This window comes from Stappia indica (genome assembly GCF_001696535.1).
GTDB classification, from domain to species: Bacteria; Pseudomonadota; Alphaproteobacteria; order Rhizobiales; family Stappiaceae; genus Stappia; species Stappia indica.
On sequence record NZ_MBQE01000003.1, the window covers coordinates 223,709 to 675,411 of the forward strand.

Annotated in this window: 402 protein-coding genes, 2 tRNA genes, 1 pseudogene and 3 riboswitches (2 of these 408 running past the window's edge); of the genes and pseudogenes, 229 read left to right on the plus strand and 176 right to left on the minus strand. The window is 67.6% G+C overall.

Going from position 1 to position 451,703, the window contains the following annotated elements; genetic code table 11:
- The 5 genes from BBX35_RS12355 to BBX35_RS12375 form a co-directional block, all read left to right on the plus strand.
- Positions 1-1,503 carry the 3' portion of an ATP-binding protein gene (locus BBX35_RS12355; RefSeq protein WP_067220448.1) on the plus strand. The gene continues 432 nt to the left of window position 1, outside the view, so the window shows 1,503 of its 1,935 coding nt (coding positions 433-1,935); its start codon lies off the left edge, out of view; its stop codon occupies positions 1,501-1,503.
- Between the two features lie 37 nt (positions 1,504-1,540).
- On the plus strand, positions 1,541-2,950 hold the full coding sequence (locus tag BBX35_RS12360) for a sigma-54-dependent transcriptional regulator (RefSeq protein WP_067220450.1): 1,410 nt from the start codon (positions 1,541-1,543) through the stop codon (positions 2,948-2,950).
- A 260-nt stretch (positions 2,951-3,210) separates the two neighbouring features.
- The gene (locus BBX35_RS12365) at positions 3,211-4,221 is read left to right on the plus strand and encodes a C4-dicarboxylate TRAP transporter substrate-binding protein (RefSeq protein WP_067220452.1); all 1,011 of its coding nucleotides are present in this window, start codon (positions 3,211-3,213) and stop codon (positions 4,219-4,221) included.
- Between the two features lie 177 nt (positions 4,222-4,398).
- The gene (locus BBX35_RS12370) at positions 4,399-5,043 is read left to right on the plus strand and encodes a TRAP transporter small permease subunit (RefSeq protein ID WP_067220454.1); all 645 of its coding nucleotides are present in this window, start codon (positions 4,399-4,401) and stop codon (positions 5,041-5,043) included.
- Positions 5,040-6,407, plus strand: coding sequence for a TRAP transporter large permease (locus BBX35_RS12375; protein ID WP_067220456.1), 1,368 nt, complete (start codon positions 5,040-5,042; stop codon positions 6,405-6,407). The genes BBX35_RS12370 and BBX35_RS12375 overlap by 4 nt, the downstream gene beginning before the upstream one ends.
- 446 nt (positions 6,408-6,853) lie before the next feature.
- On the opposite strand, the gene xseA is transcribed toward BBX35_RS12375, so the two are convergent.
- Positions 6,854-8,329 carry an exodeoxyribonuclease VII large subunit gene (gene xseA, locus BBX35_RS12380; RefSeq protein WP_067220459.1) on the minus strand — a complete coding sequence of 492 codons (1,476 nt, stop codon included), beginning with the start codon at positions 8,327-8,329 and terminating at the stop codon, positions 6,854-6,856.
- 119 nt (positions 8,330-8,448) lie between these two features.
- On the opposite strand from xseA, the gene BBX35_RS12385 reads away from it, so the two are divergent.
- The 3 genes from BBX35_RS12385 (at position 8,449) to BBX35_RS12395 (ending at position 11,563) form a co-directional block, all read left to right on the plus strand.
- Positions 8,449-9,201 (plus strand): 16S rRNA (uracil(1498)-N(3))-methyltransferase, encoded by a 753-nt coding sequence (locus tag BBX35_RS12385; RefSeq protein WP_067220461.1) that lies wholly within the window; start codon positions 8,449-8,451, stop codon positions 9,199-9,201.
- 144 nt (positions 9,202-9,345) lie between these two features.
- Complete coding sequence (locus BBX35_RS12390; RefSeq protein WP_067220463.1) at positions 9,346-10,719, plus strand: glutamate--cysteine ligase; 1,374 nt, start codon at positions 9,346-9,348, stop codon at positions 10,717-10,719.
- Between the two features lie 82 nt (positions 10,720-10,801).
- Positions 10,802-11,563 carry a DUF937 domain-containing protein gene (locus BBX35_RS12395; protein ID WP_067220466.1) on the plus strand — a complete coding sequence of 254 codons (762 nt, stop codon included), beginning with the start codon at positions 10,802-10,804 and terminating at the stop codon, positions 11,561-11,563.
- Positions 11,564-11,583: 20 nt separating this feature from the next.
- On the opposite strand, the gene BBX35_RS12400 is transcribed toward BBX35_RS12395, so the two are convergent.
- The 4 genes from BBX35_RS12400 to BBX35_RS12415 form a co-directional block, all read right to left on the minus strand.
- The gene (locus BBX35_RS12400; protein WP_083206255.1) at positions 11,584-12,564 is read right to left on the minus strand and encodes a sensor histidine kinase; all 981 of its coding nucleotides are present in this window, start codon (positions 12,562-12,564) and stop codon (positions 11,584-11,586) included.
- A complete protein-coding gene (locus BBX35_RS12405) occupies positions 12,561-13,238 on the minus strand; it encodes a response regulator (RefSeq protein ID WP_067220470.1) in 678 nt (225 codons plus the stop codon). Before BBX35_RS12405 ends, BBX35_RS12400 begins: the two co-directional genes overlap by 4 nt.
- Positions 13,216-14,784 carry a DUF4153 domain-containing protein gene (locus BBX35_RS12410; protein WP_067220472.1) on the minus strand — a complete coding sequence of 523 codons (1,569 nt, stop codon included), beginning with the start codon at positions 14,782-14,784 and terminating at the stop codon, positions 13,216-13,218. The genes BBX35_RS12405 and BBX35_RS12410 overlap by 23 nt, the downstream gene beginning before the upstream one ends.
- Before the next feature lie 238 nt (positions 14,785-15,022).
- Positions 15,023-15,331 (minus strand): DUF1127 domain-containing protein, encoded by a 309-nt coding sequence (locus BBX35_RS12415; RefSeq protein WP_067220474.1) that lies wholly within the window; start codon positions 15,329-15,331, stop codon positions 15,023-15,025.
- Between the two features lie 228 nt (positions 15,332-15,559).
- Here BBX35_RS12415 and BBX35_RS12420 point away from each other — a divergent pair, with 228 nt between their 5' ends.
- Positions 15,560-16,447: a LysR substrate-binding domain-containing protein gene (locus BBX35_RS12420; RefSeq protein WP_067220476.1), complete on the plus strand. Its 888-nt coding sequence runs from the start codon at positions 15,560-15,562 to the stop codon at positions 16,445-16,447.
- Positions 16,448-16,457: 10 nt separating this feature from the next.
- Here the strand turns inward: BBX35_RS12420 and BBX35_RS12425 are convergent, their stop codons facing one another.
- The 8 genes from BBX35_RS12425 to BBX35_RS12460 all read right to left on the minus strand — a co-directional run bounded on the left by BBX35_RS12425 (position 16,458) and on the right by BBX35_RS12460 (position 23,086).
- Positions 16,458-17,399 (minus strand): DMT family transporter, encoded by a 942-nt coding sequence (locus tag BBX35_RS12425; protein WP_067220478.1) that lies wholly within the window; start codon positions 17,397-17,399, stop codon positions 16,458-16,460.
- Between the two features lie 121 nt (positions 17,400-17,520).
- Positions 17,521-17,778: a hypothetical protein gene (locus tag BBX35_RS12430; RefSeq protein WP_067220481.1), complete on the minus strand. Its 258-nt coding sequence runs from the start codon at positions 17,776-17,778 to the stop codon at positions 17,521-17,523.
- A 126-nt stretch (positions 17,779-17,904) separates the two neighbouring features.
- On the minus strand, positions 17,905-18,546 hold the full coding sequence (locus BBX35_RS12435; protein ID WP_067220482.1) for a hypothetical protein: 642 nt from the start codon (positions 18,544-18,546) through the stop codon (positions 17,905-17,907).
- Between the two features lie 7 nt (positions 18,547-18,553).
- The gene (locus tag BBX35_RS12440; RefSeq protein WP_067220485.1) at positions 18,554-19,186 is read right to left on the minus strand and encodes a thioredoxin family protein; all 633 of its coding nucleotides are present in this window, start codon (positions 19,184-19,186) and stop codon (positions 18,554-18,556) included.
- Positions 19,187-19,273: 87 nt separating this feature from the next.
- A complete protein-coding gene (locus BBX35_RS12445; RefSeq protein ID WP_067220486.1) occupies positions 19,274-19,954 on the minus strand; it encodes a LutC/YkgG family protein in 681 nt (226 codons plus the stop codon).
- Positions 19,951-21,402, minus strand: a complete 1,452-nt coding sequence (locus tag BBX35_RS12450) for a LutB/LldF family L-lactate oxidation iron-sulfur protein (protein ID WP_067220489.1) — start codon at positions 21,400-21,402, stop codon at positions 19,951-19,953. The genes BBX35_RS12445 and BBX35_RS12450 overlap by 4 nt, the downstream gene beginning before the upstream one ends.
- 38 nt (positions 21,403-21,440) lie before the next feature.
- Complete coding sequence (locus tag BBX35_RS12455; protein ID WP_067220492.1) at positions 21,441-22,259, minus strand: (Fe-S)-binding protein; 819 nt, start codon at positions 22,257-22,259, stop codon at positions 21,441-21,443.
- Positions 22,256-23,086 (minus strand): FadR/GntR family transcriptional regulator, encoded by an 831-nt coding sequence (locus tag BBX35_RS12460; protein WP_067220495.1) that lies wholly within the window; start codon positions 23,084-23,086, stop codon positions 22,256-22,258. The genes BBX35_RS12455 and BBX35_RS12460 overlap by 4 nt, the downstream gene beginning before the upstream one ends.
- A 363-nt stretch (positions 23,087-23,449) precedes the next feature.
- On the opposite strand from BBX35_RS12460, the gene BBX35_RS12465 reads away from it, so the two are divergent.
- The 4 genes from BBX35_RS12465 to BBX35_RS12480 all read left to right on the plus strand — a co-directional run bounded on the left by BBX35_RS12465 (position 23,450) and on the right by BBX35_RS12480 (position 28,481).
- On the plus strand, positions 23,450-24,496 hold the full coding sequence (locus tag BBX35_RS12465) for a TRAP transporter substrate-binding protein (RefSeq protein ID WP_208979830.1): 1,047 nt from the start codon (positions 23,450-23,452) through the stop codon (positions 24,494-24,496).
- 161 nt (positions 24,497-24,657) lie between these two features.
- On the plus strand, positions 24,658-25,620 hold the full coding sequence (locus BBX35_RS12470) for a TRAP transporter small permease subunit (RefSeq protein ID WP_208979831.1): 963 nt from the start codon (positions 24,658-24,660) through the stop codon (positions 25,618-25,620).
- A gap of 16 nt (positions 25,621-25,636) precedes the next feature.
- Positions 25,637-27,019 carry a TRAP transporter large permease gene (locus tag BBX35_RS12475; protein ID WP_067220498.1) on the plus strand — a complete coding sequence of 461 codons (1,383 nt, stop codon included), beginning with the start codon at positions 25,637-25,639 and terminating at the stop codon, positions 27,017-27,019.
- Between the two features lie 106 nt (positions 27,020-27,125).
- Positions 27,126-28,481, plus strand: coding sequence for a DUF3422 family protein (locus BBX35_RS12480; protein ID WP_083206259.1), 1,356 nt, complete (start codon positions 27,126-27,128; stop codon positions 28,479-28,481).
- Between the two features lie 123 nt (positions 28,482-28,604).
- Here the strand turns inward: BBX35_RS12480 and BBX35_RS12485 are convergent, their stop codons facing one another.
- Together BBX35_RS12485 and BBX35_RS12490 are read right to left on the minus strand one after the other, a co-directional pair.
- Complete coding sequence (locus BBX35_RS12485; RefSeq protein ID WP_067220501.1) at positions 28,605-29,003, minus strand: c-type cytochrome; 399 nt, start codon at positions 29,001-29,003, stop codon at positions 28,605-28,607.
- A gap of 311 nt (positions 29,004-29,314) precedes the next feature.
- The gene (locus BBX35_RS12490) at positions 29,315-30,304 is read right to left on the minus strand and encodes a LysR family transcriptional regulator (RefSeq protein ID WP_083206260.1); all 990 of its coding nucleotides are present in this window, start codon (positions 30,302-30,304) and stop codon (positions 29,315-29,317) included.
- A 183-nt stretch (positions 30,305-30,487) separates the two neighbouring features.
- On the opposite strand from BBX35_RS12490, the gene BBX35_RS12495 reads away from it, so the two are divergent.
- From BBX35_RS12495 to glcF, 3 genes are all read left to right on the plus strand, one after another.
- Entirely contained in the window at positions 30,488-31,984 is a 1,497-nt protein-coding gene (locus tag BBX35_RS12495) for an FAD-linked oxidase C-terminal domain-containing protein (protein ID WP_067220504.1), read from the plus strand.
- 76 nt (positions 31,985-32,060) lie between these two features.
- Positions 32,061-33,278 (plus strand): FAD-binding protein, encoded by a 1,218-nt coding sequence (locus BBX35_RS12500; protein ID WP_067220507.1) that lies wholly within the window; start codon positions 32,061-32,063, stop codon positions 33,276-33,278.
- Position 33,279: 1 nt separating this feature from the next.
- Complete coding sequence (glcF, locus tag BBX35_RS12505; protein ID WP_067220510.1) at positions 33,280-34,629, plus strand: glycolate oxidase subunit GlcF; 1,350 nt, start codon at positions 33,280-33,282, stop codon at positions 34,627-34,629.
- A 92-nt stretch (positions 34,630-34,721) separates the two neighbouring features.
- On the opposite strand, the gene BBX35_RS12510 is transcribed toward glcF, so the two are convergent.
- Complete coding sequence (locus tag BBX35_RS12510; RefSeq protein ID WP_067220512.1) at positions 34,722-35,447, minus strand: L,D-transpeptidase; 726 nt, start codon at positions 35,445-35,447, stop codon at positions 34,722-34,724.
- A gap of 214 nt (positions 35,448-35,661) precedes the next feature.
- On the minus strand, positions 35,662-36,396 hold the full coding sequence (locus tag BBX35_RS12515; RefSeq protein WP_067220515.1) for a DUF2927 domain-containing protein: 735 nt from the start codon (positions 36,394-36,396) through the stop codon (positions 35,662-35,664).
- Positions 36,397-36,616: 220 nt separating this feature from the next.
- Here BBX35_RS12515 and BBX35_RS12520 point away from each other — a divergent pair, with 220 nt between their 5' ends.
- The 6 genes from BBX35_RS12520 to BBX35_RS12545 all read left to right on the plus strand — a co-directional run bounded on the left by BBX35_RS12520 (position 36,617) and on the right by BBX35_RS12545 (position 43,507).
- Positions 36,617-37,336, plus strand: coding sequence for a protein phosphatase CheZ (locus tag BBX35_RS12520; protein ID WP_067220518.1), 720 nt, complete (start codon positions 36,617-36,619; stop codon positions 37,334-37,336).
- A 418-nt stretch (positions 37,337-37,754) separates the two neighbouring features.
- Positions 37,755-38,435, plus strand: a complete 681-nt coding sequence (locus tag BBX35_RS12525) for a DNA-3-methyladenine glycosylase I (RefSeq protein ID WP_067220519.1) — start codon at positions 37,755-37,757, stop codon at positions 38,433-38,435.
- A 1,276-nt stretch (positions 38,436-39,711) separates the two neighbouring features.
- Positions 39,712-40,710: a TRAP transporter substrate-binding protein gene (locus BBX35_RS12530; protein WP_067220522.1), complete on the plus strand. Its 999-nt coding sequence runs from the start codon at positions 39,712-39,714 to the stop codon at positions 40,708-40,710.
- 85 nt (positions 40,711-40,795) lie between these two features.
- Positions 40,796-41,302 carry a TRAP transporter small permease gene (locus tag BBX35_RS12535; protein ID WP_067220525.1) on the plus strand — a complete coding sequence of 169 codons (507 nt, stop codon included), beginning with the start codon at positions 40,796-40,798 and terminating at the stop codon, positions 41,300-41,302.
- A complete protein-coding gene (locus tag BBX35_RS12540; RefSeq protein WP_067220528.1) occupies positions 41,303-42,577 on the plus strand; it encodes a TRAP transporter large permease in 1,275 nt (424 codons plus the stop codon).
- Between the two features lie 60 nt (positions 42,578-42,637).
- A complete protein-coding gene (locus BBX35_RS12545) occupies positions 42,638-43,507 on the plus strand; it encodes an isocitrate lyase/PEP mutase family protein (protein ID WP_067220531.1) in 870 nt (289 codons plus the stop codon).
- 413 nt (positions 43,508-43,920) lie between these two features.
- On the opposite strand, the gene BBX35_RS12550 is transcribed toward BBX35_RS12545, so the two are convergent.
- The 5 genes from BBX35_RS12550 to BBX35_RS12570 form a co-directional block, all read right to left on the minus strand.
- Positions 43,921-45,354 (minus strand): amidase, encoded by a 1,434-nt coding sequence (locus BBX35_RS12550; RefSeq protein ID WP_067220533.1) that lies wholly within the window; start codon positions 45,352-45,354, stop codon positions 43,921-43,923.
- Positions 45,355-45,525: 171 nt separating this feature from the next.
- Entirely contained in the window at positions 45,526-46,215 is a 690-nt protein-coding gene (locus tag BBX35_RS12555; RefSeq protein ID WP_067220536.1) for a Crp/Fnr family transcriptional regulator, read from the minus strand.
- Between the two features lie 319 nt (positions 46,216-46,534).
- On the minus strand, positions 46,535-47,323 hold the full coding sequence (locus tag BBX35_RS12560; RefSeq protein ID WP_067220538.1) for a ChbG/HpnK family deacetylase: 789 nt from the start codon (positions 47,321-47,323) through the stop codon (positions 46,535-46,537).
- Positions 47,324-47,407: 84 nt separating this feature from the next.
- Positions 47,408-48,955, minus strand: coding sequence for a glycosyltransferase family 39 protein (locus tag BBX35_RS12565; protein WP_083206261.1), 1,548 nt, complete (start codon positions 48,953-48,955; stop codon positions 47,408-47,410).
- 41 nt (positions 48,956-48,996) lie between these two features.
- Positions 48,997-50,148 (minus strand): glycosyltransferase family 2 protein, encoded by a 1,152-nt coding sequence (locus tag BBX35_RS12570; protein WP_067221527.1) that lies wholly within the window; start codon positions 50,146-50,148, stop codon positions 48,997-48,999.
- Between the two features lie 272 nt (positions 50,149-50,420).
- Between BBX35_RS12570 and hisS the strand changes: the two genes are divergently transcribed.
- Genes hisS through hisG form a run of 3 tightly spaced genes read left to right on the plus strand, consistent with a single transcriptional unit; the run spans position 50,421 to position 54,060 of the window.
- Positions 50,421-51,926, plus strand: a complete 1,506-nt coding sequence (gene hisS / locus BBX35_RS12575; RefSeq protein ID WP_067221530.1) for a histidine--tRNA ligase — start codon at positions 50,421-50,423, stop codon at positions 51,924-51,926.
- Complete coding sequence (locus BBX35_RS12580) at positions 51,923-53,050, plus strand: ATP phosphoribosyltransferase regulatory subunit (RefSeq protein ID WP_067220541.1); 1,128 nt, start codon at positions 51,923-51,925, stop codon at positions 53,048-53,050. Before hisS ends, BBX35_RS12580 begins: the two co-directional genes overlap by 4 nt.
- 11 nt (positions 53,051-53,061) lie before the next feature.
- Positions 53,062-54,060 (plus strand): ATP phosphoribosyltransferase, encoded by a 999-nt coding sequence (gene hisG / locus BBX35_RS12585; protein ID WP_067220544.1) that lies wholly within the window; start codon positions 53,062-53,064, stop codon positions 54,058-54,060.
- A 22-nt stretch (positions 54,061-54,082) separates the two neighbouring features.
- Here hisG and BBX35_RS12590 read toward each other — a convergent pair whose 3' ends face one another.
- The 3 genes from BBX35_RS12590 to groES all read right to left on the minus strand — a co-directional run bounded on the left by BBX35_RS12590 (position 54,083) and on the right by groES (position 56,626).
- Complete coding sequence (locus tag BBX35_RS12590; RefSeq protein WP_067220546.1) at positions 54,083-54,295, minus strand: SlyX family protein; 213 nt, start codon at positions 54,293-54,295, stop codon at positions 54,083-54,085.
- A gap of 301 nt (positions 54,296-54,596) precedes the next feature.
- On the minus strand, positions 54,597-56,234 hold the full coding sequence (gene groL / locus BBX35_RS12595; protein WP_067220549.1) for a chaperonin GroEL: 1,638 nt from the start codon (positions 56,232-56,234) through the stop codon (positions 54,597-54,599).
- 104 nt (positions 56,235-56,338) lie between these two features.
- Positions 56,339-56,626, minus strand: a complete 288-nt coding sequence (groES, locus tag BBX35_RS12600) for a co-chaperone GroES (protein ID WP_067220552.1) — start codon at positions 56,624-56,626, stop codon at positions 56,339-56,341.
- 286 nt (positions 56,627-56,912) lie between these two features.
- Here groES and BBX35_RS12605 point away from each other — a divergent pair, with 286 nt between their 5' ends.
- Positions 56,913-58,541 carry a TadE/TadG family type IV pilus assembly protein gene (locus BBX35_RS12605; protein WP_067220555.1) on the plus strand — a complete coding sequence of 543 codons (1,629 nt, stop codon included), beginning with the start codon at positions 56,913-56,915 and terminating at the stop codon, positions 58,539-58,541.
- A 37-nt stretch (positions 58,542-58,578) separates the two neighbouring features.
- Here BBX35_RS12605 and BBX35_RS12610 read toward each other — a convergent pair whose 3' ends face one another.
- Both BBX35_RS12610 and BBX35_RS12615 read right to left on the minus strand, forming a co-directional pair.
- Positions 58,579-59,151: a hypothetical protein gene (locus tag BBX35_RS12610; protein ID WP_083206262.1), complete on the minus strand. Its 573-nt coding sequence runs from the start codon at positions 59,149-59,151 to the stop codon at positions 58,579-58,581.
- A 131-nt stretch (positions 59,152-59,282) separates the two neighbouring features.
- Positions 59,283-60,746, minus strand: a complete 1,464-nt coding sequence (locus tag BBX35_RS12615; RefSeq protein ID WP_208979833.1) for a sigma-54 dependent transcriptional regulator — start codon at positions 60,744-60,746, stop codon at positions 59,283-59,285.
- Between the two features lie 306 nt (positions 60,747-61,052).
- On the opposite strand from BBX35_RS12615, the gene BBX35_RS12620 reads away from it, so the two are divergent.
- Genes BBX35_RS12620 through BBX35_RS12630 form a run of 3 tightly spaced genes read left to right on the plus strand, consistent with a single transcriptional unit; the run spans position 61,053 to position 64,040 of the window.
- The gene (locus BBX35_RS12620) at positions 61,053-62,075 is read left to right on the plus strand and encodes an efflux RND transporter periplasmic adaptor subunit (protein ID WP_067220559.1); all 1,023 of its coding nucleotides are present in this window, start codon (positions 61,053-61,055) and stop codon (positions 62,073-62,075) included.
- A 4-nt stretch (positions 62,076-62,079) separates the two neighbouring features.
- A complete protein-coding gene (locus BBX35_RS12625) occupies positions 62,080-63,318 on the plus strand; it encodes an ABC transporter permease (protein WP_067220562.1) in 1,239 nt (412 codons plus the stop codon).
- Entirely contained in the window at positions 63,315-64,040 is a 726-nt protein-coding gene (locus BBX35_RS12630) for an ABC transporter ATP-binding protein (protein WP_067220564.1), read from the plus strand. Before BBX35_RS12625 ends, BBX35_RS12630 begins: the two co-directional genes overlap by 4 nt.
- A 7-nt stretch (positions 64,041-64,047) precedes the next feature.
- Here BBX35_RS12630 and BBX35_RS12635 read toward each other — a convergent pair whose 3' ends face one another.
- Positions 64,048-64,245: a heavy-metal-associated domain-containing protein gene (locus BBX35_RS12635; protein ID WP_067220566.1), complete on the minus strand. Its 198-nt coding sequence runs from the start codon at positions 64,243-64,245 to the stop codon at positions 64,048-64,050.
- A gap of 253 nt (positions 64,246-64,498) precedes the next feature.
- Between BBX35_RS12635 and BBX35_RS12640 the strand changes: the two genes are divergently transcribed.
- A complete protein-coding gene (locus tag BBX35_RS12640; protein ID WP_067220569.1) occupies positions 64,499-66,022 on the plus strand; it encodes an EAL domain-containing protein in 1,524 nt (507 codons plus the stop codon).
- Between the two features lie 99 nt (positions 66,023-66,121).
- Here BBX35_RS12640 and BBX35_RS12645 read toward each other — a convergent pair whose 3' ends face one another.
- From BBX35_RS12645 to BBX35_RS12675, 7 genes are all read right to left on the minus strand, one after another.
- Complete coding sequence (locus BBX35_RS12645) at positions 66,122-67,498, minus strand: M16 family metallopeptidase (RefSeq protein WP_067220571.1); 1,377 nt, start codon at positions 67,496-67,498, stop codon at positions 66,122-66,124.
- Positions 67,495-68,904, minus strand: coding sequence for a M16 family metallopeptidase (locus BBX35_RS12650; RefSeq protein ID WP_083206316.1), 1,410 nt, complete (start codon positions 68,902-68,904; stop codon positions 67,495-67,497). The genes BBX35_RS12645 and BBX35_RS12650 overlap by 4 nt, the downstream gene beginning before the upstream one ends.
- Positions 68,905-69,226: 322 nt before the next feature.
- Positions 69,227-69,946, minus strand: a complete 720-nt coding sequence (locus BBX35_RS12655; protein ID WP_067220574.1) for a hypothetical protein — start codon at positions 69,944-69,946, stop codon at positions 69,227-69,229.
- A 186-nt stretch (positions 69,947-70,132) separates the two neighbouring features.
- Positions 70,133-70,648 carry a signal peptidase II gene (gene lspA / locus BBX35_RS12660; protein ID WP_067220577.1) on the minus strand — a complete coding sequence of 172 codons (516 nt, stop codon included), beginning with the start codon at positions 70,646-70,648 and terminating at the stop codon, positions 70,133-70,135.
- 17 nt (positions 70,649-70,665) lie between these two features.
- On the minus strand, positions 70,666-71,619 hold the full coding sequence (locus BBX35_RS12665; protein ID WP_067220580.1) for a DMT family transporter: 954 nt from the start codon (positions 71,617-71,619) through the stop codon (positions 70,666-70,668).
- Positions 71,616-72,617 carry a bifunctional riboflavin kinase/FAD synthetase gene (locus BBX35_RS12670; RefSeq protein ID WP_067220582.1) on the minus strand — a complete coding sequence of 334 codons (1,002 nt, stop codon included), beginning with the start codon at positions 72,615-72,617 and terminating at the stop codon, positions 71,616-71,618. The genes BBX35_RS12665 and BBX35_RS12670 overlap by 4 nt, the downstream gene beginning before the upstream one ends.
- Positions 72,618-72,787: 170 nt before the next feature.
- Complete coding sequence (locus BBX35_RS12675) at positions 72,788-73,243, minus strand: MaoC family dehydratase (RefSeq protein ID WP_067220585.1); 456 nt, start codon at positions 73,241-73,243, stop codon at positions 72,788-72,790.
- A 241-nt stretch (positions 73,244-73,484) separates the two neighbouring features.
- Here BBX35_RS12675 and BBX35_RS12680 point away from each other — a divergent pair, with 241 nt between their 5' ends.
- Complete coding sequence (locus tag BBX35_RS12680; protein WP_067220588.1) at positions 73,485-73,868, plus strand: response regulator; 384 nt, start codon at positions 73,485-73,487, stop codon at positions 73,866-73,868.
- A gap of 139 nt (positions 73,869-74,007) precedes the next feature.
- Complete coding sequence (locus BBX35_RS12685) at positions 74,008-74,682, plus strand: protein phosphatase CheZ (protein ID WP_171901445.1); 675 nt, start codon at positions 74,008-74,010, stop codon at positions 74,680-74,682.
- A gap of 193 nt (positions 74,683-74,875) precedes the next feature.
- Here BBX35_RS12685 and BBX35_RS12690 read toward each other — a convergent pair whose 3' ends face one another.
- The 3 genes from BBX35_RS12690 to BBX35_RS12700 all read right to left on the minus strand — a co-directional run bounded on the left by BBX35_RS12690 (position 74,876) and on the right by BBX35_RS12700 (position 78,072).
- A complete protein-coding gene (locus BBX35_RS12690) occupies positions 74,876-75,967 on the minus strand; it encodes a peptidoglycan-binding domain-containing protein (protein WP_067220591.1) in 1,092 nt (363 codons plus the stop codon).
- Complete coding sequence (locus tag BBX35_RS12695) at positions 75,951-77,045, minus strand: hypothetical protein (RefSeq protein ID WP_067220593.1); 1,095 nt, start codon at positions 77,043-77,045, stop codon at positions 75,951-75,953. The genes BBX35_RS12690 and BBX35_RS12695 overlap by 17 nt, the downstream gene beginning before the upstream one ends.
- A 154-nt stretch (positions 77,046-77,199) precedes the next feature.
- Complete coding sequence (locus tag BBX35_RS12700) at positions 77,200-78,072, minus strand: TIGR01459 family HAD-type hydrolase (RefSeq protein WP_067220595.1); 873 nt, start codon at positions 78,070-78,072, stop codon at positions 77,200-77,202.
- Positions 78,073-78,364: 292 nt separating this feature from the next.
- Between BBX35_RS12700 and BBX35_RS12705 the strand changes: the two genes are divergently transcribed.
- From BBX35_RS12705 to BBX35_RS12715, 3 genes are all read left to right on the plus strand, one after another.
- On the plus strand, positions 78,365-80,311 hold the full coding sequence (locus tag BBX35_RS12705) for a methyl-accepting chemotaxis protein (RefSeq protein ID WP_067220597.1): 1,947 nt from the start codon (positions 78,365-78,367) through the stop codon (positions 80,309-80,311).
- Between the two features lie 157 nt (positions 80,312-80,468).
- Positions 80,469-82,343: a DNA mismatch repair endonuclease MutL gene (gene mutL, locus BBX35_RS12710; protein ID WP_067220600.1), complete on the plus strand. Its 1,875-nt coding sequence runs from the start codon at positions 80,469-80,471 to the stop codon at positions 82,341-82,343.
- A gap of 111 nt (positions 82,344-82,454) precedes the next feature.
- Positions 82,455-82,748 (plus strand): hypothetical protein, encoded by a 294-nt coding sequence (locus BBX35_RS12715; RefSeq protein WP_067220602.1) that lies wholly within the window; start codon positions 82,455-82,457, stop codon positions 82,746-82,748.
- Positions 82,749-82,751: 3 nt separating this feature from the next.
- Here BBX35_RS12715 and rsmD read toward each other — a convergent pair whose 3' ends face one another.
- Positions 82,752-83,306 carry a 16S rRNA (guanine(966)-N(2))-methyltransferase RsmD gene (rsmD, locus tag BBX35_RS12720; protein WP_067220604.1) on the minus strand — a complete coding sequence of 185 codons (555 nt, stop codon included), beginning with the start codon at positions 83,304-83,306 and terminating at the stop codon, positions 82,752-82,754.
- Complete coding sequence (locus BBX35_RS12725) at positions 83,303-85,363, minus strand: pseudouridine synthase (RefSeq protein ID WP_083206263.1); 2,061 nt, start codon at positions 85,361-85,363, stop codon at positions 83,303-83,305. The genes rsmD and BBX35_RS12725 overlap by 4 nt, the downstream gene beginning before the upstream one ends.
- Positions 85,364-85,501: 138 nt before the next feature.
- Between BBX35_RS12725 and BBX35_RS12730 the strand changes: the two genes are divergently transcribed.
- Together BBX35_RS12730 and BBX35_RS12735 are read left to right on the plus strand one after the other, a co-directional pair.
- The gene (locus tag BBX35_RS12730) at positions 85,502-85,975 is read left to right on the plus strand and encodes a nucleoside deaminase (protein ID WP_067220607.1); all 474 of its coding nucleotides are present in this window, start codon (positions 85,502-85,504) and stop codon (positions 85,973-85,975) included.
- A 59-nt stretch (positions 85,976-86,034) separates the two neighbouring features.
- Positions 86,035-86,379 carry an antibiotic biosynthesis monooxygenase family protein gene (locus BBX35_RS12735; RefSeq protein WP_067220610.1) on the plus strand — a complete coding sequence of 115 codons (345 nt, stop codon included), beginning with the start codon at positions 86,035-86,037 and terminating at the stop codon, positions 86,377-86,379.
- 25 nt (positions 86,380-86,404) lie between these two features.
- Here BBX35_RS12735 and BBX35_RS12740 read toward each other — a convergent pair whose 3' ends face one another.
- The 3 genes from BBX35_RS12740 to BBX35_RS12750 form a co-directional block, all read right to left on the minus strand.
- Positions 86,405-87,259, minus strand: a complete 855-nt coding sequence (locus tag BBX35_RS12740) for an MBL fold metallo-hydrolase (protein ID WP_083206264.1) — start codon at positions 87,257-87,259, stop codon at positions 86,405-86,407.
- A gap of 86 nt (positions 87,260-87,345) precedes the next feature.
- The gene (locus BBX35_RS12745; protein ID WP_067220614.1) at positions 87,346-88,197 is read right to left on the minus strand and encodes a patatin-like phospholipase family protein; all 852 of its coding nucleotides are present in this window, start codon (positions 88,195-88,197) and stop codon (positions 87,346-87,348) included.
- A 29-nt stretch (positions 88,198-88,226) separates the two neighbouring features.
- Positions 88,227-88,727 carry an MOSC domain-containing protein gene (locus BBX35_RS12750; RefSeq protein WP_067220616.1) on the minus strand — a complete coding sequence of 167 codons (501 nt, stop codon included), beginning with the start codon at positions 88,725-88,727 and terminating at the stop codon, positions 88,227-88,229.
- A gap of 117 nt (positions 88,728-88,844) precedes the next feature.
- On the opposite strand from BBX35_RS12750, the gene BBX35_RS12755 reads away from it, so the two are divergent.
- Entirely contained in the window at positions 88,845-90,650 is a 1,806-nt protein-coding gene (locus tag BBX35_RS12755) for a monovalent cation:proton antiporter-2 (CPA2) family protein (RefSeq protein WP_067220618.1), read from the plus strand.
- 110 nt (positions 90,651-90,760) lie between these two features.
- Positions 90,761-90,982 carry a DUF2093 domain-containing protein gene (locus BBX35_RS12760; protein ID WP_067220621.1) on the plus strand — a complete coding sequence of 74 codons (222 nt, stop codon included), beginning with the start codon at positions 90,761-90,763 and terminating at the stop codon, positions 90,980-90,982.
- Here the strand turns inward: BBX35_RS12760 and lpxK are convergent.
- From lpxK to BBX35_RS12790, 6 genes are read right to left on the minus strand one after another with little or no spacing between them, the layout of a single operon-like run.
- Entirely contained in the window at positions 90,958-91,995 is a 1,038-nt protein-coding gene (gene lpxK, locus BBX35_RS12765; RefSeq protein ID WP_067220622.1) for a tetraacyldisaccharide 4'-kinase, read from the minus strand. The two genes, BBX35_RS12760 and lpxK, sit on opposite strands and share 25 nt — an antisense overlap.
- Positions 91,992-93,347, minus strand: a complete 1,356-nt coding sequence (locus tag BBX35_RS12770) for a 3-deoxy-D-manno-octulosonic acid transferase (protein WP_083206265.1) — start codon at positions 93,345-93,347, stop codon at positions 91,992-91,994. Before BBX35_RS12770 ends, lpxK begins: the two co-directional genes overlap by 4 nt.
- A complete protein-coding gene (locus tag BBX35_RS12775) occupies positions 93,344-94,051 on the minus strand; it encodes a lysophospholipid acyltransferase family protein (RefSeq protein ID WP_067220625.1) in 708 nt (235 codons plus the stop codon). Before BBX35_RS12775 ends, BBX35_RS12770 begins: the two co-directional genes overlap by 4 nt.
- 50 nt (positions 94,052-94,101) lie before the next feature.
- The gene (locus BBX35_RS12780; RefSeq protein ID WP_067220627.1) at positions 94,102-94,344 is read right to left on the minus strand and encodes a DUF4170 domain-containing protein; all 243 of its coding nucleotides are present in this window, start codon (positions 94,342-94,344) and stop codon (positions 94,102-94,104) included.
- Between the two features lie 56 nt (positions 94,345-94,400).
- On the minus strand, positions 94,401-95,207 hold the full coding sequence (locus BBX35_RS12785; RefSeq protein WP_088946096.1) for a 3'(2'),5'-bisphosphate nucleotidase CysQ: 807 nt from the start codon (positions 95,205-95,207) through the stop codon (positions 94,401-94,403).
- Positions 95,194-96,537, minus strand: coding sequence for a TldD/PmbA family protein (locus BBX35_RS12790; protein WP_067220630.1), 1,344 nt, complete (start codon positions 96,535-96,537; stop codon positions 95,194-95,196). Before BBX35_RS12790 ends, BBX35_RS12785 begins: the two co-directional genes overlap by 14 nt.
- 248 nt (positions 96,538-96,785) lie before the next feature.
- Here BBX35_RS12790 and BBX35_RS12795 point away from each other — a divergent pair, with 248 nt between their 5' ends.
- Positions 96,786-97,370 carry a DUF6101 family protein gene (locus BBX35_RS12795; RefSeq protein WP_208979834.1) on the plus strand — a complete coding sequence of 195 codons (585 nt, stop codon included), beginning with the start codon at positions 96,786-96,788 and terminating at the stop codon, positions 97,368-97,370.
- Positions 97,371-97,388: 18 nt separating this feature from the next.
- Here the strand turns inward: BBX35_RS12795 and ubiA are convergent, their stop codons facing one another.
- Entirely contained in the window at positions 97,389-98,333 is a 945-nt protein-coding gene (gene ubiA / locus BBX35_RS12800; RefSeq protein WP_067220633.1) for a 4-hydroxybenzoate octaprenyltransferase, read from the minus strand.
- A gap of 137 nt (positions 98,334-98,470) precedes the next feature.
- Here ubiA and purD point away from each other — a divergent pair, with 137 nt between their 5' ends.
- Entirely contained in the window at positions 98,471-99,757 is a 1,287-nt protein-coding gene (gene purD / locus BBX35_RS12805) for a phosphoribosylamine--glycine ligase (protein ID WP_067220636.1), read from the plus strand.
- A 183-nt stretch (positions 99,758-99,940) separates the two neighbouring features.
- On the plus strand, positions 99,941-100,849 hold the full coding sequence (locus tag BBX35_RS12810) for an alpha/beta fold hydrolase (protein WP_067220637.1): 909 nt from the start codon (positions 99,941-99,943) through the stop codon (positions 100,847-100,849).
- Between the two features lie 146 nt (positions 100,850-100,995).
- On the opposite strand, the gene tldD is transcribed toward BBX35_RS12810, so the two are convergent.
- Both tldD and BBX35_RS12820 read right to left on the minus strand, forming a co-directional pair.
- The gene (gene tldD, locus BBX35_RS12815) at positions 100,996-102,420 is read right to left on the minus strand and encodes a metalloprotease TldD (RefSeq protein WP_067220640.1); all 1,425 of its coding nucleotides are present in this window, start codon (positions 102,418-102,420) and stop codon (positions 100,996-100,998) included.
- Between the two features lie 495 nt (positions 102,421-102,915).
- Positions 102,916-103,383 (minus strand): invasion associated locus B family protein, encoded by a 468-nt coding sequence (locus BBX35_RS12820; protein ID WP_425274591.1) that lies wholly within the window; start codon positions 103,381-103,383, stop codon positions 102,916-102,918.
- A gap of 704 nt (positions 103,384-104,087) precedes the next feature.
- Between BBX35_RS12820 and coxB the strand changes: the two genes are divergently transcribed.
- The 9 genes from coxB (at position 104,088) to BBX35_RS12860 (ending at position 111,509) form a co-directional block, all read left to right on the plus strand.
- Positions 104,088-105,011: a cytochrome c oxidase subunit II gene (gene coxB / locus BBX35_RS12825; protein ID WP_425274584.1), complete on the plus strand. Its 924-nt coding sequence runs from the start codon at positions 104,088-104,090 to the stop codon at positions 105,009-105,011.
- A 123-nt stretch (positions 105,012-105,134) separates the two neighbouring features.
- A complete protein-coding gene (gene ctaD / locus BBX35_RS12830) occupies positions 105,135-106,733 on the plus strand; it encodes a cytochrome c oxidase subunit I (protein ID WP_067220646.1) in 1,599 nt (532 codons plus the stop codon).
- Between the two features lie 228 nt (positions 106,734-106,961).
- Positions 106,962-107,909 carry a heme o synthase gene (locus BBX35_RS12835; protein ID WP_083206266.1) on the plus strand — a complete coding sequence of 316 codons (948 nt, stop codon included), beginning with the start codon at positions 106,962-106,964 and terminating at the stop codon, positions 107,907-107,909.
- Positions 107,906-108,061, plus strand: coding sequence for a hypothetical protein (locus BBX35_RS23670; protein ID WP_171901439.1), 156 nt, complete (start codon positions 107,906-107,908; stop codon positions 108,059-108,061). Before BBX35_RS12835 ends, BBX35_RS23670 begins: the two co-directional genes overlap by 4 nt.
- A gap of 26 nt (positions 108,062-108,087) precedes the next feature.
- On the plus strand, positions 108,088-108,747 hold the full coding sequence (locus BBX35_RS12840) for a cytochrome c oxidase assembly protein (protein ID WP_083206267.1): 660 nt from the start codon (positions 108,088-108,090) through the stop codon (positions 108,745-108,747).
- Between the two features lie 51 nt (positions 108,748-108,798).
- Positions 108,799-109,659 carry a cytochrome c oxidase subunit 3 gene (locus BBX35_RS12845; protein WP_067220648.1) on the plus strand — a complete coding sequence of 287 codons (861 nt, stop codon included), beginning with the start codon at positions 108,799-108,801 and terminating at the stop codon, positions 109,657-109,659.
- 17 nt (positions 109,660-109,676) lie between these two features.
- The gene (locus BBX35_RS12850; protein ID WP_067220651.1) at positions 109,677-110,207 is read left to right on the plus strand and encodes a L,D-transpeptidase family protein; all 531 of its coding nucleotides are present in this window, start codon (positions 109,677-109,679) and stop codon (positions 110,205-110,207) included.
- Positions 110,208-110,347: 140 nt separating this feature from the next.
- Positions 110,348-110,737: a DUF983 domain-containing protein gene (locus BBX35_RS12855; RefSeq protein WP_067220653.1), complete on the plus strand. Its 390-nt coding sequence runs from the start codon at positions 110,348-110,350 to the stop codon at positions 110,735-110,737.
- Positions 110,727-111,509, plus strand: coding sequence for an SURF1 family protein (locus tag BBX35_RS12860; RefSeq protein ID WP_067220655.1), 783 nt, complete (start codon positions 110,727-110,729; stop codon positions 111,507-111,509). Before BBX35_RS12855 ends, BBX35_RS12860 begins: the two co-directional genes overlap by 11 nt.
- A 727-nt stretch (positions 111,510-112,236) precedes the next feature.
- On the opposite strand, the gene BBX35_RS12865 is transcribed toward BBX35_RS12860, so the two are convergent.
- Positions 112,237-112,719, minus strand: a complete 483-nt coding sequence (locus BBX35_RS12865) for a peroxiredoxin (protein ID WP_067220657.1) — start codon at positions 112,717-112,719, stop codon at positions 112,237-112,239.
- A 116-nt stretch (positions 112,720-112,835) separates the two neighbouring features.
- On the minus strand, positions 112,836-113,843 hold the full coding sequence (locus BBX35_RS12870) for a protein-disulfide reductase DsbD domain-containing protein (protein ID WP_171901446.1): 1,008 nt from the start codon (positions 113,841-113,843) through the stop codon (positions 112,836-112,838).
- Between the two features lie 145 nt (positions 113,844-113,988).
- On the opposite strand from BBX35_RS12870, the gene BBX35_RS12875 reads away from it, so the two are divergent.
- From BBX35_RS12875 to BBX35_RS12905, 7 genes and pseudogenes are all read left to right on the plus strand, one after another.
- Complete coding sequence (locus BBX35_RS12875) at positions 113,989-114,588, plus strand: YqgE/AlgH family protein (RefSeq protein ID WP_067220662.1); 600 nt, start codon at positions 113,989-113,991, stop codon at positions 114,586-114,588.
- Positions 114,589-114,940: 352 nt separating this feature from the next.
- Positions 114,941-116,329: pseudogene (gene thrC, locus BBX35_RS12880) on the plus strand (threonine synthase); the annotation flags it as partial.
- A gap of 41 nt (positions 116,330-116,370) precedes the next feature.
- Entirely contained in the window at positions 116,371-117,648 is a 1,278-nt protein-coding gene (locus BBX35_RS12885) for a M16 family metallopeptidase (RefSeq protein ID WP_425274592.1), read from the plus strand.
- 19 nt (positions 117,649-117,667) lie between these two features.
- Positions 117,668-118,372 (plus strand): GNAT family N-acetyltransferase, encoded by a 705-nt coding sequence (locus tag BBX35_RS12890; RefSeq protein ID WP_067220667.1) that lies wholly within the window; start codon positions 117,668-117,670, stop codon positions 118,370-118,372.
- A gap of 10 nt (positions 118,373-118,382) precedes the next feature.
- Entirely contained in the window at positions 118,383-121,310 is a 2,928-nt protein-coding gene (locus BBX35_RS12895) for an EAL domain-containing protein (protein ID WP_083206319.1), read from the plus strand.
- Positions 121,311-121,417: 107 nt separating this feature from the next.
- Positions 121,418-121,870: an SRPBCC family protein gene (locus BBX35_RS12900; RefSeq protein ID WP_067220670.1), complete on the plus strand. Its 453-nt coding sequence runs from the start codon at positions 121,418-121,420 to the stop codon at positions 121,868-121,870.
- Positions 121,851-122,183 carry an ArsR/SmtB family transcription factor gene (locus BBX35_RS12905; protein ID WP_067220672.1) on the plus strand — a complete coding sequence of 111 codons (333 nt, stop codon included), beginning with the start codon at positions 121,851-121,853 and terminating at the stop codon, positions 122,181-122,183. Before BBX35_RS12900 ends, BBX35_RS12905 begins: the two co-directional genes overlap by 20 nt.
- A gap of 33 nt (positions 122,184-122,216) precedes the next feature.
- On the opposite strand, the gene rnhA is transcribed toward BBX35_RS12905, so the two are convergent.
- From rnhA to ispH, 3 genes are read right to left on the minus strand one after another with little or no spacing between them, the layout of a single operon-like run.
- Positions 122,217-122,675, minus strand: coding sequence for a ribonuclease HI (gene rnhA / locus BBX35_RS12910; protein ID WP_067220675.1), 459 nt, complete (start codon positions 122,673-122,675; stop codon positions 122,217-122,219).
- Positions 122,672-123,637, minus strand: coding sequence for a homoserine kinase (gene thrB / locus BBX35_RS12915; RefSeq protein WP_067220678.1), 966 nt, complete (start codon positions 123,635-123,637; stop codon positions 122,672-122,674). Before thrB ends, rnhA begins: the two co-directional genes overlap by 4 nt.
- A 39-nt stretch (positions 123,638-123,676) precedes the next feature.
- The gene (gene ispH / locus BBX35_RS23915) at positions 123,677-124,660 is read right to left on the minus strand and encodes a 4-hydroxy-3-methylbut-2-enyl diphosphate reductase (RefSeq protein WP_088946097.1); all 984 of its coding nucleotides are present in this window, start codon (positions 124,658-124,660) and stop codon (positions 123,677-123,679) included.
- 216 nt (positions 124,661-124,876) lie between these two features.
- On the opposite strand from ispH, the gene BBX35_RS23920 reads away from it, so the two are divergent.
- The 7 genes from BBX35_RS23920 to BBX35_RS12960 all read left to right on the plus strand — a co-directional run bounded on the left by BBX35_RS23920 (position 124,877) and on the right by BBX35_RS12960 (position 131,946).
- Entirely contained in the window at positions 124,877-125,476 is a 600-nt protein-coding gene (locus BBX35_RS23920) for a hypothetical protein (RefSeq protein WP_067221559.1), read from the plus strand.
- 118 nt (positions 125,477-125,594) lie between these two features.
- Positions 125,595-125,687, plus strand: a riboswitch (glycine riboswitch).
- Between the two features lie 194 nt (positions 125,688-125,881).
- Positions 125,882-127,030 (plus strand): glycine cleavage system aminomethyltransferase GcvT, encoded by a 1,149-nt coding sequence (gene gcvT, locus BBX35_RS12930; protein ID WP_067220681.1) that lies wholly within the window; start codon positions 125,882-125,884, stop codon positions 127,028-127,030.
- 66 nt (positions 127,031-127,096) lie between these two features.
- Positions 127,097-127,468 carry a glycine cleavage system protein GcvH gene (gene gcvH / locus BBX35_RS12935; RefSeq protein WP_067220684.1) on the plus strand — a complete coding sequence of 124 codons (372 nt, stop codon included), beginning with the start codon at positions 127,097-127,099 and terminating at the stop codon, positions 127,466-127,468.
- Between the two features lie 3 nt (positions 127,469-127,471).
- Positions 127,472-127,969, plus strand: a complete 498-nt coding sequence (locus tag BBX35_RS12940; protein ID WP_067220686.1) for an OsmC family protein — start codon at positions 127,472-127,474, stop codon at positions 127,967-127,969.
- Position 127,970: 1 nt separating this feature from the next.
- Positions 127,971-129,317, plus strand: a complete 1,347-nt coding sequence (gene gcvPA, locus BBX35_RS12945; protein WP_067220689.1) for an aminomethyl-transferring glycine dehydrogenase subunit GcvPA — start codon at positions 127,971-127,973, stop codon at positions 129,315-129,317.
- Positions 129,314-130,906 carry an aminomethyl-transferring glycine dehydrogenase subunit GcvPB gene (gene gcvPB, locus BBX35_RS12950; protein ID WP_067220691.1) on the plus strand — a complete coding sequence of 531 codons (1,593 nt, stop codon included), beginning with the start codon at positions 129,314-129,316 and terminating at the stop codon, positions 130,904-130,906. The genes gcvPA and gcvPB overlap by 4 nt, the downstream gene beginning before the upstream one ends.
- A 461-nt stretch (positions 130,907-131,367) precedes the next feature.
- Positions 131,368-131,946, plus strand: coding sequence for a hemerythrin domain-containing protein (locus BBX35_RS12960; RefSeq protein WP_067220694.1), 579 nt, complete (start codon positions 131,368-131,370; stop codon positions 131,944-131,946).
- Between the two features lie 104 nt (positions 131,947-132,050).
- On the opposite strand, the gene BBX35_RS12965 is transcribed toward BBX35_RS12960, so the two are convergent.
- Positions 132,051-133,208, minus strand: a complete 1,158-nt coding sequence (locus BBX35_RS12965; protein WP_083206270.1) for a site-specific DNA-methyltransferase — start codon at positions 133,206-133,208, stop codon at positions 132,051-132,053.
- A 381-nt stretch (positions 133,209-133,589) separates the two neighbouring features.
- Here BBX35_RS12965 and BBX35_RS12970 point away from each other — a divergent pair, with 381 nt between their 5' ends.
- A complete protein-coding gene (locus BBX35_RS12970; RefSeq protein WP_083206271.1) occupies positions 133,590-135,089 on the plus strand; it encodes an AMP nucleosidase in 1,500 nt (499 codons plus the stop codon).
- 10 nt (positions 135,090-135,099) lie between these two features.
- Here BBX35_RS12970 and BBX35_RS12975 read toward each other — a convergent pair whose 3' ends face one another.
- Together BBX35_RS12975 and mutY are read right to left on the minus strand one after the other, a co-directional pair.
- A complete protein-coding gene (locus BBX35_RS12975) occupies positions 135,100-135,645 on the minus strand; it encodes a 2OG-Fe(II) oxygenase (RefSeq protein WP_067220698.1) in 546 nt (181 codons plus the stop codon).
- An 86-nt stretch (positions 135,646-135,731) separates the two neighbouring features.
- Entirely contained in the window at positions 135,732-136,826 is a 1,095-nt protein-coding gene (gene mutY / locus BBX35_RS12980; RefSeq protein WP_067220701.1) for an A/G-specific adenine glycosylase, read from the minus strand.
- Positions 136,827-137,009: 183 nt separating this feature from the next.
- Between mutY and BBX35_RS12985 the strand changes: the two genes are divergently transcribed.
- The 8 genes from BBX35_RS12985 (at position 137,010) to BBX35_RS13020 (ending at position 144,920) form a co-directional block, all read left to right on the plus strand.
- Positions 137,010-137,582 carry a DUF721 domain-containing protein gene (locus BBX35_RS12985; protein WP_208979836.1) on the plus strand — a complete coding sequence of 191 codons (573 nt, stop codon included), beginning with the start codon at positions 137,010-137,012 and terminating at the stop codon, positions 137,580-137,582.
- A gap of 183 nt (positions 137,583-137,765) precedes the next feature.
- Positions 137,766-138,404, plus strand: coding sequence for a DsbA family protein (locus tag BBX35_RS12990; RefSeq protein ID WP_067220706.1), 639 nt, complete (start codon positions 137,766-137,768; stop codon positions 138,402-138,404).
- 146 nt (positions 138,405-138,550) lie between these two features.
- Positions 138,551-142,021, plus strand: a complete 3,471-nt coding sequence (smc, locus tag BBX35_RS12995; RefSeq protein ID WP_067220709.1) for a chromosome segregation protein SMC — start codon at positions 138,551-138,553, stop codon at positions 142,019-142,021.
- A gap of 217 nt (positions 142,022-142,238) precedes the next feature.
- The gene (locus tag BBX35_RS13000) at positions 142,239-142,601 is read left to right on the plus strand and encodes an AtpZ/AtpI family protein (protein WP_067220711.1); all 363 of its coding nucleotides are present in this window, start codon (positions 142,239-142,241) and stop codon (positions 142,599-142,601) included.
- Positions 142,602-142,684: 83 nt separating this feature from the next.
- The gene (locus BBX35_RS13005) at positions 142,685-143,443 is read left to right on the plus strand and encodes a F0F1 ATP synthase subunit A (protein ID WP_067220714.1); all 759 of its coding nucleotides are present in this window, start codon (positions 142,685-142,687) and stop codon (positions 143,441-143,443) included.
- A 78-nt stretch (positions 143,444-143,521) separates the two neighbouring features.
- Positions 143,522-143,749 carry a F0F1 ATP synthase subunit C gene (locus BBX35_RS13010; protein WP_067220716.1) on the plus strand — a complete coding sequence of 76 codons (228 nt, stop codon included), beginning with the start codon at positions 143,522-143,524 and terminating at the stop codon, positions 143,747-143,749.
- Between the two features lie 114 nt (positions 143,750-143,863).
- The gene (locus BBX35_RS13015) at positions 143,864-144,430 is read left to right on the plus strand and encodes a F0F1 ATP synthase subunit B (protein WP_067220722.1); all 567 of its coding nucleotides are present in this window, start codon (positions 143,864-143,866) and stop codon (positions 144,428-144,430) included.
- Positions 144,431-144,440: 10 nt separating this feature from the next.
- Complete coding sequence (locus tag BBX35_RS13020) at positions 144,441-144,920, plus strand: F0F1 ATP synthase subunit B (RefSeq protein WP_171901447.1); 480 nt, start codon at positions 144,441-144,443, stop codon at positions 144,918-144,920.
- 1,016 nt (positions 144,921-145,936) lie between these two features.
- Here the strand turns inward: BBX35_RS13020 and BBX35_RS13025 are convergent.
- From BBX35_RS13025 to moaB, 5 genes are all read right to left on the minus strand, one after another.
- Positions 145,937-146,599, minus strand: a complete 663-nt coding sequence (locus BBX35_RS13025; RefSeq protein WP_067220727.1) for a ribonuclease HII — start codon at positions 146,597-146,599, stop codon at positions 145,937-145,939.
- Between the two features lie 76 nt (positions 146,600-146,675).
- Positions 146,676-147,815 carry a PA0069 family radical SAM protein gene (locus BBX35_RS13030; protein ID WP_083206272.1) on the minus strand — a complete coding sequence of 380 codons (1,140 nt, stop codon included), beginning with the start codon at positions 147,813-147,815 and terminating at the stop codon, positions 146,676-146,678.
- Between the two features lie 178 nt (positions 147,816-147,993).
- A complete protein-coding gene (locus BBX35_RS13035) occupies positions 147,994-148,227 on the minus strand; it encodes an EF-hand domain-containing protein (RefSeq protein ID WP_171901448.1) in 234 nt (77 codons plus the stop codon).
- A 340-nt stretch (positions 148,228-148,567) separates the two neighbouring features.
- Positions 148,568-149,536 carry an MBL fold metallo-hydrolase gene (locus BBX35_RS13040; RefSeq protein WP_067220733.1) on the minus strand — a complete coding sequence of 323 codons (969 nt, stop codon included), beginning with the start codon at positions 149,534-149,536 and terminating at the stop codon, positions 148,568-148,570.
- 134 nt (positions 149,537-149,670) lie between these two features.
- Positions 149,671-150,228: a molybdenum cofactor biosynthesis protein B gene (moaB, locus tag BBX35_RS13045; protein ID WP_067220737.1), complete on the minus strand. Its 558-nt coding sequence runs from the start codon at positions 150,226-150,228 to the stop codon at positions 149,671-149,673.
- 116 nt (positions 150,229-150,344) lie between these two features.
- On the opposite strand from moaB, the gene BBX35_RS13050 reads away from it, so the two are divergent.
- The 3 genes from BBX35_RS13050 to BBX35_RS13060 all read left to right on the plus strand — a co-directional run bounded on the left by BBX35_RS13050 (position 150,345) and on the right by BBX35_RS13060 (position 154,060).
- Positions 150,345-151,025, plus strand: coding sequence for a ceramidase domain-containing protein (locus tag BBX35_RS13050; RefSeq protein ID WP_067220740.1), 681 nt, complete (start codon positions 150,345-150,347; stop codon positions 151,023-151,025).
- A 61-nt stretch (positions 151,026-151,086) separates the two neighbouring features.
- Positions 151,087-153,390 carry an NADP-dependent malic enzyme gene (locus BBX35_RS13055; RefSeq protein ID WP_067220743.1) on the plus strand — a complete coding sequence of 768 codons (2,304 nt, stop codon included), beginning with the start codon at positions 151,087-151,089 and terminating at the stop codon, positions 153,388-153,390.
- A gap of 112 nt (positions 153,391-153,502) precedes the next feature.
- Positions 153,503-154,060: a flavodoxin domain-containing protein gene (locus BBX35_RS13060; RefSeq protein ID WP_067220745.1), complete on the plus strand. Its 558-nt coding sequence runs from the start codon at positions 153,503-153,505 to the stop codon at positions 154,058-154,060.
- 48 nt (positions 154,061-154,108) lie between these two features.
- On the opposite strand, the gene BBX35_RS13065 is transcribed toward BBX35_RS13060, so the two are convergent.
- Complete coding sequence (locus BBX35_RS13065; protein ID WP_067220748.1) at positions 154,109-155,788, minus strand: electron transfer flavoprotein-ubiquinone oxidoreductase; 1,680 nt, start codon at positions 155,786-155,788, stop codon at positions 154,109-154,111.
- Positions 155,789-156,029: 241 nt separating this feature from the next.
- Between BBX35_RS13065 and BBX35_RS13070 the strand changes: the two genes are divergently transcribed.
- From BBX35_RS13070 to BBX35_RS13080, 3 genes are all read left to right on the plus strand, one after another.
- A complete protein-coding gene (locus BBX35_RS13070; protein WP_067220750.1) occupies positions 156,030-156,977 on the plus strand; it encodes a uracil-DNA glycosylase in 948 nt (315 codons plus the stop codon).
- Positions 156,978-157,064: 87 nt separating this feature from the next.
- The gene (locus BBX35_RS13075) at positions 157,065-157,916 is read left to right on the plus strand and encodes a S49 family peptidase (protein ID WP_067220753.1); all 852 of its coding nucleotides are present in this window, start codon (positions 157,065-157,067) and stop codon (positions 157,914-157,916) included.
- 16 nt (positions 157,917-157,932) lie between these two features.
- Positions 157,933-158,118 carry a hypothetical protein gene (locus BBX35_RS13080; RefSeq protein WP_067220756.1) on the plus strand — a complete coding sequence of 62 codons (186 nt, stop codon included), beginning with the start codon at positions 157,933-157,935 and terminating at the stop codon, positions 158,116-158,118.
- Positions 158,119-158,189: 71 nt separating this feature from the next.
- On the opposite strand, the gene BBX35_RS13085 is transcribed toward BBX35_RS13080, so the two are convergent.
- On the minus strand, positions 158,190-158,594 hold the full coding sequence (locus tag BBX35_RS13085; RefSeq protein ID WP_067220758.1) for a hypothetical protein: 405 nt from the start codon (positions 158,592-158,594) through the stop codon (positions 158,190-158,192).
- Positions 158,595-158,891: 297 nt separating this feature from the next.
- Between BBX35_RS13085 and BBX35_RS13090 the strand changes: the two genes are divergently transcribed.
- The 5 genes from BBX35_RS13090 to glyS all read left to right on the plus strand — a co-directional run bounded on the left by BBX35_RS13090 (position 158,892) and on the right by glyS (position 165,250).
- On the plus strand, positions 158,892-159,839 hold the full coding sequence (locus BBX35_RS13090) for a glycine--tRNA ligase subunit alpha (RefSeq protein ID WP_410176285.1): 948 nt from the start codon (positions 158,892-158,894) through the stop codon (positions 159,837-159,839).
- Positions 159,840-159,885: 46 nt separating this feature from the next.
- Positions 159,886-160,365, plus strand: coding sequence for a hypothetical protein (locus BBX35_RS13095; RefSeq protein WP_067220764.1), 480 nt, complete (start codon positions 159,886-159,888; stop codon positions 160,363-160,365).
- Between the two features lie 171 nt (positions 160,366-160,536).
- Positions 160,537-161,094, plus strand: a complete 558-nt coding sequence (locus tag BBX35_RS13100) for a LemA family protein (protein ID WP_067220767.1) — start codon at positions 160,537-160,539, stop codon at positions 161,092-161,094.
- A gap of 17 nt (positions 161,095-161,111) precedes the next feature.
- Complete coding sequence (locus BBX35_RS13105) at positions 161,112-163,055, plus strand: DUF2207 domain-containing protein (RefSeq protein WP_067220769.1); 1,944 nt, start codon at positions 161,112-161,114, stop codon at positions 163,053-163,055.
- A gap of 116 nt (positions 163,056-163,171) precedes the next feature.
- Positions 163,172-165,250 carry a glycine--tRNA ligase subunit beta gene (gene glyS / locus BBX35_RS13110; protein ID WP_067220772.1) on the plus strand — a complete coding sequence of 693 codons (2,079 nt, stop codon included), beginning with the start codon at positions 163,172-163,174 and terminating at the stop codon, positions 165,248-165,250.
- Between the two features lie 88 nt (positions 165,251-165,338).
- On the opposite strand, the gene BBX35_RS13115 is transcribed toward glyS, so the two are convergent.
- From BBX35_RS13115 to BBX35_RS13130, 4 genes are all read right to left on the minus strand, one after another.
- Positions 165,339-166,598 carry an MFS transporter gene (locus tag BBX35_RS13115; RefSeq protein ID WP_067220774.1) on the minus strand — a complete coding sequence of 420 codons (1,260 nt, stop codon included), beginning with the start codon at positions 166,596-166,598 and terminating at the stop codon, positions 165,339-165,341.
- A gap of 245 nt (positions 166,599-166,843) precedes the next feature.
- The gene (locus BBX35_RS13120; protein WP_067220777.1) at positions 166,844-167,566 is read right to left on the minus strand and encodes an anti-sigma factor; all 723 of its coding nucleotides are present in this window, start codon (positions 167,564-167,566) and stop codon (positions 166,844-166,846) included.
- Positions 167,563-168,096 carry a sigma-70 family RNA polymerase sigma factor gene (locus BBX35_RS13125; protein WP_067220779.1) on the minus strand — a complete coding sequence of 178 codons (534 nt, stop codon included), beginning with the start codon at positions 168,094-168,096 and terminating at the stop codon, positions 167,563-167,565. Before BBX35_RS13125 ends, BBX35_RS13120 begins: the two co-directional genes overlap by 4 nt.
- Before the next feature lie 259 nt (positions 168,097-168,355).
- Positions 168,356-169,159 carry a DUF4394 domain-containing protein gene (locus tag BBX35_RS13130; RefSeq protein WP_067220783.1) on the minus strand — a complete coding sequence of 268 codons (804 nt, stop codon included), beginning with the start codon at positions 169,157-169,159 and terminating at the stop codon, positions 168,356-168,358.
- A gap of 408 nt (positions 169,160-169,567) precedes the next feature.
- Between BBX35_RS13130 and nadA the strand changes: the two genes are divergently transcribed.
- The 3 genes from nadA (at position 169,568) to nadC (ending at position 173,277) form a co-directional block, all read left to right on the plus strand.
- Positions 169,568-170,653 carry a quinolinate synthase NadA gene (gene nadA / locus BBX35_RS13135; RefSeq protein WP_083206275.1) on the plus strand — a complete coding sequence of 362 codons (1,086 nt, stop codon included), beginning with the start codon at positions 169,568-169,570 and terminating at the stop codon, positions 170,651-170,653.
- 126 nt (positions 170,654-170,779) lie between these two features.
- Positions 170,780-172,408 carry an L-aspartate oxidase gene (locus BBX35_RS13140; RefSeq protein ID WP_067220785.1) on the plus strand — a complete coding sequence of 543 codons (1,629 nt, stop codon included), beginning with the start codon at positions 170,780-170,782 and terminating at the stop codon, positions 172,406-172,408.
- On the plus strand, positions 172,408-173,277 hold the full coding sequence (nadC, locus tag BBX35_RS13145; RefSeq protein WP_067220788.1) for a carboxylating nicotinate-nucleotide diphosphorylase: 870 nt from the start codon (positions 172,408-172,410) through the stop codon (positions 173,275-173,277). Before BBX35_RS13140 ends, nadC begins: the two co-directional genes overlap by 1 nt.
- A 21-nt stretch (positions 173,278-173,298) precedes the next feature.
- Here the strand turns inward: nadC and BBX35_RS13150 are convergent, their stop codons facing one another.
- The 4 genes from BBX35_RS13150 to BBX35_RS13165 all read right to left on the minus strand — a co-directional run bounded on the left by BBX35_RS13150 (position 173,299) and on the right by BBX35_RS13165 (position 178,306).
- Positions 173,299-175,164, minus strand: a complete 1,866-nt coding sequence (locus tag BBX35_RS13150) for an EAL domain-containing protein (protein ID WP_067220791.1) — start codon at positions 175,162-175,164, stop codon at positions 173,299-173,301.
- A gap of 403 nt (positions 175,165-175,567) precedes the next feature.
- Entirely contained in the window at positions 175,568-176,845 is a 1,278-nt protein-coding gene (locus BBX35_RS13155; protein ID WP_083206277.1) for a cell wall hydrolase, read from the minus strand.
- A gap of 221 nt (positions 176,846-177,066) precedes the next feature.
- Positions 177,067-177,768, minus strand: coding sequence for an RluA family pseudouridine synthase (locus BBX35_RS13160; RefSeq protein ID WP_067220794.1), 702 nt, complete (start codon positions 177,766-177,768; stop codon positions 177,067-177,069).
- 46 nt (positions 177,769-177,814) lie between these two features.
- A complete protein-coding gene (locus BBX35_RS13165; RefSeq protein WP_067220796.1) occupies positions 177,815-178,306 on the minus strand; it encodes a PaaI family thioesterase in 492 nt (163 codons plus the stop codon).
- 143 nt (positions 178,307-178,449) lie between these two features.
- On the opposite strand from BBX35_RS13165, the gene BBX35_RS13170 reads away from it, so the two are divergent.
- Positions 178,450-178,899, plus strand: coding sequence for a MarR family winged helix-turn-helix transcriptional regulator (locus tag BBX35_RS13170; RefSeq protein WP_171901449.1), 450 nt, complete (start codon positions 178,450-178,452; stop codon positions 178,897-178,899).
- Here the strand turns inward: BBX35_RS13170 and BBX35_RS13175 are convergent.
- From BBX35_RS13175 to ygfZ, 4 genes are all read right to left on the minus strand, one after another.
- Positions 178,896-179,861 (minus strand): NUDIX hydrolase, encoded by a 966-nt coding sequence (locus BBX35_RS13175; RefSeq protein ID WP_067220801.1) that lies wholly within the window; start codon positions 179,859-179,861, stop codon positions 178,896-178,898. The genes BBX35_RS13170 and BBX35_RS13175 overlap by 4 nt on opposite strands.
- Positions 179,858-180,397 carry a tyrosine phosphatase family protein gene (locus BBX35_RS13180; protein WP_067220804.1) on the minus strand — a complete coding sequence of 180 codons (540 nt, stop codon included), beginning with the start codon at positions 180,395-180,397 and terminating at the stop codon, positions 179,858-179,860. The genes BBX35_RS13175 and BBX35_RS13180 overlap by 4 nt, the downstream gene beginning before the upstream one ends.
- Positions 180,398-180,487: 90 nt before the next feature.
- Entirely contained in the window at positions 180,488-181,081 is a 594-nt protein-coding gene (locus tag BBX35_RS13185) for an HD domain-containing protein (RefSeq protein ID WP_067220805.1), read from the minus strand.
- Between the two features lie 64 nt (positions 181,082-181,145).
- Positions 181,146-182,066, minus strand: a complete 921-nt coding sequence (ygfZ, locus tag BBX35_RS13190) for a CAF17-like 4Fe-4S cluster assembly/insertion protein YgfZ (protein WP_067220808.1) — start codon at positions 182,064-182,066, stop codon at positions 181,146-181,148.
- A 300-nt stretch (positions 182,067-182,366) separates the two neighbouring features.
- On the opposite strand from ygfZ, the gene BBX35_RS13195 reads away from it, so the two are divergent.
- Positions 182,367-183,182, plus strand: a complete 816-nt coding sequence (locus BBX35_RS13195; RefSeq protein ID WP_067220810.1) for a class II glutamine amidotransferase — start codon at positions 182,367-182,369, stop codon at positions 183,180-183,182.
- A gap of 68 nt (positions 183,183-183,250) precedes the next feature.
- On the opposite strand, the gene BBX35_RS13200 is transcribed toward BBX35_RS13195, so the two are convergent.
- Positions 183,251-184,009 (minus strand): hypothetical protein, encoded by a 759-nt coding sequence (locus BBX35_RS13200; RefSeq protein ID WP_067220813.1) that lies wholly within the window; start codon positions 184,007-184,009, stop codon positions 183,251-183,253.
- A gap of 342 nt (positions 184,010-184,351) precedes the next feature.
- On the opposite strand from BBX35_RS13200, the gene BBX35_RS13205 reads away from it, so the two are divergent.
- The gene (locus BBX35_RS13205) at positions 184,352-185,614 is read left to right on the plus strand and encodes a L,D-transpeptidase family protein (protein WP_171901450.1); all 1,263 of its coding nucleotides are present in this window, start codon (positions 184,352-184,354) and stop codon (positions 185,612-185,614) included.
- Positions 185,615-185,698: 84 nt separating this feature from the next.
- Here the strand turns inward: BBX35_RS13205 and BBX35_RS13210 are convergent, their stop codons facing one another.
- On the minus strand, positions 185,699-186,385 hold the full coding sequence (locus tag BBX35_RS13210) for a hypothetical protein (RefSeq protein ID WP_088946105.1): 687 nt from the start codon (positions 186,383-186,385) through the stop codon (positions 185,699-185,701).
- 204 nt (positions 186,386-186,589) lie between these two features.
- Here BBX35_RS13210 and BBX35_RS13215 point away from each other — a divergent pair, with 204 nt between their 5' ends.
- Positions 186,590-187,216: a LysE family translocator gene (locus tag BBX35_RS13215; RefSeq protein WP_067220818.1), complete on the plus strand. Its 627-nt coding sequence runs from the start codon at positions 186,590-186,592 to the stop codon at positions 187,214-187,216.
- 27 nt (positions 187,217-187,243) lie between these two features.
- On the opposite strand, the gene BBX35_RS13220 is transcribed toward BBX35_RS13215, so the two are convergent.
- From BBX35_RS13220 to BBX35_RS13235, 4 genes are all read right to left on the minus strand, one after another.
- Positions 187,244-187,516 (minus strand): hypothetical protein, encoded by a 273-nt coding sequence (locus BBX35_RS13220; protein WP_067220820.1) that lies wholly within the window; start codon positions 187,514-187,516, stop codon positions 187,244-187,246.
- A 143-nt stretch (positions 187,517-187,659) separates the two neighbouring features.
- A complete protein-coding gene (locus BBX35_RS13225) occupies positions 187,660-188,049 on the minus strand; it encodes a TIGR02301 family protein (protein WP_067220823.1) in 390 nt (129 codons plus the stop codon).
- 106 nt (positions 188,050-188,155) lie between these two features.
- The gene (locus tag BBX35_RS13230; RefSeq protein WP_067220825.1) at positions 188,156-188,578 is read right to left on the minus strand and encodes an NUDIX hydrolase; all 423 of its coding nucleotides are present in this window, start codon (positions 188,576-188,578) and stop codon (positions 188,156-188,158) included.
- A gap of 69 nt (positions 188,579-188,647) precedes the next feature.
- Positions 188,648-189,154 carry a hypothetical protein gene (locus tag BBX35_RS13235; RefSeq protein ID WP_067220828.1) on the minus strand — a complete coding sequence of 169 codons (507 nt, stop codon included), beginning with the start codon at positions 189,152-189,154 and terminating at the stop codon, positions 188,648-188,650.
- 129 nt (positions 189,155-189,283) lie between these two features.
- On the opposite strand from BBX35_RS13235, the gene BBX35_RS13240 reads away from it, so the two are divergent.
- Positions 189,284-190,033, plus strand: coding sequence for an SOS response-associated peptidase (locus tag BBX35_RS13240; protein WP_067220830.1), 750 nt, complete (start codon positions 189,284-189,286; stop codon positions 190,031-190,033).
- 19 nt (positions 190,034-190,052) lie between these two features.
- Here the strand turns inward: BBX35_RS13240 and BBX35_RS13245 are convergent, their stop codons facing one another.
- Complete coding sequence (locus BBX35_RS13245) at positions 190,053-191,477, minus strand: FAD-binding oxidoreductase (RefSeq protein WP_067221574.1); 1,425 nt, start codon at positions 191,475-191,477, stop codon at positions 190,053-190,055.
- 225 nt (positions 191,478-191,702) lie between these two features.
- Here BBX35_RS13245 and fabI point away from each other — a divergent pair, with 225 nt between their 5' ends.
- Positions 191,703-192,521 (plus strand): enoyl-ACP reductase FabI, encoded by an 819-nt coding sequence (gene fabI / locus BBX35_RS13255; RefSeq protein WP_067220835.1) that lies wholly within the window; start codon positions 191,703-191,705, stop codon positions 192,519-192,521.
- 97 nt (positions 192,522-192,618) lie between these two features.
- Complete coding sequence (locus tag BBX35_RS13260) at positions 192,619-193,245, plus strand: histidine phosphatase family protein (protein ID WP_067220837.1); 627 nt, start codon at positions 192,619-192,621, stop codon at positions 193,243-193,245.
- A gap of 13 nt (positions 193,246-193,258) precedes the next feature.
- On the opposite strand, the gene BBX35_RS13265 is transcribed toward BBX35_RS13260, so the two are convergent.
- Positions 193,259-193,519, minus strand: a complete 261-nt coding sequence (locus BBX35_RS13265) for a DUF1344 domain-containing protein (RefSeq protein WP_083206279.1) — start codon at positions 193,517-193,519, stop codon at positions 193,259-193,261.
- Positions 193,520-193,879: 360 nt separating this feature from the next.
- Here BBX35_RS13265 and BBX35_RS13270 point away from each other — a divergent pair, with 360 nt between their 5' ends.
- From BBX35_RS13270 to BBX35_RS13325, 12 genes are all read left to right on the plus strand, one after another.
- Positions 193,880-194,338, plus strand: a complete 459-nt coding sequence (locus tag BBX35_RS13270; RefSeq protein ID WP_067220840.1) for a MarR family winged helix-turn-helix transcriptional regulator — start codon at positions 193,880-193,882, stop codon at positions 194,336-194,338.
- A 139-nt stretch (positions 194,339-194,477) separates the two neighbouring features.
- Entirely contained in the window at positions 194,478-195,686 is a 1,209-nt protein-coding gene (locus BBX35_RS13275; RefSeq protein ID WP_067220841.1) for a DUF3095 family protein, read from the plus strand.
- A gap of 95 nt (positions 195,687-195,781) precedes the next feature.
- Entirely contained in the window at positions 195,782-196,867 is a 1,086-nt protein-coding gene (gene aroC / locus BBX35_RS13280) for a chorismate synthase (RefSeq protein ID WP_067221581.1), read from the plus strand.
- A gap of 68 nt (positions 196,868-196,935) precedes the next feature.
- Positions 196,936-198,255, plus strand: a complete 1,320-nt coding sequence (gene ribB / locus BBX35_RS13285; RefSeq protein WP_067220844.1) for a 3,4-dihydroxy-2-butanone-4-phosphate synthase — start codon at positions 196,936-196,938, stop codon at positions 198,253-198,255.
- A gap of 424 nt (positions 198,256-198,679) precedes the next feature.
- On the plus strand, positions 198,680-200,599 hold the full coding sequence (dxs, locus tag BBX35_RS13290; protein WP_067220846.1) for a 1-deoxy-D-xylulose-5-phosphate synthase: 1,920 nt from the start codon (positions 198,680-198,682) through the stop codon (positions 200,597-200,599).
- Positions 200,600-200,869: 270 nt separating this feature from the next.
- Positions 200,870-202,300, plus strand: coding sequence for an MFS transporter (locus BBX35_RS13295; RefSeq protein ID WP_067220849.1), 1,431 nt, complete (start codon positions 200,870-200,872; stop codon positions 202,298-202,300).
- A 598-nt stretch (positions 202,301-202,898) separates the two neighbouring features.
- Complete coding sequence (locus tag BBX35_RS13305) at positions 202,899-203,441, plus strand: copper chaperone PCu(A)C (RefSeq protein ID WP_067220854.1); 543 nt, start codon at positions 202,899-202,901, stop codon at positions 203,439-203,441.
- A gap of 6 nt (positions 203,442-203,447) precedes the next feature.
- On the plus strand, positions 203,448-204,065 hold the full coding sequence (locus BBX35_RS13310) for an SCO family protein (RefSeq protein ID WP_067220856.1): 618 nt from the start codon (positions 203,448-203,450) through the stop codon (positions 204,063-204,065).
- A 26-nt stretch (positions 204,066-204,091) separates the two neighbouring features.
- Positions 204,092-204,226, plus strand: a complete 135-nt coding sequence (locus BBX35_RS23995) for a hypothetical protein (protein ID WP_279626361.1) — start codon at positions 204,092-204,094, stop codon at positions 204,224-204,226.
- 3 nt (positions 204,227-204,229) lie between these two features.
- Entirely contained in the window at positions 204,230-204,973 is a 744-nt protein-coding gene (locus tag BBX35_RS13315) for a TlyA family RNA methyltransferase (protein WP_067220858.1), read from the plus strand.
- Between the two features lie 71 nt (positions 204,974-205,044).
- Positions 205,045-206,304 (plus strand): class I SAM-dependent RNA methyltransferase, encoded by a 1,260-nt coding sequence (locus BBX35_RS13320; protein WP_067220860.1) that lies wholly within the window; start codon positions 205,045-205,047, stop codon positions 206,302-206,304.
- Between the two features lie 45 nt (positions 206,305-206,349).
- Positions 206,350-207,480, plus strand: a complete 1,131-nt coding sequence (locus BBX35_RS13325) for a class I SAM-dependent methyltransferase (protein WP_067220862.1) — start codon at positions 206,350-206,352, stop codon at positions 207,478-207,480.
- A 12-nt stretch (positions 207,481-207,492) separates the two neighbouring features.
- Here BBX35_RS13325 and BBX35_RS13330 read toward each other — a convergent pair whose 3' ends face one another.
- The 3 genes from BBX35_RS13330 to BBX35_RS13340 form a co-directional block, all read right to left on the minus strand.
- Positions 207,493-207,747, minus strand: coding sequence for an exodeoxyribonuclease VII small subunit (locus tag BBX35_RS13330; RefSeq protein WP_067220865.1), 255 nt, complete (start codon positions 207,745-207,747; stop codon positions 207,493-207,495).
- Positions 207,748-207,853: 106 nt separating this feature from the next.
- Positions 207,854-208,783 (minus strand): histone deacetylase family protein, encoded by a 930-nt coding sequence (locus tag BBX35_RS13335; RefSeq protein WP_067220868.1) that lies wholly within the window; start codon positions 208,781-208,783, stop codon positions 207,854-207,856.
- Positions 208,784-209,215: 432 nt separating this feature from the next.
- The gene (locus tag BBX35_RS13340) at positions 209,216-210,208 is read right to left on the minus strand and encodes an L-threonylcarbamoyladenylate synthase (RefSeq protein WP_067220870.1); all 993 of its coding nucleotides are present in this window, start codon (positions 210,206-210,208) and stop codon (positions 209,216-209,218) included.
- Between the two features lie 170 nt (positions 210,209-210,378).
- Here BBX35_RS13340 and BBX35_RS13345 point away from each other — a divergent pair, with 170 nt between their 5' ends.
- Positions 210,379-212,148 carry an acyl-CoA dehydrogenase family protein gene (locus BBX35_RS13345; protein WP_067220873.1) on the plus strand — a complete coding sequence of 590 codons (1,770 nt, stop codon included), beginning with the start codon at positions 210,379-210,381 and terminating at the stop codon, positions 212,146-212,148.
- Between the two features lie 21 nt (positions 212,149-212,169).
- Entirely contained in the window at positions 212,170-212,913 is a 744-nt protein-coding gene (locus BBX35_RS13350) for a crotonase/enoyl-CoA hydratase family protein (RefSeq protein WP_067220876.1), read from the plus strand.
- An 18-nt stretch (positions 212,914-212,931) separates the two neighbouring features.
- Here BBX35_RS13350 and BBX35_RS24000 read toward each other — a convergent pair whose 3' ends face one another.
- From BBX35_RS24000 to BBX35_RS13395, 11 genes are all read right to left on the minus strand, one after another.
- A complete protein-coding gene (locus BBX35_RS24000) occupies positions 212,932-213,063 on the minus strand; it encodes a hypothetical protein (protein ID WP_279626363.1) in 132 nt (43 codons plus the stop codon).
- Between the two features lie 7 nt (positions 213,064-213,070).
- On the minus strand, positions 213,071-214,072 hold the full coding sequence (locus tag BBX35_RS13355; RefSeq protein ID WP_067220879.1) for a DnaJ C-terminal domain-containing protein: 1,002 nt from the start codon (positions 214,070-214,072) through the stop codon (positions 213,071-213,073).
- Between the two features lie 162 nt (positions 214,073-214,234).
- The gene (locus tag BBX35_RS13360; RefSeq protein WP_067221583.1) at positions 214,235-214,612 is read right to left on the minus strand and encodes an RT0821/Lpp0805 family surface protein; all 378 of its coding nucleotides are present in this window, start codon (positions 214,610-214,612) and stop codon (positions 214,235-214,237) included.
- 302 nt (positions 214,613-214,914) lie between these two features.
- Complete coding sequence (locus BBX35_RS13365; RefSeq protein ID WP_083206280.1) at positions 214,915-215,916, minus strand: class I SAM-dependent methyltransferase; 1,002 nt, start codon at positions 215,914-215,916, stop codon at positions 214,915-214,917.
- A 61-nt stretch (positions 215,917-215,977) separates the two neighbouring features.
- Positions 215,978-216,952, minus strand: a complete 975-nt coding sequence (locus BBX35_RS13370; RefSeq protein WP_067220882.1) for a magnesium transporter CorA family protein — start codon at positions 216,950-216,952, stop codon at positions 215,978-215,980.
- A gap of 133 nt (positions 216,953-217,085) precedes the next feature.
- Positions 217,086-217,232 (minus strand): hypothetical protein, encoded by a 147-nt coding sequence (locus BBX35_RS23675; protein WP_171900784.1) that lies wholly within the window; start codon positions 217,230-217,232, stop codon positions 217,086-217,088.
- 242 nt (positions 217,233-217,474) lie between these two features.
- Entirely contained in the window at positions 217,475-218,446 is a 972-nt protein-coding gene (locus BBX35_RS13375; RefSeq protein WP_067220884.1) for a DUF1499 domain-containing protein, read from the minus strand.
- A 91-nt stretch (positions 218,447-218,537) separates the two neighbouring features.
- Positions 218,538-220,166, minus strand: coding sequence for a long-chain-fatty-acid--CoA ligase (locus tag BBX35_RS13380; protein WP_067220886.1), 1,629 nt, complete (start codon positions 220,164-220,166; stop codon positions 218,538-218,540).
- A gap of 110 nt (positions 220,167-220,276) precedes the next feature.
- The gene (locus BBX35_RS13385; RefSeq protein ID WP_067220888.1) at positions 220,277-220,993 is read right to left on the minus strand and encodes an HAD family hydrolase; all 717 of its coding nucleotides are present in this window, start codon (positions 220,991-220,993) and stop codon (positions 220,277-220,279) included.
- Between the two features lie 2 nt (positions 220,994-220,995).
- Entirely contained in the window at positions 220,996-221,703 is a 708-nt protein-coding gene (locus BBX35_RS13390) for an HAD family hydrolase (protein WP_067220892.1), read from the minus strand.
- Positions 221,704-221,822: 119 nt separating this feature from the next.
- The gene (locus tag BBX35_RS13395; RefSeq protein ID WP_067220895.1) at positions 221,823-222,743 is read right to left on the minus strand and encodes an MBL fold metallo-hydrolase; all 921 of its coding nucleotides are present in this window, start codon (positions 222,741-222,743) and stop codon (positions 221,823-221,825) included.
- Between the two features lie 338 nt (positions 222,744-223,081).
- Here BBX35_RS13395 and BBX35_RS13400 point away from each other — a divergent pair, with 338 nt between their 5' ends.
- From BBX35_RS13400 to BBX35_RS13425, 6 genes are all read left to right on the plus strand, one after another.
- Positions 223,082-224,200: an extracellular solute-binding protein gene (locus tag BBX35_RS13400; RefSeq protein WP_067220896.1), complete on the plus strand. Its 1,119-nt coding sequence runs from the start codon at positions 223,082-223,084 to the stop codon at positions 224,198-224,200.
- Between the two features lie 99 nt (positions 224,201-224,299).
- Positions 224,300-225,397 (plus strand): ABC transporter ATP-binding protein, encoded by a 1,098-nt coding sequence (locus BBX35_RS13405; RefSeq protein ID WP_067220900.1) that lies wholly within the window; start codon positions 224,300-224,302, stop codon positions 225,395-225,397.
- Positions 225,390-226,691, plus strand: a complete 1,302-nt coding sequence (locus tag BBX35_RS13410; protein WP_067220902.1) for an ABC transporter permease subunit — start codon at positions 225,390-225,392, stop codon at positions 226,689-226,691. The genes BBX35_RS13405 and BBX35_RS13410 overlap by 8 nt, the downstream gene beginning before the upstream one ends.
- On the plus strand, positions 226,688-227,533 hold the full coding sequence (locus BBX35_RS13415; protein ID WP_067220905.1) for an ABC transporter permease: 846 nt from the start codon (positions 226,688-226,690) through the stop codon (positions 227,531-227,533). Before BBX35_RS13410 ends, BBX35_RS13415 begins: the two co-directional genes overlap by 4 nt.
- 63 nt (positions 227,534-227,596) lie before the next feature.
- Complete coding sequence (locus tag BBX35_RS13420; RefSeq protein ID WP_067220907.1) at positions 227,597-228,082, plus strand: SRPBCC family protein; 486 nt, start codon at positions 227,597-227,599, stop codon at positions 228,080-228,082.
- A complete protein-coding gene (locus BBX35_RS13425) occupies positions 228,079-228,789 on the plus strand; it encodes a hypothetical protein (RefSeq protein ID WP_067220911.1) in 711 nt (236 codons plus the stop codon). Before BBX35_RS13420 ends, BBX35_RS13425 begins: the two co-directional genes overlap by 4 nt.
- A gap of 2 nt (positions 228,790-228,791) precedes the next feature.
- Here the strand turns inward: BBX35_RS13425 and BBX35_RS13430 are convergent, their stop codons facing one another.
- On the minus strand, positions 228,792-229,400 hold the full coding sequence (locus BBX35_RS13430) for a tetratricopeptide repeat protein (protein ID WP_067220913.1): 609 nt from the start codon (positions 229,398-229,400) through the stop codon (positions 228,792-228,794).
- A gap of 243 nt (positions 229,401-229,643) precedes the next feature.
- On the opposite strand from BBX35_RS13430, the gene BBX35_RS13435 reads away from it, so the two are divergent.
- From BBX35_RS13435 to phoB, 7 genes are all read left to right on the plus strand, one after another.
- A complete protein-coding gene (locus BBX35_RS13435; protein ID WP_067220917.1) occupies positions 229,644-231,053 on the plus strand; it encodes an ATP-binding protein in 1,410 nt (469 codons plus the stop codon).
- A gap of 109 nt (positions 231,054-231,162) precedes the next feature.
- The gene (locus BBX35_RS13440) at positions 231,163-232,194 is read left to right on the plus strand and encodes a substrate-binding domain-containing protein (protein ID WP_067220920.1); all 1,032 of its coding nucleotides are present in this window, start codon (positions 231,163-231,165) and stop codon (positions 232,192-232,194) included.
- 83 nt (positions 232,195-232,277) lie between these two features.
- Complete coding sequence (pstC, locus tag BBX35_RS13445; RefSeq protein ID WP_067220924.1) at positions 232,278-233,747, plus strand: phosphate ABC transporter permease subunit PstC; 1,470 nt, start codon at positions 232,278-232,280, stop codon at positions 233,745-233,747.
- Positions 233,744-235,096: a phosphate ABC transporter permease PstA gene (gene pstA / locus BBX35_RS13450; RefSeq protein WP_067220927.1), complete on the plus strand. Its 1,353-nt coding sequence runs from the start codon at positions 233,744-233,746 to the stop codon at positions 235,094-235,096. Before pstC ends, pstA begins: the two co-directional genes overlap by 4 nt.
- 25 nt (positions 235,097-235,121) lie before the next feature.
- Entirely contained in the window at positions 235,122-235,910 is a 789-nt protein-coding gene (pstB, locus tag BBX35_RS13455) for a phosphate ABC transporter ATP-binding protein PstB (protein ID WP_228187195.1), read from the plus strand.
- A gap of 68 nt (positions 235,911-235,978) precedes the next feature.
- Entirely contained in the window at positions 235,979-236,689 is a 711-nt protein-coding gene (phoU, locus tag BBX35_RS13460) for a phosphate signaling complex protein PhoU (RefSeq protein ID WP_067220932.1), read from the plus strand.
- A 137-nt stretch (positions 236,690-236,826) separates the two neighbouring features.
- A complete protein-coding gene (phoB, locus tag BBX35_RS13465) occupies positions 236,827-237,525 on the plus strand; it encodes a phosphate regulon transcriptional regulator PhoB (RefSeq protein WP_067220934.1) in 699 nt (232 codons plus the stop codon).
- 143 nt (positions 237,526-237,668) lie between these two features.
- Here the strand turns inward: phoB and BBX35_RS13470 are convergent, their stop codons facing one another.
- Positions 237,669-238,211 (minus strand): GcrA family cell cycle regulator, encoded by a 543-nt coding sequence (locus BBX35_RS13470; protein WP_067220937.1) that lies wholly within the window; start codon positions 238,209-238,211, stop codon positions 237,669-237,671.
- A 497-nt stretch (positions 238,212-238,708) separates the two neighbouring features.
- On the opposite strand from BBX35_RS13470, the gene BBX35_RS13475 reads away from it, so the two are divergent.
- From BBX35_RS13475 to BBX35_RS13495, 5 genes are all read left to right on the plus strand, one after another.
- On the plus strand, positions 238,709-239,908 hold the full coding sequence (locus BBX35_RS13475) for an aspartate aminotransferase family protein (protein WP_067220940.1): 1,200 nt from the start codon (positions 238,709-238,711) through the stop codon (positions 239,906-239,908).
- The gene (gene argF / locus BBX35_RS13480; protein ID WP_067220943.1) at positions 239,908-240,840 is read left to right on the plus strand and encodes an ornithine carbamoyltransferase; all 933 of its coding nucleotides are present in this window, start codon (positions 239,908-239,910) and stop codon (positions 240,838-240,840) included. The genes BBX35_RS13475 and argF overlap by 1 nt, the downstream gene beginning before the upstream one ends.
- Before the next feature lie 7 nt (positions 240,841-240,847).
- Positions 240,848-241,837, plus strand: a complete 990-nt coding sequence (locus tag BBX35_RS13485; protein WP_067220946.1) for an Hsp33 family molecular chaperone — start codon at positions 240,848-240,850, stop codon at positions 241,835-241,837.
- A gap of 224 nt (positions 241,838-242,061) precedes the next feature.
- Positions 242,062-243,453, plus strand: coding sequence for an efflux RND transporter periplasmic adaptor subunit (locus tag BBX35_RS13490; RefSeq protein WP_171901451.1), 1,392 nt, complete (start codon positions 242,062-242,064; stop codon positions 243,451-243,453).
- Positions 243,454-243,456: 3 nt separating this feature from the next.
- Complete coding sequence (locus BBX35_RS13495; protein ID WP_067220951.1) at positions 243,457-246,870, plus strand: efflux RND transporter permease subunit; 3,414 nt, start codon at positions 243,457-243,459, stop codon at positions 246,868-246,870.
- Between the two features lie 85 nt (positions 246,871-246,955).
- Here the strand turns inward: BBX35_RS13495 and BBX35_RS13500 are convergent, their stop codons facing one another.
- On the minus strand, positions 246,956-247,612 hold the full coding sequence (locus BBX35_RS13500) for an alpha/beta family hydrolase (protein ID WP_067220954.1): 657 nt from the start codon (positions 247,610-247,612) through the stop codon (positions 246,956-246,958).
- A 107-nt stretch (positions 247,613-247,719) separates the two neighbouring features.
- On the opposite strand from BBX35_RS13500, the gene BBX35_RS13505 reads away from it, so the two are divergent.
- Entirely contained in the window at positions 247,720-248,574 is an 855-nt protein-coding gene (locus BBX35_RS13505) for a sterol desaturase family protein (protein ID WP_067220957.1), read from the plus strand.
- Between the two features lie 6 nt (positions 248,575-248,580).
- On the opposite strand, the gene BBX35_RS13510 is transcribed toward BBX35_RS13505, so the two are convergent.
- Positions 248,581-249,330 carry a transporter substrate-binding domain-containing protein gene (locus BBX35_RS13510; protein WP_067220958.1) on the minus strand — a complete coding sequence of 250 codons (750 nt, stop codon included), beginning with the start codon at positions 249,328-249,330 and terminating at the stop codon, positions 248,581-248,583.
- A 507-nt stretch (positions 249,331-249,837) separates the two neighbouring features.
- Between BBX35_RS13510 and BBX35_RS13515 the strand changes: the two genes are divergently transcribed.
- The 4 genes from BBX35_RS13515 (at position 249,838) to BBX35_RS13530 (ending at position 257,733) form a co-directional block, all read left to right on the plus strand.
- On the plus strand, positions 249,838-251,637 hold the full coding sequence (locus tag BBX35_RS13515) for a glycosyltransferase family 2 protein (protein WP_067221587.1): 1,800 nt from the start codon (positions 249,838-249,840) through the stop codon (positions 251,635-251,637).
- A gap of 43 nt (positions 251,638-251,680) precedes the next feature.
- Positions 251,681-252,925 carry a metallophosphoesterase family protein gene (locus BBX35_RS13520; protein WP_067221589.1) on the plus strand — a complete coding sequence of 415 codons (1,245 nt, stop codon included), beginning with the start codon at positions 251,681-251,683 and terminating at the stop codon, positions 252,923-252,925.
- A gap of 5 nt (positions 252,926-252,930) precedes the next feature.
- Positions 252,931-256,440: an AAA family ATPase gene (locus tag BBX35_RS13525; protein ID WP_067220962.1), complete on the plus strand. Its 3,510-nt coding sequence runs from the start codon at positions 252,931-252,933 to the stop codon at positions 256,438-256,440.
- A gap of 84 nt (positions 256,441-256,524) precedes the next feature.
- Positions 256,525-257,733 (plus strand): BaiN/RdsA family NAD(P)/FAD-dependent oxidoreductase, encoded by a 1,209-nt coding sequence (locus BBX35_RS13530; RefSeq protein WP_067220966.1) that lies wholly within the window; start codon positions 256,525-256,527, stop codon positions 257,731-257,733.
- Positions 257,734-257,741: 8 nt separating this feature from the next.
- On the opposite strand, the gene BBX35_RS13535 is transcribed toward BBX35_RS13530, so the two are convergent.
- The 5 genes from BBX35_RS13535 to BBX35_RS13555 form a co-directional block, all read right to left on the minus strand.
- Positions 257,742-258,365, minus strand: a complete 624-nt coding sequence (locus BBX35_RS13535) for an FMN-binding negative transcriptional regulator (protein WP_067220968.1) — start codon at positions 258,363-258,365, stop codon at positions 257,742-257,744.
- A 110-nt stretch (positions 258,366-258,475) separates the two neighbouring features.
- Entirely contained in the window at positions 258,476-258,763 is a 288-nt protein-coding gene (locus BBX35_RS13540; RefSeq protein ID WP_067220971.1) for a YciI family protein, read from the minus strand.
- 28 nt (positions 258,764-258,791) lie between these two features.
- On the minus strand, positions 258,792-259,367 hold the full coding sequence (locus BBX35_RS13545; protein ID WP_067220973.1) for a TetR/AcrR family transcriptional regulator: 576 nt from the start codon (positions 259,365-259,367) through the stop codon (positions 258,792-258,794).
- Between the two features lie 859 nt (positions 259,368-260,226).
- Positions 260,227-262,806 (minus strand): DEAD/DEAH box helicase, encoded by a 2,580-nt coding sequence (locus tag BBX35_RS13550; RefSeq protein ID WP_067220976.1) that lies wholly within the window; start codon positions 262,804-262,806, stop codon positions 260,227-260,229.
- A 577-nt stretch (positions 262,807-263,383) separates the two neighbouring features.
- A tRNA-Gly gene (locus BBX35_RS13555) sits at positions 263,384-263,457 on the minus strand.
- 179 nt (positions 263,458-263,636) lie between these two features.
- On the opposite strand from BBX35_RS13555, the gene BBX35_RS13560 reads away from it, so the two are divergent.
- Positions 263,637-264,431, plus strand: coding sequence for an ion transporter (locus BBX35_RS13560; RefSeq protein ID WP_067220977.1), 795 nt, complete (start codon positions 263,637-263,639; stop codon positions 264,429-264,431).
- A gap of 9 nt (positions 264,432-264,440) precedes the next feature.
- Here the strand turns inward: BBX35_RS13560 and BBX35_RS13565 are convergent, their stop codons facing one another.
- Both BBX35_RS13565 and BBX35_RS13570 read right to left on the minus strand, forming a co-directional pair.
- A complete protein-coding gene (locus BBX35_RS13565; protein ID WP_067220980.1) occupies positions 264,441-266,351 on the minus strand; it encodes an adenylate/guanylate cyclase domain-containing protein in 1,911 nt (636 codons plus the stop codon).
- Between the two features lie 217 nt (positions 266,352-266,568).
- A complete protein-coding gene (locus BBX35_RS13570) occupies positions 266,569-267,660 on the minus strand; it encodes a 2'-deoxycytidine 5'-triphosphate deaminase (RefSeq protein WP_067220982.1) in 1,092 nt (363 codons plus the stop codon).
- 192 nt (positions 267,661-267,852) lie between these two features.
- On the opposite strand from BBX35_RS13570, the gene BBX35_RS13575 reads away from it, so the two are divergent.
- The 4 genes from BBX35_RS13575 (at position 267,853) to BBX35_RS13590 (ending at position 273,700) form a co-directional block, all read left to right on the plus strand.
- On the plus strand, positions 267,853-268,053 hold the full coding sequence (locus BBX35_RS13575; protein ID WP_067220985.1) for a YgaP family membrane protein: 201 nt from the start codon (positions 267,853-267,855) through the stop codon (positions 268,051-268,053).
- A gap of 11 nt (positions 268,054-268,064) precedes the next feature.
- Positions 268,065-269,039, plus strand: a complete 975-nt coding sequence (locus BBX35_RS13580) for an efflux RND transporter periplasmic adaptor subunit (protein WP_067221591.1) — start codon at positions 268,065-268,067, stop codon at positions 269,037-269,039.
- Positions 269,036-272,278, plus strand: a complete 3,243-nt coding sequence (locus BBX35_RS13585; protein WP_067220987.1) for an efflux RND transporter permease subunit — start codon at positions 269,036-269,038, stop codon at positions 272,276-272,278. Before BBX35_RS13580 ends, BBX35_RS13585 begins: the two co-directional genes overlap by 4 nt.
- A 103-nt stretch (positions 272,279-272,381) precedes the next feature.
- Positions 272,382-272,461, plus strand: a riboswitch (SAM riboswitch).
- Between the two features lie 42 nt (positions 272,462-272,503).
- Positions 272,504-273,700 carry an O-succinylhomoserine sulfhydrylase gene (locus tag BBX35_RS13590; protein ID WP_067221592.1) on the plus strand — a complete coding sequence of 399 codons (1,197 nt, stop codon included), beginning with the start codon at positions 272,504-272,506 and terminating at the stop codon, positions 273,698-273,700.
- Here BBX35_RS13590 and BBX35_RS13595 read toward each other — a convergent pair.
- Positions 273,697-274,299: a CDP-alcohol phosphatidyltransferase family protein gene (locus tag BBX35_RS13595; protein ID WP_067220990.1), complete on the minus strand. Its 603-nt coding sequence runs from the start codon at positions 274,297-274,299 to the stop codon at positions 273,697-273,699. The two genes, BBX35_RS13590 and BBX35_RS13595, sit on opposite strands and share 4 nt — an antisense overlap.
- A 250-nt stretch (positions 274,300-274,549) precedes the next feature.
- Here BBX35_RS13595 and apaG point away from each other — a divergent pair, with 250 nt between their 5' ends.
- The 4 genes from apaG to BBX35_RS13615 all read left to right on the plus strand — a co-directional run bounded on the left by apaG (position 274,550) and on the right by BBX35_RS13615 (position 280,176).
- Entirely contained in the window at positions 274,550-274,942 is a 393-nt protein-coding gene (gene apaG, locus BBX35_RS13600; RefSeq protein ID WP_067220993.1) for a Co2+/Mg2+ efflux protein ApaG, read from the plus strand.
- A 179-nt stretch (positions 274,943-275,121) separates the two neighbouring features.
- Positions 275,122-275,553, plus strand: coding sequence for a PACE efflux transporter (locus BBX35_RS13605; RefSeq protein ID WP_067220996.1), 432 nt, complete (start codon positions 275,122-275,124; stop codon positions 275,551-275,553).
- A 248-nt stretch (positions 275,554-275,801) separates the two neighbouring features.
- On the plus strand, positions 275,802-277,886 hold the full coding sequence (locus tag BBX35_RS13610; protein WP_067221008.1) for a putative bifunctional diguanylate cyclase/phosphodiesterase: 2,085 nt from the start codon (positions 275,802-275,804) through the stop codon (positions 277,884-277,886).
- 211 nt (positions 277,887-278,097) lie between these two features.
- The gene (locus BBX35_RS13615) at positions 278,098-280,176 is read left to right on the plus strand and encodes a putative bifunctional diguanylate cyclase/phosphodiesterase (RefSeq protein ID WP_171901452.1); all 2,079 of its coding nucleotides are present in this window, start codon (positions 278,098-278,100) and stop codon (positions 280,174-280,176) included.
- A gap of 22 nt (positions 280,177-280,198) precedes the next feature.
- On the opposite strand, the gene BBX35_RS13620 is transcribed toward BBX35_RS13615, so the two are convergent.
- Positions 280,199-280,612, minus strand: a complete 414-nt coding sequence (locus BBX35_RS13620) for a tellurite resistance TerB family protein (RefSeq protein ID WP_067221013.1) — start codon at positions 280,610-280,612, stop codon at positions 280,199-280,201.
- Between the two features lie 250 nt (positions 280,613-280,862).
- Here BBX35_RS13620 and BBX35_RS13625 point away from each other — a divergent pair, with 250 nt between their 5' ends.
- The gene (locus BBX35_RS13625; RefSeq protein WP_067221016.1) at positions 280,863-282,527 is read left to right on the plus strand and encodes a lysine--tRNA ligase; all 1,665 of its coding nucleotides are present in this window, start codon (positions 280,863-280,865) and stop codon (positions 282,525-282,527) included.
- Positions 282,528-282,613: 86 nt separating this feature from the next.
- On the opposite strand, the gene BBX35_RS13630 is transcribed toward BBX35_RS13625, so the two are convergent.
- From BBX35_RS13630 to BBX35_RS13645, 4 genes are all read right to left on the minus strand, one after another.
- Positions 282,614-284,323 (minus strand): methyl-accepting chemotaxis protein, encoded by a 1,710-nt coding sequence (locus BBX35_RS13630; RefSeq protein ID WP_067221020.1) that lies wholly within the window; start codon positions 284,321-284,323, stop codon positions 282,614-282,616.
- A 514-nt stretch (positions 284,324-284,837) separates the two neighbouring features.
- Entirely contained in the window at positions 284,838-286,547 is a 1,710-nt protein-coding gene (locus BBX35_RS13635; RefSeq protein ID WP_067221023.1) for a methyl-accepting chemotaxis protein, read from the minus strand.
- Between the two features lie 607 nt (positions 286,548-287,154).
- Positions 287,155-288,186 carry a thermonuclease family protein gene (locus BBX35_RS13640; protein WP_067221027.1) on the minus strand — a complete coding sequence of 344 codons (1,032 nt, stop codon included), beginning with the start codon at positions 288,184-288,186 and terminating at the stop codon, positions 287,155-287,157.
- Between the two features lie 51 nt (positions 288,187-288,237).
- A complete protein-coding gene (locus BBX35_RS13645; protein ID WP_067221030.1) occupies positions 288,238-288,912 on the minus strand; it encodes a S24 family peptidase in 675 nt (224 codons plus the stop codon).
- A gap of 294 nt (positions 288,913-289,206) precedes the next feature.
- On the opposite strand from BBX35_RS13645, the gene BBX35_RS13650 reads away from it, so the two are divergent.
- Positions 289,207-289,548, plus strand: coding sequence for a DUF952 domain-containing protein (locus BBX35_RS13650; RefSeq protein ID WP_067221033.1), 342 nt, complete (start codon positions 289,207-289,209; stop codon positions 289,546-289,548).
- On the plus strand, positions 289,548-290,660 hold the full coding sequence (locus BBX35_RS13655; RefSeq protein WP_067221036.1) for a quinone-dependent dihydroorotate dehydrogenase: 1,113 nt from the start codon (positions 289,548-289,550) through the stop codon (positions 290,658-290,660). The genes BBX35_RS13650 and BBX35_RS13655 overlap by 1 nt, the downstream gene beginning before the upstream one ends.
- A 7-nt stretch (positions 290,661-290,667) precedes the next feature.
- Here the strand turns inward: BBX35_RS13655 and betB are convergent, their stop codons facing one another.
- From betB to betI, 3 genes are all read right to left on the minus strand, one after another.
- A complete protein-coding gene (gene betB, locus BBX35_RS13660) occupies positions 290,668-292,131 on the minus strand; it encodes a betaine-aldehyde dehydrogenase (RefSeq protein WP_067221038.1) in 1,464 nt (487 codons plus the stop codon).
- A 63-nt stretch (positions 292,132-292,194) separates the two neighbouring features.
- Positions 292,195-293,850, minus strand: a complete 1,656-nt coding sequence (gene betA, locus BBX35_RS13665; protein ID WP_067221040.1) for a choline dehydrogenase — start codon at positions 293,848-293,850, stop codon at positions 292,195-292,197.
- Positions 293,851-293,854: 4 nt separating this feature from the next.
- A complete protein-coding gene (betI, locus tag BBX35_RS13670) occupies positions 293,855-294,475 on the minus strand; it encodes a transcriptional regulator BetI (protein WP_067221043.1) in 621 nt (206 codons plus the stop codon).
- A 650-nt stretch (positions 294,476-295,125) separates the two neighbouring features.
- Between betI and BBX35_RS13675 the strand changes: the two genes are divergently transcribed.
- From BBX35_RS13675 to choV, 3 genes are all read left to right on the plus strand, one after another.
- The gene (locus BBX35_RS13675) at positions 295,126-296,073 is read left to right on the plus strand and encodes a choline ABC transporter substrate-binding protein (protein ID WP_067221046.1); all 948 of its coding nucleotides are present in this window, start codon (positions 295,126-295,128) and stop codon (positions 296,071-296,073) included.
- A 118-nt stretch (positions 296,074-296,191) separates the two neighbouring features.
- On the plus strand, positions 296,192-297,040 hold the full coding sequence (choW, locus tag BBX35_RS13680) for a choline ABC transporter permease subunit (RefSeq protein ID WP_067221049.1): 849 nt from the start codon (positions 296,192-296,194) through the stop codon (positions 297,038-297,040).
- Entirely contained in the window at positions 297,037-298,068 is a 1,032-nt protein-coding gene (choV, locus tag BBX35_RS13685) for a choline ABC transporter ATP-binding protein (RefSeq protein WP_067221052.1), read from the plus strand. The genes choW and choV overlap by 4 nt, the downstream gene beginning before the upstream one ends.
- A gap of 106 nt (positions 298,069-298,174) precedes the next feature.
- On the opposite strand, the gene BBX35_RS13690 is transcribed toward choV, so the two are convergent.
- The 3 genes from BBX35_RS13690 to bla all read right to left on the minus strand — a co-directional run bounded on the left by BBX35_RS13690 (position 298,175) and on the right by bla (position 301,422).
- Positions 298,175-299,521, minus strand: a complete 1,347-nt coding sequence (locus BBX35_RS13690) for an MATE family efflux transporter (RefSeq protein ID WP_067221053.1) — start codon at positions 299,519-299,521, stop codon at positions 298,175-298,177.
- Between the two features lie 520 nt (positions 299,522-300,041).
- On the minus strand, positions 300,042-300,407 hold the full coding sequence (locus BBX35_RS13695; RefSeq protein ID WP_067221056.1) for a VOC family protein: 366 nt from the start codon (positions 300,405-300,407) through the stop codon (positions 300,042-300,044).
- Positions 300,408-300,519: 112 nt separating this feature from the next.
- The gene (gene bla / locus BBX35_RS13700) at positions 300,520-301,422 is read right to left on the minus strand and encodes a class A beta-lactamase (RefSeq protein WP_067221059.1); all 903 of its coding nucleotides are present in this window, start codon (positions 301,420-301,422) and stop codon (positions 300,520-300,522) included.
- Between the two features lie 169 nt (positions 301,423-301,591).
- On the opposite strand from bla, the gene BBX35_RS13705 reads away from it, so the two are divergent.
- Entirely contained in the window at positions 301,592-302,458 is an 867-nt protein-coding gene (locus BBX35_RS13705) for a LysR family transcriptional regulator (protein ID WP_067221062.1), read from the plus strand.
- Positions 302,459-302,487: 29 nt separating this feature from the next.
- Here BBX35_RS13705 and dmeF read toward each other — a convergent pair whose 3' ends face one another.
- Both dmeF and BBX35_RS13715 read right to left on the minus strand, forming a co-directional pair.
- Entirely contained in the window at positions 302,488-303,468 is a 981-nt protein-coding gene (gene dmeF / locus BBX35_RS13710; protein ID WP_067221064.1) for a CDF family Co(II)/Ni(II) efflux transporter DmeF, read from the minus strand.
- A 58-nt stretch (positions 303,469-303,526) separates the two neighbouring features.
- Complete coding sequence (locus BBX35_RS13715; RefSeq protein WP_067221065.1) at positions 303,527-303,799, minus strand: metal/formaldehyde-sensitive transcriptional repressor; 273 nt, start codon at positions 303,797-303,799, stop codon at positions 303,527-303,529.
- A gap of 264 nt (positions 303,800-304,063) precedes the next feature.
- Here BBX35_RS13715 and BBX35_RS13720 point away from each other — a divergent pair, with 264 nt between their 5' ends.
- Both BBX35_RS13720 and BBX35_RS13725 read left to right on the plus strand, forming a co-directional pair.
- Positions 304,064-304,510 carry a MarR family winged helix-turn-helix transcriptional regulator gene (locus BBX35_RS13720; protein WP_067221068.1) on the plus strand — a complete coding sequence of 149 codons (447 nt, stop codon included), beginning with the start codon at positions 304,064-304,066 and terminating at the stop codon, positions 304,508-304,510.
- Positions 304,511-304,629: 119 nt separating this feature from the next.
- Positions 304,630-305,532 carry a histone deacetylase family protein gene (locus BBX35_RS13725; protein WP_067221594.1) on the plus strand — a complete coding sequence of 301 codons (903 nt, stop codon included), beginning with the start codon at positions 304,630-304,632 and terminating at the stop codon, positions 305,530-305,532.
- A gap of 22 nt (positions 305,533-305,554) precedes the next feature.
- On the opposite strand, the gene BBX35_RS13730 is transcribed toward BBX35_RS13725, so the two are convergent.
- A complete protein-coding gene (locus BBX35_RS13730; RefSeq protein ID WP_067221071.1) occupies positions 305,555-305,830 on the minus strand; it encodes a DUF6460 domain-containing protein in 276 nt (91 codons plus the stop codon).
- A 406-nt stretch (positions 305,831-306,236) separates the two neighbouring features.
- Between BBX35_RS13730 and BBX35_RS13735 the strand changes: the two genes are divergently transcribed.
- From BBX35_RS13735 to BBX35_RS13745, 3 genes are all read left to right on the plus strand, one after another.
- Positions 306,237-306,698 carry an META domain-containing protein gene (locus BBX35_RS13735; RefSeq protein WP_067339505.1) on the plus strand — a complete coding sequence of 154 codons (462 nt, stop codon included), beginning with the start codon at positions 306,237-306,239 and terminating at the stop codon, positions 306,696-306,698.
- A gap of 66 nt (positions 306,699-306,764) precedes the next feature.
- Positions 306,765-307,190, plus strand: coding sequence for a HEPN domain-containing protein (locus BBX35_RS13740; protein ID WP_083206290.1), 426 nt, complete (start codon positions 306,765-306,767; stop codon positions 307,188-307,190).
- A complete protein-coding gene (locus tag BBX35_RS13745; RefSeq protein ID WP_141687860.1) occupies positions 307,169-307,561 on the plus strand; it encodes a hypothetical protein in 393 nt (130 codons plus the stop codon). The genes BBX35_RS13740 and BBX35_RS13745 overlap by 22 nt, the downstream gene beginning before the upstream one ends.
- Positions 307,562-307,626: 65 nt before the next feature.
- Here BBX35_RS13745 and BBX35_RS13750 read toward each other — a convergent pair whose 3' ends face one another.
- Positions 307,627-309,846: a 3-hydroxyacyl-CoA dehydrogenase NAD-binding domain-containing protein gene (locus tag BBX35_RS13750; protein ID WP_067221077.1), complete on the minus strand. Its 2,220-nt coding sequence runs from the start codon at positions 309,844-309,846 to the stop codon at positions 307,627-307,629.
- Between the two features lie 141 nt (positions 309,847-309,987).
- Here BBX35_RS13750 and BBX35_RS13755 point away from each other — a divergent pair, with 141 nt between their 5' ends.
- Positions 309,988-310,749, plus strand: a complete 762-nt coding sequence (locus BBX35_RS13755) for an EAL domain-containing protein (protein ID WP_067221080.1) — start codon at positions 309,988-309,990, stop codon at positions 310,747-310,749.
- Between the two features lie 29 nt (positions 310,750-310,778).
- On the opposite strand, the gene BBX35_RS13760 is transcribed toward BBX35_RS13755, so the two are convergent.
- The 4 genes from BBX35_RS13760 to BBX35_RS13775 all read right to left on the minus strand — a co-directional run bounded on the left by BBX35_RS13760 (position 310,779) and on the right by BBX35_RS13775 (position 315,895).
- Positions 310,779-311,987 (minus strand): acetyl-CoA C-acetyltransferase, encoded by a 1,209-nt coding sequence (locus tag BBX35_RS13760; RefSeq protein WP_067221083.1) that lies wholly within the window; start codon positions 311,985-311,987, stop codon positions 310,779-310,781.
- A gap of 65 nt (positions 311,988-312,052) precedes the next feature.
- On the minus strand, positions 312,053-313,177 hold the full coding sequence (locus BBX35_RS13765) for an acyl-CoA dehydrogenase family protein (protein WP_067221599.1): 1,125 nt from the start codon (positions 313,175-313,177) through the stop codon (positions 312,053-312,055).
- Positions 313,178-313,301: 124 nt separating this feature from the next.
- On the minus strand, positions 313,302-315,098 hold the full coding sequence (locus BBX35_RS13770) for an acyl-CoA dehydrogenase C-terminal domain-containing protein (protein WP_067221602.1): 1,797 nt from the start codon (positions 315,096-315,098) through the stop codon (positions 313,302-313,304).
- Between the two features lie 347 nt (positions 315,099-315,445).
- On the minus strand, positions 315,446-315,895 hold the full coding sequence (locus BBX35_RS13775; protein WP_067221086.1) for a MerR family transcriptional regulator: 450 nt from the start codon (positions 315,893-315,895) through the stop codon (positions 315,446-315,448).
- 348 nt (positions 315,896-316,243) lie between these two features.
- Between BBX35_RS13775 and BBX35_RS13780 the strand changes: the two genes are divergently transcribed.
- The 4 genes from BBX35_RS13780 to BBX35_RS13795 all read left to right on the plus strand — a co-directional run bounded on the left by BBX35_RS13780 (position 316,244) and on the right by BBX35_RS13795 (position 323,070).
- A complete protein-coding gene (locus tag BBX35_RS13780) occupies positions 316,244-320,563 on the plus strand; it encodes a peptidoglycan-binding protein (RefSeq protein WP_067221089.1) in 4,320 nt (1,439 codons plus the stop codon).
- 234 nt (positions 320,564-320,797) lie between these two features.
- Complete coding sequence (locus tag BBX35_RS13785) at positions 320,798-321,733, plus strand: sulfite exporter TauE/SafE family protein (RefSeq protein ID WP_067221090.1); 936 nt, start codon at positions 320,798-320,800, stop codon at positions 321,731-321,733.
- Positions 321,730-322,518, plus strand: a complete 789-nt coding sequence (locus tag BBX35_RS13790) for a TIGR02186 family protein (RefSeq protein ID WP_067221093.1) — start codon at positions 321,730-321,732, stop codon at positions 322,516-322,518. Before BBX35_RS13785 ends, BBX35_RS13790 begins: the two co-directional genes overlap by 4 nt.
- Before the next feature lie 54 nt (positions 322,519-322,572).
- Entirely contained in the window at positions 322,573-323,070 is a 498-nt protein-coding gene (locus BBX35_RS13795) for a DUF3429 domain-containing protein (protein WP_067221095.1), read from the plus strand.
- A 5-nt stretch (positions 323,071-323,075) separates the two neighbouring features.
- Here BBX35_RS13795 and pdeM read toward each other — a convergent pair whose 3' ends face one another.
- Positions 323,076-323,801, minus strand: coding sequence for a ligase-associated DNA damage response endonuclease PdeM (gene pdeM, locus BBX35_RS13800; RefSeq protein WP_067221098.1), 726 nt, complete (start codon positions 323,799-323,801; stop codon positions 323,076-323,078).
- Positions 323,798-326,317 (minus strand): ligase-associated DNA damage response DEXH box helicase, encoded by a 2,520-nt coding sequence (locus tag BBX35_RS13805; RefSeq protein ID WP_067221100.1) that lies wholly within the window; start codon positions 326,315-326,317, stop codon positions 323,798-323,800. Before BBX35_RS13805 ends, pdeM begins: the two co-directional genes overlap by 4 nt.
- Positions 326,318-326,404: 87 nt before the next feature.
- On the opposite strand from BBX35_RS13805, the gene BBX35_RS13810 reads away from it, so the two are divergent.
- The 5 genes from BBX35_RS13810 to BBX35_RS13830 all read left to right on the plus strand — a co-directional run bounded on the left by BBX35_RS13810 (position 326,405) and on the right by BBX35_RS13830 (position 330,864).
- Entirely contained in the window at positions 326,405-327,499 is a 1,095-nt protein-coding gene (locus tag BBX35_RS13810) for a ligase-associated DNA damage response exonuclease (RefSeq protein ID WP_067221605.1), read from the plus strand.
- Positions 327,496-327,918, plus strand: a complete 423-nt coding sequence (locus tag BBX35_RS13815) for a YybH family protein (protein WP_083206291.1) — start codon at positions 327,496-327,498, stop codon at positions 327,916-327,918. The genes BBX35_RS13810 and BBX35_RS13815 overlap by 4 nt, the downstream gene beginning before the upstream one ends.
- Positions 327,919-327,936: 18 nt before the next feature.
- Entirely contained in the window at positions 327,937-329,589 is a 1,653-nt protein-coding gene (locus BBX35_RS13820) for a cisplatin damage response ATP-dependent DNA ligase (RefSeq protein WP_067221102.1), read from the plus strand.
- Positions 329,590-329,680: 91 nt separating this feature from the next.
- Positions 329,681-330,301 carry a 2-hydroxychromene-2-carboxylate isomerase gene (locus tag BBX35_RS13825; RefSeq protein WP_067221105.1) on the plus strand — a complete coding sequence of 207 codons (621 nt, stop codon included), beginning with the start codon at positions 329,681-329,683 and terminating at the stop codon, positions 330,299-330,301.
- Positions 330,302-330,378: 77 nt separating this feature from the next.
- The gene (locus BBX35_RS13830; RefSeq protein ID WP_067221107.1) at positions 330,379-330,864 is read left to right on the plus strand and encodes a hypothetical protein; all 486 of its coding nucleotides are present in this window, start codon (positions 330,379-330,381) and stop codon (positions 330,862-330,864) included.
- A 36-nt stretch (positions 330,865-330,900) separates the two neighbouring features.
- Here BBX35_RS13830 and BBX35_RS13835 read toward each other — a convergent pair whose 3' ends face one another.
- Positions 330,901-331,773, minus strand: a complete 873-nt coding sequence (locus tag BBX35_RS13835; RefSeq protein ID WP_067221110.1) for an acyl-CoA thioesterase — start codon at positions 331,771-331,773, stop codon at positions 330,901-330,903.
- Between the two features lie 55 nt (positions 331,774-331,828).
- Positions 331,829-332,797, minus strand: a complete 969-nt coding sequence (locus tag BBX35_RS13840) for an alpha/beta hydrolase (RefSeq protein WP_067221113.1) — start codon at positions 332,795-332,797, stop codon at positions 331,829-331,831.
- Between the two features lie 212 nt (positions 332,798-333,009).
- Here BBX35_RS13840 and BBX35_RS13845 point away from each other — a divergent pair, with 212 nt between their 5' ends.
- Entirely contained in the window at positions 333,010-333,489 is a 480-nt protein-coding gene (locus BBX35_RS13845; protein ID WP_410176277.1) for a secondary thiamine-phosphate synthase enzyme YjbQ, read from the plus strand.
- A 3-nt stretch (positions 333,490-333,492) separates the two neighbouring features.
- Here the strand turns inward: BBX35_RS13845 and pip are convergent, their stop codons facing one another.
- From pip to BBX35_RS13860, 3 genes are all read right to left on the minus strand, one after another.
- Positions 333,493-334,458, minus strand: coding sequence for a prolyl aminopeptidase (pip, locus tag BBX35_RS13850; RefSeq protein WP_067221116.1), 966 nt, complete (start codon positions 334,456-334,458; stop codon positions 333,493-333,495).
- A 139-nt stretch (positions 334,459-334,597) separates the two neighbouring features.
- The gene (locus tag BBX35_RS13855; protein WP_067221119.1) at positions 334,598-336,421 is read right to left on the minus strand and encodes a sodium:solute symporter family protein; all 1,824 of its coding nucleotides are present in this window, start codon (positions 336,419-336,421) and stop codon (positions 334,598-334,600) included.
- On the minus strand, positions 336,418-336,720 hold the full coding sequence (locus tag BBX35_RS13860; protein WP_067221122.1) for a DUF4212 domain-containing protein: 303 nt from the start codon (positions 336,718-336,720) through the stop codon (positions 336,418-336,420). Before BBX35_RS13860 ends, BBX35_RS13855 begins: the two co-directional genes overlap by 4 nt.
- 321 nt (positions 336,721-337,041) lie before the next feature.
- Between BBX35_RS13860 and BBX35_RS13865 the strand changes: the two genes are divergently transcribed.
- Complete coding sequence (locus tag BBX35_RS13865; RefSeq protein ID WP_208979838.1) at positions 337,042-337,710, plus strand: response regulator transcription factor; 669 nt, start codon at positions 337,042-337,044, stop codon at positions 337,708-337,710.
- A 1-nt stretch (position 337,711) separates the two neighbouring features.
- On the opposite strand, the gene BBX35_RS13870 is transcribed toward BBX35_RS13865, so the two are convergent.
- Together BBX35_RS13870 and BBX35_RS13875 are read right to left on the minus strand one after the other, a co-directional pair.
- Positions 337,712-338,341: a hypothetical protein gene (locus tag BBX35_RS13870; protein ID WP_141687861.1), complete on the minus strand. Its 630-nt coding sequence runs from the start codon at positions 338,339-338,341 to the stop codon at positions 337,712-337,714.
- Between the two features lie 135 nt (positions 338,342-338,476).
- Positions 338,477-342,007 carry a PAS domain-containing hybrid sensor histidine kinase/response regulator gene (locus BBX35_RS13875; RefSeq protein ID WP_067221128.1) on the minus strand — a complete coding sequence of 1,177 codons (3,531 nt, stop codon included), beginning with the start codon at positions 342,005-342,007 and terminating at the stop codon, positions 338,477-338,479.
- 206 nt (positions 342,008-342,213) lie between these two features.
- On the opposite strand from BBX35_RS13875, the gene mscL reads away from it, so the two are divergent.
- The 6 genes from mscL to BBX35_RS13905 all read left to right on the plus strand — a co-directional run bounded on the left by mscL (position 342,214) and on the right by BBX35_RS13905 (position 347,198).
- Positions 342,214-342,642, plus strand: a complete 429-nt coding sequence (mscL, locus tag BBX35_RS13880) for a large-conductance mechanosensitive channel protein MscL (protein WP_067221131.1) — start codon at positions 342,214-342,216, stop codon at positions 342,640-342,642.
- A 92-nt stretch (positions 342,643-342,734) separates the two neighbouring features.
- On the plus strand, positions 342,735-343,904 hold the full coding sequence (locus tag BBX35_RS13885; protein ID WP_067221133.1) for a pyridoxal phosphate-dependent aminotransferase: 1,170 nt from the start codon (positions 342,735-342,737) through the stop codon (positions 343,902-343,904).
- 150 nt (positions 343,905-344,054) lie between these two features.
- Positions 344,055-345,188, plus strand: a complete 1,134-nt coding sequence (locus tag BBX35_RS13890; protein WP_244271626.1) for a PAS domain-containing sensor histidine kinase — start codon at positions 344,055-344,057, stop codon at positions 345,186-345,188.
- Between the two features lie 5 nt (positions 345,189-345,193).
- Positions 345,194-345,811 carry a response regulator transcription factor gene (locus BBX35_RS13895; RefSeq protein ID WP_067221138.1) on the plus strand — a complete coding sequence of 206 codons (618 nt, stop codon included), beginning with the start codon at positions 345,194-345,196 and terminating at the stop codon, positions 345,809-345,811.
- A 128-nt stretch (positions 345,812-345,939) separates the two neighbouring features.
- Positions 345,940-346,278: a response regulator gene (locus BBX35_RS13900; protein WP_171901453.1), complete on the plus strand. Its 339-nt coding sequence runs from the start codon at positions 345,940-345,942 to the stop codon at positions 346,276-346,278.
- A 221-nt stretch (positions 346,279-346,499) separates the two neighbouring features.
- Complete coding sequence (locus tag BBX35_RS13905) at positions 346,500-347,198, plus strand: Crp/Fnr family transcriptional regulator (protein WP_083202439.1); 699 nt, start codon at positions 346,500-346,502, stop codon at positions 347,196-347,198.
- 117 nt (positions 347,199-347,315) lie between these two features.
- On the opposite strand, the gene hemN is transcribed toward BBX35_RS13905, so the two are convergent.
- Complete coding sequence (hemN, locus tag BBX35_RS13910) at positions 347,316-348,665, minus strand: oxygen-independent coproporphyrinogen III oxidase (protein ID WP_067221140.1); 1,350 nt, start codon at positions 348,663-348,665, stop codon at positions 347,316-347,318.
- Here hemN and BBX35_RS13915 point away from each other — a divergent pair.
- Positions 348,648-349,874, plus strand: a complete 1,227-nt coding sequence (locus BBX35_RS13915; RefSeq protein ID WP_208979839.1) for an AbrB family transcriptional regulator — start codon at positions 348,648-348,650, stop codon at positions 349,872-349,874. The genes hemN and BBX35_RS13915 overlap by 18 nt on opposite strands.
- A gap of 5 nt (positions 349,875-349,879) precedes the next feature.
- On the opposite strand, the gene BBX35_RS13920 is transcribed toward BBX35_RS13915, so the two are convergent.
- Positions 349,880-350,443 carry a GNAT family N-acetyltransferase gene (locus tag BBX35_RS13920; protein WP_067221145.1) on the minus strand — a complete coding sequence of 188 codons (564 nt, stop codon included), beginning with the start codon at positions 350,441-350,443 and terminating at the stop codon, positions 349,880-349,882.
- 308 nt (positions 350,444-350,751) lie between these two features.
- Here BBX35_RS13920 and ccoN point away from each other — a divergent pair, with 308 nt between their 5' ends.
- From ccoN to BBX35_RS13945, 5 genes are all read left to right on the plus strand, one after another.
- Positions 350,752-352,404 carry a cytochrome-c oxidase, cbb3-type subunit I gene (gene ccoN / locus BBX35_RS13925; RefSeq protein ID WP_067221147.1) on the plus strand — a complete coding sequence of 551 codons (1,653 nt, stop codon included), beginning with the start codon at positions 350,752-350,754 and terminating at the stop codon, positions 352,402-352,404.
- Positions 352,405-352,416: 12 nt separating this feature from the next.
- The gene (gene ccoO / locus BBX35_RS13930) at positions 352,417-353,151 is read left to right on the plus strand and encodes a cytochrome-c oxidase, cbb3-type subunit II (RefSeq protein WP_067221149.1); all 735 of its coding nucleotides are present in this window, start codon (positions 352,417-352,419) and stop codon (positions 353,149-353,151) included.
- A 10-nt stretch (positions 353,152-353,161) separates the two neighbouring features.
- A complete protein-coding gene (locus tag BBX35_RS13935; RefSeq protein ID WP_067221152.1) occupies positions 353,162-353,317 on the plus strand; it encodes a cbb3-type cytochrome c oxidase subunit 3 in 156 nt (51 codons plus the stop codon).
- Between the two features lie 3 nt (positions 353,318-353,320).
- Positions 353,321-354,199 (plus strand): cytochrome-c oxidase, cbb3-type subunit III, encoded by an 879-nt coding sequence (ccoP, locus tag BBX35_RS13940; RefSeq protein ID WP_067221155.1) that lies wholly within the window; start codon positions 353,321-353,323, stop codon positions 354,197-354,199.
- Between the two features lie 253 nt (positions 354,200-354,452).
- Positions 354,453-356,345 (plus strand): amidohydrolase, encoded by a 1,893-nt coding sequence (locus tag BBX35_RS13945; protein WP_083206292.1) that lies wholly within the window; start codon positions 354,453-354,455, stop codon positions 356,343-356,345.
- Positions 356,346-356,414: 69 nt separating this feature from the next.
- Here BBX35_RS13945 and qhpR read toward each other — a convergent pair whose 3' ends face one another.
- Together qhpR and BBX35_RS13955 are read right to left on the minus strand one after the other, a co-directional pair.
- Complete coding sequence (gene qhpR, locus BBX35_RS13950) at positions 356,415-357,449, minus strand: AraC-like transcriptional regulator QhpR (protein WP_067221158.1); 1,035 nt, start codon at positions 357,447-357,449, stop codon at positions 356,415-356,417.
- 76 nt (positions 357,450-357,525) lie between these two features.
- The gene (locus tag BBX35_RS13955) at positions 357,526-359,520 is read right to left on the minus strand and encodes a copper amine oxidase (protein ID WP_067221161.1); all 1,995 of its coding nucleotides are present in this window, start codon (positions 359,518-359,520) and stop codon (positions 357,526-357,528) included.
- A gap of 383 nt (positions 359,521-359,903) precedes the next feature.
- Here BBX35_RS13955 and ccoG point away from each other — a divergent pair, with 383 nt between their 5' ends.
- The 5 genes from ccoG (at position 359,904) to BBX35_RS13985 (ending at position 365,297) form a co-directional block, all read left to right on the plus strand.
- The gene (ccoG, locus tag BBX35_RS13965) at positions 359,904-361,361 is read left to right on the plus strand and encodes a cytochrome c oxidase accessory protein CcoG (protein WP_208979840.1); all 1,458 of its coding nucleotides are present in this window, start codon (positions 359,904-359,906) and stop codon (positions 361,359-361,361) included.
- A 372-nt stretch (positions 361,362-361,733) separates the two neighbouring features.
- The gene (locus BBX35_RS13970; RefSeq protein WP_067221165.1) at positions 361,734-362,270 is read left to right on the plus strand and encodes a FixH family protein; all 537 of its coding nucleotides are present in this window, start codon (positions 361,734-361,736) and stop codon (positions 362,268-362,270) included.
- 29 nt (positions 362,271-362,299) lie between these two features.
- Positions 362,300-364,570 carry a heavy metal translocating P-type ATPase gene (locus BBX35_RS13975; RefSeq protein WP_067221168.1) on the plus strand — a complete coding sequence of 757 codons (2,271 nt, stop codon included), beginning with the start codon at positions 362,300-362,302 and terminating at the stop codon, positions 364,568-364,570.
- Positions 364,570-364,746: a cbb3-type cytochrome oxidase assembly protein CcoS gene (gene ccoS / locus BBX35_RS13980; protein WP_067221170.1), complete on the plus strand. Its 177-nt coding sequence runs from the start codon at positions 364,570-364,572 to the stop codon at positions 364,744-364,746. The genes BBX35_RS13975 and ccoS overlap by 1 nt, the downstream gene beginning before the upstream one ends.
- 26 nt (positions 364,747-364,772) lie before the next feature.
- Positions 364,773-365,297, plus strand: coding sequence for a response regulator (locus tag BBX35_RS13985; RefSeq protein WP_067221173.1), 525 nt, complete (start codon positions 364,773-364,775; stop codon positions 365,295-365,297).
- Between the two features lie 100 nt (positions 365,298-365,397).
- Here the strand turns inward: BBX35_RS13985 and BBX35_RS13990 are convergent, their stop codons facing one another.
- Entirely contained in the window at positions 365,398-365,589 is a 192-nt protein-coding gene (locus BBX35_RS13990; RefSeq protein ID WP_067221174.1) for a hypothetical protein, read from the minus strand.
- A gap of 204 nt (positions 365,590-365,793) precedes the next feature.
- On the opposite strand from BBX35_RS13990, the gene BBX35_RS13995 reads away from it, so the two are divergent.
- From BBX35_RS13995 to BBX35_RS14025, 7 genes are all read left to right on the plus strand, one after another.
- A tRNA-Thr gene (locus BBX35_RS13995) sits at positions 365,794-365,868 on the plus strand.
- Between the two features lie 477 nt (positions 365,869-366,345).
- The gene (locus tag BBX35_RS14000; RefSeq protein ID WP_067221635.1) at positions 366,346-369,027 is read left to right on the plus strand and encodes a class I SAM-dependent DNA methyltransferase; all 2,682 of its coding nucleotides are present in this window, start codon (positions 366,346-366,348) and stop codon (positions 369,025-369,027) included.
- 3 nt (positions 369,028-369,030) lie between these two features.
- On the plus strand, positions 369,031-371,079 hold the full coding sequence (locus tag BBX35_RS14005) for a DEAD/DEAH box helicase (RefSeq protein WP_067221177.1): 2,049 nt from the start codon (positions 369,031-369,033) through the stop codon (positions 371,077-371,079).
- A 3-nt stretch (positions 371,080-371,082) separates the two neighbouring features.
- Positions 371,083-372,303 (plus strand): GIY-YIG nuclease family protein, encoded by a 1,221-nt coding sequence (locus tag BBX35_RS14010; RefSeq protein ID WP_067221180.1) that lies wholly within the window; start codon positions 371,083-371,085, stop codon positions 372,301-372,303.
- Positions 372,304-372,554: 251 nt separating this feature from the next.
- Positions 372,555-373,535, plus strand: a complete 981-nt coding sequence (locus BBX35_RS14015) for an HlyD family secretion protein (RefSeq protein ID WP_067221181.1) — start codon at positions 372,555-372,557, stop codon at positions 373,533-373,535.
- Positions 373,532-376,288 (plus strand): ribosome-associated ATPase/putative transporter RbbA, encoded by a 2,757-nt coding sequence (gene rbbA, locus BBX35_RS14020; protein ID WP_067221184.1) that lies wholly within the window; start codon positions 373,532-373,534, stop codon positions 376,286-376,288. The genes BBX35_RS14015 and rbbA overlap by 4 nt, the downstream gene beginning before the upstream one ends.
- A 1-nt stretch (position 376,289) precedes the next feature.
- A complete protein-coding gene (locus BBX35_RS14025) occupies positions 376,290-377,417 on the plus strand; it encodes an ABC transporter permease (RefSeq protein WP_067221187.1) in 1,128 nt (375 codons plus the stop codon).
- 27 nt (positions 377,418-377,444) lie between these two features.
- Here the strand turns inward: BBX35_RS14025 and BBX35_RS14030 are convergent, their stop codons facing one another.
- Positions 377,445-378,344 (minus strand): LysR substrate-binding domain-containing protein, encoded by a 900-nt coding sequence (locus tag BBX35_RS14030; RefSeq protein ID WP_067221189.1) that lies wholly within the window; start codon positions 378,342-378,344, stop codon positions 377,445-377,447.
- A gap of 30 nt (positions 378,345-378,374) precedes the next feature.
- Here BBX35_RS14030 and BBX35_RS14035 point away from each other — a divergent pair, with 30 nt between their 5' ends.
- Positions 378,375-379,343, plus strand: a complete 969-nt coding sequence (locus BBX35_RS14035) for an NAD(P)-dependent oxidoreductase (protein ID WP_279626366.1) — start codon at positions 378,375-378,377, stop codon at positions 379,341-379,343.
- On the opposite strand, the gene BBX35_RS14040 is transcribed toward BBX35_RS14035, so the two are convergent.
- The 4 genes from BBX35_RS14040 to BBX35_RS14055 form a co-directional block, all read right to left on the minus strand.
- On the minus strand, positions 379,344-380,135 hold the full coding sequence (locus BBX35_RS14040; protein ID WP_067221194.1) for a crotonase/enoyl-CoA hydratase family protein: 792 nt from the start codon (positions 380,133-380,135) through the stop codon (positions 379,344-379,346).
- Positions 380,136-380,224: 89 nt separating this feature from the next.
- Complete coding sequence (locus BBX35_RS14045; RefSeq protein WP_067221196.1) at positions 380,225-381,136, minus strand: LysR substrate-binding domain-containing protein; 912 nt, start codon at positions 381,134-381,136, stop codon at positions 380,225-380,227.
- A 454-nt stretch (positions 381,137-381,590) separates the two neighbouring features.
- Positions 381,591-382,646 carry an endonuclease NucS domain-containing protein gene (locus tag BBX35_RS14050; protein ID WP_067221199.1) on the minus strand — a complete coding sequence of 352 codons (1,056 nt, stop codon included), beginning with the start codon at positions 382,644-382,646 and terminating at the stop codon, positions 381,591-381,593.
- A 123-nt stretch (positions 382,647-382,769) separates the two neighbouring features.
- Positions 382,770-383,630 (minus strand): N-acyl homoserine lactonase family protein, encoded by an 861-nt coding sequence (locus BBX35_RS14055; protein WP_244271627.1) that lies wholly within the window; start codon positions 383,628-383,630, stop codon positions 382,770-382,772.
- A 274-nt stretch (positions 383,631-383,904) separates the two neighbouring features.
- Between BBX35_RS14055 and BBX35_RS14060 the strand changes: the two genes are divergently transcribed.
- From BBX35_RS14060 to BBX35_RS14105, 10 genes are all read left to right on the plus strand, one after another.
- The gene (locus BBX35_RS14060) at positions 383,905-384,522 is read left to right on the plus strand and encodes a GntR family transcriptional regulator (RefSeq protein WP_244271628.1); all 618 of its coding nucleotides are present in this window, start codon (positions 383,905-383,907) and stop codon (positions 384,520-384,522) included.
- 673 nt (positions 384,523-385,195) lie between these two features.
- Positions 385,196-386,095: an NAD(P)-dependent oxidoreductase gene (locus tag BBX35_RS14065; RefSeq protein WP_067221204.1), complete on the plus strand. Its 900-nt coding sequence runs from the start codon at positions 385,196-385,198 to the stop codon at positions 386,093-386,095.
- The gene (locus BBX35_RS14070; RefSeq protein ID WP_244271629.1) at positions 386,088-387,344 is read left to right on the plus strand and encodes an alpha/beta fold hydrolase; all 1,257 of its coding nucleotides are present in this window, start codon (positions 386,088-386,090) and stop codon (positions 387,342-387,344) included. The genes BBX35_RS14065 and BBX35_RS14070 overlap by 8 nt, the downstream gene beginning before the upstream one ends.
- Before the next feature lie 19 nt (positions 387,345-387,363).
- Complete coding sequence (locus BBX35_RS14075; RefSeq protein ID WP_067221210.1) at positions 387,364-387,774, plus strand: carboxymuconolactone decarboxylase family protein; 411 nt, start codon at positions 387,364-387,366, stop codon at positions 387,772-387,774.
- A gap of 53 nt (positions 387,775-387,827) precedes the next feature.
- On the plus strand, positions 387,828-389,057 hold the full coding sequence (locus tag BBX35_RS14080) for an ABC transporter substrate-binding protein (RefSeq protein ID WP_067221212.1): 1,230 nt from the start codon (positions 387,828-387,830) through the stop codon (positions 389,055-389,057).
- Between the two features lie 83 nt (positions 389,058-389,140).
- On the plus strand, positions 389,141-390,031 hold the full coding sequence (locus BBX35_RS14085; RefSeq protein ID WP_067221214.1) for a branched-chain amino acid ABC transporter permease: 891 nt from the start codon (positions 389,141-389,143) through the stop codon (positions 390,029-390,031).
- Positions 390,028-391,017 (plus strand): branched-chain amino acid ABC transporter permease, encoded by a 990-nt coding sequence (locus BBX35_RS14090; protein WP_067221216.1) that lies wholly within the window; start codon positions 390,028-390,030, stop codon positions 391,015-391,017. The genes BBX35_RS14085 and BBX35_RS14090 overlap by 4 nt, the downstream gene beginning before the upstream one ends.
- Positions 391,014-391,754, plus strand: a complete 741-nt coding sequence (locus BBX35_RS14095) for an ABC transporter ATP-binding protein (RefSeq protein WP_067221219.1) — start codon at positions 391,014-391,016, stop codon at positions 391,752-391,754. The genes BBX35_RS14090 and BBX35_RS14095 overlap by 4 nt, the downstream gene beginning before the upstream one ends.
- Positions 391,754-392,488, plus strand: a complete 735-nt coding sequence (locus tag BBX35_RS14100; RefSeq protein WP_067221221.1) for an ABC transporter ATP-binding protein — start codon at positions 391,754-391,756, stop codon at positions 392,486-392,488. The genes BBX35_RS14095 and BBX35_RS14100 overlap by 1 nt, the downstream gene beginning before the upstream one ends.
- A 70-nt stretch (positions 392,489-392,558) precedes the next feature.
- The gene (locus tag BBX35_RS14105; RefSeq protein ID WP_067221223.1) at positions 392,559-394,025 is read left to right on the plus strand and encodes an NAD-dependent succinate-semialdehyde dehydrogenase; all 1,467 of its coding nucleotides are present in this window, start codon (positions 392,559-392,561) and stop codon (positions 394,023-394,025) included.
- 83 nt (positions 394,026-394,108) lie between these two features.
- Here the strand turns inward: BBX35_RS14105 and BBX35_RS14110 are convergent, their stop codons facing one another.
- The 4 genes from BBX35_RS14110 to rnk all read right to left on the minus strand — a co-directional run bounded on the left by BBX35_RS14110 (position 394,109) and on the right by rnk (position 397,317).
- On the minus strand, positions 394,109-395,356 hold the full coding sequence (locus tag BBX35_RS14110) for a D-amino acid dehydrogenase (RefSeq protein ID WP_067221226.1): 1,248 nt from the start codon (positions 395,354-395,356) through the stop codon (positions 394,109-394,111).
- Positions 395,357-395,384: 28 nt separating this feature from the next.
- The gene (locus BBX35_RS14115; RefSeq protein WP_067221229.1) at positions 395,385-396,128 is read right to left on the minus strand and encodes a sulfite exporter TauE/SafE family protein; all 744 of its coding nucleotides are present in this window, start codon (positions 396,126-396,128) and stop codon (positions 395,385-395,387) included.
- 40 nt (positions 396,129-396,168) lie between these two features.
- The gene (locus BBX35_RS14120; protein WP_067221232.1) at positions 396,169-396,732 is read right to left on the minus strand and encodes a GreA/GreB family elongation factor; all 564 of its coding nucleotides are present in this window, start codon (positions 396,730-396,732) and stop codon (positions 396,169-396,171) included.
- A 153-nt stretch (positions 396,733-396,885) separates the two neighbouring features.
- Entirely contained in the window at positions 396,886-397,317 is a 432-nt protein-coding gene (gene rnk / locus BBX35_RS14125; protein WP_067221233.1) for a nucleoside diphosphate kinase regulator, read from the minus strand.
- A 427-nt stretch (positions 397,318-397,744) separates the two neighbouring features.
- Positions 397,745-397,960, plus strand: a riboswitch (cobalamin riboswitch).
- Positions 397,961-398,139: 179 nt separating this feature from the next.
- On the opposite strand from rnk, the gene BBX35_RS14130 reads away from it, so the two are divergent.
- From BBX35_RS14130 to BBX35_RS14150, 5 genes are read left to right on the plus strand one after another with little or no spacing between them, the layout of a single operon-like run.
- Positions 398,140-400,122 carry a TonB-dependent receptor plug domain-containing protein gene (locus tag BBX35_RS14130; protein ID WP_083206294.1) on the plus strand — a complete coding sequence of 661 codons (1,983 nt, stop codon included), beginning with the start codon at positions 398,140-398,142 and terminating at the stop codon, positions 400,120-400,122.
- A complete protein-coding gene (locus tag BBX35_RS14135; RefSeq protein ID WP_067221238.1) occupies positions 400,097-401,005 on the plus strand; it encodes an ABC transporter substrate-binding protein in 909 nt (302 codons plus the stop codon). The genes BBX35_RS14130 and BBX35_RS14135 overlap by 26 nt, the downstream gene beginning before the upstream one ends.
- Entirely contained in the window at positions 401,002-402,000 is a 999-nt protein-coding gene (locus BBX35_RS14140; protein WP_067221241.1) for a FecCD family ABC transporter permease, read from the plus strand. Before BBX35_RS14135 ends, BBX35_RS14140 begins: the two co-directional genes overlap by 4 nt.
- Entirely contained in the window at positions 401,997-402,800 is an 804-nt protein-coding gene (locus BBX35_RS14145; RefSeq protein ID WP_067221244.1) for an ABC transporter ATP-binding protein, read from the plus strand. Before BBX35_RS14140 ends, BBX35_RS14145 begins: the two co-directional genes overlap by 4 nt.
- A complete protein-coding gene (locus tag BBX35_RS14150) occupies positions 402,782-403,834 on the plus strand; it encodes a DUF6925 family protein (RefSeq protein WP_141687862.1) in 1,053 nt (350 codons plus the stop codon). Before BBX35_RS14145 ends, BBX35_RS14150 begins: the two co-directional genes overlap by 19 nt.
- 26 nt (positions 403,835-403,860) lie before the next feature.
- Here BBX35_RS14150 and BBX35_RS14155 read toward each other — a convergent pair whose 3' ends face one another.
- The 7 genes from BBX35_RS14155 to BBX35_RS14185 form a co-directional block, all read right to left on the minus strand.
- A complete protein-coding gene (locus tag BBX35_RS14155) occupies positions 403,861-405,657 on the minus strand; it encodes an ABC transporter ATP-binding protein (RefSeq protein ID WP_067221248.1) in 1,797 nt (598 codons plus the stop codon).
- Positions 405,654-406,523, minus strand: coding sequence for an ABC transporter permease (locus tag BBX35_RS14160; RefSeq protein ID WP_083202435.1), 870 nt, complete (start codon positions 406,521-406,523; stop codon positions 405,654-405,656). The genes BBX35_RS14155 and BBX35_RS14160 overlap by 4 nt, the downstream gene beginning before the upstream one ends.
- A gap of 41 nt (positions 406,524-406,564) precedes the next feature.
- Entirely contained in the window at positions 406,565-407,506 is a 942-nt protein-coding gene (locus BBX35_RS14165) for an ABC transporter permease (protein WP_067221251.1), read from the minus strand.
- Between the two features lie 167 nt (positions 407,507-407,673).
- Complete coding sequence (locus BBX35_RS14170; RefSeq protein WP_067221254.1) at positions 407,674-409,215, minus strand: ABC transporter substrate-binding protein; 1,542 nt, start codon at positions 409,213-409,215, stop codon at positions 407,674-407,676.
- Between the two features lie 73 nt (positions 409,216-409,288).
- The gene (locus BBX35_RS14175) at positions 409,289-410,002 is read right to left on the minus strand and encodes an SDR family NAD(P)-dependent oxidoreductase (RefSeq protein ID WP_067221256.1); all 714 of its coding nucleotides are present in this window, start codon (positions 410,000-410,002) and stop codon (positions 409,289-409,291) included.
- Between the two features lie 13 nt (positions 410,003-410,015).
- On the minus strand, positions 410,016-411,194 hold the full coding sequence (locus BBX35_RS14180) for an NAD(P)/FAD-dependent oxidoreductase (RefSeq protein ID WP_067221259.1): 1,179 nt from the start codon (positions 411,192-411,194) through the stop codon (positions 410,016-410,018).
- On the minus strand, positions 411,191-412,492 hold the full coding sequence (locus tag BBX35_RS14185; RefSeq protein WP_067221262.1) for an NAD(P)/FAD-dependent oxidoreductase: 1,302 nt from the start codon (positions 412,490-412,492) through the stop codon (positions 411,191-411,193). Before BBX35_RS14185 ends, BBX35_RS14180 begins: the two co-directional genes overlap by 4 nt.
- Positions 412,493-412,584: 92 nt before the next feature.
- On the opposite strand from BBX35_RS14185, the gene BBX35_RS14190 reads away from it, so the two are divergent.
- The gene (locus BBX35_RS14190; RefSeq protein ID WP_067221265.1) at positions 412,585-413,490 is read left to right on the plus strand and encodes a LysR family transcriptional regulator; all 906 of its coding nucleotides are present in this window, start codon (positions 412,585-412,587) and stop codon (positions 413,488-413,490) included.
- A 116-nt stretch (positions 413,491-413,606) separates the two neighbouring features.
- Here the strand turns inward: BBX35_RS14190 and BBX35_RS14195 are convergent, their stop codons facing one another.
- The 5 genes from BBX35_RS14195 to BBX35_RS14215 form a co-directional block, all read right to left on the minus strand.
- Positions 413,607-414,857 carry an ABC transporter substrate-binding protein gene (locus BBX35_RS14195; protein WP_067221268.1) on the minus strand — a complete coding sequence of 417 codons (1,251 nt, stop codon included), beginning with the start codon at positions 414,855-414,857 and terminating at the stop codon, positions 413,607-413,609.
- 70 nt (positions 414,858-414,927) lie between these two features.
- Positions 414,928-415,752, minus strand: a complete 825-nt coding sequence (locus BBX35_RS14200) for a carbohydrate ABC transporter permease (protein ID WP_067221270.1) — start codon at positions 415,750-415,752, stop codon at positions 414,928-414,930.
- Entirely contained in the window at positions 415,749-416,651 is a 903-nt protein-coding gene (locus tag BBX35_RS14205) for a carbohydrate ABC transporter permease (RefSeq protein ID WP_067221273.1), read from the minus strand. The genes BBX35_RS14200 and BBX35_RS14205 overlap by 4 nt, the downstream gene beginning before the upstream one ends.
- Positions 416,648-417,739: an ABC transporter ATP-binding protein gene (locus BBX35_RS14210; RefSeq protein WP_067221276.1), complete on the minus strand. Its 1,092-nt coding sequence runs from the start codon at positions 417,737-417,739 to the stop codon at positions 416,648-416,650. Before BBX35_RS14210 ends, BBX35_RS14205 begins: the two co-directional genes overlap by 4 nt.
- 55 nt (positions 417,740-417,794) lie before the next feature.
- On the minus strand, positions 417,795-418,427 hold the full coding sequence (locus BBX35_RS14215; protein ID WP_083206295.1) for a TIGR00725 family protein: 633 nt from the start codon (positions 418,425-418,427) through the stop codon (positions 417,795-417,797).
- 62 nt (positions 418,428-418,489) lie between these two features.
- Here BBX35_RS14215 and BBX35_RS14220 point away from each other — a divergent pair, with 62 nt between their 5' ends.
- Positions 418,490-419,236: a DeoR/GlpR family DNA-binding transcription regulator gene (locus tag BBX35_RS14220; RefSeq protein ID WP_083206296.1), complete on the plus strand. Its 747-nt coding sequence runs from the start codon at positions 418,490-418,492 to the stop codon at positions 419,234-419,236.
- 52 nt (positions 419,237-419,288) lie between these two features.
- On the opposite strand, the gene BBX35_RS14225 is transcribed toward BBX35_RS14220, so the two are convergent.
- Together BBX35_RS14225 and BBX35_RS14230 are read right to left on the minus strand one after the other, a co-directional pair.
- Positions 419,289-421,691 carry a YbcC family protein gene (locus BBX35_RS14225; RefSeq protein ID WP_067221282.1) on the minus strand — a complete coding sequence of 801 codons (2,403 nt, stop codon included), beginning with the start codon at positions 421,689-421,691 and terminating at the stop codon, positions 419,289-419,291.
- A gap of 18 nt (positions 421,692-421,709) precedes the next feature.
- Complete coding sequence (locus tag BBX35_RS14230; protein ID WP_067221285.1) at positions 421,710-423,263, minus strand: proton-conducting transporter transmembrane domain-containing protein; 1,554 nt, start codon at positions 423,261-423,263, stop codon at positions 421,710-421,712.
- 114 nt (positions 423,264-423,377) lie between these two features.
- Between BBX35_RS14230 and BBX35_RS14235 the strand changes: the two genes are divergently transcribed.
- The 11 genes from BBX35_RS14235 (at position 423,378) to BBX35_RS14285 (ending at position 433,829) form a co-directional block, all read left to right on the plus strand.
- Positions 423,378-424,304, plus strand: a complete 927-nt coding sequence (locus tag BBX35_RS14235) for a LysR family transcriptional regulator (RefSeq protein WP_067221287.1) — start codon at positions 423,378-423,380, stop codon at positions 424,302-424,304.
- 202 nt (positions 424,305-424,506) lie between these two features.
- Positions 424,507-424,983: an Lrp/AsnC family transcriptional regulator gene (locus BBX35_RS14240; protein WP_083206297.1), complete on the plus strand. Its 477-nt coding sequence runs from the start codon at positions 424,507-424,509 to the stop codon at positions 424,981-424,983.
- Complete coding sequence (locus BBX35_RS14245) at positions 424,970-426,709, plus strand: aminotransferase class V-fold PLP-dependent enzyme (RefSeq protein ID WP_083206298.1); 1,740 nt, start codon at positions 424,970-424,972, stop codon at positions 426,707-426,709. The genes BBX35_RS14240 and BBX35_RS14245 overlap by 14 nt, the downstream gene beginning before the upstream one ends.
- A gap of 13 nt (positions 426,710-426,722) precedes the next feature.
- Positions 426,723-428,021, plus strand: coding sequence for an NAD(P)/FAD-dependent oxidoreductase (locus tag BBX35_RS14250; RefSeq protein ID WP_067221293.1), 1,299 nt, complete (start codon positions 426,723-426,725; stop codon positions 428,019-428,021).
- 35 nt (positions 428,022-428,056) lie between these two features.
- A complete protein-coding gene (locus BBX35_RS14255) occupies positions 428,057-428,566 on the plus strand; it encodes an L-2-amino-thiazoline-4-carboxylic acid hydrolase (protein ID WP_067221296.1) in 510 nt (169 codons plus the stop codon).
- A gap of 80 nt (positions 428,567-428,646) precedes the next feature.
- Positions 428,647-429,771 carry an ABC transporter substrate-binding protein gene (locus BBX35_RS14260; protein WP_083206299.1) on the plus strand — a complete coding sequence of 375 codons (1,125 nt, stop codon included), beginning with the start codon at positions 428,647-428,649 and terminating at the stop codon, positions 429,769-429,771.
- 170 nt (positions 429,772-429,941) lie between these two features.
- Positions 429,942-430,856: a branched-chain amino acid ABC transporter permease gene (locus BBX35_RS14265; RefSeq protein ID WP_067221299.1), complete on the plus strand. Its 915-nt coding sequence runs from the start codon at positions 429,942-429,944 to the stop codon at positions 430,854-430,856.
- Positions 430,849-431,859 (plus strand): branched-chain amino acid ABC transporter permease, encoded by a 1,011-nt coding sequence (locus tag BBX35_RS14270; RefSeq protein ID WP_067221302.1) that lies wholly within the window; start codon positions 430,849-430,851, stop codon positions 431,857-431,859. The genes BBX35_RS14265 and BBX35_RS14270 overlap by 8 nt, the downstream gene beginning before the upstream one ends.
- Positions 431,856-432,611, plus strand: coding sequence for an ABC transporter ATP-binding protein (locus BBX35_RS14275; RefSeq protein ID WP_067221305.1), 756 nt, complete (start codon positions 431,856-431,858; stop codon positions 432,609-432,611). Before BBX35_RS14270 ends, BBX35_RS14275 begins: the two co-directional genes overlap by 4 nt.
- Complete coding sequence (locus BBX35_RS14280) at positions 432,608-433,318, plus strand: ABC transporter ATP-binding protein (RefSeq protein WP_067221308.1); 711 nt, start codon at positions 432,608-432,610, stop codon at positions 433,316-433,318. Before BBX35_RS14275 ends, BBX35_RS14280 begins: the two co-directional genes overlap by 4 nt.
- 40 nt (positions 433,319-433,358) lie before the next feature.
- Positions 433,359-433,829 (plus strand): L-2-amino-thiazoline-4-carboxylic acid hydrolase, encoded by a 471-nt coding sequence (locus BBX35_RS14285; RefSeq protein WP_067221310.1) that lies wholly within the window; start codon positions 433,359-433,361, stop codon positions 433,827-433,829.
- Positions 433,830-433,868: 39 nt separating this feature from the next.
- Here BBX35_RS14285 and BBX35_RS14290 read toward each other — a convergent pair whose 3' ends face one another.
- Genes BBX35_RS14290 through BBX35_RS14300 form a run of 3 tightly spaced genes read right to left on the minus strand, consistent with a single transcriptional unit; the run spans position 433,869 to position 436,419 of the window.
- Positions 433,869-434,789: a DMT family transporter gene (locus tag BBX35_RS14290; protein ID WP_141687863.1), complete on the minus strand. Its 921-nt coding sequence runs from the start codon at positions 434,787-434,789 to the stop codon at positions 433,869-433,871.
- A gap of 35 nt (positions 434,790-434,824) precedes the next feature.
- Positions 434,825-435,457, minus strand: coding sequence for a 2-dehydro-3-deoxy-6-phosphogalactonate aldolase (locus tag BBX35_RS14295; protein WP_067221316.1), 633 nt, complete (start codon positions 435,455-435,457; stop codon positions 434,825-434,827).
- Positions 435,454-436,419 (minus strand): 2-dehydro-3-deoxygalactonokinase, encoded by a 966-nt coding sequence (locus BBX35_RS14300; protein ID WP_067221318.1) that lies wholly within the window; start codon positions 436,417-436,419, stop codon positions 435,454-435,456. The genes BBX35_RS14295 and BBX35_RS14300 overlap by 4 nt, the downstream gene beginning before the upstream one ends.
- Before the next feature lie 114 nt (positions 436,420-436,533).
- Between BBX35_RS14300 and BBX35_RS14305 the strand changes: the two genes are divergently transcribed.
- The 9 genes from BBX35_RS14305 (at position 436,534) to BBX35_RS14345 (ending at position 446,331) form a co-directional block, all read left to right on the plus strand.
- Positions 436,534-437,457: a dihydrodipicolinate synthase family protein gene (locus BBX35_RS14305; RefSeq protein WP_067221647.1), complete on the plus strand. Its 924-nt coding sequence runs from the start codon at positions 436,534-436,536 to the stop codon at positions 437,455-437,457.
- The gene (locus BBX35_RS14310; protein ID WP_067221321.1) at positions 437,454-438,623 is read left to right on the plus strand and encodes a mandelate racemase/muconate lactonizing enzyme family protein; all 1,170 of its coding nucleotides are present in this window, start codon (positions 437,454-437,456) and stop codon (positions 438,621-438,623) included. Before BBX35_RS14305 ends, BBX35_RS14310 begins: the two co-directional genes overlap by 4 nt.
- Positions 438,624-438,644: 21 nt before the next feature.
- Positions 438,645-439,922 carry an ABC transporter substrate-binding protein gene (locus tag BBX35_RS14315; RefSeq protein ID WP_067221324.1) on the plus strand — a complete coding sequence of 426 codons (1,278 nt, stop codon included), beginning with the start codon at positions 438,645-438,647 and terminating at the stop codon, positions 439,920-439,922.
- 88 nt (positions 439,923-440,010) lie between these two features.
- A complete protein-coding gene (locus BBX35_RS14320) occupies positions 440,011-440,919 on the plus strand; it encodes a carbohydrate ABC transporter permease (RefSeq protein WP_067221327.1) in 909 nt (302 codons plus the stop codon).
- 12 nt (positions 440,920-440,931) lie between these two features.
- Positions 440,932-441,762, plus strand: a complete 831-nt coding sequence (locus BBX35_RS14325) for a carbohydrate ABC transporter permease (protein ID WP_067221329.1) — start codon at positions 440,932-440,934, stop codon at positions 441,760-441,762.
- Positions 441,763-441,765: 3 nt separating this feature from the next.
- On the plus strand, positions 441,766-442,872 hold the full coding sequence (locus BBX35_RS14330; protein WP_067221332.1) for an ABC transporter ATP-binding protein: 1,107 nt from the start codon (positions 441,766-441,768) through the stop codon (positions 442,870-442,872).
- Complete coding sequence (locus BBX35_RS14335) at positions 442,872-443,861, plus strand: NAD-dependent epimerase/dehydratase family protein (RefSeq protein WP_067221335.1); 990 nt, start codon at positions 442,872-442,874, stop codon at positions 443,859-443,861. Before BBX35_RS14330 ends, BBX35_RS14335 begins: the two co-directional genes overlap by 1 nt.
- On the plus strand, positions 443,837-445,567 hold the full coding sequence (locus tag BBX35_RS14340; protein ID WP_067221337.1) for an SMP-30/gluconolactonase/LRE family protein: 1,731 nt from the start codon (positions 443,837-443,839) through the stop codon (positions 445,565-445,567). The genes BBX35_RS14335 and BBX35_RS14340 overlap by 25 nt, the downstream gene beginning before the upstream one ends.
- Positions 445,564-446,331 carry an SDR family NAD(P)-dependent oxidoreductase gene (locus BBX35_RS14345; RefSeq protein WP_067221338.1) on the plus strand — a complete coding sequence of 256 codons (768 nt, stop codon included), beginning with the start codon at positions 445,564-445,566 and terminating at the stop codon, positions 446,329-446,331. Before BBX35_RS14340 ends, BBX35_RS14345 begins: the two co-directional genes overlap by 4 nt.
- An 18-nt stretch (positions 446,332-446,349) precedes the next feature.
- On the opposite strand, the gene BBX35_RS14350 is transcribed toward BBX35_RS14345, so the two are convergent.
- Complete coding sequence (locus BBX35_RS14350) at positions 446,350-446,709, minus strand: DMT family protein (RefSeq protein ID WP_067221649.1); 360 nt, start codon at positions 446,707-446,709, stop codon at positions 446,350-446,352.
- Between the two features lie 299 nt (positions 446,710-447,008).
- Between BBX35_RS14350 and BBX35_RS14355 the strand changes: the two genes are divergently transcribed.
- Positions 447,009-447,812: an IclR family transcriptional regulator gene (locus tag BBX35_RS14355; RefSeq protein WP_083206301.1), complete on the plus strand. Its 804-nt coding sequence runs from the start codon at positions 447,009-447,011 to the stop codon at positions 447,810-447,812.
- On the opposite strand, the gene BBX35_RS14360 is transcribed toward BBX35_RS14355, so the two are convergent.
- From BBX35_RS14360 to BBX35_RS14370, 3 genes are read right to left on the minus strand one after another with little or no spacing between them, the layout of a single operon-like run.
- Entirely contained in the window at positions 447,766-448,677 is a 912-nt protein-coding gene (locus tag BBX35_RS14360; protein ID WP_067221345.1) for a DMT family transporter, read from the minus strand. The genes BBX35_RS14355 and BBX35_RS14360 overlap by 47 nt on opposite strands.
- Positions 448,678-448,730: 53 nt before the next feature.
- Positions 448,731-450,431, minus strand: coding sequence for an FAD-dependent oxidoreductase (locus BBX35_RS14365; RefSeq protein WP_067221348.1), 1,701 nt, complete (start codon positions 450,429-450,431; stop codon positions 448,731-448,733).
- A gap of 29 nt (positions 450,432-450,460) precedes the next feature.
- Positions 450,461-451,213, minus strand: a complete 753-nt coding sequence (locus BBX35_RS14370) for an SDR family NAD(P)-dependent oxidoreductase (RefSeq protein WP_067221350.1) — start codon at positions 451,211-451,213, stop codon at positions 450,461-450,463.
- Positions 451,214-451,383: 170 nt separating this feature from the next.
- On the opposite strand from BBX35_RS14370, the gene BBX35_RS14375 reads away from it, so the two are divergent.
- Positions 451,384-451,703 carry the 5' end (the start) of a TRAP transporter substrate-binding protein gene (locus tag BBX35_RS14375; RefSeq protein WP_067221353.1) on the plus strand. The gene runs 712 nt beyond the window's last position, so the window shows 320 of its 1,032 coding nt (coding positions 1-320); its start codon is at positions 451,384-451,386; its stop codon lies beyond the right edge, outside the window.

Sequence of the window (451,703 nt, forward strand, 5' to 3'; positions counted from 1 at the left end):
GCGGACGGGCTGACCGTCGCGGCCAGCAATTTCGACACGGCCGGCTCCTTCGTCGGTATGAACTACTCGTTCCGCCCCTATTTCCACGAGGCGAAGGACGGCGGGGAAGGGCGCTTCTTCGCGGTCGGCGCCACCACCGGCGAGCCCGGCTTCTTCTTCGCCCGCTCCACGCCGGCCGGCGCGCCGGTGCAGGGCGTGGTGGTGGTCAAGGTCGACATGGAGCGACTGGAGAACAACTGGCTCGATGCCGGCGAGACGGTGATGGTCACCGACGTGCACGGCGTCGTCTTTCTCGGCACCCGCGACGACTGGCGTTATTCCTCCATCGCCCCGCTGGACGACATGGTCGTCGCCGCCATCCGCTCCGATAGGCAATACGGCAATGCCCGCCTCGCCAGCCTGCAGCAGGGGCCGCTGGCGCAAACGCGTCTCGTCATCGGCGGCACCGCCTGGCGCCAGTCGCGGCTCCGCGTCGGCATGCTCGACTGGACCATCCACTACCTCACGCCAATGAGCGAGGTGCGGGCACCGCGCGGCGTCGTGTGGGCCGGCGCCTTCGCGCTCATCCTGCTTTATGCCATCTGGCTGCTGGTGCTGCGCAGCCGCCGGCTCGGGCGCGTCACCGCCGGCCTGCGGCAGGACGCGGCGACCTTGCGCGATCTCAACCGCCGCCTCGTCGACGAGATCGAGGAGCGGCGCCGGGTCGAGCGGGAGCTGCGCGAAACCCAGGCCGATCTTGCCCGCGCCGGACGCCTTGCCGCCGTCGGCGAAATGTCGGCAGCCGTCGCCCATGAGCTCAACCAGCCGCTCGCCGCGCTGGGCATGTTCGTCTCCGGTGCCCGGCTCTACCAGCAGCGCGGCGAGACCGCCGCGGTGACGGAGAACCTCGACGAGATCGACGCTTTGCGCCACCGCATGGCGACGCTCACCCAGGAGCTGAAGCGCTTCGCCCGGCCCGGCGAATCGCGCATCGAGACGGTGGACCTGCGCGATTGCCTGAAGACCAGCGCCAAGCTGGTGCGCCCGCGCATCGAGGAGAGCGGCGTCGCCCTGCAGCTGCACTTGCCCTCGCAGCCGATGACCGCCAACACCGCGCCGCTGCGTGTCGAGCAGGTGCTGGTCAACCTGCTGCGCAACGCCATCGACGCCTGCCAGGGCGTGGAGGCGCCTGTCGTCGAGGCCCGCGCGCGGATCGAGGAGGGGCGTGCCGTGATCGAGATCCTCGACAATGGCGAGGGCATCCCCGAGCCGCTGCGCGAGCGCATCTTCCAGCCCTTCTTCACCACCAAGCCGGCGGCGACCGGGCTCGGCCTCGGGCTTGCGATCTCGGCGCGGATCGTGGAAGACCTCGGCGGCGCCCTGAAGACGCGGGCGCGCCGCACGTCCGACGGCGCCTGTTTCATCCTCTCCCTGCCGCTGGCGGGGGAGCGGGACGACGCCCATCGTGGCGGGGAGGCGGCACGCTCGCCCTCGCACCAGCTAGACGGGGTCGGCGCGGAGTGAGGGCGGCGGGCGCACGAGGCGTGGGGAGCAGGGCAGCATGACCATCGACAGCGATCGCCACGCCGCGGCGGCCAAGCGAACGCCGGTGCTCGTCGTCGACGACGATCCGTCGATGCGCGCGGGCCTGCGCCAGTGGATGCGGCTGGCCGACTTCGACCCCGTGGAGGCGGTGGATGCGGAGACAGCGCTCTCGAACCTTGCCGCCGACTTTCCCGGCTGTGTCATCTCCGACGTGCTGTTGCCCGGCGCCAGCGGTCTGGAGCTGCTGCGGCGGGTCAAGCAGATCGACCCGGACCTGCCGGTGATCCTGATGACCGGCCACGGCGACGTGCCGATGGCGGTGGAGGCGATGCGCCAGGGCGCCGCCGACTTCATCGAAAAGCCCTTCGATCCGGACATGCTGGCGGCGATGGTCCGCCGCGCCACCGGTCATCGCCGGCTGGTGCTGGAGAACCGCGCGCTCAGCCGCCGGCTCAGCGACATGAGCGGCCTGTCGGCCCGCCTCATCGGCGAATCCGCCGCCATGGTCCGCCTGCGCGAGCAGATCGGCCATTTCGCCCGCACCGACGCTTCGGTGATGATCATCGGCGAGACCGGCACCGGCAAGGAGGTGGTGGCGCGCGCCCTGCACGACCTGTCGCCGCGCGCCGATGCGCCCTTCGTCGCGCTCAACTGCGCGGCTCTCCCCGAGACCATGGTCGAGGCGGAGCTTTTCGGCCATGAGGCCGGTGCCTTCACCGGCGCCGACCGCAGCCGGGTGGGGCGGATCGAGCAAGCCGACCGCGGCGTGCTGTTCCTCGACGAAGTGCCCTCCATGCCGCTCGCCCTGCAGCCCAAGCTCCTGCGCGTGCTGCAGGAGCGCGAGGTCGACCGCATCGGCGGCCGCTCGGCTGTGCCCGTCGACATCCGCATCATCAGTGCGGCCAATGTCGACCCGCGCCAGGCGGTGGCGGAAAACCTGATGCGGCAGGATCTCGTCTACCGGCTCAACGCGGTGGAGATCCGCATCCCGCCGCTGCGCGAGCGCGGTGGCGACATCCGCCTGATCTTCGACAGTTTCGTCAACCGCTTCATGGCCGAATACGGCATCGACGGCGTCGCCCTGTCGCCCGACGATGCCGGTTTTCTGGCGGCGCACGAGTGGCCGGGCAATGTCCGCGAGCTGCGCAACGCCGCGGAGCGCTTCGTGCTCAACACGCCGATGGGCGCGCCCTCGCTGCGCGATCTCGTCACCGGCGCGGCCCCCGGCACGGAAGGGGCGCCGCGCGGCCGCCTGCGCGAGCTGATGGAGGAGTACGAGCGGCGTGTCATCGTCGATGCGCTGCGCCGCCACGACGGTCGCATCGCGCCGGTTCTGGACGAGCTCGACCTGCCCCGCCGCACCCTCAACGAGAAGATGGCGCGCCTCGGCCTCAGCCGCACCGGCGAGGGATCGGGCGAGGCCTGATCCTCGTCGTCGGCAAGATCTTGCCGATCGTTGGTAACCTTTCGGCAAGGTTTTGCCGGTCGATGCCGTCAATGTTGCACCGCGCAATGGTGCAACCCGCCTTTTCCCCTCCCGATTCCGGCCCGATATCGCCGTTTGCGGCCGATCTGGCACGCGGCTTGCCAAGCTTTTCCCAATCGCCTGTCAGGGAGGACGGGCGAGGATAGCGAGATGGCCGCGGCGCAAGGTCGGCGCCCGGCCGACATCCTGGGAGGACTGACATGACCCTTTCCCGCAAGCTCGCCGTGCTCGGCACGACGACGATCCTCGGTCTCGGCTTCGCGACCGAGACGATGGCGCTCGAGTGGAACGTCTCCGTGTGGGGCAAGCGCCGCGCCTTCACCGAGCATATCGAGAAGCTCGCCGAGCTGGTCAGCGAGAAGACCAACGGCGAATTCACGCTGAACATCGCCTATGGCGAGGCCCTGTCGAAGTCGCGCGAGAATCTCGACGGCATCTCCATCGGCGCCTTCGAGATGGCGCAGATCTGCGCCGGCTATCACGAGGACAAGAACCCGACCCTGACGGTCATCGAGCTGCCGTTCCTCGGCGTGCCGGACCTGCCGACCCAGATCGAGCTGGAAAACACGATCTACCAGCACCCGGCGGTCGCCAAGGACCTGATGCGCTGGGACGCCAAGCTGCTGATGTCCTCGCCGATGCCGCAGTACAATTTCGTCGGCAAGGGCGATGCGCCGACCAAGGTGTCGGACTTCGAGGGCATGCGCGTGCGCGCGCTGGGCGGCATCGGCCAGGCCATGACCACCATCGGCGCCGTGCCGACCACCGTGACCGCCTCGGAGACTTTCCAGGCCATCGATTCCGGCACGGTCCGCGCGGCGTCCTTCGCCCCGCACGCCCACCTGTCGTTCCGCACCATCGACGCCGGCAACTGGTGGACCAACAACCTGAACCCGGGCACCGTCAGCTGCCCGGTCGTCGTCAGCAGCACCGCCTATGACGCTCTTCCGGACAACTTCCGCGAGGCGCTGGACAGCTCCGTCCAGGGCGCGATGGAGCATTATCTCGCCGAGTACGACAAGGTGTACCAGAAGTGGTACCCGACGCTGGAAGAGATGAAGATCGAGCAGATCGAGTTCCCCAAGGAGGAGCTGCAGGCCTTCAAGGAGAAGGCCGGCAAGCCGATCTGGGACGCCTGGGTGCAGAAGATGAATGCACAGGGGCTCCCGGGCCAGGAGCTGCTGGACCTCGCCCTGTCCAAGCTGGACTGACGCGGATAGAGCGGACGGGCGCCGGCTGCCTCGCCGAAGAGGCCGGCCGGCGCCTTTCCTTCGGGCCCCGTCCGGGACCCGTTTCCCCGATCGCCCCATGGACCCCATGAGCTGGCCCTGCGCCCGCAGCCGAAGGCCGAGCCCTTCCGCCTGCGCACCGGCCGGCCGGAGCTTGTCATGACATCGCCAACCGCCCACAGCGGCCCGCCCGGCACCTATATCCGCTTCGACGGATGGCTGCGCGTGGTCGAGAACGCCTTCAACATGATCGCCGCCGTCAGCATCCTTGCCCTGATGCTGCTCGCCGTCGTCCAGATCGTCGGCCGCAACGCCTTCAACTGGCCGGTGCCCGGTTTCATCGACATCACCGAACAGGCGATGGCGGTCTTCGCCTTCATGGGCATCGCCTATTGCCAGCGCGTCGGCGGCCATATCCGCATGGAGCTGTTCCTCGGCAAGCTGAGCGGCCGGGCCATGTGGATCGCCGAGGTGATCGGCATTCTCGGCATCTGGATCGTCGTCGCGGCGCTGATCTACGGCTCCTGGTTCCATTTCGAGCGGTCCTGGACCATCGGCGACAGCTCCATCGATATCGGCCTGCCGACCTGGCCGTCGAAGCTGGTCATTCCCGTTGCCCTGTCGCTGCTGTTGCTGCGCCTGACGCTGCAGCTCTACGGCTACTGGCGCCTGGTGCGCGATCCGTCCGCCGAGCCGGTCGCCGTGCCGGTCCTGGCCGACGTCGAATCCGTTGCCCGTCATGAAATCGAGGAAGCGCTCGGCGACGACGACGCCTCCGGCAAGGGGCAGGAGACGCCGCGATGACCCCGTTCGAAATCGGACTGATCATGACCGGCCTGCTGCTGGTCCTCGTCGTGCTGGGCATGCGCGTGGCCTTTGCCGCCGCCCTTGTCGGCACGCTCGGCCTCATCGCCATTTTCAGCATGCGCATGGGCTTCGAGCGCGGTGTGGTCACCGCCCTCAAGATGGCCGGCACCATCCCGCATTCCAAGTCGGTCACCTATTCGCTCTCGGTGCTGCCGACCTTCATCCTGATCGGCTTTCTCGCCTTCTATGCCGGCTTCACCCGGCAGCTGTTCGAGGCGGCCAAGCGCTGGCTCGGCTGGCTGCCCGGCGGCATGGCGGTCGGCACGGTCTTCGCAACGGCCGGCTTTGCCGCCGTCTCCGGCGCCTCGGTCGCAACGGCTGCGGTCTTCGCCCGCGTCGCGATTCCCGAAATGCTGCAGGTCGGCTATTCCAAGCGCCTGTCGGCGGCGGTCGTTGCCGCCGGCGGCACGCTCGCCTCGCTGATCCCGCCCTCCGCGATCCTGGTGATCTACGCCATCCTGGTGGAACAGTCGGTCGCCAAGCTGCTGCTCGCCGGCTTCCTGCCGGGCATCTTCTCGGCGGTCGTCTACATCGCCATCATCATCGGCATGGCCATGTGGAAGGGCGATGCCCCGCCGGTGCGCGGCTTCACCTGGGGCCAGCGTCTCGCCTCGGTGCCCGGCACCCTGCCGATCGTCGCGGTCGTGGCGATCATCTTCGGCTCGCTCTACTACGGCTATGCCACGCCGACGGAAGCCGGCGCGCTCGGCGCCTTCGTCGTGCTGGTCTCAGCCTTCGTCAACGGCATGCGCGGCAAGCAGCTGTGGCAGGCCCTGCACGAGACGGCGAAGCTGACGGTGATGATCTTCACGCTGATCTGGGGCGTGCTGGTCTATGTCCGCTTCCTCGGCTTCGCCGGCCTGCCCGATGCGTTCGAGCAGTTCATCGTCTCGCTGCATTTCTCGCCGTGGCTGATCCTCATCGTGATCCTGTGTGCCTATGCGGTGCTCGGCATGTTCATGGACGCCATCGGCATGCTGATCCTCACCCTGCCGGTGGTCTATCCGGCGGTGATGGCGCTCAATGGCGGCGAGGGGGTCTCGGCCGCCGACAGCGCCTTCGGCCTGTCGGGAGAAATGTGCGCGATCTGGTTCGGCATCCTGGTGGTGAAGATGGCGGAACTCTGCCTGATCACCCCGCCCATCGGGCTGAACTGCTTCGTGGTGGCGGGCGTGCGCGACGACATCCCGGTGCAGGAAGTCTTCCGCGGTTGCACGCCGTTCTTCGTTGCCGACATCCTGACCATCGGCGGCCTGGTGGCGTTCCCCGCCATCGTGACCTTCCTGCCCTCGATCATGTAAGGGCGGGCATCGGCCCGAAGACAAAAAGAAAGGGGCGCCGCCGGGCGCCCCTTTTTGTTTGCAGCGCTTCGGCCTCTCTCCTGCGTCACCCCGGCCAAGCGCAGCGGAGATGCGGGGTCTATTGGTTGCCAGAGCGGTGACGAGAGACACGCCGACGCGCGCCCATGCTCAGCGTGTCGTCCCGGTTTCGGCGAAGCCGAAGACCGGGAACCAGTAACCCCAAACGGTTCGAGTCGAGCCGCAGCGTAGCCACCGAAATGTCGGCGGCTGCCTTCGCGCCGTCCCCCGCCCCGCGGATACTGGATGCCTGCTTTCGCAGGCATGACAGCCGAGAGTGGGGTGAGCGCCTCCCGCCTCAAACCTGCCGAGGGTGCCAATGGGTCCCCGGTCGCGGCTGCGCCTTCTTACCCGGGAAGATGCGTGGAAGGACCGAAGCGCTGCAGCCCCTAGAACAGCGAACCCTGTCCGCTCTCGCGCGGCTTGGCGGCCGGGCGCGCCTTCGCACGCGGGGCGGGACGCGGCGCCGGCTGTGCCGGTTCGCTCTCACCGCTCCCACCAATGCCGGAGGGATCGCCGTCGCCGGCCGCGGTGGCGGCAAGCCGGCTCTCGTCGCCGAATTCGATGGTGATCGCATCGCCGGGCTGGATGCCGTGGGCCGAGCGCAGCGGCTGCCCGTCCGCATCGCGCACCAGGGCGAAGCCCCGCGACAGCACGTTCTTGTAGGAGAGGCTCTCCAGCAGCTTGGAGACGCCGTCGAGCCGCGCCCGGTCGCGGGCGAGCTGCTGGCGATGCGCCCTGAGCGCCCGCGCCTCCAGCCCGCCGAGCCGCTCGCGCGCGATCAGCACCGTGCGCGCCAGCGTGTGCGGCGACAGCCGCCCGGCGGCCATCATCTGCCGGCCGCGCTTGTCGCGAAGGCCGGCGCGCAGCGCCGGGGCCAGCCGTTCCGCATAGGTGTCGAGCCGTTGCCGCGGCAGCGCCAGCAGGTCGCGCGGCGAGGGCAGGGCGGCGGAGGCCGCCCGCAATTCGGTCCGCCGGCCGGAGATCAGTCGCAGCAGGCCGGAAATCTGCCGCCGCGCCAGCCCGTCGACGGTGGCCATCAGCTCGCCGCGCACCGGCACCGCGATCTCGGCCGCGCCCGTCGGCGTCGGCGCGCGCAGGTCGGCGGCATGGTCGATCAGGGTCCAGTCGGTCTCGTGGCCGACGGCGGAGATCAGCGGGATTTCCGACGCCGCCGCCGCGCGCACCACGATCTCCTCGTTGAAGCCCCACAGGTCCTCGATGGAGCCGCCGCCGCGCGCTACGATGATGACGTCCGGGCGCGGGATCGCGCCGCCCGGCGCCATGCGGTTGAAGCCCTCGATGCCGTTCGCCACCTCGCGCGCGGAGGTTTCGCCTTGCACCCGCACCGGCCAGACCAGCACATGCAGCGGAAAGCGGTCGGAGATGCGGTGGAGAATGTCGCGGATCACCGCGCCGGTCGGCGAGGTGACGACGCCGATCACGCGCGGCAGGAAGGGCAGGCGCCGCTTGCGCTCCTCGGCGAACAGGCCTTCGGCTGCGAGCTTGCGCCGCCGCTCCTCCAGCAGCGCCATCAGCGCGCCGACGCCCGCCGGCTCGATCGAATCGATCACCATCTGGTATTTCGACTGGCCGGGGAACGTGGTGATCTTGCCGGTGGCGATCACCTCCAGCCCCTGTTCGGGCTGGATCTTCAGCCGGCTCGCCTGTCCGCGCCAGATGACGCCGGACAGCACCGACTGCGCGTCCTTGAGGTCCAGATAGATATGCCCCGAACCGGGGCGCGAGATGCGCCCGAGCTCGCCGCGCACGCGCACATAGCCGAAGGCGTCTTCCATCGTGCGCTTGATCGCGCCGGAAATCTCTGACACCGAGTATTCGGCAAGGTTGTCGCTGTCTGCCAAGGCGGGATCCGGTTGGTGCTGTTCGTTCCCGCGAGGGGACCGCACCTTGGTCCCCCCGTCAAGACCGCGCGCCCGCCGGTCCACGGCTCTCCTGTTCACGCGTCCCGGAAAACCCCGCCATGCCCCGTTACGAATTCCGCATGCAGCGCCTCCATGTCGAAGACGGCCTGTCCGCCGGCGCGGAGATCGCGCTCGACCGGGCCCAGTCCAACTATCTGCTCAACGTCCTGCGGATGAAGGACGGCGACGAGGTGCTGCTGTTCAACGGCCGCGACGGCGAATGGCGCGCAGCGCTGCGCCAGGAGGGGCGCAAGCAGGCCTCGCTGGTGGCGAGCGAAATGACCCGCCCTCAGGCACCGCTCCCGAACCTTCACTATCTCTTCGCCCCGCTCAAGCATGCCCGCCTCGACTACATGGTGCAGAAGGCGGTGGAGATGGGCGCCGGCGCCCTGCGCCCCGTCGTCACGCGTTACACCCAGTCCGGCCGCGTCAATCTGGAGCGCATGCGTTCCAACGCCGTCGAGGCGTGCGAGCAATGCGGCGTCCTTGCCGTTCCGGCCATCGACGAGCCGGTTTCGCTGGAGGCGCTGCTTGCCGGCTGGCAGGCGAGCGAGGGTGCGCGCATCCTTGTCTTCTGCGACGAGGGCGAGGCGAGCCAGAACCCGCTTGCCGCGCTTGACGGTCTTTCGCCGGGCGTGCCGCTCGCCGTGCTGGTCGGGCCGGAAGGGGGCTTTTCGGAAGAGGAGCGCGCCCTGCTGCGGGCGCAGCCTTTCGTGGTGCCGATGCCGCTCGGTCCTCGGGTGCTGCGCGCCGACACGGCGGCCGTCGCCGCGCTTGCGGTGGTTCAGGCGCGGCTCGGCGACTGGCACTGAGCAGGCGGGTCGGGCGCTGCCGTCGCGGCTCCGGCGCCCTCACGTTCGCGGCATTCCGCCACTGGACTGGATCACAAAAAATCTCATTTGTTTTGGCAGGGGCGGCTGAGTATGGTGCGCGCCGACCACGCGAAGGGATACCCCATGGCCCGCGATACCATTGATTCCACCCCGATCGCGGGGGTGGCCGACCTCGCCGCGACGCTTGAGGCCGGCTGCAAGCCGACGGACTCGTTCCGCATCGGTACGGAACACGAGAAATTCGCCTTCCGCCTCGCCGACAATTCTCCGGTCCCCTACGAGGGGCCGGCCGGCATCGAAACCCTGCTGACGGGCATGGAAGGCCTGCTCGGCTGGGAGCGCATCGAAGACAACGGCCGCGTCATCGGCCTTGCCGATCCGGTCGGCGGCGGTGCGATCTCCATCGAGCCCGGCGGCCAGTTCGAGCTGTCCGGCGCGCCGCTGGAGAATCTCCACCAGACCTGCCGCGAGACCAACGCGCATCTGGCGCAGCTGCGCCAGATCGCCGAACCCCTCGGCATCGGCTTCCTCGGCCTCGGCATGACGCCGGACTGGCGCCGCGAGGACGTGCCGGTGATGCCGAAGTCGCGCTACGAGATCATGACGCGCTACATGCCGAAGGTCGGCAGCCTCGGCCTCGACATGATGTACCGCACCTCGACCATCCAGGTGAATCTCGACTTCGCTTCGGAGGCCGACATGCGGGCCAAGATGCGCGTCGGCCTGGCGCTGCAGCCGGTCGCCACCGCGATCTTCGCCAACTCGCCCTTCACCGACGGCCAGCCGAACGGCTTCCGCTCGTTCCGCGCCGAGATCTGGAAGGACACGGACAACGACCGCTCCGGTCCGTTGCCCATCGCCTTCGAGGACGGCTTCGGCTTCGAGAGCTACGTCGAATGGGCGCTCGACGTGTCGATGTATTTCGTCAAGCGCGGCGGCACCTATTACGATGTCACCGGCACCACCTTCCGCGCCTTCATGAACGGCGCGCTGGAAGGCGTCGTGCCGGACGCGCGGCCGACCATCGGCGACTGGAACAACCACCTGTCGACCCTGTTCCCCGATGTGCGGCTGAAGAAGTATCTGGAGATGCGCGGTGCCGACGGCGGTCCGTGGCGGCGCATCTGCGCCCTGCCGGCGCTCTGGGTCGGCCTTCTCTACGACGAGGGCATCCTCGACCAGGCGGGCGAGATGATCCGCGACTGGACCGAGGAGGAGCGCGTTGCCCTTCGCAACGACGTGCCGCGCCTGGGCCTGCAGACGCCGTTCCGCGGCGGCACGGTGCTGGATCTCGCCCGCGAGATGGTCGGCCTCTCCCGCGAGGGGCTGAAGCGCCGCGCCCGCCTCAACGATGGCGGCCAGGACGAGCGCGTGCACCTTGCCGCCGTCGAGGAGACGGTTGCGAGCGGCATGTCGCCGGCCGATGTCATGCTGCGCCGCTACAACGGCGACTGGGAGGGCGACCTCTCCCGGGTCTACACCGCTTACGCCTATTGAGGATCCGCGGCGGCGCAAGTCATTTGACCGCGCCGCCGCGACAGCGGAAGATGCCTGTTCCTGAAAGTGGAAAAGGCATGCGATGACCGAGAGCTTTCCTGCCCTGGGCGCCTTCGATCCGGCCGCGGTCGGCGAGGCGATGCGTCGCCAGTTCGGCTGGGGCGAGAGCGAGGTCGCCCGCGCGGCCGAGGCCTTGATGCCCGCAGCGCTCGCCGGCATGCGCCGCTATGCCGCCTCTCCCTCCGCGCTCGAGGGCCTGCTCGCCCTGATGCCCGGTCCCGGCCGCGCCGCGGCGCTCCCCGACCCGTCGGCCCTGGTGGGGGAGCCGCTGGCTCTCATCTTCGGCCCGTCCGAGGTGCAGCGCTCCATCGCCGAATATGTCGCCCAGCAGACCGGGCTGGAGCTTCCCGGCGTCGAGACCATGATGCCGGTCGTTGCAACGCTGGCGCTCGGCCAGGCGGCCCGGCGCTTCACAGTCGGCCCGGCGCGCGAGCTGCTCGACGCCTTCCTTGCCGGCTATGCCCGCGGCCGGCCGAAACCGGTGCCCAACCCGATGCGGGTGATGGAACCTTACGCGCAGGCGATGCGCTCGTTCTGGGACGGTTATCTCGGCCTTGTCGGCGCCGCCACCGCGACCGGTGCCGCTGCGCAGGAGGAAGAGCCGCCTGCACCTGAACCTGCCCCCGAACCCACGCCAGAGACCGTTGATGACCCCGTCGACGAGCCGGCTGCGGACGCCGGTTCGGCTCTTGTCGACAGCTGGCTGTCGCTCGGCCGCGACATCCAGGAGCGGCAGATCCGCAGCTTCGAAACCCTGTTCGAACAGGCGGCGAAGAAAGACTGACTCGCTCGCGCAGCGCCGTCTCAGTCTTGCGGAAACTCGATGCGGAAGGCCGCCCCGCTGCCCTCCGCCGCCGGCTCCAGAGAGATCCTCCCGCCATGGGCGCGCAGCAGGCTGGCGACGATATGCAGTCCCATGCCCGTTCCCCCGCTGTCCCGCCGGGTGGTGAAGAACGGTTCGAAGATCCGCTCGCGATTGCCGCTCGACACGCCGCGCCCGTCGTCGCGCACGGTGAGGACGAGCAGATCCGCCTCCTGCCGCGCGTCGATGCTGACCGTCTTCGCCCCGTGCCCGGCCGCATTGCCGAACAGATGCGAGAAGACGATCTCCGCCCCCTCCCGCGCCAACGGCAGCATGGCATCCTCGCTGCCGGCGACGATGCGCAGACCGGGATGGCGCGGCGTTAGCCCTTCGATCGCCGCCGATAGGCGCGTGCGGCCGCGATAATCCGCCTCGCGCGCCGCCGCCACCTGGCGCAGCGCCTCCATCTGCCGGTCCAGCTGCTGCCCGGCGCCGCGGATCTGCGCCACCAGATGACGGTCGGCCGGCGACAGCTCGGCGCTGTCCTCCAGCAGTTCGGTCGCCGCGCGCAGGGTCGAGATCGGCGTGCGCAGCTCGTGCGTCACGTGGTTGGTGAAGCTGCGCACGGTGGCCTCGCGGTTGCTCAGCGTCGCCGCCATGTCGATGACGCTGAGCCCCATGTCGTGCAGCTCGCGCGTGCCGAAATGCTCCGGCGGGGCGACCGTCTCGCGCCCCGGCGCACGCATCGCGGCGGCATAGGCGGCAAGGGCCGTCACCGGCCGCAGCAGCACCCGCAGCAGCATCAGCCACAGCACGGCGGTCAGCAGGCCGATGATCGCCGCCAGCAGCACCGCCGCATGGCGGAAGCCGATTTCCGGGCCGAGATAGCGCAGCGCCACGATGCCGGCGAGCGAGAGCGCCAGCGTGCCGGCCAGCGCGCCGCCCAGCACCAGCCACAGCGAGGGGCGCCACTTGCGGGTCACGGCGTGCAGGGCCCCATGCGGAGGCCGACGCCGTGCACCGTCTCCAGCGCCTCGCCGCCGCCGGCGACCGCCAGCTTCTGGCGCAGGTTCCGCACATGGCTGTCGAGCGTGCGGTCGGAGACCTGGCTCGCCGCCCCCCAGACGATGTCGACGATCCGGGCCCGCGACACCGTGCGCCCCGGATCCTGCATCAGGGCGGCAAGGATGCGCATCTCGGTGGAGGTCAGGGCGATGGCGGTGCCGTCCAGCCGGCAGTCATGCGCCTGCGGATCGAGTTCCAGCGCCCCGTGCCGCATGACGCGGGAGCTCGCCGCGCCGTTTCCGCGCTTCAGGATTGCCCGGACCCGCGCGACCAGCTCGCGCGGGCTGAAAGGCTTGGTGACATAGTCGTCCGCGCCCAGCTCCAACCCGACCACCCGGTCGATCTCCTCGTCCCGTGCGGTCAGGAACAGCACCGGCACCTCGGACTTCGTCCGCAGCCTGCGGCAAACCTCGAAGCCGTCGATCTCCGGCAGGCCGACATCGAGCACGATCAGGTCCGGCCGCTCGCGCGCCGCATGGGTGAGGGCGATCTGCCCGTCCGCCGCGGTCAGCACGTCGAAGCCGGAGCGCTCAAGCGTGATCGACAGCAGGTCCCGCAGATGCGGGTCGTCATCGACGACCAGGATTTTCATTCATCCGCCTCCGGACCTTTTCCGCTTCCAGATAGCCGATGGTCCTCCAGGTGCGAAAGTCCCAATCGCGCCAGCTGTCGATGCGCGGCCGGGTGGTCCGGCACCAGGCCTCGGAGGGAGCGTAGCTCGGCGCCACCGGATAACCCGCCTCGCAAACCGGCTCGCCCGGACCCTTCAGCCGGGCGATGTTGTGGCTGGCGACGATGTGGGAGAAATTGACGAAAGCGCAGAGATAGAGCGTTGCAAGCCCCAGCAGCGCGAGCCTGGCGAGCAACCATCCGCTCGAGCGCTCGCGCCGGATCTGCCAGGCGATCAGCATGAGGCCGAGGCCGACCAGCACCGTCCAGATCGCCGCGTGGATGCGCAAGGTGGTCAGCCCGTAGGCCTCGACATAGATCCACAGCCGGTAGCCGGCCGCGCCCGTCAGCGCCAGGTTCTGCGCAAGCCACAGATACATCAGGCCGCGCAGCCCCGGCCGCGCGCCGAGATAGGGGCGCGCCAGTACGGCAAAGGCACCGGCCAGCACGGCCGTTGCCATCAGCGCGAAGGCCCCGCGCCGGGCATAGGCCGAATAGGTCAGCCCCTCGGGCAGTTCGCCGCCGGCCAGCAGATAGCGCACATCCGTGCCGACCTGTACCAGCAGCATCGCATTGAACAGAACGAGCGCCAGCGTCACCGAGCCGGCATTGAGGCCGAGCCACCGGCCGGCCGGCGGGCCGTCATCGAGGCTGCGCATCCGCGGCAGCACGCCGGACCAGGCCAGGAAAGGCCAGATCAGCGAGGCGACGATCGACAGGAACACGAGACGCCCCAACAGCGGCAGGAGATGGATATCGAAGGTGAGCAGCCGGTCGAGCCAGCCCTCGATCACCGGATTGGCCACCGCCAGCAGCACCAGCAGCGCCGCCGCGCCGAGGAGGGGGAAGGCGAGGCGGCTTGCCGCTTTCAGCGCCATCGTTCCGGTGTCCTCGCCCCGGCTTCCCGCCTGAACGGCAAGAGAGGCAAAACGCATCGCCCGGAAGGGTTGCCGTATCGACGACAGCAGCAGGATGGCAGCGGTGAAGGCGAGTTGCGCGGCTGCGGGTCTTGCCGCAGCGCGTGCCCAGACGAGGCTTGCGGCGAGACCTGAGACGGCGAAGGCGACGGCGAGCAGCTGCTGGTATTCGATCAGCGGCAGCTGGCTTGCCACCAGCAGCAGTGCCGGCCCGCGCGGGATCTTGCGGCCGGGCAGGGTGGCGACAGTGGCGAGGAAGGCGATGAACGCGAACGGAACGAAGGCGAGCCCCGGCCAGGGGTGATAGAGCAGCAGGTTGGCGGCGATGACGCAGGCAATGAGCGCGGCCAGCTGCGCTTTCGGCGGCCAGCGAAAGCGCTCGTCCGGCGGCCCGTGCATCGCGCCGCCTGACGCTAGCGCGGGCGGTGCTGTGTCCGCCGCGGCTTCGGCCTTCGCGGTTTGTCCTGCCGGCGCTGCGGCGGCACTCAGCCACCATGCCTCCCGTTGCAGCGGGCGGGGCAGGCTGCGGTCCAGCGTTGCGGCAAGCGTCATGGTCTTCCTCCTTCGGGCGCGATCCGGACCGACCGGAGCCGGTCGGCAGGTCAGGGCGTGCCATGGCGCTTGCGGAGCTGGCCTGAAGGAGTTCTGCAGATTTCGTGCAGATGCCGGAAAACACAAAAAAAGCCCGCCTCGGGGGGAGGCGGGCAAGGTGAGTCGGCGAGGGGCCGACAGGGCCTCGGCGCAGGGCGTAGGGAGAGGTCTCGGTGTGACGCCCGGCGCGAAGGGGAGGTCAGGCGCCGCGCTTGCGGCGCCCGGAAAGGGTCGAGATCCGCCGCTCGTTCCGCAGCCGCGAGAGCTGCGCGCTCGGATCGTGATGATCCGTGGCATAGAGCGAGGCGGCGACGTCGGAGCGCGTCACGCCGATGTCGGCGAGCATGTAGTCGTCGAGATCGAGCAGCCCGGAGATCGCCTTGCGGTTCTGCCGGCGGCGCCATGCCGCGACGGTGAGCGTCAGAAGCGAGGCCGCGGCGGTGCCGAGCGTGGCGAGAAGGGAAACGCGCGCCGGTCCGGCGATCGGGGTATTGCATGCCTGCGTCATGGCAAGACTCTCCTTTCCGGCGCCCCGGTATGGCGCGCCTAGTATGTGCTGTGGCGGGGCTGCCGCCTCCATCCGTTTCGTATGACAAGAGAATATGAAGCGCGGATCGATTTAACAAACGAATGTTTTCGATGGATATCGATCTTGATCCGTGATGTATTGAGATCAGAACACAGTCAGCGCGGAACGCGGCCTTTTGGCGCGCTGCGCAAGCCGGAGGCGACAGCCATGGCCCATGCTCTCGATATCGACCAGTTGCGCACGTTTCTCGCCATCGCCGAGCTCGGCAGCTTCACCAAGGCGGCGGACGCGGTGAACAAGACCCAGTCGGCGGTCTCCATGCAGATGAAACGGCTGGAGGACCGGCTGGAGCGGCCGATCTTCGTCAAGGACGGGCGCCAGTCGCGTCTGACCGAGGACGGGCACCGCCTCATCGAGTTCGCCCAGAGGATGATCCGTCTCAATGACGAGACGGTGACGGCCTTTTCCGCTCCCTCCATTGTCGGCCGTGTCCGCCTCGGTCTGCCGGACGACTATGCCGAGCGGCTGCTGCCGCAGGTGCTGGCCGCCTTCGCCCGCCTCAACCCGGCCATCGAGATCGCCGTGCAGTGCCAGGGCTCGACCTTTACCGGCGAGATGATCGAGCGCGGCGAGCTCGACCTGGCCATCGTCACCTCGGGCGATTGCGTCAAGGTGCAGGGCGAGGTGATCCGCCGCGAGCCGCTGCATTGGGTTGCGCCCGCCAACCAGTGCCTGCATTGCGAGGACGTTCTGCGCCTCGCGCTCGGCCCCACCACCTGTTCCTGGCGCAGCCAGGCGGTCTCCCTGCTCGACCGCATGAACCGCCCCTATTGCGTTTCCTACACCTCTTCCAGCGCGGCGGCGCTGATCGGTGCCGTTCAGGCCGGCCTTGCCATTGCCGTCCTGCCCGAAAGCGCGGTGCGCGCCGGCATGCGCATCCTGTCGGAGAGCGACGGCTTCCCGATGCTGCCGCCCTGCGACATCACCATGGTCCGCGCGGCCTCCGCCACCGACCCGGTGCATGATGCGCTCTGCGCCCATATCCGCGCGGCCATCGGCAATGTCAGCACCGAAATGCTGATGGCGGCGGAATAGGAACCCGCTCTCAGCCCTTGGCGCGGCCGGAGCGCAGCACCAGGAGGTTGCCGCCGAGCACGCAGACGAGGCCGGCAATGGCGTCCGGTCCCCAGTGGAAATTCTCCAGCACGGTCGAGACCAGCAGGGCGACGACCGGGAACATCACCGTCGAATAGCCGGCCCGGGCCGATCCGATCCGCGCCAGCAGCGTCAGGTAGCAGGCGAAGGCGACGACCGAGGCGATCACAGCCAGGTAGACCATCGCGCCGAGATAGGTCGGCGTCCATTCGATGGCGAAGGACGCCCCTCGGGAGGCCGCGAACAGGCCGAGCAGCACCGTGCCGTAGACCATGCCCCAGGCGGAGGCCGAGACCAGCGGGATGCCGCTCTTCTGGTTGGCGGTCGACACCATGTTGCCGAGGCAGAAGGACAGCGTGCCGGCAACGCACAGGCCAAGGCCGAGCAGCGCCGTCGCGTCGAGGCCGCTGTCGGCCGCGCCCATGATCTGCGGGCGGAACAGCAGCGCCACGCCCGCGAAGCCGAGCAGCGCGCCCAGCAGCACCCGCCGGCTGATCCGCTGGCCGAAGATCGCAAAGCCCAGGATCATGTTGAACACCGAGGCGAGCGAGAACACGACGGACAAAAGGCCCGAGGGCACGTACTGGCCGCCGTAGTAGAACAGCGTGAAATTCGTCGAGAAGAGAAACAGGCCGAGCCCGGCGAAGCGCAGATGCGTGCGCAGCGGAAAGGAAAGCCGCGCACCGCGCGCCATCGCCCAGCCCATCATGATCGCCGAGGCCAGCACGAAGCGCCAGAACACCGAGACTTCCGGCGGGACGGTGCCGAGCTGCAGCTTCAGCGCGTACCAGGAAAAGCCCCAGGCGAGCACGGTGAGGCCGTAAAGCCCCATGTCGAGCGGGGAAAGGGTGGGGTCGTCGCGCAGGGCGGCGCCGGGAGCGAGCGTGGTCATGGGATGCTTCTGGCAGGGAAAGGGAGGAGCAATCATGCCCCATCCCGCGCCCCGCGACCAATCAGGATTGTTGACCCGATCGATGCATCCTGCTGATGGTTCGCGCGCGCCGCCGCAACCCTTATGAGCGCCGCGTGCGCCAGCGGGCGCGCAGGCCTTCCGAGGTCAGGTAGACGAGGCCGAAGAGATAAAGTCCCGTCATCGTCAGCATGGTGACGATCAGCACCGGATAGCCGTACCAGGCGACCGCCAGCAGCCACAGCGCCAGGATGTTGAAGAAGAAGGCGAAGCGCTCGGTCTGGCCGCCGCGGCGCGCGCTGCGCAGCATGGAGCCGAACACGGGGATATATTCCAGAAGGCGGATGAGCCTGCTTGCCATGGGAAACCGTCCTGTTGTCGCAGCGCCCGAACGGCCCCCTCGGGCCGCCCTCCTTGAGGGCGCGTCTCGTCAACAGATGCGCCGGCCTCGCGCGGGATAGAATGCGGCGAGACGTCCCTGCGACAATCAGGACCTGCTGGGACCTGCCGCGCTGTCGTGCCAGAGCGGGCGGAAACCGGCGGCCAGCACCGCAACGCTTGCCGGCGGCGTCAGCAGCTCTGCGCCCGTCTCCAGCGCGCCGGCAAGGGTAGAGGGATCGGCCGGGCGGTATCCGGTAAAGCTCCAGGTGAGCCACCGCCCTTCGCGCCGCGTCAGGATGGTCTCGCCGGTCCGCACCATCGCCCCGTCGGGCAGCGTCTCCCGGTCGCCAAGGGCAAGAACCGGGCGCTCTCCCGTGCGCTCGCCATGCAGCTGCCGGTCCATCTCCGGTGCGCTGGGCGGGGCGACGAGCCCGTGTCCTCGCTGCCAGGCCTCGCGATAGCGCAAGGCATCCGCCCGCCGGCACTCGAAGCAGGGCCGGTGCCCGGCGGCCATTGCGCTCACCTCGTCGAGAAAGAACAGCTCGGTATAGCCATCGCCCATCACCTGCCGCTTGCGGCCGCGAAACTCCAATACGCAGCAGATCCAGGCGCACGAGCGCCAGCGCGCCCGCCCGAGCGTCTGCGTCTGCGGATCGTGCAGCCGGCCGCCGCGATTGCCCATCATCGTGCCGCGCGCGGCGACCGCATGCAGGCCGCCGTCGGCGGACACCCGGTTGGTCAGCGGCATGGCATCCTCAGCTCAAGCGCCAGTCTTCCGTCTCCACGCCCTTGTCGCGCAGCTGGTTGACGCGGTCGTTGGAGTAGCGCTGGAAGCCTTCGCTCTGATAGGCGCCGCTGCGCACCCATTCGAAGAAGTGGTAGAAATAGAAAGGCGGCAGGTAGCCCTGGATGCGGGCGATCTCCGCTTCGCGGCCGGTCTTGCCGGCAACGGCGTCGGCGTCAGGCGGGAAGAACAGGATCGTCGGGGTGAAGTTGACCAGCCAGCGCCGGCCGAGCGCGCGCTCCTCCATCGCCTCGCCGTCGAAGTCGGTCGTCTCGCGCGCGCCGAACAGGTCGAGCTGCAGGATCGCGAAATTCTCCTTCATCCACGGCAGGTAGTCCTCGCGCGCAAGGTTCACCTCGTGGGTCTTGCGGCAGAACGGGCAGCCGCCCTGTTCGAACATCACCACGAAATGCTTGCCCGCCGCCTGCGCCTCGGCCAGGTCGTCGCCAAGGTCCAGGAAGCTCTCGACGAACCAGTCCTGCTTGTACAGCCCGTCGTCGCCCAGCGTCGCCGCGCGTGCGGAGTGCGGCCGGACGAGCGGCAGGCTCGCCCCGGCGGCACCGGCCGCCAGCGCGGCCAGCGAAAAGTCGCGTCTCGTGATCATGCTGTTTCCTCCCGACACATTCCTTTCTCGGAATGTATCAGCTTGCAGCAACGGTTGCATCCGCAATGCGGGGAGGGGGCGGGGAAATCAGGCCTCGCCCACCACCACGATATGCAACGCCCGCGGCCCGTGCGCGCCGAGCAGCAGCGTCTGCTCGATGTCGGCCGAGCGCGAGGGGCCGGTGATCATGTTCACCGTCCGCGGCATGGTGCCCTTGCCGTGGATCCCGCGGATCCGCTCCCACAGGCTCTCGTAGTCGCCGGCGATATCGGCCGCCGACAGCACGACGATATGGTGCTCGGGCAGGAAGTTCAGCGTCGTCGGATTGTCCGGGCCCGAGGTCAGCATCAAGGTGCCGGTCTCGGCGATGCCGCCGAAGGCATGCGAGACGGTGGCGAGATCCGCGTTCTCGGCCCGGCCGCGGTCGACCTCCAGGTTCGGCTGCGCCGCCCAGGGCATCGCGGCGAGCCGCGCGTCCTCGCCAAAGCGCACCCGCGCCGGCAGGTTCTTCGACTTCAGGTACTCTGTCACCGCCTGCGGCACCTCGGCAGCGCTCGCCACGCGGGCGATGCTCGCCTGCACCTTTTCCGCCATCTCGCAGAACAGCGCCACCTGTGCCGCCGGGGCCAGCTGGCCGCGCGCCGGGATCAAGCCCTTCGGCGCGCGCTGCAGCCGGTCGGCCACCGCCGCGCGGCGGGCCGTGTCGTCGCCCTTGCGCCCCATGGCGGAGCGCATCTTGGCCAGGATCGAGGCTTTTGCGTCGCTCATGCCGAGGCCCTTCCGCTTGCACTCTTTGACCGCATGTCCTTCGCTTTCGCCCACTGCGCCTGGAACGTGCCGCCTTGCGGCGCCGGCATGTCGCGGTGCCGTGTCCAGCCGCCGGCGAGCGGCAGCGAGGAGAAGCGCCCGCGTGCCCGTCCCAGCAGGCCGAGCGTCCCCATGGCGACGCGCGTCGCCATCTGGTACAGCGCCGGCCGCTTGGCGAAGAAGGCCCACATCGCCAGCCCGTAGCGGGCGGCGGCCGGGTTGAGGTTGCGCGAGAACTCGCGCTCGCGCCAGTGGCGCATCATCTTCGGCAGCGGGATGCGCATCGGGCACACGCTCTCGCAGCGCCCGCAGAAGGTCGAGGCGTTGGGCAGGTGACCCGACTGGTCGACGCCGATCAGCGAGGGCGTCAGCACCGCGCCCATCGGGCCGGGATAGACCCAGCCATAGGCGTGGCCGCCGACCGCGTGATAGACCGGGCAGTGGTTCATGCAGGCGCCGCAGCGGATGCAGCGCAGCATGTCCTGGAACTCGGTGCCCAGCATCGACGAGCGGCCGTTGTCGAGCAGCACCACATGGTACTCCTCCGGCCCGTCGGGATCGCCCGCCCGCTTCGGCCCGGTCGACACGGTCGTGTAGACCGACATGTCCTGGCCCGTTGCCGAGCGCGCCAGCACGCGCAGGATCTGCGACACGTCCTCCAGCGTCGGCACGATCTTCTCGATCGAGGCGACCACCACATGCGCCTTCGGCAGGATCTGCGTCAGGTCGCCGTTGCCCTCGTTGGTGACGATGATCGAGCTGCCGGTCTCGGCGACCAGAAAGTTGGCGCCGGTGATGCCGATATCCGCCTGGAAATACTTGTCGCGCAGCACCGCGCGCGCCTCGCCGAGCAGGGTCGTCGGCTCTTCCAGGTTGCGGTCCGGGTCGAGATGGGTATGCACCCGGCGGAAATCCGCCTCGACCTGATCCTTGTTCACATGCACCGCCGGGGCGATGATGTGGCTCGGATGCTCGCCGCGCAGCTGGATGATGTATTCGCCCAGATCCGTCTCCACCGGGGCGACCGAATGCTCCTCGAGGAAGGCGTTGAGGCCGATCTCCTCGGTGATCATCGACTTGCCCTTGGTCACCGTCCGGGCGCCGCGCTTGCGGCAGATGTCTAGGATGATGCGCCGCGCGTCCTCGGCCGTCTCGGCCCAGTGCACGTGTCCGCCGGCCGCTTCCACCTTCTCGGCATAGGCCTCCAGGTAGAGGTCCAGATGCGCCAGCACATGGTCCTTGATGTCGCGCGCATTGTCGCGCAGCTGGTCGAATTCCGGCAGCGCGGCGGCGGCCGTCGCGCGCTTGGTGATGAAGCCCGAGCGCACATGGCCGAGCGCGCGCTGCAGCGGCGCATCGTCCAGCGCGTGGCGCGCGTTGTTCTTGAACTGGGGCGAGGTGATCTGCATGTGAGGCTGGCTCCCGTGCGTGCCGTGACCGGAACCGGTCAGCGCGTCCGCTTTTCGCCGATGGCCGGCTGGTCGGTCATGCCCGCCAGCACTTCGGCGACGTGGCGGACCTCGATGGCCGACCCCTCGCGCTTGAGCTTTCCGGCCATGTTCATCAGGCAGCCCAGGTCGCCGGCCAGCAGCATCCCCGCGCCGCTCTCGCGGATGGTCTTGGTCTTTTCCTCGACGATCTTGTTGGAGATGTCGGGATACTTGACGCAGAACGTGCCGCCGAAGCCGCAGCACACGTCCGGATCGCGCATCTCCTTCAGCTCCAGCCCCTCGACGGAGGCCAGCAGCTTGCGCGGCTGCCGGGCGATGCCGAGTTCGCGCAGGCCCGAGCAGCTGTCGTGATAGGTGGCGCTGCCGTTGAAGGTCGCCTCGACGCTGGCGATGCCGAGCACGTCGGTGAGGAAGCTGACCAGCTCGAACACCTTGGCGGAGAAGGCCGAGGCCCGTTCCTGCGCGGCCGTGTCCCCCTCGAACAGCTCTTCGTAGTGCTTCTTCAGCATGCCGGCGCAGGAGCCGGACGGGGCGACCACGTAGTCGAAGCCCTGAAAGGCGCGAATCACCTGCTCGGCGATGGCCCGGGCGTCCTTCCGGTCGCCGGAGTTGAAGGCCGGCTGCCCGCAGCACGTCTGCGCCGCCGGCACCTCGACGATGCAGCCCGCGTCTTCCATCAGCTTCACCGCCGCGAAGCCGACGCTCGGGCGGAACAGGTCGACGAGGCATGTCACGAAAAGACCGACCCGCGGGGCGGTTTTCGGCGCCTGCGGTGTCTCGTTTGGCTGCGCGCCGGTTTGCGCGGTGGCTGTCATTGCGTCCCTGCTTCTTCTGTCGGGCGGCGGGGAGCCCGCCGTCGCTTGCTGTCGTCCTGTTCGCTCTCCAGGCGTTGCGCCAGGCGCAGCGCGGAGACGACGCTCCAGCTGCCCGAGCGTGCCATGGCGTAGGCGACCTGCTCGACAAAGTCGATATGCGAACTGGCCGCATCGCCCGCCCGCCCGGCATCGCCTGCCATCACGGCCTCGTAGATCTCCCGGTGCTGCTCCAGCAGCTTCTCCCGCGAACCCGGATAGCGATAAAGCTGTACGCGGCTGTAGAAAACCCCGTCGGCCAGCAGCCGATAGCATGAGCGCAGCGTGTGCAGCAGCACGATATTGTGTGCGCTCTCGCCGATCGCCTGGTGGAACTCGACGTCGAGCTCGGCCTCGCGCCCGAAGTCCTGGCTCTCGTGCGCGCCCTCCATGGCGCGGAAGATCCGGGTGATGATCTCGCGGTCCGCATCCGTCGCCCGCTGCGCCGCCAGCCGGGCGGTCGTGCGCTCGATCTCGCGGCGATATTCCAGGTAGTCGGCGATGGCCGGCGGGTGGCGCCGGACCAGTTCGACGATGGCCTCGGAGAACACGGTTCCGATCACGTCGGCGATGAAGGTGCCGCCGCCGTGGCGGGTCACCAGCAGGCCTCGCTCCTCGAGAATCTTGATGGCATCGCGCAGGATGGGGCGCGAGACGTCAACTTTCTTTGCCAGATCACGTTCGGCCGGCAGCCGGTCGCCGGGGCGCAGAACCCCCTGCAGGATCAGTTCCTCCACCTGATCGACAACGGAATCTGCCGTCCGGTTGTGATGGATCTTCTGGAATACCATCGTCCCGATCTTGTTTATTGCAACGCAGCGGAAATTCATCGCAATGCAATAAATTTCTTGGCGTTGAAGTAGGTTAGGGCAATTTATTCCGTATTGCGTTGAGTGGTCAATATTGTTATCCAATTAGCGCGGGCCGGTTTTCTCCGGTTGGGAGGCCGGTTTCCGGTCCGCGGGAGATGGGCGTGGATGTTGCCAGGCCAGGTTGTGCGGCGACAATCTGCCGGCACAGGCAGGCATTCGCGTCCGTCCTGTTGCGCGATGGGGAGCGTTTCGACGTCGGGGCATTGCCGGGCATTGCGTCCGCCATGCCATCGACGGTGTCCGGTCCCTGGAGCGCACAATGTTCCTAGGGAGGACCTGAACGTGAAATCTTTCATTTCTGCAGTTGCCGTAACAGCGTCTCTTGCGATCGGTGCGACATCGCCGGCCGTCGCGCTGGACAAGCTGGACTGGGATCTCCAGTCGACCTATCCGGGCTCGCTGACGCAGCTCGGCACGCTGGGCAAGCTCGTGTCCGAGCGCCTCGCCGCGGTTTCCGGCGGTGAGATCAACCTCAAGTTCCAGGAGCCGGGCGCCATCGTTCCGGCCCTCGAGGCCTTCGACGCCGTTTCGTCCGGCGCCGTGCAGGCGGCCTGGTCGACCCCGGGCTACTGGACCGGCAAGGACAGCTCGCTCGCGCTCTTCGCGGCCGTGCCGTTCGGTCCGAGCGCTCCCGAATACGTCGCGTGGCTGAAGTTCGGCGGCGGCCAGGAGCTGTTCGACGAGATCTACGGCTCCTACGGCATCAAGTCGCTGGTCTGCGCGGTCATCGCGCCGGAGGCCGCCGGCTGGTTCCGCAAGGAGATCAACACCGTCGACGATCTCAAGGGCCTGAAGATGCGCTTCTTCGGCCTCGGCGCCAAGGTCATGCAGAAGCTCGGCGTGTCGACGCAGCTGCTCGCCGGCGGCGACATCTTCCCGGCGCTCGAGCTCGGCACCATCGACGGCACCGAGTTCTCCATGCCGGCGATCGACCTGAAGCTCGGCTTCTACCAGGTGGCGAAGTACTACTACTTCCCGGGCTGGCACCAGCAGTCGACCTTCTTCGACCTGATGATGAACAAGGCCGAGTGGGACGCGCTGGACGACCAGACCAAGGCCGTGTTCGAGACCGTCTGCGAAGCCAACATGATCTATGGCATCGCCGAGGGCGAGGCCATCCAGTCCGCGGCGCTCGCCGAGCTGGAGAAGCAGGGCGTCAACCTCAAGACCTTCGACCCGGCGATCCTCGAGGCTCTCGAGAAGGCCTGGAACGAGGTCGTCGAGGAGGAGAAGGCCGCCAACCCGAACTTCGTGAAGGCTTGGGAGTCGCTCTCCAAGTTCCGCGAGGAATACAAGACCTGGGCCAATATCGGTTACCTGAAGAAGTAACCCGGGTCGCCTGACAGGGCGGGTCCGCACCGCCAGACCCGGTGGTGCGGATCCGTCGTTTGCGCGCGTGGCTGTCGAGGCCGCCGCGCCCGACGGCCTAGCCGGACGCCGACCGCGCAGCCGTACGGTCCACCGATTACCCGGTCGGGGAGAGGGTTCCCATGTCAACGCTGATAAGCCTAGCCGGCATCGCGGCTTCACTCGTCGCGGCGTTCGAGCTTGGCATTCCTGCCTATATCCTGTGTGCTGCGGGCTTCGTGCTCGGCATCGTCGGCGGCTTTCTCGGGGGGCGCGTGTCGCTCGCCATTGCCGCCATGGTCCTGGCCGCCTTCGTCTTTGCGGTCAGCCCTACCGGAATGGAGGCCGTCCTCACATCGATGGACGTCAATCCGCGCAACTTCTTCCGTACCTATGACGGTCTGTCGGGTGTGATCGGGTCGCTGGCGATCCTGATGATCACGCTGCTCATCGTGCGCACCCGTTCTCCGCGGGCCTTTGAGACCATGCTCGACACGTCGGACGACTTCGACCGCGTGGTCGTGGGCATGGGCAAGCTGGCCTCCTGGCTCTTCGTGCCGTTGATGCTGATCATCTTCTACGATGTCAGCCAGCGTAAGTGGCTCGACTTCGACACGTCGATCATGGACACGCCGTTCTATGTCGACAGCACCAAGCTCCAGGAGATGGAGTGGCATCTGCATGCGACGCTGTTCCTGCTCTGCCTCGCCTTCGCCTATCGTGCCGACGGGCATGTGCGCATCGAGCTGATCCGGGACCGGTTGTCCCAGCGCGCCAGGGTGTGGATGGAGCTGGCGGGCATCGTCCTGTTCCTGCTGACCTATTGCTACCTGATCGTCCAGTTCGGCTGGGTCTATGCCAGCAAGTCCTACCAGATCGGCGAGGTCTCGGCCGCCCAGACGGGCCTGAGCCATCGCTGGATCATCAAGGGCATGCTGCCTGTCGGCTTCGCCTTGCTGTTCACCGCCGGCGTTTCCGCCGCGCTGCGTTGCGTCGTCTATCTCTTCGGCCCGTCCTACCTGAACGAGCGCTCCGGCGACTATGCCGGCACGCATCATGCGGACCTGCCGAAGGATGTGGCCACCAACGGGCCGATTACGGACTGATCGGAGAGCTCGAAACATGACTTTCGTGGAACTTTTGCCGATCTACATGTTCGTGGCGCTCGCGCTGCTGCTGTTCACCGGCTTCCCCGTCGCCTTCATCCTGGGTGGTGTCGGCCTCGGCTTCGCATTCCTGGCCCAGGAACTGGGCGCCTTCAACGTCGCCCGCCTGGTCATCCTGCCCAGCCGCATCTTCGGCAGCACCATGGAAAACCCGGTGCTGGTGGCCATTCCCATGTTCACCTTCATGGGCACGATGCTGGAAAAATCGGGCGTCGCGAAGGACCTGCTGCAATGTCTGCAGGTCCTGACGCGGCGCGTGCCCGGTGGTCTCGCCCTCTCGGTGACGCTGATGGGCACCATCATGGCCGCGACCACCGGCATCATCGGCGCCTCGGTGGTGATGATCACCCTGCTGGCGCTGCCCGTGATGTTGGAGCGCAACTACCACATCCCGCTGGCGACCGGCACGATCGCGGCCTCCGGCACCCTCGGCATCCTCATTCCGCCGTCGATCATGCTGGTGATCATGTCGGACCTGATGTCGATCCCGGTCGGCACCGTGTTCGTCGCGGCCATCGTCCCGGGCCTGCTGCTGTCGGCGCTCTACACGATCTACATCATCGTGCTGTGCCGCATCCGGCCGCAGCTCGCCCCGCCGCTGCCCGACGATATCGGCCCCTCCACCCGGGGCGAATTCTGGACGATGATCCTCAAGAGCTTCATCCCGCCGGTCTTCCTGATCGTCGTGGTGCTCGGCTCGATCTTCGCCGGTCTCGCCACTCCGACGGAAGCGGCCGGCGTCGGTGCCCTCGGCTCCACGCTGCTCGCCTTCGTCAACCGTCAGCTCACCTTCGAGGTGATGAAGGATGTCTGCTACCGCTCGGCGCTCACCGGCGCCATGCTGTTCGGCATCTTCCTCGGCGCCACCTGCTTCTCGCTGGTGTTCCGCTGGCTCGGCGGCGATGCCCTGATCGACGAGTTCATCGCCTGGGCGGGCGTCGGTCCCTGGGGCATCCTCTTCGTGCTGATGGGCATGGTGTTCTTCCTCGGCTTCTTCTTCGACTGGGTCGAGATCACCCTGATCGTGCTGCCGGTCTTCGGGCCGATCGTCGCCGGTCTCGACTTCGGCACCCATCTGGCCGGGTTCGAGGGCGTCGGCGAGGTCGCGCTGATCTGGTTCACCATCCTCGTATCGACGAACCTGCAGACATCGTTCCTGACCCCACCCTTCGGCTTCGCGCTCTTCTACATGAAGGGCGTGGCGCCTCCGGGCGTGACGATCCAGCACATCTACAAGGGCATCATTCCCTTCGTGATGCTGCAGCTCATGGGTCTGGCGCTGTGCATGCTGTTCCCGGGCATCGTCCTGTGGCTACCTAACGCATTGCTCGGCAACTGACGTCTGTGGCCTAATGCTGCCCCGCCCGCGATGTGATCCTCGCGGGCGGGGCATTTCTTTGCGCGTCTTCGGCACGGGCGGGACTTCGGCAAGCGAGGGGCGGGGCATGACGGACAGCGACAGCGACGGCGTGGGGCAGCCGCAGCCGCAGGGCGGCGAGCCGCATCTTCCCGGCTTTCCGCCCCATCCCGCCCGCGATCTCGTCCTCGGCGAGCTGCATGCCCGCCCGTTCCGCCCGCTTGTCGGGCCGCGCGTCTTCCTGCGCTACGGCTTCACCGTCGACGAGACCGGGGTGGAGGCGGACCGCGACTGGTTCGCCGGCTATTGCCGCTCCCTCGGCCTGCAGGGGCCGGGCGAGGCGGAGCGGCACCACCTGGTGGAGATCGGCGAGGGCGTGCTGCGGCGCGAGCGGCACGGCGAGTTCCTCACCTATACCTGGGACGGCCCGCTCGATGTCGCCGCCCCGGCCGAAGCGCCGCCCGCCGGCCATCCCTTCGGCGCCCGCTTCCGCGCACCTGGGCCGATGATGGTCGCCGTGCGCTGCGACGTGGTGCCGGCGGACGGCGAGGCCTTTTCCCGGCGCTTTGCCCTGTTCGACCGCACCAGCCTGTGCGTCTCGCAGACCGACGGCGGCGCCTCGGTCATCGCCACCGACTTCCGCCAGGACCGCGACGGCCTCACCCGCATCCTCGTCGGCGACCGTTCGCTGTCGCCTGTGCAGGCCGGCGCCCAGAGCCAGCGGCTGCTGGAGCTGGAGACCTACCGCCTCTTCGCCATGCTCGGCCTTGCCGAGGCGCAGCGCCAGATGCCGCGCGTTTCGGCCATCGAGGATGCGCTGCTGGCGCTGGCCGAGCGCATGCGCACCAGCGACGGGCTGGAGGCCAACCGCGCCCTGCTCGGCGAGCTGATGCGCCTTGCCGCCGACCTGGAGGCGAGCGCGGCGGAGAGCGCCTACCGCTTCGGCGCCAGCCGCGCCTATTACGGCATCGTCCGCCAGCGGCTGGAAACCTTCGGCGAGGACCAGCAGGACGGCTATTTCACCTTCACCCAGTTCCTGTCGCGGCGGCTGGCGCCGGCCATGCGCACCTGCGAGACGCTGGAGGAGCGGCAGGTCAAGCTGTCGGAAAAGCTCGCCCGCGCCGCCACCTTGCTGCGCACCCGCGTCGACGTCGAGCTGCAGGAGCACAACCGCTCGCAGCTTGCCGCCATGAACCGCCGCGCCCGGCTGCAGCTGCGCCTGCAACAGACGGTCGAGGGCCTGTCGGTCGCCGCCGTCAGCTATTACGTGGTCGGGCTGATCGCCTATCTCGCCAAGGGCGCCAAGACCGGGCCGCTGGCCGCCTGGCTGCCCTCGCCGGAGCTGATGACCGGCCTTGCGGTGCCGGTGGTGCTCGCCGCCGTCTTCCTCACCGTCCGCCGCATCCGCCGCCACCACAGCGAGGAAGACCACGGCGAGGGGTAGGGGGCGCTTGCCCCCTCCCGCAGTCCCGCAAAAGAAAAGGGAGCCGTTCGGGGGAACGGCTCCCTTCAAACTCTCATGTCGCAGCTGATGCGCGTCATGCGCTCCCGCCCGCGGCGGGGCGGGTCACTTCTTGGTGCCGTCGGCGTTGAACTGCGCCAGATAGGCGATCACGTCGGCGCGCTCGTCGTCCTTCTTCAGGCCGGCAAAGGCCATCTTGCCCTTCGGGATGACCTTCTTCGGCGCTTCGAGATAGGCCGACAGCGTCTCGGCATCCCAGGTCTTGCCCGCTTCCTTGCCTTCCAGCAGGGCCGGCGAGAACTTGTAGTCGTCGACATGGCCCCAGGACGCGCCGACGACGCCGTTCAGCCGCGGACCGACCTTGTTCTTCGCGTCCTCGCCGACGGCATGGCAGGCCATGCACTTGCGGAACACCTTCTCACCCGCGGCGGCATCGCCGTCTGCCTGCGCGCTCGCGGAGAATGCGAGCACGGCGGCGCCGGCCAGCAAAACGAGACGTTTCATAGGTTTTTCTCCCAAGACTTCTGTTCGAACGGTCGGACCGGGGTCCGTCTGTGCCCGGATGCCGGCAGACCCGTGGTCAGGCGGGCCGGAGTCCAAGTGGCGGGAAGACTAGCACGATCCCGGCATACGTCATCCAGCCCCTGCCGAGGCAACATGTCGCATTTTTCGAAACTATGCGCTTTTCGCTTTCGCCGCCAGACCGCGGGCCCGGAGCCGGCAAGCGCCGAAAACAAAGGCAGCCGGCGCGGGGAGGCGCACCGGCTGCAGGTGCAGCGGCCGCCGGCGGGCGCCGCTGCGTGTCCGATCCCGGCTCAGCCGCCGACCATCGCCTCGGGCTGCCTGTCTTCGGGGAAGCCATCTTCGCGCGTACCACCGTCGGGCAGCGCCAGCCACTGGTCCAGCCCCTCGTCCCAATAGGGGGAGGGGCCGTAGAGCTTCGCCATGAAGTCGATGAACACCCGTACCTTGGCCGGCAGGAAGCGGCGGCTCGGATAGACCGCGTGCAGGCCGACATTCTTCGAGGCGCGGTACTGCGGCAGCACGATGCGCAGCTTGCCCTCGCGCAGCTCCGGGCCGATGTCCCAGGTCGAGCGCAGCGCGATGCCGAGCCCGGCCAGCAGCGCCTCGCGCACCACCTCGCTGGAATTGGTGCGGATCGGCCCGCCGGTGCGCACGATCTCGGTGCCCTGCGGTCCGGCCAGCCGCCAGATCTCCTGCTGGGTTGTGGAGATGCAGGCATGGCTGTTCTGCAGCTGCTCTATGGTCTGCGGCGCGCCGCAGCGCTCCAGATAGGAGGGGGCGGCGCACAGCACCCGGTGCACCGGCGCCAGCCGCCGGGCGACGAGGCTGGAATCCTCCAGCTCGGCGATGCGGATGGCAAGGTCATAGCCTTCCCCGACGATGTCGATGAATTCGTCGGACAGGTCGAGGTTGAAGGAAAGGTCCGGATTGTCGGCCAGGAACGCGCCCAGATGCGGGGCGATGTGCATCCGGCCGAAGGCGGTCGGGGCGCTGACCTTCAGCGTGCCGCGCGCCAGCGCCGAGCGGCGGGTGACGAAGGTTTCCGCCTCCTCGATGGAGGCGAGGATCGCCACCACCCGCTTGTAATAGCCCTGTCCGGCCTCGGTCAGCGCCAGCTGGCGGGTCGTACGCTGCAGCAGCCTCGTGCCCAGCCGGTCTTCCAGCCGGCGCAGCCGTTTCGACACCACGGCCGGCGACAGGCCCATTTCACGCCCTGCGGCGGACATGCTGCCGGCAGCCACCACCCTGGCGAAGATTTCCATGTCGGGAAAATCGGTCATTTTCAACGCACCGGACTTGGTTCTTGTAAATCTTCAACGCTTTATAACGGACAAGCCGTCTGGCATGTTTCGCGGGTTGCCGTCACCGTCCGGCATCGCAAATCTGTCTTATCCTTGATATTACGCGGGATGGCACCCGCCGGATCTTAAAAGCGGCGTGATTGTGTCGAGGGAGGAAACGACATGAGCGGCATTGCCATGCCAAGGCCGGACGAGGCCGTCCTGTCGCGTCGCGGCGAGATTGTGCGCGCGCTGAAGGAGATGGTGCCGGGCGAGGGCGTCATCGACACCGACATCGGCATGCGGGTCTACGAGACCGACGGCTTCAACGCCTATCGCCAGATGCCGATGGTCGTGGTCCTGCCGGAAACCGTCGAGCAGGTTTCTGCCGTGCTGCGCTACTGCCACGAGAACGGGGTGAAGGTCGTCCCGCGCGGTGCCGGCACCTCGCTGTCGGGCGGTGCCCTGCCGCTCGGCGACGGCGTGCTCATGTCGATGATGAAGTTCAACGAGGTGCTGGACATCGATGCGGCCAACCGCGCCGTCGTCGCCCAGCCCGGCGTCACCAATCTCGGCATCACCCGCGCGGTCGAGCATCTCGGCTTCTACTACGCGCCCGATCCCTCCTCGCAGATCGCCTGCTCCATCGGCGGCAACATCGCGGAAAATTCCGGCGGCGTGCACTCGCTGAAATACGGCCTCACCACCAACAACGTGCTGGGCCTGGAAATGGTGCTGATCACCGGCGAGGTGATCCGTCTCGGCGGCAAGCATCTCGACAGCGAAGGCTACGACCTGCTCGCCCTGATGACCGGGTCGGAAGGCCTGCTCGGCGTCGTCACCGAGGTCACGGTGCGCATCCTGCAGAAGCCCGAGACGGCGCGCGCCGCGCTCGTCGGCTTCCCCTCCAGCGAGGCCGGCGGCCAGTGCGTTGCCGAGATCATCGGCGCCGGCATCATTCCCGGCGGCATGGAGATGATGGACGAACTCGCCATCAATTTCGCCGAGGACTTCGTCAATGTCGGCTATCCGCGCGAGGCGGGAGCCCTGCTGATCGTCGAGCTCGACGGGCCGGAGGCCGAGGTCGACCATCTGCTCGCCGAGGTCGAGGCGATCGCCCGGCGCAACGGCGCCACCTCGCTGCGCGTCTCCACCTCGGAGGAGGAGCGTCTCGCCTTCTGGGCCGGTCGCAAGTCGGCCTTCCCGGCGGTGGGCCGCATCTCGCCCGACTATCTGTGCATGGACGGCACCATCCCCCGCCGCGCCCTGCCGCAGGTCCTCGCCCGCATGCGCGAGCTTTCCGACAAGCACGGGCTGCGCTGCGCCAATGTCTTCCATGCCGGCGACGGCAACCTGCATCCGCTCATCCTCTACGATGCCAACAAGCCGGGCGAGCTGGAGCGGGCGGAAGATTTCGGCGCCGACATCCTGCGGCTTTGCGTCGAGGTCGGCGGCGTGCTGACCGGCGAGCACGGCGTCGGCATCGAGAAGCGCGACCTGATGCCGGTGATGTTCTCCGAGGACGATCTCAAGCAGCAGCAGCGGGTCAAGTGCGCCTTCGATCCCAAGCAGCTGCTCAATCCGGGCAAGGTCTTCCCGGAGCTGCACCGCTGCGCGGAGCTCGGGCGCATGCATGTCAGCAAGGGCCAGCTGCCCTTCCCGGACATTCCGCGCTTCTGACGGTCCACGCTTCCGACGAAGCGCCAATCTCGAACCCGCCAATCTCGAACCCTCAAGCCAGGACGAGAAGATCAAGATGCCCGACACGTTCAAGCCGCGTACGGAGGAGGAGGCCCGCGACGTCGTCCGCTGGGCGATGGCCGAGCACGAGCCGCTGGAAATCGTCGGCCAGGCCTCCAAGCGCGCCATCGGGCGCCCGGTGCAGGCCGGCCATCTGCTCGACATGTCGGGCCTTGCCGGCATCGAGCTCTACGAGCCCGAGGAACTGGTCCTTACCGCGCTGCCCGGCACGCCCATCGCCGAGATCGAGGCGGCGCTGGCGGCCAGCAATCAGGAACTTGCCTTCGATCCGCTGGACTACGGTCCGCTGCTCGGCAATCCGGCGGGGCAGGGCACGCTCGGCGGCGTTATCGCCGCCAACCTTGCCGGCTCCAAGCGGCTGAAGCACGGGGCGGCGCGCGATCATGTGCTCGGCATGGACGCGGTCTCCGGGCGCGGCGAGATCTTCCATTCCGGCGGCCGCGTGGTGAAGAACGTCACCGGCTACGACCTGCCGCGCGCGCTCACCGGCTCCTGGGGCACGCTGGCGGTCGCCACCCGCATCACGCTGAAGGTGCTGCCGCGCGCCCAGACCGAGGCGACCTTCCTTCTCTCCGGCCTTGACGATGCCGAGGCGGCAACGGCGATGACGGCCGCCATGGGCTCCTCGGCCGAGGTCTCGGCCGCCGCCCATCTGCCCGCAGCCGCGGCGCAGGATCTGGCCGCGCGCGGCCATGCGCTCTCCGGTCCCGCGACCCTGTTGCGGCTGGAAGGCTTCGGCCCCTCCGTCGACTACCGCTTCGAGCGGTTGCGCACTCTTCTCGGCACCGGCCGCTCCGTTTCCCGGGTGGAGGCGGACGCCTCCCGCGCGCTGTGGCGCGCGGTGCGCGATGCGGATGCGTTCGTGGGCACCGACGATCTCGTCTGGCGCCTCTCCGTCGCCCCGACCGCCGGTGCCGCAGTCGTCGCGCAGCTTGCCGGTCGGTTCGCCTGCAAGGCCTTCTACGACTGGTCCGGCGGCCTCGTCTGGCTCGCGGTGCCCGGCGCTGATGCCCGCGCCGAGGCGATCCGCGCCGCCATCGCCGCCTGCGGCGGCGGCCACGCGACGCTGGTGCGCGCACCCGCGCCGCTGCGCTCTTCCGTCCCCGTGTTCCAGCCCCAGCCGGCCCCGCTCGCCGCCCTTGCGGCCCGGCTCAAGGAGCAGTTCGACCCACACGGCATCCTCAACCCGGGCCGCATGACGGCGGGACACTGACATGCAGACCAGTTTCTCCATTCATCAACTTGCCGACCCGCATATGGCGGAGTCGGAAAAGATCCTGCGCAAGTGCGTCCATTGCGGCTTCTGCACGGCCACCTGCCCGACCTTCGCCCTGCTCGGCGACGAGCTCGACAGCCCGCGCGGCCGCATCTACCTCATCAAGGAGATGCTGGAGAACGACCGGCCGGCCGATGCGCGCACCGTGCGCCATATCGACCGCTGCCTGTCCTGCCTCTCCTGCATGACGACCTGTCCCTCGGGCGTGCACTACATGCACCTGGTCGACCATGCCCGCGCCCATATCGAGAAGACCTACCGCCGCCCGCTCGGCAACCGGATGGTGCGCTCGCTGCTGGCCTTCGTGCTGCCGCATCCCGGCCGTTTCCGCCTGTCGCTGGCCGCCGCCTTCTACGCCCGGCCCTTCGCCGGCCTGCTGCGGACGATGGGCGGCCCGTTCAAGTCGCTCGGCGCCATGCTCTCGCTCGCGCCCCTCAAGGCGCCGTCCCCGTCCTCGCTGAAGCAGGGCAACGCCTATCCGCCCGCCACCACTGCCGCGCGCAAGGGCCGCGTCGCCCTGCTCACCGGCTGCGCCCAGCCGGTGCTGGCGCCGGAGATCAACGAGGCGACCGTGCGCCTGCTCAACCGCGCCGGCGTCGAGGTGGTTCTGCCGAAGGGCGAGGGCTGCTGCGGCGCGCTCGTCCATCACATGGGCCGCGAGGACCAGGCGCTTACCGATGCCCGCCGCAATGTCGATGCCTGGACGCGCGAGATCGAGGGCGAGGGGCTCGATGCCATCCTGATCACCGCGTCCGGCTGCGGCACGACGATCAAGGACTACGGCTTCATGCTGAAGGACGATCCCGCCTATGCGGAGAAGGCCGCGAAGGTCTCCGCGCTGGCGAAGGACGTCACCGAGTACCTTGCCGGTCTCGACCTCGGCGCGCCGGTGCGTGCCACGGGTCTGACGGTCGCCTACCACTCGGCCTGCTCCATGCAGCACGGGCAGAAGATCACCCGCCAGCCGAAGACGCTGCTGACCGCCGCCGGCTTTGCCGTGCGCGACGTGCCGGAGGGGCACCTGTGCTGCGGCTCGGCCGGCACCTACAACATCCTGCAGCCGGACATCGCCCGGCGCCTGCGCGACCGCAAGGTCGCCAATATCGAGAAGACCGCACCCGATCTCGTCGCCACCGGCAATGTCGGCTGCATCACCCAGATCGGCAGCGGGACGCAGCTTCCGGTGATGCACACGGTGCTGCTGCTCGACTGGGCCTATGGCGGCCCGGAGCCGGCGCTCCTGGCCGAGGCGGGTCTCGGCGAGGCGCGGCTTGCCGTTCCTGCCTGATCGCGGCACGCAGCAGGGCTGATAAACGAAAAACCCCCGGGCGGCCGTGCCGTCCGGGGGTTTTGCTTGCGGGGAACTTGCAGCAAAAGTCGTTAGAGAACGTGCACCTTGGCGCCGACCGGCACCCGGTTGTACAGGTCGATCACGTCCTCGTTGCGCATGCGGATGCAGCCCGAGGAGACGGCCCGGCCGATGGTCCAGGGCTCGTTCGAGCCGTGGATGCGGTAGAGCGTCGAGCCGAGATAGAGGGCGCGCGCGCCCAGCGGGTTCTTCGGGCCGCCGGCCATGTGCACCGGCAGGCCCGGCTGGCGCTTGCGCATTTCCGCCGGCGGGCGCCAATCCGGCCACTCGGCCTTGCGCGTCACCTTGTGCGTGCCGGCCCACTCGAAGCCGGGACGGCCGACGCCGACGCCGTAGCGGCGGGCAAAGCCGCCCTTCTCGATGAGGTAGAGATAGCGCGCCTCGGTATCGATGACGATGTCGCCGGGCTTGTGCTTGCCGTCATAGGCGACGGTGGTCGGCAGGAAGCGCGGGTCGACCTGGCGCTGCACCTTTCGTTGCGGCGCCGCGCCGGGAGCGACGCCCATGTGGCGCACCCGCTCCATGCGCTGCGGCTGGCGCATCACCGGGCGGGTGGTCACCTGCGGGCGCATCTGGCGGCGATGGGGCTGCAGCTGCAGCACCCAGGGCTCGGTCAGGTCCGGGCTGAGCAGAAGCGGCGGCGCGCCGGCGCCGCTGCGATAATCGGCCTTGGCAGGGGACAGCGCCATCGCGCCGGCCAGCATCGCCGCGGCAAGTAGAAATCCTGTTCGCTGCATCGACGTACTCGCAACCTCTTCGTCGCACCACGGGCACCGCTCCGGCGGCAGGGCACGGGCGGATCGTTCGAAAGTAGCGGCTGCGCGGCAGTCAATCGTAAACCTTGCGGCAAGACATGCCGCTTTCTCTCCGCGTGGTTAGCGCGCGGTTGAAGGACATGGTCAACACGGTGTGAATCGGGCGGGCTTGCCGGTTAACGCGGGCGGTGCGCCGTCAGTTCACCAGCGGGCGCACCTGGCGCACGATCCCCGGCAGCAGGGGCTGGACCTGCTCGGGGCTCATGCCCGGCCTGATGCTCGGGTGGTAGAGCATGTTGAGCAGCAGCCGGTCGAACGTGGTGAAGCGGCTGTGGCGGGAGCGGTCGTTGAACACCGAATGCGACAGCGAGGCGTCGTCGTTCATCGGCCCCAGCCCCTGCAGCAGCTCCTCCACCAGGCAGCGGCGGAACAGGAAGTCGCCCTCGTCGGAGACGATCACCGCCGCCGATTGCGAGATGCCGCGCCGGTCGGAGACCACCCGCACCAGGCATCGGCCCGGCACGTCGGCGGTCGGGTCCTTGTAGATGTGCCGGCGCACCACGTCGCGATACTGGCCCCGGTCGACCACGTAGACGTGGAAATTCGCTTCCCCCGGCGTCGGCACCACCATCGTCGACAGGCCGCGGATCCCCGCGCCCATCTGCTCGATGAACCGGTAGACCATCGGCTTGCGGTTCTTGGCCGCCATGTTGTGCACGTAGAAGCGCACCGGCCCGGCATATTTCTTGACGAGATAGGGCTGCCAGCTCCACGAGCGGTATTCCAGCCCGAACACCGTCTTCATGAAACCGTCGATCAGCTCCTCGGTGGAGAAGGTGTGCGGCGCGGCACTCGACGGGACCGCGCTGCCGGAAAACGCCGGCAGGGCAAGGCACAGCAGCAGGATCAGTCTCGAGAGCGGTCGGCGCAAGATCGCGTTTCCGGTAACGGCATTTCAGGTCAGGCGTCGACCGCCAGCCTTCGAGCATACAGAACCGGGCAGGGGATCGGAACGCAAAATCGCGTCACCGCCGGCAATTGCCGCTGCGGCAGGCCTGCCCGGAACAATTCCTTAAATCTCTGCCGCTATACGTTATTTCCGACGCCCCCCGGTACAGCCTGCCCTGGAAGACGTGGAGACAAGCCCCGCCATGATGGCCACCAGAAGAGCCTTTAGAGCCGAGAGCCTCTTGCAGCAGTCGAGCGCTGACGGGGGCTCCGGTCAGGGGTCGGATCTCCAGTACCGGGCCCTGATGGCCGAGATTTCCTCGATCAAGGCGATGATTCGCCCCGCCGAGGAGGTCAGCAACCAGGTCCTCGACCAGTTCAAGAAGGAGCTGGGCGAGGCGGTGAAGCTCAAGGCCGAGCTCGACTCGATCTACGAGGCCATCGCCAAGACCAAGCACGAGATCGCCACCCTGCACCACACGACCGGGCAGGACAGCCACGAGATGAGCCGCGTCACCAACGAGCTCGACGCGGTGGTCAGCGGCACCGAAGGGGCGACCGAGGGTATCCTGTCGGCGGCCGAGTTCATCGACGAGACGGCCAACACGCTGGCGGCGCGCCTGCGCGGGCAGGACGCGGAGCTTGCGCACGACATCCAGGAGAAGGTCGTCCAGATCTTCGAATCCTGCAACTTCCAGGACCTCACCGGCCAGCGCATCACCAAGGTGATCAACACGCTGCGCTTCATCGAGGACCGCATCATCCGCATGATGGAGATCTGGGGCGGCATCGAGAGCTTCAAGTCCATCGCGCCGGAGGAACAGCCGACCCGCGAGGGCGATGCGGCCCTGCTCAACGGCCCGGCGCTGGAGACCGACGAGGGTCTCGCCAGCCAGGACGACATCGACGCGCTCTTCGCCTGACCGCGTCGACATCACCCGGATCCCTCGCTTTCGCAACGGTGGCGCGGGCTTTGCCCGCCCCCGCGGAGCCGGCGAACGTAGTGAGCCCGGCGCGAGCGAAACACCTGTGAAGGTGAGCGGAGACCCCGCGAGCCGGAACCAGGCCGCAACGGCGGCCCGGGCTTCGCCCGCCCCCGCGGAGCCGGCGAACGTAGTGAGCCTGGCGCGAGCGAAACACCGGTGAAGGCGAGCGGAGGCCCCGCGAGCCGGAACCAGGCCGCAACGGCGGCCCGGGCTTTGCCCGCCCCCGCGGAGCCGGCGAACGTAGTGAGCCTGGCGCGAGCGAGAAAAAGCCATCGCTTCACAAGCCTTGCCGTTCCTGCTATCTCGAACAAAGAGTGAACGGTCGGGCGCGCGAAACGCGCTGCAAGGAGGCGCGATGAGCGAGGCGGCAGAGGGACAGGGCGGCGGGACCGAGGCACGGGACGACCTGCCGCGCGGCCTTTTGCGCGGCGAGGACGGTCGCTGCCGCTGCGGGTGGCACGGCAACAAGCCCGACTATCTCGTCTATCACGACAAGGAGTGGGGCCGGCCCGTCACCGACGACCGCCGCCTGTTCGAGAAGATCTGCCTTGAGGGGTTCCAGTCGGGCCTGTCCTGGCTGACCATCCTGCGCAAGCGCGAGAGCTTCCGCGCCGGGTTCGCCGGCTTCGACTTCGAGGCGGTGGCCCGCTTCGGCGACGCTGACGTCGAGCGGCTGCTGCAGGACGCTGGCATCGTCCGCCATCGCGGCAAGATCGTCTCGACCATCAACAACGCCCGCCGCGCTTGCGACCTTGCCGCCGAGCGCGGTTCGCTCGCCGCCTATTTCTGGAGCTTCGAGCCCGGGCCGCAGGACCGGCCGGACTATTGCGACCATGCGTCGGTCTCGGTTCTTGCCCAGACCCCGGCCTCCCGCGCCCTGTCGAAGGACCTGAAGAAGCGCGGCTGGAGCTTCGTCGGCCCCACCACGGTCTACGCCTTCATGCAGGCCATGGGCCTGGTCAACGACCATCTCGAGGGCTGCTGGGTGCGCGAGGAGGCGGAGCGCCAGCGCCGCGCGCTCGTCCGCCCGACATAAGGGGGCGTCGCCCCTTGCGTGCGTCCGAAGCCCTCCATTTGTCTTTCCGGAAGGTGCTGAGCCAACGCCCGCGCGCCCCTCTCCCCCCTGGAGGGGGAGATGTCGGCGCAGCCGACAGAGGGGGGTGAACAGCGCTCGCTATGGAGCGCAGCCGTCTCCTTGGCGTCATCCCGGGCAAGGCGCAGCCGCGACCCGGGACCGGCGAGCCACTGAGCCTGTCTTTCTTGCCGGAGCGCGCCTCACTCACCCCGGCTTTCCGGCCCCGGCTCGGCGCTCGCGCGCCGTCCGGGGTGACGAGGAGAGAGGTTAGCGGCCTCCCGCCATCGCTCTGGCAACCGATAGGCCTCGGATCGCGCGTTGCTCGTCCGATTACGGTCAAGGGTGGGGTGACGGCAGAGGGGGTGCGGGGGGCGTGCCTCCTTCTCGGCTGTCATCCCGGTTTCGGCGAAGCCGAAGACCGGGAACCAGTAACCCCGAACGGTGGGAAAAGGCCTCGACGCTGCCACCGGAAGATCGATGGCAGCTGCCCTCGGCGCTCCGGCCTCTCGTTTCGTCATCCCGGGCAAGGCGCAGCCGCGACCCGGGACCGGCGAGCCACTGAGCCTGTCTTTCTTGCCGGAGCTTTTCCGCACTCACCCCGGCTCTCCGGCCCCGGCTCGGCGCTCGCGCGCCGTCCGGGGTGACGAGGAGAGAGGTTGGCGGCCTCCCGCCATCGCTCTGGCAACCATTAGGCTCCGGATCTCGCGTTGCTCGTCCGATTACGGTCAAGGGTGCGGTGACGGCAGAAGGGATGCGGGGGCGTGCCTCCTTCTCGGCTGTCATCCCGGTTTCGGCGAAGCCGAAGACCGGGAACCAGTAACCCCGAACGGTGGGAAAAGGCCTCGACGCTGCCGCCGGAAGATCGATGGCAGCTGCCTTCGGCGCTCCGGCCTCTCGTTTCGTCATCCCGGGCAAGGCGCAGCCGCGACCCGGGGCCGGCGAGCCACTGAGCCTGTCTCTCGTAGCCCGGCGTTTCCGAAACCGCCCCTTGCCCGCTGCCCTCGCGGTTTCTCCTCAGGTTCGGCTGTGCGTGCCGGCACATGGAGGTTGCGCGGTCCGTCCGCTTCGGCTTAGCTTCCATGGCATTTGCCACAAGGGGTTGCCATGGAGCGACCGGGGCGGCCCCAGCGGTTGTCTCTCCCGTGCGTTCCGCAGCCGGGCCCCTTGCCGGAACGACAGGCGCCGGGAAACGGCGTCGCTTGGGGCGCGTCACGCGCTGCCCATGGGAGGACTGACAATGAAATTCGCACGCTTCGCCATCGGCCTTGCCGCCGGCCTTGCGATGACCGCCTCCGCGGCCCTCGCCGACACCACCACCCTGCGCATCACGCTGCAGCTGCCGCTCAAGAGCCACCTCGGCGAGAACGTCAGCCTGTTCAAGCAGAAGGTCGAGGAGATCTCCGGCGGCGACATCAAGGTCGAGATCTACGACTCGGCCCAGCTCTACAAGGACAACGAGGTGCCGCAGGCGGTCGGCTCCGGCGCCATCGAGATGGGCGTCGCCTCGCTGACCCGCTATGTCGGCGACGTGCCGGCGGTCGACGTCTTCTACATGCCGTTCCTGCTCAACAGCGAAGAGCTGGTGCGCAAGGCGGTGGCCCAGGACAGCCCGGTCCGCGGCCCGCTCGACGAAGCGATTCTGGAGACCGGCGCCCGCGTCCTGTGGTGGCAGGCCTATGGCGGCTCCGTGCTGCTGTCGAAGGGTGAGCCGATCCGCACCCCGGCCGATCTGCAGGGCAAGAAGGTCCGCGTCTTCGGCAAGACGCTCGGCGAGTGGATCAAGGCCGCCGGCGGCGCGCCGACCATGGTTTCCGGTTCCGAGCAGTACATCGCCTACCAGCGCGGCACCGTCGACGTCGGCATGACCGGCGTCTCGGCCGTCGACAGCCGCCGCCTGTGGGAGGTGATGGACACCATCACCGTGACCAACAACGCCGACATCGAGTTCATCGTCGTCGTCAACGAGCAGTTCTGGCAGGGCCTGCCGGAGCAGCACCGCGCCTGGATCAACGAGGCGGCCCTGTTCGCCGAGAAGGACGTGCGCGACCGTATGTCCAGCATCGAAGCCGCCTCCTACAAGGCCGGCCGCGAGAACGGCATGACCGTCTACGAGCTCAGCGACGAGGAAGTGGCCGCCTGGGAAGCTGCCGCGCAGCCGGTCTACGACCAGTTCCTCGCCGATTCGGGCGAACTCGGTGCCAAGGTCCTCGAGGCCGCCCGCGCCCTCAAGAACTGACCCTTTGCCGGTACGATGCCGGGGCGGCGCGGTCCGCCCCGGCATCGCGCCGGTATCTCCTTGAAAAAACCTGGGGTTGACGCCGATGTTGCGTGTGATCGACGCCGTTTCCCGAACTGTCGGGACGGTGGCGGGCTGGGCCTATTTCGCCACCGCCCTGATGCTCGGTTACGAGGTGGTGATGCGCTATGTCTTCATCGCGCCGACCATCTGGGCCGAGGAGCTGGCGCGCATGCTGCTCGTCTGGGCCACGTTCGGGGGCGCGGCGATCCTGCTGCACCGGCGCCAGCACATCACCATCACCCTGTTGACCGATCACCTGTCGCCGCGCGTGCGGCAGGTGCAGGAAGTGTTCGTCCTCCTGTTCATCGTCGCTCTGGCCGCCGTCATCGTCTACGACGGCACCGGCATCGCCTACGATTCCTTCCACCGCGGCCGCACCACCGGCTCCATGCTCGACCTGCCGGCCTGGTGGTCGCAGGCCTCGCTCCCGGTCTGTTTCGCGCTGCTCGGCCTCCAGGCGCTGGTGGAGGCGCTGCGCGTCGCCGTCGGCGGGGCCGAAAATCTTCCCCGCGGTTCGGTGGAGCACTAGATGACGACGGTTCTCATTCTTCTGGCGCTGTTCGCCCTGCTGCTCGTCGGCGTGCCGGTCGCCTTCACGCTCACCGGCCTCGGCTTCGGCCTGCTCTTTTTCGGCGGATTCTCGCCGCTGATGGTGCCGCAGGGCCTGCTGTCGGCCGCCGACAGCTTCGTGCTGATCGCGGTGCCGCTGTTCCTTCTGATGTCCAACGTGCTGCTGAAGGGCGGCGTCGGGCGCGATCTCTTCGCCGCCGTGCAGGCCTGGGTCGGCCACTGGCCGGGCGGGCTCGCCATCGCCACCATCCTGTCCTGCGGCATCTTCGCGGCGATCTCCGGCTCCTCCGTCGCAACGGCCGCCACCATCGGCACCGTGGCGATCCCGGAAATGACCTCGCGCGGCTATCCGCGCCGCTTCGTGCTCGGCCTGCTGGCCGCCGGCGGCACGCTCGGCATCCTCATTCCGCCCTCGATCCCGATGATCGTCTACGGCGTCATCACCGAGGAATCGATCATCGCCCTGTTCCTGGCCGGCGTCGGCCCGGGCCTGCTGCTGATGGTGCTGTTCATCGCCTGGTCGGTGCTCTATGCGAGCTTTGCCGCCGACTACCAGCCGAGCCCGCGCGCCACCTGGGACGAGCGCCGGCGCACCGCCATCCGCGCCTTCCCGACCGTGCTGCTCGCCGCCTTCGTCATCGCCGGCATCTACATGGGCATCTTCACGCCCACCGAGGCCGCGGCCATCGGCTTCCTGGGCTCGCTGATCGTCGTCGGCCCGGTGCTGCGCACCCTCGACTGGCCGAAATTCCGCGACGCGGTCGCCGAGGCCATGACCACGACCGTGGCGATCCTGCTGATCGTCGCCGGTGCCAAGGTCTTCGGCAAGGCGATCACCCTCTACCGCATTCCCCAGGACATCTCGCTGTTCCTGTCGGAACACATCTCGACCGCCGGCATGTTCGTGCTGGTCGTCGCCCTCGTCCTGCTGGTCATGGGCCTGTTCCTGGAATCGCTGTCGATGATCCTGATCATGGTGCCGGTGCTCTCCGGCGCGCTGATGGCGCTCGGCATCGACCCGATCTGGTTCGGCGTGTTCTTCGTCATCATGATCGAATGCGCCCTGATCACCCCGCCTGTCGGTCTCAATCTCTATGTGATACAGGCGGTCGGAAAGGCGAGCATGGGCGAGGTCGCCACCGGCGTCCTGCCGTTCCTCGTGATCATGCTGGCCAGCGCCGCCATCATCTTCTGGTGGCCCGCCGTCGCGCTCTACATTCCTTTCCGGTTGTAGGTGGCCCTTCCGGCTGTAGGCGCGCGCCGGGCACCCGGTTTCCAGCGAAAAGGCAAGCTCATGTCCTCTCCCGCCGCGCGTCTTCGCGCCCATCTCGCCTCGACCCCGCTCACGGTCATGCCCTGCTGCTTCGACGGCCTGTCGGCCAAGCTGATCGGCGATGCCGGCTTTCCCGTCACCTTCATGTCGGGCTTTGCCGTCTCGGCCGCCCGCATCGGCGCGCCCGACACCGGCCTCATCTCCTATGGCGAGATGGTCGACACCGGCCGCAATGTCTGCGCGGCGACCGGCGCCATGGTCATCGGCGACGGCGACACCGGCTACGGCAATGCCCTCAACGTCAAGCGTACCGTGCGCGGCTACGCCCAGGCCGGCTTTGCCGCGATCATGATCGAGGACCAGGTCGCGCCCAAGCGCTGCGGCCACACCCGCGGCAAGCTGGTCGTCGACCGTACCGAGGCCATCAACCGCATCAAGGCGGCGGTCGATGCCCGCGAGGAGGGCGCCGACATTCTCATCCTCGCCCGCACCGATGCCCGCCACGGCCACGGTCTCGACGAGGCGCTGGAGCGGGCGGCCGCCTTCCGCGATGCCGGTGCCGACCTGCTCTTCGTCGAGGCGCCGCAGTCCGTCGAGGAGATGGAGCGGATCTGCCGCGAGGTGCCCGGCATCCACATGGCCAATCTCGTCGAGGGCGGCGCGACGCCGCTCCTGTCGCATGCCGAGCTGCAGCGCATCGGCTACCGGCTCGCCGCCTATCCCCTGACCCTGCTCTCGGCCGTGACGCGCGCCATGCAGGAGGCGCTGCAGGTGATCAAGGCCGGCCAGCATCCCGACGCGGCGCTGCTCGACTTCCCCTCCCTGCGCAAGGCCGTCGGCTTCGACGCCTATTACGAGGAAGAGGCGAACTACGCCGACCGTCGCGATTGAGAGTATTGCATGCGGGGCGGCAAGCGGGGATAAGCCCGTTTGCCGTCCGCGCCGCGCTGCGGGGATAAGTCGCCTTCGCGGACCGGATTGCGCGCCGGGCGCCGATTTCGAGAAAATTGAGACGCGCGAGGGGCTCTCGTCGCAAAATTTCTCGAAATTTTGCAAAATCCGTCTCGAAAATTCTCGAAATTGATTTTTGTTTAAAATCAGTAGTTTGCTCTGAATCGTGCGGCGAAGTCCGTCCGTGGTGATCCGCTTTCCGGCAGCCCGCGTAAATTTGCCGAGATCCGAAGTGCGACCGGCTTTCCCGATCCGCCGTTCGACCAACGCTTCCGGTCTCAGCCGGAACGCCTACCCGATCGGCTTCCCGGCCAGGAGGCCGCTCTCCCCCGGAGCGGCCTCCTTTTTTGCGTTCAGAGTCCCGGCTTGCGCGCCAGCCAGTCGGTCGCCTGCTCGTAGGCCTTCGCCACCTGCAGCACGCCGAGATCGTGGCGTGGCCGGCCGATGATCTGGATGCCGGCCGGCAGGCCTTCTGCCGAAAATCCGGCCGGGACCGACATCACCGGAAGGCCCAGAAGGCTTGCCGGAACAACGACTTCCATCCAGCGATGGTAGGTGTCCATCGCCCGTCCGCCGACCTCCTTGGGCCAGTCCAGCGTGACGTCGAACGGAAACACCTGCGCCGTCGGCAGGATCAGCACGTCGACCTTTTCGAACAACCGCAGCACCGCCCGGTAGAAGGCGCTGCGCACCACGCTCGCCTCTTCCAGCCGCGCCGGCATCAAGGCGCGGCCGCGCTCGATTTCCCAGATTGCCGCCGGTTTCAGCTTGTCGCGCGTCGCCGCCGCCTCGTAGAGACCGCCGAGCTTTCCGGCGACCCGCCAGCTCCGCAGATCCGCCCAGGCCTGGAACACCCGCTCCGCATCGAAGCCCGGCGCCGGCTCCTCGACCCGGCAGCCGAGCCCGGCGAAGACGTCGACTGCCGCCCGGCACAGCTCCAGGATTCCTGGTTCGAACGGCAGATGTCCGCCCAGATCGCCGAGCCAGCCGACCCTGAGGCCGGCGATGTCGGATCGGATCGGCGGCACGAATTCGGTCCCGTCGCCCGGCAGCGATTGCGGCGCGCGCGGATCGTATCCGGCCTGCACCGACAGCAGCAGCGCCAGGTCGTCGACGCTGCGCGCCATCGGTCCTTCCGTCGCCATCCCGTCGAAGAAGCTCTCCGGCCCCGGCCCCGACGGCACCCGGCCGTAGCTCGGCCGCATGCCCAGCACGTTGCAGAAGCCGGCCGGATTGCGCAGCGACCCCATCATGTCGCTGCCGTCTGCCACCACCAGCATGCGCGCGGCCAGCGCCGCCGCGGCACCGCCGCTGGAGCCGCCGGCGCTGCGCGTCGCGTCGTAGGGGTTGCGCGTCGGCCCGAACAGCGGGTTGTAGGTATGCGAGCCCAGGCCGAACTCCGGCACGTTGGTCTTGCCGATGAACAGGCCCCCGGCCGCCCGGATGCGCGCCACCTGGATGCCGTCTTCCTCGGGCACCTGGCGGGCGAAGACCGGCGAGCCCATGGTCGTCGGGATGCCGGCGGTCATGGCCAGATCCTTGATCGCCTGCGGAATTCCGTGCAGCACCCCGCGCGAGCGCCCCTCGGCCAGTTCGGCGTCGGCCGCATTGGCCTCGGCCAGCAGCGCATCGCCGTCGCGCAGCGAGACGATGGCGTTGAGCGTCGGATTGACGGCCTCGATCCGCGCGAGCGTCGCCTCCATCACCTCGCGGGCCGACACCTCGCGCGCATGGATCTTGCGGGAAAGCTCGACGGCGGACAGCTCGAGCAGCTCTTGTGACGGCATCGGCGGGACCCTTCGGGTTGGAAAGGCCGGCTGTGCGGACGCGGTGGCCGACAGCGGCAGACGGGCGGGACGGCGCGCCGGAGACGAGTGTCTCCCCTCGCGCCAGTGACTTGAAATGTCACATGTTCCGCGGCGAATGCCAAGGGCGGCAGGCAGGAAAGCGGCAGGCTCCTACAGCGCCGAGGCGCGGCGCAGCCACTCCGGGTTTTCCAGGCAGTAGTAGCCGGAAATGCGGCTGATCGTGCCCGCACGCTTCCAGTCGTTGAGGACGCGGCTGACATTCTCGCGCGCCGCACCCGCCATGTTGGCGATGTCGGCCTGCGACAGCTTGTAGTGGATCAGGATGCGGTCCTTGTCGACGGGCTTGCCGAACGTGTCGGCCAGCTGCAGCAGCGTCTGGGCGACGCGGCCGGGCAGGGGCAGGAAGGAGCGCGCCGCCAGAACGTCGTTGGCCTGTCGCAGCCGCTGTCCGACGATCGACAGCATGTGGCGGTAGAGCGCCGGGTTCTCGTCGGCGAAGCGCTCGAAGGCGTGCTTCTCGATGAAGGCGAGGCGGGTCGGTTTCAGCGTCGTGACGGTGGCCGAACGCGCGCGCCCGTCCAGCAGCGCCAGTTCGCCGACGATGGCGCCCGGGCCGAGCACGGCCAGCAGCTGCTCGTCGCCTTCGACGCTGACGATGGAGACCTTCAGCGAGCCTTCGAGGATCGCGTAGCAGCCGTTGCCCGGATCTCCGGCCTCGAACAGGATGGCACCGGGCTTCACCGACATCGGCCGGGCCAGTGCGGCAAGACCGGCGGCAAGGTTGCAGTCCAGCCCTTCCATCGAAAAGCTGTTCTCGAGGAAGTTCCTCAGTTCGACCATGTGTCCTGCCTCGATTCTTCGTCCCCTTGGACGCGCATTCTCGGGGCCGGCGCATGAATGCCGCATGAACTGGAAGGAATGCGCCGACGCGACTGCCCCGTCGCGCCGGGCCGAACTGGCCCCGTCCGGCCATTGTACGGCGGTTTCGCCGGCAGCAAAGCGGATTGTGTGACTGCCGTCACTGTAACCGGGGCGAGGCCGCCCTATATCAAGGACAACAGGCGCTGCTCTCCTGACCTCGCAGCGCCCCTCCCGAAAAACCGGTCCCCCATCCCCGCGGGGGGCCGGTTTTCGCGTTTTCGGCCGCTGTAACCTGCTGTCAGTACAGGAAAATATCCTTTTCCATCAGCAGCAGCGGAAAGGTATCCCCCTTGAAGAAGGCGAACTGGGCACTGCGCGTGTCGAGGCGCGCGCGCGGTTCCACGCGCCGCAGCCGGTCGTCGATCTCACCCGGCTGGCAGAAGACGACGGTCCGGTCGGAAAGCCCGTCCATCCCGCGGCGCAGATGCTGAACGTGGACCGCCTCGTCGATGGTCTCGGGAAAGTCGGGCCCGCGCTCCAGCACCTTCAGCCCTGCGTCCCGTGCGGTGCGGGCGAAGCGCGTGGCGGCACGCGGGCCGAGCTGCGGCATCACGATGCGCGGCGGCCAGCGGCGCAGGGCCACCTGCTTCAGCACCACGCAGGCGAGCGCCGGCACGGCCAACAACTCGTCGGCCACATGTACGAAGTCGGCCGGGCGCTGGTAGAACTCCTCGAAACAGGTGAGCTGGGCCTCGACTTCCTCGGCCAGCATCTCGTCCGGCAGCAGGCGCAGCGCCCCCCACAGGCGCCACCAGCGCGCCTTGGGAAAGCGGCTGCCGAACTGGCTACGTGCCCGCATCGACAGCGGCGCGAAGGGGCGGGTCAGCGTCAGCGTCAGCCCGACCAGGGTGCGGTGGCGGACGCTGTCGACCGTATCGCGCAGCGGCAGGTATTCGCGCGACCACAGGTCGGAGACGACGAGACACCCCACGGCGGAGAGTGCTCCGGCCGAGATCAACTCGCGCAGGGCCCGGTCGACGCCGAAGGCCAGGCCATAGTCTGCCGACGTGAGGAGGATCCGTTTCATGCTGGAATTCTATGCAGGGACCGGCGCGCAGGCGCCAGTCCCAATTTTAGTCTGCCGATTATATGCGGCCCAACCTTCCGCCGATCACGGCAGCGGGTAGACCGGGTCGAGGGGCCTGCCCGCATTCGGCACGGCGACCCGGTAGACGACGAGGTTCTCGATCGGCGTGCCGCGCGAGCTGCGGGTGAGCACGGCAACCCGCTCTACCTCGGCAAAGCGCGCCAACAGTCGGTCCACGCCGGGATCCCGGCGTTCCTCGGCGACGAACAGCGCCGGCTGTGCCAGCGTGCCGGCGTCCGGATCGGGCCGCATCGCATAGCGGATGCGTTGGTCGACCTGTTCCACCGGCATTGCCTTGTCGAGCTGCCATGCGAGCTGGGCATTGAGACTGTAGGCGTTGGTGGCGATCCACGCCGCGCCCTGTTCGCGCGCAAGAGCCTCCAGCGCCGAACCGATCTCTTCCCAGCCGCGGGTCTGGTGCGTCGGGTCCTTGCGCGCGAAGGCGCCGGTCAGCGGCGCCACCGCATGGACGTAGACGATCAGCGACACGGCGAGCCCCAGCGCGACGGCAATGGCGGAGAAGCGCTGCCAGAACCCTGGGCCCGGCCGCAGCGGCGGGTTTGCCGCGACCAGAGCGGCGGCAAGGGCGATGGCCGGAAACAGCGGAGCGGGCCAGTTGCCCTGCACGCGCGAGTGCAGCGAATGCGCCAGCAGGTAGACGAGGAAGGGCAGGCTCGTCCACAGCAGCAGGCCGCCGGCAGCCTCGCCCCGCAGGGCGGCGCGGGCGATGCGCACCACACCGATGCCGGCAAGCACTGCGACGAGCGGATTGGCAAGGCCGATGAGCGCGCCGACGAACTCCGGCAGGTAGCGGGTGCTCCAGCCCTCCGGCACGGCGCGGCCGAACTGCTTGGTGAAGGAGGCCCATTCATGCGCCGCGTTCCAGCCGATGACAGGCGCGACGAGCAAGGCGGCGAGCAGCCCGCCGGCCCACAGCTGCCAGGCGCCCCACCAGCGGCGCGCCTGCGGCACGAAGACGAGATAGAGCACGATACCGGCGCCGAGAAACAGCACCGAATACTTGGCGTTGAGGCCCAGCCCGGCGAAGACGCCTACCGCCAGCCACCACCAGGGGTTCTCGCTCGCCATCAGCTCCGCCAGCGCCCAGATGGCGAGGCCCCAGAACAGCACGGACGGCGCGTCGGGTGTTGCCAGCAGGCTGCCGACGCCGATCAGCAGGCTCGCGTTGAGAAAGAGGACCGCAAGGCCGGCAACGCGCGCACCATAGAGCAGCTGCCCGGTGCGCCACAGCGCGGCCGAGCCGATGGCGGCCGACAGGACCGACATGAAACGCAGGCCGAGCGCGGTGTCGCCGAACAGCGACTGCCCGAGATGGGCGAACCAGGCGACCATCGGCGGGTGGTCGTAATAGCCGGCGGCAGGATGAAGGCCCCAGAGCCTGTAATAGGCCTCGTCTTCGGCAAGGCCGGCCTTGGCGGCGACCAGCAGCCGCAGCATGGTGAGGGCCGCAACGAGCAGCGCGAGGGGGAGGGGACGCACCCACAGGGGCAGCGTGTCCGTTGCCGTGCCGCCCGGTTGTTGCGCCTCGTTGTTGGGGGGCAGTCCCGCCATCTCGTCGTCCTTGTCGCGCCGCGAAGGCGCCGGGTGCGGACTTACGCCTTGCGCCAGGTCAGCACCGAGCTTGCGGCATAGTTCCACACCGCACCCATGACCGCCCCGGCCAGGCCCGCAAGCCCGATCAGGATGCGTCCTGCATCCTCCTGGTAGACCAGCGAGGCGACGCCGACATTGGCGACGACGCCGACGCTGCACACCACGTAGAAGGTGACAAGGCCGCGCAGGGCCGCAAAGCCCCGCAGCCGGCGGTCGCGATAGGTCAGGCGGTTGTTGAGCCAGAAGTTCGTGGTCATGGCGACGAAGGTCGCCGCCGTCTGCGCCACCGGGAAGGACAGGCCGCCCAGCTCCATCATGGCGAACAGCGCCGCCATGTGGACGAGGACGCCGGACGCGCCGACCAGCATGAACATCAGGAAGCGGATCGAGACCAGGTCTCCGACGAGCTTGGACAAGATGAGCCCCAGGAAGTCGAGCGCCACCAGCGTGTCGAGCTTGCTCTCGCCATGCAGGCGCTCGCGAAAGACGAAGGGAAGCTCGACGATGCGCAAGGAGCCGCGCGCGGTGGCGACGATGTCGAGCAGGATCTTGAAGCCCTGCGACGAGAGCCCGGGCGCCAGCCGCTCGACCTCGGACCGGCGGATCATGAAGAAGCCGCTCATCGGGTCGGACAGGGTCACCTTCAGCAGCACCCGCGCCAGCCGGTTGGCAAGGCCGGAGCCGGAGGCGCGCACGCCCGAAAGGCCGGTGCCCACGTCGCCGCCTTCCACATGGCGGCTTGCCACCGCAAGGTCGGCCGCGCCGTTGGACAGGGCCGCCAGCATCTTCGGCAGCAGGGTCTCGTCGTGCTGCAGGTCGGCATCCATCACCGCCACATAGTCGGCGGAGGAGGCCAGCATGCCCTCGACGCAGGCACCCGACAGGCCGCGCCGTCCGACACGGCGGATGACGCGCACCCGCGGGTCGCGCGCGGCGATGGCGCGGGCGACGTCTGCGGTGCCGTCCGGCGAATTGTCGTCGACGACGATCGCCTCCCAGGCAATGCCGGCAAGCGCGGCGTCGAGCCGGTCGATCAGGACGGGCAGGTTGTCGCGTTCGTTGTAGGTCGGCAGCACGACCGAAAGCCGTGCTGCGGCTAGCGGCGCCGTAGCGTCGGCCTCGCCCGCGTGCTGAATGCCGTCGCCCGGCATGGGAACTCCGAACATCAAGGGGATCCGGTCTGTCTTGACCGCCCGCGACCCGATGGCCTGCAAGGCGGAACCGCGCGGGACCATAGTCGGAACGCCCCCGATTGCAAGCGCCGATCCGCCGCAGCGTGCCGCGCGCCCCGGCGGCACCTCTCCCCGGCGTCCTTGCCCGCGCGGGCCGTTTCGTCTAGGAAACCGGCAACTGCAAGAACGCGCGCGTCTTTTGAGCCATGAGCAAAAAAGGATGCGCGCCCGCGATGGATTCCGATACGCCGATGGCCAAGAACAAACCGTCCAAGCTGAAGGCCCGCCTGCCGCGGGGCTTCGTCGACCGCTCGGCCGCCGACATCCGCGCCACCGAGGCGATGCTGGCGAAGATCCGCGAGGTCTACGAGCGCTACGGCTTCGATCCGGTCGAGACGCCGGCCTTCGAATATACCGATTGCCTCGGCAAGTTCCTGCCCGACACCGACCGGCCGAATGCCGGCGTCTTCTCGGTGCAGGACGACGACGAGCAGTGGATGAGCCTGCGCTACGATCTCACCGCGCCGCTCGCCCGCCATGTGGCGGAGAACATCAACGAGATCCAGCTGCCCTTCCGCAGCTACCGCGCCGGCTGGGTGTTCCGCAACGAGAAGCCGGGACCGGGCCGTTTCCGCCAGTTCATGCAGTTCGATGCCGACAGCGTCGGCGCGCCGGGCGTCCAGGCGGATGCCGAGATGTGCATGATGATGGCCGACACGATGGAGGCCCTCGGCATTCCGCGCGGGTCCTATGTCATCCGCGTCAACAACCGCAAGGTGCTCGACGGCGTGATGGAGGCCATCGGCCTCGGCGGCGAGGAGAATGCCGAGCGCCGGCTGACCGTGCTGCGGGCCATCGACAAGCTCGACAAGTTCGGCATCGAGGGCGTGCGCCTGCTGCTGGGCGAGGGCCGCAAGGACGAGAGCGGCGACTTCACCAAGGGTGCGGGGCTGCAGTCCGACCAGATCGCCAAGCTCGAGGCGGCCGTAGGCGAGTTCGAGGCCGGCAAGACCATCGGCAATCCGACCGGCGACGAGGGGCTGGCCGAACTCGGCGGGATCCAGGAACTGGCGACCGCTGCCGGCTACGGCGCCGACCGCATCAAGATCGATCCCTCCGTCGTTCGTGGTCTCGAATATTACACCGGCCCGGTTTACGAGGCCGAGCTGCTGTTCGACGTCACCAACGAGAAGGGCGAGGTCGTGCAGTTCGGCTCCGTCGGCGGCGGCGGGCGCTATGACGGGCTGGTCAAGCGCTTCACCGGGCGCGACGTGCCGGCGACCGGCTTTTCCATCGGCGTCTCGCGCCTGATGACGGCACTGAAGAACCTCAAGAAGCTGAAGGCCGACGAGGTCGTCGCCCCCGTTCTGGTCACGGTGATGGACGGCGACACGGCGAGCCTTGCCCGCTACCAGAAGATGACGCAGGACCTGCGCGCCGCCGGCATCCGCGCCGAGATGTATCAGGGCAATTGGAAGAAGTTCGGCAACCAGCTGAAATATGCCGACCGCCGCGGCTGCCCGCTTGCGATCATCCAGGGCGGAGACGAACGGGCCGAGGGCACCGTCCAGATCAAGGACCTGATCGAGGGCGCGCGCCTTGCCGGCGAGATCGAGGACAATGTGACCTGGCGCGAAAGCCGCCCGGCGCAGGTCAGCATCCCCGAGGCCGACATCGTCACCACCGTACGGCGGATGCTGGCCGAGCAGGCCGAGGACCGCGCCCGGCAGGACGGCGAAGCGGGGGCGACCCAGTGAGCCCCGCCAAGAGCCCAACCGGGCCGCAAGCCGCGCGCTACGCGGCCCTGACCGCCCTGTTCGAGACCGCCGGCTTTCCTGCTGTGGAGCCTGCGATCCTGCAGCCGACCAGCCTGTTTCTCGACCTCATCGGCGAAGACATCCGCGGCCGCATGTACCTGACGTCGGATGCGGCCGGCGAGGAGCTGTGCCTGCGTCCGGACTACACGATCCCGGTCTGCCGCGCCCATCTCGACGGGCCCGGCGCGACCACCCCGGCGCGTTATTCCTATTGCGGCCCGGTGTTCCGCCAGCGCCGCGAGGGCGCGGGCGAGTTCATGCAGGCTGGCGTCGAGTGCTTCGGCCGGCCGGACGAGGCCGAGGCCGACGCGCATGTGCTGGCGCTGGCGCTGGAGAGCCTTGCGACGCTCGGCGTCGACGATGCGACGATCCAGATCGGCGACGAGGCGCTGTTCCGCGCCGTGCTCGACGGGCTGGACCTTGCGCCCGTGTGGCACCGCCGTCTCGGCGAGCTGTTCGGCGAACGCGACCGGCTGGACGCGGCCATCGCCGCCATGACCGGCGGCGTGCCGGAGGGGGCGATGCCAGTGCCGGCCCTGATGCGCGCGCTCGATGGTGTCGATCCCGCGACCGCGCAGCAGGCCGTTGCCGAGCTGCTGCGGCTTTCGGGCCTGCGCCCGGTCGCCGGCCGCAGCGCCGCCGACATTGCCGGCCGGCTGCTGGAACAGGCGGCGCTTGCTACCCACGACAGTGGCACCGACCGGGCGGCCGAGCTGCTCTCCGCGTTCCTGTCGATCCGCGGGCGTCCGCGCGAGGCGGTGACGGCGCTGGAGGCCTTCGCGGCCCGCTCGGGGCTGGACCTGGCCCCGGCGCTTGCCGGGTTCACCGCGCGGCTGGACGCGCTGGAAGCGGCCGGCGTCGACGTGGCGGGGCTGGAGTTCTCCGCCGATTTCGGCCGCCGGCTCGACTATTACACGGGCTTCGTCTTCGAGATCCATTCGGCCTCGCGCAAGGACGCTGGCCAGATCGTCGGCGGCGGTCGCTACGACCGTCTGCTCGCCCTGCTTGGCGCCGAGACCCACATCCCGGCGACCGGCTTTTCCATCTGGCTCGACCGGATCTGAGGCGCATTGTCATGACCCATTCGCCGGAAACCGCTGCCCAGCCGCTGATCATCGCGGTGCCCTCCAAGGGACGGCTGCAGGACAACACGCACGACTTCTTCGCCCGCGCCGGCCTGCCGGTCGGCCGTCCGGGCGGGGCGCGCAACTATCGCGGCCGGCTCGGCCGCTTTGCCGCCTCCGAGGTCGAGATCGCCTTCCTGTCGGCCTCCGAGATCGCCCGCGAGCTCAGCTCCGGGCAGGCGCATCTGGGCGTCACCGGCCTCGATCTCGTGCACGAGACGATCTCGCAGCCCGAGGAATTGGTGCATGTGGTGACGCCGCTCGGCTTCGGCTTCGCCGATGTGGTCGTGGCCGCGCCCGACGCCTGGATCGATGTGTCGACCATGGCCGATCTCGTCGATGTCGCCTCGCATTTCCGCGCGCGCAATCGCGGGCGGCTGCGCGTCGCCACCAAGTATGTGGCGCTGACGCGGGCCTTCTTCGCGCAGCACGGCCTGTCCGATTACCGGATCGTGGAAAGCGCCGGCGCGACCGAGGGCGCACCGGCCGCCGGCACGGCGGAGCTGGTCGTCGACATCACCACCACCGGCTCGACGCTCGCCGCCAACAATCTCAAGGTGCTGGACGACGGCGTCATCCTGAAGAGCCAGGCGCATCTCGTCGCCTCGCTGAAGGCCGAGTGGACGCCGGCGCAGCTCGCCGCCGCGCGGGTCATCCTCGACCGGATTGCGGCGGAGGAGCGGGCCCGCTCGCATCGCGAGATCCGCGCGCTGGTGCAGGCGCCGGAACTGACCGCCCGCACCGCGGCCGAGCAGTTCGGCGCGGTCGCGCCCTTCGGCACGCAGGTCGGCCAGCCCTTGCTCCTGCACTGCCCGGCGGCTCGCGCCGCTGATTGCGCCACGCTGCTGCGCGATCACGGCGCGCCGCACGTCAGCGTCACGACGCTCGACTACGTGTTCGGCACGCACAACCCGCTCTACGATCCGCTGGCGGCCCGCGTCGGCGCGTGAGCCGGCGCGACCCGCAACCGGCTCAGTAGTGCGGCGGCTTGGTCACCGGCGCGCTGCCGACGGCCGCGTCTTCCAGTTCCTCGACATGCTCGACCAGGGCCGCCAGACGGCGGTTCAGGGCGTCGATCTGATCGGCCTGACGGGTCACCACCTCGTTCAGGTCCTCGACGGTGCGCGTCTGGAAGGCGAGCTGCTCTTCCAGCCGCTCGATACGGGCTAGCGTTTCGCGGTCCATTGCACTCTTCCTCAGGTCTTCGATGAGTCCAGGGAGCCGGCCTGTGCAGGCGGCCCTCCAGCCTCGCCATACCCTTTGCCCGCGCGGCTGTCCATGTGGGCCGAACGCCCTTCCAAACGCAAATGGGCGGCCCGAGGGCCGCCCATCCGGTATTATTTCTGGCTTTACGGACTTCTTAGAAGTCCATGCCGCCACTGAAACCGCCTGTTGGCGGTTTCAGGATGCCCGATGATGGGCGGCTTTATGGACTTCTTTTTTAGCGCATTTTCGCGACGCGAAGCTTCGCTTCGCTGGAAAATGCTTAGAAGTCCATGCCGCCCATGCCGCCGCCCGGCATTGCCGGAGCCGGAGCGTCCTTCTTCGGAAGCTCGGCGACCATCGCCTCGGTGGTGATCAGCAGGCCGGCGACCGAAGCCGCGTCCTGCAGAGCCGTGCGCACGACCTTGGTCGGGTCGATGATGCCGGTCTCCACCATGTTGACGAACTGCTCCGTCTGGGCGTTGAAGCCGAAGGTCTCGTCGTTGTTCTCGAGGATCTTGCCGACCACGATCGAGCCCTCGACGCCAGCGTTCGTGGCGATCTGGCGGATCGGAGCCTCAAGAGCGCGCAGGACGATCTTGATGCCGGCCTGGATGTCCGGGTTGTCGGAGGTCAGGGCCTCGACAGCCTTCTTGGCGCGCAGCAGGGCGACGCCGCCACCCGGGACGATGCCTTCCTCGACGGCCGCACGGGTCGCGTTGAGGGCGTCGTCGACGCGGTCCTTCTTCTCCTTGACCTCGATCTCGGTCGCACCGCCGACGCGGATCACGGCGACACCGCCGGCCAGCTTGGCAAGGCGCTCCTGCAGCTTCTCGCGGTCGTAGTCCGAGGTGGTCTCCTCGATCTGCGCCTTGATCTGCGCAACGCGGCCCTCGATGTCGGCCTTGTCGCCAGCGCCGTCGACGATGGTGGTGTTCTCCTTGGTGATGGAGACCTTCTCGGCGGTGCCGAGCATGTCGAGCGTGACGTTCTCGAGCTTGATGCCGAGGTCCTCGGAGATCACCGTGCCGCCGGTCAGGACGGCGATGTCCTCGAGCATGGCCTTGCGACGGTCACCGAAGCCCGGAGCCTTGACGGCAGCGATCTTCAGACCACCGCGCAGCTTGTTGACCACGAGGGTGGCCAGGGCCTCGCCCTCGACGTCTTCGGAGATGATCAGCAGCGGACGGCTGGACTGAACGACGGCCTCGAGGATCGGCAGCATGGCCTGCAGGTTCGAGAGCTTCTTCTCGTGCAGCAGGATGTACGGCTTCTCCAGCTCGGCGACCATCTTCTCGGCGTTGGTCACGAAGTAGGGCGACAGGTAGCCACGGTCGAACTGCATGCCCTCGACGACCTCGAGCTCGGTCTCGAGCGACTTGGCTTCCTCGACGGTGATCACGCCCTCGTTGCCGACGCGCTGCATCGCCTCGGCGATGTCCTCGCCGATCTGGGTGTCGCCGTTGGCGGAGATGGTGCCGACCTGCGCAACCTCAGCCGAGGTGGAGATCTTCTTCGAGCGGGCCTCGAGGTCCTTCACGGCAGCGGCAGCAGCCATGTCGACGCCGCGCTTCAGGTCCATCGGGTTCATGCCGGCGGCCACGGCCTTGGCGCCCTCGCGGACGATGGCCTGGGCCAGGACGGTCGCGGTGGTCGTGCCGTCGCCGGCAATGTCGTTGGTCTTCGACGCGACTTCGCGCACCATCTGGGCGCCCATGTTCTCGAACTTGTCCTCAAGCTCGATTTCCTTGGCGACCGACACGCCGTCCTTGGTGATGCGCGGAGCACCGAAAGCCTTGTCGATCACGACGTTGCGGCCCTTCGGGCCGAGGGTCACCTTCACCGCGTTGGCGAGGATGTCCACGCCGCGCAGCATGCGGTCGCGGGCGTCGGACGAAAACTTGACTTCTTTGGCAGCCATTTTCATGTCTCCATGTGAGGTTGGTCGTCGCGGTATCGCGCCTGCGGCCCGCTATGGACCTGCGGCCGGCGACCGCGACAAGAACAGGAAAAGCGCGGTTCGGCTTAGCCGACCACGCCCATGATGTCGCTTTCCTTCATGATCAGAAGGTCTTCGCCGTCGATCTTGACTTCGGTGCCGGACCACTTGCCGAACAGCACGCGATCGCCAGCCTTGACGTCGAGGGCGATCAGATCGCCATTGTCCTTGCGGCCACCGGGTCCGACGGCGACGACTTCGCCTTCCTGCGGCTTTTCCTTGGCGGTGTCCGGAATGATGATGCCACCGGCGGTCTTCGCTTCGGAGTCGACGCGGCGAACGACGACGCGATCATGCAGAGGACGGAACTTCATGTCGTGCTCTTTCCTTTTGGGGCCAGCGTGGTACTTGTCGCGCCTGCGCCCCTCCGTCGGGGTCGCCCGGTCGCTGACCACGTTGGCACTCTGTGAATGAGAGTGCTAACAGCGCGCTTGATGTAGGCGCCTGTCCCGCACCTGTCAATGGTCTGCCGAAGCGCTTTTTTCGCGTCCCGCCGCTCTCGCTCGGCCGGGGCGGCAAGGGCGGCCGATCGTTAAGGTTTCTGCCCCGTTAACGATCTTCGAAAAGAGTTTGGCAAGGGCTGGTGGTTACGGTGCCGCCATGACCAAGATCCAGCGCCTCGCCAGACGTTTCGCCTCAGATCGCCGCGGCAGCATCGTCGTGCCGTTCGCCATATGCACGACCGTCTGCCTGATGGTGACCGGCGCGGCGATCGATTACGCGCGCGCCTTCAATGCCAAGGTCGACCTGCAGGCCGCCGTGGATGCGACCGCCCTGGCCGCCAATTACGACAGCCAGGGACTGTCGGAATCGAAAGTGAAGGCCAACGCCGAAAGCTACTTCAAGGCGATTTACAAGGGCGATATCGACGAGGTCGAACTCGACGTCTCGGTGGTGAAGGGAACGGTGACGGTGACCGCCGGCAAGCCCGTCAAGACCGTGCTCGGCAGCCTCATGAACAAGCCGCAGATCGACGTGCGCGTCATGTCGCAGACGGTGGTGGGCAAGGCGACCTTCGACGTCGTCATGGTGCTCGACAATTCCGGTTCGATGGCCGGCAGCCGCATGTCGACGCTGAAGAAGGCTGCCAAGGACCTCACCGAAACGCTGTTCAAGATCAACGAGGACGGCGAGAAGAAGGACCGTGTGCAGATCGGCCTCGTGCCCTTCACCTCCTTCGTCAATGTCGGGGCGGACAAGGCCACGGCCTCCTGGATGGACCAGGAAGGCGCCTCGCCGATCCACTGGAAGAATTTCGAGACCCGCTCGAACGGAACGCCGGATCCGGCGGAGTTCGACAGCAAGCTCCTGACCAACGGCAAGCCGAGCCGCTTCACCCTGTTCAAGCAGCTGAAGCACACGGACTGGCTGGGCTGCGTCGAGGCGCGGCCGATGCCCTACGACGTCGACGACACGCCTGCGTCGAGCTCCAATCCGGCGACGCTCTTCGTGCCGCAATTCGCGCCGGACGAGCCGTCGAACGCCAACAAGAAGTGGGGCGACAGCTACTACAACAACTATCTGGACGACGACCGAGGCGCCTGCGAGACCACTTCGAAGGAGGCCGCTCGTTCGTCGGGAATGGACCGCTGGGAGTACGCCCAGAAGCGCCTGTGCAAGTACAAGGACCAGCCGCGGTCGCTCGGCAATACCACCGTCAATGGGCCGAACTACTGGTGCAAGACCCAGCCGATCACCGATCTGACCAACGACAAGTCGCAGGTGCTGCGCGACATCCAGACGATGAAGGCGGACGGTCACACCAACATTCACCAGGGTGCCGTCTGGGGATGGCGGGTCCTGTCGCCGTCAGAGCCTTTCACCAAGGGCCGCGAGGCGAAGAAGGACGAGGACGAGGAGCACGTGCGGGCGATGATCGTCATGACCGACGGCGAGAACACCTACCAGAGCCAGAACTCGTTCAACAAGACGCGCATCAACGCCTATGGCTACGGCACCGAAGAGCGTCTGGGCAATGGCGTCGATACGTACTGGGAAATCCAGGACAAGATGGACGACCGGCTGCAGCAGACCTGTACCAATGCCAAGAAGGGCGGCGTTCAGGTCTACACGGTGGCCTTCCAGATCTCGAGCAGCAGCACCATCAACATGATGAAGAACTGCGCCACGACCCCTGCCATGGCCTTCGACGCGAAGTCCAACAGTGCTCTGGTCGAGGCGTTCGAGCGGATCGCCGAAGAGATCACCAAGCTGCGGTTGCAAATGTGAGGGCAGGGCCTCCCGGCAAGCCGTCAGCCGGCAGGCGTCACTCCGCCGCGCGGATGCTGAAGGGCAGTTCGCCGGAGGCCGTCTTGCCGCTGACCGTATCGGTCAGCGTCGTCACCAGCCGGTAGTCGCCGGGCCGCAGGCCCTCGAAGGCGAAGCTGAGCGTCGCGTGGAACTCCCGCAGCTTGTTGCGGCTGTCGGCGCGCAGGTCGGCAAAGCCCGTCTGCTCGGCCAGCACCTGGCCTGACGTGTTCAGCAGTTCGAACCCGGCGGTCAGCCGCACGCCATAGCCTTCCGCCGTCGCGTCGTACCCGAAGCCGACCGGCTCGGCATAGACGGTGAGCGTGTCGCCGGCGGCGAAAACGGCATCCTTGCGCGGGGTGTAGCGGCCGTAGCCGCTCGCCGGGCCGTCGCTGAAGGCAAGGGCGGCAAAGGAAAGCGGCGCCTGCTGCCAGGCGGCGTCGAGTGCCTGATAGGCGCCGGCAAGGCCTTCGGGAAGCGCCGGAGACGCCTGCTGGGCGAGGCTGGCTGCGGGAAGCAACGCAAGACCTGCGGCAAGCGCCAGCGCCCTTGCGAGAGAGGCGGGATGCGCCGCGCGCGCCCGCTCACCCATGGTTACAGCTTCCCCGACAAACTTGCCGAAGCGACCCGACTTGCCCCTGTTCATCCAAGCCCCGCCCTGTTGAAGCCCCGCACTGCATTTTGCGGCGCACGGTATAGAACGGGGCGCGGAAAACAACAAGATTATCCGGCAAAACCGGTGAACAGGCCGCCGTCGCCGCCCTCGATCCGGTCGCTCCAGGACTGGCGCTTGCGGTAGATCGTCGAGGGACTGATTTCCAGCGCTGCGGCCGCCTTGGCGATGTTGCCGTCGAAGGCGTCGAGCGCGTCCTCGATGATGCGCTTTTCCTGCGCCCACAAGGGTTCGATCTCGCCGCCGCGGCGGCGCGCGCCGAACGGGGCCGCCGCACCGCGTACCGGCTCATGGCGATGGGACAGGCCGCCGTCGCCGAGCAGGAAGGCGGGAAGCATCTGCGCCGTCAGCGCGTCGCCCTCATGCAGCACCACCGCCTGGCGGACCGCATTCTCCAGCTGGCGGACATTGCCCGGCCAGTCATAGGTCAGGAGTTTCTCGCCGGCGCAAGGAGCGACGCCGGAGAATGCGCGACCCTCCTCGCGCGCATAGCGGGCAAGGAACGACTGGGCCAGCGGCAGGATGTCCTCGCGGCGGTCGCGCAATGCCGGAAGGCGGATCGGCAACACGTGCAGGCGGTAGAACAGGTCCTCACGGAAGCGGCCGACGGCGATTTCCGCATGCGGGTCGCGGTTGGTGGCGCACAGGATGCGCACGTCCACGGGCCGCGAGCGGGTGTCGCCGGCGCGCTGCACCGTGCCGGTCTGGACGAAGCGGAGCAGCTTGGACTGCAGGGCGAGATCCATCTCGCCGATCTCGTCGAGAAACAGCGTGCCGCCGTCTGCAGCTTCCGCTGCGCCGGGCCGGCTTTCCGAGGTGCCGGCAAAGGCACCACGCGCATGGCCGAAGATCTCGCTCTCCATCAGCTCGCCGGGAACGGCGGCGCAATTGATGGCGATGAACGGCGCACCGGCGCGGGGCGAGCGGGCGTGAATCGCTGCCGCTGCCAGTTCCTTGCCGCTGCCGGATTCGCCGGTGATGAACACCGGAGCGGAGGACGGTGCGATGCGGCGGATCTGGTCGTAGACCTCGCGCATGCGGGCCGATCCGCCGACGAAGCTCTCGAAGCGGAAGGGCTCGCGGGTCGCGGTGAGATCGCGGGGTTCGCCGGAATTCGGCGCGGCCTGCCGGCGCAGGCTTTCGCCGCGCGGCAAGCGGGTGTTCTGGATCAGGAAGCGATCGATGCGCTCTGCCACCGCGACGGGATCGATCGGCAGGCTGATCACGTCATGGGCACCCGCTTCCATCGCCGCCAGGCTGCGGCTCAGCGATTCCCGCGGGCTGATGGCCATCAGCATCGCCTGAGGCTGCGCTGCGGCGAGGCGGGACAGGTGCCCGTCCTGGCCGAGGGTCTCCAGGTCGACGATCATCACGTCGGGGCGCACCTGGGTGCTCGCGGCGTAAAACGGCTCGAAACTGTGATAGGCGACCGGCGTCGCGCAGGGATGATCCATCGCCTGGGCGATCGAACCGGCTAACTCGCGGGTCGTCCCGTCTCCTTCGAGAACGGCCAACCGGATTTTCCCCGCAGCGCCATGCATGGACTCCATGCTTTGGCGACCCCCTTCTTGCTCCCGCCCCGCTGGCGGCATCGATTTGATTTGCCGTCAGATTCTGATCGGACATGGTAAACAAAATGTTTCCGATCCGGCCCCGTGAAACAGGCATTTGCGCCCTTGCCGCGCAATCCACAGCCGGGCAGGGGAGCTGCGTCGTCCAGCCCCACGAATTTCTGCGGATAGGTCGCCCCTGGCGCCGGTGCTAGTGTCGCACGGAAACGGTCGCCGACCGACCGCCCGACGCCGGCAAGGACGCGCCGCATGAAACGCATTGTCACCCTGCTTGCCATCGTGGCGGTTGCCGCCGCTGCCTGGGGCGGCTTCGTCTGGTGGCGGGAGCGGCCCGTGCCGGTGACCGTGGTCACGCCGCACATGGGGCGCGCGGCCGACGTGGTCTATGCCACCGGCGTCGTCGAGCCGGTGCGCTGGGCCAAGGTCACCAGCGTGCTGCGCGAGCGCATCATCGAACTGTGCAGCTGCGAGGGTGAGACCGTGCAGGCGGGGCAGGTGATCGGCCGGATCGACTCCACCGCGGCCCGCGCAACCCTTGCCGAGCTGGAGGCCCGTGCGCGCCTGTCGGAGCAGGAGCTGGAGCGCGCCGCCGGGCTGCTGGAGCGTCGCGTCGTCTCGCAGCAGGCCTTCGAGAAGGCCGAGAACGACCATTCCCGCAACGTAGCGCTGGTCGCCGCACAGGCCGCACGCCTAGACGACTATGAGCTGCGCGCGCCGATGGACGGCCAGGTGCTGCGCCGCGACGGCGAGGTCGGCGAGGTGGCGGAGCCCGGCGCGGTCCTGTTCTGGGTCGGGCAGGACCGGCCGCTGCAGATCGTCGCCGACGTCAACGAGGAAGACATCCCGCTGGTGCGCCGCGACCAGAAGGCGGTGGTGCGCGCCGATGCCTTTCCCGACAGCAGCTTCGAGGCGGAGGTCGAGCGGATCACTCCCAAGGGCGACCCGGTGCTGAAGACCTATCGGGTCTATCTCGCCTTTCCCCAGGAAACCCCGCTGATGATCGGCATGACCAGCGACGTCAACATCGTCGTGCGCGAGGTCGAGAACGCCATGCTGATCCCGCTGGCCGCGCTGGACGAGGACCGCGTGCTGGTGCTGGAGGACAATGGCCGGCTGGCGGAACGGCGGATTTCCGTCGGCATTCGCGGCATCGAGGAGGTGCAGGTTCTGGAGGGGCTGAGCACCGGCGACCGTGTCGTCTCGCCCTGGGCGGAGGGGCTTGCTTCCGGCATGGCGGCAACGCCGACAGCCGCTGCGAGCGGCGGAGACTGAGGCCGTGCCCCTCATCCTGTCCATCGCCCTGACTCATGTGCGCGGCCGCCTGCGCCAGAGCATCGTCTCGGTGCTGGGCGTGATGCTCGGCGTCGGGTTTTCCATCGCCATGGCGGCCCTGATGCAGGGCTCGCAGGAGGATTTCATCGCCACGCTGGTCGATGCAATGCCGCATGTGGAGGTGAGCGACGAGGTGCGAGATCCCGCGCCTCCTCCGGCCGCCCGTTTCTACGGTGCGGTCAACGTGATCGGCGCGCGGCCCGATGACGACACGCGCGGCCTGCGCAATCCGGCAAGGTTGCGGGCGATGCTCGACAGCTGGCTGCCGGGCCGGATGACCATGACGCTCGCCGGCCAGGCGGTGCTGCGATACGGCGGCCGGGACGTTGCGGTGTCGCTGACCGGCGTCGATCCTGCCAGCTATCTCCGGGTCTCGACCATCGGCGACGACATGCGGTCAGGCTCCTTCATGGAGCTTGCCGCCAATCTCAACGGCATCGTCGTCGGCGACGGCGTCGCCGAAAAGCTCGGCGCCCGGCTCGGCGACACGATTTCCGCCTCCACGTCTTCCGGCGGCGTGCGGCGGCTGAAGATCGTCGGCCTCTACCACACCGGCATCACCCAGGCGGACGATGCCACCGCCTATGCGATGCTGAAGACCGCGCAGGTGCTGTTCGCCCGACCCGATGTCGTCAACCGGATCTCCGTGAAGCTGGACGACATCAACGCAGCGCGGTCCGTTGCCGCCCGCATCGAGCGCATGACCGGCTACCGCGCAACCTCCTGGCAGGAGGCGAACGAAAGCCTGATGGAGGTGCTCGTGGTGCGCAATGTCATCATGTACACCGTGGTCGGAGCGATCCTGCTGGTCGCCGGCTTCGGCATCTTCACCATCGTTTCGACCATCGTCCACGAGAAGGCGCGCGATATCGCCATCCTGAAGTCGCTCGGCTTCGGCCAGGGCGACATTCGCCGGATCTTCCTGATCGAGGGGTTGGTGATCGGCGCCGCCGGCTCGGTGCTGGGCTCCGTGCTGGGCTATCTGATCACGCTGGGCCTCGGCGCCGTCACCTTCGAGGTGCGCACCAATGTGGAGATGACCTCGCTGCCGCTGACCTACAGCCCGCTGCACTACCTGATCGCCAGCGGCTTCGCGCTGCTCTCCGCGGGTATCGCCGGCTACATGCCGGCGCGGCGCGCGGCAAAGCTCAATCCCGTCGAGATCGTCCGGGGGGCGTCATGACCGTGGTTGCAGAAGGTGAGGCGAAAGCTGCCACGGAACCCGGACCCGCGCCGCTGATCGAGGCGCGCCGGCTGACCCGGGTGCTGCCCGGCACCGTGCCGGTGACGCTGGTGCGCGACATCGACCTGTCGATCCAGGCGGGCGAGTTCGTCGCCATCACCGGGCCGTCGGGGTCGGGCAAGTCGTCGTTGCTCTATCTTCTCGGGCTGCTCGACCTTCCAACCAGCGGAGAGGTTCTGATCGAGGGAGAGCCGACGCATCTCCTGTCGGAACGCCGGCGCGCGGCGATCCGCCTGTCGACGCTCGGCTTCGTCTTTCAGTTCCACTTCCTGCTGCCGGAATTCACCATCACCGACAATGTTATGATCCCCATGCGCAAGCTCGGCCGGTTGCCGGCACGCCAGATGCGCGAGCGGGCAAGGGGGCTGCTGGCCGATCTCGGTCTCGGCGACCATCTGGAAAAGCGCCCCGACCAGCTGTCGGGCGGCCAACGCCAGCGGGTGGCGGTGGCGCGCGCGCTGGCCAACGAGCCCCCGGCGATCCTGGCGGACGAGCCGACCGGCAGCCTCGACAGCCGCTCGTCGGAACAGGTGTTCGAGATCCTGCGCGCTCTTGTCGACGATCACCGCAAGACGGTGATCGCCGTGACCCACGATCTGGACATGGCGGCGCGCATGGACCGGCGCCTGCACCTGGTCGACGGAATGCTTGCCGACCCGTGAGGCGGCGTCAGCCCGCGACGACGTCGTAGCCGGCCGCCTCGATCGTTTCCACGACCTTGTCGCGGGGCATCTGCGTCTCGATGCGCGCGGTGCCGCTGGCCAGGTCGATCTCGGCGCTGGAGGCGGGGTCGGCGGCCGCCAGCGCCTTCTTCACCGAGGCGACGCAGCCGTTGCAGGTCATGCCGTCGATCTTCACTTCGATCATGGTCTTGAGCTTTCGTTCGTGCCGCCGATGGCGGGTGTGACTGTTCTTCGAAAGGAGAATGGGGCTTCCAGCAAGGGGAAGGTCAAGCGGCGGTTTGCCGGCGGGAGGAGCTCCCGTTGTCGATGTTTCTCGCCTCCCGAGGGCTCTGTTGGAGGGCGGGGGGCTGGAGACTCGGAAGAATCGTCGTATTCAGTCACTATTCGAGGTAGGTTTGATTCGGCTTCGGCGGAAGCACGGACTTGGCCGGACGAGCATGGCACGCGCGACAAGCATCTTCATTTTCCTCTGTATGGGGGTGATCGCGGCCTCCGTTGCTGCGATCATGATGTTCCAGTTCTCTCGCCCCGTGGGCGAGGCGCTGACGCTCGGCCTGTCGCTCCTGTGCACCATGATCGTCGTGCATCTGGTCTTTGCCCGCCAGCGCGACCGCGGCGACATGGCCGAGAAGGTCGCAGCGCTCGAGGAGCGCGTGCTCGAAGTCGACGAGGACGTCAGCAATATCGAGGGCCGGCTGACCGGCATGGAGACCAATCTTCCGCGCCGCACCCGCGAGGAGATCGACCCGCTCTTCGCCGAGGTCGAGGTGCTGGGCAGCCTCATCAAGCAGATGGCCGAGGCCATGGCCGGCATGGAAGACCGCATCGACGAGCAGGATGCGCGCCAGATCGCGCCGCCCCCGCCGCAGGAGCGCTTCGCTGCCTACGAGGAGCCGCGGGCGCTCGGCTACAGCCAGCAGCCCTCGACCCATTCTCCTCATCCGGGCCAGGCTCCTTATCCGGGACAGCAGGGCCAGGGCTATGCTGCCCAGGCTCCCATGCCCCACACCCAAATGCAGCCGCAGGGCTATGGGCAACCGCAGCATGGCGGCGAGGCTCCGGCGGTCCGCGGTCCGGCTCCCGGCGAAGGGCCGCACGGCGCGCGCGCTCAGGAGAGCGCCGGTGCGCTGCATTCGCCGGCGATGGCCCGTGCGCGCGAGGACGCAAGGCCCGATCCCGAGCTGCGCCGGGTGATCCAGGACGCGCTCGACAACAACCGGGTCGACCTGTTCCTGCAGCCCATCGTCACCCTGCCGCAGCGCCAGGTTCGCGACTACGAGGCGCTGACCCGCATTCGCGACGCGCAGAACAACTATCTGGAGCCGGTCGACTTCATCGCCGAGGCGACGCGCGCGCGCATGATGCCGGCCATCGACAACCTGATGCTGTTCCGCGCCATCCAGGTGCTGCGCCGGCTGTCGAGCCGCAATCGCCGCTCCGGGCTTTTCGTCAACCTGTCGATCCAGACGCTGGTGGACGAGCGCTTCTTCCCCGGCTTCCTCGACTTCCTGCGCGCCAACGAAGGCTTTTCGGGGCTGTTGACCTTCGAATTCACCCAGAGCGACGTCAACGAGATGGGCGCGCTGGAGCTTGAGAGCCTCGCTGCCCTGCACGAGCTCGGCTACCGCTTCTCCATGGACCGGGTGCGCGATCTGAAGATGGACTTCAAGGTCCTGTCGGATCGCGGCTTCCGCTACATGAAGCTGCATGCCAGCCGCCTGATCGGCAACGAGCACATGCCGGCGAGCCACATCCATCCGGCCGACCTTGGCGACCTGCTGCGGCGCTATGCGATGGAGCTGATCGTCGATCATGTCGAGACCGAGGCCCAGGTGCTGGAGGTGCTCGACTACGACGCCCGCATCGGCCAGGGCTACCTGTTCTCGCCGCCGCGGCCGGTGCGCCCGGAAGTGCTGCAGGCGCGTCCGCCGCAGCGCAATCTGCGCCGCGCTGCCGAGTAGGTCTCCGTCCCCTGAGGATCGAATGAAAAAGCCCCGCCGGATCGGATCCGGCGGGGCTTTTCATGTTTGCTCGGAAAAGGAGAAGGAGGCGCGCTGCCTTCAGCTCTTCTCCGGTCCGACGGTCACCACCAGCGGGTCCACGCCCTTGAGGATGCGGGCAGCGACAGCCCGTACCTGCTCCAGCGTCACCGCCTCGATCAAGCTGTTGCGCTCGTCGATATACTCGGGGCCGAAGCCTTCGACCTGCAGGCCCAGCAACTGGTCGGCGATCTTGTCCGAGGTGTCGAAGCGCAGAGCGTAGGAGCCGGTGAGATAGGCCTTGGCCTTGGCCAGCTCCTCGGCGCTCGGCCCCTTGTCGGCCATCCGCGCCATCTGCGCACGGATCACCTCGACGGATTCGTCGGCGCGGTCGGAGCGGGTACCGGTCACCGCCATCCACATGCCGGCATGCTGGTAGGGCACCAGATAGGAGCCGACGGAATAGGCAAGGCCACGCTTCTCGCGCACTTCCTCGAACAGCCAGGACGAGAACACGCCGCCGCCCAGGATGTGGTTCATAACGAAGGCCGGAATGAAGTCCGGATCGTCGCGCTTCAGCGCCGGCAGGCCGATGCGGATGGCGGTCTGCGGCACGTCGAGCGGAACATGCTCCATCTTGCCGGTGGTCATGGTGACATCGGCCACGTCGGTCAGCTTGCCGGCCTCGGGCAGCGCGCCGAAGACGCTGTCGAGCAGCGGTGCCAGGCGCTCGGCGTCGATGGCGCCGACCACGGCGATCTTCAGCCCCTTGCGGGCGAAGATGTTGCCATGCAGCTGCTCCAGGTCCTGCGGCGACAGGCCGGCGACGCTCTCTTCGCTGCCGCGCGCGGCCCGGCCGTAGGTGTGGTCCGGATAGGCGAGCTCGGCCCAACGGCGCCCGGCGATGGCATCGGGGTCCTTGGCCTCGCTGCGCAGACCCGCGATGATCTGCCGCTTCATCCGGGCAACAGGCTCCTCGTCGAAGCGGGGCTCGGCAACGGCAAGCCGCAGCATCTCGAAGGCATCGTCGACATTCGGCGTCAGCGTGCGCATCGAGCCGTAGAAATTGTCGCGGCCCGCATCGAAGCCGATGCGCACCGACAGGTCCTCCAGACGGGTCTGGAACGCCTGCGAATCGAGATCGCCCGCGCCTTCGTCGAGGGTCGTGGAGAGCAGGTTGGCGAGCCCTTCCTGCCCTTGCGGATCTTGCGAGGCCCCGCCCTCGAAGGCGAACTTGATGGCGACGATCGGCACCGTGTTGTCCTCGACCAGCCAGGCGGTGAGGCCGCCGGGCGTGGTGATCTCCTGGATCTCCATGGCCGCGAGCGGGCGCGGGGTGGCGGCGACAGCGGTGACGACGAGCGCGAAGGCCAGAAGCCCGCGGCCGAGGGCGGTAAGCAGGGTCATCGGCGAGGTTCCGTGCGAAGAGGCGGGGGAGGCGGCGAAGCGGCGGCTCATTGCTGCACCTCCTGCGTGGCCGCCGGCTCCTGCTGTGCGGCATCGGCGGGCGCCGCTGCTGCCTGCTCCGGTCCGCGCAGATAGGCGGTGATCGGCAGGGAAGCGAGATGCGCGGCGGCCGCGGCCTTCACGTCGTCGGCGGTGATCGACGAGATGGTCGAGGGCCAGTTGCGGACTTCCTCGATCGTGCCGCCGGTGGTCAGCGAGGCGCCGAAGATCCGCGCCAGCGTCGACTGGCTGTCCTGCGCATAGAGCGCGGAGGAGAGAAGGCTCTTCTTCGCCCGTTCCAGTTCCTCGGCGGTGATGCCGTCGCTGGCCACACGCTTCAGCACGTCGAGCGAAGCTTCGCCCAGGTCCTGCAGACCGGTGCCATCCGCCGGAACCGCGTAGATCATGAAAGTGCTGTCGTCGAGCGCACCGGAATTGTACCAGCTGCCGGCCGACGAGGCGACGCCCTTGTCGATCACCAGCTCCCGGTAGAGGCGGCTGGTGCTGCCGCCGCCGAGCACCTCGGACAGGACCTGGAGCGCTGCGGCCTCGTTGCCGGTGGCGGTGTTGTAGCTCGGCACGACCCAGGCCTTGCGCATGTTCGGCTGGTTCACGCGCGGGTCCGAATAGGTGACCTCGCGCGCGCCGGGCAGAACCTGGGCCTTGGCCCGCTCGCGTGCACCCGGTTCCGCGCGCCGCGGCACCTTGCCGTAGGTCTCCTCGGCCAGCTTGCGGACCTCGTCGGCGGTCACGTCGCCGGCCACGACCAGGATCGCATTGTTCGGCGTGTAGAAGCGGTCGTAGAAGGCGATGGCGTCCTGGCGGTCGAGCGCCGAGATTTCATCCGGCCAGCCGATCACCGGCGTGCCATAGGGGTGGTTGACGAACAGCATGCTGTCCAGCGTCTCGCTGAGCATCGAGCCGGGATCGCTGTCGACGCGCTGGCGGCGCTCCTCCAGCACCACATCGCGCTCCGGCAGCACCACCTCGTCGCTGAGCACGAGGTTCTGCATGCGGTCCGATTCCATCTCCATCATCTCGCCGAGATGCTCGCGCGCCACGCGCTGGAAATAGGCGGTGTAGTCCTGCGAGGTGAAGGCGTTTTCCTGGCCGCCGATCTCGGCGACGCGCTGGGAAAACGTATTGCCCGGATGCGCCTTGGTTCCCTTGAACATCAGGTGCTCGAGGAAATGGGCGATGCCCGACATGCCCTCCGGCTCGTCGGCGGCGCCCACCTTGTACCAGACCATGTGGGTGACCACCGGCGCGCGGCGGTCGGGGATGACCACGACTTCCAGCCCGTTGTCGAGGGTGAAGGCGCTCATGTCGCCGCCGATCCGGATGTCGGCGAAGGCGGCGGCATCGGCGGCTTGCGTGGTCTGCGCCGTGGCGCCGGCAAGCGGGGCAGCCGCAAGCATCGCGGCCACGACAAGCGTGCCGGCACAGGCCGAGACGCTGCGCAGCAGTCGGCGCGTCAGCGGTGTGTTGCGCAAGCTGCGGCGGGTTTGTCCTGAGAGAGGCGACAAGGTTCGATCTCCGGAAATGTTTCTCCCTGCCGATGACTTATAGGCAGGCGGGCCGCAAAGGACCCGTGAACTTTTCGTAAGGTCCGTTGCACGTGATGGCGCGTGAGATAGCGCATGCGCGTGCGGCGACAACAAGGCCAGCCCGGGGCGCCCAGCAAAAAGGCCGGAGCATTGCCCCGGCCTTGCAAAAGGTGAAATCGTCGTGATTGCGGGATCAGCGCAGTGTCCGCGCCGACTGGCCGCTCATCAGGCGCTCCATGTCGGTGACTTTCGGCTGGTCGTCGACCTTGCCGACCTGCGGCAGAGGCGCGCCGGCGGCCGGGGTCGAATAGGTGACCGGCGGCTCGATCAGGTAGCGGCGCACCGGATTGCCGTTCTCGTCGAGGACGGCAGTCTCCTTGCGGGCGACGCCGACGCGCTGGTTCAGCTCGTTCGGCTTCATGCGCGCGTCTTCGAGCCGGTTCTCCAGCTGGATTTCCTGCTGGATGTTGCGGTTCTGGCTGCCGGTGGCGAGCTCCTTGATGCCGCGCGACTGGTAGATGTCGCTGCGTCCGCGCTCGTCGATGTCGCGGGTTTCGCGATAGGCCTGCTGGATCCGCTGGAGATCGGTCTCGCCCTGCTCGGGCCAGTTGGCGATCTCCTTCTTCTCCTCCGGCTGCGGCAGATCGGTCATCTTGGTCGGCATGGCCAAGGGCGCGCGCGGAGCGTATTCGATCTTCTGCTCGGACCGGGCGTCGACGGCGCCGAGGCCTTCCATCAGCTTGCGGACCATCGCGACGTCCGGTGCCTCGTCGTTGCTCGAGCCGTCGTTGAAGCCGTCGGCGCCGTGCTGGCAGCCGGCAAGCACGAGCGCGGCGGCGCTGGCGAGCAGCAGGGCACGGCCGCGCCGGCCGGCATGACGAAGGGTGGTTGCGGTCCAGGGTCGACGCGACACGTCAGCTATCCTTCAAGGCTCTTGCGCGGGAAGCCCGCGTCCCGGGGGCGAAACGCCTCTCCGGCAGTTCGGACCCGGACTGTCCGGGAAGGACTGGCCGGGTCGGGCGGTCTCGCCGGTGCGGCCGTCCTTGGGACAACCTGCGTCGGCTTGGGTCCGGGCACGCCGGCGCATCAGATGCTGCGGCTACTCAGACGAGGTTTTTGCGGCATCATTAGGGCCGCCGACGAAACTGTCATACAGCAGAGCCGCCACCCCGGCAACGATCCAGACATCGGCGAGGTTGAAGACGTACCAGGAGAACTCGCCGACATGGAAATGGAAGAAGTCGGCAACGGCGCCATAGGCGATGCGGTCGATACCGTTTCCCAGCGCTCCGGCGATCACCAACGCAAAGCCCGCGGCCTGCAGCCGGCGCGTCGCCTGGGCGCCCCAGATCCAGAACAGGATCGTGATGACCACCGTGACACCCACCAGCAGCCAGCGGCCGAGACCGGCCTCCTGCTGCAGCAGGCCATAGGAAATGCCGTAGTTCCACACCATCACCAGGTCGAAGAACGGGGTGAGGGGGACGCGGCCGCGGGCGGCGATGTCGAAGCCGAAAAGCATCCAAAGCTTGAAACCCTGGTCGATCGCCATGCCGAGCGCGGCAATGATGAGGATCAGGGCGCTGGAGGGGCCCCACGGGCGGATCTTGGTCATGGGTTGTCTCGTCTCGCTCAATCGGGCGGGCCGGTGCGGTTGATGCGCGCGGCCAGTTCCTCCTGGCTGCGGCGGTTCTCGCGGCGGGCGATGTAGATGCCGCTGCCGACGATCAGGGCGATGCCGATCCAGGTCGGGCCGTCGGGAAAATCGCCGAACACCAGGTAGCTGAACACCGTTGCACTGACGATTTCCAGATAGTTGAACGGCGCCAGAACCGAAGCGGGCGCCGCCGCGAAGGCCTTCACGATCAGCCCGTGCGCGAAGAACGACAGCGCACCGACGACGGCGAGCAGGCCCCAGCCCGGCAGATCCGGCATCACGGCGACCGCAGGCTGGTAACCGGCGATATTGCCGGCAAGGAACAGCGTGGCGAGCAGCATCACCCCGCCAAGACCGGCCGTGAACTGCACGCAGAGCATGCCGCCTTCGCCGGACAGCTTGCGGGTGATCACCAGATAGAGCGCGAAGAGCAGGGCGGCGCAAAGCGGCAGCAGCGCGGTCAGGCCGAAGTTTTCGAACCCCGGGCGGATGATGATGGCGACGCCGACAAGGCCGACGAGGACGGCGATCCAGCGGCGCGGCCCGACCTGCTCCTTCAGGATCACCGCGGAAAGCACGGTCAGGATCATCGGTTCGACGAAGAAGATGGCGATGGCGTCGGTCACCGGCATCGTCTCGATGGCGGTGAAGAAGCAGACCGTGGCGCCCGACAGGAAGAAGCCGCGCAACAGGTGCGGCCACAGGCGCGGCGCCCGCAGCACCGCAAGGCCGGGGCCGATCGCCGCGGTCAGCAGCGCGAAAACCATCTGGAAGCCGAAGCGGGCAAGCGCGATCTGCAGCGGCGGCTGTGTCTCCGTCAGATACTTCGCCGTGACGTCCATCATCGGCACGAGCAGCATGGCAACGCTCATCAGGGCGATGCCGCGCATGACCTCGGCGGCCGGCACGCTGGCCGCGCTGTCGCTCATCTGGGCGGGCCGTTCACGGCAAGGTCGATGGGACCCAGCGGGGCAAGGCTCGCCAGCACGGCGCGCGCCTCGGCACTGTCCCGGTCCATCTGCGCGATCAGCGCCTCGACGCTGTCGAACCGCTCTTCCGCGCGCAGCCGCGCGGCCAGCATCACCTGCAGGGTCTGACCGTAGAGATCGCCGGAGAAGTCGAACAGGAAGACTTCCAGCAGCGGAGCGCCGTTGTCGAAGGTCGGCCGGCGGCCGAAGCTGGCAACGCCGTCGATCCAATCGCCGCCATTGGCGCGTGCACGCACCGCATAGATGCCGTGGGCGAGCTCGGTTTCCGCCGGCAGCGCCAGGTTGGCGGTCGGGTAGCCGAGGTCGCGGCCGCGCTTTTCGCCGTGGCGCACGTCCGCCGCCACCGACCAGCGATAGCCGAGCAGCGCGTTGGCCTCCACCACGTCTCCGGCGGCAAGGGCCGCGCGCACCCGGCTGGAGGAGACGGCCTCGCCCGCCTCGTCCGTAGCGGCCGTCACGATGGTGACGCCGAAGCCGTCGGACTGCCCGGCGGCGCGCAGGAAGTCCGGCGTGCCGCGCCGGCCGCGGCCGAAATGGAAATCGTAGCCGGTCACCGCGTGGCGGATATGCAGCTTGTCGCGCAGGATCTCGTGCACGAAGGCTTCGGCCTCCAGTCCGGCAAAGGCGCGGGTGAAGGGCAGGCTGACCATGCCGTCGAGCCCGGTCGCGGCCATCACGCGCGCCTTCATCGGCTCCGGCGTCAGGCGGAAGACCGGCTTGTCCGGGTTGAACACGGTGCGCGGATGCGGCTCGAAGGTCAGCGCGAAGGCCGGCACCGACTGGGCGCGGGCAATCTCCAGCGCCTCGCCGAGCACCGCCTGATGCCCGCGATGCACCCCGTCGAAATTGCCGATCGCCACCACGCCGTCGGCAAGGGCGGCCGGAAACTCCGCCAGATCGCTGACGACGGGAAAGGCTTCGGAAACGAGATCTGTCATCGGCGTCGAGGGCTTGCCGGACGCACCGGATGGCGCGCGGGGCGAGGGGCGAATGGGCGCGCCGCCTCCCGGCGGCACGAAACTGCCGGCGGACCCTGCCCATTCGCCCGAAAAAGGTCAAGCGCCGCGAGTGTGCCGGAACGTCCCGACGCTTTCGTGGCGGCGTCGCATCAGCCGCGCGGGTCGCCCTCTTCCTGTTCGGCGCGGCTCGGCACCTTGACCACCGCCTCTCCTTCCAGGACCACCGTGTCGCCGACGGCGCAGCGGCAGTCGAGGCGGGCGCGGTTGCCCTTCTCCATCAGTTCGCTGACGGTGACCGTCACCGTGACTTCGTCGCCGATTCGCACCGGCGCGCGAAAATTCAGCGTCTGCGAGAGATAGATCGCGCCGGGCCCGGGCAGCCGCGTTCCCAGCACTGCCGAGATCAGGCTGGCGGTGTAGAGGCCATGGGCGATGCGGGTGCGGAACGGCGTACGCGCGGCGAAGTGCTCCGACAGGTGGATCGGGTTGCGGTCGCCGGAAACCTCCGCGAAGCCGATGACATCTGAAGAGCTTACAGTTTTCGTCAGGGTTTCGCTGAGCCCCGGTCTGAGATCTTCGTAATAGAGCGTCTGCAACGCCAGCATCGGTCTCCTCCGTCCTTGCTCCCTTGGCAGGAGGGGACGCTAGACGCTGGCGGAGCGGCGGGCAATTAAGCTTTCGTGTCAGATCTAGCAAGGCGCATTAACGGAGTTTTCAGGGGAGCCGGGTAGTGTGGCAAGGCGTGGGGAGGCGGGGACACGGCCAAGTGTCTTCCTCCTGGAGATTTGAAGAAGCATCAGACGCCCGCTCAAGCGGGTCGGGCAGATTGACAGTATGGAGTAGACAATGGCCCTGGATGTTCAGATGCCGGTCCTCGTGGTGGACGACTACAAGACCATGATCCGCATCATCCGCAACCTGCTCAAGCAGCTCGGCTTCGAAGACATCGACGATGCTGCCGATGGCACCGAAGCGCTGGAGAAGATGAAGCAGCGCCGTTACGGACTGGTGATCTCCGACTGGAACATGGAGCCGATGACCGGCTACGAGCTGCTGAAGCAGGTCCGCGCCGATGCCGGCCTCTGCAAGACGCCGTTCATCATGGTCACGGCGGAATCCAAGACCGAGAACGTCATCGCCGCCAAGAAGGCCGGCGTGAACAACTACATCGTCAAGCCGTTCAACGCGCAGACGCTGAAGGGCAAGATCGAGGCGGTCTTCTCCGACTGATCCGGACACTGTCCGGACTACAGGGCTCTGCAGGGAGCTGGCGGCATGGCCGCCGGAGAGCTGGAGAACCGCGTCCGCGTTCCGGGCGCGGATGGATGATGCGCGGCCGCAAAGGGCCGCGCCAATAGGAAAAGATCCCATGGGCGCTTTGGAAAAGAAGGATCTCGCTCAGCTCATCACCTTCCTGGAACAGAACCGGGACCGTCAGGGCGATGTGACGCTGAACGATGTGATCGACCTCGCCGAGGTCATGACCGGCTCTATGCGCGAGTTCCTTCACGCCGTGCAGCCGACCATCACGGCCGAATTGACGGCGATCGCCGACGAGATCTCGCGGCTGAAGGTCGAGATCGTCAATCTGCGCCCCAACGACATGAAGAACAACCAGATCCCGGAAGCGGGCCGGGAACTGGATGCCATCGTCGAGTCGACCGAGTCCGCCACCCATACGATCATGGAAGCGGCCGAGACCATCATGGCCGCCGGCGACATGGACCACGATGCCTATCAGGGCCTGGTCAACGACAAGATGATCGAGATTTTCGAGGCCTGCGCCTTCCAGGACATCACCGGTCAGCGCATTTCCAAGGTGGTCAACGCGCTGAACGCCATCGACAGCCGCGTGTCGGCCTTCGTCGAGCGGCTGCGCATCGCCGAGAGCGATGATGCGCCGCTGGAGGAGACCGACGAGGAGCGCCGCCGCCGCGACCTGATCCTGCACGGCCCCCAGCACGCCGGTGAAGGCGTGTCGCAGGCCGATGTCGACAGCATGCTGTCGGATGCCCAGGACGAGATCGACCGCCTGTTCGGCTGACGCCGGACAGGGGGAGAAGAGACACGGCAAAACGGGAGGGGAGCACCCGTTTCGCGCGTCCGCCAAGAGACGCGATCCTGCCTGGCCGGCGCCCCCGCGAGCGGCCGGAAACTGAAAGAAAGGCCGGATCATCCGATCCGGCCTTTTTTCATGCGTGGCTGCCGATCAGTGTCGGAAAGCTGGCTTGCCCCGATTACTGCTGCGGCTGCAACTGGGCGTCGGTTTCCGCCGTTACGACCACGGCGGCCGGCGGTGCCGCGGCAGGGGCAGCAGGCGATGCCGGAGCGGCATTCATGTAGAAGCGCTGGCCGTTGATCTCCACGAACTGGTTGCCGCTCGCATCCGTCTGAATGATCGGCTGGGCCTGCTGCGCGGGCGCTGCCTGTCCGCCGGGTGTTGCTGCCGGCTCCGGCTGCTGCAGGAGCGCCGGTGCGGTCGAGGCGGGCACCGGTCCCTGGCTGTCGGTACTGTTCGAACCGGCCAGCGGCGGGAACCCGCCTGTCGGCTGGGAGCCGGCTCCCGAGACTGCGCCGTTGACCAGCGGGAAGGCCGCTGATCCGGCAGCGGCTGTTGCGGGCTGCTGCGCCGGTGCCGGGAAGGCAGCCTGCTGGCCTTGCTGAGGGAAGCCCTGCTGCGGAGCCGGGAAGGCTGCCTGCTGGCCCTGCTGCGGGAAACCGCCTTGCTGGGGAGCCGGGAAAGCGGCCTGCTGTTGCCCACCCTGCGGGAAGGGCTGCTGCATGGCCGGGAAGCCCTGCTGTGCCTGATAGCCGCCGACCGGCATGCCATAGGCCGGCTGTTGCTGCGGCTGCTGCTGCTGATAAGCCGGCATCGTGCCCGGCTGCATGTAGGGTGCCGGCTGGGCCGGAGCGGTCGCCATGCTGTTGCCGGAATTCACGCGCGCGAACAGCACGCTGGCCTGCTCGGAGGTCAGCTTGCCGTTGGGCACCGCGTTGATGCTCATCTGGAACTCGGTCACCGCCGAGCGCGTCTTGCGGCCTGGCGCGCCGTCCACCGGCCCGGCATCGAAGCCCAGCCTGTTGAGCGAAGCCTGCACGTTCATCCAGTATTCGCGCTCGGCCGCGCTTCGGCGCGGGCGCTGCGGCGCGGAGCGGTAGACCCTGCGCTCACGCGGCCGGTTCATCTGGCTGCCGATGATGGCGCCGGCGGCAAAGCCGATGATGCCGGCGGCAACGCCTTCTCCGCCGGCATGGGCCGGCTCCGGAGCGGTGACGGGAATGAGGGCGAGGCTGGCCGCCGCGACGAGAAGACTAGTTTTTCTGAACATTGCTCTGCAGGGCTCCTTGCTTGAGATTGACGAGCCATTGGGCGGTCGACATGTCCTGCTCGGCTGCGAAAAGACTGATCATGCGGTCGAGTTCGGAACTGCTGAGAGCCATCGCTCCAATCATCGAAACACAGCTTTGCGGAAAGACTTCATAGTAAAACGCGCCGTAGCGTCGGCTGCTGGCCTTCTCGGTCCGGCCGATATTGGCGCCGCGAAACTCCTGCACATTGCGCAGGAGGAAAGAGAAATGGTCGAAGGTCGGCGGCATCTGTCCCGCGACGAACATGATGTAGCGACACAGGAAATCCTGGTTGGCGCTGCGCTCGTGAGCATCCTGCCGCCGGCTGGTCAGCGTCATCGAAAGCGCATCGAGAAAGTTGAAGGGCTGGCTGTCGAGCCGCGCCTCGGGGATCTTGTAGGCGTCCTCGAGATCGAGCTCGTAATAGGCCTGCAGCCTTGTGAAATGAGACAGCGGAAAGGTCTCGGAGCCGAGCTGCAGCCCGTTCTGGGAGAACCAGTTGAGATCCTCCATGGAATAGCGGCTGCCGAGATTGGCGATCAGCGCCAGCGCCGGAGACGCGACCTCCTCCGGCCGTGCCGACAGGTCGAGGCCGCGCTGCATGTAGAAGGAGATCGCCTGCGGCGCGACGCCCTGCGCCAGCATCGTCGTTGCCAGCCCGCACCAGCGGTCGGTGATGCGGGTGCGGTAATCCCAGCACCGTTCCCGGCCGTTCATGTCCACGGGCGCGAGGGCCGAGAGATAATCGTGCAGGCGTGCCACCTGCTCGACATTGGCGAAGTCGAGAGGGCGCGTGTCCGAGCCGCGGGTATTGTTCGCGAAAAGCGCCTTGAGAAACAGATCGCCGGTGTCGAGTTCCGCTGCCGTGACCAGCCCGTTCTGCAGGAAGAACTGCGCGTTGGTCAGGTCGTTGTTGACGACATAGGTCTGGAATGTCTGCAGCGGCGTCGTGCCGTCCTGTGCGCCAGCCGGGCCGGCAAGGCCGGCGGCCGCGGCGAGCAGTGCCGCGCGGGTCGCCGCCCGTCGCAGGATCGGCAGCAGGTCTGCAAGAAGTCGCATGAAGCCCCCCAGCCTCGCGTCTCGCCAAGTCCGATGGGGAGCAGCTAAACCCCTTCCCCTAAGTCAGCATATCCCCGCAGTTGCGACATGCAAACAGAAGATGTGCCGGCAATGGCGGTTTTTCGCGATCTTGCGAGGGGGCAGGGACGCGCAACTACCAGCGCAGATGCGGTACGGCCGCGCGCGCAGCCAGTCCTTCCTCGGCCAGTCGCCGGCGGACCAGCGCCTCGTCGGGCGCCTCGACCGGGCCGAAGTCGGCGCCATGGATGCCACCGGTGATGAACAGCACGTCGATCTCGTTGGCGACGGCGCCGCGGATGTCGGTCGGCAATCCGTCGCCGATGGCGAGGATCTGCTCGCGGGCCACCTGTTCCCCGGCGATCTTCGCCACGCGCGCCATGGCCTCCTCGTAGATCGGGGCATGCGGCTTGCCGAGAATGGTCACCGTGCCGCCGATATCCTCGTAGAGGCGGGCGATGGCGCCGGCGCACCAGACCAGCCGGTTGCCGCGCTCCACCACGATGTCCGGGTTGGCGCACAGGAACGGCAGGCCGCGCGCTGCCAGCCGCTCCAGCAGGGGACGATAGTCTTCCGGCGTCTCGTTCTCGTCGTCGTGGAAGCCGGTGCACACCACCTGCTCGGCCTCGTCCTCGCCGACGAGACGGATGTCGAGCCCCTCGAACAGGGTAAGGTCGCGGGCCGGACCGATATGGAACGCCGGCTGCTCGCGGGTGGCGGCCAGCAGGCCGCGCGTCACGTCGCCCGAGGTCACCACATCGTCGAACACGTCGAGCGGCACGCCGAGCCCTTCGAGCTGCTTGAGAACGGAGCCGGTCGGGCGCGGCGCATTGGTGATCAGCACGGCGATCCCGCCGGCATCCCGGCGGAAGCGCGCCAGCGCCTCGCAGGCCTCGGGAAACGCCGCGACACCGTTGTGCAGCACGCCCCACACATCGCACAGGACGGCACGGTAGGACGGCGCCAGGGCGGAAAGGCCGGGAACGAGAAGCGGGGCGGGCTGGGTCATCAGTGTCTCTTTTCGGCAGGCGGAACGGGCGCAGTGCAGGGCGGTATGCCGGCGGACCATAGGCGATCCCCGGCAAAAAGGACAAGACGCCAACGCGGCCGGCCCGGCCTGCGCAAGAAAAGTCGCCCTGCCTTGCGTGTTGCCGCTGCGTCAAACGTTTGCGCTTAAGAGATTGTTCAGCATGTGTTGCTCAACCTCCGGTGAAGACTCGGTCACCTATGAATATTCAAATTTGTGTAAGTAATACTCTTTCCCTTCCAGCCCTGCCGACCGGTCGCCCAGAGGATCACGCATGAAGACGATACGAGCACGCATGATGCTGGTGACGATTTCACTGGCATTGCTTGGCGCGATTTCCGCTTTCGCCATCTCGCAATGGGTGGCCGGAACCCTGACGGAGACGGCCTTGCAGCGCGAGGTGGCCGGCGCCAAGCGCCAGTTGCAGGCGCAGATCGAGGCGGAAAGCCGACAGGCCCTGTTGCTGGCGAAGGTGGTGGCCGGGCAGACATCGGTGCAGCAGCGCTTCGCGGCCGGCGACCGCGACGGACTGGCGGGCGAGTTCGTGCCGGCCTTCAACGCGCTCAAGGAGCAGTTCGGCATCCGGCAGTTCCAGTTCCACCTGCCGCCGGCGACGTCGTTCCTGCGGGTCCACAAGCCGGAGAAGTTTGGCGACGACCTGTCGTCCTTCCGCGCGACGGTGGTGGAGACCAATGGCGGCGTGAAGGACATTTCCGGCCTGGAGAAGGGCGTCGCCGGCATCGGCAATCGCGGCGTCGTGCCCATCGTCGTCGACGGCCAGCACAAGGGCTCGGTCGAGTTCGGCCTCGAGTTCCACGAGATGTTCGTCGCCGACTTCACCGAAAAGACCGGCTATCCGCTCGCGGTGCTGCGGTTCGGTGCCGAGGGCGGTGATGCGCTGGAGGTGATCGGCAACCGCCTGCCGGCCGACATGGACCCGCTGTCGCTGGCTGCCCAGACCGCCGGTGGCGGCATCGTCTCGGCCTCCGGCGATTTCTATGTCGACCAGGTCAATGTCGGCGACTATTCGGGCAATCCCATCGCCGTTGCGGTGATCGCGGTCGACCGCAGCGCCTATGCCGGCATCGCCGACATGGCGCGCGCGGCCGGCATCGGCGTCGGCCTGCTGCTCTTGGCGATTGCCGGCGGCGCGGTCGTCTTCGCGGTGCGCTCGATCTGCAATCCGCTGCGCACCGTCACCGGCCAGATCATGGAGCTGGCGGCGGGCGAGACCGGTTTCGAGGCCGCGGGCCGCGACCGCTCGGACGAGATCGGCGACATCGCCCGCGCCATCGAGGTCTGCCGCGACAACCGCATCGAGCAGGAGCGGCTGGAGCGCGCGCAGCATGGCGACCGGCGAGAACGCGACGCGCGCCAGCGGCAGGTCGACGAGCTGATCAAGGGGTTCCAGTCGACCGCACAGGAGGTGCTGGCCGCCGTCGACCACGCCAATGCGAGCCTGGAGACGACCGCCCGCACGCTGGAGACGGTCGCCGCCTCGAGCGCCGAGCAGGCGGACGGGGCGTCCTCCGCCTCGCGCGAGGCGTCCGGCAACGTGCAGTCCGTAGCGGGCGCGGCGGAAGAACTGTCCTCCTCGATCCGCGAGATCTCGGAGCAGGTCGAACGCACCACGACCGTCGTCACCCGGGCGACCGACAGCACGAGGGCGACCAACCAGAAGGTTGCGGGTCTTGCCGCCTCCGCCGCCAAGATCGGCGAAGTGGTCACACTCATCCAGGCGATTGCCGAGCAGACCAACCTGCTGGCGCTCAATGCCACCATCGAGGCGGCGCGCGCCGGCGAGGCCGGCAAGGGCTTTGCCGTCGTCGCGGCGGAGGTGAAGCAGCTCGCCGACCAGACTTCGCGCGCCACGGGCGAGATTTCGGGCCAGATCGTGGCGATCCAGTCGGCGACGACCGAGACGGCCAAGGCCATTGCCGAGATCGCCACCACCATGGACGAGGTCAACGACCACACCAGCGCTATCGCCGCGGCCGTGGTGCAGCAGGGCGCGGCGACGACGGAGATCAGCTCAAACATCCAGCTCGCCGCCTCCCGTACACGCTCCGTGGTCGACAGCATCGGCGAGCTCGACACGGCGGTGGAGGAGACCAACCGCTCGGCCCAGCAGGTGCTGGGGGCGACCGGCGAGGCAGCGCACCACACCGCGCGTTTCCGCCAGGAGATCGAACGGTTCCTGAAGAATGTGGTCGCCGCCTGAGCGCAGCGAACCCGCATCTCCAGGATCGCAACCGAAGGGGCGCGTGAGCGCCCCTTTCCCGTTTCGGCGAAGGATGCGCGGATGGCTGGTCCCGCGCCGCCAAACGGGCGATGCTGGCGCCGGGCGAGGGGACGATTCGCAAGGTGAAGATCCGGGAATGACGATCCGGCAGTTGAGCGACCACGCGATCAACCAGATCGCGGCAGGCGAGGTGATCGAGCGGCCGGCCAGCGTGGTCAAGGAGCTGGTCGAGAACGCGCTGGACGCAGGCGCGGCGCGCATCGCCGTGTCGACGGCGGCGGGCGGCAAGACCCTGATCCGCGTCGACGACGACGGCTGCGGCATTCCCGGCGAGCAGCTGGCGCTGGCGGTCGAGCGCCATTGCACGTCCAAGCTCTCCGAGGACGATCTGTTCGACATCCGCAGCCTCGGCTTTCGCGGCGAGGCGCTCCCCTCCATCGGCGCCATTGCCCGCCTGGCCATGACCTCGCGCCATGCGACCGAGCCTCATGCCTGGACGATGCGCGTCGAGGGCGGCCGCAAGGACGGTCCGGCCCCGGCCAGCCACGCGGGCGGCACCCAGGTCGAGGTGCGCGATCTGTTCTTCGCAACGCCGGCCCGGCTGAAGTTCCTGAAGTCCGACCGGGCCGAAGGGGCGGCGGTCACCGACGTGGTTCGCCGGCTGGCGCTCGCCAATCCGTCGGTGCGCTTCGAGCTGTCGGGCAGCGACCGGCAGACCACGACTTACGCGGCCGCGAGCGGCGAGCGGGCGCTGGAGGCGCGCATCGCCCAGGTGATGGGCACCGATTTCGTCGAGAACGCCCGGCCGGTGGACGCGGAGCGCGAGGGCGTGCGGCTGCACGGGCTCGCCGGCCTGCCGACCTTCCACAAGGCCAACTCGCTGTCGCAGTTCTTCTTCGTCAACGGCCGGCCGGTGCGCGACAAGCTGCTGATGTCGGCGCTGCGCGGGGCCTATGCAGACGTGCTGGCCCGCGACCGGCATCCGGTCTCCGTCCTGTTCATCGAGCTCGATCCCCGGCAGGTCGACGTCAACGTCCATCCCGCCAAGGCGGATGTGCGCTTCCGCGATGCGCAGCTCGTGCGCGGGCTGATCGTCGGCGGCCTGCGCCAGGTCTTTGCCGAGGCCGGCCATCTTGCCTCCTCGCACACTGCACGGTCAGCAATGGCGTCCTTCTCGACCGGCTATGCGTCCGGCCCGTCCGCCGGCAGCAGCTACGGCTACCAGCGTTCCGCAACGTCGCCCGCCCCGGCCTCTTCCGACTGGCGCGCTTCGCCCTTCCGGCCGCTGGACGGCGCGGAGCAGGAGGCGGAAGCAGGCCTCATCAGCGGGTTCGGCGAGGCGGCGCAGGCCGGCTTCGAGACGCTGGACATGCCCTCGGCCGACGCCCGCGCTCACGCGCATGCGAGCGAAGCGACGGAGGAGCGTCAGGCCCGCCCGCTCGGTGCGGCGCGGGCGCAGGTCCATGCCACCTACATCATCTCCCAGACCGAGGACGGCCTCGTCATCGTCGACCAGCACGCCGCGCATGAGCGTCTGGTCTACGAGCGGCTGAAGGCCGCGCTGGCGGAGCGCGGCGTCGCCCGGCAGGGCCTCCTGATCCCCGAGATCGTGGAACTGCCGCAGGAGGATGTGGCGCGTCTTGCCGAGCGCGCCGAGGAGCTGGAAGCCGTCGGTCTGGTGCTGGAGCCGTTCGGGCCCGGCGCGGTCGCGGTGCGCGAGACGCCGGCCATGCTCGGCCAGATCGACATTCGCGGCCTTGTCACGGACCTTGCCGACGACCTCGCCGAATGGGACAGCTCCACCCGCGTGCGCGAGCGGCTCGACCATGTCGCCGCGACCATGGCCTGCCACGGGTCGGTGCGCGCCGGCCGCCGGCTGCGGCCTGAGGAAATGGATGCGCTGCTGCGCGAGATGGAGGCAACGCCCAATTCGGGCCAGTGCAACCACGGCCGCCCGACCTGGATCTCGCTGAAGCTCTCGGACATCGAGCGCCTGTTCGGCCGCAAGTAGCCGAGCGGGCAGAGGGCTCGCGCGTCATTCACCTGTCACGCCCCGCGTGTCATCTGGCTGCCGGCGGGAGTGCGCGTGCCGCGCCCCGTCTCGTTCCGGAGCCGATTGCGCATGAAACTGTTCGTCTGGGCGGCGGCCGTGGTGATGATCCTGCTCGGTCTTGCGACCGTGTGGACGCCGCTTCCCACGGGCGTGCCGCTCATCGCCGGTGGGCTGATCCTGATTCTCGGCAGCAGCCGCCAGGCAACGCGCTGGCTGCGCGCGCGCCGTCGCCGCCTGTTGCGGCTCGACGAGGCGTTCATCTGGCTCGAAGAAAAGGCCCCGAAGGGCCTTACTGCGGCGCTGAGGCGCACACGCCCGCGTCGCAAGGCGCCGTCGCCTCCAGCGCCGACACCAACGCCTTAGGGGCTAGGAGCGGCGGTAGATGACGAACTGGCTTTCGCCGACGGTGCGTCGGTCCAGTTCTTCCAGCCCGTCCACCGGCGCGATCTCGGTCTTGGCGTCCTCTTCCAGCACCACCAGTGCGCCCGGCACCAGCCAGCCGCCGGCAAGGCAGGCGGCCAGCGCCTGCTCGCCCAAGCCCTTGCGATAGGGCGGGTCGGCAAAGACGAGATCGAAGGGGGCAATGGTGCCGACCGGCCCGATGCGCGTTGCATCGCGGCGGAAGATCTTGGTCGCCCCGGTCAGGCCGAGCGCCTCGACATTGGAGCGGATCGCCGCCCGCGCCGCACTTGCCTCCTCGACGAAGAGACAGTGGCGCGCGCCGCGGCTGAGCGCCTCCAGCCCCAGCGCACCGCTGCCGGCGAACAGGTCGAGGACCCGCGTGTCCTGCAGCGCCTCGCCATGGCCGTGGGCCAGCACGTTGAACAGCGTCTCGCGAAGCCGGTCGCTGCTCGGGCGCGTGGCATCACCGCGCGGCGCCTCGATGGGCGAGCCCCGGAAGCGCCCGGCAACGATCCTCACGGACGCCAGCCCCCACCGGGGCCTTTACCGCCCGATCCCTTGCCGCTGGGGCCCTTGCCGCCCGGTCCCCGGCTACCCGGGCCTTTTCCGCCCGGACGACCGCCACCAGGACGCCCACCACCGGGACGATCCCCGCGCGGCCGGTCCCCGCCCGGCTTGCCGCCGAACGGCCTGTCGCCCCTCGGGCGATCCTCACGCGGACGGTCGCTTCTGGGCTTGTCACCGAAGGGCCTGTCGCCTCTCGGACGATCCTCGCGGGGGCGGTCGCTTCTGGGCCTGTCGCTTCTGGGCCGATCACCGAAAGGGCGATCTCCACGGGGCCTGTCTTCGCGGGGCCTGTCTTCGCGGGGCCTGTCGTCGCGCGGACGATCCTCGCGCGGGCCGGAACGACGCAGGCGGTCGTCGCCCGAGCGTGCCGCGAAGGGCTTGCGCTCGGCCCGGTCCCCGAAGGGCTTCCGGTCCCCGAAGGACTTGCCGCCGCCAGCCTTGCCGCCGAAGGACTTGCCTCCGGCAGGCTTGCCGCGACCTGCACCGCGCGCTCCGTCCTCGGACGGCGGGGCGGTGTCGACCACCAGCGAGCCGTCCTCGTCCCAGATCCGCCGACGCGCGCCGGCCGACTGGCCGTCGCCCTTGGGCGTGCGCGGCATCGTGTCGGGGGTGAAGCGGAAGCGCGAGCGCGGCGAGACGTAGGCCGAGGGCTCCGGCTCGTTGCGCGAGGGGCGAGCCGCCCGGCTCTCTTCCTTGCGTCGGGTGCGGGACGGCTTCTCGCGGGCCTCGCGGCCCTCGCGAGCGCTGAGGTAGCGATCCTCGGTCCGTGTGGCTCCCGGCTTGCCGGCGGCCGGCTTTCCGGGGGCGGACTTGCGAGCGGGCTTCGCGCTCTCGCTGTCGGCTTCGCCGCCCGGCGTCAGGAGCGGGGCCTCGAAATCGGCATTGGCCTCGGCGGCCAGTCGCTCGCCGAGCTGGTCGCGCAGCACCTTGCCTCGGATCTCGCGAACCTCGCCCTCGGGCAGCTCGGCCAGCTGGAACGGGCCGAAGGAGATGCGGATCAGCCGGTTCACGGCAAGACCGAGATGCTCCAGCACCTTCTTGATCTCGCGGTTCTTGCCTTCGCGAAGGGCGAGCGTCATCCAGACGTTGTCGCCCTGCTCCTTGTCGATCTGGGCTTCGATGGCGCCATAAAGCACGCCGTCGACCTCGATGCCGTCGGCCAGCTGGTCGAGCCGGTCCTGGGTGATCTCGCCATAGGCGCGCACGCGGTAGCGGCGCAGCCAGCCGGTCGCCGGCAGTTCCAGCACGCGCGACAGGCCGCCGTCGTTGGTCAGCAGCAGCAGGCCTTCGGTGTTGATGTCGAGGCGCCCGACGGTCAGCACGCGCGGCAGGGTCTTGGGCAGCCGCTCGAACACGGTCGGCCGGCCTTCCGGGTCGGAGTTGGTCGTCACCAGGCCGCGCGGCTTGTGGTAGAGCCACAGGCGCGTGCGCTCGCGCTCCGGCAGCGGCTCTCCGTCCACGGTGATGCGGTCGGCGTCCGACACGGTGACGGCGGGCGAGGTCAGGACGGTGCCGTTGACCGCCACACGGCCGGCGACCACCCAGCTCTCGGCCGTGCGGCGCGAGCACAGGCCGGCACGGGCGATCACCTTGGCAATGCGCTCGGCATCCGCGGTGCGCGCGGCCAGGGGAGCTGCACCCGGAGGCGGCGTCTTGTCGCGCTTCGGGGCGCCCTTGCGCTCGCCGAAGCTCTTCTTGCCGCCGAAGCTCTTCTTCTCGCCGAAGCGCTTGCCGCCGGCATCCGGGCCGCCGCGTCGCTCGCCGAACTTGCGCTCGCCGCCGCGCTCTGCACCCCGGTCGCCACCCTTGTCGCCGAACTTGCGCTCGCCTCCGGCCTTCGGGCCGAAGCTCTTGCGCGGTCCGCGCGCCTCCGCTCCGTCCGCAGCGCGATGCGGGCCGTCATTGCCGCGCGCTGCGCGGGGCTTGCCGTTGCCGGGGCGTCCGCTGCCGGATTTCCCCGGCGCGGGGGCGCGGCGCGGAGGCCGCGAGGATCGATTGTCTTCGGTCATGGTGCCGCGTCATACCAGAGCCGCAGGGCTGCGGGAAGCGCGCTTTTTCAGCGCCTCGCCATGCGTTTTCCGCAAGGGGGCGATCCGGCCCCGACTTGGCGATTCCAAACGCCCCGCCGGGGCTGTAGGGTCGCGGCCATGACAGGCAACGAAAGCCCCGTTCCGGGCTCCGGCGGTTTCATGGATCTGGCGCTGCAGGAAGCGCGCGCGGCGGCGGCACGCGGCGAGGTGCCGGTGGGCGCCGTGCTGGTGCGCGGCGGCGAGATCCTGGCCGCCGACGGCAACCGCACGCTGGAGCTGAGCGACCCCACTGCCCATGCCGAAATCCTGGTGATGCGCCGCGCTGCCGCGTCCCTCGGCAGCCAGCGGCTGCCCGACTGCGATCTCTATGTGACGCTCGAGCCCTGCCCGATGTGCGCGGCGGCGATTTCCTTCGCCCGCATCCGCCGGCTCTATTTCGGCGCGTCCGATCCCAAGGGCGGAGCGGTGGAAAATGGCGTGCGCTTTTACTCGCAGCCCACCTGCCATCACGCGCCGGAGGTCTATTCGGGCCTTGCCGAGCGCGACGCGGCGGATCTGCTGCGCGGCTTTTTCAGGGACAGGCGCGGCTGACGACAGACCGGCAGGCGGCAGGCACAAACGGCCGCTGCCGGCGAGGGAGGGAGAGGACCATGATTGCTGTAATCTTCGAGGTCTGGCCGAAAGAGGGCCACAAGGGCGCCTATCTCGACATTGCGGCGGGCTTGAAGCCGCTGCTCGCCGAGCAGGACGGTTTCATCTCGGTCGAGCGCTTCGAGAGCCTGACCGAGCCCGGCAAGCTGCTTTCGATCTCTTTCTGGCGCGACGAGGAAGCCCTGTCGAAGTGGCGGCACGAGGCGCGCCATCGCATGGCCCAGACGGCGGGGCGCGGGACCCACTTCGCCAATTATCGCCTGCGGGTGGCGGCCGTCATTCGCGACTACGGCATGACCGAGCGCGGCGAGGCGCCGGAAGACAGTATCGCCATGCACGGGTGATGTCTGCAGGGGCGCTGCAGCGCGCTCACCCCTCGGGCAGTACCAGCACGGTCTTCTCGGTGGGTAGCGTCGTGCGGCTCGCGATGTAGAGCGGGCTCTCCGACATCTCGATCCGGAACCCTTCGCCCGCCATATGCGCGACGAAGCTCTCGCGCGAGCCGTAGGTGTAGGCATGCATCGGGATGACGATGCGGGGCGAGACGGCGCGGATCACCTCCACCAGGCTGTCTAGCCGCAGCGTCGAGGCATTGTCGACCGGGGCGAAGACGATGTCGATCGTACCGAGCCGGGCCAGATCCTCCGTCGTCAGCCGGTGGTGCAGGTGGCTGAGATGGGCGATGCACAGGTCCGCCACCTCGAAGACGAAGATCGAGTTGCCGAGCGCGCGGGTCTCGCCGTCCCAGCCGCGAATGTTGGTCTGCAGGTTGCGGATGCGCACGTCCTCAATGGTGAGGTTGTGGTCCATCGGCCCGCCGTTCGGGTTCCAGCCGAGCAGAACATGCTCGATCCCCGGATCCGGATTGAGGGTGAAATGCGTGGAATGGGCGCCGTTCATCGTCACCACCCGCGGCAGCCGCCCGGGCCGGTGAACGTTGTTGTAGTCGGTGGCGATCCGTACGCCCCTGGGCGTCTCGATCTCGAAGGTGGCATGGCCGATGAAGGTGATGCCGACCTGGTCCATCGCCAGCGCGGCCTGCCGCACGATGGGCACCGGGGGCTGTATCCACCCGTCGGCGAGAAGCTGGCAGGAGGCCGCGGCCGGGCCTGCGGCGATCCCCAGGAAACCGAGCATTCCGCCCAGCCGGGCCAGGGCGGCGCGCGTTGTCTCCTGCCACGAACGGACGGACAGGCGAGGGGCGGGGAACGTCGTGAGGTCCATGGCGGGGCTCCGTGCTTGCGTGCCGCAAGGTAAGGATAGCGCCCCGCCGACGCGCTTCAAGGCGGAGAGAGCAGGCCGGGGGGGGCTCAGGCGATCTCGCGCCCGGTCTCGTAGGCCTCGATGGCCGCCGCCACCCGTTGCTTGACCATCTCGCGCATCGGCTCCGCCGCCTCCAGGATCATCGCGGTCTTCATGAAGTCGAGCACCCGGAAGCCGGAGATGTCGGGTTTCACCAGCACGTCCGGCTGACGGTTCTTCAGCTTTTCCAGCACGATGGACTGCATCAGGATCTGCGTCGCGCCGAATACCGCATCGCCCGCGCCCGGCAGGTTGCGTCCCTTGCGCGGTATCGGAGAGCCGACCACGTCGCTGGCGACGACGATGTCGATATTGGACGGCAACGCGTCGAAGGGCAGCGGATTGACCAGGCCGCCGTCGACCATGATCCGTCCGCCGACCGTCACCGGCTTGAACAGGGCGGGAATGGCGATGGAGGCGGCCACGGCATGGTGCAGCGAGCCCCGTTCGAGGCGCACCTCGCGGCACTGGTAGAAGTCGGTGGCGATCAGCGTCAGCGGCGTTTCCAGGTCGTCGAACGTCGCCGGGATGTGCTGGCCGACGAACTGTTCCAGCACTTTCAACGCATCGAACTGCATGATGCGCGGGCTGCCGAACAGATCGCCGAGCTTGCGCGGCCTGAGCTTCCACAGCCGCGCCAGCACCGAGTTCCGGTCCGCGAAGGTCGCCTGCGAGATCTCGCGCAGCGCCTTGCCGTCGAGACCGGCGGCGTGGGCCGCGCCGAAGATCGCGCCGATGGAGGTGCCGGCAATGGCCGTCGGCCGCACGCCGAGATCGTCGAACGCCTCGATCACCGGCACATGTGCGATGCCGCGGGCTCCCCCGCCGCCAAGCGCCAATCCGATCCGCGCGGTTGTCATCGTGTCTCCTGCCGGCAAAAGGCCGGTCTTCAGATGTCTCGTTCCGTCGTTTCGCGCGCCTCGGGAACCACGGCATCACCGAGGGCGAAACGGCCCGGCTCCAGCACCTCGGCATAGTAGCCGCCATGGCCGCGCATGGCATTGTAGCCGCCCGGACCCAGCACCCGCTCCATGCGGCTGCACGGCGCGCAAGGGCCGGAGATGCGCAGGAGCGCGGTGCCGAGACGCAAGGGGTGATGGCGAACGGCGGCGAGATTGAGGCCATGCACGACCACGTTGCGGCGCAGCTGCGCCGGATCGACCTCGGCCAGAGCGGCGAGTGCGGCGATCACCGGCAGATGCTCCCCCTGCAGCAGCGTGACGGCGCGCTTGCCGCCGCTGACATAGTGGTCGCCGGCAAGGCCGGCCTCGCTTGCCTCGGCGCTGTCCACCTGAACCACCGGCGCCAGCCGCGCCGGGCGCAGGCCGATCCACGAGATGAGGCCGGGCCGGGCGTGCCGTGCCATCAGCGTCTTGAGATCGCTGGCCATCGGTGCGGCCTCCTGTTCGCTGCGGAGCAATTCAATTAGGATTTCTCGACGGATTCGGGCAGAGCGGTCTGCCGCATCCCATCCAATCCCCTGCCGGCAGGCACATCAAGAGACATCATGGCAACCGACGCCGCGCCTCCCTTTTTCTTCGAATCGCTCACGGTGCTGGCCGCCACGGTTGCCTCGGTGCCGATCGCCAGGAAGCTCGGCCTCGGCTCCGTGGTCGGCTATCTCGCCGCAGGCCTCGCCATCGGCCCCTACGGGTTCGATTTCATCCGCTCGGCGGTGGAAATCCGCAGCGTCGCCGAACTCGGCGTGGTGCTGCTGCTTTTCGTCATCGGCCTGGAACTGGAGCCGGCGCGGCTCTGGCGGATGAAGGGCGATATCTTCGGCCTCGGTACCTCGCAGGTCCTGCTGTGCGGCATGGCGCTGGTCGCAGTGGCGCTGCTTGGCGGGCTGTCGCTGGAGGTGGCGCTGATCGCTGGCTTCGGCCTCGCGCTCTCCTCCACCGCCTTCGCGCTGCAGATCCTGCAGGAGCGCGGCCAGCTGACGACCTCCTACGGACAGCGCGCCTTCGGCATCCTGCTGCTGCAGGACATGGCGATCGTGCCGCTGCTGGCGATGATCCCGGTCCTGTCGCCGCGCGGCGGGGAGACGCGGGGCGCCGACATCGCCATCGAGCTCGGCATCACGGTCGCGGCCGTCGCCGGCGTGGTTCTCGCCGGCCGCTACCTCCTCACCCCGCTGTTTTCGCTGCTGGCGCGGGCCCGCGCCCGCGAGGTGATGCTGGCGGCGGCGCTGCTGGTGGCGCTGGGCAGCGGCGGCATCATGCACGCGGTCGGCCTGTCGATGGCGCTCGGGGCATTCCTGGCCGGCGTCATGCTGTCGGAGTCGAGCTTTCGCCATTCGCTGGAGGCCGACATCGAGCCCTTCCGCTCGCTGCTGATGGGCCTCTTTTTCATCTCCGTCGGCATGTCGCTGGACCTGCCCGTCGTCCTGGCGCAGTGGTGGCTGGTGCTCGCGGGCGTCGTCGCCACCATGGTGCTGAAGGGCGTGCTGATCTGGGGCCTGTCGCGGCTGTTCGGCTCGTCCAACTCCGACGCGCTGAGGATCGCGGTGACCCTGCCGCAGGGCGGCGAGTTCGCCTTCGTGCTGTTCACCGCCGCGGCGGTGGCCGGCATCTTCGGCCGCGACATGCTGACATTGCTGATCGCCGTCGTCGTGGTCTCCATGCTGCTGACGCCCGTCGCCTGCCTTGCCCACGACATGCTGGCCCGCCGGCTGCAGCGGCATGGCGTCGTGACCGATGCCATCGAGACCTTCGAGGAGGCCATGCCGACCGTGCTGGTCGTCGGCTTCGGCCGTTTCGGCATGATGGTCTCGCAGATGCTGACCTCGGAAGGTGTGGAGGTCATCGCGCTCGACAATCGCCCGGAACGGGTCGCCTACGCCCGCAAGCTCGGCTACCGGGTCTATGTCGGCGATGCCACAAGGCCCGACGTGCTGGAGGCCGCAGGTGCCGGCCGGGCCGTCCTTGTGGCGCTGTGCATCGAGAACGACAAGGTGATGGGCCAGGCCATCGATCTCATCCGGGCCCATTTCCCCGAAGCCAAGCTGTTCTGCCGCGCCACCGACAGGGTCCACGCGCTGGAGCTGACCCGGCGGGGCGTCGACTACCACATCCGCGAGACCTTCGAATCGAGTGTGCATTTCGGCCGCGCCGCGCTCGCCGAGCTCGGTATTCCGTCCGACCGGATCGCCGAGATCGAGGAGGATGTGCGCCTGCGCGACCGAGAGCGGATGGAGCTGCAGATGCAGGGCGGGCCGATGGCCGGCGCCGATACGCTGCACCGGGTGACCCCGCGACGGGGCGGCGAGGCCGGGCAGGGGCCGCAGGACACGCCGCCGGAGGAGCAGGGGTGAGGAGGGGCCGCTCGGGCCGCGGTGGCGCTGCGGGGGGTGGTCAAGGCGCGAAGGGGCCTGTATTCAGGAGCCAAAGACGGCCTCGAGAGGCCGCGAAAGGCACCAGACGCATGAACCGATACGAGAACCCGCGCGTGCCGGGCGAGGCGCGCATCCGCTATCTGGACGCGGACTTCCAGATCCTGTCCCCGGGCACCTTCGTGCGCTGCGCCGTGACCGGCCAGTCGATTCCGCTCGACGAGCTGAAATACTGGAGCGTGTCGCGCCAGGAAGCTTATGTCGACGCGCAGGCGGCCCTTGCCCGCTATCAGGAGTGCGGCGAGGCGCCCTGAGATAGGCGCGCTTCCAGGAACGCGGCAAGGCCCTGCGGGTCTTCCGGCCGCATCTCGACGTCCAGGACCTGCGTGCTCTCTGCCAGCCGCGCCAGCGCGCCGGAGCCGTCTCCGGCGCCGAGCCGCACGCGGTCCTTCGCGGTGGTGACGAGCGCAAGGCCTTGCTGCGCCGCGTGATCGAGCAGTACCTCGGCTTCGCGCTCGGTAAAGGCGTGGTGATCGCCAAAGAAGCGTGTGTCGGCCACCTCGGCCCCGGCGTTGCGCAGGCTCTGAGCGAACCGCTCCGGCCGGCCGATGCCGGCAAAGGCCAAGAACCGCATCCCCTTCAGCCACTGGGCTTCGCGCGCTGCCAGACTTGCGCGAAAGACGGGCAGGCCCCGGGCCCGCGCTGCGGCCTCTGCCGGCTGCGCCGCCGTGCCGTCGCCGATCATCACCAGCGCATCGACATGGGCGAGCTGACGTTCCACCGGCGCACGCAACGGCCCGGCCGGCAGGCAAAAACCGTTGCCAGTGCCGGACGCCGCATCGACCAGCGCCAGCGATACGGTCTTGGCCAGCGCCGGGTTCTGCAACCCATCGTCCATCAGGATCACGCTTCCGAGCGTTTCGGCCAGTCTTGCGCCCGCCGCCCGGTCGGCGGCGATCACCACCGGGCCGCCGGCGGCAAGCAGCAGGGGCTCGTCGCCTGCATCGCGCGGGCCGTGCCTTGCGGGGTCGAGCAGTACGGGCGGGCCGCCGGACAGCCTGCCGCCATAGCCGCGGGTGAGGAAGACCGGGCTCTCTCCCCTGGCGCGCAACAACTCGGCCAGCGCCAGCGCGAAGGGCGTCTTGCCGGTGCCGCCGACCGTGAAATTGCCGACGCAGATCACCGGCACGGCAGCCGTGTAGACGGGTTCACGCGCCATGCGGCGTGCGGTGATCTCGCCGTAGATCCAGCCGAACGGGGCGAGTGCGAAGGCGGCCGGGCCGGGCGGCCGCCACCAGAAGGACGGGGCCTGGAACCCGCCGCTCACCGGCCCGCGTCCCTTGCGGGCGGCAGCAGCGGTGAGAGAGCCGCAAGGCTGGCGTCCAGCGCGCCGCTTCCGGCTCTGGCGACATCGGCGGCGATGGCCGCCTGCCGGGTCGCCAGCGCGCGGTCGCCCAGCAGCCTGCGCACGGCTGCGGCCAGTTCGCCCGTGTCGTGCACGACCTCGGCGCCCTTGGCGGTGAACAGCGGCGTGTAGATATCCAGCAGGTTGAAGACATGCGGGCCGGTGATGATGGCCGTGCCGAGGCGGGCGGCCTCCAGCGGGTTCTGCCCGCCTTCCGGCACCAGCGACTTGCCGATGAAGGCGACCGGCGCGATCCGGTAGTAGAGGCCCATCTCGCCGATCGTGTCGCCGAGATAGATGTCGCAGTCCGGCTCCGGCAGCAGGTCGTCCGAGCGCCGGGCGATCCGCAGCCCGCGTGCGGCAAGGCCGGCGGCGATGGCGCCGCCCCGTTCCGGATGCCGGGGCACGATGACCGTCAGCAGTCCGGGCAGTTCGCCGCGCAGTGCCTCGTGCACCTCGGCGACCATTGCTTCCTCGCCCTCATGCGTGCTGGCGGCCAGCCACACAGGGCGCGAGCCGAGCACCTGGCGGATGGCCTCAAGTGCCGCGGGGTCGACCGGCAGCTCGCCGCCGTCGAATTTGAGATTTCCGCAGACCTCGACCCGAGGCGCGCCGAATTCTCTGAGCCGTTCCGCGTCCTCCGCCGTCTGGGCGAGACACAGCGAAATGCGCGAGAAGATCGCATGGGCGAAGGGCCGCATCCGGCGCCAGCCCCTGGCCGAGCGCGGCGACATGGTGGCGCTGGCGATGGCGAGCGGAATGCCGCGCCAGGCCAGCGCGGAGATGGTCGTCGGCCAGATCTCGGATTCCGCCGTGATGGCAAGGTCCGGGCGCCAGTGGTCGAGAAACCGGCCGATGCCGGGGGGCGCGTCGTAGGGCACGAACTGGTGGATGACGCCCGGATCCGCTTCAGTGGCGGCGATCCGCGCCGAGGTCACGGTTCCGGTGGTCAGCAACACGCCGAGCCCGCGCTCGCGCAGGGCCCGAACCAGCGGCCGCGAGGCGTTCATCTCGCCGACGCTGGCCGCATGCAGCCAGACCAGCGGGCCGTCCGGGCGCGGGCGCGAGGCGCGCCCGAAGCGCTCGCCGCGCCGCGCCTCGTCCTCCTTGCCGCGCCGTGCGCGTCGGGCGAAGAGCAGCGGCAGCAGCGGCGCGATGGCGTAGCCGAAGCCGCGATAGAGGCGCAGGAGGGTTTCCCCGGCCAGGCGCGACAACACCCCGGCGCGGACGGGGCCGGCCGGCGGAGGCGTCGTCGTCGGGCCGGGCGCGGTCATCCGGACTTGGCCGACTTGGCGGACTTGGCCAGTGCGTAGGCGCGCTCGGTGGTCTCGTTCATCGAGGCCTCCACCGCCTTGCGCGCCTCTTCCAGTGCGGCATCGTCTGCGTCCGGGGCGACATGGATCGCTTCGCCGGACGCAACGACCATCCGGCCGAAGGGCAGGTTGATCGTCGCCCGGTCCCAGGTCGACAGGTCGATATGCCGGCTGGTTGCCACCGCCATCGGCACGATCGGCCGCCCGGAATGGCGGGCGAGCTGGACGATGCCGAGCCCGGCGACGCGCGAGACCTTCGGCACATCCGCCGTCATCGCCACGCTGGCGCCTTCCTTCAGGCAGCGCATCGCCTCGATGAAGCCGCGCAGGCCCCCGCGCTTGCTCACCTGGTGGGCGTGATGGGCGCCGGAAGCACGGATCAGGCCGAGGCCGAGCTTGCTCGCGGCGATGGCGTTGATCTCACCGTCGGCCGAGCGCGAGATCATCACCCTGACGTCGTAGCTGGGTGGCCGGGCGAAGGGCATGACGAAGTGCTGGCCGTGCCACATGGCGACGATGGCCGGCAGGTCCACCTCGAGGCGCTCGTAGAGGTCGGGCGGGTCGAGGCGGAACGAGCTGGTCTTGCGGACGGCAAGCAGGTAGCCGGCCAGCGCATTGCCGACCAGCTTCTGCAGGAGCGGGCTGCGGCCCGCGCGCTTCAGCATGATCCGCCCGGCAGCAGGGCCGGGATCCGGGAAAGACGAGGTGCCAAGGGTTACTTGCCCTCGGTCTCGGGGTCGAGCAGCCGGTGCATGTGGACGATGAAGTAGCGCATGTGGGCGTTGTCCACCGACTGCTGCGCCTTCTGTTTCCACACCGCGTAGGCGCTGGCGTAGTTCGGGTAGATGCCGACGATGTCGAGATCCTCGAGATCGCGGAAGGTCAGGCCGTCGACATGCTCGAGCTCGCCGCCGAAGACGAGATGGAGCAGTTGCTTGCCGGGTTCGGTGGTCGTCATGAACGTCACTCCGCAAACGGGGTTCGCAAGGGTCGGGCCGGAGCGTCCGGCCGGTATCACGGGTTCGTCAAGAGCTGCGCGAGGATCGGCCGCAGCGGTGCGGCAAGGGCTGGCGGGCCGGCGACCAGTGCCGGATGCCGGACGCTCGCCCGGTTGTAGGCAAGCGCCCGCCCGTCGAGATCCTCGAGCCGGCCGCCCGCTTCCTGCACCAAAAGGTCCGCCGCCGCAAGGTCCCAGTCGCAGGCATTTTCCCGCACGACGGCGGCATCGATCCGACCTTCCGCGACCAGCGCCAGCCGCAGGGCCAGCGAGGGCACGTAGCCGGCATGGGAAATGCCGGTGCGCATCATCGGTCCCTGGCCGGTGATCGACTTGGGGCCGGCGACGCTGGCGCCCGACAGCACCGGCTGGCCGGACACGGCGACCTCGCGCCCGTTCAGCGTCGCGCCCTGGCCGAGCGTCGCGGTGTAGAGATCGTTGCCGACCGGCCGGAACAGCGCTGCCGCCACCGGCCGCCCGTCCTCCACGACGGCGATGGCCACGGTCCATTCGCCGGAGCCGGCGAGAAAGCCGCGTGTCCCGTCGATCGGGTCGACCACGAAGCTGCGCCGGGCTGCCAGCCGCGAGCTGTCGTCGGCGGTTTCCTCCGACAGCCAGCCGTAGTCCGGGCGCGCGGCCTGCAGCGCCTCGGCCAGATGCCGGTCGACGGCAAGGTCCGCCTCGGACACGGGAGAGTCGTTCTCCTTGGTCCAGCGGCGCGGATCCTTGCGGAAATAGGACAGGGCGATTTCCCCGCCCGCGCGTGCGGCACGGGCGATCAGCTCCATGTCGTCGCGATTGGCGCGCGTGTCACTCGCCGGCAATGGTGAGGCCCTTCAGCAGCAGGCTCGGCACCTGGTAGGCCGAGCGCGTGTCGAGGTCGCTGCCCGCCTCGAGCGAGGCGAACATCGGGATCAGGTTGCCGGCGATGGTGATCTCCGAGACCGGATAGGCGATGGCGCCATCCTCGATCCAGAAGCCCGAAGCCCCGCGCGAGTAATCCCCGGTGACGCCGTTGACGCCGTGGCCGATGAGATCGGTGACTAGCAGGCCGGTGCCGATCTCTGCCAGCATCTCCTCCTGAGACCGCGTGCCGGGCAACAGGGTGAGGTTGGTGGTCGACGGGCTGGTGCCGGCGCCCCCGCGCGATGCGCGCCCGTTGGGGGCAAGGCCGAGTTCGCGCGCTGCCGGCGTGTCCAGCAGCCAGGTCTTCAGGACGCCGTCCTCCACCAGCACCAGCGGGGCGACGGGGCGGCCCTCGCCGTCGAATGGCCGGCTCGCCGGGCCACGCGGGCGGGTCGGATCGTCGGTGATGGAAATCCCCGCGCTGAAGATCCGCTCGCCCATCCGCTCCTTCAGGAAGCTGGTGCCGCGGGCGATGGCGGCGCCGTTGATGGCGCCTGCGAAATGGCCGAGCAGCGAGCGTGCCGCGCGCGGCTCGTAGACGATATCCGCGGTGCGGGTGGAGAGCTTGCGCGGGTTGAGCCGGGCGACGGCCCGCTCGCCGGCGCGCCGGCCGATCTTGCGCGGGTCGGCGAGATCGCCGAGAAAGCCGCGGCTGTCGAAGTCGTAGTCCCGCTCCATCGCCGTGCCGTCGCCGGCAACCGCGGTGGCCGAGACGCCGTGGCGCGAGACGAGATATCCCCCGCAAAACCCCTCGCTGGTCGCCAGCACCATGCCGGCGAGGCGGAACGAGGCGCTGGCACCGCCCGAGCGGCTGACGCCCTGCACGGCAAGGGCCGCGGCCTCCGCCTCGCGGGCGCGCTCGGTAAGCGCCTCGGCGTCGACCTGCACATCGTCGAGCAGTTCGAGATCGGGAAACTCGCTGGCGAGTTCGGCCGCCGGCACGAGGCCTGCAAACGGGTCTTCCGGGGCGACGCGGGCCATGGCGACGGCGCGCTCGGCAAGGGTCGCGCCCTCGCGGAAGTCGTTGGAGGAGACGCTGGCGACCCGGTGGCCGCAGAACACGCGCAAGGTGACGTCGTCGGCCTCCGAGCGTTCGCTCTCCTCCAGCTTGCCCTCGCGCATCTCGACGCCGAGCGAGACGCCGGTGGCGGCCACCACGTCGGCCGCGTCGGCGCCTGCCTTGAGGGCGGCAGCGACGAGCGCGCGGGCCTCGTCCATCAGCCGTGTCTGGTCAATCGGGTGCTGCATCTCGTGGTCCTTGCGGGGCGGGAGGCGGTCCGCTGAGCGGTCGCTGGCGACCGTAGTGCCGGGGCCGCGCTTCGGCAAGCCGGTCGCGGAAGCGGTTCAGGTTTTGTTTGCCCTGTTCGGTGACCAATCCCTAACCCTGGTTGCAACGGAAAAGTGTTAACCGTGCTTGTTAAGCGGATCGGGACGGCTCGCTGCTAGTGTGAACCCATCAGAGGCCAGACAAAAACATTGGCCCGATGGAGAGCGAATTGAGCCGTCAAACAGCACATCAGGACGCCACTGCAAAAGGATCGGGCCGCACCGCGCGGCTCGATCCCTCGCAGATGCCGCACCGCTTCGCGGCCCGCGGCACGGCCTGCGAGCCGACGCAACTCGACGTCTATATCGACCGCCAGCAGGTCATCGTCAAACGCCGGCTCGCCGGCCTGCCGCTGACCCTTGCCCAGCCGGTCGCCGTCTTCCTCGGCGTCTTCGCCGAGGTCGCGCCGGGCGACGCCCCGGGCACGCTGAAGGCCCGCATCGGGCTGATGCACCGGGACCCCGCAATGTCCATCGAACTGGCGAGCGACGACCGTCTGGAAGACCTTGCCGAAGACTGGTGCGCCTGGGGCGAGGCCCTCGGCCTGCCGCTGCTCCTGGTCGAGCCCGACGGCAGCGTCAGCCGCATCGACGGACCCGGCCACCCGGGGCGCACGCCGATGGCGCCGACCCGCCGCCGTGTCGCGGCCCTGACCGCGCGCCGGCCGCGCTTCCTGCTGCGCCGCAAGCCGGGCAGCCGCTCGCAGGCATCCGCCGTCCATCGCGGCGAGCGCGAGCTGATCGCCCGTAATTGATTGAAAGGCAGGCGCTTTTTACAGGAGCGCCTGCACCATCGCGTCCAGCACCAGGCCGGCGAACAGGATCCAGCCATAGCTCGTGTTGGAGCGGAACAGCTTCAAACACTGGTCCGGGTCGTCGATGTCGAGCCGGACGATCTGCCAGACCAGATGGGCGAGGCCGACGGCCAGGCCCAGGAACGCGGCCGGTCCCGCATCCGCCCCGAACAGCGCCAGCGCGAACAGCACCGTCGCCCCGCCGTAAAGGGCGGCGAGCGCCGGCTTTGTCCACGTCCCGAACAGGCGCGCGGTGGAGCGCACGCCGACCAGCGCGTCGTCTTCCTTGTCCTGATGCGCGTAGATCGTGTCGTAGCCGATCGTCCACAGGATGCCGCCGCCGTAAAGCGCTACCGCCGGCCAGTCGAGCCGGCCGAACGCGGCCGCCCAGCCCATCAGCGCACCCCAGGAAAAGGCCAGGCCGAGAAACAGCTGCGGCCAGTTCGTCACCCGTTTCATGAACGGATAGACCGCAACGACCGCCAGCGAGGCGATGCCGAGCAGCACCGCGAAGCCGTTGAACTGAAGCAGCACGACGAATCCGACAAGTAGCTGCAAAGCAAGGAAGAATTTCGCCTGCCCGCGCGTGACCTGGCCCGAGGGCAGGGGGCGCGAACGGGTGCGCGCGACCTTGTCGTCGATGTCCTGGTCGACGAGGTCGTTATAGGTGCAGCCGGCCCCGCGCATGGCGATGGCGCCGATCATGAACAGCAGCAGGTGCCAGGGATCGGGCAGGGCCCGGCCGCCGGCTATCCCCGCAAGCGCCGCCGACCACCAGCACGGCCAGAGCAGCAGCCACCAGCCGATGGGCCGCTCCCAGCGCGCCAGTCTTGCGTAGGGCCGCAGCCATTCCGGGGCCCGCGTGTCGACCCAGTGTCCCCGCACCGCATCCGCCACGCGGCCTGCGATCGTGTCGTTTTGCATCGCCTCACCTGTCGGCTATCCGCCCGCGCCGTGATACCGCCTTTGTCGCTTGGATGAAAGGCCAGGGCTTGTCTGCGACCCCGCCGCAGGCTAGGAGGCGGCAATTCCTCAACACATCGCGACGGGGTGAGCGACAGATGAATATCCTCCTGATCGGATCCGGCGGCCGCGAACACGCCCTTGCCTGGGCCATCGTCAACTCGCCGCTGACCGGCCGCCTCCACGTCGCCCCCGGCAATGCCGGCATCGCGGACGAGGCCACCTGCGTCGCGCTCGACACCTCCGACCCCTCGGCCGTCACCGCCTATTGCCGCGACCACGAGATCGGCCTCGTCGTCGTCGGGCCGGAAGGGCCGCTGGTCGCCGGCCTCGTCGACGAGCTGACGGACGCCGGCATCAAGGCCTTCGGTCCGCGCAAGGCGCCGGCGAGCCTGGAGGGCTCGAAGGGCTTCACCAAGGACCTTTGTGCCCGCGCCGCGATCCCCACCGCCGCCTATGGCCGCTTTACCGATGCCGCCGCCGCCAAGGCCTATATCGCCAAGGTCGGCGCGCCCATCGTCGTCAAGGCGGACGGGCTTGCCGCCGGCAAGGGCGTCGTCGTGGCGATGACCGAGGCCGAGGCTCTGGCCGCGGTAGACGCCTGTTTCGACGGAGAATTCGGCGCTGCCGGCGCCGAGGTCGTGGTCGAGGAGTTCCTCGAAGGCGAGGAGGCGAGCCTCTTCGTGCTGTCCGACGGCCGCAACGTGCTGCCGCTCGCCAGCGCCCAGGACCACAAGCGCGTGGGCGAGGGCGACACCGGCCCGAACACCGGCGGCATGGGCGCCTATTCCCCGGCACCGGTGATGACGCCGGAGCTCACCGAGCGCGCCATGCGCGAGATCGTCGAGCCGACCGTGGCGACACTTGCTGCCGAGGGAACGCCCTTCGTCGGCGTGCTCTATGCCGGCCTGATGATGACCAAGGACGGTCCGAAGCTGATCGAATACAATGTCCGCTTCGGCGATCCGGAGTGCCAGGTGCTGATGATGCGGCTCAAGGACGACATCGTCACCTTGATGCTCGCCTGCATCGACGGGACGCTCGACAAGGTCGGCGCGCGCTGGCGCGACGAGGTGGCGCTGACCGTGGTGCTGGCCGCGAACGGCTATCCCGGCGTCTACGACAAGGGCACGGTTATCCACGGTCTGGAGGCGCTGGAGGGCGACCCCGCGCTCAAGGTCTTCCATGCCGGGACGCGGCGCGACGAAGACGGCCGGCTGCTCGCCAACGGCGGGCGCGTGCTCAACGTCACGGCGCTCGGTCGCACCGTCGCGGAAGCCCGCGAGCGCGCCTACGCCGCCATCGAACGCATTGATTGGCCTGAAGGTTTTTGCCGCCGCGACATCGGCTGGCGGGCGGTCGCGCGCGAGGACGGCACGGTCTGAGACCCGCTTTCGGCGCTTGCAGAATTTCGAGACGGATTTTGCAAAATTCCGTCTCGAAATCCGTGAAATTCGAGAATCGCCTCTCAAAATCGCCGATTGCGCCGGACGGCCGCAGGCGCTTCAATCGCGCCCGGGCAGGGTCCGCGACGAGGGCCTGCCGACCACTTGGTCCGGGAGGCTTCGATGCAGGGCGACGACGATCTCTTTCCAGGCTTCGCGACGGGGATATCTCGCGGCGAGGGCGTGGATATCTTCTATCGCGCCAGCGGGACGGGTCCTGCGCTCCTGCTGCTGCACGGTTATCCCCAGACCCATGCGATGTGGCACACTGTGGCCGGGGAACTTTCCCGCCACTTCACCGTCGTCGTGCCGGACCTGCGCGGCTACGGCCGCTCCGGCGCGCCGGAGGGCGACGAGGGCCATCACCTCTATTCCAAACGCGCGATGGCGGCCGACATGGTCGCGGTCATGGCCGGGCTCGGCCACGACAGCTTCATGGTCGCCGGCCACGACCGCGGCGGGCGGGTCGGCTACCGGATGGCGCTCGACCACCCCGACACGGTGCGCCGGCTCGCCGTGCTCGACATACTGCCGACCTACGACTACTGGCAGAACATGGACTGGCGCTACGGCATGGCCATCTATCATTGGCTGTTCCTGGCCCAGCCGAAGCCGCTGCCCGAACGGCTGATCGCCGGCGCGCCCGACTACTATCTCGACCACACGCTGGCGAGCTGGACGGCGCGCAAGGACCTGTCGGCCTTCGATCCCCGGGCCCTCGCCGACTACCGGGCCTCGTTCTCCCAGCCCGCCCGCCAGCACGCGGCCTGCGAAGACTACCGGGCCGGGGCGACCATCGACATGGAGCTCGACAGTGCCGACCGCGAGGCGGGCCGCAAGATCGCTTGCCCGCTGCTGACGCTCTACGGCAATGGCGGGTTGGCGCAGAAGACCGCGACCCCGGTCGAGACCTGGTCGCGCTGGGCGAACGACGTGCGCGGGCAGGGCGTCGATGCCGGCCACTTCCTGGTGGAGGAGGATCCGGCGGCAACGCTCGCCGCGCTCCTGCCGTTCCTTCTGGGCGAGGCGTGATCGCGTTCTTTTGAAGAAGTGGCGCCTGGAACGACCCGCACGCGCTCCCGGCTCGCCGGTCCCGGGTCGCGGCTGCGCCTTGCCCGGGATGACGCCGGAGAGGGCCGAGAGGGGCCTTGGGAGAGGCGAGCGCCGCGCCTCCTGCCTCAGACGGCGGTGCCGCCGATGGTCATCTTGTTGATGCGCAGGGTCGGCTGGCCGACGCCGACGGGCACGCCCTGGCCCTGCTTGCCGCAGGTGCCGATGCCCGGATCGAGCGCCATGTCGTTGCCGATGGCCTCGACCCGCGTCAGCGCGTCCGGCCCGTTGCCGATCAGCATGGCGCCCTTGATCGGCGCGCCGATGCGCCCGTTCTCGATCCGGTAGGCCTCGGTGCACGAGAACACGAACTTGCCGCTGGTGATGTCGACCTGGCCGCCGCCGAAGGAGACGGCGTAGATGCCGTCCTTGACGCCTTCCAGGATCTCGCCCGGATCGCGGTCGCCGGCCAGCATCACCGTGTTGGTCATGCGCGGCATCGGAATATGGGCGAAGGACTGGCGCCGGCCGTTGCCGGTCGGGGCGACGCCCATCAGCCGGGCGTTCTGCCGGTCCTGCATGTAGCCGGTGAGAATGCCGTCCTCGATCAGCACGGTGCGCCCGCTCGGCGTGCCCTCGTCGTCGACGGTGAGCGAGCCGCGCCGCCCGCCGATGGTGCCGTCGTCGACGATGGTGACGCCCTTGGAGGCGACGCGCTGGCCCATCAGGCCCGCAAAGGCGGAGGTCTTCTTGCGGTTGAAGTCGCCCTCGAGCCCATGGCCGACCGCCTCGTGCAGCAGGATGCCGGGCCAGCCCGGCCCCAGCACCACGTCGAAGCTGCCGGCGGGGGCCGGCACGGCCTCCAGGTTGACCAGCGCCTGGCGCAGCGCCTCGTCGACCGCATGCTTCCAGCTGTCCTCGGTCAGGAAGGCCTCGACCATGTCGCGCCCGCCGAAGCCGTGCGAGCCGCTCTCCTGCCGGCTGCCGTCGCCGGCGACCACCGAGACGCCGAAGCGCACCAGTGGGCGCACGTCGCGCACCCGGTGCCCGTCGGCGCGCAGGATCTCCACCACCTGCCAGGAACTGGCGAGCGAGACGCTGACCTGCCGCACCTTGGGATCGCGGGCCCGCGCATAGGCATCGATCCGCTGCAACAGCGTGACCTTGTCGGCGAAGACCGGCGAGGCGATCGGGTTGCCGTCGCCATACAGCTTTGCATTGGTGCGGGGCGGGGCCTCCGCATAGGTGCCCGAATGGCCGGAGGCGACGGCCGAGACCGCATCGGCCGCCCGCTCGAGCGCGGCGACGGAGACCTCGCCGGAATGGGCGTAGCCGGCGGCCTCGCCGGCAACGGCGCGCAGGCCGAAGCCGCGGCTGGTGTCGTAATTGGCGCCCTTCAGCCGGCCATTGTCGAAGACGAGGCTCTCCGACTGCCGGTATTCGAGAAAGAGCTCGCCGTCGTCGGCACCCTTGAGAGCGCGGGCGAGCACGCTGCGCGCCTGCTCCTCGCTCAGGCCGGCACCGGCAATCAGATCGGTCGTCGCATCGCTCATCGGTCGGGTCCCGCGAAAGAGATCATCTGGGAGGGAAACTAGGGGCTCGGGCCGCGCTTGCACAGCCCCGCCGGAGACGGCGGGACGAAAACACTTGGGAGTTGGGCGCGGAGGGGAGGTTGCGAGTCTCTCAAGAGAGGTGGCCGAGATGGAGGCGCCGGCCATCCCCAAGGCTGTCACGCCTGCGCAGGCAGGCGTCCAGTATTCGCCGGGACGGATGCCGTCGCAACGGCGGCAGCCTCCTGTCTTGCGCCGGCACAATACGGCTGGAACCGGACCGACCTTGGTTACTGGCCCCCGGTCTCCGGCTTTGCCGGAACCGGGGTGACAGGCAAAGAGTGCGGCGCGGGCAGGATGCCTTCACTGCCGCCATGCGAAAGATCGTCGTGATCTGCGATGCGTGAAGGAAAGGCGAACTCGGCGATCTGGTTTGACGGCCCGGCCGCCGAAATCCGCGTCTCCGGCTTCAACGCGCCGGAAAAACCGAAGGCCCGCTTACGGCAGGGCGTTGAAGCCTTCCGAGAAGCCGTTGAGCGAGATCGGGATGCCGATGCCCTCTTCCGGAGTCTGGAAGATGACGAAGGTGGCGGCGTTGCCTTTCTGCATCTTCTCGATCAGGTCGTCCTGCATGACCACCTCGACGATGCAGCCGTTCGGCAGGCAGCGCACGAAGCCGGCGCGCCCGACATCGGCGTCGTCGACGCGAAGGCCGAGGCCCATCGGCAGCAGCACGCCGAGCGGCGCCAGAACGCGCAGCAGGCGCGACTGCTTGTCGGCGGTCTTCAGCACGATGACGGAGAGGCCGACATTCTCGCGGTCGTCGGCGGTGACGTTCTGGATCAGCGCGCACTGCTCTTCCTGCGCGCCGGCCGGCGTGTCGCAGCGCATCTGCCAGTCGCCGTGCACGGAGCGGACCGCGCCCTGCGCATGGGCGAGCGGAGCGGCCAGAAGCTGGGCCAGGATGGCGAGAACGGCCGCGAGGCGGAACGTGATCGGCTTGGTCAAAACAGGCACGGGCGAGACTCCGTAGGTTCGCAGCGGTACAATTCCCTGGCCGGTTTCCCGGTCTTCGCGTTTCCCGGCTTCGCCCTGCGCTCCCGCCCTGCGGATCGCGGCCGGCGGCGCGCTGCGGGCAGGGGTGTCGGCAAAGGTCCCCGGGACGGGCGTGATCGTCGTCTGATTCGCGCGAAACCGCGCGCATTCCGCTTTGTCGGCCCTCGAAAGGTCGATTTCAAGGCGAAACCGCCCGATCCCCGCCCTTTCCCGAAAAGTGCGGCCGGGAAGGGGTGTCCGCGCCGGCCGTGGCGAAAGGAAGGCGAGGATTCGGCCGGAATTTGGGCATTCCCGAAACTACTGGATTGCGCAACGCGGCTGCTTATGGTTTTTCAGGCCGACTTTGACATCGGTCAAACTGCGGTCAAGTAATCCTTGCGGCGTTTTGACACCCCTTTCTGTCATCTCGACATGCGATAAGCTAAGGGGTATCGGGCGTGGCGCGGGGTGACCCGGCGACGGGCTTGGCGTTGCGCCTGGGCGGCGCGGCGCCTGCAAGAGACAATTGGCGCGGCCTGCGGCAGCCAGCAGTGGTGGCGCAGCGCACGCAAGAGACATGTAGTGGGATTTCGCCTGGCACAGCTGGCCGGCGGGGTCAGGAAGGGAGCACGGACGTGACAGGACTGGTCAAGCGTCTGACGAAGATTGCAGCGGCGGCGCTCGCCCCGCTCGCCTTTGCCGGTGCGGCGTCGGCCGCCCAGCCGATGCCGTGGCAGCTGGGATTCCAGCCGGCCGCGACGGAAGTGATGGAGGACATCACCTGGTTCACCGACTTCACGCTGGTGATCGTGACGATCATCACGCTGTTCGTCCTGGGCCTGCTGGTGTGGTGCATCATGCGCTTCAACTCCAAGGCCAACCCGACGCCGTCGCGGACCTCCCACAACACCTTCATCGAGGTGGTGTGGACGCTGGTCCCGATTCTCGTCCTGGTGATGATCTCGATCCCCTCGTTCCGCCTGCTCTACAAGCAGATCGAGATCCCGGAATACGACATGACCATCAAGGTGACCGGCTACCAGTGGTACTGGGGCTACGAGTACACCGACGAGGCGATGTCCGACATTTCCTTCGAGTCGATCATGCTGCGCGAAGAGTCCGAGCGGGCCGAGCGCGCCGCCGCCTTCAACCGGCCGATCGAGGAATATCCCCGCCTGCTGGCCGTCGACAACGAGGTCATCGTTCCGGTCGGCAAGACGGTCCGTCTGCAGATCACCGCAGCCGACGTGATGCACTCCTTCGCCATGCCGGCCTTCGGCGTGAAGATGGACGCCATCCCGGGCCGCCTGAACGAGACCTGGTTCAACGCCAAGCAGACCGGCATCTTCTACGGCCAGTGCTCCGAGCTCTGCGGCAAGGACCATGCCTTCATGCCGATCGCCATCCGGGTGGTCGAGGAAGAGCAGTTCCAGGCCTGGGCCGAAGCTGCCAAGAGCGACGTCGAAGAGGCGACCCGCCAGCTGATGGCGACCATCGCCAAGCCGGCCGGCACCGCCGCCGCCCCGGCGGCCGGCTCGCTGGACGTCGCCGCACGCTGATCGAATTCACGGCGTGCGAGGCCGTGCCCCGCACGCCGCCAGGTCCGCACCGGGCCAAGTTCACACGGGCTTGTTCCCGGTCCGACGGGCCGAGGTAAGATTCTCTAACGAGGGAGCTGGAAGATGGCCACTGCGGCGCATGCCCACGGCGATCAGGACCGTCCTACGGGATGGACGCGCTGGGTCTATTCGACCAACCACAAGGACATCGGTGTCCTTTATCTGATTTTCGCGATCATCGCGGGTATCATCGGCGGCGCGCTCAGCGTCGGCATTCGCCTGGAGCTGCAAGAGCCGGGCATGCAGTACTTCACCGATCCGCACACGTTCAACGTGTTCACCACCTCGCACGGCCTCATCATGATCTTCTTCATGGTCATGCCGGCGCTGATCGGTGGCTTCGCCAACTTCTTCGTGCCGATCATGATCGGCGCGCCGGACATGGCGTTCCCGCGGATGAACAACATCTCGTTCTGGCTGCTGCCGCCGGCATTCCTGCTGCTGCTGCTGTCGCTGTTCGTTGAAGGCCCTCCGGGCGCCAACGGCGTTGGCGGCGGCTGGACGATCTATCCGCCGCTGTCGACCTCGGGCCAGCCCGGACCGGCGATGGATCTGGCGATCCTGGCCCTGCACGTGGCCGGTGCCTCCTCGATCCTCGGCGCGATCAACTTCATCACCACCATCTTCAACATGCGCGCCCCGGGCATGACGCTGCACAAGATGCCGCTCTTCGCCTGGTCGGTGCTCGTGACCGCCTTCCTGCTGGTGCTGTCGCTGCCGGTTCTGGCCGGTGCCATCACCATGCTGCTGACGGACCGCAACTTCGGCACGACGTTCTTCGATCCGGCCGGCGGCGGTGACCCGATCCTGTTCCAGCACCTGTTCTGGTTCTTCGGTCACCCGGAAGTGTACATCCTGATCCTGCCGGCCTTCGGCATCGTCAGCCACATCATCTCCACCTTCGCCCGCAAGCCGATCTTCGGCTATCTCGGCATGGCCTACGCCATGGTCGCGATCGGCGTCGTCGGCTTCATCGTGTGGGCGCACCACATGTACACCGTCGGCCTCGATGTCGACACGCAGGCCTACTTCGTCGCGGCGACCATGGTCATCGCGGTGCCGACCGGCGTGAAGATCTTCTCGTGGATCGCCACCATGTGGCAGGGCTCGATCTCCTTCCGCACCCCGATGCTGTGGGCGGTCGGTTTCATCTTCCTGTTCACCGTCGGCGGCGTGACGGGCGTGCAGCTGGCCAATGCCGGCCTCGACCGCGCGATGCACGACACCTACTTCGTGGTGGCGCACTTCCACTACGTGCTCTCGCTCGGTGCCGTGTTCGGCATCTTCGGTGCCTGGTACTACTGGTTCCCGAAGATGTTCGGCTACATGTACAACGAGACGATCGGCAAGGCGCATTTCTGGATCACCTTCATCGGCGTCAACCTGATCTTCTTCCCGCAGCACTTCCTGGGCATGGCCGGCATGCCGCGCCGCTACGTCGACTATCCGGACGCGATGGCCGGCTGGAACGCTGTGTCGTCCTACGGCTCGTACATCTCGGCCTTCGCGGTCCTGGTGTTCCTGTTCGGCATCTTCGAGGCCTTCTCGAAGAAGCGCGTGGCCGGCGACAACCCGTGGGGCGAGGGCGCGACGACGCTGGAGTGGACCCTGTCCTCGCCGCCGCCGTACCACCAGTTCGAGACCCTGCCGCGGATCAAGTGATCCAGGCATGACACGGACAGGCCGCGCCGGCATCCCGGCGCGGTCACCCGGCAGGGCCCCGACAGGGTCCCGCCCCCGGCAGGCGCCCTTCGGGGCGCCGCGCCATTGAGGTTCCCGCCCGCCTACCGTGATCGGCACGGGCAAGACCGAGCCGCTCCCCGAGGGCGGAATGCACGAGAAAGACCTGGCCCCCGAGGGCTGGGACGCACGAGAGAGACCGGAACAGACATGTCGCTCGCAGACTACCAGGACCGCAGGCTGGACGCCGTCGCCCATGGCGGGCAGGGCGACGTCGGCGACTACCTGGCGCTGCTCAAGCCGCGGGTGATGTCGCTCGTCATCTTCACGGCGCTGGTCGGCCTGCTGATCGCCCCGGGCGGCATCCATCCGGTGCTCGGCGCGGTGGCGATCCTGTGCATCGCGGTCGGTGCCGGCGCCTCGGGCGCGCTGAACATGTGGTACGACGCCGACATCGACGCGGTCATGTCGCGCACCGCGCGCCGCCCGATCCCGGCCGGCAAGGTCACCCCCGACGAGGCGCTCGCCTTCGGCCTGACGCTCTCGGCGTTCTCGGTGCTGGTGCTCGGCCTTGCGGTGAACTGGCTGGCCGCCGGCTTGCTGGCCTTCACCATCTTCTTCTACGCCGTCGTCTACACGATGTGGCTGAAGCGCTCGACGCCGCAGAACATCGTCATCGGCGGCGCCGCCGGCGCCTTCCCCCCGATGATCGGCTGGGCTGCGGTGACCGGCACCGTGACGGTGGAAAGCATCGTCCTGTTCCTGATCATCTTCATGTGGACGCCGCCGCACTTCTGGGCGCTGTCGCTGTTCAAGCGCGGCGACTACGAGGCGGCCCGCGTGCCGATGCTGCCCGTCGTTGCCGGCGAGGACGCGACGCGCACGCAGATCCTCGTCTATTCGGTGCTGCTGGCCCCGATCGGCGTCGCCCCGACGCTGCTGGGCTTCGCCTCGCTGGTCTACGGCGTTGCCGCGGCGGTGCTCGGCGTCGCCTTCGTCTGGTACGCCTGGCGCGTCTATGCGCGGCGCGAGGGCGATGCGGCGCGCAAGGCGGCGGTGCGGCTGTTCGCCTTCTCGCTCGTCTACCTGTTCCTCGTCTTCGCCCTGCTGCTCGCCGACAGCGTCGTCGCGCGCCTGATCGCGGGAGGCTGGCTGTGAGCGACGACGGTATCCGCCAGACGGAAGAGCAGAAGAAGCGCCAGCGCAAGCGCTCGGTCGCCATCGGCCTCGCCATTGCCGGGCTGGTGCTGCTCTTCTACGTGATCACGCTGGTCAAGATGGGACCGGGCGTGCTCAACCGGCCCCTGTAACGGACCCTGCGAGAGGAAGGCATCGCATGACGCGACAGACCGACACCCCCGACCAGGCATCCGCGACGCCGCGCGATGCAACCGCACCGGACCGCCAGGCGGTTCTGGCCCGCAAGAACCGGCGCATCGCCGTCACCGTGCTCGGCGGCGTGATGATGATGGTCGGCGCGGCCTATGCGGCCGTTCCGCTCTACGAGCTGTTCTGCCAGGTCACCGGCTATGGCGGCACCACCCAGCGCGCCGACGCGCCGACCGGCACGATCATCGACCGCACGATCACGGTCCGCTTCGACGGCAACGTCAACTCGAACCTGCCGTGGACCTTCGGTCCGAAGGAGCGGGCGATCACCCTGCGCATGGGCGAGAGCCGCCAGACCGCCTACACCGCGCACAACAACGGCGGCGACGGCAATATCGGCACGTCGGTGTTCAACGTGACGCCCTTCGAGGCCGGCGCCTACTTCAACAAGCTCGAGTGCTTCTGCTTCACCGAGCAGCCGCTCGCGGCCGGCGAATCCGTCGAGATGCCGGTGGTCTTCTTCATCGACCCTGCGATGGACGAGGACCCGAACATGAAGCATATCAAGGAGATCACCCTCTCCTACACGTTCTTCCCTGCAAAGGGACCTGAAACGCCGGTGGCCGCGGCTCCTGCCGTGACGCCGGATCCAAGCAACCGCATGTGAGTGCGCAGGCCCGCCTGCCGGCGGCATGACTTTAATCGGGGGAGTGTACCCATGGCGCATGCCAAGAACCACGACTACCACATCGTAGATCCGAGCCCGTGGCCGTTCCTCGGCGGCGTCGGCGCCTTCATCATGGCGCTCGGCGCGGTCGGCCTGTTCCGCTACACCCAGGGCAACGAGTTCCTGCTGTTCGGCTTCAACCTCGCAGGCTGGGGCATCTTCGCGGTCGGCACGCTGCTCGTGCTCTACGTGATGTTCGGCTGGTGGCGCGATACCATCCGCGAGTCCATCGCCGGCGATCACACCCCGGTGGTGCAGCTGCACCTGCGCTACGGCATGCTGCTGTTCATCGCCTCCGAGGTGATGTTCTTCGTGGCCTGGTTCTGGGCCTTCTTCGACGCCTCGCTGTTCACCAGCGAAGCCACCCAGTACGCCCGCGTCGAGGCGACCGGCGGCGTGTGGCCTCCGGTGGGCATCGAGACTTTCGATCCCTGGCACCTGCCGCTGCTCAACACGCTGATCCTGCTGACCTCCGGCACCACGGTCACCTGGGCGCACCACGCGATCCAGCACAACGACCGCGAAGGCCTGAAGTGGGGCCTGACGCTGACGGTGCTGCTCGGCGTGCTCTTCACGATCTGCCAGATCTACGAGTACAGCCATGCGGCCTTCGGCTTCTCCGGCTCGATCTACGGCGCGACCTTCTTCATGGCGACCGGCTTCCACGGCTTCCACGTCTTCGTCGGCACCGTGTTCCTGGCCGTTTGCCTGATCCGCGCCTCGATGGGCCAGTTCACCCCGAAGAAGCATTTCGGCTTCGAGGCAGCAGCCTGGTACTGGCACTTCGTCGACGTGGTGTGGCTGTTCCTGTTCGTGACGATCTACGTCTGGGCGGCCGGCCCGGCCCACTGACGCAAGGCGCAAGCCCCATGCGTTTCCGTCTGCTGAAGACGATCCTGATCCTGTCCGCGGCGGCACCTGTCGCCGCGGACTTTGCTTTTGCGCAGGTGCCTGCATCTGCCGCGTCCGAGGGCGGCGTCGAGACGGTTCTCGTCGAGAAGGGCGAGCGCCGGCTGCAGCTTCTGGGCGCAGACGGCGCGGTGCTGAAGAGCTACACGATCGCGCTCGGCGGCGACCCGCTCGGCCACAAGCAGCGCGAGGGCGACGGCCGCACCCCGGAAGGGCGCTACACGATCGACTGGCGCAACCCGCAAAGCGCCTATCACCTGTCGCTGCACATTTCCTATCCGGACCAGGACGACACGCGCCGCGCCAACGAACGCGGCGAGGACCCGGGCGGGATGATCATGATCCATGGCATGCGCAACGGGCTGGGCTGGCTCGGCTCCCTGCATCAATATGTCGACTGGACCGACGGCTGCATTGCCGTCACCAATGCGGAAATGGATGAGATCTGGCGGCTGGTCCCCAACGGCACGCCGATCGAGATCCGCCCCTGACCGCGCCCGCGGTCCGGTAGCCTGAAGCATGTCGCTTTTCCGCCGAGTGACGGACATGCTCTATTGTCGTACGCATTTCCGGACGGGAAACCGGTTCCCGCCTTTCGCGGAATTGCCCTGGCGCCGGGAGCGCAACGCAGATGAGTGAACCGACCGCCGACCGCGCGCTCTATCCGCCGCAGGATCCGCTGCGTGTGGGCCTTGCCGGGCGCTGCCCGCGCTGCGGCCAGGGCCGCCTGTTCAAGGGCTATCTGGCGACGCGCCCGTCCTGCTCCAATTGCGGCCTCGATTTCGACTTCGCCGACAGCGGCGACGGCCCGGCGGTGTTCATCATCATGATCGTCGGCTTCGTCGTCGTCGGCCTGGCGCTGGCCGTCGAGATGTCGATCCGCCCGCCGATCTGGGTGCACATGATGCTGTGGCTGCCGCTCACGCTGATTCTCGGCCTCGGCATGCTGCGGCCGCTGAAGGGTCTGATGATCGCCCAGCAATACAGGCACAGCGCCAAGGAGGGGCGGGTTGACGAGTAACGCATCCACCGCGCCGGCACCTGCCGCCAAGCGCCGCCTGCTGCTGCCGGGCCTCGTCGCCTTCGTCGTGTTCTGCGCGCTGATGACGCTCGGCACCTGGCAGGTCCTGCGCCTGCAATGGAAGCTCGCGCTGATCGAGCGGGTCGAGGAGCGGATCGACCTTGCGCCCGTCGATCCGCCCGCCCCGGAGGCGTGGGAAGGGATCGACGAGGACGCCTGGGACTACCGGCCGGTGCGCCTTAAAGGCAAGTTCCTCGAGGGCGAGGTCTATTATTACATCGCGCTCAGCGAGCCGCACGGGACCTTCGGCGGTCCGGGCTATCTCGTCTATGCGCCGTTCCGCACCGAGGCCGGACCGGTGGTGATGGTCAATCGCGGCTTCGTGCCGGAGGCCCGCCGCCTGCCCGAGAGCCGGCCGGGCAGCGAGCCGCCGGCAGGCGAGGTGGAAATCGCCGGCCTGTGGCGGCGCGACGAACGCGGCAACATGTTCACGCTGGATGCCGATCCCAAGACGCAGGTCTGGTTCGTGCGCGAGGCACCGAAGATGGCGGCCTCGCTCGGGATCGGCGACGCGCCGCTCGCGCCCTTCAGCGTCGATCTGCGCACCGAGGCGACGCCGGCCGGCGGCTTGCCGCAGGCGGGCGAGACGATCATCTCCTTCCGCAACAACCACCTGCAATACGCGGTCACCTGGTACGGGCTCGGCCTGGTGCTGATCGGCGTGTTCATCGCCTTCGCCCGCAGCGAGACCCGCCGCCCGTCCGGAGAGTAGGGGCGTCTTCGGCCCCTGCCGCCGACGCTCCAGCGCCTCCTTTCGTCATGCCGGGCAAGGCGGACGGGATGACGCTGGGAGGGGTGGGAGTGCCGTCGCTGCTGTTGCTTACCCCCCTCTGTCGGCTGCGCCGACATCTCCCCCTCAAGGGGGGAGAAAGGAGCGTGGGCTCGGTCCGCGTACCCTCGCCGCCGCTCTGGCAACCAATGGGCCCCGGATCTCGCCATGCTCGTCCGGGGTGACGGCAGAGGGGATGTGGGCGGGTGTGTCATTCTCAGGCCGTCAACCCGGTGCTGATCGCCATCTCGCCCTCTCGGTTGTCATCCCGGACGAGGCCGCAAGGCCGATGATCCGGGATCCAATGGCAACCCCGGCAGGGGCGAGACGCGAGCGCATGGCCATCTCCACGGCTGTCACGCCTGCGCAGGCAGGCGTCCAGTATCCGCCGGGGCGGATGGTGGCGCACAGGCGTCTGCCGGCCATCGCGAAGGCCGCTAGCGGCACCGCCGAGGCCTCACTCGAACCGCACGGGGTTACTGGATCCCGGTCTTCGGCTGTGCCGAAACCGGGATGACATCCTGGGGGTGGTGCCGCGCAAGGTGGCGGGTCAGGGCGGAGTTATGGCCTGCGCCATTAAAAAGCCGGGCCGCGAGGCGGCCCGGCTTGATGTCACCTGAAAGCGCCAGCCCCGGCCGGTGCGCGAAGGCCCCGGCCGAAGGCGTCAGGATCAGAGCGCGGCGAGGATGCCGGCAGCGCCCGAAACCTCGGCCTTGCCCGGCATTTCCTCGATGTTGAGGGCCGTGACCTTGCCGTCCTTGACGATCATCGCATAGCGCTTGGAGCGGATGCCGAGGCCGGCGCCCGAGGCGTCGAGCTCGAGGCCGATGGCCTTGGCGAAGTCGGCGCTGCCGTCGGCGAGGAAGGTGATCTTGTCGGCGCCGGTGGCCTTGGCCCAGGCGTTCATCACGAACACGTCGTTGACCGACACCACCGCGATCTCGTCGACGCCCTTGGACAGGATCGTGTCCGCGTGCTCGACGAAGCCCGGCAGGTGGTTGTTGTGGCAGGTCGGCGTGAAGGCGCCGGGAACCGCAAAGAGCACCACGGTGCGGCCAGCGAAGAGATCGGAGCTGCTGCGCTCGGCCGGGCCGTCGGCAGTCATGATCTTGAACTTGGTCTCGGGCAGGGTGTCGCCAACCTTGATCGTCATGTTCGGAAGTCTCCTCAAGAGGGTGAACGAGGGCGTCGCGATGCGGCAGGCGGCCGCATGGCGTCCGCCTCCTGACATAGGGTGTTCCGGCGCGCCCGTCGAGCGGCAGTGACGGACTAGTTCGCGGCCGGCGGCACTTCGCTGCGATGCTCGACGGCCGTCGCGCCCTCCACCAGCGTCAGGGCCAGCGGCCGGGAGCCGTCGGCACTGCTGGCAAGGCCGCGCGCCGGCAGGGCGAAGCGGGCGGTGGTGCCGTCCCGCTCCAGCAGCACCGGCACGCCATTGTAGGAGCCTTCCATCCCTTCGGCGAAAAGGTCGACGGGGTCGGTCGGCGAAGCGAGCTCGGCGGTGATGACGAGGGTCTCCTCGGGCGCCTTGCCATGCGCCGGGGCAAGGTCCTTCCGCTCGATGGCGGCAATGCGCGGCGGCGCCTCGCCCTGCGGGCGCGGCAGCGCGGCCCTTGCCGCGGAAATCGCCTGGCGGGCGGCAAAGTCCGGTCCGCCGTCGCCGAGCGGCAGCTCCAGCTGCGCCTCGCCCGGCATGCAGATCTCCCGGCAGACGCCGAAGCTCACATGCGCCCGAAGCACGGGCGCGGCCTCGCCCGGTGCCGGCTCCAGGTCGATCGGCAGCACGATGCGGTCGTGATAGACGATGGAGGTGGCATAGGGGTCGGAATAGCGCTCGGGCACGGGAAAGCGCAGGCGCGCCGAGGCAAGGCCGGAGGACGCGCCGAAGTCGGCGAGGGTCGGAATGCCGGCCTCGCCCGGAAAGCGCCAATAGGTGTGCCAGCCGTCCTCGAGGCGGATCTCCAGCGCCGCATCCCAGGCAGCCGACGCCCCGCCGGCATTGGCGGCGTCGGGGCCGGCGGAGACGAGCCGCACGCTGGCGGCGCCGACGCTGACCCACGGGCTTTCGCCCGCATGGGCGCTGCCGCCAAGGGGCGCGCCGAGCGCGGCGGCGAGCACGAGGCCGGTCAGGGCGAGGCGCGCAAGGGCGCGCGGGCGGCGGCTGGCGAAAAAGGTCCTGTCCTGCATGGCAATCCCGGCGAACTGCTCCATCTTGACGGTCAAGGGACTGGAAGTGTTGGCGCAAATCGCCTTGCCGGTCCACAGGCGAAGCGCCACATCTGCGTGATCGCGGGTGCTGCGGCGGTTAACATGCCGCAAGGCGCGGCGTAAGATGAGGCCCTGCCGGCGCGTCGCTTCGCGGCAGGAGGCGGACGAAACGGGCATTCAAAGGGTCCGGGGTGCAGGACGGGAACGAGAGGCCATGAAAAGCGAAGACCTCGGTCGGACGTCCCTTGCGGGACAGCTGCTGATCGCGATGCCGCAGATGGCGGACGAGCGGTTCGCGCATTCCGTGATCTATCTGTGCGCCCACTCGGCGGAAGGGGCGATGGGCATCATCGTCAACCAGCGGGCGCCGAGCCTCAGCTTTCCCGAGCTGCTGCGCCAGCTCGACATCATCCCCGACGATCAGAACATCCGCCTGCCGGCGCCGGCCGACCGCATGCAGGTGCATCGCGGCGGCCCGGTGGAGACGGGGCGCGGCTTCGTGCTGCACTCGCAGGACTTCGTCATCGCCAATTCGACCATGCCGGTGCAGGACGGCATCTGCCTGACGGCAACGCTCGACATCCTGCGCGCCATCGCCGAAGGGCGCGGGCCGGCACAGGCGATGCTGGCGCTGGGATATGCCGGCTGGGGCGCCGGGCAGCTGGAAGCCGAGATCCAGGAAAACGGCTGGATCACCGGGCCGGCGGACGAAGGCATCGTCTTCGACGCCGCGCTCGACAGCAAGTGGGACCGCGCGCTCGCCAAGATCGGCATCGCGCCGGCGATGCTGTCCAGCGAAGCCGGCCACGCCTGACCACCGCACTGTTCCGGCGCCGTTCGCGGGTTTTCGGGCATGGCGCCTTGTTACCCGGCACACGCAATCCTGCTGGCAAACCATCCGGCTTGCCCGGACCGGAGCCGAGGGATAGGGTGCGGCTGAGAAACGGGCCCGAGCACCGGCCGGCCGCGCCGAGCGGCGCCTGGCCGGACGAGGCCGGGCTGCCGGGGCAGGCAGGCCGCCGGCTAGCGAGGGCATACCGGACCGCAGACGGGATGCGACCGGCGCCGGATCGAAGGACGGGGAGCTGACCCGCCCGGGCGATCCGATGCGGCGGCTGCATCCGCTGCCGGTTCGCAAGAGAGACTTTCTGGAGGATATCGCCGCCGTGAAATATGTCAGTACCAGGGGCGAGGCGCCGGTTCTCGGGTTTTCCGACGTTCTTCTGACCGGACTTGCCGCGGATGGCGGTCTCTACGTTCCCCAGACCTGGCCGAAACTGTCGCGCGAGACCATCGCCGGCTTTGCCGGACGTCCCTACGCGGAGGTCGCGCAGGCGGTGATCGAGCCCTTCGTCGGCGACGACATCTCCCGCGAGGATCTCGCGGCGATGATCGGAGAGGCCTATGCGGGCTTTCGCCATCCGGCGGTGACGCCCTTGGTGCAGGTCGCGCCGAACCGCTTCGTGCTGGAGCTGTTCCACGGTCCGACGCTCGCCTTCAAGGACGTGGCGATGCAGCTGCTCGGCCGGCTTATGGACCATGTGCTGAGCGCCCGCGGCCAGCGCGCCACCATCGTCGGCGCCACCTCCGGCGACACGGGCGGCGCGGCCATCGAGGCCTTCCGCGGCCGCGAGCGCACCGACATCTTCGTGCTGTTCCCGGACGGGCGCGTCTCCGACGTACAGCGCCGGCAGATGACGACGCCGACCGAGGCCAATGTGCACTCGCTGGCGCTTGCCGGCACGTTCGACGACTGCCAGACGATCCTCAAGGGCATGTTCACCCACGCGGCCTTCCGCGACCGGGTGCAGCTGGCCGGCGTCAACTCGATCAACTGGGCGCGCATCGTCGCGCAGGTGGTCTACTACTTCGTGGCCGGTGCCGCCCTCGGCGCGCCGCATCGCCCGATCTCCTTCACCGTGCCGACCGGCAATTTCGGCGATATCCTCGCCGGCTATGTCGCGGCCAAGATGGGCCTGCCGATCGAGCGGCTGGTGATCGCCACCAACGCCAACGACATCCTCGCACGCACGCTGGAAAACGGCGCCTACGAGACTCGCGGCGTGGTGCCGACGATCTCGCCGTCGATGGACATCCAGATCTCGTCCAACTTCGAGCGGCTGCTGTTCGAGGTGCACGGGCGCGATGGTGCCGAAATCCGCTCGCTGATGGCCCGGCTGTCGCAGTCCGGCCGCTTCGAGCTGGCGGAGGCCCCGCTTGCCGCGATTCGCGAGGGCTTCGATGCCGGGCGCTGCGGCGAGGCGGAGACGGCGGCGACCATCGAGCGCACGCTGCGCGAGACCGGCTACCTGCTCGACCCGCACACGGCCATCGGCCTGCATGTCGCCGAGCAGCGGCCGGCGAGCGATGCACCGATGGTGGTGCTGGCGACGGCGCATCCGGCGAAGTTCCCCGATGCGGTGGAGGCGGCCTGCGGCGTGCGCCCGGCGCTGCCGCCGGAGCTGGAGCCGATGATGAGCGCTCCGGAGCGTTTCACCAAGATGGCGGCCGAACGCGGCGAGATCGAACGCCACATCCTCGATACAGCCCGCGCCGCCACGATGGAGGTGTCCTGATGCAGGTGCGGGTGACGAGGCTGGCCAACGGCCTCAGGGTCGTGACCGACACCATGCCGCACCTGCGCACCGCCGCGCTCGGCGTGTGGGTGGGGGCGGGCTCCCGCTCCGAGACGCCGGACCAGAACGGCATCACCCACCTGCTGGAACACATGGCCTTCAAGGGCACGGCGACCCGCACGGCGCGCGAGATCGCCGAGGAGATCGAGGCGGTCGGCGGCGAGCTGAACGCCTCCACCAGCGTCGAGCACACCAACTATTATGCCCGCGTGCTGGCCGAGGACGTGCCGCTGGCGGTCGAACTAATCGCCGACATCCTGCAGAATTCCAGCTTCGATGCCGAGGAGCTGGCGCGCGAGAAGCACGTGATCCTGCAGGAGATCGGCGCCGCGCACGACACGCCCGACGACAAGGTGTTCGACCAGTTCCAGGAGACCGCCTGGAGCGACCAGGCCATCGGCCGGCCGATCCTGGGCACCCGCGAGACGGTGATGTCCTTCACGCCGGAGGACCTGCGCGCCTATCTTTCCGAGCATTACCGGGCCGAGAACATGGTGCTGGCGGCCGCCGGCGCGGTCGATCACGACGCGGTGGTGAAGCTCGCCGAAGAGCATCTCGGCAACCTGTCGGGCAAGCCGAGCATCGAGCCGGTCGCCGCCCGCTACAACGGCGGCAGCACGCTGCTGGAGCGCGAGCTGATGGAGGTCCAGCTGGTGCTGGGCTTCGAGGGCGTGCCCTACCGCGCGCCCGACTACTATTCGGTGCAGGTGCTGGCTTCGGTGATGGGCGGGGGCATGTCCTCGCGCCTGTTCCAGGAAATCCGAGAGACCCGCGGCCTGTGCTACGCGATCTATTCCTTCCACTGGGCGTTCCAGGACACCGGCCTCTTCGGCGTCCATGCGGCGACCGGCGAGGAGGATATCGGCAAGCTCTTCCCCGTGCTGGTGGACGAGCTCGGCCGCGCCTCGCAGGAGATCGTCCAGGCCGACCTCGACCGGTCCAAGGCGCAGATCCGCGCCGGGCTGATGATGTCGCTGGAAAGCCCGGCCGCCCGCGCCGGCCAGATCGCCCGCCAGCTGATGATCCACGGCGAGGTGCTGTCGCCGGAGGAGATCCAGAGCCGCATCGATGCGGTGACGCTGGACAGCGTGCGCGCGGCGGCCGCCAAGGTCTTCGCCGGGGCACCGACGCTCTCCGTCGTCGGCCCGAAGGCGGGCAGCCTGCCGCTGGCGCTCGACGCCGATGCGGTGGCAGAGCGGCTGGGCGGTGCCATGCCGGCGCGCGCCGTCGGCGCCTGAGACCCGCACGGAGGCGGCAATGTCCTTGTTCCGGGCGTTCTCCGGCTCCGAGCCGGTCCGGACCCTGATCGCAGGGGAGGGGGAGAACGCCCTGATGCTGCGTCAGCCGCAGCCGCAGGACCATGCCCAATGGGCGGCCCTGCGCGAGGCGAGCCACGCCTTCCTGCAGCCCTGGGAGCCGCTATGGGCGGCGGACGAGCTGTCCCGCGCTTCCTATCGCCGGCGCCTGCGCCGCTACGCACGCGAGATGCGCGAGGACCGGGCCTATCCCTTCTTCCTGTTCCGCCTCGCCGACGGGGTGCTGGTGGGCGGGGTGACGCTGTCCAACATCCGCCGCGGCGTCGCGCAGGCCGCCTCGCTCGGCTACTGGATGGGCGCGCCGCATGCCGGGCGCGGCCACATGAGCCGGGCGGTGCAGGCGCTGCTCGGCTTCGCCTTTTCCGAACTGTCGCTGCACCGGGTCGAGGCGGCCTGTCTGCCGCACAATGTCGCCTCGCAGCGGCTCCTTGAAAAAGCCGGCTTTTGCCGCGAGGGCTACGCCCGCCGCTACCTGCGCATCGCCGGGGAGTGGCAGGATCACCTGCTGTTTGCCCGTCTGGCCAGCGACACCGCCGCGCCGCAGGGCCTTGCCACCATCTCCGCCGCGAGCGTCGCCGTCTGGCAGGCGCAGGTGCCGGCGGACCCCGGCGCCCCCGCCGGCGCCGGAGAGAAAGAAATCTTGTGAGATGGGTTTGATGCCGATAAGTCTCCGGCACCGCGCGCTGCGCGACGTGAAACGGACGAACCGCGTGCCCTTTTTCAGGTTCCTTGTGCTTGCGCTGGCAGCATGGCTCATCGCCTATGCCCCGGCAGCGGCCGTCGAGGCGGTGGAGGTCCGCTCCTCCACCGATGCGCTGGACCTGACCAGTGCCGTCGACCTCTATCCCAACGAAGGCGCCAGCCTGCAGGTCTCGACCGCGCCCGGCGCCGACGGCATCGTCCGCCGCATCGAGGTGAACTCGCGCGACGACGCCAACACCAGCTGGGCCGTCTTCGCCCTGTCCAATCCCGGTGACGAGCAGATCGACCGGCTGATCGTTGCCCCGTTCTTCCAGCTCGTCGGCTCGCGGCTGATCTGGCCGGACCTCGGCGCCTCGCGCATCGCGTCGATCACGCCGAGCCAGGGTATCGCCCCCGAACGCCAGTCGAGCCAGGAGGCGGACGTCTTCCTGATCACGCTCGATCCCGGCGCGGTGGTCACCTATGTGGTGGAGATGCGCACGCCCGGCCTGCCGCAGCTGCGCCTGTGGGAGCCGAACGTCTACAAGGACACGGTCAACGCCTACACGCTCTATCGCGGCATCATTCTCGGCATTTCCGGCCTTCTGGCGCTGTTCCTGACCATCCTTTTCGTGGTCAAGGGCACGATCATGTTCCCGGCGACGGCGGTGCTGGCCTGGTCGGTGCTGTCCTACCTGACCATCGACTTCGGGTTCTGGAACAAGGTCCTGCAGATCACGCCGGGCGAGGAACAGCTCTACCGCGCCTGCGCCGAGGTGGCGCTGGCGGCGAGCCTGATCATCTTCCTCTACGCCTATCTCAACCTCAACCGCTGGCACATCCGCTACAGCCACCTGGCGCTCGGCACTCTGATCCTGGTGCTCGGCCTGCTCGGCATCGCGGTCTGGGACCCGTCCGTCGCCGCCGGCATCGCCCGCGTGTCGCTCGGCATCATCGGCGTGCTGGGCTTTGCGGTGATCGCGGCGCTGGCGCTGCAGGGCTACGACCGGGCGATCATGCTGGTGCCGACCTGGGTGCTGCTGCTGTCCTGGCTGGTGGGCGCGGCGATGACGGTGACCGGATCGCTGGCCAACGACATCGTCCAGCCGGCACTGGCCGGCGGCCTGGTGCTGATCGTGCTGCTGATCGGCTTCACGGTGATGCAGCACGCCTTTGCGGGCGGTGCCATCGCGCAGGGGCTGATCTCGGACGTTGAGCGGCGGGCGCTGGCGCTGACCGGCTCCGGCGACATCATCTGGGACTGGGACGTCGACCGCGACCGCATCTCCACCGGCAACGAGGTGGAGGACCTGCTCGGCCTCAAGCAGGGCCTGCTGGAGGGACCGGCGCGCGACTGGCTCGACGTGCTGCACCCGCAGGACCGCGACACGTTCCGCACCACGCTGGACGCGGTGATCGATCAGCGCCGCGGCCGGATCTCGCAGGCCTTCCGCCTGCGCGCCGACGACGGCCATTTCCGCTGGTTCCGCCTGCGCGCGCGGCCCATCGTCGGCTCCGACGGCGAGGTGATCCGCTGCGTCGGCACGCTGCTCGACATCACCGACCAGAAGGTGACCGAGGAACGGCTGCTGCACGATGCGGTGCACGACAACCTGACCGGGCTGCCCAACCGCGAGCTGTTCATGGACAGGCTGCAGGCGGCAATTGCCCGCTCGCGCGCGGAAAAGCTCGGCCGTCCTTCCGTGCTGATCATCGATCTCGACCGGTTCAAGCAGGTCAACGATTCCATCGGCCTGTCGGCCGGCGACAGCATCCTGCTGACCATCGCGCGGCGCGTCTCGCGCCAGCTGAAGCCGCAGGATTCGCTCTCGCGCCTGTCCGGCGACACCTATGCGCTGCTGCTTCTCTCCGAACAGTCGGCCGACCGGATCGCCGCCTTCGCCGACGCGGTGCGCCGCGCGGTGCGCTCGCCCATCACCTTCGGCGAGCGGGAAGTGTTCCTGACCTCCTCCGTCGGCATCGCCATCTATGAGACCGAAGGGTCCTCGGCGGCCGAGCTGATGCGCGAGGCGGACATGGCGATGAACCATGCCAAGCGGCTCGGCGGCGACCGGGTGGAGGTGTTCCGCCCGACGCTGCAGACCGGCACGCGCAGCCGCGCCGAGCTGGAAGGCGACCTGCGCAAGGCGCTGAAGACTGACGGCATCACCGTGTTCTATCAGCCCATCGTGCGCTTGGTGGACCGCTCCATCGCCGGCTTCGAGGTGCTGGCCCGCTGGAACCATCCAACCCGCGGGGCGATCTCGCCGGCCGAGTTCATCCCCATCGCCGAGCAGTCGGGCATCATCAACGAGCTGGGCCTGTTCGTGCTCGACAAGGGCGCGCGCCAGCTCGCCGACTGGCAGCAGAGCTTCCGCCTGCCGGTGCCGCTGTTCGCCAGCGTCAACATCTCCTCGCTGCAGCTGCTGCGCCACGACCTGATCAACGACGTGAAGTCGGTGCTGTCACGCTCCTCCATCGCGCCGGGAACGCTCAAGCTGGAGCTGACGGAATCGGTGGTGATGGCCAATCCGGAATATTCGGCGCGGATGCTGGAGCGGTTGCGCGCGCTCGGCGCCGGCCTGTCGCTGGACGATTTCGGCACCGGCTATTCGAGCCTCAGCTACCTGCAGCGCTTCCGCTTCGACACGATCAAGGTCGACCAGTCCTTCGTGCGCCCGAACGGCCGCAGCGCCCGGCCCGTGATCCTGCGCTCGATCATCGCGCTCGGCCACGACCTCGGCATGCAGGTGGTGGCGGAAGGGGCGGAGACGGAGTCCGATTCGCTCGAGCTGCACCAGCTCGGCTGCGAATACGCCCAGGGCTTCCTGTTCGGCCAGCCGATGGAAGCCGCCCAGGCGACGAAGCTCCTGCAGGCGGAAATGGACGCGTTGCGGTCGTAAAACACGCGGAGAATCCGGGGTCTCTTCGCTTCTTCCCTGACAGGCAACTGAATGGTTGCCTTTCTGTCGCGTCGCTGTAAGGTAAAAGGCAACCGGAGGGTTGCGCGATGAGCGACAGGATCGTCAAGAAGGTGGAGTTGAAGGCGCCGGTTTCGCGGGTCTGGCGGGCATTGTCGGACCACGAGGAATTCGGCGCGTGGTTTCGGGTCAGGCTCGACGGGCCGTTCGTTCCCGGCAGCATCTCGACCGGCCGGATGACCTATCCCGGCTACGAACATTATCCCTGGCTCGCCACCGTGGAGAAGATGGAGCCGGAGCGGCTGCTCTCCTTCAGGTGGCACGATTTCGACGAGGCGTCCGGCGTCGCGGTCGGCGATCAGCCCACGACGCTGGTCGAGTTCCGGCTGGAGCCGGTGGAGGGGGGAACCTTGCTGACGATCACCGAAAGCGGCTTCGAGGCGCTGCCGGATGCGCGGCGGCTGGAGGTCCTGCGCGGCAACACGCAGGGCTGGAACATCCAGGCGGAGAACATTGCCAGGCATGTCGCACCCTCGAGCTGACACGTCCTCCGTCGCTTCGGTGTTCGCCGCGCTCGGCGACCCGACACGTCTGGCTTTGCTGTCCCGGCTGGCGGACGGGCCTGCGCAGTCGGTCGTCGAGCTGACGCGCGGCACCGGCCTAACCCGGCAGGGGATCAGCAAGCATCTGGCCGTTCTGGAGGAGGCGGGCGTCGTCTCCAGCACCCGGGTCGGGCGGGAGAGCCGCTTCGCCATCCAGCCGGCCGGACTGGCCGAGGCAAGCCGCTATCTGGAGCGGGCCTCGCGGCAATGGGACGAGGCGGCGGCGCGGCTGCGTGCGCTCGTGGAGGACTGACCCGGAAGGCCGGTCCCCAAAGCAGCTCTGCGGCTACCTTTTCTTGAACGGTGCCATGCCCTTGCGGGCGAGCTCGTCGGCGCGCTCGTTGTCGTCGTGCCCGGCATGGCCCTTGACCCAGTGCCAGGTGACGTCGTGGCGGCCGCGAGCCGCATCCAGCGCCTGCCACAGCTCGGCATTCTTCACCGGCTTCTTGTCGGCGGTGCGCCAGGCGTTGCGCTTCCAGTTGAACATCCACTTGGTGATGCCGTCGCGCACATAGGTGCTGTCGGTGTGCAGCTCGACCTTGCACGGGCGCTTGAGCGCGTTCAGGGCCTCGATGGCCGCCGTCAGCTCCATGCGGTTGTTGGTGGTCTGCGCCTCACCGCCGCACAGCTCGCGCTCATGCGCGCCGGAGCGCAGGAGCGCGCCCCAGCCGCCGGGCCCCGGATTGCCCGAGCACGCCCCATCCGTGTGGATGACGACGTGCGCCTGCTCGACCGTCTCGCTCATGGGGCAAGCCCGTAGTCGGAGGCGGTGGAAACGCCCTGGTGGAAGCGCAGCTTGCGCAGGTATTCGCGCGGGTCCTTCGGGGTGACCAGCGCGCCCGGCGGCACGCGCAGCCAGTCGTGCAGGCGCGTCAGCAGGAAGCGCAGCGCCGAGCCGCGCGCCAGCAGCGGCAGGGCGGCGAACTCCGCGTCCGTGAAGTCGCGCACCTGGCGATAACCGTTGAGCAGCGCCCGCGCCTTGGTGACGTTGAACGAGAGATCCGGCTCGAAGCACCAGGCATTGAGGCAGATCGCCACGTCATAGGCGAAGGCATCGTTGCAGGCGAAATAGAAGTCGATCAGCCCGGACAGGCGCTCGCCGATGAAGAAGACGTTGTCGGGGAAGAGATCCGCATGAATGACGCCGGAGGGAAGACCGGTCGGCCAGCGGCTCTCCAGATGGTCGAGCTCGGCGGTCAGCTCGGCCGCGAGGCCCGGGACGACGGTGTCGGCCTGGTCGAGCGAGGCGCCGAGCAGCGGCCGCCAGCTGTCCACCGACAGGGTGTTGGGGCGCTGGCCGGCAAAGTCCGCACCGGCGAGATGGAAGCGGGCGAGCGCCTCGCCGAGCTCGGCGCAATGCTCGCGCTTGGGCCGGCGCACCCACATGCCGTCGAGGAACGAGATGATGGCGGCGGGCCGCCCGGCCAGCTCGCCCAGCATCGCGCCGGAGCGCGCGGCGATCGGCTGCGGGCAGGAAATGCCGCGCGCCGCCAGATGGCGCATCAGCTCCAGGAAGAACGGCAGGTCGGCCGGGTTCACCCGCTTCTCGTAGAGCGTCAGGATGAAATAGCCGCTCGTCGTGTGCAGCAGGAAGTTCGAGTTCTCGACGCCTTCGGCGATGCCCTTCAGGGCCAGCGTGTCGCCGATATCGTAAAGGGCGACGAAGGCCGCAAGGTCCTCGTCCGAGACGTCAGTGTAGACAGCCATGGGGTCGGGTTCGTTTTCCGGGCGTGAGAAGGGTCAGGACTACTCGGCCGCCTCGCGCAGGGCGCGGGGCAGGTTGAAGGAGATCGTCTCCTCGGCCGTGCGCACGCTGTCGACGGTGACCTCGTAACGCTCGCCAAAGGCGGCGATGATCTCCTCCACCAGGACCTCGGGCGCGGAAGCGCCGGCGGTGATGCCGAGGCTCGTCAGCGGCGGAAGCGCGTCCCAGGGAATGTCGGCGGCGCGCTGCACCAGCAGCGCGACCGGGCAGCCGGCACGCTCGGCGACCTCGCGCAGGCGCTGCGAGTTCGACGAATTCGGCGCGCCGACGACGATCAGCGCCTCGACGTCCGGGGCAACCGCCTTGACCGCTTCCTGCCGGTTGGTGGTGGCGTAGCAGATGTCGTCCTTGTGCGGGGCGACGATGTCGGGGAAGCGGGCGGTCAGCACCTCGACGATCTGGGCGGTGTCGTCCACCGACAGCGTGGTCTGGGTGATCCAGGCGAGCGGCCGGTCTCCGGCCGGCTCGAACGCCCGCGCGTCCTCCACCGTCTCGACGAGGCGCACGGCGCCCTCGGGCAACTGGCCCATCGTGCCGATGACTTCCGGGTGGCCGGCATGGCCGATCAGCACGATCTCGCGGCCGCGGCGGAAGTGGATCTCCGCTTCCTTGTGGACCTTGGAGACCAGCGGGCAGGTGGCGTCGAGATAGAACATGTTGCGCGAGCGCGCGTCCTCGGGCACCGACTTCGGCACGCCGTGCGCGGAGAACACCACCGGGCGGTCGTGATGGCCGTCCGGGATCTCGTCCAGCTCTTCGACGAAGACGGCGCCCTTGGTCTTCAGGCTCTCGACGACGAACTTGTTGTGCACGATCTCGTGACGCACGTAGACCGGCGCGCCGAAGCGCTCGAGCGCCAGCTCGACGATCTGGACGGCACGGTCGACGCCGGCGCAAAAGCCCCGCGGGGCGCAAAGCAGCACCTTGAGCGGCGGGCGGTTTCCGGCGGAAGGGTCTGAAGCCAAGAGGGCCTCCTTGCAGTCGGCGTCGGCGGGGAGCCGCGACGCACGGGCTTTGCTGGCAATAGAGGTACGGGGGCAGGGCGTGTCAAGGGCAGGGAGGCCAAGTCGTGAGGCGGGAAAGCGCCGCGCGCCCGCAGCCGCTCGCCAAGCGCCGGTCCGCCTGATATAGACGTTGCCCTGAACGAGTATGCGTCCTTGAGCAGAATTGGGAAGATTGGCATGCAGCACGCCGACTGGATCCGTCGTACGGGCCCGCTCGCCTCGCTCGCACTCGGCCTTGCCGTTGCGGCCTGCGGTACGGATATCGGAGGGGTCAGCAACGACGTGGCCAAGACCGTGATCTCCGGCAACGCCGCCGGCAAGTCGGTGGTGGAGGACATCAATCCCGAGACCTTCCGGCAGGAGGTGCCTTGCCCGCCGCTCGGGGTGGAGCCGGACCGCTACCTGCTGATGACCTACGACCGGGGCAAGCAGGACGACCCGCAGGGCCTGCGCTACCAGGCGAACATCGAGAAGTGGGCGCGCAAGTGCAAGCGCGGCGCCGATGGCGGCGTGGTAATGACCGTCGGCGTCTCCGGGCGCGTGACGCCGGGTCCGGCGTGGCCGGGCGGCGAGATCATGCTGCCGCTCCGCGTGTCGGTCACCGACACGGATGCCGCCAACGCCAAGCCTCAGGTGCGCCAGCTCGCCGTGCCGGTAACGCTGGGCGCGGGTGCGCCGGCCGAGCAGTGGGCGCTGGTGGAGGACGTCGCTCTTCCCCAGGGCGGTTCGTCCAAGGTGCAGATTGCGCTGGACGAGACGGGAAAACGTCGGCAATAGGAAGGGCATGTTGACAGTGCGACAGGCGCTGTCGACAATGCGACATGAATGACAGGTGGCGTGGACGTTGTGCGCCGCCGGCAGGGACCTGAGGACGCATGTCTTCGCGATCCTGCTTCAAGGACTTGCGGGAGAGATCGGCATCACGGGTGCCGGCGCCGAAGGAGCAACCGCCCCGGAAACTCTCAGGCAAAAGGACCGCAGGTCGAGCAACGCTCTGGAAAGAAGTCCGGACCGCCCTTCGGGTCGGGGTCGGGCTCACCGAAGGAGTAACCGCCTCACATACGGGCGCCGGTCACGGACCGGAGGCCGGGCGGGAAATCTCTCAGGTCGTCAGGACAGAGGGGGTGCGTGGATACGAAACCGTGTTCGCGTCACCAGACCCTCTAGCGCCAGGACGACCACATGGCCGATCACGCCGACGGACCTCTGCTTTCGACGCCCCTGACGGATCTGCACCGCGAGCTCGGTGCGCGTCTCGTGCCGTTCGCCGGCTACGAGATGCCGGTCCAGTATCCCGCCGGCATCATCGCCGAGCACAGCCATACCCGCGAGAAGGCCGGTCTCTTCGACGTGTCGCACATGGGCCAGGCCTGGCTGGTCGGCCCTGACCACGAGACGACGGCCCGCGCGCTCGAGGCGATGGTTCCCTCCGACGTCGCCGTGCTGAAGCCCGGCCGCCAGCGCTACACCGTGCTTCTGAACGCCGAAGGCGGCATCGTCGACGACCTGATGGTCGCGCGGCCGCAAGGCGCGGAGAACGAAGGCCGGCTGTTCCTGGTCGTCAACGCCTCGCGCAAGGCGGTCGACTACGCGCTGATCGCGGCGAACCTTCCCGATAACGTGACGCTGGAGGTCATCGAGGACCGCGCGCTGATCGCGCTGCAGGGCCCGATGGCAGCCGAGGTGATGGCCGCCCATGCGCCCGCCGCCGCGGACATGGCGTTCATGGGTGTCGCGCAGATGGAGTTCGACGGCATCGCCGTCTACGTCTCGCGCTCCGGCTATACCGGCGAGGACGGCTACGAGATCTCCGTGCCGGCCGGCGCTGCCGAGCCGCTGGCCCGGGCCCTGCTCGCCGACGAGCGCGTCGCCCCGATCGGACTCGGCGCGCGCGATTCGCTGCGGCTCGAAGCCGGGCTTTGCCTCTACGGCCACGACCTCGACGAGACCACCTCGCCGGTCGAGGGCGCGATCACCTTCGTGCTGCAGAAGCGCCGCAAGGAAGAGGCCAATTTCCCGGGCGCGGCCCGCATCCTGTCCGAACTGGCGGACGGCCCCTCGCGCGTGCGCGTTGGCCTGACGCTCGCCGGCCGTGCCCCGGCCCGCGAGGGCGCGGAGATCCGTGCCGCCGACGGCAGCGTCATCGGCGTTCTCACCTCGGGCGGCTTCGCGCCGACGCTGGGTGCCCCGATTGCCATGGGCTATGTCGACCCGGCCCATGCCGCCGTCGGCACGCCGGTGAAGCTGGTCGTGCGCGGCCGCGAACTCGAGGCCAGCGTCGCCGAGATGCCGTTCGTTCCCCAGCGCTACCATCGCAAGCCGTCCGCCTGACGGCCCCTTTGCCTATCGTTCCAGACAACCTGAAGCGGCCTGAAGGCCTTCCGGAGGACATGTGAAATGAGCACCCGCTACACCGAAGACCACGAGTGGATCACCGTCGAGGGCGACGTCGCCACGGTCGGCATCACCGACTATGCCCAGCAGCAGCTCGGCGATGTCGTGTTCGTCGAACTGCCCGAGGTCGGCCGCAAGGTCTCCAAGGGCGACGAGGCGGCGGTCGTCGAAAGCGTCAAGGCAGCCTCCGAGGTCTATGCCCCGCTCGACGGCGAGATCGTCGAGGCCAACGGCGTGCTGGCCGACGAGCCGGGCAAGGTGAACGAGGATCCGGAAGGCGCGGCGTGGTTCGTCAAGATCCGCCTCTCCGACACCTCGCAGCTCGACAGCCTGATGGACGAGGCCGCCTACAAGGCGCATGTCGAGGGGCTCTGATCCATGGCACGGCACCTCTACCGGGCCGATGTGAGCTGGCGGCGGCAGGGCGACTTTGCCGCCAACGCCTACAGCCGCGGCCATGACTGGTCCTTCGACGGAGGCATCACCGTGCCGGCCTCGGCTTCGCCGAGCGTCGTGCCGCTGCCCAACTCCGTCGAGGCGGCAATCGACCCGGAAGAGGCCTTCGTGGCCGCGATCTCCAGCTGCCACATGCTGTGGTTCCTCGATCTTGCCCGCCGCGACGGGCTGGTGGTCGAGAGCTACCGCGACGCGGCCGAGGGCACCATGGAGCGGGTCGCGCCCGGCAAGATGGCCGTGACCCGCGTTACGCTGCGCCCGCAGATCGTGCTGGCCGGCGACACGCTGCCCGAGCCGGGCCGGATCGACGCCCTGCATCATCAGGCCCACGAGGCCTGCTTCATCGCCAATTCCGTGAAAAGCGAGATCGTGGTCGAGGCCTCCCCCGCCACGCTTGCCGACAACTCCCAAGGAGCGTGACATGCGCTATCTGCCGCTGTCCGATACCGATCGCGCCGACATGCTGGCGCGCGTCGGCGTCTCGGACATCGACGAGATCTTCGTCGACATCCCCAAGAGCGCCCGCATCGACGGGCTGCTGGACCTGCCGCGCCGCCAGAGCGAGTTCGCCGTCGAGCGCGACCTGTCGCGCATGGCCGGCAAGAACGTCGCCGCCTCCTCGGTGCCGTTCTTCGTCGGTGCCGGCGCCTACAAGCACCATGTGCCGGCCAGCGTCGACCACCTGATCCAGCGCTCCGAATTCCTCACCTCCTACACGCCGTACCAGCCGGAGGTGACGCAGGGCACGCTGCAGTATCTCTTCGAGTTCCAGACCCAGGTGGCCGCGCTCACCGGCATGGAGGTCGCCAACGCCTCCATGTATGACGGCTCGACCGGCACGGCCGAAGCCGTGCTGATGGCGCACCGGGTGACCCGCCGCAACAAGGCGGTGCTGTCCGGCGGCTTGCACCCGCAGTATCGGCAGGTGGTCGAGGGCCTGAGCGCGCTCGCCGACGACCGGGTCGAGGCGCTGCCGGCCGATCCCGCAGGCACCGAGGACATTCTGGCCGCCATCGACGACGAAACCTCCTGCGTGGTGGTGCAGTCGCCGTCCTTCTACGGCCAGCTGATCGACCTGAAGCCGATCGCCGAGAAGGCGCATGCCCATGGCGCGCTGCTGATCGCCGTCTTCACCGAGGTGGTGTCGCTCGGCCTGATCGAGGCGCCGGGCGAGCAGGGCGCCGACATCGTCGTCGGCGAGGGTCAGTCCATCGGCAACGGCCTCAACTTCGGCGGGCCTTACGTCGGCCTCTTCGCGACGCGCCAGAAGTTCATCCGCCAGATGCCGGGGCGCCTGTGCGGCGAGACGGTCGATGCCAACGGCAAGCGCGGCTTCGTGCTGACGCTCTCGACCCGCGAGCAGCACATCCGCCGCGACAAGGCGACGTCGAACATCTGCACCAATTCGGGCCTCTGCTGTCTGGCCTTCACCATCCACATGACGCTGCTCGGCGGCAATGGACTGGCGAAGCTTGCCCGCATCAACCACGCCAACGCGGTGAAGCTGAAGGGCGCGCTGGAAGGCGTTGCCGGCGTCAAGGTGCTCAACGACGCCTTCTTCAACGAGTTCACCGTCAAGCTGCCGAAGCCGGCGGCGGAGGTCGTCGAGGCGCTGGCCGAAAAGGGCGTGCTCGGCGGCGTGCCGGTGTCGCGGCTGGAGCCTGGCAAGGCCGACCTTGCCGACCTGCTGCTCGTGGCATCGAGCGAAGTCAATTCCGACGAGGACCGCGCGGCCTTCGTCGCGGCACTGAAGGAGGTGCTGGCATGAGCATGAACAATCAGGGCCGTCCGTCCGCCCCTGCCGAGACGGCGATCACCAGCGAGCGTGCGACCTTCACCGGCAACAAGGCGCTGGCGATGGAGGAGCCGTTGCTCTTCGAGATCGGCCGCATGGATGTGTGCGGCGTCGACCTCGACGAGGCGGAGGACTTTGCGCCGGCGCTGGGCAGCCATGCCCGCAAGGCGGTGCCGGACCTGCCGGCGCTGACCGAGCCGGAGACCATGCGCCACTATGTGCGCCTGTCGTCCAAGAACTACGCCATCGACGCGGGGCTCTACCCGCTCGGCTCCTGCACGATGAAGCACAATCCGCGCCTCAACGAGAAGATGGCGCGCCTGCCGGGCTTCGGCGACGTGCATCCCTTGCAGCCGCTGTCGACGGTGACGGGCGCGGTCGAACTGATCGGTGAGCTGGCGCACTGGCTGGTCACCATGACCGGCATGAGCGCGGTGGCGATGAGCCCGAAGGCCGGCGCTCATGGCGAATTGTGTGGCATGATGGCGATCAAGGCCGCGCACCAGGCGGCCGGGCGCGACCCGAAGATCGTCCTGGTGCCGGAATCGGCCCATGGCACCAACCCGGCGACGGCAGCGCTCCTCGGCTACAAGGTGGTCTCCATCGAGGCGCGCGAGGACGGCACGGTCGATCCGGCGGCGGTCAAGGCGCGCATCGACGAGCATGCGGGCGACATCGCCGGCATCATGCTGACCAACCCCAACACCTGCGGCCCGTTCGAGCGCGACATCATCGCCATCGCCGAGGCGATCCACGCCGCGGACGGCTATTTCTACTGCGACGGCGCCAACTTCAACGCCATCGTCGGCAAGGCCCGTCCGGGCGATCTCGGCGTCGACGCCATGCACATCAACCTGCACAAGACCTTCTCCACCCCGCATGGCGGCGGCGGTCCGGGTGCAGGTCCCGTGGTGCTGTCGGAGCGCCTGGCGCCGTTCGCCCCGCTGCCCTTCCTGCGCAAGGGCGAGGGCGGCATCGAGTGGGTGGAAACGGATGCCGAGCTCAAGGACGGCGAGCAGCCCTTCGGTCGCATGACCGCCTTCCACGGCCAGATGGGCATGTATGTGCGCGCGCTCGCCTACATGAAGAGCCACGGCGCCGACGGGCTGAAGCAGGCGTCCGAGGACGCGGTGCTCAACGCCAACTATGTGCGCGTCGGGTTGCAGGACCTGATGAGCCTGCCGTTCGGCCAGCGCTGGTGCATGCACGAGGTGCTGTTCGACGACAGTTTCCTCAAGGATACCGGCGTCACCACGCTCGACTTCGCCAAGGCGATGATCGACGAGGGCTACCACCCGATGACCATGTATTTCCCGCTGGTGGTCCACGGAGCGATGCTGATCGAGCCGACGGAATCGGAAAGCCGCTCCTCGCTCGACCTGTTCATCGCCACCATGCGCGACCTCGTGATGAGCGCGCAGAAGGGCGAGACGGACCGCTTCAAGGGCGCGCCGTTCCATGCCCCGCGCGGGCGCCTCGACGAGACGCGCGCGGCGCGCAACCCGGTGCTCAAGTGGGAGCGCCCGGCAGCCCAGGCGGTGCAGCCGCAGGCCGCGGAGTAACGCCGGGGATTGGTGCCGGCTGAACGAACCGAACGCCCGGCCTTGCGCCGGGCGTTTTCGTTTGGGGGGAGGCATCCTCTCGGCTGTCACGCCTGCGCAGGCAGGCGTCCAGTATCCGCTGGTCTGCGTGGTGCCGCACCGGCCTCAGCCGGGCCTGGGGCGGCTCCAAGGACGGTGCCGCCCGTGCCGTGGTTACTGGTTCCCGGTTTCCGGCTGCGCCGGAACCGGGACGACACCCTGATATGTGGCTTCGGGCAGGAGCGCCCCTCAAACGCCCTCGGCTCTCCGGTCCCGGCTCGGCGCTCACGCGCCGTCCGGGAGGACGCCAGGAGAGGGCGGGGCGAGTGGAGCGGATCCGAGGACATCGCTGCCCTATCCGGCGTTGCCGCATTGACCTTGCGCCCCATCTTGCCGCATGAGGCGGGGCAGGAAACATCCGACGAAACGTCAGGAGCGATGGTGTGACAGACGATCTCGACCTGCGGCAGGGGCTGTCCGAGGAGCTGCTGTACCTTTTGCGCCGCCATCCGCGCGAGGGATGGGACGGGAATGCGGAGCTCGGCGATCTCGCCCGCTTCTGGCTGACCCGCCACGACGGGTTCCGCCAGCTCGGCGGGGCGCTGACCGATGCGCTGACGCGGTTTCGCGAGGGAGAGGTCGAGGCGATGCAGTTCGGCGGCTATTTCGCGCCGCGCCTGCAGCACTTTCTGACCGAGCTGCACCATCACCACATGATCGAGGATCAGCACTATTTCCCGGTCTTCGCGGCGGCCGAGACGCGTCTGGCCCGCGGTTTCGACATCCTGGAAAACGATCACGAGCTGATCCACGAGCGCATCGGCCGGGTGATCACCAGCGCCAACGGGTTGCTGGGCCTGCTGGAAGGCGGCGACATGGACCGCATCCGCCGGGCGGCGGACGCCTATGCCGCCGACAGCGACCTGCTGGTGAACGGCCTGCTGCGGCATCTCGACGACGAGGAAGACCTGATCGTGCCCTTGATGATCGAGCGCGGCGAGGGCAACCTCGGCGTCTCCTGATCCGGGTACCCCACGCGGAACCGCCCCCGCCGGAGTGTCCGGTCGGAGGCGGCCCTTCGCGCGGGGAAGCGCTTCTCAGGACTTTTTGGCGCCGGACGCGTGCGTCAGGCGGCCTTGGCGCCGCGCAGCGTCTCGCGCAGCGCGTCGATGGGCTTCAGCTTGCCGGCATCCTCAAAGTGCCAGTAGGTCCAGCCGTTGCAGGCCTCCAGACCCTGGACCAGCGCGCCGACCTTGTGGATCGAGCCGCTATGGTCGCCGCTGGCGAGCGAACCGTCGGCCCGCACGGTGGCGCGCTTGCGGCCCTTGGCGCAGGTGAGCTCGGTGCCCGGGGCCAGCAGACCGGCCTCCAGCAGGTTGCCGAAGGGAATGCGCGGGGCGGCGCGCTTGCCCTGGCTGATGGTCAGCGCCGCGCCGTCGGCCGGCGTCACCGCATCGATGCGGGCCCTGGCGGCGTCGATATATTCCTGCTCGCGCTCGACACCGACGAAATGACGGCCGAGCCGCTTGGCGACCGCACCGGTGGTGCCGGTTCCGAAGAAGGGATCGAGCACCACGTCGCCCGCATTGCTCGACGCGAGCAGCACCCTGTAGAGCAGGCTTTCCGGCTTCTGGGTCGGATGCACCTTCTGCCCCGAACCATCCTTCAGACGCTCGCTGCCGGTGCAGATCGGCAGGTTCCAGTCGGACCGCATCTGCAGGTCGTCGTTGAACGTCTTCAGGGCTTCGTAGTTGAAGGTGTATTTCGCGTCCTTCGACTTCGACGCCCAGATCATCGTCTCGTGGGCGTTGGTGAAGCGCTTGCCGCGGAAGTTCGGCATGGGGTTCGACTTCAGCCACACGACATCGTTGAGGATCCAGAAGCCGAGATCCTGCAGGATCGTGCCGACGCGGAAGATGTTGTGATAGGAGCCGATGACCCACAGGCCGCCGTCCGGCTTCAGCACGCGGCGCACGGCCATCAGCCAGGCGCGGGTGAAGGCGTCGTAGGCCTCAAAGCTGTCGAACTGGTCCCAGTGGTCGTCGCAGGCATCGACCCGCGACTGGTCCGGGCGGTGCAGATCGCCGCCGAGCTGGAGATTGTAGGGCGGGTCGGCGAAGACGAGATCCACCGACGCCCTCGGCAGGCGCTCGAGAGCCGCCACGCAGTCGCCCTTGATGATCGTGTCCAGCCAGTCGGCACCGGGGGCGGTGCTGGCGCTAGTCGAACGGGCTCGGAAGGAGTGGGGTGCCACGGCGGGCACCCCGATACGCTGTACACTCATTGCGACGCAGAACCTCACGCAATTACGAGCATCATGGTTACCGGGCTTGGTAAATCGGGAGTTAAGGCGCAGGAGAAAAAACGCCTTTTGAATCAATCATCTGTTTACCTTTCGCGGCCTGCCCGCGCGCACTGCTTCGCTTCGTTAACGAGGGACGCGAGGGGGCGTGCCCGGCAAGGTTTGCCTAATGCCCTGCATGGCCTGCCGATTTTCCGGACGGGCGGATTCGGCGCTTGCGAAATGCAAGACCTGCGGCGGCGGGAAGGTTAACGGCCGGGGCCTTGCGATCACTGCGAAAACGGTTCGAGAAAAAACTTTTCGGCCCACGCAGGAAATTTCATAATGGCTTGCCAGAATAACAAGAGAAAGAAAGGCACGCCCATGGGCAACGAGTTCACGAACATCGATCCGGCGCAGGAGCAGGCGAGCTGGGAGCCGCCGCATGTGCCTTACGAGGCCTTCACCGACGCGCAGGCCGCCGTCGACCGGCTGCGGGAGCTGTTCGAGACCAACACCGCCTTCCTGCGCGACGCCTTTGCCGACTTCCTGGCCGGCCGCATTCCGCAAGGGCGGGTGCGGGCCTGCTATCCGGAAGTGCGGATCGTCACCGCCACCCATTCGCGCATCGACAGCCGGCTGGCCTACGGCTTCGTGTCGGGCCCCGGCATCCATTCCGCGACGGTGACGCGCCCGGACCTGTTCGGCGGCTACCTCAAGGAGCAGATCGAGCTGCTGCTGCGCAATCACGAGGTACCGGTGGAGGTGGGCATCAGCGCGCTGCCGATCCCGCTGCATTTCGCCTTCTACGACGGCACCCATGTGGAAGGGGCGGCGGAGGTGCTGCAGCGCCCGCTGGCCGATGTCTTCGACTTGCCGGACCTGTCGATCCTGGACGATGCCATCGTCAACGGCACCTTCGAGGTGCCGGCCGGCGCGCCGCGGCCGCTGGCGCCCTTCACCGCGCCGCGCGTCGACTATTCGCTGCACCGGCTGCAGCACTACACTGCGACGGCGGCCGAGCACTTCCAGAACTTCGTCATCCTGACCAACTACCAGTTCTATATCGACGAGTTCTGCCGGCTGGCGCAGGAGCTGATGGCCGATCCGCAAAGCGGCTACACCCGCTTCGTCGAGCCGGGGAACCTGGTGACGGAGGCGGGGAGCGAGCGCCAGGAAGTGGCGATGCGGCTGCCGCAGATGCCGGCCTATCATCTGGTGCGGCCCGATGCCTCCGGCATCACCATGATCAATATCGGCGTCGGTCCGTCCAACGCCAAGACGATCACCGACCATGTGGCGGTGCTGCGCCCGCATGCCTGGCTGATGCTGGGCCACTGCGCCGGCCTGCGCAACAGCCAGAAGCTCGGCGACTACGTGCTGGCCCATGGCTATGTGCGCGAGGACCACGTGCTGGATGCGGACCTGCCGACCTGGGTGCCGATCCCGCCGCTGGCCGAGGTGCAGGTGGCGCTGGAGCGGGCGGTGGAGGAGATCACCGGCCTTGCCGGCTACGAGCTGAAGCGGGTGATGCGCACGGGCACGGTCGCCTCCATCGACAACCGCAACTGGGAACTGCGCGACCACCGCGAACCGGTGCAGCGCTTCTCCCAGTCGCGCGCCATCGCGCTGGACATGGAATCGGCGACGATCGCGGCCAACGGCTTCCGCTTCCGCGTGCCCTACGGCACGCTGCTCTGCGTCTCCGACAAGCCGCTGCACGGCGAACTCAAGCTGCCGGGCATGGCGACGGATTTCTACAAGCGGCAGGTGGCGCAGCATCTGCGCATCGGTATCCGCAGCATGGAGATCCTGCGGGCGATGCCGCGCGAGCGGCTGCACTCCAGAAAGCTGCGCTCCTTCGCCGAGACCGCGTTCCAGTAGGGCTTCCCGTTCAGCGGAAATGCGGCCCGTGGCACCAGCAGGTGAGCGAGTTGCGGCGGCCGAAGGTGACCGGCGCCACCCGGTGCAGCATGAAAGAGGCGAACAGCGTGGCATCGCCGATGCCGCGCTCGGCCGCCCACACGGCGCCGCCCAGATTGATCTGCAGCTCGCCGCCCTGGTAGCCGGCCGGCTCGCTCAGCTGCACCACGATGGTCAGCTTGCGCCGCCGCGCGATGGGGCCGTCGCCGATGTCGGAATGCCAGTCGTAATGGCCGGCATTGCTCTCGTCGTAGGTCGCGACCTGCAGCCGCTCGCCGAAGTCGGTGATGTCGAAGTCGAAATGCTCGCGGTTGGCCTGCGCCACCGCCGAGACGACCCGCTCCATCACCCAGGCGGCAGTGCCGGTGTCGTCGAGCCAGGCGATCTCGGCCCGGCGGATATTGTGGTGAAGGCCGCCGACGAGACCGCCCGCCGCCATCTGCGCCTCGTCCGCAAGGCGGATGACCTCGCGCGCTTCTTCTTTGGAAAACAATGCCGGAATGGAATGCGTGAACATCGGCCGAAGTCTCCGCAACGGCGAAAGGTGCGCGTCTATGCGGCAGTTCTTGGCAAAACGCAATCGAATTGCGGAGGGACCCTGCGTCAGGCGCTGATGCCCGCCTCGACCGCCTTGCGCATCACCGTCGGCAGCGCCTCCTCGCCGAGGTCGGAAGGCGCCGACCACCAGCAGCCTTCGGGTGCGGCAAGGCCCATCGGCGCCGTGGCATGCCAGACCGCAAGCTCCAGATGGAAATGGGTGAACGTGTGACGGACGTCGCTGGCAACGCGCGTCCAGCGCAGCCGCGCGGCAGCAAGTTCCGGAGGCAGCAGGGTGAAGTCGCCGCCGTCGACATCCTCTCCCCAGGCGCTGACGGGCGGTTCGCTCATGCCGCCGAGCAGGCCCTTGGGCGGGCGGCGGCGCAGCAGCACCGCGCCGTCCTCGCGCTTGACGACGAAGGCGAGGCCGAAGCGGGTGGGCTTTGCCGCCTTGCGCTGCTTGACCGGCAGGGTTTCGGCGATGCCGAGGCGCCGTGCCTCGCACGGAGCGGACCATGGGCAAAGGGCGCAGGCGGGCTTGCGCGGACTGCACAGGCTGGCGCCGAGATCCATCATCGCCTGCGCGAAGTCGCCCGGCCGCTCGTGCGGCACCATCAGCGCGACGGCGGACCGGATGTCGGGCTTTGAGGCGGGCAGGGGCGTCTCGATGGCATGCAGGCGCGAGGTGACGCGCTCGACATTGCCGTCGACCACGGCGGCCGGCCGGTCGAAAGCGATGGCGGCAATGGCAGCGGCCGTATAGGGGCCGATGCCGGGCAGGGCGCGCAGGCCTTCCTCGGTATCGGGGAAGGTGCCGCCATGGTGGCGCACGACCGCCTCGGCGCAGGCCTTGAGATTGCGCGCCCGCGAATAGTAGCCGAGCCCCGCCCAGGCCTTCATCACGTCGGCCTCGTCCGCCGCGGCGAGATCGGCGACCGTCGGCCAGCGCTCGGTGAAGGCGGCGAAATAGGGCTTCACCGCCTGCACCGTCGTCTGCTGCAGCATGATCTCGGAAAGCCACACCCGGTAGGGATCGGGCGCATGGCCGTGCCCACGGTCGCGCGGCGAGATGCGCCAGGGCAGCACGCGCGCATGGCGGTCGTACCAGGCGAGCAGGGCTGCGGCGAGATCGGGGGCGGAGGCGGTGTGGGCGGCGGTCATGGAGCATGAGGATCGGGCGGCGCGGCGCGATTTCAAGCCCAACGTGTTTCATGGGCGCCGCTGCCTGTGGACGGGAGGGCGAAAGGGCGGGAAACGCCGGGAGAACGGGGACAACGGTGATCGAAGAGGCATGGTGGCCGCCGCGTCGCAAAAGGGTCGCAATTCGCGCGTGAAACAAGGGACATGACTGATTCGCGCCAATATCGACCCGGCGGCAGGTCGACCAGCAGGACGAATACGGGAGCGGCCACCGGCTACATGCGCCGGGTGACGCGCGCGCGTCCGCTTGCCGACCTGATCGGCAAGACGCTGGAGCCCGCCTGCCGCAAGCGGGGCTTTGCCGCCGCAGACCTTCTCTCCGACTGGCCGGAGATCGTCGGCGAGCGCTATGCCGGCCGGGTGCAGCCGATCCGGCTGGACTGGCCGCGCGGCAGCCGCGGCGGCGAGTTCGACGAGACCCCGCGCCCGGCGACGCTGGTTGTGCAGACGGACGGGGCGACCGCGCTGCTGCTGACGCACGAGATGCCGCAGCTGGTCGAGCGCATCAACGGCTTCTTCGGCTGGGCCGCGGTCGAGCGCATCCGCATCCTGCAGCGCCCGGTCACCGACCGACGCCGCCAGCCGCCGCCGAAGTTGCGTCCGCTGACCGGCGAGGAGGAGGCGGAACTGCACGAGCGTCTCGCCCCGGTCGAGGGCACGCCGCTGGGTGCCGCCCTCGAACGGCTCGGCCGGGCGGTGCTGGCCCGCACGCGCTGACCGCGTGGGCTTGACGCGCTTCCCGCCTGCGCCCGGCGACTGCTCGCGATCTTGTGAAGCCGGCGGAACTCTGCCGTTTTGCGCGCTCCCAATGCCGCCACATTCTGCATGTCGTTTGAAATCCGCGCGAAAGCCGGTAAACACCGGTGGCGATAAAACCATTCATTCAGTGGGAAGATACTCGTGAGCCTGAACCGTCGACAGTTGATCCTGCGTTCCTCCGCCGGCCTTCTCCTGGCCGGAACCGTGCTGCCGGCGATGCCGGCCTTCGCCCAGTCGGTCAACGTCGAGGAGCTGATGAAGCCGGGCACGCTGCCCGACAAGGTGCTGGGCAACGAGGATGCGCCGCTGACGATCGTGGAATATGCCTCGATGACCTGCGGTCACTGCGCCAACTTCCACAAGAACACCTATCCGCATCTCAAGAAGGAGTATGTGGAGACCGGCAAGGCGCGCTTCGTCTTCCGCGAGTTCCCGCTCGACCCCGTCGCCTCGGCCGCCTTCATGCTGGCGCGCTCGGTGCCGGAGGACAAATATTTCGAGGTGGTCGACTTCATGTTCGCCGAGCAGCGTGCCTGGGCCTTCACCCAGGACCCGTACAACTCGCTGCTGAATTTCGCCAAGCAGATCGGCTTCACCCAGGAAAGCTTCGAAAAGGTCCTGACCGATCAGGCTCTGCTTGACGGGATCAATGCGACGCGCGACCGTGCTTCGAGCGAGTTCGGGGTCAACTCGACGCCGACATTCTTCTTCAACGGCAACAAGGTCAACGGTGCGATCTCGCCTGAGGAACTCGACAAGGAAGCTGCCAAGTATCTCTAGGACCGGTCCCGCCGGTGCCCGGGCGCCGGCGGCTGCCCGCGCGCGGGCCATGGCGGGCGAGCGGACCCATGCGCGGGGCGTGATCGCCCCGCCGGCTGCCTGCTTACGGGGCGTGACCGCCCCGCCCGCCTCCTGACGCTGCGCCCATGAAGTTCAACAAGCTCCGCGTCCTCGGTTTCAAATCCTTCGTCGAGCCGATGGAATTCATCATCGGCGACGGCCTGACGGGCGTCGTCGGGCCGAACGGCTGCGGCAAGTCCAATCTCGTCGAGGCCCTGCGCTGGGTGATGGGCGAGAACTCCTACAAGAACATGCGCGCGTCCGGCATGGACGACGTCATCTTCTCCGGCAGCCTCAACCGCCCGGCGCGCAACACCGCCGAAGTCACGCTCTTCCTCGACAATGCGGATCGCACCGCGCCGGCCGGCTTCAACGACAGCGATGCGGTGGAGGTGACGCGGCGGATCGAGCGCGAGGCGGGATCCAACTACAAGATCAATTCCCGCGATGTGCGCGCCCGCGACGTCCAGCTGCTGTTCGCCGACGCCTCGACCGGCGCGCGCTCGCCCGCGCTCGTGCGCCAGGGCCAGATCGGCGAGCTGATCGCCGCCAAGCCGACCTCCCGCCGCCAGATCCTGGAAGAGGCCGCCGGCATTTCCGGCCTGCATTCGCGCCGCCACGAGGCGGAGCTGCGCCTGCGGGCTGCCGAGCAGAACCTGGAGCGGCTGGAGGACGTGCTGGTCCAGATCGACGGCCAGCTCGACAGCCTGCGCCGCCAGGCCCGGCAGGCGAGCCGCTTCCGCAACCTGTCCGCCGAGATCCGCTCCGCCGAGGCCGGGCTCTATTATCTGCGCTGGATCGACTGCCGAGACAGGTTGAAGGCGGCGGAAGCCGAGTTTGCCGAGGCCGAGGAGGGCGTGCGGCTGGTGTCGCTGGCCCAGGCGGAAGCGGCGAAGAACCAGGCGATCTCCGCCCACAAGGTGCCGGAGATGCGCGAGGCGGCGGCCCGGGCGGGCGCGGCCGTGCAGCGGCTGGTCATCGCCCGCAACGAGCTGGACGGCGAGGAGCGCCGCATCCGCGAGCGCCTGTCGGACCTGACCGGCCGCCTGCAGCAGCTGCATCAGGACATCGCCCGCGAGCAGGCGCTCGTTTCCGAGAACGACGAGCATCTGTCGCTGCTCGCGGACGAAGAGGAAGAGCTGCGCGGCGAGGACCTGTCGCAGGAGGAGCGCGCCGAGGAAGCGCGACTTGCGGTGGAGGCGGCGAGCGAGATCGTGGCCGCGGCCGAGGAACGGCTGTCGGCTCTGACCCAAGAACAGGCGGGCGTGGTCGCCCGCAGGCGCCAGCTGGAGGAGGCGCATCGTACGGCGGTGCAGCGGGCCGAGCGGCTGGTCGCCCAGCATGGCGAGGCGGCGGCGCAGGTCGCCGCTCTGGAAGCCGATATCGAGGGCGCGCCGGCGCTGGAAATGGGACGCGAGGCGCTGCTCGACGCGGAAGGCCGGCTGGATCTCGCCGAAGAGCGCGTGCTGGAGGCCGAGGAGCGCACCCGCAGCCACCGGGCTGCCGTCGACGCGGCGCGCCGGCCGCTTGGCGATGCGGACGCTGCGCTGTCGCGGCTGGAGACGGAAGCGCGCACGCTGCAGGAGGTGCTGTCCGCCGGACAGGCCGGCGAATGGCCGGCCGTGGTCGAGGCGATGACGGTGGAGCCGGGCTTCGAGACGGCGCTGGGGGCAGCGCTCGGCGAGGATCTCGACGCCCCCGTCGGCGGCGATGCGCCGATGCGCTGGAGCGCGGAGGCCGCGGACGGCGGCACGCTGGCCGGCGACCCCAGGCTTCCCGCCGGCTGCCGGCCTCTCTCCGAGGTGGTGCGCGCCCCGGCGGCGCTGGCGCGGCGCCTTGCCCAGATCGGCCTTGTCGAGGATGGAGCGGCGGCGGGCCTGATGCGCCAGCTGAAGCCGGGGCAGCGGCTGGTCAGCCGCGAGGGCGCGGTGTGGCGCTGGGACGGGTTCACCGTCTCCGCCGACGCGCCGACCGCGGCCGCGCAGCGGCTTGCCCGCAAGAACCGGCTGGCAGCGCTGGAGCTGGAAATCGCCGGCGCTGCCGAGCAACTGGAGACCCTGCGCGAGGCGTTTGCCGCGGCCGAAGCTGCGCTGGCCGGTGCCGGCGCGGCCGAGGAGACGGCGCGCCAGGACGTGCGCGCGGCGCGCTCCGCCGCCGATGCGGCGCGGCAGGAGGTGCTGCGGCTGGAGCGCACCCATGCGGAGGCCGAGGCGCGCCTTGCGGGCCTGCGCGCCACCGTGGAGCGGCTGGCCGGCGACCTTGCCGAAGGGCGCGAGGCGGCGGAAATGACCGCCGCCGCGCTGGAGGAGATTTCCGGCAGCGAGGGGCTGCAGGCGGCGATCGATGCCGCGCGGGCGGAGGCGGCGGAAGCGCGCGCCGCGCTGTCGCGCGAGCAGGCGGCGGCCGACGGGCTGGCGCGCGAGAGCGAACTGCGCCGCCGGCGGCTGGAGGCCATCGCCCGCGAGCGGGCGAGCTGGATCCAGCGTGCGGCCGGGGCGCGCCAGCAGATCGAGGTGCTGGGCGAGCGCATCGCCGCCGCCGAGGAAGAGCGCATGGAGCTGATGGAGGCGCCGGAGGACATCGAGCTCAAGCGCCGGTCGCTGCTGAGCGAGATCTCGGCCGCGGAGGAGGCGCGCCGCGTCGCCGACGATGCGCTGGCCACCGCCGAGGCGAAGCAGCGCGAGGCCGACCAGCAGGCGCATCAGGCGCTGTCGATGCTGGGCGAAGCGCGCGAGCGGCGGATCCGCGCCGAGGAGCGGCTGACCGCCGCAACGGGACGCAAGAGCGAGATCGAGGCGCGAATCGACGAGGCGCTGGAAGTCGCCGTCTCCGCCCTGCCGGGACTGGCCGGGCTGAAGGAGGGGGCACCGCTCCCCGAGCCGGACGGCATCGAGCGCCGGGTGGAGCGGCTGAAGGCCGAGCGCGAGCGGCTCGGCGGCGTCAACCTGCGCGCCGAGGACGAACTCTCCGAGATCGAGGGCCAGCGCGGCTCGCTGGTCGGCGAGCGCGACGACCTGATCGAGGCGATCAAGCGGCTGCGCGGGGCGATCTCCAACATCAACCGCGAGGCGCGCGAGCGCCTGCTCTCCGCCTTCGACACGGTGAACGGACATTTCCAGCGGCTGTTCACGCATCTGTTCGGCGGCGGCACCGCCGAATTGCAGCTGGTCGATGCCGAGGACCCGCTGGACGCGGGCCTGGAGATCGTCGCCCGCCCGCCCGGCAAGAAGCCGCAGACCATGACGCTGCTGTCCGGCGGCGAGCAGGCGCTGACGGCGATGGCGCTGATCTTCGCCGTGTTCCTGACCAATCCGGCGCCGATCTGCGTGCTGGACGAGGTGGACGCCCCGCTCGACGATGCCAATGTCGAGCGCTACTGCGACCTTCTCGACGAAATGACCCGCAGCACGGCGACCCGCTTCGTGGTGATCACCCACAACCCGATCACCATGGCCCGGATGAACCGTCTGTTCGGCGTGACGATGGCCGAACGCGGCGTTTCCCAGCTGGTTTCGGTGGATCTGCAGACCGCAGAGCGCTTCCTCGAGACGGTCTGAGTCCCCGCCGCTACCGTGCGATGCAACACGGTCCTGTGCAGATGCGCCGGCGGACAGTTCGACGCAGCCTCGTTTCCGTCCTGAAAGTGCATTTATAACAATGGTTTGGCTGTTTTCTGCGTGTTCTTGACAGGGGCAGGGGCGCCGACTATGGTGCGCCCGGCTTCCAGGGGTCGGCGGCGTACGCCGGAGCGTATCGGGAGAGGGGACCGCATCAATGTCTCCGAACGAGAACGAACCGGACGTGCAGGACGCACGGCCAACGGAAGCGGAACTGTCCGAGCGAAGAAGCCGGCTTGCACGGGCGCTCGAGGAAAAGACGACACAGGCCGAAAGCCGGAAAAACGTGTCGTCCTCGGGTACGGGGCAGGGCTTTGCCCAGGCCATGAAACTGTCGACGGAATTCGTCGCAGGTGTTCTGGTCGGGGCGGTCATAGGCTGGTTGATCGACAAGGGGTTCGGCACGAGTCCATGGGGCTTGATCGTCTTCCTCTTGTTGGGGTTCGTCGCGGGCGTGCTGAACGTCTTGCGCTCTGCCGGCTTGATCGCGGAGCAGCAGGACAGGACGCGCGACGGATAGTTTAAAACCCGAATTCAGGCCGGTGAGCGAAAGGGATTCGCGCGCCGGCGTGCCATGCGACCGCTAGACGAGGGGCTGACCCGGTGGCGAACGATCCGATCTCTCAGTTCAAGATCACCAAGCTCGTTCCGATTGAGGTCGGTGGCCTCGATCTTTCCTTCACCAATTCCTCGCTGTTCATGGTCGCGACCACGGCTGTCGTGGCGATGTTCCTGATCATGTCCACCAGCGGACGCGGTCTGGTTCCCGGGCGCTGGCAGTCAGTCGCCGAGATGTCCTACGAGTTCGTGGCGAACACGCTGAGAAATGCCGCCGGCAACGAGGGAATGCGATTCTTCCCGCTGGTCTTCTCGCTGTTCATGTTCGTGCTGATCGCCAACCTGCTCGGCATGGTTCCCTACTTCTTCACCGTCACCAGCCACCTGATCGTCACCTTCGCGCTGTCGATGCTGGTGATCGGCACGGTGATGATCTACGGCTTCGCCAAGCACGGTGCGAAGTTCCTCAAGCTGTTCATGCCTGACGGTGTGCCGCCGGTGCTGTACATCCTGGTGACGCCGATCGAGATCATCTCGTTCCTGTCGCGTCCGGTCAGCCTGTCCGTGCGTCTGTTTGCCAACATGCTGGCGGGCCACATCACGCTGAAGGTTTTCGCCGGTTTCGTCACCTCGCTGATCGCCGCCGAGGGCCTGGGCATCATGGGGCCGGCCCTGTCGATCCTGCCGCTCGCGATGACTGTCGCGATCACCGGGCTGGAATTCCTGGTGTCCTTCCTGCAGGCCTATGTTTTCACGGTTCTGACTTGCATGTACCTCAACGATGCGCTGCATCCGAGCCACTAAAAGTCAGTTTGGTTCGGCCCCGCAATAAGGCGGGGCCGTCGTTACGTCGCTGCAATCTCACCTCAAGGAGCTAGTGTCATGGAAGCTGAAGCAGCAAAGTACATTGGTGCGGGTCTCGCCTGCCTTGGCATGGCCGGTACCGCTCTCGGCCTCGGCAACATCTTCGGCAGCTACCTGTCGGGCGCCCTGCGCAACCCGTCTGCCGCCGATGGCCAGTTCGGCCGCCTCATTTTCGGCTTCGCCGTGACCGAGGCGCTCGGCATTTTCTCGCTTCTCGTCGCCCTTCTCCTGCTTTTCGCCGTCTGATAACGACGTCGGATTGCGTCAGCGACGCAAACTTTCCGGCCGGGCGCATGACGCGCCCGGCCGGCGCTTCGCGCCAGGCGCGATGCGAGCATGGCTGCGGCATTGGAGATGATAATGGCCACGACCGGCGCCGAGACCCAACACGGCAGCACCAACGCTGTCATCGAGATCCCGGCCGACGAACATTCGGTCGGCACGTTCCCTCCTTTCGACGGGACGACCTATCCTTCGCAGCTGCTCTGGCTCGCGATCACCTTCGGCCTGCTCTACTGGATCATGAGCAAGGTGGCTCTGCCGCGCCTCAGCGGCATCCTGGAGGATCGCCGCGACCGGATCGCCGGCGACATCGCCGAGGCGAACCGTCTGAATGAAGAGAGCAACGCCGCGATCGCCGCCTATGAGCAGGCGCTGGCGGAAGCTCGCAACAACGCTCACAAGATCGCCCAGGAAACCCGCGAGAAGCTGAAGGCCGACGTCGACCGTCGCCGCGCCGAGACCGAAAAGGGTCTCGCCGAGAAGCTGTCGCAGGCTGAGGCCCGCATCGCCGAGGTCAAGGCCGCCGCGCTGGGCAATGTCAGCGAGATTGCCACGGAGACCACCAGCTCGCTGGTCGAGGCTCTGATCGGCAAGGCGCCGACTGCGACCGAACTGAACAAAGCCGTCGATTCGGCGATGAAGTGAGGACAGACTGATGGACGCTACTGCATGGTCTTTCGTCGGCCTCATCATCTTTCTGGCGATTATCGTCTATGTCAAGGTTCCCGGGATGATCGGGACCTCTCTGGACAAGCGCGCCGAGTCGATCCGCAAGGAGCTTGAGGACGCCCGCCGTCTGCGCGAGGAGGCTCAGGCCCTGCTGGCCGACTACCAGCGCCGCCGCCAGGAGGCCGAAAGCGAGGCCGAAGGCATCGTCGCCGAAGCCAAGCGCGAGGCCGACCGCCTGACGCTCGAGGCCAACGCTGCCCTCGAGGACCTGATCGCCCGCCGCACAGCCGCTGCCGAGCGCAAGATCGCCCAGGCCGAGTCCCAGGCGATTTCGGAAGTGCGTGCACGCGCCGCCGATATCGCGGTGGCCGCCGCCGAGACGATCCTCGCCAAGAAGGTCGCCGGCAATGTCGGCGACGAGCTGCTGGCCAAGAGCATCGAGGAAGTGAAGACGCGCCTCAACTGAGACGGGTTTCCCCTCCATACAGCTTCGAGACGGCCCCGCTTGCGGGGCCGTTTTCGTTTGTGCGGTTGATCGGGAGGTCGTTGCAGACGCTGCGGTTCGCAGGAGATCGCGGCGGGCGCTGCGCCCCTCTGTCGGCTGCGCCGACATCTCCCCCTCAAGGGCGGAGAGGTGCGTGACGCGCTCACCACATCCTCGGCTGTCATACCTGCGAAGGCAGGTATCCAGTATCCGCTGGAGCGGATGGTGGCGCGAAAGCGGTCGTCTCCGGCTGTCCGGCGGCAGCGCCAGGGCCTGAGCCGTTATCTTTCGGGGGTACTGGTTCCCGGTCTTCGGCTTCGCCGAAACCGGGATGACATCCTGCGCGCGGAGTTCATGTCAGAGGATCGTTTCCGCCGTGCCAGCAGGCCCGTCTGTCTCCTGCTCCAGTCTCTCCTTTCGTCTTCCCGGACGAGGCCGAAGGCCGAAGATCCGGGATCGGGGAGGCACTGGCGTTTGCGGCGGTGTTCGGGAGCCTGTCGCGCGGCCCTTGGCTCTCCGGTCCCGGGTCGCGCTTCGCTTGCCCGGGATGACGAACCGAGAGGTGGGCGGGCTCCCGCCACCGTTCCGGGAACGAATGCGCCCCGGCGCGCAGCTCACGCTTGGCCGGGGTGACGGCCGAGGGGAGGTGAGGCCGTGCCGCGTTCTCAAGCCGTCATTCCGGCCGCAGGCGATGCCGGAGAGCCGAGACCCATTGGCACGCTCGGCAGGTGTGAGGCGGGAGGCGCTCACCACATCTTCGGCTGTCATACCTGCGAAGGCAGGTATCCAGTATCCGCCGGAGCGGATGGTGGCGCGAAAGCGGTCGTCTCCGGCTGTCCGGCGGCAGCGCCAGGGCCTGAGCCGTTATCTTTCGGGGGTACTGGTTCCCGGTCTTCGGCTTCGCCGAAACCGGGATGACATCCTGCGCCCAGGGTTCATGTCGGAGGATCGTTTCCGCCGCTCCTGCGCCCTGCCCTCTACCGGCATCTCCGCCCCGCCTAGTCGTCGCGCAGACCCAGCGCCACGGCGACGGGACGGAAGCTGCGGCGGTGCAGCGGGCAGGCGCCCTTCTCTGTCAGCGCGGCAGCGTGGCGGGCGGTGCCGTAGCCCTTGTGCCCGGCAAATCCGTAATCGGGAAAGACCTGGTCCATGCGGGCCATCAGCCGGTCGCGGGTGACCTTGGCGACGATGGAGGCGGCGGCGATGCACAAGAGCCGGCCGTCGCCCTTGATGGCGGCCTGTCCCGGGCAGGGCAGGCCGGGAGGCACGTCGCGCCCGTCGATCAGGCAGGCGAGCGGGGCAACGGGAAGGGCGCGGGCCGCGCGGGCCATGGCGAGCAGGGTTGCCGCGCGGATGTTGCGCGCATCGATCTCGCGCGGCGAGGCGAGCGCCACCGCCACGAAGGAGGTCTCGAGGATCTCCTCGTAGAGCTGTTCGCGGCGCGCCTCGGTCAGTTTCTTGGAATCGGCCAGCCCGTCGGGGACCGCCTGATGGTCGAGAATGACGGCGGCCACTGCGACCGGCCCGGACCACGGGCCGCGGCCCGCTTCGTCGATGCCCGCGAGCCGTCCTTCGAACTGCCGTGACAGGGCATGCTCGGCCAAGGGGTCGAGATCCGCCGGCAGGGCGAGCTCAAGGGCGGTGGACAGCGAAAGATACATGTCGCCAAGGTTCCGCCTGGCGCGCGCCGGCGCAACTGCAATCTTTCGAAATCCACCGGGCTTGCGCGGTTTTGTCTCAGAACAGCTGAAGCTGCACACCGCCGGCGGTCGGCGGGATGAACAGTTCGGTGGTCAGCGACTTGCGGCTGCGGTTGATCCCCAGCCGCTTGCAGGCGAGCGCGAAACGGTTGGCGAGCTGCTTGGCATAGGGGCCGTCGCCGCGCATGCGCTTGCCCCATTGGGCATCGTAGTCCTTGCCCCCGCGCATGGAGCGGATGAGGTTCATGACATGGCGGAAGCTGTCCGGCCGGTGGCGCAGCAGCCAGTCGCGGAACAGCGGGCTGACCTCGATGGGCAGCCGCAACAGGATGTAGCCGGCGCCGGTGGCGCCGTTCTCGCACGCCGCCTCCAGAATCCGTTCCATCTCGGAATCGGTGAGCGCCGGGATCACCGGCGCGATCATCACCGAGGTGGGAATGCCGGCCTGCGACAGGCCGCGGATCGCCTCCAGCCGCTTGGCCGGCGTTGCCGCGCGCGGCTCCATCGCGCGGGCGAGCTTGCGGTCGAGCGTGGTGACGGAGAGGGCGACACGCACCAGCCCGCGCTCGGCCATCGGCGCCAGGATGTCGAGATCGCGCAGCACAAGCGCCGACTTGGTGACGATGCCGACCGGGTGGTTGCACCGGTCGAGCACGGAGAGGATCTCGCGCATCAGCTTCCGCTCCCGCTCGATCGGCTGATAGGGGTCGGTGTTGGTGCCGATGGCAATGGTGCGCGGACTGTAGCTCGGGCTCGACAGCTCGCGCTCCAGCAACTCGGCCGCATTGGGCTTCACCGTCAGATGCGTCTCGAAGTCGAGGCCGGGCGACAGGCCGATATAGGCGTGGCTGGGCCGGGCAAAGCAGTAGATGCAGCCGTGCTCGCAGCCGCGATAGGGATTGATCGAGCGGTCGAAGGAAATGTCCGGCGATTCGTTGCGCGTGATGATCGTGCGCGCCCGCTCTTCCTGCACATGGGTCTTGAGCGGGGGAAGCTCGTCGAGGCTGCCCCAGCCGTCGTCGAAACTGTCGCGGCTCTCTTTCTCGTAGCGGCCGGCCATGTTGAGGCCGGCGGCCCGGCCGCGGCCGCGATGGGCGTTGACGCTGGCCGACAGCGCCTCCTCGGAGGCGTCCGGCAGATCTGTCTCGGTGGGGTGCGTGTGTGCCGGAATGGCCATGGGACTTCCCGGATGTTCCCTGTGGGTCGATGACTAGGAACATAACAGGAACAAATCCGCCTGGGAAGCGGGCAGACGAGGCGGGGGAGATGAGGGGCAAAGAAACAGGGGCCGAAATGCAGACCGCCCCGTCTCTGCAGGGAGAGACGGGGCGGTCGGGCAGGTAGCAGTGGCTGGATCAGCCGCCGCTCTTCTCGAGCATGGCCGTGTACTCGGCCTCGGACAGCGTGCCGTTGCCGTCGGTGTCGGCGGCGGTGAATGCCTCCTCGGTGACGTTCGGCATCACGGCAGTGACCTCGGTGAAGGTCAGGTCGCCGCTCTGGTCGGCGTCGGCCGTCGCGAAGGACGTGTCCTGGGCGTAGGCGGTGCCGGCAAAGGTGAGGGCCGCAAGGGCGATCAGAGTCTTCTTCATGGTGTTGGCCTCCATGTGAGCCTGTATTCGGTACCGCAGGTCTTGGTCTGTGTGTACCGGTGGGGGCGTCGTGCCGTCCACGAGAGAAAAGGTGGTGCCCCATCTGGGCTCGTCCGCGTTGTCGGAAGGGTCTTTTCGGGGAGAAACAATGGCGTAACAAAGATGTGTCCGGATTGTGAAGTCGGATCTATTCAGGAAATCTGCGGGGTTTCGCCGCGTTGCTCAGAATATATAGGTACAAACGACAGGGGTTGCGGAAACGAAACAGCCCCGGAGAGGCTCCGGGGCTGCGACTGTCACACGGCTTGTAGGCGGGCGAATGGCCCGAAAGGCGAATTCGTCAAAGGGCGAACTGATAGGCCGCCGGGTTCCAGCGGTAGCTTTCGCCGGTCGCCTGGATGTAGCCGAGGGCCGGGAAAGGCATGTGATAGCCAGTGACCGGGACCCCGTCGGTCGCCACCATGTCGAAGATCCGCTTGCGTGTCGCGGCGGCCTTCTCCTTGTCCATGTCGAAGCGGACATGCCAGTCCGGCCGCTGGATCGAGGCGACGAAATGGTTGGCGACGTCGCCCCAGATCAGCAGCCGCTTGCCGCCGCTCTCCACGTGGAAGGACATGTGGCCCGGCGTGTGGCCGGAGGTGTCGATACCGGTGATGCCGGAGACCACCTCGCCGCCGTCGCCGATGAAGGTCATCTTCTCGGCCAGCGGCGTGACGTTGGAGCGCACCAGCGTGGCGACGCGCTCGGTCGGGCCGGACATGCGCTCCTCGGCGGACCAGAAGTCGTACTCGGCCTGGCCGGCGACATAGCGGGCATTCGGATAGGTCGGCGCGCCGCCGCTCATCAATCCGCCGATATGGTCCGGGTGCATGTGGGTCAGCACGACGATGTCGACCTGCTCCGGCGTGTAGCCGGCCGCCGCAAGCTGGCTCGCCAGCGTGCCGGCGTCGCCGCCGAGGCCCGTGTCGAACAGGATCAGCTGCGAGCCGGTGTTGACGAGCACCGGCGTGAAGCCGTTGACCATCTTCTCGGACGGCAGGTTGTTGGCCTCCAGCAGCTCGGCGACGGTGCCGGCCTCCTGGTTCTCGCCGAAGGTCGGGTGCGGCCCGTCCATGGCGCGCGCCGCATCGAGAATGGTGGTGACCTCGAAGTCGCCGAGCTTGATGCGGTTGAAGTTCGGGTTTGCTGCGCCGAGCATCGGGGCCTCCGCGCGCGCGCGCGTCGCGCCGGAAATGACGGCCGGGGCCGCAATGGCGGTGACGGCAGCCCCTGTCAGCAGCGTCCGGCGGTTGAGACTGAGTTCGATCATGTCGTTCTACCCTCCCTGGGATCAACAAAGCTGGGATCAACAAAGCTCCGTTGCGGCACTTAGGCCCCGCCGGCATCGGGGGAAGCGGCGATCACGCATCCGTGAAGCAAGGGCCCGCGCGGGCGGGCGGCGGCTCAGGCCTCGCGCAGCTTGCCGCGCTTCAGGTGCTCGTCGAGCCGGGGCATGATCTCCACGAAGTTGCAGGGCATGTGCCGGTAGTCGAGCTGCCATTTGAGAATGCCGTCCCAGGCATCCTTGCAGGCGCCGGGGGAGCCGGGCAGGACGAAGACATAGGTGGCGTCGATCACGCCGCCGGTCGCGCGCGACTGGATCGTCGAGGTGCCGATCTTGTCGTAGGAGATGCGGTGGAAGACCTCGGAAAAGCCGTCCATCTTCTTCTCGAACAGCGGCTCGATGGCCTCCGGCGTGACGTCGCGCCCGGTGAAGCCGGTGCCGCCGGTGGTGATCACCACGTCGACGTCCGGCGAGGCGGTCCAGGCCTTCACGGCTGCCCGGATCTTCTCCACGTCGTCGGTGACGATGGCGCGGTCGGCAAGGCGGTGGCCGGCCTCCTGCAGCCGGGCGACCAGCGTGCCGCCGGAGCGGTCCTCCTCCAGCGAGCGGGTGTCCGACACGGTGAGGACGGCAATGTTGAGCGGAACGAAGGGGCGGCTGTCATCAATGCGATGCATCGGCGTGATGATCCTCTTGCGGCCTGACGGCGGGTAGCATTTGCCCGCAAGGATAGGGCGGGTCACACTCGGGCGCCAGAGATGCCAACGCGTCGGCGGGGGCAGGGGAGCGGAAGATGGACTGGACGACACCGATCGATGCCTATTGCGAGCGGCTGGGACCGGAGTTCTGGTCCGAGCCGGTCAATGCGGTCACCAACGGCGCCTTCCTGCTGGCGGCCTTCGCCGCCTGGATGCTGTGGCGCCGGCAGGCGGCGGGCGATGGCGGCACCTTGTTCCTGATCGTGGTGGTGGCCTGCGTCGGCATCGGCTCGTTCCTGTTCCACACCGTCGCCACCCGCTGGGCGGCACTGGCCGACGTGCTGCCGATCGCGGTGTTCATCTACGCCTATTTCTTCCTGGCGATGCGGCGGATCCTGCGGCTCGGTCTCGCCTGGTCGATCGGCGTGACGCTGGCGTTTCTTGCGGCGAGCTACGGCGCGGCGCCGCTCCTGTCGCAGGTGCTCGGATCTTCCGCCGGCTATGCACCGGCAGCCCTCGCGATTTTCGCCGTGGCGGCGGCCGCGGCACGGCGCTGTCCGCCGGCCAGCATGCCTCTGGCGCTGACCGGAGCGATCTTCGTAATTTCGCTTGCTTTCAGAACGAGTGATATCCCATTTTGCCCGTCTTTCCCTTTGGGGACGCATTTCGTATGGCATTGCCTGAACGCGCTGGTCCTGTACCTGCTGATTCGCATTCTCGTCCTGGTCGCGCCGGTTTACCGCGCTGTCGACAGGACGGACACGAACAGCCGGTGACCGCGCCGTCCCGGATGTGCCGACAGCCCTGCCGCCAGCCAGCATCGAGTAGTGGATCGCGATGACCGACAAGAAAACCGACAATACGCCCGTCAACGATCTGGATGAGGCCGCGCTCTATTTCCACCGCCATCCGCGCCCGGGAAAGCTGGAGATCCAGTCGACCAAGCCGCTGGGCAACCAGCGCGACCTGGCGCTGGCCTATTCGCCGGGCGTCGCGGCTCCTTGCCTTGAGATCGCCCGCGATCCCTCGCTCGCCGCCGAATACACCGCGCGCGGCAACCTCGTCGGCGTTGTGTCGAACGGCACCGCAGTGCTGGGCCTCGGCGCCATCGGTCCGCTGGCCTCCAAGCCGGTGATGGAAGGCAAGGCCGTCCTCTTCAAGAAGTTTGCCGGCATCGACGTCTTCGACATCGAGGTGGACGAGCTGGACGTCGACAAGTTCGTCGATGCGGTCGCCGTGCTCGAGCCGACCTTCGGCGGCATCAACCTAGAGGACATCAAGGCCCCCGAATGCTTCATGATCGAGCGCGCCCTGCGCGAGCGGATGAACATTCCGGTCTTCCATGACGACCAGCACGGCACGGCGATCATCGTCGCGGCGGCCGTGAAGAACGCGCTGGAACTGGCCGGCAAAGACATCGCGGCGGTGAAGATCGTCGCCTCCGGCGCGGGCGCGGCAGCGCTCGCCTGCCTCAACCTGCTGGTCTCGCTCGGCGCCTCGCGCGAGAACATCTTCGTCAGCGACATCGAGGGTGTCGTCTACAAGGGCCGCGAGACCCTGATGGACGAGTGGAAGTCGGTCTTCGCGCAGGAAACGGACGCGCGCACGCTGGCCGATGTCATCCCCGGCGCCGACGTCTTCCTCGGCCTGTCGGCCGCCGGCGTGCTGAAGCCGGAGATGGTCGAGGCGATGGCCGAAAAGCCGCTGATCATGGCGCTGGCCAACCCCAAGCCGGAGATCATGCCGGAAGCCGCGCTTGCCGTGCGCAACGACGTGATGATGTGCACCGGGCGGTCGGACTATCCGAACCAGGTCAACAACGTCCTGTGCTTCCCCTACATTTTCCGCGGCGCGCTGGACGTGGGCGCGACCACGATCAACGAGGAGATGAAGCTCGCCGCCGTGACCGCCATCGCGGAGCTGGCGCGCGAGGAGCCCTCGGAAGTGGCGGCGCGCGCCTATGGCGGCGTGACCGAGACCTTCGGCCCGAAATACCTGATCCCTTCGCCGTTCGACCAGCGCCTGATCCTGCGCATCGCCCCGGCGGTGGCCCGCGCGGCGATGGAGACCGGCGTCGCGATGCGGCCGATCGACGACTTCGACGCCTATCACGACCGGCTGAACCGCTTCGTGTTCCGCTCCGGCATGATCATGAAGCCGATCATCGCCGCCGCCCGCTCCAGCGAGACGCGGATCATCTATTCCAACGGCGAGGACGAGCGCGTGCTGCGCGCGGCGCAGGTGCTGCTGGAAGACCGGCTGGCGCGCCCGATCCTGATCGGCCGTCCCTCGGTGATCGAGAGCCGCTGCGAGCGCTTCGGCCTGAAGATCCGTCCGGGTCGCGACTTCGAGTTCATCAACCCGGAAGACGATCCGCGGTATCGCGACTATGTCGACACGCTGTTCACGCTGGTCGGCCGGCGTGGCGTGACGCCGGAAGCGGCCCGCACCATGGTGCGCTCCAACACCACGGTGATCGGCGCGCTGGCCCTGCACCGGGGCGAGGCGGATGCGCTGATCTGCGGCCTGGAAGGGCGCTACTCCAAGCACCTTGCCGACGTGCGCGGCATCATCGGCAATGCGCCGGGCGTGCAGGACTTCTCGGCGCTGTCGCTGCTGATCAACTCGAACGGCGCGACCTTCTTCACCGACACCTATGTCACCATCGATCCTTCGGCGCGCGAGATCGCCGAGACGACGATGTTGGCGGCCGAGGAAATCCGCCGCTTCGGCATCACGCCGCGCGCGGCGCTCCTGTCCGCGTCGAACTTCGGCTCCCGCGACATGGCCTCGGCCGACAAGATGCGCGCCGCCCTGGAGCTGCTGAAGGAGATGGCGCCGGATCTGGAAGTCGACGGCGAGATGCACGGCGACAGCGCCCTGTCGCTGGCCATGCGCGGCCGGGTGATGCCGGATTCGCGCCTGACCGGAGAGGCGAACCTTCTCGTCTTCCCCTCGCTCGACGCCGCCAACATCGCGCTCAACCTGGTGAAGGTGATGACCGACAGCCTGCATGTCGGCCCGATCCTGCTCGGCACCGCAAAGCCGGTGCACATCCTGACGCCGTCGGTCACCTCGCGCGGCGTCGTCAACATGTCCGCCTTCGCCGCCGTGGAGGCGCAGACGCGAAATCGCACCTGAGGGTGCGATTTCCTTTGCCGGCTACATCTTGATCGTGTTGACTTCCGTCATGAAAGCTTCGTCCGCCTGATGCAACCTGCAAGGCCGGACGCGGCACGGCAGGATGGACGGAATGGCACACTTCCTCGTGGTCTACGCCACGACCGAGGGACAGACGCGCAGGATATCGGAGCAGGTGGCCGCGCAGCTCAAGGGCGCGGGGCATAGCGCGACCCTGGTCGATGCCAGGGCAGCGGCCTCGCTGGAGCTGGGCTCGTTCGATGCGGCGGTGCTCGCCGCCTCGCTGCATGTCGGCCGTCACCAGCCGGAAATGCTCGACTTCATCCGCCGGCAACGCGTGCGGCTCGACCGGGTGCCGACCGCCTTCATCTCCGTCAGTCTGTCGGCATCGTCCACGGAGGCGCAGGACATCGCCAATGCCCGCGAGGCGGCAGAAGCGATGTTCGACGAGCTAGATTGGGAGCCGACGCATCTGCATCTGGCGGCGGGCGCCGTGCACGACCGGCAGATGGGCGCGCTGAAGCGCTGGGTGATCCACCGCATCCTGCGGCAGAAGGGCGTGGAGATGGCGCCGTCCGGCGACATGGAGTTCACCGATTGGCCGGCGCTGGAGCGCTTCGTCGACACGTTCGTGCGCGAGACGCTGGAGGCGGGCAGGGAATTCGCCTGACGACGTTTCCCTGCCTGCGCTTGTCCGGGCCGCGGCTGCGGCCGTCTCTTACATGTTCGGGTAGTTCGGGCCGCCCGCGCCTTCCGGAACCGTCCAGGTGATGTTCTGGTTCGGGTCCTTGATGTCGCACGTCTTGCAGTGGACGCAGTTCTGCGAGTTGATCTGGAAGCGCGGGGCGTCCTCGCCTTCCTCGATCCACTCGTAGACGCCGGCCGGGCAATAGCGGTTCGAAGGCCCGGCATAGACATCGTGCTCCGATGCCTTCTGCAGCGCCATGTCCTTCACCTTGAGGTGGATCGGCTGGTCTTCCTCGTGGTTGGTGTTCGACAGGAACACCGAGGAGAGCTTGTCGAAGGACACCTTGCCGTCCGGCTTGGGATAGGCGATCGGGCTGTGCTTCGCGGCCGGCTCCAGGCTCTCCGAATCCCGCTTGCCGTGCGAGACGGTGCCGAAGAAGGAGAAGCCGAACAGCTCGTTCGTCCACATGTCGAGGCCGCCGAGCATGGTGCCGAGCAGCGTGCCGTAGCGCGACAGCAGCGGCTTGACGTTGCGGACTTTCTTCAGGTCCTGGCCGATCTCGCTTTCGCGCCAGGCCGTGTCGTAGCCGGCAAGCTCGGCATTCGTCTCGCCGCGGCCGAGCGCGGCCATGACTTCCTCCGCCGCCAGCATGCCGGACAGCATCGCGTTGTGCGAGCCCTTGATGCGCGGCACGTTGACGAAGCCGGCGGAGCAGCCGATCAGCAGGCCGCCGGGGAAGGAGAGCTTGGGCACCGACTGGAAGCCACCCTCGGTGATCGCGCGCGCGCCGTAGGAAATGCGCTTGCCGCCCTCGAACGTCTCGCGGATCGCCGGATGGGTCTTGAACCGCTGGAACTCCTCGAACGGGGAGAGGTAGGGGTTCTTGTAGTTGAGGTGAACAACGAAGCCGACCGCGACCTGGTTGTCCTCAAGGTGATAGAGGAACGAGCCGCCGCCGGTCTTGTTGTCGAGCGGCCAGCCGAAGCTGTGCTGAACGAGGCCCGGGCGGTGCTTGGACGGGTCGACCTGCCACAGCTCCTTGATGCCGATGCCGAACTTCGGCACGTCGGAATTCGCATCGAGATCGAAGCGGGCGATCAGCTCCTTGGCCAGCGATCCGCGCACGCCCTCGGCGATGAGGACATACTTGCCGCGCAGCTCCATGCCGCGGGTGAAATTGGCATTGGGCTTGCCGTCCCGGCCGATGCCCATGTCGCCGGTGGCAACGCCGACCACGGCGCCGGTGTCGTCGTAAAGCACTTCGGCCGCGGCAAAGCCGGGATAGATCTCGACGCCGAGCGCCTCGGCCTTCTCCGCCAGCCAGCGGCAGACATTGCCGAGCGAGACGATGTAGTTGCCGTGATTGTTCATCAGGGACGGCATCATGATGTTCGGCAGCCGCATGGAGCCTGCGGGGCCCAGCACCAGGAAATGGTCGGCGGTCACCGGCGTCTTGAAGGGCGTGTCGGCCTCCTCGCGCCAGCCCGGCAGCAGCCGGTCGACGCCGATGGGATCCACCACCGCGCCCGACAGGATGTGGGCGCCGACCTCGGAGCCCTTTTCCAGCACGACGACGGACAGCTCTTCGCCCTTTTCATTGGCGATCTGCTTGAGCCTGATGGCCGCCGACAGTCCCGCCGGTCCCGCGCCGACGATGACGACGTCGAACTCCATGCTCTCGCGTTCGCCAAGCGTCTCCGTGTCGCTCATGCCTCTCTCCCTCTCGTGCCGCGTGCCTCGGTCTAAGGGTTTCTGTTTAGTGCAGCGCGAAAGAGGCCGCAATGTCGATAAACCGATGGCAGTTATATGACGTTTACGTAAGAGTAATATTCGAAACCCTTTGCCGGACGTCAAGGTCGGGGCAATTGCGCTTGTCCCGGCGATGCGGCACAACAGCGGCATGGAACCTGCTGACCCGACCGACCAGAGGCAAGACGACCGTCCGTCCGTGATGGATGGGGAGGGCGAGCGCAAGGTGTCCTCGGCGCTCGAGGCGCTGCTCGACTTCTATATCTCCGCGGGAGCCGACGGCTGGCTGGAGCTGGACCCGGCGGACGCCTTCGCCCTGTCCGAGGCGCCGCGCCCCGCTGCACCGCCGCAAGCCGGGCGCATGGCGCCGGCCGCAATGCAATCTGCCATGCAATCCGCCGCACCGGCGGCGCCCGCGCGGCAGATGCCGCCCCAATCTCCGCAACCGCGATCTGCTCCGCCGATGCAGCCGGCGCCCGCTCATGCACCGGGCGCGCCGGTGGGCGGTGCCGCGGTCGTTCCGGGCGATGAAGTGGTGGTTGCTGCCCGCGAGGCGGCGCGTTCGGCAGCGACGCTGGACGAACTGCGCGAGACGCTGGCCCGTTTCGACGGCTGCAATCTCAAGCTCACCGCCAAGTCCCTGGTCTTCGCCGACGGGCCGGCGGATGCGAAGGTGATGTTCGTCGGCGAGGCGCCGGGCCGGGAGGAAGATGCGCGCGGGCTGCCCTTCGTCGGGCGCTCGGGCCAGCTTCTCGACCGGATGCTGGAGGCCATCGGCCTGGCGCGCGGCGAGGTCTACATCACCAATGTCGTGCCCTGGCGCCCGCCGGGTAACCGCACGCCGAGCCCGCAGGAAACCGAGATCTGCAAGCCCTTCGTGCTGCGCCAGATCGAGCTGGTGCGGCCCAAGGTGCTGGTGTTCCTCGGCGGGGCCTCGGCCAAGGCGCTGACCGGCGTGCAGGACGGCATCCTGCGGCTGCGCGGGCGCTGGCTGGAACTGCCTCTGGGGCCGACCGCGCAAGGGGCGACGATCCGGGCGATGGCGACGCTGCATCCGGCCTACCTGCTGCGCAGCCCGGTGCAGAAGCGCTATGCTTGGCGCGATTTCCTGGCCATCAAGGCCGCGCTGGACGAAGCTTCGGGCAGCTGACGGCGGCTCTTTTATCGCCGCGCCGCAGACCTATATCCCGAAGATACAGGTATTTCCGTCAGACCACCCAGAGCCCGAGGACACCCCTTGTTCGACAGACTCCGCAAGCGCCTTCCCGGAAAATGGGGCGATGTCCCGACCACCGTCCCGGTGGTGCGCCTCCAAGGCGCGATCGGCATGTCCTCGCCCCTGCGCCCCGGCCTGTCGCTGGCGACCGTTGCGCCGCTGCTGGACAAGGCCTTCTCCTTCGATGCGCCGGCGGTCGCGCTGATCGTCAACTCGCCCGGCGGTTCGCCGGTGCAGTCGCGGCTGATCCACGACCGCATCCGCCAGCTCGCCGGCGAGAAGAAGAAGGACGTGCTCGTCTTCGTGGAGGATGTGGCGGCCTCGGGCGGCTACATGCTGGCGATTGCCGGCGACGAGATCATCGCCGACGAGAACTCCATCGTCGGTTCCATCGGCGTGGTGTCGTCCGGCTTCGGCTTCTCCGAGGCGATCTCGAAGCTCGGCATCGAGCGCCGGGTTTATACGGCCGGCGAGAACAAGGCGATCCTCGATCCGTTCCGCCCGGAGCGCGAGGAGGACATCGTCCATCTGAAGGCGCTGCAGCAGGAAGTGCATGAGAGCTTCATCGCCCTGGTGCGCCGTCGCCGCGGCGATGTGCTCACCGATGCGCCGGACCTCTTCTCGGGCCTGTTCTGGACCGGCACGACGTCGCGCGACCTTGGCCTGATCGACCGGATCGGCGATATTCGCTCGACCCTGCGCGAGCGCTTCGGCGACAAGGTGAGAATGCGGCTGGTCGGCGGACAGCGCTCGCTGTTCTCGCGTCGACAGGGCGTGGGAGTGGAGATCGGTGCCGGCCTGACGCGAGGTTGGGCGGACGAGGCGATCGGAGCGCTGGAACAACGCGCGCTCTGGGCCCGTTACGGACTGTGAGGATCGGGAGGACGGCATGGTCAACGTGATCGCGGCGGCAGGCCTCGCCATTGGCGGCTATCTGCTGGTACGGGCAGTGAAGCGGGAGATGTCGCGCGTCGAGCGGCGGGTCTCCGAAGCAGCCAAACGGGCGACCGGCGAGCTGCCGGTGAAGAAGCTGGAGCAGGACCCGGAGACGGGACGCTACCGGCCGAAGGACTGAACCGGCTTTCCTGCTTGCATGCGTCGGGCGCCGCGAGCATGTCGCGACGCCCCGATGCTTTTGTGCAGCTCTCAGCGGTGGGTCGAGATCGTGCCCATCACCGGGCGCGGACACATGGACTGCACGACCACCGTGCCGTTCGGATAGACATAGCGGACCGTGTCGCAGGTCTCGCCGCCGGCGAGACGCGGCTTGGCCGGGGGACCGCCGGGATAGTTCGGCGAGTTCGGCGGAGCGGCCGCGGACTGCGCGCTCATGCACTTGGTCGTCGCGCACAGGATGACGCCGTCGGCGGCGCCCTTGTAGCTCCAGACCCGGCCGGACGACGAGCCGCCCTGCGACTGTCCGGCGCCGGTGCCCGCAGCCGGGCCGCCATTTCCGGCGGTGCTGTTGGACTGGGCCATCCCGGCGGTGCCCGCCAGGCTCAGCGTCAGGGCTGCGGTCGTTGCGAGCGCGAATTTGCGAAGTTTGGTCATGACAATTCCTCCGAGCGTCGGACGGGGACCATTCCCGGTGTCCGGACCTCGATGGCGCGGGATTTATCTTCCTCCTCTGTCGTCATCGCCCTTGCAGAATGACGTAAGGTGAGATCTGTCGCTGTGACCCCCGGCACAGTTTTCCGCGATTGGGCTGCAGGCCGGATCCGGGCTTGCGATGCCGCCACGCCTTGACGTCACCGGGTGTTGATGGCACCTCTCGCCCGGGCCCTGCCGGGCCATCCATTCTTGCATTCAAGGACGACGCAGATGACGAGCGAGACGGTGCCTGCGCACATGCGGCCCGAAAACTCCTTCCAGGGGTTGATCCTGACGCTTCAGAGGTTCTGGGCCGATCAGGGTTGCGTTGTCCTGCAGCCCTACGACATGGAAGTCGGCGCCGGCACCTTCCACCCGGCGACGACCCTGCGTTCGCTCGGCCCGCGTCCCTGGAAGGCCGCCTATGTGCAGCCCTCGCGCCGCCCGACCGACGGGCGCTACGGCGAGAACCCGAACCGGCTGCAGCATTACTACCAGTTCCAGGTGATCATGAAGCCGTCGCCGGAGAACCTGCAGGATCTCTACCTGCGCTCTCTGTATGCCATCGGCCTCGATCCCGCCCTGCACGACGTGCGCTTCGTCGAGGACGACTGGGAAAGCCCGACCTTGGGCGCCTGGGGCCTCGGCTGGGAGTGCTGGTGCGACGGCATGGAAGTGTCGCAGTTCACCTACTTCCAGCAGGTTGCGGGCTTCGAATGCGCGCCGGTCTCGGGCGAGCTGACCTACGGCCTGGAGCGCCTGGCGATGTACATCCAGGGCGTCGATAACGTCTACGACCTGAACTACAACGGCCGCGAAGGCGCCGAGAAGGTGACCTATGGCGATGTGTTCCTGCAGGCCGAGCAGGAATATTCCCGCCACAACTTCGAGCATGCCGACACCGAGATGCTGTTCCGCCACTTCCGCGATGCGGAAGAGGAGTGCCGCCGCCTGCTCGACGCCGGCGCCAAGGCACGCGAGGCATCTGGCGCGGCCGTGCATCAGGTGGTGCTGCCGGCCTACGACCAGTGCATCAAGGCGAGCCACGCGTTCAATCTGCTGGATGCGCGCGGCGTCATCTCGGTGACGGAACGCCAGAGCTATATCCTGCGGGTGCGAGAACTGGCCAAGGCCTGCGGTGCGGCATTCCTGGAGACGGAAGCCGGCGGGGTCGGGTATCGGGACGAGGTTTCGCTCGCAGGTTGAAGGCGCGTGTGGTAGCTGCTGTGATGTTTTCCTAAGGAGTCATTGCATGCAGCATCCGGCCTTTTTCGCCCTTTCGGCCCTTTTTGCCGTTCTCGTTGCCGCCTCGCCCGCCCTGGCAAAGACCAAGGCGGGGATAACGCCTTTGTCCGTCTGCTCCACCAAGGGCGAGTGGGACAAGCTCCACAAGACGCTCCAGACCCGCGCCCACATCTACAATTCCGAGTTCGTCGGGCGCGTCGACAAGAACAATCCGAACCGGCAGGACAAGCGCGCGGCCGCCCGCAGCGCTCTTGCCGCCTCGAAGAAGGGCCAGCCGGTCGACGTGAATTGCCGTCCGCTGCCGGGCGGCACGGTTCTTGTGGACGATACCGGCGGCTTCTCCGGTTACATGTGCGTGCGTGCACCGAAGTGGAGTTCCTGCGGCTGGATCCACAAGCGCTATTTCACCGACCATTTCGGGGCGACCTCAGACCCCAAGGTCTGGCGTCGCAACCCGCGGCAGGAATTCCTGTTTCTCTATCGCTGAGAGACAGCCGGCCACGCCGGGTGTCCCACCGGATGAGGCGGGCGGGGCTGCGCGGGCTGCTTTCGTGCCGCCGGTGACCTGTGTCACATTCGCTTCAAGCAATCCGGTTTCCACTGCAGCCTGCTTGCAGTAGCGTTACGCGACTGTCGTGACTGGAAAGGGTTTCGCCTGATGGCCACCTGGATCGTGCTCGGACTGATCGTCCTGATCGGTCTCTACCTCGTCTACATCTACAATGATCTGGTGCGGAAGCGGCAGATGGTGCGCGAAGGCTGGAGCGGCATCGATGTCCAGCTGAAGCGCCGGTCGGACCTCATTCCGAACCTGGTCGAGGCGGTGAAGGGCTACGCCACGCACGAGCGGGCGGCCTTCGAGGCGGTGACCGAGATGCGGACGCGGGCGGCGGGGATCGATCCGGCGGACGTGGCAGGGAGGGCGCGCGCCGAGGGCATGCTGACGCAGGCGCTGGGCAAGCTCTTTGCGGTCGCCGAAGCCTATCCGGAGCTCAAGGCCAGCGCCAATTTCCGCGAGCTGCAATCCTCGCTTGAGGGTGTCGAGGATGCGCTGCAACTGGCGCGCCGCTACTACAACGGCGCGGTGCGTGCGCTCAATGTCGTGGTCGAGAGCTTCCCGTCCAATCTGGTCGCCCGCCGGTTCGGCTTCACCCAGGAAGAATATTTCGAGATCGAGGACCCGGCGGAGCGGGCAGTGCCCAGGGTCAGCTTCTGACGGAGGGCGGTCCTGCCATGCGCGTCCTCGCCGTCCTGATCGCGGTTTGCGCCTTTCTCGCCGCGGGCCTGCTGGTGCTGGCCCCGGCGACGGCACGTGCCGACGAACGCATCCTCGCTTTCAACTCGACCATCGAGGTGGCGGGCGACGGCGAACTGACCGTCACCGAGACGATTCGCGTGCGCGCCGAGGGCAACCAGATCCGCCGCGGCATCTTCCGCGACATCCCGCTGGTCTTCGAGACGGAAAACGGCCGCATGGCCCGCGCCGGCTTCGACCTCGTCTCGGTGGAACGGGACGGCGAGGAGGACGGTTATTCGGTCAATCGCGGCGGCAGCGGTGTGCGGATCTATATCGGCCGCGAGGACACGTTCCTGCAGCCGGGCACCTACACCTACACCATCACCTACCGGACGGACCGGCAGGTGCGGTTCTTCGAGACCCATGACGAGGTCTACTGGAACGCCACCGGCAACGAATGGGATTTCCCCATCGACCGGGCGGTCGCGCGCATCGTGTTGCCGGAAGGGGCGAGCGTCGCCGCCCACACGGCCTATACCGGCCCCTACGGCGCAACCGGACAGGACTATACGTCGAGGCTCGAGGACGGCGGGCGCAGCGTCCTGTTCGCCACGACCCGGCCGCTGGGGCCGCGCGAGGGGCTGAGCGTCGTCGCCGAGATGGCGAAGGGCGTCGTCGCCGCTCCGACCGCCGAGGAAGAGCTCGGCTATATCCTCCAGGACAATCTCGCCGAGATCCTCGGCGGCATCGGTCTCTTCCTCGTCCTGGCCTATTATGTCTGGGCGTGGTGGTCCGTCGGACGCGATCCGCCGAAGGGCGTGATCTTCCCGCGCTTCGAGGGGCCGGAGGGCATTTCGCCGGCGCTCTCCAACTATGTCGCGCGCAAGGGCTTCGGCGATGGCGGCTGGCGTGCGCTCTCCGCCGCCTGCCTCAGCCTTGCGGTCAAGGGCAAGCTGGTGCTGGACGATCTGGCCGGCGACCTGACGCTGACCCGGCCGGAAGGGGCGCGCGGCGACTATGCCGGGTTGCCCAAGGGCGAGAAGGCGATCGCCAGCTGGCTCGACAATCGCGACGGCAGCTTCACCGTGTCCAAGGCCAACGGCACCTCGGTCCAGAAGCTCGGCAACAATTTTCGCGGCGCCATCGAGGGCGAGAACCGCAACCGCTACTACAAGGCGAACCGGCTCTATCTGCTGCCGGGCATCGTGCTGTCGGTGCTGACGATCTTCGCGCTGCTTGCCTTCGGCAATCTCAGCGAGGAGCAGATCGCGATCATGATCCCGATCTTCATGGTCACCTTCGTCGTGGTGATGTTCGCGGTGCAGATCGGCAAGGCGATCCGCCGGCCCGGCGGGATGGCCCTGCGCATCGTGTTCGTCCTCGTCGTCTTCTCGTTCGTCACGCTCGGCCATGTGACGGCCTCGGCGATCCTGCTGCAGTTGAAGGGCGACATCCCGCCGCTGGCGCTGATCGCCATCGGGCTGCTGGCGGTGAACTTCCTGTTCTTCTTCCTGATCGGCGCGCCGACTGCGCTCGGCCGCAGCGCGATGGACGAGATCGAGGGGCTGAAGATGTATCTTCAGGTCGCCGAGAAGGACCGGATGAACATGCAGGGCGCCCCGAAGATGAGCCCCTCGCATTTCGAGACGCTGTTGCCCTATGCCGTCGCTCTCGATGTGGAAAAGCCCTGGTCGAAGGCCTTCGAGGCCTGGTTGCTGACGGCGGCCGGAGCGGCCGTCGCGGCGTCCTATGCTCCGGGATGGTATTCGGGGCGCAGCTTCGACACGCACAACATCTCCGGCACGCTCGGCAAGAGCGTCGAGGCCATGTCCGGCACCTTCTCCTCCTCGCTGCCTGCGCCCAAGTCGTCCAGCTCCGGCGGGGGAGGCGGCGGGTTCTCCGGCGGCGGCGGAGGTGGCGGCGGCGGCGGCGGCTGGTAGTCGCATCGACCCTCGCCAGCACGCGCGGGGGTGACTTTTTCCCCCGCTCTTGCTAACGGACGCGCAACAGTCACGGTCGCCGGCTGTCCGGCTGCCCAACCATTCGAGACCTCCCGATGCCCGATCTTCTCCTGGAGCTTTTCAGCGAGGAAATTCCCGCCCGCATGCAGCGCCGTGCTGCAGAGGACCTGAAGTCGCTGGTGACCAATGCGCTGGTCGAGGCGGGCGTCACCTACGAGGGCGCGAAGGCGTTTTCCACCCCGCGGCGGCTGGCGCTGCATATCGCCGGGCTGACGGCGGGATCGAAGCCGACCCGCGAGGAGCGCAAGGGCCCGCGCGTTGGCTCGCCGGAAAAGGCGCTGGAAGGCTTCCTGCGCGGTGCGGGGCTTGCCTCCATCGATGAGGCGCAGGTCGTCTCCGACCCGAAGAAGGGCGACTTCTACGTCGCGGTGATCGAGAAGCCGGGCCGCTCGACGCCCGACATCATCGCCGAGGTGATGCCGGGCATCATTCGCGGCTTCCCCTGGCCGAAGTCGATGCGCTGGGGCGGCGGACAGCTGCGCTGGGTGCGCCCACTCCACTCCATCGTCGCGACGTTCGGGCCGGAGACCGAGGAGCCGGAGGTGGTGCCCTTCGAGATCGACGGCATCGTCTCGTCCAACACGACGCGCGGCCACCGCTTCCTGGCGCCGGACGCCTTCGAGGTGCGGCGTCTGGAGGACTATGCCGACAAGCTGGAGAAAGCGAAGGTCGTGCTCGATGCCGACCGGCGCAAGGACATCATCGTCAACGATGCGCGCAACCGCGCCATGGCGCTGGGCCTGGAGCTGGTCGAGGACGAGGGCCTGCTGGAGGAAGTCGCCGGCCTGGTGGAATGGCCGGTCGTGCTGGTCGGCAGCTTCGACGAGGCGTTCCTGGAACTGCCCGACGAGGTGATCCGCCTGACCATCCGCGCCAACCAGAAGTGCTTCGTGTTGCGCGACCCGACAACCGGGCGCCTGTCCAACCGCTTCGTCGCCGTGTCCAACATCGTCGCCTCCGATGGCGGCGCGACGATCATCGCCGGCAACGAGAAGGTTATCCGCGCCCGCCTGTCCGATGCCCGCTTCTTCTGGGAAACGGACCTCAAGGCGCCGCTGGAAAGCCGGCTGCCGAAGCTCGACAGCGTCGTCTTCCACGAAAAACTCGGCACGCAGGGCGCGCGGGTGAACCGCCTCGAGGCGCTGGCGCGCGAGATCGCCCCGCTGGTCGGAGCCGATGTGGAAAAGGCGGCGCGCGCCGCGCGCCTCGCCAAGGCCGACCTGCCGACGCAGATGGTCTACGAATTCCCCGAGCTGCAGGGCCAGATGGGCCGTACCTATGCCGAGTTGCAGGGCGAGGATGCCTCTGTCGCCCGCGCCATCGAGGAGCACTACAAGCCGCAGGGCCCGTCCGACGAGGTGCCGGCCGATCCGGTCGCCGTCGCCGTGGCGCTCGCCGACAAGCTCGATCTGCTCACTGGCTTCTGGGCCATCGACGAGAAGCCGACCGGCTCCAAGGACCCCTTCGCGCTGCGCCGCGCCGCGCTCGGCGTGATCCGCATCGTGCTGGAGAACGGGCTGCGGCTGCGCCTCTCCGATTTGCTTGCCAGCGCCAATGCCGCGATGGCCGAGGCCGGCGGTGAGCTGGGCCAGGATCTCCTGTCCTTCTTCGCTGACCGTCTGAAAGTGCATCTGCGCGAGCAGGGTGCCCGTCACGACCTTATCGACGCGGTTTTCGCGCTGGAGGGGCAGGACGACCTGTTGATGGTGGTGCGCCGGGTCGAGGCGCTGGGCGCGTTCCTGGCGACCGAGGATGGCGCGAACCTGCTGGCCGGCACCAAGCGCGGGGCCAACATCCTGCGCGCCGAGGAGAAGAAGGACGGCACCGCCATTTCCGGTGCGCCCCATGCCGATCACCTGGCCGAGCCGGCGGAGATCGCCCTGGCGGCGGCCATCGACACGGCGCGGGCCGAGATCCGCGATGCGCTGTCGCGCGAGGATTTCGCTGGCGCGATGACGGCGCTGGCGGGCCTGCGCGCGCCGGTCGACAGGTTCTTCGACGACATCCTGGTCAATGCCGAGGATGCGGACCTGCGCCTCAACCGCCTGCGCCTGCTTGCCGAGATCCGCGAGGCGACCCGCGAGGTTGCCGACTTCTCGAAAATCGCCGGCTGAGCGGCCGGTTTCAGAACCAGCAAAAAGGGCGCGGGACCTGCCGGTTCCGCGCCCTTTTCATATCTGGAGGCGGCAGATGCCGACCGCCTTATTCCGCGGGCGTACCGGCCAGCCGTGCGACCGGCTCTTCCTTGATCGGCCAGTGGACGATGGCCGCGAAGAGGCCGAGCGCGATGCCGAGATACCAGATCACGTCGTAGGAGCCGGTCTGGTCGTAGAGCCGGCCGCCCAGCCAGACACCGAGGAACGAGCCGATCTGGTGCGAGAAGAACACGAAGCCGAACAGCGTCGCCAGGTAGCGCGGGCCGAACATCACTGCGACGAGGCCGGAGGTCGGCGGCACCGTGGAGAGCCACAGGAAGCCCATCGTGCCGGCGAAGATCAGCACGCTCAGCGGCGTGGCCGGCGCCATCAGGAAGAGCGTGATGGCGATGGCGCGGCCGAGATAGATCAGCGACAGGAAATAGGGCTTCGACCAGCGGCCGCCGATATAGCCCGAGGCCAGCGCCCCGAACACGTTGCACAGGCCGATCAGCGCGATGGCGATGGCGCCCCACTTCGGATCGAGGCCGAGGTCGGCGATATAGGGCGGCAGGTGCACGGTGATGAAGGCGACGTGGAAGCCGCAAACGAAGAAGCCGAAGGTCAGCAGGAGGAAGCCGCGGGTGCGGAACGCTTCGGAGATCGCTTCGGTGAGCTTCTGGTCGGCAATGCCCGAGCCCGGCACGTAGGCGGCGGGCTTGCCCTTCAGCGCCACCGCCAGGAACGGGATCAGCAGCATCAGGCCGGCCAGCACATAGAGGGTATCGTGCCAGCCGAGCCCGTCGATGAGGCCCTGGCTGAGCGGGGCGAACAGGAACTGGCCGAAGGAGCCGGCCGCGGTGCCGATGCCGAAGGCGAGCGAGCGGCGCTCCGGCGTCACGGCGCGTCCGAAGGCGGCAAGCACCAGCGAGAAGGACGAGAAGGCGACGCCGAGGCCGATCATCACGCCGCCGGCCACATGCAGCAGCAACGGGCTTTCCGCCTGCGCCATCAGCAGGAGGCCGAGCGTGTAGACGATGCCGCCGAAGGCGAGCGTGCGTGCCGTGCCGAACCGGTCGGAGACCATGCCGGCGATCGGCTGCGCCGCGCCCCAGACGAGGTTCTGGATGGCCAGCGCGAGGGCGAAGATCTCGCGCGACCAGTCGCGCGCCTCGGTCATCGGCGACAGGAACAGCCCGAGCGCGGACCGCGGGCCGAAGCTGAGCAGGGCGATGAGACAGCCGCAGACGATGATCAGCGGCAGGTTGGGGGAGGCCTTGGGAAGGGGCGAACCGGAGGTCGGCGCGCGTGTCGCGGAACTGGTCACGTCGTAAGTCCTGTCGCTGGGCAGGTCAGGGCGAAGGGACCGCTCGGCAAAAGAGCGTCGCTGCCGCCTGCCGGCATGCTGAGGAGGTCTGCCTTTCGCGCGCCCGGGCGGGCGGCACGGAATTGGCGAGGCCGGTTGCCATGATTATGCGCGATACGCGGCCCGTGAAAAAGCGAAACAAATTCATGGTTCGCTATTCACGTCCTTGATGGATCTACGGACGGCTTTCCGGTTGGCCGCCGCCCTCAGATCGGCTGCTGGGCGAGGCCCTTGCCGTGGATCGGACCGGTCGGCAGGTTGGTCGGCGAGCCGCCCTCCGGCTCGAAGGTGATCTCGTAGAGCTGGTCGCGGCGGGGCGGCGGAAGGCCTTCAACCGACAGACGCTTGCCCGTTCCGCTCGGCAGCAGGCCGAGCGAGACCGGCGGGCCTTCCTCGGTCGGCTTGGTCCAGACCTGCATGACCTGGCCCTGGGGCACGGTGGCGCCGTCCAGCAGGGTGATCCAGGTGGTGTTGTCGGCCGCGCCCTCCACCAGGGCGACCGGCTTGCCGCCGGCATCCAGCAGCACCGCGACCACGGTCGGCTGCGGCATGGTCAGCAGCGACCAGCCGAGCGCGACGGCGAGAACCAGCGAGGCGGCAAGGCTGGCCAGTGCAGCGAAGCGCCAGCGGGTGTCTGCAGGTTTGCCGTCGCGGTTCCTGGCGGCAAGCGGAACGACATTACCGGCAGGCTTCTGGGCCTCGGTCGGAGCCTCGTCGAGACGGGCGGCAACACGGTTCCACAGCCCCTCGGGCAGGGGAACCTCGTCGGCGGTCGCATCCAGCTCGCCGAAGCGGGCGCGGGCGCGCTCCAGCCTGGCGGCAACCTGCGGATCTGCCGCGGCCAGCGCCTCGATCTCGGCGTGTTCCGCCTCGCTGGCGAGGCCGAGCACGACCTCGTCGATGCGTTCCTCGAGCGGGCGCTGCGTCATGACAGGCACTCCCGCAGCTGCGTCAGGCCGCGCCGGAGCCAGGCCTTGACCGAGCCGAGCGGCGCCTTCATGCGCCCGGAAATCTCGCCGTGGCTGTAACCGAGCACGTAGGAGGCAAGGATCGCCATGCGCTTGCTGGGCTCCAGCGCCGAGAGGCAGCGCCGGAGGTCGCTGTTCGCATCGAGCCGGTGATAGGCGTTCTCCAGCACGCTTTCGTCCGCCGCTTCGTCGAAGGCTTCCATGTCGCCATGCGGGCTGTCCCGCTCGCCTTGGCGCAGCAGGGTGAGGCAACGGTTGCGCAGGATCGTGTAGATCCAGCCCGTGGCGCTGCCGCGCGCCGGGTCGAACTGGCCGGCATTGCGCCACAGCGCGACGAAGCTTTCCTGCACCGCGTCCTCGGCAAGGTCCCGGCGGCGCAGCATGCGCAGCGCGACGCCGAGCATCCGCTTGCCTTCGTGGTCCATCAGGGTTTTCAACGCGGCGCGGTCACCGGCGGCGCAGGCTGCGACAAGGGCGCTGTGATCGATCAAGGTCCCGCTCTTCTTCCGCCGGTCAATCTGGGCCTGCCCGGGAGGAAGGGCTGCGGCTCGCCGTGCAATCGCTGCCGATGGTGGAGCTTTCGCAGCGGATTGGCAAAGGAAATCGGGCGCGTTGTGCTGGCTTCCGGTGCCGGTGGGCGTGTGCGGCGAGAGGTGTGTTGCCATGGCGGGGCACCGGCAATGCGGGGCGAGAGTGAGGGCCGGGCAGGGTCGGCACCTGGCGGCGCCGACCCCGGAAAGCCCTGGCGGCTTACTTCGCCGTCATGAACGTGATGTCGCGCACGGTGACGCCGTCGGCACCCTTGAGCGGCCAGCTCTGGGTGACCTTGCCGTCCTCGAGCGAGACCGTGTGCAGACCGCCGCCGGACACGAGCCAGGCGGTGTTGGTGCCGGCTTCGTCGGTGGCGATGTCGAAGGCATAGGTGTCGGAGCCCTCGATGCCGAGCTTGCCGACGGCCGCCAGCGTGCCGTCGTTCGGCGAGGTCTGGCGGATCAGCGCGACGATCGTGCTGTCGATGTCGTACATCGCCGTCTTCTCGGGCTTGCCGAAGGAGTTGGTGTAGGCGGCTGCCACGATGGCAGGTCCCTCGCCGGCATGCATGTCGCCCTTGTCGAAGGCGAGGCTGCCATCGACGGTCACGGCGCCGCTCTCGATGTCGACGCGGTGGTTGGTCGTGCCCGACATGAAGCGGAGCTTGTTGGCCGCCGGGTTGAAGTCGACGATGACGGCACCGCCCTCGGCCACCGGCAGCTCCTTGTCCATGGTGGAGATCACCGTCGTGGCGCCGGTCTCGGGATCGATCTCGACGATCTGGAACGTCTCGGTCACGCCGATCAGCTGGCCGTTGGCCGGCCGCAGGTCGATGCCGAGCAGGCGGTTGACGCCCTGGGCATCCATCGTGGCGGTGACGGTGGCGGTGGATGCGTCGATCTTGTGAAGGGTCTTGTCGCCCGACAGGGCGATCGCGGTGAGGCCGTCATTGTCCGCAGCATGTGCCGCCGTGGCGAGGGCGATGAGTGCGGTGGTCGCGAGAGCGAAAGTCGTCCTGGTCACTTGAACTGATCCTCGTATCCATGGGCTGCGGCCGATCCGCAGCACCTGCACACCCGTGACTCTCCCAGGAGGGCGTTTGGATGCAGGGACCGCGAAAAAAAATCGCAATTTTGGAGAAAAAAGATCGGAGGTCGGGTTAGAGTTTTGACTTCAAAGGATAATTTCTATTTGTCTTATGAAAAGCCGGGTCAGGACCAACAAACGCATTGGCAAGGCACGCGGAGGTGCCTATATATGCCCCATAGGAGCATAAGCGTCGGCTAAGGCCGCGTTTTTTAAACGGCAGTTTATGCTCAAAGTGAGCAAAATGGCCTGTCCGGCCGCAAGGCCTCGTAATACGGTCGTTTTGCTCGGTTGAGGTCGGGCCCTGCGCGAGCTTGAGGCCCGGATGAAGTCAGGGAGGTCGTCATGGCCACCATCGCACTCGATATCGGCAGCAATGCCGGACGCTCGACTGCCGCACCCGCACGGGCCAGCGGCTATTCGATGTTGCCGCGTCCTCATCTCGCCTACACGCCGGAAGTCGCCGAAGCGACCGCGCCGATCTACGAGAAGGTCCGTCACCTGATCCCGGAGATCGAGTGGCCGGTGCTGGCTCCCGTGATCCACGAGATCAACCGCCTCAAGAAGGAGCGGAACGCCGTCATCCTCGCCCACAACTACATGACGCCGGAGATTTTCCACGGCGTCTCCGACATCGTCGGCGACAGCCTGGCGCTGGCGAAGGAAGCGGCGAAGACCGACGCGGACGTGATCATCCAGTGCGGCGTGCACTTCATGGCCGAGACCGCCAAGATCCTCAACCCGGACAAGACGGTCCTGATCCCCGACATGAAGGCCGGCTGCTCGCTGGCCGAGTCGATCACCGCCGCCGATGTGCGCGCCTTGCGCGAAAAGCACCCGGGCGTGCCGATCGTCACCTATGTGAACACCTCGGCCGACGTGAAGGCCGAGTGCGACATCTGCTGCACCTCGGCCAATGCCGTGCAGGTGGTGGAGAGCCTCGGCGCGCCGCGCGTGCTGCTGATCCCCGACCAGTACCTGGCGGCCAATGTGGCGCGGCAGACGGACGTGGAGATCCTGACCTGGGCCGGTGCCTGCGAGGTGCACGAACGCTTCACCGCGGCGGAGCTGCGCGAATACCGCGAGATCGAGCCAAGCGTGAAGATCATCGCGCATCCGGAGTGCCCGCCCGAGGTGGTCGACGAGGCCGATTTCACCGGCTCCACCGCCGGCATGATCGACTGGGTCAAGACCAACCGGCCGGAGAAGGTGATGCTGGTCACCGAGTGCTCGATGGCCGACAACATTGCGTCCGAGACGCCGGGTGTGGACTATGTCCGTCCGTGCAACCTGTGCCCGCACATGAAGCGAATCACGCTGTCCAAGATTCTGGACTGCCTGCTCGAAATGCGAGATGAGGTGACGGTCGATCCGCAGGTCGCCGCCCGGGCGCGCACTGCGGTCGAGCGGATGATCAACCTCAAGAGCTGATCGTCCGATCAACGGCAACACAGCCAATGCCGGGCGCGGCCAGCGTCCGGCATCGCCGCGTGGCGGCCCGCCCCGACCGTCGTTCCTCCGGCTGCCGCCCGGCTGCCGGCCTTCCGGACGAAATTCATGACGTCGCCACGTCCCGTGACCTCCCATATCGATGATGTCGTCATTCTTGGCGGCGGCCTGACCGGCCTGTTCTGCGCGCTGAAGCTGGCGCCGCGGCCGGTGACGATTCTCTCCGCCTCTCCCATCGGCGAGGGCGCTTCTTCCGCATGGGCGCAGGGCGGCATTGCCGCGGCCGTCTCCGACGAGGACAGTGCATCTGCTCATGCCGCCGATACTATCGCCGTCGGCGGCGGGCTGTGCGAGGAGAAGATCGTCCGCCTGATGACCGAGGAAGCGGGCGAGCGCATCCGCGACCTGCTCGGCTATGGCGTTCCCTTCGACATGGACCTGGAAGGGCGGCTGCAGCTGTCGCGCGAGGCAGCCCACTCGATGAACCGTATCGTGCGCGTGCGCGGCGATATGGCCGGCCGCGCGATCATGGACGCGCTGGTGACCGCCGTGCGCAACACGCCGTCGATCCGCGTCGTCGAGGGCTATCTGGGCGAGGAACTGTTGCACCAGGGGCGGATCGTCACCGGCGTGCTGGCCCGTCGCCGCGGCGACCGCGAGCGCCTTGCCTTTCCCGCCCATGCGGTGGTGCTGGCCTCCGGCGGTATCGGCCATCTCTATGCGGTAACGACCAACCCGCCGGAAGCCAACGGCCAGGGCCTTGCCATGGCTCTCAATGCGGGCGCCGTCGTCGCCGATACCGAGTTCGTGCAGTTCCACCCGACCGCGCTGAATGTCGGCCGCGATCCTGCCCCGCTCGCCTCCGAGGCGCTGCGCGGCGAGGGCGCGACGCTGATCAACGCCGACGGCCGCCGTTTCATGGAAGCGATCGACCCGCTGAAGGAACTGGCGCCGCGCGATGTCGTCGCCCGGGCGGTGTTTGCCGAAAACCTTGCCGGGCGCGGGGCGTTCCTCGATTGCCGCGAGGCGCTGGGCGCGAGCTTCCCCGAGAAGTTCCCGACCGTTTATGCTGCCTGCATGGAGGCGGGCATCGACCCGGTGCGCCAGCCGATCCCGGTGGCGCCGGCCGAGCACTATCACATGGGCGGCGTGCTGACCGACGCCAACGGCCGTACCTCTCTCGACAATCTGTGGGCTGCCGGCGAGGTCGCCTCCACCGGTGCCCACGGCGCCAACCGGCTGGCCTCCAACTCGCTGCTGGAAACGGTGGTCTTCGCCGCGCGTGTCGCCGAGGACATCCAGAACCAGATGCCCAATCCGCGCACGGCGCACTGGCCGGGCATCGACGACCACATCCAGGAGCCGAGCCGACGCAACGAGGTGGAGCGCGAGGCGATCAGCCTGCTGCGCCGGACCATGGCCGACGGTGTCGGCGTGGTGCGCACGGCCGAGGGCCTGACGGGCGCGCTGGCCGTGATCGACGCGCTGGAGGCGCGCTGCAAGCGCCGCTCGATCCGCAACATGATGACCGCGGGCAAGGCGGTTGCGGCCGCCGCGCTGCTGCGCCGCGAGAGCCGGGGCGGGCATTCGCGCGCCGACTACCCGCAGGAAGATCCCGCCTTCGCGCAGCGCACCTATCTGACGGCGAAGGATATCGCCGCCGTGGTGCGCGAAGCGGTGGACAGCGAGATCGGCCGTCGGGCCATCGAGGCCCTGCCGGCGGTCGGAGACGCATGATGAGCGACACTGGAACCAACCTGCCGGTGCTTCCCGCGCTAATGGTCGAGGATGCGGTCCGCGCGGCACTGCTGGAAGACTGGGGCAGGGCGGGCGACATCACCGCCCAGGCGACGCTGTCGCCGGAGATCGGCGCGCGCGCGGTGATCGCGGCCCGCCAGCCCGGACGCCTGTCGGGGATCGACCTGGCCGCGACCGCCTTCCGACTGAGCGATCCGGCCATCGCTGTCGAGATCCTGGCGCGCGACGGCGACCGGCTGGAGCCGGGCGATGTCGTGATGCGGGTGTCGGGACCGGCACGTGGCATGTTGTCTGCCGAACGGGTGGCGCTGAACTATCTCGGCCATCTGTCGGGCGTGGCAACGGCGACGGCGGCCTTTGCCGATCTTGTCGCCCATACCAAGGCGCGCATCGTCTGCACCCGCAAGACGACGCCGGGCCTGAGGGCCTTCGAGAAATACGCGGTGCGCTGCGGCGGCGGTGCCAACCACCGCTTCGGCCTGGATGACGCGATCCTGATCAAGGACAACCACATCGCGGTTGCCGGCGGCGTGCGCGCGGCCATCGAGGCATCGCGGTGCTTTGCCGGTCATCTCGTGCGCGTCGAGGTCGAGGTCGATACGCTGGACCAGCTGCGCGAGGCGCTGGACGCCAAGCCCGACGTGATCATGCTCGACAACATGCAGCCGGACCGCCTGCGCGAGGCCGTTGCCATTGCCGGCGGCAAGGTGGTGCTGGAAGCCTCCGGCGGCGTCAACCTGAAGACCGTTGCCGCGATTGCGGAAACGGGGGTCGACCTGATTTCCGTCGGCTGGATCACCCATTCGGCGCCGGTGCTGGATCTCGGCCTCGATATCGAGATCGGCTGACGCGGAAGGGCTCCGGATAGCCTAAAGCGCTTCCCGGAGCCGCTCTGCCGTCTTCTGCAGGGCGTCGACCGCGCTGCGGTCCTCGCTGTCGGCCCCGAAGGTCGCGACCGCGACACCGCCCGGCTCCGCCTTCGCGCGCTGCTTCAGGCGGGCGATGTGGTTGCTCAAGAGGTCGAGGTTCTCGATCGAAAGACCGGTCGGGATGTGCAGGATCGCGATGGAGCAGGACAGTAGCGGGTAGGTCTGCGTCCGTCCCTTGCGGTCCTCGGCAAGGATATAGCCCTGGCGCCGGTGCTCCGGGCTGTAGAGGCTCTCGACATTGCGGGCGAACTCATCGCGAAGCTCGGCCATCAGCCGGCCGGCCCGGTCGGGCGTCCATTCCTCCAGACCGACGAAATAGTCGTCGCCGCCGATATGGCCGACAAAGGCGCGCAGGGTGTCGAGCCGGCGCTTCATCAGCTCGGCGAACAGGATCAGCGCCCGGTCGCCGATACGGAAGCCGTAGGCATCGTTGAACGGCTTGAAATTGTCGAAGTCGATGTAGCAGAAGGCGCGGTCGCGCGAGGGCTCGGCACAGGCCCGCGTCACGTGGTCGGCGATGGCCGAATTGCCTGGCAGCTTGGTCAGCGGGTTCTGGTCCTGGGCAATCTGCAGGCGGACCTCGTTGGAGATCTTGAGCAGCGATCCGGCCAGCAGGCAGCCGGCATAGCGGCCGGCGCGCGTCACCAGAAGCCCGTCGGAGAAGTCCTCCGTGCCCAGATCGACCAGCCGGTCGAGCGGCGCGTTGATGTCGGCGACAGCACAGGGACGCACGAAACGCTGCAGGTGGTTGTCGAGCGTCGGGTTGAGCAGCAGGTCGCGGCCGAAGGAGAGATAAAGGAAGCTCTTCAGGTCCGCCTCGCGGATCAGGCCGCGCGGCTCGCCGGTGGCATTGAGCACCGGCAGGATGGTCTGGTGCGGATTGGCCTGAAAGATCTCCAGTGCATGGGCGATGCTCCCCGTTTCGCTGATCGCGGTGAGCTTGACCATTTCCCGTTCCAGGAAATCGCGCTCGGCGACCTTGCGCATGTCGGAGCGCAACGGCCGGTCGGTCGGCACCGGATAGCTCGGCCGCGCTTCGCCGAGATCGGTGAAGGGGCGCGCGACCACATAGCCCTGGACGAGATCGCAGCCGACGTCCCGGCAGGCTCGCAGCTCGGATGGGGTTTCGACGCCCTCGGCCACCACGCGGATGCCGAGCACATGCGCCAGCTCGACGACGCTGGAGACGAACAGGCGCTTGCGCGCATCGTTCTGCAGCGCGGTGATGAAGAAGCGGTCGATCTTGAGAATACCGGGCTCGTACTGGTAGAGCACGCGCAGCTGCGAATAGCCCTGGCCGAAATCGTCGAGTGCGATACCGAAGCCGCGATCGCGCGCGCGGCCGACCAGGTTACGCAGGTCGTCCTGGGCGAGACGCTCGTGGATCTCCGGGATTTCGAGGCAGATGTTCCAGGGCGACAGTCCATGCGCGGCCACCGCCGCAACGGTGGTGTCCAGCATGTCGTCCGTGGCGGACAGGTTGCGGGCGTCGATGTTGAGAAAAAGCTTGGTCTTCTCGGCCGCCTTCATCCGCGAGAACTTGGCGATGGCCTTGCGGCGCAGCAGGGTTTCCAGCTCGGCAAGGCAGCCGATGCCGTGGGCATGGTCGAACACGTCGCGCGGCGCGCGAAAGCCGAGCTTCTCGACCTCCCGCAGCAACGCCTCGTAGCCGTAGACCTCGCCGGAATCGATGTCGACGATCGGCTGGAACGCATAGTCGAGCGCCGCTTCCGCCTGCGTCATGAACAGCGGCAGGCTTTGCGCGCTCCGCCAGGCGGCGGCGATCCGATCGGAGGTTTCACTCATTTCCGGCGCCTCTGCTCGCTCTTCCGGATGAGAATCGGCTGCTTCATCCTGCGCTGCATCGCTCGCTGGGGAAGGACGCGTGCACGCAAGGTGAGGGGTCCTCGGCGCTATGGGGGCTGGAGGACTTGCCGATTCGGCCAGATATTTTCGGAGCTTGCCTGAAAAGGATGACGGTATGACTGCAGTCAGCCGCGGGGCCAGCCGTGCAGGGGCATGCACGAGAAACATGAATTCGTCCTCTCCCGGAAATGCAGCAATTGAAACGAATTGTCGCCAATGGGCCGCAACTGGCCCGGCCGGGAGGGCATAAGGGGCAAATGTTAAAGGCAAGGCCGCCAGCGGGTCCCGCGGCGGCCTCGTGGATATGGATACTGTGGAAAACAAGCTCCGAGGGAGGGCGGCCTCAGCTCCAGCCGCCGCCCTTGGTGCGGTAGAAGATGTGCTGGCCGATCCGGTCCAGCCGCTTCATGTAGCGCGCCCAGCGCGGGCTCACATAGGTCGCATGGTAGTGGGTCGAGGCGCCGACCTTTTCCAGATAACGCTGGCCCGACACGGTCTCGCGAGCCACCTTTTGCGCCAGCTCCCACTGGGGCTTCTCGCCGATATTGTCGCGGATGCCGTCGCAGGCGAACGAGAACTGGCAGCGGTTGCGCAGGTGGCGGTTCTGGTAGACGACCTTGCAGATCGTCTCCGGATAGGCCGGGTTCCGTACCCGGTTCAGAACCACCTGGGCAACGGCGACCTGGCCTTCGAGCGGCTCGCCGCGCGCCTCGAAATAGACGGCCTCGGCAAGGCAGCGCTGCTCCTTGGAGGTGACGACGCTGGCCGGAAGGGCGCGGTTCGCCCACCAGAACGGATCGCTCTTGGCATTGGTCTCCAGCGAGGCCTCGTCCTCGGCCGCTTGCGGCAGGCCGGAGCCGCCGAGCAGCGCCTCGAACGGGGCGCGGACATTGTCCATGCCCTGCGGCGCATAGGCGCTGGCATAGGAAACGCTGGTGGCAGCAACGTTGCGGGCCATGGCAAGGCGGACGAGGTCGAGAGCTTCGCCCTTCGTCTTGCCGCGGGCATCGGCCAGCGCTGTGCCGGACAGACCTACCGGCAGGGTGGGGCGCACGAAGGCGACGCGCGGCAGATCCGACGTCGTCTTGCTGCCGATCATGCTGCTCATGGTGTAGACGGTACCGGCGGCGACGCCGGTTATCTGGCGGTCCGGCGCAAGCGACACGTAGCGGTCGCCCTTGGCCTTGCGGTTGACCGGCGTCTGGGCAGGCGGGGTCTTGGGCGCGCTTTCCTTGGCGAAATTCTCCAGGCCGCGAATGACGGCGGCATCGGTGCCCGGCGCGGCATTGGTGATGGCGTAGTCAGGCGCATCCTGCTGGCGCCCCTGCGAAGCGTCGGCAAGCACCAGGCTTGGTGTCACGCTGCTGGAATGCGGCGCGGCCTCGATGGCCGACATCCAGCGCGGGGCGTTGCCGCGGCTTGCCTCGATGAGAGCCGTGATGTCCTGCTGGCCGATGCCACCCGACCAGGCGAGATAGATCGCCGGTGCAAGGGCTGCGAGCCGCCACTTCGAGTGTCTTGCGGCCGGCTTGCGCCGGATGCGGCCCGGGGAACCGGCGCTGCGTGTACGGAGCCACCGCGGGGCTTGGCGGGGGTCGAAGGTCTGCACCGTGCCAGTCATACGCGGCAACTCCGGTCCATGCGGCTAGCGTGTCTGGGGCGCCGGACCACACGGGCCAACGGCGGGATCGATTGAATTGATCGTCGCCGTTTAACCTTGAGAGAGAGTTAATGCGGTCGAAACACCGCGGAAATCTTCCGAATTGCGTGGGGCAGGGGAGCTGTTCTTGGTTAATGGCAGTGTTGACGGATCGGCGGAAATTGTTCGCCGGGCAGGACTTTTCAGAACGGGGAAGGGGCGGAGAACGTCTTGCGCTCACCGCCGCAAGGATGGTGCAGGGTCAGGCTTTTTGCATGCAGTTGCAGCCGCGCCGCCGCCTGCTGCGACTCGCTGTCGCCATAGAGCGGGTCGCCGAGGATCGGGTGGCCGATGGCGCACATGTGCACCCGTAGCTGGTGGGAGCGACCGGTAACCGGTTCGAGCTGCACCCGCGTCGCGTCCCGCTCGCGCTCGAGCACGCGCCAATGCGTGATCGCGCTGCGTCCCTCCTGTTGATCGACCATCTGCCGCGGCCGGTTCGGCCAGTCGCAGCGCAGGGGCAGGTCGACCGTGCCGCTGTCCTCCGCCATACGCCCGGCGACCCGGGCCAGATAGGTCTTGGCGACGTGGCGGCGCTCGAATTGCAAGCCGAGATGGCGGTGCGCGGCCGGGTTCATCGCAAGGACGAGTACGCCGGACGTGTCCATGTCGAGGCGATGGACGATGCGCGATTGCGGATGGAGCGAGAGGGCGCGCGCCGCTACGCAGTCGGCAAGTGCCGGATCCTTGCCCGGCACGGTCAGCAGCCCGCTCGGCTTGTCGACGACGAGAATGTCGTCGTCGCAATGCAGCACGACAAGGAACGGCTCGCGGTCCGGGGCATAAACGCGCTCGGGCAGGGGCCTGGTCTCAGGCCGGGACAGGGGCTGATGCGGGCTCGACATGGGCGGATCAATACGCCCGCGCACCGAGAGTGCAAGCGGCTTGGCGTCAGCGGGCCTCGCCGACGGGGAAGATCATACAGGTCTCGACGCCGTGGGCGATCAGCTTGCCTGCCTTGTCGACGAGCCTGGCCTCGGACGTCGCCATGCGCCGGCCCCGGTGCAGGACGCGCCCCTCGCAGGTCAGCAGGCCGCTGGTCTCAAAGGCCGGCCGGACGTTGTTCACCTTGAACTCGATGGTCGTATACCCCTCGCCGAGACCGAGCGTTGCGTGAACCGCGCAGCCGAGGGCCGAGTCCAGGATCGCTGCGATCCATCCGCCATGAACGGTGCCGAGCGGGTTGTAGTGATCGAAGGACGGCTCGCCCTCGAAACGCGCGAATCCTTCGGCCGCCGCCTCGGTCAGGATGAAGTTCATCGTCCGGCAGATCGGCGGGGCCGGAAAACGGCCGGCGATCATCGCCTCCAGCTGGCCGATGCCCGTCAGTTTCGCGGCTTCTGCGGGATCGGCGAGGCCGAAAGTGCGGGTTTCCATGTTCATCTGCTGCCGTCTCCATTAAGCGTGCATATGCACCTAATCATGTGGTGAGATCAGGTGCAAGAGGAAGGGGAACAGGCGCAGGGCTTGATGCGGGTGAGAATTGCGTGCCTATGCACGCATACCCCGCCGTGATAGGCTGGCGCATGGCATCCAACCTTCTCTGCTCCTGTCATCGTATCCATCGTGCCGGCCGCCTCGTCACACGGCTCTATGAGCGGGCCATTGCCGACAGCGGCAGCAGTCTGACGCCTCAGCAATTCGCCGTTCTTGCAGCACTGGCGGAAGTGGAGGCAATGACCGCCTCCGAGCTGACCGAGGTCGTGGGAGCGGACAGGAGCACGCTGACACGCGCACTCGAGCGTCTCGATGCATCGGGCCTGGTGGCAGGAGTGCCCGGGTCCGACCGCCGCGAGCGACGGTTCTCGGTCACAGCGGCGGGACGGTCGGAGTTCGAGGTGGCGGTCGCCGGCTGGCGCCGGGCGGAAGGGGCGATGCGCCGGGCCATGGGGCCGGAAAAGGTGGCTCAGCTCTGGGACTTGCTCGAAGAGGCCGAGGTAGCGACGACAACCTACATGCAGAAGAAGACCCGCTAGCGCCCGCCGACCCGCAGCCCGAGGGCCGGGCGTTCCTTCAGCACCTCGTGGCGGAAGCGGAACAGCGCCGCCGGGCGTCCTCCGGTCTGGGTGGAGGTCTCGCCGGTGGGTTCCACCAGGTCGCCCTTCTCGACGAGCCGGCGGAAGTTCTGCTTGTGGATGTGCCGGCCGGAGATCGCCTCGACGCAGCGCTGAAGATCCGTCAGCGTGAAGGCATGCGGCATCAGCTCGAAGATCAGCGGTCGGTATTTCAGCTTGGTCCGCAGCCGTGAAATGGCGGTCGCCAGGATCCTGCGGTGATCGTGCAGCATCGGCGTGCCGAGCGGCGGAAGGCCTTCGCGCTCCTGCGCTGCCGGCCGCCCGTCGCGCTGGGCTTCCGCCAGCAGCCCTGCCTCGTAGAGCATTTCGTAGCGGTCGAGGACGCGCTCCTCGTTCCACATGCCGTCGGTGATGGCGAAGGCCTGATGGACGCGGTCCTCGCGCGTGTTGCCGCGCGGCGGGCTGTGCTCGGGCACGGGCGCATCGGCCCAGCGCTTAAGCGCGGGCAGGATTTCGCGTTCGACCATCGGCGGCATGCCGTCGCGCCAGTCCTCCCAGGGGAAGAACGAATACCAGGAGCGCCACTGCGCATTCTGCTGGGTGAGGGCCTCGTCCGACTTCGGTGTCTGGCGGGCAAGGGCGAGATAGCCGACCGAGACCACATGGGGCCCGGCGTCGGAATGGATGTGGTGCCGCCCGCGATCGCCGAACGTGTAGAGCTGCTCGACATAGCCGAGCTTCAGTGCGGTCTGCTCCTCCACCCATTCGCGCAGGCCGATCTCGAATGTCCGGTGACGGGTCGGGTCGAACGGTCCGAAGGGCAGCGAGGGAACGCTGGTGTTCGGTGGGGCCGCGATGGTGAGAACCTGCGGCTGCGGTGCGGCGACGGAAACGATGACGGCGTTGAGACCGATCTCGATCATGCGCGCTCCGGACCCGTTCGCGAAGCGGCCGGCGCGACCGACAGGGTGAAGGGCGTTCCCTCGAAGGCATCGGCGCCGCGGCCGATGGAGCGGACCGCTTCGACCATCCGTCCGTCGCGCTCCAGCAGCGTATCGGCGAGCGCCACCAGGCGCGCGTTGGGCGTGGCGGAGGGGGAGGCGCGCCGCAGACTGCTGGCCAGCGCCATCTCGTTGGCCTTGGGGGCGAGGGCGCAGGTGGTGATGAACGCTGCTGCCGTGGAGCGGCTGATCCCGGCGAAACAGTGGATCACCAGCGGTGTGGCGCGGTCCCAGTCGCCGACGAAGGCAAGCAGCTCGCGCACGTGGTCCTCGCCCGGAGGGGTCAAGCCTTCAGCAGGGGCAGTGATGTCGTTGAAGGCAAGGAACAGGTGATCGCCGGCAGAGATGGCGGCCGGCCGGTCGACCCGTGTCCCGGCATTGATCAGGGTGATCATCTTGCGCGCGCCGGTCCGCTCAACTGTTTCCTGCAAACGGGCGAGCGAGCAGACGGTGATCATGGTGTTTCCTGTTTGGTCCTGACACGCATTGCGACCCCGCAACTGTCCTGCGGTGCCACCTGAATTATTTAAGGCCTGTGCCCGCGCATGTCACCGGCTTGCCGATGCGCGAGCGTGTTCGAGCTCGGAAAATCGCTCGAGGAACAGGCTCTGCGCCCGGGCGGCCGGCAGGCCCTCGAGACCCAGGCGGGGCGGCTGCCCGCGCCGCTTGGGGAAACCGGTCGGCTCCCCGAACAGGCGACAGGCCTCCTCGTCGCTGAAGCCGGCAAGCTCGACCGCCTCGAAATAGGCGGCGACATGATCCGCCTTCTTGGTCAGCTTGCGCAGGATCGCGGGCGTTGCGGCCGGCAGCGCGAATCGCATGTGGATCGCCGCCTGCAGCCGTGCCTCGATCTCCTTGTAGCTGCCGCCCATCACCGCCTTGAACGGCGAGATCATGTCGCCGATGACATATTCGGGCGCGTCGTGCAGCAGGATCGTCAGGCAGCTATCGGGCGACAGGCCCGGCTCCATCTGCAGCGCGAGCCGCTCCACCAGCAGCGAATGCTCGGCGACGGAAAACGCGTTGTCGCCGACGGTCTGACCGTTCCAGCGGGCCACCCGCGCGAGACCGTGGGCGATATCCTCGATTTCGACATCGAGCGGCGAAGGGTCCAGCAGGTCGAGCCGCCGGCCGGACAGCATCCGCTGCCAGGCGCGTGCAGGCTCCGCCTTCTTTCCGGCAGGCCGGCTCACGGACGCGCCGCCGTCATTCCGCGGTCTCGGCATTGGCCGAGGTCTCCGGCCAGGTGAACGTGGCGAAGTCCGGCAGGGTAGGCTGCAAAGCTACGCCGCCGGCCGCTACTTGCTCGCCGCGGGCGACAGCCTGCGCGATCCTGTCGAGCCGTACCAGCGCAAGGCCGGCGTTGCCGTCGACGGTTCCGAGCGTGCCGGCCGGTTTTTCGCCGGCAAGGATCTCCGTTCCGGGAGCGGGCAGGGCGCTCGCACCGGTCACCTTGATGATGCGGCGGCGTGCAGTGCCGCGATGGCGCATCCGGCTCACCACTTCCTGGCCGATGAAGCAGCCCTTGTCGAAGGCAACGCCGTTGAGGTCGTCCATGTCCGCATCATGGGGGAACGCATCACCGAGCGCGAAGTCAAAGGGCGCTTCCGGCACGCCGAAGGCAACCCGGCGCGCGTGATAGCTCGCCTCGCTTTCGCCGGTGGCAAGCGCATCGACGGCGGCGGGCGGGCCGATCACGCGCCAGCCGAAGCCGGCAAGGCGCGGGTCGGCGACCACGAGGCAGCCCTCGGCCTCCGGCTCCGGCCCGAAGGCCGCCGCAACCTTCAGCGTCTCGCTCACGTCGGCGATCTCGACCTTGGAGCGCAGCTTGTAGAAGCCGAGGCGGCGGGCGAAGTCGGCCGCCGTCTCCTGCTGCGTGTCGAGCAGGTAGCCGCCTTCGTCCGCGATCACCAGGAAGTCGAACAGGATCTTGCCCTGCGGCGTCAACAAGGCGCCGTAGCCGGCGCCATCCGCATCGACATCGTCCATGTCGCAGGTCAGCAGGTTCTGGAGGAAGCCATGCGCCTCCGTCCCGGCGACGCGAATGACCGCGCGCGAGGGGAGAAGGATGAGGCGCGACTGGCCGTCGTCCGCCACCGCCTGCTCGTTGGGTGTGTCATCACTCATCGCGTCGCCGCTCCTCGGTTGTCCTCGCGGTGAATGTCGATGGTGCAGGCCGACTCGCACCGGCCGCAATCCGTTTCTCGCGACATAGGCCGGAACGCGGTAGCCAACAAGGGGACCGTCGCTGTCGACTGAGATGCGCGAAACCTGCGCAAAAGCGCGAAGCGGCGGGAGCTCCGCCGAAAAATCGACACGGTTTGTTACCCTCTTCGCGCTACGATCCTCTCGGGTCGATTTTTTCACCCCTATCCCGCTATCGGGCCCTGTTGCCGGCATTTCCGGCAGTTTCTCGGGTTTGCTGCCATGTGCCGACTGGCTGCCTATATCGGTACCGAAATTCCGCTGGAAAACATCATCGCCCGGCCGCGCCACTCGCTGCTGGTGCAGAGCCAGGACGCCCAGGAGGCAAAGCTGCGCGTCAACGGCGACGGCTTCGGCATCGCCTGGTACGGCCACCTTCCCGAGCCCGGCCTGTTCAAGGACGTGCTGCCGGCCTGGGCCGACACCAACCTGCCGAGCATCTGCCGGCTGGTGCGCTCTCGCCTGTTCCTGGCGCATGTGCGCGCCGCCACCACCGGCGCCTCATCGCGCGAGAACTGCCATCCGTTCACCCATGGCTGCTGGGCGTTCATGCACAATGGCGGCATCGGCAATTTCGGGCATCTGCGGCGGGACATGGAGGCGCTGATCGGCGACGATTACTACGCCCTGCGCCGGGGTACGACCGATTCCGAACTCTTCTTCCTGATGATGCTGTCGAACGGGCTGGACGCGGATGCGCCGGGCGCCCTGCGCAGGACGCTGGGCCAGCTGCTCGGCATCGCCGCGCGCCGCGGCACGGCCGGCCAGCCGATCCGCCTGACCTGCGCCTTCAGCGATGGCACGCGGATCTTCGCGTTCCGCTTCGCGGACGACCGTCAGGCGCCGACGCTCTACCTGTCGGACTGCCTCGATCATGGCGGGCGCGCCTTCGCGTCCGAGCCGCTGGAGGGGCCTTGCGCGCGTTGGCGGGCGGTGGAGCAGGACCAACTCTACGAACTGGCGCCGGGCAGGCTCGACGTGCATGCGATCGCCGTCGCTCCTTCCCACACCACCTCGCTGCGGTCGCTGTCTGCCTAAGAAAGAACGCCCCGCACGGTTTCGTGCAGGGCGTTCGGATCACAACGGGCCTGGCGGGGAAGTCGAGATCAGGCAGGGCTCGGCAGCGAGCCGCGGCCCTTGCCGAAGGCGGCGGTCATCGAGGCTATGCGGGCGCTCGCCGGGATCGGGCGAATGGTGAAAAGCCGCGGGATGCGGTTGTGGCCGGCATCGCTCGCCAAGGCCATCAGCGACTCGATCTGCTCGCCGACCCGGCGATGGGTCTCCGTCTCGATGCGGATGCGGCGCCAGACATGCCGCTGGACGACGAGATCGAGACAGGCCTTGATGTCGCCGATCAGGAATTCGAGATCCAGAGTCGGCAGGCCGAGATAGGCGCGCAGCTCGTCGAACACCGTCTTCAGCACGGCAGCATAGGCGAACTCCTCCGACGCAGGCCGCAGCTCGTTGATGTCGAGGCACTGGATCTGGGCTTCTTCGCGGGCGGTTTCGATGAAGAGGGCGATCTGGCCGCTGGTCAGCGTCGCCGTGCCGTCCTCCAGCGCAAGCTGCTTCATCAAGAGAGACGCCTCGAAAATGTCGAGGATCCGCCGCGACAGCAGGTGGACCAGCTCTCTCAAGGCCCGCTCCTGAAGCGGATTGCACTCCACGAAGTTCATCTCGACGATGTCGAAAAGCCCCGCCTCGAAAGTCTCGCTCATGTTGCGGAAGCACGCATGGTGCTGGAGTAGCTTGTTGACTGCCGGCAACGCATCCACCTCCACCGGGCAGTCTGACATGCAGATCTCGTTGATGTCGGTAAAACGCGGTGCGGCGGTGCGGTTCTGGCTATTCTGGCTCTTGAACACGGCAATCTCCTTTGCCGACCCCGAAAAGGGGCGGCGCGATCTCTCGTCTTGTCTTTTGGGTGCCCGGCCGGAGATGGCCGTCTTGGTTAAACGATTCCGAATCGCGTTCTGAGTCGCAATCGGGAAACGCCCCGCAAGGGCAAGGTTATTTCTCCATGTCCGGGCTGTTTTGTGTGGACAATCGCGAATCGGGCACACGGGCCAACAAGCGCCGGCCTGTGACAGCAATCACGGCAAGTTGAGCAGGTTTCGGGACAAGATATGCGGCAAATAACGAGGGATTTACGGCTTTGCGCTAGATTTGGCTCAAGCCGCATCCGTGAGACTGCGAAGGTTGTTCGAATGATCGAGATTTCCCGCGAGACAATCCCCGGCGCCGGCCGGTTCCCGTCCGCCCTTGCCGCATTGCTTCTCGCCGCCGGGGCGATGACGATGGGCGGCGGTGCCGCGATCGCTCGCGATCCGGCGCCGATGACACCGATTGCAGGCGCGGGCGCAACGGCGCAGGCCGACGATCCGGACATGCCCCTGCAGATCCTCGTGTCGCTGGACGACCAGAAGCTCGAGGTCTACCGCGGCACCAAGCTGATCGAGACCACGCGGATCTCGTCGGGCAAGCGCGGCCATGGCACGCCGACCGGCGTCTTCAGCATCCTGGAAAAGCGGCGGCGCCACTTTTCCAACCTCTACAACAACGCGCCGATGCCCTACATGCAGCGGCTGACCTGGTCCGGTATTGCCCTGCACGAGGGCGTCGTGCCGAACTATCCGGCCTCGCATGGCTGCATCCGCATGCCGCGCGCCTTCGCCCAGCAGCTGTTCTCGATGACCGATCGCGGCGCCCATGTGATCGTCACGCGCAAGCGGGCCGAGCCGCGCTCTGTTACCCATGCGGCGCTGCCCGCCCTGCGCCTGGCCGAGACCGAAGTCGCCAGCCTGTCGGCCGAACTGCGGCCGGGCCTGCCGGGCGCCGTGACCGACGGAGAGGCGGGCACCGTCGGCTCCATCGGTCCCACTGAGCCGGCTCTGCAGCTGCCGTCCGAGCCGTTGCGCATTCTGGTGACGCCGACCTCCGCACAGGAACGGCTGCGCGACATGCAGCGGGTGCTCGACCGTCTCGGCTACGACCCCGGTCCTGCCGACGGCGTGATGGGGCGCAAGACCCGCGCTGCGATCCGCCTTTTCCAGGAAGGCGCCGAACTGCCGGTGACGGGCGAGCCGACCGATCTGGTCCTGCGCGCGCTTTATGCGGACGCGGGCGAGGCGGGCCCGGCGACCGGCCGGCTTTATGTCCGGCGGAACTTCAAGGAGATCTATTCGGCCAATGTCGTGCTGAAGGATCCGGACCAGCCGCTCGGCACGCATCTGTTTACCGCAATTGCCGGCCTTGCACCCGGCGCCGAGCCGCGCTGGATGACGGTGGTGGCGGACGAGGCGGAGAACCGCACGCCGGAGGCGGTTCTCGACCGGATCGAATGGACACCGGAGGCGCGTGCCTTCGTGGAGGAGAACCTCGCCCTCGGGTCGTCGCTGATGGTAACCGACCGTCCGTTCCGCCTGCATTCGGGGCTGGGCACCGACTTCGTGGTGATGACCCGCCAGTAAGCCTCAAGGCCGAGGGCCTGACAAAAAAGCGGCGGAGGGTATGCCCTCCGCCGCTTTTTCAGTGCAGGTCGCGCTGTCCGGCAATCAATCGCCGGCGACGAAATAATGCAGCGTGCCGTCCGGTCCGATGCCGACGCGGTAGAAAGTCCAGGCGCCGGTCGCCTCCATGTCGGCGAGATCGCCGGAGGTGACGACGCGGTACATCTCCACCTTCTGCTCCCTGGTCAGCCGGGCGAGCGGAATGCGCGAGAAGTACGGCCAGATATACATTTCCTGGGCCGTGCCCTGGTCGGCATGCACGTAGCCGGTCTCCAGCAGCTCGGTCAGGATCGCCATCACCTCCAGCCCCTCTCCGTCGCCGGAGCTCGCCTTGATGAACTCGATCGGGTCATCGGTCTCGCCGAAGGAGAGCGTGGGCATCATCTCGTTGCCCTCCAGCACCATGCGGAAGCGGTCGAGATCGCCGGCATGGGCAGCCTCCAGCAACTGGGCGCGCGTGCGGGCAACTGCCTTCGGCAGGTCGGCGTCGCCGTATTTCACCTCGGGAAGATTGAGAGGCTGCGCACCATAGGCGCCCGAAGCGGCGGTGCCCGGCTCCGGCGCGGCAGCAGGCGTCTCCAGCGCGTCGGAGGGGATCTGCGTGGTGTCCGCCGGGGCTTCCTTAGGCGTCACCTGGATCCGCTCCGTCTGGACGGTCGCAGCCTCGGCGCTTGCGGACGTGCTGAGCGCAACTGTGAGCAGAAGGGCGGCAAGGGCCGGTCCAGCATGCATGTCGATCATTCCTGTTGTCGAGGCGGGCTCTCGACAGCAGACCCTATACCAAGCCGGGGGAGGGGGAAATCACGCCTTGGCGATGAAACGTCGCATACCGTCCCCGGACGGTTTCGCCGGAACGGTTGAGCTTGCCGGGTCAGTTGGTTAGGGATTGTCGGGTGCAGGCTGCGGAGCTGTCCGCTGGCAGAAGGTCGGGAGCTTTTGCAGGAACCCTTGTTCTTTTTCATCGGGCTGGGCATCGGCATCGCCACCAGTGCGCCGGTCGGTCCGGTCAACATCGCGGTGATCCAGCGCGCATTCCGCTCCGGGCTTGTACCGGGCCTGTGTGCCGGGTTCGGCGCGATGCTGGCGGACGGGATCTACGCCACGTTTGCCGCGTTCGGGGTGACCGCCGTCTCCGATTTCGTCGAGCAGCACAGCCGGATCATCCAGTCGGTCGGCGGCGTTCTGGTGATTCTCTTCGGTATTCGCATCCTGTTGACGCGACCCCACTTCGAAGCGGGGGACGACGCGCCGCAAGGGCTGATGTCCGGCCTCGTCGGCGGCTTTGCGATGACCGCCACCAATCCGGGCGTCGTGCTCGGATTTCTGGCGATCTTCGGCAGTCTTGGTGAGTGGGCGCCGGATCCGGGCAATTACATCGGCGCCGCCACCCTGGTGTTCGGCGTGCTGTCGGGCGCACTGATCTGGTGGATCCTGCTGGCGTCGCTCGTTTCGCATCTGCGTGAAAGGATGAACGATACCTGGCTCTTGTGGATCAATCGCATCGCCGGCAGCGCACTGTGCGTCTTCGGGCTGGCGATCTTCGTCCATCTGTATCTTTTGTGAGGGCGTGCCGGGCACGCCCCCGGGCCGTCAGTGCATCGGTTTGAACAGCGTGTAGTCTCCGCGGCGAACCCGCTCGGGCAAGCCTTCGGCAAGCTGGGCGACCGCTTCCTCGCCGAAGGTGGTGACGAGGTCGACGAAGGCGGTGAAGAGCGCTGCATGGGCGACCGCGGCAGAGTCCAGACCGTCGGCGACCGCCTCCGCAAACGCATGATCGATATAGCCGAGGGCCATCCGCCGGATGTCTTGATCGGTGACCGGGCCGTCTTCGAACTCGGTTTCGGTGTTTTCGCTGTCGTGCATTTGCGGCTGCCTGATTTTTTGTCGACGCGTCCGGTCGATGCGTCGTGCAGCCCTCACTGTGCGTGAGTCGGAGCGGGACCGTAAAGAAAAGCTTAAAACCTTCGCTAAATTCCGAAGAATATGGTTAACGCCGCTTCAGGATTTCAGCGGTTGTAGCGGGTGGTGACGTTGCGGATCAACGCGCCGCCTTCCTCGATATAGCGGGCCAGAGCGGCTTCCGCTGCCGGGGTACATTTGACGTAAACCGATGAAAAGCCCCGATAGCCCTGGTTGAAGCGTTCGATGAAGCGGCGCCGGCGCTCATCGTCCTGCACCTCCGCATCCAGCAGGGACTCCATCTCGTCGCGCCACACGCTGCCGTCGGGCGAGCCGCAGAGGGGACGGAGGTAATGCAGGGCGCCGAGGATTTCGGAGAGCCGCATCAGCTCGACCTCGTATGGGGGATCCTCCGCCCGGGCCGGAACCTGTGCCGCAGCGGACTGCAGCGCGGCGGCCGGCAGCTGGAGCGCGAGCGCCAGTGCGAGCGGCAACATGCTGAGGGGATGCCGAAGCGGGCGGAACGGTCGTTTCATGGCCGGCAAGATGCGCTGTCCGCTGCTGTTCCGCAAGGGGAGGCGGGCCCAGACTTTTGCGCAGGATTCACGCACACGTGCGGCCGGCCAGGCGCAGGACACGGGCGGCCGTTCCCGGCGTCATGAGCAGCTCGCCGAGAGAAGCGGGGTCGCAGAATGCCGCGTCGGCTGCATCGTCGCCGGCCACCAGCTCCCCCCGCGGCGCCGAGCCCCGAAACACGGCAATGACGAAATGCCGCCCCGGTGCGGCCTCTTCGGGAAGCAGTTCGGCGAGTTCCATGGGCACGGGATCGAGGTCCGCCGACAGGCCCGTCTCCTCGAAGAGCTCGCGCGCCGCGCCGTCGCGAAGCCGCTCTCCAAACTCCACCGACCCGCCAGGTAGGCTCCAGTAGCCGGCGAAGGGCTCCTTGCCGCGTTTCACCAGCAGGACCTTGTCTTCATGCCGAAGGAAAACGCTGACGCCGAGGCGGGGATGGTTCGAATCGCTCATGGCCGAAGCATGCCACGGCGCGGCGATACGGCAAGATGTACCGGGAAGATGTACCGGCAGGGGAAGGGATCAGGCGAAAAGCGCGTCGATGGAGGCTTGCGAGTCGGTCTCGGCGACGCTCGCCGGATCGAGATGGCCATGGATGATCGCGCTGGCCGTGGCGATCAGCGGCTTGACCTCCTCCACGGTTTGACGGGCGATGACCGGCGCTATGGCGGTGATGTCGTCGCTCTCGCGCAGGCGCCCCTGCTTTTCGCAAACGGCGGTGTCGAGCGTTGCCACGACGTCCTTCAATGCCTTGCGCACGGCTGCCGGCGCCGCCCGAAAGGCGTCGACCGCAAGGTGCTTCTCGGCGAAGTTCGACGCCTCGAAATGCTGTTCGTAGCTGAGCGGCTGCCAGTCCAGGACGTCTTCCGCGCAATCCGGCATGTCGGGGAGCATTTCGAGCAGCATGACTACCTCATTGAAATGATTGAGGTAGTCGGTCGCAAGCCCGGTGCGGGGATTGATGTTCGCCGCAGCCAGCCTGTCGGCCGAAAGATGCCCTTCTCCCAATGTCGGTTCCGCGAGGGTCATTTGACGTCCTTTGACGATCCAGTCCTGGCAGTCTTAAGTGCTCCGGGTTTCAATTTGCCTAATTACGCGAATACGATAACAACCCCGTCGCCCCCCGGAGCAAGGGCAAGCCAGCAAGGACGAGACTTCATGTGCGGCCGGTTCGCCCTGAAAGCCACCGAAGAGGAGCTGCGAAATGTATTCGGGTATCTGGGGGATGCCCCCGGTGCCGAAGGTATGCCGCCGCGCTTCAACATCGCGCCGACCCAGCCGATCGCGACCATCCGCCAGGCCCACGGGGCGCGGCGCTTCGCGCTCGTGCGTTGGGGGCTGGTGCCGGGCTGGGTGAAAGATCCCTCCGCGTTTTCGCTGCTGATCAATGCAAGGGCCGAGACGGTGGCCGAGAAGCCGTCCTTCAGGGGGGCGATTCGCCATCGGCGCTGCCTCGTTCCGGCCAGCGGTTATTATGAGTGGCACCGCCCGTCCGACGGCTCGAAGCAGCCGTGGTATATCAGGCCGCGTGACGGCAAATTGGTCGCGCTCGCCGGACTGTGGGAGGAATGGTGCGATCCGGATGGCGGCGAGATCGAGACGGGAGCGCTGCTTACCGTTGCCGCCAATGCCTCGCTCGCGCCGATCCACCACCGTATGCCGGCGGTCATCGCGCCGGAGGATTTCGACACCTGGCTCGATGTCGGCGGCACTTCGGTGAAGGAGGCGCTCGCGCTGTTGCGCCCCGCCCCGGACGGCTTTTTCGAAGCCGTGCCGGTATCCCAGCGGGTCAATTCCGCGCGCGACGACGACGAGGCGTTGACGGATCAGGTGGCGATGCAGGAGATGCCGGCCGCAGAGCGCGCGCAGCCGGCCGGGCGCGATGCCGGCCAGCTCGATCTGTTTTGACCCTCGACGTGACCCGGACTTAGAGCACCCGCCCGGGGTTGAGCGTGTTGTTGGGGTCGAAGGCGGCCTTGATGCGCCGCATCAGGTCCATTTCGACCGGGCTCTTCACCTCGCCGAGAAGATCGCGCTTCAGCCGGCCGATGCCGTGTTCGGCCGAAATCGATCCGCCGAACTTCAGCACGATGCCGTGGACGAGTTCGTTCATCTCGTCCCAGCGCGCGAGGAAGGCCGCCTTGTCGGCGCCCACCGGCTGGCTGACGTTGAAGTGGATGTTGCCGTCGCCCATGTGGCCGAAGGGGACGGGCCGGCAGTCCGGCACCATCTTCTCGACGGCGGCGATCGCTTCCGACAGGAATGCGGGGACGCTGGCGACCGGCACTGAAACGTCGTGCTTGATCGATCCGCCTTCCTCGCGCTGGACCTCGGACATGCCGTGGCGCAGATGCCAGAAGGCAGCAGCCTGCGCGACCGATTCGGCAAGCGCGGCGTCCTCGACCAGTCCAGCCTCGTAGGCTTCGCCGAGAATGGTCTCCATCAGGGTGCGTGTCGGGTTTTCGCCGTCCTCGCCTTCCGTGCCCGAGGACAGCTCCATCAGAACGTACCAGGGAGAGGGGGCCTGCAGCGGATCGCGGGCACCGGTCAGATGACGGACAGAAAACTCCAGGCCGACCCGCGGCATCAGCTCGAAGCCGGTCAGCATGGCGCCGGCGCGGGCGCGGGCGCGGGTGAACAGCTCCAGCGCATCTCCCGGCGACGCCAGTCCGACGAAGGCGACGTCCTGTGCCCGCGGCCGTGGATAAAGCTTCAGGACGGCCGCCGTGATGACCCCGAGAGTGCCCTCGGAACCGATAAATAATTGTTTCAGATCGTAACCGGTGTTGTCCTTGCGAAGGCCTCTCAGGCCCTCCACGACGCGCCCGTCGGGCAGCACGACTTCCAGTCCGAGAACGAGGTCGCGGGTGTTGCCGTAGGCCAGCACGGCGGTGCCGCCGGCATTGGTGGCGATGTTGCCGCCGATCTGGCAAGACCCCTGGGAGCCCAGCGTCAGGGGGAACAGACGCTCCACCTCGTCCGCCGCATCGTGGATCGCCTGCAGCGTACAGCCGGCCTCGACGGTCATCGTGTAGCCCTGTGCGTCGACCTCGCGGAGGCGATTGAGACGGCCCAGGCTGAGTACGATTTCCCTAGCGGAATCATTGGGAATTTGTCCGCCGACGAGGCCGGTGTTGCCGCCTTGCGGCACGATCTTGAGGCCGGTGCGGTCGGCATGGGCGAGGATCGCCGACACTTCCTCCCGCGTGCCCGGACGCAGCACGAGAGGGGTCTCGCCCTGATACAGGTCGCGCCACTCGCGCAGGTACGGCGCCATGTCGGCAGGGTCGGTCAGCGCATTGCGCGGTCCGACGATATCGACGAGCGGGGAGAGGAGGCTTGATTCGGGCATGGGCTGGACCGGCATGATGGAAACGGGGAGAGCGGAAATTCCGGCGGTCACGCATATCACATTTTGCGGGGCAGTCGACGCGGGACAGGCAATGGCCAGTGGCTTGAAGCAGTTGGGGGCCTGTGCCATAGGAACCGTCCCGGACTGCCGGTTGTGGTGCGGGGGCGGTTGGCGTTCGGCCTGTGTGGCGACCGCTGCATGTATGGACTTGCTGGAGACGTAAGCATGGCGATGACGCAGGGACTGATGGCTGGAAAGCGCGGCCTTATCATGGGTGTCGCGAACAATCGGTCCATCGCTTGGGGGATCGCCAAGGCGCTCGCCGATGCGGGAGCCGAAATTGCCCTTACCTATCAGGGTGATGCGCTGCGCAAGCGCGTCGAGCCGCTGGCCAACGAGCTCGGCGCACAGGTTGTCGGACATTGCGATGTGCTGGACGAGTCCACCATCGACGACGTCTTTGCCCGTATCGAGAAGATGTGGGGCAAGATCGACTTCCTCGTCCACGCGGTAGCCTTCTCCGACAAGGACGAGCTGACCGGCCGCTATGTCGATACGTCTGCGGACAACTTCCGCAACACGATGCAGATCTCCTGCTACTCGTTCACCTCCGTCGCCCAGCGCGCCGAGAAGCTGATGACCGACGGCGGCTCCATGCTGACCCTCACCTATTACGGTGCCGAGAAGGTCATGCCGCACTACAACGTCATGGGCGTCGCCAAGGCAGCGCTCGAGGCGAGCGTGCGCTATCTCGCCGTCGACCTCGGCAAGGCCGCCATTCGCGTGAACGCCATTTCCGCCGGCCCGATCAAGACGCTGGCCGCTTCCGGCATCGGCGACTTCCGCTATATCCTCAAGTGGAACGAGTACAACGCGCCGCTGCGCCGCACCGTCACCATCGAGGAGGTCGGCGACGCCGCCCTGTTCCTGCTGTCCGATCTCGGACGCGGCGTGACCGGCGAAATCCAGCATGTCGATTGTGGCTACCACATTGTCGGCATGAAGTCGGTGGACGCTCCCGACATCTCGGTGGTCAAGGACTGACCTTTTCCGAACAAACGCAAGAGTGCCGCCATGCGGCGAGGGCCTGCCAAGGGGGGCAGGCAGCCGTTCGCCGTCGCGTCGCGTCTTCGGAGGTACGATGAGCAATGCCGGTGCGGGTGCGTCCCGCTTCTTTCCCCCTTTCCTGGTCTTCATCCGCCATGGGCAGACGGACTGGAATGCTGAAGGACGCATGCAGGGCCAGCGGGACATTCCGCTGAACGATACGGGGCGCGGCCAGGCCAGGCGCAATGGCGCCGCCCTTCGGGACTACCTGAAGGAACGGGACATCGCCCTCGACGACCTGTCCTATTTCGTCTCCCCGCTGTCACGGGCAGTCGAGACGATGGAGCTGGTGTGCGGCGAACTCGGCCTGTCGATGGATCTGTGTCAGCGCGACGAGCGGCTGCGGGAGATCACCTTCGGGGCCTGGGAAGGCTACACCATCCCGGAACTGGCGGAGCAGACACCCGAGCTGACCGCGGCAAGGAAGGCCGACAAGTGGGGCTTCGTGCCGCCGGAAGGCGAGAGCTACCGCATGCTGGCGAGCCGCATCGACGCATGGCTGGCGACGGTCACGCGGCCCGCCGTCGTGGTCTCCCACGGCGGCGTGATGCGCGTGTTGCAGGGGCGCCTGCTGTCGGTGCCGCAGCCGGAAATTCCGACACTCGACACCCCGCAGGACCGCTTCCTCGTCTGGAAGGATGGGGAACTGGAATGGGTCTGACCGCCTGACGCGGTCAGTCCAGGATCTGGACGTCGGTCAGCATGCGATTGCTGGTGGATTCGTCATAGAAAACCAGCACCCGCATGCCCGGCTTCAGGTCGTCGACGAAGAAGTCGACCGGGATCGAGTAGGTCTGGCCGTCGGACAGTACCATCACGGAGGCATCCGGGCGGATCTCTACGATCGTCGCCTCAACCTCGCCTGCCAATGCGGCCGCCGTTCCGGCGATCGTCAGCATGATGGCGGCAAGGGTCATCTGCAGCATGCGTTTCATCGTGGTCTCCGTGGAGCCGCTTGTTTGGCTCGGAGCAGGATCGAACAAAACCCGGGCTCTGGCGTCAAGTGGGGATCGGCAGAAGCTCAGGCGCAAGTTGCTGGTTCATCGGGGATTTGGGCGGCGATGCACGGTCTGCCATAGGGCCGACGGCGGCGCCCGAGCCTGGATGCGACCGGCGAGCAGAGCGGGTGGTAAGGGGCAAGCGTGGCCTTTCGATGGCGGGCCTCTCCGCTGAGAAAGGGGTGCTGGGAGGCAACAACACGTCTCGTACGCCCGAACCCGCGGCGGCACATTTTTCAGCCAGGCCTTGCCGAAAGATCGCGCGCGACCTATATCGATCGGGACAGGAGATGCGAGATGGCCAGCGACACCACACGTAACGACCAGACGACCTGCGGCCTGCCGGAAGAGATGCTGTGCTTTTCCGTCTATGCGGCCTCGCACGCGTTCAATCACTTGTATCGCAAGGCGCTCGCCGATCTGGGCCTGACCTATCCGCAATATCTGGTGATGGTGCTGCTGTGGCAGGCCGACAACCGGATGGTGAAGGATATCGGCCGCCACATGGATCTGGAATCCAACACGCTGACACCGCTTCTCAAGCGGCTCGAGGTGCTGGGCTTCATTCGTCGTTCGCGGGATGCGGAGGACGAGCGTGTCGTACGCGTTCAGTTGACCCCGAAAGGGCGCGAACTGGAGCAGGCTGCGCGCTCGGTGCCCGAGTGTATTGCCGCGGCCGTCGATCTCGACGCGGACGAGGCGCGGGACCTGTCCCGACGGCTCAACGAATTGCGTTTGCGCTTGCTGAAAGCCTGACGGCGCGGATTGCCCGCCGGCTTTCGTCTTTTCCTGCAGGTTTCAGGTCTGCCCGCGCTATCGCCAGCGCGCGGGGCGCGGCGCCTTGCGCCTCTCGTGCGGCTGGCGGACACTGGGTACGGGGCGAAATGGTGGTGCCATGACGGATGTGAGTGCGGACAGCGAGCTCTTCTACCAGTCCCTGCCGGTGTTCAGCGAATTCGCAAAGGTCAGCGATGCCACGGCCTTTGCTCCCATGCCCGAAGACTGGACGCTGCTGGCCTCCGATATCGTGCGCTCGCGTGATGCGATCGCCGCCGGGCGCTACAAGGACGTCAACATGGTGGCGGCTGCGGTGGTCACTGCCGTACTGAATGTCGCCGGGCGTGCCGACCTTCCCTTCGTGTTCGGCGGGGACGGTGCGCTGGTTGCGGTGCCGCCCGCCCTGGTGGAGGCGGCGAGCCGTGCGCTGGTCTCCGTTCGTGTGATGGCGCGACAGACGAGCGACCTTCGGCTGCGCGTCGCCGCGATCCCGGTCGCGGCGCTGCGCGAGGCAGGTGCCGATCTCCGCGTCGCGAAGTTCGAACTCAGCCGAGGCAACAACCTTGCGATGTTCGCCGGCGGCGGCATCGAGCTGGCGGAGACGATCCTCAAGGACGAGGCGCGCGTGGAGCCGTATCGTCTGGTCGAGCCCGATGTGGTGGAGCCGGCGCCGCTCGACGGCCTGTCCTGCCGCTGGGAGGCGTTGCCGGCGCGCCGGGGGCGGATGGCGACGCTGCTGCTGCGTCCGGCAAGTGGGCGGGTGGAGGACCTCAGCGGCATTCTCGAGGATCTTCGCGGCATGCTCGGCATCGACCTCACGGGTGCTGATCCCGCAAGTGCGCCGGTGCGGCGGAGTTCGTTGCGGTTTCGGTTTCCCCCCTCGGGGCTGAAACTGGAAGCACGGATGGTCGGGTGGAAGAGGGGGCGTTGGCGCACCTATCTGTCGGGCCTGGCGGCGTGCGCCGCCTTCGTCTTCGGCGTTGCCACCGGTCGCCGTCTCGGGCCGTTCGAGCCCGAGCGCTATCTGCACCAGGTTGCACTCAACACCGATTTCCGCAAGTTCGACGACACCCTGCGCCTCGTGCTGGACCTCGACAGCCGCGAGCTGGGGGCGCTGACCGCGTATCTCGCCCGCGAGGAGGCGAGCGGACGACTCGCCTACGGCCTTCACGTCTCCAGCGAAGCGTTGATGACCTGCCTCGTCTTCAGCCTCGAGGACAATCGCCATATCCACTTCATCGACGGTGCCGATGGCGGATATGCCCGTGCGGCCCAGGACCTGAAGCAGCGACTTGCCGGCGGAATGGCGCAAGGTGCACCTGCCTGATCCGCGATGGTTTGCTTTTGCGGTTTCCCTCGGTCTCGCGGCGCTTTAGAAGACCTGTGCCAACCCGCTCGTCGGCCATGTTCCGGATCACGCAGATGTCGCACAACACCTTCGGTCACCTTTTCCGTGTCACCACCTGGGGCGAGAGCCACGGCCCGGCCCTCGGCTGCGTCGTCGACGGCTGCCCGCCGCGCATCGAACTGACCGAAGACGAGATCCAGATCTTCCTCGACAAGCGCAAGCCCGGCCAGTCGAAATACACGACCCAGCGGCGCGAGGCCGATGCGGTGCGCATTCTCTCCGGCGTGATGAGCGACGATCATGGCGTTCAGCGCACCACCGGAACGCCGATCTCGCTGATGATCGAAAACACCGACCAGCGCTCGAAGGACTATTCCGAGATCCGCGAGAGCTACCGTCCCGGGCACGCCGACTACACCTACGATGCCAAGTACGGCATTCGCGACTATCGCGGCGGCGGGCGCTCGTCGGCCCGCGAGACGGCGGCCCGCGTCGCCGCCGGTGCCATTGCCCGAAAGGTGGTGCCGGGTCTCGTCGTGCGCGGTGCGCTGGTCCAGATCGGACCCCACAAGGTCGACCGCAGCCGCTGGGACTGGGACGAGATCGGCAACAATCCGTTCTTCTGCCCCGATGCGACGACGGCTGCGCGCTGGTCGGAGTATCTCGACCAGATCCGCAAGGATGGCTCCTCTGTCGGCGCTGTCGTCGAGGTGGTTGCCGAGGGCGTGCCGGCGGGGCTGGGCGCGCCGCTTTACGGCAAGCTGGATCAGGAGATCGCCGCTGCGCTGATGTCCATCAATGCGGTAAAGGGTGTCGAGATCGGCAACGGCTTCGACGCCGCGGCCCTGACCGGCGAGGAAAATGCGGACGAGATGCGCATCGGCGCCGATGGTCGCCCGCAGTTCCTGTCCAACAATGCCGGCGGTATTCTGGGCGGCATTTCCTCCGGCGAGCCGGTGGTTGCCCGCTTTGCCGTCAAGCCGACCTCGTCGATCCTGACGCCCCGCCGCTCCGTCACCCGCTCCGGCGAGGATGTGGATGTGCGCACCAAGGGGCGCCACGACCCGTGCGTCGGCATCCGCGCCGTGCCCGTCGGCGAGGCGATGGTGGCATGCGTGATCGCCGATCACTACCTGCGCCATCGTGGTCAGGTCGGCTGATTTCAGTAATACTGAAATCTATCCAGTTTTTCATTGTGAATGAACTCATGTCGCATTAGCATGCCGGCATGCGTCTTGATGCTTGGCTCACGCTCAACAAGGAAACCCGGTCGGCGTTCGCTCGCCGTGCCGGCCTGTCGCCTGCGGCAGTCACCGCTTTGTGCAATGACCCGGGCGTTTGGGTTTCGCGCGAAAGCGCGGAACGGATCGCCGTCGCCACCGGCGGCGCGGTCACCCCGAACGACCTGCTCGGCTTGAAAGGATCTACCAACGTGGACATGTCCCAGACACGTGTCGCGGAGGCGCTGCGCGCCTTCGAGCGCGGCGAAATGCTCGTGGTTACCGACGATGATGATCGGGAGAACGAGGGCGATCTGATCGTCGCGGCCTCGCTCATCACTCCCGAGCAGATGGCCTTCATGGTCCGCCACACCTCCGGCATCGTCTGCGCTCCGATGACCCGCGACAACGCGCGCCGGCTGCGGCTCGACCCGATGGTCGCCGACAACGACGCGCCGCTCTCGACGGCCTTCACCATTTCGGTCGACTATCGCCACGGCCTGACCACCGGCATCTCGGCCGAGGAGCGCTGCTCGACCGTGCGCGGCCTCGCCAACCCCAATGCAGGGGCGGCGGATTTCGCTCGCCCGGGCCACATCTTCCCGCTGGTCGCCCGCGAGGGCGGCGTGCTCATGCGCTCCGGCCATACCGAGGCGGCGGTCGATCTGTGCCGTCTCGCGGGCCTGCCGGAGGTCGGCGTGATCTCCGAACTCGTCAATGACGACGGTACCGTGAAGCGTGGTCCCGAGGTGGCCGAGTTCGCTGCCCGCCATAATCTCAAGTCGGTTTCGGTGGCGGACCTCATTTCCTGGCGCCAGCGCATGGAGCGCCTGGTCGAGCGGGTCGCCGAGCAGCCGATCGAGACGATCGCGGGGCCGGCTTATGCTGTCACCTACTCGACGCCCTATGATCCCATGCACCACGTCGCGGTGGTCTTCGGCGACATTCTGGACGGTCGCAACGTGCCGGTCCGCCTGCAGCTGGAATCGGTTCTCGACGACGTCTTCGGCGACGCGCGGGTGATGGACGACGTCATGCGGGACTTTGCGGCGCGCGGTCGTGGCATCGTCGTGTACCTGCGCGAAGGCTCGGTCGGCGTGGCGCGGCAGGCGCGGCGCGCCCGCACGGATCTGGCGGCGGCCGAGGCCGAAGAGCATCAGTCGGCGCAGGCGCGCGAGGAGCAGTGGCGGGAAATCGGTCTCGGCGCACAGATCCTAAAGGACCTCGGCGTCAACTCGATCACCCTGCTTGCCTCGCGCCAGCGCCGCTATGTCGGCCTGGAAGGCTTCGGCATCGTCATCGAGTCGACCGAGATCCGGGAAGCCTGAGAGGCTCCATTGTCCTGCGGCGCATGCGCGCAGGAGCGGAAATATGCTCCGCTGCACAAAAAAGGAGGCCGTGCCAATGGCACGGCCTCAAGTCGATCACTGTGCACGTGGCCCCATCGACCACAACCTGTATTTAGTAGTTTTTTGTGCCTCTTGCATCCCCTAAATGCACCGTATCAACCGGAATTTTCAGGCAATATCAGAATTTTCAACAAGGATTGATTTACCTGTGGTTGCATCTTCACTGCGCGGATAGGGTGCATTCATCCGTCTGGTTGCCGCATTTTGCGGTCGTCGCAAGAGGGGATGCACTGCCCGGATTTGCGCCCTATGTGAACATGGTGGTATTCACCGGCATGGCCGCCACACGATCGGGAGCGCTTCGACCTCCCGTGTCTCGCGTCGAACCCCTGGGATCGCATCCGTGTACAAACGCCCCGAAACGCCTTTGCTCGACACCGTCAGTTCGCCGAGCGACCTTCGCCAGCTTCCTGAGCGCGACTTGCGCCAGCTTGCAGACGAGCTGCGGGCGGAAGTGATCGACGCCGTCTCTGTGACCGGCGGACACCTCGGGGCAGGGCTCGGCGTGGTCGAGCTGACGGCGGCGATCCATTATGTCTTCAACACGCCGGACGACCGGCTGATCTGGGATGTCGGCCATCAGTGCTATCCGCACAAGATCCTGACAGGTCGGCGGGACCGCATCCGCACCCTGCGCCAGGGTGGCGGTCTGTCCGGCTTCACCAAGCGCGCCGAGAGCGAATACGACCCCTTCGGCGCTGCGCATTCCTCGACGTCGATTTCTGCCGGGCTCGGCATGGCCGTCGCGCGGGATCTCGAGGGGCGCGACAACAACATCATCGCGGTGATCGGCGACGGCGCCATGTCCGCCGGTATGGCCTACGAGGCGATGAACAATGCGGGCGCCCAGCACTCCCGCCTGATCGTCATTCTCAACGACAACGACATGTCCATCGCTCCGCCGGTCGGCGCGATGAGCGCCTATCTGGCGCGTCTCGTCTCCGGGCGGACCTATCTCACCTTGCGGGACGCCGCAAAGCAGCTGGCCAAGGTGCTGCCGCGTCACCTGCAGCAGAAGGCCGCACGGGCCGAGGAATATGCCCGGGGCTTCTGGACGGGCGGGACGATGTTCGAGGAGCTCGGCTTCTACTATGTCGGCCCTGTCGACGGTCACAATCTCGACCACCTGTTGCCCGTGCTGAAGAACGTGCGCGACACCCATCAGGGCCCGGTGCTGATCCACGTCGTCACCCGCAAGGGCAAGGGCTATGCGCCGGCGGAAAATTCTGCCGACAAGTATCACGGCGTTGCCAAGTTCGACGTGATCACCGGCGAGCAGTCCAAGCCCAAGGCCAATGCCCCGAGTTACACCCGCGTGTTCGCCGAAAGCCTTGTCGAGGAAGCGCGGCACGACGAGCGGATCGTCGCAATCACGGCGGCCATGCCCGACGGGACGGGCCTGGATCTCTTCGGCGAAGCCTTCCCGGAGCGGACCTTCGATGTCGGCATCGCAGAACAGCATGCCGTGACCTTCGCCGCCGGCATGGCGACGGAGGGCTACAAGCCGTTCTGCGCGATCTATTCGACCTTCCTGCAGCGCGGCTACGACCAGGTGGTGCACGATGTCGCCATCCAGGGGCTGCCGGTCCGCTTTCCGATCGACCGTGCCGGTCTGGTCGGCGCCGATGGCCCGACCCATGCCGGCAGTTTCGACACTGCCTATCTCGCCTGCCTGCCCGGTTTCGTGGTGATGGCGGCCGGCGACGAGGCGGAACTGCGCAACATGGTGGCGACGGCAGCCGCCTATGACGAGGGTCCGATTTCCTTCCGCTATCCGCGTGGCGAGGGTGTCGGCATCGACCTGCCGCAGCGCGGTCAGGTGCTGGAGATCGGCAAGGGCCGCGTGATCCGCGAGGGGACCAAGGTCGCTCTCCTGTCGTTCGGCAGCCGTCTGCGCGAATGCCTGCTGGCGGCGGACGAACTGGACGCGGCCGGTCTGTCGACCACGGTTGCCGACGCGCGCTTCGCAAAGCCGCTCGATGAGGACCTGGTCATGCGGCTCGCCCGCGAACACGAGGTCTTGGTGCTGGTCGAGGAAGGCTCGGTCGGCGGCTTCGGCTCGCATGTACTGCAACTGCTGGCCGAACGCGGGGCGCTGGATGCCGGCCTCAAGGTCCGTCCGCTTTGCCTGCCCGACCGCTTCATCGAGCATGACCGGCCGGAGCGCATGTATGCGGAGGCGGGGCTCGATGCCCGCGGCATTCTCCGGACGGTCTTTGCCGCCCTCGGTCGTGATGCGGGGTCCGCGGCGCGACTGGCCTGATATAGGCTGGCCCGAGACAGACTGGTCTGAAAGCGGCACGGCAGGGCGATTTCGCGACCCATGCCTTGAGCGGGCAGCGCCATGCGCCGGCCGTGCATTGACACTGCCGCGCGAATATTGAAACGGTCCGCTCAACACCGGCACGCGCTTCTGCGCGCCTGCCATTGGTCCTTGGAGTGGCGACCAGCTGCAAGCCTTGCGTTGCGCCTCTCCCGAAACGCCCTTGCCGGACCGTGAGCGCCGGCACGCAAAATCAGGAAAGAGCGCGATATGGCGCAGGCGTTGGCCCCGGTTTCGGCCCTTCTCATCGCGATTGCGCTGCTGGTCACCGGCCATGGCCTGCAAAGTACCCTGATTCCGCTTGCCGGTTCGCAGGCCGGCTTTTCCGACCTGCAGGTCGGTCTGGTTTCGTCCAGCTACTTCTTCGGTCTCGTTCTGGGCTGCCTCGGCGCGCCTTACGTGATCATGCGCGCCGGTCATATCCGTGCATTCGCCGCGCTCGTCTCGCTGATGTCGGCAGCGGCGATCCTGCATCCGATCATGGTGGATCCGCTGTCCTGGAGCGCGATCCGCATCATTTCCGGCTTTTGTCTCGCCGGCTTCTACATGATCGTCGAGAGCTGGCTGAACGAGCAGGCGTCGAACGAGAACCGCGGCACGATCATGTCGATCTACATCGTGCTGGTCTATGCGGCGATGACGACCGGTCAGCTGTCGCTGACGGTGATGGACATCACCACCTTCGTGCCATTCGCCATCGCCTCGGTTGCCGTCAGCCTGGCGGTCATCCCGGTCTCGCTGACGACCGCGAACCAGCCTGCACCGATCACCGTGGTCCGGTTCCGCCCGGTGAAGCTCTACCGCAACTCGCCGACGGCTCTCGTCGCGGTGCTGCTGATCGGCGTCACGCAGGGCGCGCTGTGGATGCTGGCGCCGCTCTATGCGATCCAGATCGGGCTGACGACCAGCCAGGCGGCCTATTTCGCGGCGGCCTTTGTCGGTGCCGGCGCGATCACGCAGTGGCCCATCGGACGCATTTCCGACAGGCTCGACCGCCGGCTCGTGCTGCTCGGCCTTGCGACTTCAGCCGTGTTGGTCTGCATCATCTTCATGACCGTGCCGATCGAGGGCGTCACGATGGCGATCCTGCTGGCGCTGCTGGCGGGTGTCGCCACCCAGCCGGCCTACGCGATCGCAGCCTCGCACGCCTTCGACCATGCCGACCGCAACGACTATGTCGAAACGTCGTCGGGCATGAATCTGGCTTTCGGCATCGGTTCCTCGTTTGGCCCGCTCACGGCCTCCTACCTGATGCAGTCGGTCGGTCCCTGGGGTCTTTTCCTGCAGGTGGCGGTAATCCAGGGCCTGATGGGGCTCTACATTCTCTCGCGCCTGTTCCAGCGCGCAGCCCCGTCCGTCGAGGACAAGACGGACTTCGACTACGCCGCCTCGGCGCAGGTCGGTACGGTGCTCAGCCCCGAGCCGCTGGATCTGGAGGACCCCTCGGTCATTCCCCCGGAAGAGTTCCCGGCTTACGACTACATCAACGAGGAGAACTCCGAGGAGACGTCCGCTTCGGTCAGCGAGGAATTCTGGACAAGCGCGCCAGACGAAGACGCAGCTTCGGACGAAACCCGGCCGGAAGGCACCGCGCCGGGGCCTGCGGGGGATGCCGACGAGACCGCGCCGCGTCGCAACTGACCGTGATCGTCCGTCTCGTCCCGCCTGCGGCATCTCATCGCTCGACCCGCAGCGGCGCTTCGGGCATTGTCGCGCCATGATCCGAAGCTTGACCATGCTAGGCGTTTTGCGCCGCGAGGCCCTGCCATTCGTGCTGGCCTGCGCGCTCGCCCTCATGCTGCAGCTGACGGCCATGCCGCTCGCCCTGCCAAAGGCGGGAAGCGCGGGCGACGAGGCCCTGTCGTCGCTCTGCCTCGGTGGCGTGGGCGCTTCTGCGGAAGAGACGCAGCCGGCGTCCGGCCTGCCGCATCACGCGCCCGGCTTCTGCCCCTGTGGTCCGGTCTGCGCGCATTCCGGATCACTCGTCTCTGCGGCGGTACCGTCCGCGGCAGAGCCGGCGCCCCGCGCACATTCGTCGACCCTCAAGCAGCTCAGTCCTCGCAGCGAGCCGGCTGTCTCAGGCCGCGTGCAGCGGTCTGGCGCGATCCGAGCGCCACCTTCCGTCAGGACCTGATCCGGCGGCGCCGCCCTCGCGGCCGCCGGCAATCTTTTCCGTCCTTGCGCCATGTCCATGTCGCCGCAGGACGGAGCTGCTACACGTCCATCGGGAGACGATGACATGACCAGATTTGCCAAGCTTGCCCTTGCCGCCCTGATTGCGGTTGCCACACTGCCCGCCTTCAACCTGCCTGCGTTCGCGGCCGACGTGACCGCCGGAAACCTGACCCTTTCGGGAGCCTGGACGCGCGCGACGCCGCCGCGCGCCCGCGCCGGCGGTGGGTTCCTCACCATCGCCAATTCCGGCGAGGCCGACCGCCTCGTGTCCGTCTCTTCGCCGGTCTCCACGCGGACCGAGATCCACGAGATGGCCGTGCAGGACGGCGTCATGAAGATGCGCGAGATGGCGGACGGCGTCGAAGTGCCGGCCGGCGGAACGCTCGAGCTGAAGCCCGGCGGCTATCACGTGATGTTCCTCGAGCTGACCGGTCCGCTCAAGGAAGGAGAAAGCGTGCCCGTCACCCTGACCTTCGAGAAGGCCGGTACGGTCGAGATGTCGCTCAGTGTCGAGAAGATGGGCGCCAAGGGCATGTCGGGCCACGGAATGGGTCACGATATGGGCCAGGGCATGTCCGGCCATGGCCAGCACGGCGCGAAGGAGTAAGCCGGAATGTCAGCACTGAAGATCCTTCGTTACGTCGCCTGGGGGGCGGTGATCGTCCTGCTCGGCGCCATGGGCTTTGTCGGCTACAAGCAGTATGTCGCGCCGGAAGGCGAAGGGCTGATAGCGCCTCTCGCCAGTATCGGCGGCCCGTTCACGATGACCGATGCATCGACCGGCAAGACCGTCACCGATGCGGATTTCCGGGGCAAGCCGTCGGCCTATTTCTTCGGCTTCACCTTCTGTCCCGACGTCTGCCCGACCACCCTTGCCGAAACGCAGATGTGGATCGAGCAGCTCGGCCCGGATGCCGGCAAGATGAACTTCGCCTTCGTCTCGGTCGACCCGGAGCGCGACACGCCGGAGGTCATGCGCGACTATGTCGCCGCCTTCGACAAGCGTATCCGCCCGCTGACCGGCACGCCGGAGCAGACCGAGGAGATGGTCAAGGCGTATCGCATCTATGCCCGCAAGGTGCCGCTGGATGACGGCGACTACACGATGGACCATTCGGCGGCGGTGTTCCTGATGGACAAGGACAACCGGTTCGTCGGCACGATCGCGTATGACGAAGACCCGAAAAATGCCATGGTGAAACTGCGCCGCCTGATCGATAATGCGTCCTGACACCTGATGTGAACCGGACCTTCGACATGCGCTCGGATTTGCTCCTCCCTGCTGGACTGTTCTTCGCGGCGGCCTTCGTCGCGACGGGCGCCCTGTGGTTGGTGTATGGCGAGCGCATCTATGTCGACCGGTTGCTCACCGGCATCGCCAACTGCTTCTGACCGATGGCGGAGCGTGAGCGGCTGGACCAGCTTCTGGTGGCGCGCGGGCTGGTCGAAAGCCGTGCCCGCGCCCGCGACACCATCCTGCGTGGTCACGTGCGGGTCGACGGCGTAGCGGTGGACAAGCCCGGCCAGAAGGTGGGCATGGCAGCCCGGCTCGATGTCGATGATCCCGCCGGCGGCTATGTCTCGCGTGCGGCGCTCAAGCTGAAGGCCGGGCTGGAGCACTTTTCCCTTGATGTTGCCGGCCGGATTGCCCTCGATCTCGGCGCGTCGACCGGCGGCTTCACGCAGGTCCTGCTGGAGGCCGGCGCTTCGAAGGTCCACGCCATCGATGTCGGGCATGGGCAGATGCACCCGATGATCGCGGGTGATCCGCGCGTGGTCAGGCGCGATGGCATCAATGCCCGCGCCTTGACGCTCGAGGATCTGGACGGCGAGTCCCCGGCCACCGTCGTCTCCGACATGAGCTTCATTTCCCTGCGCCTGGCGCTGCCGCCCGCACTGGACCTTGCGGCGCCGGGCGCGTGCGGCCTCTTTCTCGTGAAGCCGCAATTCGAGGCGGGCCGCGAGGCGGTGGGCAAGGGCGGTCTCGTCGACCCGCAGGTCGGAGAGGAGGTCGCCCGCGATCTCGCGCGCTGGCTCGCCGACCTTGGCGGCTGGCCCGTGCTTGGCCTCGAACCGTCGCCGATCACCGGCGGCGACGGCAATCGCGAGTGGCTGCTGGCGGCCATCAAGGACCGCTGAAAGCGCGCCTTTCCTCCGTCTGTCCGCATCCCTGCTTGCGCGCGACCCGGCGGCGGAGTAACCGGTGCCCCATGACCCAGGACGCGACACTCGACATCACCGCTCTTGCCCACAAGGGCGAGGGCAGGGCGGACACGCCGGACGGCCCCGTCCATGTGCCCTTCACACTGCCCGGAGAGACCGTACGGGTCCGCCGCGAGGGCGCGCGGGCCCAGCTGCTGGAGGTGGTGTCTCCCTCGCCGGATCGCGTGGAGCCCGTCTGCCCGCATTTCGGCACCTGCGGCGGCTGCGTGTTGCAGCATATGGATCAGGCCGCGATCCTGGAGTGGAAGCGCCAGCAGGTCGTCGCAGCATTTGCTGCGCGCGGGCTGGAAGGGGTCGAGCCGCTGATCGAGCCGACGGTAGACGCCGGTGGCCGCGGTCGTCGTCGTGCAGTCTTTGCTGCAACGCGTGCCGGTGCCCGCATTCTTCTCGGCTTTCATGAGCGCTCCAGCCATCGCCTCGTCGACGTTTCCCGCTGTCCGGTGCTGGTGCCTGAGATCGTCGACCTGCTGCCTGTGCTGAAGACGCTGGCCGCGCGGGTGATGCCGCGCAAGGGAGAGGTGACCCTCACCGTTCTCGCAACGCCCACAGGCGCGGATTTGGCTCTTGCTTCCACCGCGAAGGTCGAGCCGCGCGCGACGGCTGGCCTGATCGAGGAGGCGATGGCGGCCGGAATCGCCCGCCTGTCGCTCAATGGCGAGGTTCTCGTTGAGGCGCGCGCGCCGGCCATCGTCATGGGCGGCATTCCTCTCGTTCCTCCGCCCGGCGCATTCGTGCAGGCAACGGAAGCCGGCGAGGAGGCGCTTGCCGCCCGTGTGCTGTCCGGTGTCGGCAAGGCGCGCAAGGTCGCAGATCTCTTCTGTGGTTCGGGGACGTTTGCCCTGCGCCTTGCCCGCAAGGCGACGGTGCGCGCGGTCGAGGGCGAAGCGTCTGCGCTCGCCGCGCTCGACCGGGCGATGAGAACAGGTGCGGGGGCACTGCGGGAGATCCGCGCCGAGCGCCGGGATCTCTTCCGCAATCCGCTGACGGCGGTAGAACTCGACGATTACGGACGGGGCATGGAGGCGGTGGTCTTCGATCCGCCGCGTGCTGGCGCGGAGGCGCAAGCAAAGGAACTGGCGCGCTCCAAGGTGCCGACCGTGGTTGCCGTTTCGTGCAATCCGGGAACGCTGGCCCGCGACCTGCGCATCCTCGTCGACGGCGGCTACCGGATATCGTCCGTCCTTCCGGTGGATCAGTTCCGCTTTTCGCCCCATATTGAGGTTGTCGCGGTCCTGTCGCGGGGCTGAGCCTCAGCCGCCGCGGCGACCCGGGTCGAAAGACAGGAGAGCGCCATGGCGGAACCAAGCCTTGCCGGTCGTGCAGTCACCTGGGGGCGGAGGGCGCGCTATGTCGCGCGCCAGGGCTCTCGTGTCGCTTGGTTCGCGGTGCATGGCGAGATAGCGCAGTCGATTTCGCGGCGCATCGTCAGGGCCGCGCGCGACAAGGAAGATGCAGGCTCCGCGCCGGATCGTCCCGAACGGGGCGAACCTGCTCGGCGCTCGGGAATTTCGACGCCGGATCTTCGGCGCCTCTTGTCTCAGATTGCTTCCCTGTTTGCGCGCGATCTCGCCAATGTCGAGGCGGGGCACTACCCCATGCCGGATGGCGAGTTTGGCAGCCCGCGCGCCTTCCTGGACCTCAGTCGCCGGTTTCTTGCCGATGTGCCGAAGGTTGCGAGGCGGCGCGTGACCGGTGGTCATCAGGAAGTCTATGAGGCGACCCGTGAGGGTGCTTCCGGCCTGCCGCGCTACTACCGGCAGAACTTCCATTTCCAGAGCGAAGGATGGCTGTCGCGCGACAGTGCCCGTATCTACGATTTTCAGGTCGAGGTGCTGTTCAAGGGCGCCAGCGCGGCGATGCGCCGGCAGGGTCTTGTCCATCTGTCGCAATTGGTGCGCGAGAAGGACCAGCGCGAGATTGCCTATGCCGACATCGCCTGCGGGACGGGCGGGCTGCTGGCGCCGGCCCTTGCCGCCTTTCCGCGCCTTCGCGGCGTCGGGGTCGATCTGTCAGTGCCCTATCTGGAACACGCGCGCGAGATGCTGCCGAAGGCGAGGGTACGGCGGGCGGGCTTCATCAACGCCAATGCGGAGAGCCTGCCTTTTGCCGATGGCAGTCTGGATGCCCTGTCCTGCGTCTATCTGTTCCATGAGCTGCCACCGAAGATCCGCCGCATGGTGGCGCGCGAATTCGCCCGGGTGCTGAAACCCGGCGGACGGCTGATCTTCATCGACAGCCTGCAGCGGGGCGATCTGCCGGAGAATGACGGGTTGCTGGAACTGTTCCCGGATCTCTTCCACGAGCCGTACTACCGCAGCTATCTGGAAGAGGATCTCGATGCCCTGTTCGCGGCAGGTGGACTGCGCCGCGCGGATCTGTCCTCGGCCTTCCTGTCGCGCGTCGCGCTCTACATCAAGGATTAGCCGGGGGCGCCCTCAGTCGACGTCGAGCGGCGCGGTGCCGGCAGCGCTCCCGTCTTCGGCCAGCTGAATGCGCTCGACCTTGGCCTCGGCGGCCTTCAGCAGCTTGTCGCAATGGCGGCGCAGCAGGTCGCCGCGCGAATAGAGCTTGATGCTCTCTTCCAGCGGAACGTCGCCGCGCTCGAGCCGGCCGACGATCTCCTCGAGCTCCTTGAGAGCAACCTCGAAGGCGAGTGCCTCGATCGCCGGGTCGGTATCGTCTCGGGTCACGCGTCGGCTCCTGCTTGATGCGTCGATTGGAGTGCCAACCTACAGGGCGCCCCTCTGCCCGGCAAGGCGAGGCAAGGGGTCCGCACCTTCGCCTGTGGATGGCCTCTCACGCCTTCATGAGCGTCATGATGTGGGCGGCCGCCGAGCGCGCCAGGCCTTCCAGATCGTACCCGCCTTCCAGAACGGAAACGACGCGCCCGCCGCAGGTCCTGTCCGCGATCTCCATCAGCTTCATGGTGGCCCAGGCAAAATCGGCCTCGACCAGGTTCAGCCCGCCGAGCGGGTCGCGCGTATGGGCGTCGAAGCCGGCGGAGATGATCACGAGGTCCGGCCGGAAGCTCTCGACGCGCGGCAGGATCGCAAGATCCATCGCCTCGCGAAACTCCTCCCCGCCGTCGCCTGCGGCCAGCGGAGCGTTGACGATGGTGTTCGCCTCGCCGCGTTCGCTCGCGGCGCCTGAGCCCGGATAGAGCGGCATCTGGTGGGTAGAGCAGTACATGACGGTCGGATCGGCCCAGAAGATATCCTGGGTGCCATTGCCGTGATGCACGTCGAAGTCGATGATCGCGACGCGCTCGGCGCCGTGCTCCTGCTGGGCGTAGCGGGCTGCGACGGCGGCATTGTTGAACAGGCAGAAGCCCATGGCGCGGGCCGTTTCGGCGTGATGTCCGGGCGGCCGGGAGGCGGAAAACGCGTTGCCCACCTTGCCGCTCATCACTTCGTCCACCGCCTGACAGGCACCGCCCACGCCGCGCATCGCCGCTTCCCAGGTTCCCGGAGACATGGTCGTGTCCGCGTCGATGCGCACCAGCCCGTCCTGCGGAGCCATGGTGTGCAGCATGTCGATATAGGACGAAGGATGCACCCGCGCGATGTCCTGGATCCGGCCCATCGGCGCAACTTCCCGCTGCAGCGTCTGGAAGCGCTCATGCTCCAGAATGCGGTCGATGGCTCGGAGTCTGTCGGGACGTTCGGGATGGCCGACCGGGGTCAGATGGTCGAGATAGGCGGTGTGATGCAGGTAGAGGGTTGCCAAGAGCGTTTCCTTGCTTGTGCCGTTTCGGGCGCTTGGTGACTCATCTGACCGGCCACGAAGGGACGTGTCAATGAGCCAAAGGCAAGGGGCTGGGCGCGATATCGCGGACGCATCGGGAGGAGCGGACAAAAGAAAGCCGGGGCGGCTCGAAAGTGCCGGCCCCGGGGAGAGGTGCGGGCAGGCTAGCGCCCGTAGGGGAGGTCCGCTGCATCGCCTGTGAAGGCAATGATAATACTAATTGATTCGTAGCCGTTTCAGAAGACGGAATGTGCGAAAAAATCGTCCGGCTACTTGGGAACTGGTCCAAGGCGGAAGCTTTCGTCATATTGTCGCTGTAAAAAATGACAGGGAAATCAAGATGATTTGCGTGTCATCTTCATGGAACGCTGCGTTAGCGATGTCGCGAGGACCGGAGGGGTGCCTGGCACCCTCTCAGTCACGGGGAGCTGCGGCGCGGCGCAGACGATCGTTGATCGCTTCGCCAAGTCCCGTCTCGGGAACCGGCATGGCCGCAATGCGTGCGACCCCGCCTGCATCGAGCTGGCGCATGGCCGTGAACAGGCGGGCGGCCGCCTCGTGCAGATCGCCGCTCTCGCTCAATTGTGCGACGGCGGATGCGCGTTCGGCGCCGGAAGGAAGCGGCGTGCCGAAGGCAAGCAGGGCCTCGCCCGGCTCCACATGGATAGCATCGAGCCGCAGGCCGGCCCGCGGGGCGTAATGCGACGTCAGCATGCCCGGCGCCTCGGGCGCGTCGCCCGGTGAATGCGCGGGGGCCGCAAGCGGTTCGCCGAGTACGGCCTCGATCTCCTCGCGGGCGATGCCACCGGGCCGCAGAAGTGTTGCCCGGTTGCCGGTAAGGCCGACGATGGTGGACTCAACCCCCACCGGGGTCGGTCCGGCATCGATCAGCAGGGCGAGATGTTCGGCAAGATCGCCGGCGACCGCATCCGCTGTCGTTCCGCTGATGCAGCCGGACCGGTTGGCGCTGGGCGCGGCTATCGGGCGACCGCTGGCCTGCGAAAGCTCGCGCATGATCGCGGCGGCCGGCACCCGCAAGGCGATGGTGTCGAGACCGGCGGTGGCAAGGTCGCACACGGGGCTGTCGGGGCGCTTCGGCACGACGAGGGTGAGAGGACCGGGCCAGAACGCGGCCGCCAGCGTCTGCGCGCGTTCGTCTAGAACGCCGTGCCGGCCGGCAGCCTCGGTCGAGGCGACATGGGCGATCAGCGGATTGAAGCTGGGACGTCCCTTGGCGGCGTAGATCGCGGCGCAGGCGCGGGCGTTGGTCGCATCGGCTGCGAGGCCGTAAACGGTTTCCGTGGGGACTGCCACCAGCCGCCCTGCCAGAAGGTCGGCAACGGCCGCTTCGAACTCCGGCGTATCGCGCCAGCCGGTTCCCTGCGGATCGATCTGCCAGCGCCGCATGTCCGTTTTCCTGCTTCCCGTAGCGGCGTTCGGAGAGCCGGTCGGTTTTCGCCACGTCACGTGTTGACGTTTACGTTAGCCGCAGCCATCCTCGCGCCCGAAATGATGCCGGGCGGTTCTGCGGCCTTAGCCGTCTTTCGTCAAGCACCGGCCTGTCAAGGGAGTGAGACATGTACCGTGCCCCCGTATCGGAGATCGCCTTCACGCTGAAGCAGGTGGCGGGACTGGGAGAGGTCCTGGCCCATCAGCATCATGGCGAGGTGACCGACGATCTGGTGGATGCGATCCTGGAAGAGGCGGGCCGCTTCGCCGCCGAGGAGATCGCTCCGTTGAATGTGGTCGGTGACCGGCAGGGCGCCCGGCTCGAGAACGGCACGGTGACGATGCCCGACGGTTGGCGCGACACCTACAGGTCCTGGATCGACGGCGGCTGGAACGCCTTGACCGGCACGCCCGAGTTCGGCGGTCAGGACCTGCCGACAATGCTGCATGCCGCGGCGCTGGAGATGTGGAATTCCGCCTCGATGGCCTTTGCCCTCGGGCCGACCCTGACCATGGGCGCGGTCGAGGCGCTGGAAAAGCACGCAAGCAAGGACCTTCAGGAAACCTATCTCGCCAAGCTGATCTCCGGCGAGTGGATGGGCACCATGAACCTGACGGAGCCTCAGGCGGGCTCCGATCTCAATGCCCTGCGGGCGCGCGCCGAGCGCGCCGACGACGGCACCTACCGCATCTTCGGTCAGAAGATCTTCATCACCTACGGCGAGCACGACTTCACCGACAACATCGTCCATCTGGTTCTGGCTCGGTTGCCGGACGCGCCGGCGGGCACGCGCGGCATCTCGCTGTTCCTGGTGCCGAAGTTCCTGGTCAATGCCGACGGATCTCTGGGCGCGCGCAACGACGTTCGCTGCGCCGGTGTCGAGCACAAGCTGGGCATCCATGCCTCGCCGACCTGCACCATGATCTATGGCGACAATGACGGCGCCATCGGCTGGCTGATCGGCGAGGAGAACCGGGGTCTTGCCTGCATGTTCACGATGATGAACAACGCGCGGCTCGCCGTCGGCATACAGGGGCTCGGTGTTGCCGAACTTGCCACCCAGCAGGCGCTGGCCTATGCGCTGGATCGGCGGCAGGGACGGGCGGCCGGCCAGACCGGCGAGGGCATGAGCCCGATTGCCGCCCATCCCGACATTCGCCGCACCTTGCTCGACATGCAGGCCTGGACGCAGGTCGCCCGCGCAATCTGCTATGCCAATGCCCACGCCATCGACATGGCACGGCTGGCCGGCGACGAGGCTGCGCGCACTCACTGGAGCGAGCGTGCAGCGACGCTGACCCCGCTCGCGAAATCCTTCGCGACCGATATCGGCGTCGATGTCGCCTCCCTCGGTGTGCAGGTGCATGGCGGCATGGGGTTCATCGAGGAAACCGGGGCTGCCCAGCACTATCGCGACGCGCGCATCGCCCCGATCTACGAAGGCACCAACGGCATCCAGGCCATCGACCTGGTGACCCGCAAGTTGCCGCTGTCCGGTGGCGAGCAGTTTCGTGGTCTGATCGGTGAGTTGTCCGCTGTCGCCGAGGCCGCAAGCGAGGCCGGTGCGGAATTTGCCGATGCCGGCGACCGTCTCGCCAGGGCGCTGGCGAGCCTGTCGGACGCGACAGACTGGATGCTCACCGCGCTCGCCGAGGGCCGCCAGCAGGAGGCGCTGGCTGGCGCTACGCCGTTCCTGCGGCTGTTCGGCATCGCCTATGGCGGCGCGATGCTTCTCAAGGGCGCGCTCGCCGGGCGCGGCGATGCCTCTCCCGATGCCGCGCGCAGGCTGTTGCTGGCCCGCTATTTCGCGACCGCCCGTCTGGCCGAGACCGCGTCGCTCAAGGAGCAGGTCGTCTCGGCCGCCACCGCCGTTCTCGACTACGATCCCCTGGTCTGAACGGGGAGCGGAGATCGCGCGATGATCGAGATCGAGACAAGCGGGGCCGTCCAGCGCATCCGGCTGAACCGGCCGGACAAGAAGAACGCGCTGACCGGCGAGATGTATGCGGCGCTTGCAGAGGCGCTGGAACAGCCCGCGGGCGGCGTGCGTGCGCATCTCTTGTGCGGCGTGCCGGGGGCCTTCACCGCCGGCAACGACATCGGCGATTTTCTCGCCATGGCAGAAGGAGGGATGCAGGGCACGCCAGTGGTGCGCTTCCTGCACGCACTGGCCCGCTGCGAGACGCCCATCGTGGCGGTGGTCGACGGCCTTGCCATCGGCATCGGTACGACGCTGCTGTTCCACTGCGACATGGTCTTCGCCAGCCCGCGCTCGCTGTTCCGAACACCGTTCCTGGATCTCGGCCTCGTGCCGGAGGCGGGTGCCAGCTTGCTGGCGCCGCGCACCATGGGGCATGCGCGCGCGTTCGAACTGCTCTGCCTCGGCGAGCCGTTCGATGCGGCACGGGCGCAGGCCGCAGGCTTCGTCAATCACATCGTGCCGGAAGACGAGTTGGAGACGCGCGCCCTTGCTGCGGCAAGCGCGATTGCGGCAAAGCCGGCGGAAGCCATGCGCATGTCGCGCGGCTTGCTCTGGGGCGACCGCACGGAGTTGCGTAGTCGGATGGACGAGGAGATACGCCTCTTTTCGGAACGGCTTGCCTCCGGTGAGGCGAAAGCCGCCTTCACGGCGTTCATGGACCGGTCGCGAAAGGGCCGCTGACCGGAAGGGGAGCCAAGGCTACCAGCCCATCACTTTCCAGAGCAGGGCGCCGAGAAAGGCGCCGGCGCAGAGTGTGAAAGCGAGCCACCGCAGCACCGGGTTCTCGCGCTTGTGCGCGTTGCGCCGTGCGGGCCGTGGCTCGTCGCTCATCGTGACGTCAGTCGAACTCGGGGCCGCGCGCGCGATAGGGGCGCAGTTCCTTCCAGGCCCGCATCAGTGTGGCGAGCTCTTCATCACCTTCCTCGGGCAGCACGATCCGCAGCGTCACAAGAAGGTCGCCGCGCCCGCCGGTACGGTTCGGCAGGCCCTTGCCCTTCAGCCGCATTGTCTTGCCGGCCTGCGCGTTCGGCGCGACGGTCAGGTTGACCGCCCCGTCCAGCGTCGGCACGCGCACCTTGGCGCCCAGTACCGCCTCGTAAAGCGTGATCGGAAGGTCGAGCCGCAGGTCGTCGCCGGCCGGGGTGAACAACGGATGGCGGGCAATGCGCACCTCGACGATGGCGTCGCCCGCAGGGCCGCCGTTTTCGCCCGGCTCGCCCTGTCCGCGCAGACGGATCTTCTCGCCGTCGGCTGTGCCGTCCGGCAGCTTCACATCCAGCGTCTTGCCGGAAGGCAGGGTGACCCGCGCCTTGCGGTCGTGGACGAGCTGCTCGAGCGTCACCTTGGCGGTGACATTGGCGTCGCCGCCGCGCCGTGTCGGGCGAGCTCGCGGACCTGCGCCGGGTCCAGCGCCGGGCCCCGCACCTGCTCCGCCACCGGCAAAGCCGGCGCCGCCTCTGGCGCGGCCGCCGAGGCCGCCGAGGATGTCGTTCAGGATATCGTCGAACCCACCGCCTTGGCCGAAACCGCCGAAGCCGGAGGACTGGCCGCGCGACTGGCGGAAGATGTCGGAGTCGTCAAAGCCGCCGCCGCCGAAGCCGTGCGCCTGGAAGCGCGGCTTGCCTTCGGCGTCGATCTCGCCCCGGTCGAACTGGCCGCGCTTTTCCTTGTCGCCAAGGATTTCATAGGCCTGGTTGGCCTCGGCAAAGCGCTCCTTCGCCTTCGGATCGTCGGCGTTCTGGTCCGGGTGATACTTTTTCGCGAGCTTCCGGAAGGCTCGCTTGATGTCGGCCTCGCTCGCCGATTTCGCGACGCCGAGAACGGAATAGGGATCACGCATGGTTCAGACCGCAATGGTGTGTGTTGCAACGGGTATACACCCGCGCTGTGCTCGGGAACCATATGGTTGTTGATAGGAATAAAATCCAGAGGCGGAGCGCTTCGCGCCCTGTCGGAATTTGCAAGGTTCGCGGCGGTCCGTCCGGTGGCCGCCCGGCGAGGGTCAGCTCGCGGTTCCGGTCTCGGCGGCTTTCACCGACAGGTCGATGATCGCCCATTCCTGCATGAGATCGCGGCACGCGGTGCCGAGATAGGCGCGTACGCCGCCGATGGTGTTGGCCGTCGTTTCGAAGCGGGTGCAGCCGGTGCCGCCCGGCTGGGTGTCGTCTTTCACCGCGACGATGGTGCCGGAATTCCCGGTGATCGGGTTGTTCCACGAGAAGGGCGGTTCGGCCTGGCCGGCTTCGTGCGCCGTGGCGATGGCGCGGGCAATGATCGCCCGGTCCTGCGCGCTGATGTCGACATCGGCCGCATTCTGCTGGGAATCGATGGAGCCGGTCAGGTCCAGCGGCGATTCCAGATCGTTGCTGCCGATCGGCATGGACACGCCGCTGCAACCGGCAGCCGTCAAAGGCAGAAGAAGCAGCAATGCAAAGGCAGTCGCGCGGCGGCAGCCGCGGACCGTGCTGTCGAGGCTGCTCAGGACTGTCGTGATCCGGTTGTTTGTCATGGCGATACCGTTCCGACGCTGGTTGCTCGGCCTCGCAGGGCGAGGCTGTTGCCCCTTTGCAACAGGATCGGAGAAAGCAATTAACAAAGAGTAACCCGGCTCATATAGCGATCCGGTTTCCGCTGTCGCGGCAGCGGCTTGTGGATCGCCTGTGGGACGCGGCACGGAGAGGATCAGCCGTCCTTGCCGAGCACCGCGCAGAATTCGCTGACCAGATAAGGGGTTGGATACACCCGGTAGGGCGTGAGGCCGGTCATGCCGAGCCCGTTCAGTGTGGCGATGATCTGGGTGAAACTTTCGGGCGTGAAGCGCCAGGCGTGCACGTCGATATAGCTGCCCTTGCTTTGGTCCCACTCCCGGATCGCATTGCGGGTCCGCGCGACCGTGTTGTCCAGCGTGCCGTGATCGCCCTTCCAGTGGCGGGCTGCATCGTTGTGCGTGGTGAGCGCCCGCATCTCGATGACGCTGCGCAGCGTGTGAACTTTCGGGTTCTGGCGGTGCGCCTCGATCACTTGCCCAAGGGTGGAGGGGGGGATGAAGTGGTCGAAGCAGAAGCGGCAGTCCGGCACGATCATCGCGTAGACGCCGCCCTTGTCGAGAATACGCTCCACATGGGCCAGATGCGCAACGAGGTTCGGCTGATGCTCGATGACATGCGAGGAGACGATCATGTCGAACTGCTCGTCGACGACGGCGAGATCGCCCGACGGCGACACGAAATCTATCTCGGGAATGCCGTCCGGCTTCTCGCCGATGGCTTTTGCCCGCTCCACCAGCTGTGCCCGCGGCAGCACATCGAAATGCTTGGTGTGGGCGCCCTGCATCAGCGGGCGGTGAAAGGCGCCGAGCTCGAGCGAGCGCTCCCGGCCTTGCAGCGCATCGACGAAATAACCGCGCGAGGCGAGCGGCGAGGCGACCCGCCCTTCGGCCCGTCCGGCATTGCGATAGTGGTCCTGCAGCGCCTCGTCGTCGAGCTCGGCAAGATCGGGATAGAGCGCGCGGTAGTAGTCGGGATCGAATTCGGGAAGGAACCGGTCGCGCAGCGAAAGGGGCGCCACGCGCTGCAAGACGGCCTCGCGCGACCATGAGCCGGTCGTCTGCGGACGACGGGACGCAGGGGCCCGGCGTCTGCCGAGGCGCAGGGCGCCGGCGATCTTTTCGGCAAGGCTCGTCATCGAATCGTCTGGGCTTTCAGCTTGGTCATCGGCAGGCAAACTAGGGCAGGGATAGCGGCGCTCAAAGCAGCTTCTTCCAGCGGAAGTAGAGGAAGGTGACGGCGACGGACGCGATCATGATGCCGATCGAGAAGGGATATCCGTAGGTCCACGCCAATTCCGGCATGATCTCGAAATTCATGCCGTAGATCGAGGCGATCAGCGTCGGCGGCAGGAAGATCACGGCCAGAACCGAGAAGATCTTGATGATCTGGTTCTGCTCCAGATTGACCAGGCCGACTGTCGCATCGAGCAAGAAATTCAGCCGCGCGTCGAGACCGCCGGCATGTTCGCGGATCGAGCGGATGTCCCGGCCAAGTGCCTTGGCAGCGCTTTTCTGCTGGCTGTTGAGGCTCAGCGTCTTGGCGTGCAGCGACAGGAACAGGAACAGCCGTTCCAGACTGGCGCAGGCGTCGTGCATGCGCGCGACCTTGAGGCCGATATGGCCGATCTTCTGGATCGTCGCCTTGTATTGCGTGCTCTTGCGGGTATCGAGGCCGGCGCCGAAAACCTGGCTGGAGACCGCATCGAACTCCGCCGAGCATTCCTCGACGACATCGGCGGCCCGGTCGGCGATCGCATCAAGCAAGGTGAAGAGGATGTCGCAGGCGGACCGGATCGGGATCCCTTCATGCTGGATGCGGCGCACCGCGATTGCCAGCGAGGCCGGTTCGCCGTGACGCAGGGACACGAGGCGATCCTTCGTCGCCACCAGGGTCATGGCGGCGGACTTCGGATCGGGATTGCGGGCGATGAGCGGCATGACCGCCGTCATGATCAGCGCGGACTGGAGTTCGTAGAGGCGTTCGGAGGTCTCGATCGCGGCCATTTCCTCGCGCGTCGGGATCTCCGTGCCGATCCATGCCTCCGCCAGCGTCCGTTCCTCGGCAGTGGGGGAGAAAAGGTCGACCCAAAGCGCCAGATCGGGGATCCGCATTTCGCTGGAGCAGCGGATCTCCACGATGGTGCCGGCGTCGAGCGTATAGGCGGTGATCATGCGACAAGGCTCCCGGAGAGTTTCGTTTCCGATCCCGGCAACCTATAGCGCGTTCGTGTCGGATTTGCCGCACTTCGGGTCAGGGGGCGCCCAATGGGCGCCTCTGCCTGGTCCCACCCGGCGGCTGCCGGGATCACTTGGCCTTGGGGGCCGTCGCCTTGACCATGCCGGTCTTGCAGATGTTGGCGGCCGTTACGGCACCGATGCCGACCGGCTTGTAGAGCGAAGCGAGGCTCGGTCGCGGAGCGGGAGCGGCGGCTTGGGGGGACTTGGTAGTCATGGCGTGGTCCGGTTTTGGTTGCGCCGGGGAACATCCCCTCGGCGATGCGCACAAATCCTCTGTGATTTGGACAAAACTAAGGATGCGGCAAGAAAAGGCTGTGATGCCAGTCACACTTCCTAACGCCCTGTAACCTTTCGCGATTTTTCGCTGCCGCGAAACCGGGCCCAAGATGAGCGAAAGGCTTTTTCTTTTCCTCAAAGAAGAAGCGAAATCAAGAGGCTGACGATATCGAAAAGCCGTCACCGGGCGGGCGGGGCATCCCGCCGGTCTTCCTCATAAATTTCCGACAGGTCGTCGGGCAATTGCTCCAGCGGCGCGGTTTCTTCGCTGGTGACAGTGTCGGCGCCGCCCGGTTCCTGCGATTCCGGCTTGGCACCGGGCAGGGGCGGGGGACTGTTTTCGCGCTGCGGGGCGTTCGGATCGAGCAGCGGAAGGTCGCCGGGGAGCTCCTCGTCCTCCTCCACCGGCTCGAGCGTGCCATAGGCGGCGACCAGGACCGCGTCGAGATCCTCGAAGAAGCTGCGGATGCGGTTGGCATTGGCGCCAAGGTCATGCGCGCCGAAGCGCGAGGCGGAGCGGATATCGAGCTTGGCGCCGACGGGATCGGGCAGGATGCGCAGGGCGATGTCGTCGCGAAAGGCGAAGACCAGCGAGGTTGCGACCGCCTGGAAACGGGTCGGCTCGTCCGGCATGCCGGGAGGAAGTTCCGCCGTCACGGTCCAGCGGCTGCGCATGGCGACCTGAAGCGCGGCCTGATGCAGGTCGGCCGGCGGTATGCGGAAGCGGCGCGACACCAGATCGGGATAGGCCTCGGCCTGCGATTCGCCATTGGTGAACGGACGCCCGCTGGCCAGTTGCGGCGGGTTTGCCGTGTCCGTGCTGATATCGGCAAGCCGGGGATAGATCGCGAAAGCATAGAGCGCGACGAAGGCCGGGGAGAGCGCGATCAGCCCGTAGACGAAGCCGCGCACTGCCTTGGCCCAGCCGTGGCCGCCGCGCTGCCACAGCACCAGGCCGGCGGCCAGCGCCGAGCCGCAGGCCAGTGCCCCCAGCAACAGGCCGAGCGTCAGCAGGACCAGGAACTGCGGCGTCGTGACGATATCGGCCCGGTGCACAAGCGCCGATATCACCAGGACGGGCAGGGCGAGCCGCCCGAACTGGAGACTTGCTGCCGCGAGCCGCGACCGGAAAGGGGGCAGGATCTTGCGCATGCGGCGGGCGGAAACTTTCCTGTGACGTCGACCGCGTTTCGTTCCAACCGCTTACCACGGCCGGAGCCGAATGCGAACCGCCTTGCGTCGATCAGCCCGTGTTGGAGAAGCGGAAGTCGGCAAACTGTTCGCGCAAGGCCGTCTTCTTGATCTTGCCCGTTGCGGTGTGCGGGATCTCGTCGACGAAAACCACGGCATTGGGCATCCACCAACTGGCGATCCGGCCTTCCAGCACCTGCAGGATCGCCTCCTCGGTGGGCGTGCGCCCCTCCTTGGCAACGACCACCAGCAGCGGCCGTTCGTCCCATTTCGGGTGCGGCACGCCGATGACGGCGGCTTCGGCCACGTCCGGATGCAGCAGGGCGAGGTTTTCCAGGTCGATGGTCGAGATCCACTCGCCGCCGGACTTGATCACGTCCTTCGCGCGGTCGGTGATCTGCATGTAGCCATAGGGGTCGATATGGGCGACATCGCCGGTGTCGAAGAAGCCGTCCTCATCAAGGATCGGCGTGTCCTCTTCCTTGAAATAGGTCCGTGCAACCGCAGGGCCGCGCACTTTCAGGCGGCCGAAGGTCTTGCCGTCCCAGGGCCGCTCCTTGCCCTCGTCGTCGGTGATCTTCATCTCCACGCCGAAGGGCGCAAATCCCTGCTTCTCCTGCAGGTCGAGCAGGGCTTCGCCCTGAAGGTCGGCGACTTCCGGCCGGGTGGCGCAGACGGAGCCGAGCGGGCTCATCTCGGTCATGCCCCAGGCGTGGCGCACGCGGACGTCGTAGATCTCTTCGAAGGCCTTGGTGATGGCTCGCGGGCAGGCGGATCCGCCGATCACGACCCGCTCCAGATAGGGCAGCTTGCGTCCGCTCGCCTCCAGGTGCTGGAGCAGCATCAGCCAGATCGTCGGCACGGCCGCGGTCAGCGACACCTTTTCCGCATCGAGCAGTTCCCACAGAGCTTCGCCGTCCATGCGAGGCCCAGGCATGACCAGCGCGGCCCCGGCCATCGGCGCGGAGAAGGCGAGGGACCAGCCGTTCGCATGGAACAGCGGCACCACCGGCATGACGCGGTCGCGGGAGGACAGGCCCAGCATGTCGGGCGTCGCCGCGGTCAGGGCATGCAGCACGTTGGAGCGGTGCGAGTAGACGACGCCTTTCGGGTTGCCGGTCGTGCCGGACGTGTAGCACATCCCGGCCGCTGCATTCTCGTCGAGCTCGGCCCAGGCAAAGTCCGCGTCCGTTTCGGCCAGCCACTCCTCGTAGGGAACGGCATCGAAGCCGGTTGCGGGCAGATGCTCCTCGTCGGTGAGCACGATCACCTGTTCGATGGTGGTCAGATGCGGCAGCACCTTCTCCACCAGCGGCAGGAAGGTGAGGTCGACCAGCAGGAAGCGATCCTCGGCGTGATTGATGATCCAGATGATCTGGTCGGGAAACAGCCGCGGATTGACCGTGTGATAGACGGCGCCGATGCCCATCAGCCCGTACCAGGCTTCCATGTGGCGCCAGGTGTTCCAGGCGAGCGTCGCCACGCGGTCGCCCTCTCGGATGCCGGCCCTCTGCAGCCGCTTGGCAAGTTGCAGCGAGCGGGTGCGCAGCGTCTTGTAGGTGGTGCGGTGGATCGGTCCTTCGACCGATCGCGAGACGATTTCGCGATCCGGGTGGTTGCGCGCAGCATGGTCGAGAATGCGGGTACAGGTCAGCGACCAGTCCTGCATCAGACCGCTCATCCTCGGCTCTGACATCTGTTTCCTCTCCGGCAAGTGCCTCTTGTGACGAGGCTTTTCTTGCGGAGAAGCATAGCACCGGCGACCGGGTGCCTGTCCAGCGGCTGCAGCCGTCAGTCTCGGACGATCAGCGTCTCGATCCAGTCGATGGCGTCGCTCAAGGAGCCGGCGACATGGTCGGCATGCGGGGCGAGCACCTCTGCCCCGACGGTGCCGGTCGTGACCGCCAACGTGCGGGTGCCGGCCGCCTGGCCGGCATGCATGTCGTGGAGGCTGTCGCCGACCATCACCACTTCCTGCGGGTCGAGGCCAAGGGCGGCACAAAAGCCCGACACCATGCCGGGAGACGGCTTCGCGCCGTGGCCGCTGTCGAAGCCGATCACCGCGGCAAAGCGCTGCGTCAGGCCGAGGGCGTCGAGCTGCGCCAGGGCGGAGGCTTCCGCGTCGTTGGTGGCGATGCCGAGCGCCAGCCCGTGGCCGGCGAGCCGGTCGAGCGCGGGCACCAGATCGTCGAAGGGCGACAGGTGCGGCAGGCTCATGGCGCCGATGCGGGCGTTGATGTCCTCGGCCAGCGCCTTGGGATCGGACAGCCCGAGGATTTCGGCGAAGGCGTCGGCGATATCGTCGTTGGAACCGGCGATCAGCACCGAGTCCGCCTCGAAGCGCACGGCCTCGAGGTTGAATCCGGCGGCGGCTGCCAGCCGCTCGGCCTTCAGCCGGTCGCCGGCGGCGAGCTCGCTCATCAAGGTGTGGAACGTCGGCGCCCAGGTGTCCTGGAAGTCGATCAGCGTGCCGTCCTTGTCGAACAGCACGGCGCGCACGGCGGCCATGGTCAGGCCGCCCTGCCGAGCGCCACGGGCAGCAGCTCGGACATGCGCTCGATCACCAGATCCGCTTCGCCGACGAGCCGCTCGCGCGGGATCGCACCCGTGGTGACGGCGATGCGCATCATGCCGGCGGCCTTCGCCGCATGCATGTCGTGCAGGCTGTCGCCGACCATGGCGATCTCGCCCGGCTCCAGGCCCAGATGGCGGGCGAAGGCGAGAAGCTGGCCGGGCTCGGGCTTCGAGCCATGGCCGCTGTCGTAGCCGGCCAGGAAGGTGAAGGCCTCGCCGAGACCGAGCGCCTGCATCTGCTTGCGCGCGGACGCCTCGGTGCCGTTGGTGGCGATGCCGAGCGGCATGCCGTGGCCGTTCAGCGCGGTCAGCGTATCCACCACGCTGTCGAACGGCGTAACGGTGCGGTCGCAATGCTCCAGCAGGATCGTCTCGATGCGCTCGAGCATCGCCTGCGGATCCGGTTCGCCGATCACCTCCGCCCAGCCGGCCGAATAGTCCTTGGGCGACTGCACCTTGAGGATCGACGGGCCGGTGAACCGCGCGGCCGCGACGTCGAACATGGCGAGCTCCTGCAGCGTCGCCAGAAGCGTTTCGTCGCCGCGCGCCAGATCCTTCAGCACCAGCGCGATGGCGGGGCCCCAGGTGCTGTCGAAGTCGGTCAGCGTTCCGTCGCGGTCGAACAATACGGCCTTGATGCGCATTCAGGTCTCGTTCGGTGGGAGATGTCGGACGGGCCATGACCCGCGTTCCGCCGTCACATGCCATGTTCCCCGCCGCCCGTCAAAGGCGATGGAGCGTGGCGAGGAGTTCGGGCCGCCGGTCAGGGCAGTTCCAGCCGGCTTGCCAGCGTCAGCGTCGGGCTTCCGCCAGGTGCGATGCCGACCAGCCCGCGTTCGATCAGCCATTCGACCTGCGCCAGTACCGAAAGGGCAGCCGCGCTGTGCAGCGAGCGGTCGACATCGGCATAGATCGTGGCGACCATTTCCGGGATCGTCCGGTCCCCTGCGGTAAGCCGGTCGAGGATCGCCTTCTCCCGCGCTTGCCGGTGTGCGGCGAGCCCGGCCACATAGTTGGCAGGATCGGCGACCGCGCCGCCATGACCGGGCAGGTAGCTGGCGTCGTCGCGCTCCGAGAGCCGCGCTAGCGAGGCCATGTAGGCGCTCATCGAGCCGTCCGGCGGCGCAACGATCGATGTCGACCACGCCATGACATGGTCGGCGGAAAAGAGCACGCGGCCCTCGTCCAGTGCGAAGGCGAGGTGGTTGGCTGTATGGCCGGGCGTTTCCACCGCCGTCAGGGTCAGTCCGTCGGTGGTGATGCTGTCGCCGCCACGCAGCTCGCGGTCCGGTGAGTAGTCGGTATCTGCGCTTGTATCAAGCGGATTGGTCTCGCCCGGCAGCAGCGCGCGCGCTGCCCGGTGCGGACCGCAGCCGACCAGCGGCGCGCCGGTCATTTCCTTCATCAGCCTTGCGCCCGGCGAATGATCCACATGGGTATGGGACACCAGGATCGCCGAGATGCGGCTTTCGCCGGCCGCTGCAATGAGCGCCCGCACATGATCGGGATCGGCCGGTCCGGGGTCGAGCACCGCCACCTCGTCGCGCCCGATCAGGTAGCTGTTCGTGCCATGCCAGGTGAAGGGGCCGCGATTGGGGGCGGTGAGGCGGCGTACCGCCGCTGAAATCTCGACGACCTCGCCGTGGCGCGGGTCGAAGTCCCGATCATGTCGCAGGGAAACCATAGCTTTTGGGGATCCGTTTCTCGTTTTCGCTTTTGCCCATGGGGAAAAAGTCGTGCCTGGCAAGTGCGCGGGGTGCTCGTCGATTGCTTCGCAGCCGGCTAATCTTTCGGTTGAAAGATCATTTCTCCACCCATAACGTCAGTTCTGCATGCGAGGGGCGGTGTTGCTGGATATTGGCCGCGCGGGGAGCTGTCCTGCTCCGGTCGCGCCGGCTGATGTCCCACCCTTCCGTGTCACACTAACGTTGTCAAACTGACCTATGGCCGAGCGAGCGATGCGGGGAGGAGACCCGCCATTCCGTCGCCGCTCGCAAGACCAATGAAACGGAGAGGTCCGACATGTCCATTTCCCGCCGTTCGGTGCTCAAGGGCTCCGCAGCTGCCTCGACCCTGCTTGCCGCCCCGGCCATCCTGAAGGCCGGCGACGCGCTGGCCTCGTCCGGCCAAGTCAACGTCTTCGCCTGGGGCGACTATATCCAGCAGAACATGATCGACAAGTTCGAGGGCGACACCGGCATCAAGGTGAACCTGTCGACCTACGGCTCCAACGACGAGGCCGAGCAGAAGCTGCGCGCCGCCGGCGGCAAGGGCTTCGACGTGATCTTCCCGTCGATCACCAACGGCAACAACTACTATCCGGACGGCCTGCTGCAGCCGGTCGACGAGAGCAAGCTCGCCCTCGACAACCTGATTCCCTCCATGCTGCGCGACAGCGTCCAGCTCGGCGGCACCTATCGCGGCAAGCGCATGCTGCTGCCGTTCAACTGGGGCACCGAGGCGATCACCCTCGACAGCAGCCAGTTCAACGCCGACGACGTCTCCTACGGCACGATGTGGTCGCCGGAAGCTGCCGGCAAGGCCGCCTTCCGCCAGAAGTCGGTGATCATGGGTGTCGGCCTCTATCTCGACGCCACCGGCGAGGTGAAGTCGAACCGCATGCTCGACGTCTACAAGACCGAGGAAGACGCCCGCCGCGTGTGGGACGCCTGCGCCAAGTTCATCATCGACCGCAAGGCCAACATCGCCGCGTTCTGGAACAACGCCACCGAGGCGACCAACGCGTTCAAGCAGGCCGGCGCGACCATCGGCCAGACCTGGGACACCACCGGTCTCCTGCTGAACCGCGAAGACGCCAAGTGGAAGTACCGCATGCCCAAGGAAGGCGGCATCACCTGGATGGACTCCATGGGCATTCCGTCGGGCTCGGAAAACCTGGAACAGGCCTACGCCTTCCTCAACGCCATGCTGGATCCGAAGATGGCTGGCCTGCTGGCCGGCAACACCGGTTACAACTCGGCCGTTTCCGGCGCGGCCGAGTATGCGGGCGACAACTACAAGGCCCAGTTCGCCGACGTCTACAATGCCGAGAACCTCGCCAACCTGTGGTGGTGGCAGGCCGACACGCCGTGGTTTGCCACGCTGCGTGAGGAGTATGTGGACAAGATCACCAACGCCTGAGGCGTTTGAATCTCGCGGATCGCGGCCTTGTGCTGCGATCCGCTTTTTGTTTCCGGTCGCGCGCTTTCGGGGCCGGGCCACGTGCCAGACGAGGGGCCAATGCACGGACAAGACGTCGTCCTCGACGGGGTGTCGATGGGCTTCGGCGATTTCACCGCCGTTCAACCGACCGACCTGACGATCAATGCCGGGGAGTTCTTCTCCATTCTCGGTCCCTCGGGCTGCGGAAAGACCACCATCCTGCGGATGATTTCCGGGTTTCTCGACCCGACCGCGGGCGACGTGCGGATCGGCGGGAAGAGCATGGCCGGCATCCGCCCCAATGCCCGTCCGACTGCGCTGATCTTCCAGAACCTTGCGCTCTTTCCCTTGATGAGCGTTTGGGAAAACGTTGCCTTCGGCCTCGAGGCGCGGGGCGTGCCGAAGAAGGTGCGCCGCGAACGCGCCGAGGAACTGCTGGCCATGGTCGCACTGACCGGCCAGGGCGAGAAGAAGCCGACCGAGCTGTCCGGCGGTCAGCGCCAGCGCGTCGCCATCGCCAGGGCGCTTGCGGTCGAGCCGGCCGTGCTGCTGCTCGACGAGCCGCTCTCCGCCCTCGATCTCAAGCTTCGCCAGCACATGCGCAGCGAGCTCAAGGACCTGCAGCGCAAGACCGGCGTCACCTTCATCTACATCACCCACGACCAGGGCGAGGCCCTGACCATGTCCGACCGCGTGGCGGTGATGAACCGCGGTGTGGTCGAGCAGGTCGCCACGTCCGACGAGATCTACAACCTGCCGGCAACTCCTTTCGTCGCGAGCTTCGTCGGCGAGCAGAACGTCTTCCGCGGCCGCCTGTCCGGAGTGGACGGTGAGGTCGCGCGCGTCGACACGCCCCAGGGCGAGATGCTCGCCCGCCTGCGCGGCAAGGCCGGTGTCGGCGACGAGGTCATGATCTTCGTGCGCCCCGAGCGGATGGGGCTGGGTACGGCCGGCGCCGGCACCGAGCCTCGCAACCGGCTGCGCGCCACCATCGAGCGCCGCGACCTTGAAGGGCCTTTCGTCAACCTGCATTGCCGGGCCGGCGATGCCCCGGTGACGGTGCATCTGCCGAACTCCGGCGACGCGGCGTCCTCGCTCGCGTCCGGCGAGACGGATCTGGGCTTCCGCCCCACCGATGCGATCGTCATGCCAGTCGGGGAGCTTGCCCGTGAATAGTCTGGTCAAGAGCTACGGCAAGGGCCTGACCGGGATCTTCCTGGCGCTGACCGCCGTGTGGATCGCCATGCTGATCGTGTTGCCGCAGGCCCGCATGATCGAGCGCGCCTTTACCTATGTCGACCGGTCGGGCGATGCGGCCAACCTGTCGCTCGAGATCGACCGCGCCTATACCCGCGTCTTCGACATCGATATCGATCTGCGGGATCTCAAGGGCCAGCTCGCGGCCGACGAGGCAAGCGATGCGGCACCGTCCGGTGGGTTGCCGACGCCTTCGCTCACGCCCTCGCCTTCGCTTACGCCGTCCCCCTCGTTGACGCCCTCGCTGCCCGCGGCACCCAGCCCGTCGCTCTCCGCGCCCTCGCTGTCAACGCCCTCTCCGGCAACCCCCACGCCAGGCGTTGCTCCGAGCCCCTTCGCCCCGCCGCAGGAAACCTTGCCGCGCGAGGAGATCGAGGCGCGCATCGCTGCCCTGGAGGAGGAGAAGGCCGGTCTTCAGGCCCGCATCGCCGAACTGGAAGTGCAGGAGGCCGAGCTGACCTCGACCGCCGGCATCACCGAGAGCTACTCGGCGAAGAACTTCACCAACATGAGCGAGCTGCACTTCCGCATCTTTCTCTCGACCATCGTCTACGCGCTCTGCGTGACGCTGCTGTCCTTCGTCGTGTGCTACCCGGTCGCCTACGCCGCCGCGACGGCCAAGAGCGCCAACAAGGTGGCGCTGATGATGCTCGGCCTGGTCATTCCCTACGCGATCAACGAGCTGCTGCGCATCTTTTCCTGGGTGATGATCCTGGAGAAGCAGGGCATTCTCAACGGCGTCCTTGATGCCATCGGCCTGATCGACATGCAGGCGGGCGAGGGCGTGCGCTTCGTCGCCTCCAACGGCGCCGTGTTCACGGTGATGGTCTACGCCTATGTGCTCTTCATGGTGTTCCCGATCTACAACACCATCGACACGCTGGACAAAAACCAGATCGAGGCGGCGCGCGATCTCGGCAGCTCCACCTGGCGGATCCACTGGCGCGTCGTGCTGCCCCATGCCAAGCCGGGCATCGCCGTCGGCGCGATCATGACCTTCATGCTGTCCGCCGGCTCCATCGCCGTGCCGGAGATCGTCGGCCGCGGCCTGCATCCCGACTGGTTCGCGCAGGTGATCTACCGCCGCTTCTTCGAGGCGGGCTCGTGGAACGAGGGCGCGGCCTATTCGCTGGCGCTGCTCGTTGCCTGCATCGTCTTCATTCTCATCAACATGGCCGTCTTCCGCGTCGGTATCAGGGACATCGCGAAATGACCGTCGCCACCGCAGAACGCGCCGCTGGCGGCGTGGCGCCGCGCCGTCGCCGGACCAGGGACTGGTCGGACGCGGTGCTGTCCGGCTACCTGCTGCTGTTCTTCGCCTACATGTTCCTGCCGTTGATGTTCATGGTCGCGGCCGCGTTCAACGCCAATCCGACGCCGTCCGTCACCGACTGGCAGGGCTTCACGCTGAAATGGTTCGAGGAACTGCCGCAGGACGCACGCTTCGTGCAGGGCCTGTTGCATTCGCTGGCGATTGCCGGCGGCGTCATCGTCATCTCGATCCCGCTCGGCCTTGCAGGAGCGCTGATCCTGACGCGGCTGCAGTCGCGCGCCTCGACGCTGCTCTATACCGTGCTGGTCTCGCCGATCCTCACGCCCGGCATCGTGCTCGGCGCCACCACCATGATCTTCTGGCGCGATGCCTTCGGGATGGAGGCGGGGCTCTTCACCGCGGCCATCGCGCAAGCGGCCTTCATCGCGTCCTACTGCATGCTGATGTTCATGGCGCGCCTGCAGCGTCAGGACCGCGCGCTGGAAGAGGCGGCCCTCGACCTCGGCGCGTCCTCGGTCTTCGTGTTCCGCCGCATCACGCTGCCGTTCCTGATGCCGACCGTCCTGACCGCCGCCCTGATCTCGTTCCTGCAGTCGATCGAGAACTACAACACGACGTTCTTCGCGATCGGCTCCAGCTGGACGCTCGTCACCGAGATCGGCGCGCGCATGCGCTTCGGCCTGTCGCCGATGATCAACGTGATCGGCGTGATCTTCGTCGTCATCACCGTTGCCGCGGCGACAGCTTGGGTGCTGGCCAAGCGGCGCTCGGGCAATGGTTGACGCATCGGCCGGTCGACTGCGACCCTGAGGTCCTTTCTTCCGGCGATTCATTCGGGAGCTGACATGTCCGACAGGGACGGGCCCATCGTCTTCGAACGCACGCTTCCGCTGGCACGCGAAGCGGCCTTCGATCTTCTGGTCGACCGTATCGGCGAATGGTGGCCGCACGAGTACACGTTCTCGCGCGATCCCGCGGCCGATCTCTCCATCGAGCCCGTCGCGGGCGGCGCCTGCACCGAGCGGATGCCCGGCGGCACTCGCATCGTGTGGGGTACGGTCCTGTCCATCGAGCGCCCGCTCTACGTACGCCTGGCCTGGCAGATTTCGTTCGATCGCAAGCCGGTGCCGGATCCTGCCGCGGCCAGCCGCGTGATGATCGAATTCCGCCAGATGGCAGACGGCACCCGCATCGAGCTCACCCATGGCGACTTCCTGCGCCATGGCGAGGACGGCATCGCCTATCGCGAGGCGATGGCGTCTGCACAAGGCTGGCCTACCTGTCTCGAGGCGCTGGAGGCGGCCGCGAGGGTCCGCCCGGCGCGGCGATGAAGCTCTCCTTCCGCTGCTTGCAGGAGCTGGCCGGCCATGTGCCGGAACCGGTTCCAGCGCGCGCCAGCCTCCCGGAGTGGCTGAAGGCAGCGCCCTCGCTCGTTGCCAGCGAGGTTCTGGGCGGGGCGGAGGTGCGCACGTTCAAGCATTGCCCGCCGCTGATCGACGCCTTGGCCCAAGGGGTGATGTTCCGCCTTGCTGCCGATCTCGACATTGCGGGCGGCGAGATCTCATGGGACTGGTCGCCGCCGGTCACCGAGACTGCGCGCCAGACGCGCTCGCCCGTCGGCCTGCATGTGCCGGAACAGGCGCAAGGGCTGCCTTTCGGGCTTCCCGATGGGCAGTTCGTGCTCAAGTTCACCAACTTCTGGACCGTCGAGGCGCCGGAAGGCGTGTCTCTGCTCTTCACCCATCCGCTCAACCGCGAGGATCTGCCGTTCCGCACGCTGGCCGGCCTTGTCGATTGCGACCGCTATCGCGACGGCTTCGTCCATTTCCCGGCCATCTGGCAGGATGCGGACTTCTCGGGGCGCCTGCCGGCCGGCACGCCGGTCGCGCAGGCCTTTCCGATCCGCCGGGAGGTGCTGGAGCTGGACATCCGCGCGATGGACAGGGGCGAACTCGCCCGGCATCTCAAGGTGCAGGACGGCCTGCAGCAGGACCCGGGGCTTTACCGGAAGAGCTTTCGCGCGCCGCGCGGGCGGTAGCTTCAGACGGCTTCAGATTGCTTTCCCGTCAATGCAAGGCTCGAAAGCGGGATGGTCCCGCGCGGGCCCTGGCTCATCGCCTTGAGCAGGCGAGGTCGCTCGCCCGGCAGTTCGGCGAAAAGCGCTCGCAGGCTGGAACTCGCCTCCGGCCGTCCGAGCCGCAGTCCGGCTTCGGCCTTGCCGATGGCCGCATCCTTGTCGGAGGGGCGCAACGCCAGCACTCGGTCGAAGGCTTGTTCGGCCTCACCCGCCGCACCGCGGCGCAGGCGCAGCCGGGCAAGGTTCAACCATCCATCCGCATCCTGCGGGGCTTTCCCGACATAGAGCGCAAAGCCGGCTTCCGCGACCTCATGCCGGCCGGCATCCATTGCGGCGGCGGCCTTCTCGAACAGGGCGTTGAGATGGTCCGGCGCGAGCTTGAGGGCGGCCGCGAAGCTCGCCTCCGCAGCATCCGCCTCGCCGAGGCGGCGGAGGACCAGACCGAGATTGTAGTGGAGCGAGGCATTGCCGGCATCGGCCCGCAGCAGGCGCTTCAGGGCCTTGCGAGCCGTCTCCCAGTCCTGTGCTGCCAGCGCCTGCGGTAGCAGCTCTGCCGCCTTGGCCGGTGTCATTGCGCCAAACCTCCCAGGCATCGTGCCCGCCGGGCGATGCGTCCTTTGGCAGATAACATCCGCGAGGGGGTTCGCAAAGCCGCATGCCCGATTGTTTCCCGTCTTCGGTTTCCGTCTTGGGGCTGTCATGTTGACCATGCTATTCAGGGCGTCCCGTTTCCGGCCGCTCCGCTCAGCGTCTTTCCGCCGCCCCGCGGGCGTAACCGCCGGACGACAAACCGAAACACGCAACCGGCGACCGGAATGAGCGACGACACGACAGAGCGCCCCGCAGCGCGTCCCGGCCTGCGCAGCCGGCTTCGCGAGCGCATCGCGGAGCAGCGCTGGGTGCTGGTCTCTGTCGCCGCCGTTGCCGTGCTTGCCGTCTTCGTTGCCCGGGTGCCGCTTCTGCTTGTTGCCGGTGGCGGGGCGCTTCTGCTGCTCGCCGCGATCATTCCTCCCCCGCGCCGCCTTCTTGTCACCCGCCGCCGCCGCGAGGCCCGCTCGCTGACGCCCTGGCCGGAGACAGGAATGAAGCAGCTCGCCGATGCGCTCCCCAATCCTTGCTTCATCGTCGACCGCCGCGGCATCACCCGCTACGTCAACCGGGCGGCGCGCGTGCGCTTCGGCGATCCGCTGCCGGGCGACCCGATCTCCCTTCGCCTGCGCGTGCCGGTTCTTCTGGAGGCGCTCGACAAGGTGATGGCGGGCGGTCCGGCACAACGGATCGAATGGAGCGAGCGCGTTCCGACCGAAAGCTGGCTCGAGGCCTATGTCACCCCGGTTGCGGAGCTGGTTTCGCAGCCCGGCGAACCGGCCCGTGCCGGCGCTGCCGGCGGGGCAGGGCGCTTCGTTCTGGTGACCCTGCAGGATCTGACCGAGCAGCGTCGGCTGGAGCGCATGCGGGCCGACTTCGTCGCCAATGCCAGCCACGAGCTGCGCACGCCGCTGGCCTCGCTCACCGGTTTCGTCGAGACGCTGCAAGGCCCGGCGCGTGACGATCCCGTGGCGCGCGAGCGATTCCTGTCGATCATGCTGCAGCAGGGCGACCGCATGCGCCGGCTGATCGACGACCTGCTGTCCCTGTCGCGCATCGAGCTGAAGGCGCATGTCCAGCCGGAGACCGTGCTCGATCTCGCCTCCCTGCTGCGCCAGGCCTGCGACGCGCTCAAGCCCGTCGCCGACGAGGCCGGCGTGGTGCTCGACATCGAGACGCCGGAGACTGCCTGCCCGGTGCGGGCCGACCGGGACGAGCTGATCGAGGTGATTGAGAACCTTGTCGGGAACGCCATCAAGTATGGCGTCACCGGCAAGAAGGTAGAGATTCGGCTGAGCCTTGCGCCGCAGCCGGGCGAGGGCGGGCGGACCGGCGGGACGTTCGTCATGAGCGTGCGCGATTTCGGTCCCGGAATCGCGGCCGAGCACCTGCCGCGGCTGACGGAGCGGTTCTACCGCGTGGATGCGTCCCGCAGCCGCGAAACCAAGGGAACCGGCCTCGGGCTCGCCATCGTCAAGCACATCCTGACCCGTCACAAGGCAAGGCTCGAGATCGACAGCGCACCCGGCAAGGGGGCGGTCTTCACTGTCAGATTCCCTGTCGCAAAGGACGCCGAAGTGCCTGCCGGGGATCTGAAAGCCTTTTCCGGTCAAGGCGTTGGCCTGTCACAAAACTGATACCAGACCTTCATATAAGCATCACGGGCTAGGACTAGGGTGCCCTCGACCTCGCGGGAATAAGTCTGCGAGGCAACGTGAGAAATCCTGAAATCCAGGGAGAGGTCAGGTGAACATCAAAGCTCTTCTCAGCGCGACCGCGGTCGCTTCGGTCGCCTTCGCTGGCGCCGCCATCGCTCGCGACCAGATCCAGATCGCCGGCTCCTCGACGGTTCTTCCCTACGCCTCCATCGTTGCCGAGGCCTTCGGCGAGAACACCGACTTCCCGACCCCGGTGGTCGAGTCGGGCGGCTCCTCGGCCGGCCTGAAGAAGTTCTGCACCGGCGTCGGCGAGAACACCATCGACATCGCCAACGCGTCGCGTCCCATCCGCGAGAGCGAGATCAAGGCCTGCGCCGAAGCCGGCGTGACCGACATCATGGAAGTCCGCATCGGCTATGACGGCATCGTCTTCGCCTCGGACATCAATGGCGCCGACTTCGCCTTCACCCCGACCGACTGGTACAAGGCGCTCGCCGCCGAAGTCGTCGTCGACGGCAAGCTCGCTGCCAACTCCGCCACGACCTGGAAGCAGGTCAACGACGCCCTGCCGGAGCAGGAAATCCAGGCGTTCGTCCCGGGCACCAAGCACGGCACCCGTGAAGTCTTCGAAGAGAAGGTCATGATGCAGGGCTGCGAAGACAGCGGCGCGCTCAAGGCCCTCGTCGACGGCGGCATGGACAAGAAGGAAGCTGCGAAGAAGTGCATCACGCTTCGCACCGACGGCCGTTCGGTTGACATCGATGGCGACTACACCGAGACGCTCGCCCGTCTCGACGCCAACAAGGCCGGCATCGGCGTGTTCGGTCTCGCCTTCTACGAGAACAACACCGACAAGCTGAAGGTCGCGACCATGTCGGACGTGGTCCCCTCGACCCAGTCGATCGCTTCCGGCGAGTACCCGGTTTCCCGCCCGCTGTTCTTCTACGTCAAGAAGGCGCACATCGGCGTGATCCCGGGCCTGAAGGAGTTCGCCCAGTTCTTCGTCTCCGACGAGCTGGCCGGTCCGGATGGCCCGCTGGCCCAGTACGGCCTGGTCTCCGACCCGGAGCTGGCCAAGGTCCAGGAAGCGGTCGCCTCCGAGACCACGCTCACGCACTGAGCCGGTCGGACTAGCAAGGGGGCGGCGCCTTTCAGGGCTTTGCCGTCCCCTTTTTCTTCCCCGAGCTCCGGATTTTCAGCCTCATGTCCTTGCCGCTGATCGTTCTCGTGATACTTGCCCTTGCGGCGGCCGGCTTCGTTCTGGGTCGCGGCCGGGCGATGGCCAGCGCCGGCGGAGACATCCGCCTGCTGCATTCCCTTCCCGGATATTATGGCTGGAACGTTGCGCTCGCCGCGATGATCCCGGCCTTTCTCGCCCTCGTGCTCTGGCTTGCCATCCAGCCCGTGGTGATCAACGGCCAGGTGTCGTCGATGATCTCGCAGGCTTCCATCGACCAGAGTTCTCTGGACCTGGTGATGAGCGACGTGCGCCGCGTCGCCGAGGGACTTGATACCGCGGTTGCTGCCGGCGCTCTCACCTCCGAGCAGGCGGGATCGATCCGCACCGAATTCACCGACGTGCGCGACCGTCTCGGTCAGGTCGGCGTCGCGCTCGGCTCGGACGTCACCTCCGAGACCCTGCACGCTGCACAGCGCTACCGCGAGTTGTCCGGCCTTGGCGACCTCGGCCGGGCCATCGTGGTTCTCGGCCTTGCCGTTCTCGGCGCGGCCTGGGCCTGGCAGCGCTCCAACAAGGATTTTCGCGCCCGCAACTCCGTGGAGCGGGTCGTGCGGTGGATCCTCATCGCAGCCGCCTCCATCGCTGTCCTGACGACCGTCGGCATCGCATTGTCGCTGATCTTCAACACGGTCGAGTTCTTCCGCCTCTACCCGGCGGCCGACTTCTTCTTCGGTCTGACCTGGAGCCCGAGCTTCGGCGGCGGCTCCGAGCTCGGCATCGTGCCGCTGATCTGGGCAACGCTCTACATCTCGCTGATCGCCCTGGCGGTCTCGGTTCCCGTCGGCCTCTTCGCGGCGATCTATCTCTCCGAGTATGCCACCCCGGCTGTCCGCGCCGTGGCCAAGCCGCTGCTGGAGGTGCTCGCCGGCATCCCCACCATCGTCTACGGCCTTTTCGCGCTGCTCACGGTCGGCCCGTTGCTGGTCGACGTCTTCGGCAATGGCGGCCTGCTCGGCGTCAACTGGATGGCCGGCGGCACGGCGGTCATGACCGCCGGTCTGGTGATGGGCATCATGCTGATCCCCTTCGTCAGCTCGCTGTCCGACGACATCATCAACGCCGTTCCGCAGGCCATGCGTGATGGCTCCCTCGGTCTCGGCGCCACCCATTCGGAGACGGTGAAGCAGGTGATCCTGCCGGCCGCTCTTCCGGGCATCGTCGGCGCCATCCTGCTCGCCGCCTCGCGCGCCATCGGCGAGACCATGATCGTGGTGCTGGGTGCGGGCGCCGCAGCCAAGCTGAGCCTCAACCCTTTCGAGGCGATGACCACCGTCACCGCCAAGATCGTCAGCCAGCTCACCGGCGATGCCGACTTCGCCTCCCCCGAGGCCCTGGTCGCCTTCTCGCTGGGCATGACCCTCTTCGTGGTCACGCTGGGGCTGAACATCTTCGCGCTCTACATCGTGCGCAAATACCGGGAGCAGTACGAATGACCGACACGGCCATGAGCTATCCCGCGGGCAAGGAAGCCGGGCAGGCCGTCCGCAAGAAGACGTCGCTGCTCGAGGTCGACGCCCTGACGCGCCGCCGCAATGCCGCCGAGAGCCGCTTCAAGATCTACGGCATCGTTGCGATCCTGATCGGCCTGTTCTTCCTGGTGGCGCTTCTCTACGCCATCTTCAGCAACGGCCTCACCGCCTTCAACCAGACCTTCGTCTCCGTTCCGGTGACGCTGGAAAAGAGCGCGGTGGAGCAGGCGGAAGCCTCCATCGTCAAGACGTCGCGCTACAATGCGATGATCGACCAGGCTCTCGTCGCGGAGCTGGGCCGCGCCGGCATCTCCACCGACATGAAGCCGGCGGACCTGCGCAAGATACTGTCCTCCGGCGCCGCCGCCCAGGTGCGCAGCTTCGTGCTCGCCAATCCGGGCCGCATCGGCGAGACGGTGACGTTCGAGCTGCTGGCGTCCTCGCGGGTCGACGGCTACCTCAAGGGACGCGTCACCCGCGAAGCGCTCGTCAACGACAAGAACCTCGATGCCGCCCATCTCGACTTGGTCGACCAGATGGCCGACAAGGGTGTCGTCGAGAAGCGCTTCAACATGGACTTCATCACCGGGTCCGACGCCTCCGACTCGCGTCCCGAGCAGGCAGGCATCGGCGTGTCGATGATCGGCTCGCTCTACATGATGCTGGTGGTGTTGTTCCTGTCGCTGCCCATCGGTGTCGCCGCTTCGATCTATCTTGAGGAATTCGCACCGAAGAACCGCTTCACCGACCTGATCGAGGTCAACATCTCGAACCTGGCGGCGGTGCCTTCCATCGTCTTCGGTATCCTCGGCCTTGCGGCGTTCATCCAGTTCGCACACCTGCCGCAGTCGGCACCGATCGTCGGTGGCCTGGTCCTGACGCTGATGACGCTGCCGACCATCATCATCTCGACACGTGCCTCGCTGAAGGCGGTGCCGCCGTCGATCCGGGATGCAGCGCTGGGTGTCGGCGCCTCCAAGATGCAGTCGGTGTTCCACCATGTGCTGCCGCTGGCCGCACCCGGCATCCTCACCGGCACCATCATCGGCCTTGCCCAGGCACTCGGCGAGACCGCGCCGCTGCTGCTCATCGGCATGGTCGGCTTCATCGCTTCCAACTACCCCGGCAGCCTCGCCTCCGGCTTCCTCGATCCGAACTCGGCCATGCCGGCCCAGATCTACGAGTGGGCCAAGCGCGCGGACCCGGCCTTCTACGAGCGGGCATGGGGCGGCATCATCGTCCTGCTGCTGTTCCTCATGACCATGAACATCGTCGCGATCATCCTGCGCCGTCGTTTCGAGCGTCGCTGGTAAGGGGGCTTTCCAAGCCATGAACCAAATGACCAAGCCTGAGAAAGTCGCCGCCATGAACGAGGCCAAGATTTCAGCCGAGAAGGTCCAGGTCTTCTACGGCGACACCCACGCCATCAAGGATGTGAGCATCCGCATCGAGGAGAAGACGGTCACCGCCTTCATCGGCCCGTCGGGCTGCGGCAAGTCGACCTTCCTTCGCTGCATCAACCGGATGAACGACACGATCGACGTCTGCCGCGTCGAGGGCAACATCCTGATCGACGGAGAGGACATCTACGACCCCAAGGTCGACCCTGTGCAGCTGCGCGCCAAGGTCGGCATGGTGTTCCAGAAGCCGAACCCGTTCCCCAAGTCGATCTTCGACAACATCGCCTACGGCCCGCGCATCCATGGCCTGGCCCGCAACAAGGCGGCGCTGGAGGAGATCGTCGCCTCCAGCCTGCAGAAGGCCGGCCTGTGGAACGAGGTGAAGGACCGCCTCGACGAGCCGGGCACCGGCCTGTCCGGCGGCCAGCAGCAGCGCCTGTGCATTGCCCGCGCCATCGCCGTCAGCCCGGAAGTGATCCTGATGGACGAGCCCTGCTCGGCCCTCGATCCCATCGCCACCGCCAAGGTGGAGGAGCTGATCGACGAGCTGCGCGAGAACTACACGATCGTCATCGTCACCCACTCCATGCAGCAGGCCGCCCGCGTCTCGCAGCGCACGGCCTTCTTCCACCTCGGCAACCTGGTCGAGGAAGGGGCGACGAACGACATCTTCACCAACCCCCGGGACAAGCGCACCCAGGACTACATCACCGGCCGCTTCGGCTAGTCTGGACCAGCCGCGGGAACTGACGGGATGACGCGTGCACCTTGCCGCGCCCCGAATGGAGAAGATACATGAGCCAACATACCGTTTCGTCGTTCGACGAGGAGCTGAAGGAAGTCGCCGGCCGGGTGTCGGAGATGGGCGGCCTCGCCGAGATGATGCTGAACGATTCCGTGCAGGCCCTGGTGCGCATGGACAAGGAGCTTGCCCGCCGCGTGATCGCACAGGACAAGCGGGTCGATGCCCTGCAGTTCGAGATCGAGGAGCAGGCGATCCTGATCATCGCCCGCCGTCAGCCGGTCGCCAGCGACCTGCGCGACGTGATCTCGGCAATGCGCATCTCCAACGACCTTGAGCGCGTCGGCGATCTCGCCAAGAACGTCGCCAAGCGCGTCATCGCCATCGAGGGTACCTTCGACTCCAAGAAGTTTGCCCTCGGCGTGGAGCACATGACCGAGCTCGCCCAGAGCCAGCTCAAGGATGTGCTCGATGCCTATGCCGGCCGGGACGGCGTGGCGGCGGCCTCCGTGCGCGACCGCGACGACGAGGTCGACGCGCTCTACACTTCGATCTTCCGCGAACTCCTCACCTACATGATGGAGGATCCGCGCCAGATTTCGGTCTGCGCCCATCTGCTGTTCTGCGCCAAGAACATCGAGCGCATCGGCGATCATGCGACCAACATCGCCGAGAACGTCATGTACATGTCGACCGGTGTGCTGCCGACCGACGAGCGTCAGAAGGTCGACGAGACCGGCATCGAGACCGATACCGCGTCCTGAGGGCGCCCTGGCAACCTGACGATGGCGCGGACGGCCCTGCCGTCCGCCGCCGCTGACAACGAGAGCCGGCAAGGCGGCGCGAGCGAAAAGCCGCGCCGATGCCTCCCGGCCGGGTCGATTGGACAAGGGTATCCGACATGCCGAAGGTCCTTATTGTCGAGGACGAAGAGCCTCTCATCATGATGCTGCGCTACAATCTCGAGGCCGAGGGCTACACGGTCGAGACCTGCATGCGCGGTGACGAGGCCGATCTTCTCCTGCGCGAGAGCCAGCCGGACCTGCTGCTTCTCGACTGGATGCTGCCGGGTCTGTCCGGCATCGAACTGTGCCGCCGCCTGCGCTCGCGCGCCGAGACGGAACGTCTGCCGGTGATCATGCTCACCGCCCGCGGCGAGGAGCAGGAGCGCATCCGCGGCCTTGCCACCGGTGCCGACGACTATGTGGTGAAGCCGTTCTCGATCCCGGAGCTGATGGCGCGGGTGCGCGCGATGCTGCGCCGGGCAAAGCCGGAGGTCGTCTCCTCGCTGCTGCGCGCGGGGGATCTGGAACTCGACCGGGAGACCCACCGGGTGCGCCGCTCGGGCCGCGAGATCCATCTCGGCCCGACCGAGTTTCGCCTGCTGGAGTTCCTGATGACCTCGCCGGGGCGCGTCTTCTCGCGCGAGCAGCTGCTCGACGGCGTCTGGGGCCATGACGTCTATGTCGACGAGCGCACGGTCGACGTACATGTGGGGCGCCTGCGCAAGGCCATCAACCGCGGCAAGGTGCCGGATCCGATCCGCACCGTGCGCGGCGCCGGCTATGCCTTCAACGACCAGTTCGCCGCCGCCTCCTGAAACCCGCAGCTAGCGGAAACGCCTGAGCGGCTGTCGCGCCGTCTATCTGCGAACCGGCACCAGAATGCGAAAAGGCCCGCCGCGGATACCGCAGGCGGGCCTTTCTCGTAACTGCGCCCCCGGAAACGGGCCGGGGCGTTGCCTCAGCCGTTGGCGACGTTGCGGTCGCGGCGGCGATCGCTCGCCGGCTGGTAGGCGATGCGGCAATGATAGGTGCAGTAGGGAACGCCCGGGTTCGACGGGTGGCCGCAGAAGTAGAAGTCTTCCTTGGTCGGGTCGCCGATCGGCCATTTGCAGGTCCGCTCGGTCAGCGTCAGGATCGTCGCACGCTTGGCGATCGGCACCAGCTCGGCAACCGGCTTGGCCTGCGGCGCGGGAGCCGCGACCGGAGCGGTCTCGATCTTCAGCGCGGTGGCGCCCACCGTCTGCGGTGCCGAAGGGGCGTTGCCGCCCTGCTGCTGGGTCGCGGCCTGTGCCGCTTCCTCCGCGCCGCCCTTGGCCGGCTTGGCGCGCGCCTTCTGGGCGGGAGCCGCCGCCTTGGCGCGTCCCGACAGGCCGAGGCGGTGGACCTTGCCGATCACCGCATTGCGGGTCACGCCGCCCAGTTCTGCAGCGATCTGGCTGGCGCTCAGCCCGTCGGTCCAGAGCTTTTTGAGAAGGTCGACGCGTTCGCTTGTCCAGGACATGCGCTCAACTCCGTGTTTGATCGGGCCCCGACATCTGGTTAATAAAAGGTTATCGGCACACCGTGAGGGTGCCCCGCTCATTGCCGGATTTTGAGGCTATTGTGAGTCGGATACACGAGATCTCGTATTTCTTGACTGCAAAGCTACAATATGCCGGGTTTGCGGTTCAAGGTGAGGGGGCGATTCACCTGGGGATTGATACGGTTTTCCCCAGAAAAGGCCGTTTCCGGCGACTTTGGCCCTGCCGGCGCCCGAGCGGCGCGCATAGCCAATTCCGTTGACTTTCCCGCGCTCTCCCGGTGTATAACGGGGCTTCCTCGCCGTGCCGCCTCTCGTGGGCGGCATAATTGCTTTCGGCGATGCCTGTCGGCGGTTCTTGCCGCTCTTTGCGGCGGCATGACGGCAGCGTTCCGACAGCAGGCGAGGGGATCGAAGGCGGCCCGGCCGCCAAGGCATTTCCCCCGGCAGGCAAGCCGGTCAACGGGAGCAGGAAGGACATGGAAGGCTCATCTCTCTATCAGACCTACAGCCGCGCGAACCTGGAGTTCGTGCGTGGCGAAGGTGTGTGGCTGGAGACCTCCGATGGCCGACGCTTTCTCGACTGCGCCGCCGGCATCGCCGTCAATTCGCTCGGCCACTCCCATCCCGGCCTCGTCAAGGCGCTGAAGGACCAGGCCGACAAGCTGTGGCACGTGTCCAACGTCTATGCCATCGAGGGCCAGGAAGCGTTCGCGCGCAAGCTGGCGCAGGCGACCTTCGCAGACCGGGTGTTCTGCACCAACTCCGGCGCCGAGGCGCTGGAATGCGCGATCAAGACCGCGCGCCGCTACTTCTATGCGAAGGGCGAGCCGGAGCGGATCGACATCATCACCTTCGAGGGCGCCTTCCACGGCCGCACGCTGGCGACCATCGCCGCCGGCGGCCAGGAAAAGTATCTGGAAGGCTTCGGCCCCAAGGCACCGGGCTTCATCCAGGTTCCGTTCGGCGACCATGAGGCGCTGCTCGCCGCCATCGGCGACACCACCGCGGGCCTGCTGATTGAGCCGATCCAGGGCGAGGGAGGCATCCGTCCGGTGCCGACCGAGTATCTGCGCGAGCTGCGCCGCCTGTGCGACGACAAGGGCATCCTGCTGATCCTCGACGAGGTGCAGACCGGCGTCGGGCGTACGGGCAAGCTCTTCGCACATGAATGGGCGGGCATCACGCCGGACATCATGGCTGTCGCCAAGGGCATCGGCGGCGGTTTCCCGCTCGGCGCATGTCTTGCGACCGAGGAAGCGGCTTCCGGCATGAAGCCGGGCACGCATGGCACCACCTATGGCGGCAACCCGCTGGCCATGGCGGTCGGCAATGCCGTGCTCGACGTGGTTCTGGCCGACGGTTTCCTCGACAGCGTCCAGAAGAAGGGCCTGCTGCTCAAGCAGAAGCTGGCCGCCGTCGTCGACGGTCATCCCGCGATCTTCGAGGAGATCCGCGGCAAGGGCCTCATGCTCGGCCTGAAGTGCCGGGTCATCAACACCGAGCTGCTGTCGCATTTCCGCGAGGCCGGCGTGCTGGCCGTGGGCGCGGGCGACAACGTCCTGCGCATCATGCCGCCGCTGACCATCACCGAGGCGGAGATCGAGGAGGCCGTGTCGCGGATCGACCAGGCCGCCACCGCCATGGAAGCCGGGCTCGAGCGGGGAGCTGCAGAGTAATGACCATCCAGCCGCGCCACTTCCTCGACCTTACCGACGTCGACGCCAGCGAGCTGCGCTTCATCCTGGACGGCAGCCGCCGCATCAAGCAGGCGCGCGGCCCCGTCCGCGTGTCGGGCGGCGGTCCGCTGGCCGGCCGCGTGTTGGCCATGGTCTTCGAACAGCCCTCGACCCGGACCCGCATCTCTTTCGATGTCGGCATGCGCGAGCTCGGCGGCGAGACCCTGATGCTGACCGGCGCCGAGATGCAGCTCGGCCGCGGCGAGACCATCGCCGACACGGCCCGCGTCCTGTCGCGCTATGTCGACGCGATCATGATCCGCATCCTCGATCACGATGCACTGACCGAGCTTGCCGAATACGCCACCGTGCCGGTCATCAACGGCCTGACCAAGCGCACCCACCCGTGCCAGATCATGGCCGACGTGCTGACCTTCGAGGAGCACAAGGGCAGCATCGCCGGGCGCAGCGTCGCCTGGACCGGCGACAGCAACAACGTTCTGGCGTCCTGGGTGCATGCCGCGGCCAAGCTCGATTTCGCGCTCAACATCGCGACCCCCTCGCAGCTGGCTCCGCCGGCGGAACTCATCGCCGCCGCCCGCAAGGCCGGTGCCGAGATCCGCATCACCGACGATCCGTTCGAGGCCGTGAAGGGCGTCGATTGCGTCGTCACCGACTGCTGGGTATCCATGGGCGACGACGACGGCGACCGCCACAATCTGCTCAGCCCCTATCAGGTCAACGAGCGCCTGATGGCGGAAGCCGACAGCGGCGCCATATTCATGCATTGCCTGCCCGCCCATCGCGGCGAGGAGGTGACCTCGGAAGTGATGGACGGACCGCAATCCGTCGTCTTCGACGAGGCGGAAAACCGGCTCCACGCACAAAAGGGCATCCTTGCCTGGTGCCTGGGAGCCCTGCAGGACGCATAGGACAGACATGAGCGTTCAGGACGAACTGGAACGGCTGGGCGTCACCCCGGCCGGTCGCGATGCCGTGCTTCCCTTCGCGGTGGAGCCGCTGGACGTGCGCGGCCGCGCCGTCATGCTCGGTCCCGTCCTCAACCGCATTCTGGAGCGTCACGCCTATCCGGCGCCGGTCTCGCGCCTGCTCGGCGAGGCGGCGACGCTCGTCGCCCTGCTCGGTACTTCGCTGAAGTTCGAGGGGCGCTTCACCCTGCAGACGACGACCGACGGTCCGGTCTCGATGCTTGTCGTCGACTTCCAGACACCGGATGGCCTGCGCTGTTGCGCCCAGTTCGATGCCGATGCGGTCGCGGCTGCCGAGGCGGCCGGGCAGACGGACACGCCGTCGCTGCTCGGTCACGGCCATCTCGCCATGACAGTCGATCAGGGCGCGGCGATGAACCGCTACCAAGGTATCGTCGCTCTGGACGGCATCACGTTGGAAGAGGTGGCGCATCGCTATTTCGCCCAGTCCGAGCAGATCCCGACCGTCGTGCGCCTTGCCGTCGGCGAGGTGCTGGACCGCCGCGCCGGCGACAAGCCCCGCCATTCCTGGCTGGCCGGCGGGGTGCTCGCCCAGTTCCTGCCCGAGGCGCCGGAGCGCATGCGCCAGGCCGACCTGCCGCCGGGCGATGCGCCGGAAGGCGCGCTGGAGCACGAGTTCGAGGAAGACGACGCCTGGCGCGAGGCCCGCGCCCTGGTCGAGACCCTGCGCGACGACGAACTCGGCGACCCGGACATGACGGCCGAGCGGTTGCTGTTCCGCCTGTTCCACGAGCGCGGCGTGCGCATCTTTGCGCCCCAGCCGCTCGCCGACCGCTGCCGCTGCTCGGACGAGCGCATCCGCGGCATGCTGAAGGGTTTCACCACCGAAGAGCGCGACGACATGACCGTCGGGGGCCGTATCGAGGTGACCTGCCGCTTCTGCAACACCCGCTACGACTACAGCCCCGACGAGTTCTGATCCGCCTTTAGCGGGCCGGACCGGGTACGAAAAGCGGCGCAAACCGTCCCATCCTGTCGCCGGATGTGACAGCGGTCGCCGTGGTCACATTTTGATACACTCTTCGCCTTGCCAGTCGTTTGCGGCACCTGAATAGTCCGCAAATGCGGCATGTGCGTCCGCGAAGCAATCCAGTCCGCGCCCGAGCGCCTATAGGTAGTGGGGCCGCGCAAGAGAGCATTCGGGTGGAAAAGAGTGTCATGCTGAAATCGGTGGACGACGGTAACCACACCCCGAGGGGGGAGGTGGCTTTCGAGCGACCGCAGACCCGTGGCCGCTCCGCCGGCCGCACGGGCATCATGGCGATCAAGCTCTTTCTGCAGGCCGCGATTGCCCTGGCTGTGCTGCTTGCCGCCTATGTCGGCATGAACCGCCTGATCCTCGCCAAGGATCCGGTGCCGGTGCGCCCGGCGCGCGAGACCGCCTTCATCGTCGAGACCATGCCGGTGGAGGTGCGCGATCATGCGCCGATGCTCTCGCTTTACGGCGAGGTGACGGCTGCGCGCACCGCCGAGCTGCGCACGCTGGTGGCCGGCGAGATCGTCCGGGTCAATCCGGCCCTGGAGACCGGCGCCAACATCGCCGCCGGCGAGGAACTCGTCGCCGTCGATCCCTTCCAGTATCAGGGCGCCGTCACCGAGGCGCGCGCCAATCTCGCCGAGGCGCGTGCCGCCCTCGTCGAGGCGCGAGGCCGGGTGTCCACCGAACAGGGCAATGTCGAGCGCGCCCGCGAGCAGCTCGAATTCGCGCAGCGCGACCTGGAGCGGGCCGAACAGCTTCTGGGGAGCGGCTCGGTGACCGAGCGCAGCGTCGACGAGCGCCGGCTGCTGGTGTCCCAGCGTGCCCAGGCCGTCGAGCAGCGCCGCTATGCGCTCGATGTGGAAAACGCCCGCGTGGAGCAGCAGCAGGCCGCCATCGAGCGCCTTGAGTGGCGCCTGTCGCAGGCGGAGAAGAACCTCGCCGATACCGTCCTGAAGGCGCCGTTCGATGCGGTGGTCCGCTCGGAAAATGCCGCCATCGGCCGGCTCGTCGGCGTCAATGACGTGGTCGCAACCCTCTACGAGCGCGATGCGCTGGAGGTCCGTTTCACCCTTTCCGACAACCAGTACGGCCGCATCCTGTCCGACAGCGGCACCGTGGTGGGTCGGCCGGTCGAGGTGCTGTGGTATATCGGCGGCCAGCCGGTCACTTATAAGGGCGAGATCCGCCGGGTCGGCGCCGAAGTGGCGCTGGCGCGCGGCGGCATCGATGTCTATGCCAGCGTGACCGCCGCCGAAGGCCAGCCGGCCCTGCGCCCCGGCGCCTTCGTCGAGCTGCGCCTTGCCGACCGCACCTACGCCGCCTCGGCCCGCATCCCGGAGGGCGCGATCTACGGCACGGACCACGTCTTCGTGGTCGACGAGGAAAACCGCACGCGCCGCCGCGATGTCGAGGTGCTCGCCTTCGACGGAACTCATGTCATCGTCTCCGGCGATCTGGCCACCGGCGAGCGCCTGGTCTCGACCCGTCTGGACAAGGCCGGCGAAGGCCTTCTCGTTTCCGAGCCGCGCAATCGCGGCGCCAACACGGGCGGCTGATCCATGCGTGACACCGGCTTCGTTCCGCGCAGCGTCATCGGCCATTTCCTGCGCCATCGCAACGCCGCCAATCTGGTCATGGTGCTGATGATCCTGTTCGGCGCCTTCGGCCTTGCCCGGCTGAACGCCGAGTTCTTCCCTCAGATCGTCATCGACCGCATTTCCGTGTCGGTCTCCTGGCCGGGCGCCAGCGCCGAGGACGTGGAGAAGAACATCCTCCAGGCCATCGAGCCGGAGCTGCGCTTCATCGACAATGTCGACGAGATGGTCTCCTACTCGCGCGAGGGCGCGGCCTCGATCAGCCTCGAGTTCCTCGAAGGCGCCGACATGCAGAAGGCGCTGTCGGACGTGGAACAGGCCATCGCCGGCATCACCACGCTCCCCGAAGACGCCGAACGGCCGCGTATCGCGCTTGCCAACTGGTTCGACCGGGTGGCGCGCGTCGCTCTGCGCGGCCCCTTCAGCGAGGACGCGCTGAAGGCGTTCGCCCGCCAGATTCGCGACGGCCTGATTGACCGGGGCATCGACAAGGTTTCGTTCAACGGCTTCCGCGACACCGAATACGTGATCAAGGTGCCGGAGCGCGAGCTGCGCCGCCTCGACCTGACGCTTGCCGACATTTCCGAGCGTGTTGCGGCCAACACCCGCGACCTTCCCTCCGGCGACCTGCAGGGCGGCGTCGAGCGGCAGGTGAGGGCGGTGGCCGACACCACCTCGCCGGAGGCGATCAGTCGCATCGTCGTCAAGTCCTTCCCGACCGGCGAGAAGATCGAGCTGCGGGACATCGGCGATGTGTCGCGCTCCTACGACCCCGACCAGACCATCGGCTATTCCGACGGCCTGCGCGCTGTCGAGCTGACGGTGGAGCGCTCGGCCCGCGCCGACCAGCTCAAGGTCAATGCGATCCTCGACCGGTATCTCGCCGAGATCGCGCCGCAGCTGCCGGCTTCGCTGGAGCTGGTGAAATACGAGGTGCGGGCCGAGGCGCTGACCGACCGGATCATGATCCTGGTGGAGAACGGCATTTCCGGCCTGCTCGTGGTCGTGATCGTGCTCTTCGCCTTCCTCAACGGCCGCATCGCACTGTGGGTCGCGGCCGGCATTCCGGTCGCGATGATGGCGACGCTCGGGTTCATGTGGATGTCGGGGCAGACCATCAACATGTTCTCGCTCTTCGCGCTGATCATGACGCTCGGCATCATCGTCGACGACGCCATCGTGGTTGGAGAGCATACGGCGACCCGCATCGCCATGGGCGATGGTCCCTATCAGGCGGCGGAAGAAGGTGCCGGGCGCATGCTCTGGCCGATTGTCGCCGCCTCGACCACCACCATCGCCGCCTTCCTGCCGATCACCCTGATGGGCGACACCATCGGCCAACTGATGGGCGTGCTGCCGCTCGTCGTCGTCGCGGTGATCACCGCCAGCATCATCGAGTGCTTCTTCGTGCTGCCGGGCCACCTGGCGCATTCGCTCGCCCGCCCGCCGTCGTGGAACTGGTGGCGGGTGGTGCTGATCGCCGGCGTGCCTGGCCTGTTCCTCGTCGGTCTTGCCGGGCGCGAGGACATCACCGTGCCGGTCTGGCTCGACTGGTTGGCCGTGCCGGCACGCGCGGGCCGCGAGACTTTCGGGACGCTGCCCTTCGATGTCGCCGTGATTGTGGTGTTCTTCGCGATTGCCGCGGCAATCGAGTTCCTGCTGCTGCTGATGCGCCGGGCTCGCACCCGCCGCACCTTCGACGAACGCCCCGGCTGGTTCCGCCGCAACTTCGATGCCGGCTTCGGCTGGTTCCGCGACGTGCCGTTCCGCGGTTTCGTGCGCCTGGCCTATGACTGGCGCTATGTCACGGTGGCCTTTGCCATCGGCCTGCTGCTGCTCACCGCCGGCCTGATGCGCGGCAACCATGTCGGCTTCCGCTTCTTCCCCTCGCCGGAGGCGGAGAACATCCGCGCCACGGTCGATTTCGTCGCCGGCATCTCCATCGAGGACGCCGAAAAGGCCCTGCTGCGCATCGATACGGCCCTGCGCCAGGCGCAGGACAGCCTGACGGCGGAGAACGGCGAGACGCTGATCGTCGCCTCCTATGCGACCCTCGGCCAGTCGGGCAACAGCCGCGGCAACAATGTCGCCAGCATCGACGTCCAGCTCACCACCTCCGAGCAGCGCAGCGTGCGCACGCCGGAGATCGTCCAGGCCTGGCGTCGTGCGATCCCGGAGATCGCCGGTACCAAGCGTGTTGCGGTGTTCGAGCGACGCGGCGGTCCTCCGGGACGCGATCTCGACGTCCGGCTGATGGGCGATAACACGCGCGCGCTCAAGGATGCGTCTCTGGAGCTGCAGGAGCTGCTGACCTCCTATCCGGGCGTCGACGGGGTGGCCGACGACCTGCCCTACGGCAAGCCCGAGCTGGTGCTGGATATCAGCCCGCGCGGCAAGGCGCTCGGCTTCACCGTCGAGAGCGCCGCCCGCCAGATCCGCTCCGCGCTCGAAGGCTCGATCCCGCGCCGCTTTGCCCGCGGCGAGGAGGAGATCACCATTCGCGTGATGCAGGATGTGTCGCTGGGCGGCGGCGCGCTGCGCGAGCTCTCCTTGCGTGCCCCGAGCGGCGAATTCGTACCGCTGACCGAGGTCGTGACGCTGGACGAGCGCGAGAGCTTTTCCGTCATCCAGCGGCGTGACGGGCGCGTGACCGTCGCGGTCTCCGCCGACGTCGATCCGGAGGTCACCTCCAACATCGAGATCGTCCAGGATCTCGAGACCGGCAAGATGCAGGAGCTCGCGGGCAAGTACGGCGTCGACTACCGCTATTCGGGCCGCGAGGAGGAGCGCCGTGCGGCCTTCTCCGACCTGCAACTCGGCATGGTCGCGGCCCTGTCGATGATCTACCTGATCCTGGCGGCCATCTTCGCCAGCTATTTCAAGCCGCTGGCGGTGATGTCGATCATTCCCTTCGGCGTCGTCGGCGCGGTCGCCGGCCACTATTTCATGGCCTACGACCTGACCATCCTCAGCTTCGTCGGCCTGCTCGGCTTGTCGGGCATCCTGGTCAACAACTCGATCATTCTGGTCGACCGGTTCGAGGACCACATCAAGGACGGCCGCAGCGTCGCGGAGGCCGCGGTCATCTCGGCGCAGGATCGCCTGCGCGCCGTGCTGCTGACCTCGCTGACGACCATCGGCGGTCTTGCGCCGCTGCTGTTCGAGACCAGCCTTCAGGCGCGGTTCCTGATGCCGATGACCATCACCATCGTCTTCGGTCTCGCCACTGCCACGCTGCTGGTGCTGGTGCTGGTGCCGGCGCTGATCGGCATCGGCGAGGACCTGCGGCGGATGGTCAGCGTGCGCCGCGATCCGCATGGCAATGGGGGCGGGGACCGCGGTCGCTCCGGCCCGCCGGCCCAGATGCCGGCGGAATAAGGGCTAGGCCCCGGCGATCCGCATTTTTCAGCGGGCGCGCAGCGCCGCGTTGCGAAAATGCGGCAGAGAAAAAGGTCTGCCGCCGTTACGCTTCGCTGGCGATCCGCCGTGCGAAGTCGGCAGCCGCCTTCGCGGCGAGCGCCAGGTTCCCGTCCCAGGTCGCAGGCGATGCTCCGCGCGGGGCAAGGTCGTGGTTGCCGTCCTCCAGCCAGACCAGCTCGACATGCGCGGGAAGGGTGACGTCGGCGAGCTCGGCGGCATTGCCGAAGCCATCGCGGTCGCCCTGCGCGATCAGCACGGGCCGGCGTGCGCCTTCCAGCGGCGCCATCCGCCAGTCGTCCGGCTTGCCCTGCGGGTGGAACGGATAGCCGAGGCAGACGACGCCCGAAACACGCTTCGGCAGCGAGCTGCCCCCGGTCAGCATGGCGGCGACGCGCCCGCCCATCGACTTGCCGCCGACCAGAACCGGACCCTCGACGCTTTTCAGCACGTCCTGCAGCGCGGTCTGGTACTCGCCGATCAGCTGGTCGGCCTTGGGCGGCGGCCGCTTCGGCCCGCCGGCACGCCGTGCCGCCATATAGGCGAACTCGAAGCGCGCGATGGCAAGGCCTGCTGCCGCCGCATGTCCGGCGAAGCGGTTCATGAAGCCGGAATCCATCGCAGCGCCCGCACCGTGGGCAAGCAGCAGCGTGGCCACGGTCGGCGTGTCGCCTTCGGGGCGGGTCCAGAGTAGCTTGGTCATCCGTGGCCTTTGGTCGCGATCTGTTGATTGATGTTGCGGGCTCCTGTCTCACGGGATGAGGTAAGGTGCAAGCACCGTTCTGTCGAGGCTGGGACCGCGAGGGATTGATGAGCGAGGCAACCGTCAGGCTGCTGCTGTTTCTGGGCATTTTTGCCGCCATGGCGCTGTTCGAGCTCGCCTTGCCGCGCCGTGCGCCGATCTTCTCGCGCGCTCGCCGCTGGACCACCAATCTCGCCATCGTCGCCACCGACACGGCCGTGCTGCGGATCGTCTTTCCCATGGCCGCCGTCGGCATCGCGCTCTGGGCGGGCGAGCGCGGCATCGGCATCTTTCCCGCGCTCGGCATGCCGCTCTGGCTTGCCGGCGTGCTCGGCTTCGTGCTGCTGGACTTCGCCGTATGGGCCGAGCACTGGGCCTCGCACAAGATCCCGCTGCTGTGGCGCATCCACCGCATGCACCATGCCGACCGCGACATCGACGTAACCACCGCCCTGCGGTTCCATCCGCTGGAGATCGTCCTGTCGATGGTCTGGAAGGCGGCGGTTGTCGTTGCCTTCGGCATTCCGGTGATGGCGGTTCTGGTCTTCGAGGTGGTGCTGAACGGGGCGGCGATGTTCAACCACGCCAACGTCCGCCTGCCGCTGGCGCTGGACCGCTGGCTGCGCCTGTTGGTCGTCACGCCGGACATGCACCGGGTCCACCATTCGGTGATCCGCCGCGAGACGGATTCCAACTACGGCTTCAACCTGGCGATCTGGGACAGGCTGTTCGGCACCTATGTCGCCCAGCCGGCGAAAGGGCACGAGGGCATGACCATCGGTCTCGACGAGTACCAGCACGATGGGCCGATCGGTTACGTCTGGTCGCTCGGGGTTCCCTTCATGCGGATGCATCCGCAAAGCGGGATGCGCGGCGAAAACGCTCCGGAACGGAAGCTGTCGGCTTCGGATGCCGCCGAATAGGCCGCTTCAGTAGAAGCTGACGGGGAAGTAGCGCAGGTACAATTCGCTGTAGACGCCCTTGAGCTGCAGCCGCTGCAGGGCGTGGTTGACCGCTTCCTGCCGCAGCGCGTCCTCCTTGCGGAAGGCGATGGTCATGCCGCGGTCGAAGTAGCCCGGCTCGATCCACGGCTCGCCGACGAAGCCGCAGCAGTCGCCGGAGGTCTTGCCGTTCAGCCAGAAGGACAGGGACAGCCCGTCGCCGAAATGCACCACGGCCTCCTCGGTGCCGAGCGCTGCGCGCGCTTCCGTCGCCCCGTCGAAGGGAACGATCTGCGCATCCGCGAAATAGCTGCGCAGGAAACGCTCGTGCACCGTCCCGGCGACGACGGAGATCTTGCGTCCCGCCAGCCCCTCCGGCGTGGTGTCGACCTCCTTGCCCTTCAGCGCCACGAAGCGGGCCGGGAGGCCGAGATAGGGATCGGAGAAGAGCAGCGTCTTGACGTTGGCCTCGTTGGCGGCGAGCCCGGCGATGACCGCGTCGCCTTCCTCGCGTATGAGGGCCGGCACCAGCGCGTCGAAGGACTTGATGCGCAGCGAGCAGGCCGCGTCCAGTTCCTCGCAGATCGCGCGGGCGAGGTCGATGTTGAAGCCGGTCAGGCGGCCGGTCCCGTCGCGAAACGAAAAGGGCGGGAAGTCGTCGCTGGCCAGGAAGCGAATTGTCTCCGGCGGCACGGTCGGCCGGTCGCTGCTGCTGCGCGGGTCCCAGAAATTCGGCACGGTGACCTCGGGCGCGACATCCTGTGCCGCAGCCGGGTGAACGAGGAGCGTGGCAGCAAGGGTGAGCCATGCAACCGCAATGAAAGCAAGGGTTGCAATTCCTGAAGTCCTGCTATCAAATCGCATCGCTGTCTTGGCCGTGTTTGTCGGGGGGCGAACCGCAATGGAAACCGGGTCTTGCGCCTGCGCCGTGCTGCTTGGCCGGCAGTCCTGCCGCCATCGCGTAGCCCTTCGGCGTGTCGCGCGCCCGTCTGCCGTTGCTCCCGGTCTCCCTTGCCCGCCCGCCGAGGGGCCTGCACGTTGATGGCCGACGGGCAGTTTCCGGATCCTTCGTTTCCGCACGCTGCCCGCGCCGACGCGATCCTATCACACCGATCCGCGCCTGCGTCCAGCCATGCCTTGCGCGCCCATGGGCGGCGCAGCGGGATGGCAACGCCGGCGCCCTCGCTCCGCCCGCGGCCGCTCGAAGCAAGGCGGCTCCCTCCGCTTCCGCCCGAGCTTGCGCTTTTGCGCGGCCGCGGTCTTGCCGATGCGCATCTGACGACGCTGGCCCGCCGAGCCGGCCCGCGCGAGGGCGCGCTGGCCCGGCTGCTGATGGAGGAGGGGCTTGTTTCGGCCGAAGCCTATTACGCCGCGCTCGCCCAGTCGCTCGGCCTGCCCTTCTTGCCGCAGGGCAGTTTCCGGGCGGATGCGCAGCTGGAGCTTCTGCCGCCGCGCGGGTTTCCCGGACCGCTGTTTTGCGGACGCACGCCCACGGGCGAGCGGCTCGCCGTGTTCGCGCCGGTGCCCGAGAGCGCGCCGGCGATCCGCGCGTTGCTGGCGCGCGCGCCATCTCTGCGGGACCGTCTGGCCATCGCCACCCCAGTGGCGCTCGAGCTTGCCGGCCGGGCCGCCGCGCCGGGCCTCAGACTGGCGAGCGAGCGGCCCGACGTCAGTGCCCGAGTGGTGCTGACACGGGGGCAGGTCGCTGTCCTTGGCCTTGCGGTCGCTGCCTTCTGCCTCGGGCGGCTGCTGACGGTCGAGGCGCTGGTCATCTTCGCCTCGGTTCTGGTGACGCTGCTGGGCATGCTGCTCGGCGCGTTGCGGCTTCTCGCCGGCCTCAGCCACACGCCCAGCCCGTCGCCGGCCCGTCTTCTCCCTGACCACCTGTTGCCGCGCTATTCGGTGCTGGTGCCGCTTTACCGCGAGGCGCGGGTGGCGGAAAGTCTCGCCCGACACCTCGATGCGCTTGATTATCCCCGCGACCGGCTCGAAATCCTTTTCCTGCTGGAGGAGGACGACAACGAGACCCGAGGCGCGCTGGAGCCGCATCTGGCGCCCGGCATGCGCATCCTCAGCGTGACCGGGCCGGGGCCGCGCACCAAGCCGCGCGCGCTCGTCCATGGCCTCGACCACGCGCGCGGCGAGCTCATCGCCGTCTTTGACGGGGAGGACCGGCCGGAGCCGGATCAGCTGCTGCTGGCCGCCTCGCGCTTTGCCGAGCTGCCGCCATCCGTTGCGGTGCTGCAGGGGCACCTTGCCATCGACCATCGCAGCCACCGCTTCTTTCCGCGCCAGTTCCTGCTGGAATATGCGGGCCTTTTCGATTGCCAGCTGCCCTGGTTTTCCGCGCGCGGCCTGCCGTTTCCGCTCGGCGGCACGTCCAACCACTTCCGCCGCACCGCGCTTGATGCGGCCGGCTCCTGGGATCCCTGCAACGTCACCGAGGATGCCGACCTTGCCCTGCGGCTGGTGCGCGGCGGCTGGTCGATGCAGATGCTCGCCTCCACCACCTTCGAGGAGGCGCCGCTCAGCTGGCGGGCCTGGCACGCGCAGCGCAGCCGCTGGCTGAAGGGCTGGCTGCAGACCCTGCTGGTGACCCTGCGCGATCCTTTCCGCCTGGCCGAGGAGCTGCGCCGCACGCGCCTTGCCGTTCTGCTCGTCTACCTTCTGGCCATGGTGGTGACGCTTGCCGCCCATCCTCTTTTCGTCGGCATCCTGTTGCTCTACGGGTCCGGCGTCGCCGGGCTGCTGCCGCGCTTCGATCTACTCGGCGGCGTGGTGCTGACCCTGGCCGGTGTCAGCGTGATCCTGTGCTATGCCAGCATGACGCTGCTGGCGATCGCCGGGGCGGCGGCGCGCTCGCGTCTGCCGTCGCTGCTCGATCTGGCGCTGATCCCGGCCTATTGGCTGGCCCAGAGCCTTGCCTTCTACGCCGCCGTCGTCGACCTGGTGCGCCGGCCGCATCGCTGGCAGAAGACCGAGCACGGCCTTGCCCGGCGTCCGTCGCGAATGCCCGGCGTTCAAAGGCGCGGCAAAACCCACTAGTGTCATCTCTCGTTTGTCCCGTGATTCCCGGCTGGTGCGCGACGTGTCGTCCTTTTCCTTCGTCCATGCGGCGGACCTGCATCTCGGAAGCCCCCTGACCGGGCTTGCCCTGCGCGATCCCGAGATCGCCCGCCGCTTCGGCGAGGCGACCCGCACCGCGCTCTCGACCCTCGTCTCGCGGACCATCGAGGCCGAGGCCGCCTTCATGGTGATCGCCGGCGATGTCTATGACGGCGAGTGGCGGGACAATTCCGTCGGCCTCTTCTTCGCCCGCGAGATGGCGAGGCTGGAGCGTGCCGGCATCCCGGTCTTCATCCTGCGCGGCAACCACGATGCCGAAAGCGTCGTCACCCGCGCCGTCACCCTGCCGGACAACGTCACGAGCTTCGGCACCCGCCGTCCGGAGACGCACACGCTGGACGATCTGCGCGTTGCCCTGCACGGCCAGAGCTTCCCGGACCGGCAGGTCGGGGAGAACCTTGCCGCCGCCTATCCCGCGCCGGTGCCGGGCCATTTCAACATCGGCGTGCTGCACACCTCGCTGACCGGCCGTCCGCCCCATGCCGACTATGCGCCCTGTTCGCTGGCCGATCTGGCGGCGCGCGGCTACAGCTACTGGGCGCTCGGCCATGTCCACGCCTTCGAGGTGGTGAGCGAGGATCCGCCGGTGGTCTTTCCCGGCAACATTCAGGGCCGCTCGATCCGCGAGACGGGCGAGAAGGGCGCGGTGCTGGTCACCGTCACCGACGGCGAGGTGTCCGGCATCGAGCGGATGATCGTCGACGAGGCGCGCTGGGCCCGTGTCGAGATCGCCGCCGGCGGGGCGGATGATCTGGCCGGCCTTGTCGCCATGGCGCGCGAGGCGCTGCGCCCGCATGTGGCGGCGGCCGAGGGACGCCCGCTGGCGCTGCGCCTGCGACTGTCCGGCGAGAGCCCGCTTTACGGCTGGGCGCTCGCCAACCGCGCGCTGCTGATCGACGAGATGCAGAATGCCTGCCATCAGGCCGATGCCGAGGCCTGGCTGGAAAAGCTGGAGCTGGACCTTGCTCCGCCCGCCGAGGCCCGCCCGCTCGTCCCGCTCGATGCCTCGCTCGACCTTGCAGCGCTCCTGGGCGAAGCGGCGAACGATCCGCATTTTCGCGAGGAGGTCGACGCCCAGATCGGCCTGCTGGTGAACAAGCTGCCTGCCGGTCTCGTCGATCCGGCCGCGCCCTTCGGCGAAGAGCTCGACACGCTGGTCGCCGAGGCGCGGGCATTGCTCGCCGAACGCATCGCGGAAGGGAGCTGAGGCGGATGCGGATCGAGCGGCTGCATCTGCTGCGCTACGGCAGCCTGACCGACCGGGAGCTGCGCTTTCGCCCCGGCGCCGGCCTGCATCTCGTTTACGGCCCCAACGAGGCGGGCAAGAGCTCGACGCTCGCCGCGATTTCCGACCTTTTGTTCGGCTTCAGCGAGAAGCGGCGTGCGGCCGACGGTGCCGAGGAGCGGCGCTACGACTTCCTGCATGAGGCACCGAGCCTGCGCGTGTGCGCAACGCTCACGGATGCGCGCGGAAACAGCCTGTCGCTGCGCCGCCGCAAGGGGCGCAAGAACACCCTGCTGGCCGACGATGATGGCGAGGCGCCGCTTGGCGATGACGCGCTTGTGCCGTTCCTCGGCGGGCTGACGCGCGAGGTCTTCCAGCTTGCCTTCGGTCTCGATTCCGAGCGCCTCCGCGAGGGCGGACGCGCGCTTCTGGCCGGCGACGGGGAGGGCGGCGAGATCTTTGCGGCCGCCTCGGGCCTCCATGGGCTCAATGCCCTGCGCGCCGATCTTGACCGCGAGGCCGACGGGTTGTTCGCGCCGCGCGCCTCCGGCAACCGGAAGATCTATCAGGTTCTCGAGCGCCATACGGAGGCGCGCCGCGAGGAGCGCGAGCGCCAGCTGCGTGAAGCCGAGTGGAAGTCGCTGAACAAGGCGGTCGAGACGGCGAACGAGACGCTGGCCGAGGCCGAGGCGCGGCTGAGCGAGGCGCATGCCCGCCGCGAGCGCCTTGCCCGTCTTGTCAGCCTCAAGCCGCTTCTCGCCCGCCTCACCACGAGCGAGGCGCGCCTTGCCGCCTTCGCCGATCTGGATCAGGTACCCCGCGGCCTTGCCCGGCGGCTGGAGGACGCGCTGGCCGCCGTGACGGCAGCTGCGGCAGCACAGCGGGACGCGGTCCGTCGCCTGCAGGAAGCTGAAGAGCTGGCGCGCGGCATCGCGGTCGACCGTCCGCTCGTCGAGGCGGCTGCGGAGGTGACCGCGCTGCATGCCGATATCGGGGCCTTCCGTCAGCGCCAGCGCGACATTCCGCGCGTGACCCGCGAGGCGAGCGACCTGACGGATGCGGTGGGTGCCCAGCTGCGCCGCCTTGGCCTTGCGCTGGAGCCGCAGGACAGCGAGGCGATCCGCGCCCGCCAGCCCACAGACGCCGCCCTTGCCGATCTCGCCGCGCGCCTTGCGGAGGGGGATCGGCTGTCGCGCCAGCGCGCCGATTTGCAGACCGCGCTTGCCAGGGAGAGTGCGGATTTCGAACGCCTGTCCGGCGGGGCGGCGGACGAACGCTTCGCCGATCCGGCTCCGTTGCGCGCCCGCCTTGCCGCGCTCGCCCCGCAGGTCCGCCAGCTGGAAGAGCGCGACCGGCTGCTGCCGACGCGCCAGCGTCTGACCAGCCGCCTCATGGAGGCCGCCGCGCGCCTGTCGCCGCCGGTTGCCGAGCCCGAGCGTCTTGCCGGTGCGCCGCTGCCCGGCCTCGAGCAGATTGCGGAGTTTCGCGCCCGGTTCGACGAGATCGGCGACGCGCTGCGGCGCCACCGCGAGCAGAACGCGGCATGGGGTGAAGAAATTGCGGGCCTCGACGCCGCGATTGCCGAGAGCGAGCGCGGCGGCGACATGCCCTCGCGCGCTCGCATCGATGCCGCGCGGCGCGAGCGCGATGACGCGCTGGCGAAGGTGCCGGACGGCGGCACGCCGGCGCTTGACGCTGCACAGCCGCTGCTGCGAGAGGCGGATCAGCTGGCCGACCGCGCCATTGCCGAGGCCGACCGCGTGTCGCGCCATGCGGGTGATGTCGCCCGGCGCGATGCGCTGCTCGCCCGCCGGACCGAGGCCGCAGAGGGCGGAGCGAAATTGTCCGCAGCCCTCGCCGCTGCCAAGGAAGCCTGGGCCGCGCTCTTTGCCCCGCTCGGGCTGGAGCCGGCAGGCCCCACCGCCATGACCGAATGGCGAAAGTCGGTCGAGCGCTGGCTGGAACAGCGCGAGGAGCTGGCCGACCTCGTTACCACCACCGATGGCCTGGAAGCCGGTGCCGGCCGCGCGCTGCCCGGGCTTGCCGCTCTAGCCGGTGAGCTGGGGCTGGCGGTGCCGGCACCCGGCGATCTCGCCCGCGATGGCCTTGCCCTGCTGCGCCTTGTCGAGGGCGAGCTGGAGCGCCGGGCAGAGGTCTTCCAGCAGGGGCGGGCGCTGGCTGCCCGCATCGAGGATGCAGCAGTGCGGCTCGACGGCCTGCAGCGCCAGGCCGCCGCCGTCGAGGAGGCGCTTGTGCGCTGGCGGCAGGACTTCGACGCAGCGCTTGGCGGGGCGGGGCTCGATCCTGGCGCTTCGCCGCAGGCGGCCGCTGCCGTGCTGGAAGTCTGGCGCGTGCTGCCGGCGGCGCTGGGCGAACGCGACAAGCTGGCCCGCCGGGTGCACGGCATGCAGCGCGACAACGAGGCGTTCTCTGCGACTGCTCTCGATCTGGTGCGCCGGGTCGCGCCCGGCCTTCTCGACGACGGGGCGGGCGAGGAGCCCGACCGGTTGGTCGAGACCCTGCAGCGCCGGCTTGCCGAGGAGCGTGTGGCGCTCACCAGGGCAGAAGGGGCGGGCGAGGCGCTTGCAAGGTCGCGTACCGAGTTGTCCCGTGCCGAGGAGCGGCAGGCCGCCGCCAACGCGGAACTTTCCGTCCTGTGCGCCGACCTTCCCGAGGGGCTCCAGTCGGACGACATGGTGCCGCTCGCCGGCCGTCTGGCCGAGCGCGACAGCATAGTTGCCGCCCTCGACGAGACGCGAACGCTCTTTGCCGAAACGGCCGCCGGGGAGCCCCGCGAGGCGGTTGCCGAGGAGCTCTCGGGGCTCGATGACGGGGCCGCGCAAGCGACGCTGGAAAGGCTTGCCGGCGAGATCGACGCGCTGACGGCGGACATGAAGGAAGCGCTTGCCGCCCGCCACGCCGCATTGGGCGAGCGCGACCGCGCCGAGGCCGGGGAGGGCGCCGACCGCGCCGCCTTCGAGCGGCTGGCCGCCGAGGCGGAACTGCAGGAACTCGGCCGCCAGTGGCTTGTCACCCGGCTTGCCTCGCTGCTTCTCTCCGGCGCGCTGGAGCAGCACCGCGCCCGTCAGGACGACCCGCTGCTGGACCACGCCGGCCGGCTGTTCGCCGGGCTCACCTCCGGCTCCTTCGACGGGTTGACGCGCCGTTTCGGCGAGGACGACCGGGCGGAGCTGCTGGCCCGTCGCCCGGACGGGGCGACCGTTGGCCTTGTCGGCCTGAGCGACGGTACCTGCGACCAGCTCTACCTGGCGCTGCGCCTTGCGTTTCTGGCCGACTACGCCACCCGCGCGGAGGCGGCGCCCTTCATCGGCGACGACCTGTTCCAGACCTTCGACGATGCGCGCACGGCTGCGGGCCTGCGCACGCTCGCCGGCCTTTCGGATACGTTGCAGCCGATCCTCTTCACCCACCACGCCAGCGTGGTCGACATCGCCCGGCGGGAGCTGGGCGAGCGGCTCGATCTGCTGGAGATGTGAAAGGCTTACGCTGCGTGTTGCCAGCGGCCGCGCGATCCGGCATGGCTTGCCGCATGACCGCATTTGCCTATCTGGAAGCCTGCCATGCGCGCTGAGCGCTTCGATACTGTTATCCTCGGGGCCGGCGCCGCCGGTATGATGTGCGCTGCTCATGCGGGTGCGCGGGGCGGGCGCGTGCTCGTCATCGACCACGCCAAGGCGCCCGGCGAGAAGATCCGCATTTCCGGAGGAGGCCGCTGCAATTTCACCAATATCGGCGCGACGGCCCGCAATTTCCTGTCCGAAAACCCGCATTTCGCCAAGTCCGCGCTCGGCCGCTACACCGCCCGCGACTTCCTGGCGCTGGTCGAGCGGCACCGTATCCCCTGGCACGAGAAGACGCTGGGCCAGCTTTTCTGCGACAACTCGGCCAAGGATATCATCGCGATGCTGCGCGCCGAGATGGATGCGGTCGGCGCCGAATTGCGTCTGTCGACGACGCTGGAGGAGCTGGAGTACGGGGACAATGGCTTCCGCCTGACGCTGGGCGGCGAGGGCGCGGCGACGGTCACATGTCGCCATCTGGTGATCGCTTGCGGGGGCAAGTCGATCCCCAAGATGGGCGCAACAAGCCTTGGCTACCGCATCGCCGACCGCTTCGGTCTCGCTGTGACCGAGACACGGCCCGCCCTGGTGCCGCTGACCTTCGCCGAAGACATGCTGGCGGGCTTCCGCGAGATCGCTGGCGTCGCCGCGCCCGTGCGCGTCTCCTTCGGCAAGACCTCGTTCGACGAGGCGATGCTCTTCACCCATCGCGGCCTGTCCGGCCCCGCGATCCTGCAGATCTCGTCCTATTGGCGCGAGGGCCAGCCGGTCCGCATCGCCTTCCTGCCGGGCCGCGACCTTGCGGGCGAACTGCGCGCCTCGCGCCAGGAAAACGGCCGCCGCAGCCTTGCCAATGCGCTCGCCGAGATCCTGCCGAAGCGGCTCGCCGGCTACATGGCCGACCGCCACGGCTGGTCGGGCCAGATGGGGGAGACCGGCGACCGGAAGCTTGCCGCCATCGCCGCGACGCTGCAGGGCTGGGAGGTGATGCCGCTCGGCACGGAAGGGTACCGCACGGCGGAGGTGACGCTCGGCGGCGTCGACACGGCGGGGATAAACTCGAAGAGCCTGGAGGCGAAGGCCGTGCCGGGCCTTTATTTCATTGGCGAAGTGGTCGATGTGACCGGCTGGCTCGGCGGGTATAATTTCCAGTGGGCCTGGTCGTCGGGCTGGGCCGCCGGCACGGCGATTGCGGAGGCGGGCGCTTAAGGCCGCCGCTAGAGCGGGATCTCGCCCGCCACCCGCCGCGCCCTCTCGTCGCCCTCGCCGGCAAGACCTTGGGCGACGCCCGCGCGGTCGGCGGCGCTGCGGTTCTGGCTCATCTTCCGCTTGCCCTCCAGCCGGGTGATAACCATTCGCATGCCAATGATCCCGCGAAGCTGCGCGGCGACGAAATCGGCCGGCGCGTCGGACACGGCCCAGGGGTCGGGCCGCCCCGCCTCGTGCCGGTCGGTCAGGCGGCCGACCACCTCCAGCAGCCGGTGTGCCTCCTCGAAAAACTCAATGGTTCCATAGACATGGACGGCAGCGTAGTTCCATGTCGGCACGACCTTGCCGTGCTCCGCCTTGCTGGCATACCAGCCGGGGGAGACATAGGCGTCCGGCCCCGAAAAGGTCGCCAGCGCCTCACCGACGACCGGCGCGCGCCACTGGGGATTGGCGCGGGCAAGATGCCCGTGCAGCACCCCGAACGGCCCCTCAGCGGGGTCGAAGAGCAGCGGCAGCGGCGTCGCCAGCAGGCCGTCGGCGGTGGCGGTGACGAGCGTTGCGAGGGGGCAGGCCCCGATCATCGCGGCAAGCGCTGCGGGATCGTCCTCGCGAAAGGCAGGCGGCGTGTACATCGGCAAAGGGTCCGGACGGTCGAGAGTGCCTTGAAACTAGCGGCTTTCCGCGCCTCCGCGAAGGTCCGCCGGCCCACGCAATCGGGGTACCGCTTGGCCCAAACCGAAGCTCAGGCGAGCAGGGCAGCGAGGCCCTCGTGGGTGCGGCCGGGAGCGATCTGGTGGATCTCGGCGCTGACGACGCCCTCCTTGACGAACGGGTCCGCGGCAACGCGCGCCTCCAGCGCCTCGCGGTTCTCGCCGCGGGCGAGAACCGCGCCCCCGACACCCGGCACCAGGCTGCCGGCGAGCAGGAAGACGCCGTCCTCGAAGCCCTGGCGGATCCAGGCGTTGTGCCCGTCCATGTGGCGGGGCGCGTCCGCGCGGTTGGCGGCGAATTTCAGGAACACGACAAACATGGCTTCCTCCCTGGAAACGTGAGACGGGTCAGGCACTTGCCGGCACGGTGCGGTCGAGCCAGCGGGTGAGATCTGCGACTTCCCGCTCGACGAAAGCCGCGTCGCCAAGGGCATTGGCGAGGGTCGCTATCCCCTGGCTGCGGGCGATCAGATGCAGCGCCAGACGGTCGGCCTCCGGGCCAAGGCCGAGCGCTGCGAACTGGCGCGCCAGCCAGTCGCGGAACAGGGCAAACAGGCGGCCGGCATCGCTCAGCGCGGGATGGTCGATCTTGGCGAGCTCGGCGGTGAGCGTGCCGACCGGGCAGCCGTGGCGCAGGATCTTCGCCCGGTTGGCGATCAGGATGCGGATGAAGCAGCGGATGCGCGCCGCCGGACTGTCGCCGGCCTCGCTCTCCCAGGCCACTAGGAGCGCGCGCGTCGCCTCCAGCCGCCGGTCGATCACAGCAAGCAGGATTTCGTCTTTCGTCTTGAAATGATGGTAGAAATTGCCGCGCGAAATGCCGACCGCCGCCGCGATATCGGCAAAGGAGGTGTGCTCGAACCCCTGCTCGTAAAACAGCCGGTCAGCCTCGCCGACGATCTGGTCGCGGGTCGCGCGCGCCATTCTCCCACACCCTTCCTCTGCTGCTCGGACAGGGGATAGTGCCTGTCTCGGACGATTGTCCTAATGCCGATTTAGGACAAGTGTCCCAATTCTGTCAAGCGGGGACAACAGGGACAGCGGGGAGGGCGGTACGGGCGAAGGAAGGACGCGCGGCAAAGCGGCGCGAAACGCCCGAAACGGCGGCGCGGCGGCGGGAATCGCCAGCTAACCGTCTGAAAACAGGTGCGTTTTGGTCTCTATAGAAAATTGAGAAATTTTGCGCGGAATTTTGCAAAATCGTCTCTCAAAAAGCCCGAAAATTGAGAAACCCGTCGCAACCGCGCTGACACCGGCCGGTCGCCCGGAATCGGCAGGGCAAACCGCGGCATCCGGCAAGAGAGGGACCGGCTGCCCGGCCCGGCCGCCCGCCCGCTCGCCGGCCGAGCCGAGAGGGAAGGGCCGGGATGTTATCCCCGGAAGGCGGCGGACTTTTATCCCCGGAAGGAGGAGCGGATTGTTATCCCCGGGCCGGATTTTCGTGAGAGAGTATGGGGTGCAGGAACGTCCCGGCTGTGAGACGGGCAGTCGGCAAAGCCTCAAGCGGTCCAGGCCTCCGCCGCGTGCTTGCCGCAGCAGCACGCGGCGACAGGCCGAGACGCCGCCGGCCGCATCAGGGATGCGAGGGGCACACGGGCAGAAGGTCGCAAACCCTTCGCTATCTAAAGCCGAGCGCGCCCGAAGGCTTAATTTGCCCGCTTCGCGCTTTCTTCTTTGACGCTAAATGGGGGCTTGGGGGTCAAAAGCTGACACTACACCGATTAACCACCATTACGGCTGTATTTCGCAATTTGCCGACACAGCTACCACCGCGAATTAGGTTTTATCCGATGATCGTCATAGCTTCGGCAGCAGTCGGCAGTGTCCGCAGGATAGCCGCGAGGGTTAGGCCTTCGGTCTCAAGCCGTTCCGCGGCCTCCGCCCGCCAAAGCAAGTCACCTTCTCCTGGAAAGGTTCCTTTAAGATTTCTAATAGTTGCCACTGCGGCAGCGGCCCAGCTTCGGAAAGCATTCAGTTCCCAGTATTTTACGTCATCAAGTTGTGGATCGGCGCCGCTTGTTGCATTTACTGAGGGGGTTACAAGGACAGCATGTATGTCCATGTCTGCCGTTCCTGCAACATTCTTGCGAATCCACTTGGGATGGGATGACGCCTGACGAGCCTTTACAGCGCCAAACACGGTTGTGACGCTTCCATCCGCATGATCTTCGAAGACGATTCCCAGCTTGTCCCCAAGCCACCAAGGGTCTGGAGCCGCGTCGCTTTCGTCGTTGCTGCACGAAAAACCTAACAGCGTGCCCAGATCCACCTGCGCCTGCTCGAAGCCATCTGCGCTTGCCAGCCCAGTCATAATTGCCGCGGCGCGCTTCTCGAACTTGTGTTGTGTGGTCATGCCCATGGAAAGGAACTGACGCTCAAGATTCTCAACCTGCTTTAGGAGCTCGGCGTCTGCATGTGCTCTCTCGGTAGCGGGAAGTGGCCCAACGATGCGGGCGAGGGTGTTAAGCCATGATACTGCCGGGGCGGCAGACTTTGCCTTGCCGAACTGTTCGCGAGCCGCGCCGGACTGTGCGTCGTCGTGTGTCGTAGAGAGCCGATTTGCCGCCGCGCCAGCTAGATAGTGCCAAAGAGCACGGTAACCACGCAAGTCGGCGTGGTTGAGACCTGCCAACACACTCCTTGCGGCAACTAGCGCGCCGGCCCAATCCTGATGCCACATCGCTTCTTGATATTGCACCTCCTGTGCAACTACGTCTGCGAGCTCATTCATCGCCGGATAAGGCTGCTGCGTGAAATTGCTAGTGCCAGTGCGGATAGTGGCATCCGCGGCCGCCCAAGCCGCATCGTTCCTAAGGAACATGTCCAAGTTGTCCAACATGTCGGTTGCCTGCACGGAGGTCGATTGATCTACGCCGAACGCCAGTTCAGCCTGTAACTCAGGACTGAAGTAGCGCCACTTGCGATCATCCGCGAGGAAATCAACTAACTCAGTACCGGTGACAAATACGGTCGAGCGATCTTGAAGGGCACGAGTGCACCGGCCAATTGCCTGGAGCACTCGCGTTTGAATTCGATCATTGTACAGTGCGCCTGCGCCCATCTTGGACATAATGAAACGCTCTTGAGCGTTCATCGCCCTAGGAAGCCCGTCAACGGAGAGCAGCCGGCACTCATCGCCCGGAAAGTCGATGCCGTCGTACCGGTTGGCTAAGACCGCAACCGCCTTGTCTGACGACAAGAACGGCGTCTTGTCTTCCTCTATATCATCCGCGGTAAACACCTGGAATCCTGAGAGTTCCTTGCCGATACGTTCAATGTGTTTGTTTGCCTGCGGAGAGGAGGGGGTCAAGATTACCGACCGGCCGGCGCGCTTTTGCATCTCAAGGCGGAGAATCTCAGTCTCGTCACCGGTCAAGGAAAGACTGGGAAAGATGAAAAAGCGTCTACCTACTCCTGCGCTTTGAAAGCCCGCAGGCGCTGGAAGTCTTTCGATTTTTCGTCGGCCGGAGAGCCGTTCCAAATCGCCACCAGCACCCAGAGTGGCCGACATGAAGATGCGCTGTTTCGCATTGTTGAAAGGTTCGTGCGCGATCGTTGGGGGAATCAACGGTCTGATCAGAATCTCCCGTGAGCCGAGATAGACGTGGCATGCATGAAGGTGTGAGCGCAGCAACGTCCACTTAAAGTATAGATCGCCTTCTCTTGCGAACGCATCGATGATCGCAATCAGATCTGCCGAGAGATTGTCTACCTGCGGCGATGGAAGCTTCTCGACCCAAGTGGCGTCGGCCGGACCGCTCCATTCTCCAATGAGTCTTGAATGCTCCTGCGTATCCAAATGCGGCTTCAGAAACTCAGCTAACGCTGTGTGTAGTGGTGTACCCGCCGCAATGGTCATAGACCACATGTTTGCGATGTAGTTTTCCGCTGCGTGCGCGTCGTCAATCAAGATGAGGTCGGGGTCTTCGAAAAAAGGACGAGTGTTGAATAGCCCGGAGTAAGTCGTCACTGCCACCGCAGCGCCGGTTTTGTAAGCCGTCACGTCCGCTGCAGGGAAATGGTCTTTGCGCCCGACGAGCGCGACGGCTGCGATCCCATAGCGATCCCGAGCTTGCTGCACCGTTTGGGCCACGAGCTGCTTAGTAGGGCACAGGTAGACGGCTCGGTTCCCGAATTTTACTCGACGCCAGTCCGCAATTAGTAAGCCAACTAGAGTTTTGCCGCTACCTGTCGGCAGTTGAAGTGCGAGGTCGGCGCTCGACTGATGTTTGGCGGCGTATGCCTCCAGAATCTCCTTCTGGTGCGGCATCACATCAGGATATTGTCGCTTCGTGAGTGTTTTGAAATGGGCGGCAGGGTTGTCGGCAACGCTTTGCGCAAAAGTACCCGTTTTAAATGCCATTTGGTTGTCTCACCTATTGAAAATTACGCGTGGACGACGTCTGAGAGCTGCATCTTCCAGATCTAACCGTTATAAGAGAAGCGCCCTGCAAGCAACTCGCTCCACTAGAGATTTTGAATGTACTAATCCAAGGGGGTATATATAAATCTCTAGGTGGCTGGCGGCGAGTTGGTGGCAACGGCGTGCAAAGTGTTCTTGTTGCTCTGCCAACCTGTGATCGCCGCGGGTACGCGCCTCCAGATAATCCTACCCGATCACGGCAATGAAGAGTCCTGAGCGGATCTGAAGGGCATCGTTCTCGCGGAAGAGCGAGATCAGAGCACTCGCTCCTTTTATTGGATGAGATGAGAGACTAGGGATATCTACGCAATTGATTTAGCGAAAGTCTGCTATTCTAAGTTCTCTCCCAAAAGCTGCCCATCGGCTTCCGGCCCCAATCCCGTCATTTGCTCACTCTAGAGCTGCGGCCGACTGCTTCTCGTGTGCCGCCACTCGGCGCCAGTGCACCAGCGCACAGGCACCGCCAACGCACTTTTCGCGCAGGCAGAAGATCCAAAAAACATCCGGGGGGAGGGCGTGGAGCGGGTGAAGGGAATCGAACCCTCGTCTGGAGCTTGGGAAGCTCTCGCTCTACCATTGAGCTACACCCGCATCGCGGTCTCTATATCGGCGCGGGGCGGGCGGGCTGTCAAGCGCCTCGCGGGCGACTGTTGACGGCTCTCCCGCGAAATTGCTTTCTCCTTGATTTTGCGGTGCCGATGACCACTTCTCGTGCCGACCGGCGGCCCGCCGGCGCGCCCGCCGCACAAGACGTCCTGGAGAGTGAAGACATGCGTGAACGGCTCAAGGCCCTGGTCCAGTCTCGCCGCTGGGAAGCGGTGATCATCGCGTTGATCGTCGTCAATGCGGTGACGCTCGGCCTGGAGACGAGCCCGAGCGTGATGGCCGCCTTCGGCCCGGCGCTGGTCGCCTTCGACGCGCTGATCCTGGCGATCTTCACCATCGAGATCGCCTTGCGGATCGTGGCGCACGGGCCGGCCTTCTTCCGCGATCCGTGGAACCTCTTCGACTTCGCGGTGGTGGGCGTTGCCCTGATGCCGTCGAGCGGGGCGTTCTCGGTCTTGCGCGCGCTGCGCATCCTGCGCGTGCTGCGGCTGATCTCGGTGGTGCCCTCGCTGCGCCGGGTGGTCGGCGGCCTCGTCGCCGCGCTCCCCGGAATGGGCTCCATCGTGCTGCTGCTGGGCCTCGTCTTCTACGTCTTCGCGGTGATGACGACGAAGCTCTACGGCGCGTCCTTCCCCGAATGGTTCGGCACCATCGCTGCCTCGCTCTACACGCTGTTCCAGATCATGACGCTGGAAAGCTGGTCGATGGGCATCGTGCGGCCGGTGATGGAGGTCTACCCGCTCTCCTGGCTGCTGTTCGTGCCCTTCATCCTGTGCACCGCCTTCACCGTGCTGAACCTTTTCATCGGTGTCATCGTCTCGGCCATGCAGCAGGAGCACGAGAGCACGGCCGAGGCCGACCGCCAGGCGATCCACGACGAGACCGGCCTGGTGCTGGCCGAGGTGCGGGCGCTGCGCGAGGAAGTGCGCGAGCTGCGCGGGCGCCTCGCGGAGCGCTGAGCGGGCGGCTTACGGCGCCGCGTCGGGCGTTTCCGGCTTCGCCAGCAGCTCGTAGACGGCGATTTCCGCCGCCCGGCCCTTGGCCCGCGCGCTGCCGAGCGGGCGGAAGACGAAGGCCTCGTCGCCGGCTGCCCGGCGCACGGCCTCGCTGGTCAGGACGGTGGTGCCGAATTCCTTGTTCATGCCCTCCAGCCGCGAGGCGACATTGATCGTGTCGCCGATGGCGGTGTACTGGCGCCGGGTCGAGGCGCCGACGCTGCCGACGACGGCAATGCCGGTATGCAGCCCGAAGCGGGTGGCAAGCTCCGGCCGCCCGGCGGCGCGGTAGCGCGCGTTGAGGGCATCGACCGCGGCAACAAGCGCCAGCGTGCAGCGGCAGGCATCCGCCACGTGGTCCGGGTTGCTCTCCGGCGCGTTCCACATGGCGCAGACGGAATCCCCCAGATACTGGACGATGACGCCGTCATGCGCCTCGACGATGCGGTTGAGCAGCTCGAAATAGTCGGAGAGCAGGGCGACCACCTCTTCCGGCGCGTTTTGCTCCGACAGGCTGGTGAAGTCGCGGATGTCGGTGAACAGGACGGTGACGTCGCGCCGCTCGGCCGAGGCCGGGTCCTGCCGCCCGGCGGCGACGACCTTGCGCACCAGCTCGCGCGGGACATAGAGCGCGAAGCTGGCGATGGCGGTGCGGGCGGTGGCCAGCGCGTCGGCCAGCGTGTTGATCTCGGCAACCAGCGAGGAGACGAGGGGGCGGGTCTCGAGGTCGAGATCGCCGATGCGGGCGGCATCGTCCGCAAGCTGCGTCAGCGAGCGGCTGACGAGACGCGCGACGAGCAGCGCCGCCAGCACACCCATGACGATGAGGCTGAAGGACACGGCAAGCGCCCGGGCGACCAGCAGGCGGCTTTCGGCGGTGAAGTCCGACAGGGGCGCTGCGACGGCGACCATGGTGCCGGCAAGCTCCGCCGCCCCGCGCACCGGCTCCAGCGCCAGCAGGTAGGTGTCGCCGTCCGCCTCGATCCGGTGGAGGCCGGAGACGGCGCCTTCGCCCAGCAGCGGGCGCAGCAGGGGCAGCAGCGGATCGTCGACGGTGACGGCGGTGTGGCGCGCGCGCGCCGAAAGCTGCGGCAGGAGGGCTGCCATCATCGCCGGGTCGGAATGGACGATCAGCCGGCGGTCGTCGTCGAAGACGTAGCCGGTCGCCCGGGGCGAGACGGCCTCGCGCGACAGCAGGTCGCTCAGGGTCGCCAGCAGCACATCGGCACCGACGACGGCGCCCGGTTCGTCCGGCGCCTCGACGGCGATGGTGAGGCCGAGCTCGCCGGTGGTCGCCATCGTGTAGGGGCCGACGGTGACCGGCCGGCCGTCGGCGGCAACGGCTGCCCGGTACCAGGGGCGGCGGCGCGGGTCGAAGCGGGTGGGGCCGTCGTCGCGGCGCGACAGGACCGTGCCGTTGGCCTCGATGAAACGCCAGACCGAGCGGCGCGTGCCGTCCTGCGCGGGCTGGATGGTGCGCACCGCGTGGTCGGTGCCCGGCGGAGCGGACAGCGCCTCGCGCCAGGCGGGCGTGTCGCCGACGCCATGCAGGAAGCTGCTGTCGGCGCGCCCGACGAAGAGCCCGTCGATATGGGCCGAACTGCCGAGGGCCCGGTCGAGAAACAGGGCCTTGCCGTCCATGTCGCCGGTCGGATCGTCCAGCAGCGTGTCGGCGGCAGCCGCCAGCATCACCGCCGTCAGCCCGTCGTTGAACACCGCCTCGTACTGGGCGGCAACGCGCTGGCCGAGCAGGCTCATGCGCTGGCTGGCGGCGGAGGTCGACAGGCGGGTGCCCTGGTCGTGGGCGAGCCAGGTGAGCGGCAGCGAGATGCCGAGCAGCAGGGCGACGATCACGGTGCTGAGATGGACGCGCAGCGGCCGCACCCAGCCGAGCCGCGGCGTTACGCGCGCCGGATGCTCCGGCCCTGTCCCATCCTGATCGGGCTCCCGATCAGGTTGCCGATTTCGGGCTTCCCGTTCTCCCGTCACGCCGCGCTTGTCCCCCGCCCGTCTGTCGCTCGCCCGGAATCACCGGCGGCGCCTTGCGCGCGATGCTAGCACGGCGACCACAGGGGGAGGGGCGGCGTTTGACGGGGACGGATCAGCGGAAATGCTTCGACAGCTTGAGGCCCTGGCCCTGGTAGTTGGAGCCGATGCCCTCGCCGTAGAGCGTCGTCGGGCGGGCGAGCATGTGCTCGTAGACCAGCCGGCCGACCGTCTGGCCGTGCTCGACGATGAACGGCACCTCGTGCGAGCGGACCTCCAGCACGGCGCGCGAGCCGCCGCCGCCGATCTCCGAATGGCCGAAGCCGGGATCGAAGAAGCCCGCGTAATGGACGCGGAACTCGCCGACCAGCGGGTCGAAGGGCACCATCTCGGCGGCGAAGAGCGGCGGCACGTGCACCGCCTCGCGCGAGACGAGGATGTAGAACTCGTTGGGATCGAGGATCATGTCGCGGCCGCCGCGATTGATGATCGGCTCCCAGAAGTCGAGCGGGTCCTGTCCGGCGCGCAGGTCCATGTCGATGACGCCGGTATGGCGCTTGCCGCGATAGCCGATCAGGCTGCCTTCGCCCGCGCCTTCCAGGTCGATGGTCAGATGCACGCCGCCGCCGATGGTCGCCTCGCCGCCCGAAACCAGCCCGTGGCTGGCATGGACCAGCGACAGGGCGGCATCGTCCAGCGTCGGCTGGCCGCGGCGGAAGCGGATCTGCGACAGGCGCGAGCCCTCGCGCACCAGCACCGGGAAGGTACGCGGGCTGATCTCCGCATAGAGCGGGCCACGATAGCCGGCCGGCACGGTGTCGAAGGCGCGGCCCTCGTCGGTGATCACCCGGGTGAACACGTCGAGGCGGCCGGTCGAGCTCTTCGGATTGGTGGTCGCGGCGACATCCTGCGGCAGTGCCAGCGTTTCCATCAGGGGCACGATGTAGACGCAGCCCGTCTCCAGCACCGCACCGCGCGTCAGATCGAAGGCATGCAGCTTCAGCCGGTCGAGCTTTTCCATCACCCTGGCGCCGGCGCCCGGCAGGAAGCTGGCGCGCACCCGGTAGGCGAGCGGCCCGAGCCGCAAATCGAGGCTCGCCGGCTGGATCTGGTCGTCGTCCGGACGGCGCGGCGCACCGATCTCGCCGCGCTCGAACATCTCGGCGACGGCCTGCGCCGGCAGAATGCCGTGGTCGGCTGCGGTCATTCTCGGGTTCCTCGTTTGCCTGTTTCGCCGTGATTAACAAAGCCCGCCCGGATTGGCCAACGGGATTTGCGCTGCCGGCGCCGTGCGCGGTGGATGCGCGCCCTGGCCGCAGGCGTCCGGGATGGCGCGTATTGACGTAATTTTAGAATATACTAATATTTGAACACATCAAGTTCCCAGGAGGTTTTTGCCATGACCCTCGACCGTGCCGTTCTCGCCTTTGCCGGTGCCATGACGCTTCTTTCGGTGGTGCTGACGCTCACCGTGTCGCCGCTGTTCGTCTGGTTCACCGTCTTCATCGGCCTCAACATGCTGCAGGCCGCCTTTACCGGCTTCTGCCCGGCGGCGATGATCTTCCGCCGTCTCGGCATCGCGCCGGGAACGGCGTTCTGACGGAGGGCATGATGATCCTGCGTGCCGCAGTGCTGGCGGTGTCGGCCCTGGCGTTTGCCGGGCAGGCCCTGTCGGCGGAGACCTGGAGCGTGGCCCCGCGCACGGTGACCGAGTGGAAGGCCGTGTTCGGCGAGGTGCAGTCGCGGGACGAGGTCCCCGCCCGCGCCCGCATCGGCGGCACCATCGCGGAACTGGCGGTGGAGGAGGGCGATACGGTGCGCGCCGGCGAACGCATCGCCAGCGTGACCGACGAGAAGATCGCCTTCCAGGTGGCGGCCATCGACGCGCGGCTGGGCGCCCTGCAGAGCCAGCTGGAAAACGCCGAGGCCGAGCTGTCGCGCGCGCAGACCCTGGTCGAGCGCGGCGTCGTCACCCGCCAGCGGCTGGAGCAGCTGGCCACCTCCGTCGATGTCACCCGCAACCAGATCGCCGCCGCCCGCGCCGAGCGCTCCGTCGTGGAGCGTCAGGGCGAGGAAGGCGAGGTGCTGGCCCCGGCCGACGGGCGCGTGCTCACCGTTCCGGTGACGCGCGGCGCGGTGATCATGGCCGGCGAAACCGTCGCGGTGCTGGGCAGCGGCGGCACCTTCCTGCGCCTTGCCATCCCCGAGCGCCACGCGGAAACCCTCAAGGACGGGGCGGCCATCGAGATCGGCGCCGATGGTGCGACGACGACCGGCCGGCTCGCCAAGGTCTATCCGCAGATCCGGGGCGGTCGGGTGATCGCCGATGTCGAGGTCGAGCGGCTCGACACGCAATTCGTCAATGCCCGCGTGCTCGTGCGCGTGCCGGTCGGCGAGCGGCAGGCGATCCTCGTGCCCCCTGCCGCCGTGACCACCCGCGCCGGCCTCGACTTCGTGACGCTGGCGGGCAGCGCCGGGCCGGTGGAGCGCACCGTGCTGACCGGCGGCACCGTCCGCCTCGACGACGAGACCTATGTTGAAGTCCTGTCCGGCCTTGCTGCCGGCGACGAGGTTCTCCTGCCATGACCACGCCTTCCGGTGGCGGGCTCGGCATTGCCGGCGGGCTCACCCGCGCGTTCATCGCCTCGCCCCTGACGCCGCTGTTCCTGCTCGCCTCGCTGGCGCTCGGGCTGATCGCCCTCGTCAGCCTGCCGCGCGAGGAAGAGCCGCAGATCTCCGTGCCGATGGTCGACATCCATGTCGAGGCGAGCGGCTTGCGCGCCGCCGACGCGGTGAAGCTCGTCACCGAGCCGCTGGAGACCATCGTCAAGGGCATCGACGGGGTCGAACACGTCTATTCGCAGACCCGCGACGACGGCGTGCTGGTGACCGCGCGCTTCCTGGTCGGCACCTCGTCGGATGCGGCGGTGCTGCGCGTCCATGACAAGATCCGCGCCAACATGGACCGCATCCCGGTCGGCATTCCCGAGCCGCTGGTGGTCGGACGCGGCATCGACGATGTCGCCATCGTCTCGCTGACGCTCACGCCGGCGCAAGGGACGGGAGACACGATCACTCCGGCCGCGCTGACGCGCATTGCCCGCGAGCTGCAGGTGGAGGTGTCGAAGGTCGACAATGTCGGGCTGACCTACCTGGTCGGCGCGGTCGGCGAGGAACTGCGCATCAGCCCCGATCCCGAGAAGCTGGCGCTGAACGGCGTCACGCTGCACCAGCTTGCCGGCAAGGTCGGCGGCGCCAACCGCGCGTTCCCCAGCGGGCAGGTGCGCGCGCTGCAGGACGGCACGGCACGCGAGGTGACGCTGGTCGCCGGCGAGACCCTGTCCAGCCCGCAGGAGATCGGCAATCTGGTGCTGACCACCCGCGACGGCCGCCCGGTCTATGTGCGCGACGTCGCCGACATCGCCTTCATTTCCGAAAGCGACGCGATCTCGTCGATGCACCAGGGCGGAGAAGCGAGCCGCGTGCCGGCGGTGACGCTGGCGGTCGCCAAGCGCGCCGGGGCCAATGCGGTCACCGTCGCCGAGGCGGTGCTGGCCCGCGTCGAGGCGCTGGAGGGCACGCTGGTTCCTTCGTCCATGCAGGTGACGGTGACGCGCGACTACGGCGAGACGGCGAACGAGAAGGCCAACGAGCTGCTGTTCCATCTGGGGCTGGCGACGCTCTCGATCATCGCGCTGGTGATGGCGGCGATCGGCCGGCGCGAGGCGCTGGTCGTTGCCGTGGTGATCCCGGTGACGATCCTGCTGACGCTCTTCGCCGCCTGGGTGATGGGCTACACGCTGAACCGGGTGTCGCTGTTCGCGCTGATCTTCTCCATCGGCATTCTCGTCGACGACGCCATCGTGGTGATCGAGAACATCGCCCGCCACTGGGGGATGGGCGACGGGCGCGACCGCCGGACCGCCGCCATCGAGGCGGTGGCCGAGGTCGGCAACCCGACCATCGTCGCCACGCTGACCGTCGTCACCGCCCTGCTGCCGATGCTGTTCGTCTCCGGCATGATGGGCCCCTACATGAGCCCGATCCCGGCCAATGCCTCGGCGGCGATGATCTTCTCCTTCTTCGTCGCGGTGACGGTGACGCCCTGGCTGATGCTGAAAGTCGCCGGCAAGGCGCCGGTGCATGGTGGGCACGGGGGCGGGCCCGAGACAGGCCAAGATACTGGCCATGACGCCGATGGCGGCGGCCGGCTCGGGCGCGCCTATCTGGCGGTCGCCCGCCCGCTTCTCGCCTCCAAGGCGCGCAGCTGGGCCTTCCTGCTGATCGTCGGCGCGGCGACCCTCGGCTCCATGGTGCTGTTCGCCACCCGGGATGTGACCGTCAAGCTGCTGCCCTTCGACAACAAGTCCGAGCTCTCCGTCGCCATCGACCTGCCCGAGGGCAGCACGGTGGAGCAGACGGATGCGGTGGCGCAGGCGGTCGCCCGCACCGCGATGGCGCTGCCGGAGGTGGTCTCGGCGACCACCCATGCCGGCACCGCCGCGCCCTTCGACTTCAACGGGCTGGTGCGCCACTCCTATCTGCGCCAACAGGCGCAGCTCGGCGACGTCGCGCTGGTGCTGGCGCCCAGGGGCGAGCGCGAGCGGGCCAGCCACGCGGTGGCGCTCGACCTGCGCCGGCAGCTTGCCGCTCTCGACGTTCCGGCCGGCACGGTGCTGAAGGTGGTGGAGCCGCCCCCGGGCCCGCCGGTTCTGGCGACGCTGCTTGCCGAGATCTACGGGCCGGACGCGCAGACGCGCCGGGCGGTCGCGGCCAGGGTGCGCGAGGCCTTCGCCTCGGTCCCCTTCATCGTCGATGTCGACGACAGTTTCGGCGTGCCGGCCCCGCGCAAGCGGGTGACCGTCTCCACCGACGAGCTCGACTTCTTCCGGGTGCAGGAAAGCGACGTGTTCGACACGCTGGCGATCCTCGGCGGCGGGCGCACGCTCGGCTATTCGCACCGCGGCGAGGGACGGGCGCCGATCCCGATCCGCCTGGAACAGGCGCGCGGCGACAAGGTGCTGGACGAGCGGTTCCTGGCGACGCCGATCCCGGCCGACGCGCTGCCCGGCGGCACCGGCGTGGTGGAACTGGGCGATGTGGTGAAGGTGCGCGACGAACTCTCCTCGCCGCTGATCTTCCGCCACAACGGCCGCTTCGCCGACATGGTGACGGCGGAGCTTGCCGGCGACTTCGAGGCCCCGCTCTACGGCATGCTGGCGGTGCGCGATGCCATCGACGCGATGGACTGGGGCGATCTGCCAAAGCCCGCCCTCCGCCTCAACGGCCAGCCGGAGGACGAGAGCGCGGTGACGCTCTTGTGGGATGGCGAGTGGGAGGTGACCTGGGTGACCTTCCGCGACATGGGCGCGGCCTTCGCCGTCGCGCTGCTCGGCATCTACATCCTGGTCGTGGCGCAGTTCGGCTCGTTCCGCGTGCCCCTGGTGATCCTGACGCCGGTGCCGCTGACCTTCATCGGCATCATCGGCGGCCACTGGCTGTTCGGCGCGCCGTTCTCGGCCACCTCGATGATCGGCTTCATCGCGCTCGCCGGCATCATCGTGCGCAACTCGATCCTGCTGGTCGACTTCATCCGCCATGCGCGCCAGCCCGGCCAGCCCCTGACCGAGGTGCTGCTGGCGGCCGGCGCCGTGCGGTTCAAGCCGATCCTGCTGACCGCGCTGGCGGCGATGATCGGCGCGGCGGTGATCCTGACCGACCCGATCTTCCAGGGCCTGGCGATCTCGCTGCTGTTCGGCCTCGCCTCCTCGACGCTGCTCACCGTGCTGGTGATCCCGGCGATCTACCGGGTGCTGCGCACATGAGGGGTGTGCGTTCTTGCAAGGTTTCGCAAGATCTCGCGGGCGGTGAAACAAGATCCTTGCGCGAGGAACGTTGACGCGGCCTGCCCCGTGGACTATCAGGATCGTCAACTTCCGTGGTGATTTGAGCCGGCCGGCTTGCAGCCACGTTAAACAAGTCGCTAAACAGGCCGGGTTGCAAAGACCCCGGCCCATTCACGGCCGGGGTTTTTGCGTTTGGAGAACGGCATGACGACGAACAGGCACGGCTGGCACCCCGAGACGACGCTGGTGCATAGCGGAACGACACGCTCCCCCTACGGGGAAACCTCCGAGGCGATGTACCTGACGCAGGGCTTCGTCTACGCCACGGCCGAGGCGGCCGAGGCGAGGTTCAACGGCGACGATCCCGGCTTCGTCTATTCGCGCTATGCCAACCCGACCGTCGCGATGTTCGAGAACCGCATCGCCGCGCTGGAAGGCGCGGAAGCCGCCCGCGCCACCGCCAGCGGCATGGCCGCCGTCAACCTGGCGCTGATGGCCTGCTGCAAGGCCGGCGACCACGTGGTCGCCGCCAAGGCGCTGTTCGGCTCGTGCCGCTACATCGTCGAGACCCTGCTGCCGCGCTTCGGCGTCTCCTCGACGCTGGTCGACGGCACCGACCTCGACGCCTGGCGCGCCGCCATCCGCCCGGAGACGGTCGCCTGCTTCCTGGAGAGCCCGACCAACCCGACGCTGGAAGTGATCGACATCGCCGCCGTCGCCGAGATGGCCCATGCGGTCGGCGCCAAGCTGATCGTCGACAATGTCTTCGCGACGCCGATCTGGCAGTCGCCGCTGTCGCTGGGCGCCGACATCGTCGTCTATTCCGCCACCAAGCATATCGACGGCCAGGGCCGCTGCCTGGGCGGCGTGGTGCTGGGCACCGAGGAGTGGATCACCGACGAGGTGATGCCGTTCATGAAGCATACCGGCCCGGCGATGAGCCCGTTCAACGCCTGGGTGATGCTGAAGGGGCTGGAGACGCTGGCCCTGCGCGTGGAGCGCCAGACCCGCACCGCCTCGCGGCTGGCCGATGTGCTGGCCGAGCACCCGGCGGTCGCCCGGCTGATCTATCCCGGCCGCGCCGACCACCCGCAGGCCGAGGTGGCCCGCCGCCAGATGAAGGCGGGCTCGACCATGCTGGCGCTGGAGCTGAAGGGGGGCAAGGAGGCGGCCTTCCGCGCCTCCAACGCGCTCAAGATCGTCAAGATGTCCAACAACCTCGGCGATGCCCGCAGCCTGATCACCCATCCGGCGACGACGACGCACCAGTCGGTCGCGGAAGAGGCGAGGGCGGAGCTCGGCATCAACGACGGGCTGCTGCGCCTGTCGGTCGGCCTGGAGCACGAGGACGACCTGGCGGCCGACCTGCTGACCGCGCTGGACGTGGCCCACAACGCCTAAAGCAGCCGCGACACCATGACGAGACGCGCGGTCGCCGAGACCGCGCAGACCGCCGCGAAGGCCCAGGCGATGGGGGCGAAGGCGGCCGGAAACAGGCAGAAGGCGAGGAAGACGGCGATCGTCTCCGCGCCTTCCGCAAGCCCGCCGAGATAGTAGAGCGACTTGGCCCCTTGCGCGCTGGTCGAGAACCCGCGCTTTTCCGCCATGATCGCGAAGCCGAGAAAACTCGCCCCGTTCATGTAGAAGCTGAACAGCAGCGCGCTGGCCGCCAGCGCGTTGGCGGCCGGGTCGGCGAGCGCGAAGGCGAAGGGGATCGCCCCGTAGAAGAAGAAATCCAGCACGATGTCGAGATAGCCGCCGCGATCCGTGCGGGCGCGGGCGCGCGCCACCGCGCCGTCGAGCCCGTCCGCCAGCCGGTTGGCGAGGATCAGCAGCGCGGCAAGGAGCGGCGCGTGCCAGCAGATCGCGAAGGCCGCGGCGATGCCGCAGGCAAAGCCTGCGAGCGTCACCGCATCGGCGCCCACACCCGCAGCCGCAAGGCGCCGGCCGGCCGCATTCAGCGGCGGATCGATGAGCGGCCTCAAGCGGGCGTCGAACATGGGGCGGGTCCTTCGGCAGGCGGAAAAGCCTCGATCCAAGGCAATGCCGCGGACGGCGCGCGGGCGCAAGCGGCAGGGCGGTAAAATCGCCGTCACGGTTCGGCGATCCGCCCCCCCGCGCAAGGGGCTGGAAAACCGGGAGAACCGGATTAGATTGCGGGACCATCGGCACGCGCCGGCAGGCGGCCGGACTGGCGGCCGGACTGGCGGCAGGACGGGCCGCGACGACAGACAAGGCGGAAGGACAGGCATGTACCGGGCGGTGACGCGCGATATCCAGGTGACGGTGGAGCCGCACTATCTCGCCGACGAATCCAACCCGGACGACAGCCGCTTCGTGTGGGCCTACTCGGTCGACATCGTCAATCTGGGGCTCGACACGGTGCGCCTGCGCGCCCGCCACTGGCGCATCGTCGATGCGCTGGGCCGGCTGGAGGAGGTGCGGGGCCTTGGCGTCGTCGGCGAGCAGCCGGTGCTCGCGCCCGGCGAGCGGTTCGAATACACCTCCGGCTGCCCGTTGCGCACCAGCTCCGGCATGATGGAGGGCAGCTACCAGATGGAGACCGTCGACGGCGAACGCTTCGACGTGACGATCCCGGCCTTCTCGCTCGACATTCCCGGCACGGCGCGCAGCATCAACTGACCGCGGCGCCTGCGCAAGGCCGGCGCCGAACGCAGGTCTGCCCTGCCGTTCCCGCCCTTGAACGGAACGGGAGGCAGGTTATATCAGGGCCCTGAGGACGACCTCACCCGGCAGCGCTTCGCGCCAATGCCGGGCTAGATCGGCCGGGACGACCCGGTTTGCAAAACCGGGAGCTTCCCATGCGTTCGACCCTCGACCGTATCCGCCACGCCCTTGCCTTCGAGATCATCGGCCTTGCCATCATCACGCCGCTCGGCGCGCTGCTGTTCGGCCTGGCGCTGGCCGACATGGGCGTGATCGGCGTTGCCGCCGCCACGCTCGCGACGGTGTGGACCTATATCTACAATCTCGGCTTCGACCACGCGATGATGGCGCTGCGCGGCGACACGGCGAAGACCCTGCGCCTGCGCATCGTCCACGCGCTGCTGTTCGAACTCGGCCTGCTGGTGATCCTGGTGCCGCCGATCGCCTGGTATCTCGACATCGGCCTCATCGAGGCGCTGGTGATGGATGCGGCGCTGGCGCTGTTCTACGTGGTCTACGCCTTCGTCTTCAACCTGGCCTACGACACGGTGTTTCCGGTGCCGCGCCCGGCCTTGCAGGACGGATAGGGCAAGATCCACAGGTCAGGTGCTGAGATCTCTTCGCGGCGACAGGCAGACAGCCTGTCGCCGTTTGCCGTTGAAGCGGCAACGACGGCCCCATCTTGTAAACGTCGTATAAATAGTACGAAGGTTATGTTCGATCTCTTCGACAGGCGAATCGTGAATCGTCTGTTAATATGTGTTTACCCTTCGGGGTTTTTCTGGGGAGGACCTGCAATGTCGAACGAGGCAGGGGCCGGTTGAGGGGAACGGGGATGCGCAACACGGTGAGAGATCCCGGCGCCCTGGCGCCGTCGCCGTCGCAGCTGCACCTGCATGCCTACCGTTCGTCGTTCGATACTGCCTCCGTCCGCATCCTGTTCTTCGACCGCAACCTCGTCGTGCGCGACGTCAACGCCGCCCTGCTGGAGACCGAAGAGCTCGACAGGGCCGGCTTCGTCGGTCGCCACCTGTCCGATGTCATGGGCAAGGCCGTCTACGAGCGCCGGATGCCGCAGATCGAGGCGGCGCTGGCGGGCGAAGCGCAGGTCTCCGTGGAATGGGGTCTTCGCCGCGCGACCCGGGGCCAGCTGCTGCGCATCCGCCACGAGCCGGTGCGTGACGAGACCGGCGATGTGGTCGGCGTGCTGTTGTCTATGGAAGACCGCACCGACCTGCACGAGCTGGAACAGCGCGTGTCGATGCAGGACGAGGTCATCCGCCAGACCTCCGACGCGCTGGCCGTGGTCGACCGCGGCTTCAGCTTCCTGTGGGCCAATCCCGCCTATGCGATGATCTGGAACCGCCTGCCCGAGGAAGTCGTGGGCGTGCCGGTGCCCGATGTCATCGGCATGGACGGGTTCGAGGAGCGTGTGCTGCCGCACCTGACCCGCTGCTTTGCCGGCGAGGTGGTGCAATACGACCTCGTCAGGCCGCGCGCCGACGGCGAGGACACGCATTATTCCGTCCGCCTGGAGCCGCTGAAGGGCGAGGACGACACGCTGATCGGCGCCATCGTCAACATGCGCGACGTCACCGAGACGGCGCAGCTCGACCGCCGCATGCGCCGCCAGGCGCTGCTGGACACGCTGACGGAACTGGCCAACCGCCACGCGCTGGAAAGCGAACTCGGCCGTCGCATCGAGCTGTGCTCCGGCGAGGGCGGCTGCAATGCAGGCTGCCGCACGGCGCTGTTGCTGGTCGATCTCGACGACTTCAAGGTGGTCAACGACCTGGCCGGCCACACCGCGGGCGATGCCTTGCTGCGCCAGGTGGCGAGCCTGCTGAGGAGCCTCGACCCGGATGCCTTCGTCGCGCGACTGGGCGGCGACGAATTCGCGCTGGTCGTCGATGTCGCCGACGAGGCGGTAGCCGTATCGCTGGGCGAGCGGGTGGTCCACTCGATCGAGGCGGTCGGTTTCTCCTGGAACGGCGAGCTGTTTTCCATCGGCGCCAGCGTCGGCATCGCGCTGCTCGACCGGGAGGCCTTCGCCGCCTCCACGCCGGCGGTGCAGGACGTGCTGAACTGGGCGGACCGGGCCTGCCTGGTCGCCAAGGAAAAGGGCGGCGCGCGCCTGTCGGTGTTCCACCCAGACGACAACGAGATGCGGGCGCGCTTCGAGGAAATCGGCAATTTCCAGGTGGTGCAGAACGCGCTGCAGCACGACCGGTTCGAGCTGTTCCTGATGCCGGTCGCCCCGGTCGACGATACCAGCCGGCCCTGGCACGAGGTGCTGCTGCGGGTGCTGTCGGAAGACGGGCGGCCGCTGCCGCCAGCCGGTTTCATCACCGCCGCCGAGCGCCACGGGCTGATGAGCCGGGTCGACCGCTGGGTGGTGGAGACGGTGCTGCAGCGCCTGCCGCAGCTTCCGGCCGATGCGCATCTGTCGATCAACCTGTCCGGCCAGTCGATCGGCGATCCGATCTTCTGCGACTTCCTTCTGTCGGCGCTGGATGCGGCGGCCGTCGCTCCCGGCCGTCTCGCCTTCGAGATCACCGAGACCTCGGCCGTGCGCTCGATGGAGACGGCGCTCGACCTGATCGCCGGCCTGAAGGCGCGCGGCGTCGACGTGGTGCTCGACGATTTCGGCTCCGGCCTGTCGTCCTTCGGCTACCTGCGCCGCTTCGATGTCGACATGCTGAAGATCGACGGAAACATCATCGGCAATGTGCGCGAGGACAAGGTGCAGCAGACCATCGTGGCCGGCATCGTCGCCGTGGCCGAGGTGATGCAGGTGCGTGTCGTAGCGGAATATGTGGAGGATCGCGAGACGATGGAGGTCTTGCGCGATCTCGGCGTCAGTCTCGTCCAGGGTTTTTATATCGGGCGGCCTGTTTCCTGGACGGATGTTTTTGAGTGAACGAGGTCGGTTACTCCCCTAACTGTAATAAAAATTCGCGCTATGGTAGAGATTGGCAGATGAGGCGCTGCATGCTGACCGGCTGTTGCGGAACCTCGCCGGTAACCGGGTGCGGAAGGCTGCAATGGCGTATGGATCCCGTGGCATGAGCGGAAGCGGTTTCGACGGCCTTTTTCGGACGACCGAGCTTCCGGCGAACAAAAGCCGCGGGATGCCGACACGCGCGGTCGAGCTCGGCGAAGACTGGCCGATTTCCATCGACCGCGACGCCGTGCGAACCGCGATCATCGAGATGAACCGCGCCGGCGTGGTCGTATGCGACCGCGACTACCGGATCTGGGATGTCGACGGCGCGTTCCTCGACATGGAGAACCTGACGCGCGAGGAGGTCATCGGCCGGCATCTGGTCGAGATCGTCGGCGAACGGGTCTTTTCCTTGCGAAAGCCGCATATCGACAACGCCTTTGCCGGCCATGCTTGCCGCCTGCGGGTGCAGGGGGTGCGCGCACGCATGGCTGGGCGCCTGTTCGAGGTGTCGATCCAGCCGGTCGAGGCGCCCGGCGGCGACGTCGCCTGCGTCGTCGTGTCGGTCCGCGACGTCAGCCAGTTCGAGGCGATGACCGAGCGGCTGTCGCTGCACGAGGAAATCGTCCGCCAGACCACCGACCGGATCTCGGTGATCGGCACCGACTTCCGCTACAAGTTCACCAATGCCTCGAACGCGGCATTCTACGGCATGGAGCCGGAAGAGTTCCGGGGGCTGCATGTCACCGAGCTGATCGGTGCCGAGCGTTTCGACAGGCGCGCGCGGACCTATTTCCTGCGCTGCTTTTCGGGAACCTCCGTCGAATACGAGCACGATCTGGTCGACCCGTCCGGCGAAACGCGCTTCCTGCGGGTGCGCATGGACCCGTATCGCGATGCCGACGGCACCATTTCCGCGGCCATCGTGGTGATGCGCGACATCACCGAGGCCAGCCTGATGGAGAAGAAGCTGCGGCGGCAGGCGCGCGAGGACGCGCTGACCGGGCTCGCCAACCGGCACGTGCTGCAGGCGGACCTGGAAGACGTGATCGCCCGGGCGGTCGCCGCCGGCGAGCGGGCCGCGCTGCTGACCATAGACCTCGACGACTTCAAGATCGTCAACGACATTTCCGGCCATAGCGGCGGCGATGCGCTGCTGTGCCAGATCGCCGGCCTGCTGAAGAGCCGCGAGGCGGAGGGACGGGTGCGCTGCGCCCGGCTCGGCGGCGACGAGTTCGCCGTGGTGCTGAACGGCGCGGACGAGGCCGAGGCGCTGGCCTTCGGCAACCGCCTGGTCTCCGACCTTGCCACGATGCGGTTCGCCTGGGGCGGCATCACCCATGCGGTGACCGCCAGCGTCGGCATTGCCCTGATCGAGCCGCAGTCGGACGGCGGACTGCCGCTGACCGTGTTCCAGCTGCTCAACCGGGCCGATCGCGCCTGCCTCTACGGCAAGGAGATCGGCGGCGCGCGGGCGGTGGTCTTCCGCCCCGATGCGGAGGAAATGATCGCCCGGCAGATGGATGTGGGCAATGTCCAGATCATCTCGCACGCGGCCGAGACCGAGCGCTTCCAGCTCTACACCATGCCGATCCTGCCGGTGGACGGGCGCAGCCAGCCGATCCGCGAGGTGCTGCTGCGCGTGATCGGCGAGGACGGGCGCGTGCTGGCGCCGGCGGCGCTGATCGGCTCGGCCGAGCGGCACGGATTGATGCCGCGCATCGACCGCTGGGTGGTCTCGACCGTGCTGGCCAATGTCGACAAGGTGGAGGCGGGCACGCGGCTGTCCATCAACCTGTCCGGCCTGTCGGTCGGCGATCCTGAGTTCAAGGATTTTCTGCTCTGCGCGCTCGACCGGCACCCGGACGCGGCAACGCGCCTGTGCTTCGAGATCACCGAGACGGCAGCGGTCAGGAGCCTTGCCACCGCGCAGGCGCTGACCGGCGAGCTGCGCCGGCGCGGCTGCGGCGTCATTCTCGACGACTTCGGCTCGGGCCTGTCGTCCTTCGCCTATCTGCGCCACTTCCCCGTCGACGCGCTGAAGATCGACGGCGCGATCATCGGCGACGTGGTTCACGACGAGTTTCAGCAGACGGTGGTTGCCGGGCTGGTCGCCATCGCCGCCAAGCTCGGCGTCGGCGTCATCGCCGAATATGTCGAGACGGCGGAAATGCAGGCGGTGCTGCGCGACCTCGGGGTCACGCAGGTGCAGGGCTATCACGTCGGCAGGCCGACGCCTTGGGTTGGTTACGGCCTGCCGGGCTGAGCCGGGCAGGCCTGTCCGGCCGTCAGGTGGTGCGGTAGCGGGCCTGGGCGCCGCGCTCGATGGCGGCGACGGTCAGCTTGTCGAGGCCGAGCGCATCGCGCAGCAGCTGCAGCACCCGCAGCTCTTCCTGGGCAACGGCCACATCGGCGATGGCGATCTCCACACCCAGCGCATAGGCGGTGTCGCGATAGGCCGGCGGCACGCTGGCGGCGATCACCGCGAAGGTGTTCGACATGCCGTTCTCCGCCTGCAGGCGCTCGCCGCAATCCTGCGACACGGCAACGATGCGCTGCTGGTCGAAGCTGGAGAAGACCGGCAGCGTCTTGATGATCTCGCCGATGGAATGCAGCTCCTTGTCGGTCATGCTGCTGTCGGAGGCCGACACCATCACCATCACGTAGATCAGGGCTTCCTGGAGGCTGACGCGTTCGCTCATCGGATCTGCGGACCTTTCTTGACCTTCCGTTCGCGGTTGCGTTTTCCCCTAGCCGCCCGAGGCGGCGAGCGCAAGACGCCCATGGTCGCAAGGCCGCAAGCTGCGGCGATTTTTTGCAATGCGAAGGTTCCGTTCGGCCCGGAAACGCTCTAGTGTCGCGCGCCGGCCTGGCCGCGCGCCCGCGCGTCCCGCCGGCCGGTTTTGCGAATACCCCAATCCCGAAACACAAGACAAAGACAACGGTCCGCACATGACCACAGCTTCGCTGCCCGAACTCGATCTTTCCCCTGCCGTCGTCGAGGCCGCCCGGACCTCGAAGGCCTGGCCGTTCGAGGAGGCGCGCAAGCTGCTGAAACGCGTGCAGAAGGCGAAGATCGACCGCCCGGTGCTGTTCGAGACCGGCTACGGCCCCTCGGGCCTGCCGCATATCGGCACCTTCGGCGAGGTCGCCCGCACCACCATGGTGCGCACCGCCTTCCGCCTGCTCAGCGAGGACCGCATCCCGACCCGGCTGCTGTGCTTCTCCGACGACATGGACGGCATGCGCAAGATCCCGGAGAACGTGCCGGACCGCGCCGCGCTGGAGCCGTATCTGCACATGCCGCTGACGGCGGTGCCGAACCCGTTCGGCGGCGACCACGACAGCTTCGGCGCGCACAACAACGCCATGCTGCGCCGCTTCCTCGACCATTTCGGCTTCGAGTACGAGTTCGCCAGCGCGACCGACTACTACAAGTCCGGCCGCTTCGACGCGATCCTGCTGAAGGCCGCCGAGAAGTACCAGGACATCATGGACGTGATGTTGCCGACGCTCGGCGAGGAGCGGCAGGCGACCTACTCGCCCTTCCTGCCGATCTCGCCGATCTCGGGCCGCGTGCTCTACGTGCCGATGAAGGCGGTCGACGCCAAGGCGGGCACGATCACCTTCGAGGACGAGGACGGCACCGACGTGACGCTCCCCGTCACCGGCGGCAACGTCAAGCTGCAGTGGAAGCCGGACTTCGGCGCCCGCTGGGCGGCGCTCGATGTCGACTTCGAGATGTTCGGCAAGGACCACCTGACCAACCAGCCGATCTACGACCGGATCTGCGAGGTGCTGGGCGGCACGCCGCCGGAGCATTTCGTCTACGAGCTGTTCCTCGACGAGGTGGGTCAGAAGATCTCCAAGTCGAAGGGCAACGGCCTGACCATCGACGAGTGGCTGACCTACGCCTCGCCGGAGAGCCTGGCGCTCTACATGTTCACCAAGCCGAAGACCGCCAAGAAGCTGTATTTCGACGTTATCCCGAAGGCGGTCGACGAGTATTTCGCCTTCGCGGAGAAATACGCCTCGATGCCGGTCGAGCAGCAGCTGGCCAACCCGGCCTGGCACATCCATTCCGGCAACCCGCCGAAGGTGGAGGTGCCGGTCTCCTTCACCATGCTGCTCAACCTCGTCTCCGCCTCCAACGCGGAGAACAAGGACGTGCTGTGGGCGTTCATCTCGCGCCATGTGCCGGGCGTGACGCCGCAGAGCCATCCGAAGCTCGACGAGCTGGTCGGCTACGCGATCCGCTACTTCGAGGATTTCGTGAAGCCGGCCAAGGTGTTCCACGCGCCGGACGAGGTGGAGCTGGAAGCGCTGAAGGCGCTGGACGAAAAGCTCGCCAGCCTGCCGCAGGACGCGGACGGGTCGGCGATCCAGGATGCGGTGCTGGATGTCGCCCGGGCCATCGAGCGCTACCAGGACCCGAACAAGAAGAGCCCGGATGGCGGGCCGGGCGTCTCCGTCGCCTGGTTCTCGGCGCTGTACAAGCTGCTGCTCGGCCAGGAGAAGGGCCCGCGCTTCGGCTCCTTCGTGGCGCTCTACGGCATCCCGGAGACCCGCGCGCTGATCGCCAGGGCGATTTCCGGCGAGCTGGTCTCCGCCGGCTGACCTGAGGCATTCGGCCCTGCCGAATGCAGGACGGGCCGCCCCATGGGGCGGCCCGTTTGCGTTTGCCGGGAACGTGCGGGCGAGGATCAGGCCGCGCGCACGGTCTGCAGGAACTCGGCCATGCGCGAGCGCAGGATCTCCGACTGCTGCGCCAGCTCGCTGGCGGAGGAGAGCACCTGTGCCGAGGCGGAGCTCGCCTCCTGGGCGGCCTGGGTGACGCCGACGATGTTGGACGTCACCTCGTCCGCGCCCTGCGAGGCCTGCTGGACGTTGCGCGCAACCTCGGTGGTGGTGTTGCCCTGCTCGCCGACGGCGGAGAAGATCGCCGCCGAGATGTTCGACATGTCGTCGATGGTGCGGCCGATGCCCGAGATCGCCTCGCTCGCCTCGAGGGTCGAGCTCTGCATCGACTTGATCTGCGTGGAGATCTCGGCGGTCGCCTTGGCGGTCTGCTCGGCAAGCCCCTTGACCTCCTGCGCGACCACGGCGAAGCCCCGGCCGGCATCGCCCGCCCGCGCCGCCTCGATGGTGGCGTTGAGGGCAAGCAGGTTGGTCTTCTCGGCGATCTCGTCGATCAGGCTGATGATGGCGCCGATCTGGTCGGCATTGGTGCGCAGCTCGCCCATCCGGTCGGTGGTGCGCGTCGCCTCGCTGACGGCACGGCCGGCAACCTCGCGCGACTGCTCGGCCTGGCGACCGATCTCGCCGGCGGAGCTCGCCAGCTCCTCCACCGCTGCGGCGACGGTCTGCACGTTCATCGCCGCCTGCTCGGCTGCCGCGGCAACGGAGGCCGACTGCGAGCTGGTCTCTTCGGCGGAGGCGGTGAGCGTGCCGGCCGCAGCCTGCAGCTCGGTCGCCGCCGAGGAGACGATGTTGACGATCTCGCCGACCGCGTTCTCGAAGTCGTCGGCCATGCGGTTCATCTCGACGCGGCGCTTTTCGGCCAGCTCGCGATCCGCGACGATCTTCTCTTCCGCCTCCTGACGGGCCTCCTCGGCCAGCTTGACCTTGAAGGCCTCGACGGCCTGGGCGATCTCGCCGACCTCGTCCTTGCGATCGCGGCCCTCGATCTCGATGTCGAACTCGCCGCCGGCCAGGCGCTGTACCATGGCAACGAGGCGGCGCAGCGGATCGGCAATGCCGAACTTGGCGATGGCGAAGCCGACGCCGATGCCCAGCACGATGCCGCCGAAGGTGACGATCAGGAGCAGCCTGGAGCTCGCCTCGTACTGGGCCGTCGCCTCGTCCTTCAACGCGCCGACCCGGTCTTCCAGATCGCGGGAGATGTCGAGAAGGGTCTGGCGCAGGGCGTTGCCGCGCTGGGCGCTCTGCTGCACCTGCTCGCGCAGCTGGGCCGTGGCTTCGGTCATCTCGAAGCCCTCGACGCGCCGGGCGGCGGCAAGGGTCTGCTCGACGCCGCCGAGGAAGGTCTCCCACTCGCTCGCGACCCGCTCGGCACTGGCAAGGATGTCGCCGGTCGAGGCCTGGCGCACCCGGTCGAGACGGTCGGCGAAGCGGGCGCGCTCCGCATCGATCTGCGTCTGGATCTGCGCGACAGCTTCGGGGCGTGGATCGGTGCCGAGCTGGCTCTCTGCACGGCCGATGGCGACCACATTCGCGCCGAGCGAGGCAACGAGGCGGGCATTGGTCGCCTCGCGGTCCATGCGCTCGCTGGAGGCGTTCATCTCGTTCATGCCGGTAATGGCGATGTAGCTCAGCCCGCCGGCGATGGCGCCGAGAAAACCGATGACGACGAGAATTTTTGTGATGATCTTCATGTTTGCCAGAAATGGCATGGATCTTCTCCTGTCTATAAAGCCCGACAGGGCAATGGTTTGGGCCGACCGGCGCTGCCTTCCTTGGATAACCGCCTGAATATTTGCGTCTCGACCGAGTCGTTATCTTTCGAGATTCGGTAGTCTTGTTGTTGATCTTGCGCAAACTGGCGAAATTTTGACGTTTTTGCCTTTGTTGACCCTGAGTTTTCGAATGCGAATATGAATGTTAGGTTAATTGTATGAAGATTTGACCGAGCCGAATGGGCCGCTGTCTCCGTTTCGAGCTTCGCGATCACGGGAATGTGTGATCTTGCCAATATTGACGCTGGGTAATTGTGGAAAGTCCTGGGGAAATTCTGACAGGGTCGTGATCCAACGTACGCAGTCTATCGTAGGACGCGGCTTTGCTTCGCGTTGCTGGCGAGAAAACGAAAAAGGGCTGCCCGAGGGCAGCCCTTTTCAGGTTCCGTGTCCTGCCGGCACGGGCCGGCAGGAGGGGGAGGCGGCGCGAAGGCGCTCTGAGCAGCCTGTCTCAGGCCGCGCGCACGGTCTGGAGGAACTCCGACATGCGCGAGCGCAGGATCTCCGACTGCTGCGCCAGCTCGCTGGCGGAGGAGAGCACCTGCGCCGAGGCGGAGCTCGCCTCCTGCGCGGCCTGGGTGACGCCGACGATGTTGGACGTCACTTCGCCGGCTCCTTGCGAGGCCTGCTGCACGTTGCGTGCGACCTCGGTGGTGGTGTTGCCCTGCTCGCCGACGGCCGCGAAGATCGCCGCGGAGATGCTGGACATGTCCTCGATGGTGCGGCCGATGCCGGAGATCGCCTCGCTGGCATCCAGCGTCGAGCTCTGCATCGACTTGATCTGCTTGGAGATCTCGGCGGTCGCCTTGGCGGTCTGCTCGGCGAGCCCCTTGACCTCGTTGGCGACGACCGCAAAGCCCCGGCCTGCCTCGCCCGCACGCGCCGCTTCGATGGTGGCATTCAGCGCAAGTAGGTTGGTCTTCTCGGCGATCTCGTCGATCAGGCTGATGATGGCGCCGATCTGGTCGGCATTGGTGCGCAGCTCGTTCATGCGCGTCGTCGTGCGGGCGGCCTCGGTGACGGCGCGGCCGGCAACCTCGCGCGACTGCTCGGCCTGGCGGCCGATCTCCCCGGCGGAGCTCGCGAGCTCCTCCACCGCCGAGGCGACGGTCTGCACGTTCACCGCCGCCTGCTCGGCTGCCGCGGCGACGGAAGCCGACTGCGAGCTGGTCTCTTCGGCCGAGGAGGTCAGTGTGCCGGCCGCAGCCTGCAGCTCGGTCGCCGCCGAGGAGACGATGTTGACGATCTCGCCGACCGCATTCTCGAAGTCGTCGGCCATGCGGTTCATCTCCACGCGGCGCTGTTCGGCGGCCTTCAGGTCGCGCTGGACCTTCGCTTCGGCCTCGCGGCGGGCCTCTTCGGCCAGCTTGACCTTGAACGCCTCGACGGCCTGGGCGATCTCGCCGACCTCGTCCTTGCGATCGCGACCGGCAACCTCGATGTCGAACTGGCCGTCGGCGAGCTGGCGGACGCTGCCCATCAGCGCGCGGATCGGGTTGACGATGCCGAAGCGGGTGAGCAGGAAGCCGACGAAGACGCCGCCGATGATGCCGGCGATCGCCAGCGTGATCATGGTCGTCTCGCTCTGGCGATAGGCGGCGTTGGCCTCCTGCTTCAGCCGCTCGACCTCCTGGGTCAGCTTCGCGGACAGGTCCACGAAGGACTGGCGCACGGTCCGGCTGGCGGCGAGGGTGGCGTCCATCGAGTCGCTGAGGATGACCGACTGCTCGGCGGTGCGATTGCCTCCCATCGTCGTGACGAGATCGACGTCTTCATCGACTTCGGTCTGGAACGTGTCCCAGCGCGCCTGCATCTGGTCGAGGTCGGCGGTGATCCAGGCGGAGTCTCCGCTGCGGACATCGGCCATGCCCTTGGCGAAGCCCTCGCGCTCCCGGGCGATCCCCTCGCGCGCTTCTTTCAGGGTCTCGGGGCGCGGGTCGGCGGCCATCCGGTAATTCTCACGGCTGATCGCCATCAGATTGGCGCTCAGCTGGGCGATGAGGCGCGAGTTGGTGGCCTGCGAGGACATGCGCACGCTGGCGCTGTCCATCACGGTCATGGCGGAGATCGCCTGATAGGTGAGAACGCCGGCAATCGCGCTGAGGAGCGCGATGACCAGGAGGATCTTGTAGAGAATCCGGATGTTGGATAGCCGCAGCATGACGGGGCTCGCAGAGTTTGAGATCGTGGGGCAGGGGCGCGGCGGGCGGATGAGCTCGGCAATATTTCGAACGGTTTTATTTATCTTGTTTCGAATATTGCTGTTTTTCTGTTCTTGAAATCCGTGCGAGGCGCGCTGGTTCGTGCAAGTTGTCCGAGATGGTCTCGGTGATAACTTGATCGTACGCGCTGAGTTAAATTTCGATTAAATATGTCGCCAATACATGCGGCTGACGAGAGCTGCATTCGAAATCGAGTGTTCGTCGATAATTATATTAAATTTGTTTGGCGCTCGAATGATCTTGAAAGAGTTCGTATTGTCGTCTGTCGATGAAGTTCTTGCAAAATCGAACGCCCATCAGGTGCCGAAAAGGCGCGGGGAAAACAGTATAGTTGTCGGATTGTCTGCAGATTTTGTGGAAAGGATGCGGATGTCGGGTCCGCGTTTTTCCTGATGCGGCCGTGCCCTGCGATTTTTACTGGATGCGGCCTCGTGAAGGTGGCCTTGCCGCAACGTCCGTTCGGTTCTGCCCTTACGGCGCTGTTGTCCCCGGTTTTTCGGGGGAAGCCCTAAAAAAACAGCCGTGATGCGCCGGCGGCTGCGGGCGTCAGTCGAGGTTGCCCGGGTGCCACGGGGTCTCGGTGATCTCCACCGGCGGAAGATCCAGGGACAAGCCGCGAGCGGGGGCCATGTCCGTGCCGGGAGCGCCCGCCGTCGCGGAGGTGGCTTGTCCGTCGGTGGGCTCCGCGCCGCCGTCGCCTGCTGATGGCGTCTCGCCGTCCTGTCCCGCGTCGGTTGCCAGTGACGGGAAGGGGGAGAGCGGCGCCGGCCCATCGAGCTGCCAGATGCCGCGGCGTGCTTCGCGGGCGGCTTCCGCAGAGGCGAGAAGGTCCTCGCCCGCGCCTTCTCCGGGGCGGGCCCAGCCCTGCGCCACCATCCAGGCGGCGAGATCCGTGCCCTGCTTGCGGCACTGCGCCAGCACCACGCCGGCGGGGGTGTCCTGCATGCCGTCGCAGGTGATGGCGTGCCGGCGGACGAGGCCGCGCAGGGCCGTGCGCGCCCGCATGCCGCAGGGCCAGGTGCCGCCGAGACGTGAGGGACAGGTTTCCTCTGGTGTCGGTGCGTCGATGCCGGCAAGGCGGATGGTCAGCTGCTTGGTGCGGAAGCTGCCGGCATCGATGACCAGCGGCTGGTGGAAGGTGATTTCGGTCGGGATCTCGCGCTCGGGCAGCTTCGGCAGCTGCGCGGCGACGCGCTTCAGGGGGCCGGAGACGCGCGGCGGCGGCAGGATGTCGGACGGAGTGACGTTGCGGATGCTCGACGGGTTCGGCGCATCGGGAAGCTGCACAAGGGCAGGCGGCGGGGCGGGCTCGGCCGGAGCCGGGGCAGGAGCCGCGATCTGGGGCTGTGTCTGGATCTGGGGAGGTGTCTGGATCTGGGGAGGTGTCTGGGGTTGGGGCGGGACCTCGGCCTTCGTCTCGGGAGAGGCGGCAGGCTCCGATGCGCGGTCGAGGCTCGCCTGCGCGCCGTCCTCGCCCGAGCCGAGCGCCATGTCGCGCAGCATCCCGCCGCTGCCATAGTCGGCGGCGGCGGCAAGCGCGCCGGCGATCAGCACTGCGATGAGGAAGGTGCGTCCCATATCCGTTCCCGTTTGCCGCGCTTTCGTTTGCCGTTCTGGCGCGGCTGGTGGTTACTGGCTCGCCCAGATGATCCGGGCCATCCAGGCGATGTCCGCGGCGGCCAGCCGCTCCGGCACGGCCTGCGCGTCCAGCGGCGACAGCTCGATGCGGCCGCGCAGGCGCCGGGCGAAGATGCGCGCCCTCAGCTCGCCCGAGGCAAGGCGCAGCGCCACCCGGTCGCCGCGCTGGATCGCCCGCTTCGGCGAGATGACGATGATGTCGCCCTCCCGGTAGAAGGGCAGCATGTCCCCCCCGGTGACACGGATGGCGCAGTCTTCGCAAGGGATCTCTGCAAGGCTCGCCTGTGCGCCGCCGGTCTCGCGGCTGCCGGCAAGCACGGCCGGCAGGTCGCCGTCGTGGAAGAAGCCGCCGCCGGCCGCATGGGCGCCGTTGGCGGAACTGAGCTGCGGCAGCGGCAGGCGGTCGGCATCGTCAAGGCTGACGGACGCGGAGCCCGGTCCGTCGAGGAGCGCGACGAAGTCGGCAAGGTCGGAGCGGGTGGCGCCGAGGATCTTGGCGATCGATTCCATCGACGGCCAGCGCGGCCGTCCGTCCGCCGCCGTGCGCTTCGATGGATTGAAGGTGGTGGGGTCGAGCCCCGCCCGCCGGGCAAGGCCGGAGGGCGTCAGCCCGTTGCGCCGGGCAAGCAGGTCGATGGCCGACCAGACGGTCTCGTGCGAAAGCATGGTTTGGCTCCGCTGCCGCCTGCCAGGGAACGGCCCTGGCCGGGCGGCCTGTTGCTGCGGCCGCCGCCGGGACGGCCGGACGCCGGGGGCGGTCGAGGCCGCCCGTCCCGCGCTTCCTGTCCGGGTTATCCCCGTTACGGGTATATATTCCTAATGGCAGTCGAGTGCCAGTCTGGCCCGGCAAGCGGCTGCCCGCTTTCCTCGCCAATTGCCTGCCTCTTGGCCTTGTGCGGCCGGCCCTCAGCCTGTAATCCGGCGCGCAAGCCTTCTTCACGCACAGGGACGGGCCGCCTCATGACGTTGATCTACAAGATTTCTCCGGGCAAGGACTGGCAACAGGCCGAGGCACGGGGGCGGTTTTCCGGTGCGCCGGTGGACCTGGCCGACGGGTTCATCCATTTTTCCGCAGCCGACCAGGTGCGCGAGACCGCGGCGAAGCATTTCGCCGGGCAGGAGGGACTTGTCCTCGTCGCGATCGAGGCCGAGGCGCTGGGCGAAGAGCTGAAATGGGAGCCCTCGCGCGGCGGGGCGCTGTTCCCGCATCTGTACGGCGAGCTGGACATGTCGGCGGTGCGCTGGGTGCGCGACCTGCCGCTGGGAGCGGACGGCGCGCATCTCTTCCCGGAGGGGCTGTGATGTTTTCCTCGGCCGTCGACGCGCTCGCCCGCAAGGCGCTCTTCTCGCTGGATGCGGAGACCGCCCACGGGCTGACCGTCAAGGCGCTGGCGACCGGGCTGACGCCGGCCTGCAAGGTGCCGCAGGACGGACGGCTGGCGGTGACGCTTGCCGATCTCGCCTTCCCCAATCCGCTCGGCATGGCCGCCGGCTTCGACAAGAACGGCGAGGTGCCCGACGCGCTGCTGGCGCTCGGCTTCGGCTTCACCGAGGCCGGCACCGTGACGCCGCTGGCGCAGGAAGGAAATCCGCGCCCGCGCGTCTTTCGCCTGCCGGTCGACCGGGGCGTGATCAACCGGCTCGGCTTCAACAACGAGGGCCATGCGGCGCTGCGCGCGCGGCTCGTCGCGCGGCGCCATCGCGGCGGCATCGTCGGGGTGAATGTCGGGGCCAACAAGGACGCGGTCGACCGTATCGCCGACTATGTGGCCGGCATTGAGACCTTCGCCGATCTTGCCTCCTATTTCGCGGTGAACATCTCCTCGCCGAACACGCCGGGCCTGCGCGACCTGCAGGCGCGCGAGGCGCTGAAGGAGCTGCTCGGCCGGGTGATGGACGCGCGGGAGAAGATGGCCGGCGTCCACGGCCGCGCGGTGCCGGTGCTGCTGAAGATCGCGCCGGACATGGACGAGGCCGGGCTCGACGACATCGCCGCCGAGGTGCTGGCCGCCGGCATCGACGGGCTGATCGTCTCCAACACGACGCTGGCGCGAAATGGTCTCACCGACCGCAAGGGCGCGGCCGAGGCCGGCGGATTGTCGGGGCGGCCGCTGTTTCGCCGCGCGACCATCGCGCTTGCCCGCATGCGCCTGCGCGTCGGACCGCGCCTGCCCATCGTCGGCGTCGGCGGCATCGACAGCGGCGAGGCGGCCTGGACCAAGATCACGGCCGGTGCCAGCCTGCTGCAGCTCTATACGGGCCTCGTCTACGAGGGGCCCGGGCTGGTCGGCCGCATCCTGACGCATCTGTCCGCCTGCCTCGACCGGCATGGCCTTGCCGACCTTGGCGAGGCGAGCGGCCGCAATGCGGAAGCCTGGGCCAAGGCCGACCCGGACGGACAAGGGAACGTCTGAGGCGCCCTCAATAGGCGCTGGCGACGTCCCCGAGCTCCACGTAGACGGACTTCACCTGGCTGTAGTGCTCGATGGCGGCATGGCCGTTCTCGCGGCCGATGCCGGACTTCTTGTAGCCGCCGAAGGGCATTTCGATCGGCGTCAGGTTGTAGGTGTTGATCCAGCAGGTACCCGCATGCAGCGCGCCGATCACCCGGTGGGCGCGGGCGATGTCGCGGGTGAAGACGCCGGCGGCAAGGCCGAACTCGGTCGCATTGGCGCGCGCCACCGCTTCCTCCTCGCTCTCGAAGTCGAGCACGCACATGACGGGGCCGAAGATCTCCTCGCGCGCGATGGTCATGTGGTCGACGACATCGGCAAAGACCGTCGGCTCGACGAAAAGCCCGTCCGGGAAGGCCTGCACGGTGGCGCGGTTGCCGCCGCAGACAAGCCGCGCGCCCTCGCGCCGTCCCGCCTCGATGTAGCCGAGCACCTTGTCGAGCTGGGCTTGCGAGACCAGCGGGCCGGTGTCGACGCTCTCGTCCATCGGGTCGCCGAGCCTTGCGCGGGCGGTGCGCTCGGTCAGCCTCTCGAGGAAAGCCTCCTTTAGCCCCCTCTGCACGAAGACGCGGGTGCCGTTCGAGCAGATCTGGCCGGAGGAGTAGAAATTGGCGTTGATCGCCGCCGACACCGCATTGTCGAGATGGGCGTCGTCGAAGACGATCAGCGGCGACTTGCCGCCGAGCTCCAGCGTCACATGCTTGAGCGTGCGGGCGGCGATCTCGGCGACCCGGGTGCCGGTCGGCACCGAGCCGGTCAGCGAGACCTTGGCGACATCCGGATGCTCGACCAGGTGCGCGCCGGTCTCGCCATAGCCCTGCACCACGTTGAAGACGCCGTCCGGCAGGCCGGCTTCCTTGAAGATTTCGGCCAGCTTGAGCGCGCTGAGCGGGGTCAGCTCCGAGGGCTTGAACACCACTGCATTGCCGCAGGCGAGCGCGGGTGCCGCCTTCCAGCAGGCGATCTGGATGGGGTAGTTCCAGGCGCCGATGGCGCCGACGACGCCGAGCGGCTCGCGCCGCGTATAGGCGAAGGAGCCGCCGAGATCGATGTGCTCACCGGTGAGGGTTGCAGCAAGGCCGCCGTAATATTCCAGGCAATCGGCGCCGGAGGCCGCGTCCGCCACCAGCGTTTCCTGCAGCGGCTTGCCGGTGTCCAGCGTCTCCAGCTCGGAGAGCTCCCGGTTGCGCTCGCGCAGCAGGTCCGCCGCCCGCCGCAGCACCCGCCCGCGCTCGGCCGCCGGCGTCGCCGCCCAGACGCGGAAGCCGGAGCGCGCCGCGGCAACGGCGGCGTTGACCGTCTCGGAGCCGGCGGCGCAGAGCCGGGCGATCACCTCGCCGGTCGCCGGATAGCGGTTCTCGATCGGCCGCCCGTGCGGGTCTTCCTGGTAGCTGCCGTTGATGAAATGCGAAGCGGGGGGCTGGGCACGCATGAACTCTCTCCTGGCGGACACGGACCGGAATTTTACGAATGAGTGTAAGGCAAGTCTAAGGCGTCAGCGCTGGGCTGTCCGCCAGTCGGGATGGATCCACGGCTCCTTGTTGGAGCGCGGCAATGGCTCGCGGCCCATGACGTGGTCGGCGATCTTCTCGCCGGCCATGATCGAGGGGGCGTTGAGATTGCCGTTGGTGATCTGCGGGAAGATCGAGCTGTCGGCAACGCGCAAGCCCTCGACGCCGATCACCCGGCCCTGCGGGTCGACCACCGCGAGGGAATCGTCCGCCGCGCCCATGCGGCAGGTGCCGCAGGGGTGGTAGGCGCTCTCGGCATGCTCGCGGATGAAATCGTCGAGCTCGGTGTCGGACTGGACGTCGGCGCCCGGCTGGATCTCGCGGCCGCGATAGGGGGTGAAGGCCTCCTGGCCGAAGATCTCCCGCGTCAGGCGGATGGCGGCGCGGAAGTCCTCCCAGTCCTCCGGGTGCGACATGTAGTTAAACAGGATCGAGGGATCGGCCATCGGATCGGGCGAGGTCAGGGCCACGCGGCCGCGCGACTTCGAGCGCATCGGCCCGACATGCGCCTGGAAGCCGTGCCCTTCGGCTGCCGCCTTGCCGTCATAGCGCACGGCGAAGGGCAGGAAGTGGTACTGGATGTCCGGATACTCGATGCCGGCGCGCGAGCGAATGAAGGCGCAGGCCTCGAAATGGTTGGAGGCGCCGAGCCCGGTGCCGGTGAACAGCCACTGCGCGCCGATCATGGCCTTGGAGATCAGGTTCCAGTGCTTGTAGAGGGTGATCGGCTGGATGCAGGCCTGCTGGATATAGAGTTCCAGATGGTCCTGCAGATTGGCGCCGACGCCCGGACGGTTGGCGAGGACGGGCAGGCCGAGGGCGCTGAGCGCGGCGCCGTCGCCGATGCCGGACAGCATCAGGATCTTCGGCGAGTTGATGGACGAGGCGGCGAGGATCACCTCGGCCGAGGCGCTCACCCTCTCGAGGCGCCCGCCGCGCCGGAACTCGACGCCGGTTGCGCGCGTGCCCTCGAACAGCACGCGGGTGACGGTGACGCCCGTGAACAGGTGGATGTTGGGCCGCTTCAGCGCCGGACGCAGATAGGCGTTGGCGGTGGACCAGCGCCGGCCCCGCCACACGGTCATCTCCATGTCGCCGAAGCCTTCCTGCTTCAGTCCGTTATAGTCCGGCGTCGCCTCGTAGCCGGCCTGGCGCCCGGCCTCGACGAAGGCGGCATAGAGCGGATTCCACTTGGTGCCGCGGGTGACGTGCAGCGGGCCGGAGGTGCCGCGCACACCGGCCTCGCCGCCATGGCTCGTCTCCATCCGCTCGAAATAGGGGGCGACGTCGGCATAGGACCAGCCGCGCGCGCCCATCTCCTCCCAGGTGTCGAAGTCGCGCGCATGGCCGCGCACATAGACCATGCCGTTGATCGAGGAGGAGCCGCCGATGACGCGCCCGCGCGGCGTCGCCAGCCGGCGCCCGCCGAGATGCGGCTCCGGCTCGCTCCGGTAGCCCCAGTCGTAGCGCGACATGTTCATCGGGTAGCTGAGCGCAGCCGGCATCTGGATGAAGGGGCCGATATCCGTACCGCCGGCCTCCAGCACCAGGACCTTGTTGGCCGGGTCTTCCGACAGGCGATAGGCGAGGGCGGCGCCGGCCGAGCCGGAGCCGACGACGATATGTGTCGCGTCCTGCATGGGTCTATCCGTTCCCCTTGTGTGCGGTGTCTGTGGCGGCCGAGGAGGGCGCGGCGATCTGGCGCTCGACATAGTCCTCGACCCGGCGGATGGCATTGCGCGGCTGCGGCGGCCCGTCGGCGAAAATGTGCTGCAGCCAGAGCCCGTCGATCATCGCCGCGGTGCCCTCGGCCGCATGGCGGGCCCGCTCGCCGGGAATGAGCGCGGCAAAGGCATGGGCGAGGTTGGAGACGAGGCGGCGGTGATAGATGCGCAGCAGGCGGCGCGTCTCGGCATCGGTGCGCGCCTGCAGGTAGAAGGCGAGCCAGGCCGAGATCAGGGCCGGCTGGAACTGGGTCGGCGCGAAGCTGGCCGAGATCATCGCCGAGATGCGCGCGCGCGGGCCCTCCGCCCCGGCCATCCGCTCGCGGGTCTCGCGCGACAGGTCGGTGAGCAGGAACCGCATGGTGGCGTTGAGCAGCCCGGCCTTGGAGCCGAAATAGTGATGCGCGAGCCCGCCCGAGACGCCGGCGCGCCGCGCAATCTCCGCCATCGTCGCATCGCCGAAGCCTCGCTCGTGGATCGTCGCGACGGTCGCGTCGATCAAGGCCTTGCGGCGATGGGTTTCCATTCCGATTCGCGGCATGTCCGCTCCGTTTCCAGCCCGCCCCGTTCGTTCTGAAGGTTGCGATCCGCCCCGCCCGAGGCCGGGCGGCATGTGCGGTCCTGTCCCTGAGATGCGCCGCCGGTCGAGGGGAGGGCAGGCCGCCGGCGGCAGCCGCTGCGTTGGTCCTCGGCGGCAGCCCGTCCACAGGAGCGTGCTGCGCGGCGGATGCGCTTTCCGGTCGGTGTCGGCCGGCGCGCCTTGCTCTTCAAGGAATAATTTTGATTGGCCGTTCAATCAATGAAAAAACGAAAAACGTGCGGGGAATTGCCTATTGCGTTCAAAAATGTTTTGATGCGCATCGAAACGGGCAGGGAGGTCCGGTTCTTTCGTGCCGGGCCATGCTGCCCGGCCGCGGCATCCGGCGAGCGCGTATCGCGCCCCGATTGCCGCACCCCGGGCGGCTCCCGTCGCCCCTGGCCGCCGGCCGTGCTGCCGGTGCGCGGGACCTCCCGCCCCGCCCTTCGAACCCCTGCGCGCCGCGCTTGCCGCGGATCGCGCGTCGGGATCTCGTGCCGCCGCGACCCTTTGGCCGGCCCACCATCGGCGCATGCGGATCTACCGCGGCGCTGCAACCCCGCATGCGGGCCGGCCGTTCCGGTCGTCCCGCCCTGTCAGGAGGACACAAGCTGATGACCACCCTTGCCCTGCGCTTCGGCGCTGCAGCCCTTGCCCTGGGTCTGGCCGCGCCGACCGCCATGGCGGCGGAAGCCGAAGCCTGCAAGACCGTCCGCTTCTCCGATGTCGGCTGGACCGACATCACCGCCACCACCGCCACCGCCTCGGTCGTGCTCGGCGCGCTGGGCTACCAGCCGGACGTCAAGATCCTCTCCGTGCCGGTGACCTATGCCTCGCTGAAGAACAAGGACATCGACGTCTTCCTCGGCAACTGGATGCCGACCATGGAGGGCGACATCAAGGCCTATCGCGAGGACGGCTCGGTGGAGACCGTGCGCGCCAATCTGGAAGGCGCCAAATACACGCTCGCCGTGCCGCAATACACCTATGACAAGGGCCTGAAGTCCTTCGCCGACATCGCCAAGTTCAAGGACGATCTCGACGGCAAGATCTACGGCATCGAGGCCGGCAACGACGGCAACCGCCTGATCATCGACATGATCGAGGGCGACAAGTTCGGCCTCAAGGGCTTCGACATCGTCGAGAGCTCGGAAGCCGGCATGCTGTCGCAGGTTTCGCGCGCCGTACCGCGCAAGCAGGACATGGTGTTCCTGGGCTGGGAGCCGCATCCGATGAACGCCAATATCGACATGGCGTATCTGGAGGGCGGCGAAGAGGTGTTCGGCCCGAACTACGGCGGCGCCACGGTCTACACCAACGTGCGCGCCGGCTATGTGAACGAGTGCCCGAATGTCGGCAAGTTCCTCCAGAACCTGGAGTTCTCGCTCCAGATGGAGAACGAGATCATGGGCGCGATCCTCAATGACGGCACCGAGCCGAACGCGGCCGCGACCGCCTGGCTGAAGGCCAACCCGGGCGTTGCCGATGCCTGGCTCGAGGGTGTGACCACCTTCGACGGCGGCGATGCCAAGGCAGCCCTGAACGGCGCCCTCGGCCTCTGACCCATCCCGTTCGCCCGCGCGTGACCCCTGAGGGCCGCGCGCGGGCGGACCGCATTCGCCCTGCGGGCAGGCGGCACGCTCCCGCACAAGATCACAAGAACGAACGGCGAGGCTGCGCGTGGACTGGCTCACCCAACACAAGATTCCCATCGGCTCCTGGGCGAAGGCCCTGGTCGACTGGCTCACCGCCAACGCCTATTGGGTGTTTGACGGCATTTCGGCGGTGCTCGAAACCCTGATCGACGGCATCTTATGGCTCCTGCAGGCGCCCGGCCCGGTGGCGGTGGTGATCGCCGCAACGGTGCTGGCCTATGTGGTGCAGCGGCGCGTTTCCTTCGCCCTTTTCGTCGCCGCGAGCCTGCTGCTGATCATCAACCAGGGTTACTGGACGCAGACGACCGAGACCCTGTCGCTGGTCATCGCCGCCTCCGCCGTGTGCATGGCGATCGGCGTGCCGCTCGGCGTTGCCGCGGCGCACCGGCCCAAGCTCTATGCCGCGATGCGTCCCGTCCTCGACCTGATGCAGACGATCCCGACCTTCGTCTATCTGATCCCGGCGCTGATCCTGTTCGGCCTCGGCATGGTGCCGGGCCTGATCGCCACAGTGATCTTCGCCATTCCTGCGCCCATCCGCCTGACCCAGCTCGGCGTTTCCTCGACCCCGCGCCAGCTGATCGAGGCGGGCGAGGCCTTCGGCGCCACCGGCTGGCAGCTGTTGTGGAAGGTGGAACTGCCCTACGCGCTGCCGCAGATCATGGCCGGCCTGACCCAGACCATCATGCTGTCGCTGTCGATGGTGGTGATTGCAGCTCTCGTCGGCGCCGACGGGCTCGGCGTGCCGACCCTGCGCGCGCTCAACACCGTCAACATCGCGCAGGGCTTCGAGGTCGGCATCGCCATCGTGCTGGTGGCGATCGTGCTCGACCGCTTCTTCCGCAACCGCAACGAAGGGGAGGGCAGCCGATGACCGCCGCCGTTTCGTTCCGCAATGTCGACATCGTCTTCGGCAAGCGCCCGCAGGCGGCGCTGCCGTTGATCGATGCCGGCCGCAGCCGCGCCGAGATCCAGGACGAGACCGGCCAAATCCTCGGGGTCGCCGGCGCCAGCTTCGACATCGAGGAGGGTGAGCTGATCGTGCTGATGGGCCTTTCGGGCTCCGGCAAATCGACGCTGCTGCGCGCCGTCAACGGGCTGAACCAGATCACCCGCGGCGAGGTGCTGGTGCACAATGGCGATGCTTCCGTGAACCCGTCCGCCTGCGCACCGCAGGAGCTGCGCGCGCTGCGCCGCGGCCGCATCGCCATGGTGTTCCAGCAATTCGCGCTGCTGCCCTGGCGCACGGTGCGCGAGAATGTCGGCTTCGGGCTGGAGCTGGCCGGACTGCCGACGCGCGAGCGCCGGCGCAAGGTCGACGAGCAGTTGGAGCTGGTCGGCCTTGCCCAGTGGGGCGACAAGTATGTGCACGAGCTGTCTGGCGGCATGCAGCAGCGCGTCGGGCTGGCCCGCGCCTTCGCCACCGACGCGCCGATCCTCCTGATGGACGAACCGTTCTCCGCGCTCGATCCGCTGATCCGCGGGCATCTGCAGGACGAGCTGCTGGCGCTGCAGGACAAGCTCAACAAGACCATCGTCTTTGTCAGTCACGACCTCGACGAGGCGGCCAAGATCGGCAACCGCATCGCCATCATGGAGGGCGGGCGGGTGATCCAGCTCGGCACGCCGCAGCAGATCGTGCGCAAGCCGGCGAGCGACTATGTGGCGGAGTTCGTGGCGCACATGAACCCGCTCGGGGTGCTGCGCGCCCGCGACATCATGCGTCCGCTGGGCGAGGGCGAGGCGAGCGGGCTGGACGGCGCGCCGCGCTGTGCGCCGAAAACGCCGGTGCGCGAGGTGATCGCCCTGAAGCGCTCCGCCGAGGCGCCGGTGCTGGTCTGCGACGGCGACACGCCGCTGGGGCTGGTGGGCGAGGGCGAGATCCTCGACTGCCTGCGCTGAAGCAATTCCAGGAAAAGTGGGAACCGGTTTTCCGTCCGGAATTGCGAAAAAAGACAGAGCGTTTCCCCGACTGGCGGGAAAATGTGAATGCTGCAGCCGGTCTCGCTCAGGCGGGGAGCGCGGGAAAGGTCTCCCGCGCGCGCCGGCCGGTGATCGCCAGAAGCGAGAAGCCGCGCGCCGCCAGGAACACGGTGAAGGCCAGCCACAGGCCGTGATTGCCGAGCAGCGGGAAGGCGACGGCGTAGGCGGCGAAGTAGAGCGCCAGCGACAGCAGCATCATGTTGCGCATGTCGCGCGACCAGGTGGCGCCGATGAACACCCCGTCCATCTGGAACGCGAGGACGCCGAACAGAGGCGTCGCCGCCGCCCAGCTTAAGTAAGCGATCGCGACCTGACGCACGTCCTCCGCCGTCGTCATCGCATGGATGAGCAGCGGGCCGGCGAAGAAGAAGACCAGCGAAATCAACCCGGCGAGCACATAGCCCCAGACGAGGCTGAGCTTCAGCGAGCGGTCGAAGGCCGGGCGGTAGCGCGCCCCGACCGCGCGGCCCGCCAGCTGCTCGGCCGCCGTTGCAAGGCCGTCGAGGAAGAAGCTCGCCACCATGAAGAGCTTCTCCAGGATGGCATTGGCCGCCAGCACGGTGTCGCCCTGTGCGGCCGAGCGCGACATGAAGAAGGCGAAGGCGGTGATCAGCGCGAAGGAGCGGACCAGAATGTCGCCGTTGAGCGCCATCATCCGCTTGAAGCGGACCTTGTCGAACACCTGCGCGCGGGTAGGGAGCGGCCGGCCCGACAGGGCGCGGGCGGCCAGCACCGTGCCGGCCAGCGCGGTCAGCGCCTCGGCCGCGACGGTGGCGGCGGCAACGCCCGCGACGCCCCACTCGAAATACAGCACGAACAGGACCGAGAGGGCGATGTTGAAGCCGTTCAGCCAGGTCTGCAGCCCGAGCGCGGTCATGGCCCGGCCACGGCCGATGAACCAGCCGAGGAACGCGTAATTGGCGAGCGCCAGCGGCGCGGAGAAGGCGCGGATCGCGAAATAGCTGGTGGTCGCGGCCTGTACCTCAGGGCTGCCGCCCATCAGCCAGAGGCCGGCGGTGAGCGCGGGCTGCTGCAGCACGATCACCGCCGCGCCGAGCACCAGCGCCAGCAGCACGGCGCGGAACAGGACGGCGCGCTCTTCCTCGCCGTCGCCCGCACCGGCGGCCTGCGCGGTGAGGCCCGTGGTGCCGGCGCGCAGGAAGTTGAAGCTGGTGAAGACGATGTCGAACAGCACGCCGCCGAGCGCGATGCCGCCGAGGAGCGCGGCATCGCCGAGCTGGCCGATCACCGCCGTGTCGACCAGACCGAGCAGCGGCGTCGACAGATAGGCGAGCGTCATCGGCACCGCGATGGCAAGCACGCTGCGGCTGGTCACGTCGAACGGGCGCACGGCGCCGGGCTGGCTCGTCATCTGGCTTGGCTCAAAATGCGGGGTGCAGGCGGGCAGGAGAGTCGTTTGGCCGGACGCTAGCGAACAGAGGTGGAACGGTCAAACGGGATGTGGCTGCGGGGGGGATGTGAGAAGGCAGCAGGTTTCTCTTGCGGTTTGCCGCGCGCCGTTCGGGAGGACGAATGGAGGGGTGGGGGCGAAGCAGTGGCGGCCGACCACGCGGCGCGAACTCCACTCACTGGCTGTCGTCCCGGTTTCGGCGCAGCCGAAGACCGGGAACCAGTAACCACAGGTGGCGCGGCTCCCGCCTCGGCACTGCCGCCGGACGGCCTCAGGTCGCTGCTTTCACGACACCACCCGCCCCGGCGGATACTGGATATCTGCCTTCGCAGGTATGACAGCGGCAGCGAAGGCAGGGCGCTGGTGGATCATCCGGGAGCGCATCCGAGACGCCCTCGGCTCGCCGGTTCCGGGTCGCGGCTTCGCCTTGCCCGGAATGACAAAGGAGAGGGAGGAGGGGGCGGTGCGCTCTGCTTTCGACTTACTCGTCCCCCGCATGCTCCAGGATGTTGAGCAGGCGTCCGCTCGGATCGCGCAGGAACAGGCGGCGCACGCCCCAGGGCTCGCTGACCGGCCCGTATTCCGGGCGAAGTCCGGCGCGTTCGATGCGGACGATGACCGTATCGAGGTCGTCGACCTCGATGGAGAGGTCCGGCACCGGCGTGCCCGAGCCGCCTTGCGTGGCGATGCCAATCTGCGGGCGTGCCGGACTGGCGCCGGCGGCAGCCAGCGTGACGATCCAGCCGTGGTCCATCACCGGCTCGAGATCGAGAATGTCCCGGTAGAAGGCCGTGGACGGCCCGGTGTCGGTGACGGCGATATTCGCGACGATGCGCCTGACGGTCATGCGGGGCTCCCCTGGATTGCTCTGCGGAGAGGATAGGGGAGCGGCCCGTCCGTGCCTTGAAGAAATGTCGGATGGGGCGGGACGGCAGCAAGGCCATCCCGCCCAAAGTGCCTCAGATGGAGGCGGCGATGCGGGCGATCTCGGCGATGGTGGCGTCGCGTGTCTTCGCCTCGGCCTTGGGCATCTCGCAATAGGCGATGACGATCAGCGCGCCGCGCCCGCTCGGCCAGGCGACGCCGATGTCGTTGGCGTGACCCTTGCCGCTGGTGCCGGTCTTGTCGCCGACCAGCCAGTCGGCGGGAAAGCCGGCGCGCAGGCGCGCATCGCCCGTCCGATTGGTGACCATCCACGCGGTCAGCCGGTCGCGCGAGCGGCGCGACAGCGCATCCCCGAACAGCAGCTTGCGCAGGGTCTCCGCCATTGCTGCCGGCGTGGTGGTATCGCGCTCGTCGTCGGGCCCGTCATGGGCATTGAGCGCCGGCTCCGTCCGGTCGTGGCGTGTGGTCTCGTCGCCGAGCGAGCGGGCGAACCCCGTCAGCGCGGCCGGGCCGCCGAAGCTTGCCAGCAGCAGGTTGGCGGCGGTGTTGTCGCTCATGGTCATCGTCGCCTCGCACAGTTCGGCGACCGTCAGGCCGGGGCCGCCGGCGTGCTTTTCCGTGCCCGGCGACCAGGACACCAGGTCGCGCTTGGTGAAGGGGATGCGCCGGTCGAGCTGCTCCTCCTCCCGGTCGACGCGGGCGAGCACGAAGGCGGCGAGCATCAGCTTGAACGTGGAGGCCATCAAAAAGCGTTCATCCAGCCGATTGCCGAAGGTCTGCCCGCTGGCAACGTCGTGGATGGCGATGCCGAGGCGGCCGCCCTGCTCGCGTTCCAGCGCGGCAAGGCGCCCCTCGATATCGGCGACATCGGCCGAGCCGGCACGGGCGGGCATGGTCACCAGAGTGGTGCCGGCAGCCAGCGTCGGGGCGAGCAGAAGCGAGCCGGCAAGAGCCTGCCGGCGGGACAGTTTGAACATGGATTTCATCTCCGTCGTGAAAGCGTGCGGCCTGCGCCGGTCGGTGCGGCAGCAGGGCGCTGGATGGCCTCCCAGCCTGCGGGAGCGATCATGCGCAAACACGAGACCCTCGCCAAACGATCAATTCTGGGATTAGACATGAGAAAATCTTGGTCTTGGAGAGAAGCTCATGGACGTCTCGCACCTGCCGCTCAATGCGCTGCGCGCCTTCGAGGCCTCGGCGCGGCTCGGCAGCTTCACCCGCGCCGGACTGGAGCTGCGGGTGACCCAGACCGCGATCAGCCATCAGGTGAAGGCGCTGGAGGACACGCTCGGCCTGACCCTGTTCAAGCGCCTGCCGCGCGGCCTCGCGCTCACCGACGAGGCGCAGGCCTTGCTGCCCGTGCTGACCGACGCCTTCCGCCGGATGAGCGCGACATTGAGCCAGTTCGAGCAGGGCAATTTCCGCGAGATCCTGACCATCGGCGTCGTCGGCACCTTCGCCATCGGCTGGCTGCTGCCGCGCCTCTCGCGCTTTCGCGAGCGTAACCCCCATGTCGACCTGCGGCTGAAGACCAACAACAACCGGGCCGACATGCTGCTCGACGGGCTCGACCTGTTCATCCGCTTCGGCGATGGCGCCTGGCACGCGACGGATGCGGTGCGGCTGATGGAGGCGCCGTTCTCGCCGGTCTGCGCGCCGCAGGTCGCGGCACGGCTCCGGCAGCCCGCCGATCTGGCCGGTGAGGATCTGCTGCGGTCCTACCGGCAGGACGAATGGGCGGCCTGGTTCCGCATGGCCGGGCTCGAGCCGCTGCCGGCGCGCGGCTTCATGTTCGATTCCTCAAGGGCGCTGGTGGAGGCGGCGACGCTGGGGGCGGGCGTTGCCCTGGTGCCGGTCGCGATGTTTGCGCGCGAGATCGAGGAGGGACGGGTGGTCCGCCCCTTCGCGGTGGACGCCTCGCTCGGCGCCTACTGGCTGACCTGGCTGAAATCGCGCCGGCAGACGCCGGCCATGCGTGCCTTTCACCAGTGGATCGCGGACGAGGCGGGCTGAAGGAGAGGCAAGGCAGCCGTAGTTCGGGCTCAGGCCGGCTGCGGTGCCGGCTGAACCTCGACCGTGATGTGGGACAGCGCCGCGATCCGAGCGAGTCGTGCCTTGTAATGCGCTGGGTCCCTCGGCGCGTTCGACACCAGGGACACGATGGCGGCGTGGTGGCCGGGCCCGACCTGCCAGACATGCAGGTCGCAGATGCGGTCGCCTGCGGTCTCGATCGCCTCGCGGATCTCCTCCGGCAGGTTCTCGTCCTCGGGCGTGCGGTCCAGCAGCACCGCGCCGGTCGCGCGGATCAGGCCCCACGACCAGCGCGCGATGATCAGCGCACCGACGACGCCCATCAGCGGATCGGCCCAGAGCCAGCCCTGGCTGCGTCCGAGCAGCAATGCGGCAATCGCGAGAACCGATGTCAGGGCGTCGGCCAGCACATGCAGGTAGGCGGCGCGCAGGTTGTTGTCGCGCGCCGGGCCGTGGCCGGAATGGTCGTGCGCGCCGTGGTGGGTGTGGTCGTGATGATGATGGCCCTGATGGGAATGATGATGATGGTGACCATGATCGTCCCTGAGCAGCCAGGCGCAGGCGAGGTTCACCACCAGCCCGATGACGGCGACGGCAATCGCCTGCTCGAAGCTGATCGCCACCGGGTTGGCGAGGCGCAGCAGGCTTTCCCATCCGATGAGCAGCGCGACGAGCGCCAGCACGATGGCACTGGCGAAGCCGCCGAGATCGCCGAGCTTTCCGGTGCCGAAGCTGAAGCGCGGATCGTTGCGATGCCGGCGTGCGAACAGGTAGGCAAGGGCGGTGATCAGCAGGGCGGCCGCGTGGGTGGCCATGTGCCAGCCGTCGGCGAGCAGTGCCATCGAGCCGAAGAGCGTGCCGGCGGCGATCTCGACGACCATCATCGTTGCCGTCAGGGCAATGACCAGCCAGACCCGACGCTCGTTGCGCCCATGCTGCGCGCCGAGAAAGTCGTGTCCATGCGTGTAGGTGGGGGTGGTCTCGGGTGCCATTGCACTCTCCTGTCGCCGGCTGCCCGGCCTGTTTGATGCCGGCCTATTTCATGCCGGTCTATTTCATGTAGGTGCGGATGACCTCGAGCAGCTCCTCGCTGCCCTGCCGGCGCTCGGCCTCGGTCTCGGCATGCAGGACATGCTCGTGAAGGTGGCCTTCCATCACTTCCGCGGTGAGGCCGCTCAGGGCGCCTCTCGCGGAGGCGAGCTGACGCAGGATTTCGGCGCAGGGCTTTTGGGCCTCCAGCGCGCGCTCGATGCCTTCGAGCTGCCCCTTGAGACGGCGAACCCGGGCAATCAGCTTCTGACCGTCGCGAACGGTATGGGACATCGTGCCTGTCCGTGCCTTCCTGATATAGTATAGGGGACTATATTATACCCGATCCGAAATGGGAAGTCCGTCAGCGCCTCGCGGTGTCTGACGCGTCATGCGGGGCAGAGGCGCACCGGGGAGGCCGGCATTCGGACATGGTTGGACAGCGCGGCGGGCGAGGGTTGGCGCCGGATTTCCCTGCTTGAACCCATCGCCTCTTGAAATGCGTGAAGACTCACGTATATAGACTGCAACAATCACGCAAACGGAAGGTTTCGTGTCATGAACGCGCTTGTCTTCACCCTTCTCGACATTGCCGGCCTCATCGAGAAACGGCTCGACCGCCCGCTTGCCGGCGCCCGCGGCGTCAGCTTCCGCGAGTACCGCCTGCTCAAGAGCCTGTCGGAGTTTCCCGGCAGCCGCGCCATGCGGGTGGAGCTGGCCCAGTCCGTCGGTCTGACGCCCTCGGCGGTGACCCGCGCGCTGAAGCCGTTGGAGAAGCTCGGCTATGTGGTCACGGAAAAGGGCGAGCGCGATGCCCGCCAGAGCCTCGCGCGGCTGACGCAGGCCGGAGAGGTGCTGCTTGCCGATGCCGATGCGATCGTTGCCGACGTGGTTGCCGGCCTGCCGGCCATGTCGATCAGCGAGGGCCAACTGGCCGAATTGCATCGCGGTCTGGCCGGTCCGGCGGCGAGCCGGACGGTCCCCTTGAGGGCGGCCATCGTCTGAGACCCTGCAAGGTGCGGGGGCGTTCCGCCACGGGATGCCCCCGCACTGGTCTCCTGCGGCCTGCGGAGCGTATAAACGTCTGTCCCCACTTGGTCTTGCAACCGGGTTCGAAGTTCCGCATGTCGCTTGCCATCGTCCATCATCCGGCCTTCTGCGCCGATATCCCCGCCGCCCACCGCTTTCCGATGAACAAGTTTCGCCGCGTGGCGGACGTGCTTGTCGAGGATGGGCTGGTCGCGGAAGGGGGCTTTCACCGTCCCGCTCCTGCACCGGCGGAGTGGATCGCGCTCGCCCACGACCGGACCTATGTCGACCAGGTCTTCGCCGCCGACGTGCCGGCGCCCATCGCCCGCGAGATCGGCCTGCCGATGAGCGAGAGCGTCGGCTTTCGCGCCCGCTGCGCCACCGCCGGCACGGTGCTGACCGCGCTTCTGGCGCTGGACCGGGGCATCGCCTGCAACACTGCCGGCGGCAGCCACCACGCCCGCAGCTCGCACGGGGCGGGGTTCTGCGTCTTCAACGATGTCGCGGTCGCGATCCGCCTGCTGATGGCGGATCGGGCGATCCGGCGCGCCATGGTCGTCGATCTCGATGTCCATCAGGGCGACGGCACCGCCGAGATCTTCGCCGGCGACGAGGCGGTCTTCACGCTGTCGCTGCATGCGGCCCGCAACTATCCCGTCCGCAAGGTGCCCTCGACCCTCGACGTGCCGCTGGAGGATGGCTTGCGGGATGCGGCCTATCTGCAGGCGCTGGCCGATGTGCTGCCGGCAGCGCTCGCGCGCTTTCGCCCCGACATCGTGTTCTACAATGCCGGCGTCGATCCGCACGAGGAGGACCGGCTGGGCCGGCTGTCGCTGAGCGACGAGGGACTGGCCGCCCGCGACCGCTATGTGGTGGAGCAGGTGCGCAAGGCGGGCATCCCGCTCGCCGGGGTCATCGGCGGCGGCTATCTGGAGGATATCGACAGGCTGGCGCGTCGCCACACGATCCTGCACCGGGCAGCGGCAGAGGTCGCCTGAAGCCGCAAGGGGAGGCGCCGGCTCAGCTGCGCCGGCCGAGGCTCATCAGCCGCAGCACCACCCACACCGGGATCACCACCATGGCGCCGAGCACGAAATAGCCGCCGAGCTGGCCGAGCGCCTCGAAACCGAGGTTCCACAGGCGGCGGACGAAGGAGACGATGCCGTCGAAGATGTCGAGCGGATAGAGGCCGAGCGCCGACATCAGCACGCCGACGACGAAGGACAGGAACAACAGCTTGAGGATCACCCGGGCGGGCGAGTCTCCGAGAAAGCGGCTGATCGGGCTGTTGGACATGCGCTGGTTCCTGCAAGGGCTGCCGGGCGCGCGCAAGGCCTGCGCACCATCCCGTGTCCCCGAGATGTAGGCGGCAGGAGGCGCCGGATCAAACGCAAAATGGCCCGGGCGGATTTCGGGTGCACCCTCTGCGATATTGTCAATATGATGCCACATTGGAGCGAGACATCTCGTGCCATTGAACGCGGGCGATTCTCACGGCGTTTGGCCGGATCGCGGCGGCTCGGGAGGCGGCGGGCCGACAAGCGTTCTCATCGCCGGCGCTTCTTTTCGGAGCCGCCCGGCTACGGCCCGGCATCGCGGTCCCGTCCGGGATCGCGCGGAGCCGGGAAGCGAACCGACCGTCGAAGCCGAAGGCTCCGTGCTGTTGCGGCATGGACCCGTCAAGCCAGGAATGCCCGTCGTCATGTCTCTTCAGACCCTTGCCGCCTTGCGAAAGTTCGCCGTCCTCGCGCTCGCCACCGCGCCGCTGGTCGGCCTTGCCGCCCATCCCTCGAAGGCCGAGGCGCAGGACCTCTCCGTCACCGGTACCTGGCGGATCGAGGCGCTGGCAGCGCCCGGCGGCGCGCTGGTCGATGTCGATCAGGGCCTGTCCAGCCGCACGGAAGTGACCATCGACCGGCACGGGATGTGGCTCGCTTCGGCCGGCTGCAACCGCCTGCGCGGCACCCTGCAGCAGATGGGACACGCGCTCGCGGTCTCGACCCGGGTGATGGCGACGGAAATGGCCTGCGAAGGGCCGTCCGGAGATATCGAGCGCCGGTTCCTGCATTTCTTCCCGGCGGTGAAGCAGATCGACGGCATGCCCGGCCGCGTGCTGCTGCGCGACCAGTCCGGCGCGGCCGTGCTGCTGCTGGTCAACAAGTAAGGCTGGCGTTTTGCGGCTGGATGGATAGTCTCAACAGATTGCTATTTCTGGTTGAGATTGCATCGTATGACGGCATGGCTGCATCGGGACGACCTTCGCAAAGTCGCAGAGGAGAAGCTTGCGGATGCAAGGCTTCTTTTCGACAATCGACGCTACTCTGCCGCCTATTACCTGTGCGGATACTCGGTGGAAATAGCAATCAAGGCCCGGATAGCAGGCCAGTTCCGGGAGCATGCGATTCCGGAGCGCAAGCTTGTCGAGCAGATATACAAGCATGATCTCGATGCGCTCCTGGGTACGGCGAACCTTCGGGGCGAGTTGGAGCGCCAGGCCCGCGACGAACCGGGCTTCGCCGCCAACTGGGCAATCGTCAAGGAGTGGAAAGTCGAGGCCCGCTACGCGATAATACCGCAGGTCGATACCGAACGCATGCTCGCCGCCACAGGCGAGCCGGAGACGGGGATCCTGCCATGGATCAGGCAGTATTGGTGACGTCCGCCAGATTTCTGGTGGACGAACTGAATAGGGAAGGGCTGGCGGTCACATCCGCGGCCTGGGTGCGCGACGAGGAAAGCGAGACGTCCTGGCGTCTCTGGCTGGCGCTTGCCAATGCCGATGTCGATCTGCACGACGCCTATATGCGTGTCGCCACGATAGTCGGGCGGGATTTCGGCCGGCTCGGCGGGCTCGAACCCGGCCGGGTAAAGCTGGTGCGGAACGACCATCCGGTCATGCTCGGTATCCGCAAGTTCCAGCAGATTCGCGATTTCACTGGAAAGAACCTGAGAAACAACCTGTTCGGCGAACATTACGTCTTCGATGTTGTGCCGGTCTTCGTCGAACCGGAGCCGGTCGCCTCCTGAGGTAACGCAAAAGGGCGGCCGAGGCCGCCCTTCGCATTTGTGGTGAGCGTGAATGACACGGCGGCCTATGCCGCCTCGCGCGCGCTCGCGTCCGGTCCCTTTTCGGGGGCGAAGCGCTCGTAGAAGCGGGCGTCGGTCTTGGCCATCTCCTTGAGCAGGCGGTTCGGCTTGAAGCGGGGGCCCCACTTCTTGGTGAACTTGCGGCACAGCTCGGTGAAGGCGGCGGTGCCCATGCCGTCGATATAGGACAGCGTGCCGCCGGTGAACGGTGCGAAGCCGAAGCCGAGGATCGATCCGACATCCGCCTCGCGCACGTCCGTCAGGCAGTTCTCCTCGAAGATCCGCGCCGTCTCCAGCGCCTGCATGACGAGGAAGCGCTGCTTCAGCTCCTCCACGTCGAAGGCATCGGCGGACTTGGGCTTGCCGACCACCTCGGGAATGCCGGGCCACAGCTTCTTGTCGCGGCCCTGATAGTCGTAGAAGCCCTTGCCGTTCTTGCGCCCGAACCGCTCGCGCTTGACGACCATCTCTTCCAGGATGTTGTCGAGCGGGCCTTCCACATACTTGACGCCGAGGTCCTTGCGCGTTGCCGAGACGATCTTCCAGGCAAGGTCCAGCGCCACCTCGTCGCCGAGCGACAGCGGGCCGACCGGCATGCCGGCCATGCGGCCGCAATTCTCGATCATCGCGGCCGGAACCCCGTCGGCCAGCATCATCAGGCCTTCGCGGATATAGGTCATGACGACGCGCGAGGTGTAGAAGCCGCGCGAGTCGTTCACCACGATCGGTGTCTTCCTGATCGCCTTGATGTAGTCGAGCGCCATGGCCAGCGCCTTGTCGCCGGTCTTCTTGCCGAGGATCACCTCGACCAGCATCATCTTGTCGACCGGCGAGAAGAAGTGGATGCCGATGAAGTTCTTCGGCCGCTTCGAGGCCTCGGCGAGCGAGGTGATCGGCAGGGTCGAGGTGTTGGAGGCGTAGATCGCCTTCGACTTCAGCACCGCCTCGGCCTTCTCGGTGACGACGCGCTTGACCTCGCGGTCCTCGAACACTGCCTCGATGACCAGATCGCAATCCGCCAGCGCCTCGTAGTCCGGCGTTGCGGTGATGCGCGACAGCAGCGCCACCTTGTCGGCCTCGCTGGCCCGGCCGCGCTTGATCGCCTTGGAGACCAGCTCGTCGGAATGGGCCTTGCCCTTGTCTGCCGCCGCCTGGTCGCGGTCGATCAGCACCACGTCGATGCCGGCCTTTGCCGTGACATAGGCAATGCCGGCGCCCATGAAGCCGGCGCCGAGAATGCCCACCTTGCGGATGCGGTTCGGCTTGACCGAGGTCGGCCGGCGGGCGCCCTTGTTCAACTCCTGCATGGAGACGAACAGCGAGCGGATCATGTTGGCCGCTTCCGGCGTCTGCAGCACATGGGCGAAGTAGCGGCTTTCCACCGTCAGCGCCTGGTCCATCGGCATCAGGAGGCCTTCGTAGACCGCCTGCAGCAGGGCCCGGGCGCCGGGATAGTTGTCATGGGTCTCGCGCCGGTAGATGGCGTTGGCCGCCGGCCAGAACTGGAAGCCGGCCGGCGAGTAGATCCCCCCGCCCGGCAGGCGGAAGCCCTTCTGGTCCCACGGCTTGACCGGATCGACGCCCGCTTTCAGCATCTTCACGGCCGCCGCGACCAGCTTCTTGGCCGGGGCGGTCTCGTCGATCAGCTTCATCGCCTTCGCCTGTGCGGCGTTCAGCGTCTTGCCCTGCAGCAGGAACTGCAGGCCCTGCTGGCTGTCGGCCATGCGCATGACGCGTTGGGTGCCGCCGGCGCCGGGGAAGAGACCGACCTTGACCTCCGGCAGGGCCATCTTGAAGGCATCGTCCTCGGTCGCAACCCGCGCGTGGCAGGCGAGCGCCAGTTCCGTCGCCCCGCCCATGCAGGTGCCGTTGATCGCCGCGACGAACGGCTTGCCGCAGGTCTCCAGCTTGCGGAAGATCTGCGACAGGCGCCGGGAGCCGTCGAACAGCATGCGCGCCGCCTCTTCCGGATCCTTCGCCCGCTTGGCGTGGAAGTCGCGCAGCAGCCCTTCCAGCATGGTGAGGTCGGCGCCGCCGGAAAAGGCCGCCTTGCCCGAGGTGATGACGGCGCCCTTGAGGCCCGCATCGCCCGCCACCGCATCGACGATGGCGTCCAGCTCGTCCATCACCGACATGTCGATGACGTTCATGCTCTTGCCCGGCATGTCCCAGACGATCTGGGCGATGCCGGCGTCGGTGGTCAGGGTGAAGTTCCTGTAAGCCATGTCGGCCTCCTGAGGTCAGTAGGGCGTGCCGTTGTTGCGTTGGGAAAATGCGCAGCCATGCGGGTGCGCCGGGTAAGCAAATGGCAATTTTGGGCTGGTAGAACGTGCTGGGGTAACGGGATACCAGCGGGAGCGAGCCGGATGAGCGGACAGTGCGAAGGGTGCCGCGAAGGCGCTCGTCTGGACTTTGATTTCACCATGGCGTTCCAGCCGATCATCGATCTCGGCCGGAACCGTGTATGGGGCTACGAAGCTCTGGTCCGCGGCATCGACGGAATGCCGGCCGGTGCAATTCTCTCGCAGGTCACCCCGGAAAATCGCTACCGCTTCGATCAGGCCTGCCGGGTCAAGGCGATCGAGCTGGCTGCCGAGCTTTTCGGCGACGGCGACACGCGGCTGTCCATCAATTTCATGCCGAATGCCGTCTACGACCCGGCCGCCTGCATCCGCACGACGCTGCTCGCCGCAGGTCGCGCCGGATTTGCACTCGACCGGATCATGTTCGAATTCACCGAAAACGAACCGATGATCGACACCGGGCACGTCAAGGGCATCATCGCCGAATACAAGCGGCGCGGTTTCCTCACGGCCATCGACGATTTCGGCGCCGGCTATGCCGGCCTCAAGCTTCTCGCCAATTTCCAGCCCGATCTGGTCAAGATCGACATGGACCTGGTGCGCGACATCGACACCAGCCCGGCCCGCCAGGCGATCGTTGCCGGCATCATCGGCATCTGCCGCCAGCTCGACATCACGGTGCTTGCCGAAGGTATCGAGACCGAGGCCGAGCTGACGGTGCTGCGGGCGGCGGGCATCTCGCTCGTGCAGGGCTACTACCTGGCACGTCCGACCCTGGCCGCGCTGCCCGCCTTCGACCGTGTGAAGGTCGCGCAGGTCGCCTAGCTCCGCCATTTCGCCGGGCCCCGTCACGCTCACACCCGCTCGATGATCGTTGCCGTGCCCATGCCGGCGCCGATGCACAGTGTCACCAGCGCGGTGTTGAGGTCCCGCCTCTCCAGCTCGTCGAGCACGGTGCCGAGGATCATCGCGCCGGTGGCGCCCAGCGGATGGCCCATGGCGATGGCCCCGCCGTTGACGTTGACGATGGCCGGGTCGAGGGCGAAGGCCTGCCGGTAGCGCAGCACCACCGAGGCGAAGGCCTCGTTGATCTCGAACAGGTCGATGTCCTTCAGCGACATCTTCGCGCTCGCCAGCAGCTTCTCGGTGACGTCGACCGGACCGGTCAGCATCAGGGCCGGCTCCGAACCGATATTGGCGAAGGCGCGGATGCGCGCGCGCGCCGTCAGGCCGGCCTTGCGCCCCGCCTTGCGGTTGCCGATGAGAACAGCGGCGGCCCCATCTACGATGCCCGACGAATTGCCCGCGTGGTGCACGTGGGTGATGCCGGCAAGCTCGGGATGGGCCTGGATCGCCACCGCGTCGAAGCCGCCCATCTGGCCCATCATCTCGAAGGACGGGTTCAGCGCGGCCAGCGACTGCATGTCGGTCTCGGGCCGCATGTGCTCGTCGCGGTCGAGGATGGTCAGCCCGTTGAGGTCGCGCACCGGCACGACGGAGCGGGAGAAGTAGCCCTTGTTCCAGGCGTTTGCCGCGCGCTTCTGGCTTTCCACCGCGTAGCCGTCGACATCGTCGCGGGAGAAGCCGTACTTGCTGGCGATGAGGTCGGCCGAAACGCCCTGCGGCATGAAATAGGAGGGCAGGGCGACCTCAGGGTCGACCGGCCAGGCACCGCCCGAGGCACCGATGCCGATGCGGCTCATGGACTCCGCGCCGCCCGCGACGACGAGGTCGTGCTGGCCCGCCATCACCTGCGCCGCGCCGAAGTTCACGGCATCGAGACCGGAGGCGCAGAACCGGTTGAGCTGGACGCCCGGCACCGCGTGGTCGTAGCCGGCGGCAAAGACCGCGGCCCGGGCAATGTCGCCGCCCGCTTCGCCGACCGGATCGACGCAGCCGAGGACCACATCGTCGACGAGCTTCGTATCGAGCCCGTTGCGCTCGCGCAGCGCCTTTAGCGGTTCGGCCGCCAGCCGCACCGCCGGCACCTCATAGAGCGCGCCGTCCTTCTTGCCGCGCCCGCGCGGCGTGCGAACATGGTCGAAAATCAGTGCGTCGGCCATCAATGCCTCCTTGATCCGTCCTGCCGTCCGGCCCCGTCAGGGGCGGCGAATGCGTAGCCACAGCCCTAGAGACTGCGGGCGATCAGCACTTTCATGATCTCGTTCGTCCCGGCGTAGATCCGCTGCACGCGGGCATCGGCGTAGAGCCGGGAGATCGGGTATTCGTTCATGTAGCCATAGCCGCCGAAGAACTGCAGGCACTGGTCCGTGACCTTGGTCTGCAGGTCGGTGGTCCAGTATTTCGCCATCGAGGCGGTCGTTCCGTCCAGCTCGCCGGCCACATGCCGGGCGATGCAGTCGTTGACGAAGACCTGGCCGATGGTCGCCTCGGTCTTCAGCTCGGCCAGCTTGAACTGGGTGTTCTGGAAGTCGAGGATGCTCTTGCCGAAGGCCTGCCGCTCCTTGACGTAGTCGAGGGTGAGGGCGAGCGCGCGCTCGATCGCCGCCATCGCCTGCACCGCCACCAGAAGCCGCTCCTGCGGCAACTGTTCCATCAACTGGTAGAAGCCGCGTCCCTCTTCCGGGCCCAGCAGCGCATCGGCCGGCACGCGCACGTCGTCGAAGAACAGCTCCGAGGTGTCGTTGCCCTTGAAGCCGAGCTTGTCGAGGTTGCGACCCCGCCGGAAGCCGTCCGCGCCGTCCGTCTCCAGCACGAAGAGCGAGACACCCTTGGACCCTGCCGCCGGATCGGTCTTGGCGACGACGATGATCAGGTTCGCCAGTTGGCCGTTGGTGATGAAGGTCTTGGCGCCGGAAATCCGGTAGTGGTTGCCGTCGCGCACCGCACTGGTGCGGATCGCCTGCAGGTCGGAGCCCGCGCCCGGCTCGGTCATCGCGATGGCACCGATCATCTCGCCCGAGGCGAGCTTCGGCAGCCAGCGCTCCTTCTGCTCCTGCGAGCCGTAATGCTTGATGTAGGGCGCGACGATGGCCGAGTGCAGCGCGATGCCGAAATGGTCGAACCCGGCAAGGCCGAGACGGCGGATGATCACGGATTCATGGGCGAAGGTGCCGCCGGCCGCGCCATATTCTTCCGGCATGCCGGAGCACAGGAACCCGCCGGCGCCGGTCTTTTCCCACGCCTCGCGCGTGACGCAGCCGGCCTCCACCCAGGCCTCGTAGTCCGGGGCGATCTCCCGCTCGAGAAAACGCGAGAACGCGTCGTCGAGCATCGTCAGTTCATCGCTCATCCATGCCGGCGTTCCGGCGTTCAAGACGTTCAAGCCGCTTTCCTCCCTGCGACGGTTCTTGTCGTTGTGCGGGCGCGGCACGCGAGGCGCGCCGCTCCTTTTCGTTCGGGCCTTCGCGCTGCGTTCAGAACGCGGCGGCGTCGAGGCCCATCATCGTGTCGGCGCCGGCCGAGACCCGGGCAAGGCGCAGCCCGGTCTCGGGCATGTGCCGTTCCATGAAGTAGCGGGCGAGCGTCAGCTTGGTCTCATAGAAGGTCTTGTCGCCGTCCGCTCCCGAGGCGAGGGCGGCCTGCGCGCTCTTCGCCATGCGCGCCCACATGTAGCCGAGCGCGACGATGCCGAAGAGATGCATGTAGTCGGTCGAGCCGGCGCCGGCATTGTCCGGCTTGGTCATGGCATTGCTCATGAACCACATGGTCGCCTTCTGCAGGTCGTCGAGACCCGCCTTGAGCGGCCCGGCGAGCGGGGCGAGGGTCTCGTCGCCCGAGATCTCCTTCAGGAAGGTGCCGACCTCGTTGAAGAAGGCCATCACCGCCCGGCCGCCGTCGCGCGGCAGCTTGCGTCCGACGAGATCCAGCGCCTGGATGCCGTTGGCGCCCTCGTAGATCATGGTGATGCGGGCATCGCGCACGAACTGCGACATGCCCCATTCCTCGATATAGCCGTGGCCGCCCAGCATCTGCTGCGCCGCCACCGCGTTCTCGAAGCCCTTGTCCGTGAGCACGCCCTTGATGACCGGCGTCATCAGGCCCATGTGGTCGTCCGCCGCCTGCGCCTCGCCCTTGTCGGACGAGCGGTGCGAGACATCCGACTGCAGCGCGGTCCACAGGACCAGCGCGCGGGCCGCCTCGTTGAAGGCACGGATCGACAGCAGCGTGCGACGCACATCCGGGTGCACGATGATCGGGTCGGCCTTGCCGTCCGGATTCTTCGGGCCGGTCAGCGCCCGGCCCTGCAGCCGCTCGCGGGCATAGGCGAGGGCGTTCTGATAGGCGACCTCCGACTGGGCGAGACCTTGCACGCCGACGGCCAGGCGTGCCTCGTTCATCATCACGAACATGGCGTTGAGGCCGCGGTTCTCCTCGCCGATCAGCCAGCCGGTCGCCTCGTCGTAGTTCATGACGCAGGTGGCGTTGCCGTGGATGCCCATCTTCTCTTCCAGCGAGCCGCAGGACACTGCATTTCGCGCGCCAAGCTTCCCGTCGCCATCGGGCAGGACCTTCGGCACGATGAACAGCGAGATGCCCTTGGTGCCCTCTGGCGCGCCCTCGATGCGGGCCAGCACCAGATGCACGATGTTCTCGGTGAGATCGTGCTCGCCGGCGGAGATGAAGATCTTCTGGCCCGAGATGCGGTAGGTGCCGTCGCCCTGCGGCACGGCCTTGGTCTTGATCAGGCCGAGGTCGGTGCCGCAATGCGGCTCGGTCAGGTTCATGGTGCCCGACCACTCGCCGGTGGCGAGCTTCGGCAGGTAGAGCGCCTTCTGCTCCGCGCTGCCATGCACCTGGATCGCGGCGGCCGCGCCCTGCGACAGGCCCGGATACATGCCCCAGGCAAGGTTGGCGCCGGAAATGAACTCCTGCATCACCGAGTTGAGCGTGGTCGGCAGGCCCTGGCCGCCATATTCCTCCGGCATCGACAGGGCGATCCAGCCGTTCTCCCTGTAGGTGTCGTAGGCGTCGCGAAAGCCCTTGGGCGTCGTCACGCTGCCGTCGTCGTTGCGGGTGCAGCCCTCGCGGTCGCCGGTGGCGTTGAGCGGGGCCAGCTCGTCCTGGCAGAAGCGCGCGCCCTCGTTGAGGATCGCCTCGAGAAGATCGGGGGTCGCATCGGCAAAGCCCGGCAGGTTGCCGTGGCGGTCGAAGCCCAGCACCTCGTTCAGCAGGAACATCACATCGCGGACGGGGGCGGTGTAGCTCGGCATGGTCATCCTCCCGGTAGGTCGGTCCGGCCGTGGCGCCGGTTGCGACGGGCAGTCTGCATCACGGACCTGACGTTTCCGTAAACGTCACCTTGAGCTCGTTATATGGCTGCCGGCCGGGCCTCGCAAGGGATGTCCCAACGGCAGGCGCGTGAAAAAATCCTCTGCAACCGTCAATCTCGATCCGATTCAGGGCGAAATCACGAAGATTCGACACGAAAATCGTCGCGGCGGAGCAAAATCGGTGCGAGGGACGCAAAAACCCGCGCCGCGGGAGCGGCACGGGTTCGGAAAACGTTACGAAGGGCCGGGCAGCCGATGCCGCCCGACGTGAGATCGGGAAGCGCGACTCAGTCGCTCTCCTTCTCCTTCAGCATGCCGGAGACGATCTCGACCGTCCGGCCGAGCTCCTCGATCGCCTGGTCGATGTCGCGGCGCTGCTTCACCAGCACGTCGATCTGGCCCTGGAAGCGCGACAGCGCGACCTTGAGCTGGGTCACCTGTCCGTCGCGCAGGTCGTAGAGGTCGAGCATGTCGAGGATCTCGGCGAGCGAGAAGCCGACGCGCTTGCCCATCAGCACCAGCTTCAGCCGGGCCCGGTCTCGCCTTGTGTAGATGCGGGTCATGCCGTCGCGGCGCGGGTTGAGGAGGCCCTTGTCCTCGTAGAAACGAAGTGTGCGCAAGGTGACATCGAATTCCTTGGCAAGGTCTCCGATGGTGAAGAGCGTCTTCTTCGTCGTCTCGTCCTTTGCGGCCACCGCTTCGACGATATCGTTGTTGACCGAGAGCGCTTCGCTCATGGCATTTTCCTTGAATGTCCCGCGGATGCAAAGGGCAGGAGCAGCCATCGCTCCGCACGGGTCCTGCGGGTTTGTGAGGTCGTGACATCGCGTCACCTGCCTCCGGGATACATTCCGTGCACGTAAGCGTCAAGCGCCCCGCCATCCGTTCCCGTGAACAGGCTTGCGAACCGCAAGCTGCGTTTACCTGTCGTTAACCATGTAAATCCGGGATTTAACGGCCTGTTTACCATAAGCGGCGACAGTCTACGGCAAGCTCGTCCGGGTCCTGTGTAGCCGTGTTCCGACCGGGGCGAAGAAAAATGCTGGCGCGGCCCGCGCCCCCAACATGGGTTTGAGAGGCAGTTCATGTCCTGGAACGCGCGACATCGCAGTGAACGCGGCCTTCCGCAGGAAGATGGCTACGGGCGCGAGGCGCAGGGTGAGCCGGAAAGCTGGTACGAGCCGCGGCGCCGGGCACCGGCCGCCGAGCCGCAGCGCGGAGACCGGGCGAGGGCGCGCGAGCAGCTCAACGATGTCGCCGATGCCCTGGGCCGCCTGATGGACGCGCCGCAGCCGGCCGCCGCCGGCAACCGCCAGGCGCGCCGCGCCGCCGCCGCCCGCGCCCGCAACGAACGCCCCGCCGCTCCCGCCGCGGCGCCCTCCGGTTCACCTGCCGGATCGCGCAGCGGCCGGATCGAGGCCGTGCTGAGCGCGCTGGACCGGCTGGACCGCCGGGTCGAGGACATGTCCCACGAGGCGGAAGCCGAGCAGCGCAGCATGCGGCCGGCCAGGGCCGCTGCAGCCCACGCTCAGGCTCCGACCCGTGCGTCGCGCCGTCCCGCGCCGCCGCAGGCCCGCGACGAGTGGAACGCGGACTGGCGCGACGAGGCCTATGATGCCCCGCGCGATGCGCGCCGCGAGGCCGGTTACGACACGCGTCATGCCGCTGCCTGTGACGAGCGCGAGCCGGACTACGACGACCGGCCGCACGAGAGCTACGACGATGCCCGCCAGGCGGCCGCCGCCCCGCGCGGCGACTGGCGCGAGGCGCACGAGGACGACTACCGCCGTCCGTCGGCCTGGCGCGAGGAGCGCGCCGAAGAGGACCTGCGCCCGCTGATCCGCGATCTCGCCCAGCGGGTCGACCGCGCCTCCGGTGCCCGCGACGACCAGCTCGGCGTGCTCCGCCGCGAGATCGCCGACCTGCGCGGTTTCCTGACCCAGAGCCTGCGCGCCGAGCGCGAGCGTGTCGCCTCCCGCGATACCGGCGAGATGCGCCGCCTGTCGGATGCGGTGGAGCGCCTGCGTGCCGACCGCGGCGATATGCGGCTCGTTCGCGAGGTCCGGGCCGAGATTTCCGACCTGCGCTCGATGATCGGCCAGTCCAATGTCGAGGGCATGCTGCAGACGCTGGAAAGCGGCTACGCACACCTGGTGCAGCGCCTCGACGAGATGTCCCGCGACCGGCTGGAGCCGCGGCTGGTTGCCGATCTCGGCCGCCGTCTCGCCGATATCGAGGACGCCTTCCGCATCGTGCCGCGCGGCGATCAGCTCGCAGCGCTTGACGACCGCGTCGCCGATATCGGCCACCGGGTGGAGGAGCTGGTCCGCCGCAGCGGCGGTGCCGATCTCGACCTGCTGCGCGGCGAGATCCGCGCGGTGCGCGACCTCGTCGAGCGCTTCGACGTCGGCGACCTGCTCGCCGGCATCGACGAGCGCATGAGCGCGCTGTCGCAGCGTTTCGACACCATCGACCGGCTGGTCGAGGAGCAGCGCCATCTCGCCGAGCGGATGGGTGCCATCGAGCACCGGCTGCCGAAGTCCGGCGCCGTCGACCGGCTTCAGGATCGCCTGGAAGAGATCGCCAGCATGCTGGCGGACGACCGCAACACCCGCAACGACCCGCAGCTCGACGAGAAGCTGGGCGAGATCGCCGGCCGGCTGAAGCGGATCGAGAACGCGCGGCAGATGCCGCCCAGCTACGACGCGGCCTTCACGCTGCTGGAAAAGCGGCTCGCCGCCATCGACGGCAAGATCAACGCCCTCGACCGGCCGGACCGGGTGACGCTCGTCGCCGAAGGCCAGCAGGCCAGTATCGAGGCGGACCTGATCGCGCGCCTCGAGGCCGGCATCGCCAATCTCAACGAGCGCTTCGACGCGGGCCGCACGTCCGCCGGTGGCGACGAGTTCGAGACCCTGCGCCGTGAGATCGCCTCGCTGCGCGACAGTGTTTCCCAGCCGGTTTCGGTGAACGACCTGGAAGCGCAGCTGCGCGACCTTGCCGAGGCGGTGAACCGCGGGGCGGCCAGCGACGACGCGGCGGTGCTGTCGCAGGTCGAGGACAAGATCGCGGCGCTTGCCGCAAAGCTCGATGCGGCCGACAGCGGCTTTGCCCGTCTCGGCGAGATCCAGAACGCGCTGCAGTCGGGTGGGGCAGGGGGCGGCGATGTCGCCCAGGCCCTGCGCGGCGACCTCCACCGCCTGATGGAGGCAGCGACCAGCTCCGAGCGCCGGGCGCGCGAGTCCATGGACAGCGTCCAGGACGTGCTGGCCTCGATCAATAACCGCCTGATGGCGCTGGAGCAGGACACCCGCGTCGCCATGATGCCGGCCCCGGGGCCGGAGGACGACCGTCCGCTGGAGCCGGGCTCGGGCAAGCCGCGCGTGCGCCAGCAGGCGCAGCCGCGCATGGACGCGCCCGTGATGCCGCGTGCCGAGATGCCGTTCGCTGCAGCCGGGGCCGCTGCTCCGGTGCCGCCGCAGCGCCCGGCCGCCCGGCCGGCCGGTGCACGGCCCGCCGCGCCGATGGGGGCTGCGCGTACCGGCGCCCAGCCGCAGGACGGACGCGACCGCAAGGCGGACTTCATCGCGGCTGCCCGCCGCGCCGCGCAGGCGGCCAGCGAGGAGGCCAATGCCTCCGGCTCGGGCCTGTCCTTCGCGGGCCTTACGGGCTCGTCCTCGTCCGACGACAAGCCGCGCGCCAGCGCTGCCGGCTGGCTGCGCTCCAAGCTCGGCCGTGGCAAGGCCAAGGACAAGGACGCGCCGGAAGCCGTTGTCGCAGCCGAGGCGGTGGAGCCGCGGCCGCTGGCCGGCGACCGCCGCGAGGGCCCGCGTTCGGATGCCGCGCGCAGCCGCCGCGAGGAGCTGGCCGAGGACCTGCGGGCCGACATGCGTGCAGCCGATCCGGTCGAGGCCGAGGACGGCGCGACGGAAGACAAGGGCGGCCGCAGGCTGTTCTCCGCAGGCGGCCGTCGTGCCGTGATGCTGGCCGCCGCCGCGGTCATCATCGCCGTCGGCGCGCTGCAGATCTTCAAGCTGGTCTCGCCGTCCGAGAGCGATGTCGCGTCGCTGCAGACGCCGCCGACCATCGAGGCGACGGCCAATGTGCCGGCCCTCGCAAGCGCCGACACGGGCGCCGCTGCCGCCGGTGCCGCAACCGAGGCGCCAAGGGCACGGCAGCTCGCGAGCGAGGCGCCGCCCGAACAGGCATCGCCGCCGCCGGCTGCCACGTCCACGGCGGATGCCGGGATGAGCGGCATGGACATGCCGGACCTGGTGCAGGACGGCCCGGCCATGAGCACGGCCGACGTGCCGCCGGCAGGGGCGGAAGCCGCGCCTGCCTCCGAGCCGGGAACCGACCTTGCCTTTGCGCCGCCGGCGGTGTCCGGCAATGCCTTCTCGACCGCACCGGGCGCCATTCCCGGCATGATCCCCGGTGCGCAGTTCCAGACGCCGGGCAGCGCGCCGGCCTCGCTCGACCTTGCGTCCCGCACCACGGCGATGGCGCCGGCCGGTCCGGCTGCGGGTGCGGCCATCGGCGGCATTCCGGCCGAAGCCGGCCCCGTCGTCCTGCGTCAGGCGGCCGCCGGCGGCGATCCGGCAGCGCTGTTCGCGATCGCGGTCAACTATACGGAAGGCACCGGCGTCCAGCCGGACCTGAAGCAGGCCGCCAGCTACTACCGCAAGGCTGCCGATGCAGGTCTTGCGCCCGCCCAGTACCGCCTCGGCAGCCTGTACGAGAAGGGCCGCGGCGTGGAGAAGAACCTGGAGACGGCCCGCGACTGGTATCGCCGCGCCGCCGAGCAGGGCAATGCCAAGGCCGCGCACAATCTCGCGGTGCTCTACGCGGAGGGCCTGTCCGGCACGCCGGAGTTCAACGACGCCTCCTACTGGTTCAAGAAGGCCGCCAATTTCGGCCTCGCCGACAGCCAGTACAATCTCGGCATTCTCTATGCCCGCGGGCTCGGCCTCGAGAAGAACCTGGTCGAGAGCTACAAGTGGTTCGCCCTTGCCGCCCGCCAGGGCGACCGGGACGCCGGCAACAAGCGCGACGAGCTGGCCAACATGCTCTCCCGCGAGCAACTGGCCGAGGCCCGCATCGCCGTGGAGACCTGGAAGGAAGCCCCGCGCGCCCCTGCGGCGAACCAGGTGGAGTTCAACCCGGCCTGGTCGGTGCCCGCCGAAATCGAGGCGCCGCGCGCCAACGTGTCGCTGGACCCGCGCGAGATGGTGATGAACGCGCAGAAGCTGCTGGCCGAGCGCGGCTTCGATCCGGGCACGCCGGACGGCCAGATCGGGCCGCGCACCCGCGAGGCCGTGCGTGCCTTCCAGCAGGCCAACGGCCTGCCGGTCACCGGTGCGATCTCGGCCGATCTGGTGAAGGCGCTGGCCGGAGAGAACATCTGACCCGGCCGCCTGCCCGGTCGCTGGCGGACGCATTCAGGGAAAGGGACGGGCGCAGCCGCAAATGCGCCCGTTTCACGTTGACATAAGGGAAGCTGGCAGGCTTTATCCTTAGGAAAAGCATGGGCTTCCGGGGGCTGCGAACCTCAATCGCCACAGGCGTGGAACGCAGCGGGCCATTTCATCAACCACCACGCCGCCCGTCGGGGACGAGCGGCCACAAGCCGCCGGTGTGCCGTGCAAGTTTACCTGCCCATCGCCGAACTGCCGATCAACATGTTCATGGTGTTCGGGATGGGTGGTGCCGTCGGCTTCCTGTCGGGCCTGTTCGGTATCGGCGGCGGGTTCCTGCTGACGCCCCTGTTGATCTTCTCCGGCATCCCGCCGGCCATCTCCGTCGCCACCGTCACCACCCAGGTCGTCGCCTCCTCGACATCCGGCGTCGTCGCCTACTGGCGGCGCAAGATGATCGACTTCAAGCTCGCCTGGATGCTGCTGGTCGGCGGTGTCGTCGGCTCGGCGGTCGGCGTGTGGCTGTTCGGCATCCTGCAGACGCTCGGCCAGCTCGACCTGGTTATCTCGCTGTCCTACGTCACCTTTCTCAGCGCCATCGGCGGGCTGATGCTGTTCGAGTCCCTGCGCGCGATGGCGCGGCGACGGTCCGGCGCCAAGGTGACGGCGCGCCGGCCGGGGCAGCACAACTGGGTCCACGGCCTGCCGCTGAAGATGCGGTTCTACCGCTCGCGGCTTTACGTCAGCATCATCCCGATCATCGGGCTGGGCGCCATCATCGGCTTTCTGGGCACGATCCTGGGCATCGGCGGCGGCTTCATGATGGTGCCTGCGCTGATCTACCTTTTGCGGGTGCCGACCAACATCGTCATCGGCACCTCGCTGCTGCAGATCCTGGTGACCATGGCCGCGGCCACCGTGCTGCATGCTATGTCGACGCAATCGGTCGATATCGTGCTGGCCATGCTGTTGATGGTCGGCGGCGTCATCGGCGCGCAGTTCGGCGCGCGCATGGGGCAGAAGCTGCGCGGCGACCAGTTGCGCCTGCTGCTGGCGCTGCTGGTGCTCGGCGTCGGCGTGCGCTTTGCCGTCAATCTGCTGGTGCAGCCGGAAGAGCTCTACGCGGTCGATCCCGCGCCGATCCTGGAGCCGGCGCAATGACCGGCCGCCGCATCCTCCTGCCGGTCCTCGGCCTGTTCGCCGCTTTGACCGCGCAAGCGGGCGCGCCGGTGCGGGCGGAGAGCCTGACCGCAGCACTGTCGGCCGACGTGGTGCGGATCGAGTCCAACTATACCGGCACCAACATCGTCGTCTTCGGCGAGATCGCCCGCGACGCGGGAACGGTCGGCCGGCCCGACCCCTATGACATTGCGGTGGTCGTCTCCGGTCCGGAGAGCGACATCACCACCCGTCGCAAGGGGCGGTTCCTCGGGATCTGGGTCAACCGCGACGCCGAGGTCTTTGCCGATGTGCCGAGCTTCCTTGCTGTGCATACGACCCGGCCGCCGCACGAGCTCTCCTCGCGCGCGATCCTGGAAGAGCACCGGATCGGCCTGAACTTCCTCAACCTGCGGATTGCCCGTCCCTCGGACGTGCCGATCAGCGATCGCGACAATTTCCGCGCCGCCTTCCTGCGCCTGCGCCAGGCCAGCGGCCTTTATTCCGAGCGCCACGATGTCATCGACTTCCTCGGCAATTCGCTGTTCCGCACCTCGGTCGCGCTGCCGGCGAACATTCCCGTCGGCGACTACAAGGTGACGGCCTATCTGCTGCAGGGCGGCACGCTGCTGGCCGAGACGCAGATGCCGCTGCGCGTCGCCAAGACCGGCTTCGAGCAATACACCTATATTTTCGCGCATCAATATTCGGCAGCCTACGGTCTGCTGGCGGTGCTGCTGGCGGTGTTTACCGGCTGGCTGGCCGGAGTGATCTTCCGCCGCGACTGACACGTATTCGCGCAAAACACCCGCCAACAGCGGGACACAAGCGCGGAGGAGCACGTGGCAGCGACCAAACCAGACCTCACCCGTTTCGCGGCCCAGCCGGGCCCGGCTGTCGCCGTGCGGCTCGGCTATGCCGGGCTGCTCCCTTTCGTCTTCGCCGCGTTCTATCTCAGCTATGCAGCGATACCGGGCGTCCAGCCGCCCTTCGTCGAGCCGACAGCCCATGCGGCGGCGATCTATGGCGCGGTGATCCTGTCGTTCCTTGGCGGCGTGCGCTGGGGCATCGCCATGGCCGGACGCCAGCGGGGCATGCGCGAATTCGTGCTGTCGGTGTTGCCGTCGCTGCTGGGCTGGGGCGCCGCGCTCCTGCCGCCGGTTGCGGCAATGGTGGTGCTGGCGGGCGGGTTCCTGATGCAGGCGGGTTGGGACCAGCGGGCCGCAGCCACGGGTTCCCTGCCGCTGTGGTATGCGACGTTGCGCAGGCGGCTCAGCGTGGTGGTCACCGTGGCGCTGCTGGTGGCGGCTGCCGGCTTGCTGATGGGCCGCGTGGCGTAAGGGGATCAGTCGGAAACGAGACGGGTGGCGGTAAAGGGATAAAGCCGGCCATCGCCGAGCATGAAGACGGAAAACTCGCGGGCCGGGAAATACGGGCCCCAGGCGGTGTCGAGAACGTTGAGCCCACCGGTGAACACCCCGAAGGCGGGCAGCACCAGCCGGGTTCCGTCGGTGGCAAAGCACGGGCGGCGCACGCTGCGGCCGTAGCGGCGGATGCGGGCAGCCGGATGCAGGTGTCCGGCGATCTCGCCCGGAGGGGCGCCGTCCTGCGGCTCGTGGCGGAACAGGAGGCCGCCGAGTGCGATTTCGTCCACCGTCTCGCCGCACAGCCCGACCGGCGCGATGGGGTCGTGGTTGCCGGTCACCCAGATCCACTCGCGGCCGAGCTGCAGCGTCGTCAGCATCGCCCGGTAGGAGGCGGGCAGGCGGTCGGAGCCCTCGCCGTCGTGGAAACTGTCGCCGAGCGCGATGACGCGGGTCGGCTGGAAGGCATCGATGGCCTCGGCCAGTTTTTCCAGCGTCGCGGCGGTATCGTAAGGGGGGAGCATCAGGCCCTTGCGGGCGAAGGACGAGCCTTTTTCGAAATGCAGGTCGGCTACGACGAGCGTGTTCTCGTCCGGCCACCACATGGCACCGCTGTCGTGAAGGCCGACGATTTCGCCCGCGATGGAGATGTCATGGCAAACGGGTGCAAAGCGTCGCACCTCGTTGCGGGCAAGAAACGGCCTCACTCCATAGCCTCCTTGACCAGATCGCCTGCGGCCCCTGCGAGAAGCGCTTCCTGCGCCTCGCCGAACACGGGTTCCTTGCCGATTTCCAGCATCACCGGAACGGCAAGCGGCGAAACCCGCGCAAGGGAAGTATGCGCGATTCGCCCCCGAATTCGGGCAAGAAGTTCGCCCAATCTGGAGATATCCAGAAGTCCTGTCGCCGCATCCGCGAAAGTCGCCTGCAGCAGAATGTGATCCGGCTCGTGCCGGCGCAGAACGTCATAGATCAGATCGGCGGAGACCGTAACCTGCCGGCCGTTTTTTTCCTGGCCTGGAAACCGGCGCTCGATCAGTCCGGCGATGACCGCGCAGGTGCGGAAGGTGCGCTTCATCAGGCTGGATTCCGCCAGCCAGGCGTCGAGATCGTCGCCCAGCATGTCCTCGTCGAACAGCTCGTCGAGTGACAATTGGCCGCGTGCGATCAGGGCGTCGAGATCGCCCAGCCCCCACACGGCCAGCGCGTAGTCGTTGGCGACGAAGCCCATCGGATGGGCGCCCAGCCGCTCCAGCCGCCGCGTCAGCAGCATGCCGAGCGTCTGGTGGGCAAGCCGCCCCTCGAACGGGTAGCAGACGAGATAGTGCTTGTCGGAACGCGGGAAGGTCTCGACCAGCAGCCCGTCGGGCTGCGGCAGGGCGGAGCGCAGTTTCTGGATCTCCAGCCACTCGCGCACCTGGTGGGGCAGGGCCTGCCAGCTGGCCGGATCGGCGAGCATCGCCCGCACGCCGGCGGCGAGATACGTGGACAGCGGAAACTTGCCGCCCTGATAGGAGGGGACCTTCGGCGCCTCGGCGCGGGCGCGCGAGACATAGGCCTCGTTCTCGCGCAGGCCTTCGAAGCGCAGGATCTCGCCGGCGAACAGGAACGTGTCGCCGAGGGCGAGCTGCTCGACGAACCACTCCTCCATCTCGCCGAGCATGCGTCCGCCGCGTCCGATCGGCGTGCGCCGTCCTTCCGACTTGGAGCGCACAAGCCGCACCTTGAGCATCGGCGCCTCGACGATGGTGCCGACATTCAGCCGGTACTGCTGGGCGATCTTGGGATGCGACAGGCGAAAGCGGCCGTCCGGTTGCCGCTTCAGCCGCGCATAGCGGTCGTAGGTCCGCAGCGCATAGCCGCCGGTCGCCACGAAATCGATCACCTGCTCGAACCGCTCCCAGGTCAGCTCGCGGTAGGATTCGGCCGAACGGATCTCGTCGAACAGCTCCAGCGGATCGAACGGACCGGCGCAGGCGCAGCCGAGCACGTGCTGGGCCAGCACGTCGAGCGCGCCCTTGCGCAGCGGCGGCGTGTCCTGCCGGCCGGCCCGCGAGGCATCGAGCGCGGCCTTGCACTCCAGCACCTCGAAGCGGTTGGCCGGCACCAGGATTGCGCGCGAGGGCTCGTCCATCCGGTGGTTGGCGCGGCCGATGCGCTGGGCGAGGCGGCTGGCCCCCTTCGGCGCGCCGACATTGATGACGAGGTCGACATCGCCCCAGTCGATACCGAGGTCGAGCGAGGAGGTGCAGACGATGGCGCGCAAGGCGCCCGAAGCCATCGCCGCTTCGACCTTGCGCCGCTGGCCGACATCGAGCGAGCCGTGATGCAGGGCGATCGGCAGGTTGTCCTCGTTGGCGTGCCACAGCGCCTGGAACAGCATCTCGGCCTGCGAGCGCGTGTTGACGAAGACGAGCGAGGTCCGGTGCTGCGAGATGATCCGGTAGATGTCGGGCACCGCATGACGGGCCGAATGCCCGGACCAGGGCAGCCGCTCGTCGCTGTCGAGGATGGTGATGTCCGGCTCCGCGCCGCCGGCGACCGTGACGACGTCGGCAAGGGCGCGGGGGGCGTCCTCGCTCTGCGGCACCAGCCAGGCGCGCAGCTCGTCCGGTTCGGCGACCGTTGCCGACAGGCCGATGGTGCGAAGCGAGGGCGCGATCCGTCGCAGCGCGGCAAGACCGAGGGCGAGCAGGTCGCCGCGCTTGGAGGTCACCAGCGCGTGCAACTCGTCGAGGATCACCGTGTCGACGTCGGCGAGCATCTCGCGCCCCTGCGCGTCCGACAGGAGCAGGGCGATCTGCTCCGGCGTCGTCAGCAGGATGTCCGGCGGGACCTGCTTCTGCCGCTGCCGCTTGTGGGCGGGCGTGTCGCCGGTGCGGGTCTCGATGCGGATGTCGAGGCCGATCCCTGCGACGGGGGCTTCGAGGTTGCGGGCGATGTCCACCGCCAGCGCCTTCAGCGGCGAGACGTACAGCGTGTGGACGCCCCGGCGCGACCCGGCCGAACCGGGCTTGCGGCGCGGGCGCTCGGACAATGCGACGAGGCTGGGCAGGAAGCCGGCCAGCGTCTTGCCCGCGCCCGTCGGGGCGATCAGGAGCACCGAGCGGCGCGAGCGGGCCGTCTCCAGCAGCTCGAGCTGATGCGCGCGCGGGCTCCAGCCGCGGCTTTCGAACCAGCGGGAGAAGCGTTCCGGCAGAAGGGGTGGGGCTGCGGCATCCATCGGCTTCAGAGATAGTTGTTCCTTGTCTGTTCGTCGAGCCGGGGATGCATTTCCAATCCGCCCGAACACTCCTACATAGGGAGGATGATGCGTGAGGCCTCCTCTTCAGCCGGAACGACCGGCGGCGACGTGCTGACCCTGACGGCGGAAGGGCTCTATTGTCCCGCCGGCGGGTTTCACATCGATCCCGTGCGGCCCGTCGAGCGCGCGTTGGTGACCCACGGCCATGCCGACCACGCGCGCCCCGGCAACGGCGCGGTGATGGCCTCGCGCGAGACGCTCGACATCATGGCGATCCGCTACGGCGAGGATTTCACCGGCACCCGCCAGGAGGCCGTGCCGGGCGAAGCGATCCGGATCGGCGACGTCTCCGTTTCCTTCCATCCGGCCGGCCATGTGCTCGGCTCCATGCAGGTGAAGATCGAGACCGCGAAGGGCACGCGCGTCGTGGTGTCAGGCGATTACAAGCGCCAGGCGGACCCGACCTGCGCCCCCTTCGAGCCGCTGGCCTGCGATGTCTTCGTCACCGAGGCGACCTTCGGCCTGCCGGTCTTCCGCCATCCGCCGGTCGCCGAGGAGATCGGCAAGCTGCTGAAAAGCCTGTCGTTGTTCGACGGGCGCACGCATCTGGTCGGCGCCTATTCGCTCGGCAAGGCGCAGCGGGTGATCGCGGAACTGCGGGCCGCCGGCTACGAGCGCACGATCTACCTGCACGGGGCGCTGGAGCGGCTTTGCAGCTACTATCAGGCGCAAGGGATCGATCTGGGCACGCTGGAGCCGGTCGGGCGGCGGGCGAAGGAGCTGGCCGGCGAGATCGTGCTGTGCCCGCCGGGCCAGCTTGCCGACCGCTGGGCCCGGCGCTTCGGCGATCCGGTGACGGCGGTCGCCAGCGGCTGGGTGCGGGTGCGCGCCCGCGCCCGCCAGCGCGGCGCCGAGCTGCCGCTGGTGATCTCCGACCATGCCGACTGGGATGACTTGCGGGAAACCGTGGCGGAGACCGGGGCCGGCGAGATATGGGTTACGCACGGCGCCGAGGAGGCCCTCGTCCACTGGTGCCGGCAACAGGGGCTGGCCGCCCGTCCGCTCAACCTCATCGGCTATGGCGACGAGGGCGATGCGGCCGAGCCGGCAGGTAACGTCGAGGCGGCGGACAGGGCCGCGGGAATCGGGAGCACGACATGAGCGAAGAGCATCGGGAACCGGACGGCCTGACGGAGCCGGACGAGGGCTATGACGAAGAGCTGCTCGACCTGTTCGACGACTATCGCGAGGCCTTCGAGGACTACGACGCGGAAGCCGTGGCCGACTGCTTCGCCTATCCGGCGGTGATCTGGCAGTTCGGCAAGGGCAACGTCTTCCAGGACGACGAGGAACTGCTCGAAAACATCGAGAAGCTGTTCGCCGCGCTGGAGAAGGAAGGGGTGGTGGCCTCGGCCTTCGACATTCTCTCCGCCCATGTGGAAGGCGATGCCGCCATGGCGACGCTCACCTGGACCCAGTCGGATGCCGACGGCGAGGCTGTGATCGAGTTCACCTGCCACTATCACCTGATCTACGACGGCGATGCCTGGCGGATCGCCATGATCGTCAACGAGCCCTGAGGAACCCGTAGAGGACTAATGCAGCGTTTCGCCGCCCTGTTGGACAGGCTGTCCTTCGAGCCGCGCCGGTCCGCCAAGCTCGCGCTGATGACGGATTACTTCCGCAGCGAGACGGACCCGGCGCGCGGGCTGGCGCTTGCCGCGCTGACCGGTGGTCTCAGCTTCCGCCATGCCAAGCCGGCGATGCTGCGGGCGCTGGTCGCCGAGCGGGTCGATCCGCACCTCTTCGAGCTCTCCTATGATTTCGTCGGCGATCTGTCCGAGACCATCGCGCTGATCTGGCCGGCGGCGGCGGGCGAAGAGACGGCTGCGCCGGACCTGCCGGAGGTGGTGGAGCGGCTGCAGCAGGCAGGGCGCGGCGAAGCGCCTGGCATGATCGCCGGATGGCTGGACGCGCTCGACGAAACCGGCCGCTGGGCGCTGTTGAAACTGGTCACCGGAGGCCTGCGCGTCGGTGTCTCCGCGCGCCTCGCCAAGACCGCGGTCGCGGCTCTTGGATCGCTGCAGCCGGACGACATCGAACAGGTCTGGCACGGGCTTTCGCCGCCCTATTACGGATTGTTCGCCTGGGCGCTGGGCGAGGGCGAGCAACCGCAGACCGACGATCCGGTGCCGTTCCGCCCGGCCATGCTGGCGCATCCGCTGGAAGCGCGCGACATGGAGGTGCTGGACACCGCGGACTTCGCGGCCGAGTGGAAGTGGGACGGCATCCGCGTGCAGGCAGCCGTGTCGGCGGGGCGCGACGGGCGGTTGCGCCGACGGCTCTACAGCCGGACGGGCGACGACATTTCGGGGGCGTTTCCCGATCTGGTCGAGACGCTCGACTTCGATGCCGCGCTCGACGGCGAGTTGCTGGTGGTCATCGACGGCAAGGTGCAGAGCTTCAACGCCCTGCAGCAGCGCCTCAACCGCAAGACCGTCCCGGCCAAGATGATGCGCGAGCTGCCGGCTGCGATCCGGGCCTACGACCTGCTGGCGCTGGGTGGCGAGGATCTGCGCGAGCGTCCGTTTCGCGAGCGCCGGGCGATGCTGGAAGAGTTTCTGAAGCAGCTCGATCATCCGCGCATCGACCTGTCGCCGCTGGTGCCATCGCCCGACTGGGCGGCGCTGACGCGCGCCCGCGAGGCGCCGGCCGATCATCACGAAGGCGAGGATGCGGCCGCCATCGAAGGCCTGATGCTAAAGCGCTGGGACGCGCCCTACGTGTCGGGCCGGCCCAAGGGGCAGTGGTACAAGTGGAAGCGCGATCCTTTCCGCGTCGACGCGGTGCTGATGTATGCGCAGCGCGGCCACGGCAAGCGCTCGTCCTACTACTCCGACTACACGTTCGGCGTCTGGAGGGAGGGCGAGGAGGGCGCGGAGCTGGTGCCGGTCGGCAAGGCCTATTTCGGCTTCACCGACGAGGAGCTGCTGGAGATCGACCGCTTCGTGCGCCAGAACACGATCAATCGCTTCGGTCCGGTGCGCGAGGTTCGCCACGAGCCGCAGACCGGCCTGGTGATCGAGGTCGCCTTCGAGGGGCTCAACCGCTCCACCCGCCACAAGTCGGGGGTCGCCATGCGCTTTCCGCGGGTGGCGCGGCTGCGCTGGGACAAGCCGCCGGCGGAGGCGGACCGCATCGAGGCGCTGCTGGCCCTGCTACCGCAGGACGAGGCCACGGCGATACGTTGATATTGCCGTGTGGTTGCCCGAGGTCACTTGATTGCCGGGCCGTCCCGTCGCAGGGTGCCTCGCGACGATTACCGAGCGAGGTCCGCACCGTATGCAACGTGTCATCGACTACTATTACACCCACGCGTCCCCCTGGGCCTATCTGGGCCATGCCGCCTTCCTGGAGATGGCGGACAAGCAGGGCTACGCCGTGCGCTTCCGTCCGGTGTCGCTGGCGGCGGTGTTTCCCGAGACAGGCGGTCTGCCGCTGGCCCGCCGCCATCCGGTGCGCCAGGCCTATCGCCTCATCGAGCTGCAGCGCTGGCGTGCGCATCGCAAGGTGCCGCTGACGCTCCAGCCCGCGTATTTTCCGGTCAATCCGGATCTTGCCGACCGGATCGCCCTGGCGCTGGCCATCGACGGCGGCCCGGTCGCGGCCTACACGCAGGCGGTATTCGAGGCTCTTTGGGTGAACGAGAAGGACATCGCCGACGAGGCGGTGCATGTCGCGATCCTGACCGGGCTCGGGCTGGACCCGGCGGCGGTGATCGCCCATGCCGGCGAGAAGACGATCGTCGATCGCTACGAGGAGCACCAGTCGGAGGCGATTGCCGGCGGCGTGTTCGGCTCGCCGAGCTACGTGCTCAACGGCGAGGTGTTCTGGGGCCAGGACCGGCTTGCGCTGCTGGAAGAGGCCCTTGTGAGCGGTCGCCCGCCCTACGAGCAGCCGTAACAGGCGCGGCGCGACGCCGCGCTTTCGCCACGTCGGCGCGTCATGATGGCAGCCGGCCCAGACTTGCGGAGAGCGACATGAAGCGGATAGCGATTTGCCTTGCCCTGATCGGTGCCATGGTGCCGGCCGCCGGGCTGGCCCAGTCGTCGGCCGGGTCGGGCGACCGTCCCGATGCGGATCCGGACCGCTATGTCCTCTCGCCCGCCGGCGAGAGTTTCCTGCGGCTCGACCGCCAGACCGGCCGCATCTCTCAGTGCCTCAAGCGCGACGAGGCCTGGCGCTGCGTTCTGGTGCCGGACGTCCAGATCGTGCTGGAAGAGGAGATCGCCCGCCTGTCCGGGGAGGTGGCGAGCCTGCGTGCGGAAAACCGCCGGCTGGCGGAAAAGGCCGGCGAGCCGCCGGCTGCCGAGGGGCCTGCGCCCCCGGCGCCCGAGCGTCACAGCCTGACGCCTGAGGAGGAGAAGGACATCGACCGCGCGATGGACTTCACCGAAAAGGCGATGCGCCGCTTCTTCGGCATGATGAAGACGCTGCGCCAGGAGTTCGACAGCTTCGCCGAGTAGGCGCTGCCGCTTCCCCCTGGCGCAATCGAGACAGCGTCAGTGCTTCAGCACGGCCTTGATGATGCCGCTGCGGACATCGTCCTCCAGCTTTACCGCCTTGCGGGTCTTCAGGTTCATCGCCAGCGCGACCACGTCGCAGACGGCCGCCAGCCGCAGGGTACGTGCCTCGAAGAGGTAATGGCGGAATGAGAAAGTGGAGGTCGACGCGCCGGTGAGCCCGCTCATCGTCACCGCCGGCTCGCCCATCTTCAGAGGGCTCGCCCAGACCAGCTTCATTTCCACTGCCACCCGCCCGTAGTCGCGGGCCTCCAGCCAGGCTTCGGTCATCGGCGTGCGGTTCCACAGATGCGAGGCCGCATCGCTGAAGCAGCCGACGGCAAAACCGTCCTCCGCCCGTCCGTCCGGTCCGGCATGGCGCGGCAGGACGGTGGCGCGGTTGGTCACCGTGGCACCGGCCGCCTCGATCTGGCGCGCGGTCATCGACAGGGTCTCGGGCGTCGTCGGCAGGCTGCGCGGCAGGGCGGCATCCGGCATCGGCGCCGCAGCATCCTCGAACCGGCGGCGCAGCTCGCGCGCCACCTGGTCCGACGGGGCGTAGCCGTCCACCGCCGTGGCGGCGATGGCGCCGTCGATGGTGCGCCGCAGCTGGTGCACGACCGTCAGCATGTAGGGGCCGTCGAAGGCGATATGGCTGGTCATCACCAGCGTGTCGCCGGAATAGAGCTCTGCGTGATAACGCACGTGGCGGGCGCGGCGAACGCCGGCGACCGCGTCGCTCAGGCCGGTGAGCAGACGGAACTGCCGGTCGGCCTCGTCGAAGCGCGACAGGTAGAACTGGACGTTGAGATGGTCGTTTTCATCGCATTCCCAGCAATTGACGAAAGACAGCAATGTCTCGAAGGCGGGCATGGGCGGCGTCTCGGTGGCTCTAGGATGGGGGATGGGGCCCGGACGGGAAAGGCGGTCAGGCGGTGGCCAGGCTGCGGTTCAGGAAGGCATCAATGGCCCGGTTGCTCTCCCGGGCAATCTCAAGATCGAAATGCTGGAAAACGTGACAGCCGCCCGGATGGACGGCGATTTCGGCTGCATTGCCCGCCGCGACCCAGCGGGCATGCATGAACAGCGTGTCGTCGAGCAGCGGGTCGGCGCTGCCGACGACGAAATGCGCCGGCACCATACCGCCAAGATCGGCAAGCAGCGGCGAGATGTCGGGTTCTGCCGCATCGTGGCCGTGCGACAGATAGTGGCGCACGAACATCTTGAGGTCGCGGGTGTTGAGCACCAGCTTGGCGGCGCCCCAGTTGCGGGCGCTCGGGGTCAGCCGCAGGTCGAAGCAGCCGCAGGTGAACACGGCGGCGCCGAAGCGCGCCGGCAGGTCGGAGCGACCGCGCAGCCGCAACAGCACCGAAGCCGCCAGATTGGCGCCGGCCGATTCGCCGCCTATGGCGAAGCGGTTGCCGCCGAACAGGTTTTCGCCCTCGCTCAGCAGCCAGGCCGCCGCCGCTTCGCAGTCGTCGGGCCCTTGCGGATACGGATGCTCGGGAGCCAGCCGATACTCGCAGGAGACAGCGGTCAGGCCGGTGGCTTCCGCAAGCTCTGAAAGGCGGGGATCCTGTTCATCCGCCGCGCCCAACGTCCAGCCGCCGCCATGCAGATGCAGGTAGGCCCCGGTGGACGGGCGCGTCTTCGGTGCCAGGATCCGCAGGCGCACATCGCCATGGGGCCCCGGGACGGCGATCTCCCGCGCATCGGGCGAGCGGGGCGCGAGCGGGAAGGGGCCGAGCCCTTGCGCGCGCCTTTCGCGCACCACCGCGGGCGGATAGGACCACTGGTCCGGCAACAGCGTCAGGCGCCGTTGCAGGTCCTTGTTGAAGGCCAGCGTTTCGGCGGATGCCGGACCGAAAGGCGTGTGGGAAGATTCGTCTTCGGCCATGTCGCCGGGCGCCTCGTCTACCAGTCGTGCCTGAAGGGAAGGTTCGCGCGACAAGGCTAGTCGTATGACAACCTCCTGCCAAGCCCCAACCCACTAAACTGCTTGATCTATCGGCAAAAAGTGGTTTCACGTCAGACCACTGCCTGCGGCGCGTCTTGCGTGCAGGGCCGGTCGGCGGCATACTTCGCCGCCGTGGCGAGGCGGATGGAACCATGCGGCAGAGCTATCGCAATCCGATCTTCGAGACCTGGACCTTCGAGGACGACGGCCTGGACCTGCGCCAGCGCATGGGACGGCTGATGGTCGCGACGTCCGGCCAGCGCTTCTACGGCATCGGCCGCAGCCTCGGTGGATGGCTCGCCGAGCAGAACGCCCGCGACGGCGAGCTTTCCGTTTTTCTCCGGCACACCTCGGCATCGCTGACCATTCAGGAAAACGCCGATCCGGATGTGCAGGCTGACCTGCTGGACGCGCTGGCGCGGCTCGCGCCGGAGGACGCCGGCTGGCGTCACCGCTCGGAAGGGCCGGACGACATGCCCGCGCATGTAAAGACGATGCTCACCGGCGTCAGCCTGCGGGTGCCGGTGGTGGCCGGACGGCTGGATCTGGGAACCTGGCAGGAAGTCTATCTGGTCGAGCACCGGCGTGAAGCGCAGCAGCGCAGCCTGACGCTGCGCTATCTGGGCACCTGAGCGTCAGCCGGCAGCCTCCGGATCGTCCGCAAACTTGCGGCAGGCCGCGACGAGGGCGGCGACGATGCCCGGCTCGCTGGCCGCATGGCCCGCGTCCTCGATGATCCTGAGCTCCGCTTCCGGCCAGAGCTCCGCCAGATCGACGGCGTTCTTGGCCGGGGTCACCACGTCGTGCCGCCCGTGCACGATCACCGCCGGGATATGGCGGATCCGCCCGACATTGCGCAGCAACTCGTCGTCATGGGTGAAGAAGCCGCCGTTGACGAAATAATGCGTCTCGATGCGCGCGAAGGCGTGGGCGTAGTGCGGATCGGAGAAGGCCGCCTCGCGCGCCGGGTCGCGCAGCACGGAGAGGGTGGAGCCCTCCCACCGCGCCCAGCGGGTCGCCGCCTCGAACTGCATCGCCTCGTCCGTGCCGGTGAGCAGCCGATGATAGGCGGAGATCATGTCGCTGCGCTCGTCCTCCGGGATGAGGTCGCGGAACGGCGCGAAAAGGTCGGGATAGAGCCAGCTCGCGCCTTCCTGGTAGAACCACAGCAACTCGGCCCGCCGCAGCAGGAAGATGCCGCGCAGGACGAGCGAGGTGACCCGCTCGGGATGGGTTTGCGCATAGGCGAGCGCCAGCGTCGATCCCCAGGACCCGCCGAACACCTGCCAGCGATCGATGCCCAGGTGCTCACGCAGCTTTTCGATGTCGCCGACCAGATCCCAGGTGGTGTTCTCGCGCAGCTCCGAATGCGGCGTCGAGCGCCCGCAGCCGCGCTGGTCGAACAGCACGATCCGGTAGCGCGCCGGATCGTGAAAGCGGCGCATGATCTCGCCCGCGCCCCCGCCCGGCCCGCCATGCAGCATCACCACGGGAATGCCCTGAGGATTGCCGCATTCCTCGAAATAGATCGTGTGCAGCTCGCTGACGGCGAGCTGGCCGGTGCGATAGGGCTCGATCAAGGGGAAAAGCGCGTCTGTCATGGTCGGTATCCGTCTGCGCGGGAGGCGGGCAAGGGGCAAACGGTACCCTGAAGTGCCGTCCCTGTCGCCTGCGCGTGTCGAGCGCACCCGCAGTTCTCCCCGTGAAGTCGGCGAGGCCTGGCGTCGAGCACGCAGGCGGTCAGGGCGCCCCGTCGATCATCACCGGCTTGCCGGCAGGCTTGCGGATCTCCTCCACCATCGCCTGGACATGCCGGGAGGGCGCGCGGGTGACGAGGCTGACCAGAATGGCGACGGCAAAGCCGGCCGGCACGCCGAAGATCGCGGCCGATGTGTTCTGGATGCCGTACCACTCGCCCATGCCGCCGTACCGGGTCAGGAGCAGATAGGCGAGCGTCAGGCCGAAGCCGGCGATCATGCCGCAGACCGCGCCGGCCGCCGTGCAGCGCTTCCACCAGATGCCGAGCACGAGGGCCGGGAAGAAGCCGGACGCGGCTAGCGAGAAGGCCCAGGCCACCATCGACAGGATGTCGGCAGGGCGACTTGCCGTCACGATGGCCGCAACGGCTGCGGCTGCCAGCAGCAGAAGACGGGCGACCAGCAGGCGCCGGCTTGCGGGGGCGCGGCTGTCGAGCGTGCGGTAGTAGACGTCGTGCCCCAGCGCGTTGGCGATGGCCAGGAGAAGGCCGTTGGCGGTCGACAGGGTCGCGGCGAGACCGCCAGCCGCGACCAGAACCGCGATCACGTAGGGCAGGCCGGCGATCTCCGGCAGGGCCAGCACGATGACGTCCCGGTCGATGGCGAGATCCGAAAGCCGCAGCACGCCGGCACTCTCCGGCACGGCGGCGCAGGCCGCGCGCACCGCATCGGCGGAACTCGCCGCTGCACCGCAGATCTCGACCAGGCCGAGCCGGCCGTAGGTGTAGATCCAGTCGGGCAGCGCCTGGAGGCTGGCACCGACGACGTTCTGGTAGACCTCCAGCTTGGCGAAGGCCGCATAGGCGGGAACGGTGGCGTAGAGCAGCAGGACGAAAAACAGGGTCCAGCCGGCCGAGCGGCGGGCATCGCGCACGCTCGACGTTGTCAGGAAGCGCATCAGCAGATGCGGCAGCGACGCGGTGCCGACGATCAGGCAGACGACCAGCGCCGCGAAGTTCAGCGGATCGAGGGCTTCGCCCGGAACGAGATGCCGGACCAGCGTGTCGGGATCGGCAAGGCCCGAGGCGAGCATCTGCTGCTCCAGAGCGGCGATCTGCTCCAGCGCCGCGCCATAGGCGAACTGGGCGAGCGGCATGCCGAAATGCTGCGCCGACAGGATCGCGACCGGCAGCATGAAGGCCACGATCAGCACCAGATACTGCGCGACTTGCGTCCAGGTGATGGAACGCATGCCGCCGAGCAGCGAACAGACCAGCACGATGGCAAGGCCGACATAGACGCCCGTCTCGAAGGAAATGCCGAGGAAACGCGAGGCGATCAGGCCGGTGGCGTAGAGCTGCGCCACCACATAGGTGAACGAGCAGGCGAAGAGCACGACCACGCCCGTCAGCCGGGCGGCATGGCCGCCGAACCGCACCGCCAGGAAGTCGGGCAGCGTGAAGGCCCCGAACTTGCGCAGATACGGGGCGATCAGCACGGCGACCAGGACGAAACCACCGGTCCAGCCGAGCAGATAGGCCAGCCCGTCGAAGCCGAGCATGTAGAGCGTGCCGGCAAGGCCGATGAAGGACGCGCCGCTCAACCAGTCGGCCGCCGTCGCCATGCCGTTGAAGACGCCCGGCACCTGACGCCCGGCGACATAGTAATCGGTGACGTGAACGGTGCGGCTGGCAATGCCGATGCCGGCGTAAAGGACGAAGGTCGCCGCGACGAACAGATAGCCGAGGACCTGTTGCGGCACGCCGATCTGTTCCAGGACGACGAGACCGGCGATGAAGGCGGCAAGCAGCCCGGCAACCGTGCCGTAGAGCTGGCCTGCGCGGCTGGCGAGCTTGTCCTTCCTCATCTGAGCTCGTCTCCCGCATCGAGCGGCTCGGGTTCGGCGACCCCGGCGTCGCGGTCGAGGCGTTCCTGGCGGCGGATGAACCAGACGGTCAACGCGAGGAAGGCGATCAGCGAACCTTGCGCGGCCATGTAGTAGCCGAGCGGGAAACCGGCAAAGCGGAGTGCGTTGAGCGGTCCGACGAACAGCGGCACGACCAGGGCGAAGACAGCCAGACCGGCAATCGTCACAAGGGCGAGGCCGATCGTGCGTCGCCAGCGGCGCTGCAGCGGGGACGTGCCCGGCTTTCCGTGAAAGGTCATCCAAGTCCTCCGGCATCCCGAACGGAGCCATCAATCTGGATATGCGATTCGTGCAGCTTTCAGTATGCCCCGTGTGGCCAGCTTGCGCGATCCGTCGCCGTTCCCGTAACTGCGCGTGGTTCGCCGCCGCACGGCACGGCTTGATGCCGGGCGGGCCAGTGGCGATAATGCCGCGGATTGCCGGTCTGCCGGGGGGCGCCGGCTGGGGGGAGCGAAGCCGCGATCTCGCTGGAGAAGAGGCGACGTCCGTCCGGGTTCTGGGAGGGGCCCGTGCGGCAAGCGCGCGATCGATCGCGGTCAGCGTCTATGGAGGACACCGGCGTGCCGGACAGCGCGACGTATCATTTCGTGGTGGCGGACGATCACCCGTTGTTTCGCGGCGCCCTGCGCCAGACGATCGAGCGGCTCTATCCGGGCGCCGGGATCGTGGAGGTCGGAACGCTCGAGGACGCGGCCGCCGAGCTCGAGCGCCATGGCGAGGTCGACCTGCTGCTGCTCGACCTGTCGATGCCCGGCATGCGCGGCTTTTCCGGTCTGATGTATCTGCGCGCCCAGTACCAGAGCGTGCCGGTCGTGATCGTCTCGGCCAGCGAGGATATCGGCACGATCCGCCGCTGCATGGAGCTCGGCGCTTCCGGCTTCATTCCCAAGTCGCTCGGCATCGAGGTTATCCGCGAGGCGGTGTCGCAGGTGATGGCCGGCGGCAGCTGGACCCCGCCCGACGTCGACCTGGGCGAGGCTGATGGCGAAGCGAGCGCCATGGCGCAGCGCCTGTCCACGCTGACGCCGCAGCAGGTGCGGGTGCTGATGATGCTGTCGGAAGGCTTGCTGAACAAGCAGATCGCCTATGAGCTCAGCGTTTCCGAGGCGACCGTGAAGGCGCATGTCTCGGCTATCCTGCAGAAGCTCGGCGTCGAAAGCCGGACGCAGGCCGTCATCGCGGCAGCCAAAATCGAGCAGGGGCAGTGGCTGACGGCGGAGGCGCGCTGAGCTATTCCGGCTGGCTGCCGGAGGCGGAAACGGGCTGGGCGCGCGCTTCGGCCGGCGGATAGCCGAGCCCGCCCCGCTGGCCGAACCTGGACTGGTGGCAGGCGCTGCAGGACGAAATGACGTCCATCACCATCGGCGAGCCGTTCGGTGCCACTGCCATGTAGAACCAGTCGCCGGTCTGCGGCGAGCGACCTCGTTCGACCTTTTCCATCAGGAACAGCGGGCCCGGCTGTGCGCGGCCCCGGTCGTCGACGGAAAAGGACTCCGCCGCAAGCAGCGCCCCGACCGGCATCTCCGTCTCGCTCTCGTCGAAACGCAGGTAGTCCGCCGCGCCGATCTCATTGACATAGGTGACCAGGTGGCGTCCGCCATGCGCCTCGGAAAAGGCCGGGTGACGGCTGGCCGGTGACCACGACCGGTAATCCTCCACGTAGTCGGCCGGGATCCAGCGCTTGTCGCCCTGCCTGTAGCCGTCGAGGAGGATGTCCTTGAGGCAGTCGTAGACGGCCGCCGCCTCTTCGGCAGACAGGTTGGTTCCGGGCGTTGCGGCGATACAGCCCGAGGCCTGGACCTGAGAGGCGGTGAGGAGCAGGGCGAGCGCGGTGCCCGCCATTGGCAGCAGTCGTGTCATTCTCGTCTCTCTGGCCCGTCTGCGCGCGATCCGGTCGCTGGGGCGTGGCGACGACGATCCGAACCCTGCAATGAGGGCGGCTTGATGGCGATCCAAGGCTTTACACGGATGCTTGCAGGTCGGGCGTGATGCGGATCACTCGGCGGCGGCCGGCGCCCCCGCACTGCGCACGCGGGAGAGATAGGCCCGGAGCGCCGCCGGTTTCACCGGCTTGTTGAGGATCTCGATGTCCTTGGCTGCTGCTTCCGCGCGCACGCCCTGGCTGCGGTCGGCGGTGACCAGCAGCGCCGGGATCTCCGTGCCGAAACGCCACCGCAGTTGCACCACCGCCTCCACGCCGGTTCCCTCGTCGAGGTGATAGTCGGCGATCAGGACGTCGGGCCGCTCGCCCGCCTCGAACGTCTTGCGCGCCGCCTCGCGCGGGTCCAGGGCCGTCGTCACCCTGCAGCCCCAGCCCGTCAGCAGCACGCGCATCCCGTCGAGGATCTGCGGCTCGTTGTCGATGGCGAGCACGTGCAGTCCCTTGAGCGGGGCATCGTGCGGGGCAGGGGGCGGCGGGACCACGAGGGCCGGGACGGACGCGGCCACGGGCAGCTCGATGGAAAAGCGCGAGCCGAGCCCTGTGCGCGATTCCAGCGTGACCGGATGATCGAGCACCCTGGCGATGCGCTCGACGATGGACAGGCCGAGGCCGAGGCCGCGCGCCTCGCGGGCGCCGTCGTCCAGCCGGTGGAACTCCATGAAGATCAGCTTCTGCTTCGACTGCGGGATGCCGATGCCGGTGTCGAACACCTCCATCACCACCTTGCCGCGCCGGCGCCGGACGCCCACCAGAACGCGGCCGCTGCGGGTGTACTTGATCGCGTTGGAGATGAGGTTCTGCAGCAGCCGGCGCAGCAAGCGGCGGTCGGAGCGCACGCTGAGGCTGGTCGGCAGGATGGCGAGGCGCAGGTTCTTCTCTTCCGCCACCGGCTCGAACTCGGTGCGCAGCGGATTGAGGATCTCCTCCAGCCGGAAGACGGTGATTTCGGGCTTCAAGGCGCCGGTGTCGAGGCGGGAAATGTCGAGCACCGCGCCGATGATTTCCTCCACCGATTCCAGCGAGGCGCCGACATTCTGCACAAGGTGTTTCAGCTCTCCTTCCGTAAAGCGCTCGGTCAGGCTGGAGGCGTAGAGCCGCGCGGCATTGAGCGGCTGCAGGATGTCGTGGCCGGCAGCCGCCAGGAAGCGGGTCTTGCCGATATTCGCCTCTTCCGCCAGCGCCTTGGCGTCGGTCAGCTCCTCGTTGACGCGGGTCAGCTCCAGCGTGCGCTCGCGCACCCGGCGTTCCAGCGTCTCGTTGGCACGGGCCAGCGCCTCCTCGCCGAGCACGCGTTCGGTGATGTCGGTATAGGTGGTGACGATGCCGCCGTCCGGCATCGGACTGGTGCGCACTTCGAGCACAAGGCCTGCACTGCCCATGTGCTCCTGGAAGGTCTCGTGGCGCACCACCAGCTTGTCGAGCCGGTCGCCGACGATCACCTCCACCGGATCGCTGCCCAGCTCGCCGCGCTTGGCGTTGAAGCGGATGATGGCGTCGAGCGGCGTTCCGACCTGGCCGTATTCCGCCGGCAGGCCGAGCAGCTCGCGGAATTGCCGGTTCCAGCAGATCAGGCGAAGGTCGCGGTCGAAGACCGAGATGCCCTGCCGCACCTGGTCGAGGGCGGTCTGCAGCAGGTCGCGGTTGTACTGGATCGCCACCGTTGCATCGTCCAGCAGCTTCAGCGCGCCCTTGCCGCTGGGATCGCGGCGCTTGACCAGCAGCGACAGCACCAGCCGCGAAGAGGCCGCGCCGATGGCGCTGGCCAGCAGCTGTTCTGAAAACCGCAGCACCTGCGCGTCCGCAGTGGCGCTGGGATCGAAATCGCGCCCGCGCTCGCGGGCAAAGCTCTGGAACGAGCGCTCGGTCCGTTCCTCGCCGAGATAGCGGGCGATGGTGGACTTGAGATCGCCGACCGTGACGGATGTGCGCCACAGGCGCAGGCCCGGCGTCGGCGACAGTTCCGACGGCACGAAAATGTTGGCCTGCAGCCTCTCGACCGGTTCGGGCGTGCGCGACAGCGAGACGACGATATAGGCGGTGATATTGGCCGCAAGGCTCCAGAACACGCCATGGGTGAGCGGATCGAAGGCAAGCGAGAACAGCGCCTGCGGCCGCAGCAGCCAGATGCCGAAGGGGCCGTTCTCGATCAAGGTCACCGGGATCAGCCCGGACTGCGCGAAGGTCGGCAGCAGCAGCGTATAGACCCAGATGGCGAAGCCGATCAGCATGCCGGCGATGGCGCCGCGCGCGGTGCCGCGCCGCCAGACGAGGCCGCCGAAGAAGGCCGGGGCGAACTGCGCGATGGCGGCGAAGGACAGCAGGCCGATGGAGGTCAGCGCTGCGGTGTCGCCGGCCGCCCGGTAATAGGCATAGGCGAGCAGCAGCGTGACGAAGATCGCCGCCCGCCGCGTCAGCAGCAGGATCCGGCTCATGTCTTCGCCATGCGAGGCGATGATCGCGTCCTCGCTGGAGCGGCGCAGCACCAGCGGCATCACCAGGTCGTTGGAGATCATGATGGCGAGCGCGACGCTGGCGACGATGACCATGGCGGTGGCCGCCGACAAGCCGCCGATGAAGGCGATCAGCGCCAGCCACGGATGATTGGCGGCCAGCGGCAGGGCGAGCACGTAGGAGTCTGGGTTGATCGCCGGGTCCAGCATGATCATGCCGGCGGCCGCGATCGGCACCACGAACAGGTTGATCGCCACGAGATAGAGCGGGAACAGCCAGGTCGCACGGCGCAGCTCGGCGCTGGAGTTGTTTTCCGTCACCGTGACGTGGAACTGGCGCGGCAGCAGGATGACGGCGATGCCGGACAGCAGCGTCATCACCACCCAGTTGCCGCCCGACAGTTCGCCGGACATCGCGCCCACCACCTTGGGGTCGGCGGCCATGGCGGCGAACAGGTCGCCGGGCCCGTCGTAGAGCGAGTAGGTGACCCATATGCCGACGGCGAGGAAGGCGACCAGCTTGACCACCGCCTCGGCGGCGATGGCCAGCATCAGGCCTTCCTGGTGCTCCGTCGCATCGATATGCCGGGTGCCGAAGGCCCAGGCGAAGATCACCATGCCGATGGCGATCATCAAGGTGATGTCGTCGAAGAAGGGCAGGCCGGTCTCGCCGGTTTTCAGGTTGAGATGCGAGATCAGCGTGGTGACCGACAGCGACACCGCCTTCAGCTGCAGCGCGATGTAGGGGACGATGCCGACGACAGCGATGATCGCGACGACGGCGGCCACCGGCTGGCTCTTGCCGTAGCGCGCACCGATGAAGTCTGCGACCGAGGTGATGCGCTCGCTCTTGGCCAGGCGGATGATCCGCCGCAGCAGGGGGTAGCCGAGGGCGAAGACCAGGATCGGCCCGATATAGATCGTCAGGAACTCCAGCCCGCTGCGGGTCGCGGTGCCGACCGAGCCGAAGAAGGTCCAGGACGTGCAGTAGACGGAGATCGACAGCGCATAGATCAGCGGCCGGCCGTTGCCGGACGTGGTGAAGCGCGCCTTGCGGTCGCCATAGCTGGCAATGGCAAACAGCAGGAGCACGTAGCCGAGCGCCGCGACGACGACGACCCACCCTTCGACCATGCGCTGCGTTCCTCCCGAACCTCGTGCGCCGATCGGACCATGTTTGCCGGCGCCTGTCCATTCGACGCTTGGCGGTGAAGCTCCGGTGCGAAAGGGGAATAGGGAGATTCCCGGATGCGTTTGCCCGTGCTAAACCGGAAGCTGCAACCAGACACGCCCCGGCCGCTGCTTTCCGCAGGCGCCGGCAGCCACGGGATGGAGCCAGCATGCTGAAGGAATTCAAGGAGTTTGCCGTCAAGGGCAACATGGTCGACATGGCCGTCGGTATCGTCATCGGTGCGGCTTTCAGCGCCATCGTGTCCTCGCTCGTCGACGACGTGATCATGCCTCCCATCGGCCTGCTGATCGGCGGCGTCGATTTCTCCCAGCTCTTCCTGGTGCTGAGCGAGGGCACGGCGCCCGGGCCCTATCTCACCGTCGAGGCGGCAACGGCCGCCGGCGCGGTGACCTGGAATCTCGGTCTGTTCATCAATGCGGTGATCAAGTTCCTGATCATCTCCTTCGCGCTGTTCATGGTGGTCAAGGTGATCAACCGCCTGCGCAACGAGAAGCCGGCCGCGCCTCCCGCACCGCCCGCGCCGAGCCGCGAGGAAGTGTTGTTGACCGAGATCCGCGATCTCCTGAAGACGCGCTGACAAGGCGCGTTTCCAAAGCCGAGTTGCAGTGTGATCCGCGCGGCGACCGTGACCGCGCGGGTCGTATCCCTTCCTGAAAGAGACGATCCTCCATGGTCGATATGATGTCCGCGCTGCGGCCGGAGGCGCGCCAGGCGCCCGAAAGCGGCATTGTCGAGGTTGTGAATTTCGCGCGCGAGCGCGATGACCTGATTCCCCTGTGGGTCGGGGAGGGCGACCTGCCGACGCCGGACTTCATCCGCGCGGCCGCCGAGGCGTCGCTGGAAAAGGGCGAGACGTTCTACACCTACCAGCGCGGCATTCCGGCGCTGCGCGAGGCGCTGGCGCGCTATCACCACCGCCATTTCGGCCGCGACTGGGGAGCGGAGCGCTATTTCGTCACCGGCTCGGGCATGCAGGCGATCCAGCTGGCGGTCCAGGCGATTGCCGGTGCCGGCGACGAGGTGATTTACCCTTCGCCCGCCTGGCCGAACTTCCCGGCCGCCATCGGCATCATGGGCGCCAGGGCGATCCCCGTGCCGCTCGATTTCTCCCCCAATGGCTGGACGCTCGACCTCGATCGGCTGTTTGCCGCCGTGACCCCGCGCACCCGCGCCATCTATCTGAATTCGCCGTCGAACCCGACCGGCTGGATGGCCGACAAGGAGACGCTGGCCGCGATCCTGGCCGAGGCGCGCCGGCGGGGACTGTGGATCGTCGCCGACGAGGTCTACAGCCGCTTCGTCGAAGGGGGGGCGACCCGTGCGCCCTCCTTCATGGATGTGGCGGAACCGGACGACCTGATCCTCTACGTCAACACCTTCTCCAAGAACTGGGCGATGACCGGCTGGCGCATCGGCTGGCTGTCCGCACCGCCCGCCCTCGGCCAGGTGGTGGAAAACCTGATCCAGTATTCCACCTCCGGCGTTGCCCAGTTCATGCAGCGCGGCGCCGTCGCAGCGCTCGACGAGGGCGAGGAGTTCGTGGCGCTGCAACGCAGGCGCGCGAGCGCCGGGCGCGCCATCATCGAAGGGCGTCTGGCGGCGACCGGGCGCATCCGCTATGCGCCGCCGCAAGGTGCCTTCTACCTGTTCTTCGGCGTCGAGGGCTTTTCCGACAGCCGGGACCTGGCCAAGCGGATCGTCGGCGAGACGGGCGTCGGGCTTGCGCCGGGCAGCGCCTTCGGCGAGGCGGGCGAAGGGTTCCTGCGCCTGTGTTTTGCCCGTTCGGCAGAGCACCTGGAGGCCGCGGCGGAGCGCCTCGCGGGCTGGATAGCGCGTTGACGAAACACGCGACTCTGCGTTACGGATTTTTGCGTAGAAGATTGGAAGCGGCCATATTTCAGTCGTTTCCCGGCGGCGGGTCGATCCCCGCATCGTATCGGGGCTAGAATGCGCGAAGAGCAGACTCGCAGCGTTTCAGCAGTGCCCAGCGTGTCGGAGGCGCGCCTCGAGAGTGTGCTCGGCACCGCCGTCGACGGCATCGTCGTGATGGACGATCGGGCGCGCATCCTGCTGTTCAACAAGGCCTGCGAGACCCTGTTCGGCTACACCACCGAGGAGGTCAGGGGACGGAACGTCAAGGTGCTGATGCCGGCCGAATATGCCCACGCGCATGACGGTTACCTCAACAACTACCTGGAAACCGGCGAGAAACGCATCATCGGCATCGGCCGCGAAGTGCGCGGCATGCACCGCGACGGCACCGAGTTTCCCATCGAGCTGTCGGTCGGCGAGGCGGCGACGCCGGAGGGGCGCCAGTTCATCGGCATCATCCGCGACCTGCGCCAGCGCAAGGCGGTGGAGCGACGTCTCGCCGAGGCGCAGGCACAGCTGGTCAACGTGACCCGCATCAGTGCGCTGGACGAGATGGGGGCGGCCATCGCCCACGAACTGAACCAGCCACTGACCGCCATCATGCTTTACCTGCAGGCGGCCAAGCGCAAGGTTGGCGACGACCACCGCGACGAGAAGCTGATCGAGATCGTCGACAAGGGCGTGCGCGAAGCCGAGCGGGCGAGCCAGATCATCCAGCGGATGCGCCGCTTCGTCGAAAAGCGCGATCCCGAGCGTCGCTCGGTCAACGTGGCGCGGCTGGTCAACGAATGCCTCGACCTGGTGACCATGGGCACGGACTGCAGCAACATCGAGATCGTCAACAGTGTCGTCGACAATCTGCCCGATATCGCGGTCGATCCTGTGCAGATCCAGCAGATCCTGATCAATCTGATCCGCAATGCGCTCGACGCGGTGCGCCAGGCTCCGGTAAAGCGTGTGGGAGTTTCGGCGGCGGTAAGCGGCGGCGATATGCTGATCCGTATCAGCGATTCTGGTGGCGGTGTGCCGCCGGAAGTCGTACCGACGCTGTTCAGGGCATTTTCCGGCGCGAAGAAGGGCGGTCTTGGTCTCGGTCTGACCATCTCCCGCTCGATCGCGCAAAATCATGGCGGCGATCTCGCCGTCGAACCCAATGGCGGGGAAGGGGGAGCTGCCTTCGTGCTGCGCCTGCCGGTCGACACGCCGACGCGTGAGGGCCAGGCGGCCGGGCCCCCTGGCAGAAAAGGATAGACGGGATGAGCGCCACCGCGCATCTGATCCACATCGTCGATGACGATCCGGCAATCCGTGACGCGCTGACCGTCGTCTTCGAGCTGGAAGGCTACGACGTCGCCTCGTTCGAGACGGGCGAAGCCTTCCTGGAGCGGGCCGGCCGCCCGGACAAGATGCCCGGATGCGTCATTCTCGATGTGCACATGCCGGGTCAGTCGGGCATCGAGATCCTGCGCCGCCTGCATGCGGACCGTTTTGCGGCACCCGTTTTCGTCATTTCCGGCCAGGGGGACATTCCCATGGCCGTGGAGGCGATCAAGCAGGGGGCCCACGACTTCATCGAAAAGCCGTTCGACGCGGAGACCGTGGTGACGCGGGTGCGCGAGGCGATCGAGGCGACCGAGCGCAAGCAGGTCGAGAGCGCGACGCCTCCGGTCCGCAATTTCCCCGGCAGCGAGCAGCTGACGCCGCGCGAGCGGGAAGTGCTGGAGGAGATCACCGCCGGTGCCTCCAACAAGGAGGCCGGACGCACCCTCGGCATCAGCCCGCGCACCATCGAGGTGCACCGCGCCCGCATCATGGAAAAGCTCGGCGCCCGCAACGCCGCCGACCTCGTGCGCATCGTTCTGTCGCACGAATAACCGTCGGGCCGCTCGCGGGGCCCTTCCGTATTCCGCCGGAGTTTCGCCGTCGCCCCAAGGGTCTATAGTCGCGCGTCTGCGGCCCATGGGGGACGCGTTTGGGGCTGCCAGGGCGGCGGGATGAGACGGTGACTATCCATATCGTCGAGGACGATCCGGGAGTGGGGGATTCGCTGGCTTTGCTGCTCGGGGAAATCGGGCACGAGGTCGAAGTGTATCCCGATGCCGAGAGTTTCTTCGAGAATGCGCCTCCGGGGCCTCAGGATATCTTGATCGTCGACCTCGGCCTGCCGGGGCTGAGCGGGGTGCAGCTGATCCGCTGGGTGGCGCGTCTTGCCGCGCCGCCGCGCGTCATCGCCATCACCGGCCAGTCGCGCCGTGCCATCGCAGAGCTGTTCGGCGACGATCTGCAGCCCGTTCTTTTGCGCAAGCCGCTGACCGAGGAAGCTCTCGTGGCACTTCTGTAGTTTTCCCGAGGGGACTTTTCTCTGCCGGAAGATGCGTTGTTTTGCCACGCTAGGTAATAGGTCGTACGAAGACCACCGAATTTCGCTGTTCCAACTTCGCTTCTAGAGTTTCTCACGTTGACGGAGAGTCGTGTCGGACGGGACGCGGCTCCGGCAGGGCGGGCTCGAACCCGCGTGCCGAATTGCATCCGCCAATGCCGAGCTGGCAGGAGGAGGGGGCGATGGCCTACCTGGAACGGACTTCCGAAACGATGGGGCATGGACCGGTCGCAGCGCGGGGCGCGCGCGAGGTCGCCGAGGCCCCGCAGGCGCGCACGCAGCGCCACGACCAGCATCACGTGATCTTCTACGAGGGCGATGCGGCCGAACGGATCTACGAGCTGCAGGACGGTATCGTCATGCTCTACAAGCTCCTGCCCGATGGGCGCCGCCAGGTGGTGGAGATCCTGACCCGCGGCATGATCTTCGGCACCGCCGGAGGCCCGCGCTACGACGTTTCCGCCGAAACCCTGACCCCTGTGCGCCTCGCGGTCCACGAGCGGCGCGAGGTCGACGCTTCGGCCGTACTCCAGAGCCATGTGGCCAAGTGCCTGATGGCGCAGATGGAAGGCCTGCACGAGCATGCGATGCTGCTCGGCCGCAAGTCGGCGATGGAGCGTGTGGCCAGCTATTTCATGCGCATGGTGCCGAACCGCGGCGGCGAAGGTTGCTCGGGCCCTGCTTCCGACGACTGCGACCCGCACAACCTGGTGCTCAACATGACGCGCCAGGAGATCGCGGACTATCTCGGCCTGACCATCGAGACCGTCAGCCGGGTTATTTCCGAGCTGAAGCGGCGGGGCGTGATCCGCCTGGAGCGTCAGGATCGTATTCATGTGACGCGTGTGTGCGGCCTGTGCCAGCTGACGGGCATTCACTGACCTGCACGCCGCATGCGCTCGCGGTTGCCGTGACTTGGTGGCCGGTCCTCTTCTGCATCGACTTCGAAACCCCGGGTCAGCGACCCGGGGTTATTTTTTGCCTGAAGAGGCGGCGCCTCACACCGCCACGGAGTGGCGGGCGAGGCCGCGCTGCAGATAGATGTCGAAGGCCGCCGCGGCGATACGCGCATAGGGCGCGCCGCGCGGGGTGATCTCGATCCGGCTGCCTTCAACGATCACGAGCCCGTCGGCGATCATCTCCGCAAGGTCCGCGATACTGGCGGAGAAATGCGCCAGCGGCAGAGCGTGCGCGGCGGCGATTTCGCCGATATCCGCGGCATGCTCGGTCATGATCTGCTCGATGATCTCGGCACGGGCCCGGTCGTCGGCGTCCAGCGCAATGCCGCGGGCGACAGGCAGCAAGCCGTCGGCGATGGCCCGGCTCCAGCCCCCGGTATCGGGCATGTTCTGCACATAGCCCTGCGGCAGCTTGCCGATGGAGGACGCTCCGAACCCGATCAGCGTGTCGGCCGTGTCGGTCGTGTAGCCCTGGAAGTTGCGGCGTAGCCGCCCGGCATCGAGCGCGATTGCCATGTCGTCGTCAGGCTTGGCGAAATGATCGAGGCCGATGGCCCGGTAGCCGGCATCCAGCAGCTTCTCGCGGGCGTGGTCCGCCATCGCGATGCGCTCGCCCGCATCGGGCAGTCGGCTTTCGTCGATCAGACGCTGGTGCTTCTTCATCCAGGGCACATGGGCATAGCCGAACAGGGCGATGCGGCCGGGCGCGAGCGTCTGCGTCAGGCGGATCGTTTCGGTAATCGTCTCCAGCGTCTGGAACGGCAGGCCGTACATCAGGTCGAAGTTGAGCGCATCGATTCCCACGGCGCGCAGCCGCTCCACCGCCAGCGCCACCTGTTCGTGGGGTTGCACCCGGCCGATGGCCTTCTGCACGACCGGATCGAAGTCCTGCACGCCGAGGCTCGCCCGGGTGATCCCGGCCTCGCGCAACATCTCGGCAAGCTCCGGCGTCACCGTGCGCGGATCCAGCTCGATGGCGTGTTCATGCGCCTGCGAGAAGTCGAAATGCCGGTGCAGCCGCTCGACGATGGACAGGAACTGCGGCCGCGGCAGCAGGCTGGGCGTGCCGCCGCCCCAGTGTACATGGACGGTCTGCATGCGCCCCGGCAGCCGCGCAGCGACGAGGTCGATCTCCGCCAGCAGCGCATCCGTGTAGTCGAGCAGCGGCTCGTCGCGGCGTGCCGCCTTGGTGTGGCAGCCGCAATAATTGCAGATCACCCGGCAGTAGGGGACGTGCAGATAGAGGGACAGCGGCGTGTCGGCGGGGAGACCCGCCAGCCAGTCGCCATAGGTCGACCCGGTGACGCCGGCATGGAAATGCGGCGCGGTCGGGTAGCTGGTGTAGCGCGGCACGGAGCGTGTCGCATAGCGTTGGTCGAGATCGGTCATGGGGCGACAATGCCTGCTTCGCCGATTGCGAACCTTGATCCTGCTCAACCTTGGAAAAATCCGGCGCTGCATGGCAGCTGCGCGCAAAATGCATGGCGGGCGGGCGCTTTTCTTGGTCTATTGCCTTGGCAACCCACCTCTTTCCGGCCCCTCGGGGTCTCGGCGGATTCCATGCTCTTACTCAGGCAAGCCTTACTGACGCTGGCGATCGGCGCCCTGGGCGGCGGCGCGTTCCAGCTCGTCGGCTTGCCCGCGGCCTGGTTGGCCGGAGCGATGGTTGCGACCGCCGTCGCGGTGCTGTCCGGCGTGCGTTGCGCCATTCCCGACCGCCTGCGCGACATGCTGTTCGTCGTGCTCGGCCTGACGATGGGCGCCGGCGTTACGCCGGAGACTGTGGAGCGGATCGGCGAATGGCCGGTGACGATGCTGCTCGTCCTCGTCTCGGTCGCCGCCGTGCTCGGCGCCACCTTCCTGTTTCAGCGAAAGGTCGCCGGCTGGGATCGCGACACCGCCTATTTCGCGGCGATCCCCGGCGCCTTGTCCTATGTGATGATCCTGTCGCTGTCCTATCCGCGCGCCGACACGATGCGGGTGGCCGTGGCCCAGACGCTGCGGGTGTTCATCCTGGTCTCGTTGCTGCCGCCGATCATCGCCGGCAGCGAGCCGGAGGTCGTCGCAGCGGTTCCGGCCGTACCGGTCGAGCTCCTGCCGCTGGCCCTCGTTGCGGCGGCAGCGCTGGTCTCCGGTTACCTGTTCCAGCGCGCCGGGGTGCCTGCCGGGTGGCTTACCGGCCCCTTCTTCGTCAGCGCCGCACTCAATGCCAGCGGCATCGTCGCGATGCACTTGCCGGAATGGCTGACGATTCCCGCGCTCATCGGGCTCGGCTGCATCATCGGCTGTCGGTTCACCAACATTTCGCTCCGTGACATGCTGCGGCTGCTTCTCGTCAGTCTCGGCGCGTTCGCGGTCGGAATGAGCATCGCCGTCGCGATCTCGCTGTTCGCGTCGCACCTCCTCGGACTGCCGCTCGGACAGCTGCTGCTGGCCTACGCGCCGGGCGGGCTGGAGGCGATGACGTTGCTCGCCTACCTGCTCGACCTCGATCCGGCCTTCGTGGCGGCGCACCAGCTCGCCCGCTATTTCGGGATGGTGCTGCTTCTGCCCTTCGCCACCCGCCGCATTCTGGGGCCGCCGGAACGGGTCGTCTGAGCGTCTCAGCCGCGCTGCGACCATTCCTCCGCCAGCAGCGCATAGACGAATTCGTCGCCCCAGCGCCCGTCGTGGCGGTCGTTCTGGCGGAAGTGCGCCTCGCGCCTCAGCCCGAGCCGCTCGGCGACCTTCACCGAGCCGTGGTTGTCCGCGTCGATGCGCGCGAAGATCCGGTGGAAGCCGATCTCTTCGAAGCCGGCCCGCAACATCTCGGCCGCGGCCTCCGTCGCATAGCCGCCGCCCGCATGCGCCGGGTCGAAGATATAGCCGAGCTCGCCCTGCAACGCGGCGGTGCTGGCGGCCTTCAGCAGAACCTCGCCCAGCACGACGCCATCCTCCGACCGCTCGACCGCCAACGTCGTCGTTGCCCCGTCCTGCGACAGGTCCGGCTGGCACGCGCGGTCGAACTGCTGCCGCAGCGCCTGCGCTTCCGGCGGGAAGCTGTAGAGGAAGCGGTAGACGTCGCGGCGCCCGTGATAGGCCGCATAGGTGCCGAAGTCGCGCTCTTCAAGCGGTCGGAGGATCAGGCGGGCGGTGCGCAGGGGGAGTGCGGGCAGGGCAAGGGGCATTGCAATCTCTGATAAGGGGGCAGGCGGTAACGGCGTACCGGAGGAAGTTGGAGTGCGCGAGGTGGGGCGGCCGCGGACGAACTTCAAGGGTGCAGCGCGGGATCGCGCCGTCTTTCGGCGCGAAAAAGGGCGCTTGGCCGCTGAAAATCCAAAAACAAATCGTCGCAGCCGTGCTTTTGCGGATGTTCCGGCGAGCGGTTTACCGCAAGCTGTCTTGACCTGGATCAAGGCAGCAATCGGCCGATCGGCCATACCTGCGCCTTGACCCTGCGGGGTTTGGATCACCAAGAGACTCGGGGCGCCCACCAATGGCTCAAGCTCAAGCCAAGTACATCACGATGGAGGAAGGCTTCTTCGCCGCATTCCTCGTCGTGATCGCCTTTGCCTGCCTGATCATCGCCGGAAAGACGTACGATCAGGTCATGGCCTTTCACACCGCTATCGGCTCGCTCGCTGCGGCTGCCGGCGCCTTCATCATCTTCCGGAACTATTTCGAGGACCGGGTCCCGGCGCCGCAGGAGATCGGCGGCAAGCCGAACTACAACCTCGGCCCGATCAAGTTCGGCGCCTGGGCGGCCGTGTTCTGGGGCGTCGCCGGCTTTACAGTCGGCCTGATCATCGCCCTCCAGCTCGCCTATCCGGCGCTGAACTTCGACCTGCCCTGGACGAATTTCGGCCGGCTGCGCCCGCTGCACACCTCGGCCGTGATCTTCGCCTTCGGCGGCAACGTGCTGATCGCCACGTCCTTCTACGTGGTCCAGCGCACCAGCCGCGCCCGCATGCCGGGCACGATCGCGCCCTGGTTCGTCGTTCTGGGCTACAACCTCTTCATCGTCATCGCCGGCACGGGCTACCTGCTGGGCGCGACGCAGTCGAAGGAATATGCGGAGCCGGAGTGGTACGCCGACCTGTGGCTGACCATCGTCTGGGTGGCGTATCTCCTGGTCTTCCTCGGCACGCTGTGGAAGCGCAAGGAGCCGCACATCTACGTGGCGAACTGGTTCTACCTCGCCTTCATCATCACCATCGCGATGCTGCACATCATCAACAACCTGACGGTGCCGGTGTCGGTGTTCGGGACCAAGTCCTACATCGTCTGGGCGGGCGTGCAGGATGCGATGGTGCAGTGGTGGTACGGCCATAACGCGGTCGGCTTCTTCCTGACCGCCGGCTTCCTGGCCATCATGTACTACTTCGTGCCCAAGCGCGCCGAGCGGCCGGTCTATTCCTACCGCCTGTCGATCGTGCACTTCTGGGCGCTGATCTTCCTGTACATCTGGGCGGGCCCGCACCACCTCCACTACACGGCGCTGCCGCAGTGGGCCTCGACGCTGGGTGCCACCTTCTCGATCATCCTGTGGATGCCCTCGTGGGGCGGCATGATCAACGGCCTGATGACCCTCTCGGGTGCCTGGGACAAGCTGCGGACCGATCCGGTGCTGCGCATGATGGTCGTCTCCATCGCCTTCTACGGCATGTCGACCTTCGAAGGCCCGTTGATGAGCCTGCGCTCCGTCAACTCGCTGTCGCACTACACGGACTGGACCATCGGCCACGTCCACTCGGGTGCGCTCGGCTGGGTCGGCTACATCTCCTTCGGCGCCCTCTACTGCCTGATCCCCTGGCTGTGGAACAAGAAGCAGGTCTATTCGCTGAAGCTGGTGAACTGGCACTTCTGGATCTCGACCATCGGCATCGTGCTGTACATCTGCGCGATGTGGGTCTCGGGCATCATGCAGGGCCTGATGTGGCGCGCCTACGATGCCATGGGCTTCCTCGAGTACTCGTTCATCGAGACCGTCGATGCCATGCATCCCTTCTATGTCATCCGTGCCCTGGGCGGCGCCCTGTTCGTCGCAGGCTCGCTGATCATGGCCTACAACCTTTGGATGACCGTGCGGCATGGCGAGGCTGAAGAAGCCGAAGCCCTTCCCGCCGGCGCCATGGCTCCGGCCGAGTAAGGGGAGAGCAAGATGTCCCTTTGGAACAAACACGAAATCTTCGAGAAGCACTCCCTGATTCTCGTCATCGGCATCCTGATCGTGGTCTCCATCGGCGGCCTGGTCGAGATCGCCCCGCTCTTCTACCTGAAGAGCACCATCGAGAAGGTGGAGGGCATGCGTCCCTACACCCCGCTCGAGCTGGCGGGCCGCAACATCTACATCCGCGAGGGCTGCTATCTCTGCCACTCGCAGATGGTGCGTCCGATGCGTGACGAACTGGAGCGCTACGGCCACTTCAGCCTTGCGGCCGAGAGCATGTACGACCACCCCTTCCAGTGGGGTTCCAAGCGTACCGGTCCGGACCTTGCCCGCGTCGGCGGAAAGTATTCCGACGAGTGGCATCGCGACCACCTGGCCGATCCGCGCTCGGTGGTGCCGGAATCGATCATGCCCGGCTACCCGTTCCTGCTCGAGGCGAAGGTCGAAACCCGCGGTATCGGCGATCACCTGAAGGCGAACCGTGCCGTCGGCGTTCCCTATGACGACGCCCAGGTCTCGGAGGCTGCCAGCGACATGATCGCCCAGGCTTCGCCCGACAGCGCCGCCGTGGATGCCTTCCTGGAGCGCTATCCGAACGCCATCGTCCGCGATTTCGACGGCGATCCGAGCAAGGTGACGGAGATGGATGCGCTGGTCGCCTATCTCCAGATGCTCGGCACGCTGGTCGACTTCTCGATCTACGACAACAAGGCCAACCTGCGCTGAGGAGGCGGTGATGAACGAGAGTTACGAGGCCGCCGCCAGCTTCGCCCAGACATGGGGACTGGTCTACTTCGTGGTGCTTTTCGCAGGCGTGGTCGCCTATGCGCTCTGGCCCAGAAACGCCAAGCGCTTCGACGACGCGGCACAGATCCCCTTGCGGGAGGATTGAGACATGGCTGACGGGTACAAGAAGGAGGTCGACCACATCTCCGGCGTCGAGACGACCGGACACGAGTGGGACGGCCTGAAGGAACTGAACAATCCGCTGCCGAAGTGGTGGCTCTACATCTTCTACGCCACGATCGTGTGGGCGATCGGCTACTGGGTGGTCTATCCGTCCTGGCCGCTGGTCTCCAGCTACACGGCCGGCGTTCTCGGCGACAGCCAGCGCGCCAATGCGCTGGCCGCCTTCGAGGCCGGCATGGCGGAGCGGGCGCAGATCGGCGAGAAGCTGGTCAACGCCTCGCTGGAGGAGATCGAGTCCACCCAGTCGCTGCTGGAGTTCGCCATGGCCAACGGCCGGGCGGCCTTCGGTGACAACTGCGCCGCCTGCCACGGTACCGGCGCGCTGGGTGCGACCGGCTATCCGAACCTGCAGGACGACAACTGGATCTGGGGCGGTTCGCTGGAGGAAATCCACCAGACGCTGCAATACGGCATCCGCTCGGGCCACGACGAGGCGCGCGTGGGCGAGATGCCGGCCTTCGGCACCAGCGGCATGCTCGACAAGACGCAGATCACCCAGGTGGCGAACTTCGTCGGCAGCCGTGCGGGCCTCGAGCCGGAAGCGGGCGTCGACCTTGCCGCCGGCGAGCAGGTCTATGTCGAGAACTGCGCCGCGTGCCACGGCGACGACTTGAAGGGGATGAAGGAGGTCGGGGCTCCCAACCTGACCGCCAACAACTACCTCTATGGCAAGTCGATCGACGCGATCCGGGCGCAGGTGACCAATGCCCGCAACGGCGTCATGCCGGCCTGGGCCCCGCGCCTCGACCCGGCGACGGTCAAGTCTCTGGCGGTCTACGTCCACGCCCTTGGCGGCGGCGAATGATCGGCTGAGCGACCTTCGGACACATGAAAGGCGCCCTTCGGGGCGCCTTTTTTGTTCTGCCGATGACGCTGCGTTGCCGCAACGTCGCCTGACCCATCCTCCAGCTTGTCCCCGGCGGAGCGGCGAATATGGCTCTTTTCTTCAGATTCCCGAAAGAATCTCGCGTCCAGGGTGTAGCCGTGATTTTTCAAGCTCGCCGGTCGCGCCATTGCCATTGCGATCGGCGGCAGGACACGCATTTGTGGAGTAGATCGTGAAAGCACTGTCCAAGCCCCTCGTCGCCGCCCTGATTGCGGGCGTCAGCACGCTGCCGGCCTTCGCCGCCGAGCAGGTCGCCGACCGGATCTGGTCCGGCGGCCCGGTCCTGACCATGAACGACGGCGCTCCCCGGGCGGAAGCGGTCGCCGAGAAGGACGGGCGGATCATCGCTGTCGGCTCGGCCGACGAGGTGATGAAGCACAAGGGCGAGGGGACGGAGCTGCTCGACCTCAAGGGCAGGGCAATGCTGCCCGGCTTCGTCGATGCCCACGGCCATGCCTTCATGATCGGCGTGCAGGCGGTGTCGGCCAATACCCAGCCCGCCCCCGACGGCAAGGTCAACGACATCCCCGCGCTGCAGGAAACCCTGCGCGAGTGGAAGACGACCTATCCGGAGCGCATCGAGCGGCTCGGCACGGTGCTCGGCTTCGGCTACGACGATGCGCAGCTCAAGGAGCAGCGTCATCCCACGCGCGAAGATCTCGACGCTGTTGCGAGCGACGTGCCCATCGTCATCATCCACCAGTCGGGCCATATTGGCGTCTTCAACTCCAAGGCGCTCGAGGCCGCCGGTATTTCGGCCGAGACCAAGAAACCGGACGGCGGAGTGATCCGGCGTGAGGACGGCAGCAACGAGCCGAACGGCGTGCTCGAGGAGGCAGCCTTCTTTCCCGCGCTGATGAAGCTCGTCTCCGGCCTCGATGCGGAAGGCGGTCAGGAGCTCTTCGTCGCCGGCACCGAGCTGCTGGCGAGCTACGGCTACACGACCGGCCAGGAAGGCCGCTCCACGCCCAATGTCGTGAAGCTGATGCAGGCGGCCTCCGACGCGGGGCGGATCAAGATCGACGTGGTCACCTATCCGGATGTTCTCGTCGACCGCGACTTCATCTCCGCCAACATGTCGCCGACCTACACCAACGGCTTCCGCGTCGGCGGCGCCAAGCTGACCATCGACGGCTCGCCCCAGGGCTTCACGGCCCTGCGCGACCGTCCCTACTACAATCCGCCTTCGCATTTCCGCGCCGACTATGCCGGCTATGCGGCGGCCAGCAGCGACCAGGTGTTCGACGCCATCGACTGGGCCTTCGCGAATGACGTCCAGATCATCACGCATTCCAACGGCGAGGGCGCCTCGGACATGCTGATCGCGGCAATCAAGTCGGCGACCGAGAAGCACGGCAACGACGATCGCCGTCCGGTGCTCATCCACGGCCAGTTCCTGCGCAAGGATCAGGTCGGGGCGCTCGACGAACTCGACGTGTTCCCCTCGCTGTTTCCCATGCACACCTTCTACTGGGGCGACTGGCACCGCGACCGCACCGTCGGTCCGGTCAATGCCGACAACATCTCGCCGACCGGCTGGGTCCGCGAGCGCGGCATGATGTTCTCCACCCATCACGACGCGCCGGTGGCATTCCCCGACAGCATGCGCATCCTGGATGCCACGGTCACCCGTCGCACGCGCTCGGGCGACATTCTCGGCCCCGATCAGCGGGTCGACGTGATGACCGCGCTGAAGGCGATGACCATCTGGCCGGCCTATCAGCACTTCGAAGAGGGGCAGAAGGGTTCGATCGAGGTCGGCAAGCTTGCTGACCTGATTATCCTGAGCGACGACCCGACGGCCATCGATCCGGAAACGCTGGACGGCCTCAAGGTGCAGGAGACCATCAAGCGCGGCCAGACCATCTACACCCGCGAGGAGGGCGAGAAGCAGGGCAACCTGCAAATGCGCCCCGGGCCGGACGGCAGCGACGCGCTCGGCAACTTCCTGCGTCATGCCTCGGCGAGCGTCGAGGCCGCCGGTGGCCATGCGCATGGGCCGGACATCCTGTACCAGGCCTTTGCCGACGGCTTCGGCGGCGAGGCGCCTGTCGCCGCCCGCTGACGCTTCTCGTATCGAACTGAAAAAAGCGCCCGGGACCCGCAAGGTCCCGGGCGTTTTGCGTTGCGAGAGCTATCCGCTCGATCCTGCGTCCTTGCGCAGTCCGCTCGGCGGCGCGCCGGTCACCTTCCTGAAGGCGCGCGCGAAGGCGCCCTGATCGGTGTAGCCGAGCCGCCAGGCGATTTCCCCGACCGGCAGCTTCGTGCGCTGCAACGCCCACAGCGCATAGTCCAGCCGCGCATCGTCGGTCATTGACCGAAAGCTTGGCCCGTCCGCATCCAGCAGGCGGCGCAGGCTGCGCCCCGACAGGCCGAGATCGGCGGCGATGTCGCCTTGCGAGAACGGCCCCTGTCCGACGCGCCGGCGGATCGCTTCGCCGATGCGCTGCCGGGCATCGCCGTCAAAGTGGTTGCGCTGCAGGTGGTCCGGCGGGTGGCCGGGCGCGGGAAAGGCGTCGGCGGCAATGGCAAGGTCGAGCAGGCGGGCCGGGAAGGCCAGCATGTTGAGCCGCTGGCCGTAGAGCGGTGCGCAGCCAGCCTGCCGGGCCAGCGCCGCACGGCATCCGTCCTGCTCGTGTTCCAGCGCCAGTTCCGCCATCGGCACGGTGCCGGCGAACCTTTCGATCACCGCATGCAGGAAGCCGAGGGTGAACTCGGCATCGCGCGAGCGCGGCCAGATGCGCGGATCGTGGATGCGATAGGCGAGGGTGCAGGTGTCTCCCTCGACCTGCCGGTCGAAGGTCGTGCCCTCCTGCAACGCCTGCAGGTCGGCCATCAGCCGGGACAGAAGGCCGCCGAGCCGCGTCTCGCCGAGGCCGGAGGGAAACAGCGTCGCCAGCGCAGGCTCGGCGATCCGGCGGCCGCAGGACCACAGGCAGGCCTGGGTGTCGGCCTGGCGTCCGGCGTTCTCCAGCAGGGTCGTGAAGCGGTCGAGGGGGATCGCGTTGGTGGGGGCGAGCGTGACGCTGAGCCCGGTCTCGGCGAAGGCGCGGGGCGCGTCCAGCCCGGCGCCGGCGAGCACGTCACTGATCAGCGGCAGCGCTGCGGCGGAGATCGTCGCCCGGCAAGCGGGCGCGGCGGGAGGCAGGGAACGTTGCGAGGCATGCATGGCCGGCTCCGGATCCGTCGCCCGATGGTGGGCGGCGGATCCGGGACTGTCAATCACGGCGCGCGGCCGGTGCGCGTCACTCCGGCAGACGGATGGTCAGCGCCGGGTTGTACGGGAAGAAGTTAAAGGGTCGCAGCGTGAAGCCCTTCCACATGGTCGACATCACCGGCCAGTCCTCTGTATGCGGCACATGGTGGAAGCCCATCGTGTACCAGGTGACGATGTCGGTGTTGCCGATGGGCCGGTCCTGCTGCGTCCAGGCCGCCAGCGTGTCCGAGCCGTCGCTCTGGAAGGCGAAGCGTCCGCCCGCATAGCGCTCGCTCGCGCTGTAGGGCGTGTTCCACAGCGTGTATTCGACATAGGCGTTGCGCTTCATCGGCATGTCGCCCGAATAGTCGAACGGCGAGTAGGCGACGCTGTTGCCCGGCACGATCATGTAGCCCGGATGGTGGCCGAGCGGTCCTTCCGCGCCCATGTTCATGACGTGATACATGGCCGGCGTGTCCGGGTTGACCTTGTAGCGCCCGCCGAGCTCGCTCATCGCCATCTTCGTCTCGGTCACCCAGAACGACCGGCGCGGCGCTCCGTCCTCCGCCTTGCCCGGCACCAGCCCCGTGCGCATGAAGCTGTTGGCTTGGCCGTCGATGTCGAAGTCGAGGCGGAAGTTGAAGTAGTGATCATGGTTGGGCGCGATCAGGTTCGGCGCAATCAGGGTGCCATGGCGGGTTTCCTCCGCCGCGCCTTCGTCTCGCATCGACTTGATGACCGCTCCCTTGACCGCATCGAGACCGGTCGAGCCCACCATCACGTCGAGCCGGCCGTCCTGATGGAAGACGTAGTCGACGAGATAGTCGTAATTGCCGACCTCGGACGCCGAGCGGACCACCAGCTGGGTCGCGGGACGCCCTTCCGCCGGCACCTGCTCGGTCTCGCTCTGCGCGAAGATCTCGAAGTGCCGCCAGGCCGGGTCGCCGATATTGCGCTCGAAGATGCAGATCGCATCGGGAATGGAGAGCGGCGTGCCCTGGTCGGTATGCACCACCGCTGGCAGGAAGGTGGCATGGGCCGGGCAGTCGACACCGGCCCTCAGCGGGGTCAGGAAGATGCCGAAGCCGTACTCGCCGCTGTCCATGTAGGTGCGCCAGTACCAGCCCTCGTCCGGGTCCATGTAGGGCACGAACACTTCGGACAGATGCGCCTGATAGAGCACGGAGCGCCAGCGCTCGCCGTCACGGGCCTCGATGTTCGACAGCACGACGCCGGGGCGCTTGTCGACACGGGCGCGGAACCGCCAGATATCCCAGGAGATCATGCCGTTCTCGATGGTGACGTTGGAGCCGCCCGGCTGCGACAGGGTGACCGGATTGCCGCGCGGGCGCAGGGCGCCGGTGCGCGCCTCCACTTCCGCTTCCGTGTAGCCCCAGCCGTCCTCCGGCACGGGCCGCGCGCCGGTGTCGAACACCTCGACCACCGATCCGGCGTTGAGATCGACCACCGCATAGAGGCCTTCGACAGGCTTGGCGTAGAAGTTGGAGCCCTCTGGCAGCACGTAGCACGGCACCTTCATCAGCCGCCGCCCTTCCTCTTCCGGCAGGCCGAAGCGCCCGGCGGTCAGCGGCAGGCAGAACAGCTGCTCGGGCGTAAGCCCGCGCTTGGCGAGCCCCTCGATGAACTGCGGGTTGGAGGTTGCAAGCTCCATCGCGGTCATGAACTCGGCAACGAGGATCATCGTCTCCCCGGGCGCCGGGTCGACGGAGACGACGCGGTCGCCGGCAAGGTCCACCTCGGCGACGAAGGCGCCGTCGCTCGTCTTGAAATGCACCTCGACGGCGCGCGGCTCCGGATCGCCCTCGTTCCAGCCGAGCACCACGGACTTTTCCGGCTCCTTCAGCGAGATATAGGGATAGAGCGTGCCTTCGCCCGTTCGTCCGGCGGCGGTCAGCAGCGCCACGGCCTCGGTGATTTCCGCCTCGGTCAAGGCGTCGAGCGGATGGCCCGCGGCGGGCAGGGCGGTGGACGCGAGCAGTCCCGCAGCCATCCAGGCGGCTGCGAAGCGATGAATATGCGGCATGGGATATGCCCCTCCTGAAAATCTTCCCGTCTGGAAGGGCGATGCCGGATCTCGCGCCCGGTCGTGACCGCCCTCCTGTCACGATAGGCCGCCGCGGAAGGATGGGTTGTGCAATTGTGGCCAGAAGCGCAGGATCATCGCGGATCTGTGGCGCAGCGTGCCGTGTCGGCTTGATGCCGATCAAGGCGGGCAGGGGCCCGAAATGCTAGTCACGCGGAAAGACGGGGCGGCGGGCCGAAAGCTGGCGGCGGATTGTCGCGGGGTTGACGTGTCGCAATCCGGCCGCTCGCGCCAGGCGCTAGTGTCGCCTCAATCGGGCGAGACCGCCACTTCCGAGGGCATCCCGGAACGGGACAGCGGAGCCCAGTGACATGGACGGAACAATGCGCGCAGAAACGGATCCCTCCGGCGCCGGCGGCCAGCCGGACGAATGGTTTGCCTCGGCCAAGAAAATCTATCCGATGGCGGTGCACGGCACCTTCCGGAAGATCAAGTGGGCGGTGCTCTTCGCCACGCTCGGCATCTACTACTTCCTGCCCTTCGTGCGCTGGGACCGCGGTCCCGACGCGCCGGATCAGGCCGTCCTCATCGACCTTGCCGGCCGCCGCGCCTATTTCTTCTTCATCGAGATCTGGCCCCAGGAGGTCTACTACCTCACCGGCCTGCTGATTCTCGCGGCGATGGCGCTGTTCCTGATGAATGCCGTCGCCGGCCGCATCTGGTGCGGCTATCTCTGCCCGCAGACCGTGTGGACCGACCTGTTCCTGTGGGTCGAGCGCCAGATCGAGGGCGACCGCCGGGAGCGCATGCTGCTCGATGCGGAGCGCTGGAGCGTTGCCAAGGTCCTGCAGAAGCTGTCCAAGCACACTTTGTGGCTGATGATCGCCTGGTGGACGGGCGGTGCCTGGGTGCTCTACTTCGCCGACGCGCCGACGCTGGTGAAGTCGCTGGCGACCGGCGAGGCGCCGTTCTCCGCTTATCTTTGGATCGGCATCCTCACCTTCACCACCTATGCGCTTGCCGGCCACATGCGCGAGCAGGTCTGCATCTTCCTGTGTCCCTGGCCGCGCATCCAGGCAGCGCTCACCGACGAGGACGCGCTCAACGTCACCTATCGCTACGACCGCGGCGAGCCGCGCGGCTCGCTCAAGCAGAACCGCAAGCGCGTTGACGAGGGGCTTCCCGCCGGCGACTGCATCGACTGCCACCAGTGCGTCCATGCCTGTCCGACCGGCGTCGACATCCGCAACGGCACGCAGCTCGGCTGCATCCAGTGCGGGCTGTGCATCGACGCCTGCGACACGGTGATGGACAAGATCGGCAAGCCGCACGGCCTGATCGCCTATGACACGGACGAGAACATCAAGCGCCGGATGGAAGGGCGCGAGACCGTCGTGCGGATGGTGCGTCCGCGGACCATCATCTATGCGGCGATCATCGTGCTGGTCGGTGCGATCATGGCCTATGCGCTGGTCACGCGTCAGCACGAGGGCATGAGCGTCCTGCACGACCGCAACCCGATCTATGTCGAGCTGTCCGACGGCGGCGTGCGCAACGGCTACACCATCCGCATGCTCAACAAGCGGCTGAGCGCGCGCGAGTTCGCCCTGTCGGTCGAAGGCATGCCCGACGGCACCCGCATCGAGGCGGTCGGCATCAACGAGCACGCCGACGGTGCGCCGCTGATCACCGTCGGGGTCGACACCACGCGCGAGCTGCGCGTGCTGGTCTTCTCGCCGGCGGGCGCTTCGCTCGACAAGTCGACGCCGATCACCTTCCGCCTGCGCGATACGGCAAGCGGCGACACGGCGACGGCAAGCGACTTCTTCAAGGCGCCCTAGGTCGTGGACTCATAATTGTGCCGGAAACGGCGTCCGTTCGGGCAATGATATGCCAGGAGGAGCGCGATGGCCGGGGCAGCCCCCCGGCCGAGCGATCCGACGCCGCAGATCGAAGCTCGAACGGCGCCCTTCGGGTATGCCGGAACCCGCCGGCAACAGCGTCGCAAGACCTTGAAAACCTAATGGTTTCCTGCGGCCTTGCTCCTTGTATCCGATCGGGTTCGGGCATACCGTTTCTCGACAGAATTATGAGTCTACGACCTAAGCCGCGGGCGGCACGTACTAATCCCGACCGGAGGTCTGCGGCTGTCGCAGGCCTCCGCCATCCGCTAGAATCGCCCCGATGAATATCGTATCGACCAGAGGCTCGACATGACCGCTTCCCACGCCGCAACGACCCGCCCCGCCGAGCGCCCGACGACCGAGCGCAAGGTGACGGGCTGGACCGTGCTGATCTGGCTCGGCAGCTTCTTCTTCGTGATGCTGGTCGCCAACATCTTCTTCGTCTACTTCGCCCTGTCCTCCTTCCCGGGCGTCGTGACCGACCGCGCCTATGAGGCCGGGCAGGCCTATAACGGCGAGATCGCCGCCTCCCGGGCGCAAGGCGAGCTGAACTGGAGCGTGAACGGCGACGTCACGCGCAACAGCGACGGTATCGCCCGCATCGAGGTGTCGGCGCTGGATGCCGCCGGAAACCCGCTGACCGGCCTCTCGGTCGAGGCGACGCTGCAGCGCCCGGCAAGCCCGGAGCCGGCCCGCAAGCTGGTGCTGAGCGAAGGCGAGCTCGGCCGCTATTCGGCGCAGGCCGAGGATGTCGCGGCGGGCCGCTGGATCCTGCAGCTCGATGCCAGTTCCGGCACTGAAGGCGAGACCTTCCGCTCGCAGAACCGCATCTTCTTTTCCGAATAGGCGGCCGGCGAGGAAAGGCGGCAGGCGACATGACCGTGCATGAGCGCGACTGGGACGCATTCGTCACGCTGAAGGACGACGGCAAGGCGCATATGGACCTCGCCGTCGAAGGGGTGACCTGTGCCGCCTGCATGGCCGAGATCGAGCATGGTCTCGCGCTCGTGCCCGGCGTCGAGAAGGCCCGCCTCAACCTGACCAGCCACCGCCTTGCCGTCGACTGGCGGCAGGAGGAGACGGACGCCGAGCGGATCATCGACGTGCTGTCGCGGCTCGGATACCGGGCCCACCCCTTCGATCCGGCGGATGTGCGCGAGCGCTCCGATGCGGCGGGGCGCGAATTGCTGCGCGCGCTGGCCGTCTCCGGCTTTGCCATGATGAACATCATGCTGCTGTCGGTCTCGGTCTGGTCGGGCAATGCCAGCGGCATCGAGCCGGAAACCCGCGACTTCTTCCACTGGGTCTCGGCGCTGATCGCGCTGCCCGCCGCCGTCTATGCCGGCCGGCCGTTCCTGCGCTCGGCCTTCGCAGCGCTGGCCGCGCGCCGGCTCAACATGGATGTGCCGATCGTCATCGGCGTCAGCCTCGCGCTGTTCCTCTCGGTCATGCAGACCGTCCAGTCGGCCCATCACGCCTATTTCGAATCCGCCGTGATGCTCCTGTTCTTCCTGCTGATCGGCCGCTATCTCGACCACACGATGCGCCGGCGGACACGGGCCTTCGCCGAAAACATCGCCGCGCTCAAGGCCGAGACGGCGGTGATCCAGCGGCCCGACGGCTCCCTGCGCGAGGTGCCCCTGTCGCGGGTCGAGCCCGGCGCATTGATCCATGTGCGCGCCGGCGAGCGCGTGCCGCTGGACGGACGCGTCGTCAGTGGCTGCTCGGAGATCGACCAGAGCCTTGTCACCGGCGAGACGGCGCTGGCCTCCGTCGGACCTGGCGATGCCGTTTATGCCGGCACCACCAACGCCTCCGCCAGCCTGACCGTACAGGTGACGGTCGCCTCCGGCGCGACGCTGCTCGACGAGGTGACGCGCCTGCTGGAAACCGCCGCGCAGGCCCGCTCGCGCTATGTCCAGCTCGCCGACCGGGTGGCCCGCCTCTATTCGCCGGTGGTCCATCTCGCCGCGCTGCTCACCTTCGCCGGCTGGTATCTCCTTGGTGCCGACTGGCAGCATGCGCTGGTGATCGCGATCTCCGTGCTGATCATCACCTGCCCCTGTGCGCTCGGCCTTGCCGTGCCGGCGGTTCAGGTGGTCACGTCCGGGCTGCTGTTCCGCGCCGGCGTGCTGCTGCATTCGGGCGATGCCATCGAGCGTCTGGCCGAGGCCGATACCATCGTCTTCGACAAGACCGGCACGCTGACGCTGCCGCTGCCGGCAGTCTCAAGCGCGGGCGACATCGACCCGGCGGTCCTGCAGCTCGCCGGCCGGCTGGCTCTGGCGAGCCGTCACCCGCTTGCCGGTGCGCTCGCACGGGCCTCCGGCGCTGCCGTTCCGCTCGAGAACGTCCGCGAGACGCCGGGCGAGGGCATCGGGGCGACGTTCGAGGGACGGGAGCTCCGTCTCGGCAGCGCCCGCTTCTGCGGCATGGCCGAGGACGCCGTTGCGGACTTCGTCCGCCGGCATCCGGGCAGCTCGCTGATCGCCTTCCGCGACGGCGATGCTCCGGCGGTGCCCTTTGCGGTCGGCCAGCGGCTGCGCCCGGACGCGGTGGAGACCGTGGCGCGCCTGCGCCGCGACGGCTACCGGATGGCGATCCTGTCCGGCGACCGCTCGGCCCCGGTCGAGGAAGTGGCGCGCGAACTCGCCATCGAAGACTGGGCGGGCGAACTCACCCCGACGGCCAAGATCGCCCGGCTGGAACAGCTTGCCGGCGAGGGGCGCAAGGTGCTGATGGCCGGCGACGGGCTCAACGACGCCCCGGCGCTTGCCGCCGCCCATGTCTCGATCTCGCCGGTGACGGCGGTGCATGTGGCGCAGGCCGCCGCCGATGCGGTGTTCCTCGGCGACAGGCTCTCCCCCGTTGCCGACGCGTTGGGCCACGCCCGCCGCGCGCACCGGGCGATGGTTCAGAACCTGAGGTTCTCCGTCCTCTACAATTTCGTCGCGGTGCCCTTCGCCGTGGCCGGCTTTGTCACCCCGCTCTGGGCCGCGCTCGCCATGTCCTCGTCCTCTCTGGTGGTGACGCTGAACGCGCTGCGGCTGCGCCTGTCGCGCCAGCCGGACGCGTCTGCCGTTCTTCCTGCGGTGGCACCGGCTGGCGAGGCTTCTGCCGAAGGTCTCGAACGGAAGGCCGCCTGATGGACGTGCTGGTCTATCTCATTCCCGCTGCCCTGGTGCTCGGCCTTCTCGGACTTGCCGGGTTCCTCTGGTCGCTCAAGTCCGGCCAGTACGAGGATCTGGAGGGGGCCAAGTACCGGATCCTGCAGGACGACGACCTGCCGGAGGGAGATGGCAAAAACGACGAGCGGGGCTAACCGTTATTTCAGATTTCGCGTGCCATATGGTCTGGCACCGGAGGTTGAACGTGTCGCTTGATCTGGCATCCCTGACCTTTCTTCTCGTCGAAGACAGCGCCTACATGCGCACGATCCTGCGTACGATGCTGCAGGGATTCGGCGCGCGGCGGATCGTCGAGGCGGAAGACGGCGCGTCCGGCCTGGAGGCCATGGAGCGTGCCAACCCGGACATCCTGATTCTCGATTGGGTGATGCCGATCCTCGACGGCGCCGACATGGTGCGCATGATCCGCAATCCTCACAATCCCTTCGCCTATATCCCGATCATCATGGTCACGGGCCATACCGAGCGCAGCCGCATCATCGAGGCGCGGCGGCTCGGCGTGCACGAGCTGCTGTCCAAGCCGATCTCGGCCAAGGCGCTCTACCAGCGCGTCAACAGCGTGATCATGCAGCCGCGGGATTTCGTGAAGACGCCCAGCTATTTCGGACCGGCTCCCCGCGAGATCCGCAACCGGCAGAAGATCTGGCAGGGCATGGAAAACGGCGAGGACGGGCAGGCGGCCTGAACTTGCCGGCAACGCTATCAATTCCAGTGAACGAACGCAGAAGACGCATTGCGTCTGCTTGCCCCGCCGCCGGCTGGGCGGCGACCGACCGCGCATGTGCTCAGCTCTCGTCCTGGGACGAGCCGTCGGTGTCGCGTTGCCCGGCCGCCTTGCGCCGGCGCAGGTTGGCGCGCAGCGCCGCCGCGAGCCGCGCTTCGCGGGCATCGTCGCGACCACCCGGCTTGCGGTCGGCCTGCTTGCCGCCTTTTCCGGTTTTGGCCTTGTCGTCCGTCTGTCGGGTGCGGTCCGTCACGCAGCGTCTCGCATCATTCCTGTGGATGTCCTGAGCCAGCACGATATGCCGGAAAAGCCGGTCTTCTGGCAAGGCGGGGCGGTCACACGGCAGGGCGTTCGGTGGGCTCCGCGCCGGTTGGACGGATGGGGCGTGGATTGCGGTGTCAAAAGCCGTGAACCCCTCTTGACCATGCCCGAATTTGCGCATACACCCGCGCACATCGCTGCCGTAGCTCAGGGGTAGAGCACTCCCTTGGTAAGGGAGAGGTCGAGAGTTCAAATCTCTCCGGCAGCACCATTCATCCCCTTGAAATCGTTATTACTCCTTGCTTTTCAGCCGCTTGCATACATGCTGCGTCTACACAGACGCATACACATGGGCATGTCATGGCAGGCAGGATCAGGCACCTTCATTAGGTGTAGCGCGGTCGATTCTAAAAAGCCCTGGGAGGTGATCGCCAGGTCGCACTTCGCGCAATGCCGGTGCGCTTCGGCACTGAACCCGGCGCGATTGGGGTGATGTCCGAATTTTCGCAGAGCGCGCCTGCTTAGATTGCACCGCAGGGCTGCGGTTGATCTCGTCGATCGCGTCGACCAATTGCGTGGCCCGCGTCAGGTCGAAGACCTGCTCCGACTGAACCGTTCCTGCACCAAATTCGAATTCCAGACTTCCGACCTAGACCTATGAATGCAAACCGGTATTCTCTCTGATTAAAACTGAGAATTGCAAGGCGCCGAAGGAATTTTGCGGCGTCTTCCGGGGATGGGTGGTTTCGTGAACGTCGTTGAAGTCGAAGAAGCTTTTGAGCGGCTTTTTGCCGGAGAATTCGATCCGGAGGTTTTTCCGATCGCCTTGGCCGAGGCCATCGGTACCTCAAATGCCAACATTTCCAAGCTGAAATCCGGTGCGATGAACCGGTCGGACCTGCCCGGCGGCACACTGCTCAACGGAAAGTTCCACTTCCTTCCCGCCGAAGAAGGAAAGACGGAAGATGCGCTGGAAACCCTCTGTGGCTCCAAGGCTACGAAGACCCGCAAGGTCCGGATAGCCGTCACCACCGATGGCATCTCGGTTGCCGCCAGGGACATGAAATCCGGTGAGGCGCGGTTTTGCGACTACGCGGAACTCAAGGACAATTTTGGCTTCTTCCTGCCGCTGGCAGGATTCGAGCGCTTCAAGGCGGCGGATGAAAACCCGGTCGATATTCGCGCCACCAGCCGTCTTGCGAAGCTGTATGACGCCCTGATCAAGGCCAATCCGGAATGGGGAGAAGACGAGAACCGGCACGTCATGAACCAGTTCATGACGCGGATCGTCTTCTGTCTGTTCGCAGAGGATACGGGGATCCTGCCCGACAATATCTTTGCTCGTTGTCTGACGGACTACGGCGGGAACGCAGGCGAAACGGCGCAGGCGGCAATCCTTGCGGCCTTCACAGCCATGGCGACGCCGTCGGGCAAACGAGACGACCTGCCGAAATGGGCGGATGACTTTCCTTATGTGAACGGCGGCCTGTTCGCGGAAGGAATTGCAGCTCCCGTCTTTTCGCGAACGGCCTTTCAGTACTTGAAAGAAGCCGCAGGCATGGACTGGAAGGAGATCAATCCGGACATCTTCGGGTCGATGATCCAGTCCATTGCCGACCCGAAGGCGCGGTCGGAACTCGGCATGCATTACACCAGCGTGCCGAACATCCTGAAGGTGATCGGCCCGCTGTTCCTGGACGACCTGGACGAGGCGATCGACAAGGCCTGGAACAAGGCGTCCGCCCTGCGCGCCGTCCTGCAACGGATATCCAAGATCCGGGTGTTCGATCCCGCCTGCGGATCCGGAAACTTCCTCGTCGTCTCCTACCGGGAACTCCGGGACAGGGAAATCCGGATCCTGAAACGGCTCGAGGAAATCGATCCGGGCCATGCGATGGAAATGTTTTCCGCCGTTTCCCTGAGCAATTTCCACGGCATCGAAATTACCGATTTCGCGGCGGAGACGGCGAAACTGGCGCTCTTCATTGCCGAATATCAGGCAAATGCCCGTTTCGCAGATGTCTTCGGTCGCATGCCGCCCGCACTTCCTCTCCGGGATGGCGGACACATCGTCTGCGACAACGCACTGAGGGTGAACTGGGAAGTGGTTTGTCCCCCGCCGGACATGCTTGAAGAGGTGTACGTCGCAGGTAATCCTCCCTTCCTTGGATCCACCTATCAATCCAAGGAACAGAAGGCAGATTTAGCTCACGTGTTTAAGGGCGTAGTGAAGAACTTCGCGGCTTTCGATTTCGTTGCAGCTTGGTTCTTCAAGGCATCTCGATATCTTGAGGGGCGACCCGTCCGGGCGGCATTTGTGTCCACCAATTCCATTTGCCAAGGATATTCGGTTGCGGCGCTCTGGCCCCACGTTCTTGGCGAGCATCTGGAAATCGGATTCGCTCACAAGGATTTCAAGTGGCGGAATAATGCTTCGGCAAATGCGGCAGTCATCTGCTCGATCGTCGGCATCCGGAACCAGCTTGCCACGCGGAAGCGGCTATTCATTGGCGACACAGAAGGCTCGGCCGATAACATCAATCCCTATCTTGTTAATGGACCAACCGTCTATGTGCATGGAACTCGCCAAGGCATGTTTGGGCTTCCAGCAATGGACTACGGAAACAAACCTGTCGAAGGTGGGCATCTTATTGTTGATGAAAGCGAACGAGCACGACTGATTGAAAAGTGTCCCGAGCTAGGAAAATTCTTGAGGCCTTTTATGGGGTCCAGCGAGGTTGTTAAAGGATTCGTACGCTATTGCTTTTGGATCTCTGAAGCGGAAAAGGACGAGGCTCTATCAATTCGAGAAATAGCTGAGCGTGTTGAGAAGGTCCGTGAATTTCGATCAGGGAGCACTGACAAATACGTTACAGAAAAGCTGCTGCCCCTGTCTCATAGGTTCAAGCAGATCTTCACCGCCCAGAACCATTCGATACTTGTACCTCGCGTCACATCTGAGCGGCGCCCATACCTCCCTGTCGAGCGGGTCGGTGCTGACGTGATTTCGTCTGACCTGAACCAGGTCCTTTACGACGCCCCGGACTGGTGCATCGCATTGATTGCATCGAAGCTTCATCTCGTCTGGATCGCAACGGTCTGCGGTAAGCTGAAATCCGACTTCCGCTATTCCAACACCCTCGGCTGGAACACATTTCCCGTTCCGGACTTCACGGACAAACAGAAAACCGCGCTCGAAGAAAGCGCGCGGGAAATCCTTCTGGTGCGTGCCGACCATCATCCCAAGACCATCGCCCAGCTCTATGACCCCGACAAGATGCCGGACGATCTGAGACAGGCGCATCGGCGCAACGACGAGCTGCTGGAATCGATGTATATCGGGCGCCCGTTCCGGAACGATACCGAGCGGCTGGAACACCTCTTCAAGCGATATGCCGACCGCGTTGCCGAGCTGAAGAGAGGCGCCTGACCGATGACCGATCTCGTCAAAGTCACCTATTCCCAGAGCGGAAAGTCGAAGACGACGAACGAAATGGGCATGCGCCCCATGCAGGCCCGTGTCTACGACGCCCGCAACGCGCAGTGCCTGCTTTTGAAGGCGCCGCCAGCGGCCGGAAAATCCCGCGCACTGATGTTTCTCGGGCTGGACAAGCTTCATCATCAGGGACTGGAAAAGGTGATTGTCGCCGTTCCGGAGCGCTCGATCGGATCGTCCTTCAGCTCCACCGACCTGACCAGCCACGGGTTTTTCGCCGATTGGGTCGTGGAACCGCGCTGGAACCTCTGCACCGCCGGAACGGATGGGGGCGACGCCGCGAAAGCCAAGGTGAGGGCCTTCAAGGATTTCATGGCGTCGCCGGATCGGGTTCTGGTCTGCACCCATGCGACTTTCCGTTTCGCCTTTGAGGACGTCGGCGTCGAAGCCTTCGACAAGTCCATGGTGGCTATCGACGAGTTCCATCATGTCAGTGCGTCGGAGGAAAACCGTCTCGGTGAGATCCTGAGGCAGTTGGTCGCCCGGGACCGAGCCCACATCATGGCCATGACCGGATCCTACTTCCGGGGCGACACGGCGCCAGTTCTGCGCCCGGAGGACGAAGCCAAGTTCACCAGCGTAACCTATTCCTATTACGAGCAGCTCGATGGCTACGAACACCTGAAGACGCTGGGAATCGGATATCACTTCTACCGGGGACGGTATGTCGACGCCTTGATGGATGTTCTCGACACCTCGAAGAAGACCATCGTTCACATTCCGCATGTCATGTCGGCGGAAGCCTATGACCACAAGGACCAGCAGGTCGGCGCCATCATGGACGCCATCGGCGACCATCAGGGCATCGATCCGGATACCGGGTTCGACCTGATCAAGCGGGCGTCGGACGGAAAGGTTCTGAAAGTCGCCAACCTTGTCGATGACAACAGCGCGACACGACCGAAGGTCGTCTCCTCCCTTCAGAAGGCGAAGGACAAGGACGCCGTCGATATCATCATCGCGCTCGGCATGGCGAAGGAGGGGTTCGACTGGGTCTGGTGCGAGCATGCTCTTACGGTCGGCTATCGATCCTCCCTGACGGAAATCATCCAGATCATCGGGCGCGCGACCCGGGACGCCCCCGGAAAGCCCCATGCGCAATTCACGAACCTGATTGCGGAACCCGCAGCCGAAGAAGGCATCGTCGTCGACGCGGTCAACGACATGCTGAAGGCAATCTCCGGTGCGCTTCTGATGGAGCAGGTTCTGGCCCCCAACTTCAAGTTCCATCGCCGTCCGGATGATGCCGATGAGAGCGACGCCTGGCAGGATGAAAACGGCACCATTCATGTCGTGATCAAGGGACTGGCGATGCCTTCGACGGATCGCTCCAAGGCCATTATCGAGAACGACATGGACGATCTGGTTGCCAAGACCTGTCAGTCGATGGATCGCCGGACGATTGCCGACGACATCGCTCCGGAAGTCGCCACCCAGATGGTGATGACCGACATCATAGAACGCAGCTACGAGAACCTGTCGGATGATGAGACCGAGGAAGTCCGCCAGCATCTCGCCGCCCGGATGAACCTGATGACTATGGCGCGCCGGGAGGCACAACGGCAGGCCGAAGAGAGGGGCGCCGAATACACTCAAGGCGAAGGTTCGGGCGGCGAAATGGACGAAGACGGCGCAACGTTCGACCATTCCGGTCTGCTGAGGATGGTGAAGAAGTTCATCAACGTCCGAGACCTCGACATCGATCTGATCGACAGCGTGAATCCCTTCCGTGAATCCTATGACGTTGCCTCGAAGGCGCTCGACAGTCAGGTGCTGTCGCAGATCCAGGCGATGATGGTCGCCCAGAGGATTCAGATGACCGAGGCCGAAGCTGTTGCCCTCTGGCCCAGGATCAAACGGTTCCGTGAACAGGAGGGACGGGCACCCAATCCCAATGCGGCCGACCCGCTCGAAAAGCGTCTGGGCGAAGCCCACTCCTATATCCGGGCGAAGAAGGCTGAGCGCATGCGGGCGGCGGAGGCCTGATCCATGGCGCGCCGGACACTGGACGACATATTCGAGGACGATGACCCGTTCGGTCTGCTCGATGTGAAATCCGGCAGACGCGGCGGTGCATCCGCGGACCTGGAAAAGGATCGGGCCGTTCTTGAACAGGCGACCGCCTTCTATAAGGAGCATGGCCGCGCGCCGGACCGTGACGCCGGCGACATCAACGAAGCCATTTTGGGACGAAGGCTGGCACGCGTTCGGGACCGCGCCTATACCGCCGATCTTCGCGGCGACGATGCGTCCGGAATGCTTGTCCTGCGAGAAGACCCTGCGGAACCGCCTCAACCTTCATGGCGGGACGAAGTTCCGGAAGATGAAGCCTCCGGCCTGTCCCTGGATGACATATTCGAGGATGAGGATTTCGAGCTCGATGCGGAATTGGTCAAGCCGTCGAAGGTGACGCCCGCGGCGGAAAGGAGCGCGAGCGACCATCGTGCGGAGCGGCGTCCCTGCCGGGATTTCAAGATTTTCGAACCTCTGTTCGAGGACGTTCATGCGGCAGTCCAGCGCGGAGATCGCGAACTTGTTCCCTTCACGAAGAAGGGAGGCACCGAAACCGTGGAAGGCGACTTCTTCATCCAGAAGGGGCAATACGCCTACGTCGCCGAGAAGGGCGAACGCACCATGAAAGGGGGGCGTTCGGATCATCGTTTACGCGTGATCTATTCGAACGGGACCGAAAGCGACATCCTGATGCGGTCCTTCGAAAAGGGTATGTACGACGATCCGACTGCGCGCCGCGTCGAGGGGCGTGGCTTCGGCCCTCTGGACGATCAGTGGCAGGACGACAAGGCCGTCGTAGATGGCGTCGTTTATGTTGCCCGGAGCAAGTCGACCCAACCGGATATCCAACAGGACAGGCTGATTCTCCACAAGATCGGGGTGACTTCCGGCGATGTCCAGCGCCGCATTGCCGACGCGAGAAACGATCCGACCTTCCTCTTTGCGCCGGTCGAGATCGTGGCGGTCTTCGAGCTTGTGGGCGTGCGTCGTGACCGTGTCGAGCATATCCTGCACACTTTTTTTGAAGGCGCTCGAGCGGACATTTCGGTCCCAGACCGTTTCGGCAAGAACGTCCGGCCGCGGGAGTGGTTCTATGTGCGTCCGGACACGGTCGCCAAGGCGGTCGCGGCCATCAAAGACGGATCGATTGTCGGTCTGGAATACGATGTGGAGACGCAGTCGATCCGGAAGCGGTAATGAGGTTTTCAGAGTAAAATTCATTGCTTCGGTTGCTCGCAGGCGCCTGATGCGTGCCTGTAAGGTCCCTTGACGCTTCTGGCGATGCGAAATGCAGGTGTAATTTACCTTCTTCAAAGACCGGCCTTTGACTGAAGTCAAATGGTTGCGCACCCGGTTGACCTAAACGTGCAGTATGCAAGGCAGGATCCGTGCTGCCCAGGCGCAGGCCGATACCGCGCCACAGGTCTTCTGTTTGCGAGGGGTTTTCGATGAAGTGGAAACAGGTCATCGCCGTGGCGGCAGTGATCGTGGCTGTCGCAGGCGGGGTCTATCTGTGGCGCACGATGAACACCGAGACGCTGCCCGAGGGCATCGCGTCCTCGAACGGCAGGATCGAAGCGGAGCGCGTCGACGTCGCCACCAAGATGGCCGGACGCGTGGCGGAGGTCCTGGTCGGCGAGGGCGAGATGGCCGAGGTCGGGCAGCTCGTCGCGCGCATGGATGTGTCGGAACTCAACGCCCGGATTGCCCAGGCCCGCGCCACGGTCGCACAGGCCGAGCAGGGCCTGCGCCAGTCCGAAGCGCAGGTCGCCTTGAACGAGGCCAAGCGCGACCTTGCCGAAAAGGAGCACCAGCGCACCGTCGCGCTGGTCGAGCGGCAGGTGAGCTCGCAGGAGCTGGCCGACCAGCGGCGCACCGCGCTCGATACCGCGGTGGCAGGGGTGGACGCGGCCAAGGCCGGCGTCGAGCTTGCCAAGGCCACCATCGAGTCGGCCAAGGCCGCGGTCGCCCAGCTCGAAGCCATTCTCGACGACACCCAGCTGCGCGCCCCACGGGGCGGTCGCGTTCAGTATCTTCTGGCCCGCGAGGGCGAGGTGCTCGGCGCCGGCGGCAAGGTGCTCACGCTGACCGACCTGACCGACATCTACATGACGATTTTCCTGCCGGCGCGCGATGCCGGTCTGTTGCAGCTCGGCAGTGAAGCGCGCCTGATCCTCGACCCGATTCCCGATTACGTCATTCCGGCGAGCGTCACCTTCGTCGCCAGCAACGCCCAGTTCACGCCGAAGTCGGTGGAAACACCGGATGAGCGGGAGAACCTGATGTTTCGGGTGAAGCTGTCCATCCCGAAGGATCTTCTGGTCAAGTATCAGGACCGGGCCAAGGCCGGTGTCGCGGGCGTCGGCTATGTGCGGACCGACCCTGCCGTCGCCTGGCCGGGCTTCCTGGAGGTCAAGCTGCCGCAATGACGGGAGAACAGGCCGCCAGGCTGCAGGGCGTAACGCATCGTTACGGGCAGGTCGCAGCCCTTTGCGATGTCACGCTTGACATTCCCGCCGGTTGCATGGCCGGCCTGATCGGCCCGGACGGCGTCGGCAAGTCGACCCTGCTGGCGATCGTTTCCGGCGTGCGCCGCATCCAGTCGGGATCCGTCACCGTGTTCGGCGGCGACATGGCCGGTGCCGCTCATCGTCGGGCCTGCAGCCGGCGCATCGCCTATATGCCGCAGGGGCTCGGCCGCAATCTCTATCCGACCCTGTCGGTCCGCGAGAACCTCGACTTCTTCGGACGGCTCTTCGGGCAGTCGGAGGCGGAGCGCGCGGAGCGGATCGATGCGCTGCTGGAAGCCACCGGCCTAGCGCCATTTCCCGATCGCCCGGCCGGCAAGCTGTCCGGCGGCATGAAGCAGAAACTGTCGCTCTGCTCCGCCCTCATCCACGATCCGGACCTTCTGATCCTCGATGAGCCCACCACCGGCATCGACCCGCTCTCGCGCGAGCAGTTCTGGCAGCTGATCGCCAGCATCCGGCGCGACCGCCCGCATATGAGCGTCGTCGTCGCCACAGCCTATATGGAGGAGGCCGAACGCTTCGACTGGCTGGCCGCCATGATGGATGGGCGGATCATCGCCGAGGGCACGCCCGAGGCGCTGCGGCAGGCTGCCGGCGTCTCGACGCTGGAAGCTGCGTTCGTTGCCATGCTGCCGGAAGCCGAGCGACGCGGGCACCGCACCGTCGAGGTGCCGCCGCGCGTGCCGATGGAGGGGCCGCCGGCAATCGAGGCGCACGGCCTGACCTGCCGCTTCGGCGACTTCACCGCCGTCGACCATGTGAGTTTCGAGATCGAGCGCGGCGAAATCTTCGGCTTCCTGGGATCGAACGGCTGCGGCAAGTCGACCACGATGAAGATGCTGACCGGGCTCTTGCCGGCAAGCGAGGGCGAAGCGCTGCTGTTCGGCGAGACGCTGGACGCGGGCGACATGGCCACCCGCCGCCGCGTCGGCTACATGTCGCAGTCCTTCTCGCTCTATTCCGAGCTGACGGTGCGCCAGAACCTGGACCTGCACGCGGCCCTCTACCGTCTCGCGCCCGAAACGCGCGAGGCCCGCATCGAGGAAATGCTGAGCACCTTCGACCTGCGGGGCGAGGCGGACATGCGGCCGACCGGGCTCCCGCTCGGCATCCGGCAGCGCCTGCAGCTTGCCGTGGCGCTGATCCACAAGCCTGAAGTCCTCATTCTCGATGAGCCCACCTCAGGCGTCGATCCGGTCGCACGGGACATTTTCTGGCAATACCTGATCGACCTGTCGCGCAATCAGGGCGTCACGATCTTCATCTCGACCCATTTCATGAACGAGGCGGAGCGGTGCGACCGCATCTCGCTGATGCATGCGGGCAAGGTGCTGGCCGTCGGCGCGCCGGACGAGCTGACCCGCAGCAAGGGCGCGGCCAGCCTGAACGACGCCTTCATCGATATCCTGCGCGAGGCGTCCGGTCAGGGCGCCTCGCCGGACCCGGTCGGGGAAGCCCCGGTATCCGCATCCGAGACTGCTGCCCCGCAGCCGGCTCCGGCGTCAAACGCGGACGCAGGCGGATTTTTCAGCCCGTCGCGCCTTTGGGCCTTTGCCCGCCGCGAAACGATGGAATTGCTGCGCGATCCCATGCGGCTGGTCTTTGCCTTTTTCGGGCCGGTCATCCTCATGCTGACTTTCGGATACGGCATTTCTCTGGACGTCCAGAACCTGCCCTATGCGGTGCTGGACCGCGATCAGTCCATGGAGAGCAGGACGCTGCTGGAGAGCTTTTCCGGCTCGCGCTATTTCGAGGAGCACGCTCCGGCGACCGGCAGGCGGGATCTGCACCAGCGCATGGTCGATGGCGAAATCAGCATCGGCATCGAGATACCGCCCGAGTTCGGGCGCAGGCTCTTGCGCGGTGATACCCCGGAGATCGACGTGCTGATCGATGGCGCAATGCCCTTCCGGGCCGAGACGGCGCGCGGCTATCTGCAGGGCCTGGCCCTTGGCTACTACGCCGATCAGGTGGAACGGCAGTTCGGCGAGGTGATCTCGCCCTATGCCACCGAGGTGGTCACCCGCTTCCGCTACAACCAGTCGTTCAAGAGCGTGTTCGCCATCGTGCCCTCGGTGATGATGCTGATGCTCGTCCTGATCCCCGCCATCATGACGGCAATGGGCGTGGTGCGCGAAAAGGAAACCGGTTCGATCGCCAATTTCCGCTCGACGCCGGTGACGCGCAGCGAGTTCCTGCTCGGCAAGCAGCTTCCCTATGTCGTCATCGCCCTGATCAGCTTCGTCAGCCTCGTCGCCATCGGCTATGTGGTGTTCGGCGTATCCCTGAAGGGCTCGGTTTCGGCGCTGATGGTCGGAACCCTGTTCTACATTCTGGCCACAACGGCCTTCGGCCTGCTGGTGTCGACCTTCACCAGGACGCAAGTGGCCGCCACCTTCGCCGCCGCGATCATCGCCATCATTCCCGCCGTCAACTTTTCCGGCCTGGTCGTGCCGGTCTCCTCCCTGTCGGGAAGCGGCCGGCTGCTCGGCCTGGCCTTTCCGTCCTCCTGGTATCAGCAGGTCAGCGTCGGCACCTTCACCAAGGGGCTGGGCTTCGCCGAGCTTTGGCACAATCACCTGGCGCTGGCCGGTTTCGCGCTTCTCTTCACCGTCCTGTCGATCGCCATTCTGGACAAGCAGGAGGCGTAGGATGTTTCTGTGGCTCGCCAATGTCCATCGCCTCGGCGTCAAGGAACTCAGAAGCCTCGTCTTCGATCCTGTCCTGCTGCTGCTGATCGTCTATGTCTTCACGCTGGCCATCTACGCCGTGGCGACAGGCGCCAAGCTGGAGGTGCAGAACGCGTCCGTCGCCTATGTCGACGAGGACCGCTCCGCCCTGTCCGGACGCATCGTCAGTGCCATCCTGCCGCCGGAATTCGACATCCCGGTGGAGATCTCCGCCGACCGGATCAATGCGAGCATGGACAGCGGCGCCTTCGTTTTCGTGCTGCGCTTTCCGCCCGAGTTCGAGGCCGACCTGCTAGCCGGCCGCAAGTCCGAGATCCAGCTCAACGTCGACGCGACCGCCATGGCCCAGGCGGGCAACGGCACGGTGTTCCTGCAGTCGATCATCCAGGCAGAGACCGCGAAGTTCCTGAGCGGCAACGAAGACGCGGCGGCGCTGCCGATCGACCTTGTCGTGCGCGCCATGTTCAACCCGAACCTCGACTCCAGCTGGTTCAACGCCGTGATGCAGGTCATCAACAACGTCACCATCCTGTCGGTTTTGCTGACCGGGGCCGCGCTGATCCGCGAACGCGAGCACGGCACCATCGAGCATCTTCTGGTGATGCCGGTGAAACCGTCCGAGATCATGGTGGCGAAGATCTGGGCGAACGGGCTGGCCATCGTCGTGGCTGCGGTTCTGTCGCTGGTCTTCGTGGTGCAGCTTCTGCTGGGCGTGCCGATCCACGGGTCGATTGCCCTGTTCGTCTTCGGGGCCCTAATCTACATGATCTCGGTCACCGGGCTCGGCATCCTGATCGCGACCTTCACGACCTCGATGCCCCAGTTCGGCCTTCTCGCATTGCCGGTTCTGGTCATGATGAACCTGCTTTCCGGCAGCACGACGCCCATGGAAAGCATGCCCGAATGGCTCCAGGCGGTCATGCAGGCATCGCCCTCGACCCATTTCGTCGCCTTTGCCCAGGCCATTCTCTATCGCGGCGCAGGGCTGGCAACCGTATGGCCGTCGATCCTCGCCATGTCGGTCCTGAGCGCGGTTTTCTTCGTCGTCGCGCTGTCGCGTTTCCGCAAGACCATGGCCGGTGCGCGCTGACGCTCGCGATCTTGACTGCCCGATGTTTCAGCGTCCGGCCGCGCGGCCACGGCTGACGGGCGGTGCGATATGCCGCTCTGCCGTTTCGCGCAGGAGCGCGCAAAGCTCGGCGGCGGCCGGTGCAGGGTCGTCCGCGCTCAGCAACCTGACCTCTATCGGCGGCAGGTCGGGCAGGCCGTGCTCGTGACTGTCGATCTCCCGCAGGTCCGCCGGAATGCGGTGCCGCGTGCGCGCCGTGATGCCGTGGCCGGTCCGCATCGCGGCCCACAGTCCCGGAAGGCTCGGCGTCGTCAGCGCCAGCCGCCAGGGGCGCCCGGCCTGATCCAGGCTGCGCAGCGCCGTCTGGCGAAACAGGCAGGGATGATCGAACAGCACCAGCGGCAACGGGGCTGCGATCTCCCGGCTCGTGTCCGTTCCGATCCATACCAAAGGCAGCGTGGCGATCTTCTCGCCATGCCCCTCCGAACCTTGCGGAAAGAAGGCGAGGGCGGCATCGAGCCGCCCGGCGCGCACCTCCTGCGCCAGCGTGTGATTGCGGCCCGCGCGCACTTCCACATGAGTGCCGGGATGCCGCGCGGCGAAGGCCTGCAGCGTGTCCGGCATGACGTCCTCGAAGAAGTCCTGCGGCAGTCCGAGCCGGATTGCGGCCGGTGCTGCTGCCGCGCCCAGCCGGTCCAGCGCCGCATCGTTCAGCGCCAGGATCCGCCGCGCATGGGCGAGCAGCGTCTCGCCGGCCTCCGTCGGCAGCAGGCCGCGGCCGCTGCGGCGGAACAGCACCTGCCCGGTCTGCTGCTCCAGCTTTTTCAGATGCATGCTGATCGCCGACTGCGAGCGCCCGAGCGCCGAGGCCGCCCGCGCGAAGCTGCCGAGCTCGATGCCCGCAACCATGCTGCGCAGCGCATCCATGTCGAGATTGGCCCTTATCATCCCGAAATCCTGAAGAGTTGATCCAGCATTATCCGTTATTCGAAAGGCGCGCAGCGCGCTAGCCTCGGCCATGCTGAAAGGCGAAGCGAGCAAAGCGAACGGGAGAGCGGGATGCGTGTCGGGTTCATCGGTCTTGGCGTGATGGGGCAGCCGATGGCGCTCAATCTGGCGCGGGCGGGCGTCGATCTGCTGGTGTGGAACCGGACGACCGAGCGCTGCGATCCCTTGCGCGAGGCCGGCGCGAAGCTGGCGGCGAGCGCCGCCGAGGTGTTTCGAAACGCGGACGTGATCATCCTGATGATGGCAAACGGCGCGGCCACCGATGCCGTGCTCGGCCGGTGCGCGGAGGGCTTTGCCGGCACCGTCGCCGGGCGGCTGATCGTTTCGATGGGCACCAGTTCGCCGGAGTGGTCGCGCGGGCTGGACGCCGACATCCGTGCGGCCGGCGGGCGCTATGTCGAGGCGCCGGTCTCCGGCTCCCGCGTGCCGGCGGAGGAGGGGCAGCTGGTCGGCATGCTGGCGGGCGGCGACGACGATGTCGCGATGCTGCGCGAACTGCTGCGCCCCGTCTGCCGCGAGACGATCCCCTGCGGTGCGGTGCCGGGCGCGCTGACCATGAAGCTGTCCGTCAATCTGTTCCTGATCACCATGGTCGCCGGCCTTGCCGAGGCCTTTCATTTTGCCGAGCGGCAGGGCGTGAATTTGCAACGATTTCAAGCGGTTCTCGATGTCGGGCCGATGGCGAGCGCCGTCTCCCGGATCAAGCTCGCCAAGCTGTGCGCCGGCAACTTCTCGGTGCAGGCGGCAATCTCCGACGTGAAGATGAACAGCGGGCTCGTCGCCGAAGCGGCACGCGGGGCCGGGATCGCCGCGCCTTTGCTCGATGCGGCCGACGCGCTTTTCGGCGAGGCGGAGGGCCTGGGCCTCGGGAAACAGGACATGGCAGCCGTCGTCCAGGCGATAGCGGCCCGCAGCGACGGCGGGCCGCAAGGCGCCTGATCAGGTGCCGGAATAGGCCGGCACCCGCCGCTCGACCCAGGCGTCGAGCCCTTCGTGAATGTCGTTCGTCGCGACCATCCGGGCGAACTGCTCGCCCTCGGCCAGCAGGCCTTCGGCGATGGTCATGTTGAGGCCGCGGGTGACGGCGGCGATGATGCCGGCCACCGCGAGCGGCGAGTGGCGCAGGATCCGGCGGGCGAGGGCGCGGGCGCGGCTCATCACCTCGCCGGGCTGAACGACGGCATTGACCAGCCCCATCTCCAGCGCCTGATGCGGGCCGAAGGGATCGCCGGTCAGAAGCAGCTCCAGTGCGCGTTTGCGGCCCGCAAGCCGAGGCAAACGCTGGGTTCCGCCGAAGGTCGGCGGGATGCCGATGGCGATTTCCGGCTTGGCGAAGCGGGCCTCGCTGCTGGCGACGGCCAGGTGCGCGGCCTCGGTGATCTCGCAGCCGCCGCCATAGGCAAGGCCGTTGACCGCGACGATCACCGGCTTCGGGAAGGCTTCGAGCCGAGCGGTCATCGCCTGGCCGCGGCGAACGAAATCGCGCACCGCGCGGGCCGGGCCGAGCCGGACGCTTTCGCGAAACTGCGGAATGTCGCCGCCGGCGGAGAAGGCGCGCTCGCCGGCGCCGGTCAGGATCACCGCGCCAACGTGGGTGTCGAGCTCGATCTCCTCCAGCCGCTCCAGCAGCCGGTCGGCCATCTCGTAATTGATCGCGTTGAGCTTGTCCGGGCGGTTCAGGGTCAAGGTGGCGATGCCGCCGTCGATTTCGCACAGCACAGTGTCGGACATGGGGGTCTCCTCGTCGGTCCAGTCCGCCCATGCTGGGCCGTGGGCGCTCCCGACACAAACGAGGAAAGCTTGCCTGAAGTGAACAGAATTCATCCGAGAAATGGCGCAGCTTCGCCCTTCAGCCAGCGCAGGAAGGCGGCGATCTCGCGCCGGGGCTCGTGACCGGAGGGGAGCAGCGCCCAGTAACCGGTGCGCACGGGCACCGGCGGACACCCGGCAATCGGCGCAAGGCCGGGGGAGGCGAGAGCATCCGCGCAAAGCGGCAGGCGGGCAAGGGCGACGCCGAGCCCCTGCGCGGCGGCTTCCAGCGCGAGGTCGACCGTGTCGACATGAAGGCCGCGGCCCGCAGGCGGCAGTGCTTCGCCTGCCGCCGACGCTGCACCATCGAACCAGGCCGCCCAGTCGTGCTCGACCGTCGCCACATGGATCAGGGGTGCGCGCGCCCAGTCGATCCGCCCGTCGCGCCGGGGCGGACGGGCGGCGAGATCGGGATGCGCCACCGGCTGCAACGCCTCGCGGAACAGCAACTCGGAGCGCGCCGAGGGCCAGGGCGCGGGCCCCATGCGGATGGCGAGGTCGACGCCGTCGAGCGGAAAGACCGCCTGCCGGTGGCTGGTATCGACATGCAGGTCGATCTCCGGGTGTCGGCCGCGAAACCGGCCGAGCCGCGGCACCAGCCAGCGGCGGGCGAAGGTCGGGGCGACGCTGATGCGGATCCTGCGGGCGCCGAGCAAGGGCGACACCCGATGCGCGCCGGTGGCGATCATCGACAGGCCCTCGCTGACATAAGGCAGCAGGTCCTCGCCGGCGGCGGTCAGCGTCACCGCGCGGCCCGAGCGGTCGAACAGCGGCGCGCCGAGCCAGGTTTCCAGCGTGTCGATGCCGTGGCTGACGGCGGACGGGGTGAGGCCGAGCTCCTCCGCCGCCTGCTTGAAGCTGGCGTGGCGGGCGGCGGCCTCGAACAGGCGAAGCGAGGCAAGCGGCGGCAGGCGCAGACCCATGGACGTCTCCCGGATAAATGAGTTCTGCTCATTTAAACGCGGAAAGATGCCGCCGGGCAAAGATATTTCAGCCCGCTCCGCCCGCCGCACCAGGCGGGTTGGACCGGGGGCCTTGTCCCCGTTTGCGAGACTTGCGACGGATTTTGCAAAATCCCGTCTCAATTCCTGTGAAAATTGATGCGAGACGCCGCAAACTCGCGAAATCGGCGAAACGCCGAGGACCGCGCCCGATCCGCCGGCCGGACCGTCGCGAGCTGACGGTGTATCGTCAAAAACATCAGGGGCACGTAAGGGGCGAAGGTTCCGCCGCCGCGCCGGTCCCATGGCGCCCCGGGCGGAGCGTCGCGAAACCGGGGATAAGGTTTTTTTGGGAGAGGCATCGGTGCTGTCGGATGATCGGACAGGCAGAAAAGCCGTTCGTCCGCGCGGCTGATCGCCCCACAATCCTCGACCGTCAATCTTCGCCCTCGCGGTCGAGGCCGAACTCCCGGACCAGGAACTCGACGGTCTTCTCGTCGTAGATCTTGCAGGCAATGTTCTGGTTGGCGAAGATACCGGCATAGGTCTTGGCGTTCGACCGGTCGACGGTCTTCTTCCAGTCGATGCCGATCACATAGGCCCGCTTTTCCGGGTCGTTGCCGAATTCGGTGAAATAGCCGCGCGGCACGGCCTCGACGAGGGGCCGGCCATCCGCGATGAGGAAGTCGTCGGCGGGTTGCATCTCGGAGCGCACCACGCCATGCCCGAGATAGCCGGTGTTCTTCTGGTAGAAGAACACCCGGTCTCCGACCTTCAGCCGGGCCAGCCCGTCCGAATACCACTTGCCGCCCGAGGCGACGACATAGCCATGGCGGCGCAGGTCTTCCCAGGGCACGTCGCTTTCGGCGCCGGCCGTCAGGTACCAGTAGCCGCTCCAGGGCGCGCGGGTGTTGCGGGTGGCGCGCTCGGCGACCTCCTCCTGCTCCAGCAAGGTGTCGGTAGACAGCCACTGGACGCCCTGGTCCTCGAAGACGTTGAAGAAGGCGACATTGATGCCGACGCCGTGCACCTCGGACAGGTATTCGATGATGCGCGTGGTCGTCTCGTCCATGCTGCCGGCGACGATCATCATCTGGTGCGAGGCGTTGAGCGTGTCGGGCGGCGGCACCGAGAAGCGCTCGCGATAGACCTCGTCCAGGGTGCGGCCGGTCTTTTCCAGGCAGAGCGCATGCACGTCGCGGGTCGACAGGGACACCACCCAGGAGGCGTAGTCGAGCACCTGGGCGACGATCTCCCGCGGCGTCCGGTCCCGCTTCAGCTCGATGATGATGAGCGAGCCGTCCTTGTCCATCGCCAGCAGGTCGATACGGCCGCGATTGGCGATGGTCACCTCGCGTCCGATGATGACGCCATTGATCCCGACAAGGCCGAGATTGTCGCGCACCCAGTCCTGGATCATCACCTCGTTGGCGAGCCTGGAGCGCGCGGCGCGCACCAAGGCGCCATTCTCGATCCGGAAAAGTTCGCTCATGTGTTCTCAAAAGCCCCTTGTCGCAAATGCCTGATCTCAAATCGCCCGGCGCCGGAAACGGACGGCGCGGGGCACGCGTCAGGTTGCGCAAGGCACGCGCGGAACACAAGCCTTTCCCGCCCCTCACGCTCCCTTGCGGATGAAGACCGCGTCTTCCCAGTCCGGCTGGACGCGGGGGTAGAGCGTGACGACGTCGGGGTCGTGGCCGGGCAGGATCTCGCAGCCGGCCTCGATCAGCTCATGCAGCACGCGGTAACCTTCGACCGTGCGGAAATAATCGGCGAAGACCGGAAAGATCTGGCCGTCGGTCAGGTAGCGGCGCAGGTGCAGCGCGTCCGAGGCGATGACCAGCGGCGTCTCGCCGTCGACCACCAGGATCTGCAGCCCCTGCGAGTGGCCGCCGACGAGGCGGGCGGTCAGGCCCGGCAGCAGCGTGTAATCCCCCTCGTGGAAGCGCACCCGGTCGCGATATACCATCTCCACCGCCGTCTTGACGTCCTCGACCGCGAAGGGCTTGCGCATCCGGGCGTGGCACATGCAGCGCCCGGTCGCATAGGCCATCTCCGCGTCCTGCAGGTGGATGGTCGCGTTCGGAAAGTGGCGCAGGTTTCCGGCGTGATCGTAATGCAGGTGGGTAATGAAGACGTCGGTCACGTCCTCCGGCTCCACGCCGATGCGCTTCAAGGCCTCGACCGGGTGGGTCAGCAGGATCCGCTGGCGGGCGGCGCCTTCCTCCGGCGCGAAGCCGGTGTCGACGAGCACGGTCCTGTCCCCGTTGCGGCAGAGCCAGATATAATAGTCGAGACGGGCCTCGCCCTCGTGCGGGTCCGGGTCGAGAACCGCATGGTTCCCCGGCAGGTCCTTGGTGGCATAGCGCAGCGCGATCACTTCCCATGGGTTTGCGGGCCAAGGCTTGGCCGGGCCCTTGAGGGACTGCGCGCGGCCGGGCGCGGGGAAACCGGGGATCTTGCTGGTCGTCGTCACGGGAACCTCCCTCCCTTGGCTGCCCGCATCCCGGCGCCGCAACAGGGTGCGGCAAACGGAAACGGGCAGGTTGTCTGACAATCTGTCATTTTCGGTCTATACTCGCCGACGAGCCAGATGTCTAACATCGAGCGCAGCCGCATTCGGATATGCTATGGAACGCGGAGCAACCGGTGCGCGACAGGCCGGACGGAAGAAAGTGGAATCGATGGAACAGGCGAGACTGCGAATCTCGAAACAGCGCGCGACGATTCGGCATCTGGTAGAGGAAAAGATGCGCGAGCTGATCGCCACCGGTCATTTCAAGCCGGGCGACCGTCTCATCGAACGCGAACTCTGCGAGACATTCGATGTCGGCCGCACATCGGTGCGAGAGGCACTGCGTCAGCTGGAAGCGGAAGGCCTGATCCGCACTGAGCCGCATCGCGGTCCCATCGTCACCAAGGTCTCCTTCGCGGAGGCGCAGCAGCTCTACCAGCTGCGCGCGCTGCTGGAGGGGTTCTGCGGCGCCGAATTCGCTGCCAAGGGCACCGACGAGGAGCATAAGTGGCTGTTCGCCGCCTGCGAGGCTTTCGCGGCGGCGGCTGAGGGCAAGGCGCCGACCGAGCAACTCGTCGCGCGCAAGGCGGAGTTCTATCGCTGCCTGATCGCGGGCGCGCGGAACATCTATGTCGAGGACATGCTGACCTCGCTGCACAACCGCGTCTCGATGCTGCGCGCAACGACGATGACCCAGCCGCACCGGCTGCCGAAAAGCGTCGAGGAAATCCGCGACATCACCAAGGCGATCTGCGCCCGCGATGCCGAATGGGCACGCCGCGCCAGCATCACCCACGTGGAGGAAAGCAGCAAGATCGCCCTGCAGCTGCTCAGCGACGCGGAAGTCGCCTGAGGGGGGGATACCACTTTCTCAGGCGGTCATCCCGGCCGCGCGCCAGCGCAGAGCCGGGAACCAGAGGTGCCCTAAGCGGGAGTGAGGCAGGAAGGCGCCCACCCCACCCCCGGCTGTCACGCCTGCGCAGGCAGGCGTCCAGTATCCGCTGGGGGCGATGGTGGTGCAAAGCTAGCCGCCGCCGGCGGTTCGGCGGCAGGGCTGAGGCCCGACTTCAACCGTTCGAGTGTACTGGATCCCGGTCTTCGGCTTCGCCGAAACCGGGATGACATCCTGTGGTCGGGGTTTGCGCGGGCGTGTCCCCACCACCGCTCTGGGAACGAATAGGCCCCGGGTCGCGCTTCGCTTGCCCGGGGTGACGGCCGAGGGGATGTGGGGCTGTGCCACTTTCTCGGCGTGATGGCCGAGGGGATGCGGGGCCGTGCCTCCGTCTCAGGCTGAGGTTCAAGCTTTCTCCCCCCAACCTGCGCCTCCCCAACCCGCCTCCTGACCTCCCGCCTGATGCCCTCCCAACCAACCTCCTTGCGCGGTTTCGCGCCCATGTCGCGATGGTGCCGCGGCAGGTTTGCCTGCAAGCGCAGGCACTTGCGCGACTGATTGACAGATTGTCTGATAATCTGATAATGCCGCCCTGTCAGTTATGCAGAGGCTCAAAGCCCAGGGAGTTACAAAAATGGTCGAGCAAACGGTCGCCGCTAAAATCGCCTTCATCGGCCTCGGGCGGATGGGGCTGCCGATGGCGGTCAACCTGGTCTCGGCCGGCTATCAGGTCACCGGCTACGACCGCTCGAAGGAGGCCTGCGCGGCCTTCGCCGCCAAGGGCGGCACGGCGGCGGACAGCGCCCGCGCGGCGGCAAGCGGCGCCGAGATCGTCATCACCATGCTGCCGACCTCGGCCATCGTCGCCTCCTGCCTCATTGGCGAGGAGAACGCGCTGGCGGACGTGGCGCCGGGCGCGCTGGTGATCGACATGAGCTCGTCGGTGCCCGCCGACACGCTGAAGCTCGCCGAGGAGCTGAAGGCGCGGGGCCTGTCGCTGGTCGATGCGCCGGTCTCCGGCGGCGTCGGCAAGGCCATCGACGGCACGCTGGCCATCATGGTCGGCGGCGAGGCGGGCGATGCGGCCCGCGCCGAGCCGGTGCTGAAGGCGATGGGCGACCGCATCTTCCTCGCCGGCAAGCTGGGCGCCGGCCACGTGATCAAGGTGCTGAACAACTACGTCTCGGCGGCCGGTGCGCTGGCAGCCGTGGAAGCGCTGATCGTCGGCCGCGAGTTCGGCCTCGACGAGGACGTGATCACCGACATTCTCAACGCCTCCACGGGGCGGAACAACACGACCGAGAACAAGGTCAAGAAGTTCATCCTGTCGGGCGCCTTCAACTCGGGCTTCGATCTGGCGCTGATGTCCAAGGATATCGGCATCGCGGCGGGGCTCGCCGGCGATCTCGGCCTCGACATGAAGCTGCTGGCGCGCACCTCGCAGGAGTGGAACGCGGCGACGGACGAACTGCCGGCCGGTGCCGACCACACCGAGATCTACCGCTATGTCGACGGCGGCTCGCGCCGTGGCTGACCTGCTCGCCACCCTTGTCGGCCGCCTTCAGGCCGCCTCCGGCGACCCGGAGCTGACGCGGTTGTCGCCGGGCCTCGCCGTGGCGCTGTCGATCCGTTCGGGCGGCGCGCGCGCCGTGCTGTGGGTCGAGGAGGGCAGGGTGGAGCCGGCGGGCGCGGGGATCGTCGCCGATATCGAGATGCGCCTCGGCGAGGGCGTGCTGGAGAAGATGCTCCAGGTGCCGCCGCCGCCGCGCCACCAGGGCTTTACTGCGCTGCAGATCGCCAATCCGGATGTGACGGTCGAGGGCGATGCGCTGGGACTTGCGAGGGCTCGCGCCGCGCTGGAGCGGCTGTTCGAGATGGCGCTGGCCGCGCCCGAGCGCGCAGCGCCGAAGCGCACCCGGCGCATCGAGGGCGTCACCGGGCGCAGGATCACGCTGAACTGTACCGAAGGGCCGCTGGAGATCCACACGGAGATTGCCGGCCGCAAGGGCGCGGTGCCGCTGGTCTTTTTGCATACGGCGGGGGCGGATGCGCGCCAGTTCGAGGCGCAGATGGCCGACAGCGCGCTGGGCGATGCCTATGAGCTGCACGCGCCGGACATGCCCTTCCACGGGCGCTCGATGCCGCCGCTCGGCTGGGACGGCGCGCCTTACACGCTGACGGCGGACCGCTATCTCGACTGGGTGAAGGCCTATCTGGCGCAGGTCGTCGGCCGGCCGGCGATCCTGGCCGGCTGCTCGATGGGCGCGGCGGTGACGCTGGTCTGCGCGGCCCGTGCGCCGGAGCTGCTGCGCGGCGTGCTGCCGATCGAGCCGCCCTACCGCTCCAAGGGGCGGATCAACCGAGGCCAGAACGACGTCGGCGTTCATGCCGGCCTGCACAACGGCGCCTTCGTGCGCGGGCTGATGGCGCCGACCTCGCCGGAAGGCTATCGCCGCCGCGCCGCCTGGATCTACTCGCAAGGGGCGCCGGGCGTCTACCAGGCCGATCTCGGCTTCTACTCGCTGGAATTCGACGGCGAGGAGATCGCCCCGATGGTGGATGCCGCCCGCCTGCCGGTGGTGCTGCTGTCGGGCGCCTACGACTACTCGGCAACGCCGGACGACGGTGCGCGGCTCTGTGCCCTGATGCCGGGCGCGCGCCAGATCGTCATGCCCGATCTCGGCCATTTCCCGATGACCGAACATCCCGACCTTTTCGCCGGCTACCTGGATCAGGCGCTGGCGCTTCTCGCCGCCGGACCCGGCGCCCCCTCTCACTCGTGAGCAACTGAAGGAAGCAACGATGACCACCAAGACCATGCGCCCCGATGGCACGCCGGCCGGCGAGCGCTTCGAGGCCGGCCTGAAGACCCGCCGCGAGGTGCTGGGCGATGCCTATGTCAACGCCTCGGTCAACAAGGCGACCGACTACAACTGGCCGATGCAGCAGCTCGTCACCGAGTATTGCTGGGGCGATGTGTGGAACCGCGAGGGCCTCGGCCGCCGCGAGCGCTCGATCCTCAACCTCGGCATGATCTCGGCGCTCGGCCGCAGCCACGAGCTTCGCCTGCATGTGCGCGGTGCGATCAACAACGGCCTCACCAAGGAAGAGATCCGCGAGATCATGCTGCAGGTCGCCATCTATTGCGGCGTTCCGGCAGGCATCGACAGCTTCCGCACGGCCCAGGAAGTCTTCGAAGAAATGGGCATCTGAACTGCGCAGCGCCCGGAGCGATATCCGGGCAACCACCCCTGGGAGGAAATACGATGACCAAAGACACGTCAAAGTCCCCGTTCAGCCTGTCGCGTCGCCAGGTGCTGGCGGCCGGTGCCGCAACGGCGCTGACGATGCCGTTCTACGCGCGCCGCGGCTTTGCCGCCGACACGATCAATGTCGGCGTGATCCAGCCGCTGTCGGGCGCCAACGCCCAGTTCGGCATCAACTCGCGCAACGGCATCCAGCTGGTCGCCGACGAGATCAACGCCGCCGGCGGCATCAAGTCGATGGGCGGGGCCAAGATCAACCTGATCATCTCCGACGCGACGTCCAACCCGACGCAGGCCGCCACCGTGGCGCAGCGCATGATGTCGCAGGACGGCGTGTGCGCGGTGCTGGGCGCCTTCGCCTCGTCGCTGACGCTGGCGATCTCCGAAGTGACCGAGCGCCGCGGCGTGCCGCTGCTCACCATGTCCTTCTCGGACCAGGTGACCGGCCGCGGCTTCCGCAACATCTTCCAGGTGGTCTCCAAGGCCTCGCAGCTGGGCTCGGCGACGATCACCCACACGCTGGATCTGGCCCGCAAGGCCGGCGACGAGATCACCAAGATCGCCATCATGTACGAGGACACCGCCTACGGCACCTCGCAGGCCGGCGGCCTGCGCGCTGCAGCGGAAGCCAACGGCATCGAGGTGGTGATGGACGAGGCCTATCCGCTCGGCATCACCGACGTGTCGCCGCTGATCAACCAGCTGCGCCGCACCGAGGCCCAGGCCGTGTTCCCGGTCTCGTACCTCAACGACAGCCTGCTGATCATCCGCAACATGCGCCAGCAGGGCATCAACCTGCCGACCATCGGCGGCGCGGCCGGCTACATCATCCCGGACTTCCGCAACGGCCTCGGCGATCTCGCCGACGACGTGCTGTCGATCTCGCCGGCCGCCTACGACCAGGCGCCGGAGTTCACCGAGCGGTTTCGCGAGCGTTTCGGCTACTTCATGGTGCACGAGGCGCAGGAGCATGCGGCCTGCATGGGCGTCCTCGCCTCGGCTCTGGAGAAGGCCGGCAACGCCGACCCGCGCCAGCTGCGCGACGTCATCGCCTCGGAGACCTTCGACGAGGGTTGGGCCACCGTCATGTCGGGCGGCAAGATCAAGTTCGACGAGACCGGCCTCAACGTCCACGCGGTGCCGATGATGGTGCAGTGGCGCGGCGACGAGCTGGTGACCGTCGCTCCGGCCGAATACGCCAAGGCCGAGGCCGTCTGGCACAGCCTCTGATCCCGACCTCAAGCCCCCGCTGAGGGGCTGCCAGGCTGCCGGGAGGGCCCCTTCGCCCTCCCGGCGAACCTTGTGAGGGGACAATGGAATACCTCATCATCCTGCTACAGACCCTGCTTGACGGGATCATGATCGGCGGCGTCTACGCGGTGCTGGCGATCGGTCTCAGCCTCGTCTTCGGCGTCATGCACATCGTCAACTTCGCCCATGCGGAGTTCATGATGATCGGCATGTTCATCGGCTGGGCGTGCTGGCACTTCTTCGGCCTCGACCCGATGCTCGGCGCCTTCATCGCGCTGGCGGTGACCTTCGGCTTCGGCATGGTGCTGCAGCGCGTGCTGATCCGCCCGGTGCTCGGCGCGCCGCAGGTCGCCCAGATCTTCCTGACCGTCGGCATGCTCTTCGCGCTGGAAAACGCCGCGCTGATGATCATGGGCGCGGAATACCGCTCGGTCACGACCCCCTACCAGACCCAGTCGCTGACGCTGTTCTCCTATGGCAGCGAACGCGTGCTGGTGGGCATGGACAAGCTCTACGCCTTCCTGATGGCCCTGCTGTCGGGCAGCGCGGTGTGGCTGTTCCTCAACAAGACCCGCTTCGGCGCGGCCGTGCGCGCGACCTCGCAGGACCCGATGGCGGCCAAGCTGATGGGCGTCAACACGGACCTGATGTACGCGGTCGCCTTCGGCCTCGGCGTCGGCACCACCGCCTTCGGCGGCTCGGTCGTGCTGCCCTACATCACCGCCTCGCCGGCGGTCGGCTCGGGCTACGCGGTGCTGATGTTCACGGTCGTCGTGCTCGGCGGTCTCGGCTCGGTGACCGGTGCGATCATCGGCGGCATCGCCGTCGGCATCATCCAGTCCTTCTCCGCCCTGTTCATGCCGATCCAGCTGCAGAACCTCGCGCTGTTCGTGGTGTTCATCCTCGTGCTGGCGCTGCGGCCGGAAGGCATCGTCGCCCGGAGGCGTTCATGACCCGCTCCAACACGCTCTCCATCGCGCTCCCGGCGCTGGTGGTCCTGGCGCTGATCGTTGCGCCGCTCGGGCTCGATCCCTTTGGCTACACGCTGCGCATCCTGTGCCTGATGCTGCTGTTCTGCGCGATGGGCCAGGCCTGGAACATCGTCGGCGGTCTCGCCAACCAGATCTCGCTCGGCCACGCCGCCTATTTCGGCATCGGCGCCTACAGCTCGACGATCCTGTTCGGCTCGTTCGGCCTGTCGCCGCTGCTCGGCGTGTTCGTCGGCATGTTCCTGGCGGCGATCTTTGCCCTGGTGCTGTCGCTGCCGACGCTGAGGCTGAAGGGCCACTACTTCGCGCTGGCGACCCTTGCCGCCGGCGAGGTCGCCCGCGTCGTCGCCAACTCCTGGACCAGCGTCACCGGCGGGCCGGTCGGCATTTCGGTGCCCTACCGTCCCGATGCCGGCTTCTGGGCGCTGCAGTTCCAGACCGTGCTGCCGAACTACTATCTCTTCCTCGGCGCAATGATCCTGGTGTCGCTGGTGTTCTGGCTGGTCCAGACCTCGGCCTTCGGCTACCGGCTGCGCGCGATCAAGGAGAACGAGACGGCGGCCGAGGTGATCGGCGTCAACACCTACCGGGTGAAGCTGCATGCCTCGATCCTGTCGGCGGTGCTGACGGCGATGCTCGGCACGCTCTACGCCCAGTTCCAGTTCTTCTTCGATCCCGACACGATCTTCGGCGTGGCGACGATCTCGGTGAAGATGGCGCTGATCGTGATCCTGGGCGGAGCCGGCCGGCTGTACGGTCCCTGGGTCGGGGCGGCGGTGATCATCCCGCTGGAAGAGATGGCCAACTCCTATCTCGGCAACTCCATCGCCGGTCTGTCGCAGTTCGCCTACGGCATGCTGCTGATCGTGGTGATCCTGCTCAACCCGCGCGGCCTGATCTCGCTGTTCGAGTCCGTGCGCGACCGGCTCAAGGGGAGGCAGCGCGCATGAGCGGCCATCTTCTGGAAGTGCGGAACGTCACCCGATGCTTCGGCGGCCTGGTGGCCAATTCCGACGTCACCTTCACCGTCTCGCCCGGCGAGATCATCGGCCTGATCGGCCCCAACGGCGCGGGCAAGACGACGCTCTTCAACGTGCTGGTGGGCATCTATCCGCCGAGTTCGGGCGAGGTGATCTTCGACGGCAAGAGCATCGGCGGCCTGAAGCCGCACCAGATCGCCAAGTCGGGCCTGACCAAGACGTTCCAGAACGTCGCGCTGTTCGCCGAGTCCTCCGTGCTCGACAACGTCGTGACCGGCGGGCTGGTCAACCGCAGCCTCGCGGACGCGCGCCGCTTTGCGGCCGAGTGCCTGGAGCGGGTCGGTATCGGCGCGATCGCGCAGAAGAAGGCGGGCGATCTGTCCTTCCCCGAGCGCGCCCGCGTCGAGGTGGCCCGTGCCCTGTGCACCTCGCCCAAGCTCCTGCTGCTGGACGAGGTGATGGCGGCGCTGACGCCGGCGGAGATGGAGGAGATCATCGAGCTCGTCCGCTCGCTGCGCGACGAGGGCATGACCTTCATCGTCGTCGAGCACCACATGAAGGCGGTGATGAAGCTGTGCGAACGGCTGATCGTGCTGAACTTCGGCGAGATGATCGCCGACGGCACGCCCGAGGAAATCGCCAGCAACCGCAAGGTGCTGGACGCCTATCTCGGCGCCAATTTCTCGACCGAAGGGGAGGGCCACTGATGCAGGCCTCGGCCAACGACAAGGACGTCCTGCTGGAGATCGGCGAGCTGACCGCCGGCTACGGCGCCCAGCCGGTCCTGCACGGCATCTCGCTGCATGTGGCGCGCAACGAGTTCGTTGCCGTCATCGGCGCCAACACCGCCGGCAAGAGCACGCTTTTGCGCGCGATCTCGGGCCTGCTGCCCCAGTGCAAGGGCCGCATCGTCTTCGACGGCAAGGACCTGACGAAGCTGAAGGCGCACGAGATCGCCGGGCTGGGTATTGCCCATGTCCCGGAAGGGCGCCATGTGTTCCCGGAGATGACGGTCGAGGACAATCTGCGCATGGGGGCCTACGCGCATGCCAATCAGGCAGCGACGCAGCAGTCCCTGGAGCGGGTGTTCGAGCTGTTCCCGCGGCTGAAGGAGCGGCGCATGCAGTATGCCGGCTCCATGTCCGGCGGCGAGCAGCAGATGGTGGCGGTCGGCCGCGGCATGATGCTGGAGCCCAAGCTGCTGATCCTCGACGAACCGAGCCTCGGCCTTGCGCCGCTGGTCGTGGAGGAAATGCACCAGCGCTTCCTCGACATTCACCGCTCCGGCGTTACGGTGCTGCTCGTCGAGCAGAACGTCTCGCTGGCCCTGCACAGCGCGGAACGCGCCTATGTGATGTCCTCGGGCTCCATCGAGATCGAGGGCTCGGCGCGCGAGCTGCTGCACGACGACCGCATCCGCAAGGCCTATCTGGGCATCTGACGGCGCAAGGCCCGATGCCCCCCCGCTCGGGCCTTGCCCCCGCACGGATACGAAGAAAGGACGACCCCGCATGGCTGAGAACGCCCTCGCCCTGAAAGACCCCAGCCTGCTGAAGACGCAGGCCTATGTGAACGGACGCTGGATCGACGGCGAAAAGACCTTCCCGGTCTACAACCCGGCGACCGGCGAGCTGGTGGCGAACGTGACGGATCTCGGTCCGTCCGACGTCGCCGGCGCGGTGGATGCGGCCCATGCGGCCCAGCCCGCCTGGGCGGCAAAGACCGGCAAGGAGCGCGCGGCGGTGCTGCGCCGCTGGTTCGACCTGATGGTCGAGAATGCCGACGACCTCGCCACCATCCTCACCGCCGAGATGGGCAAGCCGCTTGCCGAAGCGCGCGGCGAGATCCTCTACGGCGCCTCGTTCATCGAGTGGTTCGCCGAAGAGGCCAAGCGCATCTACGGCGAGACGATCCCCGGCCACCAGGCCGACAAGCGCATCGTCGTCATCCGCCAGCCGGTCGGCGTCGTCGGCTCGATCACGCCGTGGAACTTCCCCAATGCGATGATCGCCCGCAAGGTGGCGCCGGCTCTGGCCGTCGGCTGCTCCTTCGTCGCCCGTCCGGCCGAGCTGACGCCGCTCTCCGCCATCGCCATGGCGGTGCTGGCAGAGCGCGCCGGGGTGCCGGCCGGCATCTTCAACGTGCTGCCCTCGTCGGATTCGGCCGGTGTCGGCCAGGAGCTCTGCGCCAACCCGAAGGTCGCCAAGATCACCTTCACCGGCTCCACCCGCGTCGGGCGGATCCTGATGAAGCAGTGCGCCGACACGATCAAGAAGATGTCGCTGGAGCTCGGTGGCAACGCGCCCTTCATCGTCTTCGACGACGCCGATCTGGATGCGGCGGTCGAGGGCGCGCTGATCGCCAAGTACCGCAATGGCGGGCAGACCTGCGTCTGTGCCAACCGCATCTACGTCCAGTCCGGCATCTACGACGCCTTCGCCGCGAAGCTGGCGGAAAAGGTGCGCGGCATGAAGATCGGCAACGGCTTCGAGGAGGGGGTGACCGTCGGTCCCCTGATCAGCGAGGCGGCGCTGAAGAAGGTCGAGGAGCACGTCTCCGACGCGCTGGCCAAGGGCGCGCGGGTGCTGGAGGGCGGCGAGCGCGCCGAACTCGGCGGCACGTTCTATCGCCCGACGGTGCTCGCCGACGTGACCACCGAGATGAAGGTGGCGCGCGAGGAGACCTTCGGTCCCGTTGCCCCGCTGTTCCGCTTCGAGGACGAGACGGAAGCCGTGGCCATGGCCAACGACACCGAGTTCGGCCTTGCCTCCTACTTCTACAGCAAGGATCTCGCCCGGGTCTGGCGGGTGGCCGAGGCGCTGGAAAGCGGCATGGTCGGCATCAACACCGGCCTGATCTCCACCGAGGTCGCGCCCTTCGGCGGCATCAAGCAGTCGGGCCTCGGCCGCGAGGGCTCGCGCCACGGCGTCGAGGACTATCTGGAGCTGAAGTATCTGTGCATGGGCGGCATCGGCTGAGGCCGAAACGCGCAGGCAAGCAACAAGAAGGGCGGCCCGGCAGATGTCGGGCCGCCCTTTTTCGTGTCGGCGTCCTTGTCCGCTCAGCGCGAGAGCGACAGGGCGGCGATGTCGATCTCCGGCGCGCGGCCGTCGACGAGATCGGCGATCACCCGGCCCGAGCCGCAGGCCATGGTCCAGCCGAGCGTGCCGTGGCCGGTGTTGAGGAACAGCCGGCCGATACCGCTCGGGCCGACATAGGGCGGGCCGTCCGGCGTCATCGGCCGGTGGCCGCACCAGAAGCTCGCCTCCGCCGGATCGGCGCTGCCGCCGAACAGATCGCCGAAGGAATGTTCCAGCGCGGCCCGCCGCGCCGGGCGCAGCGCCGTGTCGAAGCCGCCGAGCTCCGCCGTGCCGCCGACGCGGATGCGCGACCCGAGCCGGGTGATCGCGGTCTTGTAGGTCTCGTCCATGACGGTGGAGACCGGGGCCAGTGCCTCGTCGCGGATCGGGATGGTGAGGGAATAGCCCTTCACCGGATAGATCGGTAGCTTGATCCCGAGCGGGTGCAGGGCGGCCGGCGAATGGGCGGCAAGCGCCAGCACATAGGCGTCGGCCTTGCGGGTGCCCTTCGAGGTCAGGACCTCGGTGATCTCGTTGCCCTCGCGCGTGAAGCCGATGAACTCCGTGCCGAAGGAAAAGCGCACGCCGAGCTCCGCCGCCATTTCGGCCAGGCGGGTGGTGAACATCTGGCAGTCGCCGGTCTCGTCGTCCGGCAGGCGCAGGCCTCCGGCGAAATCGGCCTTGGCGTGGGCGAGCGCGGGTTCTGCGGCGATGCAGCCGTCGCGGTCGAGCACCTCGCAGGGCACGTCGAACTGGCGCAGCACGTCGACATCCTTGGCGACGCCGTCGAGCTGCTTCACCGAGCGGAACAGCTGCAGCGTGCCGAGGCTGCGCCCGTCATAGGCGATGCCGGTTTCCGCGCGCAGGGCGCGCAAAAGGTCGCGGCTGTATTCGGCGATCGGCACCATGCGCGCCTTGTTCACCGCGTAGCGCGCCGAGGTGCAGTTGCGCAGCATCTTCAGCATCCAGCCCCACATGGCGGGATCTGCCTTGGGCCGCACCACCAGCGGGCCGTGCCGCATGGTCAGCCAGCCGAGCGCCTTGAGCGGCACGCCGGGCCCCGCCCAGGGGGCGGAATAGCCGGGCGAGACCTGGCCGGCATTGGCGAAGCTCGTTTCCATGCCCGCTGCCTCGCGCCGGTCGATCACCTCGACCTCGTGACCGGCGCGGGCGAGATACCAGGCGGTCGTCACGCCGATGACGCCGCCGCCGAGAACCAGAACCTTCATGAATTGACTGCCCGATGTTGCGGCACCCTCAGGAGAAGAGGCGCCAGAAGAAGACGATACTCATCACCGTGCCGACGGCGATGACGATGGCCCGCACCGCCTGTCGCGGCAGGGCCTTGGCCACCGGCGCGCCGGCATAGCCGCCGATGGTGGCGGCGACCATCATCAGGATGGCCTGCGGCCAGCTGACGAGACCGGCCGCGGCGAAGGTCGCGACCGAAATGGCGGAAAGGACGAAGGAGAGGGCGTTCTTGAGCCCGTTCATGGCGTTGAGGTCGCGCATGCCCCACAGCGAGAACAGCGCCAGCAGCACGATGCCGAGGCCGCCGTTGAAATAGCCGCCATAGATCGAGACCAGCACGGTGGCGACCGGCCCGCCGGGCGCGAGCTGCCGGCGGCGCGCCCAGCCCTGCAGCCGCTCGCCGAAGGCGAAGGCGAGGGTGGCGGCAAGCAGCAGGAAGGGAACGACGGCCGAGAAGGCCTCGTTGGTGGAGACGAGCAACAGCAGCGAGCCGATGAAGCCGCCGAACGCGGTGGCGAGGACGACCTTGACGAGGAGCGCGCGGTCGAGGGCCGCGATCTCCTTGCGAAAGCCGGCGACGCCGCCGAGATAGCCCGGCAGCACGGCGACCGCGCTCGTCGCGTTGGCCGCGACCACCGGCACGCCGGTGTAGACGAGCGCGGGGAAGGTCAGGAAGGTGCCGCCCCCCGCGATCGTGTTGAGCAGGCCGGCGGCGAACGCGGCCGCCGCCAGCACCAGATAGTCGAGCATGGGTGGGTGTCCTCTCTCTTGTCCCTTGCGTGGATTTCCCTCAGGCAGCCGAGGGGCCGGGCTCTTCCGGCCCGTTATATCCGCCGGCGCGAGGCCGGTCTGCGCCCGCCAGGGCGCCATGCACCAGTTTCAGCAGGGGCCGCCGGCGCGCCGGCTCGGGCATCGCCTGTGCCGCCGTCTCGCCGGTCTCTCCGGTGCTGCCGCCGCTGCGCCGGGCGGCTTCCGGCTGGAAATGCACCTTCTGCAGCAGGATGCGTTCCTGCCGGCCGCTGGCGTCCTGAAGCAGGAACTCCTCGCCCTCCGACAGGCCGAGCAGGGCCAGCCCGCGCCGGGTGGTGATCGGCAGGAACATGCCCATCGGCATGGACAGGTGGTCGTGCGAGATCACCCGCGTGTCGGGGGTGCGCCCGTCGACGCTGTAGGTGACGCGGCTGCTCAGGGTCGCGACCGTTTCCGGCACGTCCTCGCGGAAGACGACGGTCGCCGTCTCGAGCTTGCGCTTGAGGATCGGCACGAGAGGGTCCTCGTGACCGCGGCGGCGGTCGCGCATCACCTCGAGAAGGGTGAAATCCTTGGTGGTCAGGATGCAGGTGTCGATGGACATCGCAGGTCTCCAGCGCTCCGTCCGCGGAGCGGCAAAGGTGAAACGGATCGGAGTCCCCCTGGCCGCTAGGGTAGCGGCACAGGGGTCAGGATCCTGCGATGAGACACCCTCCGAAAATCGCCAGCCGGTCGCGCGGCTTCGGCTCGCTGCTGGTCATGCGGGGCGCGCCTCCGCCTCGGCCGGGGCGGGAAGCTCGACGCTTTCCACGGTCAGCCGGTGGGTGCGCCCGTCCAGCGCGGTCCAGTCGATGGACTGGCCGGCGGACAGGCCGATCAGGGCGGCGCCGATCGGTGTGAGGACGGAGATCTTGCCCTCGGCAATGTTGGCATCGCCCGGGAAGACCAGCGTCACGGTGCGGTCTTCGCCGGCGTCGGTGGTGAAACGCAGCCGCGATCCCATGCGCACGACATCGGCGGAAATGCGCCGGTCGTCGACGACGCGGGCGCGGTCGAGCTCGCTCGCCAGCTGATCCGCGACGGCGGGATTGCGGGAGGAAATGGAGTCGGCAAGCCCGGACAGCCGCTCGTGGTCCGAGCGGGTCAAGGTGATGGCGGGCTTGCGCTTTTTCTGAGTGGCTGGAGCCATTTTCGGCATCCTTGCAATGTTGTAAGGCCGCCGACGCACGCGAGCGCGTCGGGCGGTCTGGATCTCGTGAGTTTTGGAAGTGTTCGCCGCCGTTATGGCCTGCTGTGTGCCCGCGAGGGGACGAGCCGGCCTATGCCCCGCGGCCGGGGCGCGACGCGACCGAGCCGGGGGTCAGTGTCCCGCGATGGGGCACACCCTGAAAATGGAAAGCAGGCGCGGAGCGGTCGTGTACATTCCCCGAAGGTCGGTGCTTGCGGGGCGAAAGTCAAGTCGTGGCTTTTGCGGCCCGCGTCGGAGGCACGGATTCGCGCAGCCGGAGGCGGGCGCCCTGTGCCCCGGCGCCGGCGGCACGACATCTGACGCAGCGTCCGGTTGTGCCTGCATTCAGGAGATCGACAGGAGATTGACTCCGGCGCGCGAAACCGCTCTCTTTTATGCCGACAGAGGTTCCGGACATGTCCGGATGAAAAGGGAACACGGTGAGGCGTACCCAACAGGGACCGAAACCGTGGCTGCCCCCGCAACTGTGAACGGAGAGTGGACGTTCGAAGGCCACTGACCCCGCCGCCAAAGGCAGGGTTGGGAAGGTGAATGTCCGCGATGACCCGTGAGCCAGGAGACCTGCCCCTGTCGGTCACCCGACCTTCGATACGGGGTGTGTCGAGGCGCGGCTTTCCGTTGAGGTGACACCCGAAAACCGCCTGCGCCCGCAGGCCGCTTCCTTGCGTCTTCGCGCGGGGAGCGCGCCCGCGTTCGCCGGCTCGTGCCGTATCGCGACGGAGCGCCGAGGGGCGTTCCGGCGCACGACAGGGGTGTGTCTGGATGAATTCGATTTCGCGTGGCGCCTTGCGCGCCGGGCCGATGGCTGCCGTGCTGGGGGCCGGAATGGGGGCGGCGATGATTGCCGCGCCGGGCGAGACCCGCGCGCAAGGCTTCGAGGAGGAGCCGACGCAGCTCCGCCGCATCGTCGTGTCCGCCGGGCGCACGCCCGTCGCCGCCGAGGCGGTGGGCCGAGCCCACACGGTGATCTCGGCCGAAGAACTGGAGACGACGCAGCAGCGCTATGTCGCCGATGCCCTGCGCAAGGTGCCGGGCCTGGCCGTCTCGCGCACCGGCGGCAATGGCGGCATGACCCAGATCCGCATCCGCGGCTCGGAAGCCAACCATGTGCTGGTGCTGATCGACGGCGTCGAGGTGGCCGCCACCTCCAGCGGCGAATTCGACTTCGGCGGATTGCAGGTCGCCGATATCGAGCGGATCGAGGTGCTGCGCGGCCCGCAAAGCGCCATCTACGGCTCCAATGCCAGCTCCGGCGTCATCGCCATCACCACCAAGGGCGGCATCCGCAACGACCTGGAAATCACCGGCCGCACCGAGACGGGCACCGACAAGACGGTGGCCGGCAATGTGGGCGTGCGCGGCGGCGGCGAGAGGTTCGACATCGCGGTCTCCGGCGCCTGGCGGCAGAACGAGGGCTTCAACATCTCGCAGTTCGGCTCGGAGAAGGACGGCGACCGCAATGCCACGCTGAACGGCCGTTTCAACTGGGACATCACCGATGCGCTGAGCCTCGATCTCAGCGCCCGCTATGTCGACCGCAAGTCGGACACGGACGATCAGGATTCCGCCTGGCCGCCGACCCCGACGGAAGGCCTCGTCATCGACACGCCCGGATACAACGCGACGAAGGAGTTCTACTCCGGCGTCGGGCTGTCCTGGTCGCTGTTCGACGACCGGCTGGTACAGAAGGCGCGGGCCGAATACTCGGGCCTGGAGCGGCGCGGCTTCAACTCCGGCAGCATGAACGGCAACGACGACCGCCGGCTGCACCTCAGCTATCAGGCGACGGTGACGGCGACGACGCCGGACTTCCTCGACGCCGAACACAGCCTGACCGGTGCCATCGAGTGGGAGCGCGAGCACTACAAGAACGCCTTTCCCGCCTACGATCCCTCGCAGGTTCCCGGCAAGCAGCGCGACCTGACCAGCTATGTCGCCGAGTATCGCGGCGAGTTCCTCGACGCCCTGTTCTTCAGCGCAGGCCTGCGCTACGACCGCAACGACCAGTTCAAGGACACGCTGACCTACAGCGCCAGCGCCGCCTACCTGCTGCGCGAGACGGGCACGCGGTTCCACGCCTCCGTCGGCACCGGCGTCACCAACCCGACCTTTTCCGAGCAGTTCGGCTTCATCCCGGCGACCTTCACCGGAAACCCGAACCTGCGGCCGGAAAAGAACTTCGCCTGGGACATCGGTATCGAGCAAAGGTTCTGGGGCGGGCGGGCGGTCGCCGACGTGACCTATTTCAACGAGCGGCTGGAAGACGAGATCTGGACGCCCTGGGTGGCGGGCGCCGGCTCGTCGCCGGCCAACATGGACGGGATCAGCAGGCGCCAGGGCATCGAGGTGTCGCTCGGCGTGGAACTGCTGGCCGACCTCTACGCCAAGGGCACCTACACCTATCTGGATGCGACCGAGCCGACGGGCCTGCAGGAGGTGCGCCGGCCCAAGCACTCGGGCTCGCTCAGCCTCGTCTATGCCTTCCACGAGGGCCGTGGAAACCTCTTCCTCGACACGATCTTCAACGGCCGGATGAAGGACAACGAGTTCATCAGCGCAACGCCGCAGACCCGGGTGACACTGTCCGAGTATTTCCTCGTGAATGTCGGTGCCGACTACAGGGTCTCGGACAATTTCACGGTCTATGGCCGGGTGGAGAACCTGCTCGATCAGCAGTACCAGGAAGTCTACAGCTACAACTCACAAGGACTGACCGCCTATGCGGGCATCAAGGCAAGCTTCTGACGCAAGGGGCGGGGCGGCGGGGATTGTCCTCGCCGCCCTGCTGGCGCTGACGGGTCCGGGCACCGTCGCCGCCGCGTCCGCCACGGGCGAGACGCCCCGGCGGGTGGTGTCGATGAACCTGTGCACCGACCAGATCGCCATGCTGGTGGCCGCGCCCGGCCAGCTCATCTCGGTCTCCTACCTGGCGGCCCGGCCCGACGTTTCGCTGATGAGCGCGCAGACGGCCGGGCTGACCATCAATCACGGGCTGGCGGAGGAGATCTTCCGCCTCGACCCGGATCTGGTGATTTCGGGCACCTACACGCGGCGGGCGACGGTCAACATGTTGCGGCGGCTCGGCCGCCGGGTGGAGGAATTCGCCCCGGCGAACGGCTTTGCCGACATTCGGCAGAATGTCCGCCGGATGGGTGAACTGCTCGGGCGCGAGGCGCAGGCCGCGCGGCTGATCGCCGCCTTCGACGCAGAGGCCGCCGCCCTTGCCGCCGCGCCGCCGGAGAGGCATGCACCGGTGCTCGGCTCCTTCGGCGCCAACAGCTTCACCACCGGCGGCGGCACGCTGGAAAACGAGATCGTCGGCGCGGCGGGCCTGCGCCATCTCGGCGAGGAACTCGAGATCACCGGGACGACGCGGCTGCCGCTGGAGGCCTTGGTGCTGGCCGATCCGGACTATGTGCTGCTGTGGGAGCGCTCGCTCGCCGATCCTTCGCGCGCGACCGAGATCCTGCGCCATCCGGCGCTCGACGCGCGCTTCGGCAGCGAGCGGCGGCTTTCCGCCGACAGCCGCACCTGGATCTGCGGCACGCCGCTGACACTGGAGGCGGTGGCACGATTGCGCGCCGAGGCCGGCGGCGGGACCTCACTGCGGCCGGAGGCGAACCGATGACCGCGGACCGGCGCTACCCGCTGTTGCTGGCCGGCCTTAGCCTGCTGGCCGCGCTGCTGTTCCTCGCCTCGCTCGGGCTGGGGCAGGTGTGGATCGATCCGCTGACGCTCGTCACAGCCTTCAACGACACTGACAGCGCGGAGGCGGTGATCCTCGTCGAGATCCGCCTGCCGCGCGCGCTGCTGGGTGCCGCCATCGGCGCGATCCTCGGCCTGTCGGGGGCGGTGCTGCAGGGCTTCCTGCGCAATCCGCTGGCCGAGCCGGGCCTGCTGGGCATTTCCGCCACCGCCTCGCTCGGCGCGGTGATCGCCATCTATGCCGGGCTGACGGCACTGCACCCCTATGCGTTGCCGCTCTGCGCGCTGGCCGGGGCGCTGATCGCGGTGACCCTGGTGCAGATGCTGGTGGGGCGCTCGGGCGACATTCTCGTCATCATCCTGGCCGGCGTCGCGCTGTCCTCGCTGGCCGGGGCGCTGACCTCGCTGGCGCTGAACCTGGCGCCGAGCCCCTTTGCGGCGCTGGAAATCGTCTTCTGGATGCTGGGCTCGCTGACCGACCGCAGCCTCGTCCATGTCGGGCTGGCGCTGCCCTTCATCGCGGTCGGCGGCGTCATGCTGGCGCTGACGGGGCGGGCGCTGGACGCGCTGGCGCTGGGGCCGGACGTTGCCCGCAGCCTTGGCGTCAATCTCGACCGCACCCGGGTGCTGGCGGTGGTGGGAACGGCCATCGGCGTCGGCGGGGCGACGGCGGTGAGCGGCGCCATCGGCTTCGTCGGGCTGATCGTGCCGCATCTGCTGCGCCCGCTCGTCGGCCACCGGCCCTCGCGCCTGCTGCCGGCCAGCGCGCTGGGCGGGGCGGCCTTCCTGCTGGCCGCCGATATCGCGGTGCGCCTGGTGATGCCGGACCGGGACCTGAAGCTCGGCGTCGTCACCGCCATTCTCGGTGCGCCGTTCTTCCTCTGGCTGCTGATCAGCCTGCGCCGGAGGACGTCATGATCCGTCTCGACTGCGAGAGCGTGACCGTGCGCCGGGGCACGCGCGAGACCCTGCGGGGGATCTCCTTCTCCTGCGACCGGCCGCAGCTGGTCGGCGTGATCGGCCCGAACGGGGCCGGCAAGTCGACGCTGATGCGGGCGATGACCGGATTGCAGACCCATGCGGGCAGCATCCGCTGGGAGGGACGCGAGCTTGCCCCGATGCCGGCAACCGAACGGGCCCGGCTGATCGCCTACATGCCGCAGGAGCGGACGGTGCACTGGCCGATGGACTGCATCGAGGTGGTGCTGCTCGGGCGCCTGCCGCATCGCGGCGGCTTTGGCGGGGCGTCGGCCGACGACCTGCGCCATGCCCGCGAGGCGATGGAGCGGATGGATGTGGCCGGCTTTGCCCGCCGGCCCTTCGACACGCTGTCGGGCGGCGAGCAGGCGCGGGTGCTGATCGCCCGGATGCTGGCGCAGGCGCCGCATGCCTGCATCGCCGACGAGCCGGTGAACGGCCTCGACCCGGCGCACCAGATCGCCCTGATGCAGGTGCTGGCCGGGCTGGTGGCGGAGGGGCGGCCGGTCTTCGTGTCGCTGCACGACCTGACGCTGGCAAGCCGCTGGTGCGACCGGCTGCTGCTGCTCGACCGCGGGCGGCTCGTCGCCGACGGGACGCCGGGCGAGGTGCTGAACGCGGAACGCCTTGCCGGCGTCTACGGCATCGGCGCCGAACATATCGACATCGGGGGGCGGCCCTCCGTCGTCCCGAGCCATCTGATTGCCGGGGAGAGATCCGAATGGGAAAGAGCGCAATGACCACGCCGAGCCTTACCGACATTCTCGCCCGGCGACTGGCCGATCGGGGCGCGGGCTGGAGCATCGGTTCCTTCGGCGCCATCGCCGAGTTCCACCAGCGGCCCGACGACGAGCTGCGCCTCGACCGGCCGCAGGAGCTGTGCCGGGTGACCGAAAAGGGCGGCATCCGTCTCGATCCGCAGGCGGTGGGCGAGGCGAGGGCGGTGGCCTTCGAGACGCTGAGCCCGCGAACGACCCGCTGGGGCCAGGGGCTGGCGCTCTGCCTGCCCGAGGAGCAGGCCGCGGTGACGCAAAGGGCGGTGCTGAGCGAGCTGGGGCCGGATGTGGATGCCCTGCGCGAGGAGGACCGGGATGCGGTGCTCTTCGACATGGGGCTGGCCCAGCCGCAGATCGAGTTCTGCATCCGCACCAGCGATCCCGACCTGCTGGCGATCCTGCGGGAGAATGCCGGCCGCTCGGTGGCCGATCCGCAAAACCCGGCGATGGCGGCGATCCTGCGGGCGCATCCGCACCGCACCGCCCGCTCGAAGCTGGGGCGGGTCGAGGTCTACCAGATGATCGGCGGGCCGGACACGGGCGGCGTCTCGCCCGACGGGCCGCATACCCATGTGCTGCCCAAGCTGCTGCGCTCCGGCCGCACCCACTCGGCCAACACGCCGATCCCGCAAGGGCTGGTGCCCTGCGCCATGCTGCATCCGGCAAGCGCGGTTTCGGGCGCGCGGGGCGAGGACATCGCCTTCGACGCGGCGCGCCACGAGGAGTTCCAGGAGCTGCTGCGCCGCTATGGCCTGCCGGACTATGTGGCGATCAAGGACAAGGTGCTGGACGCGCTGGAAGAGGGGATGGAAGACGCGCTCGCCGAGCCGGACAGCCGGCTGACCCGCACGGGCCTGCGCATCGCGCTGCGCCAGCTCGGCCGGCAGGCAGAGGCGGTCGGCCGGCCGAACCTTGCCCGCCGCATCGAGCGGCTGCGCCAGCGCTTCGACCGGCTGGAGGAGCCAGGCGAGGTGGACGAGGAACGCCCGGGCCACTGAAGCGGCCGATCCCCGTTTGGGCGATTTCAGAACTCCCGAACCATGTGACCCTCGCCGACCGGATACATGCGAGATGGCGGGCGAGCCCAGTCGAGCGCCCGCACCGGGCTCTTCAGCTCGTCGGTGAGCAGCCCGCCGCGCTGGCGCTTGTCGGCGGGATCGGGCACCGGAACCGCCTCGATCAGCTTCTTGGTATAGGGGTGCTGCGGGTTGCGCAGCACCGCGTCGCGCGGGCCGATCTCGACGATCTCGCCGAGCAGCATGACGGCGATGCGGTGGCTGACCCGCTCGACCACGGCGATGTCGTGGCTGATGAAGAGATAGGCAAGGCCCAGCTCCCGCTGCAGGTCGAGCATCAGGTTGACCACCTGCGCCTTGATCGAGGCGTCGAGCGCGGAGACGGACTCGTCCGCCACGATCATCTTCGGCTCGAGCGCCAGGCTGCGGGCGATGCAGATGCGCTGGCGCTGGCCGCCGGAGAACTCGTGCGGGAAGCGCAGCGCGTGCTCCTCCTTCAGCCCGACGAGGCGCAGCAGCTCGTTGACCCGGTCGGGGATCGCCTCGTCGGCCATCAGCTTGTGCACGCGGATCGGTTCGGCAATGGCCGAGCCGACCGCCTGACGCGGGTTGAGCGAGCCGTAGGGATCCTGGAAGATCATCTGCAGCCGCTGGCGGGCAAGGCGCAGCTCGGCATGGCTCGCCGCCATCAGGTCCTTGCCCTCGAACAGGATCTCGCCGCCGGCCGGCTGCACCAGCCGCAGGATCGAGCGGCCCGTCGTCGACTTGCCGCAGCCGGATTCCCCGACGAGCGCCAGCGTCTCGCCGGCGGCAAGCGTCAGCGACACGTCCTCGACCGCATGGACATTGCCGACCGGCCGGTTGAGCAGCCCGCCGCGCACGGAAAACCGCGTCGTCAGGTTGCGCACCTCCAACAGCGGCGCGCCGCGCATGTCCGGCTCGTTGTCGGGCTCGGGCCCCGCGCCCGTGTCGTCGAGCTTGGGAAAGCGGCGCGGCGTCCGGGTGTCGCCGAGCCCGCCGAGGCGGGGAACGGCGCCGAGCAGCATCTTGGTATAGGGATGCTCGGGCGCGGCGAACAGCCGGTCGACGGGGGCTTCCTCCACCTTGTCGCCGCGCAGCATCACGACGACCCGGTCGGAGATTTCCGCGACGACGCCCATGTCGTGGGTGATGAACATCACCGCCATGCCGATCTCGCTCTGCAGCTCGCGCACGAGCTGGAGGATCTGGGCCTGGATGGTGACGTCGAGGGCGGTGGTCGGCTCGTCGGCGATCAGGAGCTTGGGCTGGCAGGCGAGTGCCATGGCGATCATCGCCCGCTGGCGCATGCCGCCGGAGAAGGAGTGCGGATACTCGCCGATCCGCCGCTTCGCGTCGGGAATGCGCACCAGATCGAACAGGCGCAGCACTTCGGTTTCGGCCTGGGCCTGGCTCATGCCGCGGTGCCGGCGCAGCACCTCGGCGATCTGAAAGCCGATCTTCAGCACCGGGTTGAGGCTGGTCATCGGCTCCTGGAAGATCATGCCGATCTCGCCGCCGCGCACGTCGCGCATCGCCTCCTCGTCGAGCGTGAGCAGATCGCGCCCGGACAGGCGGACGGAGCCCTCGATGCGGCTGGTGCCTTCCTGCAGCAGCCGCATGATCGAGAGCGCGGTGACCGACTTGCCGGAGCCGGATTCGCCGACGATGGCGACGGTCTCGCCGGTGTCGATGGTGAAGTCGAGATTGCGCACCACCGGCACCAGCGCACCGTCGACGCGGAAGGAGGTGGTGAGGCCTTCGACCTTGAGAACGGGCTCGGTCATTGTTCCCCCTTCAGTCGCGGGTCGACCGCATCGCGCAGGCCGTCGCCCAGGAGGTTGAGAGAGAAGACGACGACGAGGATCGCCAGCGAGGGGAAGAGGGCCAGCCAGAAGCTGTCGAGAATGTTCTCGAAGCCCTCGCGGATCATGCCGCCCCAGGTGGCCGTCGGCGGATTGACGCCGAGGCCGATGAAGGCGAGCGACGCCTCGACGCGGATGGCGGTGGCCAGCCACAGCGAGCCCATCACCAGCACTTCCGGCGCGATGTTCGGCAGGATGTGGCGGAACATCAGCCGCATATGCGAGTAGCCGAGCGCATGGCCGGCCTCGATGAACTCGCGGTTCTTGACGGCGATCGTCGGCGCCCGGGCGATGCGCGCAAACGGCGGGATCGCGGTGAGCGCGATGGCGATCACGAGATTGGCGACCGACGGGCCGAGCATGGCGACGACGATCAGGCCGAGGATCAGCGAGGGGAAGGCGAGGAGCACGTCCATCACCTGCATGACCAGCAGGTCGGTACGTCCGCCGAAATAGCCGGCGACCATGCCGATCAGCGTGCCGATGATCATCGCCGAGCCGATGGCCAGCAGGCCGATGGTCAGCGAGATGCGCGCGCCCCACAGGATGCGCGAGAGCGTGTCGCGGCCGTAGTAGTCGGTGCCGAACCAGTGCGCCTCCGACGGCGGCTTGAGACGGAACAGGATGTTCTGCTGCAAGGGATCGTAAGGGGCGATCACCGGCGCCAGGATCGCCAGCAGCGCGACGATCAGGAACACGGCAAGGCCGACCCACGAGGTCTTGTTGGCGTTGAAGGCGTTGAACAGACCCGAAAGCACCGTCGCGATCGCGAGGCGGTAATAGGTCATGCGCGACGGGCGTTGGCCGGTCGCGGCGGTCGGCTGTGTCGTCATGAGTATTTGATCCTCGGGTCGATCAGGCCGTAGGTCAGGTCGGTGATCAGGTTCACCAGCACGACGATCAGCGTGTAGATGACCATCATGCCCTGCAGCATCGTGTAGTCGCGCTGGTTGAGCGCGCCGACGATCAGCTTGCCGAGACCGGGGCGGTTGAAGACGATCTCGGTCAGCACCGAATTGCCGATGAGGATGCCGAGATAGAGGCCGACGACGGTCACCACCGGGATCAGGGCGTTGCGCAGGCAGTGCCGCCAGACGATGATCGCGAAGGCGAGGCCCTTGGCCCGGGCCGTGCGCACATAGTCCTGGTTGAGCACCTCCAGCATCGCCGAGCGGGTGACGCGGGTGATGTAGGCGGCCATGATCAGGCCGAGATTGATCGCCGGCAGGGCGAGATCGCGCAGCCGGTCGGCAAGGCCGCTGCCCTGGCCCGAGCTGATCACCGGGAACCAGCGCAGGTGGATCGAGAAGAACAGCAGCAGCAGCACCGCCGAGACGAAGGCCGGGAAGGAAAGCCCCAGCAGCGAAGCGATGCGGGCGAGATAGTCCGGCAGCTTGTTGCGCCGCACCGCCGACCACACGCCGAAGGGCACGCCGACGACGATGCCGAGGATCAGCGAGGCCACGGTGAGCTCGATGGTCGCCGGAAGGACCTTGAGGATCTCCTCGATCACCGGCCGGCCGGACACCATGGAAACGCCCCAGTCGCCCACCACGACACCGCCGAGAAAGACGAAATACTGCTGGTAGAGCGGGACATCGAGGCCAAGGCGGATGCGCAGGGCCTCGAGCGCCGACTGGCTGGCCTGGTCGCCCAGGATCGCCAGCGCCGGATCGCCCGGCAGCACGCGGACGATGAAGAAGACGATGGTCAGCACGGCGAAAAGCGTGATCGCCGCGAAACCAAGCCGCTTGAGAACGAATGCGGTCATGTAAGGCGAGCCTCCGTCGCCCACGGTCGGGATGCGCCTGCACGCAGCCACCGTGGCGGATGAGATCGCTGCCCCCGCCGGGCACGCGCTGGGCGCCCGGCGGAAGAAGCGTCGTCACTTGCCGGCAAGGCCGGTCAGGGCCCTCCGGTGCGGAGCTTACGCGCTTCTCACTGCGAGAAGGACGCGGCTTCGGTGACGGGCGGGCTGAGGTTCAGCGAACCCTTCACATCGACGCCGAGGTCGAGCGTGTCCTTCCAGGCCCACAGCTGCATGCTCTGCACGATCGGCACGGCGCAGACTTCCGCCATGATCTTGCGCTGGGCCTCGGCCCAGTACTCGAGCTGCTTCTGCTTGTCGCCTTCCACGCGCGCGGCCTCGATCTCCGCATCGGCAACCGCGCAATGGGAGAAGTTGGTGATGGCCGTCGGCGTGCCGACGATCGACGGGGAGTAGAAGAACTGCGTCAGGTAGACGTCCGCGACGGGGAAGCGGGCGGCCGCGTAATGCGTCACCTGGCTCATGTCCTTGCGGATCTGCTCGTGGAACGTCGCGTGCTCGACGGTCTCGATCTCCAGGTTGATGTTCGCCTCGCGCAGCAGGGCCTGGATCGCCTCCATGGTGGTCAGCATGCCCGGCAGCGTGGTGTGGATTGCCTTGATCGTCACGCCGTCCGGATGGCCGGCCTCGGCGAGCAGGGCCTTGGCCTTCTCGACCGAATACTCGTAGGTCGGCACGTCGGCGGTGTAGCCCAGATGCCCCTCGGGCACCGGCGAGATCGCCGCAAGCGTGACGTCCGGGCCCTTGAACTGGACCATGGCGTCGCGGCTGATCGCATGGGCGACGGCCTTGCGCACGCGCAGATCGTCGAGCGGCGGCATCGTCATGTTGAGGTGGATGACCGACATCTCGCCCGGCGTCATCACCGAGACGACCGTGCCCGGCACCTGCTTGATGCGCTCGACCCAGGTCTGTTCCTGCTTGCCGTAGATCATGTCGACCTCGCCGGACTGGAAGGCCAGGTCACGCGAGGAGTCGGACGGGATGTAACGGTAGTAGATTTCCTTGATCTTCGGCTCGCCGCGGAAATATTCCGGGTTGGCGACCAGCTTCACATATTGCTGCGGCTGGTATTCGGCGAACATGAAGGGGCCGGTGCCCACGGGAGTGCGCTGATAGTTCTCGCCGAGCGCCTCGACCGCGTCCTTACATACGATGTTGCCGCCATGATACGGCACCAGCAGGCCGAGCAGGCTCGGGATCTTGTTCTTGAGCTTGATGGTGACTTCCATCGGGCCGGTCGCCTCGACGCTGTCGAAGGCGGTGTAGTCCTTGGCGAAGGCGGAGACGTCGGCATTGGCCGAGCGGTTCAGCGAATAGACCACGTCCTCGGCGTCGATCTTGCCGTAGTCGCCGTGGCATTCCACGTCGTCGCGCAAGGAGAAGACCCAGGTCAGGCCGTCCTCGGACGTGGTCCAGCTGCTGGCGATGTCCGGCTCGATGAATTCCGGGCTCGCCTCGCCCGGCTTGATCCGCACCAGACCGTTGAACATCCAGTGAAGGAGGCCCTTGTCGGGGGTGGAGGTCGCCACATGCGGGTCGAGCTTGCCCGCATCCGCGCTCGCCATACCCACATTCAGGGTCGTTCCGGCGGCATAGGCCTGTCCTGTCGCCAGCAAGGCTGCAAGTGCAATTCCCAGTCCGGTTTTCATGGTCCTGTCCTCTGGTCGTTGTTTTGTTTGTTTATTTTTGTCTATGGGGCCCTTTTGGTCTTCACGCTGCTCCTCACAGCGTCTCTTCAAGCCGGCAGTTTACCAGCATTTCCGCCATGGCTGCCGTGTTTGGCAGGGCCAGCGCCAGGGCGGTGATCTCGGCGAAATCGTCGGGATGGATCATCTCCTCCCGCGAGATCTTGGTGACCCCGTCGGTCAGATCCGTCGCGACGAAACTCGGGCAGACCGCAGTGGCGCGCACCCCGTGCTCCCAGCCGATGCGGCGGGTACCGTGGGTCAGCGCCATCACGGCGTGCTTGGTCATGTTGTAGGCGATGTTCTCGTTGCGCACGCGCTTGCCCGACAGCGAGGCGACATTGATCACCCGGCCGCTGCCGGCGGTCTTCAGATGCGGCAGGCAGGCGCGCGTCAGGAACAGCGGTCCCTTGACGTTGATGGTCCACAGCGCGTCGAGGTCCTCCTCCTCGCCGCTCTCGATGGAGAAGGTGTTGGAGGTGCCGGCATTGTTGACCAGCCCGTCGAGCCGGCCGAAGCGGGCAAGCGTCGCAGCCAGCCAGTCGGCATGAGAGGCCCGGTCGCCGGCCTCGTAACGGGCGCACATGAACCGGTCGCCGGGCGCATCCGACAGGAGCTCGGCGAGCGCATCCGGGTTCCGCGCGCCGGCGCTGACGCTGTAGCCCTTGTCCAGAAGCTTGCGGGTAATCGCCAGACCGATGCCCCGACTGGCGCCGGACACCATGACCACGCGGCCTTCGGGATTGAGCATGGTCTGGTCTCCTTTATCCGTGCAGGGTCAGCGGGGCGTCGGGGCCGGACTGGGCGGCGAAGCGCCCGTAGCGGAAGGCGGACACATCGTGACCCGGATCGCGCCCGAGCGCCAGCCGCGCGGCAATGGGACCGGTAACAGGGCCGATGCCGAAGCCGTGGCCGGAAAAGCCCGCGGCCACGACCGTATTGTCGAGGCCCGGCAGCCGGTCGATCACCGGGAGGGCATCCGGCGTCAGGTCGAGCGCGCCGGCCCAGCACTCGGCCAGTTCGACCTCGGCAAAGCCCGGCAGCACCTCGGCGACCTTGGCGATGGTCTCGCCGAGCGCCCGCATGCGCGGCCGGATGGTGGGACGCCCGCCGGTCTCGACGATCTCGCCGGCCCACTCCTCCATGCCGCTGGTGACGCGCATGCGCCCGTCGTTCTCCTGGCGCGCCGCCATGTTGGCATTGGCGACGCCGAGCACGGGGGTGAGCAGGGGCGCGCAGGGCACGCTGCGCAGCACGGTGACCATCGGTCGGCGCAAGGGGATGCCGTGGCCGAGCGGGGCGAGCAGCTCGTTGACGAGGAAACCGGCGGCGATCAGCACCGTGCCGGGGCTGAGGGTGCGGCGGTCGGTGACGACGCGCACGATGCGCCCGCCCTCCGCCTCCAGCCGCAGGACCCGCTCGCCGAAGGACAGGCGCGCACCGAGGCTCTCGGCGCGGGTCGCATAGGCGGTGACGGTCGCAAGCGGGTCGGCATGGCCGTCGGAAGGGCAGAACGAGGCGGCGAGCACCCGGTCGGACAGGGCCGGGGCGATCTCGCGCACGCTGGAAAGATCCGGCAGGAAGGAAAGCTGCAGGCCGGCCCGGGTCTGGTCTGCGACGAGGGCGCGGATCGTGGCGATCTCGCTGTCCGTGCGGGCAAGGCGCAGATTGCCGGAGCGGCGGTAGCCGGTCGGCGCGCCGAGGTCTTTGTGGAGATCCTGCCAGAGTTCTACGGCGGCGAGCGCCAGCGGCAGTTCCGCCGGATGGCGGCCCGACTGGCGCACGCCCGCCAGCGTCCAGCCCGAGGCCATGGCGGCCGGGCCGTAGGTGTCGATGACCTCCACACTCCCGCCCGCCCTGGCGATTTCGAGCGCCGCCGAGGTGCCGGTGATACCGGCGCCGATGACGAGCACGTCGGGCGTGGCGAGGGCGGGATGGTTCATGCGGCCGCCTTCGATTTTCTGCCGAAACGGGTGTAGGCGAAGGGCTTCATATCGACCAGCGGCGTGTCGCCCTCGATCTGCTGGACCACAAGGCGGGCAACGCCGGGGCCGATGCCGAAGCCGTGGCCGGAGAGGCCCGTGGCGACGACGAGGCCCGACCAGCCGGCGGGTTCGTCGACGACGGGGATCTCGTCGGGCATGACGTCGATCAACCCGCCCCAGCTATGGGCGATCTCGACGCCGTCGAGGCGCGGATGCAGCGCCTTGGCGCCGGCCAGCACATCGGCGAGAAGGCGCGGATCGGGCACCGGATCCATCACCCGCACCTGTTCGAACGGGGTAACCTCGTCGGCCTGCCAGCGATGGCGGCCGAGCGGCCCGAAGAAGTCGCCGCTGAGACGGATTTTCATCATCTGCCAGCGGTCGGCCAGCACGGGCAGGAAGTCGAGGAAATGGCGGAAGGCGGCCGGCACCAGCTGGAACTCCGCCGCGCCCGAGCGGGCGATGGTGTAGCCGCCGTCGGCGCGCCGGCGCAGCGAGGCCTTCGTGGCGCCGACGGCGCCGGCGATGACCTCGGGACCGGGCGTCGTGCGCAGGACCGAGGACTTCACCGCCAGCTGCGGCAGCGACAGGCCGAGATTTTCCAGGAAGGTGCGCGACCACACGCCGCCGGCCAGAACCACGCTCTGGCAGGCGATCTCGCCATGTTCGGTGACGACGGAGCGGACCTTGCCGCCGGCGCGCTCGATGGAGCGGACGGCGCAGCCCTCGACGATCGTGGCGCCGAGACGCGAAGCGTAGCGCGCCATCGCCGGAACGGCGAGGGAGGGCTCGGCGGTGGCGTCCGACGGGGTGTGCAGGGCGCCGGCGAACTGGCGGTCGTTGCGCTTGAGAAGGTCGTCCGTCTCCTGCGGGCTGAGGAGAACGGAGCCGTGGTTGAAACCGGCATTGTCGCGCAGCCAGGTCTGGTGCTTCTCCAGCTCCGTCTCGTTGGCCGCGAGATAGGTGGTGCCGCGAATGCCGTAGCCGATGTCCTCGCCAAGGCGCGGGGCGAGGTCGCGCCACATGGCGGCGCTCTCGATCATCAGCTGGAGTTCGCGGTTGTCGCGGCCGGCCTTGCGGATCCAGCCCCAGTTGCGCGAGGACTGTTCGCCGGCGATGCGGCCCTTCTCGCACAGGACGACGGGAATGCCCTTTTCGGCGAGGAAGAGGGCGGTGCAGACACCGACGATGCCTCCGCCGATGACCACGACCTGCGTGCTTGCCGGAACCTGCCGGTGATCGTCTGCCGCGCTCACGTCGCCCCTCCAGACTGTCTCGTATTGTCAGAGTGCGAAGGCGCCGGGTATAAGGCAAATACCGTTTCCTTTCACGAATATGCGGAAATGTTATGGTCTCGTCGATTTCGCAGCGCTCCCTCGAAGCTTTTCGCTGCGTCATGCGCGCGGGAACGGTCTCCGCCGCTGCCGACGAGATGGCAATCTCGCAGCCTGCCGTCAGCCGTCTGATCCGCGATCTTGAGGAGCGGTTGCAGCTGCCGCTGTTCAGCCGCAGGGGCGGACGCGTCGTCGCCACCCGCGAGGCGCACGAGCTGTGGACCGAGGTGGAGCGCAGCTTCGTCGGGCTCGGCCAGATCGAGCGGGCCGCGACCCAGATCCGCCAGGGCTACCGGGCGACGCTGACCATCGCCGCGGCCCCGGCCATCGCCCAGTCGGCGCTGCCCGGCGTGATCGCGATGCTGTCGCAGGAGCGGGCCGAGTTCCGCGCCGAATTCCTGTCGATGACGACGCTGCCGGTGGTGCGGCAGGTGGCGCTGCGCCAGTGCCAGATCGGCTTCGGGATTCCGACGCGCCACAAGCACGAGGTGGATGTGGTGGGCAGCGGCTCGGTGCCGTTCCGCTTCATCGGTCCGCCGGGCCACCCGCTGGGCGAGCGGGACATCGTGCGCGAGGAGGATCTGTCCGGCGTCGACTTCGTCGGCTTCGTGGACTCCACCATGTCGGGCCGCGCCTTCGACCGGGTGTTCGCCAAGATGCGACGGCCGCCGGTGCAGAAGATGAAGTCCTACCTCTCGCACATCGTCTCGGCGCTGGTGATGCGGGGGCTGGGCGTCGGGATCGTCGATGCGTTCACCGCGCGCGACCACCTGCGCATGGGCGGGGTGATGCGCCCGGTCGAGATCCCCGACCGGTTCGAATATTCGATCATCAAGCCGCATGGCGACAAGCTGAGCCCGGAGGCGCTGGCGCTGGTCGACGGGTTCGAGCGCTACGTGCGCAGTTATCAGGACGACTGACGCGGCTCAGTCCGCGCCGGGCAGGACGACTGACGCCGGAAACGAAAACGGCCGCACCCGGAAGGCGCGACCGTCTCCAATCCGGTCTTGGGAGAGACCGGTTTAGTGCGGGATGCTTACTTCATGCCGAGCTGGACGCGCAGCGTCTCGGCCAGGTCCTTGATGGTCGCCTCGGCATCGGCGCCTTCCGTCACTTCCACCAGGGCGGCGGCGATCAGGTCGGTGACCGCGACGCCCTCGGCGCCCGGATAGGCGTACCAGGGGCCGGCATGGCGGGCGATCTGGGTGTGGGCGACGAGCGCGTTCGGGTCCTTCTCGTAGAAGGCGCCGAGATACTCCTTGTCCTCGACCACGATGGAGTTGGCCGGAGCATAGCCGGTGCTCTCCACGATGATCTTCTGGCCCTCAGGCCCGGTGACGAAGGAAATGTACTCCCACGCCGCCTTCTGTTTGGCCTCGTCCTTGGTCAGCATGACGATGCCCGAGCCGCCGGTCGGGAAGTAGACGGACGCCTCGTCGTCGGTGCCCAGCGGCAGCGGCTTGACGGTGACCTTGAAGGCATCGCCCGCGCCCTGCTCGAAGCGGGTCTGCAGCGAGGAGCTCTCGAACATGATGCCGAGCGTGCCGGCCGGCAGGGCCTGGCGCGCGTCGCTGTCGGCGTAGGACTTCATGCCCGCTTCCTTGGCGAAGCGCTGGTAGAGGCGCGCGGCCTCGATGCCGGCCTCGCTGTCGAAGGTGATGTCGGTCTCGTCCTCGTTCATCGGACGCCCGCCATAGGCGCCGAGCAGCGACTGGTAGCGCCAGTCGTGACGGTCGATCCACACGCCGTCGATCGTGTCGCTGAGCGCGTTGATCTTGGCGGCGAGCTCGATCACCCCGTCGAAGGTGGTTGGGAAGTCGTCCATGGACCCGCCCGCCTGCTCGACCAGCTTAGGGTTCACATACATGACCAGCGTCGAGGCGGAGGTCGCCAGCGCGTGCTGCTGGCCCTTGAAGCTGCCGAGCGACAGCAGCGCCGGGGTGTAGCCCTGCTCTGCCGGGTTGTCGCCGAGGAAGCCGTCGAGCGGCTGGGTCAGGCCGCGATCCTGCAGGATGCGCCAGCGGTTGAGGCCGACATAGGCAACGTCCGGCGCGGTGCCGGCGACGGCCTCGCGCAGCAGGCGCTGCACGCCTTCCGGATAGCCCTCGGCCGGGCCGTCCAGGGTGACCTTGATGTCGGGATGCTTGGCCATGAAGGCCTCGGCAAGCGCCTTCTGCGTATCGGCCCAGATGGTCGGGATCGCATAGTGCACGCGGATCTCGGTCTCCTGGGCAGTGGCGCTGCTGGCGACGAGCGCGAAAGCCGCGGCGAATAGGGCACGTCTCATGCTTGACACTCCTGGTTGACGTTTCTCGTTGCGCGGTTTGTCCCGCGTCTGTGGTTGTCGGTTACCCGCATCACTTCAGGCCGCTTGCGGCGAGACCTTGCGTGAACTTGCGCTGCGCCAGCAGGAACGCGATGACCAGCGGCGCAGTGATGATGAGAGCCGCGGCCATGAGCGGGCCGACATCGTCGCCGGACTCCTCGTCGCGGAAGTAGAGAATGCCGCGCGGCGGCGTGGCGAGCTGCGGATCGGTGGTGGCGATCAGCGGCCAGAACAGGTCGTTCCAGTGCGCGGTCACCGAGAAGATCGCAAAGGCGGTCGCCGCCGGCAGCACCAGGGGGAAGGTGATGCGCCAGACGATGGCCGTCTCGCTCAACCCGTCGACGCGCGCCGCCTCGAACAGCTCCGTGGGGAGCTGCGAAATCGCCTGGCGGAACAGGAAGATGCCGAAGGCGGTCGGGATGAACGGCAGGATCAGCGCCCAGTAGGTGTTGAGGATGCCGGCCTGGGCGAAGCCGAGGAAGATCGGGATCGCGGTGACGTGGAACGGCACCAGCAGGCCCGCCAGAACGAGGCCGAAGACCAGCGCGCGGGCCCGGAAGGTCCGCTGCGCCAGCGCATAGGCGCAAGGCACGGCGAACAGCAGCTGGAAGACGAGGATGCCGACAACGACGACCAGCCCGTTCCACAGGAACAGCGGCACGTCGGTGCTGGTCAGCGCCACGACGAAATTGCGCCATTCCAGCCGCGAGGGCAGCAGGGCGATCTCGGTGCTGAAGATCTCGTCGCGCGGCTTCACCGACAGCGACAGCATCCAGATGAAGGGCAGGAGGATCGCGGCGGCTCCGACGAGCAGCAGCGCGGTGGAAACGGCACGGCCGACGAGCTTGCGGATCATCTGTAATGCACCTTCTTCTCGACGATGCGGATCTGCGCGAAGGTCAGGATCAGCAGGAAGGCGAAGAAGACCATCGTGATGGCGCTGGCATAGCCCGCCTTGAAGTAGACGAAGCCTTCCCGGTAGAGCGCGTAGACCAGCGTGTCGGAGGCGAAGGCCGGGCCGCCGCGCGTCAGCGTGGCGACGGTCTCGAACACGCGGAAGGCGTTGGTCGCTGTCACCACCAGCACGAAGAGGGTGGTGGGCCCGAGCATCGGCCAGGTGACGGTCCAGAAGCGCGACCAGCCGCCGCCCGCTCCGTCGACCTCTGCCGCGTCGTAGAGCTCCGGCGGGATGGCGACGAGGCCGGCCAGGAACAGCACCATGTTGTAGCCGACGGTCTGCCAGATGCCGATCACCGCGAGCGTGTAGAGCACCAGGCCCCGGTCGCTGAGCCAGTTGCGCGGCTCGCCGCCAAGGGCCGCGAGCACGTGGTTGACCACGCCGAGCGAGGAATGCAGCACCATCTGCCAGGCGACCGACATGGCGACCAGCGTCGCGGCGACCGGCAGGAAGTAGACGGCGCGCAGCGCATGGGCGAGACCCGGTGCCCAGCCGGTCATCCGGTGCAGGCCGAGCGCCACCAGCAGGCCGAGCGCGACGGAGGCCGGAATGACGATGGCCACGTAAAGCAGGGTGTTGGTGATGGCCCGCTGCCCCAGCGTCGAGCCGAGCAGGCGCTGGTAGTTCTCCAGCCCCGTCCAGTTCAGCGTGGTGGCGCCGAACTGGTAGTCGGTGAAGGAGAGCAGGGCGACGATGGCGACGGGCAGGAAGATGAACAGCACCATCGCCAGCGTTGCGGGCCCGGCGAGCCAGAGCGTGGTCAGGGCCTCGCGGCGGGCAATCGACATGCGCCTCATGCCGCTTCTCCGATGCGCTGGCCGGATGCGGCGTCGAAGACATGCACCTGCGCCGGGTCGAAGCCGAGGCGCACGGCGCTGCCGGGGGCGGGAATGGCGTAGTTGCCGGGCGCAATGGCCCGCAGCTCAGCGCCGCTCTCCGCCCGCAGGGCCAGCACCACCTCCGAGCCGAGATATTCGGCCGTCTCGAGCCGGGCCTCGACCGTGCCGGCGGCGGCCGGGCTCAGATGCTCGGGCCGCAGCGCGATCACCGCCGAGCCTGCCGCCGGGTGCAGGCCGGTCGGCGCGCTGCCGGGCTCGAAGAAGTTGATGGCGTTGGTGCCGATGAAGCCGGCGACCTCGCGCGAGGCGGGACGCTCGTAAAGGTCCTGCGGAGTGCCGGCCTGGGCGACCCGTCCGCCGATCATCACGACGATCTGGTCGGCCATCGCCATGGCCTCGGACTGGTCGTGGGTGACGTAGACGAAGGGCCGGCCGGTGCGCTTGTGCAGGGCGACGAGCTCGGAGCGCATCTTTACGCGCAGCCGCGCATCGAGATTGGACAGCGGCTCGTCGAGCAGGAAGAGCACGGGATCGCGCACCAGCGCGCGGCCGAGCGCGACGCGCTGCTTCTGGCCGCCGGAGAGCTGGGCCGGCTTGCGGTGCAGCAGCTGCTCCAGGCCGAGCATTTCCGCCACTTCGCCGACGGCACGGCGGATCTTCGCGCGCGCCTCGCCGCTGCCGGGGGCGAAGCGGCCGAGGACCGGCATGCGGCCGAGCGTCGTCAGGTGGCGCATGGCCAGCGGCAGGGCGATGTTCTGCTCCACGCTCAGATGCGGGTAGAGCGCATAGGACTGGAACACCATCGCGACATTGCGCTCGTGGGCGGTGCGGTCGGCCACATCCGCGCCGTTCAGAAGCACGGCCCCCTCGCTCGGCCGGTCGAGCCCGGCCATGATGCGCAAGGTCGTCGACTTGCCGCAGCCGGACGCGCCCAGCAGCGCGGTGAAGCTGCCGGAGGGAATGGAGACGTCGACGCGGTCGAGGACGGTCTGCGGTCCGAACCGGCGCGTGACGCCCTTCAGTTCCAGTGTCGGGGTGGTGCTCATCGTGTGTGCCAGCCTTGTAAGCTTTCTTACATTGTGAGGGGCGTGCGTGTAACTTTTATGACGAAGTTGCCATTGCCATCAGATGCCCGCAAAGCCGCTCGACCGCGTCCTCCGGATCGCTCGCCATTTCCAGTCCCTCGACCGCCGGCGCGCCGAGCAGGCCGATGACGGGCTTGGAGAAGTGGAGGCCGTAGGCGATCTCCGACAGGGTGCCGTAGGACCCGCCGACGGCGACCAGCACGGCCGACGACTTGGCGATGATCATGTTGCGGCCCTCGCTGAGGCCGGTGGCGATCGGAACGGCGATATGGTCGTTGGCACAGCGCCAGTCATGGTCCGGCAGCATGCCGATGGTGAGGCCGCCGGCCTCGCGGCAACCCTTGGCTGCAGCCTCCATGACGCCGCTCTTGCCGCCGCAGATCACGGTCAGGCCGAGGGCGCCGAGCGCCCGGCCCACGGCCTCGGCCCCGGCATACTGTTCCGGCGTTGCCGCGCGCGGCCCGATGATGCCGACGGGCACGCGGCGGGCGCCGCCCTTCGCACCGATAGCGGCCAGCGCCTCGCGGGCGGAAACGGCGCGGGCATCGGCGGGAAGCGCGCGGGCCTGCCAGCGCCAGTCCCACGCATCGAGACGACCCTGCTCGCTGTGGACGGTGTCATCAGACAGAAAATAACGCGTGTTACCCATTGGCCGGCTCCGATCGTTGATGTAAACTTTTTTACATTCAAATAGCGGAGTACGACAAGTCCATGAATCGAGTCGAGCCCTTGTCGGCCTTCAGCCCCCGCCAGCGCGAGATCCTGGCGCTCACCGAGCGCAACGGGTTCGTCACCATCGAGAGCCTTGCCGAGGAGTTCGGCGTGTCGGCGCAGACGATCCGGCGCGACATCATCGCGCTGGCCGATGCCGGCCGGCTGCAGCGCTTCCACGGCGGGGCCGGGGTGACCGGCCAGACCGAGACGCTGCGGCTCGACCACGGGCAGAAGGAACAGCTCTCCGTGGAGGACAAGGTGCGGGTCGCGCAGACGGCCGCGGCCTGCGTGCCCGACGGGGCGAGCCTCTTCCTCGATGTCGGGACCACGGTCGAGATGGCCGCCAAGGCGCTCAATGCTCGCCCGGGCTTTCGCGTCTTCACCAACAGCATGCGCGCCGCGCTCGCCTTCGATCCCTCGCGCCACGACGTCAACGTGATCGGCCGGCGGGTGGCCGGACGCGACGGCTCGCTGGTCGGCGAGGAGACGATGCTGGCGCTGCAGGGCCTGCGGCTCGACTATGCGCTGATCGGCTGCTCGGCGGTGGATGCCGAGGGGCGGGTGATGGACTACGACCTGTCGAAAATCGCCGTGAAGAAGGTGGCGATGCAGGCGGCGCGCAAGTCGCTGCTCCTGGCGACGGCGAGCAAGTTCGGCCGCTCGGCGCTCTCCACCATCGCCATGCTGTCGGACTTCGAACAGGTGATCGACGGTCGCCAGGACCTGGCGGCAGAAGCCGGCTGAGCGGTCCTGCCGTCGGCGTCCGGCCCGCACGAGGCGGGCCGGAGCTTGTCTGTCATGCCGCTTCCTGCAGCGGCGACGTCACGGTTTCAAAGGCAAGGCCGGGCCGGTAGCGGGCGGAGATCTTGCCGTCTTCCAGCAGCAGGAGATGCATCCAGCCCTTGTCGAACAGGGCGCGCAGGCCCTCGTGCCGGGACAGGATGTCGTGCACCGCCTCGCGCGGGGCCTCCACCAGCACCGACAGCCGCAGCGGCTCGTGCATCAGCCGCGCCCCGTCGCTGACCGCCTGCAGCGGCAGGCCGGCGCGCAGCCGTCCGCCATTGCCCTCCACGACGCCGATGCCGCCGACCACGTTGTGCAGCAACTTGTTGCCCCCGCCGAAGAGCTCTGGCGCGACGGTCGAGCCGTAATATTGCAGCGAGATCCAGCTCGCCACGACCACCGGCGCGGTGAGGATGAGCTCCAGCACCTTCATGCCCTCGTCCGCCCGCCAGTCGTAGGAATGCAGGAAGACCCGCCCGCCGAGATCCGCCCCGGCGGTGACGCCGCGCGGCGCGGCGATGAAGGCGGAGCAGCCGGCAAGGCCCCATTCGGGCCGGGTCTCGGCCCAGTTGCGCGCCCGCAGGGCCAGCCGGTCGTGGCTGGCGCCCGGCAGCCGGGCGGCCCGCTCGATCCGGGCGAGCCGTCCCGCCTCGGCGAGCTTTTCCCGCGCGAAGGCGAGATCCGCCGCATGCTCCTGCGACGGGGCGTCCTTGGCAAAGAGCGTCACCTCGTCGGTGGTGGTGTCGTGCAGGCCGGCGACGAACAGCGTGTCGTCGGCGATCGCAAGGCCCATCTCGGCAAGGCCGGCGCGGGTCTCCGGATCGTTGAGAAGCTGCGCCAGCAGCCGTGCGGAGACCTCGCCGGTGTGACCGCCGCAGGCACCGCAATGATAGGCGCTCTCCTGCGGGTTGTTGGTCGTGCTGGCGCCGTGGCCGAGCAGCAGCACCAGCCGGGCATGGCCCTGCGTCATCGACATCGCCTTGAGCACGGTTGCCGCGGTCTCGGCCTTTTGCCGGGCGGTCAGCGCCGGATCGAGCCGCGGCGCGCAGCCGTGGTGGTGGGCGTGGTGATGTGCGGGCGCCAGCGACAGCGCATCGCGCAGCAGCTTTGCCGCATAGAGCGGGCCGGCCGCCTCCACGAAGGCGAAGGAGGACACGGCGGCCTGCCGGAAGCGGTTCCACGCCCGCCGCGCCCGCGCCGTGATCCGCCCGGCGGTCTCGGCCTGCGGCTCCAGCTGCGCGGTGGAGGTCATGCCCGGCGTCAGCAGCACGGGCAGATGCGCCTCGCTTTCCACCGAACCGTGCGGATGGTGGGCGACCGGCAGGCCGAAGAAGCCGGCAAAGCCGAGCGTCCCGATGCCGGCGTCCTGGCTTTCCAGCGCCCGCCGGAACACTTCCGAGCGCACGTCGATGCAGAAGGCCGCCTGCAGGGCGGGCCGTTCGGTTGTCTCATGTTTCTCGGGAGCCTGGAGACGGGCGGCGAGCCGCCGCTGGAACGAGCGCTCGGCCGCGTCCTGCAGGATGGCGTCAGTGATCTGGTCGGCGCTGGCGCCGGGTGCCTCGGCATGGGCGGCGAGCACGGCCTGCCAGTCTTCCTTCACGGCATCGCCGAAGGTGAGGAACAGTGCTTCCTCGAAGACAAGCCGGATGGCCAGAAGATCCGTCAGCGTGGCGTCGGTGCTTCCTGAAAGCTCCGCCTGCCAGAGCAGGTAGCGGGCGTGCTGGGCCCAGCCGCCGAGATCGACCAGCAGCCGGTGGTAGAGGGTTTCCGCCGCAGCGCCGCTGACACCGAGCGCAGCGGAGGCGCGCAGGATCGCCCGCTCCGGCGTGTCGGGACAGGCGGCGACATGCCGGCAGAAGCCGGAAAGGCCGGCAAGCTCGGGCGTCAGGTCGTGCTGCGCCCACTCCCGCCAGGCGGCAAAGGCGGAGCGGCCGGGCGCCGGCGTCCACAGTGCCTGGCCCCGGTCGAAATGGCCGGCGGCCCAAAGCCCTGTGGTGCGGGCGACGATCTCCGGCCAGTCGGTGCCGGTGGCGCCGGCGGCAAGATCGGCCAGCGTCGGCAGCGGCGAGGGGGCGGCCGCGGGTTGCGCAAGCTGCGCCCGCAAGGTCTCGATGTCCGCCGGCTTGTCGGCGAAGGGGGCGGCATCGAGCGCGTCCTGCAGGTCCTGCGCGGTGATCTTGTGCGCGCTGAGCGCGCCGGCATGCAGCCGCCGTGCCGGCACGATGTCGCTGCCGGCGACCCGGGCAAGGCGCGCGGCGGCTTCTGCCATGTCCTCGCCGGTCTGGCCGAGGAACGGATTGACGGCGACGGTCGCATCCAGCGGGAAGGCCGGCGGCACCCGCCGGGCGGCCCGGTCGGCCGCCTGGAGAAGAGCGGTCACCTGCGGCGTGGCAAGGGAGGTCGGAGGCGTAAGCATGATGGAACCTTCCGAGGATCAGTGGGACGAAGGGAGCCGGAAGCCGCCGATCAGGCGGTCGACGGCGGCATTGACGTAGAAGCCGTTGGCGAAGTGGACCCGCAGGCCGGCGGTCGCCGGGTGATGCGCCCAGTGCGGGAACAGCGCCTGTGCGACGGCAACACCGCCGAAGGATGCGAGCGCCAGGGCGATCAGCGCCCATTCCAGCGGGCCGGCCTGCGGCGGGGCCGGCAGCGCGCTGCCGACCACCAGCCCGGCCAGCACATGGAAGCCGAAATAGCCGATGGCGGCCGCGACCGAGGCCTTGGCGGTCTTGCGAGTGAGGGCGGCGGGGGCGGCGTCGGCCAGACCCTGCGCCACCAGATAGGCGACGCCGAAGATCAGGATCGCCCCCAGCGCCAGCGCCTGTGCCGACTTTTCCAGCGGCAGCAGCGAGAAGGCACCGGCAACGGCCGCATAGAGAGCGAGGGCGAGCAGGAAGGCGCGCGCCACCGCCGCAAGGCCGGGCGCGGCGACGGGGCCGGGCCGCCGCGTCGCCTGCACGGCGCGCACCGCCGTGCCGGAGGAGAGGAAGGCATGCGCCTTGTAGAGCGAGTGGGCCACGATGTGCAGCAGGGCGAGCGGCCACAGGCCGAGGCCGCATTGCAGCAGCATGAAGCCCATCTGCGCGACCGTCGACCAGGCGAGCGCCGTCTTGACCGCGCTCTGGGTCAGCATGACCAGCGCGCCGAACAGGGCCGAGAAGCCGCCGAGCATGACCAGCAGCGTCATCGCCGCCGGGCTCGCCTGCACCGGCTCGGCAAGGCGGATGAGCAGCAGGCCGCCGGCATTGATGATGCCCGCATGCAGCAGCGCCGAGACCGGGGTGGGGGCTTCCATCACCTCGGTCAGCCAGCCATGCAGGGGAAAGGCCGCCGTCTTCAGCAGCGCGGCGAGCACGACCAGCAGCACGGCGATGTCGGCGGCAAGCGGCATGTCGCCGGCCCGGGCGGCCTCACCGATCCCGGCGAGCGACAGCGTGCCGAAGGCGGCCCAGAAGCCGAGCGCGGCAAGGAGAAGCGCGGCGTCGCCGGCGGTCCAGGCGAGGGTGAACTTGGCCGCGGCCCGCCGGGCCTGCGGCCGCTCGCGGTAGAACAGCAGCAGCTGCCGCAGCAGCACGCCGACGAGGACGAAGCTGAGGATCAGGACCGGCAGGGTGGCAGCCTGTACCAGCACGAGGACGGCGGCGATGGCGGCGAGCAACAGGCCGTGGAAGGCGCCCTCCCGCGCCTCGCCGTCGAGATAGCTGCGCGAGAAGCGCACGACCACCCAGCCGACGAAGGCGACCAGGACCGACATGACCGCCGACACGGTGTCGAGACCGAGCGCCAGGGCGAAGGCGTCGCCGCCGATGGCGAGCATCGCCGGGCCGCCAAACACCAGCTGGAGCGCGCCGGCAAGGGCAAGCGCGAGGGAGAGCAGCGCGGCCCCTTCCGCCAGGCGCGGCAGCGCGCCCGGGCGGCGGCCGGGGCGGGAGATGGCGCAGGCGGCAAGGATCAGCAGGGGCAGGGGGGCGAGCGCTGTGGCGAACATGTGAGGTCTCCGCAAGTGAAGTGCGCGCCGGAGATACCGCTTGCCAATATTCAAGAAAATTACATATTTAAGCTGAAATCATTCTACTGAATAGAATGATCAGCGGGAAGACCGATGCCGCCGCTCAATCTTCATCACCTCCGGTTGTTCAGCGCCGTCGCGGAGGACGGCACGCTGACCGGCGCGGCGCGCCGGCTCAACCTGTCGGCCTCCGCCCTGTCGGCGCAGGTGAAGGCGCTGGAAGGATCGCTGGGGCACGACCTCTTCGAGCGGCGCGGGCGCGGGCTGGTGCTGACCGAGGCCGGGCGCATCGCGCTCGACCATGCGCAGGCGATCTTCCGCACCGCGGAGGACCTGTCGGCGACGCTGAAGGGCGGCGGGCAGAAGCCGCGGGCATTGCGCGTCGGCGCGCTGAGCACCCTGTCGCGCAACCTGCAGATCCAGTTCCTGATGCCGGTGATCGGCAAGCCCGATGTCGATGTGGTGGTGCGCTCGGGCAGCCAGAAGGAGCTGCTGGCCGGGCTGGAATCGCTGGCGCTGGACGTGGTGCTGACCAATGTGGCGCCGCCGCGCGACGAGGCTCGCCGTTATCTGGTTCACCGCGTCGCCGAGCAGGCGGCCGGTCTGATCGGAACGCCGGAGCGGGCGGGACAAGGGCGCCCGCTGGTGGAGCTGCTGGCCCGCGAACCGCTGGTCCTGCCGACCCGCGAGACGGCGATCCGCGCCGGCTTTGATGTGCTGGCCGCACGCCTCGGCGTCGTCCCGCGCATCGCGGCAGAGGTCGACGACATGACCATGATCCGCCTGCTCGCCCGCGAGGACGCGGGGCTCGCGGTCATTCCGCCGATCGTCGTGCGGGACGAACTGGCGAACGGCGTGCTGGTGGAGGCCGGGCCGCTGCCCGGCATCACCGAGGTGTTCCTGGCGGTGACGGTGGAGCGGCGGTTTCCCAATCCGCTGCTGGCGGATCTGCTGTTCCGCACGCCTGTGGGCGTGGGTGCGGGCGTCGATGCGGGCGCCGAGACGGGTGCGGCGACATGACCCGCCTGCCAACGCGTTAAGCGCGAAGGGAATTTTCCGAAAGCCCGCAGGAGTTGAAATGTCTGCCCGCATTTTGGGCAGGCACTGCCTACCGGCTTTTTTCGACGGCTTCGAAGTTTAGAAGGCTCATTCTCCGCTGGACTTCGATTCCGCATTTCGTAGGATATTCATCCTAATAAAAATTCCAGAGGTAGAACGAGCGATGCAAATTGATGAGTTTGATAGGAAAATACTTTCTGTAATTCAAGATGATGCTAGCCTATCTATAGCTCAGGTTTCTGAGAGGGTAGGTCTCTCGACAACGCCGTGTTGGCGTCGCCTCCAGAAGCTCGAGCGAGAGGGGTATATCGACGGCCGTGTAACGCTTTTGAATCAAAGCAGGATCGGCCTCGAGCTCACGGTTTTCGTTATGATACGGACCAGCCAGCATAACACAGCCTGGCTGGAGAAGTTCAATAGCGTCGTGAGCTTATTCCCGGAAATCGTGGAAGTGAACCGACTGGCGGGCGAGTATGACTATCTCTTGAAAGTAATCACCAAGAGCAATTCGTCCTACGACGCCTTCTACAAGAAGTTCATCAATCTCATCGAGCTCAATGATGTCACATCCTGTTTCTCAATGGAACAAATCAAGCGAAGTACCCGACTACCACTCGACGCTGTCGATGGCGGACGCTGACGCGCGCATCGCGCGGATCCGCGCCAGCGTCATCGGCGAGGGCCGGGCGATCGAAACCCCCTTCGGCGTGCGGCCCCTCGTCTATGCCGACTATGTCGCCTCCGGGCGCGGGCTGTCCTTCATCGAGGACCTGATCCGCGACCGCATCCTCCCCGACTACGGCAACACCCATACCGAGACCTCCTATACCGGCCGGCAGACGACGGTGCTGCGCGAGGCCGCCCGCGAGACGATCCGCAAGGCGGTCGGTGCCGACGCGCGCCATGCAGTGATCTTCACCGGTTCGGGCGCCACCTCCGGCGTCAACAAGCTGGTGCGCGCCCTGCAGCTGCAGGGCCGTCTGCCGCGACGCGCAACGGCGGCAGCGATCCCTGAGAGCGAGCTGCCGGTGGTCTTCGTCGGCCCCTACGAGCACCATTCCAACGATCTGCCCTGGCGCGAGACCGGCGCCCGCATCCGCCGCATCCCGCTGAATGCGGCCGGCGGGATCTGCCTCGAGACGCTGGCGAGCGAGCTTGCCGCCGTCGGCGAGGGCGTGCCGCGCATCGGCGTGTTTTCGGCCGCCTCCAACGTCACCGGCGTCAAGAGCGATGTGCGGGCGATTGCGAAGCTGCTGCATGCGCATGATGCGCTGTTCTTCTGCGACTATGCGGCCGGCGCCCCCTACATGCCGATCTGCATTTCCGGCACTGCCGAGGGCGCGGGCGACCATATCGACGCGCTGTTCCTGTCGCCGCACAAGTTCGTCGGCGGGCCGGGCGCATCCGGCCTCCTGATCTGCGACAAGGCGCTGTTCGAGGGCATCGAGCCGACCACCACCGGCGGCGGCACGGTCAGCTATGTCACCGCGGAAGGGCATTGCTACGTCTCCAGCGTCGAGCGGCGCGAGGAAGCGGGCACGCCCAACATCGTCGGCGACATCAAGGCCGGCCTTGCGCTGGAACTGAAGGACCGGGTCGGCGCGCACGAGATCGAGCGCCGCGAGGCGGCAATGGTGGCCCGCGCCATGCGCAATTGGGCGCAGGACCCGAACATCGAGCTGCTGGGCCCGCTGGAGGCCGAGCGGATCGGGGTCTTCGCGCTCAACATCCGCAGCGGCACCAAGAAGCTGCATTACGGCCTCGTCGTCGCCCTGCTGAACGATTTGTTCGGCATCCAGGCGCGCGGCGGCTGCTCCTGCGCCGGGCCCTACGGCCATGCGCTGCTGGGGATCGGCGACGACGATGCGCTGCGTCACCAGCAGGAAGTGCGCGGCGGGCAGAGCGTGCTGCGTCCGGGCTGGGTGCGGCTCGGTTTCAACTACTTCTTCGACGAGCGCACCACGGACTATATCATCGAGGCGGTGCGGTTCGTTGCCGCCCATGGCGCGGCCTTCATGTCGCTGTACAAGGTCAACCCGCAGTCGGGCGTGTGGACGATGAGCGAGGCCAAGGGCGCCAAGGCGCGACCCGAAACGCTGCTCGAGGCGCTGGCTCCGGACGCTGCGTCGCCTGCGGTTGCCGAGGCCGAGGTGCCGGACTTCGAAGCTTGCCTCGCAACGGCACGGCGGCTGGCGGACGAGCAGGAGGCGAAGCTTGCGGGCCTGACCGAGGGACCTTGCGGGGACTGCGGCGAGGCCGACAGCCTGCGCTGGTTCTGGCGTCCCGAGGAGCTGCCGCTTCTCCACAGCCAGTTGATCGCCGGGGCGAGAACTTCTATCCACAAACCCCCATCACGGGTCTCCTGAAGACGGACCATCCATGTTTTCCAGCAAACAGATCTCGGCATCTCTTTGGGCGGACACCGCCCCGTCGCGTCAGGCGGCTCCGGCCGTCGCCGGCCGCATCGACACCGACGTTGCGGTCATCGGCGGGGGATTCTCGGGCCTTTCCACGGCGCTGCACCTGGCAAGGGCAGGGCATCAGGTCACGGTTCTGGAAGGCATGGAGGTCGGCTTCGGCGGATCGGGCCGCAACAACGGCCAGGTGATCCCGACCATGACGGCGGCCGAGCCGGACGCGATCGAGACGCGATTCGGCGAGGCCGGCGAGCGGTTCGTCGCCCTGGTGCGCGACAGCGCCTCCTACCTGTTCGACACCGTCCGCGAGGAGGGGATCGACTGCGAGGGCGAGCAGACGGGCTGGTTCCAGCCCGCGCACCGGGAAAGCCGGCTGAAGCTGAGCCGGGCCCGCGTCGACGCCTGGGCAAAGCGTGGCGCGCCTGCGCGCCTGGTCGAGGCGGCCGAATGCGCCGAGCTGCTCGGCTCCGATCGCTGGTTCGGCGGCATGTACAACCCGACCGGCGGCCATATCAATCCGCTGGCGCTGGCCCGCGGCCTTGCCAGCGCCTGCGAGGCGAAGGGCGTCGCGATCCGCGAGAAAAGCCCGGTCGAGGCGGTGGAACGCCGCGACGGCCGCTGGCACCTGCGCACGCCGACCGGAGAGGTCGTCGCCCGCGCGGTGATGCTGGCCAGCAATGCCTATACCGGCTTCCTGTCTTCTGAGCTGGCGCCGAAGGTGGCGCGCTCCGTCGTGCCGGTCCTGTCCTGGCAGATGGCGACGCGTCCGCTCACCGATGACCAGCGCAAGGTGGTGGTGCCGGGCCGTCAGGCGGTTTCCGACACCCACGGCGACCTGCATTTCTTCCGCTACGACAAGCGGAACCGCCTGGTCACCGGCGGCGCGCTGGCGCTCGGTCACAACGGCCCGGACCGGCTGCGCGAGATCGTCGGCCGCCGCCTGCAGGCAGCGTTCCCGGTGCTCGGCAAGCCGGAGTTCGACTTCGTGTGGAACGGCTATATCGGCATGACCGAGGACCGCTTCCCCTTCATCTGCCAGCTCGGCCCCGATTTCTGGTGCTGGGCCGGCTGCAACGGCCGCGGCGTCGCCCTTTCGGTGTCACTCGGCCGGGAATTCGCAGCGGCGATCGCCGGCACGCCGGTCTCTCAGCTCGCCCTGCCGATGTCCGATCCCAAGCCAATCCCCATGCACGGTCTCGTCAAGACCTTCGCCCCGCCGGCCATGCTTCAGCTGTACCGGTGGCGCGACGGCCGCGACTGACCCAAGCAACGACAAGCAAGAGGACGATGCCCCATATGACCCAGGAAACCACCAACGAGCCGGTCGTCACGCTCGAGATGCTGAAGGCGGCCTTCGCCATGCGCGCCAAGGCCTATGCGCACATGTTCGACGTCCTGCGCGAGGCCTATGGCGCCGACCGCGCCGTCGAGCTGATCGCCGAGTCCACCCGTCGTCTTGGCCAGGACATGGGCAAGAAGTTCGCGCATCTGGGCCCCGACAACCTGCCGGGCCTGAAGGACGCCTTCATCGGCGGCATCCCGTGCTCGGCACAGATGTTTGCGCCCGAGATCAAGAAGTGCGACGACGAGAGTCTGGAAATCCAGTTCCACCGCTGTCCGCTGAAGGACACGTGGACGGAACAGGGCCGCAACGAGGAAGATCTCGAGCTGCTCTGCAAGGCTGCCGGCGCCATCGACGGTGGCCTCTTCACCGAGGCCGGGTTTACCTTCAAGGGAGAAACCTGGACAAAGGGCAAGACCGGTTGCTGCCTGCTGCGGGTGGAACCGGGCGCGAATGCAGGCTGAGCTGACCGTCATCCCGGCTGCGGGATGACCCCATCCAACGACAAACCAAAAGCTCTTCCAGAAGACAGGAGTAGATCACTATGACGATGTCTCGCAGGACCACTCTCGGGTTGCTCGCCGGCGTTGCCGGCATGCTCGCCGTTCCCTTCGGCGCGATGGCCGAAGGGCCGATCTATCTCGGCTACCAGCTGCCGCTGACCGGCAACACCGCCCAGTACGGCCAGGACTTCAAGACCGCCGCCGAGATCGCCCTCAAGGACTTCAACGCCTCCGGCAAGCTCAAGGTGCCGGTGGAGATCATCTTCGAGGACTCCCGCTCCGACGCCAAGGAAGGCGTGGCCATCGCCCGCAAGTTCGTCGATGACGATCGCATCGTCGCGGCGCTCGGCGACTTCACCTCCACCGTCTCGATGGCCGCTGCCCAGGTCTACAAGCGCGCCGAGATGGCCCAGCTGAGCCAGACCGCCTCGCATCCGGATTTCGCCAAGATCTCCGAGTGGCAGTTCCGCAACATCACCACGCAGGCCCAGGAAGGCGTCTACAACGCCGACTGGATGAACGAGCAGGGCCTGAAGAAGATCGCGGTGATCGCCGAGCAGACCGACTGGGGCCAGTCGGTGGTCAAGGACTTCGCCGAGAAGGTGAAGGCCAATGGCGGCGAGGTGGTCTTCACCGAGTTCTTCAACCGCGGCCTGCCGGACTTCCGCTCGATCATCACCAAGATCGAGCGCGCCAAGCCGGATGCGATCTACACGGGCTTCTTCTATGAGGACGGCGCCCAATTCCTGAAGCAGATGAAGCAGCTGAACGTCGAGACCCCGGTCTATTCGACCTCGGCCGCCTACAACCAGAAGCTCGTCGAGCTGGCCGGTCCGGCCGCCGAAGGCCTGTTCCTGACGGTCACCTTCCTGCCCAACAGCGAGAACGAGAACGTCAAGACCTTCGTCGACGAGTGGAAGGCCGCACGTAACGGCGCCGAGCCCGGCCAGTTCCCGGCCCAGGCCTACGACGCGGTGAACATCATGCTCGAGGCCGTTGCCCGCGCCTATCCGGACGTTTCGCGCCAGAACGTCCGCGACGAGCTGGCCAAGACCAAGGACTTCCCGGGCGTCACCGGCGTCACGTCCTTCGACGAGAACGGCGAGGCCCTGAAGCAGCTCACCAAGGCGACGGTGACCGACGGCCAGTTCGTCCCGCTCAAGTAACGTTCGCGCTCTCCCCTCTCCGGGCGCCCGTCGTCCGGGGAGGGAAGACGCAGCCGGGCTCCGCAGGCCTGCGCGTATCGGTGACCTGCCGCCGCCATCACCCGGACCCCGGGGGCGGGGAGCGTTACCCTTTCGCCTGGTCCCCGTGTTCCTAGCCAGGACAGACACCCGTGATCGATCCCTACTACCTCCAGCAGCTGACGATCGGCATATCGCTGGGCATGGTCTATGCCCTGATGGCCATCGGTTTCACGCTGATCTTCGGCGTTCTCAACGTCGTCAACTTCGCCCATGGCGAGGTCTACACGATCGGCGCCTTCGCCGGCATCATGGCAATCGCCGCCTTCGGCCCGCCGTTCCTCGTCATCGTCTTCATCGTCCTGGCGGTCGGTGCGCTGGCGGGCTTCAGCCTGGAAAGGGTGGCGTTCAGACCATTCCGAAGATTCTCGGACGAAGCCTCGCTGAAATCGCGGGCCATGCGCGAGGCGACGCTGATGTCCTCGCTGGCCATGTCGATCATCGCCCGCGAGGCCATGGAGCTGCTGTTCGGGTCCGAGTTCCAGACCATCGACATCAGCTACCTGATCAACAAGCCGATCTCCCTCGGTCCGGTCACCATCGTCAACGGCGACATCATCATCTTCGTCGTCTCGGTGCTGATGCTGGGCGGCCTGCAGTGGCTGCTGCGCTACAGCTCCATCGGCCTGTCGATCCGCGCGGTGTCGAACAATCCGCTGGGCGCGAAATATGTCGGCATCAACACCGACCGCACCATCGTGCTGACCTTCGTCATCGGCTCGATGATGGGCGCGCTCGCCGGCATTCTCGTCGGCCTCTACTACGGTGCGGTGTTCCCCTCGATGGGCTTCATCCCGGGCGTCAAGGCGTTCGTCGCCATGGTCATGGGCGGGTTGAGTTCCATTCCGGGTGCCGTCATCGCGGCGCTGGTGCTGGGCGTGGCGGAGAGCCTGTCGACGACCTTCGTGTCGTCGGTGTGGGCCGACATGGTCGCGTACATCTTCCTCATCGTCACCTTGGTGTTCTTCCCGCAGGGGCTCTTCGGAGCGAGGAGGGAACGTGTCTAAGGACTTCATTCAGTCGGCGGGCCTGAAGCTCGCCATCCTGGCGGTGATCTTCGTCGCCCTGCCGGTCCTGCTCGAATATCTCAGCAAGGGCTACATCTACCAGGTGGTCATGACGGCCCTGATCTTCTCGCTGCTGGCCGTGTCGCTGCAGCTGGTCACGGGCATTGCCGGTCTGCTGCATCTGGGCCATGCCGCCTTCTACGGCGTCGGCGCCTATATCGCGGCGCTGGCCGGGGCCGACTACGGCATCGGCTTCACCCTCGGCCTGCCGCTGGCGGGCCTGGGCGCGGCGGCCATCGCCTTCGTCGTCGCGCTGCCGACCATGCGTCTCGTCAGCATCTACTTCGCCGTCGCCACGCTCGGCATCGGCCAGATGATCTTCCTCGTCCTGCAGAACTGGGTCGAGGTGACGAAGGGGCCGAACGGCGTCAGCCTGAACTCGGAGATCGAACTGTTCGGCTATCCTGTCGAGAGCGAGCTGGGCATCTACTTCGTGGTCGCGACCATCGTCTGCGTCTCGATCTGGGTCATCCACCGGCTGAGCCATTCCTACTACGGCAACGCCCTGCGCAGCCTGCGCGAGGACGACCAGTGCGCCGATGCGATGGGCATCAACACGGTGCGGCTGAAGATCGAGTCCTTCATGATCTCGTCCTTCTTCGCCGGCATCGCGGGCGCCCTGTGGGCCTACACCACGCGCTATATCTCGCCGGTGGACTTCGACTTCGCGGAATCGATCCTGATCCTCGCCATGGTCGTGGTCGGAGGGTTGGGCAGCATTCCCGGCGCCGTCATCGGTGCGCTGCTGCTGATCCTGCTGCCCGAGGTCCTGCGCGACGTCGGCGACATGCGCAATGTCATCGTCGGCTTCGTGCTGTTCTTCTCGATCCTGTTCCTGCCCAAGGGACTGTTCGGGGAGGTGCCCTCGCTCAACTTCATCCGTCGTCAGTTCGGCTCCGCCTGGCAGGACAATCCCGACAAGCAGAAGGTGGGCTGGAAATGACCGCCATGCTCGAGGTGGACAACGTGTCCCGGCGCTTCGGCGGCCTCATGGCTGTCGACAGCGTCACCACCACCGTCGGAGAGCGGGAACTCGTGGGCCTGATCGGACCGAACGGCGCCGGCAAGACGACGCTGTTCAACCTGATCTCCGGCTTCACCCCGGTCTCGTCGGGCGAGATCCGCTATCGCGGCGAGAAGATCAGCGGCCTCAAGCCGTCGGTTATCGCCTCGAAGGGCATCTCGCGCACGTTCCAGAACCTGCGCGTGTTCCCGAACATGACCGTGTTCGACAACGTGTCCGTCGGCGCGGTCGGGGCCATCGGCCAGAGCCCCTGGCAGGCGATCGCCGGCGGGTCGAAGGGCTCCAAGCAGATCTCCGAGCGCAGCTGGGAGGCGCTGGAGAAGGTCCAGCTGACCCAGTATGCCAACGATCTTGCGGCCAACCTTGCCTACGGCAAGCGCAAGTATCTGGAGATCGCCCGCGCATTGGCGATGAACCCGGACCTGCTGATCCTTGACGAACCGGCCGCGGGACTGAACGATTCCGAGACGGCGGAGCTGGCCTCCTTCATCAAGGACCTGCATTCCAGCGGCATCACCGTCATGCTCGTCGAGCACGACATGGGCCTGGTGATGAGCATTTGCGAGCGCATCGTCGTGCTGGCGTCGGGCAAGAAGATCGCCGATGCGGAACCGTCGGTCGTCCGGCAGAACCGCGAGGTGCTGGAAGCCTATCTGGGGGTGGACGAGTGAACGTTCTCGAAATCGCAAACCTGTCCCTGCGGATCGGCGTCCAGGACATCCTGCACGACATCAGCCTGGACCTCCCCGAGAAGGGCATCTACGCCATTCTCGGCGCCAACGGTGTCGGCAAGACCAGCCTGATGCGCTGCATCTCCGGCATCTACCACCCGACCGGCGGCGAGATCCGCTACGAGGGCAAGAACATCGTCGGCCTGAAGAGCCACCAGATCGTCGATCTGGGCATTCTCCAGGCCCCCGAGGGCCGGCAGATCTTCTCCAACATGAGCGTGCTGGAGAACCTGACCATCGGCGGCGGGCCGCTGAAGACGGCCGAGCTCGACCGGGTGCTCGGGCTGTTCCCGAAGCTGAAGGAACGGCTCAAGCAGGGCGCGGGCTCCCTGTCGGGTGGCGAGCAGCAGATGCTGTGCATCGGCCGTGCGCTGATGCGCCGGCCCAAGGTGCTGCTGCTCGACGAGCCCTCGCTCGGCCTTGCGCCGATGCTGGTGCGCTTCATCTTCGACCTGGTGGAAGAGATCCGCGCGCAGGGCTACTCGATCCTGATCGTCGAGCAGAACGCCAAGGCGGCACTGCGCATCGCCGACCGGGCCGCCGTCATCGAGGGCGGCAAGATCGTCATGGAAGGCTCCGCCAAGGAGCTGGCCAGTGACAGCCGCGTCGCCGATGCCTATCTGGGTGGGCATGTCGCGGCGCATTGAGCCGCGGCATCGGGCACGACACACGAAAGAGGGATCCACGATGACGCTGCCGATGATCGAGAAACGCCGCATCGAGGCCGCGGTCCTCAAGCACGTCTTCGATGTGCTGGTGGAGCGGCACGGGCGCGAGGAAGCGGAAAAGGTGATCGGCGAGGCCGTCTCCAACTCCGCCATCGCGCAGGGCAAGGAGTTCCGGGAGAAGGAGCCGCAGGAGCCCAACCTCGAGAACTTCGCCGACCTGCTGCCGCTGTGGCAGATGGACGACGCGCTGCAGATCGAGGTGCTGGAGAAGGGGCCGGACCGGCTCGACTTCAACGTCAAGCGCTGCCGCTATTCCGAGGTCTACAAGGAGATGGGGCTCGGCGATATCGGCCACCTGCTCTCCTGCAATCGCGATGGCGACTTCTGCATCGGCTACAATCCGAAGATGGAGCTGACGCGCACCCAGACGATCATGAAGGGCGCGTCCCATTGCGACTTCCGCTACCGGCTGAAGCCGGCGGCCGAGTAAGCCTCTCCGCTTTCCTGTTTCGACACGACGGCGCGGCTCTCACGGGCCGCGCCGTTTTCTTTCGGTCAAGACGAGGCCGATGCCGCAGGCGGCGATCAGTGCGGCGCCGACCAGCGTCAGCGGGCGCGGCGGCAGGTCGAACAGCACCAGATCGAACAGGGCGGCCCAGATGACCGCCGAGTAGCGGGTGGCGGCGACCATGGTCGAATGGCGGGCCCGTGTCGCTGAGGCGATCAGCAGGTTGCTGAGGATGTAGAAGACGATCATCGCCGCGATGATGCCCGTCTCGCCCGCGACCAGCGGTCGCCAGTCGCTGAGGACCCCCATGGCAAGCGCCAGGATCAGCGTCGCGACGCTGGCGGTGAAGGACAGCTCGAGGCTCGGCACGCTCGAGGCGCGCCGGCTCGTCAGCATGTCGCGGGCGACGTAGAAGGCGGCCGAGCCGACAGCGGAGAGGGCGCCTTCCATGCTGCCGGCCAGCGCCGGGCCGGTGGCGATCAGCGCGCCGGAAAACGCCAGCAGCAGCAGGATGCGCCCGCGCGGCGACAGGGGCTCGCCCGCCAGCAGCCAGTTCATCGCCATGACCCCGATGGGAATGGTCATCATCACCGTGGCGACGAAGCTGAGCGGGGCGAGGGTGAGCGCGTGCATCAAGCCGGCCGTCGCGATGGCCTCCAGCGCTGCACGCGCCAGCACCACGCGCGGCGGCCAGCGCAGGCCGCGCCGGATCATCAGCGGCAGCAGGATGAAGATCGTGCCCACCGCCCGCAGCAGGATCAGCTGGCTGGTCGGCATCACCGCCAGCAGCTTGACGCAGGCATTGTTGATGTTGCCGGCGCCTGTCGCCAGCAAGCCCTCGATCAGCGGCCGCCGGTCGCCGGGGGGCGGCGGCGGGCCGTGATCAGGGAGGGGCTGCCCGGATTTGAGGTGATCGCGCAATCGGCCGGCATCTGACGGCATGGCGGTTGGAATCCCGAAGGGAGGACGAGGGGGAATCAGGTGCCGGGGAAGGCCTTGCGGGCAGCCGCGACCAGGCCGCGTGCCTTGTCCGCAAGTTCGTCGAGGGAAAGGCCGGGCCGGTAGAGCGAGGAGCCGAGGCCGAAGCCGCTGGCGCCGGCCTGGCACCAGGGCGCCATCGTCGTGGTGTCGATGCCGCCGACGGGCAGCAGCAGCGCGTCCTTCGGCATGACGCTGCGCCAGGCCTTCAGCGCGCGGGGCTCCATCGCCTCGGCCGGGAAGAGCTTCAGCGCGTCAGCCCCCTGGCGCAGCGCGGCGAAGGCCTCCGACGGGGTGGCAACGCCCGGAAGCGTCGCGAGCCCGCTCGCCTGGGCTTCCGCTACCACGTCGGGCGCGTAGTTCGGCGCGACCATCAGCCGACCGCCAACATCGGCAAGCCGTCGGCACTGCTCAGGCTCGAGCACCGTTCCGGCGCCGATCAGCGCGCGTTCGCCGTGGGATTTCGCCAGCTTGCCGATGCTGGCGAAGGGATCGGGCGAGTTGAGCGGAACCTCGATGATGCGGAAGCCGGCCTCGAACAGGACATCGGCGACATCGGTGACTTCCGCGGGGGTGACGCCGCGCAGGATGGCAATGAGCGGGCAGGCGGCGAGCGCTTCGCGCAAGGTCATGTCAGGTCTCCCTTGGCCGCGGCGAGGATCTGCCGGGCGCCGTCGATTGCGGCATGGTCGCTCCCCTCCACGACATCCAGTCCGAAATGGCGGGCGACGATGGCATAGCGGCGGTTGAGACCGTCATTGCCGACGATGCCGATGCGATTGCCCTTGCTGAACTCGCTTCTGGCGAAAAAGCCGCAATTGCGAGCCTGGCGGAACTCCTGCGCGATCAGGAGCCCCGAGACGTAGTCGCGAATTTCGCCGGGGGCAAGCTTGCCGGCGAGCATGCCGGTGCGTGCGGCGAAGACCAGCGAGAGCATGGCATCGCCCTCCGCGGCCTCGGGCGAGCCGTCAGCGATGCCGCGCTCGAAGGCGGCCATGTCTTCCGCAGCGCTTTCCGAGCCGGCGGCCGCGCGGGCAATGAAGGAATGCTGCGTCAGGAGCGCGAAGAACTCGCCGGTGACGAAGGTGCGGAAGCCCGAGATCCGTCCGCCGGCAACCCGCGCCCACTTGCTGTGGGTGCCGGGCAGCACGAGCGTTGCGTCCTTTTCCAGGCCGAAGCCGACGATCTGGGTCTCCTCGCCGCGCATCACATCGGGGAAGGGCGCGCGGGCCGGATCGTTGATGCCGGCGAGCAGGATGGCGCGCGAGCCGTTGGCGAGAGTGCGGGTGATCGTGCCTTTCGCGAGATCCTGGACCGAGCACGGGCAGGGGACATAGGGCACCTCGATCCAGCCGTTGCGGCTGGTGACCATGCCGACCAGCACGATGTCGAGCGGACCTTCCGCCGCAAGCCATGGCGCGAGCAGGGCCAGCAGACGATCCTCGAAGGTGTGCTTTTCCACAAACTGGATGCCGTCGCCCGTCTCGATGCGGTCGCGCTGCGTGCCGTCGGCGGCGAGCAACACCGCGCGGAAGGAGGTGGTGCCCCAGTCGACGACGACATGCGGCGCATTGAGGGCGGAGGGGGAGGGCATGAATCGGTCCTTTCGGGGAGCGGCGGTCAGGCGAGCATTCATGCTTGTCTTAGCCCCAGAAACAAGATAGTGTCAATTTATGAAACATAGTCTCACATATTGGACATAGACGACATGGCTGATCTTGCCGGCATCCTTCCGGTTCTCCCCACGCCCTTCACGCAAGACGGGAAGGTGGATCTTCAGGCGATGCGTCGCCTGGTGCGCTTCGCGCTCGATTGCGACGTGGATGGCGTGGTGTTCCCGGGCTTTGCCAGCGAGGTGGAGCAGCTGGAGGCGGGCGAGCGTGCCGAGTTGCTGGGCCTGGTGGCGCAGGAGGTCGGCGGCAAGGTGCCGGTGGTTGCCGGCGCCAGTGCGCCGACCGCGGCGGACGTGATTGCTCATGGCCGCGTGGCGGCCTCTGTCGGCGTCACCTGGCTGATGATCCAGCCGCCGGTCTCCATCGGGCGCGAGGCGGGGGCGGTGACGGCGTTCTTCAGCGAGGTCGCGGCCGGTCTGCCTGAGGCGCGCATCGTGCTGCAGAACGCGCCGGCGCCGCGCGGTTCTGACATCGCGCCGCAGGTGCTGGTCGAGGTGGCGCGCGCCGTGCCGCAGATCGCCTATGTCAAGGAAGAGACCCTGCCGGCCGGGCCGGCAATCAGCCATCTGCTGGCCCATCGGCCGCAGACGCTGGCCGGCGTCATCGGCGGCGGCGGGGCGCGTTACATTCTCGATGAATATGCGCGCGGCGCCTGCGCGGCGATGCCGGCCATCGAGATCGCCGACGAGCATGTCGCGCTCGACCGGGCCTGGCGCGAGGGGCGCATCGCCGAGGCGCGAGAGGTCTATGTGCGGACCCTGCCGCTGCTGACGCTGCAGGCCGTCTACCGGATGCGCCTGACCAAGTATGTGATGGTCCGTCGCGGTATTCTGGAGAACACCATCGTGCGCGCGCCGACGCCGGAGCTCGACGGCCCGGCCTGTTCGGACATCGACGCCAACCTTGCCGCGCTCGGCATCGGTGCCCCGCGGGCGGCGGCCGCCGGGGGCGCCCGATGAGCGACGCTGTCCGCAGCATCGAGGTCTTCACGCTGACGCAGACGCGGGACACGCCCTATCTCGGGACGGCCCGCAAGGGCGAGGAGCCGAATGCGCGCGGCTATCTGGTGCGCAAGGGCAACCGCACCGTCTATCCGACCTTCGACCGCAGCGTGCTGCTGCGCGTCGAGACGCGCGACGGCGTTACCGGCTGGGGCGAGACCTACGGCCTCGTCGCGCCCGGCGCCGTTGCCGAGATCGTCAAGGATCTGCTCGCCGACTTCACCATCGGCCGCGATCCGGCCGATCCGTCGGCCATCTACGACGACCTCTACGACCTGATGCGGGTGCGCGGCTATACGGGGGGCTTCTACGTCGACGCTCTCGCCGCCATCGACATCGCCCTGTGGGACATCGCCGGGCAGATCGCCGGCAAGCCGGTGGCGGAGCTCCTGGGCGGCGACCGCTCGAAGACCATTCCCGCCTATGTCTCGGGCCTGCCCGAGGCGACCCGCAAGGCCCGCGCCGAGCTCGCCCTGTCGTGGCAGGCGCGCGGGTTCGATGCGTTCAAGTTCGCGACGCCGGTCGCCGACGACGGCCCGGCGGCGGAGATGGAGAGCTTGCGTGCGGCGCTCGGCCCCGACGCGCGGATCGCCGCCGACATGCACTGGAACCAGACGGCAGGTGAGGCGCTGGCCCTGATCGAGGCGATGAAGCCGCACGGGCTGTGGTTCGCCGAGGCGCCGGTCTACACCGAGGACATTGCCGGCCTGGAGGCAGTGTCCAAGGGCACGGACGTGCCCATCGCCGTCGGCGAGGAATGGCGCACGGTCTGGGACATGCGGCACCGGGTGGAGCGCTGCCGCATCGCCATCGTCCAGCCGGAGATGGGGCACAAGGGCATCACCAACTTCACCCGCATCGGCGCGCTGGCGGCGGAGCGGGGCATCGAGGTGATCCCGCATGCGACCATCGGCGCCGGCATCTTCCTGGCCGCCAGCCTGCAGGCGAGCGCATCGCTGCCGACGCTGACCGGCCACGAGTTCCAGCATTCGATCTTCGAACCTAACCGGCGCCTCCTTGCAGGTGACATGGACTGCGCGGACGGCGTCTACCGCCTCCCGACCGGTCCGGGTCTTGGAGTGCGTCCGTCGGAGGAAGCGCTGCGGCTGATGCAGCGGATATAAAAGCCAAGTGGAGGAAACGCGATGACCACGACTTTCGGACGGTTCGTCAGGACCGCGACCGCAGCTGCCATGCTCTCGGCGACCATGCTGTCGCCGGCGCTGGCCGACACGACGCTCAAGTTCGTCTCCTGGCAGGTGGACGATGCCGGCACCGGCGACTGGTGGAAGGCCGCCATCGCCGCCTTCGAGGAAGCCCATCCGGGCGTGAATGTGGAGTTCACCAAGGTCGAGCGCGCGGCCTATGCCGACACGATGACGACCCTGTTCGCCGGCGGCCAGCCGCCGCATATCGTCCATCTCGCCTCGTTCGAGTTCCAGGCCTTCGCCGAGAACGGCTGGATGGAGAACCTCGGTCCCTGGCTCGACAAGGACGGCATCGACATGGCCGGCTGGGCCGGCCAGGGCAAGTGCATGTGGAACGGCGAAACCGCCTGCATCATGATGAACTACTTCGGCTTCATCATGGCCTACAACAAGGCGATCCTGGAGAAGGAAGGCCTGTCGGTTCCCACCACCTATGCCGAGTTCCTCGATGTCGCCCGCAAGACGACCAAGGACTTCAACGGCGACGGCATCACCGACCAGTACGGCACCGGCCACGAGACCAAGGGCGGCGCCGGCCAGTACCTGACCGAGATGCTGAGCTACATCCTCGACGCCGGCGCCTACTGGACCGACAAGGACGGCAACATCACCATCGACACGCCGCAAATGGTCGAGGGCCTGACCCGCTGGAAGACCGTCGTCAAGGAAGGCCTCACCCCCATCGACCTGTCCGCCGGCGATATCCGCAAGCTCTTCGCCGACGGCAAGATGGCCCTGCGCCTCGACGGCCCGTGGCTCTATGGCATCATGCAGAAGGGCGCCGCCTCCGCCGATACGGCGGTCGCCGAGCCGGCTTTCAACCCGCCGGTCGGCGGCTCGTCCAACGTGCTGGGCATGGCGAGCGAGATTTCCGATGAGGAAAAGGCGCTCGTGTGGGACTTCATCAAGCTGGTGATGTCGCCCGAGTGGCAGCGCAAATATGCCACCATCGGCAAGAACACCCCGCCGAGCCCGGCTGCCGACGTCTCCGGCGTCGAGCAGGAGGTGCCGCACTTCCCCCTGCTCATCAAGACGATGAAGGCAGCCTCGGACGCCGGCGTCGACCGCATCCCGACCGGGCTGGAGCTCCAGTACAACGAGTTCGGCAAGATGGTGCAGGAAGAGGTCCAGCGCATGCTGATCGAGGATCTCGATCCGGCCGAGGTGGTCAAGGTCATGCAGGAGCGGGCCGAGACCATCAAGAACGGCGGCTGACCGCATATTCGCAGCCGGCCCCCGCCACGGGGGCCGGCTTGTCTTTTCGTTCCTGCGCCGCGGCACAGCGCCCGCGGCAGGAGGTTGCATGTCCCGAGTCCGGCTCTTCGATCTGGCCAGGCCGAGCCGTCAGCATCTGCTGGGCTACATTCTGCTTGCCCCCGCGGTGCTGCTGGTCGGCCTGATCATCGTCTATCCCCTGATCATCTCCATCGACCTGTCGCTGCAGGCGGTCAAGCTGCCGCGCATGGGCGCCCCGCGCGCGCCCTTCACCACGGCGAACTACCAGAAGCTCTTTGCCTCCAGCGAGTTCTGGATGGCCTGCTGGGTGACGCTGAAACTCGTTGTCGTCGTAACTGCCGGCAGCCTGATCACCGGCGTCTCGACCGCGCTTCTGGTCAACAACCGCTTCCGAGGGCGCACGCTCGCCCGGCTCGCCATGGCGCTGCCCTGGGCGGTGCCGGAAGTGATCGCGGTGGTGATCTTCGCCTGGATCTTCGACAGCTCCTTCGGCCTCATGAGCTGGCTGCTGGTCACGCTCGGCCTGTCCGACGGCATGATCGCCTGGGTGTCGACGCCGGGCGCCGCCTTCTGGGCCGTGGCGATCACCATGATCTGGAAAGGCTATCCCTTCGTCTCGATCATGACGCTGGCCGGCCTACAGTCGATCCCGACCGATTTCTACAACGCTGCCAAGGTGGACGGCGCCAACGTCTTCCAGCGCTTCCGCTGGATCACGCTGCCGCTCCTGATGCCGGTGCTCGGCGTCACCCTGGTGCTGGTCATCCTGTGGGTGTTCCGCGACTTCTCGATCATCAAGGTGCTGACCGAGGGCGGGCCGCTGAAGTCGACCCAGACCCTGTCGATCATGACCTACGACCAGGCCTTCGGCTTCTTCAACTTCGGCTATGCCTCGGCGGTGGGCGTCGTCACGCTGGTCATCTGCGTCGTCGCGAGCCTGCTGATGCTCGGTCGCCAGACCCGCGCCATGTATTGAGGAGGGGACCCCATGAACCGCACACCCCTGCAAAGCCTGGCGCTCTACGGCACCGTCGTCCTGCTCGGCGCGCTGATCCTGTTTCCCATCTACTGGCTGCTGGTGACGGCGGTCTCCACTTCGGCGGACCTGTCGCAGCTGCCGCCCAGCTTCTGGCCGGACGATGCCCAGTGGGGCACCTTCGCCAAGGTCTGGGAGGAGCGGCCGATCCCGCTCTGGCTGCTCAACTCGATGCTGGCGGCCATCGGCTCGGTCACCCTGTCGATGGTGGTCTCGGTGCTGGCGGGCTATGCCCTGTCGCGCTTCTCGATCCGCGGCGGCCATTCGCTCGGCCTGTTCATCCTGACGGCGAAGATGCTGCCGGCGACGCTGCTGGTGATCCCGCTCTTCTCGATCTTCCGCAACTTCGGGATGATCGGCAGCCTGTGGACGCTGGTGCTGGCGCATTCGACGCTGATCATTCCCTTCACTACCTGGATGCTGAAGGGCTATTTCGACACGATCCCGCGCGAGCTGGAACAGGCGGCGATGGTCGACGGCTGCTCGCCCATGGGCGCGATGGTGCGGGTCGTGCTGCCCGTGGCAACGCCCGGACTGGCGGCGACCTCGCTCTATGCCTTCGTGCTGAGCTGGGCCGACTACGCCTATGCGCGGACCTTCCTCGTCAATGCCCCCGACAGCTGGACCGCCAATCTCGGCATCACGACGATGCGCGGCGAGTACAGCACCGACTGGAACGAGATCTCGGCCGCGGCCGTCTTCGTCGCCGTTCCGATCATCGTCATCTACCTGTTCCTTGAGCGCTACCTGGTCGGCGGACTGACCGCGGGCGCGGAGAAGTAATTCATGACCAATATCTCCATTCGAAACGTCCACAAGAGCTACGGCGCGCACGAGGTGCTGAAGCCGTTCTCGCTCGAGATCGCGGACGGCGAGTTCATCGTGCTGGTCGGCCCGTCGGGCTGCGGCAAGTCGACGATGCTCAAGATCCTGGCGGGCCTCGAGCCGGCGTCCGGCGGCGACATCCATCTCGGCGAGCGGGAGGTCACCGACCTTGCCCCCGGCGACCGCGACATCGCCATGGTGTTCCAGAACTACGCGCTCTATCCGCACCTGACCGTGCGCGAGAACATCGGCTTCGGGCTGAAGATGCGCGGCACGCCCAAGGCGGAGATCGAGCGCCGGGTGCTGGAGGCCGCGCGCACCCTGGAGGTGGAGAAATATCTCGAACGCCGCCCGAAGGACCTGTCCGGCGGCCAGCGCCAGCGCGTCGCGCTGGGCCGGGCCATCGTGCGCCAGCCCCAGGCCTTCCTGATGGACGAGCCGCTGTCCAACCTCGATGCCAAGCTGCGCGTCCACATGCGGGCCGAGATCGGTGCCCTGCACCAGCGCCTCGGCGTCACGACGGTCTATGTCACGCACGACCAGATCGAGGCGATGACCATGGCCGACCGGGTTGTGATCATGCGCGACGGCGAGATCCAGCAGATCGCCGATCCCGACACGCTGTTTCAGCGGCCCGACAACCTCTTCGTCGCCGGCTTCATCGGCTCGCCCGGCATGAACTTCCTTTCCGCCGATGTGGAGCGGTCCGCAGGCGGGGCGACCATCACCCTGTTCGGCAACCGGATCGCCGTCGACGAGGCGCGGCTCGCCGGCGCCTCGACCGTCATCGCCGGCATCCGGCCGGAGCATTTCCGCCTCGGCGAGGGGCCCGCGACCTTCACCGTGCGCCCGAGCCTGGTCGAAAGCCTCGGCTCCGAGAAATACGTCTATTTCGACGGCGGGGCGCACATGGTCTCGGCCGGCGAGAGCGAGGACGACAAGTCGAAGGGCCTGATCGCCCGGCTCGCCCATTCCGGGCCGATGGCGGAGGGGCAGGATCTCGTCCTGTCCTTCGATCCGGCCGAACTTCACCTCTTCGATGCCATGAGCGAAAAGGCGCTGCGCTGATGCTGGTTCTTGTCACGGGAAGCTCGGGCCGCGTCGGCCGGGCGGCGGTTGCGGCGCTGCGCGCCGCCGGCCACCGGGTGCGCGGCTTCGACCTGCGCGCGTCCAATCCGAACCAATCGGGCTCCGATCTCGACGAGGTGGTCGGCAGTTTCGATGATGCCGAGGCCTGTGTCCGTGCGGTCGCCGGCACCGAGGCGGTGATGCACCTGGGGGCCTTCATGTCCTGGGTGGCGGCCGAGCGCACGGCGATGTTCCGCGCCAATGTCGAGGGAACCCGGGTGCTGCTCGACGCGGCGGCGCAAGCCGGCGTACGCCGGTTCGTCTTCGCCAGCTCCGGCGAGGTCTACCCGGAGAACGCGCCGCTGTTCCTGCCCGTCACCGAGGAGCATCCGCTGCGGGCGAACAGCCCCTATGGCCTGACCAAGCTGCTGGGCGAGGATCTGGTCTCCTTCCACCAGCGCATCGGCAGTTTCGAGACGGTGATCCTGCGCTTTTCCCATACGCAGGATGCCAGCGAGTTGCTCGATCCCGACAGCTTCTTCTCCGGTCCGCGCTTCTTCCTGCAACCGCGCATCCGCCAGCAGGAGCGCATGGGCAACACCGCCGTCGCCGAGTTGCTGCGCGCCGCCGATCCCGGACGGCCCGCCCATGTGCTGGCCCGCAATGCCGCCGGCAAACCGTTCCGGATGCACATCACCGACACCAGAGATATGGTGCAGGGCTTGCTTCTGGCGCTGGAATCGGACCGGGCTGCCGGCGGGATCTTCAACCTTGGTGCGAGCGAGCCCGTCGATTTCGCGCAGGCGCTGCCGGCGATGGCCGAAATCACGGGATTGCCCGTCGTGACCGTTGACCTGCCCGGCGCCGGCGTCGATTACCAGACCTCGAACGCAAAAATACGCGAGACGCTGGGGTTCGAGCCGGAATGGACGATCGATCGGATGTTGCAGGAGGCGGCGCGGACATGGCGGACGCGAGCACAGGCCTGAGCCAGGCCCGCAAGGACGTCCCCTCCGGTACGGCGGCGCTCGCCAAGGGCCTGACGCTGCTGGACATGGTGGCCGATGCGGAGACGCCGCTGCGCTTCGCCGACCTGCTGCGCCAGTCCGGCCTGCCCAAGCCCACCTTCGCGCGCATCCTGCGCACGCTGATCGCCTTCGGCCTGGTGCGTCAGAACGAGGAGCGTGGCACCTATGTCATCGGGCCGCGCTTCCTGGAACTGTCGCACCGGGTGTGGGACACGTTCGACCTGCCGACCGCGGCCGCGCCCGAACTGGAGCGCCTGTCGGCCGAGCTCGGCGAGACGGTGGCGCTGTGCCGGCTCGACGGCGATCAGGTGCAGTATCTCGATGAGCGCTCGGGCGATGGTCTCGGCGTGCGAGTGGATACCGGCCGGCGCGTGCCGCTGCATTGCACCGCCGCGGGCAAGGTGCTGGTCGCCTTCCAGGAGCCGGGCTTCGCCCGCGCACTGCTCGAGCGCCTTCATCTCGACCGCTGCACGCCGCGCACCATCACCACGCAGGAGGCCTTGCAGGCCGACCTGACGCTGACCCGCGCGCGCGGCTATTCCGTGTCGTATGAGGAGCACCTCAACGGCGTGAACTCCGTCGCCGTCGCCATTGCCGGCAAGGACGGCACGCCCATCGGCGCGCTGGTTGCGCTGGGACCCTCGTCGCGGCTCGATGCCTCTCATATCCACCCGGTCGGACGCGAGCTGATCGCCGCCGCCCGCAGGATCACGGGCGCGGCCGGCGCCATCGCCATCAGCTCCCGCCCGCGCCCGCGCACCAGCCAGTCGCAGACGCCGGACGATCTCGCCTGCGTGTTGCCCTGGGGCGCGCAGCTCGGCGAGGCGCCGGTCTGGGATCCGGCCACACGCAGCCTTTACTGGGTCGATATCCTGCACCCGGCGGTCTACCGCTTCGATCCGGCAACGGGCCTCAACGAGACTTGCGAGACCGGCAAGCTGGTAAGCTCGGTCATGCCTTGCGGCGACGGCTCGCTGGCGGTGGCGACACAGGACGGCATCGAGTTCCTGGACTTCGCCTCCGGCACCCTGCAGCCGCTGGTCGACCCGGAAGCGGGCATCCCCGAGAACCGGCTCAACGATGCCAAGGTCGGCCCCGGCGGGGCGATCTGGGTCGGCTCCATGCGGCTCGATGCCAGCAAGCCGAGCGGCGCGCTCTACCGGGTCGGCGCCGACGGCACGGTGACGCGCAAGGAAAGCGGCATCTCGGTCAGCAACGGCATGGCATGGAGCCCGGACAACCGGGTCTTCTACTTCGTCGATACGGTGCCGGGCCTGATCTACGCCTATGATTTCGAGCCCGGAAAGGGCGTCCTCGGCAACCGCCGCGTGCTTGCGCGCATCCCGGAAGGCGAGGGGCGCCCGGACGGCATCGCCATCGACAGGGAAGGCGGCGTGTGGTGCGCGATCTGGGACGGCTGGCGGGTCAACCGCTACCTGCCGGACGGCCGGCACGAGCGCAGCATCGAGATGCCCGTCCCCCGGCCGACCAGCGTCGCCTTCGGCGGCGAGGATCTGGCGACGCTCTACATCACCAGTGCCCGCACGCGCCTGCCGGCCTCGACCCTGTCCGAGGCGCCGCTGTCCGGCGGCCTTTTCGCCTGCACGCCGGGCCTCAGCGGCGTGCCGATCACCCTGTTCGACCGCAAGGGCCGGGGCGCCGCATGAGCACGCTCGAGACGATTTTCGGACTTCACGGCCGCGTTGCGCTCGTCACCGGTTCGAGCCGGGGCATCGGCGCAGCCATCGCCGTCGGCCTTGCCGGAGCCGGCGCCACGGTCGTCGTGCACGGCCAGAGCATTGATGCGACCGTGGGAACCGTTGCCGCCATCGAGGCGAGCGGCGGCACGGCTCTTGCCTTTGCTGCAGACCTTGCCGAGCGCGGCGCGGGCCGCCGCCTGGTGGAGGAGGTGGAGGCCCGGCTCGGGCATCTCGACATCCTCGTCGTCAATGCCTCGGCTCAGATCAATGCCGAGCTCGCCGATCTCACCGAGGCGGATTTCGATCTGCAGGTGGCCGTCAACCTGCGCTCCACGGTCGAGATGCTGCAGACGGGCCTGCCGCGCATGGCCGCACGCGGCTGGGGCCGGGTCGTCAGCATCGGCTCGATCAACCAGCTGCGGCCCAAGGCCATCGTCACCGCCTATGCCGCCACCAAGGCCGCCCAGCACAACCTGATCCAGAGCCAGGCGCGCGACTATGCCAGCCACGGGGTGCTGCTCAACACGCTGGCGCCCGGCCTCGTCGACACCGACCGCAATGCGGGGCGCAAGGCAGCGGATCCGCAGGGCTGGGACGACTATGTGCGCACGCTCAACTGGATGGGGCGGGCCGGGCAGGCAGACGAGATGGTCGGCGCGGCGATCTTCCTCGCCTCCGATGCCTGCAGCTTCATGACCGGCGAGAGCATCGTCCTGTCCGGCGGCTATTGAACGGCAGCAAATGGGCCCTCACGGCTTGTAGAAGATCAGCCCGGCACCGGCGACGATCAGCGTGAAGCCGGCCAGATGCGTCCAGCGCAGCGGCTCGCCCAGAAACCAGATCGAGAACACGGCGAAGACGCTGAGCGTGATGACCTCCTGGATGGTCTTCAGCTCGGCGGCGCTGAAATAGCCGTGGCCGATGCGGTTCGCCGGGACCTGCAGCACGTATTCGAAGAAGGCGATGCCCCAGCTCGCCAGGATGACGATGAGGAGCGGCGAGCTCTTGAACTTCAGGTGCCCGTACCAAGCGAAGGTCATGAAGATGTTGGAGGCGAGCAGCAGGCCGATCGTGGCGAAGGGCACGTAGGAGAGATTGGCAAACGGCATCGGGGGATCCACCGCCAGCGCAAGGACACGCCTGCCGGACGGCGCGGGCGTCCGGTACGGCATCGACCGGGTGTCCGGCGTCTGTCGCGCGCAAGGCGTCTGCGACAGGGGGCGGACCGATTCGACGGCAGGAACATAGCGCCGTTTGCCGCGCGCGGAAGAGGCAAGAGCATCTCCGCCCGAAGGAAACACTTAACCCGCGGATGCGGCGGGCGTTATTCTCGACCGGCGGGAGAATTGCGGCTAAGAGTGTGTCCGTCCGTTGACCCGTTTCTGCAAGGCAGTTGAAGGAGTTGCGCTTGGGCGCCGACGCAACGTCAAAGCCGCGCACGCCGCGCGGCGTCCAGTCCGTCGAGACCGGCGGCGCCATCCTGATGGCATTGGCGCAGGCCGGCGGGCCGCTGAAGCTGAAGGACCTTGCCGAGACGCTCGGCATGGCCGCTGCGCAGCTGCACCCCTATCTCGTCAGCTTCCGCAACATCAACATGGTCGAGCAGACCGAGACCGGCCAGTACCAGCTTGGCCCCTTCGCCCTGTGGCTCGGCCTCACGCGCCTGCGCAACCAGAACGCCTATCGCGAAACGTTGCGGCGGGTTCCGGCGCTGGCCGAGGAACTGGGGCTGATGGTCGCGATCAGCGTCTGGGGCCTGCACGGCCCGACCATCGTCTATATCGAGGAGACGGCGGCGCGCATCCACTCCAACGTGGCGGTCGGCGGCACGTTCATGCTGACCATGACGGCGACGGGCAAGATCTTTGCCGCCTTCCTGCCGAGGTCGACGACGGAACCGCTCGCCCGCGCCGAGCTGCAGGGCGTCGAGCCGTCGCTCTACGGCATCCCGATGGTCGACGAGGCGACGTTCCGCAAGGAAGTCGCCTCCGCCTGCACCAAGGGCTACTCGATCACCCGCGACGCGCCGATCCCCGGCGTCAGCGCCATCGCTGCGCCGGTGTTCGACCACACCGGCACCATCCAGCTTTCGGTGACGGTGATCGGCCCGACCAACTTCATCGATCTCGCCGAGGACGGGCCCTGTCTGAAACGACTGATCGAGTTCACGAAGGACCTGTCGCGCGATCTCGGCCACGTGCCGCCCGCCTGACCAGCGCCCCGGCGATGTCGAGCGAGATCACCAGCCCGCTCGCCGCGATGGCGACGCCGGCAAGCTGCAACGCCGTCGGCCACTGGCCGGCGATGGGAATGGCCAGCAGCACCGCCAGCGGCGGGATCATCGCCGGGAAGAGGCCGGCGAGCCCCGATCCGAGCCGGCCGATCGCGGCGGCGTAAAGGATGATCGCCAGGCTGCCGCCGAGCATGCCCTGATAGAAGCCCTGTTCCAGCCATTTGGCGGCCGGCAGCGCCGCCGGCTCGAAGAACAGCAGGTAGGCGGGCAGCAGCACGATTGTGGTCGTTGCCGAGGCCGCGCCGATGGCCTCGACCGCCGGAAGGCGCCAGCGGCTGATCAGATAGGTGAACAGCCCCCAGAGCGAGCCCGACCCGACGAAGCACAGGTCGCCGACCAGCGTCGAGGTATCGGCCGTCTTGGCCGGTGCATTGTCCGCCGCGATGGCTACGAGGCCAGCGATCAGCACGGCCATGCCGATCTTGCGGTTGAGGCTCATCTTCTGCCCGTCGAGCAGCACCGGCAGCAGGTTGGCGACGATGATGGTCATGCCCGGCGAGATCACGACCGCATGCGCCAGCGGTGCGATGCCGAAACCGGTGTTGAACAGGAAGGCGAAGGGCGGGCCGATGGCGACGGTGATCAGCGCCAGGCGGGGCAGGGAAAGCCCGCCCAGCCGCGAGCCGCGCCACAGCATCACCGGAACCAGCAGCAGCGCGGCGACGCCATAGCGCAGGATGGCGAGGTCGGCGCTGGTGAAGCCGTCCGACCGGCCGATATCGACGCCGATATTGTAGAAGGCCCAGGCGATGGAGGCCGAAAGTCCGAGCAGGATACCCGGCAAAAGGCGGCCCGGTTGTCCCGGGCCGCCTGTGTCCCTTGCAATGGGGGGCATGGTCAGTCGTTGGCCCCGGCCATGTGGCGCGCGGCGATGTAGCCGAAGGTAATGGCCGGGCCGAGGGTGATGCCGCCGCCCGGATAATTGCCGCCCATGATGCTGAGCGCATCGTTGCCGGCGGCATAGAGCCCGGCGATCGGCCGGCCTGCCTCGTCCAGCACGCGGGCATTCTCGTCGGTCTTGAGGCCGGCGAAGGTGCCGAGATCGCCGATCACCAGCTTGACCGCGTAGAACGGGCCGTTCTCGACTGGCGCGACGCAGGGGTTGGGCTGGTGCTCGGGATCGCCGAGCGAGCGGTTGTAGGAGGTCGAGCCCTTGTGGAACTCCGGATCCTCGCCCTTGCGCGCATGCTCGTTGAAGGTGGCGACGGTCCGCTCGAGCTGCGCCCCGTCCGCGCCGATCTTCTCGGCCAGCTCGCGCAGGCTCTTGCCTTCGAACAGGTAGCCGGAGCGGATCAGGCCGCGATAGGGCACCGGCGCCGGCTTGACAAAGCCGAGGCCGTATTTGCGCAGCGTCTTGTGGTCGGCGATGAAGTAGGCGCAGATCTCGCCGCCCTCGGCCTCGCAGGCCTTGCGCATCGCCTGGCAGAAGTCGTGGTAGGAATCCGCCTCGTTGACGAAGCGCTTGCCCGACCGGGTCACCGCGATGACGCCGGGCTTGGAGCGATCGACGAAATGCGGGAAGACGCCCAGCGTGCCGTCGCGGCGCGGGGGGCGCGACACCGGCACCCAGGCCGCGTTGTTGGGCAGGTCGTCCTTGATGGCGGCGCCCACTGCCGAGCCGAGGCGCAGGCCGTCGCCGGTGTTGCCCGGAGGCGCCGGCGAGACATGCTCGTGGCCGGACGGGGAATGCGGGAACAGCTCCTTGCGGCGCACCGCGTCCTGCGGGAAGCCGCCGGCTGCCAGCACGACGCCCTTGCGCGCGGTGACTTCCACCGGACCTTCCGCCGTGTCGACGATGGCACCTGTGACGATGCCGCGTTCGTCGCGCAGCAGCTCGCGCACGCCGGCACGGGTCCAGATCGGCACGTTCATGTCGAAGCAGGACTTGGCGAGCCGCGCGACCAGCGCATTGCCGTTGACCAGGCGCATCGGCCGGCCGTGGAAGGCCATGTCCTTGAGGAACTTGATGAACAGCTTGGCGACATAGAAGGCCGAGATCGGCGACTTGGTGACGCGGAAGAAGTGCAGCAGCTCCTTGCCCGAGCCGATCATCATGCCGAGGAAGGTGATCTCGGCGAGCGGCGGGCGAAGACGGCGGATCTCCTTGCCGAGCTCCCGCCCGTCGAAGGGGCGGGCGACGATGGAGCGCCCGCCCGGCATCCCGCCCGGCGCGTCGGGGTGATAGTCGGCGAAGGTCGGGCCGAGGTCGAACTGCAGCGAGGTCTTCTCCTCGAAGAACTCGACCGCCTTGGGGCCGGCTTCCAGGAAGGCGTCGACACGGGCCGGATCGAAGAAGTCGCCCGCCTCGTGCTGGAGATAGGTGCGGGCCTTCTCGGGAGAATCCTCGACGCCGGCGCGCTTGGCCGGGCCGTTGCAGGGGACCCACATCCACCCGCCGGAGCGGGCGGTGGTGCCGCCGAAGACCGGCTCCTTCTCCACCACCAGGACATCGAGCCGGCGGTGCGCGGCCGAGACGGCGCTGGCGAGGCCGCCGGCGCCCGATCCGACGACGAGAACGTCGCAGCTGTGCTTTTTCATTGGTGCAATTCCTTGAAAGGCGAGGCGGGTCAGGCCGCCAGATAGCCGCCGTCGACGGGCAGGATGGTGCCGGTCACGTAGCTGGACATGTCCGAGACGAGGAACAGGACGGGGCCGACGAGTTCGTCCGGCTGGCCGGTCCGCCCGAGCGGGGTGTGGGCCATGAACTTGCCGATGGCCGCCTCGTTGCCGCGCGTGTGCTCGGTCATCGGCGTGTCGATGACGCCGGGGGCGATGGCGTTCACCCGGACGCCGCGCGGGGCGAATTCGTGGGCCAGCGCCTTGGTGAGCTGGCCGACCGCGCCCTTGCTGGCGATATAGGCGGAGATGCCGAAGCCGGCGGACAGCGACATGATCGAGGCAAGGTTGACGATTCGCCCGCCGGTTGCTTCCAGCTGCGCCGCATAGGCCAGAACCATGTTGCGCGGCCCGTCGACATTGACGCGGAACGTCTGGTCCCACTCGCTCTCGAAGCCCGGATCGCCGAAACGATGCCGCTTCAGAATGCCGGCATTGTTCACCAGGATGCGGGCATCGCCCAGCTCCGCGCGGGTCTTCTCGGCAAAGGCGCGGGCGGACTGCAGGTCCGACACGTCGCATTGCGCGCTCATCGATCGGACGCCCGCCTCGGCGGCAAGAGCGGCCGTTTCCGCAGCGGCGTCGGCGTTGATGTCGCAGACCGCGACATGCGCGCCAGCCCTTGCAAGACCCAGCGCAATTGCCCGGCCGTTGCCCTGTCCCGCGCCCGTCACGATGGCGGCGGAGCCCTCGACTCCAATCATGGGCCTCTCCCTAAATTAGTGTATTGCTAATCCGTTTGATTATAGATAACACTTGAGTTAGGCAAGCGGGAGGTTGAAAAAAGCCGAACGCTGGGCCGGGAGGCCGCCGGACGGCGCGGCAAACAAGATCAAAGAGACGCCCCGTATCGGGGCGCGTTAGGGAGGTCCTGATGAAGGCACGGCTCGCATCCGCCGCGTTGGCGGCTACCATGCTTACGGCTGCTCCGGCGCTCGCCGACAGCTACGACCTGCAGAGCGTTTTCGGCCTGCAGGTACCCTCGATCGGCCAGAGCCCGGTCAAGTGGGCCGAGCGCGTCAAGCTGATGACCGACGGTGCCATCGACATCAAGGTGCACGGCGCCGGCGACTTCGTGCCGCCGTTCGAGGTGTTCGAGGCGGTCAGCAACGGCTCCATCCCGATGGGCTTCGACTGGATCGGTTACTGGGCAAGCTCCATTCCCGTCGCCAACCTCGTGGGCTCCATGCCCTT

Excerpts from the sequence above, each read along its gene's own strand:
- BBX35_RS13065 (WP_067220748.1), bottom strand. The coding sequence starts at position 155,788 with ATGAGCGACACGGAGACGCTTGGCGAACGCGAGAGCATGGAGTTCGAC.
- BBX35_RS12725 (WP_083206263.1), bottom strand. The coding sequence starts at position 85,363 with ATGACCGAAGACAATCGATCCTCGCGGCCTCCGCGCCGCGCCCCCGCG.
- BBX35_RS13875 (WP_067221128.1), bottom strand. The coding sequence starts at position 342,007 with ATGGTCGAAGGGTGGGTCGTCGTCGTCGCGGCGCTCGGCTACGTGCTC.
- BBX35_RS13500 (WP_067220954.1), bottom strand. The coding sequence starts at position 247,612 with ATGACCAAGCTACTCTGGACCCGCCCCGAAGGCGACACGCCGACCGTG.
- BBX35_RS14330 (WP_067221332.1), top strand. The coding sequence starts at position 441,766 with ATGACCAATATCTCCATTCGAAACGTCCACAAGAGCTACGGCGCGCAC.
- BBX35_RS13760 (WP_067221083.1), bottom strand. The coding sequence starts at position 311,987 with ATGGCCGACGCACTGATTTTCGACCATGTTCGCACGCCGCGCGGGCGC.
- BBX35_RS13560 (WP_067220977.1), top strand. The coding sequence starts at position 263,637 with ATGCGTGAACGGCTCAAGGCCCTGGTCCAGTCTCGCCGCTGGGAAGCG.
- BBX35_RS13840 (WP_067221113.1), bottom strand. The coding sequence starts at position 332,797 with ATGGCCGAAGACGAATCTTCCCACACGCCTTTCGGTCCGGCATCCGCC.
- BBX35_RS14300 (WP_067221318.1), bottom strand. The coding sequence starts at position 436,419 with ATGCCCTCCCCCTCCGCCCTCAATGCGCCGCATGTCGTCGTCGACTGG.
- BBX35_RS13060 (WP_067220745.1), top strand. The coding sequence starts at position 153,503 with ATGGCACACTTCCTCGTGGTCTACGCCACGACCGAGGGACAGACGCGC.
- gcvT (WP_067220681.1), top strand. The coding sequence starts at position 125,882 with ATGGCCGATCACGCCGACGGACCTCTGCTTTCGACGCCCCTGACGGAT.
- BBX35_RS14305 (WP_067221647.1), top strand. The coding sequence starts at position 436,534 with ATGGCTGATCTTGCCGGCATCCTTCCGGTTCTCCCCACGCCCTTCACG.
- BBX35_RS14040 (WP_067221194.1), bottom strand. The coding sequence starts at position 380,135 with ATGTCCGACACTGTGCTGTGCGAAATCGACGGCGGCATCGCCACCTTG.
- BBX35_RS14075 (WP_067221210.1), top strand. The coding sequence starts at position 387,364 with ATGACCACCAAGACCATGCGCCCCGATGGCACGCCGGCCGGCGAGCGC.
- pstA (WP_067220927.1), top strand. The coding sequence starts at position 233,744 with ATGACCGACACGGCCATGAGCTATCCCGCGGGCAAGGAAGCCGGGCAG.
- BBX35_RS13920 (WP_067221145.1), bottom strand. The coding sequence starts at position 350,443 with ATGCCCCTTGCCCTGCCCGCACTCCCCCTGCGCACCGCCCGCCTGATC.
- BBX35_RS12630 (WP_067220564.1), top strand. The coding sequence starts at position 63,315 with ATGACCGTGGTTGCAGAAGGTGAGGCGAAAGCTGCCACGGAACCCGGA.
- BBX35_RS12730 (WP_067220607.1), top strand. The coding sequence starts at position 85,502 with ATGACAGGCAACGAAAGCCCCGTTCCGGGCTCCGGCGGTTTCATGGAT.
- BBX35_RS14200 (WP_067221270.1), bottom strand. The coding sequence starts at position 415,752 with ATGATCCGCAAGCTCGTCGGCCGTGCCGTTTCCACCGCGCTGCTGCTC.
- BBX35_RS14230 (WP_067221285.1), bottom strand. The coding sequence starts at position 423,263 with ATGTTCGCCACAGCGCTCGCCCCCCTGCCCCTGCTGATCCTTGCCGCC.
- BBX35_RS12700 (WP_067220595.1), bottom strand. The coding sequence starts at position 78,072 with ATGACCCAGCCCGCCCCGCTTCTCGTTCCCGGCCTTTCCGCCCTGGCG.
- BBX35_RS14005 (WP_067221177.1), top strand. The coding sequence starts at position 369,031 with ATGACCGATCTCGTCAAAGTCACCTATTCCCAGAGCGGAAAGTCGAAG.
- nadA (WP_083206275.1), top strand. The coding sequence starts at position 169,568 with ATGGCCACCATCGCACTCGATATCGGCAGCAATGCCGGACGCTCGACT.
- BBX35_RS13235 (WP_067220828.1), bottom strand. The coding sequence starts at position 189,154 with ATGACCCTCGCGGAACCGACATTGGGAGAAGGGCATCTTTCGGCCGAC.
- BBX35_RS13755 (WP_067221080.1), top strand. The coding sequence starts at position 309,988 with ATGAGCGGACAGTGCGAAGGGTGCCGCGAAGGCGCTCGTCTGGACTTT.
- BBX35_RS13380 (WP_067220886.1), bottom strand. The coding sequence starts at position 220,166 with ATGAGCGGTCTGATGCAGGACTGGTCGCTGACCTGTACCCGCATTCTC.
- BBX35_RS14115 (WP_067221229.1), bottom strand. The coding sequence starts at position 396,128 with ATGCTCGACTATCTGGTGCTGGCGGCGGCCGCGTTCGCCGCCGGCCTG.
- BBX35_RS13035 (WP_171901448.1), bottom strand. The coding sequence starts at position 148,227 with ATGAAGAAGACTCTGATCGCCCTTGCGGCCCTCACCTTTGCCGGCACC.
- BBX35_RS13015 (WP_067220722.1), top strand. The coding sequence starts at position 143,864 with ATGGCCACGACCGGCGCCGAGACCCAACACGGCAGCACCAACGCTGTC.
- BBX35_RS14225 (WP_067221282.1), bottom strand. The coding sequence starts at position 421,691 with ATGCTTACGCCTCCGACCTCCCTTGCCACGCCGCAGGTGACCGCTCTT.
- BBX35_RS13615 (WP_171901452.1), top strand. The coding sequence starts at position 278,098 with ATGCCGACACGCGCGGTCGAGCTCGGCGAAGACTGGCCGATTTCCATC.
- BBX35_RS24000 (WP_279626363.1), bottom strand. The coding sequence starts at position 213,063 with ATGAGCGACGAGCCACGGCCCGCACGGCGCAACGCGCACAAGCGCGAG.
- lspA (WP_067220577.1), bottom strand. The coding sequence starts at position 70,648 with ATGACCAAGATCCGCCCGTGGGGCCCCTCCAGCGCCCTGATCCTCATC.
- BBX35_RS14175 (WP_067221256.1), bottom strand. The coding sequence starts at position 410,002 with ATGCTCAATCCCGAAGGCCGCGTGGTCATGGTGTCCGGCGCCAGTCGG.
- BBX35_RS13750 (WP_067221077.1), bottom strand. The coding sequence starts at position 309,846 with ATGGCTTACAGGAACTTCACCCTGACCACCGACGCCGGCATCGCCCAG.
- BBX35_RS12680 (WP_067220588.1), top strand. The coding sequence starts at position 73,485 with ATGGCCCTGGATGTTCAGATGCCGGTCCTCGTGGTGGACGACTACAAG.
- ccoO (WP_067221149.1), top strand. The coding sequence starts at position 352,417 with ATGTCCCTTTGGAACAAACACGAAATCTTCGAGAAGCACTCCCTGATT.
- BBX35_RS13905 (WP_083202439.1), top strand. The coding sequence starts at position 346,500 with ATGGCCTACCTGGAACGGACTTCCGAAACGATGGGGCATGGACCGGTC.
- betA (WP_067221040.1), bottom strand. The coding sequence starts at position 293,850 with ATGCAGGACGCGACACATATCGTCGTCGGCTCCGGCTCGGCCGGCGCC.
- BBX35_RS12405 (WP_067220470.1), bottom strand. The coding sequence starts at position 13,238 with ATGAAAATCCTGGTCGTCGATGACGACCCGCATCTGCGGGACCTGCTG.
- BBX35_RS13270 (WP_067220840.1), top strand. The coding sequence starts at position 193,880 with ATGGCCAGCGACACCACACGTAACGACCAGACGACCTGCGGCCTGCCG.
- BBX35_RS14240 (WP_083206297.1), top strand. The coding sequence starts at position 424,507 with ATGCAAATTGATGAGTTTGATAGGAAAATACTTTCTGTAATTCAAGAT.
- BBX35_RS13400 (WP_067220896.1), top strand. The coding sequence starts at position 223,082 with ATGTCCATTTCCCGCCGTTCGGTGCTCAAGGGCTCCGCAGCTGCCTCG.
- BBX35_RS14155 (WP_067221248.1), bottom strand. The coding sequence starts at position 405,657 with ATGACCGAGCCCGTTCTCAAGGTCGAAGGCCTCACCACCTCCTTCCGC.
- BBX35_RS12985 (WP_208979836.1), top strand. The coding sequence starts at position 137,010 with ATGACTGATTCGCGCCAATATCGACCCGGCGGCAGGTCGACCAGCAGG.
- BBX35_RS12875 (WP_067220662.1), top strand. The coding sequence starts at position 113,989 with ATGAAAAGCGAAGACCTCGGTCGGACGTCCCTTGCGGGACAGCTGCTG.
- BBX35_RS13295 (WP_067220849.1), top strand. The coding sequence starts at position 200,870 with ATGGCGCAGGCGTTGGCCCCGGTTTCGGCCCTTCTCATCGCGATTGCG.
- BBX35_RS14310 (WP_067221321.1), top strand. The coding sequence starts at position 437,454 with ATGAGCGACGCTGTCCGCAGCATCGAGGTCTTCACGCTGACGCAGACG.
- BBX35_RS13370 (WP_067220882.1), bottom strand. The coding sequence starts at position 216,952 with ATGATCACCGCCTATACGCTCGACGCCGGCACCATCGTGGAGATCCGC.
- BBX35_RS13010 (WP_067220716.1), top strand. The coding sequence starts at position 143,522 with ATGGAAGCTGAAGCAGCAAAGTACATTGGTGCGGGTCTCGCCTGCCTT.
- BBX35_RS13970 (WP_067221165.1), top strand. The coding sequence starts at position 361,734 with ATGACCGCTTCCCACGCCGCAACGACCCGCCCCGCCGAGCGCCCGACG.
- BBX35_RS13815 (WP_083206291.1), top strand. The coding sequence starts at position 327,496 with ATGAGCGAAGAGCATCGGGAACCGGACGGCCTGACGGAGCCGGACGAG.
- BBX35_RS13625 (WP_067221016.1), top strand. The coding sequence starts at position 280,863 with ATGACCACAGCTTCGCTGCCCGAACTCGATCTTTCCCCTGCCGTCGTC.
- BBX35_RS14235 (WP_067221287.1), top strand. The coding sequence starts at position 423,378 with ATGCCGCCGCTCAATCTTCATCACCTCCGGTTGTTCAGCGCCGTCGCG.
- BBX35_RS13605 (WP_067220996.1), top strand. The coding sequence starts at position 275,122 with ATGCGTTCGACCCTCGACCGTATCCGCCACGCCCTTGCCTTCGAGATC.
- BBX35_RS14275 (WP_067221305.1), top strand. The coding sequence starts at position 431,856 with ATGACCGCCATGCTCGAGGTGGACAACGTGTCCCGGCGCTTCGGCGGC.
- BBX35_RS12760 (WP_067220621.1), top strand. The coding sequence starts at position 90,761 with ATGAACCGATACGAGAACCCGCGCGTGCCGGGCGAGGCGCGCATCCGC.
- BBX35_RS13530 (WP_067220966.1), top strand. The coding sequence starts at position 256,525 with ATGCGCGCTGAGCGCTTCGATACTGTTATCCTCGGGGCCGGCGCCGCC.
- BBX35_RS12965 (WP_083206270.1), bottom strand. The coding sequence starts at position 133,208 with ATGAGTGTACAGCGTATCGGGGTGCCCGCCGTGGCACCCCACTCCTTC.
- BBX35_RS13550 (WP_067220976.1), bottom strand. The coding sequence starts at position 262,806 with ATGGCATTTAAAACGGGTACTTTTGCGCAAAGCGTTGCCGACAACCCT.
- BBX35_RS12605 (WP_067220555.1), top strand. The coding sequence starts at position 56,913 with ATGACCAAGATCCAGCGCCTCGCCAGACGTTTCGCCTCAGATCGCCGC.
- BBX35_RS13245 (WP_067221574.1), bottom strand. The coding sequence starts at position 191,477 with ATGCCCGAATCAAGCCTCCTCTCCCCGCTCGTCGATATCGTCGGACCG.
- BBX35_RS13630 (WP_067221020.1), bottom strand. The coding sequence starts at position 284,323 with ATGCCATTTCTGGCAAACATGAAGATCATCACAAAAATTCTCGTCGTC.
- BBX35_RS13050 (WP_067220740.1), top strand. The coding sequence starts at position 150,345 with ATGGACTGGACGACACCGATCGATGCCTATTGCGAGCGGCTGGGACCG.
- BBX35_RS13415 (WP_067220905.1), top strand. The coding sequence starts at position 226,688 with ATGACCGTCGCCACCGCAGAACGCGCCGCTGGCGGCGTGGCGCCGCGC.
- BBX35_RS12705 (WP_067220597.1), top strand. The coding sequence starts at position 78,365 with ATGAAGACGATACGAGCACGCATGATGCTGGTGACGATTTCACTGGCA.
- ccoS (WP_067221170.1), top strand. The coding sequence starts at position 364,570 with ATGGACGTGCTGGTCTATCTCATTCCCGCTGCCCTGGTGCTCGGCCTT.
- BBX35_RS12435 (WP_067220482.1), bottom strand. The coding sequence starts at position 18,546 with ATGCCGCTGACCAACCGGGTGTCCGCCGACGGCGGCCTGCATGCGGTC.
- BBX35_RS13985 (WP_067221173.1), top strand. The coding sequence starts at position 364,773 with ATGGTCTGGCACCGGAGGTTGAACGTGTCGCTTGATCTGGCATCCCTG.
- BBX35_RS13535 (WP_067220968.1), bottom strand. The coding sequence starts at position 258,365 with ATGTACACGCCGCCTGCCTTTCGCGAGGACGATCCCGCAGCGCTTGCC.
- BBX35_RS13390 (WP_067220892.1), bottom strand. The coding sequence starts at position 221,703 with ATGCGCATCAAGGCCGTATTGTTCGACCGCGACGGAACGCTGACCGAC.
- BBX35_RS13725 (WP_067221594.1), top strand. The coding sequence starts at position 304,630 with ATGTCGCTTGCCATCGTCCATCATCCGGCCTTCTGCGCCGATATCCCC.
- BBX35_RS13955 (WP_067221161.1), bottom strand. The coding sequence starts at position 359,520 with ATGCCGCATATTCATCGCTTCGCAGCCGCCTGGATGGCTGCGGGACTG.
- BBX35_RS12855 (WP_067220653.1), top strand. The coding sequence starts at position 110,348 with ATGAGTGAACCGACCGCCGACCGCGCGCTCTATCCGCCGCAGGATCCG.
- BBX35_RS12715 (WP_067220602.1), top strand. The coding sequence starts at position 82,455 with ATGAAACTGTTCGTCTGGGCGGCGGCCGTGGTGATGATCCTGCTCGGT.
- BBX35_RS14220 (WP_083206296.1), top strand. The coding sequence starts at position 418,490 with ATGAATCGAGTCGAGCCCTTGTCGGCCTTCAGCCCCCGCCAGCGCGAG.
- BBX35_RS13735 (WP_067339505.1), top strand. The coding sequence starts at position 306,237 with ATGTCTCTTCAGACCCTTGCCGCCTTGCGAAAGTTCGCCGTCCTCGCG.
- BBX35_RS13570 (WP_067220982.1), bottom strand. The coding sequence starts at position 267,660 with ATGACCGCAGCCGACCACGGCATTCTGCCGGCGCAGGCCGTCGCCGAG.
- hisG (WP_067220544.1), top strand. The coding sequence starts at position 53,062 with ATGACCCATTCGCCGGAAACCGCTGCCCAGCCGCTGATCATCGCGGTG.
- BBX35_RS12895 (WP_083206319.1), top strand. The coding sequence starts at position 118,383 with ATGCCGATAAGTCTCCGGCACCGCGCGCTGCGCGACGTGAAACGGACG.
- purD (WP_067220636.1), top strand. The coding sequence starts at position 98,471 with ATGAATATCCTCCTGATCGGATCCGGCGGCCGCGAACACGCCCTTGCC.
- BBX35_RS13395 (WP_067220895.1), bottom strand. The coding sequence starts at position 222,743 with ATGGTTTCCCTGCGACATGATCGGGACTTCGACCCGCGCCACGGCGAG.
- hisS (WP_067221530.1), top strand. The coding sequence starts at position 50,421 with ATGGCCAAGAACAAACCGTCCAAGCTGAAGGCCCGCCTGCCGCGGGGC.
- BBX35_RS12535 (WP_067220525.1), top strand. The coding sequence starts at position 40,796 with ATGTTGCGTGTGATCGACGCCGTTTCCCGAACTGTCGGGACGGTGGCG.
- BBX35_RS13265 (WP_083206279.1), bottom strand. The coding sequence starts at position 193,519 with ATGAAACGCATGCTGCAGATGACCCTTGCCGCCATCATGCTGACGATC.
- BBX35_RS12775 (WP_067220625.1), bottom strand. The coding sequence starts at position 94,051 with ATGCTGAAGCGCGCGGGCCGCAGCCCGCTCCTGCAGAAGCTGGTCGGC.
- gcvPB (WP_067220691.1), top strand. The coding sequence starts at position 129,314 with ATGAGCATGAACAATCAGGGCCGTCCGTCCGCCCCTGCCGAGACGGCG.
- BBX35_RS13820 (WP_067221102.1), top strand. The coding sequence starts at position 327,937 with ATGCAGCGTTTCGCCGCCCTGTTGGACAGGCTGTCCTTCGAGCCGCGC.
- BBX35_RS14030 (WP_067221189.1), bottom strand. The coding sequence starts at position 378,344 with ATGATAAGGGCCAATCTCGACATGGATGCGCTGCGCAGCATGGTTGCG.
- mutY (WP_067220701.1), bottom strand. The coding sequence starts at position 136,826 with ATGACCGCCGCCCACACCGCCTCCGCCCCCGATCTCGCCGCAGCCCTG.
- BBX35_RS12550 (WP_067220533.1), bottom strand. The coding sequence starts at position 45,354 with ATGCCGTCACAAGAGCTGCTCGAGCTGTCCGCCGTCGAGCTTTCCCGC.
- BBX35_RS12905 (WP_067220672.1), top strand. The coding sequence starts at position 121,851 with ATGTCGCACCCTCGAGCTGACACGTCCTCCGTCGCTTCGGTGTTCGCC.
- BBX35_RS12460 (WP_067220495.1), bottom strand. The coding sequence starts at position 23,086 with ATGGTATTCCAGAAGATCCATCACAACCGGACGGCAGATTCCGTTGTC.
- BBX35_RS23920 (WP_067221559.1), top strand. The coding sequence starts at position 124,877 with ATGCAGCACGCCGACTGGATCCGTCGTACGGGCCCGCTCGCCTCGCTC.
- BBX35_RS13790 (WP_067221093.1), top strand. The coding sequence starts at position 321,730 with ATGACCGGCCGCCGCATCCTCCTGCCGGTCCTCGGCCTGTTCGCCGCT.
- groL (WP_067220549.1), bottom strand. The coding sequence starts at position 56,234 with ATGGCTGCCAAAGAAGTCAAGTTTTCGTCCGACGCCCGCGACCGCATG.
- BBX35_RS12845 (WP_067220648.1), top strand. The coding sequence starts at position 108,799 with ATGGCGCATGCCAAGAACCACGACTACCACATCGTAGATCCGAGCCCG.
- BBX35_RS14100 (WP_067221221.1), top strand. The coding sequence starts at position 391,754 with ATGCAGGCCTCGGCCAACGACAAGGACGTCCTGCTGGAGATCGGCGAG.
- BBX35_RS12560 (WP_067220538.1), bottom strand. The coding sequence starts at position 47,323 with ATGAAACGGATCCTCCTCACGTCGGCAGACTATGGCCTGGCCTTCGGC.
- BBX35_RS13640 (WP_067221027.1), bottom strand. The coding sequence starts at position 288,186 with ATGGGACGCACCTTCCTCATCGCAGTGCTGATCGCCGGCGCGCTTGCC.
- BBX35_RS12545 (WP_067220531.1), top strand. The coding sequence starts at position 42,638 with ATGTCCTCTCCCGCCGCGCGTCTTCGCGCCCATCTCGCCTCGACCCCG.
- BBX35_RS12425 (WP_067220478.1), bottom strand. The coding sequence starts at position 17,399 with ATGACCACGCTCGCTCCCGGCGCCGCCCTGCGCGACGACCCCACCCTT.
- BBX35_RS13830 (WP_067221107.1), top strand. The coding sequence starts at position 330,379 with ATGAAGCGGATAGCGATTTGCCTTGCCCTGATCGGTGCCATGGTGCCG.
- dmeF (WP_067221064.1), bottom strand. The coding sequence starts at position 303,468 with ATGGCACCCGAGACCACCCCCACCTACACGCATGGACACGACTTTCTC.
- BBX35_RS12440 (WP_067220485.1), bottom strand. The coding sequence starts at position 19,186 with ATGATCACGAGACGCGACTTTTCGCTGGCCGCGCTGGCGGCCGGTGCC.
- BBX35_RS13545 (WP_067220973.1), bottom strand. The coding sequence starts at position 259,367 with ATGGCGCGCGCGACCCGCGACCAGATCGTCGGCGAGGCTGACCGGCTG.
- ubiA (WP_067220633.1), bottom strand. The coding sequence starts at position 98,333 with ATGCAAAACGACACGATCGCAGGCCGCGTGGCGGATGCGGTGCGGGGA.
- BBX35_RS14150 (WP_141687862.1), top strand. The coding sequence starts at position 402,782 with ATGGGAAAGAGCGCAATGACCACGCCGAGCCTTACCGACATTCTCGCC.
- apaG (WP_067220993.1), top strand. The coding sequence starts at position 274,550 with ATGTACCGGGCGGTGACGCGCGATATCCAGGTGACGGTGGAGCCGCAC.
- smc (WP_067220709.1), top strand. The coding sequence starts at position 138,551 with ATGAAGTTCAACAAGCTCCGCGTCCTCGGTTTCAAATCCTTCGTCGAG.
- rnhA (WP_067220675.1), bottom strand. The coding sequence starts at position 122,675 with ATGAGCGAGACGGTCGAGCAGGCGCACGTCGTCATCCACACGGATGGG.
- BBX35_RS14205 (WP_067221273.1), bottom strand. The coding sequence starts at position 416,651 with ATGAGGCGCATGTCGATTGCCCGCCGCGAGGCCCTGACCACGCTCTGG.
- BBX35_RS12645 (WP_067220571.1), bottom strand. The coding sequence starts at position 67,498 with ATGAGCCGCCGCTTCGCCGCCTCCCCCGCCTCTTCGCACGGAACCTCG.
- BBX35_RS14110 (WP_067221226.1), bottom strand. The coding sequence starts at position 395,356 with ATGAAGGTTCTGGTTCTCGGCGGCGGCGTCATCGGCGTGACGACCGCC.
- BBX35_RS14050 (WP_067221199.1), bottom strand. The coding sequence starts at position 382,646 with ATGAGCGAACTTTTCCGGATCGAGAATGGCGCCTTGGTGCGCGCCGCG.
- ccoG (WP_208979840.1), top strand. The coding sequence starts at position 359,904 with ATGCGCGCAGAAACGGATCCCTCCGGCGCCGGCGGCCAGCCGGACGAA.
- BBX35_RS12665 (WP_067220580.1), bottom strand. The coding sequence starts at position 71,619 with ATGAGCGACAGCGCGGCCAGCGTGCCGGCCGCCGAGGTCATGCGCGGC.
- BBX35_RS13315 (WP_067220858.1), top strand. The coding sequence starts at position 204,230 with ATGGCGGAGCGTGAGCGGCTGGACCAGCTTCTGGTGGCGCGCGGGCTG.
- betI (WP_067221043.1), bottom strand. The coding sequence starts at position 294,475 with ATGCCGCGAATCGGAATGGAAACCCATCGCCGCAAGGCCTTGATCGAC.
- BBX35_RS12530 (WP_067220522.1), top strand. The coding sequence starts at position 39,712 with ATGAAATTCGCACGCTTCGCCATCGGCCTTGCCGCCGGCCTTGCGATG.
- aroC (WP_067221581.1), top strand. The coding sequence starts at position 195,782 with ATGTCGCACAACACCTTCGGTCACCTTTTCCGTGTCACCACCTGGGGC.
- BBX35_RS14210 (WP_067221276.1), bottom strand. The coding sequence starts at position 417,739 with ATGAGCACCACCCCGACACTGGAACTGAAGGGCGTCACGCGCCGGTTC.
- BBX35_RS13210 (WP_088946105.1), bottom strand. The coding sequence starts at position 186,385 with ATGCATGCTGGACCGGCCCTTGCCGCCCTTCTGCTCACAGTTGCGCTC.
- BBX35_RS14325 (WP_067221329.1), top strand. The coding sequence starts at position 440,932 with ATGAACCGCACACCCCTGCAAAGCCTGGCGCTCTACGGCACCGTCGTC.
- BBX35_RS13620 (WP_067221013.1), bottom strand. The coding sequence starts at position 280,612 with ATGAGCGAACGCGTCAGCCTCCAGGAAGCCCTGATCTACGTGATGGTG.
- mutL (WP_067220600.1), top strand. The coding sequence starts at position 80,469 with ATGACGATCCGGCAGTTGAGCGACCACGCGATCAACCAGATCGCGGCA.
- BBX35_RS14105 (WP_067221223.1), top strand. The coding sequence starts at position 392,559 with ATGGCTGAGAACGCCCTCGCCCTGAAAGACCCCAGCCTGCTGAAGACG.
- pstB (WP_228187195.1), top strand. The coding sequence starts at position 235,122 with ATGACCAAGCCTGAGAAAGTCGCCGCCATGAACGAGGCCAAGATTTCA.
- BBX35_RS12565 (WP_083206261.1), bottom strand. The coding sequence starts at position 48,955 with ATGGCGGGACTGCCCCCCAACAACGAGGCGCAACAACCGGGCGGCACG.
- BBX35_RS13745 (WP_141687860.1), top strand. The coding sequence starts at position 307,169 with ATGGATCAGGCAGTATTGGTGACGTCCGCCAGATTTCTGGTGGACGAA.
- rnk (WP_067221233.1), bottom strand. The coding sequence starts at position 397,317 with ATGGCTCCAGCCACTCAGAAAAAGCGCAAGCCCGCCATCACCTTGACC.
- BBX35_RS13100 (WP_067220767.1), top strand. The coding sequence starts at position 160,537 with ATGGCCACCTGGATCGTGCTCGGACTGATCGTCCTGATCGGTCTCTAC.
- BBX35_RS13090 (WP_410176285.1), top strand. The coding sequence starts at position 158,892 with ATGCGGCCCGAAAACTCCTTCCAGGGGTTGATCCTGACGCTTCAGAGG.
- BBX35_RS13175 (WP_067220801.1), bottom strand. The coding sequence starts at position 179,861 with ATGATCGAGATCGGTCTCAACGCCGTCATCGTTTCCGTCGCCGCACCG.
- BBX35_RS13770 (WP_067221602.1), bottom strand. The coding sequence starts at position 315,098 with ATGCCGAGCTACACCGCCCCCGTCCGCGATGTGATGTTCCTGCTGAAC.
- ctaD (WP_067220646.1), top strand. The coding sequence starts at position 105,135 with ATGGCCACTGCGGCGCATGCCCACGGCGATCAGGACCGTCCTACGGGA.
- BBX35_RS13230 (WP_067220825.1), bottom strand. The coding sequence starts at position 188,578 with ATGAGCGATTCGAACCATCCCCGCCTCGGCGTCAGCGTTTTCCTTCGG.
- qhpR (WP_067221158.1), bottom strand. The coding sequence starts at position 357,449 with ATGCATGCCTCGCAACGTTCCCTGCCTCCCGCCGCGCCCGCTTGCCGG.
- BBX35_RS13715 (WP_067221065.1), bottom strand. The coding sequence starts at position 303,799 with ATGTCCCATACCGTTCGCGACGGTCAGAAGCTGATTGCCCGGGTTCGC.
- groES (WP_067220552.1), bottom strand. The coding sequence starts at position 56,626 with ATGAAGTTCCGTCCTCTGCATGATCGCGTCGTCGTTCGCCGCGTCGAC.
- ygfZ (WP_067220808.1), bottom strand. The coding sequence starts at position 182,066 with ATGAGTGATGACACACCCAACGAGCAGGCGGTGGCGGACGACGGCCAG.
- moaB (WP_067220737.1), bottom strand. The coding sequence starts at position 150,228 with ATGCATCGCATTGATGACAGCCGCCCCTTCGTTCCGCTCAACATTGCC.
- phoB (WP_067220934.1), top strand. The coding sequence starts at position 236,827 with ATGCCGAAGGTCCTTATTGTCGAGGACGAAGAGCCTCTCATCATGATG.
- BBX35_RS14255 (WP_067221296.1), top strand. The coding sequence starts at position 428,057 with ATGACCCAGGAAACCACCAACGAGCCGGTCGTCACGCTCGAGATGCTG.
- BBX35_RS12835 (WP_083206266.1), top strand. The coding sequence starts at position 106,962 with ATGTCGCTCGCAGACTACCAGGACCGCAGGCTGGACGCCGTCGCCCAT.
- choV (WP_067221052.1), top strand. The coding sequence starts at position 297,037 with ATGACCGCCGCCGTTTCGTTCCGCAATGTCGACATCGTCTTCGGCAAG.
- BBX35_RS14250 (WP_067221293.1), top strand. The coding sequence starts at position 426,723 with ATGTTTTCCAGCAAACAGATCTCGGCATCTCTTTGGGCGGACACCGCC.
- ribB (WP_067220844.1), top strand. The coding sequence starts at position 196,936 with ATGCGTCTTGATGCTTGGCTCACGCTCAACAAGGAAACCCGGTCGGCG.
- BBX35_RS13020 (WP_171901447.1), top strand. The coding sequence starts at position 144,441 with ATGGACGCTACTGCATGGTCTTTCGTCGGCCTCATCATCTTTCTGGCG.
- BBX35_RS13525 (WP_067220962.1), top strand. The coding sequence starts at position 252,931 with ATGCGGATCGAGCGGCTGCATCTGCTGCGCTACGGCAGCCTGACCGAC.
- BBX35_RS14335 (WP_067221335.1), top strand. The coding sequence starts at position 442,872 with ATGCTGGTTCTTGTCACGGGAAGCTCGGGCCGCGTCGGCCGGGCGGCG.
- BBX35_RS14165 (WP_067221251.1), bottom strand. The coding sequence starts at position 407,506 with ATGACCGCATTCGTTCTCAAGCGGCTTGGTTTCGCGGCGATCACGCTT.
- BBX35_RS14135 (WP_067221238.1), top strand. The coding sequence starts at position 400,097 with ATGCGGGCATCAAGGCAAGCTTCTGACGCAAGGGGCGGGGCGGCGGGG.
- BBX35_RS12500 (WP_067220507.1), top strand. The coding sequence starts at position 32,061 with ATGCCCGACACGTTCAAGCCGCGTACGGAGGAGGAGGCCCGCGACGTC.
- BBX35_RS12555 (WP_067220536.1), bottom strand. The coding sequence starts at position 46,215 with ATGGTCGAACTGAGGAACTTCCTCGAGAACAGCTTTTCGATGGAAGGG.
- BBX35_RS12475 (WP_067220498.1), top strand. The coding sequence starts at position 25,637 with ATGACTTTCGTGGAACTTTTGCCGATCTACATGTTCGTGGCGCTCGCG.
- BBX35_RS12480 (WP_083206259.1), top strand. The coding sequence starts at position 27,126 with ATGACGGACAGCGACAGCGACGGCGTGGGGCAGCCGCAGCCGCAGGGC.
- BBX35_RS14315 (WP_067221324.1), top strand. The coding sequence starts at position 438,645 with ATGACCACGACTTTCGGACGGTTCGTCAGGACCGCGACCGCAGCTGCC.
- ccoN (WP_067221147.1), top strand. The coding sequence starts at position 350,752 with ATGGCTCAAGCTCAAGCCAAGTACATCACGATGGAGGAAGGCTTCTTC.
- BBX35_RS14170 (WP_067221254.1), bottom strand. The coding sequence starts at position 409,215 with ATGAAAACCGGACTGGGAATTGCACTTGCAGCCTTGCTGGCGACAGGA.
- BBX35_RS13435 (WP_067220917.1), top strand. The coding sequence starts at position 229,644 with ATGAGCGACGACACGACAGAGCGCCCCGCAGCGCGTCCCGGCCTGCGC.
- BBX35_RS13720 (WP_067221068.1), top strand. The coding sequence starts at position 304,064 with ATGAACGCGCTTGTCTTCACCCTTCTCGACATTGCCGGCCTCATCGAG.
- BBX35_RS13870 (WP_141687861.1), bottom strand. The coding sequence starts at position 338,341 with ATGACACGACTGCTGCCAATGGCGGGCACCGCGCTCGCCCTGCTCCTC.
- BBX35_RS13095 (WP_067220764.1), top strand. The coding sequence starts at position 159,886 with ATGCAGCATCCGGCCTTTTTCGCCCTTTCGGCCCTTTTTGCCGTTCTC.
- BBX35_RS13805 (WP_067221100.1), bottom strand. The coding sequence starts at position 326,317 with ATGGATGCCGCAGCCCCACCCCTTCTGCCGGAACGCTTCTCCCGCTGG.
- BBX35_RS13140 (WP_067220785.1), top strand. The coding sequence starts at position 170,780 with ATGACGTCGCCACGTCCCGTGACCTCCCATATCGATGATGTCGTCATT.
- BBX35_RS23995 (WP_279626361.1), top strand. The coding sequence starts at position 204,092 with ATGCGCTCGGATTTGCTCCTCCCTGCTGGACTGTTCTTCGCGGCGGCC.
- BBX35_RS13350 (WP_067220876.1), top strand. The coding sequence starts at position 212,170 with ATGATCGAGATCGAGACAAGCGGGGCCGTCCAGCGCATCCGGCTGAAC.
- fabI (WP_067220835.1), top strand. The coding sequence starts at position 191,703 with ATGGCGATGACGCAGGGACTGATGGCTGGAAAGCGCGGCCTTATCATG.
- BBX35_RS12755 (WP_067220618.1), top strand. The coding sequence starts at position 88,845 with ATGGCAACCGACGCCGCGCCTCCCTTTTTCTTCGAATCGCTCACGGTG.
- BBX35_RS12495 (WP_067220504.1), top strand. The coding sequence starts at position 30,488 with ATGAGCGGCATTGCCATGCCAAGGCCGGACGAGGCCGTCCTGTCGCGT.
- BBX35_RS13165 (WP_067220796.1), bottom strand. The coding sequence starts at position 178,306 with ATGAACATGGAAACCCGCACTTTCGGCCTCGCCGATCCCGCAGAAGCC.
- BBX35_RS12890 (WP_067220667.1), top strand. The coding sequence starts at position 117,668 with ATGTCCTTGTTCCGGGCGTTCTCCGGCTCCGAGCCGGTCCGGACCCTG.
- BBX35_RS13225 (WP_067220823.1), bottom strand. The coding sequence starts at position 188,049 with ATGTTGCCGCTCGCACTGGCGCTCGCGCTCCAGCTGCCGGCCGCCGCG.
- BBX35_RS12900 (WP_067220670.1), top strand. The coding sequence starts at position 121,418 with ATGAGCGACAGGATCGTCAAGAAGGTGGAGTTGAAGGCGCCGGTTTCG.
- BBX35_RS12485 (WP_067220501.1), bottom strand. The coding sequence starts at position 29,003 with ATGAAACGTCTCGTTTTGCTGGCCGGCGCCGCCGTGCTCGCATTCTCC.
- BBX35_RS12780 (WP_067220627.1), bottom strand. The coding sequence starts at position 94,344 with ATGACGACCACCGAACCCGGCAAGCAACTGCTCCATCTCGTCTTCGGC.
- BBX35_RS12410 (WP_067220472.1), bottom strand. The coding sequence starts at position 14,784 with ATGACGCTTGCCGCAACGCTGGACCGCAGCCTGCCCCGCCCGCTGCAA.
- BBX35_RS14080 (WP_067221212.1), top strand. The coding sequence starts at position 387,828 with ATGACCAAAGACACGTCAAAGTCCCCGTTCAGCCTGTCGCGTCGCCAG.
- BBX35_RS14090 (WP_067221216.1), top strand. The coding sequence starts at position 390,028 with ATGACCCGCTCCAACACGCTCTCCATCGCGCTCCCGGCGCTGGTGGTC.
- pip (WP_067221116.1), bottom strand. The coding sequence starts at position 334,458 with ATGACAGACGCGCTTTTCCCCTTGATCGAGCCCTATCGCACCGGCCAG.
- BBX35_RS13345 (WP_067220873.1), top strand. The coding sequence starts at position 210,379 with ATGTACCGTGCCCCCGTATCGGAGATCGCCTTCACGCTGAAGCAGGTG.
- BBX35_RS13855 (WP_067221119.1), bottom strand. The coding sequence starts at position 336,421 with ATGAGGAAGGACAAGCTCGCCAGCCGCGCAGGCCAGCTCTACGGCACG.
- pstC (WP_067220924.1), top strand. The coding sequence starts at position 232,278 with ATGTCCTTGCCGCTGATCGTTCTCGTGATACTTGCCCTTGCGGCGGCC.
- BBX35_RS13160 (WP_067220794.1), bottom strand. The coding sequence starts at position 177,768 with ATGTCGAGCCCGCATCAGCCCCTGTCCCGGCCTGAGACCAGGCCCCTG.
- BBX35_RS12375 (WP_067220456.1), top strand. The coding sequence starts at position 5,040 with ATGACCCCGTTCGAAATCGGACTGATCATGACCGGCCTGCTGCTGGTC.
- BBX35_RS14160 (WP_083202435.1), bottom strand. The coding sequence starts at position 406,523 with ATGACCTATTACCGCCTCGCGATCGCGACGGTGCTTTCGGGTCTGTTC.
- BBX35_RS13340 (WP_067220870.1), bottom strand. The coding sequence starts at position 210,208 with ATGCGGCGCTGGCAGATCGATCCGCAGGGAACCGGCTGGCGCGATACG.
- BBX35_RS12745 (WP_067220614.1), bottom strand. The coding sequence starts at position 88,197 with ATGACAACCGCGCGGATCGGATTGGCGCTTGGCGGCGGGGGAGCCCGC.
- thrB (WP_067220678.1), bottom strand. The coding sequence starts at position 123,637 with ATGGCTGTCTACACTGACGTCTCGGACGAGGACCTTGCGGCCTTCGTC.
- BBX35_RS14285 (WP_067221310.1), top strand. The coding sequence starts at position 433,359 with ATGACGCTGCCGATGATCGAGAAACGCCGCATCGAGGCCGCGGTCCTC.
- hemN (WP_067221140.1), bottom strand. The coding sequence starts at position 348,665 with ATGACCGATCTCGACCAACGCTATGCGACACGCTCCGTGCCGCGCTAC.
- BBX35_RS13810 (WP_067221605.1), top strand. The coding sequence starts at position 326,405 with ATGCGTGAGGCCTCCTCTTCAGCCGGAACGACCGGCGGCGACGTGCTG.
- BBX35_RS13485 (WP_067220946.1), top strand. The coding sequence starts at position 240,848 with ATGAGCGTTCAGGACGAACTGGAACGGCTGGGCGTCACCCCGGCCGGT.
- BBX35_RS12735 (WP_067220610.1), top strand. The coding sequence starts at position 86,035 with ATGATTGCTGTAATCTTCGAGGTCTGGCCGAAAGAGGGCCACAAGGGC.
- BBX35_RS12395 (WP_067220466.1), top strand. The coding sequence starts at position 10,802 with ATGACCGAGAGCTTTCCTGCCCTGGGCGCCTTCGATCCGGCCGCGGTC.
- BBX35_RS13325 (WP_067220862.1), top strand. The coding sequence starts at position 206,350 with ATGGCGGAACCAAGCCTTGCCGGTCGTGCAGTCACCTGGGGGCGGAGG.
- BBX35_RS13740 (WP_083206290.1), top strand. The coding sequence starts at position 306,765 with ATGACGGCATGGCTGCATCGGGACGACCTTCGCAAAGTCGCAGAGGAG.
- BBX35_RS13580 (WP_067221591.1), top strand. The coding sequence starts at position 268,065 with ATGATCCTGCGTGCCGCAGTGCTGGCGGTGTCGGCCCTGGCGTTTGCC.
- BBX35_RS23675 (WP_171900784.1), bottom strand. The coding sequence starts at position 217,232 with ATGACTACCAAGTCCCCCCAAGCCGCCGCTCCCGCTCCGCGACCGAGC.
- BBX35_RS13675 (WP_067221046.1), top strand. The coding sequence starts at position 295,126 with ATGACCACCCTTGCCCTGCGCTTCGGCGCTGCAGCCCTTGCCCTGGGT.
- nadC (WP_067220788.1), top strand. The coding sequence starts at position 172,408 with ATGAGCGACACTGGAACCAACCTGCCGGTGCTTCCCGCGCTAATGGTC.
- BBX35_RS12385 (WP_067220461.1), top strand. The coding sequence starts at position 8,449 with ATGCCCCGTTACGAATTCCGCATGCAGCGCCTCCATGTCGAAGACGGC.
- mscL (WP_067221131.1), top strand. The coding sequence starts at position 342,214 with ATGCTGAAGGAATTCAAGGAGTTTGCCGTCAAGGGCAACATGGTCGAC.
- BBX35_RS13540 (WP_067220971.1), bottom strand. The coding sequence starts at position 258,763 with ATGTTTGTCGTGTTCCTGAAATTCGCCGCCAACCGCGCGGACGCGCCC.
- BBX35_RS13385 (WP_067220888.1), bottom strand. The coding sequence starts at position 220,993 with ATGGCCGCCGTGCGCGCCGTGCTGTTCGACAAGGACGGCACGCTGATC.
- phoU (WP_067220932.1), top strand. The coding sequence starts at position 235,979 with ATGAGCCAACATACCGTTTCGTCGTTCGACGAGGAGCTGAAGGAAGTC.
- BBX35_RS13070 (WP_067220750.1), top strand. The coding sequence starts at position 156,030 with ATGGATGGGGAGGGCGAGCGCAAGGTGTCCTCGGCGCTCGAGGCGCTG.
- BBX35_RS13185 (WP_067220805.1), bottom strand. The coding sequence starts at position 181,081 with ATGCTGTCCGGCCGGCGGCTCGACCTGCTGGACCCTTCGCCGCTCGAT.
- BBX35_RS14260 (WP_083206299.1), top strand. The coding sequence starts at position 428,647 with ATGACGATGTCTCGCAGGACCACTCTCGGGTTGCTCGCCGGCGTTGCC.
- BBX35_RS14190 (WP_067221265.1), top strand. The coding sequence starts at position 412,585 with ATGGTCTCGTCGATTTCGCAGCGCTCCCTCGAAGCTTTTCGCTGCGTC.
- BBX35_RS12640 (WP_067220569.1), top strand. The coding sequence starts at position 64,499 with ATGGCACGCGCGACAAGCATCTTCATTTTCCTCTGTATGGGGGTGATC.
- BBX35_RS12415 (WP_067220474.1), bottom strand. The coding sequence starts at position 15,331 with ATGACGCAGGCATGCAATACCCCGATCGCCGGACCGGCGCGCGTTTCC.
- BBX35_RS13305 (WP_067220854.1), top strand. The coding sequence starts at position 202,899 with ATGACCAGATTTGCCAAGCTTGCCCTTGCCGCCCTGATTGCGGTTGCC.
- BBX35_RS12750 (WP_067220616.1), bottom strand. The coding sequence starts at position 88,727 with ATGGCCAGCGATCTCAAGACGCTGATGGCACGGCACGCCCGGCCCGGC.
- BBX35_RS12740 (WP_083206264.1), bottom strand. The coding sequence starts at position 87,259 with ATGGACCTCACGACGTTCCCCGCCCCTCGCCTGTCCGTCCGTTCGTGG.
- BBX35_RS13360 (WP_067221583.1), bottom strand. The coding sequence starts at position 214,612 with ATGCCGATCGGCAGCAACGATCTGGAATCGCCGCTGGACCTGACCGGC.
- BBX35_RS14180 (WP_067221259.1), bottom strand. The coding sequence starts at position 411,194 with ATGAACCATCCCGCCCTCGCCACGCCCGACGTGCTCGTCATCGGCGCC.
- BBX35_RS13470 (WP_067220937.1), bottom strand. The coding sequence starts at position 238,211 with ATGTCCTGGACAAGCGAACGCGTCGACCTTCTCAAAAAGCTCTGGACC.
- BBX35_RS13835 (WP_067221110.1), bottom strand. The coding sequence starts at position 331,773 with ATGCCCGCCTTCGAGACATTGCTGTCTTTCGTCAATTGCTGGGAATGC.
- BBX35_RS13695 (WP_067221056.1), bottom strand. The coding sequence starts at position 300,407 with ATGACCGTCAGGCGCATCGTCGCGAATATCGCCGTCACCGACACCGGG.
- glyS (WP_067220772.1), top strand. The coding sequence starts at position 163,172 with ATGCCCGATCTTCTCCTGGAGCTTTTCAGCGAGGAAATTCCCGCCCGC.
- BBX35_RS13595 (WP_067220990.1), bottom strand. The coding sequence starts at position 274,299 with ATGTTCGACGCCCGCTTGAGGCCGCTCATCGATCCGCCGCTGAATGCG.
- BBX35_RS14320 (WP_067221327.1), top strand. The coding sequence starts at position 440,011 with ATGTCCCGAGTCCGGCTCTTCGATCTGGCCAGGCCGAGCCGTCAGCAT.
- BBX35_RS12420 (WP_067220476.1), top strand. The coding sequence starts at position 15,560 with ATGGCCCATGCTCTCGATATCGACCAGTTGCGCACGTTTCTCGCCATC.
- BBX35_RS12470 (WP_208979831.1), top strand. The coding sequence starts at position 24,658 with ATGTCAACGCTGATAAGCCTAGCCGGCATCGCGGCTTCACTCGTCGCG.
- BBX35_RS14340 (WP_067221337.1), top strand. The coding sequence starts at position 443,837 with ATGGCGGACGCGAGCACAGGCCTGAGCCAGGCCCGCAAGGACGTCCCC.
- rbbA (WP_067221184.1), top strand. The coding sequence starts at position 373,532 with ATGACGGGAGAACAGGCCGCCAGGCTGCAGGGCGTAACGCATCGTTAC.
- BBX35_RS14010 (WP_067221180.1), top strand. The coding sequence starts at position 371,083 with ATGGCGCGCCGGACACTGGACGACATATTCGAGGACGATGACCCGTTC.
- BBX35_RS13690 (WP_067221053.1), bottom strand. The coding sequence starts at position 299,521 with ATGACGAGCCAGCCCGGCGCCGTGCGCCCGTTCGACGTGACCAGCCGC.
- BBX35_RS14060 (WP_244271628.1), top strand. The coding sequence starts at position 383,905 with ATGCGCGAGCTGATCGCCACCGGTCATTTCAAGCCGGGCGACCGTCTC.
- BBX35_RS13405 (WP_067220900.1), top strand. The coding sequence starts at position 224,300 with ATGCACGGACAAGACGTCGTCCTCGACGGGGTGTCGATGGGCTTCGGC.
- BBX35_RS12510 (WP_067220512.1), bottom strand. The coding sequence starts at position 35,447 with ATGCAGCGAACAGGATTTCTACTTGCCGCGGCGATGCTGGCCGGCGCG.
- BBX35_RS13895 (WP_067221138.1), top strand. The coding sequence starts at position 345,194 with ATGAGCGCCACCGCGCATCTGATCCACATCGTCGATGACGATCCGGCA.
- BBX35_RS13180 (WP_067220804.1), bottom strand. The coding sequence starts at position 180,397 with ATGATCACCGTCTGCTCGCTCGCCCGTTTGCAGGAAACAGTTGAGCGG.
- BBX35_RS13085 (WP_067220758.1), bottom strand. The coding sequence starts at position 158,594 with ATGACCAAACTTCGCAAATTCGCGCTCGCAACGACCGCAGCCCTGACG.
- BBX35_RS14145 (WP_067221244.1), top strand. The coding sequence starts at position 401,997 with ATGATCCGTCTCGACTGCGAGAGCGTGACCGTGCGCCGGGGCACGCGC.
- BBX35_RS12540 (WP_067220528.1), top strand. The coding sequence starts at position 41,303 with ATGACGACGGTTCTCATTCTTCTGGCGCTGTTCGCCCTGCTGCTCGTC.
- BBX35_RS13320 (WP_067220860.1), top strand. The coding sequence starts at position 205,045 with ATGACCCAGGACGCGACACTCGACATCACCGCTCTTGCCCACAAGGGC.
- BBX35_RS13170 (WP_171901449.1), top strand. The coding sequence starts at position 178,450 with ATGGCATCCAACCTTCTCTGCTCCTGTCATCGTATCCATCGTGCCGGC.
- BBX35_RS13105 (WP_067220769.1), top strand. The coding sequence starts at position 161,112 with ATGCGCGTCCTCGCCGTCCTGATCGCGGTTTGCGCCTTTCTCGCCGCG.
- BBX35_RS12975 (WP_067220698.1), bottom strand. The coding sequence starts at position 135,645 with ATGTTCACGCATTCCATTCCGGCATTGTTTTCCAAAGAAGAAGCGCGC.
- BBX35_RS12790 (WP_067220630.1), bottom strand. The coding sequence starts at position 96,537 with ATGCAGCACCCGATTGACCAGACACGGCTGATGGACGAGGCCCGCGCG.
- ccoP (WP_067221155.1), top strand. The coding sequence starts at position 353,321 with ATGGCTGACGGGTACAAGAAGGAGGTCGACCACATCTCCGGCGTCGAG.
- BBX35_RS13885 (WP_067221133.1), top strand. The coding sequence starts at position 342,735 with ATGGTCGATATGATGTCCGCGCTGCGGCCGGAGGCGCGCCAGGCGCCC.
- BBX35_RS13590 (WP_067221592.1), top strand. The coding sequence starts at position 272,504 with ATGACGACGAACAGGCACGGCTGGCACCCCGAGACGACGCTGGTGCAT.
- BBX35_RS12685 (WP_171901445.1), top strand. The coding sequence starts at position 74,008 with ATGGGCGCTTTGGAAAAGAAGGATCTCGCTCAGCTCATCACCTTCCTG.
- BBX35_RS13610 (WP_067221008.1), top strand. The coding sequence starts at position 275,802 with ATGCGCAACACGGTGAGAGATCCCGGCGCCCTGGCGCCGTCGCCGTCG.
- BBX35_RS13275 (WP_067220841.1), top strand. The coding sequence starts at position 194,478 with ATGACGGATGTGAGTGCGGACAGCGAGCTCTTCTACCAGTCCCTGCCG.
- BBX35_RS13975 (WP_067221168.1), top strand. The coding sequence starts at position 362,300 with ATGACCGTGCATGAGCGCGACTGGGACGCATTCGTCACGCTGAAGGAC.
- BBX35_RS12610 (WP_083206262.1), bottom strand. The coding sequence starts at position 59,151 with ATGGGTGAGCGGGCGCGCGCGGCGCATCCCGCCTCTCTCGCAAGGGCG.
- BBX35_RS13260 (WP_067220837.1), top strand. The coding sequence starts at position 192,619 with ATGAGCAATGCCGGTGCGGGTGCGTCCCGCTTCTTTCCCCCTTTCCTG.
- bla (WP_067221059.1), bottom strand. The coding sequence starts at position 301,422 with ATGTTCAAACTGTCCCGCCGGCAGGCTCTTGCCGGCTCGCTTCTGCTC.
- BBX35_RS13825 (WP_067221105.1), top strand. The coding sequence starts at position 329,681 with ATGCAACGTGTCATCGACTACTATTACACCCACGCGTCCCCCTGGGCC.
- BBX35_RS12430 (WP_067220481.1), bottom strand. The coding sequence starts at position 17,778 with ATGGCAAGCAGGCTCATCCGCCTTCTGGAATATATCCCCGTGTTCGGC.
- BBX35_RS13775 (WP_067221086.1), bottom strand. The coding sequence starts at position 315,895 with ATGAGCGAAGCGCTCTCGGTCAACAACGATATCGTCGAAGCGGTGGCC.
- glcF (WP_067220510.1), top strand. The coding sequence starts at position 33,280 with ATGCAGACCAGTTTCTCCATTCATCAACTTGCCGACCCGCATATGGCG.
- BBX35_RS13040 (WP_067220733.1), bottom strand. The coding sequence starts at position 149,536 with ATGATCGAACTCAGTCTCAACCGCCGGACGCTGCTGACAGGGGCTGCC.
- BBX35_RS13080 (WP_067220756.1), top strand. The coding sequence starts at position 157,933 with ATGGTCAACGTGATCGCGGCGGCAGGCCTCGCCATTGGCGGCTATCTG.
- BBX35_RS12620 (WP_067220559.1), top strand. The coding sequence starts at position 61,053 with ATGAAACGCATTGTCACCCTGCTTGCCATCGTGGCGGTTGCCGCCGCT.
- BBX35_RS12650 (WP_083206316.1), bottom strand. The coding sequence starts at position 68,904 with ATGCTTGCGGCTGCCCCGCTTGCCGGCGCCACGGCGCAGACCACGCAA.
- BBX35_RS13730 (WP_067221071.1), bottom strand. The coding sequence starts at position 305,830 with ATGTCCAACAGCCCGATCAGCCGCTTTCTCGGAGACTCGCCCGCCCGG.
- BBX35_RS14345 (WP_067221338.1), top strand. The coding sequence starts at position 445,564 with ATGAGCACGCTCGAGACGATTTTCGGACTTCACGGCCGCGTTGCGCTC.
- BBX35_RS12690 (WP_067220591.1), bottom strand. The coding sequence starts at position 75,967 with ATGTTCAGAAAAACTAGTCTTCTCGTCGCGGCGGCCAGCCTCGCCCTC.
- BBX35_RS12865 (WP_067220657.1), bottom strand. The coding sequence starts at position 112,719 with ATGACGATCAAGGTTGGCGACACCCTGCCCGAGACCAAGTTCAAGATC.
- BBX35_RS14245 (WP_083206298.1), top strand. The coding sequence starts at position 424,970 with ATGGCGGACGCTGACGCGCGCATCGCGCGGATCCGCGCCAGCGTCATC.
- BBX35_RS13645 (WP_067221030.1), bottom strand. The coding sequence starts at position 288,912 with ATGCTTTCGCACGAGACCGTCTGGTCGGCCATCGACCTGCTTGCCCGG.
- BBX35_RS13365 (WP_083206280.1), bottom strand. The coding sequence starts at position 215,916 with ATGACGAGCCTTGCCGAAAAGATCGCCGGCGCCCTGCGCCTCGGCAGA.
- BBX35_RS13780 (WP_067221089.1), top strand. The coding sequence starts at position 316,244 with ATGTCCTGGAACGCGCGACATCGCAGTGAACGCGGCCTTCCGCAGGAA.
- BBX35_RS14095 (WP_067221219.1), top strand. The coding sequence starts at position 391,014 with ATGAGCGGCCATCTTCTGGAAGTGCGGAACGTCACCCGATGCTTCGGC.
- BBX35_RS13025 (WP_067220727.1), bottom strand. The coding sequence starts at position 146,599 with ATGTATCTTTCGCTGTCCACCGCCCTTGAGCTCGCCCTGCCGGCGGAT.
- BBX35_RS14295 (WP_067221316.1), bottom strand. The coding sequence starts at position 435,457 with ATGACCTTGCGCGAAGCGCTCGCCGCCTGCCCGCTCATTGCCATCCTG.
- BBX35_RS14290 (WP_141687863.1), bottom strand. The coding sequence starts at position 434,789 with ATGCCGTCAGATGCCGGCCGATTGCGCGATCACCTCAAATCCGGGCAG.
- BBX35_RS13845 (WP_410176277.1), top strand. The coding sequence starts at position 333,010 with ATGCGGCAGAGCTATCGCAATCCGATCTTCGAGACCTGGACCTTCGAG.
- BBX35_RS12970 (WP_083206271.1), top strand. The coding sequence starts at position 133,590 with ATGGGCAACGAGTTCACGAACATCGATCCGGCGCAGGAGCAGGCGAGC.
- BBX35_RS12850 (WP_067220651.1), top strand. The coding sequence starts at position 109,677 with ATGCGTTTCCGTCTGCTGAAGACGATCCTGATCCTGTCCGCGGCGGCA.
- BBX35_RS13650 (WP_067221033.1), top strand. The coding sequence starts at position 289,207 with ATGACGTTGATCTACAAGATTTCTCCGGGCAAGGACTGGCAACAGGCC.
- BBX35_RS13355 (WP_067220879.1), bottom strand. The coding sequence starts at position 214,072 with ATGCGTGATCCCTATTCCGTTCTCGGCGTCGCGAAATCGGCGAGCGAG.
- gcvH (WP_067220684.1), top strand. The coding sequence starts at position 127,097 with ATGAGCACCCGCTACACCGAAGACCACGAGTGGATCACCGTCGAGGGC.
- BBX35_RS14045 (WP_067221196.1), bottom strand. The coding sequence starts at position 381,136 with ATGGGTCTGCGCCTGCCGCCGCTTGCCTCGCTTCGCCTGTTCGAGGCC.
- BBX35_RS13425 (WP_067220911.1), top strand. The coding sequence starts at position 228,079 with ATGAAGCTCTCCTTCCGCTGCTTGCAGGAGCTGGCCGGCCATGTGCCG.
- BBX35_RS14140 (WP_067221241.1), top strand. The coding sequence starts at position 401,002 with ATGACCGCGGACCGGCGCTACCCGCTGTTGCTGGCCGGCCTTAGCCTG.
- BBX35_RS13030 (WP_083206272.1), bottom strand. The coding sequence starts at position 147,815 with ATGGCCATTCCGGCACACACGCACCCCACCGAGACAGATCTGCCGGAC.
- BBX35_RS13055 (WP_067220743.1), top strand. The coding sequence starts at position 151,087 with ATGACCGACAAGAAAACCGACAATACGCCCGTCAACGATCTGGATGAG.
- BBX35_RS12450 (WP_067220489.1), bottom strand. The coding sequence starts at position 21,402 with ATGCAGATCACCTCGCCCCAGTTCAAGAACAACGCGCGCCACGCGCTG.
- BBX35_RS13765 (WP_067221599.1), bottom strand. The coding sequence starts at position 313,177 with ATGAGCGATGAACTGACGATGCTCGACGACGCGTTCTCGCGTTTTCTC.
- BBX35_RS12670 (WP_067220582.1), bottom strand. The coding sequence starts at position 72,617 with ATGACAGATCTCGTTTCCGAAGCCTTTCCCGTCGTCAGCGATCTGGCG.
- BBX35_RS13150 (WP_067220791.1), bottom strand. The coding sequence starts at position 175,164 with ATGAGTGAAACCTCCGATCGGATCGCCGCCGCCTGGCGGAGCGCGCAA.
- BBX35_RS12590 (WP_067220546.1), bottom strand. The coding sequence starts at position 54,295 with ATGGACCGCGAAACGCTAGCCCGTATCGAGCGGCTGGAAGAGCAGCTC.
- BBX35_RS14120 (WP_067221232.1), bottom strand. The coding sequence starts at position 396,732 with ATGTCCATCGACACCTGCATCCTGACCACCAAGGATTTCACCCTTCTC.
- BBX35_RS13860 (WP_067221122.1), bottom strand. The coding sequence starts at position 336,720 with ATGACCTTTCACGGAAAGCCGGGCACGTCCCCGCTGCAGCGCCGCTGG.
- BBX35_RS12365 (WP_067220452.1), top strand. The coding sequence starts at position 3,211 with ATGACCCTTTCCCGCAAGCTCGCCGTGCTCGGCACGACGACGATCCTC.
- BBX35_RS13220 (WP_067220820.1), bottom strand. The coding sequence starts at position 187,516 with ATGCACGACAGCGAAAACACCGAAACCGAGTTCGAAGACGGCCCGGTC.
- BBX35_RS13420 (WP_067220907.1), top strand. The coding sequence starts at position 227,597 with ATGTCCGACAGGGACGGGCCCATCGTCTTCGAACGCACGCTTCCGCTG.
- BBX35_RS12695 (WP_067220593.1), bottom strand. The coding sequence starts at position 77,045 with ATGCGACTTCTTGCAGACCTGCTGCCGATCCTGCGACGGGCGGCGACC.
- BBX35_RS13705 (WP_067221062.1), top strand. The coding sequence starts at position 301,592 with ATGGACGTCTCGCACCTGCCGCTCAATGCGCTGCGCGCCTTCGAGGCC.
- BBX35_RS12455 (WP_067220492.1), bottom strand. The coding sequence starts at position 22,259 with ATGACAGCCACCGCGCAAACCGGCGCGCAGCCAAACGAGACACCGCAG.
- BBX35_RS14015 (WP_067221181.1), top strand. The coding sequence starts at position 372,555 with ATGAAGTGGAAACAGGTCATCGCCGTGGCGGCAGTGATCGTGGCTGTC.
- BBX35_RS13575 (WP_067220985.1), top strand. The coding sequence starts at position 267,853 with ATGACCCTCGACCGTGCCGTTCTCGCCTTTGCCGGTGCCATGACGCTT.
- BBX35_RS12940 (WP_067220686.1), top strand. The coding sequence starts at position 127,472 with ATGGCACGGCACCTCTACCGGGCCGATGTGAGCTGGCGGCGGCAGGGC.
- BBX35_RS12520 (WP_067220518.1), top strand. The coding sequence starts at position 36,617 with ATGATGGCCACCAGAAGAGCCTTTAGAGCCGAGAGCCTCTTGCAGCAG.
- BBX35_RS13585 (WP_067220987.1), top strand. The coding sequence starts at position 269,036 with ATGACCACGCCTTCCGGTGGCGGGCTCGGCATTGCCGGCGGGCTCACC.
- BBX35_RS14370 (WP_067221350.1), bottom strand. The coding sequence starts at position 451,213 with ATGATTGGAGTCGAGGGCTCCGCCGCCATCGTGACGGGCGCGGGACAG.
- BBX35_RS13155 (WP_083206277.1), bottom strand. The coding sequence starts at position 176,845 with ATGACTGGCACGGTGCAGACCTTCGACCCCCGCCAAGCCCCGCGGTGG.
- BBX35_RS14365 (WP_067221348.1), bottom strand. The coding sequence starts at position 450,431 with ATGAAAAAGCACAGCTGCGACGTTCTCGTCGTCGGATCGGGCGCCGGC.
- BBX35_RS12635 (WP_067220566.1), bottom strand. The coding sequence starts at position 64,245 with ATGATCGAAGTGAAGATCGACGGCATGACCTGCAACGGCTGCGTCGCC.
- BBX35_RS13240 (WP_067220830.1), top strand. The coding sequence starts at position 189,284 with ATGTGCGGCCGGTTCGCCCTGAAAGCCACCGAAGAGGAGCTGCGAAAT.
- BBX35_RS12675 (WP_067220585.1), bottom strand. The coding sequence starts at position 73,243 with ATGCTGGCGTTGCAGACGCTCTATTACGAAGATCTCAGACCGGGGCTC.
- BBX35_RS13635 (WP_067221023.1), bottom strand. The coding sequence starts at position 286,547 with ATGCTGCGGCTATCCAACATCCGGATTCTCTACAAGATCCTCCTGGTC.
- BBX35_RS14130 (WP_083206294.1), top strand. The coding sequence starts at position 398,140 with ATGAATTCGATTTCGCGTGGCGCCTTGCGCGCCGGGCCGATGGCTGCC.
- BBX35_RS13935 (WP_067221152.1), top strand. The coding sequence starts at position 353,162 with ATGAACGAGAGTTACGAGGCCGCCGCCAGCTTCGCCCAGACATGGGGA.
- BBX35_RS12490 (WP_083206260.1), bottom strand. The coding sequence starts at position 30,304 with ATGACCGATTTTCCCGACATGGAAATCTTCGCCAGGGTGGTGGCTGCC.
- BBX35_RS12370 (WP_067220454.1), top strand. The coding sequence starts at position 4,399 with ATGACATCGCCAACCGCCCACAGCGGCCCGCCCGGCACCTATATCCGC.
- BBX35_RS13655 (WP_067221036.1), top strand. The coding sequence starts at position 289,548 with ATGTTTTCCTCGGCCGTCGACGCGCTCGCCCGCAAGGCGCTCTTCTCG.
- BBX35_RS14065 (WP_067221204.1), top strand. The coding sequence starts at position 385,196 with ATGGTCGAGCAAACGGTCGCCGCTAAAATCGCCTTCATCGGCCTCGGG.
- argF (WP_067220943.1), top strand. The coding sequence starts at position 239,908 with ATGACCATCCAGCCGCGCCACTTCCTCGACCTTACCGACGTCGACGCC.
- BBX35_RS14085 (WP_067221214.1), top strand. The coding sequence starts at position 389,141 with ATGGAATACCTCATCATCCTGCTACAGACCCTGCTTGACGGGATCATG.
- BBX35_RS14215 (WP_083206295.1), bottom strand. The coding sequence starts at position 418,427 with ATGGGTAACACGCGTTATTTTCTGTCTGATGACACCGTCCACAGCGAG.
- BBX35_RS12445 (WP_067220486.1), bottom strand. The coding sequence starts at position 19,954 with ATGAGCGACGCAAAAGCCTCGATCCTGGCCAAGATGCGCTCCGCCATG.
- tldD (WP_067220640.1), bottom strand. The coding sequence starts at position 102,420 with ATGAGCGATGCGACGACCGATCTGATTGCCGGTGCCGGCCTGAGCGAG.
- BBX35_RS12390 (WP_067220463.1), top strand. The coding sequence starts at position 9,346 with ATGGCCCGCGATACCATTGATTCCACCCCGATCGCGGGGGTGGCCGAC.
- betB (WP_067221038.1), bottom strand. The coding sequence starts at position 292,131 with ATGCGTGCCCAGCCCCCCGCTTCGCATTTCATCAACGGCAGCTACCAG.
- BBX35_RS13430 (WP_067220913.1), bottom strand. The coding sequence starts at position 229,400 with ATGACACCGGCCAAGGCGGCAGAGCTGCTACCGCAGGCGCTGGCAGCA.
- BBX35_RS13000 (WP_067220711.1), top strand. The coding sequence starts at position 142,239 with ATGTCTCCGAACGAGAACGAACCGGACGTGCAGGACGCACGGCCAACG.
- BBX35_RS13505 (WP_067220957.1), top strand. The coding sequence starts at position 247,720 with ATGAGCGAGGCAACCGTCAGGCTGCTGCTGTTTCTGGGCATTTTTGCC.
- BBX35_RS12810 (WP_067220637.1), top strand. The coding sequence starts at position 99,941 with ATGCAGGGCGACGACGATCTCTTTCCAGGCTTCGCGACGGGGATATCT.
- BBX35_RS14195 (WP_067221268.1), bottom strand. The coding sequence starts at position 414,857 with ATGAGACGTGCCCTATTCGCCGCGGCTTTCGCGCTCGTCGCCAGCAGC.
- BBX35_RS12570 (WP_067221527.1), bottom strand. The coding sequence starts at position 50,148 with ATGCCGGGCGACGGCATTCAGCACGCGGGCGAGGCCGACGCTACGGCG.
- BBX35_RS13195 (WP_067220810.1), top strand. The coding sequence starts at position 182,367 with ATGTGCCGACTGGCTGCCTATATCGGTACCGAAATTCCGCTGGAAAAC.
- BBX35_RS12770 (WP_083206265.1), bottom strand. The coding sequence starts at position 93,347 with ATGACCGCGCCCGGCCCGACGACGACGCCTCCGCCGGCCGGCCCCGTC.
- BBX35_RS13205 (WP_171901450.1), top strand. The coding sequence starts at position 184,352 with ATGATCGAGATTTCCCGCGAGACAATCCCCGGCGCCGGCCGGTTCCCG.
- BBX35_RS13495 (WP_067220951.1), top strand. The coding sequence starts at position 243,457 with ATGCGTGACACCGGCTTCGTTCCGCGCAGCGTCATCGGCCATTTCCTG.
- BBX35_RS14350 (WP_067221649.1), bottom strand. The coding sequence starts at position 446,709 with ATGCCGTTTGCCAATCTCTCCTACGTGCCCTTCGCCACGATCGGCCTG.
- BBX35_RS13475 (WP_067220940.1), top strand. The coding sequence starts at position 238,709 with ATGGAAGGCTCATCTCTCTATCAGACCTACAGCCGCGCGAACCTGGAG.
- BBX35_RS12840 (WP_083206267.1), top strand. The coding sequence starts at position 108,088 with ATGACGCGACAGACCGACACCCCCGACCAGGCATCCGCGACGCCGCGC.
- gcvPA (WP_067220689.1), top strand. The coding sequence starts at position 127,971 with ATGCGCTATCTGCCGCTGTCCGATACCGATCGCGCCGACATGCTGGCG.
- BBX35_RS12525 (WP_067220519.1), top strand. The coding sequence starts at position 37,755 with ATGAGCGAGGCGGCAGAGGGACAGGGCGGCGGGACCGAGGCACGGGAC.
- BBX35_RS12360 (WP_067220450.1), top strand. The coding sequence starts at position 1,541 with ATGACCATCGACAGCGATCGCCACGCCGCGGCGGCCAAGCGAACGCCG.
- BBX35_RS14025 (WP_067221187.1), top strand. The coding sequence starts at position 376,290 with ATGTTTCTGTGGCTCGCCAATGTCCATCGCCTCGGCGTCAAGGAACTC.
- BBX35_RS13310 (WP_067220856.1), top strand. The coding sequence starts at position 203,448 with ATGTCAGCACTGAAGATCCTTCGTTACGTCGCCTGGGGGGCGGTGATC.
- BBX35_RS13120 (WP_067220777.1), bottom strand. The coding sequence starts at position 167,566 with ATGACGCAGCGCCCGCTCGAGGAACGCATCGACGAGGTCGTGCTCGGC.
- BBX35_RS13375 (WP_067220884.1), bottom strand. The coding sequence starts at position 218,446 with ATGCGCAAGATCCTGCCCCCTTTCCGGTCGCGGCTCGCGGCAGCAAGT.